Genomic DNA, 461373 nt, shown 5'->3' on the forward strand with positions numbered 1-461373 from the left:
GTCCTGATGTGTACGTATCGTATGAAGTTCAAGTTCAATCAAGCTATGCCAGCACGCCTTCTTACTTCTTAATGTACTTACTGGCTTTCTCGATCGCATCATCCTCGGAAGTGCCCTTCACGTATCGTCCGTTGATGAAGACGAACGCATAACGCGCGCAAGGACCGCAGTAAGACTTGCAGCTTACTACGCCGATCTCGTCGTTTGGCGCCAGCTTCTGCAGCTTGGCAACCGACGTCTTCATCTTCATATGCTTGCATTTATCGCATACTCGTATATCGTTAGCCATTTCAACATCTTCCTATCTTGCTCCGGCAGTCTGCGAAGCTTAGTGATCGCCGTGGTTGCCTTTAGTTGGATTCGTAATGGCAAAGCCTTCCTCCGGCACATAAAAGTAATCAATTCGAACACCGTCTAGAAACTCGTTGCCATCTTCTAAAATAACATCGATATCTTTATCTGTCGATACGACGACGTCTTTCTCGGTAGGCTCATCGATCCCCATGCCGTAATGCGCATGGTCGCCATGCGCGTGCGTTACGTAAACGCGAAGCTTTTTGCCTTCGTTTTCCGGCTTGTCCAGCTCTACCTTCAACATCTTCGCCGCGTTTTTGGAAATTTTGCAATTCATCGTCATCCAGCTCCTCTTATCTTTATGCCCATGGGCAGGTTTTACTATTTCATATTATACTTCGTCTGCATTCTGCGGGCAAACCATTCTGCAACAAACATCGTAACGGCAATGTCGTCGATCGGCATCATAGGAAGCACATCCGGCAAAATCCAATAAAGAAATACCGGCACGCCGAAAATGAGCTTGTCCTTAACTTCGACTTCCCGTGACCTCAACAGCTTGAAGATGAGGCCAAACGTTTGTTTCCAATGACGAAGCGACAACAATTTACGCATAGGACATCCCCGCCTTTAAGGCATTTACGTCCAGTATACCATAACGAAGCAGACATCACCTACGATGGGCGATGCCTGCCGATTCGCAGCGTTTCCACCAGAAGCGGCTGCAATTCCACGTAAATGTTATCGAAGTTTTGGAACGGCAGCGGATTCTCGCCATACCCGGCCTCCACTGTAAAGCCAGGCTTGCGGAAGTACTGAATAAACCAATCCTTATAACCGGCATCGCTGCCCGACAGCTTTACCGGCTTATAGCCGCTTGCTTGGCCTAACCGCCGTGCAAGCATCTCCGCTTCAACCGGCTCATAGTCGCGGTAGTTCCAATAAATTTCCCGCCCTTGCGTATGAAGCGCCATAACGGCATCGAAACCGATCGATTCGGTAAGCCGAGCCATAGCGAGGGCTTCGGGCTCGCTCAGCGGCTGCGGGCCGGGATAGTCGCGCGGACCTGGCCCGTCGATGCCGCGACGCTTGCGCTCTTCATCCCAATGCGCCGGGAACTGATCGTTCAAATCAACGCCTCTCGCATTCGCCTTCCAGTCGCTGAAGCTAGTTGAGCCGCCGTTCCACGCGATCAGTTGCTCGTACCAAGGATTCGTCCTGTTCACCCCGCATTGCGCAAGCTCGACGCCGTCCGGGTTGACCATCGGTACGGCCCACAGCGTCACCTCTCCGCACAACTCCGCCACCTCCTGCCCCCGCAGCGGCTCGCCGCTTGCGTACGATGCAGACAAGTCGCCAATGAAACGCATTAACAACGCGGATGTAATCCATTCATTGGCGTGGAATGAAGCGTTCATATGAATCTTTCTTGGGCCGCGTCCGCAGCGCAGCGCGACTAGCGGTCTACCGAGCACGCTGCGCCCGATTTCGTAGACGGTAACGAACGAATAATGGCTGGCAAGCTGTCTGCAGCCCTCAAGCATATCATGATAACGGTATGTGTCCTTCGCGTTCATCGCAATATCGCCTCCAGCGGGCCTCCGCCCTCATCATTCCTACCATGCTATGCCGCTGAAGCTTGCCCTATGTTAGGCTATACCCTGGCAAAGCGAAGAAGCCGAGCCCCGACCTGCAAGCAGATCGGATCTTCGGCTTCTTTGCGGCCTCACGTCACTAGGCAAAGATCAGACAATATTAGGTACCTGCCAGATGACAGGCGTCAGTTCGATCTGCTCGCCAAGCCATTGCTGCGCAATGGACTTGAACAAAATCGGATCTCCGCTGCAGAAGAACTGATGTACCGGAATTTCGTCTCTGCGTGTAAGGCTTCTTTTGTTCTGCAGAATAACGCTTACCTCCCGAGCCGTTTCGTCGGCGGAGTTGATAAGCGCCACGTTCTGACCCATGACTTCCGCAATCGTATCGGTCAGAAACGGATAATGCGTGCAGCCTAAGATGAGACAATCGATGGGATGCTTTCGCAAATGTCCGATTGACTTACGTACCGCCTCGTACGTTTCCGGCGAACGGAAATTGCCTTTCTCCACGAGCGGCACGAATAGCGGACACGTTTCGCTTATCACTTCCACATGAGGCGATAGTTCCCTTAACGCGCTGTCGTAAGCACGGCTCTTAATCGTTCCTTCCGTGCCAATAACGCCGATACATCCGGTTGTAGAGCGGCCAATTGCAGCTCGTGCGCCGGGATTGATAACGCCGACTACCGGCACTGCGACTCTTGAGCGAATAACGCCAAGCGCCGCTGCCGTTGCGGTGTTGCATGCTATGACAATCATTTTGGGACTGAATTGAATTAAGTAATCAACAATTTCTCTCGTAAACTGAATAATTTCCTCCGAGGAACGAGGACCGTAAGGCGTCCTTGCCGTATCTCCGAAATAAACGATTTTTTCTCGCGGCAGTTGGCGCATCACTTCTTTGGCAACGGTAAGACCGCCTACGCCTGAATCAAGTATCGCAATAGGTTGCTGTTGATGCACGAACACACCGCTTTCCTTGAACATGATCGTCATATAGAATGACACAATAGCATATGAAGACGGGTAAAAAAACGTACCTACATCTTATCCTATAATAAGACGACCTTCAACAAACAAACCGGCGCTTTATCCTATGTATAAATGAGAAGGCGCTGGTACATGGTTATTCGAAACCATGTACCAGCGCCTTTCTTGCAGCATTACAGCTCTTTCGTTACTGCAGCTTCCGATTCGCCGGCTTCTACCGTTTCGATTGCGGTTGCAACTTGATGTTCGCCGATCTCGGCATTCACCACGGCTGCCGCTTCTTCTGCTTCGATCAAGTTCTTGCCTTTGACCGTGCTTACGAAGTTGCCCGCCGCGAGCTTCGTACGGTCGGCAATTTGAACCGCTTGATCACCGATTTGTCTTGCGATGCGTCCCGTTGTATCGCCAACTTGACCGGCAACCTTCACCGTCGTTTGGCCTACCTTCTGCGCTCCCGTCGAAATATCTTGACGAAGCTCCTTGCCTGCTTTTGGCGCCAGTAACAGAGCTGTGACGGAACCGATAACACCTCCGGCTAAAGCACCCAGCAAAAATCCTTTATTCTGTTTACGAGTTGACATCATCATTCGCTCCTTTCGTTCTTAGCGTGCCCTTCGCCTCTGCCTGTCGATTCGGAGGAAGAAGCGGTAACATGTGCATCATGCCGAACGCCATCGTTCTCGCTCGAAACGGCCGAGCTCCGTCTCGATTGCCATAGCTGCCAAGCGGCTATGCCCAGCTCCGCCCATTCGAACACTTCGCCTGCTTGACGCTTCGTTTCTGTCCGTTCCGCGTGCCTTGCCGCTGATTCCGCCAAGACCGCCGTTACGCTCTCTACGGCCGAGGTCGTATGCTTGATCGCACCGCCGACCTCGCCAGCCGCCTCGAAAAACCGATTCACTGCGCTTAGCTGCCGCTGCGCCGTCCGAATCGCCTCCTCCGTCGGAGGCAAAAGACCGCTAAGCTCAGCGGTTAGACGGCTCACGTCGCGTTGCATCGCTTCAGCAGATTGCTGCACCTTTGCAAGCCTGCCAAGCAATATTCGCATGCCGACGAGCAAGCCCGCCACCAGAATAACGAATGCGCCAGCCGCTATCGCTGCACTCCATGCCATAATCATGCTCCTCTCTCCTCCTTCCGCGCAATCTAGACGAATGCCCACTTGCGTAATGACAGTATAAGCAGCATGGGCTTGTATTGACACTGGCGCATGCAAAAAAGGGACGCCCTCCGGAATCTACTCAAGATTCCGGAGGGCGTCCCCCGCATGATCAGCCGACCTATCAGCCTATCTTATAACTGCACTTGCCTCCGCCCTTCGCCAAACATTCCGTTCTCTCGACCGGAGCGTCAAGCAGCGCTTGAAACAACGCAAGCTCGCAGCTGCAAGCTTGCTGGTACTTGCCTGCCACCTTTGCAATGGGGCAGTTGTATTCGTACAGCATATAAGCTCCGTTATCAAGACTCCTCATCTCGGCCATATAGCCCCCGGCGCTCTGAATCGCCGTCAGCTCGCTTACTCTAAGCTCCAAGCTCTTCCCCGCCATTCTCGGCTCATACCGTTCAAGAAGCTTCTGCTTCCTGCCGTCGAACATCCGATCAATGAGCGCTGCGGTATCCGGGCTGTCGGCCAGCTCGTCGAGCAGATCGAGTGTAAGCAGGTGATAGTTCTTCGGGAAGAGCTCGTCGGCTTGCTTCGTCAGCTCGTAGACATGCAGCGGTCGGCCCATTGCTTGTCGGATCGAGACGATATTGACGCTGCCTTCCGTCTCCAACGCGTACATATGGCGGCGTATCGCCATTTCCGTCAGCCCAAGCTCCTCTGACAGCTCGCCCGCGCTCATTCGTCCCTTTGTCCGAAGCAGCAGCAATAGACGCTCGCGCGTCGAGCCGTCTCCGCTTTTCTCAGCTGTCCGCCTTGCTGCGCGACTCGTATCGTTGCGCTTCAAACCTTCACCACCCTCGCAGATCTATTAGCGTCATTGTAACGTAATTTGGCCGTTTTGCAAGTGTAAACAAATGCAAACGGCCAACGTTTTCACGCGCTATAGCTCACGTTCCAAATATTGCTCCACGGCTGCCTTGTATTCCGGCAGCAGATCCGCTATTCGGACCGACAACGGATGCAGCTCGCTGCGCGGCCATACGAAATATTCCTGAACGAGCGGCCGCCGAAGCTTAACCAACTCGATTAACGTCCCCAGCATGTTCGCCGGAAAAACGCCTTCCTCGCCCGTAATCTCGATGATATCCTCATAGCTGCTTGCATCGCGCATAATGAAGCCGTCAATCAGATAGCTTCCTACGTCGGTTACCGTTTCAATGGCCAGATGCAGCGCGCGTTCCTGGGCCAGTCCTTGCAGCAACGTCCCTTGCCAATTCGAAGCAACGTCATGCAGCGCTTCTGCAATCTCATTCACGGCTTGCAGCCTAACTGCAATTTGCTCGCGATTTACATAATACAATTGTCGTCGCCCGCCTTCAGCCTTGCTTTTTTTTCTTCGCTTTCCGTTTAAGCCATGCCACCATAATAACGCTGCTCAATACGATAACGAGCAAATAAGTCATGATTTCATATACATCGCGCATGCTGATCTGTTCTTCCATTAAGCGTTAACCCGCCTTTCAGCTCTCGAAATCAACGCTGACGGAAGCTTCGCGAACTTGCAGCATATGCTCGATTACTTTTTTGTGAACGGGATGCACCTGATATTGTTCAAGCGCTTCCATTGAGTCGAATTTCGTAATTAAAGCGATATGATACGATCGTTCCGAATGAAGCACGTCAATTCCGACCTCGATCGATTTAAGCACCTCGATCTTGCCTTCCATATCTCTCAGCACTTGTGCGGTGTTAGCTACGTTCTCTGCGCTTCCATCCTTCAATTTAAAGAAAACGATGTGTGTAAGCATCCGTTGTTCCTCCTTTGGTTTGACCCTATTCGCATGACATCGATTCAATTGTCGCATAATAACCCAAGACACATCATACCCTATGCATCCGTTCAAGGGCAATCTCTGCAACATTACGGCGAAGGAGCTTGATACGCAATGCGCTATCCCGTTACAATAGCGGCAACCCTGATCGGGCTTGCGATCTGCCTGTTCAATTACACGGGCTACGACCCGCATAACATGGTTTTCTTTATGTTCAGCCCACCGGCATGGATCGTCGATTTGTTCGTTGACATTCATGAAGTAAGCGTCTTGCTTATGTACGTCTTGACGGTGCTTACATGGGCGCTGCTCGGCTTTATTGCCGACAAAATCATCTTATCCAGCCGCGAGAGCAGCCGCCGTCGCAGCGCTCGTTAATAAAGTTTGAAAAAGGAGCCTTTCGGCTCCTTCTCCATCTTCCCTTATCGCCGCGCTTGCTTAAGCAGCCTCTACAATCAACTTCGCTTCCATCGTTGTATGGCCTTGTCCGCAAGGAATGGAGCAATAAATTCTATATTCGCCCGGCTCGGTAAATTCAAGGTCCGTTTCCGGATGATCATTGTCGAGCTCTACTTGCAGCTCATCGATATGAACGCCGTGAATGCCGCTCTTATTCTCAAGCTTCAGCTTCACTTTGTCGCCGACCTTCACCGTGTACGTATCTTGGTCGAAAGTAAAGTCGTTCGATGCAACGACCTTCATCAGAGAAACGCCCTCCGGCAATCCGGCAGCCTCGTCAACCGGCTTAGCGGGCAATCCGAATGTGAGCATATAAACGCCCAGCAACGACGCCGCTGTAAAAAGTACGAACATAATCCATTTGTGCATTGCTACGTGCTCCCCTTTGCGATCATAATGTCTACCTCTTATATTACATAACATCGTCCGAAGTTCTCAACCTTAAACTGAGCAAAGAGGAAAAGTTTTTTTGTTTTTTTGACAAAACCATGAACAATTCGCAAATTAACGTGACAAATACTGTTTAAGTACTCTTTCGGACTCGGCCTTAACGAAGCCCCACAGCATGAAGAAGCGGTGGTGATACCCTCGGCACATGTATTGCGCGCTTAAGCCGTCGGCCTCTTGCTTCTCTTCATACACTTTAATGCCGATTTCGCGGAATTGCCGCCTAATGGCCGACAGATCGAGAAGCACTCGATCCTGTACCCCGCGCAGCATCGATTCATATAACCTTGGAAGCTTGATCGAGGCCGTCCCGATCACCCGTATGTCATGGTCCAAGATACGCATTACGATGCCGAGCAGCTCGTATCGCTTCACCAGCTCAAGCTCCTCATCGGTTTGCACGGGAGGATGCGAAGCCGCATTCACCCCGGTGCGTCCCTCTTCCTTGCTTACGGCCATGGCCTTTCCTCCTTGCACATCCGACACCGCCCCCATAAGAACACCTGTTCTTATTATATCCAATGACAGCTTGTTCATGCAATAGAGAAAAAACTTCCTGCTCCATATACCTTCCACGCATACGCGCTCATTTTTTCCGTTTAAGCACCTCGATCATTTCGCGCAGCCGGTCCGGCATCGGCAGTCCGATCCGCCCATAGTTTTCCGTAATGGATATAAGCTCGTTTGCTATATAAAAGTAGATCGCCGCGCCCATCGTCACATTGTTCAGTTCCATTAAGATATCGATGCGGTGCGCAAGCAATATAACGAGCAGCATTAATCCTTTGCGGGCAAGCCCCCAAGCGCCGAAGGCGCTGTTCAGCCCTCTTCCTTCTTTAATCGATGCCGCTACGCCGGTAACATAATCAATCCCCATGGCAACTACTAATAAAGTAAGCGATTCAATCCATGAGCCAAAAGCAAAGGTAAGGATCGAACCCAGTATTCCGCAAATCGAGCATAGTAAGACTAACGGCATATTTTGTCACCCCTCATGCAAATAGATTTGCTATATAATATGCTTCGAGCTTGAAGGTTGTCCGTGACAATAGCAGGCCGATCCCTTAATATCTATGAAGCGGGTGCCGTTATTTGGCGTTTAATTGAGAAGGAAATAGGAAAGCGGGGCATAACATGCAGCTCATAATGAAACTCGCCTTCAAGCTCGTACGTTTAAACCATTATTTGATTGCCGCGCTTACGCTCGCGCTCGTGGCGATCAGCTCCGCACTCGCTTATTTGATCGAGCCGGAGACGTTCGGTACGTTGTTCAACGCGATATGGTGGGTAATGACGACGGTCGCGACCGTCGGATATGGCGATTATTTTCCGAAGACGGTACCGGGCAAAGTGCTTGCGATGTTTCTATACGTGTTCGGCATCGGACTGCTGAGCTTGCTAATCGGCAAAATCATCGATTCGATCGCCAGTTTTCACAAAAGAAGGGAGAGCGGCAAATTGAAGGTGCAGGAGAGCAATCATATTCTCGTTATTAATTGGAGTAAAAAAGCGCAGCTGGCCGTCGAAGAGCTGCTTAGCTCCGAGCCTGGCATACATATCGTAATTATCGACGACGGCGATAAGCATCCTTACGATCGGCCGAACGTGCAGTTCGTCAGCGGCGACCCGACCTCGATCGAAGTGCTGGCAATGGCCAATATCCATGCCGCACGGTCCGCTATTATTTTCGCGGATCCGCGCATCGATGACGCATCGCTGGTGGACGGCAAGTCCCTGCTGATCGTCTCCAGCATCGAGCAGGCCGCGCCGGCCGTTCATACGACGGTCGAAATCGTGATCGAGAAGCATATTCTCAACTTCCGTCACGTACAAGTAAATGATTTTATATTATCGCATGATGCCGTTTCGAGGCTGGCCGTCCGTTCCGCTCTGAAGGAAGGCAGCGTCGATCTGTTCACGCAATTGCTCAGCAAACAGTTCGGCGAGGATGTTTTCGACATTACGCCCGATCCTGCCTGGCTAACGTACGGCGACGCATTCGCTGCGCTTCTGCGCCAAGGGGCGACGTTAATTGCCGACAGAACGGATATGAGCATCAACCGCAAGCTGGATATGAAGATTCCTGCCGAAGCCCGCTTGTTCGTCATTTCCAATGAAGATACGATCCACAAGATCCGATCCGAAAGGCGGTACTAATTTATGTCCAGCCCTCTATCTTATGTGGAGTGGTCCGAGTACGAGCAGCGCGTCCTGCGTTCGATTGCCGAAGCAACCGTATCGCAAGGCGAGCTGTTCGTCCGCAAACTCGTCAACGCTACTGCCGTTCGCAACAGCCTGTACGAGCATACGGCTAACGAATCCGAGGACCGGCAACGTCATCTTATTTATATGAAGCCCTACAGCGAATTCGACGATTCCATGTACGGAACGGCGATACGCACCGCTCTCTATGAGAATTGCAGCGTATCTCCCTACTTAGAAGCCGAATTTCTGCTATGGAACGGATATCGGTTCAATCCATGCGTTCTCGGGATAAGGCCGCCGGCAGGTCCGCTCGATTTCGCCGAGCTGCTGCTCGATCATTATATCGTCTCCGAGCAGAGCACCTACGAGACCGTGTACACCATTTACGATATGGACCGCAGCAAAATCGTCGTATTTTTGAAAGGAGTCGCTATTTAAATGGAAGACGAGCTCGAAATGAAGTTGCATTCGCAGGGCAGTGACGCGACGCGTCCGGCGAAATGGCGGTCGAATAGCCAGAAAGCGCTTGCCTTTGCCTTAATGCTTACCGTTCCAATCGCGTTAAGCGGATGCAATACGGCAAGCAACAACGATTGCGAGGATTACGACAATAACAATTATTGCGACGACGACGGCTCCCACATTATAAGCAGCGGCAAAAAAGTGAAAAAATCGTCCAGCATCAAGTCCAGTTCCAGCTCCTCCAAAGGCTTCGGCAGCTCCGGCTTCGGCAGCGGAGGTTAGCTCTATGCATCGAGTCATTCCGCTAAGTCTCACCGCGGCAGAGCTGTTCCAAGGCGAGCTGGCTGATCGTATACCTTATCATATGATGTACGGGAAGCAATACTGCCTGCCCTCCGTTACCTTGTATGCGCGCGATGAATTCGACGAACTGCAAGCCGCATCTATGCTTGTCGACCGCATCTATTGGAAGGCGCTTCGGTTCGCCCAGCGCTGCTTGCCGGACGACTTCCTGACGAAGCAGCTCGGCATCCATCCTTCCTTGGTAGATACGGCCCGAATAGAGACTCCAGCACACGGCCTCTCCAGACAAGACTGGATCATAGGCGCTGAAGGCATGAAATGTATCGAGAATAACACGGATACGCCGACCGGCGTGCCCGAAGCCGCTTATCTGGGCAATATGGTTTCCGGACGCTATACCCCTTATCGCTCCGCAACCGCCGGTCTGCGCACGGCAATGCTGGCCGCTTTCGGCAAATTAATCGGCCATTACCGCGAAGCGGGCCTGGACGGCATGATCGCTTGCAGCAGTTACGATTGGCATGTCGAGGACAAATGCAATACCGAATATGTGCTCGAAGTCATACGCGAGCTCGGTTATGAAGCGGTTTATGTCCCGCTCGATCAGCTTGAGATCATTCCTGGCGACGGCCTGTACGGCAGCGGCAAACGCATCGATATCTTGTACCGGCTGTATCCGCTCGAATATTTGATCCATGATACCGATGCGGACAGCGGCTTGCCGATCGGCGAAGCGTTGATCGAACTCGTTGCGGAAGGCAAGCTCGGACTAATCAATCCGCCGCAGAGCGCAATTACGCAGAGCAAAGGGTTTATGGCGCTCATCTGGGCTTTGTATGAGAGAAACGAACTTTCGATCGATGTACTTGGACATCCGTTGTTCGAGAGCGAAGAGCTGGATGCTATTCGCGCCTACCTGCTTCCTACTTATTTCGAGAAAACGGTCTTCCTTCAGCAGCAAGTGCCATTCGTCGCTAAAGGCTACTGGGGACGCGAAGGCAAGGGGACGGCGCTTTACGGCGTAGACGGCATGCTGGAAGTGGATGAGTGGGGCAATCAGGAGGACGCAGAGGAAGCCGAGGAGACAAAGCAATATTATAGCCGTCAACCGAAGGTATACCAGCAGCGCGTTCCGATGGAGAAGACCGCCGTCCATACGGAAGCCGGATTATACGACGGCTACCTGCTCACCGGAGCCTACGTCATAGGCGGACGCTTCGCGGGTCTATTGCCGCGGATCGGCGGCATCATTACCGGCGACATGGCCTACTTCTGCGCCGCCGTCGTACAGCAGGACGAGTAGGGCGGTATTGGGATTGGATTTCGTTTTACATACCTATTAGGAGGTTTTAACTATGAATGATTTTTTAGAAAACGCGGCTAACGTCGGCATCGGTCTCGTTATTATTCTCGTTATACTAGTCGTAGGCGCTTTCGTATTCAGCAAGCTGACTCGCTACGACGACGCCAAGGAAATCGACAAAGGCAACGAAGCGGCCGGCATGTACATGGGCAGCAAGCTGCTCGGACTCTGCATTATCGTCGGCATGGTGTCGTTCAGCTCCGATTCTTGGGTATCGATGCTTATTTGGTCAGGGATCGGCATTGTCATCCTTTGCCTCGTCTATGTCCTATTCGACTTCCTGACGCCGCGCTTCAAAGTATGCGATCAGATCGCCCAAGGCAACATGGCTGTCGCACAGCTGCTGCGCTCGATCATTATCGGCGTATCGATCGTTATCGGCACGTTCCTCATGTAAATGGTTAGGCAATACTTGGGTTAGAGCAGCTGGAAATTCTCTTCCGGTGTTTTTCCAGCTTCTCGTTCTCTCCCGCTCCATCCATTCCACACGATTGCTTCAGCATAAGTCGGATAGCCCATCCTATTTCCCTCCGCCCCCCCTTTACCCGCAATTAGGTCGCATTTTTCATCTTACTCTACTCCACCTTACCGCTCAGGAACTCCATTCAACTGGATTCAAACAACATTAGTCGGTTTCACCATCCTATTTGCGCCATACGCCCCTATACCTCCCCATAAGCTGAACAATTCAACTTAGATGCCCAACCATCCTTTGCTTCCGTAGTTTAACTATTTGGCTTTTTCTCCTTGCTTCACTCTCCCCTTAGTTCAGGAACGGTTCAGGGACGATAGAGTACTTTAGATTCGCCGGCAACGGCGCTGGTAACGCTCCCCTGACTAGAGGGGATAGTGAAACAAAGCGAAAAAAACTCTATAAGGTTCGCACCGCAACGAATTTGAAAACGAAAGGCCGGAGGGCTTGCCTCCAACCTGCTCAACCGACGGTTCTATTCCCCCGGAGCGGCACTAAAGAATTGGCTGTTGTACGAGCGCGCCTGGAAAAACAAAAGGAATCATCGCTGTAATGGGCGTGATTCCTCTTATGTTTGCTTTGCAGTTTCGTTTGTTTCTCCTTCAGCGTCTCGCTTTGCCTCGTCAACGGATTGACGCCATGCCAGCTGCCTCTGAGCAGATCGGGCGTTAGGCGTCCTTGCTTCGCCAGCTTCTCTCTGGCCTTTCTCGCTTTGCTCATAGCCATTGTCTCTTTTGCCTCCTAAATATACGAACTTCCTACCATTATATGCTTCTGGCGCGTTTTGCGAAAGAGGAGCTTGCGGCCGAACGGTGACGTAATGAATCGAATCCGGATCGAATATATATAATTTCGAAAAAAAAAGTTCGCGCGGCCATCTATTGCTTGAAACATTTTGTATCAATCCTTCGTTTTAGAGTCTAATCAAGGAATTGGAGCCAATAGGTGGAAACGTTCGCTGCAGTTATCATAAAGGAGGAATGAGCTATCCGAAAACTATTGTTAGTTCTGTTGTCCGCCATTTTGATGTTTGCCGTATTGCCCGCCGCCGCAACAGCGGCATCGGATGATCTCACCACGGAGGAGAAATACCGCTTCCTCGTCAAGGAAGGCATATTCACCGGTTTCCAGGACGGCAGCTCGCAGCTCTATACAACCATGACGCGCGAGCAGTTCGCGATCGTGCTGTTCAAGTTGTGGGATCTGACCGAAGATTCTTCCAAAGCCGTTTATACCGACGTTCTCAAAACAAGATGGTCCTACGGAGAGGTTCAAGCCATTTCCCGAGCGGGCCTTATGCAAGGCGTAGGCAAAGGAAAATTCAATCCTGCTTCGAATGTTACGGTCGAACAGCTGGCATCCGTCCTCGTGCGCGGCTATGGCGCTTCGGGCGAAGCATCCAACACCGTATACGGCAGCGTTTCTGCGTGGGCGAAACGCGATGTAGGCGTGGCGCTGAACAAAGGCTGGATCACGCCGCAATCCGATTACCGTTCGAGCGCGCTTCGCTCGCAGCTCGTGCAGGCCGCATACTCCGTCTACATCGACATGAATCCGCAGAAAGATCCGGAGCGCGAGAAGCTGGAGGTCTACTCCGTCGTCTCGATATCGAACAACGTCCTGCTCGTCGATCTTCGCAAGTCCGTGAAGGAAGTTTCCACCGATCAATTCGAGCTGGAAGACGAATACGGCAGAGATGTCCGGATTCAGCGCGCGTCCCTTAGCAATAATGGCACGCTCGTTACCCTAACGACGGATAAGCAAACGAGCGGCAAGACGTACCGGCTTACCGTAGACGGCAATACATGGAGCTACAAAGTGTACGAGAGCGAGCCTGAACCTCCAAGAGACACGACAAAACCTCGCATTACGTCCAGCAAAATCACGAGCGAGGCCAAGATCGAGCTCGTGTTCAGCGAGAAGATTACGGAAAGCTCCGCCGAGAACTGGTCCAACTACCGTTTTAACAACGATCTCGACATCGCCGGCATTGACCTGGCCTCCGACGGCAAGAAAGTAACCATCACGACGGAACAGCAGGAATCCGGAAAGGTCTACACGCTAACGGTCAAAAATATTAAAGACTTGGCCGGAAATACGATGGATACGCGCAGCGATTTATACTTCGGCGCCGTCGTCGATAAGTCCGCCCCTACCGTTACCAAGTTCACGCAGCAGGACAATAAAATCGTCATCACGTTCAGCGAAGCGCTCGACAGCGGATCTGCCAATGACGAAGAGAACTACGAGATCGACGGCGGACTCGGCAACCCTACCCGGGCGACTTACAATGTAGACGACAAGACCGTAACGCTCACAACGGCCAATCAGACACGAGGCAAAAAATATACGCTCACGATCAACGGCGTCAAGGATAAAGCAGGCAATGCCATTGCCTCGAATACGAAGCTCGTATTCGCCGGCCAAGGCAGCTATGAATCGACTCCGGTCAGCCTGCAATCGATCTATGCCGTAAACGAAAACATGATCGACGTTGATTTCAGCCGTTCGCTCGCCGGCATTTCGTTATCCTCCCTCGACATCGACATCGTAACCGATAACGGCAATTCCGTCTCCATGTCCGGCTGGCGTGTCTACACGTCATTGAAAGCAGGCGACGACAGCATCGTCCGCGTTCAATTCGCGACAAGGGATAACGGCAATCCTTCCTTGTTCAAGCAAGGTCATGTATACGTGGCGAAAGTAACCGGTCTTCCGGGGCTTGATACGGCGAACGGCGCGAACAGCGCACGCTTCGCGGGCCTCGACGAGTCGAACAGAGCGCCATATGTGACAAAGGTCGTGCCGGTAAACGCAACGGCGGTTACCGTCTACTTCAGCGAACCGGTCAAGAACGTGAGCGCCGACAGCTTCCGCCTGGAGAACGATCGCGACGAAACCGTCAGAATTAACGGCGATCAGTTAAACGATAAGAATCGAATCGTTACGGAAGTAACGCTCAATTTGGGCGACAAGCTGGCAAACGGCAAAACGTATCGCATGAGCTTCGTATCCGGCGTAACCGATGCGGCCGGCTGGAACGGGCTCGTTACGAAGCAAGGAGACTCGCCTTATGTCGTCTCGTTCCAAGGCGTTGACCAGCAGAACGGAGCGCCGACGATTCAAGGCGTTAGCGTGAAGGACCGGTACACGTTCGAAATTCAGTTCAACGAGCCGGTAACGGGCGCGGACAACGACGTCTACTCGCTTTACAACGAATCGGATCGGACGGATGTTCGCATTACGGATGACGGCCATGCGGTCTACGTCCTATCCGGCGATCGGCAGAAAGTGACCGTATATCTGAATACGGCAAATGTCAGCCCGCTCCGCCAAGACAAAAGCTATAAGCTGTCGTACAAGGAGGACAAAGAGGCGATCGCCGACCTGCAAGGCAAGCTTATCGAGAATGACGCAGCCATCCATTTCATCGGTTCGGACCGCGATAACGCAAAGCCGTACATTACCGCTGTCGACGGCTGGACGACCGGACTGTATATTACGCTGAGCGAGACGGTCAAAGGCAATCCAGCCGGCGCCTTCGAGATCGTGACCTCAAGCGGCAAGAAGCTAAGCCCAAGCTCAGCGACGCTGCAAGGAAATGTCGTTACGCTTCAGTTGCCTACGACCTCCGTAGGAACGGTCGTGAACGTCAAGTTCTCCGCCCAAGGCGCGGAGTCGCTGCTCGATCTGAACGGCCAGAAGCCCATCGTAGAGACGATCTTCTACACCGTCCGCTAACCTAGCAAGCAAACAGGCAGCCCCGATGGTCGTCATAGACCTGTCGGTGCTGCCTGTTCCATTTTATCGCAAATGCTTCATCGCTTCCTTCTCGCTCAGCGGGGACAACCCGGCTGACGCGACATAACGCCGCACCGCTGCCGCGTCCGTCTTCGCATATTCGCGGAGCGCCCAGCCGATCGCCTTGCGGATGAAAAACTCGCTCTCGCCTTTGCATCGCTCGATATAGCCCTCGAGACGGTCAAAGTCGGTGCTATGCTTGTATTTCAGCTGGAACAATATCGCTGACCGTCGCAGCCACAAGCGATCGGAATTAATCCACCGATCCGGGTAGTCACGGACAAGCTCTGGATACTGAGACAATTGACGGCCGATGAGGTGCGACGCTATGAAATCGACCGTATCCCACCAAGAATGCTGCGTCACGAGCTTCTCCAGCACTTCGATATGCCCCTCGCCCGCTTGTTTGCCGTATTTCTCCAGCAAGCTCATCGCCGTGTAATGGAACTCCCGCTCCGGCAAGTTCCATAACTGAAGCGCCGTCTCGCGCAGCTCGTCCCCTTTCGGCAGCGGATGCGCCTTCCAGAGCTCGCGCGTTAGCGCCTGCCGCTCCGGATTGCGAATGCCCAGAAACGGAAACTGATTGCGCATATACGCTTCCATCGGCCCTGCCTGCTCCGGATCGGCATGCTTTCTAAGCCAAGCTTCAAACGCCGCAGCGCATTCGTTTACCATTCCCTCGACTCTCCTCGCCCCTTATCGTCAGCGCCGTACAGATCGTTCGTTTCATCATCCATTCCATCGCTCCGGTCATCGTCCATGAACGAATAACTCTCTTCATTCGCCGCATCCTGGATTTCTTCGGAGGTGAGCGTTATATAAGCATAGCCGTCAGCGTCATGCTTCTTCAGCGCCTTCTGCTTCATATAACGCGGGCTGCCTTCGGCCGCATCGTCGTCATAGACGAGCAAGATGCCGTCGGTCTTTCGAAATAGCAGATCGTCTCTCGCCGTCAGCTGCCATACGCCGTTATAAGGCTGGTTGCTGACGGAGGAGTAATAATCGACGCCCTTAAGCAACTGCTGGAAATACTCCTTTTTGTCGTCCTTCCAGTTCTCCTCGGGATTGCAGTATGCCGCAATGATGGACAGCTTCAGTTGCGGATACGACTGCTTGAGCGCAATAACCGCCTCGCATGCCCAAAGATCAACGCCGTATTGACCCGGCGTAATGACCCATTCCAAGCCATCCTCGATAATCGGGATAAGCTTGTTCGTCAGCGCCTTCTGAATATAACCGATACCCTTATGCTTCTGGTTGAAAATTTGCAGCTCATGCGCCCGGTAGCCCGTTACTAGCAAGTTCTTCATAGATTCACGCCTTCTCGTCATGTCGCCTATTTCCCTACTATATCATAACGAGATTATGGAATGCGAAGAGACTGTCTCAGGCGGCTCAAAATCGCCGTAAGACAGCCTCTTGCTTCCTATCATTTTCATTTGTCCGCGCCCTTCACGCTAAGCAGCGAGTTCAGCTGCTCCAGCAGATTGCCGCCGCCGGTAAGCGAGATCGTGCCGATTTTCTCGCATATTTTTTCCAGAAACTCCAGCTCCTTCAGCCGGTACAGCGTAACGTTCTCATCCATGAGCTTAGCCGTGTTCAGCAAGCTGCGGGTCGAGGCCGTCTCTTCGCGGCGGGTAATGATGTTGGCTTGCGCCTTCTTCTCCGCGAGCAGCACCGTATTGAGGATATCCTTGATATCGCCTGGCAGGATAATGTCCTTTAGACCGGCGGATAGGAATTCCACGCCATAGCTCTCGCTCTTCTCATTGAGACGCGACAAGACGAATAACGCAATCTCCTGCTTCATACGCAGCAGATCGTCAAGCTTCATCGTACCGACGTACTCCCGCAGAATAAGCTGAAGCAGGATGTATACTTGATCCTCGAACGACTTGATCGCGAACGCCTTAAGCGGGTCGACAATCTTGTATTGGCAGACGAAGTTAAGCCGCAGCGTCACCTTATCCTCCGTCATAATCTCCTGGCCGGTCATATCAAGCTGCTGCTGGCGCAGGTCGAACGTCTTGACCAATACCGACGTCGGACTCTTCCAGAAATAGTACTTGCCTGGACGCAGCTCTCTCTGGAGCACATTGTTATAGAACAGCAGCCCCGTCTCGTGGTTCGCGACCTCCGACATTTGGTAATAGCCTTGCAGCTTGGACAAGGCGATCAGACTAATATCGGAGCTAACCTCCGGATTCCGGATGTCGACGCGCACGAACGTATGCTTATGAAGCGTATTCCAGTACGCATACGTGCCGGCCGTAAGCATCGAGACGAACTTGCCGTCCCGGTAATGGAGCGCGTATTCGAAGTCCTGCACGTCAATGACGGTCAGTTCCTCCAGCAGCGCCGTGTCTTTCAAAAAAAGGCTCAAATCTTTGGTAGGCGCGTCGAATCGCTTCGTCACGTTAAGGACGGCGATCGAATCCTCGGAAAATTTCGTATGGCGGTAGACGCCTGGCTGCAGATGCTTCGCATAGCTGCCTTTCTTGAACAGCAAGCCGCGCTCATCGTCTTTGATCGTTATTTTATTGAACATATGAACACCTCATTCGTTTCCATTTTGGTTGGCGACCTGGCCAAGACGGCAATTTTCCTGTCGATCAGACGGAATCGGGCTTAAGAATAGGGGCGGCATGCCGCATACGCGCAGCAATTCATTGGCGATGACCAGCTAACTTGCCGCTTGCACCGCGGTATGTCATGCGTAGGCGATGGAGCAGGCGTACCGTAATCGATATCCGCACGATTGCTTAGTCCATCTTCAGTCGGAGCCATTGGAAGCGCCGCCGTGAAAATTGCCGAGGCAGGTCTTAAATCAGATTCATTGCTCTCGATTTTAAGTCGAGTGCTCTACCATGAGCACGCGTGAAAGGCGTGTGGGGAATCGAACCCCTCATAAAAAGCTGCATTTGGGCGATTAACGGGGCGATGGTCGATACAGCATACAGGCGCATAATATGCGCGAGCACTGCGGGACTCTGTGAAATCCCAGCCAAGGTACGCCATTCCTTCCGCTAACCTCATCTATTATTGAAGTTATCTTTAATAGCACTGGTAATGGATGACTATATGCCTTTGATCGCAGCCATCGGCTTGCATTTGGCGACCACGCCGGCCAAGGAAGCGCCGACGACGCTGTCGATAATCTGATCGACGTCCTTGTAGGCTTGCGGGCATTCGTCGAGAATCGTCTGCAACGATCGGTGGTTCACAAGCACCTCGTCTTCCGTGCCGACTTTCATCGATTGCTCGAATTGGTCGACCGTAACGAGCAGCTTCGTTGCTTTGCGCGATCTCGCGCGCCCCGCTCCATGACAGATCGAATAGAAGTTTTTAAGCCCTTCCTCGCGACCGACCATAATATAGGAGGATGTTCCCATCGAACCCGGAATTAACGCGGGATGCCCTGTTTCCTTGTATGCAGCCGTGTTCAAGAAATGGCCGGGCGGCAATGCTCGCGTCGCTCCTTTGCGATGAACGAGCAGAGGTTGGTTGCGGTGGAATTCCTTGAGCGCGTAATTGTGCATCAAATCGTACAGCACCGGCAGCTCCATCTCTCCGCCGAACACTTCCTTGAACGCTTCGCGTACGCCGTATGCAATCATATGGCGGTTGCTGACGGCAAAGTTGAGCGCGGAATACATCAAATTCAAGTACGTCTGCCCTTCGCGGCTCGCAATTGGCGCATAGATCAGCTGCGGATCGGGATTGCCGACGCCCCACTGATTCATCGCTTCCTTAATCACGTTGTTATGCTCGCGGCCTACCATTGCGCCCCAGGAGCGGGAGCCGGAATGGATCATGACGACGACTTGACCGTCGAACAAGCCCCATTTGGCCGCCAATTCTCCGTACTCCTCATTGATTTCCAAATATTGAATCTCAATGAAGTGGTTGCCGCTGCCAAGAGAGCCTAATTGGCCATGCGCATGCTTGCGGATTTTTGGTGGCAGCTGCTCTAGATAAGCGCGATCATAGGCGAAAGTGGATTGCTCCACATGGGTCAGCCATTGTTCGTTCGGAATGTATTTGTCCGGCAAGCCCTTAAGGCCATTTCTTACGACGCTCATAATGTCGATGTCATCGTAATTCGTATTCGTGCGCTCGTTCGTCGGCACATACTTTTCGATTGCCGCAATGAGGCTTCTGCGAATATCTTTATCCTGAATATCGCGCTTATGAAGCGGCGTCGTATGGACGCGCATGCCGCAGCCGATATCAGAGCCTACGATCGATGGCGATACGCAGCCGTCCTTCATGCTCCATACGGCCGTCGTACCGATGCAAGTGCCGACACCGACATGCGCGTCCGGCGTATAGCTCATATAGACGCTGCGCGGAATTTGCAGATTGTTGTTCGCCATTTCGAACACCTTCGGTTCAAAGGAAGCGAGCACTTCCTCGTTGGCGAACAGATGAAGCTTGCCGCTCGCAAGCTCAAGCTCGTAATGATTGCGTCCGTGGTTTTGGAATGGATATTTTAAATGGTGCTCCATCGTATTTCCTCCTATGTCTAAGCAAGATTGCTGTCTGATTCGTATGTAGGGCGTCTTACGAGTTCTATCATCGCTTATTTCGTCACCTTCGAACATGGCGAAAGTATTACAATGGGTGATGAAATACGAAAATCGATGATACAATGGACGAAAGAGGACGCCCCTTGAGAGGAGCATATATTAGCATGGCGAAAGAAAGCTTCGATAAGGAAATTCAGTTTTTGCGGATGCTTACGTTAACTAGCGGGGCGTACAGCCGTCAGCAGTTCGCGGATCGACTAGGCATTTCCGTACATACCTACGATAAGACGCTGAAACGGCTTAAGGAGGTTGTAAGCTCCGTCCACCAGCAGCTCCCCGCCGAGCAGAGCAAGGAGCTGGCAGAGACGATCCGGTTCAATTACTTCGACACGACCGATCCGCTGCTGCTCTTCCTATTCCGCGCCAAGTCGCTGAAGGAAACGGAGAGCGAACGCATCTCCCTGCTGCTTGCAGCCGTAAGCGATCAGGCCCGGACGGCGATGGAACTGCTCGACATCTGTTACGCCAGTCTCCCGGAGGAGCAGGCGCTGCCCGATGAGAAAACGGTTCGATCCGACCTGAAGTATTTGGAGCAGGTCGGCGTCATTCGTAAAGTGCCCGGTCCCCGCCCTTACCGCTATCGCCTTCATACCGACTGGCTTACGGAGCTGACAGAGGATGAATGGCTCGATCTATACGACTTCGTTGACGTTATGGCGAACACGCAAGTACCGTCTCTGCACGGCTATCTGCTGCGCGACAGCCTGAAGAAGCGACTGCTTCGCAACAAAGTCGACCAAGAAGCGCTAGGCGCTTTTCTATATAAATACCATTATTATTCCCGCCTGCTGGACGAGGCTCATCTGTTCACCCTGCTAGCCGCCATCGAGCGGCGCAAATACGTCACCTTCCTCTACTTCACGCCGAAGAAGAACAAGAGCTACGCTTCCCGGAACACCAACCCGCTGTTCGAGCGGGATTCCGAGGGCGTGTTGGAGCGCGCGCTGCCGCTTAAGGTCGTATACGATCATCAATATGGACGCTGGTACTTGCTCGCTTACCATGCCCGGCATAACATTCGCAAGTATAGACTGGAAGGCGTCACCCAAATCGCAGAGGACGGGGAACCGGCTCCGGCAGCGCTGTTCGAGCAGAAGCTTGACGAGTTGGAGGAGAAGATCGCTTATGCTTGGCTGATCGATACGGGCCGCCCTGTAACCGTTCGTCTCCGCTTCTTCAATCCGGGCGACGGGTCGCCTAATTTCGTGAAGGAACGCGTGCTTCATCAAGGACAATGGGGGGCTATCGTTCAGGAGGACGAATCATCGTTTCTATACGAGATTAAAGTGAACGGAACGCTGGAGATCAAACCTTGGATACGGAGCTTCGGATCAAGCTGCGAGGTGCTGGAGCCCATCTTGCTTCGGCAGGAAATGATCGAGGAGTGGAAGGAGCTGAAGTCGTATTATGAATCCGTTTGAGAAAATATTCAATTACCAGATCATCTCGAAGCTGGACGACTCCGGTACTTTCATGGTTACTTCACATGAGCGGAGCTGGCTCAAGACGATGCTGTCCGATGTTGCCGCCGAGCACGCATTTACGCCGGAGACGCTATCCAAGCTAAGATCGATGCTGGAGACCGATCCCTTGCTCCGGATGGAAGAACGCCTCGTCCAGAAGGCGCGCAGCAAAGTCGTCCATGTCTACCATCCGTTGCTGCGCCAACTGAGGCGTTCCATTATGAGTCATAACCAAATAACGCTCAGCTTCCTGGCCAAAGACGGAAATCTTAACGCGAGACAGAGCGGCATCCCTTATAAGCTCGAATATTCGATGGTCAAGCGGGAGTGGTATTTGCTCTGGTTTCACCTCAGCCGGCGCAAGCTTCTTACGACGAGGCTGAACAAGATCGTCGATGTGCAGGACATGGAGCTGCCGCCCACGCAGCATGAGCAATTGCAGGCCTCGATACGCCGGTTGATCGACAGGCGCGCTATGAAGGTTGCCATCGAGGTCGTGCGGCAATACAACGAGGAACTGTCGCGGATCTTGTACGCCTTCTCCTGCTTCGATAAGAAAGTCCAATACGATGCTGAAACCCATATCTATACCGTCCATCTGACCTTCCCTGGAGAAGAGCAGGAATATGTGCTCTCCAAGCTTCGTTTTCTCGGCAAGCGGGTACGCATCGCGGAAAGCGATTATTTGAAGAGCAGGATGCTCAACACGGCCAATATGGCGCTTGATCGTTACGGACAGTCCGATCCATAATAAAGTAATGAAAAAACCGTCAGGAAAGAAGTTCTCCTGACGGTTCTCTTCGCGCTAACTTCAGCATGCTTAAACTCGGACTATCAACTTTCAATCCTCGTTATGGGTTGTCTTGCCAAATAAAAGGAATTCCTCCCGTTATTTTCAACGTTTTTGTTCATCCGACCACAATAACTGGATTTTCTACCGCTAATATCTCGCTATCCAGAGAATCGGGGTCATCCAGCTCGAAATAACAGAACTTTTTCCAGTTAACCCCCTTCGAGTACTATCTTCTGAAAATAACGGTAGTTCTTCCAGTTAATTCCGAGATCAGGATAATGGAACAGAAATATACAATCCTGATGCTACACGACATAGCGGGCAATGAAATCATGAACTTTGCGTTCATAGGCAGCCTTGTTCGTGCTATAGGCAAGCCCATGCCCTGCTCCATCGGCAACGTACAGCTCCTTCTTCGTCTGACAAGCCTCATACAACCGGTAGACCATTTCGGTAGGCACGAACGTATCGCTGCCGCCGTGAATGAACAGCATCGGCAGCTTGTTCCGTTCCAATTGGCGCAAGGCCGACGCTTCATCGAAGCTGTACCCGGCTCTGAGCTTCGTCAATAAGCTCGTGGCGTGCAGGATCGGGAAAGCCGGCAGCTTGTACAGCCGCTTAAGCTGATAAGCTAATTGATCGCGAACGGACGTATACCCGCAATCCTCTACAATCGCCTTGACCTGCGGCGGCAGCGGTTCTCCGCTAACCATCATGACGGTCGCACCGCCCATCGATATGCCGTGCAATACGATTTTCGCTTTTTCTCCGACCATATCCACGGTCTTTCGGATCCATTGCAAATAATCAAATCGATCCGCCCAACCGAAGCCGATATAATTACCTTCGCTCGCTCCATGCCCCCGATCATCCGGCATCAGCACGTTATATCCGAATTGCTCGTAATAGAAACGGGCGATTAAGCCAAGGTCCTTGCCCTTCGACGAATAGCCATGCGCCAAAATAACCGTATTCGCAGTCGCCGATTTTGCCGGCAGGAAATAGCCTTGCAGCTTGAGCCCGTCCTGCGTCGTGATATGCCAAATATCAGGTACTTGACTATCTACCCATTGCACGCCGTCCAGTTCAAGCGCCGCCGGCGCTTCCTCGTCCTTTAACCCCAAGTCGATAGCTGATTCGGCCTCGCCGCTGCCGGCGTTCTGAACCAAATCGCCGCTGCTGCTCAGAAAATCCTTCGACCCGCGCTTGATCGCGAGATTATAAAAATAGAAGCTAATGATAGCCAGAACGGCTATCACGATGAGTACTAAACCGACGATCCCGATTACGACTACGGTTCCGTTCATATGCGTCCGCTCATTTCACTTGGGAATAACCATTATTACCCTTTAGTTTACCATCGTTCCCGCATTCCATGCATATTGCCCGCTGCATGACTCAATAATTATTTGCGCTTTATCACTTTATCCCAGATAAGATCGCCGTTTACGGCATCGATATACCGCAGCGTTCGGTTGTGACTGCCCTCGAAGGGCAGCTCGTCCTCGGCGGCGACGGTTTCGTAAATAAGCCGATAGGAAGGCGGGGACTGCTCTTGATTAAGATGCCATCTTAGCCTTAAGCGATAATAGGCCAAATACCGCTTCGCCGCCTCCTCGGACGCAAGGGACGGCCGGAACTCGCACCGTTCCAGCTTCCGAAGCAGATCGATAGAAACACCGCTATAGAGCATAACCTCCCCCGTTGCCGTGCTGACGCAGATCGTTACCCGTTCAAGATGAACAGGGCAACCGCCAATGTAGACGGGCAAGTAGAAAAACTCCCTCTCCGCAGGCTCGACGGCATTCTCCGAACGTTCTGCCTCTTGCAGGTGAAGATAGCGATCATATTCAGGAAAAACAAGCTCCATAAACCGCTTCGCTCGGCGCCAGCACTCCGAACGGCTTAACGGCATCGTCTCTCCTGTTTGTGCTTCACCAATACTACGTCTATAACTGCTGAAGTCTATCAATCGTCCGGTCGCTTTTTCGAACTGCAGCCTGTAAGTAGCGGTCATGTTACGCAATTGCTCGCCCCATCTGCGCTCCAGATAACCGTCAACGGTTAGAGCTTCCGCCTCCGTATCCGGCTGTTGCTCATCTTTCGCCCTATAAATAAGCGTAATGATCCCGCCATCGTCATGGCTGCGATCAAGCCTATTCCGCTCACTGTCCATGCCAAGCTTGCTTTCGATCGCGGCTCTGTCTTCTTCTGCGTAACGGAGAGGAGGCTGCATGCTCCCTTCTCTAGTCAGAATAGGAAAGCTGGGCGGCATGCTATCATGATCAGGCTCGTAGAGAAAATGGCCAGTAACAGCATCAAGTTGCTGCCCCTCCGTATGCGGTACGTAGACAAGACGGTACGTTTCATCGGCAGCATAGCCTTCATGCATACCGGGATGCATGGCAACGATCGCGAGCTCCATACGAAGCTCCCGTATCAATTGCGACTTGATCTCCCCGGCATCTGCGATCTTCTTCGGCCATTCCGGGCTTGAGCGCTCGCCCATCGAATAGCAATTTCGGTATCGTACCACGTTCAGCTCGGCGTCAAGCGTCAGCTCGCAGCCGGTATTCGGCAGCGCAACGCCGCCTACCTCTTCCTTGAACGTCATATACGTGTTGCTTTGTCCTTCTTCGACATGCACCCAAGTTAGACGAGACGGCTCAAGCATATGCTTCGCTAGAAAAGCATCGGTTACCGCCTTGACATCCTCGAGCGGACATCGGCGAGAGCTTCCTGAATGATTAGCGGATTCGATCCTCAAATCCAGCAGCGCAGCCGTGTCCAGATCCAACGCGATTTCGATTCGCTCATCGGGCCGTCCAGGATGCTCCCATATATAGCCGCGTTCCCGCGCGTCGTCCTTCGGAATGCTGTCCTCCATCACAAGGACGTATTCAGCCGGAATGTTCGTAACCGCCATCGCTGCCTCGCGCAGCTTGTCGTGATCCATAGACAACCTCTTTATCTCCTATTCGGCATCGTCTATCCGGATTCGACGCCAATCCGTTGATCGTCTGCGTTAACGATTGTCGATCTTCTCCGGATAGAGATCGTGATTCATTAAGCGGTACTCCGCCATTTGCTCGTATTTGGTGTCAGGACGACCCCAATTGCAATACGGATCGATAGAGATGCCGCCTCTCGGCGTAAATTTACCCCATACCTCAATGTAACGCGGATTCATGAGTGCAATCAAGTCGTTCATAATAATATTCATGCAGTCCTCGTGGAAATCGCCATGGTTGCGGAAGCTGAACATATACAGCTTGAGCGACTTGCTCTCGACCATTTTCACATCGGGAATATAAGAAATGTAGATCGTCGCGAAGTCCGGCTGCCCCGTCATCGGGCACAAGCTGGTAAATTCGGGACAGTTGAACTTGACGAAGTAGTCTCTGTTCGGATGTTTGTTATCGAACGTCTCCAAAATATGAGGCGCATATTCGAAAATATATTTGGTTCCTTGATTGCCAAGCAGCGTCACGCCGTTCAGTTCTTCCTTGCTTCTTCCTTCCATGCCGTTAGCCTCCATCTCTGTTCAATATCATTCAAAAGTGCTAAACGCCCTTTTTATTGCCCCATACCCATGTATGCAATTGCGGCAGCACATGCACGCTCCGCAGCTCCGTGCTATGCATCACTTTCTCGATGAGCCATTCATAGCGTTCTACCAAATAGGGCAGCATCCGCGCTGGCTCCGTCTCTTGCAGGTTCGCATTGCCCGCCTGAACATAGAACGGTACGGACGGGTAGCGGAGATGGACGAATGCCGCATATTCCAAATCCAGCTCGTCGAACACGACCGTCTTCATGCAGAAGCTGCTCGATTTGCTCTGCAGCTTGCCCACAATGACGTCAAGCACTTCCCAATCCGTTGCCATGCCGGAGCTCGGAGGCTTCGGCGATAGCGTCAGATCGTCGATGTCCCAGAACCAATCCTGCCAGCGGCTGCCTTGCGTCTCAAGCGCGGAACGAATTCCGCGTTCTTGCAGAGCTTCTATCAACTCCCCTAGCCCTGGAAGCAAGGCTGGATTGCCTCCTGAGATCGTCACATGATCGAAGGTTTCTCCGCCTAGCGCAAGCAGTTCCTGTATAATCTCCTCCGCAGTCAGCATCCGTATATCGTCCTTGCCGCTGCCGTCCCAGGTGAAGGCGGAATCGCACCAGCTGCACCGATAATCGCAGCCCGCCGTGCGAACGAACATCGTTTTGCGGCCGATGACCATGCCCTCGCCCTGTACGGTTGGTCCGAACAGCTCCATTACCGGGATGCGCTTCGCATTATCGCTCATCGTTTACCGCCGCCTTCCGCTTCGGCCGATATAGACAGTAGCTCGTCGGCGTCTCGCGGAGAAACACCTGAAGGACGTGCGGCCGATTGGCCGTACCGTCCAGATAGCTCTGCACAAGCTCGGCGATCGTGCGCGCTACGACCTCCGTCGTCGGAAATCGCTCCGGCAGCTCGTCACTGAAGCTCTCTGTATCGTCATTCAGCAACGAATGATCGAACCGATCGTGAATAAGCCGCTTAATAATGGCGAAGTTCACGAGAAAGCCGGACCGGTCGAGCTCGTCGCCCGCTACCGTGACATTCGCATAATACGTATGCCCGTGCATTTGACGGCACTTGCCCGCACCCTCGGACGGCACATAATGCGCGGCGGCGAACTGAAAGTCTTTGTTAAGCTCGTAACTATAATCATGCGCGACCGAAGGATAGATTTGTTGAAGCATCAGCCTATCGCCTCCTTGTCGCGCTTAACAGCCAAATAATCATCGAAACCTTTCCGGCGGAGCATACAAGCCGGACAATGCCCGCAACCGTCCGCTTGAATACCGTTATAGCAGGTCAGCGTCCGCTCTCTTACGAAATCGAACGCGCCAAGCTCATCGGCAAGCGCCCACGTCTCTGCCTTATTCAGCCACATCAGAGGCGTATCGATAACGAATGGATAATCCATCGATAAATTTAGCGTCACATTGAGCGACTTCACGAATACGTCCCTGCAGTCGGGATATCCGCTAAAGTCCGTCTCGCATACGCCGGTTACAATGTTCTTAGCGCCGATCTGCTTCGCCAGCACAGCCGCGAACGTCAGAAAAAGCATATTGCGGCCGTCAACTACCGTCGAAGGCAGCTCGCCATCTTTATGCTCAATCTCGATATCGCCTCGGGTCAGCGCATTAGGCGCTAATTGATTCAAGAGCGACATATCCAATATATGATGCTTAACGTTCAAGTCCTTCGTAATTTGAGAGGCGCATTCGATTTCCAGCTTATGGCGCTGTCCGTAATCGAACGTCACCGCCTCTACTTCTTCGAATCGCTCCATCGCCCAGAATAGGCATGTCGTGCTGTCTTGTCCGCCGCTGAACACGACGACTGCTTTGCCTTGCTTCATGCTCCATCTTCCTCTCGCCTGTAGATCGTAGATCGCAGAAGAAAGAGATCGCCCTAATTCCATCCATATGCATGCGTTTCTATAGCAAAGAAACGGCGCGAAGCGGGGACTGCCGCTTCGCGCCGAACGCAAAAAGACGAGGCTTTGGAAAGAGGCCTTCGTTTTGCATAGTTTTTTATAGAGGGAGTTCGCGAACCTCTCCCGGCCGCTTGCAGCGCCGGAATTTCTTCTTCAGTTGTATATCAGTACTATAGCACAGCCGATTCCGCTTGGGAACTGGCAGTTCGAGCTAATGGGCCAAAGATTTCAGTTGCCTTAACGTCTGCACCATATGGTCGGCAAGCTCGGGGATGTCCTCCATCTGCTCTTCGCCGATCGTTCTTCTGAATTTGAGTTCGATCTTATTCGTATAAAATACGGCTGCCGACGGATCATCCTGCTCATAGACGTAGCTGACTGTCTGCGTGAAGGGCATATCTTCGCCCCATATCGCTCTGATCATGCCTTCAATCTGAGGGCACTGGGCGGTGGGCTCGCTTAACGCGACCCGGAAGCGCAGCGACAGCGTGCAGCCGGCCACCGCCGAGTCGCCACCTAGCTCCAACAGCTCGGCTGCAAGCTGCCGGAGCGAGGACGACAGCCTAACCTCGGCCGATATTCCGGAAATTCCGGCTAGCGTGAAGCGCAGCCCGAACTCGCGCGACATAACCGCCATCTCCATTCGGTCAATCCGGCCAACGATGTCGATCGCCCGGTCCAGATTGTCCAGATCATAGAAATGGTTTTCCAGCGCGACTTTCACATTTTCGAACACGGTTGGATCAAACATCGGGTTACCTCGCAATCAGTATGGTTAATCCACTTATTCTAGACTATTTATACCAAAAAATCGATATCCGCTACCGCAAATACAAATTCAGCGGCGCAAGCCCCAGTTCGCGCAACCCCTCCACGACAAGTCCGGCGACGCGAATCGCCCCGAGCTCCTGGAAGTGGGTATCGTCCTGCGCTCCATCCGGGAAATGAATGAATTCGCCCGGATACGCCCACATGAACAGCGCTTTGGACGGCTCGTCGCCCAGCTCCTCGTAAAGCAACTTGCTCTTCGCGGCCAAATCGATCAGCGGCACGTCCAGCTCGCTCGCAAGCTCTTTCATGCCCAGCAGATAATCGCCATGCGTATCGATAATACGGCCTTGCGGATCGAACTTGCGGCGATGCATCGGCGTAATAAGCACGGGTATCGCGCCTCTTGCCCTGGCCTCTTCCACATAGATCGCAAGCTTCTCCTTGTACGAGCCAAAAGGATCGGTTGCCCGCGCCTCGTCCTGCTTTTCGTCGTTATGGCCGAACTGAATCCACAAATGATCGCCGGACTTCATACCGTCCAGTATGGGCTGCAATCGCCCTTCCGCTATGAAGCTCTTCGAGCTGCGGCCCGACTTCGCGTGGTTATCGATGGCAACCTCGGTCTTGAAGTAAAGCGGCAGCATTTGCCCCCAGCCCGCATAAGGAAACACGCTCTGATCGGTTACCGTGGAATCGCCGGCGAGGAAGATCGTCGTCGCCTGCTTGGCCTCCACGATATCAAGCGCATTGATGCGCGGCGCGATGCCGGTGAAGGCAAGCCGCAGCTTGCCGTCCGTTACTTTCACGGTAAAGCTGTGCACGGCGTATTGCCCCGCGGACGTGAACGCTTTGTTCAGCACCATGCGGCCGACGCCGTACTTCAGGCTTGTTACGGTCGGGGTTATCGCGTCGCCTATCGTGACTGTAACCGTATAGAGTCCGTTCGGCAGCTTCACGATGAACGCGGAATCAAGCGGAATGCAGAAAGCGCTGCGCAATCGGTCGCCCTCGCCCCGATTCCGCGAGGTTACCCGTTCGCATGACTCGAAGCCATAGCCGCGTTCATCGCGATAAGCCGTATCCGGCAAAATGTGAATATAATCAGAGCCCGTGGCCGGCGGTTCGCCGATTCCGAAATCAAATCGATATGTTGTTGTCATCCGTGCACCTTCCTATCATCAAATTCAAAAAAAAGCCATTACTGCTAGAATAGCAGAACGGCCTCATGAAAAGGTAGACATTTAACGGTCATTTTGTTCAAAATTCCGATGCGTTGATTAGCCGGTCAAAGCGTAACATGCTTCACTTTCATCAACTCGCCAACCTTGGCGAACAACGAAGCGTTGTGTCCGATCGACAATGCGCAATGATGCGTCGGCGCTTCGGCGAACCAGCTCGTCATATAGTCGTCCGGCGCCTGGCGGAATTTAATGGGCGTCTGCGTATTGCCGATACGCATAATCGGGCCGTTCGTCGACTCCCCTTCGCTCGAGATAAGCTTTAGCTTGCCGTCGCCCGTCTGCGTCACGTTCAGCGTCGTCACGGCTCCCGTACGCACCTTGGCCTCCACGGAGACGCCCGTGCCTTGCTTGCCGTGATACAGACCCATCCCCCGAAGGACCGGCCTGCCTTCGGAGATTGCGATATGGAACGGTCCGTCATGTCCGAGCAGAATCGTATCGTCTACATAATCAACGACAACGATTTCGGAGAAGCTGCCTCCCGTTCCGAGCAGATCGCATATCTTCATCGCGACGGCCGTCTTCAGATCGCCTTCGCCCGAACATGGAATACCGCGCGCCGTGAGCAAGGAATGGCCGACGATAAAACCTGATTGCAGCTTCTCGTATTCGCCGCCCGGAGCGCCGTGGTAGTAGTACGAGAGTGCGTCCAGATCGTATTCGCGCACGAGACGCTCCTGGGCCGCCGCTACCTTGCACGACCATTCGAGCTGCTCCTCCGTCGGCTTCCTCGCAATCGGATCGGACGGCGAGTCGCCGCTGATCCGGAACATCCGATGCACCTCGTCCAGCTTCGACTTCAATTCCTGCGGCGTTACTTGTCTCAGTTGGCGATCGAGATCGCACATCTCCAGCACTTCGACATGCAGCCCCGTCTGCGCCTGAATCATCGTGAAGTCGCTGTACATATCGAGCATGCCGCTATACGTATTGCCGAGAAAGCCGAATCGGCTATGCTGCAGATTGCGCGGAACGGCGGCAGCGCGCACCCATTCTTCAATCACGGCCCAGGCACGTACCGCTTCCTTGCGTTCATGCGTGATTTCGTTCGTCAATGAAATAGCAGGCGTATAGTCGAGGCCAAGCAATCCGCTGACGACGCGGAACGGAATAGCTGCGCGATTGAACGCGTTGGCGAACTCCGGAACCGGGCATGCGCCGCAATGCGCCAGCCATTCGCCCGTCGTCGTCCGGTCGTAGCTAATGCGCTCCGTCGGCTGCAAATTAAGAAATACGACCGGCGCCTTATTGATCTGATGCACGGGCAGCACGGTCGAGCTCGTCGAGTAAGTAGCGGCATGGCAGAACACCAGATCCACCTGCTGCTCGTTCAGCCACTCCCCTGCCTTGCGACCTTCTCCTTCCGTATCGACAAGTCCGTAGTTGAACACGTCTCCCCATGCGGACATCCGCTTCTCGATGTATTGCCCGTATTCGGTCAATCGTTCCCGAAGGCCGGGAAACTGCTCCCAATACGCTCTAAGGCCGACAGAATAGAGACCGATTCGCGCCTTCTTGCTTGGTTTAATGGCAGATATTGACGTCACCTTTACCACCACGTTGTTTTATGAAATAATAGCTTTATATCTACATTGTAACGGCTTCCAATTCTAATAACATCAGATCATCTTGGTCAAAAATAACACAATGTTGCGAGGTGAACTTCGTATTATGCGCGCATATAGCGAAAGAAGTTATCCGGCCTGGTCGGACAGCTCCGTCAGGCTGTTCGCAACGCCGTCGGCTTTCGCCAAAGCTTCGCTGTTCTACGTGCAGGAGATCGGGTATTTCGAGACGCTCGAGCGTTATTTCACGGAGAGGGAGCAGCTCGATTCGTATCTCGTTGTCTACACTATAGCCGGCAGCGGCAGATTGACCTACCGCGGTACGACTTATCCTTTAACGGCTCGGCAGCTGTTCTTCATCGATTGCATGGATTATCAGCATTATAGGGCCGAACAGGGCCAGTCATGGGACATGCTATGGGTGCACTTCAATGGCAGCGCAGCCCGCGCCTACTATGAACAATTCGCGTCAAGCGCCGAACCTGTGCTGACGCTCCAGACGGATACGCCGGTACCGGCGCTGCTTCGTCGGCTGCTTGAGCTGCATTCCCGCAAGAGCTTCCGCACCGAGCTGGTCGGCTCGCAACTGCTGACGCAGCTATTGACCGAGCTCGTGTTGACTGCTCAGCAGCTCGAGCTCCCAAATGCCGATACGCCAAGCTACATCGGCGAAATTTCGCTATGGATGGACGAGCATTACGCGGATAAGCTGTCACTCGCGGAGCTGGCAGCGAAGCATGCGGTCAACAAGTATCATTTCGCCAAGCAATTCAAACGTTATACCGGCTTTTCACCGAACGAATATCTCATTAATACGCGCATCACGCGAGCGAAGGAGCTGCTCAAATATTCGGATCTGCCGATAGCCGAGATCGCCGTGCTGGTCGGCATCGACAATGTCAGCCACTTCATCTCGCTGTTCAAAGATCGCGTGGAGCAAACGCCGCTCGTCTACCGGAAGAAATGGCGGCAAGCAAGCAATTGAGTTTTATTTTTCGCCCTTGACCGACATGACTCTAGTTCCTCTCGTAAAGTTTGCGTTAGGCGCGGAATTCCGTATACTTATAGATAGGATGCATACATGAGCAACTTTACTAATTGGGGTGACGATGTGGACGATTTGAAACAAGCATATGAGCGCTTGGGGTTGCCGGAATTAGCTCCCAGAGAAGACGTGGAGAAGCGCTACACGACATTAATGCGCAGAGAACGCTCGCGGGCACAGCAGCAGCAGGACAGCGGTAAAGAGAGCAGCGGCAATGATGAATTCGCTCTCATTACTGGGGCGTATCGGTTCATCCTGGAATATGAAGACCGCAAGACGACCGAAGCGTTCAACGAACAGGAGTACGGCAAGTACAAGGGCATGGCCGGCAAAGCCCAGAAGATGGACCATTTCTGGCGGTATTACAAGTTTCATACGCTCGGCGCCGTCGTAGCCGTCGCACTCATTATTTACGGTATTATCAGCTTCGTTAACTATCGCGAGGAGCAAGCCTATTTGGCAAGCCTGCCCCCTGTCGATCTGGAAGTATCGTTTATGGGCAACTATTATTTAAATGAATCCGCCGAGAAGGAAGAACCGCTTGAGAAAGCGCTCCTCGCTGCTTTTCCGGAATGGAAGCGTTTCAAGACGATGATGACGCCGGTACCTGAGGATGAAGCGAACCAATATGCGTATATGCAGAAGGCGGTTCTGATGCTGGCAACGGAAAATCCGGACATCTATGTAATGGACAAAAATATTTTCCAATGGGTAGGCGTTCAAGGGGTGTTGAAGCCGCTTGACGATGCAGCCGAAGGAGAGCTGAAGCCGTTGCTCAAGGACGGTCTGGCCCTTAAGCTGAAGACGGAGGAAGATACGACCGAGCGCATTTACGGTATCGATCTGAGCGAAAGCGCGCTTGTAACCGACCTGCCGCTGTATAAGCAGGATATGGTCGTGGGCATTCGGGCCAATGCGAAAAATCCGGACAAAGCGCTTCAATTTATTAAGAAGTATTTGGAGACGGTTAAGTAGCCGGGTGAAAATGAAGTAGAGGCAGTTCCCGCATCGTGATGATGCAGGAACTGCCTCTTTTCGTTTCATTCCGATTCGAAGTTGCTAGACTCCGATATTCCGATATGCTTCAGCACGATGCTCTCAATATGCTGCAGATGGCGCTCCATCCGCTCCGCCGCGAGCTCGGCTTGCTGCTCTTTGACTGCTTCATAGATGGCCGAATGTTCCTCGTACAGCCTCCCGGCGACTTGTTCGTTGGCATACAGCTCGACGCGGCGAATATCATGGATCGCCGTCTCGACCTTGCCCATGATCGACTCGAACAGCCGGACCATAATCGAATTATGGGTCGCCTTGGCTAGCGTCAGATGGAAGAGCAGATCAAGCCGCTCGCCTTCCGCATCGTTGCCTACGGTCTGCACCATCTGTTGAATGATGCCGGCAAGCGTCAGTAGATCCGCATCCGTCCGCTTTTTAGCCGCTATGGACGCGTTCGATACCTCAAGCGACTCGCGCGCTTCGAGCAGCTCAAGTACCGTGTCGCGGTTCATCCGCAGAGACTGCAGCTCAGGGAGCTCTACCTCTGCAGGAGCGCTGCGTATGACGCGGCAGCCGCCTCCTTGGCGGATCTCGATCATGCCCATCGCTTTAAGCGCGCTTAGCGCTTCCCGCGTCGTCGACCGGCCGACGCCGAATTGCTCCGACATTGTTTTCGTTGAGGGCAGCTTGTCGCCAACCTTCAGCTTGCCGTCCATAATGAGACGTTTGATTTGCTCCGTTATTTCCTCGTAATGATTGCGTTTGGACAACTTCACGACATCCAGCGGCGACATGCGCCCACCTCCTACCTTCTATTACCGTAATTGCTCCGTTAACCGACTAGCAGCGCATAGACGATACCCGGTCCATGGACGCCGATCGTCAGATCGTTCTCGATATCCGACGAACGGCTAGGCCCGGTTATGAAGTGAATGCCCGCAGGCAGCTTTTCTCGCCCTGCTTCGTCGAAAGACGTCAGCACCTCGCCTAGCTTCGTTTTCAAGCGCTCTACCGGGATAATGATAATAAGCACCGTCGGCAGCAGGCTGACGGAACGGCCTTTATTCGGCCCTGACAATACGGTCACGGAACCGGTATAGGCAACGGCATGGTCGGCGATAACGACGCCGAAGTCGGCTTCGGCAGCGCGCGCCCGCCAATACTGCTCGGGATCGGTATTCCATACCGACACCTTCGCATCCGGGAGTGCATTTTCCAAGCCGAGCGCATCGAGCTCCGGCTGGTTCTGGCGAATGACAAACTTCGCGCTCATCTCTTGCGCCTTGTCGGCGATGAACTGCTTGGCATCGTCCATTGTATCAAGTCTTGCCACATGCCCGCCAACAGACACGAAGTTGTCGGTGAACGCTCTGATCCGCTCATCCTCGCTCCACTCGAACGCCTTCCAGAAGTCCGGCGCGCCGCGGAACGGATGCTGGGGCTTCTCGGTCATGCGCGGATGACCGAGCCGCTGCGATATGCCGTTCATGAATTGCTCCTGCCTGGTCTTCGACTCCGTCTCAAGCTTTGCCAGCCACTGCTCATGCGCTGTCGGTTCAGCCATGTCCATGCCCTCCCTTGCCGCTGTCCCCGTTGTTTTTGCGCTGCTGCACCAATTGCTCCATGCGGCTTTGCATTGCGGGATCCATCTGCTTCAGTCCTTGCTTCAACTCCTGATCGAGCGTATCGAAGCGGTCACGGAACGATTCCTTCGGCAAGCTAGGCGTAACGCGGTACGTATTCCAGCCTTTCAGCGGCCCGAGCTTCGTCCGGATGACCCCGCTGCGAACGACGAGCTTCTGCCCCAGCTTCCCTAGGCGCAGCACGCCTCCAAGACGGGACGAGTTGCCCATGACGGTAGCGAACCCTTGCATGCCGATCGACTCCAGCTTGCTGCCGTTGCCGCTCTCGACTTTGCGGCGGCGGAGGTAGACGAGCATGTCATGCAGCGGAATTTTCACAGGGCAGGCTTCATAGCAAGCGCCGCACAAGCTGGAAGCGTTCGCGACATCATCCCATTCGGCGATATTTTTGTTAAGCGACGGCGTAAGGACGGCGCCGATCGGTCCGCTGTACGTACTGCCGTATGCGTGTCCGCCGATATGGCGGTATACCGGGCAAGCGTTAAGGCAAGCGCCGCAGCGGATGCAGTTGAGCAGCTCTTGGAACTCAGGGTCGCCAAGCTGCAGCGAGCGTCCGTTATCGACGATGATGATATGCATCTCGTCCGGACCGTCGGCATCTTCAGCGCGGCGCGGGCCCGTAATGCCGGACATATACATCGTCAGCTTTTGTCCCGTTGCCGAACGAGGGAGCAGCGTTGCCATGACTTCGAGGTCTTCCCAGGATGGGATAATCCGCTCCATGCCCATCAGCGTAATTTGCGTCTTCGGAACCGTGCTTACCATGCGGGCGTTGCCCTCGTTCTCGAACAATACCATCGAGCCCGTCTCGGCGATCGCGAAGTTGCAGCCGGTCATGCCGATATCGGCTTCGAGAAACTTCTCGCGCAGCTTCTTGCGCACGAAGCCCGCCAGCGCCGTCGTATCGGGCGGCAGCGTATAACCCGCCTCCTTGGAAAGCAGCTCAGCGATTTGGTATCTATTCTTATGAATCGCCGGTATAACGATATGCGAAGGCATTTCGCCTGCCAGCTGTATGATATATTCGCCAAGATCGGTCTCGATCGCTTCGACGCCGATCGATTCCAGCGCATGGTTCAGATGAAGCTCTTCGGTAACCATCGACTTGGACTTCACGACCGACTTCGCATTTGCGTGCTCGGCAATGTCCAGCGTCAGCTTCACCGCTTCCTCCGCCGTATTCGCAAAGTGAACATGAACGCCGTTCGCTCGGGCGTTGTCGACGAACAGGTTCAAGTAATAGTCGAGATGCGCGATCGTATGCAGCCGAATTTGCTTGCCTCGCTCCCGCCACTCATCCCAGTTGCCATGCTCCTCCGACGCTTTTTTCTTCCCGTTGCGCAGCCGCTCGGTCGTGAACTTCACCGCTTTGCGCAGAAACTCGTCATTCAGCGCCAGCTCCGCCCTTGCCTTTACCGTTGCTCCAGCTTGATGTGAACCGCTCATGCTTCCTTCACCCCTTCATACAGCAGCTCGGCGAGATGCATCACCCGCACCGGCTCGTTCCGGTATCTCAGATTGCCCGCGATATTCATAAGGCACGCCATATCGAGTCCGACAAGCACCTCGGCTTCCGTCTCCAGCACGTGATCGGCCTTCTCCGTCACCATGGCTCCGGAAATGTCAGCCATCTTGACCGCGAACGTACCGCCAAATCCGCAGCAATCCTCGGCAAACGGAAGCGGTACAAGCTCCAGCCCCTTCACCTGCTTCATAAGAGCGAGCGGCTCATCCTTCACGCCGAGTATACGGCTTCCGTGACAGGACGGATGGTACGTAACCTTATGCGGAAAAGCTGCCCCAACGTCCGTAACGCCGAGCACTTGCACGAGAAACTGCGTAAATTCATACGACTTGCTCTCCAAGGCTTTCGCACGCTTCAGCATCACCGGCTCGTTCTCGAACAGCTTCGGATAATGATGAATCATTCCCGTACACGAGCCCGATGGCGAGATAACGAAGTCGCTATCCTCAAAAGCATCCAAAATCGTCTTAGCCGATTCTCTCGCTTCCTTCCAATAGCCGCTGTTGAACGCCGGCTGACCGCAGCAGGTCTGCACGGTAGGAAACTGCATCGAAATGCCATACTTCGCCAGCAGCCGCACCATCGCTTCCCCAACGCGCGGATAGATCGCATCGCTCAAGCAAGTAATAAACAAGGAAACCTTCATTCCGGTACCCCTCTCTCCACGTATGATATTGAAATTATATCAGGTTGTCAGACAGGTTTAATATAAAAATGAGCCGTCCGCGGACGGCAAAGTGTATTTGATTGGTGACTCTGCTTCGTCGCTTGGGCTCTGCAAGCACGTATGCGCTCTTACAGCCAACACAGTTGGTTACTCCTGCGCTGTAAGGCCATATGTGATCTTACGCGCTCACTTGCACTCCCGTCTTGCCCCGTTAGACTACGGTCACGACGATTTGCCGTTCTTCGAGTTGACTGAACAGCTCGCCAGACAATCGCTTATCCGTAACGATCGTGTCGATATCGCCGAGATCGGCGACGTTCGTGAAAGCGATGACGCCGAACTTGCTCGAGTCGGCGAGCAAAATAACGTGATCGGCCATGCCGACCATCTTCTGCTTGATCCGCGCCTGCAGTTCATTGGATTCGCTGACGCCGCGCTCCAAATGAACGCCCTTGCACGAAATAAACGCCTTATCCACATGGTATGCGTCAAGCGAGCGTTCCGCCAGCGGCCCGACATAAGAGAGCGAGCGGGAGGCAAGAATGCCGCCGGTCGAGATGACCTCGATCTTCTCCTTGCCGCTCAGCTCCATCGCCACCTTGATCGAGTTCGTGAGCACCGTCAGCGGTATATCCGGCATGCTGGCTGCCATATACCAAGCGGTCGAGCTTGCATCGAGCAGAATCCGATCCTTGGGCTGAATGAGCTTCACCGCAGCTTCGGCTATAAGCCGCTTCTCGTCGGCATGCGTAATTTCGCGTTCGAAAAAAGGTATTTCCGGCTGCTGATCCTTCACGCTAACCGCACCGCCATGCGAACGGCGGAGCCTTCCGGCTTGCTCCAAGCGATCAAGGTCGCGGCGGATCGTCTCCTCTGTCACCTGACAGAGCTCGCTTAGCTCCGTCACCCGAATGCTTCCTCTTTCATTCACTAGCTGTACAATTTTATCGTAGCGTTCCGCGACCAGCATACCGTACCTCTTTCTAACCTATATTTGATTGCCGCTCTCTGTTAAGCTGCACCCGTTTTGCGCAAAAATATTTCATACGCCCGTTCCCAAGCTTCCTTTTCCTCCGGCTCGTATTCGTCCACTGGGAACGAATCGCGAATCGCCTTGCGCGCTTCCCATATATCGATCAACTTGCCGCCTGCGATCCACTGCACGATCATATTGCCGATGGCGCTGCCTTCGACCGGGCCGGCCCATACCGGCTTGCCGATCGCGTTAGCGGTCCATTGGCATAACAACTGATTCTGAATGCCGCCGCCAACCATATGCAAGCCGCCGAATCGGTTGCCCGAAAGCTTCTCGGTGAGCTCCAGCACAAAACGATATTTCAGCGCCAAGCTCTCCAGCACGCAGCGCGTAATCGCGCCAACGCTATCCGGCACATGCTGTCCTGTGCGCTTGCAGTATTCAGCTACGCGAGCCGGCATATCGCCAGGAGGCATAAATAACGCATCATCGGGATCAACGAACGCCGCGAACGGCTCCGCTTCCCCGGCCAGCTTAACTAATTCGGGGAAAGAATACGATTTTCCTGCACGTTCCCATGCTCTTTTGCATTCCTGCAAAATCCATAAGCCCATAATGTTCTTCAGCAAACGGTAGGTGCCGTAAGCACCGCCTTCGTTAGTGAAGTTCAACTGCTCCGATAGCTCGTTAATGACCGGCTCTCCGACTTCCGTTCCCATTAGCGACCAAGTGCCGCAGCTTAGGTAAGCGAATGGGCGATCAAGCGCCGGTACCGCGGCAACCGCTGCACCGGTATCATGCTCGGCAACGGCAATGACCGGAACCGGGTCAATGCCAAGCTCCGCGCACAAGGAAGAACGCAACGTTCCAACTCGCGTGCCAGGCTGCACCACTTCACCGAATAGCTCAGGAGACAGTCCAATGGCATGAATAAGCGACTCATCCCAGCTTCCCGTAAGCGGGTTGTACAGCTGCGTCGTCGTTGCATTGGAAAACTCATTGTACATTTCGCCGGTCAGGAAGTAGCGGAGCAAGTCCGGAATCATCAAGAAATGTTTCGCTTCCCGCAACAACGGCGAATGAGCTTGCTTAAGCGCGGCAAGCTGATAAATCGTATTAAAAGGCAGAAATTGAATGCCGGTGCGTCCGAATATTTCCGAGTCGGACAGCTCCTCGCGAAGCTTCTCCATCACACCGTTCGTATGCGGATCGCGGTAATGATACGGATTGCCAAGCAGCTCCCCGTTCTCGCCGATCAATCCGAAGTCGACCGCCCAGGAGTCGATCGCAATGCTATCAAGCTTAATTCCGCGATGCTTCACGAGCAGCAAGCTTTGCTTAAGCTCATGCAGCAAGCGCAATATATCCCATTGCAGTCGGTCGCCAACCTGCACCGGATCGTTGCCGAACCGGTGCAGCTCTTCCACCTCAATCTTGCCATCCTGCAAGCGGCCGAGCAGCGCCCTACCGCTGCTAGCGCCAAGATCGAAAGCGAGAATGGTCACCAGCTTGCACCGCCCTTGCCTCTCGCAAGAATGTCTTTGCCGTAGCTGCTGGAAAGATAAGCTTTCATCGGATCGAGCGGCAGCCCTTGCTCCTCGCGAATCGCGTGCAGCAGCGGCGTAACGTCGAATTCGAACGCTTTGCGAACGGCATCTTCTGCGCCAAGCACATCGTTGTTGTTAGCGGCGGCAGCCACTTCTTCATGGTTAATGAGAAGAGCCTTGGCGAAATTCGTCTGTACGTTCAGTACGGAACGCAGCATAGCCGGAATCTTCTGCTCGATGTTATGCGATTGGTCGATCATGTACGCGATGTTCTCCACATTGCCGCGAATAGCCGCATCCTCATCGCCCGCCGCGTTAAGGATTTGATAGAAGATCAGGAACAGCTCGTAAGGATTCACCGAACCGACGATCAGATCGTCATCCGCGTATTTGCGGCTATTGAAGTGGAAGCCGCCAAGGCGCTTCTCGTCGAGCAAGTAAGCAACGATATGTTCAATATTCGCTCCCGGCAGATGGTGGCCCGTATCGACAAGCACTTCCGCTTGAGGTCCAAGCTTAAGCGCCATATTGTAAGCCATGCCCCAATCCGCAAGATCGGTATGGTAAAACGCAGGCTCGAAGCATTTGTATTCGATAAGCATACGCATCTCAGGCGTCATGGCGCCGTACATTTCGGCAAGCGCTTCGAACATCCAGCCTTTGCGCTTGCGAATGTCGCCTTGGCCCGGGTAGTTCGTGCCGTCCGCGAACCATAGGCTTAGATCGCGCGAGCCCGTTTCCTTTGCGATATCCACGCATTCCAGCAAGTGGTTTGTCGCTTTGCGGCGGATGGCCGAATCGGCATTCGTTACGCTGCCAAGCATGTAGTCGTCTTCTTGGAACAGGTTCGGGTTCACCGCGCCGATCTTAAGGCCAAGGCTCTCCGCATGGCTTCTAAGCTTGCTGTAGTCATCAACCTTATCCCACGGAATATGGATCGCGACCGAAGGCGCAAGGCCCGTCAGCTTATGAACTTGTGCGGCGTCGTCGAACTTCTCGAACGGATTGCGCGGCACGCCGACTTTTTGGAAGTTTTTGAACCGCGTGCCCGAATCTCCGTAGCCCCAGGAAGGCGTCTCGATTTTGAGCGCTTTCAATTTGGACTTTACATCTTCCAGATTAATTCCTCTTGCTTGCTGCTGTTCTTCAAATAGTGCATAAGCACGATCCGTCATAGTGGACACCCTTTCAACGTGAAGTTTAGGTTATTTATGATTTCAAAGGATAAGCAATCGTCGACATAAGCGTGTTCTCCGCTTGCGTCGAATCGAGCCTGCTGTATTGGACAATGATTGGAATGTCGCTTAACACCTCGATCGCGTATGGCACGCCGATCGGTATCGCCTGATCGCCTTTGACTAACGAGCTTGTGCGGATATGCTTCGTCCGCCTGCCCTGTACGACTACCAGTATATCTTCGATCGGCTCGCGATCTTCGAAAAAAATCGTAAACCGGATCAGCGCCTCCTCCGAGGAGCAATTAAGGACGCATACGGATTCGTGGCTCGTAAGCGCACCCGTGCTGTCCGGCGGAATAAATCCGTCAGGTATGAACCAATGCTTCTCTCCACGCGCTTGATACATGGCCGAAATCCCCTCCCAGAGCTGCAGGCAAGAGAGCGCCGCCGCTTTGGGCGACGCTCATGCTGCTTTCAATAATTAAAAGATATCTTTATCGATTAACGAGTGAATGCCGCCGGTACGCCGCCGTCGATCGTCAGCATGCAGCCAGTCGTTTTGTCCGACTTGGAAGAAGCGAAGAAGGCGATTCCTTCCGCGATGTCGCGCGGATAGATGTTCACAAGCAATGTCGTACGTTTACGGTAATGCTCTTCCAGTTGATCCGGCTCGATGCCGTAAGCCGCAGCGCGCTCATTGCGCCAGCTTCCGTTCCAAATCGCCGAGCCTTGCAGAATAGCGTCAGGCAGGATCGTGTTGACACGAATGCCGAACTCGCCGCCTTCCGCCGCGATACAGCGTGCCAAATGCGCTTCCAATGCTTTAACCGAGCTGTACGCCGTAACGTTTTTGCCTGCGTATACCGAGTTTTTCGACCCGATGAATACCATGTTGCCGCCGATTGCCTGCTGCTTCATCAGCTTGAACGCTTCGCGGGCAACGAGGAAGTAACCCGTGCCAAGCACGTTCAAGTTCAAGTTCCATTCCTTGAGCGACGTTTCGTCGAACGGGCTGGACGTTGCAAGGCCCGCATTATTGACGATGATGTCAACGCCCCCGTAAGTGATTGCCGTTTCCGCATAGGCCGCAACGATTTGCTCCTCGCTCGTTACATCCATTTTAACCGCGATCGCGCGGTTCTCACCATACTTCGCGTTAATCTCGTCAGCCACTTTCTGAGCGCCTTCGAGGTTTAGGTCAGCCAAAACGACATGCGCTCCTTCGGACACCAAGCGACGTGCCGTTTCACTGCCGATACCGCCTGCTCCGCCTGTGATGAAGGCAATCTTGCGGGAGAACTCGGCTTCTGCAGGGGCAAGCGAGAGCTTGTAAAGCTCAAGCGGCCAGTACTCGACGTTGTACGATTCGTTCTCGCTCAGCGATACGAAGTCGCCAAGCGCGGTCGCGCCGCGCATAACGGCAATCGCACGATGGTAGAGAGCCCCGCTGACTTTGGACATTGCCCAGCTCTTGCCCGTATTGATCATGCCGATACCCGGAATCAGAATAACGCGAGGCGCTGCTTCGAACATGACGTCGCCTTCGTTTTTGTTGCGCTCGAAGTAGGCTTGGTATTGCTCCTTATAGGAAGCGATGCCTTCGATCAGCTTCGCTTTCAGTCCTTCAATATCGTCCGCGTTAGGCGTCCAGTCGATGAACAGCGGAACAACCTTCGTATGAACGAGATGGTCCGGGCAAGCCGCGCCGACTTGGGACAGCTTCGGCGAAGCTTCGCCGCTTACGAATGCAAGCACGTCCGCTTCGTCGTCGTAGGACAAAATCATTTTCTTAGCGTCGCTTACCGCGCCGCGAATCGTTGGCATAACACTAGCCGCGACGCTGCGGCGAACTTCGGTTGCAAGCACATCATGCTTCGCGCCGCCGAACAGCTTCACTTCGTTCACGCGTGCTTCGATGAACGCTTCCGCTTCGGAGACGATCTTGATCGTCTGCGCGTAGCACTCCTCGGACGTTTCGCCCCAAGTAACAAGTCCATGCTTCTCCATAAGCACGAGCTCGGCGTTCGGGTTGGCGAGCACGCCTTCCGCGATCATTTTCGACAGATTGAAGCCAGGACGCACGTAAGGCACCCATACGAAGCGGTCGCCGAAAATTTCCTTGGCAAGCTCCCTGCCGTTATCCGCGCAGCACAAGCTGATAATAGAATCCGGATGCGTATGATCGACATGTTTGAAAGGAAGGAATGCGTGCAGCAGCGTCTCGATCGACGCGCGCGGATGCTTGGAATCGATCATGCAATTAACGAGATAAGCGACCATTTCCTCATCCGGCATCTCGGAGCGCTCGAACAACGGACGAATATCATCCATGCGAAGTCCTGTAAAATTACCTGCTTTCATCGTTGCAAGGTCAGAGCCGCTGCCCTTGACGTACATCACTTCCACATCGCGTCCGCGGAAGTCCTTAACGACCGTTTTCGTCGACGTATTGCCGCCGCCATAATTGCATACGCGGCGATCCGCGCCGATAATGTTGGAGCGATAAACGAGCTGATCAAGTCCGCCTTCCAGCTTCGAAGCTGCTTTCGATTCCCATAAACTTTGTACCATGGATATACCTCCGAATGATGTTTTGTTTTTGTTTGTTTTGATAATATCATATTTGTTTGTTTTTGAATATACTATTTTCAAACAAAAACAGAAATGAATTTCTGTTCGTTTAGGCCATAGTCACAGGCGAGAGCAAAGGCGAAGTTATTGCCAAAATCCAATATAGCCCCACAGAGCAACAAGGCTCTATGGCGAGTAAAATAAACATGAAAAAAGCCCCCGTCTATACAAGACGGAGACTCTGCATACTTATTATTATCGCCGGTCTTCTTCCAGCACTTTTACCTGAATCGGTTGCAGGTTTTGCTCGATCTGAGCGCGATGCTCTTCGAACCACTCAGGCAGCATGATTTTCTCGCCGAGTGCCTCAGGGGCTTCGTCGCGTGCGAAGCCTGGAGGATCCGTTGCAATCTCGAACAGGATACCCCCTTCTTCCCGGAAGTAGATCGCGTTGAAGTATTGACGGTCGACAATCGGCGTTGGGCGATAGCCGTTTGCTTCCACATGATTTCTCCAGAGCGCGTGCTCGGCATCGTCTTTCGCGCGCCAAGCGATATGGTGGACCGTACCGGCACCGCCGGCGCCATAATCCATCGGAGTCACATTGACATCGATTATGTTACCGATATCGCCATACGATTTGAACCGTGCATACGCGCCCTCTTGCCCGATTTTTTCTAGCCCCATGACCTGTTCCAACAGCTGCGCGGTTTTATCCGGAGCTGTGCTGAAGAGCACGGCGCCGCCGAAGCCTTTGATCGCGTTGTCGACCGATACGCCTCCGAACGACCAAGTGCTTTTCACGCCTTCCGCGCGCTCTACGATTTCGATTTTCAGACCGTCGCGGTCTTCGAATCTAAGGTACGTCTCGCCGAAACGCTCCGTCCTCTCAAACGAAACGCCGAACCCGGTTAGACGGTCCGACCAGAAGGACAAGCTGCCGACGGGCACCGCATAGGTCGTAAAGCCGACTTGACCGCCTCCGACACGTCCTTTGCGCGAATGCTCAGACGGGAAAAACGTAATGATCGTGCCAGGCCCGCCGGATTCATTGCCAAAGTACAGATGGTACACTTCCGGCGCATCGAAGTTGATCGTTTTTTTGACCAGACGAAGCCCGAGTATGCCCGAATAAAAATCTACCGTTTGTTGCGCGTTCCGTACGAAAGCCGTTACATGGTGGATACCTGCTGTTTGTTGATTGGTCATTGTCATCCATCTCCTCGGTTTATATTATTATTAGCTTATTATTGATGCTTTTTGCATTGTCTTAAAATTAAGATATTACTTAGAAAGAAAAGCAGCCATCTTTGCGAGTAAAAGAAATGACTACTTGAATCCATCCTGCGCGTACTTCCCTAGTTTCTTCAGTAATTGGCTCGCGAGCTTCTTCTCTTCAGCTGTCAGCCCCGCGGATGCTTGCTCGATGACCTTCGTATGCTGAGGAAAAACTTCATCAATAAACTGTCGGCCCGCTTCCGTTATTTCAGCGAGTATGAGCCTGCGGTCTCTCGCCGAAGTATTTCGCTTAACGAACTGCTTCTTCTCCAGCTTGTCGACCACGTACGTGATATTGCCGCTGCTCATCAACACCTTGGTGCCGATCTGCTGAATGGGCTGAGCACCTTTGTGATAAAGCAGTTCCAGAACGCCGAACTCCGTCCGGTTCAAACCGTTCTTGCGAATATCTCGATCGGCGTGGGCGTTCATCCACTCGCTCGCTCTGGAAAGCGCAATGTAGAGGTCAAGAGAATCGTTTCTTGGCTCGCTCATCGTACTCACCTCTCTGTATTGAAATCTCAATTTCATTTATCTTGATTTAAAGATACTCCAATTTGATGTAATTGTCAACAGGGTCTTTCGATTATTTTTTCCTAATTCTATACGAATGAAACAAAACGCCCCCATCAACAGCGGAGCGTCACTTCAATATCCTGATTGTAATTGCCGAAGCCTTTGCCGAACAGCGTTACGCCGCCGCAGTTTTTGGCCGTTTCGCTGCAGGATATCCGGAACAATATTTCTTTGTCATAAGCGAGAGCAAGCTGATCGATGGTCACGTTCGACACCTGCACCCCGTCAATGTATGAACCCTGTTTATTGATGCGAATCGTCTTCATGAGGCCATGCTGAATATTTTTGCGCCACCACTCTGGTGTATACAACCCTCTCGAATTGCCGAAGTCGCCCGGATACGTCCACGTTCCGATTCCATTGCCATTGATCGTAAAATAAATATCCGACGGCAGATGGTTCACCGTACACGGCGTCTCCGAGCAAATCTCCATCGCGATCTCCAGTGATTCGGGCGTCTCGTTATTGACCATATAATTAGGAATGCGATATTCGACGTAACCCGATCCGAACCATATCACTTTAGCCTGAACATGCTCAGGGTCGGCAAAATAACGCGGGTCGTCGCACATGCCGATCATTTGCGTATCGGAGGCAAGCCCGCATGTCGGCTTTATTTGATAAGAGGAATAATGGCCGACCGGAAGCGAAACGAAGTAACGGTTCGACAGGATGGGCTGGGGCTGGGCTGGCGCTCCTTGGAACAGCAGCATCGCGTGCGTAAGCTGCAAATAACAGATCTTCTGCATCCCCCGCTTGCCCGCTGTCGTCTCGCAGCGAACAATGCCTGCCTCCTCGAGCATATGAATATGTCTCGTTACGATAGGAGACTTTATGTCTAGCGCTTCCGACAAGCTCTTAATATTCATGGGCTGCACGCCAAGCAACTCGATCATTTTAACTCGCGTATGTGAAGAAAAGCATTCAAGAAACTTCATATTTCGGCTGCTTACCTCTATTTCCATAGCCGTTGAACCCCTTTATCGTTATCTATAATAGGCAGTATTCGGCTCTCATTATATAACTTTAAAGTTACCGTATCAATAGCGACTTTCGGCTCGCTTGACAGTAATCAGCCCGCTATACTAGAATAAACGGCGTATACATAACTTATTTGATAATAAGTTACCTTGTAAGTTATCTAATAGCCTAATGGAGGTAAACCATGAACGCATTTCAATTTTATAATCCGACAAGCATCGTTTTCGGAGAAGGAACGGCAGATCGAGTTGGCGAATTAACGGCCCGTTACGGCAAAAACGTCCTGTTCGTCTACGGATCAGGCAGTATTAAGAAGACCGGCCTGCATGCCCGGACGTTAAGCCGTTTGGCGGAAGCTGGCATTACGGTACACGAACTGCCGAATATCGAACCAAACCCGCGCCTTACGACGGTGAACAAAGGCATCGCCCTCTGCCGCGAGCACGGCATCGACTTCATTCTTGCCGTTGGCGGCGGCAGCGTAATAGACGCTTCCAAAGCGATCGCTGCAGGCACCCTGTACGAAGGCGACGTTTGGGACTTCTATTCGCGCAAAGCAGTCGTGCAGCAAGCGCTTCCGATTGGCACTATTCTTACTCTGGCCGCTACGGGCTCGGAGATGAACGGCGGCACGGTCGTAACCAATTGGGAGGAAAACCAGAAGCAATCGTTCGTCAGCCCTCATACATATCCGGTGTTCTCCATACTCGATCCTACGCTGACGTATACCGTACCGCGGAACCATACGGTGTACGGATCGGTCGATATTATGTCGCATGTTTTCGAGCAATATTTCAGCTTGACTCCTAATACACCGCTCCAAGAGCGCTTCTGCGAATCGATTCTTCAGACGGTCATCGAAAACGTAGAAATCGCGATTGCGAAACCCGATGACGCGGCTGCCCGCGCGAACTTGATGTGGTGCGGCACGATGGCGCTTAACGGCGGCCAGATCAGCGTCGGCATGGAGAATGATTGGGCTTCGCACGGCATCGAGCATGAAGTGAGCGCGATCTACGACATTCCGCATGGCGCGGGCCTTGCGGTTCTTTTCCCTAACTGGATGAAGTACGTATATAAGCAGCGCGTCGATCGCTTCGTTCAATTCGCTCAGCGCGTCTGGGGCATATCGGGCGAAGGCATGTCTGACGATGAGATTGCGCTTACGGGCATTCAGGCTACACGCGACTTCTTCACGCGGATCGGAGCGGAGTCGAGACTTGCGGACTTCGGGATCGGCGAAGAGAATCTCGACCGCATGGCAGAGGAAGCCGTCAAATACGGCAACATCGGTTCGTTCAAACCGCTTGGCAAAGACGACGTACATGCTATTTTGACATTGTCGCTTTAATCCAACTCATTCTATTTTTTGAGCAAACCCATATTCTAAATTCGGGAGGACATACAAATGTCGCAACCATTTACGGAATCAACCGTTCTTAGCAACGGCGTGAAGATGCCATGGCTTGGCCTTGGCGTATGGAAAGTAAAGGACGACGGCGAGGTAGAGAGAACGGTCGCTTCGGCGCTGGAGCTCGGTTATAGAAGCATCGACACCGCAGCCGCCTATAACAATGAAGAAGGCGTTGGCGCAGCGATCCGCAACAGCGGTTTAGCACGCGACGAGATTTTCGTAACGACGAAAATTTGGAACGCTAACCAAGGTTATGACAAGACGTTGGCCGCTTTCGAAGAAAGCCGTCGCAAGCTAGGACTTGATGTAATCGATTTGCTGCTTATTCACTGGCCGGTCAAAGGCAAATATACGGAAACATGGCGCGCGCTTGAGAATCTGTACAAGGATGGCGCGGTACGCGCAATCGGCGTCAGCAACTTCCAAATTCATCATTTGAAGGACATCGAAGCTTCCGGCGAAATCAAGCCAATGGTCAACCAAGTCGAATACCACCCGCTGCTTAGCCAAACTGAGCTTCGCGCGTATTGCGAAAGCAACGGCATCCAGCTTGAGGCTTGGAGCCCGCTGATGCAAGGCAATCTGGATCAGAGCGCGCTTGCCGACATCGGCGCGAAGTACGGCAAATCGGCGGCACAAATCGTGCTTCGCTGGGATCTTCAGAACAAAGTCGTTACGATTCCGAAATCGACGAACCCGGCGCGCATGCAAGAGAACGCCGCTATCTTCGACTTCGAGCTAACCGCTGACGATATGGCCCAAATCGACGGCTTGAACCGCAACCAGCGCTTCGGACCGGATCCGGATAACTTTAAATTCTAAGTTTTTATTTACAGGATGAACGCCAAGGCGTTAAGCAGCTTAGGCGTCTTCGTCATTAGGCTATTCAAAGCCGGGCAAAATGCTATAGAAGAAAATAGAAGAAGAACGGTCACCAGGGGTGCGCAACCGTTCTTCTTCTATTAATTTCGATTATCGCTTATGCTTGATAAGAATCAAGTTATTGCCGAACGGATCCATCAGGTCAAGGAAGTAAGCGAAGCCTTCATCCCGCACCGGACCAGCCTTACCGCCAGCCGCCTCCAGCCGATGTCTCAATTTCTCCAAATCCAACTTGGTCCTATAAAATACCGGCGATACGCGCCATCCGTGATCTGCATCGTCATCGCCGCCGGACATAACAAGGTCAGGCCCTTTGTATAAGCTTAATATATAGAAGTTCTCATCGGGACCGCCTGCATGCTTCTTGAATCCAAAGTTGTCGATATACCAAGCCGCTGCCTCATGTATAACTTTGCGGGCGACGATCATCTGGACATCTTCCAAGTACTCCAGAACACGGTCCCCATCTCTCTCGTCCTCCGGCAGATCCGGCGTCTCTGCAGGTTCCCAGCCGTTTTCTAGAAATAGTCCGCTCACTTCGTCAGGTGTTAAAGGCCTATCGTAGATGCGAATGTCGTCGATCTTGCCTTGGAAAAAGAAATAAGGCTCGTCGGTCGATTTTCTTCCGATATACAGAGGCTCTTCCCCATCCGGCTTCAGCCTTCCCCTCTCTTCGCTGACGAGCAGACCGTTTCGGTACATTCTGTATTGATTGCCGTCATACGTAACCGCAAGATGATACCAATAGTTGCGATGAATCGGACCTTCCGCATACGGCTCGGGATAGGACATAAATCGGTGAAAAGTAATGCTCGCTTCGAGCGTACTTAGCTGGAATACGCGTCGCGCATGGTGGCCATCCTGCGAAACGATCGCGCTATGCCAACCTTCGAACCTTGTGCCTGATCCGAAGTTGCACCATACCGAAAGCGAGAAGCCTTCTTCGTTCAAGAGAGGCGCCTTCTCGACGACGATATAATCGTCCTGGCCGTCGAACGAATAGGCGTTATTCGGTCTTCCGAACCGATCCTCGCATAACGCCGCTCCGATCACGGTGCCATGCCGCTCCTGTCCGCTGCTGTCTTTGGCGTCGCCTTGGAACAAATACTCCGCAATCAAACCCTTACGCAAATCCGCGTTCCGCAGACTCCGTCCAAACAAATCGTCCAGCGATACGCGGAACACGTCGGATAGCCGGGGCAGCAGCGATATATCAGGACAAGATTGTCCGTTTTCCCATTTGCTGACCGCCTGATACGTAACGCCTAGCCGCAAGGCCAGCTGTTCTTGAGTCAAACCGCTTTGTTTGCGCAGCTTGCCGATACGTTCGCTTATGTTTTTGGAATAATCCATGTGCATCCCTCTCCATCGGTTATCGAATGATTAACTGACTTCATTGTAAAGGATACTTCCATAATGAGGTATCGATTATTAGTAGAGCCCCGCAGCGCTATTTCTCAACCATAGGTTGAATGTGCGCCCGTTGGCTCCTCTTCTTATCCGTTCATGCTCCTAACCGTACTCCTTCACCCGATAACCGATTGCGCCATCATGTACGAAAGGCTTCATTTCTGCATGCCAATCGTTCATATATGCACGAACGGCATCGATCTCTCGATCAAGAAAGGCAATCATCAAGAAGTGCTTTAAAAAGAAACGCCGAATTAACTCAAAAAAAGCAGCCAGCTCTTCTCCGGTTATCCTTGCGCTATGTTCAATTTGAAACCCGTACAGTTCCACAACCCCAAATGGCGGAATGATATCCCAGTTGTCAAATGCATCGTCCTCCGTGTCCGTGGCAACGCTTTGCCGCATCGATTCAAGCATCAACGGTTGTTCTTGGTTCAAATCGCATAAGCCGAACCGGAGCGTCAATTGTGCATCCGTTCGCTGAACCTCGATATTGGCGTAGTTTGGATTGCGTCCCTGACTGACGATTATTCGATAGTTATCGGCATGGCGCAACATAATGAGGTCGTCACTACTCCAAGCTTCAAATGCGTAATGCCTTTGTTCCAGAAACAAGCTGACTCTTGTTGCCACTATGCCACCTCTTAGCGCGTATTTGATGTAAATATCAATACTGTACATACGGCAAAAAAAAGCAAAAATTGTTGCACTGCCCATTATACATGAATAAAGCCGCGGACATTATTAGCGTCCGCGGCTTTATGCTTTATTTTTATCGAAAGGTAACCCTATAGGTTGGGGAAACGCCGTCGACTACCCCGCGCTTACTCCCATTCGCGTACCCGCCTTTTTTATACGGAAGGACGATTCATGAATTCGGCAATATTGACTCTAGCTCCCGTCTTCGCACTCTCCAGAGACGCAAGTACCATAGCCATACTGTAAATATTGTCGCTGCAATCCGTCTCCGCTTTGCGGTTCTCCTCAAGGGAAGCGAACATATCGTCGAGACAGCCTTGATGGAACGTATGATTCATCTCCGGCAAAGGAACCGTCACCCGCTCGAAGTCGCGGATGAACTTGCCCGTCTGGTCGCCTGCTGCTACGACTTCCGCATACGGTTCTCCGCGTCCGTCCCAGATCGCCGTTCCGCGCTCGCCGGTTACGCGCCATGAAGCTTCCCACGACGTTTGCGCACCTTCGGCGCACCATGAGCCCCGGTAGTTGAATACCGAGCCGTCGGACATTTCGAAGATGCAGATGGCGCCCGCGTTGCCTTCATACCACGACCCCGCCGGATTAAACTCATGGCAGTAGACGGATACGGGATCTGCCCCGATAATATAACGCGCTTGGTCGAACGTATGAATCGCCATGTCGAGCAGCAGCGGACTGTCCATCGCGTCGCGGAAGCCGCCGAAATGAGCGCCGATGAAGAAATCCGCGCCGACGAAGCCCGGTTTGCCGATCGCTCCGCCCGTTACCAGCTCGTGATAAGCCCGAATGCGCGGATCGAAGCGGCGATTTTGCATAATGGCATGAGTATGTCCTGTCGCTTCGCTAAGTCGGACGATATCGTTGCAGTCGGAGATCGTCTCCGCCAGCGGCTTCTCCCCGAACACATGGCAGCCGTGCTGCAGCGCCGTTGTCGCTATCGAATAATGGCTTGCGGGAATCGTTACGTCGAACACCATATTGGCATTCGTAGCGGCCAACGCCTCTTGAAGATCGGCGAAGGTCGGACAACGAAGTCCATGCCGATCCGCCATCGCTTGCGCGAACTCTTGTTTAATATCGACGAGACCCACGATCTCGGCATCCTCGCGCTCTTTGGCATAGGAGACCCAAGTATTCGCCATGCCGCCGCAGCCCGCGACAACGATTCGGTGTTTAATTCCATTCAATACGGTCATGATGCGTTACCTCTCTTCCTCTAATTGGTTCGCTCACGGGGAGCTCTATCTATACCGGGTTCGGGACAAAATCTCCGCCGCGGCAGCGCTTTAAGTAATTCAACGCATGTACTTGACCAGTCATCTCGAGTTCACCTTTGTACACAGGGTCATGCCAGCCTTCGATATTGATTTGTCCTTGGTAGTTCGCTTGGCGAAGGATCGTAATAATATCCGCCCAGTTCGTATCGCCGAAGCCCGGCGTACGATGCCAGACGAACGGCTTCGGTCCGTGGATGCCATGCTCCTTCACGACATCCCATGCGATCGTCGCATCTTTGCCATGTACATGGAACACTTTGTCTACCCATTTGCGCAGTTGAGGAATCGGATCGATCAAGCTGACCATTTGGTGGCATGGCTCCCATTCCAGTCCGATGTTATCCGCAGGAACAGCGTTGAACATCATTTCCCAAGCCGTCGGATTGTGCGCGATATTCCAATCCCCGCTCGCCCAAGTACCGCCCATATCGCAGTTCTCGAAAGCGATTCGAACGCCGCGATCAGCCGCTCTGCGCGACAGCTCGCCGAACACCTGCTGGAATTTCGGAATCGACGCATCAATCGACTCGCCTACTAGACGTCCTGTGAAGCCCGAAACAATGTCAGCTCCGAATAGATGCGCATGATCGATCAGTCTCTCCCAGCTTTTCAACGTATCTTCATTGCCGTTCGTCTCCGTCAGGGGATTGCCGAATATGCCGACCGTCGATATAACAAAATCATGTTCTTCCGCAAGCTCCCTTACCCGTTTCGCCGTCTCAACGAGATCCGTGCTGCCGGTTGATTGCCAAAACGTCAAACTAAACGATTCAAATCCGTGACCTACGATTTGCGGAATGACTCTAACCGCATCCCCGCCTCCTACTAAAGTTCCGATGCGCAATTTATTTACCATCTTGATTACCACTCCAATATTGGCTTATAGTTGTATGAACACCTTTATTATAGCGCTGTCATTTTTAGATGACTCTATATAATCTTGTGCATTACTAGTCGGATCTTGTGATGGAGGGTTATCGATGACGTATCCGAGGGAACTTTGGGAAAATACGCATATTGAGCATAAAACATACCCGATTCAGCTTTTCCGCAACCGTTCCGGCGAAGTGAAACCCAATGATTGTATTCTGTATCTTCATTGGCATGAACACTTCGAAATCATCGTCATGCGCCAAGGAAGCGCCCTATTCCATATTGATAGCCGTCCCTATGTGGCGAATGCCGGAGATGTGCTGATCATTCCCGGAGGAGGATTGCATGTCGGGTATGCGCTTCGTTACGAGGAGGTCGTGTTCGACTGCCTTGTGTTCAATGCGTCCTTATTCAATGATTGGGTGCATGATCCGGTTCATACGCAGTACGTAGCTCCTTATTTGGAAGGTAGAATACAGTTTCCGGTCAAGCCTGCCGATCATGACGAGCAGTTTCCGGCTTATTACCCAATGCTACAGCAGGTCATCGAAGAGGTCACCGCGAAGCGTCCCGCTTACCAACTTATCGCCAAGTCGCAGTTGCACGCCTTGTTCACGCTGCTCTCGCGAACGTTCCTTCCGCAGCAAGCTAACGGGAAGATGAGCGAGCCGTACTCGGCGAACCGCGACCGGTTCAAGCAGTTGATTCGCATCGTCGAGACTTCGTTCGATACGAAGCTGACGGTCGAGCAAGCAGCGGCGAAGGTCAACCTGAACCCGTACCACTTCTGCAAGCTGTTCAAGAAACTAACGGGCCGTACCTTCATCGAGTACGTCAACGTCAGCCGTATGAACGAAGCCGAGCGCCTGCTGCGCGACACCGGCCTGACCGTAACCGAGATCGCGGGCAAAGTCGGCTGCGACAACCCGAACTATTTTACGAAGCTGTATAAGCAGTACAAAGGGACAACCCCTTCGCAGACGCGGAGGAAATAGCTTTTCTAGGATATCCTGTACTGTCATTCGTTCTAAGTGGTGTTGGTAGTAGTGATGGTGATAGATCCTTTACGGTCCGTAAGTACGAATATGCTGTTGATGATTTAAGCAGTACGCAATATACTTTCAGAATAGTCGTGAAGAACACGCCGCTATGATGCGAACATTCCCTCGGGAGTGCATGCATCATAGCGGCGTTTTTCATTATCCAAATGAGAGGAGCATGATAGAAAATGATCAGATTTCAGCAAAAGTATGATCAATGGCTACAAACGAACATTGAAAAAGAGAGCAATCCCAGGAGGAAAGAATTGTTGGATAAAGGGCTCGGGTATGGAACGGTCGAATTTCTACGATCCGTTTGGTTTCCAGCGGTCGGCAACTACGATCGTTTGCTACCTGAATGGGAAAGTCGCGACTTTGGCAACGGCTATCGCTATCTCGATCTCGCTTATATGCCAGGGGCGCAAAAGGAGGAATTGAAATACAAGGCTACGGTTCTCATGCGAGAGACGTCGCTTCGGATCTAACCTGGCTGGAAGCCGAAACATTGCGTTATATAAGACGACAGCTTCGACCAATCACACCTGCCGAGCTAGCCGCGCACCTCCGAATTACCCTGCGGCATGCGAGACGACTTCTAGGTTCTTTGGTGGAGCTACAACTCATTATTATCGCCAACGGCCAGCGGCGTTCTAGAACTTTTATGTTGAAAATGTAGTAAACACATAACCGACGCGGCGAGCCGTTCTCGAACGATGAAGTCCAAACCTGTTGCTAGCGACCGAATATTTACGCGTAAGTAGCTCAGCAATACAAGCCGTAATAACCGCTCGTTACGGACATAGATGCGCTTGTTCTTCGATATAGGGATCATTTCGAGGCGTAACGGACTAGGGTGTCTCTTTTTACTCCAAAACAAACAAAACGGAGGCCCAAATCCTCCGTTAGAACCTCCTGTGTCCGTAATTTGTGCAAATTACCTACATTTCACCGTTTAGTGCCCCTATGGTCCGCAACCAGCGTAACTTAAAAGTTTGAAACCACTTAAGCCCGAAGCCTAAATTCCCTCTGCCTCCTCACGTTACGGACTCAGATACACTTATGGATTGTTATCGGGGTAAAATTGTAAAATTACGGACTGGAAAGACTCTATTTACTGCTAAACACGCAAAACGGAGGCTCAAAGCCTCCGTTAGTGTCTCCTATGTCCGCAAATAGTGTAAATTACATACATTATGCCGATTAGCACCCATATAGTCCGCAACAGCATAACGTAGCATATAAGCGTGGTAAGTCAATTTAGACAAGTCTAGCATAACTTTTTTTCATGTTTACCTATGCCGAAAGGAACAAGGTTACTTGAGGTAAGACTTTCGTCTCTTCCCGATTAACGGAAATTCGCCGATGCGGAGCTTGGCGCCTCCGTATGGGACAAGCGTGAGCGCGACCTCCGGTTGGTCGTCGACGCTCGGGTGGAGCGGCGGCGTACCGGCGCTATGGCCTTCGAGGCGCCAATCCGGAATAAGCTTGCCCCTAGTCTTCAAGCGTACCGGTGACGTCTCAGCGTCGAACGGTTGATAAGGCAAGTCGCCCGCGCTAACTGCTACCTCGAAGTCTGATTCGACCAGCAGGCCGTACTTCCAAGGCGATGCAGGATACAGCTCCCAGTCGTGGAATCTCCCGCGTTGCTTCTGCATTTGCCAGTTCTCAGCAACCGGAAGGGCATAGACGAGCGGCCCGCGCTCGATGCTAATCGCATACAAATTGCGCGATACGGCCTGCACCTCCATCGGCAAGACCAGCACGAGGGTATCGCCGTCCTGCCACTGACGTTCTACTCGCGCATAGCCGTTCACAGCCGTAAGCGTTACAAGCTCGCCGTTCACCTTCAAGTTCGGCGACTTGCACCATTCCGGCAAACGGAATGAGATTCCGAACGAAGCCGATTGATCAAGCGTGAGCGCCATACTAACCGTATCGCGGAATGGGTATTCCCCGCCAACGCCTAAACTAGCCTTCACGCCGTCCGCAACAACGGCATTGACCGAACAGGGCGCATAGGATACGGCAACCAGGCCGCCTTGCCCATCGTTCATCCATAGATGCGAAGCGAACTTCGGCCACCCTTGATGCATATTCGATGTGCAGCAGCCAAAGTTAGGTGCAAGGCCGAACGTATTCGCATCCGGTCCATTGCTCCAATTCCGCTGTGCCACATTGCACACGACTTGGTTCACCTGCTGGTCGTATTGATGCGAAGTCCAATCCTTGGAGATCGTAGCAGGCAATGCGTTAAACGCCACCTTCTCCAAAATATCGCCGAAACGCCCTTCTCCGAAAACGCGCGTCAATTGTTCGAGAGTGAACATATATTCGACGACGGCGCATAGTTCTACGCCCTGGCTCGGATGAGTGCCCGATAGCCATTCGTCTCCGGAGAACATCCCGTGAGCCTGGCCGTGATGCGTCATCAAGCTGTCGATGCCCCGATGTACGGCTTCCCGCTGTACCTCGTCTCCGCCAAGCTCATACAGGATGCCCGGGAACTTCAGTCCCATAGCGACGTTGACAACATGCGTCTTCCAGTCCCATTGTTCGACTTTTCGCCAGAACGGGAAGTCGTAGAACACGTCTGTCCAATCGATCGTTTGCTCGGCCACGATCTTAGCCAACTCAAGCAGCATCCCCTCGTTTGTCCGTTGATGCAGCCACAGTATGCACAAGATCATCTCCGCGCCTCGCGCCTCTGCCCAGCCATCAAGCGGCTGCGTTTCAATCGTGCCGCGAACATATCCGAAAAACCTCGTCAAGAACGGAATTACGCGCTCATCTTGCGTCGCTTCCTCGTACTGGATCATGACCTTCAGCATTATCATGAAATGCCACCAGTCCTGCTGCTTGTTGACGTCGTTATTCACCGTCTCGATACGGGCAGGGCCGAAGAAGCCGTCTTTACGTTGGCTCTCAAGCGACCACTCTACCCAGCGCTTGGCCTTTGCTATTAATCTCTCGTCCCCGAGAATATAAGCAAGCGGCAGCAAGCCGTCCAAATAATAGGGGCCGCGCTCCCAGCTCTCGCCGTTTCCGCCGATCCAGCCATTGTTCGGTCCTACATCCTCCCAATGCTCCTCCAGATGTCCTGTCAGCCCGTCCGCTTGAATACGAAGCTGATTGTAGAGCCACCCCTGCGCTTTAATGCTTCCAAGAGGCAACGCAGAAAATGCAGCATGTAAATTTCCATCCTTCTTCTGTTCAACAATTGTCACAAAATCTCACCAATCCCTTCACGCATTCACTGCCTTGTAACGAATATAGCATGAAGGATGCCCATAATTAGATAGCTAATCTCAACTAAAAATTATCCTATCACAACATGAATGAAGCGTTTATCGCTTTGCCAATTTTGCAAAATACGATATGATAATTAACAAAATCGCTTGAAGGAGCGCATCGTTAATGTACCAATTCATATGTCCGCCGATGCCTCATTTCATTATGGGCGGCGAGGATACGTATGCTGTCGGAGGCAGTCATCCCGACCGGTCGAACATCGGCGTATTCGATTTGCTCATCGTCATGAGCGGCTGCCTGCATCTTGAAGAGAATGGAGAACCTATTGATATCCGCTCAGGCTCTTACGCCATCCTTAGACCGGATAGGAGTCACCGTACGGCGATGCCTTGCGATGAGACTACCTATTTCTATTGGATCCATTTCCACACCGTGGGTGAATGGAGCGTCGCAAGCGAAAGACTGCCCCTTCCGCTATCGCAGAAAGAGCAGATTTATGCCCAAGTCGAATATTTTCCGTTTTATTTGCCTAGTAGCGGTCCGATTACGGAACCGCAGGCAATAGAAAACCAACTGATATCGCTGCTGAGACAGCATGATGCCGCTGCAGCTCGATCACAATGGAAACGTCAGCAAATGTTCCATACGATTCTGGACCGACTCCAGCAATCTGCCGACTTAACCGAAGTCAGCCCTCAACTCCAAATCGCCGAACGTGCCGCCATCTACTTGCGACAGCACTTCAACGTACCGCTGAGCTATAAGCAATTAGCGGAAGAGCTTCATTTTCACGCTAACTATATTTCGATTTGCATGAAAAAAGCGTTCGGCTGCACGCCTCTCGAATATGTAACAAGGTACCGGATCGAGAAAGCCAAGCGCCAGTTGATCCATACGAATGATCCGGTAGGCAAGATCGCCGACGACAACGGCTTCGGTTCATTTCCTTATTTCATCCGATGCTTCGCCAAGCATACAGGCGGCATGAAGCCGAAAGCGTTCCGCATGCAATTCCGAACGGCGAAAGAGTCTGCCCGCAGGTGAAAGCAAGTGCATTTAACGGCATTTCGGCGAACTATTTTGGGCATGCCTACCGAAGTAACTCGTTTAGCGGCATTTCGTCAAGCTAATTATGCCTTTTTCAGCCGAGAAGAGAAAACCGCCTCATTAACGTCCCGAAATCGAACGAAATGAGGCGGTTTCTAGTTAACCCGTATATTAGTTTCCCACAATGCCGCTATTGCGTCCTCCCAATGTTGTGCTGAGAGGGACAGCGGGGGATCCCATAATGTGCCGCGCGAGCGTCGTCGGGCAACAGCCGAACAACAATTATCCTACTTAAGCCTTCTTCTTCTGCCTCGTGTAAATGTCGACGTAGACGGCAAGGACGAGAATGCCGCCCTTTACGATATACTGCCAGAACGACTCCAGATTCATGAGGCTCATGCCGTTATCGAGGCTTGCCATAACGAGAGCGCCGATAACGGCACCGACGATGGTACCCGTACCGCCCATCAAGCTCGTGCCGCCGATCACGCAAGCTGCGATCGCATCGAGCTCGTAGTTCTGGCCCGAGCTCATCGTCGCTGCGTTAAGTCGCGCCGTCAGGACGAGCGCCGCTACAGCCGCTAACGTATTGCACAATACGAATACGAGCAAAATCCGGCGTTTGATGTTGATGCCCGACAATCGGGCCGCTTCGGGATTGCCGCCGATAGCATACACTTGGCGTCCGAATACGGTGTTGCGCGAAATGAACGTGAAGACGAGCGCCAGCACGATAACCATCACGAACGGAACGGGAATGCCCTTATAGCTGTTCATCAAGTAGACGAAGCCGATTACAAGAACGCCGATGACGGCCATCCGCACGAGGCTGACGGCGAGAGGCTCGACTTCGAAGCCGACCTTCGCTCTGGCAGCCCGCTTCCGCAAAATAAAGTAACCTGCAGCAGCCAAAGCGAGTATGCCGAATATCCAGCCGATAATGTCGCCCGTATACGATTGGCCGATCGACTTCATCGAAGGCGAAAGCGGCGCTATCGTAACGCTGCCCGTCGTGCCGAACAGGATGCCTCTGAACATGAGCATGCCGCCTAACGTCACAATGAAGGCCGGTACGGCCCGGTATGCGATAATCCAGCCTTGAATGAAACCGATTGCCGCGCCGATCAACAGCGTTGCAATAATAACCGGAATCGTGTTCCACTCATACCACACATTCAAGATGGCGGCGATGCCTCCGGTCAACCCGACCAACGAGCCGATCGACAGGTCGATCTGGCCCGCCACAATAACAAGCACCATGCCAATAGCCAATATAGACGTAACCGACATTTGCAGAAATAAGTTGGACAAGTTCGTTGGCGTTAAAAACCGCTCATGCAGCAGCGAAAATAGTACCCAAATCGCCAGCAATGCCCCAATCATCGTATATGCCCGAACGTCGAACTTGAACCAGTTCGGCTTCTTCGATACTTTCCTGCCCGCGAGCAACGTTTCCTGATTCATGCTCATACCGCTTTCCCTCCTGTTGCCGCCGTCATAATCATTTCCTGCGTCGCTCCTTCAGCCGTGAAATGTCCCGCCTGCTTGCCTTCCGATATAACGATGATGCGATGGCTCATCCCGAGCAGCTCCGGCAGCTCCGACGATACCATAATGATCGAGACGCCTTGGCGAAGCAGATCGTTCATAATGTTATAAATTTCGAACTTCGCGCCTACATCGATTCCCCGCGTCGGTTCGTCGAGAATAAGCACTTTCGGATTCGTCATCAGCCACTTGCCGAGCACCACTTTCTGCTGATTGCCGCCGCTGAGCGTTCCAACGATCGTCTCGACGGAATTCGCCTTCACCCGCAGCGTGCGCATATATTCATTGCCTGCAAGAATCTCCTCGTTATGACGCAGTACGCCGCCGGACGAGATCGACCGCAGGCTTGCGATGCTAATATTGCTCTTCACATCCATGCCAAGCATAAGCCCGTACTTCTTGCGGTCCTCCGATACGAGCGCCAGCCCCGCCTTAATCGCTTGCTGCGTATTTCGGATCGTTACCCGCTTGCCCTCGATTTCGACATTCCCGCTCGCCTCGCCCGGATAAGCGCCGAACAGGCTCATGACCAGCTCCGTACGTCCCGCTCCCATCAGTCCGGCGATTCCGAGAATTTCACCTTTGCGAAGCTCGAAGTTCATATTATCGATGATCTTCTTGCCTGGTCGGTCGGGGTTCATGACCGTGTAGTCGCTAACCTTAAGCACGACATCGCCCGGATTCGCTTCGATGCGCGGGAAGCGTTCCTTCAGCTCGCGCCCCACCATTAACGATATAACCTTGTCCTCGTTCAGTTCGCTTACAGGATACGTGCCGACTGTCTGTCCGTCCCGCAGCACGGTAACCGTATCCGCAATCGCGAACACTTCGTTCAGCTTGTGGGAAATATAGATGCACGTTACGCCGCGCTTCTTGAACTCCCGCAGGATGTCCAGCAAAATATCGACCTCCTGCTCCGTTAACGCTGCAGTCGGTTCGTCCAAAATAAGAATATTCGCGTTCTTTGACAGCGCTTTTGCAATTTCCACCTGCTGCTGCTTGCCAATACCAAGCCCGCCCGTTAACTGCTCGGGATTGACGTCCGACAATCCGACCTCCTTGAGCCACCGCTCGCTTTCCTTGAATACATGCTCCCAGTTAATGATGCCGAAGCGGGCAGGCTCTTTGCCGAGAAACAGATTCTCGCCAATGGACAAATCCTTCACCAGCGCCAGCTCCTGATAAATAATCGCGATACCGGCTTCCTCGGCGTCCTTGATCTTGCCGAACTGCTTCGTCACGCCGCCCACGACGATCTCGCCTTCATACGTGCCATGCGGATACAAGCCGCTAAGCACCTTCATGAGCGTCGACTTCCCTGCCCCGTTCTCGCCGCACAAGGCGTGCACCTCGCCCTTGCGCACCGAGAACGAAACCTCGTCTAACGCTTTGACACCGGGAAATTGCTTCGTAATCCCGCGCATTTCTAATGCCGCCGTCATCGATTCCACCCACCTCGCTAAGTCGCTATATACGGCAAAGAGGGGAAGAGCGTCATGGCCTTAAGCCGTCTCTTCCCCTCTCTCATGCCGCGTATGTTATTTCACGTTTTTGTATACGTCTTCTTTGGAATGGAAACCGTCGGCAACAACCGTTGCGTCCATATTCGATTTGTCTACGGCAACCGGTTCAAGCAGAATGGAAGGGACGTCGATCTTGCCGTTGTTGACGGTTTTGTCCGCGCCTACGTCTTCGCCCTTCGCCATCTTCACAGCCAGATCGGCTGCTTTCTCGGCAAGGTTCTTGATCGGTTTGTACACCGTCATCGTCTGCGTGCCTTCTACGATACGCTGCGCTGCAGCAAGCTCCGCATCCTGGCCGGATACCGGAATTTTGCCCGCGAGCCCTTGAGCCGCAAGCGCCTGGATAACGCCGCCCGCCGTACCGTCATTCGCTGCGACTACCGCATCGATCTTATTGTCGTTCGCCGTCAACGCGTTCTCCATGTTCGCGAGTGCGTTAGCCGGATTCCAGTCTTTCGTCCATTGGTCGAATACGACTTCGATGTCGCCGCTGTCGATAAGCGGTTGCAATACGTTGAATGCGCCTTTCTTGAACAGATGCGCGTTGTTGTCCGTCTCCGAGCCGCCGATGTAGACGAACTTGCCTTTCGGAGCGAGCTTGACGATCGCTTGCGCCTGCATCTCGCCGACTTTCTCGTTATCGAACGAAACGTACAAGTCGAGATCCGAGTTTTTGATGAGACGGTCGTAAGCGAGAACTTTAATGCCCGCTTCATGTGCCTTCTCCACGATCGCAGCCGTTGCTTCCGCGTTATGCGGCACGACTACGAGTACGTCGACGCCTTGACTGATCAAGTTCTCGGCTTGCGAGATTTGCTTCGCGTCATCGCTGTTGGCCGCCTGTACTTCAACCTTCGCGCCAAGCGCCTCAGCCGCTGCGATGAACAAATCGCGGTCGCGCTGCCAACGCTCCTCTTGCAACGTATCGAGCGAGAAACCGATTACAATTTGATCGTCGGCCTTTGCGCCGGTCTCGACATTGTTTGTTTTCTCTGTGTTGTTACCGTTGCCACCGTTGCCGCCGTTGCCGCCGTTGCCGCCTCCGCATGCCGATACCACTAGCGCAAGCGCCAACACTACTGCTGCAGTCCCGCCCTTTGCCCATCTTCTTTTCATTCCTTCTCGCTCCCTTATTGTACGGAATGTAAATGCTTACATTTGAAATATAGCATGCAATTTCAATTCGGAAGCGATAGAGCTTCTGCATTCTTTTGCGATCGTCTGCATTTTTTTGAGGAAGACAACCGTTACCCCTTTATGCCAAGCGCAGTACGTCTATATTCAGTCGGCGATACGCCGCATAGCTTCTTGAACACCTTGCTGAAGTAATTCGGATCGTTATACCCGATATCGAACGTGATTTCCTTAAAGCTCAGCTCCGGATCGAGCAGCAACGCCTTCGCCTTGTCGATACGGCATTCAGTCAAATAATCGATATAGTTAACGCCCACCTGCTCCTTGAACATTTTGCTCAAATAGAAGGGGCTTAGTCCGAATCGCTTCGCTATTCCCTCCAGCGTCAGATCATGCTGCGAGTTCTCGTAGATATATTGCTTCATCCGGCCGATAGTATCAGGCTGCAGCCTATTCTGATGCTTAATTATCGCATCGATCATCTTGTCCATCACGGATTCCGTCTCCGCTCTAAGCTGGCGGTAATGCTGGACTTGGAAGGAGAACAACGGCTTCTCGACCTCGACGCCCATCTCCAGCGCGACGCGCGATATGATCCATAGCCGCTCCAGCACCCATTGACCGGATTGCGACAAGCTTGCGCCGTTCTGGTCGTGCATATCGATCAGCTCCGTCACCGTCTGCCTGACGGCGTCCCATTGCCCAAGGCGGATGCTCTCGACGAACCGCTTCTCCGTCTGCGGATCCTGATAACCCCCGGCGAGCTCGCCGCGCGATTCCAGATCAATATAGAACCGATGCTTGGACGGCAAGCCGCTTCCGGCCGTTGCCAGCAGCGCCTCTTGATACGACAGCCTGATCTCCTCCAAGCTTCCGTAGCAATTGCCGATCCCGATGAACAGATCGCCGCCGTTGTCCCTTTGCTGCGCCGAAAGCAGAAGCTGTACGAGCGATGAAGCCTGGGCGCGGTACGACTTGCCTAACTCGCGGAATACAACGATCGGAATTTGCCGACCAGACTTAGCACCCACCCAGCCTCCGCCCGAGTGTTTCACTCTTGCTTTAAGCGTGCTGTAATAGGGCTCTGGCGCCATGCCAAGCTGGAGCGTGACGAGCATGACGAACGCTTCCCTCGACACTTCTCCGCCTAGCAGTGCAAGCATATCGTGCAGGTGCACGTCATGGACATGGTCGAACAATAGCTGCGTCACAACATCCGATTCGACGAGCGGCATCACTTTGCGCAGCGTGTCCTCCTCGTACTCGCGCAGCTCGCGTTCGCGCTTCTCTCTCTCTATCTCAAGGATCACTTTACCAACCGTCGCCGTAATCTCAGACGCTTTGCTTGGCTTCAGCAAATAATCTTTGACCCCGAGCTTGATCGCTTGTCGCGCGTAATCGAACGTATCGTAAGCCGTAACCATAATGAACTTCGCAACTGGATGAAAAGCTGCGATTCGCTCAATGGCCTCCAGTCCTCCAATGCCCGGCATACGAATATCCATCAGCACCAGATCGGGCAGCCACTGGCCCGCCAGTTCAATCGCCTGCGCCCCGTTGCGCGCTTGCTTGAATTCGCAGGACGGAAAGCCCTTCTGCAAGATCGCCTGCAGACCCTCTCTCTCAATCTGTTCATCATCGACTAGCAGCAGCTTGTGCATGATCGTCTTGCACCTCCGTGAACGGTATCTTGATCGTTACTAATGTTCCTTGACCGATTGCGCTATGAATGGAAATGACATCCTCTTTGCCGAAGAACAGCCTTAGCCTCTTCACGACATTGCTGAAGCCAATGCCCGTCGAATGACCTTGCGACTCGCTCTGCGGGCCATCCTCCATAATTCGTTTAACCGTTTCGGCATCGATGCCATCGCCGGTATCTTCGATCTGAATGATCGCTTCGTTGCCATCGCGCCTGATGCGGAACGTAATGAGACCCCCGTCTTCAAGCGGTTCAACCGCGTGAATGATCGCGTTCTCTATGATCGGCTGCAGCGTTAGGCAAGGCAGCTTAAGCTCCAAGCAGCTATCATCGATCTCCTGCACATAATGAAGACGATCGGTAAATCTCGCTTTCTGAATTTCGATATACTTCAGCATGACGGACAGCTCATCCTGCAGCGTTACCGCCCTGTCGAGCCGGCGCAAATTGTATCTCAGCAGCCCCGCGACGCTCGCAATGAGGTCGCTCGTCTCCTCAGAACCGTCCAAATAAGCTTTTTTCGACAACGTATCCAGCGTATTGAATAAGAAATGGGGGTTGATCTGACTCTGAAGGCTGCGAAGCTGGCTTTCCTTAAGCAGCAGCTTGCTCTGCTGCAGCTCGCTCTCCAGTTGCGCCTTTTGTTGAATCTCGGAGATCAGATTGTTGATGTTGATCCGCATCCGATCGAACGTCTTCGCCAGAAACGAGATCTCATCGTTGGAATGGATCTCGATCTGCTTATCGAACCGTCCTCTTGACAGCTCCTTGGCCGCAAGCGTCAATCTGTGAATCGGCTTCGTGATGCTTAGGGAGAACCAGTACGTGAACAGCAGCAAAATAATCGTAATAAGCGACAGCAGCCACATTCCCAGCTGCTTCAGCTTCTCGCTCTGCCCGATAATGCCGCGGTAAAAATGATCGTACGTGCGTACCTCCTTATCAATGAGCGTCAGCGTCGTCTCCGTAATATATTTATCGATGCGCGTCGTCTCCTCGAAGCGGACGGCGGACTGCTCCGGATTGCGCTGCTCCTCGAACATGACCGATAAATTCGAGGTTTCTACCAGGCTGTCGATCATGTTGATATAGCTTGTCAGGGTGAAGGCATTATCCACATTTCGGAGCAGAGCAATGCCTTCCTTTGCCTTCAGCAGCTTCGCCTGCGTCAGCTTCAGCGTCTCCAGCTTGACCGAAGACGGCTTCAGCAGGTAGTCGTTAAGCGCGCTGATCGTTTGATGGCTTCTGTCCGTCGCTTCATTCATGCGCAAATACCGCTGCAAAATATCGTTATACTGCTCCTGCGTCTTCTGATTGTAATAAGTAAGCACGACCCAGATTGCCACCATAATGAACAGGACGGTCGCCGACATCGTTAATATTTTGCGCTGGATGCCGTTCATGAGGCTTCCTCCGCTCTCATGACCCGCATTTCGGTGAAATAGCCGTCGGGATTAAGCGGCACGAGCTCGCCCCGCAGCCACTTGACCATAAGCGACACGCTCTCCTCGCCCATCCGCTCCGGTGCTTGCATGATCAGGGCGTCCAGTTTACCTTCCTGAAGCAGCGTAAGCGTCTCTGGACTGTCGTCGAACGAGTAGATGAACAGATTGCCGACCTGCCTACGCTTGCCGATCTCTTGGACGATCGAACGGGCGTGATTCGCCGCCACCGCTATGAAAGCCTGCGCACCCGGTGCATCGTTCAGCACCTGATTGGTCGCTTCGGCAACGTTTTCCCGGGAATCGCCGGACGCAACGATCTTGGTCTCGATATTCCGGTATTGGCCAAGCACGTTCAATATGCCGGTCAACCGGGACCGTTGAAAAAATTCCTGCCTATCCGATACCATAAGCACCACTTCGCCGCTAAAGCCCATGTCCGACACAAGCTGTCTCGCAATCATCTCGCCCGCCTTTAAATGGTCCGAGCCGACGTAAGTGCGTCGCAAGCTCTCGTTCATCGGAACATCGTTCGCAACCGTAATAATCGGAATGCCGTTGCTGGCAGCCCGTATCTTCGTTAAGTTCTTGAACTCATCCGTATCAAGCCCCTGCACGATAATGCCATCCACTTTGGAGGCGATGGCGATCTCAATGTTCTTAAGAAAATCGTCGCGATTGGCGCCGTACGTCCCCCAAACTTCGAGACTCGCTCCGTTCTGTTTCGCGGCGGATGCCGCTCCCAGCTCGACCTTTTCCCAGAAGGGGGTATCCTGCTCAAGCGTAATCAGCACGAGACGATAGCCTTTTTGCTGCTCTTCGGCCACGGCTGGCGTACTCAGATCGAAAGCGAACACTTGAACGAGCGTCGATACGGTAAAATACAAAATAACTATGCAGCTCGCCGACAAAACGGCCACGATGAATTTGCGCAAGCTTCTGCCCCCTATAATCTATTAATGAAAATGATACCGTTTTCACATTCGATCATAATGAATGTCAATCCCGCTGTCCACGATAACTTTAATCTTCGTTCTAAACTCCGGAGGACGTGTATACACGCTTCATCTAACTCCTCCCTATGGCTATGTTGGATATTTGCAGGATAGCCATAGGTTTTTTGTGATTTAACAGTCTATATTGGATATCCGCAGTAACTTTAAAGCCTCAGTATTCAAAAAGACTAACCGCCAATACCGTCCATCCGCTCGTGCAACCCTCGTTGCTGTCGAAAGAAAGTGACCGTGCAACGGTTAATGGTCATTTTGGCAAGTGCCAATCACTCCATACCGGGCATTCGCATACAATACACCAGCTTTATCAATAGACGTTCGCCCTGATCATCAATAAACATCGAATGCGCCCACTAATAAGGAGTGAATTTACATGTCATTTTTACCGCCATTCGGACCGCCGGGATCGCAAGGCGGCGGATTGCCGCCGTTCGGACCGCCGGGATCGCAAGGCGGCGGATTGCCGCCGTTCGGACCGCCGGGATCGCAGGGCGGCGGGTTGCCGCCGTTCGGACCGCCTCCGCCGCCATTCGGGCCGCCGGGACCTCCGGGTCCTCCAGGACCGTCCGGTCAGCAATCGCCGACTGCTCCGCCGCCGCAATTCGTTCCGCCTCGGCCGCAGGCCACTTTATTCGCCGTCGATCCGGGAGGCATACGCCGGTGCTTGTTCCGCAATACGTACATTTGGCTTAGCAATGGGAATCAGTTCTGGTTTTTCCCGGTGTTCGTAGGCAGAAATTCCGTCGCAGGCTTTCGTTGGAACGGATTTTTCTGGATGTACGCGGGGTACGACCTGAATCTCGTAGATTCGTTTACTTGCTTCTAAGCGCATGAAAAAAGGGCAATGCATGGGTGGCTCGCACCGCCTTGCATTGCCCCTTTGTCATTTAGCTTCTACCGGCCAAGTGCGTAGGCAGCCCGTCTATGCTCTTCATGTTCTTCTCCTGCCAATAGGCCTCAAGCCCTTCGGGCTCCTTCTGCTCGGCCCATCGCTTCAGCGTATCCCGGTCTCCCGTGTAGTCCATGAACGGAACGGCAAAGCCGCAGGAAGTCTGCACCTTGTGAATATCGATCGCAACGATCTGCCTTGCGCCCGGAAGCGGCGAGAACAGCGGATAGAGGGCCTCCCATTGCTCAGTGCCCGGCATAATAACGGTGCCTTTGCCATATAAGCGCATAATAAGCGGTTGTCCCTCGAAGGCGCAGAACATAATCGTGACTCTGCCGTTCTCCATAACGTGAGCGCTCGTCTCGTTGCCGCTTCCCGTCATATCCAAATAAGCAACCCGGTTAGGCGATAAGATCCGCAGGCAGTCATGGCCCTTCGGAGATAGATTGACATTCCCTTCTTCGGACAACGGAGCCGAACCTACGAAAAAAATATGCTGCCTCGCTATAAACTGTTCATGCTGCGGCAGCATCGAATCAAATTGTTTCCCCATTCCGGTAAGCCCCTTCCATTTTCGTCGCTCATTCCTTGGAAATCAAGGATAACTAAATGCTACTATAAAAAGCGACGGCGTGAAATACCTTTATTTCAGAAACAAATCCACTGCGTACAAGATCAATCCTGTAACGATCAAGAGCCATCCGAGTGCGCGGGAAACCTTCCTTTCCTTGTTCATATTGTTTTTCTTGAAGCCCCTTACGTCAACCTGCAAAATCAACACGCCGCAGGCCAGAGCCAAAAATATCGCGTAAATGAGATAACTTGTCGTATATCCGCTGCCTATCATCCTCGCAACACGCCTCCAAACCGCCCGCTCCGCGGCATCCTATTTCGCTTTCATGCCGATCCGTCGGATTTTAGTAACGACATGGACATCGAAGGTGGCATCCGGGTACCGCTTCTCCCATTGTTCCTTCGTCCCGATATGCCTCTTCCAATATCCCGGTTCTTTTGCCCTGACATATTCTCCGAAGCCGAAAATATCCGATTTCTTCCGCTGCGTTTTTTTGATGATGTCTTCATAAAATTTGACCGATGCTTCATTTTGTTTCTTTTCGATCTCTGTCAGAATGTTTGGATTGTCGATGGCAAGACTTTCGCCTCCGATCACTTCCTCCACATTCACCTCCAGCATGACGTCGATCGTAAAATGTGGAATGCCTTTATTGATCCGAACCTTGATCTTTGAACTACGATGTGCGACGTTCGTTATTACTGTGCCGGGTGGATTGTCTATAGTGATAACCGCGCGATAACCTGCAGGATTAATGCCCCTGAGTCCCAAGTAGCCGGCTATTTCGAGCGGTTTGGTTGCGCCGACCATTTTCTCCCCTTTAAAGTAGGCTAATCCCTTTATTTCGACGTTATCGCTTTTTTTGAGCTCGATGTACGGAAGGAAGCCCTCTTGCCCCTTCTTGGACATATTGCTCCAGAATATCCCGATATAATCCTTAGGGAACTTCCCCATCTTGATCCCTTCATCAAGGGTGGACATGAGATACAGTGTCGGGATTCTTTCTAGTTTCGGCGCGGCTTTCATGAGATCTAGGGCATTTCCCTTAGATACCATCAGCCATGCCATTCGGCGAACCTCCGAATTCCGCCGAAAAAAATCGTTTATATTTGCGAGGCCTCGTCTTGCGACTTCCTCGGATATAACAATCACGCGCAGATGGCCGAAAAACAGCTTACTCGATATTTGTTGCTGCAAATTCATGAACGCGTCGTCGATGGAGTGACCGAAAACGTCTACGACCCAGAGCGTTTGACCCGGATTTCCGCTTGCTCCGCCGCTCTCGCCCGGTCCGAGCGGAATTCTCCCCGGCAATGCGATCTGGACGGCCACATGCACCATATCTTTGACGGGTGCAGGCAGCGAGCCTTCGACATGAGTGACTTCGCTCTCATGCTCTTCCTCGTCTTTGGCCGCCTTATCGATGGAAACGCCGAGCACGACGGCTCGCTCATCGATCTCGACGCGGTCCCAACAGCCCGTAAGCAATGATGAAGCCATTAGGAGCATCATAACGGAATATATTATTTTCAAATAACTACTGGTCGGCAACGGGCTTCCCTCTCTTCTTGCGCATGAGCGAAATCATAATGAGCAAGGCCGGATAACCGATTGTAATACATAGGCCGATCTGACCCACCTGTTCGACGATGTCGTACATTTGGACAATGTTCTGCGGCATCATGGCCATCGCGAATACGAAAGGAAGCATAAAGAAGGACAGCATCTTATGATCGGCCAGCCTGAATATTTGCCGCGTCGCATAGATCGTCAGATAGTAGCTTGTCAGCAAAGTCGTAAATACGGCCGTAACCCATACGGCCAGAAACGCGGCATCAAGCCGTTCTAATACGTTCGCCGGCAACGATGTCGCTTTGGCCAGCTCGAGCGTCGGCCACAGCAGATTTTTGATCTCCTCCGCTCCGAATACGGCGACGGCTGCCGCAACGATAACGACGTACAGCCCGCCGCCGATTGTCATTCCCCAAAATCCGGCTTTAATCGACTTGCGGGGTGCGATCATTGAAGGAATAACCATCGTCATAATAAAATTGCCTTGGAATAAAGCGGCGATCGTCAGCACTCCCCTTATTACGCCATGCGAATGTTGCATCCAGATCGGCTGAAGATTGATCGCTTCCGCGTTTTTCAAAGAAAGCGCAACGATCAGCAATCCCGGTACGAGCAGTAGGGGGAAATAAAAATAATGCATATAAGCGAACGTCGTAATCGCATTCCTTGTCGCAATCGCCGCAAGCAGCAGCATGACGATGACCGTCACTTCGACCGGCGTCGATTTAAGAACCGAGGTTACGACCACTTCACCGAATTCACGCGCCGCGAGCGACGTCAATACGGCGAAAAAACCGATGATCAACAAACTCCCTATCCATGATGGCCAGCGGCCGATCAGATCCTCGCTGTATTCGATGATCGACTTCCGGGGAAAGCGGATACCCAGCCATATAATGATCGATAGCCCGATCGAACCGACAAGCAAGCCGATCAGCGTAACCAAGGGCGCCGCGGAACCGCCTGCGCGGACGGCAAATAAGGGCAGCGGCAGCACGCCAACCCCAATGATCGTACTGCCCATTATCGCACCTGCCTGCATCGCTGTTATTTGGCGGGACTGATCCATGCTCTCACTCTCCATTGTCATCGTTTTTTAACGGCTTTAGCAGTTCCGGCTCTCGCCCGGAAGGCGAGGGCTGCGGCTGCTGTTCGTCGAATCTAGTCCTGTCGGTCGTCTGCAGGAAATGCGGCCGCTTCTTTAACCACGGCAACGGCCCTCTGATGATTAGATCCTTCATCCCTTCGAAGTTGCCTGGAACAAGCGGACTTAAGTAAGGCACGCCGAACGATCTCAGCGACAAGAGATGATTGGCAATCAGAATCAACCCGATCATGATCCCATACAATCCGAATAATCCGGCCATTATGATCAACGGAAATCGGAGCAGCCTCAAAGCAAGCGCCGCATTGTACGCCGGCGTGGCGAAGGAACCGATTGTCGTTAACGCGATGGTGACTACCGTAATCGGACTGGCAAACCCGGCCGCGACGGCCGCTTGTCCAATCACGAGTACGCCTACGATGGAGAGCGCCCCGCCGACCTGCTGCGGCAGCCTGATCGTCGCTTCGCGCAATACTTCCATCGAGGTCTCGATAATGAGCACTTCGATTATCGCCGGATACGGCACGCCGGCACGCCCTCCCGCTACCGCAACCGCGAACTCCGTCGGAATAAGCTCCGGGTTGAAGGAAATAATCGCTACGTACAAGGAAGGGAATATGAGCGAAAACATAAGCGCGACGAGCCTTGCCAATCGAATGGCGCTCATTAGCAAATACCGTTCCGTGTAGTCCTCGACCGTCTGGTAGAACTGGTTGAACACCGTCGGCACGACGAGCGCGAGCGGCGATCCGTCAACGAGAATGGCAACCCTGCCTTCCAGCAGATTGGCGACGATTTTATCCGGCCGCTCCGTATATTGAACTTGGGGAAACGGCGAGAAATGATTGTCTTCGATGAATTGCTCCAAATAGCCCGAATCCAAAATACCGTCGATATGAATCTTCGATAGCCGGCTATTCACATCCTTGACAAGTGCGGGATTCGTGATCCCGTCCATGTAGCAAATGGCCACCTTGGATTTGGTCCTTTGCCCGATCTCCATAGCATCAATGCGCAAATCCGCCGATGGCAGCCTATAACGGATGAGCGATATATTCGTACCGAGCAGCTCGACGAAGCCTTCGCGCGGCCCCCGAATGACTTGCTCGGTCGCAGGCTGATCGATGCTCCGGGATTCAATCGTACGGGTACCGATGACGAAGGCCTCGTCGATGCCTTCCACCGCGACGACCGTGCCTCCGCGCATGATCCCGTCCACAAGGAGGGCCGCATTGCTCTCCAGCTTCGTCTCGCTTTGGTAAAGGGTGTCATTAAGAAGAATGTCCTTCAGTTGATGCTTCTCGATCGTTTTTTTCGATAGATGGTCGGGCTTATACATGAGCGCCTTCAAGATGTCCACATTAATATTGGTATGGTTGACCAGATTCGTATAATAAAACAGAACCGCCTCGTACTCTCCGAATACGCGGAACCGCCTTGTCGTCAGATCGGTGTTCGAGCCGATCAGCTTCATGATGAAGGCGATCGTATCTTCAATGCTCTCGTTTATTCGGTCATCCTTATGGCTCGCAAGGAACTCGCTAGGGGGCGCATCCGTCGACTTATATTGATGTTTCTTTGTATTCGTTCCGTGAAAAATAGGCAAGTGCGCTCATCTCCTGACCCGCTTGGCCAATAATGAAGTTCGGGCATATTTAGTAGCATTTACGCGCACAAGCAAAATTATCCACAGCTCTGAATGGCGGCGTTTACGGACGGCACGAAACTCAAAAAAAAGCCGCCTGCGGGATCGTTCCACGCAGACGGCTTTCATCAATAATCTCATTTAGAATCGGCGCCGGCTATGACGCCTTTCTTCAAAATCAGGTTCGCATACAATGCGTTCTCGCCCGTCGCGATGATCGCATACGCTTTCTTCGCGCGTTCGTAGAATTCGAATCGCTCCACTTCCTCAAGCGGCGCGTCCAGCCCGGTTCTCTTCGCGATAATCGATCGATACTGTTCCCATATCGGCGTTTCGGCCGTGTCGCCGGGAACGACTTGCATCAGAGCTGCCGGCTTCTGAACGTATTGATCCAGCGGGAACAGTCTAAGAATGGCATCCAGCAGCTCGGGTACGTTATGCCCATCGGCGCGTATGAGCCGCCGGGCATGGCTTGCCGCGGGAAAATTGCCGTCCGCAAGCACGATCTCGTCGCTATGCCCCATCTCCATAAGCACCTTAAGCAGTTCAGGCGATATTTTACTAGAAATACCGATCAGCATGTGCAGACTCCTCTCTTATAGGTGAAACTGATTGAACCGTTCATAGGCCGTCTCCATGCGGGCGATCTCGTCCGGCTCGCCCGCAGGCAGATACACTCCTCCCGGAAACGAGGAGGCAACCAAAGCGCGCGCGTCCTTCAAGTCGGCGCAACGGCCGAGAGACACAAGCTGCAGGAGCATATTGCCGATTGCGCTCGCTTCTACCGGACCTGTCCATACCGGCCTGCCGATTGCATCTGCCGTGAATTGACAGAGCAGCTCGTTCTGAATGCCCCCGCCAACCATATGCAGCCCGCTGAACGAATGGCCGACTAAAGACTCCATTTGTCCCAGCACTTGCCGATAGCGAAGCGATAGACTTTCGATTACGCAGCGAATGATCTGGCCCTCCGTTCGAGGAACGGGCTGACCGGTCTTGCTGCAATAGTCTTGAATTCTTGTTATCATGCCGCCAGGCGCATAGAACAAGCGGTCGTCTGGCTGTATAAGGCTGCGGAAGGGCAGCTCCTGCCTTGCCAACTTTACAAGCTCGGCAAAGCCAAGATTCGAGCCTTGCTCCTCCCATTCGCGCTTGCATTCTTGCACAATCCATAGACCCATAATATTTTTGATGAGTTGATACGTATCGCAAGCTCCGCCTTCATTGGAGAAGTCCAGTGCCATCGCCTCCGGCGTAACGATCGGATCGTGAAGCTCGCTGCCGAGCAGCGACCATGTGCCGGACACGATATAGGCGAACGGTTCATCTCCTATTGCCGGAATGGCGGCAACCGCGGATTCCGTGTCATGCGTTCCGACTGCGACAGCCTCGATAGCCGGCACATCAAGCTCGGTGCATACAGCTGCAGTTAGCGGCGCAATACGCGTACCAGGCTTAATCGGATCCAGGAACAGCTTGCTCGGAATACCAAGCCGTTCCATTAGTTCAACGTTCCAGGCTTGCGTGATCGGCGATAGCAGCTGGGTGGTCGTCGCCATCGTGAACTCGCATACCTTCGCACCCGTCAGGAAATAAGTCAACAAATCCGGCGTAAGCAGCAGCGTCTGCGCCGCTTCAAGCTTCGGCGATCCCGACTTCTTCATCGCGTAGAGCTGATTAATCGTATTGAACGGCATAAACTGCAGTCCGCCCTGCTCATAAAGACTTTCTTTGCCGATTGCCGCCGCAAGCTCCTCTATAACGCCTTCAGTCTGCGGATCGCGGTAATGATACGGATTACCCAGCAGCTCCCCGTTCGAGTCCAACAAACCGAAGTCGACGCCCCAAGTGTCGATGCCGAACGTCTGCGGTTCATAACCTTCCTGGAATGCCCGGCGTATGGCAATCTTCAGCTCTTGCAGCAGTCGCAATATATCCCAGTGCAGATGGCTGCCGACCGCGATCGCATCATTCGGAAACCGATGAATTTCGGTAACTTTAAGCTTTGGCAGCTCATCTCCGTTACCGCTGACGAGCTCGCCGATTAACGCTCTGCCGCTGCTCGCGCCAAGGTCGAATGCGAGTACGGATGCCAGCTTATTCATCCTTTCGACCTCCCGACCGTCATTTCATCTTTTGAAGCAATTGGATGCGGTACGCTTCGCTCTCCAGCGAAGCGATCTCTTCGAATTCTTCCTTCGTCAGCGCCTTTGGTTCGCGGATCGCCTTGGCGATCAAATAAATCTTTGCGCTTTCCTCTACGACCTCCGTCCGATAATAAGCCTCGCGCAGATTGCGGCCGGACGTCACGAGACCATGATTGCCAAGCAATACCGAGCTTGCCTGACCGGCCACTTCCACGTAGGCGTCTGCCAGCTTGTCGGTCGTCGGCAGCACATAAGGGACATACAAGGTTTTGCCGACTAACGCCGCTTGGTCCGGGAACATAATCGGCAGCTCCCGCTCGACGAGCGTGAAAGCGATGCAATAGGGCGGATGCGTATGCACGATCGCGCCGATGTTCGGATTCACCCGATACGCGTACAGATGCATAAGGACTTCGGATGACGGACGCAAGCCGATGTCCGTTATTTCGCCAGATTCGATATCGACCTCAACCCATTGCTCCGGCTCGACCTCGTCGAGCGCGAAGCCGCTTGGGGACAAATACATTTTACCTTCATGCCTTGCGCTGATATTGCCTCCCGGTCCGACAACGAGCTTATTCGTAACCGTCTTGCGCGCATACTTGCATAATTCCTCGCGAATGGCCGTGCTGCTCAAGTGATTCCCTCCGTTCATACATCGTTAAGTTTTATTTATAAAGCGGTCCGAAGTTGTGGCAAGCGCGATAATCGGCGCCCTCCGGATCGGCCGTGCCGAACAGACCCCAGGCACGCGGACGGAATTGACGATCCTCCGGAACATTGTGCATATTGACCGGGATACGCAGCATCGACGCCAGCGTAATCAGGTCTCCCCCGATATGGCCGTAGCTGATCGAGCCGTGGTTGGCGCCCCAATTGTTCATAACCTCGTAGACCGACTTGAATGCGCCTTCGCCCGTCACGATAGGCGCGAACCACGTCGTCGGCCAAGTCGAATCCGTACGTTTATCCAGCGTATCGTGGACCTGATCCGGCAGTTCAACCGAATAGCCTTCGGCGATTTGAAGCACCGGCCCGATTCCTTTCACGAGGTTGATGCGCGACATCGTCATCGGCATGCCGCCTTTTGTCAGGAAGTCGGAAGAATAGCCGCCGCCGCGGAAATATTCGACCGAAGCAGGGCGCCATGAAGTCGCATCCAGACAACGATGCGCTTCCTCGTCGCTAATCTCCCAGAACGGTTTAAGCGCCGGTTTCCCGTCCTTCGTCTGCTGGCCCGTTCCGTCAAGCGCCGCAGGTCCGGAGTTGATCAGATGAAGCAGCCCGCCTGCGGCTTCTCCGGTCAGCTTGTGGCCCGTTACGCGCTCGACCGACTCGGGACTCCAGTATGTGCGAACGTCCGCGAAGATCTGAGCCGTATTCGTGAGCAAGTAGCCGAACAGCATGACAACCCCGTTCAGGCTGTCGTTCTCCGTCGCCACGATGTAAGGAGCACGAATGCCGTTCCAGTCGAACGACGAGTTCAGCATAGCCTCCATGAAATCGCCGTTTGGAAAATGGTCCGTCCATTGCCGCTGCCCTTGGAAGCCGGAGACGATCGCGTTATGGCCCATCGCCTCTTCGCCGAAGCCGAGCTCTGCCAGACGCGGATTGCCGACCATGAGATCACGCGCGATTTGCGTCATTTTCACGACCGTTTCCCAGTCTCTATCTTTGCGCTCGCGGGAGGTCTGCAAGCGGTCCGGATTGTTGTCCGGTCCTTCGATGCAATTTTCCTTCACCCACGTAAGCGCTTTCTCGAATTCCGCGCCATCGTAAATATTTTCTTCCATACGTCTTACGAACTCGCTCATGTCGATGTATTCCGTGCGCATGCCGAGATATTCCTGGAAGAAAGCGTCATTCACGATCGAGCCCGCGATACCCATCGATACCGAGCCCATCGACAAATAGGATTTGCCGCGCATGTAAGCAACGACGAGACCCGCTCTAGCGAAACCGATCAGCTTATCCTTCACGTCGTAAGGAATCGACGTATCGCCCGCGTCCTGCACATGCTCGCCGTAGATGCCGAACGCCGGGAGACCTTTTTGCGCATAACCGGATAATACGGCGGCCAAGTAAACAGCGCCCGGACGCTCCGTTCCGTTGAAGCCCCATACCGCCTTCGGTATGGACGGATCCATATCCATCGTTTCCGTTCCGTAGCACCAGCAAGGCGTTACGGTTATCGATACCCCAACTCCCGCTTTGGCGAATTTATCCGCGCAAGCAGCCGCCTCGGCGACTCCGCCGATGCACGTATCCGCTATGACGCACTCCACCGGCTCGCCGTTCGGATAACGCAGATTAGCCGACAGAAGCTCGGCCGTCGCGATCGCCATGTTCATCGTCTGCTGCTCCAGCGACTCCCTTACCCCTTTGCGTCTGCCGTCAATCGTCGGGCGAATGCCAATCTTCGGAAAACCGCTCTGAAACCGATTATTTGCTTCCGTCATGTTAGAACTACCTCCATATGATCGTAATAATGTTACCGATAACCTTAAAATAACAAGCAAAGCGGTTGCTGTCAACGACTAGTTTTCGTTATGATGGATATAGAGAATAATCAAAGAGTATGCGTACGCTAACGTTAAGGGGTTAATGGAATGGTTACGATATATGATATAGCGGCCAAAGCGAATGTATCCGCAATGACCGTATCCAGAGTTATCAATAACACGGGGAAAATAAGCGAGAAGACGCGAGTAAAGGTGAAACGCGTCATGGAGGAAATGAACTATGTGCCGAACCAGACGGCACGCAGCCTCGTGCTTCAACAGACCAAATTGCTATTCTTGCTCATCACGGACATTATGAATCCGTTCTATACGACGCTATCGCGCGGTGCCGAGGATGCAGCCAAGAAGAACGGCTACCGGCTTCTGTTCGGCAACAGCGACGAGAGCATCGAGAAGGAAGCGGACTATATTACGACGATTTTGACCGCCCGCGTAGACGGCGTTCTCGTCGCCCCCGCCGGGGATCCGTCGCTGCCGCATCTCGAGACGCTGCGCAAGCACAACGTTCCATTCGTGCTGCTCGACCGCGAAGTGCCCGGCATCGAATGCGACATCGTGCTTGGCGACAGCAAGGAAGGCGCAAGGCAGCTCGTCTCGCATCTTGTCGCCGCCGGCCACCGCCATATCGCGATGGTGAACGGTTCTCCCTCCGTATCCAGCGCAAGGCTGAGGCTGCAAGGCTACCAGGAGGGTCTTAAGCTTAGCGATCTTCATTATAGCGCGGACTATCTGTTCGAAACGAGCTTCGGCCCCGTAAACGACCTGACCGACATGGAGCAATGGTTCCTGCAGTTGAATCCGAGACCGACCGCCATCGTTGCGGGCAACAACGTTCTCGCCGTCGAGACGCTTAGAATGCTGCGCGGACGCGGCATTCGCGTTCCCGACGATCTATCGCTCGTATGCTTCGACGATCTCGGTCCGTATTCCGAAGCGGAGCCGTTCCTGACCGTCGCCGCCCAGCAAGCGTATCAGTTCGGCTACATGGGCATGCAGATGCTCGTTGAACGCATCCAAGAGAAGGAAGCCGCGAGGTTGCCATGGAAAAAAATCGTTCTCCCTGCGGAACTCATCATCCGGCGGTCCGTACAGCAGTTGAACGAATAAGGGTCACCTTTTTTCAACGTTTTTTTCTAATTGCTGCAACCCCAAGAAGCATTAATGGGAAGAGGAGTCCGAATGTCAGGGCATAAAACGGCCACACCTTTGTGTCGAACGATATAAGGTAGCTTAGATTCGGAGCAATAATAATGGATACTGCATACAGAATCATTCCCATAGGCAGCGTAAGGGGGCGATAATCCGAAAGGTTTAACGTCTGCGAAAGGGTTAAAACCGTTATGTAGAAACAAAGGATCAGCTTAAAAAAGATCGTTACAAACCAGATCCCGGCTAAGATGGCCTCGACCCTTTGAATAAATTCGCCTATTTCTATTTTTTTGGCCAATTCAAAGCTGGAATAAATTTCGCTGGCCGTATTCTCCGCCCCCATCACTAAAATGCAGAGCAGCGTGATCACGAACAAGACCGTTCCTCCGATCAACGTTCCCGATAAAAATGCTTTTCCCGCTTGTTTAGGCTGCTTTACTTTCGGAAAAATCATAAGCAACAAAACAAGCTCCAAGAAAGGAAAGCCGATAAAGGGAAACGATGCGCTCAGTACAGGAGTTATTCCTTTCCCGAGCACGGGTTGAACATTTTTGAAATCTAAATCCTGCACAAGCAAAAGGATGAATACGCCAAACAACGCAATAACGAGCGGAAAAAAAATGTCCGCGGTACGCGCTATATTGGAAACGCCATAGTAGACCCCTATCACCACAATACTCAAATATATGAGATGTATCGCCTGTATTGGCGTTTCTACTAACATGGAGGAGGTGAGAAAATCACCGAGATTCCGCAAAACAAGCGACGTCAGAATAAAGGCATAGGTAAACCATAGAAAAGAAACGAACGTACCCAGCCATCGTCCGCAAATTTCTTTACTAAATTCCACTAAAGTTCTGCCAGGGAAGCGGCTGCCTAAAGCGACGTATAGCCCTACGAGCAAAAGACCGGCAAGCAACCCTACAAGCGAAGAAATCCAAGCATCTTGTTTGGCCTCTGCAGCAAGTAATCCCGGAACCAATATGATAGAGGTGCCAATGATGAAAAGGGCTGCCAATTTTTTAAATTGATACGCCTGAATAGGGTCATTTTCCGCCACCGGGGCCACGTTCCTTTCACTTGCCTAATAACGATTTACTAATCGGTTCATAAATGAGTTTTATCCCTTCGAGCGGGCTTGGTACTCTAACCCCCATACTCACCGCTATGCAAAGTACGCTCCCGGCAAATAGCAAGACGGAAAATGCCCAAAGCTCCTTCCGCTTGTTTTCTTTTTTTAAGGATGGAGCTTCGACAACGATTATCAGGATCCCGACCGCCAAAACGGCTGCAGCACTCCACATTAAGATCTATTTCCCCATTCTTTCGGAAAATGACTTTGTCGTTTTAAACATAGTATTAATTTTGGATTCCACTTGAACGATGACCTGTATATTTGAAAACACCTGATCCCAATCGCTCTTTACCGACTCCCAGTACCGAGGGTACTTCCTTTCGACTGCCTCGCCGAATCCGAATATATCCGATTTATATACGTTTTGCGTTTTTTTGACAGCGGACATAATGGAAGCTTTGATATTGCTTTGAGTTAGGTGCTCCAATTCTGATATAGTCGCCGGTTTTGCAAAGTCCCTCGCGCATTGTGCATCAGTGGCTACACCTTCTGTTTTGAGCTTGATAAGGATGGTCGGCTTGTTTTCCTTCATCGTTACTTTCGTTTCACTCTTTGTGCGAAGCAGCTCCACCGCAAGTTTTTTGTTTTTTTCTTCAGGACAAGCAAGGAGAATGGTCGTACTCTTTATCTTTCCTTGCGTATAGTTGTATCCTTTGCTCTCCTTCTCGTTTAACCAGCCCACCAGTTTATCTTTTTTGAAAACAGCCAAACCGGAATATTTCAAACTGGAAGGCACTAAAATTTTCTCTACATTTTTTTTATCGTTGCCGATCCCAGTATCTCCGGCAACTACGATCCCCGTCAACACCGCTTCTTTCCCTTTGCTGATGATGGCTGAAATCAACTCGTCAATTTTAATCGCTGCCGTTGATCCCCATACTTTTGATGAGGTTTCGAGCGATGTGCTCATTTTTGAAGCCGGCGTTTTTTCCAGAGGCGTAAACACTTTAAGAACGTCCTGCGCTTCGGACCCCCGGGCGATTACGACATAAAAATCTTTGCGGTATTCATGGTCTCTTGAAAGGTAATCCAGTACTTTGCCCACACCTTTTCTCGCGAATTCCTCTCCCAAAATAATCATCTGTACTTGTCCGACGTATATTTTTCTTGTGCTCACTATCGTCATTTTCCTTGAGGCCTCCTGTAACCCGCCTCCGCTCGTCTGAAACAAAGTGACTGGAGCAAGGGGAGAAGCGCCTCCTTCCTTGCCCGCTATTGCTCCTGGATTAAGCATCTGATTGGATAGCAATAGTTTATTCCCTTTCTGATCCACGCCAAGAGCCACGGCAACGGCCAGGTCGTTCAATTCACGGCGATTCCAGCAGCCGGAGACCAGAGCCATACATAAGAAGAAAGCAAATATCCTTAATCCTTTCCTGTTCGTATTAATCCCCCCTCTAAGGTTCTGGGTCTTGAGTCGGACTGTTCTCTCGAATCGGATTTTGCCTACTTACACTTCGGGGACGTGATAGCATATCCCGCCATGAAACGCGTATTCCCGCATCTTTTTTATCTTCTGGGATAACGGGAGCGTACGGGGACATATAGTAAACGCCAAAAGAACGCAAATGACAAAGATGCTGGACAATCAAAATGATCCCTGCGACAATACCGAACAATCCAAAGGATGCTGCCAGCGCCATCATTCCAAACCTTAATATTCGAATGGGAATGCCCATATTATAGGCGGGTATGACGAAACTGGAGATCGCCGTGATCGAAACGACGATAACCATTACTGCCGATACGATTCCTGCTTGTACGGCCGCTTGACCGATAACGAGCGCTCCCACGATCGAGATCGACTGTCCGACCGCTCTCGGCAAGCGAATGCCCGCCTCGCGCAAAAGCTCGAAGGTCACCTCCATCAAGAACGCTTCAATGAAAGCGGGAAACGGTATGCCTTCCCGCTGAGCGATTAAACTGATCAATATTCCCGGAGGCAGCATGTCCTGATGATAAGTCGTAATGGCAATGTATAAAGGCGGTGCCAATAAGGCCACCATTAGCGCTGCATACCGAAGCAAACGTGTGAGGGTTGATATGTCCGAACGCTGGTAATAATCCTCGGCCGATTGGAAAAACTGCGTGAATAGCGCCGGCACCAGAAGCGTAAACGGCGTCCCGTCGATGAGAATGGCAATTCGTCCCTCCAATAGTCCAGCAGCGATCACGTCGGGTCTTTCGGTATTATAAATCGTAGGAAATATCGTGAACCCTTTATCCTGAATGAACTCCTCGATGTACCCGCTTTCCAATATCCCGTCTATTTGAATGCGTTCGATTCTATCGCGAACCTCTTTCACCGCTTTTTCCAGGGCAATACCTTTCATATACATGATCGAGACATTTGTTTTCGTTACCAGACCGACGTGGAAATGCTCGAGCCACAGATTAGGATCCTTGATTTTACGCCGTACCAATGCAATATTAGTTACAATATTTTCGGAGAAGCCTTCCTTCGGACCTCGTATTACCGTCTGGGAGGTTGGCTCCTGCACGCCGCGCTCCTCCCAGCCTTTCGAAGCAACCAATAAGCCGTAATCGTTCCCCTGACATAGGATAGCGGTATCTCCGGACAAAATGCCTGCCAGAATTGTATCAAAGCTCGCTTTATCTATAATCTCACCGACAGGGAGCAGCTTTCTTTTGATAAAATCCAAAGGATCTGCAAGAGGCGGGAGTTCCGAAATAGAATGCTCGTCCTGATTATTAGACAGAAGGGGGGCCATAATAAACTGATTAACGATTGCGGCGTCCGACAAGCCTGTGGCGTATATTACGACTGCCTCGAATTTGTTTTCGCCATCGGAACGGCATTCTCTTATTACGATATCCGGGCTGTTTCCGAGAATTGTCTGAATCAGTTGAATATTATCATGCAGATTGGTTGTCAAGGCATGCCGTTCATTAACCTTGGATGGTTGACTTTGACCGGTTTGATTACTGGATTTCATAAATGGCATGCCTGAACCTGCACCTCCCCTTCATTCCTTTTATTCAAGATTCCCTCCATGCAAATTTTTCATTCAAAGGACGACAACTCCATTAGGTTCAACCTTGCGATTGACTCATCAGCCCTCTCCTGTAATCGGTTGGCGTACGTCCGCTCCATTTGCGGAATTGCTTCGTGAAGAAGAGAGGGTCATTATAGCCTACCGATGATGCAATCTGGGCGATCGTTAAGTCGCCTTCCAGCAGCTCCTCCGCCTTCTTCATCCGTACTTTGAACAAATATTGCATCGGCGATAGTCCTGTCGCCTCCTTGAACAACTTGTTCAGATGCGCCCGATGGTAGCCTAATTGATGAGCAAGACTCTCGATTGACAACGGCTGCCCGTATTGAAGCGTCAGCAGGCGAATCGCCTGATCGACTTGACGATACGACCGCGATTGCACGGTCGCCGTCTCCGTGCGCGCACCTCCCTCGCCCTTGCTTGCCAATTCATGCAAAATAAGCCGAAGCCAGCCCGACGCCTCCATATTGCCAAGAGCGGCGAGGCTTTCCCGTTCCAAGCTGCCTCGAACGTTGCGAAACAGCTTCTTCAGCGCTTGAAGTGAGCAATCTCGAATGACTGCGCGATCAGGCGTGATCCCTATAGACGACAAAGAAGCATCCACAATATCCCCTGAGAAAGCTACCCACATATACTGCCAAGGGTTCAACTTATTCGCTTCGTACTTGACCAAAATGTCCGGAAAAATAACGAATGCGTCTCCCGCCTTGCACGCATAAGATTCACCGAGCGTTTCATATATGCCCTCTCCGGCCAATACAATATGGATTAAGTAATAATCGTGCACGCCCGGTCCAATGTAATGTCCTCCGACGGGCTTGCCGCGTCCGCTGAACAATACGGACATCTCGCCTTTCATCGGAGCCGAATTGATTGATACCGTAATTTGATGATGTGTTTCCATCCGTAGACCCCCTGCTAATCGTCTACTGTCATCATACTAAATGAAGCAACATTTCTCCATATATACAATCGTTCCTTCCATATTCATTTCAGTGCCGGCTCGTTATACTGAAATTGTCAGGAACACAATGAAACCAGCTGTTTCGAGAGGTTCATCATCCACTATCACCAAAATCGGGAGGTATTTATCTACAATGCCGAAAATTACTTTTATCGGGGCTGGCAGCACTGTTTTCGCCAAAAATATTCTTGGAGACGTTATGCAGACCCCCGCGCTGCAGGGCTTTGAAATCGCGTTATTCGATATCGACGCCGTCCGTCTTGGCGACTCCGAGAAAATGCTGCTTAACCTTAAGCAAACAAGCGGAAGCAGCTGCATCGTGAAAGCGTATACGGACCGTAAGGAAGCGCTTCGAGGCGCGAAGTACATCGTTAATGCGATTCAAGTCGGCGGCTATGATCCATGTACGATTACCGATTTCGAAATTCCGAAGAAATACGGCTTGCGCCAGACGATTGCCGATACGGTCGGCATTGGCGGCATTTTCCGCAATTTGCGCACGATTCCGGTCATGCTCGACTTCGCCCGCGACATCAATGAAGTATGTCCTGACGCGCTGTTCCTCAACTATACGAATCCGATGGCCGTTCTTACAAATGTCATGAATACGTACGGCGACGTGCGTACAGTCGGCCTCTGCCACAGCGTGCAAGTATGCGTACCTGATCTGTTCAAACATCTTGATATGGACCCGACCGGCGTCAAATGGAATATTGCCGGTATCAATCATATGGCTTGGCTGCTCGAAGCGAGCAAGGACGGCGTCGATTTGTATCCGGAGATCAAGCGACGCGCCGCAGAGAAGCAGAAGGAGAAGCATCATGATATGGTTCGCTTCGAGCTGATGCTCAAGTTCGGCTACTATATTACCGAATCGTCCGAGCATAATGCCGAATACCATCCATATTTCATTAAGAAAAGCTATCCCGAGCTCGTGGAGCGGTTCAACATTCCGCTTGACGAATATCCGCGCCGCTGCGTCAATCAGATCGAAGGCTGGAAGACGATGCGCGAGTCGCTTGTCAATGACAGCAAGCTGGAGCACTGCCGCAGCCATGAATATGCTTCGTATATTTTCGAAGCCATTGAGACCGATAAGCCGTTCAAGATCGGCGCAAACGTCATGAATACCGGTCTTATTACGAACTTGCCGAAGGAAGCTTGCGTGGAAGTGCCTTGCCTTGTCGATGCGAATGGCGTAACGCCGACGTACGTCGGAGACTTGCCGCCGCAGCTCGCGGCGCTCAACCGGACCAACATCAACACGCAATTACTGACGATCGAGGCTGCCATCACCGGCAAGCGCGAGCATATCTACCATGCGGCTCTGCTCGACCCGCATACTTCCGCCGAACTGTCGATGGACGACATCGTCTCGCTATGCGACGATCTCATTGAAGCGCACGGCACATGGCTGCCTAGTTACAAATAAACATTTCGAGGCTGTGCCGTATTCCGCGGCACAGCCTTTTCTTCACAGTGGAATACACGTTTTTTCTAGTTTTATTTTTTCACAGGCTGCTTCATTAACGAATTGATTGCAGTCGAAGGGATTGGATGGAAACCCCCACTTAAGGTAAGTAACCTTGGCTTATGCGGCACGATTAGGTTGAAAAATCCGACCTATTTCGGCTAGTGAACCTTGAAAGACTTTCGGCAGTCGTTACTGCTGAATAAGAGGATGAATAATACAACTTAACAAAAGCAATTTGGGCTAATCAGGAGATTTTAGATGGAAAATGCAACCTGTCACGTTTTACTGCTATACGTAATAAAAGGCCTCCCACAACTTGCGTGGGAAGCCTAATACCTCAGATCATTAAGAAACATGCTTCGCCCAGCGGCTGTCGCCGGCTTTCGGGCAGGCGCGGTCTTTGTACTTAGCCGCTATGCGCACGAAGCAGCCGCATACCGCACAGGTCGTGCCGTATTGAAACTTAGGACAATTGCCGCATTCCGCAAGCCGCCGTTCATACACCTCGTCAGGGACGCAGATGTCGGATTGGAACATCGGGGCGGACAATATGCGGTCGATCTGCTCGTCCGTTACGCGATAATCGTCGCGGCAGCCTTTGCATTCCCCGCCTCTGCTGTTCATCGCCGTTCCTACTCGGAGATGACTTCAAGTACCGTAACCGACATCGGGGACAGCTTCGCGCGAATAGCCGAACCTTCTACAGTGAACGCTTTGTAAGCTGCCGGAGCAACCGCTTCAGGCTGTTCGAACGTATTGTGCGCATCTTTCACGGAAGCTGTGAGCTCTGAACCTGTTACCTTCAAAGCAGCAGCTGCAAGACCGCGCAGATCGATGTCCACGTCTGCCGCGTTCTCGTTGTCCAGGTTGCAGAGGCTGACGTGAATGCGCCCCTCAGCGTCCTTGGAAGCGGACACGGATACTTGCGGAATCGCTTGACCGCCGCGCTTGTACTCATTTCCGTCAATCGAAGTCGTCAGTGCTGTCGCATCTTGATGGACCTTGTACATATCGAATACGTGGTACGTAGGCGTTAGAACCATCTTCTCGCCTTCCGTGAGAATGACGGATTGAAGCACGTTGATCACTTGAGCGATATTCGCCATTACGACGCGGTCGCAATGATCGTGGAAAATGTTAAGCGTAAGTCCAGCAACGAGCGCATCGCGAATCGTGTTCTGCTGGTAGAGGAAGCCCGGATTCGTGCCCGGCTCAACGTCGAACCATGTTCCCCACTCGTCCACGATCATGCCTACGCGCTTGTTCGGATCGTACCGATCCATAATCGTCGAGTGGCGAGTAATGAGCTCTTCCATCCAAAGCGCTTTCTTCATCGTCGCATACCATTCGTCTTCGGAGAAGCCCGTTGCAGGACCTTTGTTAGACCATTCGTTAGGAACCGTGTAATAGTGAAGCGAAATCGCATCCATATGGTTGTGGGCCTCGCGCATGACGACTTCCATCCAGCGATAGTCGTCCACGTTCGGTCCGCAAGCGATCTTATAGATTTTATTGTCGCCGTAATTACGAACGAACGTCTGGTATCTTCGATAGAGATCGGCGTAATATTCCGGGCGCATATTGCCGCCGCAGCCCCAGTTCTCGTTGCCTACGCCGAAGTACTTCACGTTCCAAGGCTTCTCGCGTCCGTTCTCCTTGCGCCAGTCGGCCATCGGGGACACGCCGTCGAACGTCATATACTCGACCCATTCGGACATTTCCTGAACGGTTCCGCTGCCTACGTTGCCCGAGATGTAAGGCTCGCACTCCAGCATTTCGCATAACATCAGAAACTCATGCGTGCCGAAATGGTTATTCTCCAATACGCCGCCCCAATGCGTGTTGATCATCCGTTTGCGGCCCTCGCGGGGACCTATGCCATCCTTCCAGTGGTACTCGTCAGCAAAGCAGCCGCCCGGCCAACGAAGCACCGGAATTTTAATGTTCTTAAGCGCTTCCACGACGTCGTTGCGAATGCCGTTCGTATTCGGAATCGGCGAATCTTCTCCAACCCAGATCCCTTCGTAAATACAGCGTCCAAGATGCTCGGAGAAATGTCCGTAAATATTGCGGTTGATCGTGCCTGCTGCCACATCGGCATTGATTGTGATGCGATTGCTCATCAAATATCCCTCGCTTTAGTAGTAGATGTCGGTTATTCCTTAAGTTGGATTAATGTTTGCATAAATTCTTTAACTAATTTATTAATCCTAAAACAAATGATATAGCGGTTATTCCTTTTTTGCAACCCTTTTTTCAGTCTGAAAATAACAACAAAAAACAGCGGACTCTCAAGTCCACTGCTTTCAATTTATTTCTATCGGTTTACGTTTCGTTCCGTTCCCCCCGCCTTATCGGCAGCAGCTTCAAAAAACGTTGAATGTGCTCGTCCCAGTAGCTCCAATCATGTCCGCCCGGACCTTCCTCGTATACGAGCTCATAGCCGGCGTCCAAGCAGGCATCGCGAAACGATAAGTTATCCTCATATAGGAAATCTTCCGTCCCGCAGCATTGATAGAGAAGCGGCCTCGATGCGGATGAATCGGTTTGCTGCTTCATAATATGTATGAGATCGTTATCCGTGCCGCGAATCGAATTTTCGCCGAATATTTGTTCGAATAGCTGCTTGATTCCATGGATTGGGCTGGTGTCGCTCTCGATATGATTCACGAGGTCGACGGCTCCGGAGAGACTGCCCGCGGCAGCGAAACGGTCCGGATGACGAAGCGCCCACTTGAACGCGCCATATCCCCCCATGGACAAGCCCGCTACGAAGTTGTTCTCCCTCTCCTCCGACAATGGGAAGAACGAGCGCGCGACGGCCGGCAGCTCCTCCGTCAAGAAGGTCCAATATTGATTGCCGTGCTTCATATCCGTATAGAAGCTTCGATGCACATTAGGCATGACGACCGCAAGGCCAAGCTCCGCGACATAACGTTCGATCGACGTTCTCCGCAGCCAAATCGTATCGTCGTCCGACAAGCCGTGCAGCAAATAAAGCGTTGGATGTTTCTTCTTCGAACCGACATTCCGGAGCCCGATCTGTCCGGTCGTTTCCTGGGGCAATATAACGGTCATCGATGTGCTAAGTCCGAGCGTTTCGGAGAAAAAATGACAAGTAATCAAAGCCAACGCCAATCCCTCCCAAATAGGTAACATGCTTCAATGCTAGTCTAAGTTCACTAGTAATGTATCAGCAAAACGAACCGCTAGCAACTGACAATGTCACGCTTGCTCTCCCGCCGCTGCGATTGAAGTTTAGTTAGTGAACTTTTTTTCAGTGCTTATGCGCTTGAGAGAGGAGAGGTATAATAGAATCCGTCAACCATTCGATCCATATGGAGGTATCGTGCAATGAGAAAAATGCCGCTTGAAAAACGCGGAATATCGGACAGCCGGCTTGTGCTTGGCTGCATGGGCTTCGGAGGAGGCTGGAATCGCGACCCGTATACAACTGAACATATTAAGCAAGCGCAGGCAGCCGTAGAGGCGGCGCTGTCAATTGGCATAACGATGTACGACCACGCAGACATCTATACGATGGGCAAGGCGGAGGCTGTCTTCGGACAAGTACTGAAGCAGCAGCCGGACCTTCGCGACAAGATCGTCATTCAGTCCAAATGCGGCATTGTATTGGCCGAAGACGGCAAACTGACCCGCTTCGATTTCTCGAAATCGCATATCCTAGAGTCGGTCGACGGTACGCTTGATCGCCTCGGCATCGAATATTTGGACGTGCTCCTCTTGCATCGCCCCGATCCGTTGATGGAGCCGGAGGAAATCGCCGAGGCATTCGGCATTCTGAAGCAAGCAGGCAAGGTTCGTCATTTCGGCGTCTCCAATATGAGCCCTGGACAAATTCGGTTCATTCAACGCGAGCTGCCTGACGAGCTGGTCGTCAACCAACTGGAGATGAACCTCGCTCGTCTCGATTGGCTCAACCAAGGCATCCACGTCAACCAGCAGGCTGGACTCGCATCAAACTTCGCCGAAGGATTAATGGAATATATGCAAACCGAGAACATGCAAATTCAAGCTTGGGGTCCGCTCGCGCGCGGCAGATTTACAGGCAAACCATCGGACAATCCGTCCGCTGCGGAGCTTGCGACTACCGAGCTTGTCGCCAAGCTGGCGAAGCAGAATGAGACGACGCCGGAAGCGATCTCGCTGGGCTGGCTTATGCGCCATCCATCGCGCATACAGCCCGTTATTGGAAGCGCGAATCCGGAACGTATCATCGCTTGCAAGGACGCTATAGAACAAGCCGAGCTCATAACGCGGGAACAATGGAACGAGCTTTATGTCACGGCCCGCGGAGCTGTAATGCCTTAACGGACATTACACGCCGCAAACATTAATTATTTTTCATCTTTTTCTCATAATTGCTCATAATCCCCGAATTAACCGCTTTCTCGCTCTCATACGGGCAAAAAGCCGTTTTTTGAGTGTGTTATAGTAAACTCATAAAACGAAACGCGAGGGGATATCCTGACATCATGAGAAAAACAAACGTATTCAAAACGGTTGCAAAAGCGGGCATTTGCGCCGCCATCGTCCTGTCGGCATTTACTTTTGGTTCGAACTCGCAACACGCTCACGCAGCAACAACCGAATCGATCAAGCTCATTTCCGAAAGTAAAAATTTCATCGGCACGCCTTATAAGTACGGCGCACCGGCTGGCGTTACATACGCATTCGATTGCTCGTCATTCACGCAGTTCATCTTCAAAGGATTCGACGTCAGCTTGCCGCGCACTTCAACGGCGCAAGCAACCGAAGGCGAGAAAGTGGCAAAGGGTTCTCTTAGCATGGGCGATCTCGTCTTCTTCAAAACGAACGGCAAGAGTATTAGCCATGTTGCGATCTATGCCGGCAACAATAAGATCGTTCATAGCTCCAGCAGCAAGGGCGTTACGCTCTCCAGTCTGAACAGCGGCTACTGGTCGAAGTACTATGTTACTGCACGGCGCGTCCTATAAACATACCAATGCAGCAACGCACACAGGGCTATCCCGCAATCACCTTAGAGTGACGCGAGATAGCCCTGATTCATTACGCATAGCCCGAGCCGGCAGTCGCTATAACCCCATATGGCGCTGACGATACTTAAGCGGCGTCGTTCCGACGACCCTTTTGAACGTATTGATGAAATAAGAAGCATTCGGATATCCGACATCCATCCCGATCCGCTCAACCGAATAAACCGTCGTCTGCAGCAGACGGCATGCCTGCTTAATGCGCCTGACGGTCAAATAATCGGTAATGTGGCTTCCCGTCTCCTCGCGAAAAACGCGCGACACATAATATTTGGACAGATGAAGCAGCTCGGCCAATTGCTCCAGCGTCACTTCTTCCGCGTAATGCGCTTCAATCCACTGCATAATTTGCTCCGAGTAACGAGACTTCCTCTCTATGCCCCGATCAGTTGCAGTTGCTTTCGCCTCTTCTCCGTCTCGCACGGCCGCTATGCAACCCATCAACTGCAGCAGCAGCATCGTAATCTCTTCCGTGTCATATTCTCTTCTTCGGGCATCAAGGCTGCCATAGCTCCCGAAAATCGCTTCAAGCAGTCCCGTCTCCTCCTGCATATCGAATACTGTGCGGATATCTTGACCTTGCCACAGCTTATGAAAGAGCGCATGACGCTTCGGAAACGGCCGCAGCGCCTCCTCCGCCTGCGAAGGATCGACATATAGAATCGTTCGCTCGAACGGCTCATCCGGCGCTACGTCGGCGTATATTTTATGCAACTGAAAAGGCTGGAACACGAACAGCATCCCCCGCCGCAGCTCATAAGTGCGCTGATCGACGATAATACTGCCTACTCCTTGATGGACAAATAAGATTTCCGTACATTGATGCCAATGATAATAACCCGGATAGTCCTTTTCTGAACGGGTTCGCCCACTCCAGCTCAGATGCTTGTCCTCGAATCGAACAGGTTCGAATAAAAAATTCATGACGCCTCCTGCTAATGCATAAATGCTTCCTTATCCTCAATGTCTAGTATGGCGATATATATTGGTTTTGAAAAGACATCAAAATGAACGCATAACTGATTATTCCACATTGGAGCTCCCATTGCCGAAGTTGAAACAAAAAGGCTGTTGCAGAGAGTGCAATGAAGAAGATTCGAATAATGCCAAGCAGCATGGAGAAGACTAAGGCGGCTAAGCGTAAACGGATATGCCCGGTCTTATTTGACCGATTTTGCCTTCCGCGAACGTTTTGCCGTTTCGGTCTCCTGACGCTTCTGACATATGTAAATCGTTGTAGTACGGATTTTTCACTTTAAGCCAGCTTCCGCTGTCTCCGGCCACGTATAAGCTATCCTTCCGCTTGCATGCGATCCCTTCCAAACCCGATTGCTTCACGAAATCGAACAGCGCTTTGCCTGCGCCATCGACATAAGGCAGCTGTTCGTAATAAGCGTTATTCTCAACAATTTGTTGTAGAAGCTGTTTTCGTTCCGATAGCGGCTTGTCCCGCATATCGATTCCATTATAATAGAGCACATCGAACACATAGAAATGAACGGGCATTAAACGCTTCGCATCTCGGATTGCCGGCTCTTTTCTCAGCTTAAAACGTTCGATCAGCATATCGAATTCGGTTTCCCCGGTTGTTGGGTTAATGCAAGCGACCTCTCCGTCCAACACAAAATCAGCCGGCTGGACAGCCGGTACATTAAGCAGCTCGGGATATTGCCGCGACACGTCGTTATGATGTTTCGTGTAAAGCGTTGCTTTATTTCCGATAAAAGAAAGCTGCAGGCGGTGTCCGTCGATCAACGGCTCGAACAAGTAACGTTTTTCGTCAAACGGCAGCTTGCTCTCCGTCATCTGCATCGGTTTCAAAAACATAGCCGTCCCCTCCCGTATACTTATTTTAGCATGGGAGCGCTCCAAATTAAGTCGGTAAATAAAGGTGCCGGACCGTAAATTTTGATGGCTAAATGAAGTAATCAATCTCAATCGATCGTATGAATCAACCATTCTCCTTGATCTTTTTTCCCATGGCCTACGCTATCCGCAATTAATGGTAAAAATAGCGAATAATCCTTTGAAAGCCTTCGCATAATACTGACTAGAAGGAGGCTGATAAAAAATGGCAAACAACAATAACAACAGCAGCAACCAAAGGCTTGTCGTACCCGGAGCTCGCGCAGCGCTTGAGCAAATGAAGTACGAGATCGCGCAAGAGCTGGGCATTCAACTTCCAGCCGACGGTTACTACGGCAACATGACCACGCGCGATATGGGCACGATCGGCGGAAACATAACGCGCCGTCTAATTCAAATCGCTGAGCAGCAGCTCGCCGGTCGCTTCTAGTGCGACCCGCGCAATGCCGAGAGCGCCATTGCGCTCTCTTTTTGCGTACAAAAGCCGAACTTCCCTTTATCCATAATTATCGGTAAAATAGAATAGAGTTGTCCTGTTACATACGTTATGCCATTCATTTGGAGAAAGGAATACCCTACTATGATTATTCAGCCTAAATCCCGCGGCTTTATTTGCACCACTGCACATCCGGAAGGCTGCGCCCGTCAAGTGCAGCGTCAAGTCGAATACGTAAAGTCGAAACCAGCAATCGAAGGACCTCGCAACGTCCTTGTCGTAGGCGCTTCCACAGGCTACGGCTTAGCCTCGCGCATCGTGTCCTCCTTCGGAGCAGGCGCGAACACGATCGGCATTTATTTCGACAAAGCCGCAGAAGGCGCTCGAACCGCTTCCGCCGGCTGGTATAATTCCGCCGCATTCGAGCAAGCCGCTTCCGATGCCGGCGTGAAGTCGTACAGCATCGTTGGCGACGCTTTCTCCGACGAGATTAAAGCGAAAGCCATCGATCTGATCCGCGCGGAGCTTGGCCAAATTGATCTTGTTGTGTACAGCGTAGCATCGCCGCGCCGCACGCATCCGGTAACGGGCGAGACGTTCTCCTCCGTTATCAAGCCGCTGGGCGGCACGTACACGAACAAGACCGTTAACTTCCACAACGGCGAAGTGACGCAAGCAACGATTGAGCCCGCTACCGCGGACGAGCTTCGTCAGACGATTGCTGTTATGGGCGGCGAAGATTGGCAAATGTGGATCGATCAGCTTCAAGCTGCGGGCGTCCTTGCCGAAGGCGCGACAACCGTCGCTTACTCTTATATCGGCCCAGCCATTACGCATGCCGTATATCGCGACGGAACGATCGGCGCAGCGAAGAACGATCTTGAAGCGACAGCGAAACGTCTTCATGAGCAGCTTCGTACGAGCGGCGGCCGCGCATACGTTTCGGTCAACAAAGCGCTGGTTACGCAATCGAGCTCCGCGATCCCTGTCGTGCCTCTGTACATCTCTGCGCTGTACAAGATCATGAAGGAAAACGGCACGCATGAAGGCTGCATCGAGCAAATGTACCGTCTATTCTCCGAGCGTCTCTACGGACCGGGGGAGACGGCCGTTGATGGGAAAGGGCTTATCCGAATCGACGATCTCGAGATGACGCCTGAGATTCAAGCAGCCGTTGCAACGGTATGGGAGCAACTGACGACGGAGAACGTGTACGATCTATCGGATCTGGCCGGCTACCGCCGCGAGTTCTTCCAGCTGTTCGGCTTCGAAACGGACGGCATCGATTACGAAGCGGATACGAATCCGGAAGTGGATATACCGAACCTTCGTTAAGGTTCGATCTAATAAAGAAGCGCTGGAGCTCCTAGAGTTCCAGCGCTTCTTGTATGACCAGGTTTATCGAATAATGCCTACCTTGGCAAGACGGAAGTTCGTTCCCGAGCAGTCCGGCCGGTTGCCATGGATAATCTCCGCCTCGAACCGGTGTATGCCCGGCTTCCAATCGTCGCCGTAATAGCTAAGCCGATACCAACCGTCGGCGCTCACCCAGTCAGGCCGCTCCCGCTTCTCCGTCTGCCATTCTCCGCCGTCGATCCGGTAACGGAATTCCGCGGACGCCTTGCCGAAGTCGAACCCGAGCGCCAGCCCTCTCCCATCGAATTCGAAGGAAAGACGGGCGCCGATAGCTGCCGTTTCCAATACGCGATCAATCCATTCGTAATACGGCCATCTGCGAATCGTCCAAGCTCCACTCGTACGAATGCTCTCCAGCGGAAGCTCGAATACATCATCCCAGCATTTCGGATCTAGAGGCGGCGGAAGTTCGCTGCTTGGCGCAAGGTTCGAGGCTTCATGCGCATAGCCATCCGACGCCTCCATTAAAGCTCCCTCAAGCTCCTGCCGCAAATAATGGATGACGCTTGTTCCGTAGCTAAGACTTCCTCTGCTCGTTGGATGCAAGCCATCGGGCAGCCATTCCTCGTAGCGCATCAGTCCCCGCTTCACTTCCTCGAACGCATGCAAGCCCATCCAAACGGAGCCGATGCCGTAATGGTCGGCAAGCCGTTCGAACTCGGCAACCGTCTCCGGTACTGAGCCGCTTGCCATCGCTTCATACATGCCGGAGGAATACGTATACACAAGGACGACATCTCGCCTCCCGCTTGCAAGCAGCTGGCGTATAAGCCCTTCGCGCGACCGTCCGCGTTGCTCGGACGGCGTGCCCTCATCGTTAACGGCATATTCGACGAATACGAGATCGCAGCCCCGATCGATCAAGTCCCGCTTCGCGCGAAATGCCGCCAGGTCGCTGCCCGTCGCACCGATTGCCGCATTCTCGACCGAGATGCGGGTGTCCGGGAATTGCTCCGCCAGCCATCCGATCACCGGCTCCGGCCAGTTATGCCTCGGCCTTGCATCGGTGATCGAACCGCCGATGAACCCGACCGTCAACCTGCCCTCGCGTATTTTGGCTCTCGTATGATTCAAGCTGCCCCTATGCTTCCATACCCGTAACGTCATGCTAGACTTCTCCTCCGCTCATTCGCTTATTTTAACCTTCTCCGATTGCGGTCCCGCAGGATAATGCCCGCTGTCACTCCCGCAGCCATCAACACGGCGAGTCCGATTGCGCCAGCCGCCAACATGCCGTTTCCAGATGGATCATCGCCGCCGACCTCCGCTGCCGCAGACGCTGAAGATTGCTCGCCTGCCGGCGCAGCGGACGTACCTTCCGTTGACGGATCATTTTCGCCCGCGTCTCCCGCAGCTTGTTCCTGGGTCGCCTCCGGATCGTTCGACGAAACGCCGACGATGGCGCTACCCGTCTTCGTAATGGCATAATCGACTATTTCGCCGCTCCAGAAATGCATCCGCAGCTTTACTTCCCCATCCTTCAGCTGCTCCAGAAACTCCTTCGTTAGCGTAATCTCGTTCATGTCATACGCCGGCTTATAGGAATGAGCCATTTCCTTATATGGCGTCCACTCATTCGGGGCAGTGTTGCCGCCGCTCGCGTAAGCGGCCTCCATCGTCGCAAGGCGATCGCCCTTGAAAGCCGTCGGAATGGACAGACCGCCGCTTGTTCCTTCCGCGTTCCTTAGAATCGGCGTATGGTAGCGAATGAGATCGAAATGCCAATCTGCGCCAGCCGAGAAGGAAGCGGCAAGAGTACCCTGTACGCCATATGCCTCCGTCAGCAGCGACTCGATTAGGCCTGCTTTAATCGTAAGAGAATCGCCGTTCAGCTCGTAATCGACTCCCTTCGCAAGCAGACGGTCTCCATGCCGAAGCTCGGTGAAGGCGTTGCCGTTCAGTTGAAGCTTGACCGCTTGATCCGTTACGGCCGCATCCCTCTTTACGAATAGCTGATCGGTAGACGCAGTCGAGGATCGGCCGCTAAGAGCGGCTTCCATTACGGCATAAAGTTCGGGATCCTTCCATTCGAAGGCCCGCCTGTCATAATGCTGCCCGTTGTCCCAAAGCATCGTTGTCAGTTGCTTCTGCTTCGCATAATAACCCAAGTACTCGAAATATTTGAGTTTCTCGCCCTGCTCGATCGTGTCGACGGACTTGTCGAAGCCTAGCAGCCCGAATTCCCCGACAATGACCGGGATGCCTTTGGCCACGAATGTCGCATGGACACGATCGAACGTTTGAATCAGATCATTCCGGGCTTCCTCGTTAAACGTTGTCACCCCGCCCAGATTGACGCTGAACGGATAGAAGCCGTAATAGTGAACCGTCGCAATGATCCGGTTATCGTCCAGCTTGGCGATCGTCTTGCTCAGCTCATCCAACCGCTTCTGCGAAGCGGATGCCGTCAACGTCGACAGCACGAGCGGCCTCTCCTTATTGGATCCGCCGGAACTCCGGACAACATGATGAAACGACGTATTCAGGACGTCCAGCATTTCGAAGTACGACCCCGTATCTTTGCCCCAATCATCCGAAAATCGCGGCTCGTTGATGCCTTCGAACATCAGCTCCATCGGGTAATCCTTGAAGCGGTCCGCGATTTGCACCCACGCCGCTTTGTATCTGGCTAGCACGTCGTCATAGTTCGATTCCATATCGAATATCCAATGCGAATCGTGATGAAGATTAATCATGACGTACAAACCCGCATCCAGCGACCAATCGACGACCTCCTGAATGCGATCCATGAACGCGCCGTCTATACTGTAATCGGGCGCATCTCCCATCCTGTGCTTCCAGGTAATCGGAATCCGGATGCTCTTGTAGCCTTGGCCGGCTAACCTCTCGATCAATTCCTTGGTCGTTGACGGATTGCCCCATGACGTCTCGGAGCCGGTTGCGTCGAACGTATTGCCCATATTCCAACCCGGCTGCATCGCATTGACATAAGCTTGCATATTCATCTCGTTTCCCTCCTTTATTTGTTCCGCATAGAGCGGCTGTACCGGCAAACATACCCCTGCCAGCATGATGGCAGCGCATACAATCACAATTGCAGACAAGCCGAGCTTTCTCATCCCACCTGTCCCCTTCCTTGAATAATTGCAGCTTATATCCTAATGCGCAATAATAAATGCCATATCCGCTCTTTCGCTGGCCGGAGCAGTCAGTTTAAGGACACCATCAACCGGCTTCACAACCGCCGTTCCGGCCTCCTCGCCCGTCCATGGATCGAACCAGGTTACGGCAGCCTCGCTTTCCCCGAACCCCGCCATATCCGCCGTTTTCCCTCCTATTGCGCCATTCTCGCTTACGAGCCAACCGTACGACGTTTTCTCTCCGACCATGGCCCAGCCTTCGCTGTCGTTCATTTCGACGGTTGGCGGCTCAACTGCGCTAAGACGAGGATTACTAAGCTTAATAACGGCTGCTTCCGCAGCCTTATCGGTGCTGTTCGCGTACACTTTTACGCCCCAGCCGGCGATCTTGTCCAGCTGCTCGGCCGTAATCTGCTTCCCTTCCCGCCAATAGCCTGCCGGAGCATCCTTCAGCGGCACGCGCAGAGTCGTCCATTCACCGTTCCGCAGCACGGCGTCACTAGCCGTATCGCCTTCCGTCCAATTACCGTCCGGCATAAGGACCGGTCTTGCCTTTAGCCGTTCTGGACCTTTATATTCGGCATACACGTCTACGAGCAGCTCGTCATAGCCTTGCCAATCCGACCTGCCGCCCACTTGCTGAAGGAAGCCTTGGGAGAAGCTTCCCGCGTCGAACAGCATCGACGTATGGATAGAACCGTCAACACCTTCCGGCTTGAACAAAGCTCCCGTGCTGTCCTTGTTCGCCTCAGGCCAGTCGGGCATCGCCCAATCCGCGGCATCGGCTCCATCTTCCAGCAGCGCTTCATGCTCCAATTGCTTGACGACCTTCGGCGTCTGCATCGTGATCGGCTGCCGCAGCTCGGCGAAATCGATCTTCCGAACGAATGAAGCGAAAACGTTCATTTGCTTATACATCTCATCGTTATAGCTCTCAAGCGCCCACCAAATCGGACCGGATGCCGCTCCGTTCGCAAGCGAAGACCACATCGAGTTATGATGGATCTCGGCATCCGTCACGTTGCCGGTCTCCCCGGTCATGACCGGTTTCTCATACTGCTTCCATCTGGTCTGAATATCTTCAGCGTAAGCTCCAAAATTCAAATCATAATAGTTCTCGCGATCCGCTATGTCGAGCGTCTTGTAGCCATGATCCCAGAAGTCCTCTCCTCCGCCTGCCATCGAGCCCATCGTTGGATGCCCGTAAGGATCGTTCGCCTTGAAATAATCGTGCACCTTCTTAACCCAAGCGTTCGCCTCGTCTTCGCGGCCGAACGCCCAGCCGTCCGTACCGTTAATCTCGGTTATCAAGTTCCAAATACCGATAGACGAGCTGTAGCCCCACCGTGCGATAATGTAGCGGTACAGCTTCTCCTGATACTTCCACATCTCCGCGTTGCTGTAGAAATCCTCTGCCGCTCCTAGCGCTGAATACGCACCGCGCCTCCATGTCGCCGGCCAGTTCTCGATTTTGTCCGCCAAGGAATCATGGGGCCATATCACGAAATTCATATGCAGATTGCGTGCTTCGAACCAATCGACCAGCTCATCCATCCGGAATCCCTTCAGCATATCGTAGCTGCCTATTCCCGAGGGGAACGACTCAAGCTGCTCCTTGCCGCCGCCCATTCCCGCATTGTCGTAGTTGCCGTTCCAATACGTAACAAGGTTGCCGCCATTATCCGCGATCTTCGTCAAGTTATCTTCCGTGATTCCCCACGGATACGCAACGCCAACCCCGTAGAGGGACGAGCCGTCGTCGTACTCGAAGAAACGTTTGTTGTTATCGGACACGCGAATCCAACCTTTGTTGTCGCCCTGCTCCGCAAAGAACAACGCTTCTTCGCTAACGGTTGTTCCGGTCTTATCCGTAACGGTTGCCTTGTAACGCCATTTCCCGCTTTCATTCGGCGCGAACCGCAGCCTCCAGGCCACTCCGTTATAGAAACCGTTAACGCGCCACTGCTTGCCGCTTGGCGCAAGGAATACCGCTCGCACGTCAATTTGCTCCGGATCGTACGGATTCTCATAAACGGCTTTGAAGTCCAGTGCCAGTTCAAGCTTGTCATAGGTCGGAATCGTGATAGATTGCGCCGTTGCTTGATCTGGCTCCGCTTCGTCGTGCCCCGCCTTTGCGTGAACGGAAAGGAGCTCGGGCCCTGCGTCGCCGTCCGGATCGGGCAGATCAATGAGCGGCGACTGAACGGGATTGCTTCTTTCCGCGAACTGCCATGCCACGATAACCGCTAGTATCATAATAAGGATCGAAGCTCCAATAATGAGCGCACGTTTTGATTTAAACATATCGGCCCCCTTCATGCGCAAATACAATATCTGTCTAATGGAATAAAAAAGCTGGAGAACCTTATTGCCCGTCTCCAGCCTTTTGTTCAAATCTGTCTATACGACTTCGACCTGGCTTTCGGCCAAGTAATCAATCATCGAGCTAACGGCAATTGCGCCTGGCGCAGCCGGCTTGCTTAAGGCTTCGCCAACCTCGCGATTCACGAATTGAACGACCTTCGGAACGCCCGGCATAAGATCGAAGAAGTTGTCGGTGAAGCGGCCGGCTTGCTCGGCCTTCAGCCATACTTGCTTCGCCAGATTATCCGTCGTAAGCTCGTATGCCGCTCCCGCGCTTCCCGCCACTTCCTTCACCGTAATCGACGGCGACTCGAGCTGCAGCTCCTTCGCGCTTGCGAAGTAAAATTGCTTACTAATTGCAGACTCTCCGCCAACGCCCGGAACAAACTCCACGTGCAGCACGACCGAGCTCGCCTTGCGTCCGCCAAGCCATTCGCTTTCGTTCAAGGAATAGACGACCGCAGCGCTGTTGCCCTGCAGGGCAATCGAAGCAGAGTCTTCCCTTAGACGAACCCCGCTGAAGTCGTACAACGCAACGTTCAACGTACCGCTTAACGCATCCAGCCTATCGGTTACGAGATGGACATCGAGTCTTCCGTCTTCCGGGCGGTCGAACGAAAGAATCGTATCTTCGAAGCTATGTTTGGCGTAATATTGCATCGCCTTCCACTTGCCGTAGTAATCGATGCCCGCCCATGAGGCAACCGGCCAGCAATCGTTCATTTGCCAATAGAGCGTGCCCATGCAATAAGGCATCTTGCGGCGATGAGCTTCGATGGCCATCTTCATCGCTTCCGCTTGGAGCACTTGGCTCATGTACAGGAAGGAAGGAAAATCCTTTGGCTCGTTCATATAGATGTCCATATATTGCTTAATGAGGCGGTTGCCGTCGCCGTTCTTCTGATGGGCGCGCATAACCTTCGAATCGAGCGCCAAGTCCTGCTCGGTAGCGAACGTCATTACCGTATCGTACTCAGGGAACGACTGGAAGCCGTATTCGCTCATGAAGCGTCCGATCTTCAAGTTATAGTTCTCGAACGGCTCAACCGCATGCCATACGCCCCAATAATGGACGTCGCCCTCCGTCGTCAGCGGATGCGCATGCTGGTTAATGTCGCGGGATACGGAGACGATCGGCGAGGACGGCCAATAATCGATGCCGGGAGCATAGCTCTCTACGGCCTCTGGCAGGATGCGATGGAAGATCGCTTCGTAATCCGCCCATATCTTCTCGCGCTGCTCGGCGGTGTAGTCCTTCTTCCAGCCCCAGCCGCCGGTCTCGTCGTATTGCGCCCATGCGGAGTCGATCTCGTTGTTGCCGCACCACAATACGATCGACGGATGATTGCGAAGCCGCTTCACGTTTTGCTCCGCTTCCGCTTTCACGTTGGCAAGAAAAGCTTCGTCGCCCGGGTACATGCTGCAGGCGAACATGAAGTCCTGCCAGACAAGGATGCCGTACTCATCGCATAGCTCGTAGAAAATCGACTGCTCGTAGATGCCGCCGCCCCATATGCGCAGCATATTCATGTTCGACTCTGCGGCCGAAGCAATCTCATGCCTGTATCGGTCCTCCGTGATATCCGTAATGAAGCTGTCATTCGGAATATGGTTCGCGCCCTTCGCGAAGACAGGCACGCCGTTCAACTCGAAGTAGAAGCTTGCGCCAACGGCATCCTTCTCTCTGACGAGCTTGATCGAACGCAGGCCCGTACGGACCGTCTTGCCTGCAACAGCCCGCTCGCCCGCGAACAGCTCCGCCTTGAAGCTGTACAAATAGGCTTCGCCAAGCCCTCTGCTCCACCATAACTTCGGATTCGGGATGACGACCGGAACGCTTACGTTGTTTTTGCCGACCTTGACGGCTACTTGGCTATCCCACGTCAAGCCGTCTGCATTCAGACTCAGCGTACCGTTCCAATCCCGCTCGGACTCGATCTCGACATGCAGCGTCAGCCGCGCTTCGGCAGCCGTCACCTCGTTCTGTTCGACGAACAGATCCGTAATGACGCTCTCGGACCAAGCCTCAAGTCTTGCCTCCCGCCAAATGCCGCTCGTCACGAAGCGCGGGCCCCAATCCCAACCGTAATGGTAAGGCGCTTTGCGTGCAAAAATGCTAATTTTATTGTCGCCCAGTCCGCCAAGCTCCGATTGATCGTTCGATGCCGGGAGATTGTATCCGAGTGTGTCGATCTTCGGCAGATCTTCTCGCACCGGCGAACGGAACACGATATGGAGGCTATTGCCTTGCTCTTTCACATAGGCCTTGACATCCGCACGCCACGTCCGGAACATATTGTCCGCCGACAGCACATGAACTCCGTTTACAGAAACGTCCGCATAAGTATCGAGTCCGTCGAATACGAGCTCTATCGATGATGCGGCAAGCAGTGTGCGCGGCACGTCGAAAGTAGATTCATACTCCCAATCTATTTTATCGATCCATTGTAAATCATGCTCATTCGTCGCGTAGAACGGGTCCTTGATCACGCCGTTCTTCAGCAAATCCGTATGGACGCAGCCCGGCACGACGGCCGGAAGCCAATCTTTATCCTCCACGGCCTTAAACTTCCAATTGTTTGCTAGCATTAATGTTTCTCTCATCTTATCCTCCTGTTGTGCGTTTCAACTGTGACATCTGTCTTCCTACCACACATTCGATTATTTATCTCTCTGTTATCCTAACTTACCTAACATGTTAGCGCAACGGATAGCTCCTCAAATCTGGCACCTCATCCCTCGTCACCGAGAACGGATGGTTGTAGAACTTGAGCAGCTGCGCAAGCTCCGTAAATTCGCCTGAATATTGCTTGCGCCCGTCCTTCTCCGTATAGACGAAGTTGCCGTACCACGTGCAATTCCAAGCCCATGGCGCTTGATCGCGCACCATCAGATCCGGGTCCGGAATCGGGCCATTCTCCGACAAAGCGATGATCTTATTCATCTTCGTATACGACTGAGCCGTTCGGAATCGTTCGGACTGCGACTCATAATTCTGCGCCGGCGGATATATATCTTCTCCGATAATATCGACGAATTCATCGCCCGGATACCAATCGGCGTGCTGCCCGTTCCATACCCATATTAAATGGTTCAGCTTATGCAGATTCGTCATTCTGTCATACATCAGCTTCCATAGCTTGACGCAAGGCTCGGCACCCTTCGCCCCCCACCAGAACCAACCGCCCGACGCTTCATGCAGCGGACGCCATAATACCGGTACGCCTTCCTCTTGCAAGCGCAGCAGCTGGATCGAGATTGCGTCAATGTCCCTAATGAGCAGCAAATAGTCTTCAGACGATTCGTCTGCCATTGCCTTCCCTATGTCGAAAGTCGTTGCGTTCGTATAGAAGCCTTTGTCCCAATTGCGATCCGGCAGCTCATCGACCAAGTCCTTAGGCGCGTTCCAATGCCAGCAAAACGTGACAATGCCCCCGTTATTCCACCAATCGATCGCAATGTCGGTATCGCTGCACGTAGAGCCGCGTTCCGTTCGCGACGGCGAGTAGTTCATGAAGTCGAAGCCGTACACAGCCGGATACTTGCCCGTCGTTTCGTAGATGATGTCTACCTCCGGGGAGGTAACGACGCCAATCTGTTGGCCGGTCAACATCCGCTTCCCATAGATGTCGCATAAGTAGGACATCAGCCGTTTCGCGTTGTCTTCCGCATTCGGATTAATAAGGTTAGGCTCTACACGACAAAGAGCCTGATCGTTCGTATTTATCATTAGCGGCTTCTCCCATTCATCGCTTATCGTTCATTTGTTCATGCCTATATCGGGTTTCGCTTCCTTAACCGATAATACCGGAACGCTCAACGCTCTCAACGAAGTAACGCTGTACGATCAAGTACAAAATAATGAGCGGAATAATAGCGAGCAAAATGCCCGTGTCGATAATAAGCGCCACGTGGTTCGGATCGGCCTTCACGTTCGTTCCCGTTCCGACGCCGGTCAACACTGGAATGAGCGCGTTCGCTTGCGCAGGCAGCGATGCGATGTTAATCGGCATGAGCGCTGTCTCGCTCATGAACAGCGATGTATAAATCGTATCGTTATATTGCCATACGAAGCAGAACAGAATCACGGTAATCATCGGCGGAATCGCGTTAGGCAGCATAATGCGCAAAAACGTCTTAATGCCGCCCGCGCCGTCGATTAGCGCAGCTTCTTCGATTTCCTTCGGCATCCCTTTGAAAAACTGGCGGAAAATGTAGATAAACAATCCCGCCTTCAGTCCCATCGCCGTGGCCGACGTAATAATCGACGGCCAATACGTATTCAGCAGGTTAACGCCTTCCTTGCCGGTGAACAACGACACCAGCCCGAGCACATCGAAGCTTCTGAAGTGCAAGTACATCGGGACGAGCAGCGTGCCCGTTGGCACGAGTATCGTCAATATAACGAGCGCGAACAGAACGTTGCTGCCCGGGAAGTTGAACCGGGCGAATCCGTAGCCGGCCAGCGCGCATGATGCGGCTGTTAGCAGCGTCGTGACGACGACGAACAGCATCGTATTGCCAAGCAGCGGGAAGTAGTCCAAAATTTCCATCGCCAGCTTCAAGTTGTCAAGCGTGAAGTGGACGGGAACCATATAAATCGTCGGATTGTAAATATCGATCTTATCCTTGAATGCCGTCGAGAACTTCATAAGCAGCGGATATATAATAATAAACGAGATGCCGATGACAAGCATGTAACGGAAGACGGAGTACAGAATATCGACCGATTTGTTTCTCGCCTTTTGCAGCCTGTATTTGTTCGCCTCGCCCGGGACCGCTTGAGGAGTCCTAGCTTCCATCTGATTTCCTCCTTCGCTATCGCTTGAACTTAGTTGTAATGGATTCTCTTCGCCAGGATCCAACCGATCACGACGAGAATAATACCGACGATAACGGTATAAATCCATGACATAGCCGAGCTAAGCCCGAAATTTTGCGTTTCGAATGCGGTCGTGAAGATAACGTCGGTAACCGGGCTTCCCGCGAACGAATCGATAATCGTATAAATGATGTTCGTCAGTATGAGCGGGCTAACCATCGGGAACGTGATTTTCCAGAACGATTCATATGACGTTGCGCCTTCCATCTTGGCTACTTCGTACATCGAACCGGGCACGGATTGCAGCGCCGCCAGGAAAATGAGGATTTGGACCCCGGAGCTCGTAATAATCTCGTATATTCGCATAATCGCCCCGACGATATAATCGACGAACGAGATCGGAAGACCGATATCGCTCAAAATCATGACCATCGACATAATATTGTACTCCGACGTCGATCCGCCCATTTCGTTCACGACGCTCGCGTCGCCAACGAGGTTGATAAGGCCCGCCGATTCCGCCGATGCAATGGCGTTGGATGCCAGAATGACCGGCAGGAAGAAGATCGCTCTCGCGAGCGTTCTTCCGCGGAACTTCTGGTTGAGCAGCGTTGCCGAGAACAAGCTGAAGAACAGGATCATCGGCACGTTAAGCAGCATCTCCGATACCGACTGGGTCAATATCCGGTTGAACGTCGCATCCACGAACATCGCGTTATTGAAGTTGTCCCAGCCGACGCCTTCCAGCTCGAAACCGTTAAGGCCGACAGTCAGCTTGCTGAAGCTGAATTGCACCGATTGGAAGAGCGGCGCCGCGAACAGCAGAACGAAGCCGATCAGCCAAGGCAATATGAAGGCGATTCCGAGCAATGAGCGTTTGCGGGCTAAAGTAAGCTTCGTTCCATTCATGGCTGTTCACCGCCTATCGAATAATGTTGAGGGGCTACCGTTACGCCGCCAACGGTCGCCGCTTGATCCGTATAATTGACAATGATCGAGCTGCCGTTGCTGTACTTCACTTCGACGACGCCTTCTTGATGGCGGATATGCTCCATCATCGTCTCGCTTCTAAGCGGTGCCAGTACCGCGTTCGCTTCCTTATACATTGCAACCGCCTGGTCGTACCAATCCTTGTAGGAAGTCGAGAAGCTTGTGTCGAAATGCGTGAACTTCAGCTTCGACGACGGTTCGTACGTCCAGGAGAAGTATGGCGCTGCGCCAAGCTCGATTGCCTTCAGCAATTGCAGCTTCGTATCCTGCTCGTCGCTAAGGTTTATCGCTTTGCCTGCATAATCTACGGAACCGTGCACGACCATCTCGTAAAACGGCACTTCTTCGTCCGTAATTAGGAAGCCGCTGGAATCGGTCGGCACATCGATCAAATGATCGGCGTACGGGAATGCGTAAGAGTTGCCGCCTGCAACCATCGTCTCGCGGATGCGCTCGTCGAGCTTGCCGAGCTGCTCCTTGACGATTTCCTTCGCCGTTTCGCGCTGCACCACCCGGCTTACGCGATAATCGGAAACCAGCATGCCGCCAAGATCGCGCAACGACAGGCCGTTCATGCCAAGCTTGTCGTATTGATTCATGAACTTGTCAACGTAGTACGGCAGCTTCGCCGGCGATAGCAGATAATAAGTGCCAAGAAACATATCCATCCGGTTCAAAGCCCGGTTGTAGGGATACAGCTCCGCCTCTTCGCGGGTAACGAACCTGGCTGCATCGGACGATGGAGCGAAGCCGCCGTCGTCATGATACATTTGCTGGAAAGCGACGTCCGGGAAGAGCATGCCGCCCGCATCCTCGAGCTGCTTCGCGAGCGCTGCAAGGTCTTGTTTGCTGCCAAGCACGTCATCCGTCTTCAGCTTGACCGGCGTCTTATGGTTGACGCCTTTGCCGAACCAGCCGGAGTAGCGCATCATAAGCCGGTCAACGCCGTCCTGCTTCAGCTGCATTGCTATTTGCGACGCTTCCTTGAAGCTTGTCATCGATACGACAGAGTCGTAAGGTACGCCTAGCATCGACTTTCTTTTGTCAACGGAACCCGTAATCGTAAGGTAAAACGGCAATGCCTTCTCGCCGCTAAGCGGCTGAAGCGATTGTTCCTTGACGAGCTTCTCTCTGTAATGCTCCGCCATGCCGGAATAGCTTGCCTGCTCGCTTGGCAGAAAGCTGTACCGAACCTGAATATCGCCGGTATAGATTTGCTCGTTGAGCAGCTCAATTTCTTGAATCGTAGCCCCCGTATACAGCTCAAGCTCATCTTCGCCGCGAAGGGCGAACGACGTATAGGCGTAGTTGTAGCCGTTTTTGCGTCCGCTCACATCGGCCGCAATGCTTGCAATGGCGTCGCCCTTCTCGATAACCGCGAACCAAGCCGCGTCGCCCGCTTTCATGCCGAATACCGGCATTCTCGCGCTCTCGGTCACTTGACCGCGCCGCCAGCTGTTGTCGTTCGGGTCGAAGCCGTATACCTTCTGCACGTATTGCTCTTCCTTCACCTTGCCGTTGTTCAGGTTAATCAGGCTGCCCGAGCCGTCGGGGACGAAAATATAGCCTTCCGTATTCGAATCGGCCGCGCCGAAGAAGTTAAGCAGCTCGATGCTGCCGATCTTGAAGGCGCCGCTTTCCTTGATGTGGCTGACTGGGACGGATACGAGGAGCTCTCCGCCGTCGAGTCGATATTCGATCGGAATCGTGAAGGTCGGCTTGTCGCTTCCACCGCTGCCCGTTACGCCGTTCTCCGCGTTGTCGAAAGCAAGATCCTCCTCGGTATAGCCGGCCGCTTGGAATGCGGCAATCATCTTGTTAAGCACGAGCTGCTTCGATACTTGCTCGTCAAGACGCTCCAATATATCCGGGCTGCCTTCCTTCGGATAATACCTGGTCGAGACATATCTAGCTTGCGAAGCATCCAGCTTCGACACCAGCTTTTCTTCCATTCTTGCTTTGCTTATATATTTCGGCAGCGCGTCTATCCCTAGCGACATATCGCCAAGCGTATACGTAATACGCACGCCGCTTGCAATGCTCTCTACCGTGAACTGCTTCGAGCTGATGCTCTTCCCGAAGTTGGTGAACGTATTCAGCGTTCCTACGGAATCGCGGAACAGGACCGATACTTGCGAGGACATCACTTCTTTCTCGTATGGAGAAGCGATCGTATCCTCATTCCGTTTCTCGGGATTGGTGTACCACACCCGGTTCTGACGCTTATCCTTGACTGCGACCTCCGTCGTCTCGGGATTGAAGTAGAGCGACAGCTCCGCGTTATCCGCCACAAGCTTCATTCCCGGCACGCCTTGCGACGAATCCGGCAGCGCCTTCAGCTCGCTTCCGGCTTCCAGCTCGGCAGTAGTTTCCAAGTAAGAGGTTGTGTCGACTGCCTTCACGCCGCGATCGATCACAAGCAAGAGCACGACGGCAATGATGATTATAGCTGCAGCACAGGCCGACGCCGCAACGAGAATCTTTCTGTTTTTCACTTGATGCGGCCTCCTTTACGTACGGAAAGTAAGTTCTCGGTAAATGTTGACGATAAATTCAATGATTTGCTGCATCATGCTCATGACGAGCGTGCCAAGGAACACGATTATACCCATGACGATAACGGTCAGCACCATCGTGACGATCGTCTTGAACGCCGAATATTGGTGGACGGTCATCGTGCCTACGAACAGCAAGCCGATGAACCATATCGTCGAGATCGAATTGAACAAGTAGTAAAATGCCGTCTCTTCCTGCACCATGAAGCGGCTCGCGATCGTCAACGGCACGTAGATCAGCACGAGCGGCAGAAGCGCGTAGCCGGTTGCCATGACGATTTCCTTGAATTTGCCTTCTCCGTCCATAAGCGTCGTGATAGCCCAGTTCGAGACGCACCACAGGAAAAACGGAAATACGATCGTGACGAGCTGCGTCAAGCTGTTCAAATACCTCGGATCATTGTAGTTGACGAGAAAACCCGCGAACTGGTTTTGCAAAATGACCGACACGACGACGAGAGCCAGGATGAACAAAGCGACGCGCACTTTGCCTTTGCCGTCGTATTTCATATCCCAGAAGCCGTCGAACGGATGCACGATCAGATGCAGCGGAAACTTGATAAAATCTTGCTTCATAGCGCTTTGCCCTCCCCTGAGTTCGGCCCGCCGCCTGCTGCCGGCTTATTAAGCTTAAGCTTGCGCTTGCGGCTAACCATGCGATAGAGCTTGAATGCGAACCATGCTGCTGCAAGCGCGACAAGCACCGACAAGAAATTGCCGAAGTGCTCCTTCATGAATTCCCTCCGATAGCGCTTGTAGGCGACCGAATAGCCATCGCGGTCCATGCCGAGCTTGAAATACTCAAGCGCTTCCTTATTCCGCTTCTCCATCAGCAACGATTTGCCGATGCCGATGTAGGCAATATCGTAGTTGGAATTCAGCCGAAGCACTTCTTCCCATACCGGTACGGCTTGCTTGTCTTCGCCGTTGTGGTGCAGCGTAACCGCTTCGTTAACCTTTAGACCGAACTTCGTCGGCTTGAAGAGGACGATGTTGCTCTTGCCCCTGTCGAGCACGAGCCTGCTGTCGCCGGCGCTCTCGATGGCGACCGGCGTCTTGAACGTTCCGGCTTGATTGCTCTTGCCGCCGTAAACGTAGAGCAAATCGCCCTCGTCGTTATACGTGAAGATTCTGCCTTGATTGGAATCGAGTACGCTGTACATGCCATTCTCTTGCACCTTCACATCGACCAGCTTCGAAGGGCCCACAGAAAGACGGTACAAAATATCGCCCTTCACATGGAAGTAGCCGTAACGCTTCAGCACATCCTCGCCGGAAGGGTTAAGCCGCTTGACCGGCTCCTGCGAGCCGGGATCGATATTCGTCGCGTAGACGAACCCTTTGGCGTCGATGTCGATATTGGAAAACTCGGTCGGGATGAATAAGATCATCTGCGCCTTCTGCGCTTTCGTCGAGAACAGCCTCCAGAAAAACTCCGTATAATCGCGCTGCACTTTATTCGTTCCGACGAAGCCGATGAACTCCCCGTCCGGATCGAATTGCATAATGCCCTCGAACATCCCTTGAGCGATGACGAATACGCGCTTCGCCTTGTCGACCGTTACCTTAAGCGGCGCGAACTTGAAGTCGCTCGCCAATATGTCGGACTTCGGCTGCTCGATGAATCGAATCAGGCTGCCGTCCTTATCCAGGATGACGACCCGTCCGTTATCCGTATCGGCGATGTACATCATGCCGTCTCCGTCCACGTACATGCCGGTCGGGTTCTTAAAGCCGTCCTCCTTACCGTCATTGCTGAAGCCGGAAATGACATCCTGCACCTGCCATTTCTCGTCGATGCGCACGATACGGTTGTTGCCGCTATCGACCACATAGACGAGACCTTTGTCGTCCACGACCATATCGGCCGGTTCGACGAAGTCGCCAACGCCGAGGTCCTTGCCGGATATGACGCGACCCGGCACATAGGCCGCGGGCGCGGGAACGGCTTCCTCCCAGTAGTTGTAATTGTAGCTCTCATAAGGCGTAGACGAAGCGTACGCCGGCGCGGGCGCTGCGTTAATGAACAGTAGGGAAGCCGCCGCGACTACGAGAAACCATTTTTTCGCTGTCAAGTGCCGTCCCTCCTTAATCCTTCATTCCTGAAGTGGCCATAGTCTCGATAATGCGGCTCTGCGAGAATACGAACAGCGTAATCGGCACGCTCATGAGAATGAGCGCCACGGCAGCCGCCGCTCCGGCCCGGGCGATACCGCCCTGTACGATCTGATTCGCCGCGAAGTGCAGCGACTTGAGCTGCTCGCTGTAGATGAAGCCATTGCCGTCGCTGCCCCAAAGAATCTGGAACAGCAAGATGATGAGCGTTAGCCACGCGGGCTTCACGTTCGGCATGACGATGGTCCAGAAGATGCGATACTCGCTCGCTCCGTCGATCTTGGCCGCCTCGAGCAGCACATCGGGAATTTGCTCCATAAATTGCTTCATTAGATATAAGCCCAGCGAATAAGCGAATGCCGGAATAATGACCGCCCAATACGTGTCGATTAGTCCGATCCATGACATGATCATGTACGTCGGAATGGCCGTTACGGCCGGCGTGAACATTAACGATAGGACAACGATCGTGAACATAAAGCCTTTGCCCGGAAATTTATGCTTGGCAAGCGGGTAAGCGGCGGCTGACGCCAGCAGCACATGCCCGATAATGCCCATGCCCGTAATAAACACGGTATTGAAAATATATCTGGAGAACGGCACCCACGAATTGCCGAGCAAATTGATCAAGTCGACAAAGTTGTTCATCGTCGGGTTGCGAACGAACAACGTCGGCGGGAACATAAAGATTTCATCCAGCGGCTTGAATGCGTTGTTGATGGCATAGACAAGCGGCAGGATCATGAATGCGCCGAATAAGGTCAACAGTGCAAATAGCGAGAAGCTGCCCCAGAACGAGCGGTTGACCCGCTTCTTGCGAAGTCGAAACGAGAACGTCATCAGCTCATTCACCCACCTTACGAAGAAGTTTTTGTACAAGGATGTTCGTTCCGACCATAATCATGAACAGCACCGTCGCAATGGAAGAAGCGAAGCCCATCTCGAACCTTGTGGTGCCGTAGTCGATCAGATGCGTAACGATCGTCTCCGCCGCGTAATTGACGCTCGGGAAACCCGCAAGCGCAATCGATACGTCGGCGACGGCGAACGCCGAGGTCAGTTGAATAACCGCGCCGAACATGAGCTGCGGACGCATGGAAGGCAGCGTAATATACCACAACTCCTGCCAGCGGTTCTTGATGCCGTCGACCGCTCCAGCCTCGTACAGCGTGCTGTCAACCGTCTGCAAGCCCGCGATGAAAGCGAGGAAGCCTGTACCGAGACTCAGCCACAGCTGCACAAGAATGATGATCGGCAGCACGTATGCTTCCGTCTTCAGCCATTGCAGCGGCTCGAGAATAATGCCGAGCTTAATGAGCAAGCCGTTCGCGATACCGTAACGATCGCCAGAGAAGATCATCAGCCAGATGAAGAACACGTTGCCGGAGATCGACGGCGCGTAGAACACAAGCGTCATGATTGCTCTCAGCTTCGGCGACAGCTCATTGATAATCCAGGCGAATACGAAGCAGGCAATGTAGCTTATCGGGCCCGTGATGACGGCGAACAGAATCGTGTTCTTCACCGCGATCAGGAAGACGTCGTCTTCAAGAAACAGCCGCGTATAGTTCTGCCAGCCGATAAACCTCGGAAATTCCAACATATTAAAGTACGTAAAGCTCAGAACAATCGAAATCAAGACCGGCAATACCGTAAATACCGTGAACAGCAGCATGTACGGCGCCAGCAAAATATACGAATGCTTATTGGCTTTCGCTTCCCGCAATTTCAGGCTCAACCAATTTTGCACGCTTAACCCTCCCCCTTATTGCGGTAGTCCGAACTCTTTCCGTTTCGTGCGAATTTCGTCATGCATGTATTGGACATAGTCCATAATCGACTCTCGCGCTTCTACGGCGCCGACGACCGACTTATAGAAAGCATTGAACAGATGGCGGCCTGTGAAGTAGCCGCCCGGCACTTCCGGCACGCCCTTCACGGATTCGAACTGCTCTTTCAAGTTCTCGTAATCGGCAACCGGCCATGGCAGACTGTCGAGCGCTTTAATATTAGCGGTCGGATAACGGGCCGCCGCGCCCATGAGCCCTTCCATCTCGCGGCCGAACGTCGTCTGCGTCGTTTCGCTCGTCCACCATTTCATGAACTCCCACGCCGCATCCTTATCTTCGGCCGCGTTCATCATGACGACGCCGCTGCCGCCGCTTGGTACGGTACGGTCGATCGCTCCGTCCTTCTGAACCGTACCCGGTACGGGCGCGAAGCCCCACATGCCGCGGATTTCCGGCGCAAAAACGGAGAGCTGGTTATACGTCGTATAGTCCGCGATGCCGATCGGCATCTGTCCGGTACGGAAGCGATTGGCGAAGTCGTATTCGCGCTCCAGCTTATAGTCGGTATAGAACTCCGTCCATTGCTTGAACGTCTCGATGCCGATCCGTGAATCCAAGTCGGACTCCTTGCCGTCGTTGCGATAGAACTGTCCGCCATTCTGGTAAAGCAGTGTTGCATACATGGAGTTTGGCGGTATGTTTTGGCCTTGGACGGCTGCTTGGGCAACGACCGGCAAGCCGAATTGCATATGGTTTTTGCTTAGTACGGCTAGAAGATTGGATACGTCGTCCCATGTCTTCGGAACGTCGAGCTCCAACTCTTCCAGCACGTCCTTGCGGTAGAAGAGCATATTGAACGTCTGCGTCTCCGGCAGCGCATAGACGCCGCTTTGATAGCTGTACGGAACGAGCGCGCTTGATCGGAAACGATCCTTCACTTCATTAAAGTCGGCGAATTGAGTCAAGTCGACGGACGCGTTCCTCATCGCGTAGTTGACGGGAATATCGTTCTCGATCTGCATCGCCACGTCGGGGCCTTGACCGGCCAGTGTCGCCGGAAGGAGCGTGCCCATATTGACCAGCTTCAGATTGACATTTATGCCGGTAGCCGATGTGAACGTCTCGTCGATCATCGCTTTGATCGTGTTCGCTTGGTCGCGGCCGCTTCCGATCCATACCGTTACGGAACGTTGATCCGCCTTATCCGTTATGTTGCCGATCTGGTTGTAATCGGTGAAGAAGGAATGCATGAAGGTCGAAGCTTCATGCTTCAACTTCGATAAGAAGCTCATGCCCTTCTTCGGAAACTTCTTGTCTGGCGAGGCGATATAGATGCTATCGAATTCCAGCGGCTGTTGTCTGGCCTGCTGCACCCAAGTACCGAGACCGCCCGTATTCGTCTTGTAAGCGCCGAGTCGCTTCGATACGCTCTCGGGCTTGTCGATCATCTCGTCGAGCTGCAGCGCCATCGTCTTAAGCAGCGCTTCCTGATCGCTCGATTGGCCGGAGAGCGCAACCAGCTGCTTCGAAATACGCTTCAGTCGTTCGCTCTCTGCCCCGAATACCTCAAGCAGATTGTCGATTTTCTTATCAAGCTGGTAGTCTCGGAATTCATCCGGCTTCGTACCCGTAATCATCAATATTTTGCGATACATGTCGTTGAGGTTATAAAGGCTCTCTTCCACCTCGCGGATGAGCGGAGCGAATTCGCCTAGGCTAACCTCCATCCGAATCGTATGCTTGCCTTTCTCAAGGCTATAGAGATACGGCTCGTCGCCGCCCATAACATCCATGCGATAACCGCCCTTATAACGGAAAGCGACCTTCTCCATCTCCTTGAACGGCACTTCGCCGTCAATCGTCAATCTGCGGGTTGAATAGATGCCTCTGACGTAGTTTTGCTGCGACTTGAACGCAATCTTATAAAGTCCGGTCTCCGGAACGTCGACTTCCCATTCAATCCATTGGCCCGGAAGACGCCAGTTGTAGCCGCCGATCGTGTTGATTTTTATTTTTGAAGCACTGTATGGATAGACCGCAGCACTTGAACGTTCGCTCAAAGGATACAAGGTAGGCGAGGATTTGGCGGTCGACGCTTCCCCTTCAATTGTAATCAGCTTTCCCGTAGTCGGCTTTACGCCGTCAGCGTCATACTGCTTAACCCTATCTTCATAAGACATTGGCGTTGTCTGCTGGAAAATTTTCAATTGCTTTATTACCATAGGCTCCCGGGTCGATTCCAGGGCAATCGTATGCGTTCCTTGCGATAAGTAAAATAGGAACGGCTCGTTCTCATAGCCGTCGGAGTCTCGGAACAGCTTCTCGCTCCATCTTGGTTTCTCGATCTGCTTCGGACGCAGCTCGTTACCTTGATTATCTCTCACGAGCTCTTCCTTCTGATTGCTCCAAATACGGTCGAACTGCAGGAAAGCCGCTTCTCGGAACGGTCGCTCTCCGTCGATCGTAAGCGAACGTTCGATCGCCGAGCTCTTCCCTTCTACCGGATAATAAAGCAATGACAGGTTGTACAGCCCCTCTTCGGCAATCTGAACGCTCCACTCCACCGTGCCGGATTCCCCGGTCATCAGCGAAGTTCCATCCATTCCCTCGAACTGCTCCAGCTTCTCGAAGCCGTCTCCTTCGGTGCGGCTGAAATCCGCCCCTTCCAGCACGATCTCTTGCTTCGGCCTGGCTTCCCCTTCGAATTCGGACAAATATTGCACGTACCTTCGTTCGTTATAAGCCGATTGCTTGGCGACGCTGCCTTGGGCCTGTTCATCTGATGATGCGGCGTCTGGGCTTGCATTCGTTCGCAAGGTTGTTCCGATCGGCAGCATAATGATTAACGCCATAACAGCGAGCACTATCTTTCCAGCTAAATGAGTAAGCCGCATATTGCTTATCACCAGAGGTCCTCCTTAGGCTATATTCATGACAGTGGGGGAGGTCGCACCCGACATCCCCCAACCGTTACGCCTTATGTGATGCTTCGATTATTGGCCGAGCTTTCCGATGGAAGCTTCAGCAAGAGGTTTAACCTTCTCCGCCGTTGCCGTTACCGATTGGTTATTAACGATAATGTCCTCTACGAACAAGCCCGTAGGGAATTCAGGGAATGAATCGTCAAGCAGCACTTTGCCTGTACCGCTAATATGATCGCGCGTAATCAAGATGTCATCCTCATGCGTATAGATGCCTTCCAGCCATTCTTGGCTTGGGAATTCCTCTGTTTGCGGGATGTCGTACGTTTCTTCCCAAACTTGGTATACCAATTGTGCGTCTGCTACGCCTTTCGGTATAAATTTCGCGTTAAGCGCATTGTCGGCAAATGTAATAGAAGGATCGCCCTGCGGTCCTGTCGGCATCGGAACGACGCCAAGATCAAACGTCAGGCCGCCAAGGTTCCAAGCTGCCGTAATGAACATCGCAACGTCGCCGTCTTTGAACGTGTTGTATTCATCCCAAGCCGTTTTGTTGCTGCCTTTGATACGAACGACTTTATCTACGTTATACATGCGGTTAACGAACTCTGCCGCTTCGATCGTTTTCGGATCGGTGAAGCCTTGCGTCTTCGCCGTTTCGTCAACGACGAACCCGCCGTTCGCATAAGTGAAGTTGCGGAACACGTCCAGCGCCCAACCGGAAAATCCGTAAGTGTCGATCTTGCCGTCGTTGTCGTTGTCTTTCGTTGCAAGCTTCGCGACTTCCAGGAATTTATCCCAGTTCCATTGGCCGCTTTCGTACAGCTCTTTCGGATCGGGAAGGCCAAGCTTCTGGAACAAGTCGCGGTTGTAATGCAAGCCTATGCCGTAAGTACCCGGGCTTTCGAAGCCGTAATCTTCTCCGGCGACCGGAGGTGTTTTCGCCAACAGGTTTGCTTCGCCGTTAATGTTGTTAGCTGCTGTTGTGAACTCGCTGACTTTAAGCAGTTGGCCTTTCAGAATGGCTGGCAGTGCGGATTTGTACTCCATTTGGAGGATGTCGGCGAATGGCTCGCCGCCGAGCACAGATGCTGTAAATTTAGGCATATATTCTTCAAAAGGAACGTTTACAAATTCGAATTTCATATTGTATTTTTTCTCAACTTCTGCGATTTTTTCGAGGCGCGCTTTCTCGGAAGCTGTGTTACCAGCTGGCTTCAAGTCCCACCAAGAGGCTACCTTAATAACGCGTCCGCCCATATCGACCGGCTCAGCGGCAGGTGCATCTGTTGCTTCTGCTACTGGTGCGTTCGTCGCATCGCTTGCCGGAGGGGTTGTCGCCTCGTTATTGCCGCCGTTATTTCCGCCGCCGCAAGCCGTTAATAGAAGCATTAGACCCAATACTAAAATTGTAAACCCTTTCATCTTTCTCATCGCAGAACCTCCCAATTTTATTGTTCATCAGTTGGTACTCATCAGCGTTCACACACGCGAAATGCTTTAGAAATAAAGCGCTTGCAAAGCTGACCTAAAAAAATAAAAAAACGGATTCGAACTTGTTTGTTAGGACATCAACCTTTCTTATGTTATTAAAAATGTTTTATATCACATAACAAACTCTAACATCGTTTTCCAAAACGGTCAATTGTTTTTTATGTTATTTTAATAGTTCTATATAAAAAAGTACGCAGTATACTTATTCTTGTAGCCTTTACCCCCTTGTGTATTAAGCCGTTTGATGCTATCTTTAATAACATAACAAAAATAACAAAACAAACAATAACAAGTTTTGGTGCGCTCGAAACAAAAAATAGGTTTTGTTTTCCGTCCGAATGAGCTAAACGTTATGGCATTACCTCACTTTTCTCTAAAAAGAAGGTTTTACTCGCTCGTCCAATCAGTTAGAATGATTAAAGTTGTATACCGAAACCAACCAACTATACTAACCAAAGTAGGATGATGTCGTGAAAGGTAAAGTGACCATTCAAGCTATCGCTGACTATACCGGGTTATCCAAATTCGCCGTTTCCCGCGGACTATCCGGCAAATCCGGCGTCAGCCCCCAGACACGCGAAAGCATATTGAAAGCAGCTGCGCAGCTAGGTTATTTCAAGGAATCTCCGAATGCGCCGGTATCGAATGAACTAGCCGATTTGAATACGCGCGACTGGTCGGGTACCGTCCTCGTGCTGTTCCCGAATATTCGCTATCAGAATACGGAATCTCTTTATTGGGGGCCGATCATTAACGGAATTTCCACTCGTCTCGATCAGAAAGGGATCAACATCCTTACGTTGACCGAGCCGAAGGACGATTCCGTGTTCTCCCTGCTTAATCCGGAAGCCATCATGGGCATCATTACGGTCGGCTCTATTTCGACGCCGATCCTGCTTGAGATCAAGAGGCTTGGCATTCCTGTCATGATGGTCGACCATTACGACCCCGCGTTCAAGAGCGACTCGATCTTCGCGGACAATATGTCCAGCATGCGGGAGATCACGACGGCGGCGATACGCAAAGGCTATCGGGATTTCCAATTCGTCGGCAACATTAAGGATGCTCCGAGCTTCTATGAACGATATCTGAGCTTTCGCGCTACGCTTGAGGACCATGACATAGAACTCAAGCAAATTCCGTCGCTTATCAGTCCAGATATTGACTTGTTCCATGAAACGTTCCCGATCGCAATCAGGCAGCACGGGCTTCCGGAAGCATTCATTTGCACAAACGACATTTCCGTATCGAATATCCTCTTCCAGTTCGGTCAGATGAATATTACTGTTCCCGACAACCTGATCTGTACCGGTTTCGACAACACGCATCCCGATCTTCCGATCTGGGCTACAGCCAATATCGACAAGGAGCTGCTAGGCAAGCGAGCGGTCGATCAATTGCTATGGCGCATCCTGAATCCGAACACAAGCTATGAGAAAATATTGATTCAAGCCGACGTCATTATCAGAGATTGAGTCAATGCGAGGTGATGCGCTATCATTGAATATCTTTCTCGAAACGTGAAGCATGCCGATCTTCAATTGAATCAGTACGGCGCCCGGCAATGCTTGCCCGGACACTTTCACGGACCGGATGTGCGCGATTATTATCTCCTTTATTATGTGTTAGACGGAGAGGGAGTCTTCGAATCGGGAGGGCATTCTTACCGGCTGCGAAGAGGACAAGGTTTCCTGATCTGTCCAGGCGAGATAACCTATTACAAAGCGGATTCGGCCAAGCCATGGCATTACTGCTGGCTCGGCTTCCATGGGGCTCAGGCGGAGTCGTTTCTCAATCAGGCCAAACTGACGCCTGCTTCACCGATCTTCACCTACGACAGAGATGATCTGCTATATCGCTATATGGAGCAGATCATCCATTCCAAGGATTTAAGCCGCTCGCGCGATCTGAGGCTGACCGGCCTGCTGTATATGCTGCTTTCGCTGCTCGTTGAGACGGGGTCGGCACGGCTGGCGGCCGATAAGAAGGAGAATCGGAAGGAACAATACGTCAAGCAAGTGATCGACTTCATCGAATTGAATTATGCCAGCAAAATCAGCGTATCCCGCATCGCCTATGTAATTGGGCTGGATCGAAGCTATCTATGCTCGATATTCAAGGCGAGCATCCGCTTCAGCATACAGGATTACTTAATCCTGTATCGCATCAACAAGGCTTGCGAGCTGATCGAGCATAGCGAACTGTCGATCGGCGACATATCCAGATCGGTCGGTTATAACGATCCGTTATTGTTCTCGAAAATTTTCAAAAAAACGAAAGGATTGTCACCGCGGCAATTCCGGGGCAGCCTAGTTAAAAATTAACGCTTAAAACGGGGAAAATAAGGGGTTGTCCTTCACGAAGAAGGACCGTTCGCGGAAATCGGCTAATCAATTGTTCATAAACGACTCGATGTCTTGATCGGCCTTCGATTGATTGCATGAATTGCAAGCGCATACACAGTTGACTGGCGTCGTATGGCCGCCTTTGGCCCGTGGAAGCTTATGGTCGATCGTATCGCCGAACTCCCCGCAGAAATAGCAAATATGACGGTCTCTTGCAAGAATATATTGGCGGAACGCTTTGTTGCTGAAGAGTCGGCGAATCGTATGGCGGTTGACGATAACGGCCATCTGTTCCTTTACAAGCAAATTCGCCAGCTCCAGCTCGATCTCCTGATGCCATCTCCGGCCTCTATCCGTCAAACCCCGCATCCATATAAACCCTTTGCGCGTCGGTTTAAGCATGATTTCGTCGCTCACAGGCATTGACGGTAATAGCGGCGTTGGCGGTAATACTGGTGATGGCAGCGACCTATGTTTTACTTTCGGCGCAGAGCTAACCGCACTCGCGGGACTTTGTTCGGACGCTCGCAGCTTTCGGCAATCTCTGCATGCCCCGCGTCTGGATCCGGGACCCGAACGCTTGCCCGTTCTTCGCAAAAACTCGGTTAGCGGCTTGCTCTGGCCGCAATGCGAGCAATTCTTATGCGTGCCTGGACGAAGCGTCTCCTGCACCTGTTCAAGCTCATCCATATTTACAGCTCCAGACGGCGGCCTGCTATCGCCCGCTTTATAGTTTGTCTTCCTCATGGTCATCCCATTTTTTGGAGTATGCTTTGTTCGTTACCCAGAACGTCATCCAGCACAATAGCGCTACGATAATGGCTGCGGCAATCCAAACGCCAGTTGGTACACCCATTCTGACTCCTCCTTCACAAGTGGTCCAAGCTCCTATAGATTATACTATAACACGCCTCTATATTAAGGTGGTAAAGCTGAGTTTTTTGTGACGTTATTTTGTGCCGCTAATGCAACGAAAGAAAGCGGAGCAGGACATTCCCGCTCCGCTTTCTAAACTCGATGCCGGTGTTAAGCGCCGAATTTCAAGATGTAGCTGCTTCCGGCCACCGTTTCCCACCCGGCAACGCCGTCATCCGATACGCGAAGCGCAACGGACTTGCCCGCTTCCTCTACCCCCACGAGCCCGGCCACTCTTACGATGCAGCTTCCTTCTGCTTGCGCATGAATCGTCGCTTCGGTCAATCGTCCGTCAACCCAACGAAGATCGACCGCATAACCGCCTCTTGCGCGCACGCCCGCAATCTCGCCCGACGCCCATGCTTTCGGCAACGCAGGCAACAGATGAATGGCTCCATCATGACTCTGTACCAACATCTCCGCAATGCCGGCGGCACCGCCGAAGTTGCCGTCGATCTGGAACGGCGGATGATTGTCGAATAAGTTCGGCAGCGTCGAATGGCTGAGAAGCGCATGTACGTTTTCGTACGCCTTCTCTCCTTCCTCCAGCCTTGCCCAGAAGTTAATGATCCATGCCCTGCTCCAGCCGGTATGACCGCCGCCGCTGGCAAGGCGGCGCTCAAGCGTAACCTTGGCCGCTTCCGCCCACTCCGGCGTTCCGCGTACGGTGAATCGCTTCCCCGGATGAAGGGCGAACAAATGCGAGATATGCCGATGTCCCGGCTCGGCCTCTTCGTAATCTTCCAGCCATTCTTGAATTTGTCCATGCTTGCCGATCTTCGGCTGCGGCAGACGTTCCACGATCGATCGCCATTGCTTGCGCTCGCCCGCATCCGCATCAAGGATTTGCGAAGCTTCGATGCATGCGGTGAACAGCTCATGAAGGATTTGGCTATCCATCGACGAACCGACGCATAATGTGCCCGATTGTCCGCTTGGCAGAACATACGTATTCTCGGGGGATACCGAAGGCGACACGGCGAGTTGTCCGTCCTCCGTCTCGATCAAGAAATCGACGAAAAACGCTGCGGCCTCCTTGATAATCGGATAAGCCCGCTCCAGGAAGGTTCTGTCCAGCCCGAATTCATAATGCTCCCATAGATGGAGGCACAACCATGCCGCTCCCATCTGCCAATAGGAAGCCGGCAAGTACAAATCTTGCGGCGCCGTATCCCCCCATATATCGGTATTATGATGGGCGACGAAGCCGCCGCAGCCGTACATCGTCCTAGCTGTATGGCGTCCCGGTTCGCGCATTCTCTCGATCAATTCGAATAACGGCTCATGGCATTCAGCCAGATTGCCCGCCTCCGCCGGCCAATAGTTCATTTGCGCATTAATGTTAATCGTATACTTGCTATCCCATGGCGGCAGCATCTTCTCATTCCATATGCCCTGCAGATTCGCCGGCAAAGATCCGGGACGGCTGCTTGCGCACAGCAAGTAGCGTCCAAAATGATAGTAGAGCGCCATGAGACCTGTGTCTTCTTCGCCGTCCTGCACCCGCTTAAGCCGCTCATCCGTTGTTAACTCGGCGAGGTGTCCTCCGCCAAGCTTCAGCTTCACCCGTTCGGTAAGTCCGCTTATATCTTGTACATGTCTAGCTTTAAGCTCCTCATACGAGCGTGCCCCGGCTGCCTCTGCGGAATGCAACACATACGATTCCGGATTGTCATGCCGGAATTCGGTTGCAGCCGTAAGCAGCAGCGTTACGCTATCGGCATTGTCGACGATTAGATGCTCGCCAATGATGGTTACGCTGCCGCCTTCGCAGACGGCCTTCAGCGCCATTCGGAACGCCATGCCTCCGGCGCCGCCGCAATTGCCGCGCATGAGCAGCGTGTCTTCTGCTGCGCCGGCTTTCACAAGCTCATCGTAGTAACGGTTGCCGGGACCGCGAAGAAGTCTGGCGGTGAAGCTGATGCTTGCCGGCTTGTCTGCCGTAAATCGCATAACGATCGTCTCGTCAGGGAAACTCGCGAAGCTCTCTCTTTGGAATTTCGTGCTTCCCAATCGGTACGATACGGCCGCAATGCCGCTAAATACGTCAAGCTCCCGAACATATCCCGATAGCTCGTCGGTCTCGTAACGAAAATCCAGGTTTAAATCGCCGAGAGGCAAGTAATGCCTCTGCGAATCCGGAATGCCGGAAAGGGCCATTACGCTTAGCTGCTCCGCCTCGCGAAGCCTGCCTTCGCTTAGCAGGCTTCGTATCTTCGGTAGGTTAGGCAAGGCATCCGGATTGTTCCGATCGCGCGGGCCTCCGTACCATACGCTGTCCTCGTTGAGCGCAACGCGCTCGCGCAGCGGTTCGCCGAACACCATCCCGCCTAGCTTGCCGTTGCCGATCGGCAGCGCTTCCTCCCATGCAGCCGCCGGCTGCTTGTACCAAATTCTTTTTTCAAGCTGATTCGTCATTTTGTTACCTCCAGTTGGAATCGTTCTATGAATTGCTGCAGCTTTGCTTTACTATAGAATTTGTACGGCCATTCATACTAACTGCAGGTGAGCCTATGTTATTTCAAAATGAACAACAGACTTTATCCGATCTGCTGCAATCGGTGCAGCTGCAAATTCATGCTGCCGATTATACGCAAGTATCGGACGAGTGGGGCGAGGAGGGCTCTCTCCCGCCCTATAATAAGCTGTATTACATATGCGGGGGCGAAGGCTGGATACGGATCGGCGATACCGAATACGCACCGAAGGCCGGACAACTGTTCGTAGCGCCCGCACATTCTCCAATATCGTTCGGCACCGTTGGCGGACGCCGTCCGTTCCTGAAATATTGGTGCCACTTCTCGATAACGGCCGGACCGTTCGACTTGTTCCAATGGATCGGGATGCCGCTTTGCATCAACGCCCGTGATTCGGACCGGATCACGGCTCTCTTCCAAGCTATGGTCGAATGCAAGTCGCAGCAGACGATAGCCTCTCGCCTGCGCGAGAAGGCTGTGCTGCTGGAGCTCGTGGCGCTTTACCTCGAAGACGTGCCGGTTCGAGTGCTTCAGCACCGATCCGAAGAAATAAGCCGGCTTCATATCATACAGCAATATGTAGCGTCGCATTTGGGCGCAAGCATCACCGTCGAACACATGGCGGAGGCTGTCCATCTGCATCCCAACTACTTTATCGCTTACTTCAAGAAGCATCTTGGCGTTCCGCCGATGAAGTACGTGAATCTCAAGCGCGCCGAGCGCGCCAAGCTGCTACTGACTACAACCTCGCTTAGCATCAAGGAGATAGCCGACCAGACGGGCTTTCAGGATACGAGCCATTTCACGAAGTTTTTCCGCAAGGAAACGAGCCTCTCGCCGACCGAATACCGTGCAGCGCATCACCGTATGCATTAACGAAATGCTTTCGCTCACAACTATTATAAAAGCGATTCCAATTCCAAACATCGGATGAAACTAAGGTATATGTGCAAAAAACTAGCATCCCTTGCAGTGTCATTATCCTGGTGCTATAAGGGCATATGTGTCCTTACGGTGTTCATTCGCACATCCGCCCACGCCGCACAGCACCGCCGAGCAACGTAAAGAGACAGCGCCCAAGGCGAATAACCCGCCTCCAAGCACTGTCTCTCTTGTCACTATGACGTTTACCCTTTAATGGCTCCCGATGCGATTCCCTTTACAAAATACTTTTGCAAGGACAGGAACACAATGAGAATCGGGATGATCGACATCGTCGTTCCGGCGAAGATCATATCCCAGCGGGACGAAAACTCGCCGACGTAGTAGAAAATCTCGACGATCATCGTTTTCGTTTGACCGGAAGGAAGGACGAGCATCGGCATCAGGAAGTCGTTCCAGATGCCAAGGCCGTTCAATACGACGAGCGTAGCCGTGCACGGTCCGAGCAGCGGGAATACGATGCGCCAGAAAATGCCGTATTTCGAGCAGCCGTCGATTTCCGCGGATTCCTCGATCTCCCTCGGTATGCCCTTAAGGAAGCTGGTGTAGAGCAAACTGCCAAAACCGACCGAACCGGAGATATAGATCATCACGGGCCCTGCCAGATTCCCGTACAAGCCGAGCATTTTCAACTCCTTGAAGAGCGGAATCATGTAGGCTTGGAACGGGATCATCATGCCTGCAAGGAAGAAGATGAACACTGCGCGCGTCCATCTCTTGTTATGACGCTCGATCGCGTAACCTGCCATCGGGATGAGCAGAATCATGAACAAGATCGAGATAGCCGTTAAGATCAAGCTGTTCAGAATGGCTCGCGGATACTCCGTCTCCATCAGCAAATACTTGAAGCTGTCCAAATACAATCCTTTCGGGAAGGCAATAGCATCTTTCATAATCTCCGCGTTGCTCTTGAATGCCGACATAATATTGAATAAAATCGGGAAGAAAAACACGATAGCGAGCAGCAGCGTCCCTGCAAACAACAGGATGTCATTAAGCTTTCTTCTCTTCTGCATGTTAGAGCTGCACCTCCCGCTTCCGCAAAAATTTAACCTGAATGACCGTAACGATCATAATAAGCACGAAGAGCACTTGCGCAAGCGCCGTACCGAAGCCTTGGCGCAGCTCGCCGAAGCCTACTTTGTAGATGATATACGTCAATGTCTCGGTCTCGAATCCAGGGCCGCCGTCGGTCATGACCGCGATTTGGTCGAAAATTTTGAGCGCGCTGATCATGGAGAGCACGATGCATACGGTCATTGCGCCGGCAAGCAGCGGAAACGTGATATGGCGGAATTGCTGCCAGCGGTTAGCTCCGTCAATGCTTGCCGCTTCCGACAGATCCTGCGGAATGCTCTGTAGTCCGGCCAAATAAATGATCATGTAGTAGCCTGCAGATTTCCAAACCGTCGACAGAATGATCGATAGGAGGGCAAAATCAGGATTGCCGAGCCAATCGGCCTTAAGCTCGCCTAGTCCGACGACGTCAAGCAATTGATTCAATACGCCAAAATTGTAATTCAGGATGATTGTCCATACGAAACCCATTACGATGCCACTAAGCAGCACGGGGAAGTAGAAAACGCTGCGGAACAAATTACGGAACCATCTGACTTGATCGACGAAGATCGCGAGCGCCATAGCGACGATATTTTCCAATAAAACCAATACAACCGCCATGAGCAGCGTATTTTTGAGCGCGTTATGCACGCGTTCGCTGTTCCAAATTTCCACGAAGTTGCTAAGCCCGATAAACCGGATATCGCTGCTTACGCCATCCCAAGACGTTAAGCTTAAGTACATGCTGCTGACGGTCGGTACGATGACGAACAAGGTATACAATAAGAAAGACGGCAAGATGAACAAAACCGCATAGGTCTGCCATTTTTTCTTTTTCTTTTTGTTTGCAAGCGGCATTGCCATGGTGCTCTCCTCCTCCAATTAAGCGCCGGATTGGAGAAGGCCTTTGCTAAGAGCAAAGGCCCCTCATCCAACTTTCATCATTTAACTTACTGCTGATTGGCTTTGACTTGCGTATCGTACTCCGCGTCTGCTTTCGCCATGTATTCCTTCACATCGGCATCCTTAAGCACAAGATCCTGCATCAGCTTGTAGAACCAGTTGCGGAATTGCGGAGGGATCTGGTTCTCGCCCCACCAGTTGTTGATCGCTAGCGATTTTTTCACGTCCGGATTAACCATCAGTTTCAATACTTCTTGCATTTGCGGCGTCGATTCGTACGAAATTTCTTCTTTCGTCGAAGGGATGCCGTTAGCCGCTTTCAGGAATTGCGAGTATTGCTCTTTGCTGAAGAAGAACTTGATGAAGGACTTAATAGCTTCCGCTTTGTCCGCGTCTTTGGCCGCTTCGGAAGACAATGTCCAGCCGGCAGGCGACGGCAGGCCGATTACGTTAATGCCGCCCTCTCTGTCAGGCAGCGGATAGAAGCCGAAGTCGAAGTTCGGATCCGCTTCCGCGATTTGCGTGAACATCCAAGGCCCGGAGAACAGCTGTGCCGCTTTGCCCGATACGAGAATCGACGCCGTTTGGTTGTCGGCCGTGCTGAGCCAGCCTTTGTCGACGTATTTCGAGAACAGTTCTTTGTAATCCGTCATCGCTTGTACAGGACCTTCGTCCGTGAAGCTGACCGTCTTCGCCGTACGCTTGGAGTTCCAATCCGGATCCTTCGAATAGACATCGTCGATCAGGAATTTGTTAAGCCAGAAGCCCATGTGGAAAATATCTTTGCCGCCGACGACGATCGGCGTAATGCCCGTTGCTTTCAGCTTTTCTTGAGCCGCAAGAAACTCGTCATAGGTTTTCGGAAGTTCGGCGATGCCTGCATCGGCATAAGCTTTTTTACTGTAAATGATGCCTTGAGGCGCATTCAACGTCAGCGGCGCATTGTAGACTTTGCCGTCAACCTTCGGTACATCGCCAAACAGATCAAGCAGGTCTGTCGGCAGCTCGACGATCTTGCCGGCGTTCGCGAACAGCTCCGTATCGCGCATTTCTACGAGATCGGGGAATTCGCCGACCGCATCCTTCGTTTTCAGCCAATCCAAGTAAGAGGAAGTCGTTCCTTCGCTGATGTCGACGATTTTGACGTTCGGATTCGCATCCGTGAACGCTTTGATCGCATCGCCGATCGCTTTTTTGGTCGCGGGATCGCCTGTCGCGTAGCCGATCGTAAAGCTGACTTCTTTCGCTTCTTCCGTTCCCGGCGCGTTCGTTGCCGCTCCTTCGTTCGTGCCGCCTGTGTTCGTTGCCTTATCGCCGTTATTGTTCGCGCCGCAAGCGGTAAGAACGAGTGAACCGGCGATTGCGAGTGTTGCAAGTTGAGTTAGCGATTTTTTGTTCATATTTTTGTAAGCCTCCCCTTTAATATGCATGCTCCGGGATTTATCGTCGATGTGCGCAGCATCGAGTCTTTACGCTTTCCCTGTTCTTAGAGTAACATCGTTCGCTAAGCGTTAGAATGAACTTTTTTAAGCCGCGTATGCGGTTAATTTAAGATCGTGACCGCTATTAAAAATCTCAAAACGCGCGTAAAAACGAAAATGACCGGGAGCCCGGTCATTCGTTTTTTTTCCGTTCTTGACGGTAATCGTTCGGCAACCGGCCGAATTGCTTCTTGAACATGTCGCTGAAATGACGGGCGTTGTTGTAACCGACCTGATCCGCGATTTCATAAACCATCATATCGGTATGCAGCAGGAGCCTCACCGCCTGCTTCATTCTAACCTCGGTCACGTATTGCTTGAAGTTCTGCTTCGTATGTTTCTTGAAGAAGCTGCTGAAGTAATACGGATTCATGAATGCGATGCCGGCTACCGATTCGAGCGTGATTTCCTCCGCATACTTCTCCTCGATATATTGCTTGATCTTGGATAACAATATTTTGTCTTTATTGCCCGAATCGACGTCTACCATGGAGTATATTTGTTCAATGGCGCGAACCATTTCCTCTTGCATCAGCTTGAACGTCTCGCAGGAGCCAAGCCTGCTCTGCAGCTCGTGCATATCAATAGCGCCACCCGGCAACTGAACGCCCGATTTGGTCATCTCCTGCACAATAAAGAGGACGGACGAGAGGCATGTGGATACGGCCAGCGTACGGTTGCCGTAAGCGCCCGTTCTAATGATCGCCAGCAGCTTATTCAGCGCGGCGAGCGCTTCCTGCCACGCATTCGACGTCAGTCCGCGCACGACCTCCATTTGCATCCCGTACAGCTCCTTGTCGAAGGGCTGCTTGGATTCCTGAGCCTCATAGCCTATCACTTTTCCGCGCCCGAGAAAATAGTTCAACTGCAGCGCCTGCTCCGCTTCGCGGTAAGCGTGCTCCAGCTTATCCGTTCCGTCGGCGGGTCCGCTCACGCCAGCGGAGACGCTTAGCTTCAGATACAGCTTTATTTTGTCCAAAATATCCTGCGTCATCGCGACTGCCTCGCGAAGGTCCGCGTGGCTGATAACGGCTATGAACTTGTGATTCCTCAGGAAGGCGAGACCATGATTGGCGGCAACGACGATTTCCTGGACGATGTTGCCGATCGCGAACTCGATCAGCCGTCCTTCCTTCTCCGACCATCGGTCCGGAACGTCTGCTAGCTGATCGATCTCGAGGATCGCAACGGAATTTAGCGGGCCTCGGAGCTCTGCAGCCAACAGCTTGTACCCTTCCGATTGGGGCGTTAAAGACCCGTCCGTCAATTGAAGAAGCCAATCCTGGAGCTCTTCGTGCTTGCTCTTCTTCTCCAATTGCTGCAGCTTGCTCTTCCGTTTCATTTCCTCCTGCTGCTTCGTGATGGACGACAGAACTCCCTGCAATACGTCCTCAAGCTGCTGCTTGACGATGGGCTTGACCAAATAGTCGACGGCTCCGTAGGTTACGGCATCTCTTGCGTAAGAAAACTCCTGATACGCGCTGATGAATATTACCTTGGCAGGATGGTTCCTTTGCTTCAATTCCTTAATGATCTCGATACCGGTACGGTGCGGCATGCTAATATCGCTAATGACGATGTCGGGTTCGCTGGATTCGATTAATTCGAGCAGCTCGTTGCCGTCGTAGGCTTGTCCAACGATGGCAAGTCCCATGGCCTCCCAATTGATCAGCTTGCGCAATCCTTTAATAATGAGCGGCTCGTCGTCTGCAAGTATGACCTTAATGATGTCCATCGCCCTCCTTGATCGGCATTGCCATATGAACCGAAGTGCCGACATGCCGGCGGCTGCTGATGCTCAGTCCGTATTCTTTGCCGCATACCGTCTTGATTCGCTCATGCACGTTTTTGATGCCGACATGCCTAGACGGAGCTCTCGGATCGGATAACGTTTCGTTCAAGCGCTGAAGCTGCTCTTTCTCCATGCCGACGCCGTCGTCATACACCGTAATCGCGAGCTGACCCTCCGACGCCTCGACCGATATACCGACCGTCCCTTTCCCTTTGGGACGAACCCCGTGCTGGATCGCATTCTCGACGATCGGCTGAAGCGATAGCTTCAGCACAGCCCAGTTTAAGTCGACGTGCTCGGAAATATGGACGCGCAGCTCGAACCGGTTCTCGTAGCGAACCTCGATAATATAGAAATAGTCCCGAAGATGATCAAGTTCCTGCTGGAGCGTCACCCAATCCTCGCCGTAATCGATGACGTATTTCAACTGATTGGACAACGATAGAATCATATCGCCCACCTCGTCGGCGTCATTATGGACGGCGTTCATGCGAATGACTTCCAGCGTGTTGTACAAGTAATGAGGACGGATTTGACTTTTGAGCGCATTAAGCTCCGCTTGCTTTTGCTTGATTTCCGCTACGTAAGCATCGTTGATGAAAATTCGAAGCCGTTCGACCATCCGGTTGAAGCCATGGCCCAGCCTGCCCATCTCGTCGTTTCCTTTGATCTCGACTTGGGCGTCCAAATTCCCCGATTCGACCTTCATCATCTGCTTGATGAGGCTGCTGATCGGAGCCGCCAGCTTGCGCGAGAACCACGCCCCCATGACGATAAGAACGACCGCGCAAATGAATATCGCGATATAAACGGCAAGCCGGGTTGTCACCAGCTGCTCGTAAAGGTTTTGCTTCATGAATAAGGCAGTGACTTGCCCTTTCAAATACGGGATCGACTCCGTTAACACAAGCGTACCGTCGTTAGAATTCCTCAGTAAATCCTCTTTCTTGCCCATGACGTCCATGTTGCTGAAGAACACGTTATTGTCGCTGTCCAGCACGTAAAGCTCGTCGTTCTCCCCGATGCTGAGCTCCTTGAAAAACTGGTCGAACACGGCGATATCGACATCGAAATACAAAGTCCCGAGCACCTTCGGCTCGCTTGTAAGCTTGCCCGAAATATCGATCAGATTGCGTCCGACGGTTATCACTTTCACATCCGAATTTTTGTAGTAGCTTTCTGCATGCATCGGAAAAATCGCGATTTTATTTTTCTTTTCATTTAAGCTTCGGCCCCAGTCCTCGGCCGGAAGCAGCTCGGGCTGAAACACCTGGTTTTCTTTGTACTGGTAAAAGAGCTTGTTGTCCGCGGCTCTGACGAAATAGGCTGTCCGGATAAAGGAATCGCTAAAGATGATCGTCTTCAAAAAACCGTCGATCGGCATCGAATTGATCTGCCCGAGCTCGTTGACATTATAGCTCTGATTGTCGTTCGAGCCTTCGTAGAAGCCGTCGTATCTCCCGGTATACATGAGCTGAGACACATCATCGTAATCCTTGAACACCGAATTGAGGTTATAGCTCATATATAACATCATTTGATTCAAATTGTTAGACGTATACCTCTCGACATGGCCCGTAAACGTCTGGACGGAATAATAACTGAGCGCAAGCAATGGAATCAGGCCGACGAGTATGAATGCTGCGGAAAATTTAACGAACATGCTCCGCCACTTTTGCTGCCAGAAGCTGAACATCGGCATCCCTCCCTCCATCACTTTACCATGCCCGCTCTAGCGCGGCTATTACTCTTCTAAGAAGGGGCGATAAATGAAATAATCAAAGTCCGCATGCTTCATGCCTCCATTCAAATCTTGGGCGCATAACCCGATCATTGTTCCGGTGAAGCCAAGCTTGCCGCCGTACTCGTCCGAAAGCGTGCCGATGTCGAGTGTATCGCTGACGGTATGCCAAGTGTCGCCGTCCGGCGATGCGAAGAAGCGAAGCTCCCTGTCCCGTACGATCGCTCTCAAATAAAAGCTTTCCCATGTATCGACGTTTATTTCCAGTTGCCTGGACTCCTCATATTTGCCAGCCTTACTCCGGACAACGCCTAACACACGGCCTCTCTCGTCGTCCTGCGTCACTCGCAAATAATAATAATCGGCTTCGTCATAATAGAAGACGAGACCTGCCATTTGCATAAAATGCTCGGGATCGTATTCCATCCGGGTCTCTGCCGTGCACCTAAAATGCCGAAGCCGGCGCGCGACCATACTCTGACGGTGCCACGATAACAACGACTCCCTGCCGTGCAAGCGCAAGTAGCCGGGGCGTTCCGTCAAGCTGAGCCATGACGGATCCGCCGGCACCCGAAGCGTCTGGTAGACGTGATCGAGCTCCTCCGTATTGAAATCGTCCTTCTCCGTTCTAGCGGGAAAGGCTTGCGTCTCTTGGGCGAACTGCGGCGCAGGCACGGTCAAAGCCGGCAGCCGGCCCTCGTGATCCAGCCTCAGCCAACCGTCCTCCGTCCAGCGGCAGCGCTGGATCGACGTCTCCCTGCCAAGCGGATTCAACTTCGTCCCTTCGAATGGACGGCTGCAAATATGAGCCATATACCACTCGCCCGTATGCGTCTCGACGAGCGAGCCGTGTCCCGCATTTTGGAGAGGGTAGTCCGGATCGCTTCTCGTCGTCATAATCGGATAATCCGGATCCGTCTCGTAAGGACCTTCAATATGGCGCGAGCGGGCAAGAGTAGCCGCGTGATTAGCGCCTGTCCCGCCTTCCGCTACGAGCAAGTAGTAATAGCCGCCCTTCTGGAATAGCTGCGGCCCTTCCGTAACGCCGATATCCGTTCCCTTATAGATGGTGTTAACTGGACCGACAAGCTTCTGCTGCCGCGGATCATATTGCTGCATGACGATGCCGCCGAACCGCTTATGGTTATCGCGAAAATCCCACTGCATGTTAAGCACCCACTTCGTTCCGTCACTGTCATGGAATAAATAAGGATCAAAACCGCTGCCGTTCAGGAAGATCGGATCGGACCATGGGCCATTAATATTTTCTGCCGTTACCAAATAATTGCGCAAGTCCTTATAGACGCTCTTGCGCGCCCCAACATTCGTGTACAGCAAATAGAACAAGCCATCGAAATAGGAGAGCGCCGGCGCCCACACGCCTCCGGAACTCGGAATGCCGCGCAGATCCAATTGCTCCGTGCGGGTAAGCGGCTGAGGCAGCAGCTCCCAGTGAACCAGATCTCTCGAATGGTGAATCTGTACGCCGGGAAACCATTCAAACGTCGAAGTGGCAATATAATAGTCTTCTCCGACACGGACAAAGGACGGATCGGGCTGAAAGCCGGGAAGGATCGGATTGTGAATCGTTTGATTAGTCGGTTGCATACATGTACCTCCAGTTAAAGTTAGCCTATGTTAATCAGACTAACACAGCAGCCTTGCTGCACGTATGCAAGTTTTTTTAGCTTCGCATGCATTTTTTTAACATCTTTTGATTCCTGAAACGACAAAAAAGGCGGCTTAGCGCACGATTGTGCGCCATGCCGCCTTCCTATTCCATTAATGCTGATTCGCCTTATCCACCTTAACGCGCTTGATGAAGAATGCGACCACTAGGCCAATAATAGCGACAACCATCGCGAAGATGAAGGCATTCTGAATGCCTGCCGTTAGCGCCAGCGGAGCGTTCGCTGGATCAAGCGGATTTTCCGCGTCCTCCATAAACGTCTTGCTGCCCGCCGTCATGATGCTGACCGCAAGAGCCGTGCCGATCGCGCCGGCCACTTGCTGCAGCGTGTTCATGATCGCCGTGCCGTCCGGATACAGCTCGCGCGGCAATTGGTTCAAGCCGTTTGTCTGCGCGGGCATCCATACCATCGAAATGCCGACCATCAGGAAGGAATGCAGCACGATAACGAGAGCCAACGTCGAAGCCGTCGTAATGCCGGAGAAGAACCATAGAACGGCGGCAACGATGACGAGGCCGGGAATAACGAGCCATTTCGGGCCGAATTTATCGAACAAGCCACCCATGATCGGGGACATAATACCGTTGATCAAACCGCCCGGCAGCATCACCAATCCCGCTGTCAGCGCGCTAAGTCCGAGCCCCGAGATGAGGAACATCGGCAATACGAGCATCGATGACAGAATGACCATCATGCAAATGAATACCATTAGCGTTCCGACGACGAACATCGGCTTCTTGAATGCCCGAAGATTCATCATCGGTTGTTGCATCCGGAGCTGCCGTACCGCGAAAATAAGAAGAGCAACGATGCCGATGAGCATCGACACGATGACTTTCGTACTGCCCCAGCCATGCTCGCCTTCGCCGGCGCTGCTGAATCCGAACACGACGCCGCCGAAGCCAAGCGTCGAGAACAGAATGGAGATCAGGTCGATACGAGGCTTCGTAATTTCCGAAACGTTCTGCATAAAGAAAATGCCGAAGATAAGAGCGATAACAAGGAACGGCAGCGAAAGCCAGAAAATCCAGTGCCAGCTCAGCTTATCGATAAGCAGACCCGCGATCGTAGGGCCGACTGCCGGAGCAACCATGATGACTAGGCCGATAACGCCCATCGCCGCTCCCCTTTTTTCCGCCGGGAATATGATTAGGATCGTGTTAAACATGAGCGGCAGAAGAAGCGCCGTGCCGATCGCTTGAACGACACGCGCGGTCATGAGCATTTCGAAGCTTGGCGCCATCGCCGCGATGAATGTTCCAAGCACCGAGAAGCTAACCGCTGCGATAAACAGCTGCCTAGTCGTAAACCATTGAAGCAATAAGCCGGATATCGGCACTAAGATGCCCAAAGTAAGTAAGTAACCCGTCGTCAACCACTGTACGGTAGCCGGCGTAATTTGAAACACTTGAATTAGATCGCTAAGCGCGACGTTAAGGGCCGTTTCGCTGAACATGCCGATAAAACCGCTCAGCAATAACGAAATCATGATCGGAAGAACTTTATATTTGACTCCCGTATCCTGCATTCCTGCAGACATTGTAGCTTGCAAAATTCTCATCCTCCTATATCGGGTCCTGGTGCATTCATGACTTTCTCACCTTATAAAGAAGGGCATTTCGTGATCAGATAGGGCACGCACTTCGAGGCGCTTAGCAGCGGTGTCGTATCGCGGTTCGTTATCGCAAGCAGCAACGCTCCCTCCAGCAACGAAACGATGACGGTGCCGAGCTCGGTAGACTTAGCTTGTCCGATTCCCGTCATCTGCAATCGGCTGGAAATGACATTTTGCCACGCGGCGAAAACGGATTGGCACGCTTCACGCAGCTTATCGCTGACCGAAGACGTCTCGGCCGCCATCCAGAAGCAGAACGGCACATAGCCTTCATAATCGTTCTGCGCGACATCGTCCGCCATTTCCTTGATGCACATCGCTATGGCCTCGGCCGGATTGTCGTATTTGTCGAAGCAATCGTTCCATTTCGCAAGCACGACCTGCTTCGTACACTCGATGGACGCTATCGCAAGCTCCTCTTTTCCTTTCGGAAAATAATAATAAACGGAGCCTTTCGGACATTCGCTTTCCTTAATGATCTGACTTAGCCCCGTTGCGTGATAGCCTTGCGTGACGAACAGCTTGGAGGCTGTTTCCACAATCGATTGTTTCGCATTTTGCCTCTCTGACACCGGATCACCCTCTTCATTTATAACGATCGGTCTATATAATAAAACCAGAATACTTGTTCGCTGTCAACCATTAACTTTCATAAATCATTGGTTTGCAATCATCATTGGATTGCCTAATATCGGCATCAGATGGTATATTACCACAATATACAATCCATTGAATCAAATAGAAGATTGCGGATAGGAGATTATAACGGCATGAGCTACAAAATCGCTTTTTTTGACATTGACGGTACGTTAGTGAATGAGCGGAAGCAAATTCCGCAGGATACGATCGACGCGATTCGCGCGCTTCAGAGCCGCGGCGTGGAAGCGGTCATCGCAACGGGCAGAGCCCCTTATTTCTTCCGGCCAATCGCCGAGCAGCTCGGCATCGACAGCTTCGTCAGCCTGAACGGGGCTTACGTCGTCTACAAAGGACGGCCGATCTTCGAGAAATCGATCCCGCGCGAGCATCTGGAAGCGCTGGTCGGACATGCGGCGAAGCATAACCATTCGCTCGTCTTCGAAGGGCACAGCGAGTTCTATTCGAACGAGGAAGGCCATCCGCATATGATTGATGCGGTAACTTCGCTTCGCGTCGACTTGCCGGGCTATGACCCCGACTTCTGGAAGAACGAGAGCATCTATCAGGTATTCCTTCATTGCGAGGAGCATGAGGAGCATCTTTATAATGAAGCCGTGCCGGCGCTGCGCTACATTCGCTGGCATAAAACCGCGCTCGACGTCCTTCCGGCGGAAGGGTCGAAGGCGCAAGGCATCGAGGCGCTGCTGAAGCACCTTAATCTGTCCGTTTCGGAAGCGGTCGCCTTCGGCGACGGACTGAACGACGTAGAGATGTTGTCCGTTGTCGGACTCGGTATCGCGATGGGCAACTCCCATGAGGAAGTGAAGCCCTATGCCGACTACGTGACGGCGCATGTGGACGAGGGCGGCATACGCAAAGGGCTGCAGTATGCGGGCTTGATCGACTAGAAACAGCAACAAGATGGTCGATACTTCACAACGAAAAAACCGGCTTAGGAGCGCGAGCTCCCTAGCCGGTTTTCTTTCGTTGCGATACGCTTACTGTCGTTCGGAAACGAGCGTGAAGCGCTTGTTAAGATGTTTCGGATTCTCGATCTCGTCTACAACCGCGATCGCATAATCCGCATAACTGACGTAACTGTCGCCTTTCGCATTAACGATCAGGTTGTCCGCGCCCAGCTGATAAGCGCCCGTCCGTTTGCCTTCCGCATCGAAGAAAGCCGCAGGACTAATGAATGTCCACTGAACGCCCGTCGATTGCTCCAAATCGTTCAAGTTCTTTCCTTGGTTAAGCGCAGTTGGCTTATACAAGTCGGGGAATTCAGGCGTCTCAACGAGTCGGACCGTCTTCGCTTCATCAACGAACAGGCTCCCCGCTCCGCCGACGACGAGCAGACGCGTATTCGGAGCATCCTTCAGCGCGTTAATGAGCACTTGTCCGCTCTCCACATGCAAATGCTCCTCGCCATGCGGCGCCGCATAAGCGTTCACAACGGCATCGAATGCATTCAGATCCGCCGACGTCAGGGTGAATATATCTTTCTCTATAACGGTTGCCCCCGCTTCGCTAACTTTCGCCGCGGTGCGAACGATGGCCGTTACCTCGTGGCCTCTTGCTGCCGCTTCCTTCAAGATTAATCTCCCTGCTTTGCCGCTTGCTCCAATGACTGCTATTTTCATTTTAGTCCCTCCTGTTATCTTGTAACTATTATCATTACACTTCCTGTAACTACAATAGTTACAATTAAGCGCATTGTCAACTGTTTTGCTTTTCAGGTTATTTGCATTTCGATATATCAAAAGCTGCCCATGAAGGGTCAACGACCTTCACAAGCAGCTTTTCACTTTGTTTATATCGGCAATAAGACATTAGCCTCTCTTTGTATTCAGCTCTCTGCGCACGACCGGCATGACGTCCGCCGCGAGCAGCTCGATCGCTTCGGCGACCTTCGCGTACGGCTGGCCTCCGATATCGAACTGCACCATATACCGGTTATGGCCGAACAGCTCATGCTGCGCTAAGATCTTCTCGACGATCTGCTGCGGACTGCCTACGGCAAGTGCCGTCTCCGGGCTCGCCATCAGCTCGAACTGCTGCTTCGTCAGCTTCTCTCCGCGTTCGCGGCCGCCCATGAATTCGTACACGTAATTAGCGTAATACGGATAATAGTCGGCTATAGCCCGCTCGGTCGTCTTGGCGATGAAACCATGACTCGTTATGGCTACCTTGGAGTCGATCGCCGGATGCATCGCAGCCTGCACCGCCTCCCGGTATGCTGTAACGAGATGCTGGAAGCGGTGAGGATCGCCGCCTAAGATTGCAAGTGCCATGCCTACGCCCAGCTTGCCGGCCATCTGCGCACTGGACGGCGTTCCGCCTACGCCTACCCAGATCGGCATCCTCGTCTGGAACGGCCTAGGAGCAATTTCGGCATCCTCCAGCGATGATCGAAGCTCGCCGTTCCACGTAATCCGCTCATGCTCGCCGAGCTCCAGCAGCAGTCCCATTTTCTCCGCGAACAATTCCTTGTAATCTTCGAGCTCGTAACCGAACAACGGGAATGATTCCACGTATGCCCCGCGACCCGCAATGATTTCGGCGCGCCCGTCGGACAGCAGATCCAGCGTCGCGAAGTCCTCGAACACTCTTACGGGATCCGCTGTCCCAAGTACGGTCGTTGCGCTTGTCAGACGAATGCGTTTCGTAGCCTGCGCGATTGCCGCCAGCAATACGGGCGGGGAAGTAATCGCGAAGTCCAGACGATGATGCTCGCCAACGCCGAATACGTCAAGCCCCGCGTCATCCGCAAGCTTCGCCGCCGCAATAACCTCCTTGATGCGCGCTGCTGCGCATAACGCCCTGCCCGTATGCGGATCCGCAGCCAAGTCTCCTAATGTATATATACCAAATTCGAATTCTGCTTCATGGCTTCCCTTCTCGTGACTGAGCATCTGCCGTTCCCCCTATTAAATCGTAAGCATTCTATATTTCCCTATTTATGCAACTTCCATCAAGCCCGTTAATACAGTTACTTTATGTAAGTAATTATACATAAGTTATTTAGTAACGTCAAATTCATCATACCCTTACAACAGAAAAAACGCTCTATTCGACCTCATCCGAAGTCAAATAGAACGTTCCGTGTAATGCGCCGACGAATTGATTTTATACCCTTAAACCGTTTGTTTCGTAAGATCCAGCCAGTCCATCTCGTCTTTCGTCAGCTTGATTAGGGAGCCTTCGTCGCAGGATTGCAGCTCTTCCTTCGATTGCGCGCCGATCAATGCGCAAGTCGGGAACGATTGATTAAGAACGTATGCGAGGGCGATCTGAATCGCGCTGACGCCTTTGTCCGCCGCAAGCTGCTTCGCGCGCTCAAGACGCTGCCAGTTGTCCTCGCTATAGAATACCCTCACAATATCGGCATTGTCGCGCACTTCAGGCGAGAATCTGCCCGTGAAGAAACCTCTCGCCTGCGACGACCAGGATAACAGCGGCAATTGGTTGGCCTCGTGCCAAGCGCAAGTTTCCGCATCGGCCGATACGCAGCCCGCCCAGAACGGCTCGTTCGCTTTCGCAAGGCTTAGATTCGGACTGCTGAACGTGAAGCCGACAAGTCCGCGTTCCGCTGCGTAACGGTTAGCTTCTTCAATACGCTGCCATGTCCAGTTCGAGACGCCGATTGCTTGTACTTCGCCTGCCGCTACATGCTCGTTCAGCGCTTCGATAATCTCGCCCGCAGGAACGGACGGGTCATCGCGATGCAAGGCATACAGGTCGATATAATTCGTTTGCAGCCGCTTCAAGCTTTCTTTCAAGTCGGCGCGAATCGCTTCCCTGTTCACGCGCGGTCCATGCTGGTCATGATGCGCGCCCTTCGTCAGCACAACGATTTGCTCCCGGTTGCCACGCTCGCTCATATAGCGGCCAATGACTTCCTCGCTTTGTCCGCCGCAATAAATATGGGCGGTATCGATCGAGTTGCCGCCGATTGCGAGGTAGGCGTCCAAGTTCGCAGCCGCCTTCTCATAAGAATGGTGAAAGAAATAGTCCGAGCCTTTCATAAGCACTGACACCGGCTTCTTAGCGCCTTGAATCGTAATGTAGTCCATCTTCTTTGTTTCCTCCCTCTATCGTCACTAAATTGTAATTCTGGAGCGCGTACGCGCCGATTCCAGACAAGCGTCAATCACTCTCATATTCGCTATGGCATCCGCCGTATCGAAACGCATTGCGTCGTTGCCCGCAATTGCGTGTGCCAAGTGGTCGGCTTGTTCCGTGTACGCGTTCACATGCGCGACCTCGATTTCTTTGCGTTCGCCTTTGGCGGTAACGAAGAAGTTGCCGCTTCCGGGCGTTGGGGTAACGAATGCGCTTGGCACTTCGATAATGCCATCCGAGCCAAGCACCTCCAGCGGATTGCGGAACGCCGCCCACATGCCGCAATCGAAGCTGAGGGATACGGAGTCGTCGAATTCGATCAGTCCCGACGCCATCATATCGACATCATCATGCTCCTGCGAGAACAAGGCTTGTACCGTAACCGCTTTCGGCTCTTGCCCCAGCAGCAGTCTTGCCGCATTGATCGGATAGCAGCCTACGTCATAGATCGAGCCGCCGCCCCAGTCCTTCCGGTATCTGACGTTCTTCTTGTCGCCGGCATTGTTGAACGTGAAGGCGCTGCGTATCGCTCTTACTTCGCCGATCTGACCGGATGCGATTATGTCCTTGATCATCTCATAGCGCGGATGGTAGCGGTACATGAACGCTTCCGACAACAGCACGCCTGCCTTTGCGCAAGCTTCCGCCATCTCGGCCGCTTCCTTCCTGTTAAGGGCGAGCGGCTTCTCGCACAAGATGTGTTTGCCCGCTTCTGCCGCGCGGATCGTCCATTCGCGGTGCAGATGGTTCGGCAGCGGAATGTAGATCACATCGATCGAATCGTCTGCCAGCAGCTCTTCGTAGCTGCCATAAGCCGTAGCAATGTTCAACTCCTCGGCAGTCCGCTTCGCATTGTCCAGATCGCGGCTCGCGATTGCCGCAGCAATGTTCAGACCGGATAATTGCAATCCTGGAATGACCGCGCGCTTCGCGATTCCCGCACAGCCCATGATGCCCCATTTTAACTTATTGCTGGTCATGCTATAATCACCTCATCTATTGTTCTACGACTATATTGTGATTATATGATGATCAAATCAAAATTAAAATGATATTATTTTGTACGTATCTAAAACAATATTGTCATCATCGAGGTGATAACCATGCAACGCCAGAGCCATCTATTGACGCTTTCGCAAACGCCTTACTTCTGTCTTCCCGAATCGGTCGGCGCATACAGTGATTTTCCCGAGCATCACACGGTGCGGGCCGCGGATGCGCACAATAACTTCAATATTCATTATGTCGCCTCCGGCAAAGGGTATGTCGAATGGGACGGCAAGACACATCCGCTTACGCAAGGGGATGCCGTCCTCTACTTCCCGATGCAATACCAGCATTATTACAGCAGCAAGGACGAGCCTTGGGACGTGCGCTGGGTCCACTTCTATGGAAGCGGCGTCCGCGATTACTTCCTTGAACGCGGCCTTCACAAAAGCCAGCTATGGACGCTAAGGCAGACGAAAGGCTGGGAGCAGGCGCATATGGAGCTGCTCGTCGAGGCGGAGACGCATCGGATGCTCCATCCGATCCGGTTGTCGACGCTGACGTATACGCTGCTCGCGCTGTTCGCCGAGCAAGCCGTGCCGTTGACGGGCAGCAGCAAGGCAAGCACGGCCGGCAACCGCATAATGGAGCTGCTGCCGCTCATGCAGGAGGAAGCGATGCATCCGTTCATCCTCGAGCAATGGGCCGAACGTGCAGGCGTTACGCCGCATTATTTCTGCAAGCTGTTCAAGAGCACGATGAAGATGACGCCGATGGATTTCATTACCCGCTGCCGCCTGCAGATGGCCAAGCAATGGCTGCTCGATCGCAAAGACGCGAACATCGGCCGGATCGCCCAAGATGCCGGCTACCCTAGCGTAAGCTACTTTAACAAGCGGTTCATCGAGCACGAAGGCATGACGCCGACGGCCTATCGCCAGCTGTTCGGCATGTAGGTGCCGAAGTCTTTGATATAATTATGATCGGCAATACGAAATGGAATAAAGGGCGGGGATACCTATGAAATTGGAACGATTGATCTCTATGATCTACAAGCTGTTGAACCATGAAGTTTTATCTGCCTCCATGCTGGCCGAAGAGTTTCAAGTTTCCCCAAGAACCATCTATAGGGATATCGATGTGATCTGCGCCGCCGGCTTTCCGGTCATATCGTATCAGGGAAATAAAGGCGGATTTGGCATAATGGACGGATATAAAATGGATAAAAGCTTGCTCGGTTCGTATGATGTCGCTTCCCTGATCACCGTGCTCGGCAGCCTCTCCTCCGTGTTTGAAGACGAGCGTGCGCAAGGAACCATCGAACGGCTGCAAACGATTGGAACGGAGCATCAAACTCCGAGTCTAACGGTGGACTTCGAAACCCGCCGTACGGATCCCGACGCGCTTCCTCATTTGCGCACGGCCATTACGGAGCGAATTATCGTCCGTTTTGATTACATCAATGCACAGAATGAACGCACAACCCGCGAAATGGAACCGGTGAGGCTTCATTTTAAATATGGTAATTGGTATATCTATGGTTATTGCCGAACGCGGATGGATTATCGAGAGTTCCGACTATCCCGGATGATGAATTTGTTCCTGACGCGGGATACCTTTCAGCTGCATGACGAGGTAACGAAAGAGGCTGGTTCTTCAAACACGGCATGGCAAGATCAGGTGGAGGAAGTCGTAATCCGGGTGGGACCCGAGGCTTTGGCGGAAGCGATGGACCAGTTTCACCAGATGGATAAGCAATTTCATGACGATGGAAGCATGACCATGCGAATCCCCGTTTATAGGCCACTGAAAGCCCGTTGGCTTTGGTCGATATTGCTCAGTTTTGGCAGCGGCGCCGAAGTGCTCGAACCTATAGAGCTAAGAAGCATCTTAAAAGAACAGCTTCAAAATACGCTCAGACTTTATGAAGTAGTATGACACACAGTTGTCATATTACTTTTTTTATAATTACGACAGATTCATAAAACGAATCCATAACAAGTCAAAAGGAGTCGAAACGAAATGACGAATCATTCAGTCGAAATGTTTAATTACCACACCTGGGCGGGCCAAACGATCCTGGGAAGAATAGGAGAAACCGATGTTTAATGTCATACAGGAAATAAATTGGATTGCCGTCTTGCTGGCTGCATTGGCGTCCTCGTTATTGGGAGGCGTTTGGTTTACTTTGATTTTTGGAAAGGCTTATGCTATTGCGCTAGGAAAAGAAAGTACGCCAAATGAAAAGCCGGCTCCAATTTTTATTGTCGGACCATTTGCTTGCGGCTTGGTAACTACAGTCGCAATGGCAATTTTGATCTATGCCTTCGGTATCGAATCCATTGTTAACGCTATAATCTTTGGTTGCATTGTCGGTATTGGATTGTTGGCCTCAACGACCGTCAATACGGCAATAAACCCAAACATACCTCGTCCGCTTTTATACGGACTTATTAGCGGGAGTTATTTTTTGCTTTCAGGTTTGATTATTAGCGTCATTCTTGTCGTTATGAAATAAGCGTATGCAAAAGATAAAGCTGCCCAGTCATCTTAAGAATACTCGGCTTGCGTCCTAGAAAGGAGAATGTTTTTTTGTATGGAAAATGAAAATTTAATTACAGTAAAAGCGAGAGAAGATTTGAGGGTTTGGCTGCAGGAGAACGGCAAGACTGAAAAATCCTGTTGGGTCGCAGTTCGCATGACGCCGAACCCGGATACATTGCTATATTTGGACGCGGTCGAAGAATCATTGTGCTTTGGATGGATCGATGGAGTCAAAAAGAAAATATCCGAAACGGGGTTGGCTCAGAGATTGTCTCCTAGGAGCAAAAGAAGTTCGTGGACCGAATTGAATAAAGAACGTGTCCGCCGTCTCGAAAAGTTGGGGTTAATGAGCGACGAAGGAAGAAGGGTACTTCCCGATATGGACCACGATTCTTTTAAAATAGATACGGTTATTCAGCAAAGGCTAACGGAGGACAAGAAAGTATATGAGAATTTTTCGGCATTTCCGGCTCTTTACCAAAGAATTCGGATCGACACGATACAAAGCATTAAAGATCGGCCGGAACTATTTAAAAGCAGATTAGACAAATTTATAACAAACACGAAAGAAAATAAAATGTACGGTCAATGGCATGATAATGGCCGCCTTCTGGATTATTAAGATGCGCTAGGTTCGAATCGCCGGACCAACCTGCAGCCTGGATACGACAAAAAAAAGGCTTTCCCGCAAATCCATCCTTACTCGGACTTGCAGGAAAGCCTTCTATAATCTTACTTCGCCAATTGCGAATCGAATACCGCTGCTTGAACCATCCAGCCGAACGGATCCTCGAGTTCGCCCTTCTGAATACCTGTTAGCGTGTCGTATAGCTTCTGCGAAAGCTCCCCGGTCTTGCCGTTATTGATCACAAGCACCTCGTCTTGCCAGTTGAGCTCGCCGATTGGCGAAATAACGGCTGCCGTACCCGTACCGAACGCTTCCTCAAGCTTACCTTGCTTGCTCGCCTCGTACAGCTCGCCAATTTCGATCGCACGCTCCTCAACCTCGTATCCCCAATGTCTTAGCAAGTGGATGATCGAGTTGCGAGTAATGCCGTCCAAGATGCTGCCGCTAAGCGCAGGCGTATGGATAACGCCGCCGATCTTGAAGAAGACGTTCATGCTGCCAACTTCTTCAATATACTTGCGGTGAACGCCGTCCAGCCACAATACTTGCGTATAGCCTTTGTCTTTGGCAAGCTCTTGCGCTTTAAGACCGGCCGCATAGTTGCCAGCCGTTTTCGCTTCGCCAACGCCGCCCTTTACCGAACGAACATAGTCGGATTCGACGTAGATTTTAACCGGATTAACGCCTTCCGGATAATAGGCGCCTACCGGCGACATGATGATGATGAACATATATTCCGTCGACGGGGCTACGCCAAGCTGCGCTTGCGTCGCAATGACGTACGGACGAATATATAACGAGTTTCCTTCCTCGGAAGGAATCCAGTCTTGATCGACTTGAATAAGCTGCTTAAGCGCTTCAACCGCCTTATTCGGGTCCAACTCCGGAACGCTAAGACGCTCATTCGAACGGTTCATCCGCAGGAAGTTCTTCTCTGGTCTAAACAACAGTACGCGTCCGTCCTTCGTGCGATACGCTTTCAATCCTTCGAAGATCGTCTGGCCATAGTGGAACACCTTCGCGGCCGGATCGAGCACAATCGGCTGGTAAGGAATAACGCGCGGGTTGAACCACCCTTTGCCTTCCTCGTAATTCATAATAAACATATGATCCGTATAATAATTGCCGAAACCTAGCTTGGACTCCTCGGGCTTAACCTTCTTTGTTGTTGCGCGTTCGATTTGCAAGCCTTCAAGCATATACATCTCTCCTTTTTTTTAGGGCTGTTAATTGAATGCTAACACTTCATGCGATATATTTAAAATATCTATTTTATACAAACCCCATACCTTAAAGGTATACACAAGCGAGGGAACTCAAATGGATTTGCGCCAGCTCAAATATTTCGTTGCCATCGCCGAGGAAGGGCAAATCACGCGCGCCGCCAAAAGGCTCAATATGGAGCAGCCGCCTCTTAGCCGTCAGCTCAAGCTTATCGAAGAGGAGCTTGGCGTGACGCTGTTCGACCGCGGCGGCAAGGGGCTCAAGCTCACCGACGCCGGTCGGCTGCTGATGGAGAAAGCCGAGTCGCTTCTATTCCAGTTCGACGACGCCATCCGCGAAGTTCAGGAGACCGAGGAAGGCGCGCGCGGCGTATTGTCCATTGGCTCTGTCGTGTCATGCATCTCGCTGCTGCCGAAGCAGATCGAGCGCTATCGCGAGCTCTACCCGCATGTGACCTACAAAATACTCGAAGGCGATCATTTCTACCTTGGCGAGCAGCTTGAGAAAGGCGCGATCGACTTGATCGTTGCGCGTCTTCCGTTCGAGGCGCAATCGATCGTTAGCGATTATACCGTGCTGCCGCTGCCTTCCGATCCGTTCGTAGCCGTCATTCCCAGCTCCTGGACTGAGCTGTCGAGCCGCCAATCGATCAACATGGTCGAGCTTGCCCAATTCCCGTTCCTGACGCTAAAGACGGACAAGACGCTCCGTATGCACGAGCAGGTCGTCAACGAATGCAGACGCCATGGCTTCGAGCCTAATATTATATGCGAATGCTCCAGCGTCGCGATCATCATGTCGCTGATCGCCGCCGGCATCGGAACGACCGTATTTCCGAAATCCGTCCTTTCCTCATTCCCGTCCGATGTCGTCAAGATGCTTCGAATCGAGGACGCGGACTTCCAATCGGGGGTCGGCATCCTATGGCTGAACGACCGCTACTTGCCGAAGCGCGCGCAATATTTTATCGACAGCTTCCGTCCCGGCTACAGCTAGCTTATCTAAAGTCAGAAGCCTTACTTCGAAAACTGGTCGTCGAGAAATTCCGCTAGCACGTTAGGCAAGCCGATCTGGCCGAGCTGCTTGTTGTTGTTCATGAGCAGTTGAAGCAGCTCGTCGCTGAAATCGTTGTCCTGCTCCTCCTTGATCGCCTCGATCTCGTCATGCAGCCGCTCCATCTTATGATCGAGGGCCGAGGCGGAGACCGCCGCTTCGCGCAGCTCGTTCAATAAGCGCTCCGGAATTTCCTGATTGTACTTGTAGAAAATTTTGTGCTCCAAACTAGCCCAGAAATCCATCGCGATTGTCCGTATTTGCACCTCGACGAACACGTTTTCGCGGCGATCCGAGATGTACACGGGCACTTCAATAATCAGATGCAAGCTTTGGTAACCGTTCGGCTTCGGATCCTTGATATAATCCTTAACCTCCACGATGTTCAGGTCCGATTGGTTGCGAAGCATATCGCTAATCCGATAAATATCGGAGATGAACGAGCACGTTATGCGCATGCCTGCAATATCCCTTATACTGTTGCGGATGCTTGTCAGGCTAAGACCCGTTTGCTTACGGTAAAGCTTCTCGAAAATACTCTTCGGCGACTTCAGCCGCGACTTCGTATTTTCGATCGGATTGTATTCATGGAGCAAATGGAATTCTTCCTGCAAAATCTCGATTCTCGTTTCCAGCTCGCTTAACGCGAATTTGTACATCATCATGAATCTAGTCATTTGAGTCTTCAAGTCTTTAATCATTAACATTTGATCCATCGCAGTGATAATCTCCTTCCAGGCTTTCGTTCAACAGCGTAACGATACGCCTCAGTTCGCGAAGATCCTCTTCCGGTATTCTATCCGTTATGATTTTGATTAACTGCTCATCATTGGCTCGGAAGGAGGAAATGTATTGCTTGCCCAGCTCGGTGATGGCCAAGTAGACGACTCGGCGGTCCCGCTCGCCTCTGTATCGGTCGATAAGGCCTCTATCGTACAGCTTGTCTCCCATTAGCGTAACGGCTCCGGCGGTTAGGAGCAGCAACTCGGCCAAATCCGTCGATTTCAAAGGACTATGCCTGCTCAAATGCTGCATCATCCGTATCTGGCTAATGGAGAACGTATCGTCAACGCCCTTATACCATTCGGCTTTAAGCTTCTTGTACGTGCTTTTGAACAATGGCGATAATGTGATCCACTCTTCATAATTGCTCATCATTGCACCTCACTTATTCATTTTACCACTCAAACGCTGTAACGAGGATTAAGTTTTGTTGACTATTTTGGCACAAAATATCTATAATGACCTTGGTAACGTTCTTGTTAGCTAATCTACCAAACTATTTCCATGAACCGAGGTGATTCGAATGAGTATCGATAAATATGAAAATGTTGAAAAATTAATCGATATATTTCAACGCTTCGGCAAGGCCGACTGGCGCAAGAAGACGATATTAGGGCTCAAAGCCAGTGAAATGAGAGTGTTGCTGTGCGTAAAGCAAGGCTCGGTTAATTCTACAAAAGGGACAACCGTTAAATATATTAGCAAACGGCTTCATGTCACATCGCCGACCGTTACCCAAATGGTTAACAACCTCATTGAAGGCGGATATGTCTACCGCAAGTCGGACACGGCCGATCGGCGGATTACTGAAATAATGCTTACCGAGAAAGGCGAGCAGCTGGCGGATGCCGCCAAGAAGCGCTATCACGATATGTTCATCGGAATGATCGATCATTTAGGCAAGGAGCAGAGCGATCAATTAATCGAACTGCTGAATCAAGTCTTCGAATATTTGGATCCGGATATCAAAAAGGATTCCGAATAGGCACGATGGCCGACCCAAAATCCCTCCTCATGAGTCGCTTATTCAAGTTATTGAATAGCCGGCTCTTTTTTCGTCAAATCCTTTGTTTTACGATCGGCTGGCGAAGCTTCGGCTTTCATGTCGTTGGACGTACGAAGCGGAATCTCCTTCAAGAAGAACACTGCGACGAGCGCAACGATAAGGAGCGACATGCCGAATAAAAATACGACCGTTAGCGAATCGCTAAGTACATCGCGAATAAATGCAATCGTCTGATTGAACAGGTCGTGAATCTCGGTTGGGAGCGTTTCTTGCAGCTCCTTCAGCTTCGGCTGGTCAAGCAGCAATTGCGGATTCATGAAGCTTCCCATCTCTTGTGCCACTTCAGGATCGACTTTGGACAAATCCGGGCCCTCTCCTGCTGCCAGGGCATCCCTCAGCTTATGCGTAAGCGTCGTGTTCATAACCGTACCCATAACGGCGATACCGATCGTGCCGCCAAGGTTACGGAACAGCGTAGCCGTACCCGTAGCGACGCCTAGCTGACTCGGAGCGACGGCGTTTTGAACCGTAAGCGTGAAGACCGGCATCGAAATGCCAAGACCGATACCGAAAACGATCATGCTCGCGATAGCGATCCATACATTCGTCATGAAGGCCATCATCAGCATACCGATCACCATGAACGGCATACCGGCAATCGCGAACCGTTTGTATTTGCCGGATTTCGAAATCCAACGACCGGACAACGTACTCAATACGATCATCGCGATCGACATCGGCATATTGACGAAACCGGATACCGTAGGAGAGATCCCCAGAACGCCTTGCGTGAAGAACGGCAAATACATCATTGCGCCCATCATGCCGGCGTTCATAAGGAAACCGATGACGTTCGATACCGTTACGATGCTGTTCTTGAACATCGAGAGCGGCAATACCGGACTTTTCGCTTTGCGTTCAACAAGCAATAGAATAACTAAGAATACAGCGGATGCGGCGAGCAGACCGATAATTTCGAACGAGCCCCACTCGTATTTCGTTCCCGCCCAGGAGAACCCGAGAAGCAAGGCAATGATCGTAAGGGAAAGGAACAACGAGCCCCAGTAATCGATTGGTTCAGTCGTCGTCCGCCCAGTCTTAGGAAACATCCTCCAAATCATGACGAAGGCAACAAGGCCAAGCGGTAAGAAAATCCAGAATATCCATTCCCAGTCCATATGGTCGACCATAAAGCCGCCAAGCGTCGGTCCGATGACACTGGAGAAGCCGAAGATCGCCATCATGACGCCGGTCCACTTCGCGCGCTCGCGCGGAGCGAATAAGTCACCGACAGCCGTAACGGTCGCCGACATGAGAATACCGCCGCCAAGACCTTGAATACCGCGGTAAGTAATCATTTGGAATATCGTCGTTGACGTACCTGATAAGAAAGCGCCGATTATAAATATGACGATACCGAATAATAGGAACGGCTTCCGTCCGTAAATGTCGGATAATTTACCAACGAGCACCGTTGCAATCGTCGAGGTAAGCATGTAGATGGTAATGACCCAAGTGTAGTACTCGATTCCCCCGAGCATGGCAATAATCCGTGGCATTGCCGTACTTACGATCGTTTGGTTGATTGCGGCGAAGAACATCGCAGCCATTAACGCGATCATGATCGTCACTTTTTTCTTTTGTGATAACTGCTCCATGAAGTTTACTCTCCTTGCTTTTATGAATTAATATTTCCCTTTAGCAGTAAAAATACTACCGCTAAATAGTTAGGTAGCCTACCTTTTCATGTATCATACAACAATTTTAGTACTAAGACAACTGGCATATTCCGAAAGCATTTTGAACAAATGTTGGGCGGGGTTGTCTGGGTATGGGCAAAAAAAATACCGCTAAGAGCGTACTGGCGTACGGCTCTAGCGGCGTATAACACTACACACTGGATACTGGCTTTTGTTTTAACTTGGCTAGCAAACCTCCCAAATACGCAGGTGCTGATATTATTAGAACATATAATAAGTTCAGAGCTAATGGATCGCTCCCTGGCACTCCGATCAAGGTTAAGGCTTGATAAACACCAACCAATAACGGTATAAGAGCTAGCAGCAACGACTGGTTCCATGTCGCTTCTTTTCTCGTACTTCTCTGCGTACTGAAGCCGCCGAATAGATCGATATCGCTACAAGTATGACGTAATACAAACCCTCATGCTCTTGTTGCCATTTTTCCAAGCCCGTTGCTATTACCACCGCGTGTAAAATAATTGAGAATGCAAAACTAGTAAGAACAACTACAACAATACCCCAGAGCAATGCTTTAAAATCAATCCTCGACATATTTGCCTCCCTGAATAAATCTTCTATTCTAGAACAATCATTTCATCTACCAAATCTGAAATGACTGATTCGTTATCAGATGGAATAATCATCAAGCGATGATTCCTTCTCACAATCCCAGCACAGATTTCTAAACGGACTCTTATCCTCTCTTTCCAATAACTGTCCAAATAAGGAAAGCAAAAAATACTTTTCCCATGCGCAAGACCGATAGCTACCGTTGCATTCCATCTTTCATTGCTTATGTAATGCAGCGGACGGTTCATTCTGGAAGGTGATAGCTCCAACTCTTCAACGGCACTCCGAACCGCTTCCTCAGACAGTTTTGGATCCTCTTCAAGCAATTGCTGTACAGTCGGATAGTACTTCATGCCAAACTTATTTCTTTTATAAAGGCTTTGTTAAACCTTAATGTTGATATTTGATAGCTACGAACGAATGTTCTATAATAAAGGTAACAATTCGGTTCGGAGATGATTTGTCTATGGATTTAAAGGAGCTAAAAAAGCTTGCTGATACATTAGACGATAGTGGTAAGCAAGAACTTATCTTCTTTTTGCAATCCCGAACCAAGGGTGTGGCGGCTCCCGTTCGAGCAATTGACGAAATCCAAGAGCAGAAGCACAATGATGGGCTTGTTTGTCCGCATTGCAAAACCCATTCTGTCGTTCGTTTTGGGAAGTACGCCATAAAAACACGTGCTGGAGAGGTTAAACGTCAGCGTTACCGTTGTAAATACTGTCGCCAAACCTTTAATGACCTTACAAACACCCCGACCTCATGTGTGGGTTCGTTTTATTGAATGCATGATTGAGGGTTATTCGCTGAGGAAATGTGCCGAGCAATTAAACGACGAAGTCACACATGTCACATTGTTTTACTGGCGACATAAGATTCTTGCTGCCCTGAGACAGATTCCAACAGAATCATTCCAAGGTATCGTTGAAATGGACGAGACCTACTTTTTGTACTCGGAAAAGGGCAAGCGGAACATCACCGAACGCAAGCCACGTAAACGAGGCGGAAAAGCCAAATATCGTGGCATAAGCAAGGACCAAGTGTGTGTCCTCGTTGCCCGCGACCGTCAGAAAATGACTTACTCTGGCGTTCTTGGGCGTGGTCGCATTCGGACAACGAAATTAGATGAGGCGATTGGCGGTCATCTATCGGACTCAAACGTGCTTTGCACGGATTCCTGGCGGGCATTCAGCTCCTATGCGAATGCAAAGGGCTTGGCTCATTACCGATTCAAGTCCGACGGAAAACAACGTATCAAAGGCGTATACCATATCCAAAACGTAAACAGCTATCACAGCCGCTTGAAGAAGTGGATGGACCGCTTCAATGGTGTTGCAACCAAATATTTGCAACATTATTTGGCTTGGTTTCGTTATTTAGACAGCAAGGATTATGAGAATACAGCATCGAATAAGAAAAACATGTTGGTCATTTCTTGCCTATTTTCTGTGAGTCAGACCAATCGTAAACTTCGTCAATCTACTTTTCTTGATAAATTAACAGGCTATCAATTTAACGTGTAAAAGAGGTAATGCTTTTGAAGACGACGATAAATCAATTTAACAAAGTTGCAGAAGAATACGATTTTGTGAACACCTTATTAAATGATTATTCTTTTTTTATGTTTAACCTTCCTTTGCATAGAGGACGAGCATTAGATGTTGGCTGTGGTTCAGGTATATTAGTTAATGAATTGTCTTCTCATTTCGATGAGGTAGTGGGAATTGATATTTCAGGTGAAATGCTTGAGATAGCTAAAGCGAAGCGGCAACATCCAAATACTACCTACTTGAATATGGACGCAGAAAATCTTATCTTTGATAGAAAATTTGATTTAATTGTGAGCAGAACCACTTTCCATCATCTAAACAATATACCGAGTGTTATAAACAATATGAAAAAGCTATTAAATGATGGTGGGAAAATTGTTATTCTTGATAATGTATCTGAGAAAGAAACCCCTGCAACCTACGTTTACATTCTTGGAGCGATATTTGAGTTCATTCCTCATCTTCGCAAATATGGGTTAAAGAACGCCATTAGAATTTTCAAGCACAACATTTCTAAGCCGTGGCTTGAACATTTAGCATCCGATAAATATATATCCGAAAAACAATATTATGAACTGTATGGAAAGTTATTGCCTAATTGTAAATTTCAAAGAATGGGCTGGGCAATGGGTATTGTATTTTGTATGGGAAAAATATAAATGAAACTTACCAAACCGCTTTCCCAGGAAGGTGGTTTGTTTTTTTACCTGAAATCAACATTACTTTTTAACAAAGCCTTTATAAATGATGTCTCCGACATAACAACTACTCTGTTTTAGCTGAGTCTGGCTCAACAAGCTGTCATCACCTGCAACAATATAACCTGAATCATGTTTCACTTGTCCCGTTAGCAAATAAGAAAGAGCCCATGGCCCAATGCCCGATTTGCTTACAACACCATATACCTTAGATGAGCAGAAACGGTAATTAAAATCGATTAAGCTGTCCCTTTTCGCATCTATGCCACGAATCCGCGGCTTACATCGGACGTAAATATTTTTCATTTCGATATTGCTTATTGCTCTCATTGGCCTGCTCTACCTCCACTATTAATCATCCTCATGAATGCCATTTTTCCTCGTCCCATCCCATTCATTTTATTTCCTTTTTATACCTTTGTATATTGGTTTTTCAAGCTAATGGGACAAGCTATGTTGGATATTTGCATTAACTTCGATCGATAGTAGCAGGGTTGGAGGGTTATGTTGGAGTTTCTGCACTAACTTTGACCTAAGACAGCTGTTTCCGAGGCATTTAGGAAAAAGTTAATGCATTTGCGGCTAGGCCCCTAACTGCAGAAAGTTACTGCCAAAATCCAACATGGCTTCTTGCTGCAGAATCAAGTTACTGCACAAAAAAACCGCTCCCTCAAGGAGCGGCTTTCGCCTAGCTGTTTATACGGAAAATGACGATATGATGCCGCGTTTCGGGCCTTTAGCGTGTTTGATGATCGTCTCGTACTGCGACTTGGCTATCCTTCGGTCGGACATTGGAAGTTGAGGGTTTTTCACAATTTCGGCCAGCATCTTGAGCTGCTTCATCTCGTCTGGCGTAACTTTAGCTGTCGCTTTCGCCACGTGCTCCCTCCTCCTTTCCTTTATTGTCTACTTCCAATTGCTCGATGACCGTATCCGCAATCTCCTTGCTTTGCTTCGCCTTCAAATAAGACAATCCCGCATAGCCGGCCAGCAGCGAGCTGCTGACAACGGCATAAATATTGTCGGTGTTGGCCATGGCAAGCGTACATTTCGCGACGATGCCCGTGCCGATAGCGATGAGCAGATCGCCGAAGAAACCGAGATCGAAAAATATATTTTTTTTTGCGCCGCCGCCATTGCGGTATCCAATCATGAAGAAAAGAAAGCGTATCGGCCGTTGCACCCACCGAATCAGCTTGCTGCCGGAGAAGTTTGCCCCTTCCTCGTCATATTCTATGACGAACTTCGGCAGTTCGACTATCCCATTTTTCACAAAATGTCCGATTAACCCCCCGATCAGGCTCATCGCAATAGGAAGCCCGAACACGGCAAGGAAATCGTTCAGATTCCGAATGTCCTCCAGAACAACTCCTCCTCTCCCTTCGCCCATGCGCTAACGATATTTTCACATTTTCAGACAACGTCCCCACGCTTGCCTTCGAACGCCGGTTTAATCCATGTTATTTAGTTATAGCGGTTTACGCTCCGATTAGAACTATTTTTTCGTTGACCAGCGTACAAAAAAGAATCGTTATGAACCATTTTTTCCTTTGGAACAGGGGAAGCATTATCGTAAAATAAAGCGGAGAAACGCAAGGGGGCATAGGCTGTGGCAACAATAGAGGATTTTACGAAGCTGGATATTCGAATCGGTACGGTGCTGGGAGCAGAACCGTTTCCCGAAGCGCGCAAGCCGGCTATTAAGCTGGAGATTGATTTCGGGGAGCTTGGCATCAAGCGGACTTCGGCGCAGATTACGCGCAGGTACGAGCCGGAGATGCTGATCGGGCGGCAAGTAGCGACCGTCGTCAACTTTCCGCCAAGACGAATTGCCGGATTCAAATCCGAAGTGCTCGTAATAGGCGGAACGCCAGAGAATGGCGATGTGGTGCTTCTAAGGCCGGATCGGCCGGTTAAGAATGGCACTCCCGTTGCTTAATGCAATAAAACAACAGCGGCTGCCGAAGCCGATGCGCATGCATCGCCTTGGCAACCGCTGTTACTGGCCATAATCGATTAATCACCTATCGGGAACCAATTCGTCGGCCGTACGATTACCTCCCATAACGGAGTTGGCACGACCAAGTCCTCTTGCCCGTTTCTCGACAGCTTCGTTCGAATTTGCTCCTCGCGTCCGCTTTGCACCTTCTCCACCCACTCAGGCTCCATAATGAGCTCACGCCCAATGGCGACAAACGGCACGACGTCAAGCGTACGAAGCGCTTCCTCCGGCGTGCGGATCGAACCTACTCCGATGATGGGAACGAGATGCCCTACCCGATCTTGAATCCACGCCAGCCGGGATTTTGTAGGTTCAGCGCCGCGCCTTGGAAGCGAATCCGCCTCCATTAACGATATATGCAGGTAGTCCAGCTCCTTCGCCGCCAATTCATCCACCAATCGGAACGTATGCTCCATCGTAATGCCAGGGGTTGTCGCTTCTTCAGGCAAGAACCGGTAGCCGACTAGGAACGGCTCCTTCGCATGTTCCCCAACAACGCGCTTCACTTCATCGACGATAGCTAACGGAAAGGCAAGCCGTCTATCGATATCGCCGCCGAAACGGTCATTCCTCTTATTTGATTGCTCGGAGAAAAACTGCTGCAGGAGATATCCGTTCGCGCCGTGAATTTCCACGCCGTCGAATCCCGCTTCAATAGCCCGTCTCGTCGCAGCTCCGAAATCGCCCACGATCGCTTCGATTTCAGTCTCCGCGAGCTCTCTTGGCACTACGCCTCCATTTTGCTCGGAAGCAACCGCGCTTGCGCTAACGACATCGCCGCCGGGTACTAAGGCAACCGGGCACTCTCTGCCTCCATGATAGATTTGAAGCACCGCCTTAGCGCCCTTCTCCTTAATGGAAGCGGCCAGTCGTTTCATGCTTGGAATCATCTCGTCGCGGTCGCCGGCGAATTGGCCGGGGAAGCCCTTGCCGTTCGGCGATACGTAGATGCAAGCTGTAATAACCATTCCTACGCCGTTTGATCTACGTTCATAATATCGAACCTCATCATCGGATACCGATCCGTCCTCGCGAGAAGAGAAATTCGTCATCGGGGCCATGACGATTTTATTTTTCACATGAACGCCGCTCTTGAAGGTAAAGCTCTCGAACAAAGGCTTGTATTGTTCTTTCATTTGAACACTCCTCTTTATATATAAATACATGCATAGCTTCAGTCCCGAACTGTAACTAATTTGTATACTGTACTATATTATGATACAGTTGAACTGTCAAGACATAAAGCGTAAGCGAAATTGTTACACTTTCCTGTACTCCGAAAATTGTGCATTTCACACTTGACAGCCGCAACTGTATATTATATTATTACAGTAACAACTTCGATTACAGTTGCAACATAAACGAATAAGGGCGGTGGAGAAGATGAGATTGGAAACGAGCGATTGGGTGCAAGGAAGAACGAGCAACGGAGAATTAATTCAAGGATTTATCGAGCACATCGATACTCTTGAAGGCATCGTCACCGTACAAGTCATTAAATCGGACAATGAAGAGGCAGTAGGCAAAGCAACCACCGTCCGCGAGCATTGGATCAAAAAAATTCCCGAGGATGCGCAAATGAACGCTGAGCAGTTGCTTAGCATGATCGACATTGCTTTGGCGACGAGAGACGAAGCTTGGTTCATGGAGTTGACCGATCAGTTGCAGGCCGTGAAGCTTCACGACAACTACGACAGCCGCAACAAGGACAACGCTAAGCATTCCCGACTAACGTCGTTTATATAAGAAGAAGAGGCAAGCTGGCGATTATGCCCGCTTGCCTCTTTGTTTGTACGCCCATTAGCTTAGTATTCCCTCCTTGTCTCGTTCAACCAATCCGGGATCTTTTACAAAAGCCAGTTTCGGCTTGAAGCGTATTGAATTTGTATCGACTGGCTGCATTGATTACAATAATAAATGCAGACCAGGATCACGGCACGGTTACTCTAAGAGACCTTATTTTGACGTATTGCAACAATGGAGGGATTTATTATGGCTAGAAAGACGATCACTCTTCTTGTACTGCTTGCTGTTTGTTTCATCATCGCGGGCTGCGGCACGGGCTCGAACAACAACACTGACAAACCTAATGATTCATCGCCAAGCGAGACGACCCGACCAACCGCAACAGCCTCCACCCATACAGAACCGCCTCCGACCGAAACGGCAAAGCCAGCCGTCGACCCCATTCAGGAACAGATCGATGGGATGACTCTTGAGGAGAAGATCGGCCAGATGGTCATTATCGGACTAGAAGGCACGAGAGCCGATAAAGACGCAATAAACATGATTAATAAGAACAAGATTGGCGGTTTTATTTTGTACAAGGACAATATGAACAACGCTGACCAGATTGTTTCGCTGCTGAATGCGCTGAAGTCAAAGAACGAAACGAATAAAGTCCCGTTGTGGCTAAGCGTCGACCAGGAAGGCGGCAAGGTAAACCGTTTGCCGAAAGCGTTCGTCGCCATGCCTACAGCAAAGTCCATGGGAGCTGCGGATAACGAGAATTATACGCAGGCGGTCGGCCAAGCTACGGGTCTGGCCCTGAAGTCGCTCGGCTTCAATATGGACTTCGCCCCTGTTCTCGATATTAACAGCAATCCGGACAATCCGGTCATTGGCAACCGTTCATTTGGCTCGGATGCAGACACGGTCATTCGTCATGGGATCGAGACCATGGAGGGACTTCGGTCAAGTGATATCGCTGCCGTCGTCAAGCATTTTCCCGGTCATGGCGATACGTCAGTCGATTCTCATCTGGAGCTGCCTGTCATCGGCAAGAGCCTTTCCGAGCTGAAGAAGTTCGAGCTGCTGCCATTCAAGGAAGCGATCGCCCAGGATGCCGATGCCGTCATGGTCGCTCACCTTCTTATTCCATCTCTCGACGACGCGAACCCGGCTTCCTTATCCAAACGAATCATCACGGATTTGCTTCGGGACGAGCTCGGTTACGACGGCGTTGTCATGACTGATGATATGACGATGGGCGGCATCGTTAATCATAACGATATCGGCGAGGCTGCCGTTCGCTCCGTTCTGGCCGGCACGGATATCGTATTGGTTGGGCATGACAACGTTAAGCAGATAAAGGTACTTAATGCGCTTAAAGCAAGTGCCGCCGAAGGAGATTTAACGGAAGAAATGATCAATGCGCATGTTCATCGGATATTGGCTCTGAAAGCCAAGTATGCGCTGAGTGAGAGCGATGGGCCTATCAACGATATCGATATTGAAGGGATAAATAACGCGTTCAAGGAAGCTTTGAACTTAAACAAATAAACGATTGATCAGCTGCGATTGTGAATTTTCTTGTTGATTAACCTGCTGAACCTCATCGGTGTAGCTTGACTACTGTAGTATTAACTGGAATTTTTCCCTTTAATCCCACGTTATTTTGACAACCAAGCTAATAGCAGGAATATCTTGCTTTCAAGGTGAAATTGATGTATTGGGTTAAATTAACAGGAAATTGTACCGTTATTGTGTAGCAAAGAGGAACGTTCGTCATTGAAAGTTCCTCTTTGTTGCGGTCTTTAGGGGAAATTCATGGTGTTATCTCTTGCTCCTTCACCCAAGGTTTTGCATAATATTCCTTCAACACTCGCTCTGCCTGTTTTCCATAAATATCGAATCCCCGGTTCGACGCCGCTTCTTCCGCCGCGTAAAGCCTCGCGTTCCAATCCCACCAGAAGAACCCGCCGAACCACGGCTCATTCCAGAATACGTGAAGCGTGGATCGGTAGAAATTAGCTTGCTCCGACTCGCTTGCAGGCAGCTCCTTATGGGTGAAGTCCCAAGGCATCGTTGCACAGCCTAGCGCGCTCCGGCAACCGATCTCCATGAATACGACCGGCTTATTGAACTTCGCCGACAACGCGGCAAGGCGGGGCTTATGCAGTTCCCAGCTCGCGATCATCGACTCCACGCTGTCTCCGGGCTTCTTGCCAACCGGATAGTATGCGCTTGTGCCGATATAATCGACGGCGTCGAACCAGTCGATGCCTTCCTCCTTCCCATGATTCGCGTTATAAATAATCGGTCCGCCGTAAATGCCGCGGAGCTTGGCAATAAGTTCGCGCCACTGCTCGGTGCGCGATTCCGTCTTCACCATCTCGCAGCCGATGCACAACATCTCGCAGCCAAGCTCTTCGGCAAGCTCTGCGTAATGACATATGAAATTCGAATACGAAGCAAACCACTTCTCCCAATAAGGGGCAGCCTCGCTGTCGCTCGGAAACCCGATATGCGCCCGCCAAATCCCATCCCGCGAATTGACGACCGGTTTCAGACATACCTTGAGCCCTAAGCTCTTCGCTTGCTTCACTGCAAATTCAATATCTCTATCGGTTACCGTATAACCGTAATCGAAGCTAATGTCCGTCGAATGAATCGTGTCCTGGAATGTCCAGAACGATAACGCGATCCACTCGCTGCCCGTGTCGCTCAGCTTGCGCAGCGAATCTACGGCGTATGGCTTGCGATACTCTCCGCGCTTCGAGCCCCAGCCATAAGTCATCCCTTTGAAAAAAGGGGGGGTTGTCATGGAAAAAAACCTCCTAATGTTACATCTGCAGTCCCTCTCATACTAATCCGCGGTGAAACGTCCGTAAATGGAACAATGCGGACTAAATATGGAATAATACTTGATCGATCATCGAAACAAACAAAAAGAGAACAGACCGCTCCAAAGCAGTCTGCTCTCTTGTCTTACACCTTTATTTCGACGCGACTCTCGCTGTTAAATTACTTTCAACCGGCTTCCCTTTGTCCACCGGCGCTCCCCGTTTGATCTTCCCGACGAACAAGCTAAGCGGCAATGCAGCTATGGCAATAAACGTCGCTACCACATAGACATCATTAACGCTCATCGTGAAGGACATCATTTCGATATGCAGCGGATCCGTATCGCCTGCCTTCACGAATTCCCCGGCATGCCCAATCGATCTTGAAGTAAGCATCGTCGTAAAGATCGCAATTGCGAACGAACCGAATACGTTCCTCGTCCAGTTCGTAATCGCCGAGGCGTGGCCGGACAGCTCCGCCGGAATTTGCTCCATGGCTGCGTTGCTGGACGGCATCACGACGAAGGCAATACCGAGATTTCGAACGACCATCCACCAGATGACGTATGAATGGGACACATCAATGCTAAGCCAGCTGAGCGCAAGCGTACCGACCGACAGCAGCAAAATGCCGATCGACATGAGCCAGCGCGGGCCGATAATGCCGTACAACTTGCCGACGACCGGCATCAGCAATGCCATTGCGAGCGAAGCCGGCAGCAGGATCATCCCTGTATCCATCGCCGATACATGCTGAATGCGCTGCAGGAACACCGGCGTCAGCAGCGTTCCCGAATAGAGGCTGATCGTAATAATGTTCGCGATGACTGCATTCAGCGTAAAGCGTCCATTCGCGAACACTCGCAGGTTCAACAACGGGGTCTCCGCCGTTAATTCGCGCCAGATGAACAATACAAGCGAAACGCCGCCGAGAACGAACAAGCCGACGACTTTGACCGAGCTCCATCCCCAGCTATGGCCTTGCCCAAGCGCCAACAGCAGAGACGAGCTGCTAATGATAACGGTAATAAAACCGAAACCGTCGAACGATTTTGGCACATTCATGCGATAGTAAGGAATATAGGCGTAAACGAAACCGATCGCGATAAGTCCAATCGGAATGTTCATGAGGAAGAGCCATTGCCAATTCAAGTTTTCCAGTACCCAACCGCTGATCGTCGGTCCGAATGCTGGAGCGAGCATCGCAGACAAGCCCCAGAAAGCCACGGCCATCGCTTGTCTTTCCTTCGGTATAATTTGATAAATAATAGACATCGTAGCCGGAATAATCAGGCCGCTGAACGCGCCTTGCAAAACGCGGAACGCGATAAGCGAACCTTCGCTCCATGCTGCCGCGCACAGCACCGATGCAAGCGTAAAGCCGATTAAGGAGTACAAATACAAGCGTCTATAGCTTAGCTTCTCTCCCAAGTATCCGGCGATAGGCGCCGTCGTGCCCATAGCGAGCATGAACCCGGTTAACGTCCATTGCACCGAACCTAAGGTCGTTTGAAAATGATCCTTGAGCGGCTCCAATGCAAGGTTAATGCTAGCTGAAGCAAGCACGCACAGGAATGATCCGATAAAGATCGCAAGCATGACCGGCCAGAAGCGCACATGGTTAAGATCGGTTTGTTTCATATCGTTCTCTTCACACCTTTTTCTCTATAGTTCTGTCTTCAATCTTGACGATATGATGTATGCTACTCCAAAATACTTTAGTTGTAAAGTAATTTATTTTAGCTTTAAAGTATTTTTGGGAAGATTCTTTTAATGGACGAAAAAGACCTAATCTTACTCTATTAGAGTGAGATTAGGTCTAATCGCTTTTATGTCTACGAATGCGCCTTGCATGGTTACGTAATATTGTTCACTAGTTTCATAACGGTGTCTCTCGTCAGCTTATTGCCTCCCGCAGCAATAAGATTAACGGTCGCATGGGCTAAAGTGAGCGGTATTTTGCAGAATTCAAGTGCCGGTCCACCCTTCAAATCAACGATATATGCATCGGCAAGCTTCAAGTTGCGGCGTGTATATTTGATCATTTCCTCGGAGCCCCAGCCGTTCGGGAAGAAGTCTACCCCTCGTTCCAAGTCTTCCTTGCGATTGCGCAAAATATTAACGGCCTGCAGTCCTCTGCCGAACGCAACCGCTTTCGCAAAATCGCTTTTCGTTCCGTCGAACCAGAGCCAAATTTCGGAGAGCATCTCGCCAACCATGCCGGCTACGCTGTACGTATAACGATCCAGATCGTCTTCCGTATCGATGTTCCAGCTCGTATGTACCCAATCGGCCATTTGCTTGGACATCTTCGAAATATAACGATACACGACCGGCGCAACCGTAGGCGGGCACAACAAAGCCCAGTCATGAAGCTGCATCGTTACTTCCGGCAGCACCTCGCTATGCGGAGCAAGCACTTGTTGCGTCTTGCCAATAACATCCTCGGACTGGAACGCCTCATGGATCGCAAGCAGCAATTCAACTTTCAGATCATCGGGTAGCGTCTCGTGATCCTCAATTTCATCGATCGCCCTCATACATAAATAAGCAGAGCTTACAGCTTCCTTCAAGCCTGCTTTCAAACGGTTAATGGGAATAAAAAAAGTACGGCTCGTCTTTTTCAACATCTTCATTGCGGCGTTCAGGGTTACTACTCCTTCCACAAAGCAGCTTTGCTTTTTGCTTGATTAATCACTTTCATTTATGATAACATATTTCATTCTAGTTTCAACGTCATTCTGAAATAATATACAGCATCGCTTAGCAAAGATAAATGAATTGGCATCGTTTGACTCCGAAATACGGGATAGCCGCAGCTCGAACTGGCAACCATAATGCCGATCCCGTACAACATTATACTTTGCCGAGGAGCTGATCGAATTTCATGAAGAAATACGTTGCGCTAGCTGCTTTATTGCTCGTTACAGCTTGTTCCTCCACGCCAGATACGGTTCAGAAGCAATCGACAGGCGAGCAAATGAGGATTAACAACTATTCGAATACGGATGCCGTTCCGCGTACGGATACGAATATGAAGATCAATTCGCAAAAAGGAACCTTTTCTTCATCCCTAACTTATCCGTACGGACAGCCCGACAATACGATGAGAACGAGACAAGCACCGATCAACCTGCCAGACTGGCTGATGGGTAGGATACAGATTGGCTATCCGGAAGGAAATACGAATGACGGTAACTATGGAAATGGAATTGGAAATGGAAATAACGTGCAAAACCCAACTTATACGCCAGCTCCAACTGTCACGGACGCTCCGAATACGAAGCCAAATACTGGAACGAACCAAGGCACGGGCGACTTCGAGCAGGAAGTGCTGAAGCTCGTTAATGCGCAACGTCAGAGCGCAGGTCTAGGTGCGCTGAGCATGGATGCGAAGCTTGCCAATATGGCCATGGTTAAAGCGAAGGACATGTACGACAACAACTACTTTGATCATAACTCGCCGACGTATGGGTCGCCATTCGATATGATGCGCCAATTCGGCATCACTTATCAATATGCCGGCGAAAATATTGCCAAAGGCCAGCCGACCCCGCAGCAAGTAATGACCGACTGGATGAACAGCCCTGGGCATCGGGCGAATATTCTCAAGTCGAGCTTCACGAAGATCGGCGTCGCTTACTACAAGGGCGAATGGGTACAGGAGTTTATCGGCTAGGTAGAAGCAGAAAGCCTGTCTGACAACGGTCAGGCAGGCTTTCTTTTTTTAATCTTTAAAAAACTTTCGTCGTCCAGGATTCGCAATTCCATGTTTCCGTTACGACATCCCGATAAAATTCAGGCTCGTGGGAAATAAGCAGGATGCTGCCTTTATAAGCTTTAAGCGCACGCTTCAGCTCATCCTTCGCATCGACATCCAAATGGTTCGTAGGCTCGTCGAGCACGAGCAGGTTCGTCTCGCGGTTAATAAGCTTGCATAGACGAACTTTCGCTTTCTCGCCGCCGCTCAGCACCGCGATCTTGCTCTCGATATGCTTCGTCGTCAGACCGCATTTGGCAAGCGCCGCACGCACTTCGAATTGGGTAAAGGAAGGGAACTCCTTCCATACCTCTTCGATACACGTGTTGTAATTCGCTTCCTTCATCTCTTGCTCGAAGTAGCCGATGTATTGGTGCTCGCCGCGCTCGACCGTTCCTTCCAGTGCGGGAATTTCGCCAAGGATGCTGCGCATGAGCGTCGTTTTGCCGATGCCGTTCGCCCCGACAAGCGCAATCTTCTGTCCGCGTTCCATACGCAAATCAAGCGGTCTGGAGAGCGGGCTGTCATAACCGATTACAAGATCTTTCGACTCGAAGATAAGCTTGCCGGATGCCCTCGCGTCCTTGAAGTTGAATTGCGGCTTCGGCTTCTCGGCCGCAAGCTCGATCACTTCCATCTTGTCCAGCTTCTTCTGTCTGGACATCGCCATGTTGCGGGTCGCTACGCTCGCTTTGTTCCGCGCAACGAAATCCTTCAAGTCCGCGATCTCCTGCTGCTGACGTTTGTAGGCCGATTCAAGCTGCTGCTTTTTCATTTCGTGCACCTGCTGGAAGTGGCTATAGTCGCCTACGTAACGGTTCAGCTCTTGATTTTCCATATGGTAGATCAAGTTAATGACGCTGTCCAGGAACGGAATATCATGCGAGATCAGAATGAATGCATTTTCGTATTCTTGCAAATACCGTTTCAGCCACTCGATATGCTGTTCGTCCAAGTAGTTGGTCGGCTCGTCGAGCAGAAGCACGTCCGGCTTCTCGAGCAAGAGCTTGGCGAGAAGCACCTTCGTACGCTGGCCGCCGCTCAGGTCATTGACGTCCTTATCCAAGCCGATGTCCGTTAGTCCGAGACCGCGAGCCGTCTCATCGATCTTCGCATCGATCATATAGAAATCCTGATTCGTCAGCGTATCTTGAATCGTGCCGACATCCTCAAGCAATTGCTCGAGCTCCTCCGGCGTTACGTCGCCCATCCGTGCGTAGCTGTCGTTCATCTCTTGCTCCAGATCGAACAAGTATTGGAACGCTCCCTTCAGCACGTCGCGCATCGTCATGCCTTTACTTAATACCGCATGCTGGTCAAGGTAACCGACGCGCATCCTTCTGGACCACTCGACCTTGCCGTCATCCGGCTGAAGCTTGCCTGTAATAATGTTCATGAAGGTGGACTTGCCTTCGCCGTTGGCGCCGATCAGCCCGATATGCTCGCCCTTAAGCAAGCGGAACGACACGTTGTTGAAGATCGCACGATCCCCGAAGCCGTGGCTTAATCTCTCTACGTTCAATATGCTCATCGATTAACACCTTTTCTTCTATAATAATAGTCTCGTTATATTATAAGCGGAGGAGGGGGACAACTCAATGGTAGAACAAACAAATTGACACAATCTGAATTAGCCTCGCACGAAAATAAGTTCAAATCCGATTAATCTCCGCGCTATCGATAATCTCTTTCGAATAGCCGTGCTTGGCGACTTTAATCATCGCCCGCGCAAGACTATCCGAGGTCGTGACCGTTTTCATTCGCTCCATTAATGGATAGAAAGGTTTCAATACGACATAGAAAAAATGATACAGCTTCGTTTTGGACTTTACGCCATGCTTCGGCAAGATCGCGCCGGGGCGGAACATGTACGCACCCTTGAACGGCAGCTTCAGCAGATCGTTCTCCGTCTTGCCCTTCACTCTGGCCCACATGCTGCTTCCGTGCTCGGTACTGTCCGTTCCCATGCCCGTTATGTACAGGAACGTCAGTTGCGGATTCAGCTTGGCGAGTGTTCCAGCGACATGCATCGTAATACCGTAAGTGATCGACCGGTATTTCTCCTCGGACATGCCCGCGGACGATACGCCAAGGCAGAAGATGCAGGCGTCATAGTCCGTCAACCGATGCTCGATAGCCGCAAGATCCAGTAAATTCGCATGTGTGATTTCCTTTAGCTTCGCATGCTGCCTGCCAATTGGGCTTCGACCAACCGATAGCACGCTTTGCACTTCGGGATCAAGCAAACATTCGCGCAGCACCGCCTGGCCGACCATGCCTGTCGCGCCGAATAGCAACACGTTCATTTTATATCGTACCTCCCTATTCAACTCATTAAAGTATTGCGAATCCCTCTAAATAAGTCAATTCAAGTCTGCGCCCAATAATAAAAACCCCACCGGCAATCGGCGGGGTCTTCAGATCCTATTTAGCAAATCTCCCATCCTGCTTGGCCGGATTTCGTATTTGATTAGCCCTTGACCTTGACCGACCCAGCGGTTTGGTCCATCGTCTGTCTAGTATTCATAAATCTTACTTCATTGCTTCAATACAGCACAAGAACGCGCAGCGGCCAAATCTACATTACCAAAAAAAATCGGACATCAATCCAAAAAAAGGACACTGTACATGATTGCCCGGTGTCCCTCAAGCCGATTATACGCCCTAGTTGCGGCCGTCATTGCCGCTATCCAGCAATACGGCGTTGATGCCGTTCAAGAAAGCTAATGCGCTCGCTTTGATAATATCCGTATCCATCGCACGTCCAGAGTAAGTCTTGCCCGCGAAATCAATGCGGATGTTGACTCTTCCGACAGCCTCCATTCCTCTGGAGAGACTGTTGATCTTGTAATCTTTGAGCTGCACGTCGAGGCCAACCAACGATTTAATGACGCTATAGAGAGCGTCGATCGGACCGTCTCCTCCCGAACTGCCTTGAACCGACTCTGTTCCTTTTCTCAACTTGACGGTTGCTGCCGGATTTACGTCGCCGCTGACGACCTGGAACGACTCCAGCTCGAACAGCTGCTTGCTGCTCGCATCGATCGTGCGATGATTCGTCACCAGGTAGAACACGTCATGGTCGTATACTTCTTTCTTCGCATCCGCGAGCGTAAGGAACTTGGCGAACAGCTGCTCGAAGTCCTCGGTATCGCTCGTATCGAAGCCCATCTTCTCGACCGCGTTTTTGAACGCATGCCTTCCCGATCTTGCCGTCAGGATGAGCTCCATGCTATCGACTCCGATATCCTCCGGCGACATGATTTCGTATACCTGCTTATCCTTCAACAAGCCATCCTGATGAATGCCGGAGGAGTGGGCGAAGGCGTTGTCCCCCGTAATCGCCTTGTTCACCTGAACATCGAGACCGGTCAACAGCGTGACGAGCCTTGACGATTTGAGCAGCTCTTTCGTATTGATGTCCGTATAACAGCCGAAATGGTTTTCCCTCACTTTAAGTCCCATCACAACCTCTTCCAAGGAAGCGTTGCCTGCTCGCTCTCCGAGACCATTGATCGTAACCTCGACTTTCTGAGCTCCGTTCTTGATCGCGCTAAGCGTATTGGCCGTTGCTAGGCCAAGATCATTATGACAATGAACGCTTAGTATGACTTGATCGTTAAGATTTTTGAGCCGATCGTTGATACGGCGGATCAGTTCGCCGAACTCCTCGGGCACGGCGTAGCCTACCGTGTCCGGCACGTTAATCATCGTTGCGCCCGCTTTAACGACGGCTTCGATTGTTTTCCACAAATATTCGAAATCCGAACGCGACGCATCCTCCGTCGAATATTGCACTTGCGGGAGCAGCGTCTTCGCGTATTTGACGGCATCGACGCCCATTTGCAGTACCGCATCCTTAGAGCGGCTGAACTTCTTCTCGACATGTATGTTGGATGTGCCGAGGACGATATGGATCAGCGGATTTTGCGCCAGCTTCACGCTCTCGTAGACGGCATCGATGTCGCTTTTAACCGCTCTGGCAAGGGCCGTAATCGATACGCTGTCTCCTACGCTGCGCGCAATTTGCTGTACCGCTTTGAAGTCGCCGAGCGACGACGCAGGGAAGCCCGCTTCTATGATGTCGACGTTCAGCCTCTTAAGCTGCTGGGCAATCTCGATCTTCTGCTGTATGTTAAGCTTTGCTCCCGGCACTTGTTCTCCGTCGCGCAATGTGGTGTCGAATACGATAATTTTACGGTTCATGGTGTTTCCTCCTTGGACTCGCGCCTATGGTCTGTTGCATGTTATATGTGAAGCGAGGCGGGTTGAACCCGGAATTCAACCACGCAAAAAAGCCCCGTCTCTACGTATAGAGACGAGGCGTTAGCTCGCGGTACCACTCTAATTCATTTCTTGCGAAATGATCTTCTTCGATGGCCATCACCATCTATCCCTGTAACGGTGGAACTCCGGCATACCCTACATATCAGGCAGCTGTTCATAGACGAGTTCGAAATGAACGACGTTACCGCTTCGCACCAGCCAGCGGCTCTCTGAAAGGTCATTGCACTTCTACTATTTCTAATCGTGACATTTGCGGATGAAATTATTTGAATTATATGCCACTCGGCCTTCGTTTGTCAATCAACTTGAAACATGCCAACCGCGGCAGTAGACGCCGCAGGAGAACCCGCATCATAATGACTGATCAACGGACTATCGTATATCCGACCGTAATCATAGCCGCTTGTCGAAGTTGATCCGGCCAAACAAGCTTGATCTTCGTCGAGCTTGAGACGATCAAGGTGGCGATCATAGGTCCCAGCAGCCAAGGAATCGGAATATGAAATATTTGGAATAAAACACCTCCAACTAGAGACGCGCCAAGCACGATCAGAAACCGGCCGAAATTGTATACAATTGCTTTATCATAAGTAAGCCCTCTCTCTGATTCACATAAGCCGCAACATTCCATATTACACCATATCCACAGATTCTGATCAACTTTTACTTACCAGACCGAATAACCTCGTTCCAACTAATCTTTTGTTATTTTCTTGTAACAACTGTCCAGCTGTCTCTTTATATATCTTCTTGTCCTTTAGATAAGACTCCCATCTGCTCAGGTCAGTTCCACCTCGAAATAATTTCTCTTTGGGTAAGACTCCCACCTGCTCAGATCAGTTCCACCCTCGCAATAATTTATCTGTTAGGTAAGACTCCCATCTGCTCAGGTCAATTTCACCTCGTAATAATTTATCTTATAGATATGACTCCCATCTGCCCAGTACAGTTTCCCTTAACAGCAAATCAACCTATTAAAAGTAAATATTACAATTAAACTCCCACCAAACTCTCGTCATCCAATAAGACCAACTATTGTAAATTGGGTTCGCATATGGTAAAATAAAATAAGAACAAATGTTCGTAAATGTTATTGCGAGGGAGAGCTTTCATGAGTAACGAACTGTTGCTTTTTCAGCAGAAATACGCCGATGAATCGTCTTGTATTACGCTCGTCTTTCGGCTCAAGTGGCCTTCTGGCTATCGGTGTCCAAGATGCGATCATTCCGCTGCTTATACGATAACTACTCGTCGTTTGCCGCTATATGAATGTCGCAATTGTAAGCATCAGACCTCGCTAACAGCAGGTACGGTCATGGATAAGAGCAAGACGCCTCTTCACAAATGGCTCTGCACCATGTTTCTTGTCGCGTCCAGCAAGAGCAGAACGAATGCCGTTACGCTTGCCGAACTCATTTCCGTCTCATATAAGACAGCTTGGTCCATGCTGGGCAAGATTCGTCGTGCTATTACCGACATGGATCGAGATATCCTGCTGTCTGGCCACGTCGAAGTCAAACCAGCTATTTACATGCTGCAGTTATACCAGTCACCCGAGAAGGAGCAATGCGAGAGAGCGGTCATTGCAGCGCGTTCGGTTACGAGCTTCTCCGATTTCCCCTATTACAAGATCAAATTCGCCGCCTCCATACAAGAACCTAGAGAAATACTATCTCGAGAAGCAGAAAATGCCTTCTTGGCGGTTCACGTCAGCGACAAAGTCACCAAGCTCGACATCAATCGCAGACCTACCATCGGCTGGAAAGATCATTCACCATTAAAGGTCATCGCGACAGCTGCTTTCGAATGGATCAATGTTACCTTTTACGGACTTCGTCCGGCTTCTGCGCAAGCTTATTTGGATGAATTCTGTTTCCGCCAAAACACGAAGCATTTAACTCCAAACGACGCAATGGAAACACTACTCCGAATTTCGCTAGGGCATTCCCAACAGACTCCAAAGAATAAGCGAATTCATCTTAAACCTGCCGTATAGACAATTGCTAACTATAATTACAGATATCACGATCAGCGGTCGGTTATTTCTGCTTCAAGTAAAGTAGCATTATCATTTTGGCATCGTTTTTTCAGATGCAGTTTTTCAAAAAACTTCCACTGTCAATAGGAGCTAATTGCTTAATGAAACCTGCATAACTGCTATGTTTATCCTTTACCTGAGCAGCGGGGAGTGATCACTAAAGGGATTTTTAGCAAGGTTAAATGAATACAAGCACCAAACGGATACAAATCTCCCTTTTGTCCTAATCGGCTTTAACTATTGACCTTTTGCTTTGCATAGCGATTCTCAGGTATTGGCAAGCCTAGGTTGCCGCGCAGCGTATCCGACTCGTATTCCGTACGGTAGATGCCGCGCTCCTGGAGAATCGGAACGACAAGCTCTACGAAGTCTTTCAACCCGCTCGGAATGGAGGAATGAATAATGAAGCCGTCTGCGGCTTCCTCCTCATGCCATTGCTGAATGAGATCGGCAATCTTCTCCGGCGTGCCGATGAATTGCCCGCGAGGGGTAGCCGATTGCAACGCAACTTGGCGGAGCGTCAGATTATTCGCCTTGGCTGTCTGTTTAATCTTGTCAGTGCCGCTGCGGAAGCTGTTGCTGCCGAGATCGCCAAGCTCCGGGAACGGCCCGTCTAGCGGATATTGCGAGAAATCGTGGTGATCAAAAAATCGGCCCAAGTAGTTCAACGCATTCTCGATCGATACAAGCCCGGCGAGCTCCTGATACTTGCGTTCCGCTTCTTCCACCGTACGACCAATAATCGGTCCAATACCCGGGAAAATAACGATGTCGTCCGCTGATCGCCCCTCCGCCACCGTACGTTCCTTCACTTCCTTGTAGAACGCCTTCGCTTCCTCAATATTCTCATGCCCGGTGAATACGGCGTCCGCCGCTTTACCCGCCAGCCGCTTGCCGCTCTCCGATGAGCCTGCTTGGAAGATGACTGGATGGCCTTGCTTCGAACGCGCAATGTTAAGCGGTCCTTGCACCGAGAAATACTCGCCTTTATGATCAAGGCGGTGCATCTTCGACGGATCGAAGAATACGCCGGCTTCCTTATCTCTTACGAAAGCGTCGTCCTCCCATGAATCCCATAACCCGCGCGTTACTTCGAGAAATTCCTCTGCAATTTTATAACGTTCGTCATGTGTCGGATGCTCCTTCTTGCCGTAATTGTTCGCCGATCCCTCAAGCGGCGAGGTAACGACATTCCAGCCTGCGCGTCCCCCGCTGATATGGTCAAGCGAGCCGAATTGTCTTGCCACCGTAAACGGCTCGGCATAAGAACTCGATAACGTGCCGACAAGTCCGATCTTGGACGTGATGGCAGCTAGTGCCGACAAGATCGTTATGGGTTCGAAGCGGTTCAAGAAGTGAGGAATCGATTTTTCGTTAATATAAAGACCATCCGCAATGAATACGAGATCGAACTTGCCTGCTTCGGCCGTCTGTGCCTGTTGCTTGTAGAAGCCTAAGTTTACACTCGCATCGGCAGGTACTTCCGGATGTCTCCAAGCAGATATATTGCCTCCCACACCATGAATGATTGCACCAAATTTAATCGATTTGCGCTTCGCCATCTTTTATAACCTCCTATATCGTATTTGTTTATTACTTTTCATTCGATCTTAAGCTTGTAACAGAGCCGTCTCCTTCAGCTTCAGACGGTAGCTTTTCACTAACGTCTCTCCATTCATTAAATCTTTGTCGAACGCCCTTTCGAATCCTAGACGCTCATACAAACGAACGGCCGAATCCATCATATCGGACGTATGGAGATGAAGCGTCTCCGATCCCCATTCAAGCGCAAGTCTGGCACTGCTGCGAATAAGCTCCGTAGCCACGCCATGGCCGCGAGCTTTACGCGATACGGCTAGCAGCCGGATGATCGGAGATTGAATATCAAGCTCAGGATTGCCGTATGCAAGCTCCGACGAATCAAACAGGAACACGCTGCCGACAACCGATCCATCCAGCTCTGCTACCAATCTCGCTTTTGTCGTATCGCTGTTGACGGCTGCTAATATATTCGACTTGTATTGCTCCCAATACGCTGCGGGCAGCACCGACTCATACTGGCCGTAAGCGTCCAACAGCACCTCTTCGATCGATGATAGATCGCCTTGTTCCGAATGGCGTATGTTAATAGAGAGCTGACCCATTCCCTGTCACCTGCCTTCTTGTATAATGTTCCTCGCAGCAGATTCTGCCGCCTTAATTCTACGAATTTGTCCCAAATGCCCATTAACATGGGCAACGAATGCCGTAATAATGGCCGAAAGCGATACGCTTTCGCCTTTGAAATTAATCGCGGTCCGCACCCATTCCGACTCTGGAAGCCGCTTGAACAATAAGCTGTTGTAATAAACGAAGGCGCGAGCTGCCGCAAGAATATCCTGCGCGTCTCCTTCATTTCCTAGTTGGCCACTCACCCAAGCGTCTTGATTGAAGGCAGGCAATCTTGTTTCCGAGCCTGAGAGCAGCTCGCGAATACGGAAAGAGACTACGATGCTATGATCCGCAAGATGCGTAAGTACCTCCGTCACGCTCCAAGATCCCGGGGCCGCTTTCCACCGAAGCTGTTCCTCTGTCAGTTCTTTCATTTCTTGCTCGATTTCGTCATATGCGTTCAAATAAGCTTTTACTTTTTCGGTTATCTGGCTCATGCAAGCTCCCCCTCATCTTTATGAAACGATCCTATTTGGCTTAACGCTTTAAGAAACGGCCGATCTCGAGCATGCTTAGGTCGTATCCGTTCTCTTTGCCTTCGATTTGACCGGCTAATACTTCGCCCATCTAGATAAACGATCATCCTCCTTGACAAGCCTCCGCCGACAGCTTGCGCAGCGCTTGATCCGCAAGCTCCGCGAAGAAGGCAGCCGCTACCGGCAACGCGTCTTCATCCAAATCGAACGCCGGATGATGCCATTCTTGCGGACCGGATGTTCCGAGGAAGACGAATAGTCCATCTGTCTCCTTCAAGTAGAAGGCGAAGTCTTCGCCCGCCGGGGAAGGCGTCGGGGCTACGACCCGATATCCAAGCTTCTCGGCTGCATGTAGCGCCGTGTCCGCCCATGACTGATCATTGCGTACGGCAGGCGGGCCTTCGATCCATTTCACCGACGCTTTCGTGGCAAAGGCTGCCGCAACGCCTTGCACGACCTGCTCAAACCGCTCACGCACTACGCTGCGCACTTCATCGCTGAACGTCCTCAGCGTGCCGTCGAACACCGCTTTGTCCGGGATGATGTTCCACGCCGTTCCGGCGTTCAGCCTCGTCACGCTGACGACCGCGCTATCCAGCGCGCTCACGTTGCGGCTGACGATCGATTGCAGCGCTGTAATCATATGCGCTGCCGTTACGATAGGGTCAAGCCCCGCTTCCGGTACGGCGGCATGACTGCCGCGACCTTCAACCTCTACAACAAAGCCGTCCGCCGCCGCCATGAGCGGACCGCCCTTGATGCCGATCGTGCCGACCGGCAAATCCGGCTTATTGTGCAAGCCGAAGACTGCATCGACACCGGCCAGTGCACCGTTTCTGATCAATTGCCGCGCGCCCTTCGCTTTCTCCTCCGCCGGCTGAAACAAGAATCGAACCGTTCCCTCAAGCTCCGCTTCCCGCTCCTTTAATAAGAAAGCCGTTCCGAGAATGGCCGCCGCATGAAAGTCATGCCCGCAAGCATGCATTTTGCCGGGTGCTTTGGACGCGAACGGCAGCCCCGTCTCCTCCTGTATCGGCAGGGCGTCAATGTCGGCTCTGACGGCAACGATCGGCCCGCCGCGCAGGCCACCAACTTCGGCAATAACGCCCGTCATCAGGCCGTAATCGACGATACGTATGCCCGCTTCGTTCAGCCAGCTCTTGATTGCGCCCGTCGTTTCAAACTCTTCATGCGACAGCTCGGGATTCTCGTGAATTTGTCTGCGGATTGCGATTAGCCGGTCCTGCAGCGCTTCGGCGGCTTGACGGCTCATACAAGTTCCCCTTGGAACGCTTCTTTAAGAAGCTCGAAGGAACGAACCCGCTTTGCGAAGTCAGGAATAATCGTCGTAAAAATAAATTCGTCTACCCCGTATTGCTCCTTGATCTCAAGCAGACGCTTGCGGATCGTCTCCTTCGTCCCTCTCGTAATGTCGGCTTCCCGTTCTTCAACCGTAAAGCTCTCGCCCGCTTGCCTAGCGAATTCTTCGGCTTGCGCCAGCGAACCGACATTCACGGTTTTGCCGCTGGCAAGCGTCACTCTCACGCTCTTCATCTGACCTGCGATCTCATTCGCTTCTTCATCGGTATCCGACGCAATAACGGAAAGCGCCAGGATGGCCTTCGGCTTCCTGCCATGCTTCGCGTTGAAGGTGCTGCGGTAAAGATCCAGCGCCTTGATCGCCGTTTCCGGATCGTTGTTGATGAACAACGCGAATGCGTAAGGATATCCTCGTTCCGCAGCCAGCTTCGCGCTCGATATGCTCGTTCCGAGCAAGTAGACTTCGGCAGGCTGCAAAGGCATCGGACTTGCTTCGAGACCGGCGAGCGGGTGATCCTCGCCTGTCTTGCCGTGAAGGAACTGCTCCAGCTCGGTCAGCTTTTCCTCCAGAGTCGCAGTCTCGGCAATCCCTTTCTGCAGCGCCTTCGTCGAGCGGGGGAGACCGCCCGGAGCGCGGCCGATGCCCAGCTCCACCCTGCCCGGGGCCAGCGAGGCAAGTACGTTGAAGTTTTCCGCCACCTTATAAGGGCTGTAGTGCTGCAGCATGACGCCGCCAGAGCCGATCCGAATCGAGCTCGTATTCGCGAGCAAGTATGCAATCAGCACTTCAGGGGAAGAGCCTGCCGTTACCGGAGAATCATGATGTTCCGCCACCCAGAATCTCTCGTAGCCGAGCGCTTCGGCCTGCTGCGCCAGCTTCACGGTATTGCCGAGCGCCTCCGCTGCAGTCTGCCCCGGAAAAACGATGCTTTGATCTAAAATGCCAAATGTTAATGTCATCCTGGTTTCTCTCCTCTGTTCGTTAGATGGAATAGGCCGCCTCCGGCGTAATTCGCTTCAAGAACTGCTTCGTCCGCTCCTCCTTCGGGGACGTGAACAGCTCATTCGGCTTGCCCTGCTCGACGATGACGCCCTCGTCCATGAAGACGACATGGCTCGCAACGTCTTGAGCGAAGCCCATCTCATGCGTCACGATAATCATCGTGATGCCTTCCTTCGCTATCTTGCGAATGACGGCCAATACTTCGCCGACAAGCTCCGGATCGAGCGCCGATGTCGGCTCATCGAACAGAATGACTTCGGGATTGAGAGCCAGCGCTCTTGCAATGCCGACGCGCTGCTGCTGCCCGCCGGACAGCTCGCTCGGATACGAATCCAGCTTGTTCCCAAGCCCGACCTTCTCCAGCAGCTCGATGCTGCGTATCCGAGCTTCGTCCTTCGATATTTTTTTGACCACGAACAGCCCTTCCATAACGTTCTCAAGGGCCGTCTTATGCTTGAATAAGTTGTATTGTTGAAACACCATCGCCGTCTTCTGGCGCAGCGTATGGATCGCTTTCTTATCCGGACGCCTGCATTGCACCGAGAAGTCATCGATCACGATCCGGCCTTCATTCGGCTTCTCCAAATAATTAATGCAGCGCAAAAGCGTCGTCTTGCCCGAGCCGCTAGGGCCCAGTATGGCGACAACCTCGCCTTTCTCGACCGTCAGGTCAATGCCCTTCAGCACTTCGTTCCGTCCAAAGCTCTTGCGAATTTGCGTTAGCTTAATCATGAGACACCGCCTCGGTTGTATAAATTGAATCGTCTCTCTGCCAATGCGGTCAGCCGCTCAATCAGGAACGTTAATCCCCAGAATAGGAGCGCCGCCGCGAGGTATGCTTCGAAAAACTTCCAGTTCGTCGTTGCGACGATTTGCGCTTTGGCGTTAATCTCGACGACCGACACCGTGAAAGCCAGCGTAGAGCCGTGAAGCATACCGATCACCATATTGGATAGGTTAGGCAAGCTCGCCGCGAAGGCTTGCGGCAAGATGATCCGGCGCATCGCCTGGAATGTCGTCATGCCTATCGAATAGGCGGCTTCGATCTGGCCCCGGTTAACGGCTAGAAGACCCGAACGAACAACTTCGGACATATAAGCCCCCGCCGTAATGGAAAAGGAAATGTACGCGAAGCCGATCATCGGAATCGACACCGAACGGAAAGACAGGCCCAGTGAATCGGTTGCCCCGTCAATAAGCATGGGAAGACCGAAATAAATAATGAAGAGATGCGTCAGCATCGGCGTGCCGCGAATAACGGTTACATAGGCCGAGGCAATCGGATAAAGCACGGGAACTTTGTATAGCCGAATAACGGCGACGGCCGTCCCGATGATTAAGCCGCAAAATACGGAAACCGCCGTAATCGCAAGCGCAGTCGGCACCGCAGGGAGCAAGGCAATAAACGCCGTCCATATGAATCCGAAATCAAGCTTCATTTTCTTGGCCTCCTCTGCCGAAGCCTGGCGAAAGGGCGAAGCGGCGCTGTTTCCATTTCCTGTAGCGGGATGGCTTTTCGTCCGAAACGATCTGCCGCTCATGACGCAGCAGCTTCCGTTCCACGAGATGGAACAGCTTCTCAAGCCCATAGCTAATAACGAAATAAATGATAGCGAGCGAAATGTAGGTCTCGACAAAATGTCTGGACATGACCGCCAGCGTCTGCGACTTGCCGGTAAGCTCCATAATGCCAAGCGAAAATGCGAGCGACGTATCCTTCAGATTGGCGATAACGAGATTCGAGAACACGGGCAATGAAATCGCGGTCGCCTGAGGCAATACGATTCTAGTGAACGCCTGGAAGCCCGTCATGCCGACGGCATATGCCGCCTCCACCTGTCCGCGATCGACGGCGCCGACCGCCGCTCTTATCATCTCCGACAAGTACGCACCGCTATGAAGCGCATAGGTTAAAATAACGAAGTAGAGGGCAGGCACTTTGGACACATCGACATAAACCAGCTTCAATATTTCCGGCAGGCCGTAATAGAATAGGAACAGCTGGATAAGAATCGGCGTTCCGCGGAAAAACGATAGATAAACCTGGGACAGCCGTCTTAATACCGGTATTTTGTATAGCTGTGGAAGGGCTACAACGAGCCCGATTCCTAAGCCGATGACGATGGAGCACGCGACGATGAGCAGAGTCATCTGCAAAGTCGGCACCAGCTTCACCAAGTAATCAAGCAAGTAATGAAAGTCGAACGGCTCTCCCACGGTGTCCCCCTCCTTCCTTCGCCTTTACTGGACTATTCCTCGGATGTAAAGTCATTGCCCAGCCACTCCGAGCTTAAGCTGGCAATCGTTCCGTCAGCCTTCAACTCCCTAATCGCTTCGTCGACGCGATCGGCAAGCTTCTGCTGGTCGGGATCGTTCTTGCGGAACATGAACAAAATATCCGCTTCGCTAAGCGCTGGCCCCGTCAGCTTCAACTCCTTCTTCGTATCGACGAGCGACAAGGTGAAGTCGGCTGCCAAAAAAGCGTCCACTCTTCCGGAAGTGACTTGCTGCACGGAATCGTTCGCGCCGCCGTTCTGGTACACGATTTCAATCGCGTTGTCGTTCTCTTTATTGTAATTTTCGAGTATCGTCGATTGCGCGCTCGTTGCCGTCGTCAATACTTTTTTGCCTTTCAGGTCGTCAAGCGACTGCACGGAATTGTTGTCTTTCGCTACGACGATTTTGTTTCTCCAGTGCGCGTACGGCTCTTTGTTGAACAGGTACTTCTCTTCGCGCTCCGGATTTTTCTCCATTTCATGGGCAACGAGGTCGATCTTCTTCGTTTCCAGGCTTAACAACAAGTTAGTAAATTCCAGCGTTTGAATATCGAACTCATAATCGTCCAGTCGTTTATCAATCTCGCGGATCAGCTCCACGTCGAAGCCCGTCAGCTTGCCGTTCTCGTCGATAAAGCATACTTGAGGGAACTGCGTGCCTGTTCCGACAACGATCTTCGTCACTTTGCCTGCTTGTGCGCTAGCCGGCTCCGCGTTGTTATTCTTGCTTCCGCCGCAGCCTGCAAGCATAAGTACGAGAATGGCTGATGCAGCAAAAAGTAATGGTTTCTTCATGTTCTACTCCCCCAATTAACGGTTTGATTATTATTCACATAATTCCTACTGGATAAGTAAGGATTAGTGTTGCATTCACTTTATCACCTGCGCTTACGGGACGTCAATGCTATCGCTAATAGAGAAATTCTATATGTCGATTCAACAATTCAATCTTTGCGGGCTGAAATGCAAAACGTCCGCAAACCCAGTCGGATCAACGGACGTTTCGTATTTAGACGGTAAGCGGGAGGCGAGGATTTGCCTCGAATAAGCTTTTTCCCATAGTCATGATTTCTCGTATAAATTCAGCGTGCTCGCCATGCTGCGCGATCAGATTCGTCTGAAGGAAAATGCCGTCGGTCTCCGGCACGCAGATCGAATGAAGCTTCCCCTCGCGAATTTCCTGCTGCGCGCACAGTCCTGGCAGAAAGGCGATTCCTGCCTTTTTGATGACCAGCTTTTTAGCCATCTCGGAGTTATCGGTATGAATCTGTATATTGGGTGACTGCTCCAAATGCTCGAAAATACGATGGATACGCAGCCAATCGAGGGACCCGCATTCGAAAAACACAAGCGGCTGCTCGGCAATTTCTTCAACCGTCGGATGTTGATTATGGAGGAATGGATGCCCTTCGTATGCGTATAGCCGGATTGGATCTTCGTAAAACTTCGTCGACTGCAGGTTCGGATGAGAGACGTTGCGAACGAAGCCGATATCCACCTCCCTGCTTATCACCTTACTTACGATTTCGTCGGTTGCGGCAGTAACGAACTTATAGTGAGTTTCGGGAAACCTTTCCTTTAGCTTGGGCAGCAGCTCTGGAATGATGTAGTTCGATACCGACACCGTACAACCGATCCGCAGCTCGCTGAGGAGCGACTTCCTCTGATTAATATGAAGCTTGCCCTTCTGGTAGATCGTGAGAAGCTGTTGCGCATAGGGCAGGAAACGTTTGCCGTCCTCCGTTACTTGGACCTGTTTCCCTTGGCGGTCGAACAGGCGGCAATCGAGCTCCTGCTCCAGCGACTTGATCCGAGCCGTAACGGACGGTTGCGATAAATATAGCGCTTCGGCCGCTTTGTTGAAGCTCCCGCTGTGAATGACGTATACAAACGCTTCAATATTCTCGATATTCACGTTCGAGCCTCCCATGCCGTCACCGTTTTTGTCCCCGCTCAATACCAACTAATTAACTGTGTTTTGTATGATTTAATGTAACAAACATCCTTATATCTGTCAATTGTTCCGGTCGCGGGAACGGTTTTGTCATATGTGCATACAGTATACGGTAGGTCAAACGCCTATCTATAACGTGCATGCTCGCATTCGAAAGGCAGGGAATCAAGTGGCAGTATCCTATATGGATTTCACTTCTCCGAACGTACAATTTACTTACGATCTGCGCAATAACAACACTTTTACGAAAGACAATCGCAATTTCATCAACGCGTTATCGGTCAATCAGCTTAATACGCTGGGCAACGTATCGCTGCTCGATATCTATCTGAGCACGGGCAACGTCGTTGAGCCGCATATCCATCAGAACGCTTCCGAGCTCGTATACTGCATCTCCGGCGCTGCCGTCGTATCCATCATTAATTCCTTTACCAAACAGCTGCTCAACTTCTCCATCCAACCGGGCCAAGTCGCCAATGTGCCTCAAGGCTGGTGGCATTACGAGGTGGCGACCGTCGACAATACTCACCTGCTCGCCATCTTCGATGCTCCGATACCGGAGTTCATCGGAGCTTCCGATATGCTGCGCCTTACGCCCGCCAGCGTTCTCGCCCACACCTATTGCTTGAATGAGCAGCTCGTCGAAGCGGCGCTTGCGCCGATTACCGACACCGTCGTCATAGGCCCTCCAGCCAGTTGCGCCGCCAACAATCAGGTTCAAGGCGCATCCACGTCCAACACGGCTCATCCGAATCAAGCCATACAAGGCCAGTACGTACAGGGCCAGGGCAAGAAAGTTTACCTGCACCGAGACGAACAGCAGCCTTATCCGCAGTTTCACCCGGTTATCGGCAACGGCTGGGATTACCTGTAATAAAAGCAAAAAACGAAAAACGGTTATCCATAGGCAGTCCGATTGGACGCTTGATGGATAACCGTTTTGGTATATGCGATCTTGGATATCTCTCAGTCTTTCGGTATTTTGCTCTCATCCATATACAGCACATTCCAGCGATGCCCGTCCAGATCGATGAAGCCTCCGCCGTACATCCAGCCTAGATCGCTGGATTTGCCGATTTGCTCGCCGCCCGCCGCGACTGCTCTAGCGATGAGCTCGTCCACTTCCTGTTTGCTCTGCGCATCGATCGAAATCAGCACTTCCGTGCCAAGCTTCGTATCGGCGATCTCGTTGCTTATGAATGATTTGAATACGGCTTCCGGAAACAGCATGACCATAACTTGCTTGTCCCCGATAATGAGACCAGCCATCTCATCGCTATTCTCGTGGCGGGTATGAAACTTGAATCCAAGCTCGCTGAAAAACTTTCTAGACCTCGCCACATCTTTCACCGGAAGATTAAGCCATAGTTCTTTTGCCAATATTGCCGCTCCTCTACGATTAAGTCGAATATTGAATTTCGTATAGATTTTAACATATCTTAGCAGCCTAAGCTAAAAAAAAGCCCCGTCTCCGTTTTGGTCAAGCCCTAATATTGTAGACAATGAAAAAAGCCCTATAAACTGAACTATTTATGACAAAGCGGCAGACCAGAATTTGGTCTGCCGCTTCAATGATTGAACTATCGTTCCCGTTAGCTGAACGTATATTGATTGAATTCGTTATGACACAATCGATAATTCCATAAATATTTCAGCAATATCATTATCATTGTATTTTGGTATCTCATAAAAGCCAAAACTTCGAAACACTGACATCGCTTTATAAGATTGTTTCTCAGTGTCCAACCTCAGCTTTATTAATCCAGCTTGTCTTGCAAATTCTATTATTTGGCTCATCATGCTTTTGCCGTAACCCTTATCTTGATATTCAGGTAAGACGAAGAACCTCTTTATTTCACCAATTCTGTTTTCAGAATCAATACCCTTTAAACCAATAGTCCCAATAACGCTCTGTTCTTCCTTCAATAACCAGAACCCGCCTCCCGTCTCAAAATATAGCAGTTCAATACTTCTAATATCTGAATGCGACCCTTCAGGATCAAAGACATATCCTCTGGAAACATACATAGTTTTCACAAAATCCTCCAATTGATCCTGGTCTGATCTAATGTATCTCTGCAGCAATAAGCATTCCCCGCTCTCGTGGATAGAACTTCTTTACTCTCGTACCCGTTAGCTTAAGTAACCGTGACATTTAAAGTTATAGTTGGGATTTTTCATAACCTCTTCTTTCTGAAGTTCATACATGGCTATTTTATAGTTTATTTCTTCCAAGTGTTTAAAACTTTCGTCAATTTTCTTCTGAACTTCCAATTTATGCTGCATCAACATTTCTTCTCTTTGCAAGAAGGTAGGACTTCCTAATTCATAAAGTTCCTTGTAATCCTTTATTTTTGAAAGAGGCATTCCTGTCTCTTTGAGACAACGAATAAAAGAAATCCAGTCTATTTGTTGTTCGTTATAAACTCTACGGCCTTTTTCGTCACGAGATATATTGGGTAATATCCCTTGCTCTTCATAAAATCTAAGTGTCTTTGCAGATACATTTAAATTCTCCACTACATATGTCATCGAATACAACATCTACTTGGCCCACCTTTAGTTACAGTTACTGTAACTAAATATATATCATATGGAGAATGATAAGACAACTATTTTACTTGTAATCATATAAAAAATAAATCCTTTACTTACCGTAACGGTAACCAATTACACTGAAATAGAAAAGAAAATATGATAGCGAGGTTAAAGAAATGAATCAAAAATACAGTAGGTTATTTGAATCCTTCACATTCAGAAGTGGAATAACAATAAAGAATAGTATCGTAATGGCACCTATGACTACCTGGTCAAGTAATGACGATCTTACCATTTCGGATGACGAAGTAAAGTATTACAAACAAAGAGTGAACGGGGTAGGACTCGTCATTACAGGGTGTACTCATGTTACACCTAATGGGCAGGGTTTTACGAATGAATTCGCTGGGTACAATGATGAATTTACTCCAAGTTTACGGAAATTAGCTGAGGCAGCGAAAAGTGGAGGCTCACCCGCGATCCTACAGATTTTCCATGCTGGCAATAAAGCCTTGCCTGGATTGGATGCAGTTAGTGCGAGTGCATTGCAACCCGAACTTACTAATTTAGGTCCAACTTCAGAAACAAGAGAACTATCACATGGGGAGATCTTGTCGATTGTACGTGCTTTTGGAGACACAACAAGACGAGCGATTGAAGCTGGATTTGATGGCGTTGAAATTCATGGAGCTCATGGATTTTTAATTCAGAATTTTTGGTCGCCAGCAACGAATCAACGGACGGACCAATGGGGAGGATCACTTGAAAATCGCTTACGCTTTCCATTGGCGATTATTGAAGAAATCAAAAATGTCATTGAAAAACATGCTACAAAACCATTCATGTTAGGATTCCGATTTTCACCTGAAGAATCCTCCAAAGCGGACGGACTACGTATGAAAGACACATATGAATTAATTGATTTCCTTGTTGAACAGGATTTAGATTATATACATGCTTCATTAGATAATGTGTCTTCAAAGCCAGTAGATAGTCAAGATGAAAAAACACGACTTGAATTAATTCTTGAAAGAGCAAACGGTAAGGTACCTGTGCTGGCGGCGGGTTCCATACTAACACCAGATGATGCTCTTACAGCTATGGAATTAGGTTTGCCGCTTGTGGCCATTGGGCATGCGTTAATTATGGATCCTAATTGGGTTGAAAAGGTCGCAAATGGACGTGAAGCAGAGGTGGATTCTGAGTTGAACGTTTCGAAACTCGACCAGCTTAATATTCCGGAAAAACTTTGGAATGTATTTCAAGCAATGCCAGGTTGGTTTATTATTAGTAAATAAAGAGTAGTCCTAAAGGCTACTCAGATTGACGAGAACCCGAAGTCTTTTATGAGACTTCGGGTTTCTTTTGCTAACTCTAAGGTGCTCCGTCCATCGTATCATTGTACTGACGTTCTAACTCGCCTTGGATTCTCCTATAGCCGTACGTTCGCTCACGCTGTAGATAAATCGCCTTGATCCGCTGCTTGATTACGCCATCAGGGTCTACTTGCTTACGCTTAAGATATCGATAGTATGCGCTCCTCCATACGTCAAGTAATTCACACAGCAGAGTCACTGGGTAAAGATCAGATAACTCATCGATAATTGCATACTTGCCTTTCACGCCTCCCGTTTCCAGATTTCTAAGTTTTTTAGTACCGTATTCTCCCGTTGAAGTTGTTGGTTGTAACGATCCTTATCTATATACTCTTCGCGGCGGCCTCTGTTATCCAATAATCCGTACTCGCCTTGTTTCCTAAATTTATACACCCATTTACGAACTCTATCTTTATCTTGTATTCCATACTTCTCTGTAATTTGCCTGTACGTCCATTTATCCTCCTCGTGTAAACGTACGGCTTCTTTCCTTACTTCACTTGAATACAATTTATTCGGTTTCTCTCTTTTTCTCATAAAAATACACCCCTAAAGTATCATCGGTTTCCCATATGGGTTTTTCCAATGTCTACTATAAGAGGTGCACTTCATTTGGGAGATGGGGCTCTTATATCCTATTGCGATACAGACTTGAACCACTCGTTGACTTCCTTCGTCACTTGCTCGCCGCCGTTCGCTTTCCAGTTGGCGACGAACTCGTCGAACGCGTCGACGGGCAGTTTGCCATAAATGATTTTGTTGAACGTCTCCAGCTCGGACTGGCGGAGCAGGTTCCATTTCTCGATCATGGTCGGCGTTGCCGCGCCTGTGAAGTAGTTTTGCTTGCGGATGTCGATTTGGGACATGACGACCTTCGCGGCATACCAGTTCTCCGGCTTGCGGAATGTAGCCTGCTGCTTCTCGTAAGGCGTCTCCGGCGTTCCGCCGTCGGCCAGCTTCACGAGCGATTTCATGTACAGATCCGGAATACGCGCAGGCCCCGTGATATAAGGGAATGCGTCGAAGAAGTCTTTAATCTTTTCTTTGTCGTTCGTCGGTTGACCGTCTACGATATCCCAGTCATAGCCTTGGGCGAAGCCGTATTCGTACTTGCTGCCTGCCGCCGGGTTAGCCAGGTTGTCGAGCAAGTAGTTGTAGTACAAAATAATAGCTTCCGGATGCTTCGCGTCTTTGTTGATCATGAAGCTGCTGTTGACGCCGGAATTTTGCCATTTCGTACCGATCAAGCCGTCCGGTCCCGCAGGAATCGGATACGCTTTATATTTCGAACCCGCTACGTTTTTCAGCAGGTCCGGAGCCGGCCAGTCCGGCACCCAGTTCGCGCCCGGCAATACGCCCGCGTTTCCTTTTGTCCAAATTTCAGCCGATTTGCCTTCGTCCCATAGGGCGGAATCGGGGTGGATGTAACCTTTATCCATCCATTCCTGCAGCTTGGCGAGCGCTTGCTTCGCGCCCGGATTAACGGAACCGTATTCAAGGTTGCCGTTCGCGTCTTTATTCCATTGCTCCTGCACGCTGCCGTAAGCGCCGAACAGCCAGTCCAGGCCGCCCATCCACGTGTTGGTGTTGTTTTTGAGCGAGATGGCAAGCGGATAAACGTCCTTCGCAGCCAATCCGTCCGGATTCTCGTTTTTGAACTTTTCCATGATGTTCTCGAGTTCTGCGATCGTTTTTGGCGCTTCAAGCTTCAGCTTCTCCATCCAATCTTCGCGAAGCCATAGAAGCGTATCGTCATTGTCGGTATACTCCATGATCGGCAGATTCCACTTTTCGCCATCCTTAGTGAACGGATACCATAGCTCCGGATGCTCGGCCGCATGTTTTTTCCACGCTTCGTTGGCGTATTTCTCGAACAGCTCGTCGATCGCGATGAATTGGCCGGAATCGATAAGCTGATTCGTCAATACCGCGTCCGTAGGCACCATGACGAAGTCGGGCAGCTTCTCTCCAGACGTCAATGCCAATTGTAGCTGCTGCTTGTATTGGTCGCCGCCCGCCGGATACCACGTATCCTTATGCTTAATGCCAAGCGTCTCCAGCATCCAGCGGTCATGCACGTTGTTTTCTTTGCTTTCGCCCTTGGTATATTCCTTCGGCATAATGATCGTGCTGATTTCGATCGGCGGATCGTATTTGCCTTTTTCGAACGCGAGATCCGCTTCGGACTTCGCCCCCGAATCCGTCCCAGCCGGACTTTCCGAGCTCGCTCCGCCCATATTGGCGTTATTGCCGCTGCAAGCCGTCACGACCATCACAATAGCAATGAGAGGCAGCCATAGCTTTTTGAAATTACCCATTTGATTCTCCCCCTATGGTGTAAGTTGGTTACAAGTGTTACTTTACAGGCGTGACTGGGAGGTCATCTATAGGATTTTGTTAGTTTCCATAGGACTCTGTCATGTTGTTAATTTCCTTCGCGGAATTCCTGCGGTGTCGAGCCAAATTGTCGTTTGAACACCTTGATGAAGTAGGCGGGATCCAAATAACCGATCTCCGAGCTTATTTCGTAGACCTTTTTGTCGGTCGTCTTCAGCAGATGGCAAGCCGTCTCCATGCGCAGCCGGGAAACGTAATCGCTGATGCCTTCGCCCGTCTCGATCTTGTACAGCTTCGACAGATGCGTCGGATGCAGGTTGACATGATCGGCCAGCGCGCGCAGCGATACGTCCAGGTGCAGATGGCCTTCCACGAACGCTTGAATCTTCTTGACGTAGACGGATCGGATATCCTTCACTTCCTCGGAAGTTCCTTTGTCCAGCATGGCCAGCGCGGCCAGTGCCCAGCTGCGCAGCTTGCCGATCGAGGAGAACGCCTCCCCGCTCTGCAGCTGCTCCATATGATCGCCGAGCAGTCCGGCCAGCGTGTGGCCGTTGCGATGGGCATAATGCGTATAGGAGGAGGCGATAATATAGCCCGCTTCCAGACAATGCTCCCACGAATCGGACCATTTCTCGTCCAGCTCCGCGAACACTTCATTCAGCTTTCCCTCCGCAGACTCCCAGCGGCCCGCCTCCAGCAAGTTCCTCAAAACCGGCGGAGCGTGAATCGCATCCAGCGCGCCGTGCGACACTTGATCCTCAAGATCATCCGCGCGCATGACGAACTCCCGCTCGTCGCCGACGATTTGCCGGAAATACGCGACGGAGTGCTTATATCGATCCGATAGCTTCTCGGGGAACTGGAACGGCTCCGTCGTCACGATGGACAACGATCCCCGCAAAAATTGCTTCACCTTCGACTGGAGCTGCATCGCCGACTTCTCGAGCAAATGTTCCTTGAGGGCGCCGTCGTATTGCTCTTTGAACTGGAGCAGGAAGACAAGATAACCGTGATCGTCCTTAACGCCCCAAACCTTCGCGAATTCGCCCAGTATTTCCTCCGCCATATTGATGATCGCATACTCCATCAGCCCTTGGCCGTTGTTGCGGTATTGCCCGAATTCCTCTTCCATCCGGACGAGAAGGAGCGCGCATTCCCCGAAGACGAACGGCAGATCGTAGCTGCCCAGCTTCCGGGTCCAATCGGCTTCGGACTGGCGTTCCCCGCGCAAAGCGCCGAGCAGCAATTGCCCCCGCAGCATCGGCAAATTTTCGCGCAGCGTGAATTCGGTCCGCTCATAGGAGCTGATGCTTTCCCACTCCTCCTTCAATTGACCGATGGCAGCCGACACCGCCTCCATCAGCTCAACGTCCGTCGGCGGTTTCAGCAAATAGTTGACGGCCTGATGCCGAAGCGCTTCCTGCGCGTATTCGAAATCGGAATGCCCCGAGAGAATAATGCATTTGATCTTCGGATCCCGCTCGCGGATTTTGGCTATGAGCTCGATCCCCGTCATCTCCGGCATTAGTACGTCCGAGATGACGAGATCGATAGGATGAGTTTCCAATAATTGCAGCGCCTCATGCGCGGAATAAGCTTTATGAACCTGTTCGATGCCCAGCGTATGCCACGGCTTAGTCGCGGACAAGCTGTCTACCCAGTGGGCCTCGTCGTCAACGATGATCATTTGCATGCGGCGATTCTCCTTTAAGATCGTTACTTTGTTTGCTTTCCAATGCGCCATGAACGGGTTCCCAGACCATCGCTGCCCGCAGTCCCCCCAGCTCCGAATGCGTGAAGCTAAGCGATGATTTGTCGCCGAATAGGTGGATAATTCGCTGATTCGTATTCCAGAAGCCGTAACCCATGTCCTCTTCGAGCGGGCCTTTCATTTTGCGGTTAAGCGTCTCCAGCTGCGCGGCATCCATGCCCGGCCCATCGTCGTCGACGTACAGCTTGCACAGTCCGTTCTCCATTTCGCCTGCGATACGGATTTCGCCCGAGGCGTACGACTTGCCTACCCCGTGAATGACGGCATTTTCGACGATCGGCTGCAGCAGCAGCCGCGGAACCTGCTGCTTCAGCATCTCCTCGGGGATCGCGATCCCATAATGAATTCTGCCGTTGCGGAGCTTCTGAATATCCAAATAATTGACGATCAGTCCGATTTCTTCGCCCAGCAATGCCGTCGGCTTCTCGAGCCGAGTCATGTACCTGTAATAGGCGCTAAGGTTATGCCCCATCGATACGACGGCTTCGTCATCCTTCATTTGCGCCATATTGATCATATAGCCGATGCAGTTGTACAGAAAATGCGGGTTGATCTGCGCCTGCAGCTGCTTCAAGGTCGCTTCCCTCGACCTTAGCTTCTCCTTCAAGACGTTCTCGATCAAGTCTTGTATTTGGCTGGACATATCGTTGAACCGGTAAAACAGGAACGAAAACTCGTTATTGACGTTCGAATCGAGCTGAATCGAAAAGTCGCCCCGCTGTACGCTTTGCAACCCGCGCACCAACTTGCGAATCGGACGCTGCACGTTGCGGTAAAGCAAGACGGATGAGGAAATGCCGACGACAAACAGCATCGCCATCGCCAAATAAAACAAGTTGCGGCTGGTCGAGATCGGTCCCGTAATTTGTTCCAGCGGCACAAGATCGACCAAATACCAGTCGAGGTTAAGGGATTTAACGGCGCTGACCAAGTAACGCTCATCGTCCAGCAGGGCGACCTCCTGCCACGTATCTTTAAGGCTGCCCTTATCGAGATAACGGACAAGCTCGTTCGTCAGCCCCTCGTCTGCGCTGCGGTTAAGGATCGGCGCGTCTCCCTTGCGGTAGAATAACGGATCGCCTTGGCCGCCGGCTTTGTACGTATCGAGCATATTTTGTATATTTTCATGCTCGAAGGAGGCTTGTACGACCAGATTGCTTCCTTTCAGCGCCCCCTGCCGCCCGAGTGAATCGGTATAAAACCAATGGAACGCCTTCGTCCCTCCTTCCGGGACGGCATTGCCGTCGCCGTAGTTCCATATGCCGGTTACGTTTCGTTTCAAATATCGCTCGTCGTACTCGACCATCGTGGCCGCATTGGATATCGCCTCTTTGTGCAGCTGCGAGTAGACGGTGAACTTGACCGGCCAAATGTTCATGACGCCGGATTGCAGCATCATCTTCTCCTGAATGACATACTTCGTCTGCATCCGGTCGTACTCGTCATCCCAAATATTAAGTCCGTTGAACTTGCGGACGTTCGGATCTCGCGAGAACGTCAGCACGAAATCCATCGTCTGGCTGATGCGCGAATCGATCTGACTGGCCAGAAACGACAGCTGCTTAATGTTCGACGCCTGCAGCTCCCTGTCGATGACGCCCGACGCAACGCCGTTGGAGTAAGTAAACAGAACGGTGATCGGAATAAACAGAACAATGATCAAACCGTTCATTTTCGCGAACAAGCTGAACCTGCTGCCCAACTTTTTTTTCAGAAAACCGATGACTGCATCCCGCTTCATATTTCTCTCCCCCTTGCAAATCACCCTAACAAAACCCTATCGATCCTAACAATGTCTTATAGTTCGGCGGTCGCACGCGTTGATATTATATATAGCAGGGCTACACCTCATATACAAATTAAATTTTTATAGAACGGGAGAGGGCTATGGAACAACTGACTTTGAAAGACGCTAACCTGGGGGCCGCCCGTAAAGCGGGTAAAAAGAAAGGCTACCGGGTGCCATGGGTGCTGCATCTGATGGTGCTGCCCGCCGTGCTGCTCGTTTTCGTCTTTTCCTACCTGCCGATGTCCGGCGTTATTATGGCATTCCAGGATTATAAGGCATCGCTGGGCTTTGCCGATTCTCCGTTCGTCGGCTTGAAGCATTTTAAGTACATGTTCGAAAACGACTACTTCATGAAAATTACCGGCAACACGCTCATCTTCGCCTGCTCCAAAATCGTCATGAACCTGGTCATTCCCTTCGGCTTCGCCTTGCTGGTGAACGAGGTTCGCAACATGGGCTTCAAACGCTCGTTACAGACGCTCGTTTATTTGCCCCATTTCCTTTCCTGGGTTACGCTTGGCGGCATTCTGATCGACCTGCTCGCGCAGACCGGCATCGTGAACCAATTGCTGACGAACGTCTTCGGTCTGAGCAAGCCGATTTTCTTCCTTGGCGACGGTACTTGGTTCCGAATAACGATTATTTTCAGCGACGTCTGGAAGGAGTTCGGCTTCAACACGATTATTTTCCTGGCTGCGCTCGCCGGCATCAACCCGGCACTGTACGAAGCGGCCGAAGTCGACGGAGCTACCCGCTTGAAGCAAACGCTGCATATTACGATCCCTTCGCTCGTGCCGATTCTGATCGTCGTCGCCACGCTTGCTCTCGGCAACGTTCTGAACGCGAACTTCGACCAAGTGTTCAACCTGTACAGCCCGATGATCTACCAGCAGGGCGACATTATCGATACGTTCGTCTACCGGGAAGGCTTGCTAAGCGGACAATTCAGCTTCGCGACCGCCGTCAGCCTGTTCAAATCGATGATCAGTCTCGTGTTGATCGTTATCTCGTACCGTCTCGCGTACAAATACGCGGGCTACCGCATCTTCTAAACCGATTTTTGATTCTGCATGATTTGAAAGGATGAACGCCCATGTACCACAAGACGCTGCCTTACCGCATTTTCAGCGTGTTCAACTATATTTCGCTCGCCGTCATCTCGGTCTGCTGCCTGCTGCCGCTGTACCATTTGCTGATGGTATCGCTCAGCGACACCGCTCCCGCCAATGCCGGACTCGTCACGTTTTGGCCGATCGGTTTTACGGTCGAGGCTTACGCCAAAACGTTCGATAATGCCAACTTCCTGGCATCGCTGTGGATTTCGGTCAAGCGTACCGTGTTCGGTACGGCGCTCGCCCTGCTCGTCAATTCCGTCGCAGCCTATGCCCTGTCCAAGGACAACCTCGTATTCCGCGGGCGCAATGCCTATCTGTGGTATTTCGTCATTACGATGCTGTTCAGCGGCGGCCTCATTCCGGGTTATATTCTGATCCTGCGTCTCGGGTTGATCAACAACCTGCTCGCGCTCATTCTTCCGGGCCTCGTTGCCGTATACAACATCATTTTGTTGTTGAACTTCTTCCGTACCGTGCCTAAGGAACTGGAGGAAGCGACCTTCATGGACGGCGCCGGGCATTTCCGAAGCTTCATCTCGATCTATCTGCCAATCTCGCTGCCGGCTATCGCGACGATTGCCTTGTTTACGATGGTTGGCCACTGGAACGCCTACTTCGACGGACTTATATATATGAAAGGTTCGGAAAATCTGCCGCTTGCGAGCTTTATGCAGACGATCATCGTGCAAGGCAATACGACGAGCTTCGATCCCGCCGTTATCGCCAATCTGTCGCAGCGGACGCTCCGCGCTTCGCAAATCTTCATCGGCGCCTTGCCGATCCTTCTCGTCTATCCGTTCCTGCAGCGCTTCTTCGTGAAAGGCATCGTGATCGGCGCGGTAAAAGAATAGAAGGATGAACAACTACTGCCCCTTGGCAGTAATAACTGGATTTTCTACCGTTAAAATCGTCACTCTCGAGCACGTAGCGCTCATTAGCTGGAATTTCTCCTGTTAATCTCTATCGTTTCCTTAATAATTTGTGTGGAGGCGATTTTATCGGGAGCTTTTCCAGTTAATCTCGATACATAGCTACTTTCAGAATGAATAACAGGAGTTTTTCCAGTAATTCATGTTTCGCTCCAAAACAAAGAGGCTGCGCGATTTCGGTTTCGGCGGCAGCCCCTTGCATTCGTAACTGCGGTGCGTTAGCTATTTAATTAGCTTATACGGCAGCGCGGCGTTGGTCTTGCTGTTAGCTCCAACGAATGCGACGAAATCGCCAGCATCGCTGTCATGCGTAAGATCTCCAACTACGCTGCCTTTGTTCGTGCAAGGAGCTTTTTTTCGATATAGAAGTTATAGCCCATCTGGCATGCTCCATTACAAATGCCCTCTCATTTTCCTTCGGAAGCCGAGCGGGGTTGTCCCTTCCCTGCCCGAGAAGCTCGTCGTGAAATGCGAACCGTATTGGAAGCCTACCTCCTCCGCAATGCGGGTAATCGACCATTCCGTCTGGACGAGCAACTTCTTCGCCTGCTCAATCCGGTAGTAAAGCAAGTAGTCCATCGGCGTCTTCCCGTATACCTTCAGCATGCATCTCGCCAAGTAATTCGGATGGTAATTGAGCTCGCTCTGCAAGATCGGATTCGTAATCTTCCTCGTGTAATTTTGCCGGATGTACAGCTCCACCTTCTCCGCCAGATTGATCGCCGTTCCGTCCGACGTCGAAGCAAGCTCGCGATCCAAATGCTGAATGAATAATTGGAACGCCGTCTGCCGCTTCCAATTGCGGAGCGATCTCGGCTCATCCTCCAATTGGAAAAACTGCTCCAGTATGCCGTGGGCCTTCGGCGTAAGTCTCGTATGCTTCGGAATAAATACCGAGCACACCTCGCTATGATTCAAGTAGGCGGTCTGCTTATGCCTGCCGATTAACTCCGATTGATTATCCAAGCATTTCAACATGCTTCCGGACTCCTCCCATGCTCCGAACGAATGAAAATGAATCCATGTGATTTCCGTGTCCGTTGTACATGCCCCGGTTCCGTAATGCTCGGCATCCGGTCTCAGAACTAGCGCCTCGCCCGCTTCAATTCTCCAATCCTCGCCATCCTCGCCTAAACGAAGCGATCCCTTTGTTACGACTACCAGATCGAATACGCCAATGTTGCTTCGACTGACATGCATGTCGCCCGCCCGGTAATAGGCGCGTCCGCAATCGATGAAGTACGGGATCGGCGGAGAGATGAAATGAAGGATCGGTGAACTCATTTCTTATACCCCCAGTTGGTTGTAATTTTGAAAAATGTAGTTGGAAAATATTATATAAATATCATATTACTACATGTATCATTCTAAATATAGCGCTTACATCAAAGTTGAGAATGATAAAGCAAAGGAGACTTCGAGATGCGAGATATATCCCTCACCTCCCCCATTCCGCTTCACCACATTTCGATCCGAGACAGCTTCTGGTCTCCCTATCTGGCATTGATTCGCGACGTTGTCGTTCCTTATCAATGGGAAGCGCTGAATGACCGAATTGCCGGTACCGAACCGAGCCATGCGATGAAAAACTATAAAATCGCAGCCGGACTCGAACAAGGCGATTTCTATGGAATGGTGTTCCAAGACAGCGACGTCGCTAAATGGCTGGAGGCGGCAAGCTATTTGCTTGCTCATGCACCCGACGCCGAATTGGAGACGATCGCCGACGATGTCATTGCGATAATAGCAAAGGCCCAGCAGGCGGACGGTTATTTGAATACCTACTTCACCTTGAAGGAGCCTGCGGGACGCTGGACGAATCTCGCAGAATGTCACGAGCTGTATTGCGCCGGCCATCTCATTGAAGCGGCAGTCGCCTATCACGATGCGACAGGCAAAAGCCGCATATTGGACGTTGCCTGTCGTCTCGCGGATTGCATCGACGAAACATTCGGCTCCGAGGATGGGAAGATCAAAGGTTACGACGGTCATCAAGAGATTGAACTGGCATTAGTGAAGCTGTACCGGGCGACCGGCAACGATCGTTATCTGAGGCTCGCCAAGTTTTTTCTGGACGAACGCGGACGGCAGCCGCATTTCTATGACATCGAATACGCGCTTCGCGATGGCCGGACGCACTTCCCGATGCTCCGTATGGCGAAGGATAAATCCTACAGCCAAGCTCATGTGCCCATTAGGGAACAGCAATCCGCTGAAGGTCATGCCGTTCGAGCCGTCTACATGTGTACCGGAATGGCCGCTGTCGCAGCCGAGACCGGCGACGCAGAGTTGCTGGCTGCATGCCGCAAGCTATGGGAAAGCATGGTGACCAGGCGCATGTACATAACCGGAGCCCTCGGTTCTATGGCTTACGGTGAAGCTTTCTCTCTCGATTATGACTTGCCGGGAGATACGGCCTACGCGGAAACATGCGCTTCGATCGGACTGATCTTCTTCGCCGGACGAATGCTTCAAATTGAAGCGCGCGGCGAGTATGCGGACGTACTGGAGCGCGCCTTATACAACACGGTAATCGGCGGAATGTCCCGCGACGGCAAACATTTCTTTTATGTGAATCCGCTCGAGGTATGGCCGGAGGCGATCGGCAAAAACGCCAACTATGATCACGTCAAGATTCAGCGCCAGCCCTGGTTCGGCTGTGCCTGCTGTCCTCCTAATATCACAAGGCTTCTCGCCTCGCTGGGCTCCTATATTTATACGCATAACGATGACTGCCTGTACGCTCACCTCTATATCGGAGGCGAAGCAAGCGTCAAGCTGTCCGGTCATGACATTCGCGTCATTCAGCGATCGGAGTTCCCTTGGGAAGGAAGCACGCGGATCGAATTCCAAATGGAGCAGCCGACGACATTCACATTGGCGCTGCGAATACCCGGCTGGGCCGAGAGCGCGGACGTCTTCATCAATGGTAACCCATATTTGCTGGATGATACAGAAACGGTATTCGGTTACGTGCCTATACGGCGCGAATGGAACACAGGCGACACCGTCCAACTCGTATTGCCGATGAGCGTCAAGCAGATGAAAGGCAATCCCCTTATTCGCGATACGGCGGGCAAGGTGGCGCTGCAGCGAGGACCGATCGTCTACTGCTTGGAAGAAGCCGATAATGGCGGTCAGCTTCACCAGCTATACATCCCGGAGAACAGCAGCGGCTTCTCCTCCCATCATCCAGAGCTTCTGGACGGTATTTCAATGATTGAGATGCCTGCTCTGCGCCTAAACGGAGATCAATGGGGCAATCAACTGTATAGCGCTCGTGTCAAGGAGCAGCTGGAGCGGACGACTGCCCGCTTCATTCCTTATTATGCTTGGGCCAATAGAGGCATAGGCGAAATGCGTGTATGGGTCAATCAGCAGCGGATCTACCCCGAAGAGGCCATGCGATAACGAATTCCGACTCTGATGAGGGAGGGAAAAGCGGCATGAATGGGCATGAATGGGTTCAAAACGCAATGAACGCAACCATTATGAACACATGGAGGGGTTAACGTGAGAGTGAGATTATTAAAGAAAAGCATGGTAACCGGATTGGCTATGTCAACGATCCTCGCATTAATCGTAGGCTGCAGCGGGAATAACGGCAATGACAAAGAGTCCGATCAACCAAAGGACGGCAAGGTGACGCTGAAATATTTGGACTGGGCGCCGGATGAGGAAAGAAAGTCGCAGCAGAAAAGCTTCGATGCGTTCATGAAGGCGCATCCGAACATCAAGATCGACTATCAAAGCGTTCCCGAGGATGAATTCACGTCCAAACTAACCGCTATGGCCGCTTCGAAAACGCTGCCCGATATTAGCGCAATAAGAGAAGCTGAAGCTCTCCGTTGGGATGAATCCGGCATATTGCTCGATATGTCGAAATATTACGAGGACGGTACGATCTCGCCGAAGATGGACAGCAATAAATTCGTTTCGCCCGACGGCAAGCTGCTTGGCTACAGCGTCGCCAACGAAATCATTATTCTTCATTACAATAAGCAAATTTTCGACGACGCGGGTCTTCCCTATCCGCCAGCCGAAACGGACAAAGCGTGGACTTGGGATCAAATGCTCGAAGTTGCGCGCAAGCTGACGGTCGACAAAAACGGCAAGAATCCGAATGAAGATGGCTTCGACAAAGACAATATCGTGCAATACGGCATCGACGTGAACCATGCCGCGGACTTCTTCTGGACGCCTTTTGCCATTAGCAACGGCGGCGGCGAAGTGAGCCAGGACGGCAAGGAGCTCCTCATCAACAAACCGGAAACGATCGAAGCGATACAGAAGGTTGCCGATCTGGCCTTGAAGGAATACGTCTCCCCAACTCCTGCGCAAGCTCAAGGCTTGCCGGGCGATGTCGGCCAGAAGCTTGCTTCGGGAAAAGTCGCCATGGCCACATCCGGCCAATGGGAGCTCGTCAATATCGGCCCGCAAGTGGAGAAAGGGCTTAAGAACGGCGTCGGCGTATTGCCGATCTTCAAGAAGCCGGCAACGACCAATACGGGATTGCCGCTGGTCATCTACAATACGACGAAACATCCGGATGAAGCGATCGAGCTGTACAAGTGGCTCATGGATCCTAATCAGAACCAAGCGAACTTCGACAGCGGCGTATGGATGCCTACCGAGCTAAGCTGGTATACCGATCCGGAATTGATCAAGAAATGGACGGCTACGCCTGTTCATCCGCCGGAATACAAGACAGCCGTTATCGATTACGCCTTGAAAGCGACCTATCCGACTCCTTGGTTCTTCCTCCCGACGTACAGCAGGCTCGGCGAAGTGCTCAATCCGGGACTCGATCCGGTATGGCTCGGGGAGATGACGGCCCAAGAGGCGATTGACGCGATCTACCCGCAGATGAAGGAAATATTCGACAGCGGCAAGGCAAATCCGTAAACGACCCAAGCACGGAGGCTGCAGGTTATGCAGCCTCCATACTATCTTGTATGAAGGAGGCGTGAATCATGCCGGCACATGAACAACCAGCCAGCTATCGAAGCCATAAGCGGCGTCGGATATGGGCGGGATATCTGTTTATCCTCCCTTCTATACTAGGCATTATTATTTTCACATTAGCGCCGTTAATCTACAGTTTCTATTTAAGCTTCACGAATTGGACCGTACTGGCGCCCAAGAAATGGATCGGATTTGCGAACTACGAGAAAATATTCACGAATGACTACTTCTTCTACAAATCTTTGAAAGTAACGGCTTATTACTCGCTTGGCAGCGTAGTCGCCATCGTCGTAATCTGCTTTATCATCGCCATGCTGCTCAACTCCGCCAAACGGGCGAAAGCGTTCTTCCGCGCCGCGTTCTATTTGCCAACCGTAATCCCGGTTCTAGCCGGCTCAATCTGTTGGATTTGGATGTTCAACGTCGACTTCGGCATTATCAATTACGCGCTTAGTTTCGTTGGCATAGATAAGCAATACTGGGTCGGCGCACCCGATTCGGTCATTCCTTCGTTAATTCTGATTGCCGTATGGGGGGCGGGCAACGTTATCGTCATCTTCATGGCCGGCATGCAGGACGTGCCGAGACATCTGCTTGAAGCAGTGGAGATCGATGGCGGAGGCTGGTGGCGGAAGCTGCGATCGGTGACCATTCCGCTCGTGTCTCCCGTTATTTTCTATAACGTTATATTGGCGTTCATCAATTCGCTGACCGCCTTCACGCAGACGTATGTCCTCGGACGCAACGGCGGAGGACCGAACGATTCGGCCTTATTTTATTCGTTTCTCATCTACCGCGAAGCGTTCAAGTATCAGAATATGGGTTACGCCTGCGCGCTTGCGATGGTTCTCTTCGTCATCGTCGGCTTCTTCACTTATTTGCTGTTCAAGCTCTCGTCGAGATGGGTTCATTACGAGGGAGGCGGCAAATGATGAATTACCGCGTGCGGGGTCAACTCGTCAATCTGTTTTTTCTAAGTCTGCTTGCTTTCTTCTTTATATTTCCGATCTATTGGATCTTGCGTTCCTCGTTGCTCGATTTCGGTGAAATTATGGATTATCCGCCGATTCTCTTTCCTGAAGCCTTCCGCTGGGAAAACTATGCGGAGGTGCTGAACCGCGTCGACTTTCTTCTCTATATCGGCAATACGTTTATTATCATCGTGCCTGTCCTGATCGGAGTAGGCCTGACGAGCAGCCTCGCGGCCTTCGGCTTTGCGCGTATTGAGTTCCCGCTCAAAAACATGTGGTTCTCGCTCGTCATCATGACCATTTTGCTGCCGAGCATCGTCACGCTTGTTCCGACCTATATCGGGTGGGCCAAGCTTGGACTTACCGACACTTTCCTGCCGCTTATCCTGCCTGCCTTCTTCGGCGGCGGCGCGTTCAACATTTTTTTGCTGCGGCAGTTTCTTCTGACGATTCCGCGCGACTTGGACGAGTCGGCCGTCATGGATGGAGCGGGCTTCTTCACGATCTACTCCCGCATCATCCTGCCTCTGATAAGACCGGCGCTGGTCGCCGTCTTGCTGTTCACCTTCGTTGGCGTATGGAACGACTTTCTGAATCAGCTCGTCTACTTGAACGATCAAGATATGTACACGGTGGCGCTCGGACTGTCGACGCTGCGCAGCAGCCTTACTTCGCCGATGCATCTCATAATGGCCGGTACGATGATCATGGTCATTCCGGCAACGATCATCTTCTTATTCGGTCAGCGTTACTTCACCGAAGGCATCGCGACGACTGGGATTAAAGGATGATCCACTGACTGGAGGAAGCCCGCCGACGCTTATGATCAAGCTCCAATTTTGTAGACAATGAAAAAATCCCTATAAACTGAACTATTTAATGACAAAGCGGCAGACCAGAATTCTGGTCTGCCGCTTCAATGCTTGAACTATCCTCTCTTCTATTCTCCTTCATGCCGGTATTCCCAGTCGGAATGCATGCCATCCTCAAAGAGTTCCGGCAGCAATTGAATGCCATCCATGCTAATCTCAAGACTACCGGCAATAATCTTATTCGATAAATATAAGAGAACATCGTGAATTCCGCTGTCCCTTGCGTTTTGAGCAATGAGAGCAATCGTTTGTTTCTGCTCAAGCGTGAATCCATTGAGAACCTCATTTATGTTTTCAAACTCAGAAGACTCCGGCCAGCATTGCTCTAAGATCCATCGATGATGGGAAGCGTACCTCAGAGTAACAAGATCGTCGATCATAGATTTATACTTTTCATTTGCTGTTTTATCCATGGCTCTTAATGATCCGTTTACGAATAAAAATAAAGCCAAAGATAGCTAGACTTAATGCTAATAGACCATAAACCACATTAGAGTAAATGTCCATGTAACCCACGATAGTTTCCCAAGATGCTCCAACGGCAGCGCCAATATAGACAAGCCCGATATTCCAAATTAAGGATCCTATAGTCGTGAGAAAAAGGAACGGGAGAAAACTCATATGCGTACTTCCAGCTGGGATAGAAATCAGACTGCGGATCAACGGCACCAAGCGTCCGAAGAATACGGCCCTAGCGCCATACTTATCAAACCAAGCATGTGCTTTCCGGATATCTTCGGGCTTCAGTCGTAGAATTTTACCGTAGTTTGTAATAATCGTTTCCAACCGAGCGATCGAAAACATTCTTCCGACGCCATAGAGACAGATGGCTCCGGCTACCGAGCCAGCGGTTGCAGCCAAAATGACACCGACTATTGTCATTTCTGATGTAGTGGTCATAAACCCGCCAAATGTCAGGATGACCTCAGAAGGTATCGGGGGAAATAAGTTTTCCAATGCTATGAGTAAAAAGATGCCCAAATACCCGTAAGCGTCCATGATCTCCGTAATCCAATGTTCCATTCGAAATCACACTCCTTAAATTTTCAAAAGAAATAGTCCCTTAGTTTCCGGTAAATAAACCTGTCTAAGATTTTATACAGGATCAACAAAGCGATGAAGCATGTGCCGTAAACTGCCAATACGGTTTTCATAATTAACATAATCAGCGATAACGATACCAAAACATGATCGATCAGTACAAAGAAGAGAGCTGCAGCGATAGCCAAGAAACCGTAGCCTAGCAAATAATGGTGGCCATGAGATTCAAACGGACTCGTATATTTGGACATGGAAAGGAATTCTTTGGCTCTAAACTGGTTAATAGCTTCCTTTGCAGCCTCTTCTTTTGTCTTCCCATGCAGTTCGAGATCCGAGGAAAAATCCTCCAAATAATTCTGCAACTCCAACTTGTCCTCCCCGCTTAACGCGAGCTGGTCGACATAGGCCCGAATATCGTTTTGCTTCCGATATATGTTGTTCATTCGAATATGTCCGACGTAGTTCATACCAGCCCAAAAAGCTGCCAACGCAAATGATGTAAAATAGGCTATTGATAACCAAAATTGATCGCCGGGATCAAATTGTTCATCAACATAGAACGTAGCGATGCATAGCAAGCTGGAGATGAGCAATAACCAAGCATATCTCAGTTCCCCCATACTGAATATTTTTCGTGTCAAATTCGTCATCTTATCACCTCCGTCTTTTAAATGAACCGATTTACGATCTCGGTTGTCTTCTCCCAGTCCGCAATGAATTTTTTCAGCATTCTCTGACCCTCATCGGTTACCGAATAATATTTGCGCCGTCCTCCATGGCTTTGGTCACCCCAGTACGCTGAAATCGCTCCCTGCTTCTCCAGCCGCTTCAAGGATAAATAAAGCGTAGCTTCCTGAATTTCGAACTCTCCTTCTGTCCGTTCTTTGATTGCTTTAGAGATTTCGTAACCATAATTGTTTTGCCGGACAAGCACTGACAGAATGAGGAGATCGATAGTTCCTTTAAGCATTTCCGCATTCAAAGGCATTACCTCCAGATCGATTACTCAATTAAGTTGAGTACTTAATAATAATATGCTATTTTACTTAACGATGCAAGGTACTTTGGATAAATTTTATTATTCGTTAAAAATCCAATTTTATAAATTGCTCCTCCTGAGACAGCTCTTTGTAATGAACACATTGCTTAAACCGCTATCCAGAGCATTTACTCTTATCCGAGTTATAGCACTTTCACCCACCTGGTTTAGTTCATCGAAACAGGAAATACAAGACGAGGACAATGCAATCAATGAAGTGGTAAATCGGCAGCCTGGAAAGACGCTACATGGGTAAATCCTGCTTTCGTATGAAATAGGGCACTTATTCAATAGACTCATCAAATATGAAAAGGCGATTTGCTGACGGTGCTTTAACCGTTTACAAATCGCCTTTCTCCATGCTTATATAGTTAATTGCATATTATATAAATTCGCATAAGCGCCATCTGCTTCGGTTGGAATCTGTTTTAGAGCAGAGAGAATCTTATGCCGCCAGTAAAACAAGGTGACATGCGTGACTTCATCGTTTAACTGCTCTGCACATTTTCTCAGAGAAAAGCCCTCAATCATGCATTCAACAAAACGAAACCGCATATGAGGTCGCCTCGTTCGTTGCAGAGGGGTGTTCGTAAGGTATTAAACGTTTGGCGACAGGACTTACAACGGTAACGTTGACGTTTAACCTCTCCAGTGCGTATTTTTACTTCGTACTTTCCAAAGCGCACGACAGAATGGTTTTTGCAATGCGGGCAAACAAGCCCGTCTTTATGCTTCTGCTCTTGAATTTCATCAATCGCTCGAACAGGAACCGCAACTCCCTTGGTTCGTGACTGCAAAAAGCATATAAGCTCTCGCTTACCATTATCGTCTAACGTATCAGCAAGCTTAGTTGAGTAAGATTCTTAATATCTCAGTTACACAGCTTTCACATAACTAAGTGACTGTGTAGTAAACGATCCCATAGCCATAAAAGTATTGCGCTTTATTAGGCACGGTGGGCTTCTTCACGATCTTTTTTGCTCGTTGTCCTGCGATTGACTAAATAAATGCTTAGAAGGATAAGCACCAAGCCGGCCAGCAAGGACATCGTGAACGGCTCGTCCAGGAACAGCGTGCCAATCAGGATCGCGATCAGCGGGATGAGAAAAGTAAACGACGCCACCTTGCTCGCTTCGCCGGAGTCCATCAGCTTATAGAAGATGATCCAGCCGATCGCGATGACGAAGATCGATATGAACGACAGCGCGATGACAAAGCCCCGGCTCCATTCCACTTCGGACCAGTTCTCAAAGCCTGAGCCGACGACCGTCATGAAAGTTCCGCCGATCAGCAACTGATTCGTCACAAGCCAGATCGGATCGACGCGCTGACTTGTTTTCTTCACGTATATCGTGCCTAAAGCCCAGCTAAGCGCCGAACCGATCGCAAGCAATATCCCCTCCACGGAAATATGGCCCGACAACCCGCCCGCTCCGCTGCATATAACGCCGACGCCTGCAAAGCCGAGAAGGAGTCCGCCGATTTTCAATCCGTTCATCGATTCGCCTAGCCATAACCATGAAAAGATACCAACGAGCACCGGCTGCAGGAACACGATGGCCGAGAACAATCCCGAAGGCAAATAATGGAGTCCGATCGTTTGCAAGCCGTAATACAAGATGACGTTAACGATCGACGATATAACGTAAATCGGCCAAGTTTCCCTGAGACGAAGCCGCTTGATTCTCGGAATCGCGACCATCAGCAGCAAAACGCCTCCGATCACCGTTCTAATGCCCGAAAACAATACCGGTGGCATAAATTCCAAAGCATATTTGGATACGGGCCAATTGATTCCCCATACAATGATTAGAAAGGCGAGCAGCAAGCCCGCCTGCAGCTTTGATAGTGAAGGCATACATGTATCTCCCTGACGTCTGACTTGCCCTTGCGATAATGCAACTTCTGGTTTAGAAATCTGCCTACAACACAGATCTGTTTCAAAAAGAAAACCCGAAGGAAAAATCCCCGGGTCTGCTGCGCGGATTAAATCTTCAAATGCCCAAGGCTTGCTCCTTTGACGAATAACCGTTCGATGCTTTGCTCGACCTTCGGATCGGGAATAAGCGGAGGCGCTTGATGCGGCTTGACTCTAGCATCAATAATCACATTATCGCAGGACCAATGTTTATGCTCATAGAAGCTGTTCACGCCGTAAATATCATGCGACGGATTGCTGCGTGTGAACGTCGCCCACAGGAAATTACTCATCGTCTCGCTCATAAACGTGCTGTCGTCGGCGATGATGATGATCGGGCATGAATCAAGCGGCCCTCTCTCCGCGATCGCTTCGCCGAGGCTGGCCATCTCCTGCTTCGCGCCGTCATAATCGGTGAACGCCGCCGCTTGAAGAACGGCGATGCCCGGCATAATCATGCGCGGATTGTCATACCCGCGCAGCAGCTTGAGCGACTCCGGCGTCTCCGCGCTAAGCTCGCGTTTCTTGTCGCCATAAGCGGCGAAGACGACTTTGCTGCCGCTGTTAATGCCCGTTCCCGAATAGTCGAGCGTATCGATCGTCGTATTCGTATAGAAATGAAGGTCCCGCTTCAGATCAAGACGTTCCAATATATAAGCCAGGAAGTCGGCTTCGCGATGCGTATCGAGCGGCAGCTTCTCTTCGGCCGTTATGAACAAATATTTGGCAAGGCTTAGCTGCCCCGTTCCAAGTATCCGGTTGGCAATCGTAAGCAGCTCGGCTGGCTGCTTCACCTGTTGATAAGGCGTGTAACGCTCGCTGCCGATAGCGAACAGCAGCGGGTGAACGCCCGCGGCATCGACGGCGTGAACTTCCTTCACGCCCGGAATTTCCTGCTTGATCGCATCCCCGGTTAAATCATGAATAAGGTTGCCGAATGCCGTATCCTCTTGCGGCGGACGCCCTACGACCGTGAACGGCCAGATCGCGCCGGGCTTGGCATACGCTTTATGCACTTTCATGACAGGGAACGGATGGGTCAGACTGTAGTAGCCAAGGTGATCGCCGAAAGGCCCTTCGGGTTTCGTCTCGCCGGGATGGATCTCGCCCGTTATGACAAAGTCGGCGTCGTTGCTAATGCAGTAACCGTCGACGTAGCTGTGGCGGAATCGCCGTCCGGCCAGCAGCCCGGCGAACGTCATTTCGCTTAGCCCTTCAGGCAGCGGCATAACAGCCGATAGCGTGTGCGCCGGCGGACCGCCGATGAAGATGCTGACTTTGAGCGGCTGCCCTTTCCTCGTCGCCTTCTCCTGATGGATGCCGATGCCCCGGTGGATCTGATAATGAAGACCGACTTCCTTATTCATTTCGTAATCGTTGCCGCTCAGTTGAATCCGGTACATGCCGAGATTGGAATTCATGATGCCCGGTTTGTCCGGGTCCTCCGAATACACTTGCGGCAGCGTCACGAACGCGCCGCCATCCATGGGCCAGCTCTGAATGAGCGGCAAATCGGAGATGTTGATCTCGTGCAGCGCTAACGGGCTGCGCGACTTTTTGACGGGGAGCGCATTCCATGCCGCTAAGCCGGTGCCGATATTGCTGAACGGCCTCTTCAGCGCACTCATCGGATCGCTGCGCACGGCCATCACCTTCTGCACCGCATCCCATGTTTGGCGGAAGATGAACATGCTCCGCTCGGTCGTGCCGAACAGATTCGATACGGCGCGGAACTTCGTCCCCTTCACCTTCTCGAACAATAAGGCCGGACCGCCCGCCTCGAACACTTTCATATGGACGGCAGCCATCTCCAGATACGGATCCACCTCTTCCTTAATCCGCACCAGATGGCCATTTTTCTCAAGATCGATGATGCATTGCTCCAAGCTACTATACATAGGAAAAACTCCATTCTTCGCTTCTTGTCCTGCTACTTGTCCCAGTATACCAACCAATCGGCGCAAAATGAAGGTTTATCCAGACAAGCATACAATGTTCACAATTGAATACACCTATTAGGTATGGTAGACTGGAGTCGGTTTCAAGAACAGGAAGGTAGCGGGTGCGATGGAATTTGTCATTTTAGGCTTTCTCATGCTGAAACAACTAACGCAATATGATCTCAAGAGCGCCTTGGAGCGCAAAGCGTCTCCGTTCTTCAGCGCAAGCCTCGGAAGCATTCAGGCAGCGCTTAAGAAGCTTGAAAGCAATGGCCATATCGCCGTCAACGAAGTGACCGAAGGAAAGCGGCATAAGAAGCTGTATCGCATAACGGAGGCTGGCCGAGCGCATTTCCTTGAATGGATGATGTCGCCTATCGCGCCGAGCCGGCTGGAAAACGATGCACCGACGAAGCTGTTTTTTCTAGGCGTGATGAAGCCCCCCGAGAGGCATGTCATTATCGGGGCCATTACGGAGCAGCTCAGAACTGTCGTCTCGGAGTATGAGCAATACGAAAGCGCCATTCAACGATCGGCAAAGCCTCCGGGTTATGAACAAATCGCTTTATTTCAAATGAAGACGCTTGAGCTAGGCACTTACTACTATAGAAACATGCTGATTTGGTTCGAAAATCTGCTTGCCCAAATGGGGGAGAACGATCATGTTCCGCAGCCGAATACTGAATTATAATCAAGCCCGCATTGCCTATTACATGTCCGATGAGCACAATACTGACAAAGACACGCTCCTGTTACTGCATGCCGCCTTCGCTGACCATGAGCTGTTCGAGCCACAATGGCAAGCGTTCGCTGCAGACTACCACCTCATCGCGATCGATATGCCCGGGCATGGCATCAGCAGCACGCAAGGCTCGGACGTGACGCTGAAGGATATGCCGGAGATTATCAACCTCCTGCTCACGCAGCTTCGCATAGATAAGCCGATTCATATTCTAGGCGTATCGCTCGGCTCGCTTGTCGCGCAAGCTTATGCCGATCGGCATCCGGAGCGGGTGCGCTCCGTTATCGCTGTCGGAGGCTATTCCATTCACAAGGCTAACGAGCAAGTGCTCAAGGCGCAGCGGAAGGAAGGCTTGAGGTGGGTCTTATACGTTCTGTTATCCATGAACCGTTTCAGAGCTTACGTGACGAAGGTGTCTTGTTTCTCGGAGCAAGGCCGCGAATTGTTTAGGAGAGGGATGGACAAATTCGATCGAAGATCCTTCGCAGCCATGGCGGGAATGAATGCGCTATTCGTCAAAAGAGACAACCCCATGCCCTACCCTCTGCTCCTCCTGTCAGGAACGCATGATAGGCAGCTTGCCAAGGAAGCTGCCGCTCGATGGCATTCATGCGAGCCGAAGTCCAATCTCATCCTGCTCCCTAACGCCGGACATTGCGCGAACGTCGACGCACCCGACGAATTCAACGTACTGCTTGCCCAATTTCTATCGGCGCAGAGGACAAATCGATAACGAAGAGGCTGAAACGCTTTCTTCCAAGCGTTCGGCCTCTTCAGCTTCCTGCCCCTATCCGGAGCGAGTATTCAAATTCAAATTGCGCTTGAATTATGGACTCCGATTATCTATAATAGACATTGTAAGTCCACAACTAACGAAATTAGAAGCAGAAAGCAGGCGTGAATCATGCAATTTGCCAAAAGCACCGGTTATGCGCTGCATGCTCTCCTTCACTTGGCCCGCTCGGAGCGCGGCCGCAATGTCGGAATTAAAGAGCTCGCTTCCATGCTGGACGTATCGGAGAGCTACCTGTCCAAGATTATGTCCAAGCTGCGTCAGGACGGCCTGCTGCGTGCCGTGACCGGAGCAAGCGGCGGCTACGAGCTTGCGAGGCCGGCCGACCAAATTACTTTTCTGGACGTCGTTCATGTTATCGAGGGGCGCCGGCATATGTTCGAATGCTTGAACGAGAATGCCCACACGCACGAGCCTGGACATGAAGCATCCTCTCATCCGTTCGGACAGGACTGTCTGATCATGCGGGTAATGAATGGCGCGGAGCGGGAGATGCACCGGTACTTGCAGCGCCATACGATTCAATCGGTGTTGGATGCTGCCGGAATGGCTCAGCGCTAAAGCAAATAATAGCTTCAAACAAGAAGTGATACGCTTCTTGCGCTTATATTATGGATATTAAAGATCCGAAAGGGAGATAAAAATGGAGCAATTATTGGATGTAGGCATTATTGGCGGAGGTCCAGCGGGATTGAGTGCAGCGCTTGTGCTTGGCAGAGCAAGAAGAAGCGTCGTCGTAATCGACGAGGGGAAGCCGCGCAATCGGGTTACGCATGAAATACATGGTTTTCTTACCCGTGACCGCACTAAACCTGCCGATTTCAGACGAATAGCACGTGAGGAAATTAGCGCCTACCCTACTGTTCGCTTCGTCGACGACAAGGCTGCAGCCGTGACAGGCAATGATGGCCGCTTCGTGATTACGACAACGCAAGGTACGGTATACAATGTGAGAAAATTGCTTTTCGCTGTTGGCAAAAGAGATCTCCCCGTCGAGATCAACGGCTTGACTGAGGTATACGGCAAGAGCGCGTTCGTATGTCCGTATTGCGACGGCTGGGAACTTCAAGATCGACCGCTTGCCATTATCGCGAAAGGCGGCGGCGCTCATCATGTTGCGAAAGTGCTGTCCGGCTGGTCGAACCAGACCGTCATCTGCTCGAATGGACCTGATGAGTTGACCGCTGAACAGCGCGAAGAGCTTATGAGACATAACGTTGCCATATACGATTCACCGATTCAGCTTATCGAGTCGACTGATGGCTACGTAAGCCGGATTAAGCTTGAGGATGGCAGCGCCGTCGACTGCACCGGTATTTTCTTCGCGCCGAGGCTTGCTGCCGGATCTGACCTACCCGATTCGCTTGGCTGTAAAATGACCGAAACCGGCACTGTCGTCGCCGACGGCTTCGGCAAAACAAGTGTCGCTGGCGTATATAGCGCAGGAGACGCCGCAACGGAGCTGTATCAAGCCATTACCGCAGCATCGCTAGGATCGCTAGCGGCGGTTAGCATTAACGGCGAGCTTATTACTGAAGCTTGGGAGAAACTCGGTTAATGGCCGTCGTTAGATCAAAAATCTAAATATTTTGGGCTAATAACAAAACATTGTTGGGGTTTACTGGGCAGCGTTATTTGATAAAATAAGGAGGAAAACGTTTTCTTGAACTAAGGAACTCACTAGGAGGATACGATGACTGAACCGAACAAGCCTTTAGTAACCCATATCTATACCGCTGACCCCTCTGCCCATGTTTTCGAAGGCAAGCTCTATATTTATCCTTCCCATGATCTCGATCACGAAATGACTTCCAATGACAACGGCGACCAATACGATATGGAAGATTACCATGTCCTCTCGCTGGATGACGTCGACTCCGAGTGCGTCGATCATGGCGAGGCGCTTCACGTCAAGGACGTGCCTTGGGCCAAAAAGCAAATGTGGGCGCCTGATGCGGCTTATCGCAACAATACGTATTATTTGTTTTTCCCGGCGAGAGACCATGACGATATATTCAGACTGGGCGTAGCGACGAGCGCTTCCCCTGCCGGACCGTTCACCCCGCAGCCGGACTATATTCCTGGCAGCTTCAGCATTGATCCGGCCGTCTTCATCGACGAAGACGACAAGGCATACATATATTTTGGCGGACTATGGGGCGGACAGCTAGAGAAATGGCAGACGGGTTCGTTTGTACCGGATGCGGAAGGCCCCGCGGCTTCCGAACCGGCGCTTGGTCCGATCGTTGCCGAGCTTAATGAGGATATGCTGACGTTCAAGAGCGAGCCGAAGCAAATTTCGATCGTTGACGAAGATGGCAATCCGATCGTGGCGGGCGACGAGGATCGCAGATATTTTGAAGGGCCATGGGTCCATAAGTATAACGGTTACTACTACTTATCCTACTCTACGGGAACGACGCATAAGATCGTATACGCGATCAGCAAAGATCCTCAAGGACCTTATGTATACCAAGGAACGATCCTGACTCCTGTCTTGGGCTGGACGACGCATCACTCGATCGTGCAATTCAACGAGAAGTGGTACCTATTCTATCATGACTGCTCGTTGTCGGGCGGTGCGGATAACAAGCGCAGCGTCAAGTTCACCGAGCTGCACTATAACGAGGACGGCACGATTCAGACGATTCAATACGAGTGAAAACAAGAAACGCAAGCGTACGGCTTTCGCAGCCATACACTTGCGTTTATTCGTAAAATCATACGGAGAAAGACAACGTCGTTACCATTATGAATCGAAGTTCCCGAGCAGCATTTGATCGAGCGTCGTGCCGCCAAGCACCATCGGATATACATTCTCGTCCGAAGGAACAACGAACTCCAGCAGGACAGGACCAGGCGTAGCCAGCGCTTCCTGCCATATGCGCTCGGCTTCTTCCTTCGTGCTCGCTCTAAGCCCCTTAACGCCGTAAGCATCGGCAAGCATAACGAAATCCGGACTGCCTGCAAGGTCGATCTGGCTGAAGCGTTTGTCGTACATAAGCTCCTGCTGCTGCTTAACCATGCCGAGCACTTGATTGTTAATCACGACAATCTTGACCGGAATTTGATGAATCGCGCATATAGCGAGCTCCTGCGCGCACATTTGCATCCCGCCATCGCCATTGATCGAAACGACAAGCCGGCGAGGGTTGCCGATCTGGGCGCCGATAGCCGACGGGAATCCGAAGCCCATCGTACCGAAGCCTCCCGATGTGATGAGCGAACGCGGGTATTTGAACTTATAGAACTGCGCCGTCCACATCTGATGCTGGCCGACATCGGTCGTAATAATCGCTTCACCGCCCGTGGTATCGTTAATCATCTCTATGACGTATTGCGGCTTCAACACCCGTTCGGAATCCGCATAACGCAGCGGATGCGCGCTCATGCTAAGCTTCAGTTCTTCAATCCAACGGTCCGATTTGGCTCTGCGAGCGCTCGGATTGGCGTAGTTCAACACCTCTTTCACATCGCCGATACAGGCAATGTCGGTTTTGACGATTTTGCCGATCTCCGCCGGGTCGATATCGATATGCGCAATTCGTTTCGCTTGCGGCGCGAAGCCGTCCACCTTCATCGTTACCCGATCGTCGAATCTGGAGCCAATGGACAAAATAAGATCAGCTTGTTGAATTGCCATGTTGGCCGTAAATGTGCCGTGATGACCGGGCATGCCAAGCCATAGCTCATGCGCGCTTGGAAATGCGCCCAGCCCAAGCAGCGTCGTCGCAACGGGCATGCGGGTTCGCTCGGCGAATGCCAGCAGTTCATCCGCTGCGCTTGCATATACGACTCCGCCCCCGGCTATAATTACCGGCCGCTCCGACTCGCTAATCGCTTGCAGCAATTCATCCACACCCATCGGATCAATGTCTGTTACGGCCTCATATCCCCGAATATCGATGCCGGAGGAGTACGGCTCGTATTGCAGCTTCTGATTGGATACGTCCTTCGGTATATCGATCAGCACCGGCCCTCTCCTGCCGCTGCTCGCAAGATGAAACGCCTCATGAACGATGCGAGGCAGCTCTTGCGCGTCGCTAACATAGTAGCTATGCTTCGTGATCGGCATCGTGATCGATAGAATATCCGCCTCTTGGAACGCATCCGAGCCTTTGAGCGACTGGAACACGTTTGCCGTTATAATAACGAGCGGAACGGAATCCATATGAGCGGTCGCAATGCCCGTAACGAGGTTCGTCGCCCCGGGACCGGAGGTCGCGAGACAGACGCCTGTTTTTCCCGTCGAGCGGGCGTAGCCATCCGCCGCATGGACAGCGCCTTGCTCATGCCGAGTCAGAATATGTTTGAAGTCCGGATTGCCTACCATTGCGTCGTAGATGTAAAGCGCGCTTCCTCCGGGATAACCGAATACGCAATCTACGCCCTCTGCCTGCAGGCAGCGCAGCAGCGCCTCCGAGCCTGTAATGAAATCCGTTGCCGTTACCTTCGCCTTATCTTTCGACATTATTCTGCGTTCGTTCATTCCAATCCCTCCGCTTGTTTATTTTGTTGAAAATAAATAACCCCTCTCCTCCCCTGGCGCCAGCATGCGCTGACTAGCCAAAGGGACGAAAGGGGTTAGCTTTTCGTGGTACCACCCTGATTTGCCGAAATGTTGCCATCCCAGCCTCATGAGACAAGACATTCGTCTTGTCTGCCGCACGTTAACGTGTGCCATTCCGATTGAGTCTACTCACCGTAAAATACGCCGTGCGTATTCCGGCTTTCCTTCAACAGCTCCGAGACGACCGTCTACGTGCCTGATGGCAAAGGTTGCACCGTTCCCTCTGCTCTCTGTAACATAAGGCACTCGTATCCGCTTCTCTTCATCGCTTATTGCTATCGATTTCACCTATATAAATAATAAAAAAACCCTTTCATCCATTGGCGTCAGCATATAGCTGCCAAGCCAAAGGGACGAAAGGGATTATCTTCTCGCGGTACCACCCTGCTTTGCCGAAATGTTGCCACTTCAGCCTCATGAGACAAGACGACCGCCTTGTCTGCCGCACGCTAACGTGTGCCAATCCGGTTGAGTCTACTCGCTCGCCTCGCTGCGACTTGACAGCAGAGTATCGCTTTCCTTCAACAGCTCCGAGACGACAACGTACAGGGCTTTATGGCAAAGGTTGCAGCATTCCCCTTGCTCTCTGGGCATAAGCCTTTGTACTTCTTCTCTTCAACGCTTCATTATATCGTTCTTATTTCCTTAAAATGCAACAAACCCCTTCCATCCGATGGCGACAGCATGCGCTGCCAAAGCCAAAGGGACGAAAGGGGTTAACTTTTCGCGGTACCACCCGGATTCACCGAAATCTTGCGATTCCGGCCTCATGAGGCAAGTCGAACCTTGCCTGCCGCACGTTAACGTGTGCCAATCCGCTTGAGTCTACTCGCCGTCAAATGCGCCTGCGCACGCCGCACGGTTTTCCTTCAATAGCTCCGAGACGACGACCCACCAGGCTTAAGGCAAAGGTTCCAGCAATCCCCTTGCTCTCTGGACATAAAGCACTTCGTAGTCCTTCTCATCAACGCTTTTATCGAAAATTTTCATCATCATATCACAACGAACCGCGCATTTCAATGCTCAATCTCAGAGTTTGGGCTATGCCGAATATTCCATTTTGTTCTTTACCCCCGGCTGCTTAGGCCTCGCGGCGGAGTATTGAAGAATTAAGCATGCAACGGCAAATACAGCCATCAAAATAAAGCCCAAATTGTATCCTCCCGTCGCATCCTTGACCATTCCGAGCACAATCGGCGGAAAAAATCCGCCTATGCCTCCCGCAGCCCCGACAAATCCCGTAACTGCGCCCGTGTTGCCGGAAGACACTTCCGGCACCATCTTGAACACGGCTCCGTTCCCCAATCCAAGCAGCATTGAAAGCAATAAGCATATAATGCTGAAGTTAACGAAATGCTCAAGAGCGATAGATAATAGAAGCGCGGAGGCTCCTATCCCGATAAAAACAACCATCAATACTTTCTTGCTGCCGAACCGGTCCGCCAAATAGCCGCCAGCAGGACGAATCAGCGTCGCGGCAAGGACAAAGCCAGCCGTTCGAAGTCCTGCGTCGATCGCGTTAAGCTGGAACAGTTCGATAAGAAGCGTAGGCAAATAAACGCTGAAGGCGACAAATCCGCCGAAAGTCAAAAAATAAAATATCGATAAATGCCAAGTCGATTTTTGCTTCGTTACGGACAACGATTGCCTGAGCGTCTTTCGTTCCGTCTTGTTTGGTGAATCTTTCGTAAACGCATAGAATACGAACGCCATAACCGTTATGCAGACCGCCAAGCCGAAAAACACCCAGCTTATTCCGAATTTCTCAGAAACCGTCGGAATCAAAAAGTTCGCTCCCGCACTTCCCAAATTCCCGAGTCCGGCAATGCCCAATATAAAGCCCTGCTTGTGCGGAGGATACCATTTGGATACGAAAGTCAACGAAATAGCAAAGGTTGATCCCGCCATTCCGATAAATAAAGCGCATAAGAGCATCCATGCATATGAGCCGACAAAACCGGCCGCAACCATGGGTAAAATTAAGAACAGCATCGTAATCGTAAATACTTTCCTGCCGCCAAGCCGATCCGTTACGATGCCCATGGGTATGCGCATTATCGATCCGAGCAGAACGGGCGTCGATACGAGCACGCTCTTTTCCAACGTACTGAGGTCGTACAGCTGTTGAAGCTGTCCGGCGATGGGCGAAAACACCGACCAGATCATAAAGGATACCGTCATTGCCAAGGTTGATAATACTAGCGCTTTTGTTTGATTCATAACCATGTCCTTCTCTCTTCGATTGTTTCACATAAGATGAATTTATAACTTTCATCATACGTTATGTATACTGACGCAAAAAGGTATAATATTAAATTACCTCATTTTTACGAATATCTCAATATGTTTATGTAAGGAAATTTAACATTTAAAACAAATCAGAAGAGAAAACGGGGATTTCAGGAAAGTTTGTTCGATATTTCACGTGATTCCCTTCGACAAGCACGAACAATGCCAGCTTCGCGCGTACCAAGATATAACAAAAAGGCGCTTCCCCAGTAAGGAAGCGCCTTTTCTCATAAGATTTTCGCGTCACCTATTGTTACATATAGGTGAATGTATTAATCGTCGAAAGCAGCTTGAAGAAGAGCTTTCGCTTTCTTCAAACTCCGGGCGTCCAATTGCTGCAGCATCGCCACAATCTCGCTTATCGCCGCCGTCTCGGGGGTCGCCCCGTTAACCTCCGCCTCCGCATTGGAATCCCCCTCCGAACGGTTGCCGCGTCCGCTCTCTTCTTCGCCAGACGGCTCCGGCGTATCCGTTGCATCCCGCACCCAAGAAGCTTTTACCGTATCCTGCAAGCACGTAATTAAAAAAAGCATCTGCTCGGCATCGTACCGTCCGAGAAATTTCCGTATGTTCAGTTCCATATGCGTATGCAATTGCTTATGCAAATCGTAGATTTGCTTGCCGATCGGGGTCAAGTGAAAAAGCACTTCCTTCTTATTGCCTTCAAGCGATTCGGCTTGCACAATATGCTGCTCAGCCAGCCTGCGCGTAATTTTCGAAACGCTGCCTCTCGGAATGCCGAACCGCTTGGATATGGTAATGCCGTTTACCGGCTCCAACTCCCCGATCGCATCAATGACATGCAGCATAATGACTGTCGAATCCTTCAGAAACGCGGCAACCTTTGCATCGCTTGTCCTGGCCATCATCCAGCGCCGTTCCTCGTCCTCGCCCTCCGATTGGAATTTCTGTTGTACATTAGCGATTTGACGCATCATTTCTTGAAGCAGCAATTGCTTCTCTATATGGGCAGACTGTTCGACTGACGATTGTGATCGTGACGAAAGGGACATCGCTTGCTCTCCTCCTACTACCGCGTACAAGATAAATCCAGTATAACAACTTTCGGCGCGAAAATAAATATTCCAAGAAACATTATTGACACACTGGAAACAATATTATAGTATTGTTTCATTGAAACTATATTGATTCCGCAAAACAATGGGGAGGCATATCCGCAATGAAATTTGCAATTATTTTCGACCATCCCTACGGCGCTTCCGCTTCGGACAACGTCCCGCATCGCAGAAGCTACTCCGCCGCCTTGCTCGCAGCTGTCACTCGCGGGCTCAACGCGAACGGCCACAGCATCGATCTGATCGATTTGCACGCAGACGGCTTCAATCCGGTCATAACGGCTGCCGATCTAACCGCCTGGAGGCAGAAACAAACGAATGATCCGCTTGCCGCAGACTACCAGAGAAGGCTTATCGCGGCGGATCATATCATCTTTATTTTTCCGATATGGTGGGAGTCGATGCCTGCGCTGACGAAAGGTTTTATCGATAAAGTATTCGTGAAAGGAGTGCTCTTCGAGGAGCCGAAGAAAGGGCGTCCGTTCGTAAGCCTGCTGCCGCGGCTGAGGGGCGTCTCGCTGTTAACCGTCATGAGTACGCCGAACTTCGTCTATAAATGGATCTTCGGCAATCCGATTACGAAAATATTGTTTCGCGGAACGTTCCGGAAAATCGGCATTCGCAACTTGAAGTGGCATAACTTCACCGGCATGGAGGACCGCAGCCTGGAACAGCGGCAACGCTTTCTTGTAAAGACGGAGCGTCTGTTCGCAAGTTTGTAGCTAAGTGGCGGTTGACAGCACACAAGAAAAAAACGAAAAAACCTTCCGATCGCCTGCGGTTTTGCTAGTCGCCGCCGTAGATCGGAAGGTTTCGTTCAGTCTCGATCGATTATCATTTCATTCCCAAGGAATCGTTATGCCGCCCTTAAGTCTCGCGAGCCCTTCAACAAAAAAGTAATCGCCGTAGATAAGCGGCACGTCGAGATTTTTGCGTTCCGGATAGTGGCTTGTGCCGCGTAGGATCAGCCCTTCTTCCGCATCGTCTCCGTAAGAGCCGTAATTGCGGTAGAGCGATTCCAATATGCGCGTACCCGCTTTGCGGTAGCTGACCGATTCGAAATCGGGCACGAGGTCCGCGATTAGAAGCAGCCCGCAAGCGGCGCAAGCGCCTGCCGATGAGTCGCGCAGCGACTTCGTCTCCTCGGGAGCGCGGAAATCCCATACCGGAACGGCATCTTCCGGCAGCTGCGAGAGGAAGAAGTGCGCCGCCCGCTTCGCAGCGTCCAAGTAATCCTGACGACCCGTATGACGGCTTGCAAGCGCGAGCCCATAGATCGCCCACGCGTTGCCGCGCGACCATGCGGATTCGGGGGCATAGCCTTGACCGCCGATATATTCGGCAACCTCGCCGGACATCGGATCGAAGCGGACGATATGGCGCACCGAGCCGTCGGTACGAATGAAATGCGACATCACAGTGCCCATATGCGCCTCCGCAATATGCATATACCTCGGATCACCGGTTTCTCTCGAGGCCCAGTACAACAGCGGGACGTTCATCGCGCAATCGATGATCGCGAGTCCCGCATTGTCCTCGCCCTCGCTCCACGGATTCCATGCGCGTATGTAGTTCCCTTTCAGATTGAACCGACCGGCCAAATAGTTCGCGGCCTTCAGCGCCCGTCTGCGCGATTCATCTCCGCCATTAAGCTTGTAATTGGCAACGCTCGTGAGCGTCCACATGAACCCGATATCGTGATCCAAGCGATCGTAACCGTCAAGCACCGCGTCCAGCCGCTGCTCGCATTTCTCGGCAATGTTCCGGAACGACTCTTCCTCGCTGCCTTCATGCAGCAGCCACAGCAGTCCCGGCCAGAACCCGGCCGTCCACCAATGAGGCTGCTCCAGCACATAAACGCCCCCTTGACTCGCATGAGGGAAGTTCGCTCCGATTCGGCCGCTTGTTCTCTTCACCTTCGAGACCGTTTGCTCCCAAGCTTCGTTGACCCATATCGCGGGCTGAACTGCATCTACGGAATTTACTGTCATCTGTCCCATCCGCCTCTCCTGAATCTATCCCATTGCGCTTCTATCAAAATTGGAATTGCAACTTGTAGACCGGCTCGTTCGAAGTCTCGCCCTTTACTGTCAGATGAATGCGGTAATAGCTCTCTTCCTTGCCATAATGATTGCGATAGCCAATCTCCTCGATCGATACGTCGTACCGGCCAGGCTCGAACCCGAGCGTTACGTTATGACGATCCCCTTCAAGTCGTATATGACCGTCTTCGATCAACGCCGGCCTGCTTCGAGTAACGATAGTCTCCGTGACCGGCAGCGAACCGTCCTTGAATCGGAAAACATCCGTCAATTCGAGAATCGGCCGAGCGAGCTTGCGCCATACGAACCGACGCTTGAACGATTCGAGTCCGGCTGCTTCCGAATAACAGGCTTCCAGTTCAAGCTCCAGCCTATCTTCCTCCCGGCTCGTATACGCTTCAAGCACCTTGGCTGCGCTGTCAATTCCCGTCTGCTGCAAACGTCCTCCAATAATCGGAATCGAATGGCCTTGCGCACCCGTGCAATCATAGCCGTATCTGCCTTCGCCAAAATATTGCGCCGTATATTCCCCGCTGCCCAGATCGGCAGCAAATGCCGGATCATGGTCGGCCAGCAAAATAAAATGGCCGACATCGTTATGATTATGCGGCTCGTTATTGTTGCCGCCCTTAGCCGCAAATCCGAAGCTGCCTTCGCTGGAACGGGTACGCGAGATGAGCCACTCGGCATCGGGCAAGTACCAGCTTCCCGGCTTCCAGTCCGCTTCCCTCGCCGCCTCCGGCTGAAACCAGATGAAATTCCGCAAGGCAGGCGCATACCGCATGCAATGGTCTTCCGTGAAAGCCGCACGTATCGCCAGCGGCGGATGCTCTACCTCTTCGTAGTAAGCGGCCAAATAATCGGATAGTCCGATGTGAACGCTTACGTTCGGCATGGCGTCGGAGAAGTTGGCCGGCCTGTTGCCGCTTAAATAGCTGCGCTGCTGGAATAGAGCAATCTCTCTTACCTTGTCATGCTCCAGCAAGTTAGCCTTTCCTCCGGTCGCGTTAAGCAGCAAATCGGCGAAATAAACATAATAGCCGAAGCCGTAATTCCAATAGCCCGGCCCTTCGAGGCAAGCGCCGTCCGCGCCGAAGCCCGACAAATAATGCTCCATGGTGCCGAGAGCTTTCACAATCATCTCTGCAAGCCTTGCGTTATTTCGCTCGACAAGCAGCGCGGCCGAACCGATCGAGCCGGCGCATACGGCCGCCCAGTTATGATCCGCCGTCTCCCAGTGATACGGGCCATAGGTTAAGTAAGGAATGAACAATCGCCGGTTTACTTGCTCCAGCATGTCATCCCGCAGCGCCTGCGGAAGACGATCTCCTGCCATCGACAAAATTTCGCACAACGCGAAGCCGGTCTCCGCAGCAAACAAATCGATATGCCGACCTATGGTCTGCCCCTTCATATGCGCCGGCAGACACCAGGTCGGCTCCGTCATGATCGCTTGCAAGATACGCTCCAGCGCGCTCTTATACTCGGAATTGCCCGGATGCAGCAGATGCAGCAGCGAGAACGTCGTCAACCGCCGTCTGCGAGTGAAGTACGGTACCTCGTACGTCAGGCGATTGCCCGTCGTCTCGAACAATGCATACAACTCTTGTGTCAGCTCTGGAATCGGCTCGGACAGCAGCCGATCTCCTTCTTCCTCAACCTCCTTGACCATATCGGCATGCAAAGGCGAGTTCGCGATCCGTTGCCAATCGATCGCTCTCCGATCCATGAAATAAATCGAAGATCCCGCAAGCCGCCGCGCCTCGAACCAGCTTTGCAAGCTTTCCCGCGTCCCAATCGAGCTTATCAAACTTGTCGCCTTCCTTCCATAACGTCTTAGATGGTGCTTCCATATAGCGGCTAGCCGCGATATTCGGTCGGCGTAACGCCAGCTTGCGCTTTGAACGTCTTAATGAAGTAGCTTTGATTGTCGTAGCCGAGCATCTCGCATATTTCATGCACCGAATGATTGGTCTGATCGAGCAGCTCCTTCGCTCGTTCGATCTTCTTGCCTGTTACATATTCGATAAACGTCTGCCCCGTTTCCTTCTTGAAGAAGCGGCTAAAATAACTGGGGTTCATATGCAGATGCGAAGCCAACTCCTCAAGCGTAATTCGTCTGCTTAGATTTAGCGATATGAACTTGTACGCCTCCGATACTTCGCGGCGCTTGCTCGCAGTCGCGCCTTCTTCCCTCGCTGCTGCATACGAGCGCAGATGGCTCTTTAACCATTGGAACAGTCCCCATTGCGAATCGAAATGGACAATTTCCTTATGAAGCGTCTCCGCGGAGGTCGAAGAAGTCGTATAGAGCAGTCCATGCAGCTTCAGCCGCAGATCGATCAGCAGCTTCAGCACCCAATCCTTCACTTCCTCCGAAGGATACCTAGCCTTGCGGACGGCTTCCTCCCAATTTCCTGCTATCGTTACGATTTTCGCTTCGTCCCTGGCGATTAGCGCCTCTCTAATCTCCGCACCCGCTTGATCGTAGTAAGCAAACAACCCTTTTTCAATCAACCTCTCCGGCTGCCACTTGGCGATTTCTCCTTCAGCGAGATAGAAACGCTGCTCATTCGCGGCGATCAGATTGCCCAGCGCCGGCTTAAGCGTCTCCAAGCTGTCGCAGCCGCGGCCAATGAGGAAAGCCATGCGGATCTTGAGCACTTGAGCCAGCGTACGCTGGACGGTGCGCAAGCCGGACTGAATTTGGTCATGCACGTTCGTCTTGAGGCTTGGCTTATAGCCGAACAACAGCAGCGATTGGCGGATGCTGTAACCGATATGCACCGTATGCAGATCAAGCGTGCCGCTTACCTCCTCCATGACGTTGCTGATGGCGAAGTGCAGCGTTTGTTCGGAGTCGAAGCGGTTTTTGATCGTATCGTAATCGTCGATATAGCCAATGACAGGCAAGCAATGTTCACCCGCTCCAAGCAAGCCGTAAGCCGCGAAATCCCGCTGCCATTGCGCAGCCGAGATGAGAGGCTGCTGGATGAAGTTGCGGAAATGCTTCTCCTTGCGCAGCTCGCGCGTCTCGTCGAACAGATGCTTCATCTGCAGCTGTTCCTGGCGCAGGAGCAACTCGCCTTCAAGGCCTTCCTTGAACTTGCCGAGCAGCTTAACCAGATCGCCCGGATCAAGCTGATCCTTGAGCAGGTAATCTTGCACATTCATCCGCATCGCTTGCTGGGCGTATTGGAACTCGCTGTGGCAGGACAAGATCGCGATTCTAACCGATGGATTCAATTGCTTGATTCGCGCAGCCAGCTCCAGCCCGTCCATCTTGGGCATTCCGATATCGGTGACCACAATGTCCGGAGAATCCAGCTGGGCATGTTCCCAGGCAGCCAAGCCGTTCTCATGCTTGCCGTATAGGGTTAAGCCAAGCGCCTCCCAGTCCACTGCCTCGGACAGCAGCTCCAATACGGGATAGTCATCGTCTACGAGCATGACTTTATACATGAGGCCGCTCCTCCTCTCGAATCGCAATATGCATCCTTACTTTCGTTCCTTCGCCCGGCTCGCTGCTAACCGTCATTCGGAAACGATCGCCGAACATAATGCGCATGCGCTCGGCGACGTTCGTTACGCCAATGCCGGATAAGCCGGCGTTTCGCTCTTGACCCGATGCCGTATCGTATAAGCTATCCGATAGGCGGGACATCAGCTTGCCGGCCGCCTCCGCATCCATCCCGCTTCCGTTATCCTCTACCGCCAATACAAGGAAGCGGGGATCGCTCTTCCGGTCGGTAGCGACGCGAATCCAGCCGGCGTTTTGGCTTAATCCGTGAATGAGAGCGTTTTCCACTAACGGCTGCAAAATAAACCTCGGCACCTTGATTTGGAAAGCGGAGGCGTCCACATCGACAAGGAGTTTAACCTCCTCCTTCTGCCTGAGGTTCATCAGCTCTACATAATGCGTAAGCAGCTCAATCTCCTCATGCAGCGTAATCGCATCCTCCTCGCGGCTGATCGTCATCCGCAGCAGCTTCGATAAGGAAGCGATCATCTTGGCGCTATCCTGGTCGCCGCTTCGCATTACTTTCATGCGGATCGAATTCAGCACGTTGAACAGGAAATGCGGATTGATCTGCGCTTGCAGCATGGCCAGTTCCGCCTTGCGCTTACGAGCTTGCGTTCGCGATACCTCGGCGAGCATCTCCTTGATTCGATCCAGCATCTGGTCGAACAGGAAGCCGAGCCGTCCGATCTCATCGCCGCCTCGCACGCCCGAGCGTACCTCCAGATTGCCTCGCTGCACGCTCGAAGCGACTTTGCCTAGATGGATAAGCGGCTTGGTGAACGTTCGCATCAGCATGAGCAGCAGCAACAGAAACACGCAGAAGGAAACGACCTGGAACAAGAACACGCGGTTGAAAATAGAGCTGATATTAACGATCGCCTCCTGATACGGCTGCGTCGTGACGAGATGCCAGTCATTGAAGGCCAGGCTTGACGTCGTCAGCAATATTTTGCGGTCGCCGTCCTTGACGATTTCCGAGGACGTCCGCGGTACGTTCTCCAGCACCTGCCGGCTGTAGCTGAACGGCTCGTTGATTCGCTCCCGATGGGGTGACGAAATGATGCGCCCCTCCCCATCGACGATCATGACGTCTTGGCCGCCTTTCAGACCGTCGAAAATACGGCTTACTTTGTTCTCCATCATCGTAACGATCGCGTAGCCGTATATTTTCGAGCTGTCGAGCCGCAGCGTACGGGCTACCGATATTTGATAGGGACTCTCGTATCTTTCATAGAAAACGGTCGGCGACGACTCCACCCAATACGACTCCAGACCCGCCAAATCCTTCAAATGGTTGAACCAAGGCTCATCCAGAAACGCCTTCGGGTCGAATTCGTCCTTCGGATAGTTGGTGAACGTCGCTCCGTTCGTCAATATGATGCTAATATAGCTTTTCTCTCCGATATAAGTCAGCGCCTCAAGCTGCTGAATGATTCGGTTCATCGCCATGAATTGATCGTATTGATCGGCCTGCCTGCCGCTTACGACCTGCTTGAAGAACGCTTGCATATCGCTGTTCACCTGTATATAGTTCAACAGGTTAAGCATCCCTTGCAGCAAGTTCTCGACCGAGCCGTTCACTTGCTTCATCGCGTCGGTCGCATTCGTTGTCGCTTGCTGCTCGACCGCTTCCTTCGTCAATGAGTTGTAGATCAGCATCGTTAATACCGCCGGCACGAGTATGCATACGATCGAAGCGATAGAAAGCTTAGCGCGCACGGATCTGAAGCAAGGCAAGCGACGTAAACGACGAACCATTAATTTGCCTCCCAAGCTTGAAAAGGGGGACGTCCTCGCCGTCCCCTATGGGTTACTATTATACCTTATTCTTTTTGGTCCCGCGGCAACTATTTGCGCTTATCCCTTAACCCCGCCAAGCGCGATGCCTTCGATGACGCTTTTCTGGCCGATGATGAAGACGATCAGCAGCGGCAGAATCGCCGATACGGCAGCCGCCATAATGAGCGAATAGAACTCGCCGCTAAGGGAAGTAAACTTCTGCATAGCCAGCGGGATGGTGAACAAATGGTCGCTCCGCAGGAAAATAAGCGGGCCTTGGTAATCGTTCCATGTCCATATGAACCTTAGAATCGCATACGTCGCGATAGCCGGCTTCACGAGCGGAAGACCGATGCTCCAGAAAATGCGGAAGTGGTTCGCCCCGTCTATTTTCGCCGATTCGATGAATTCCTGGTGAATGCCCATGAAGAACTGGCGCAGCATGAACGTGCCGAGAACGCTGAAGCTGCCGAGCAGAATAAGGCCGAACAAGCTATCGAACAAGCCAATCTGACGGTACAAAATAAACTGCGGAATGAGAATCGCCTGACTCGGTACCATATACGTGGCGAGCACGATAAGGAACAAGTAATTGCTGCCCTTGAATTGGATTTTCGAGAAGCCGTAGGCGGCAAGCGCCGAGACGAGCGATGAGATAATCGTCGTCGTCATGCCGACCTTGATTGAATTCAAATAATATTTCCAGAACGGGTAGTCGCCCACCCATACGTCCGAATAGTTTCGGATGGCGTTCCATTGCCTGGGAATCCATTCGATCGGATAGACGAATACGTCGGACTCTACCTTAAAGGAAGTGACCAGCATCCAGATGAAAGGAAGCAGGAATAGAATGCTTATTGCGAACATGATGGCTGTAAGTATCGTTTTGCGCCAATTGAAGCCTTCTTTGGATATCGGCATAATGTGCTGCTCCTCCCGTTATTAATAGTTGACCCAACGCTTCTGCGCCGCCCATTGACCGAACGTAATGAGCAGGACGAACACGAACAGCACGACGGCAATGGATGAGGCGTAGCCGACCTTAAGGTTAACGAATGCCGTATCGTACAAATACCAAACCATAAGCGATGTCGATCCGATCGGACCTCCCTGAGTCATGACCGCGATAATGTCGAACACCTTGAACGTCGATATAACGCCCGTGACGAGCAGGAAAAACGATGTCGGTGATAGCAGAGGGAACGTAATGCGCTTGAACTTGACCCAGCCGTTCGCGCCGTCAATATCCGCCGCCTCGTACAGATCCTTAGGAATGGACTGCAGCCCCGCGATATAAATAATCATGTTAAAGCCGATCGACGTCCAGATCACAATCATCATGATCGATATAAGCGCGTAATTCGGATCGGCGATCCACATGGGCGGATTGTCGATGCCTACCGCTCTAAGCACTTGGTTAATCGGTCCGTAGGAGGGCTGGAACAGCACCTGCCATACGACCGCCACCGCGACGATGCTCGATATATAGGGCATGAAATAAGCGACCTTGAAGTAACCTTTCATATAAACGTGACGGTCGAGTATGACGGCCAGCGCCATGGATACGATCATGTAAATCGGGACGGCCAGCAGAAACAGAAAGTTGTTGCGGACCGATCGCAGAAACGGCGTATCATGCAGCAGCTTCTCGAAGTTGCCGAACCCGACCCAGTCAATGCCGTTCCAGCCTTGCACGAAATTCCAATCCGCGAAGCTGAGCACGAGCGTCGCTATGATCGGGATTAATACGAGAACCGTTACTCCGAGCAGCATCGGACTGACGAACAGCCAGCCGGCGAGCGTCTCGCCGCTATGCAGCGAACGCAGCTTCCTCGACTTACCGGGGACGCTATTTCCAATCGCTCCTGTTGATGTTTCCATGATAAGCACCTCGAATTCCTTAAATGAAATAATTACTGTAGTTGTCCTTCATTATAGAGAAATCAGGGCCCTAGACTATGCCGTTATTTTTACTTTTTCACGATATAAATTGACCACTTTCGGCTTGTCGAACCTAGGTAAAAAGCAAAAAAAAGGCTGTACAAGGAATGTCCCCGCACAGCCCCCTCACCGCTATATAATAACAATCGGCGAACCGTTGACGGTCCGAACGATTCGTTGCGACTCGTTGCCAAGAGTCATGGCCAACCGATCTCCATCCAGATTCGTGTACTCCACGCGAAGAGGCTCATCTTCGCTTGCTGCCCACAGCGGCTTGTTCTCGGCCATAGCCGCGGCAAAGTCCGCCAAGCTGCGAAGCTGCTTGCGCAAGGCTGCTTTGGCGCTGATCGCCTCTACGACCACACCGCCTGAAGCAAGGCCCGCGCTGGTCAGCTTGATCCGGTCATGCTCTTCTTCGAGCGAGAATCCATGAAGCATATGCAGAGCAATAAATACGCCTTCCACATAGCCATAGACCGCATTGTCGCCGGGTATCCACTCCCCTCTGGGAAGCACGCCGACAAGCATGTCGCCCGCCCCTTCAGCGAACGGATAGAGAGCGATTATCGCATTGCGGTGGAACAGTACATGTCCCGTTTCCCCGGCATGACGCGGATCGCCGCCTACGTACCCGTCTCCCGGCGGAAGGACGTACAGCCGGTTCACCCCTTCGTCTTGGCGCAACGGGAAGTCGATCCCCCAGCGATGCTGTTCGTTGTCGAATTCCTTGACGCGCTCCCATATTCCGCCCATTGCAAAGCCTTCATCCACGAACAAGCTGCTGTGGATCGGCTGCTCCTCTCCGTCTCCGGCAGGCATGACGATACGCTGGATGACTTGCGGCAGCGCCCGATCCAGTGCCGTCTGCCTGGCACTCTCCGGTGCTTGATAGAACAGAAGACCGGCATATTCGACGCGCGGCAAGGCAGACGGCAAGGAGAAGTCTCCGAATTGAACATAATCGAAGGCGACATTGCCGTCCCTCGGCAAGTCATGTCCTAGGCTTCGCATTCTACCGCCTGTCCATGCTCCCTTCAAGTAGTAAGTCGCCCGGTAACGCCACAGCTCGTCGAGCAGCGCAGCCAGCTCTAAGCGCATCCCATCGTCGCCCACGCATTCATACGCGCAAGTAAAGGCTTGAATCCAGTGCCAGAACCAAGGAAGAGCGCCGTATTCCGGCATGCCCAGCGTTCTAACCCGATCCAGCGTCTGCTGCAGATGCAGCCTGCCGGAAGCGAGCAGTTCCCTATCCTTGAATCGATGTCCGAAGATCAGCTTCGTCGCCGTATATTTCGCCTCGTGATGCCCGAAAGTCGTAAGCGGCGCCCGGTAATAGGAGCTTCGGAACAAAGCTTCGACCGACTCGTCCAGCAGTTGATTGATAGACGCTGGAAGCTGCGAGCCGAAGCGCTGCTGAAAATAAGCGATCAGCACGCCCATCAGCTCGGCAGGAAGCGGATTCGGCCTAGCCTCCTCGGGTCTCTCGCCAAGACCAAGCGGCCAATGACCGAACGTAGCGCTTGCTGGATCCTTATCCTGAAGATTAACGATTCGGGCAAGCACGCCAACCGCCTTGGCCGTCGCCGCCTCCGGGTCGAGAGCAAGCTCTTCGCACAATGCCGAATCGGATGCGGCTGCCACTAAGTAGGAAGCATAATACAAATTGTTGCGAATATCATCGTGCCGCCAAAGCCCGCTGCTTTGCAGCGGTTCATTCCATGCGAGACTGGCGAATTGCCGTATGACATCCCTTTGCCTGCTTTGCCAGTTGGCCATCGTTCCTATTCCCCCTTTTTGCATTCCATTAAGGTATTCATCTTAATCCGATAACATAGCAAAGCGGAGACGGTCATCCCGTCTCCACCTTGGTTTTTTCTATTATACTCTATTATTTTTTGTTGGCGGCAATAATTTCGTCGACGCGTTTCTTCGCGTTCTCCACCGTCGCATCGACATCCTGGTTGCCGAGAATAAGCTTCTCGTATTCCTCGTTGATCGCTTTGTATACTTCGGCTTGATAAGAAGCCGGCGCGATAATTTGCGAAGCTTTCGAGCTCACAAGCGTATCTACAAGCGAAGCTTTGTCTACAAGCTCCGGATTTTTTGTTCCGCTAAGAATAATGTCGATAATGCTGGCGACCTGTTCGCTTTTTACGCCGTTCCATGCCGGAATGTTTTTGCCTTGTACGACTTGACCCTCCGTTGTGTACCAGCGTACGAATTTATACGCTTCTTCCTTATGCTTAGAGCTGTTGGATACTGCCACGTAGTCGGTCGTAACAGGCGTCAGGCCCCGCTCGTCTCCAGGGTTGTTTTTCGGAAAAGGCGCTACCGCTACATGGAACGCAAGAGGCACTTTATCCGTTCCGCCGATCTCCGTATTCATCCAAGAACCGATCGTCAGCATGCTTGCCGACTGGTTGAAGAACTGATTGCGGTATGCCAGCTTCTGCGAAATAATATCCGAGTACGGCACGGAAGACTTGTCTTCCTTCTCCATCTTAACGCGCAGCTCAAGCGTCGCGCGGAAGTTCGGATCATCGAGATTGGACGTGCCGTCCGCCTTCAGAAACTCCGAGTTTTGCGGCTGATTTTCCAGCTTCAGCTTCAGGAACTCCATCCAGCCGCCGTTCTGAGGGCCATGGAAGTACGTGCCGTAACGCTTCGTCGCTCCCTCGCCCTTCGTCAGCTTCTTCGCATAATCGGCATACTCGTCCCAAGTCCAGTCGGACGGCACGGAAAGTCCCGCCTCATCGAGATGATCCTTGTTAAGCAGGACATACCAAGGGTTGAACTTACCCGGCAGCGCATATACTTTGCCGTCCAGATGCGTGTCGACTTTATAGTCCTCTTCGACTTTATATCCGTCCTTCGCGATGTACTCGTCGAGCGGAGCCGCCATGCCCAGCACTACCCGCTGCGCGTAAGCGGCAGCATCGCTGAACATGAGCACATCAATCTGCTCGGCGGAAGCAGCGGCAAGATCAAGCTTCTTAGTCGCTTCCTGCGTATCGCCCTTCTCGCTCAGTTGCACGAGCTCGACCGTCACGTTCGGATTGACCTGATTGTACGCATCCAGCGTCTTCTTCCAGTTATACGCTTCCTCCGTACCATACGTGTAGAGGCGCAAATTCAGCTTCTCCGTCTTGCTGCCTTCGTTGCCGCTATTCGTCGTTTGTTCGCCATTCGAAGCATTGCCCTCGTTCGTGCTGCCCGTCGTGTTCGAGTTGTTCGAATTGCCGCAGCCCGCGAGCGCGCCCGCGATCAACACCGTTGCCGCCATTCCCGAAATCCATTTCTTTTTCATCTCTGTTGCCCCTCCTTGAATTTTGAATGGTTATCTACTCGTGTTTCGGACTTGATAGTTTTCATTATAGAGACCATCCAAACCGTTAGGATGAAACTATCTTTACTTTTTTGCAACGAATTCGACTTTTTCGCAGCGCTTCCACGACTTTTGGTTGAATAAGGCGCATAAAATATTTTATTGCGCCTTTACTGCATACGATTTATACTGTTTATGTAATACGCAATTAAGTACTTTAGCAAAGGGAGTGCGTTTATGACTGAATTAGCCGTACAAGTAATGGCATTGCGCAAAGCCTACGGCAAGCAGGTTGTTCTTGACGGAATCGAACTTGCCGTACCAGCCGGATCGATCTTTGCCTTGCTTGGCCCTAACGGGGCAGGCAAAACGACGCTTATCCACATCTTAACGACGCTTGTTGCAGCAGACGAAGGTGTCGCGCGCGTATTCGGATGCGATGTTGCAAGCGAGAAAAATGCCGTCAAGAGCGCGATTAGCCTTACAGGACAATTCGCGGCTGTCGACGAAATGCTCACCGGCGAGGAAAATTTGCGCATGATCGGCAGGCTCTCGGGGCTTTCTCCTTCGCAATCCCGCGCCAGGGCGGCCGAGCTTCTTACCGGCTTCGATCTGACCGCGGCAGCGGGCAAGCGCGTCAAAACCTATTCCGGCGGCATGCGGCGCCGGCTTGATCTGGCCATCAGTCTCGTCGTCGACCGCCCCATACTGTTCCTGGATGAGCCGACTACAGGTCTGGATACGGCCAGCCGCCGCGCCTTATGGGACATTATCCTATCGCTTAAGCAACGCGGAGTTACGATCTTTCTCACTACGCAATACTTGGAAGAAGCAGACCAGTTGGCGGATACAGCGGCCGTCATATCCGGAGGTCGCATCGTTGCGACCGGCACGCCCGGGGAATTGAAATCGCGAATCGGCACCGAAGTGCTGGAACTGCGCGACGAGAACGACGGATTGATCCGTCTTATTGCCACGGACGGCACTCTCCAGGATTTAAGGCAGATTATGAACGACTTGTCTCTATCGTTTCCCGGCAATACAAAGCTAAGCTTGCGCAAGCCGAGCATGGACGACGTGTTCCTTGCGCTCACAGCTCCCGAGTTGGAGGTGGCGGCGCCATGACAACGCCTTACAAAGCCGTTCAATCCGTATCGTTCCTCACTACGAACGCCGTCTTCATCGGCCGAAGCATCCGGCTTAGCCTGCGCAACGTCGAAGCGCTGCTTATGGCCGTCATCCTGCCAGTCATGCTCATGCTGTTATTCACCTACGTATTCGGCGGCGCGATCGATACGACGGGCAATTATGTCAACTATGTCGTTCCCGGCATCATTCTGTTATGCGCCGGCTTCGGATCATCCTCTACGGCAGTCAATGTAGCGGAAGACATGACAAACGGAATTATTGACCGATTCCGGACAATGCCGATTACGAGTATCAGCGTTATAACCGGCCATGTCGTGGCAAGCGTTGCCCGCAACCTTCTGGCAACCGGCATCGTCATTGGCGTCGCCTATCTCGTAGGCTTTCGTCCGACAGGCAGCGTAATGGATTGGCTCGGAGCATTAGGCGTTATCACCTTGTTCATCCTCGCCTTCACTTGGCTCTTCGCAGCGATCGGGCTGGCCAGCGGCAATCCTTCCGCCGCGAGCGGATATGGCTTTGCCCTGCTTTTCCTCCCCTATATTTCCAGCGCTTTCGTTCCAACGGACACGATGCCGACGTGGCTGCGGGGCGTTGCCGACAACCAGCCGATCACGCCCGTCATCGAGACGATTCGCGGGCTTCTCACCGGCACGCCGATCGATAACAGCGCTTGGCTTGCTGCCGGCTGGTGCGTGCTCCTTCTATTGATTGCTATCGGCTGGAGCATCTGGACTTTCCGCAGGAAAGCCGCGCGCAGATAGATTCATAACTCAAGAAGGGGATGTCCCAAAAGCCGCTGGCTTAAGGACATCCCCTATGTGCGTAAGCAGCTAACCTCTGACTGCTATGCTGGATATTTGCAGTAACTTGGGGCGGAATGAATGGTGGGGGAGCTATGTTGGATTTTCGCAGTAACTTTGAGCGTTTGACGGCATTTTGCGTGCAAAACAGAGGTCAATGTTGCGAATATCCAATATAGCTCTCGATATGGAGCGAAACAACTTAAAGTTACTGCAATGATCCAGTATAGCTGTGAGCTTAACACTTTTAAGACAGCCTCTTCTTGCTTCAATTTTTACAATTCTGCCGATCAAGATAAGCCGCAATACCGTCAAGAATGCGCTCGAGGCCAAAGTCGAAGTCGTCGTCGATCGTGCCGCAGTCTTCTACGCTCTCCCCTGTATATACGCCTGAAGCAACGACCCCCGACAAGTACGGGAACCGTTCAGGCGTTACAAGTTGCTTGAGCGCAGATGTGTAGGCCAACCCGCTGAAGGCTTCATGACTCGCGCCCGTCCCAACGATCCGGTCCATATCCCGCTGTAGAATGCCCGACGATCTGGCATAGCCGCTAAGCAGCAATATAACCGACATCTTCTCGGGGTCGCTCAGCGGAAAATCCCGCATCGATCGCAGCATCCAATCTACGAATCGTAGTTGGTTTGGCGTCATTGGCACTCCCATGATCGGAATATCAGTGAACCACGGATGCTCCCTATACACGCGCATGATTGCACGAACGAATTGACGCATGCTTTCTCGCCAGTTCTCCCCTTCCTCCTCTGCGGGTATCGCCATATTGCTCGCTGCTTCCTGCATCAGAATCAGCAAATCCTCTTTGGCGGTAATATACCGGTACAGCGACATCGTGGAGAAACCCAAAGCTTCGGCAACTCGGCTCATAGATAGGGCCGACAATCCATCCTTATCCGCGATTTCAATAGCCGTATCGACGATCTGCTTAATGTTAAGCTCGCCCTTGGGCCCTCTCTTCTGCCGCTTGACATAACCCCAGCTTAGCTTCACGCCATGAGGCAATGTATGTATGGCCTCATTCTCGTTATCCCATTGATCGTCCTTACTCATGCGTCTCATATTCCCCCAGCGTCGTTCGCGTTATGTCAACTATCCGTGCTGCAAACTGAAGCGCACGTATAAATGGCGTATATCATATACAGTATAGCACAACCTTCAGGTTCTAAAAACCGCATGCATTCGATTCTCAATAACATGTAATATTATCTGACATCAATCTAGCAAGCTCTACTTTTTTCTGCTAAAATCATGTTAGATTGTCGCTCCGCATACTTTATAATGCAGCAATCGAGCAAAATGATAACTTTTGGGAGAGTGGACCATGGGGAAAAGAACGGTAGCTTTACTCGCTGTATGCTTCGTCTCGATTATGGCAGGTTGCAGCCCCGGCAGCGCCGGAAAAACCTACAAAATCGCAACGGATGCCGCTTATGCGCCAATGGAGTACATGGACAAGGATAAAATAACCGGCTTTGACATCGATTTCCTCGAGGCAGTCATGAAGGAAGCGGATCTGACGTATAAGGTCGAGCATATCGGCTGGGATCCCATGCTTACCGAAGTACAGAGCGGCGACAACTTCGCCGCAGGCATATCAAGCATCTCGATAACAGACGAGCGAAAGCAATCGTATGACTACTCCATCCCTTACTTCGAATCTACGAACATGATAATGGTCAAGGAAGACAGCCCCGTTCAAGGCGCTGTGGATCTGAAAGACAAGAAAGTAGCCGTGCAATCGTCGACGACCGCGGAGACGTTAATGGTAGGCATCATGGGCGGCGACAATCCGGATCTGAAGCGGTTCGACAGCAATGCGGTTGCCTTGTTGGAGCTGGATACCGGCGGCGTTGACGCGGTTGTAGCCGATATCGCCATCGTTCGCGAGTATTTGAAAAATAATCCGGACAAAAAGTTCAAGGGCATTCTGGATCCCGAGCAGTTCGCGCCGGAGTTCTACGGTATTCTTCTTCCGAAGGGAAGCGAGCTGAAAGCAAAGCTCGATCCGGCTATCAAGGCGATACTGGAGAATGGGACGTATACCGAGATTTATCAAAAGTGGTTCGGCGAAGAGCCGAATATCGAAAATGTGCTGAATGCAAAATGATAGCGGGCATGCGTAAACGGAATGTTGCGCATGCCTCTTTTGCAATACCTGGCATTCATACATGATGAGGAGGGCGTCACTTGGATTTCCGCTTCGATATTATCATCGATTACCTTCCGCTGCTCTTGAAAGGCGCTCTGCTCACGATCGGCATCTCGATCTTATCTATCTTGTTCGGCTCTATTCTTGGGCTTGCCGTCGTGCTTGGCAAAATGTCGACTAGTTGGTATTTGAGCTGGCCGATGAGCGGCTACATCCATTTCTTCCGCGGAACGCCGCTTTATGTGCAAATCCTAATGGTACACTTCGGACTTGTTCCTCTCTTGATCGGACAGACGAACTCAATCGTAGCGGCGGTAGCTGCCCTTGCCCTTAATTCCGCTGCCTATACGGCCGAGATCTACCGGGCGGGCATTCAATCCGTCGACAAAGGACAGACGGAAGCCGCATATTCTCTCGGCATGACGAAGCGGCAGACGATGCGCTTCGTCATCCTGCCGCAAGCGATCAAACGAACGATTCCAGCCTTCGGCAATGAATTCATCATGCTCGTCAAAGATTCCTCGCTTGTCGCGCTCATTGCCGCGCCTGAGATTATGTACTGGAGCAACGCGATGCGCGGCCAATATATACGAGTATGGGAACCGTATTTGTCGGCTGCCGTCATCTATCTTATCCTGACTTATTCGCTTAGCAAGCTGCTTGCTTCTATTGAAAGGAGATTGGAAGGATGAATCCGATAATTGAAGTGATAGATCTGACGATGGCTTACGGAGATCATCCGGTCCTGCATCAAGTTAGCGTCAATGTGGCCAAGAGCGAAGTGATCGTTATGATCGGCCCTTCCGGCTCCGGCAAGTCCACGCTGCTCCGCTGCTTGAACGGTCTGGAGAAGCCGCAAGGCGGCGACATTCGAATCGAGGGGCAATCGCTCATGAGCCCCGCCGTTAATATGTCCGTAATCCGAGCGAATATCGGCATGGTATTCCAGCAGTTCAATCTGTTCCCGCATATGAATGTCATCGACAATATCATGCTAGCGCAAGTCCAAGTCCGGAAACAATCGAAAGAAGCAGCGCGGGCGAAGGCGCTTGAACTGCTGAAGAAGGTTGGCTTGACCGACAAAGCGGAGCATCGCCCTTCCTCCTTGTCAGGCGGTCAAGCTCAACGCGTCGCTATCGCAAGAGCGCTCGCGATGGAGCCTTCGATTATGCTGTTCGATGAGCCGACCTCGGCTCTTGACCCGGAGATGGTGGGCGAGGTTCTGACCGTCATGAAGCAGCTTGCCCGAGATGGGATGACGATGGTTGTCGTCACGCACGAGATGGGCTTCGCCCGCGAGATCGGCGATCGGGTCCTGTTCATGGAGCAAGGCGTCATTATCGAGGAGGGCAAGCCTCGGCAGCTATTCGATATGCCTCGGCATGAGCGGACGAAAGCTTTCCTGTCCAAAGTGTTGTAGCGTATCCCAAACCAAACTCAACCTAAATGCTTCTTATCCCGCTTGCCTAGAGGCGTATGCGCCAATTGTTCGACGAAGACGATCTCTTTCGGCATCTGGTATCTTGCAGCTCTGCCGCGCAGCCATTCCGTCAGCGCTTCCGCAGTCAATTCCACGCCGGGCATCAGCTGTACAACCGCCTTCAGCCGCTGGCCGAACTGCTCGTCCCTAATGCCGACGACGGCAGCGTCCACGATAAGCGGATGCTGGAACAAAATTTGCTCAAGCTCGCTCGGATACACATTTTCACCCGCCGACACGATCATATCGTCCACTCTTCCTTTCAGGAAATAGTATCCCCGCTCATCCCGATAGCCCATGTCGCCGGTCTTGATCCACACCGACCGATTACGCCGCACGCAAAATTGCCCGATCTCGCCTGCGCCAACCTCTCTCATGTTGCTGTCCAGCACTTTCAATCGCACGCCCTTAATGAGCTGTCCGATCGTGTTCGATGAATACTTTAAATCTTGCGGCGTCGCGATGATATTTAATCCCGATTCCGACGTACCGTACAGATTGAACAACACATCTCCGAGCTTCGAAGACACCTCGCTCGCCAGTCTCGGACTCAGCTCTGCGCCTCCCGACGCGATGCAGGCAAGCGACTTCAAGTCGCCGGCGCGCTCTCGGAGCATTTTATCGACCATGAGCGGTACGACGGTAACAACTTCAACTTGATGTTCCGTTATAAGACGGCAAGCCTTCTCCGCATGAAAAACGGCGGTGATTACCGACTTTTTCCCAAGCGCGACGAACAGCAGCAAAACCGCGACGCCGTAACCATGATAGATCGGCGTGGCGATATAGACCGTACTGTAATGAAGGAGCCGCAACTTTGTCAGCATCGAGGAGAATGGCGGCAAGTAACGGAACAGCGAAGGCTTGTGGGCGACCTTCTTCGCTCTTCCCGTTGTACCGCCTGTCAGCAGCATGAGCTTACCGGTAGAGGTCCGTGGCCATTTACGCTTAGGCTTAGACTGCCCGTCCGTTGAGGCATAGATCAGATTGCTGATTGCGGGCAATCGATCATGATAGCTCCTTACGCTTGCTCCCGTATACGAAGATTGCTCGACGAAAGTCGTTAATTCCTCCTCAATGATCAAGAGATCGAACGAGTGGTCGTCCATCAGTCGGTTGAACTGGTCCGTGCTCATATCAGCGTTCATTAGATAAATATCGGCGCCCGTCATGGATGCGGCGAAAATCGATTTCACAAGCGAGGCATGATTGCGGCACAGCATGCCAACTTTCGAGCGGCTGCCAAGTCCGTAATGCTCGCGAAGCTGGACGGTTAAGCGCTCCGATTGATCCAACAGCTGCTTATAAGATAACGTCTCGCGGTCATCGGTTAAAGCGATGCGATCGCCATGCGAGCTTGCGGCAAGCTTAAGCAGAGCCATCAGATTGATCCCGTACCGGCAAATGACGAACAGCAATCGGTACAAGCCGGCAGGGGTTAGCAGCTTCATCCGTAATAACACCGACAGCAAAGCCAGCATTGGCATACTCATCTCCCTCTTCCGCGAAGCTTTCTTGCGGCAGCCCGTTCCAACGCTCCTCTGAACAGGACCGAAACAAGCTGACCGGATGGAAGCCACCATGGCATCCAGGTTCTTCGCCTCGCATACATCGATTTTGCGATAATGTCTGCGGCATGCTCCGGACTCATTGCAGGCATCTGACTGTATGCAGCCGTTGGTTCAATCATTGGCGTGCGTACGAGCGGGAAATAAATGGACGTCGTTGCGATGCCTGCCCCATGCAGCTCCGGCGAAGCGGAGCGCAGCCACGTATCGAAGGCCGTCTTGGAAGCTTGATACGCCGCCCATCCAGGCAGCGGAGCGAGTGAAGTATTGATGGTTGAAATATTAATGATATGGCTCTGAGTACGCTTAAGCAGCGGAATGAGCGACAGCAGAAGCTCGACGGGGGCAAAGTAGTTTATGGCCATCGTTCTCGTAAAATCATGGTTTCGATCCAAAGAATCCATAATAGAGCGATTGATTGATAAGCCCGCGTTGCTTACTACGATGTCAATCCCGTCAGGCAGTCGATGGATCATTGACAACAGCCCTTCCCGTTCGCCGGCGTTGCGCAGATCGGCGCGATAAACGCTTACTCGTGCAGACGAGCGCTCGATGTCCCGCTTCATGGCGAGCAGCTTATCCTCTCGCCTCGCTACAAGGATGAGATGAACGGGAAGATAGCCGAGCTTAAAGGCGAGCTTCTCCCCGATCCCGGAGCTAGCGCCCGTTATGAGCACCGTTTTATGGCGACACGCGGCTTCCAGCCGCTTCTCGTTCAGGCGCGGGAAAGGGAGGAACAATAGCTTCTCCAGCAAACGGTAGTTGTACATGGCCACAATCCTTTCATGCGCGAGCGGGGCACCAGCCTCCCTCAGCCTGCCCTTCGTCCTTCAATACCCGGCGAGTACGGTAATTATTGTGCCATCGCATCTGCTAATTCAATGAGCTTGTTGATCGTATTCCAGTTGCGAGTAGTCGGCAACACGCCAAGCTTCTCCACTTGAGCGGACAGCTTCGAGTTGCGGACGCTCCGCTTGAACAAGAGGTAAACGTCCTTGCCAACGATATGGAATCGTTCATCCTCCGTCTCGAATGCTCGAAGCTTATCTATCCGCTCCCGCTCAGGCTCGCTTAGAAGCATCGCCACATATAAGCTCGCGCCTTCTCCTGCTTCCTCCGCCCCGGCGATTTGCCCCTCGGAGAAAGGAAGGTTCGCGACGATGTTTTTCAAATCTTCAACCGTTCTGAGAATCGTCTTAATCGGGAGTCCGAACACCTTCTCGATCTGCTGTTCGATCTTCTCGCGCAGTACCCCCTCGTCCTCTTCCGATTCGAACAAAACGTTACCGCTCTGAATATACGTTTGTACGTTATTCAAGCCCAAATCCCCTAGCGCGACTCTTAGATCGGCCATCTTGATTTTGTTGTTGCCCCCGACATTAATGCCGCGCAGCAAAGCAATATAGATCGTCATGTTTTCTCGCGCTCCCTGCTCTATTTTCCATCAAGTCGTCACTTTGGCGTACACGGCGAAGAACAACATAACCTCGCCTACCAACAAGTAGCTTGGAAGCGCCACGATGAAGCTTAATGCAATAAATACGATCAGCGCTCCAAGCAGCAGTCCAAGATGCGACGCCCCCAATCTTTGCCCATCATGTCTGTACTTATGGAACACGAGGGTCGTCGATAAGAAGTACAGCGACACGGAACCGAACAGGAAAGTTACCATATACGCATAGTCAAGCTGATCAAGAAACAATAGCCTAATGGAAGCGGCCAGCATGCATAACGATATGAAGATGAGCAAATGACCGTAAATAATAATTTGCCCGGCCGACTCTATGTTTTTGTTCACCTTCCGCTCGACATTTTCAAAGTATTGCCACCATATCGCGATGGCAAGCAGGAAGGTCAATACGGCAAACAATATGGATTCCCAGGTCCAATCGCTGGACTGCAATACGGCGAGTATGCTGAGAAGAATCTCCCCCAGCAGAATCAGCGTGAATAAGGAGAAGCGCTCCAGCAGATGATGGGTGTTGATCGGGGTCTTCACCAGATGCCGTCTGCCGATTAACGGCAGCGCAATATCGATCGCTATGCCTGCATACAGCACTGCATACCGTACCCAAGAGTCGAAGAAGATGGACAGCGACGAGATGGCTAGTCCGATCCAGAATCGGCTGCCCAGGTAACGAGCCGTAACCTTGCGATGATTCTGCTCCCGTCTGCTTACAGCCAGATACTGGATCGCCGTCATGGCCCTTAATCCGACATAACCTATTAAAAAAGGTACATAGTACTCGTCGAACTCCACAGACAGACTGGCAGTCATAATGAGTGAGAAGAACAGCTGCAAAATCAGAAAGATGCGATGCGAAACGCTATCTTCCCCGAAACGATTGACAAAAAGGGATTGCCCGACCCAAGCCCACCAGATAGGAACAATAATAAGGACGAACTTTAGTAAATAATGTGTTGGAATCGTATCATGCTCGACATGCAGCAGCACATGCCCGGCCTTGGATACTGCGGCCACAAAGAGCAGATCGTAGAACAATTCCAGCCAAGTAACCTTTTTCGCTATATGACTTAGCGACATTTGCGACTTCCTTTCCGTAAATCGTTGATTTTTATTTTTTCCCAAATATCTTAACCTCTTATTAATAGAATTATATATTCAAAGGGAGGCTGCTGCATAGAAAATCATAGGAAACTAAACGGCGCAAAAAAGCCCAACCTCGACCTAAGCAGGGGGAAAATCCTATTCGAAGGTCTATTTTATGCCAATACTACTTCCAGTATAGTACACATGTACGATAATTCTAGGAGGTAATTCGCATGACGGAAGCCGTGTTGCAGCTTCGCAACGTGACCAAATCGATTGGCGGACGCAAGATCGTCGACAATCTTAGTTTCGATATACCCGCAGGAGAAGTATTCGGATTTCTAGGACCTAACGGTGCCGGCAAAACAACGACGATACGTATGATTGTTGGCTTGATCTCGATGTCGAAGGGCGAGGCCCTCATTAAAGGAGTGTCCGTCCGCGAGCACTTCGAGCTTGCCATGACGCATGTAGGGGCAATCGTCGAAAATCCGGAAATGTATAAATTTTTGACCGGTTATCAGAATCTGGCGCATTTTGCACGGCGCCACAAAGGCGTTACGAAAGAGCGAATCAACGAAGTCGTTAAGCTGCTTGGACTTCAAAACCGCATCCACGAGAAGGTCAAGCGTTACTCGCTGGGCATGAGGCAGCGGCTTGGCGTTGCCCAAGCGATTCTGCATCGCCCTTCGCTGCTTATCCTGGACGAACCGACCAACGGACTCGACCCGGCAGGCATACGGGAGCTCCGCGATTATTTGCGCAAGCTAACAAGAGAAGAAGGCATCTCCGTCATCGTCTCTTCCCATCTGCTGTCCGAGATGGAGCTTATGTGCGACCGGGTCGCCATCATACAAGCAGGCAAGCTTATCGACATCCGCTCCCTGCAGGAGGCACGCGATTCGATACAGTCGAAGATCGTTATCGAAGTCGGCGATTTGCTTGCCGCACAGCAGCTGCTTGCTTCCATTTTCGATGTTTCGCGTGTCGAGGTGAACGGCAATCTGCTTGAGCTTGCGGCAGACAAAGCAGCTATACCCGATATAGCTAGGCTTCTCGTAAGCTCGGATATTGACGTGCTCGGCATTCATGCGGTGCAGAAGTCGCTCGAAGAACAGTTCCTGGAAATTACCGGAGGTGAGATGGTTGTCTAGTCTGTCTAATCTAATACGAAATGAAAATATGAAAATATATCGCCGTCCGCGCACTTGGCTGATGATTGCCTTCCTCATTCTCGCGATCGGGCTGATGAGCGGCATCATGAAGTGGGACGCAAGCCAAAATGCCAATCAAGATTGGCAGAACAATTTAACCGAGCGGAACACCCACATGCAGCAAGAGCTTCAAAATAACAAAGAGCTCTCGGAGGGTGACGAAACCTACTTAACGAATGAAATAAAGCTCAATGAGTATTACCTGGAACAGAATATAAATCCTAACCAATTGTCGTTATGGAGCTATGTAAACACCTCAACTTCCTTAATTATGCTGGCGACGATACTGACGGTCATTATCGCAGCCGATATGATTGCCGCCGAATTCACATGGGGCACGATTAAGCTTCTGCTTGTCGGTCCGGCATCGCGAACGAAAATTTTGTTAAGCAAATATATCGCTACGCTTGGCTTCGCGCTTCTGCTGCTCATCGTAACCTTCGCAACCGCCTATGCGGCCGGCGGCATACTTGAAGGCTTTGACGGAACAAGCCAATCGAGAATAACGATTACCGAAGCCGGCGTTATCCAAGAGAGCTCCTATTTCGTTAACTCGTTGGAAAAATACGGTTTCTCCGTCGTCTCGATGCTGATGTACGTAACGATGGCTTTCATGATCTCGTCCGCATTCCGCAGCTCGTCGATGGCGATTGCCTTCTCCCTGCTGTTCATGTTGGTCGGCAATGTGCTCTCGGCGTTTCTCAGCGGCTACAGCTGGGTCAAGTACTTGCTTTTCTCCAACATCGATCTGACGCAATATTTAAGCGGCTCCACGCCGTTACGACCGGAAATGACGCTGACGTTCTCGATTATGATGCTCTTCGCCTATTACGTCGTCTTCCAATTCGTAGCTTGGCTATTGTTCACGAAACGAGACGTAGCCGCTTAACTTAACTTTTCGCAAAAGAAACCTCACGCCGCCCTCTAAGGCTGCGTTGAGGTTTCTTTGGTTATTTGAAGAACAGCGGCAGCTACAGCAGTCCTAGCTCCCGCGCTCGCGCCACAGCCTCGGTGCGCCGCTTTACTTGCAGCTTATCGAACACATTCCGAATATAGCCTTTCACCGTGCTTAAAGCAAGGTATAGACGACTGCCTATCTCTTGATTCGACAAACCGTCGGCAATTAGCCGAAGGATTAACAGTTCCCTTTCGCTAAGCGGTTCGATAAGCGACCGGACAGGGCGGGGCTTTCGTGCACGGGGCTCGGCCGCTCCGATGCCAGCTTCCGCTTCGAAAGCAGCAAGCAGCCTGCTCGTATAAATCGGCGTTACGCTCTTCTTAGCAAGTTCGGACAATAGCTCCTTCATTGCATCGCCCTCTTCCACGAAGAGCCGTATGAAGCCGCCCTGCTCTGCCAGCGCCAGCGCTTCGCGCAGCACCTCCATTGCCTTGCCCATATCTCCGGCCCGATGCAAAGCGATGGCTTGCACAACCATGACGGCGAGACGCTCGCTCTCCCAGCTCTTCGTTTCCAGCTCGCTACGGAACGTCTCCAGGATCGCTATCGCTGCAGCAGCGTCACCCTCTGCTAGATTTACCTTCGCCATGCTGATTGGCAGCTCGTGCTGGCGTACCAGCTGCGCTGCTGCCGAAACATTGCCTTGTCGCAGCAGGATGGCCGCATGTGCGGCAGCTACCTCGGGCATCCGAAGCATATAGTTATGCTGAATGGCGTATTGCCCGGCTTATGCTATCGCGGCAGCCGCTTCCGAGACTTCTCCCCTTGCCAATAGCAAGCGGGCTTGCAGCAGTTCGCAGACAACGTAGCGATCCGTGTTCTCGATTTGGGAGGCAAGCAGAAAACTTTGCCGGAGATGCGGCTCGGCTGCAGCGATGTCATTCCACTCGCAGTTGATGCGGGCGAGGCCTAGATGCGCTTCGCAGGAAGCCGGCATCGGCGTATCGCCTACTAATTCCAATACGCTGCGGTAAGTGTCTGCCGCCAGCTCAAGCTGATTGTCTTGCTCCTGCAAGCCGCCGAGGCCGATTGTCGCCATCACTTGAATGATGAAATGGCCGATGCGTTTGCTTATCGCAATGGCTTCTATATAAGCTTTCCGCGCAGCGGCGCGGTCACCTTGCAGCTGATAGGCATAACCAAGCGACCATGTCGTAGCGGTGCGTACGGGCAGATTGTCCGGATGCAAATATTCGAGCGCAAAACGCGACTCGGCAATAATAGAATCCATCTGATGCCGGCTTACCGCAATCGTAGCCCGAATGGAAGCTATATGTCCGATTACGTCACGAGTTTTATCGTCCAACGTCGTTTCCCGCAACGCCGCTTCAGCCGCTTGCAGCTTCTGTTCGGCGCCATTCAACTGTCCAACCATTAACAAGGCCGACGCATGCAGCACCAATAACGAAGGCATCTCCTGCAATAGAGGCTTCGACAGCGATTCCAGCCAGCGGAGCGCGGGAGTAACCGCCCCTCGGAAGATAAGGGGCATTCCTCCCCCTTCCAGCAGCCTTGCTGCCCGCATGTGTTCCTCGGCTGCCGCTGCATAGCGGAATGCCTCGATCTCCAGCCCATTCTCCTCATACCAAATGCTTGCGCGCAAGTTCAATTCGTTTGCGGAGCTAACGGCTCCGCCTGCATGGGAGACGACGTTCTCGTGTTGTCCCAATGTCTGGCGCAGCAAATCGGCGAAGAGATGGTGGTAACGATACCAGAGCCGCTCATTGTCGAGAGGAACGAGAAACAGATTGGCACGCTCCAAGTATTCCAAGGTTCGCTGGCCCGTACCTGTACCCGAAACGCGATCTCCGACAACAGCGTCGCATAAAGGACCGAATAGCCGGTCCAGAATCGAAGTTTGGATGAGAAACCGCTGAACGTCATCCGATTGTCCAAGAAGCACTTCCTCAATCAAATAATCCAGCACGAAACGGTTGCTGCCGGAGAATGACTGGATGAATCCGGATGTGTCATGATGACCTTGCATGGAAATGGCCGCCAATTGCAAGCCTGCAATCCAGCCTTCCGTACGCGTCTCCAAGAGAGCGACGTCATCTGGCGAGAGATCGAAATTCATAACCTGGTAGAGAAAATCCGCGACCTCCGTGTAAGTGAAGCGCAACTCCGCTGCGCGCAGCTCGTTCAATTGATCTCTGGACCGCAATCTGCCCAGAGAAATAGGAGGATCATGCCGGGTCGCAATCACAAGATGGACATGCGGCGGCATTCGCTCGATAAGAAGAGCAATCGCTTCGTGAATCGGACTGGCTTCGATGACGTGGTAGTCATCTAGTACAAGAATCGCATTGATGTTGGCAGCGGCAACATCGCTTAGAACAACGGCTAGAACCGAATCGATCGGCGGCTGCGGCGATTGGAGCAGCGTAAGCGCGCCCTCCCCAATACCGTTCCCGATCGACTGCCAGGCAGCGATGAGGTAGGTCAGGAAACGCGAAGGATCGTTGTCCCCTTCATCCAGCGACAGCCACGCCGCAGGACGGTCGCAGCCCGCCAACCATTCGCTAAGCAGCGTCGTCTTGCCGAATCCCGTGGAAGCGGATACAAGCGTTAGCTTGCGATGCAGCCCCCCGTTCAATCCTTCGATCAGGCGTGATCGGCGAACAGTAACAGGTCTAGGCCGGGGTATATATAATTTAGTGGAAATAATCGGCATTCTCATACCTCAATTATAGTAATGGCCGCTTCTAGCCGTCAATCACCTTATAGTTATTAGCTCTAGCTACCGCAGTAGTGAATCATAAAAAAGACACTCCCTCTTGCGAGGGAGTGCCTTCAGGTCACTTCATTCCTATTTCATCGTGTTGCGAACTAACATGGTTATTGCAGCCCATGCTCCTCGCGGATCTTATACAAGCCTTGTAGCAGCAGTTCCGCAGGATCGCGGTTCAGCATCAAGTGCGTGAACAAGAGCTGGAGCGGAACGGCGCATACGTTGTTGCCGTCGCGAATCGACGGAAATCCGGCTTCCAAGACCGGGCCGTGCTGCTCGTTCATATCAAGTCCTACATGCACTTTCTCCGGTTCGAATTCTTCGCGAACGGCCTCCATGCATGCCGGCACCAACTGGTTGTCGATGATGGACTTGGCCGCTTCTTCGGTAGCGGGGGGATTGGGGAACGGTCGGCCTCCCGCTTCATTCATCATTTCGAAATAGAAAGAGGACATCCACTGCGCCGGATCTCCGCCCGATTGAAACCTCGATACCAGCTCTTGCAGGAAGAAGCCGCAAGCATAGCCGTTCTTAGACTCGTCTTTTACTTGATAGAGGAATACCGGGCCATATTTTTCCTGATTGACGACTTGTCCCTCAACATCTTCGAAATACATTTTCAGTGCCGTAAGGCCGTTATGATGGACCGCCTTGATCAGTTCCATCAATCTTTCATTGGAATCGGTTGCTTGATCCCCATTGTTGCCGTTGACGTCTGCGTTTTTCGTCTCATTGTTCATCGTCTGCTTCACCCGTTACCATCATAGCATTTCGCCGTTCGGACAGTCTAGTCCACCCAAGCTTGCCGCGAATATCACTTTGACTTCGGCAATCGCTCTTCTACCGATCCATCCGTAAAGCCCAAGACGATCCTTTCCGCCATCTTCACGAACAGACCGTTCTCCACGACTCCCGGCAATTGATTCAATGCTGCGCTCAACTGCTCCGCATCCTGGATAACGCCGAAATGGCAATCTAAAATGTAATTCCCGTTATCGGTGACATAGGCTGCTTCATCGGTCAATCGGAGGACTGGATCGCAATCCAGCTTGCCTAATTGCCTCCTTGTCAGTTCCCAGCCGAATGGAACGACTTCAACCGGCAGCGGAAATTTCCCTAATGCCGGGACCCATTTGGACCCGTCAGCAACGATAATGAGGCGACGGGATGCAGAAGCGACCAGCTTCTCCCGCAGCAGCGCTCCTCCGCCGCCCTTGATCAAGTTCAAATCCGCGTCCGCTTCGTCGGCGCCGTCAATCGTCAAGTCGATCTCGTCTACCTCAGCTAAATCAAGCAGCGGAATGCCGAGCTCCGTTGCAAGCTCTTCCGTTCTCCTTGAAGTCGGCACGCCTTGGATTTGCAGCCCGCCCCGCACCAGCTCGCCCAGCTTCATGATGGTCCAATACACCGTCGATCCCGTACCAAGACCTACGACCATCCCGTTCTTTACGTACTCCGCCGCTTTTTCTCCGGCCAATTTTTTTCCATCCATATTCGTATTCTCCCTTGGGTTACAGCTTAAGCAGGAACTGCATCGTCTTATCGTTGAAGCCCGGCAAATGCTCGTGGCCGAAGTCCGGGAACAGCTCTACCTGCTTCGGAGCCTTAATTTTGTTATAGGCTGCGAATTGCGTGGACGGCGGACAGACCGTATCGCTAAGCCCCACGCCCATCAGCACTTCGCCTTGGATTCTATCGGCCAAATACTGGATATCTATATAACCCAGCTTCGTAAAAATTTCGTTCTCCCGTTCATGCTGCGGATCAAAATAACGAAAGAACGTCCTTAGCTCGGAATAAGCATCCTTAGCGAGGTCCATCTCCCATACGCGCCGATAATCGCTAAGAAACGGAAAGACGGGAGCCAACCGCTTAATTCTCGGTTCCAGCGCGGCGCAAGCAATCGTGAGCGCCCCCCCTTGCGAGCCGCCCATCGCGCCGACGCGCTCCGGATCGACCTCCGGCATGCTCATTGCGATTCCGGCTAGCTGCGCCGTATCGAGGAAGATATGCCGGAATAATAAATCATCGGGATTGCCGTCCAATCCTCTAATGATATGACCGTTCAGAGTCGTCCCCTTCACGCCGCCCGAATCCTCCGAATGCCCGCCCTGCCCGCGGCAATCCATCGAGAAGACGGAATAGCCGAGCGCTACGTATTGAAGCTTGTCCTGCCAGTCCCCCGCGTTTCCCGAATAGCCGTGGAATTGCACAACCGCCGGATGAGGCTCGGCTGCCTGCAGCGGCTTCAAATATTTCGCATGAATCCGCGCGCCTCTGACGCCGGTGAAATAAAGGTCGAAGCATTCCGCGTACGGTACTTGGAACTGGCTGCGGATCAGCTCAATCTGAGGATCGACCGACTTCATCTCTGCAATCGCCCTGTCCCAATATTCGGCGTGGTCGGCCGGCTTCGGATTACGTCCCTCGTACACATATAATTCTTCCAACGGCTTGTCTACCAGCGGCATAAATAAATCCATCCTCTCTCTCTCTTTATAAAGCGTTTTCCTTAGTTTAGCATATCGCGAGCCCTGTAGAAATAATAGAATCAGGTATCCCAAATCGTTCTCCAAACCCCTTCGCAAAAAAAGAAACATACCCCCTCGGTATGTTTCTCCGGCGCCCAGCTATGGGCGAAGATGCTGCTTGCGAATTTCGATCGTTCCTTCTGTCATGATGAAAAACCCCTTATTTGCGAAGGAAACAATTCGACTCACGCTAATGCCGGTTTGATTGGACAGATCAAGAACCATCGTATCCGGGTTGGCCTCAACGATGCTGCGAAGCTTGCGGTACATCTTCTCGCAGCTCGGGCACATGTTTTTGCTTGTCCTCTCCGATAATTCTCCGCAAAAATCGCAAATCTGATAGTTTGCCATGATGTCTCCTTCTTATCGCCGGAAGCTGTAAGCGATTCTAATGATATGAAAGAATTTGCCGAATTACAGGTATTTTATCATAACCAATAGACATATAGCTCTATAAATTTATGCAAGGAAGGAGCTTGTTCGAACTATAAATAAGTCCTCTTAACTCACCGTAATCACCACATTGCCCTTCTTATGGCCTTGTTCTACATAACGGTGAGCCTCTCGAATGTTCTCGAGGGGATAACGTCTATCGATAACCGATTTAAGCTGGCCGGTCTCTAGCAGCTTCTTGATCAACAGCATGTCTTCGACTTTCTCCTTTGCTACGCCTTGGCCCTCGACGGTCACGAATTTGCCGCCGGGCGTTAAAGCTTTGAGACAGTCGGCTTTCGAGCTTTTGCCTACCGCGTCGAAAATCAGATCGTATGTCTCCCCGAGCTCAGCGAAATTCCGTTTCGTATAATCGATGACTTTGTCGGCACCCAAAGACTTCACCAGTTCGATATTATCGGCGCTGCAAATGCCCGTTACCTCGGCTCCGAAATGCTTGGCAAGCTGCACCGCCGAAGTCCCTACAGATCCCGAAGCGCCATAGACCGCTACCTTTTGCCCGCTTCTGATTTGGCCTTTGCGCAGAAAATGCAGCGACGTTGTGCCTCCGAACGATACGGCCGATGCTTCCGCGTAAGTCGTATTATCCGGAATATGAGCCATTACCGCGTCTTCGGATAAACAGATGTACTCCGCATAAGCCCCGAAGTGCATACCCGTCATCGCGAAGATTCGGTCTCCCTTCTTAAACCGCGTTACGCGGCTGCCCACTGTAACGACTTCCCCCGCCAGCTCCACGCCTAGAATCGGATTTCTCGGTTTCGTAAAGCCAAGGACGATTCGCATCGGAATCCAGAACAGCAGCGGGCTGCGAAAGCCTCGAACCCTGCAATCCCCCGACGTGACCGTCGTCGCATGCACGTTAATCAGAACTTCGTGATCTTTCGGAATCGGCTTTACAACTTCTCTTAGCTCCAGAACGTCCGGCGAGCCGTACTTCGTGCAAATAATCGCTTTCATCGGTTTCCTTCAACTCCAAACCTCATTTTGCAATTATTATAGCTCGATGCGGCGGCAGCTTATAGATACTTAAGTATGGACATCAACGGTCGCTGCCGGCTAAATCGACGATCTCCCGCATATTGATACCGGTATTGCGGTATTGCCCGGGAGACACTCCCGTCCATTTCTTGAAAGCGTTCTGGAACGCGCTTGGCTCGGAGAAGTGGAGCAAATAAGCGATCTCGCCGATCGAATGCGCCTTTATTTGCAAATAGCTGATCGCGAGCTCCTTCCGCACGCGGGCCGATAACAGATTATATGAGGTTTGTTCCTCGTTCAGCTTATTTTGCAGCGTTCTTGTACTCATATTGAAATAATCGGACGTCTGCTGCAGCGTCGGAAAATGCGCGGGCATGCATTTCATCATCCATTGAAACACTTGATCGGAGAACGCATTTCCCTGTATAAGCCTCTCCTTCGTTTCTTCCGCCAGTTTCTCGAAAATGCCGAGCAGCTTCGGATCCGCATACAGAACGGGATAATTCAGTACCTCCTTGTTCACTCGCAGGAAATTGTCCTCTCCTCCGAAGCGCGGCGTTCTGCCGAACACGGATTGGTAAGGCTGGACGTTGGTTTGCTCTTCATGAGTGAACTGCACTTCACGGAGCGTGATGCGCCGATTACTCAGCCTTCCGATCAGGCGATACACAGAGCTAGCCATATCCTCCATGCAATGGCGTGACATTCTCTCGGCACGATTGCTCGCGTATAAGCGGATGATGACATCGTCACCCCGATCTTCCCATTCCAAGTTGAATCCGCTCACTAATATGACATTGTAACGCTGATAGGCTGCGAGCGCGTCTGACAGCTTTCCCGAGTGCATCATGACATAACCGAGAATGCCCATGTCGGCGATCTCGGCCAGCTCCCCTTGACGCAAACCGAAGAAATCGTCGCCGGTATACTCGGCTGCGCATAGAATCAATCGCTCCAGCTCCCTGCCGGAGATCCGCGCTTCCGGATCCTGCAGCAATGCTTCGTCGAAGGAAGCGTATCGGAAGAAACTTTCCATCTCGTATCCCTTATGAACAATTGTCTTCATGATCGGATAAACCATTGAAATCGCTATTCGTTGATCGTTCAAGCCAGATCCCGCCTTTGCGCTTTTGTTCACTTTTATTGCGCCGCTCGTCATTCATCTCTTACCGCAATTTCATTATGCTGTATATATCTTACAACAATATCGCGGAGGAGATCGATCATGAAATCAAATATTCTCGTCATTACCGGCCATCCCGACACCGAAAGCTTCTGCTCGGCGTTGTCCCAAGCTTATATCGAAGGCGCTAAACAACAGCCGGTGCAAGTCCGTGCCATTCATATGGGCGAAATCGCGTTCGAACCGAACTTGAAGTATGGCTACCGCCAAAGGACGGAGCTGGAGGAAGATTTGTTGAAAGCGCAGGAGCTTATCCGCTGGGCGGATCATCTCGTATTCGTCTATCCCGTCTGGTGGGGTGCGATGCCGGCCATTCTGAAAGGCTTCTTCGACCGTGTTTTCTTGCCGGGCTTTGCCTTCCAATACAAGGAGAATTCCATATTCATGGATAAACTGCTCACCGGCAAGACCGCACGGCTCATCGTGACGAGCGACACGCCCTCCTGGTACAATCGGTTGATTTATGGGCAAGCCGGGCATCGTGTCATGAAGCAAAACATCTTGCATTTCTGCGGAATCAAGCCCGTTCGGGTAACCGAAATCACACCGGTCACCCAATCAACGGAAGAGAAACGCAAAAAATGGCTAGACCAAGTGAAGAGAATGGGCGAGCGGCTAGCTTAGAGGATGTATGGGGGTGAATGGAGGAAACAACACAAGCCCGCGAATCCCTATGATTCACGGGCTTGCCATATGAAACGATCGTGTCCGTCTATCTTGCAACTTTCAATATTTCCTCGACGACGACATCCGGCTTGTATTGATGGAGATAATGTGAGGAATCCGGCACGATGATTTGCTTCCCCGATGAAGACCACTCCGGAAATGCGGCTTGACTGTCTATCCAGAGCTTATCATTGGCAAACTTGCCAAAATAATCGGCGGATAAGACGGTTAGCGGGAAATCGAACGCCTTCTTGTCCTTTAGAATCGTATCGGCATTGCGGCGGCTCTGGCGAATTTCATCCGTCATGTCCCTGTTGGCGAGCTGCAGCAGCGTTGACCTGCGTTCCAATTCCTGCAACTCCTGCGGCAGCAGCTTCAAGGCGTTGCGTTGGTCGTTCATATTGTCGGCGAAACCGTCGAATCGGTACAGCGTACGAATGATACCGGTCTTAAGAGCGAGACGCTGGACTATCGGAATGATGGTCAAAGCCGGGCTTTCCTTGTAATATTCCGGACTGCCGCCGTCCACCATCACGATCCCCTTCACTTCGTCCGGGAATCGCTGCGCATAACGGATAACTTCCAGCGAGCCAAGCGAATGGCCGACCAGCACATATGGCGGCTGTTGGCCGGACTGTCTCAGCACCTCGCGCAATTCGTCCGTTATGCTGTCGATGTCCCGCTTCCTGCCCGTCGTGTCGCTATACCCGTAGCCAAACCTGTCGTATACGGCTATTTTGACATGGCCGCGTAGACCTTCATATAGCGGATAGAAGTCCGAGTACGGATTCACCGTCCCCCAGCCCGAGGCAAATACGACGGTCGTATTCCCTTCTCCTTCCGCATATAGGTGCATCCGATGATTGAACACGTCGTATAAGTTGCCGACAGGCTGGTACTTGGATCGATCCTGCCTCTCGCCGTTCCATTGATACACCGCGCCCGCAAGCGCTAATAGGAGGATTAAACCTATTCCATACAAAGCTGTTTTCCTTATCCGTTTCCACATCTTCGTAAATTCCCCCTGATACCTTTGCGGCTTTTTCTGGATTTTTTATCCTTTCCTTATTTTACTTGGAAATGCCGCTCTGCGTTTCAGTTTTACAATTTCTTTACTAATCGCCTTAACTTGATGAGAAAAACCCTAATCGGAGTACTTCGAAGATGTGCGACCTACAAGTTTGCGTAGCAAACTCGCTTCGGAAGCAGATGCGGTCAACAAAAAAGGGCTCTCGCGGGTGATCTACGATCAGACCTCCCGGAAAAGCCCCTCTTTCATTTTGTCCGTTGACACAGGAGGTTTCTGATTCGATTTCTTAAGATAATGAAGCGTATCGCTTCACCCTTGCAAACACGCTCAGACAGTACTCCAGCCCTTCGAGTCAAATCTCTAAAACCCTCTGAAAAAACCAAAACAGGCCTATCGCGATTACAGCGCCGGAGCCGACTGAGACAGCGCGGGGATAAGTCCGGTAACGCCGCAGAAGTGCAAGCAGCGGGAAAACCAAAGAAATGATGATGATTTGTCCGATCTCCACCCCGGCATTGAAAAATAGCAGGGAAGATAACAAGCTTTCGCGCGAAAGGTCCATCTCTTGCAATATGCCCGCAAACCCGAATCCGTGCACGAGACCGAAAAGCAGCGTCACGATCGTACGGTGCTTTGGATCTTTATTGAATAAATTTTGTGCTGCCACGAAGACGATGCTTGCGGCAATGGCCGACTCTACCCATCGTCCGGGCAATTGAACCAATCCAAAGGTAGCCAGTCCCAGCGTTACGCTATGCCCAACCGTGAATGCTGTAACCACTTCCACGACGCTGCCCAACCTTTTGGCGGCAGGCAGCAGGCACAGTACGAACAGAATGTGATCGTACCCGGTAAAGATGTGCTCTGCGCCAAGGACAATAAATTGCCACGCTTGACGCAGCCAATTGCGTTCGCCGACTACCAGTTCCCGGTTCGTAATGTTGAAGATGAACTCCTGATCCCCTTGGGGCCCGCTAATTTGAGCGATATTTGAATGGGACTTGTTAACGTCTTTAATAAATACATCATAATGGATACGGGTGGAATCACCATCTCCGGAATAAACCAATTGAAATCTGGCCAACCCCGCCTCGCCAACCCTCTCGATGCTTGTGCCGATAAGTTCAGGCTCGACGGGCACCTCGTCACGGTATATCTTAACCCCGGATGCTACATAATCAAACACCGCCTCTGTCCTGGAGTCAAGCGCTTGTTGAAGTTCCTCAACTGAAGGTGCTGACAACATATCAATGGGCATCGGAACCACACTTGCTAGATCGTGGAAGTCCAGGAGCACTTCTACATATACCTCATTCGACTCAATTTGCACATCCATGTACCCGTTTTCCATGGCATGCGCGCTTGCGGGCCCGGGGAACAGCACGAACATCGGGACCGTCAGCGCAAGAACCGTAAACAAAGCGGCAATTAACATTATGATCCGTTTCATAGTCGATCCTTTCTTGTATATATACTCGATGCTTTACAAAAAATAATAGAGATGGAGACGTGTCTCCATCTCTATTATTTTGCTATTAAGAAGAATAAAAATTACTTCATCGTTTCGGTCATTTGCTTCTTTCCGTTAGGAAGCTTCTTGATCTCGAACGCGTCGAACGGTTTGCCGGTTGCCGTCCGCGCATCGTACCGGAGAACGTCTCCATCGACATGAATAAGCTGGTACAGCTGGGTATTTGCGATTGCTTTGTCCACCTGCGCACCATTCTTCTCCCAGACTGCCGCGGAGGATTCATACATTTTCGGACCAGAAACCGAGTTCACGAATACCGTTGTACTGTCGTTATCTACAACTTTCTGGCCGGAGTTCTGATTCACAACTTGGCCTCGCGCATACGTGTGATCATGTCCTTGGAGCACCAAATCCACGTTATATTTCTGAATGATTGGAAGCAGCTTGTTCCGCACTTCCGCGTTGTCGCGCCCCTCTGCGCTGGAGAAGATCGGATGATGGAACGTGAGAACCGTCCATTTATTCGAATTGTTCGCCAACGTTTGATCGAGCCACGTTACTTGCTTGTCGAGGTTTTCGCCCCGAAGGTTCGTATCGAGCGATACAATGCGCATGCCTTGGTAGTCAACGTAATATACATTTTCTTTGAATAAGGCTTCATCCGGACCGTTCTGCGGGAGGGCAAACGTCGGGCGCCAGTAAGGCGTGAGGCCGGCAGGTGTATCTTTCGAGATTCTAGCATACTCGTGGTTTCCGGGAGTCGCAATGCTCGGCACCATACCGTTCAGCCATCCGCCTGCTTTAAACCACTCGCCCCATTGATCGTCGGCGTCGCCATGATTGATCAGGTCTCCGGCATGGACGATGAAGCTCGCTTCCGGCAGGTCGGAGTATGCGTTGCGGATGACGCGGGACCAGTGCTCCAAAATATCGTTTTGAGCGTCGCCGGCGTAAATGAACGAGAACGGTTCGGCTTCGCTGGAAGCTGTGGTAAACTCAAACCACTCGCTCCAGTTGACCCCGTCGCCTACGCGATACAGGTATTTTGTTTCCGGCGATAGGTTTTGGAAGTTGACCGAATGATATTTCTCCGAGTAGTTCAGGTATGTTGCCAATTCGGAAGTAGTGTCGGCTGGAACAGTCATCGCGCTATCCTCAAAATCGGAGTTGTCAGTTGCCAATGCGATTTGGGCTTGTGGCGTGGTGACGTTAACATCCGTGCGCCAGGTTACGGCTTGAGTAGTCGCCGTATCGCCCTCCCACGTCAGGATAACCCTGTCGGGCTGCAGGGACGGTTTATAAATTTCTGCGGTCGGCATCTTCGTTGCTAACTGCTCTGCCACAACATTGACAGCAGGAACAGCCAGTATTGCGGCGGACAGCAGCAGGGTTGTACGAACCCACCTCTTGTCGGTCCATTTTTTAATCATCATTATCTTCCTCTCTACCCTTTAATTTGGATTACGAGGTTCATCATACTTTAATAGTGTAAAGCGAAGGTCAACCTCATATTTTATAATTATTAAGATCAACTATTCGCAGAGCCAAAATCGGATTAGAGATATTTGTGCTGCGGTACCGACAACCTCCTTAAAATACGAAGAAAGTCCCGATGGCATCATTGCATCATCGAGACTTTCTTCTATTTCACATCATCTTTGATCGTTCTAGTAACCTGTAACCTTCCAGGATGAAATGCCCGTAGACGTCGTCGCCTTCGCCGTTACGTTCAAACGGATTTTATTCGTTGATACCGGCGTAAACGTCGTTGTGTTGTATTGATCGGCGAGGATGCCGAGCCCCGAGGGGCTTGCTGCGTTCACCCATGCCGAGCCGTCCCAATATTGGATCGTATACGATGCCGGCAAGTCGATGCCGCCCCCGTCGTCGAACCAATAAACATCGACCCTTGATATCGTATAGTTTTGCGAAAAATCGTATTGCACCCATTGCGTCGTATTCGGATTGTTCCAATTGCCGTAAACGGGATGGCCGCGATCGGACGAGCTTGCAGGCGTATAGCCGTCGTTTAATCCAGCCAGGCTTTCCCACGTCGATACGAAGGAGGTCGAAGCGACGCCAAGCGGAGCAATGTCCGCGGCCGTAGGCGACCCGTTGAATAACGTGCCGATCTCGGTTCCGTTCAGCGCTCTGCTGTATATTTTGAAATCGTCGATCATGCCGTCCAAGTAAGGATCCGGCCATTGCGACTTGCCGATATAGTTCAAATCCGTGCTGCCGAGGCTCGAAGGCTTCAAGGTCATGGCCGTATTGGTGGTTGCCAGTACGCCGTCGACATACAGTCGTCCTGTCGTCCCCGAAAGCGTGACCGCGACATGCTTCCATACGCCTGTCGGCAGAGCGGGCGCATTCAACTGCTGTTCCGCACCGTTCCCGCTTGTCGAAATGCCGAATCGAAGTCCCGCCCCGCCTGCTCTCGGCGCAAGGAACATATAATTATTCGTGCCCGTGCCAAAATCGAATATGCGAGCCCAATCGCTCAACGTATCCACTTTCACCCAAGTCGCGATCGTAAAATCGTTGAGGCCTTCGACTATGCCTGCAGGCAGGCTGGCATAAGCGTTCGAGCCGTTCAATTCAAGGCCGTTGCCCGACTTGCCGGCGGACCATGACGTCCCGCCGCTAAGCGATGCATGCTTGCCGTTGCCCGAAGCGTCGCTGGCTGCGCTCCCGCTTGTTTCGTTAAAGGCATAGCTTGCGATGACCTCGGGGATTGGAACGGCAGGATTAACCGTATGGGTAACCGTGTCGTTCGCAGACAAGCTTCCATCGCTTGCCGTCAACTGGAAGACGTAAGTCCCAGCCATCGTAACGGTTGCCGTCGTATTCGCAGCCGCGCTATTCGCGATGGTTGCCGTTCCAGGTCCGCTCACCATCGTCCAAGCCGTTGTGACCGTTCCGCTCGGCAGGCCGTCATCCGTTACCGTTCCCGCCAGAGTCAGGGGCGCGGGAAGCGTGAAGCTGCCATTCGATCCGGCGTCTACGATAGGGGCAGTATTCGGAAGCGGCGTACCTTGCTGCAGACTGATATTGTAGGTTGCAGCGGTACCGATGTTCAGGTTAATCGTCGTATTGACGTTGTTGACCGCATTGACCGAACCAACGGCAACATTATTGACAAGGATGTTGTAGCTTCCAGCAGCGAGCCCTCTTAACGCAACTTTCGTCGTATGGGCCGTACCCGGCGTCGTGCTCTTCAGCGTGAAGCTGAGGGCGTTCTTCGCCTTGGCTACCGTAGCGGTCGTATATTTGTCGCGCTCCAGCTCCATGCCGAACTTCTCCGTAATAAGGTTCAGCTTTTGGAATACGCCATCCTTCGGCACGACCGTATAGCTCGCGCTGCTGTTCGCAACATCGCATCCATAGCAGAATACGCCGAAGATCGGGTCGACCGCAACGTCGGAGCTAAGAATCTTGATCGCCCCGAACAAACCGAGATCGGCTTCGCCGGACATGCCCCTCCAGCCGTTCTGCAGCGGTCCGCCGCCGTGGCCAAGCGCCGGATAATTGCCTTTTTCCGCCTGATAGGTCCATGCTACGGCGCCTATGTCCGCAGGATCGGAACTGATTTGGCCCGAGTTGATCGCGCCGACATTCGCTATCTTTGCCGCGTAGGACAATCGCTGCTCGACTTCCGGATTCGTGGAATGGTAGCGAATCCAATCGTCCATGGCGTAACCCGCAAGCGAAACGGTATATTGGAAGTTCCACCAGTTCTCGCCGGTGATCGTTACTGGCGACGTATAGTAATACCAGACCGGCATATGGCCGCGAGCCGCGCGCGTCTTCGTATTGATCTTGCTCTTCATCGTATTGTTGTTGTTCATCTTCGCGAGCGTATATACCGCTTCCTCGCCGGTATTGTCGTAGTTGTATTCGGAGCCGTAAGGGTAGGTCGTATTGGCGAAGTTGTTGTACTTGGTAGCCATCTTGGCGATCAAATTGTTCGCCTGCGTCGTATAGCCCTCGTCCTGCAGCGCCTTGATGATTTCCGGCGTCGTCAGCTCGCCCATAAGGCCGGTATTCCAGTTGTAGGCGACTCCGGATCCATACAGGGCGTTAAAGATATTGTAGGCGCGCAGCAGATACGTATTTCGCGGATTGTCGTAGGTGATCAGATCCGGGTATAGCTTCGCGATCTTGTACATGCTGAAGTAGGTGTTATAAATGTGAGGGTAAGCATAACCGCGATACGTAGGCGTATCGTTCGGATCAGGCATGAGGAAATCGTGAATCAGGTAGTCGGTCTGGTGCTCGCCCATCAAGTTCCCCCAGATGGCAACGGTCAAGTAGTCGTCGACCGCCTGTACCTCCGAGGCGATAGGGGTCTGGACGTTTTTCTCCGCGAGGAACTGACCGTGCGTCAGGCCCCAATCATCTCCCCAGCCCCAATAGCCGTTGAAGACGTTCCGCTTGGAGTTCGTATTCATCATCCAATCGTCGAACACTTTGTCCCTAATATCGCCCGGAACATTCCACTGCGTGCTGTTGACCATGAATGTAGAATGCCGCTGAAGGGCATCGCCGATCGGCTCGATCGCATAGAACTGCAGCACCGTCTTCTCCCCGTTGCCATAGTTCACGGTTACGTTGTTCGGACCGAGCCTGTTCATTTGGATGGAATATATTTTGTGATTCGTGCCAGTCGTGCCTAAGGAAGTAATCGTCGTCTCGGAAGGATATTGCGCTACTACGGAGTTGATCGTCTTCGTCGTATGAAGATCGAACTTCGCCGTTTGGTCCGTCGGTACCATCATGCCCGGCACGACAGTCACGTCGATATGTCCCTCGTTGTAGAGACGGTCCTTCACCTGATTCTCACCTTGCACTTTAAAAAACTTGAACGCATACTTCTTGCTTGCTCCCGGAGCCAATGTCAGGCTCGTATTGGGCAAATAACCGCGATTCGTGCTCTTGATGACATTGGAATGGATATAGAACACGTTCAGGCCCTCAATCCAGCCGCCTTGTTCCATGGCCCACATGCTGCCCGGATGCTCTTCGGTTCTCCAGCGATCCTGGTATTCGAAGCCCGCTCCCGTGCTCGCGTCCGGTACCATGAGCAGCGAAGGACCGATTCCGCTCGGACGCCCCACCGTAATGTAAGAGCTGTTATTGCCCACGAAGGAGTGCGTCAGAACTCTGGATTCATAGATTTGCTCGTTCTTTCCGCCCGTCCAAAATTCGTTGAAAGGAAGCGGAAGACCGACGTCGCCGAATTCGATCGTTTGCGTCCCCGTGTTCGTCATTTCGAATTCCCATAGGAAGTAATCGTTCACGAGGGAGTACTTACTGACAAGCTTGAAGTTTCGAATGCCGTTCGCGTTCGTTGAATTTTGGTAGGTTATCGTAACTGTATTGCCACTCTGGGTTTGCGTCCTGACATCGGCCGAGCTTTGGGTCATCGCCGTTTGCCATGCTCCCGTCCCGAAGCGGTACTTGAACATGAGCTCCCCCAGCCACTGGTGATCCGCTGTATTCTGATTCGGCGTTACGGTCGGATTCATGACGTATTGGGTGTTAAAGGCGTCTCCGACCAGCCTTAAGGAGTTGATTTCGCCATGCGTTCCCGTTGTAATGTTGAAGTTATTGTCGGAAAGCGTGTAGGCGGAAGCGATTTGCGGGTATAAAACGAAAAATGAAGCGGTTACAAAAAAAGACGCTGCAAGCAGGATCCATCTCCGGTTTAGAGATAATGCTTGATTCCACATAAATAGTGCCTCCTGTATATCGGATTTTTAGCAGCACTTGTGTCCGCAGCATGATGCCAAGCTTTGGTTTCAATCGGGCAATGCCTTGCTCATTGCCGAACCCGTCACCTCCTTTTTGTCTTATGGTTGAAACCCATCACCCCCTCTCAATGTTATTTTTTGCTTGCAAAAACCCCTATCTCTCAGCGCTGCGCATGTCGGATTGCCTGCTGCTGGTAATAGGGGTCGCAATAAAGAAATCGATCGCTTTCAAAGGAAATCTAAACGTTTAGATTTTTCATTAAAAAAAGGCAATCGCCTTTAAGGTGAAGCTACGGAATCTCTTTCGATCAGCTTGCAGACCGGCTTCGGATCGATGGCTGTTTCTTCTCCTTGCAGAATGCGGGACAACGCCTCCATGGCCTGATAGCCGATCTCGTGGAGCGGCAGGCCCATTGTCGTGAGCCGGGGCGTCAAATACTCGCTGAATTCCCTGTTGTCGAAGCCGATGACCGAGAGCTCTTCAGGAATCGCAACTCCCATTTCATGCGCCGCGCGCAGGATGCCGACTGCCATGACGTCGTTCATAGACATTATTGCCGTCGGCGGAACCGCCAGCGACAGAAGCTCCTTCGTCGTTCGGTAGCCGGATTCCGCCTCCCAATCCCCCATCTTGATCAGCAGCGGATCGAACGGCAGCTCAAACTCGGTAACCGCCTTGTAATATCCGTTAAACCTCAATCGCGACGGAATGGAATCCATGGCTCCGCTTATGATCGCAATGCGCGAGTGGCCTTTGTTCACCAAATATTCCATGGCCTCGTAGGACGCTTGCTCATCGTCGTACTGGATTGAAGGATCATTTTGCGTATAGCAGTAGGTATACACGATCGGCTTGCCAAAGGTGTCGCACATTCCCGTCAAATCGCGGGGATGCACGCCGATATAAATAATGCCTTCCACCTGTTTGCTAAGGAGCTCGGACACCGCGTTCTCCGCAAAATGCCGGTATGCGTCCAAATCGTCGAAGCTTCGTCCGATTCTTTTGTCCAACCGCAAGTTGGTCAGCAATATATGCATGTCGAGACGATCCGCGCAATCATTGATCCCGTCGATGATTTCCGGCACATTGAATACCGTCACGTCCTCGGCGATGACCCCGATCGTATTGGTTCGCCTTCGCTTCAGGCTTTGAGCGGCGTTATTCGGCTTATAGTTCATTTCCTCGATGACCTGCAGCACACGCTCGCGCGTTTGTTGCTTTACGTTGCGCGTACCGTTCAATACATAGGATACTGTCGCTGTGGATACCTGAGCCTTGGCGGCGATGTCTTTAATACTTATGCTGGACAAGCGGGCACCTCCGTATTTAAACGTTTAGATTTTGTGAGGAGAATATATCATGGCATTTACATTTTTTGCAAGCGCTTTTTTCGAAAATGTCAAGAGCCCTGTCCCGTAGGACAAGGCTCTTGAGGAGGAATCGTAAATAACTTAATCTGAAGTTCCTATTACGCCAATGAATCCTCCATCCGGCCGAAACCCGAGCAGGAAGCCCATGCCGAGCGCGACAAGCGAAGCGACTATGTATCTGAGACCGTCCGTCAGCAGCGGGCCAAGCACGGAGGCGGGCTGCCAGAATGACATCGTCCGAAACCGGTTATTTATCCCTTTCGCGATATCGGCACATAGTGTCGTTCCGCTATATACAGTCATCGGAACGACGGTCAATACGAGTATACCCGGCAGTCTTTATGTTCTACCGCCCATTCCGCGAACGTTCGAGCCGGTCTTCCCGTCACTTGTTCTACGGTCGGCAGTACCGTATAACCGACTTCAGGCGGATTTTTTCCCATCAGCGCAAAAAAAATCGATCGATTCCTCGTCATATCCCTCGCCTCTTCATTTCGCTCTGGCTTGATCCTCCGTCAGCTCCTCGAATCGGATCCGTTTGCCTATCGCTTCGCTTATGAATTTGACAGCCTCTCTACGCGACAACACTTCCGGGCCAGTGAGCCAATAGACTTGACCATGATGGCCGTCCTCCAGCATGGTGGCAACGGCGACGCCAGCAATATCCGCTTCATGCACCCTGGCGCTAAGGACGCTAGCGAACGGTTCCCTGACTACGCCTTCCGAACGAATCGAGAGCTGCCAATCCGCAAGCGCATTGGCCATAAACTCCACAGGCTTCAACATCGTCCAATCCATCGCGCTTTTTCGAAGCGCTTCTTCTAAGGGACCTTCGTCATAGCCTCCTACCAATACGGCGACGCGCTTGACTCCGGCTTTTTCCGCCAATTCGACGATTCGGGCATCCGTCTGCATCGATGCATAGGCGTCTTCGCTGGATGTTATCAAATAGACAGCGGTAACGCCATGGAATGCGTTCACTAGCGTATCCGGCGCCGTAAGATCACCAGCGACAACCTCCACTCCTTCGGGTAAAAACGGCTGTTTCCGGATTGCGCGACACTGCCCTCACCGATTGTCCTTTGTTCAAAAGCTGATTTACCACATGTCTTCCTACCGTGCCTCATGCCCCCGGTACCAATACTGTCATTTCGTTTATCCTCCTTGTTGGCTATAACGCTGTTTAATGAGATCGATTTGTTCCAATAATTCGGCTGTCAGAGACGAAGGCGATACAATCTCGGCCTTTGCTCCGAAGCTTAAGATGACCGAGATCGCATAATCGGTTGAATAAAAAACCGTATCGACATCGATATACGTTCCATGAAGCGAGCAAACGCCCGGGAACTGCTCGAACACCCGAGGCAGTGCCGTTAAGTCGAACCGCAGTTGAACGCGAGTGCCTTGAACCTCCTCTTGCCCCTCTTCTTCGTAATGTTCCCTTGGCTGGAAGACTGAATCCGTCACGTTCAGCCCCGCAATACGCGAAGTCCGGAAATATCGCTTCGCTTTGCGCCATAAGCAATAGGCTTCCAAATACCAAGCCCCTCGCTCCCAGAACAGCTGAATCGGCTCCGCTTGCCGATCGGCAATGCTGCCGGACGCCGTCGTATACGAGAAGGCGACGACTCTTTGATCCTTAACCGATTGAAGTAACGAGCCTATGATCGCTCTCTCGCTTTCCGTTGTGCCAAGATCGAAAATAACCGGATGCTGGTTTCCGCTGTTCAAAACGGCAGGCTGCAGGCTGCCAAGCTTATTCATGATTGCGGTGAATCGTCCGCCTACTGCGCCCTCCACGCCTCGCAGAAGATTGTAGATCACGGAAAAGTCTTCTACCGAGAGGTGCTGCTTGGATAAAAAGCAGCCGTTCATAAGCTCGAACCCGCCGTCCGTGCCTGTGAAAGATACGACCGGGATACCCGCTTGGTTAATAAGCTCGACGTCGCGATAGACCGTTCGGGTAGATACCTCGAATCTGTCGGCCAGCTCCGTTGCCGTCACCCTCTTCTTGGCCATTAATTCCATCGTGATGCCGAGCAATCGATCCCATTTCATCTGCTTCACTCCTCGCTTTTGTACTTATTCCCGACCCACTGCTTGCATCTTAACGCATGAATCCTGACATCTAGGTTGTCATAATTCAAAAATAAAATTAAAAAAAATCCCCTGCTGGTAATCAGAGGGGATGGATGTCTATATCTTCTATGCTTCGGCGGATTGCACTTGTTGCCGATTGCCGCTCTTCGCCGGAAATAATAGAAATAGCATCGCGGCCGTAATGCCGATTGCTCCCATCATGCCGAATAGAAACTGCGGGCCTTGATGGTCTACGACCCAGCCGGCAACCATATTGGCTGCGATCCCGGCGATGCCGCCGGCAGCGGCAAACATCGTTTGCGCGGTCGCCTTGCCGTTCGCGGGCGCCATTTGGTTAACGATTTCCACCGCCGTGCTGAAGTAGAATACGAGTGCCACGCCATCAACCGCCTGCAGCAAAATAATGACATACGTCGGCGGCGCGAAGCTCATCGCTACATATTTGAAGGCATACATAAAGACGCTGCCGATTAGCAGCGGAAACAATCCGAACCTGCGTATGACCTTATACGATAACCAAAACAAAGGAATTTCGACCAAAGCCGCGACTGTAAAGCTCCAGCCTACAAGCTCTACGGGATAGTCCAGCCTTTGGAGAAATATCGATAAGTAGTTGAAATTCATCGTGGTATTCCCCGACACGAGCAAGCCGATGACAATAAACAAGACGAATCGCCAGTTCGTTACGAGTTGAAGGAAAATGCCTTTCTCTACCTGAAGCTTAGCCGCTTTTATCTTCGGAATAGCCGGCAGCTTGAACATCACGAGAAATACGAGGATGGCGAACAACGCATATGCGGCAAAAATATATTTATAGCCGATATCGTGAAAGAGGTATCCGGCAATAAGCGTTATGACCGAAAAGCCGATAGCGCCCCATACCCTGACTTCCCCGAATGAAAACCGAAAGCGCGAACCGTACTGAACGGCGATAGCGTCGATAAGCGGCGAAGTAGGCGAACTAATAAACGAAAAGAGAACGAAGCAAACAATAAGCGCGAATAAACCTTGATCCAACATGAGCGACAATACGACGATAGCTGCCAACAGCGAGATCCACCTAAGCATCGTTCGGTAATCCTTGGAACGGTCGTTCAATAGACCGAACAACGGCTGCGCAATAATGCCGGCCAATGAGCCTAACGCTAGAATAAGGCCTGTCTGGGAACCGCTCACCCCTTGATCGTGAAGGTATAAGCTGAGGTAAGGAGCATAAGCGCCAAGTCCCATGTAGTAGAGTAAATAGAGGAGAGATAAATGAAATTGCAACACTAATCATCCATTCTGCGACAAATTGCGAGTATATGTGCACCATTATACGCGCATCGCCGGAATCATTAAACCGTTAATTTAAACGGAGTTTAAACAATGTCCATTTGTTCATGTGTTACTCGTCTACCCACATGTTAGAATAGAGGCAACCATTCCAAATCGATAATAGGAGACAATCAAGTGCGGGCACATCCCATTCATTTATTGCGCATAACCGGAATTTTAGATGGCATATCCTTAATCGTCTTGCTAGGCATCGCCATGCCTTTGAAGTATATGGCGGAAATCGAGGAAGCGGTAACGATTGTGGGAAGCATCCACGGAGGGATATTCTGTCTGTACGCTGCGTCTATTCTCTATGCAGCCATTCGCGTGAAATGGAATCTTCTGTGGCCTGCTGCTGCTGTGATCGCCGCCTTCATTCCATTCGGCAACTTCGTGCTGGATCGGCAGTTGAAGAAAGCCCAAGCCAAGTACGGCGTACGGCCAATTAACATTACCGTGCTCGTCTATAGCATCGTGTTCTTCTCTTTCTTCGATTTATTCGCGCAGCTGCCGGTCATGAGCACCTTCGCGACTTCGGTAGGCGCCAGCGCGTTTATTGTCGGCTTCGTTATTGGGCTGTACTCGTTAGCGAACACGCTTGGCAATATATTGTCGGGCATTATGACGGATAAGATCGGGCCTTTCAAATTATTAATGGCCGGACTGCTGCTATCGAGCGGCGCTCTGCTTCTCTATCATTTCGTCGATCAACCCGTTCTGTTGATTATCGTCCGAATCGTGCACGGCTTTGTCGCCGGACTTATCGTTCCTGCCGCCTTCACCTTCTCGGCGAATACGACGGTTCATAACGAGCAAGGGAAGAAGGTAGCCTTTACGGGTACATTCGTAGGACTAGCCGCCATTATTGGTCCTGCCTTTAGCGGCATTATGGCCAGCAGAACGTCCGTGCCGTTCGTCTTTACTTGCGTAGCGGCACTCGGCCTGCTGCTTTCCGTCCTATCCGCTATTTTTCTTAGAAAATACAAGATTTCGAAGAAAGAAAAGGACGATGCTCCCGCTCCATCTGCAGGCTCTCTCTTCAATGCGGGCGTCATCAAAGCTTACGGCGGAGCTTTCTTCTTAATGTTCTCGCAAGGCGTGATCGCCTACTTGCTGCCTCTTCACGTACAGTCCCTCGGTTACGATTCCAGATTAAGCGGAACGCTAATGAGTACGTTCGGGATCATTGCCGTTCTCCTGTTCGTGCTCCCGACGAATCGGATATTCGACCGCGTTGCACCGTCAAGGACGATGGCCGTCGGCATGGGTTTAATGGGGGCAAGTCAGCTATTGATTAGCCAATCGGGCACGACGCTGACCCTTTACCTTGTGCTCGGTCTTTACGGAGTAGGCTTCGCCTTGCTGTTTCCTTCCATTAATACGATGCTGATCCAAGCTACGCCGGCGGGGCTGCGCGGCAAAGCCTACGGATATTTCTACGCCTTTTTTTCGCTCGGCGTCGTTGCCGGCTCCTCCGTGCTTGGCTGGCTGCCTTTCGATACGATCGAAGGTTTTATGTTCACGGGCATCATTCTGTTGCTGTTCGCAGTGGTCGTCGCTTTCGACAAGCAACGAAAACAAGTGCTTAGTCACTAGCCATTGAAAAAATTATGCATCGGCTGAGCGAGGCGCAACTAGCGCATTTCAACCGCCAATCCCAAGGACTACAAAAAGGGACTGTCCCAAAGCCAATGGCTTAGGAGCCACTTCGAACATTCCACGCCATGAACGAACCCTTCGCCCAACACGAACCCTTCACCCAACACTTTTGAGGGCGGGGGTTCCCGTCAAAATAATATCGCCTTTACTCAATGTGGCCATGCGGGAAATATGCGAAACGAGCCAATGGGCGGAAAACAATAAATTTCTCGTATTGTCTTGTTGTACCCCTCGTCGATCTATTTCATTGCTTGCCGATTATAAGCCATCTACTAATTGCCTAGCTTGACTGTAACAACGACGTTCCCCTTCTTATGCCCCCGCTCGACATACGTGTGAGCCTCGACGATTTGTTCGAGCGTATAACGTCTATCGATGACGGATTTCACTTTTCCTTCTTCGATAAGCGACTTCAGCGTGTTAAGGTCTTCCATCTTAAGGTTTATCGAAGATCTAACGGTGAGAAAACTGCCGCCTTTCTTAAGCACCCTTTTGCAGCGTGAAGCAGATATCTTTCCTACCGCGTCCAAAATAATATCATAGCTCTCGCCGCTGCCGGCATAATCGTCCTTCGTGTAATCGATGACCCGATCGGCGCCCAGCGATTTCACCAAATCCACGTTCGCGGTACTGCATACGGCGGTTACCTCAGCCCCATAGGCTTTGGCAATCTGTACCGCGAAGGTGCCTACGCTGCCGGAAGCTCCGTTTACGAGCACTTTGTTCCCTCGGCCGATACCGCCTCTTCGGAGAAACCATATGGCCGTAAGCGCCCCGACGGGAACGGCGGCTGCTTCCTCATAGGTCATATTGGCGGGCTTCAAGGCCACAAATCCTTTGTTAGCCTTGGTCTCTTGTTCGGACAGGCAAACGTATTCCGCATAAGCGCCAAATCCAAGACCGGTATAGGCAAAGACAGCATCGCCAACCTGAAAACGCGTCACGGCCTTTCCAACCGCTTCCACCACTCCAGCTAGCTCGAAACCTAATATGTTTACTTTCTTAGGCCTAAATAGTCCATTAAAAAGTCTAGCAGCCATAGGGTCGGCCTTGCGTATACGCCAATCCGCCGCCGATACGGTCGTCGCGTGCACGCGAATCAATACTTCATCTTCCTTGGGGGTCGGCTTCTTAACCTCTTTCGGCTCAAGCACGTGCGGCGGTCCGTACTTTGCATAAACAATCGCTCTCATGCCAATCCTCCTTATTTGTTTGTGGAATCCGCTCCCTCGTAAGTAAAAACATCTTCCAGAGGAAGCTTGAAGACGCGGGCTATGCGGAAAGCGAGCTCCAACGAAGGAGAATACTTGCCCTTCTCGATTGCTACGATCGTTTGCCGTGTCACCCCTACTTGGTCGGCGAGCTGCTGTTGGGTCATTTCATGATGGTTGAAACGGAGGTTGCGAACGTTATTGCTAATGTGACTTTGGCCCATCTCAGACTCCTTTCCGATAGAGATAAAGCTGCGATACGATCCCTGCTACTTCCGACACGAATCCTGACAAAAACAAAATGATGAACATTGTAGCTGGCGGCATCTGCAGCACTAACGCTCCCATCGCAAGCAAGAATCCGAGAATGAATACAAAATACGACGTTCTCATCGCTTTCAAACCGATTAGCTTGTCGAGCTCGTCGGCGAAGGAAGGCTCTACTTCTCTCGTCGCGATCCGGTTAATGATGATGAATATAATCTCGATGATAATCTTAGCAACGATCGTTATTGGGATGAGGATTAATATAACGGCCCCCCAGAAGCGAAAGAGCGCTTCCCCCTCCAAGATCGTATCTTTAAACCTTTCATACACATACAAACAATAGAAGCCGAAAATCAATACCGTGCTGATCAGCGAAACTATATTTTTCTTCTCTTGATAGGACATGCAATTCCCCTCCGCTTATCCGTTTATCGAACTATAAGTAAAGTTTTTCATACACAATGTAACATTTAGTATACATAGTGTCAATAATAATATACATCATCTTGTCTTTATAGACGAAAGAAAACCACGTCCTAAGGACGTGGTTGAGTAGGTAGGGACGATTATGCCTTAAAGAGCTTCAGTTTGTCCGGATTCCTGACCATGTAAATGTTACGAACGAGTTGTTCTTCGACGTGAAACAAAATAACAGTCTCAATATCCTGACCAGAGTATATAAGGACGCCAACTTGCCCGTTTATTTCACTGATCTTAACCAGCGAATGTCCGCCGTCTCGAACATTTTTGCGAACCAGCCCCAATAGGAAGCGGGAAACGAAATCTGGATTTACGACAGGGTTGACCGCGGCACTCACTTTTCCTCCTCCGTCGGAAATCAGCATGACATCTTTGGCTAACATAGCCTGGACTTGATCTACATGATCCTGTTGGAGCATGAACAAAAATTGCCGAACCCATGCAACATTGCCTTCGTTGAGCTCCACGGGCATCTCGCTGGCGAACTCTCCCACTTTCCCTTTTGCTCGACTGAACAGCTTGCGGCTGTTTGCTTCGCTTTTATCAATAATAGCGGCAATGTCGGCATATTCGAAGCCAAGCGCCTCACGGAGCACAAACGCCGCCCTCTCTGCCGGAGAGAGCTTCTCCAATAGGACGAGCATAGCATAGGATAACAATTCTTCGCGGGCAATCGCTTCAAACGGTTCATCGCTTGAGGTAGGTACGGGCTCAGGCAGCCACTGGCCGACATATTGCTCCCTGCGTTTACGTGCCGACTTATGCAGATCCCGGCAGCGATTCGTTACCATCTTGCACAAATATGCTTGCGGCGCTTCTGCCAAGCCTTGCGGATCCGCGTCATACACCTTCAGAAAGACGTCCTGCACGATGTCCTCCGCATCGGAGAACGAGCCGGTTAGCTGATAAGCAAGTGAAAGCAGAAGTCCTTTATAACGCGCATATAATCGATCCAATCCATTTCCTCCACCTTATTTGATTGTGCTGGCCAAATCCCAAGTAAATCGTTTGATCCGATATCCAAGCTTGCCCGTAAGCATAAGATCAATGCCCCACTTGCGGACCCAAGTTAATCCTTTCTCCGGTCCCAGCCCAATGCTGAAAGTATCCATGTAGCCCGTATGCACGGGAGCCGGTTGTCCGTTAAGATCAGCCGTTATTACTTTTGCGAGTCTTGATGCTTGCGGTATTGCTTCCTTACAGGTCATCCCGTCTGAACGGCCCGTACGCGGGTCGACAACTTTAGCGCAATCGCCAATGCTGTATAAGCCGGTAGCGCCCTTGACCCGGTAGCTTGTATCAATCTGCACAAATCCGTCCGCAGTAACAGGCAAGCCCCATTGTTCGAGGATAGGATTCGGCATCAAGCCTAATGTCCAAACGCACAGACCAACGGGCAGTTCGCCACCGTCCGGCAAACGCAAGCACCCGTCCGTTTCTTGCAGCACCCGGCTTCCGTTCACGACCTTTACTCCGCTATCCGTTAAGAACTGCTCCAATTTCACGGAAACTTTTTCCGGTCCATTGATAAAGAGTCTGTCATGAGCATTGTATAAGCGGATGTCTATGGCATTCGGTTCCAGCCCCAACTGCCGGGCTTCTTCCTTAACATAATAAGCCAATTCAGCAGCAGTCTCAATACCGCTTATACCTGCTCCCGCTACTGCGATGGTCATCAAGCGCTTGCGTTCCAGTGAATTCGCTTCTGTTGCAGCCAATTGCAAATTTGCACGCCATACTTCCCGTATCTTTTGCGCATCGTCCAATGTGGCTAGCGGCAGTCCCCCGGAGCTTGCTTCAGGTCGACGAACGACGCTGCCCGCCGATACAACGAGAATATCATAACTTATCGTTTGCTCGTTGCCGGTAGCGTCAAGCATTTGAAGTTTTTTCTCTGTTGTTGCAATCGATGTGACTGTCGCCTGAAGAAGCTCAACACCCTCCGGAAACAATTGAGCCAGCGGTATGCGAACCTCTTCATCCGTTACCGCCGGTTTAAACAACAACACTTTACGGAAATGGTACGTATTTTTTTCGATCAAAATAAATCGAACAGGCTGGCTGCCCTCTCCGTTTTTCAAACTTTTACGAATTTCCTTCATTGCATGGATACCTGCGTATCCGGCACCAATAACGATGCAGGTTAATGTTTTCATGACCATCGCTCCTATATGCTCTATTTCCTGTAAAACGATATAGGAGCGATTTTTGTGACAAACAAAAAAGCATGCCCCTTATGAATGAGAGGCATGCTTATTCAATGATCCAAACTCTTTACATCCACTTTTTCTGATAAGCCGCGATTTCCTGATACTCATCCGACAGAAGCCTGGACATTCGTACGAATATCCGGCTCAGTTCCTTGTATTTCACGACATGATCGGGATTCGGCAAATGCTTGTGCGACGAACCCATCATCGTCGAGACGACATGCAAGGAGTCGACTTCGCCAATGCTGTACATGCCTAGAATAGCGGCACCCAGACAAGAGCTCTCGAAGCTCTCGGGCACTTGCACCTCTTGGCCGAAAATATCGGCCATCATCTGACGCCATAGCTCGGACCGTGCAAATCCGCCTGTCGCCTGTATCTTCTTCGGTTGGCCGATCAGTTCTTCGAGCGCCATGAATACGGTGAACAGGTTGAAAATAACGCCCTCCAAAACAGCGCGAATCATATGCTGTTTCTTATGGTGAAGACCCAGCCCGAAGAACGAGCCTCTGGCATTCGCATCCCATAGCGGTGCTCTCTCTCCTGCCAGATAGGGATGGAACAACAATCCGTCTGCGCCCGGAGGCACGAGGGAAGCAATCTCGGTCAGCACCTCGTAAGGATCCTTGCCGAGCCGGAGCGCCGTCTCCACCTCCGCTGAACAAAGCTGGTCGCGAAGCCAACGGAAGATCATTCCTCCGTTGTTGACTGGTCCGCCGATGACCCACATATCCTCCGTCAGCGCATAACAAAATATTCTTCCTTTCGGATCGGTGACCGGACGATCCGTTACGGTACGGATTGCTCCGCTTGTCCCGATCGTCACGGCAACCGTTCCCGGATCGATCGCGTTCACGCCAAGGTTAGACAAGACGCCGTCGCTTGCGCCTACGACAAAAGGCGTCGAAGCCGGCAAATTCAATTCAGCCGCCCATTCGGCAGCAAGTCCGGTCAAGCTGTGCGTGGTTGGTACGGGCTTGGACAATCGCTCTGCCGTCACTCCTGCAACGTCTAGCGCCTCCGAGTCCCAGGCCAGCTTTGCCAGATTGAACATCCCCGTTGCGGAAGCTATCGAATAGTCGATCACGTATTGCTTGAACAATTTGTAGAAGACGTATTCTTTAATCGAAATAAACTTGTGCGTACGCGCGAACAGATCCGGCTCCGCATGTCTTAGCCAAGTAAGCTTGGAGAGCGGGGCCATCGGATGCAGTGGCGTGCCCGTGCGCAAGTAAATTTGATGGCCGTTCATCTCGTTCTTGATTCGTTCCGTCCAGAAGGCGCTTCGATTATCCGCCCAGGTTATGCACCTGGTAAGCGGTTGGCCGTCCCCGTCGACCGCAATAACGCTATGCATTGCAGAACTGAACGATACGCACATTATGCTGGATGAATTCACGCCGCTGCCTTGCACGACCTGCTTGATCGTGCCGATAACCGCGCGGAATATTTCGTCCGGGTCCTGTTCCGCAACGTCGGGCTTAGGCGAATATAGAGGGTATTCTATCGTATGGCTTGCTTGCAGCACGCCTTTCGTATCGAATAATACGGACTTTGTACTCGTAGTTCCAATATCGACGCCAATCACATAAGAGGAAGTCATCCTGCAATCTCTCCTTTCTTCCATTTCATCCTCGAATTCCGATTTAGACAACCGTATTCAAGGCTAAGATCAAGCCGAGCGCTACGACGGAAATGATCGTCTCGAGAGCCGTCCACGTAAGAAGCGTTTCTTTCACGCTCATGCCGAAATACTCTTTGATCAGCCAGAAACCGGAGTCGTTCACATGCGAGAGGATGAGCGAGCCTGCACCGGTCGCAAGCACGAGCAGCTCAACGTTCGTTCCCGGCATCGCTAAGGCGATAGGAGCAACAATGCCCGCCGCCGTCATCATCGATACCGTTGCGGAGCCGGTCGCAACGCGAATCATCGCCGCAATACCCCAGCCAAGCAAAATCGGCGATACATTCGACTGGGTAGCAAGCTCCGCGATATAATCGCCGATGCCCGAGTCCAGCAATACGCGGTTGAATGCGCCGCCTGCGCCGATAACGAGCAGGATTGTAGCCGTAGGCGCCAAGCAATCATTCGAAAATTTCAGCACCATTTCCCGGCTTAAGCCTCTGAAGAAACCTAGGCTGAAGAAAGAATATACCGTTGCAATAAGCAGGGCAACGACAGGATCGCCGACGAATTTGGCCGCTTGGAATAGAAGATCCCCCTTGTCAAGCGTTCCATTTTCAAGGAATAAGTCGGCCAGCGTTGCAATCAGCATCAGAAGTACAGGTACCAAAATCGTAAACAGCGTATTAAAGAAGCCTGGTAGCTGCATCGCTTCTTTATTCTCCGTAAGTTGATCGCCCATTTCCTTCGGAACTTCCTTGTGGATTCGTTTGCCGATCCAGTTCCCGTATAACGGACCTGCGACGATAGCCGTCGGCAAGCCGACAATGATGGAATACAGAATCGTCGTTCCGATATCTGCATTAAAGATGCCTACGGCAGCCATCGCGGCCGGATGCGGCGGCACCAAACCGTGAACGACGGATAAGCCGGCAACTAACGGAACGCCGATTTTCACAAGTGAAAGACCCGTTTGTCTGGCAATCGTGAATACGAGCGGTATAAGAAGAACGAAACCGACTTGGAAAAACACCGGAATACCGACGATAAACGCCACAAACATCATCGCCCAATGGACGTTGCGTTCGCCGAACAATTTGATCAGGGTACGGGCGATGCGTTCCGCTCCGCCGGACTCCGCCATCATTTTGCCAAGCATTGTGCCAAGCGCTAAGACGATAGCAAGAAATCCAAGCGTATTCCCCATGCCCGTCTTAATGGAATCGATGATTCCCGGCTGGTCTTCCGTTGTCAGAATAGGCATTCCCGCAGCCAATCCCGCACCGATTGCGGTGATGATCAGAGCGACGAAAGGATTGAGCTTCACGACGGTAATCAACAATAGCAGCACGACGATCGCCGCGAGTACGATAAATAGCAACATGGTGTAACCTCCGTTTTTGTATGTGACTGGATATGATTTTACTGCATTCGAAGCGGTTGCCTTCGTTATGTCAGGTAACGATCTCTATATTCCTGCGGAGTGATTCCGAACATCTTCTTGAAGGCGTAAATGAAGGAATGCGGTCTCTGATAGCCAAGCTGGGTTGCTATTTCATAGATCTTTTCATTGGTCAGCTTCAGCATGTGCTCCGCTTTCTTCATTTTTACGCGCTGCACGTAATCGCTTATATTTTCCCCTGTTTCCAGCTTATATACTTTCGATACATACACGGGATGGAGGACGACCTTCTCCGCAATCGTTTGAAGCGAAATATCGCGCGTAACGTTCTCTTCGACAAAAGTTTGAATGTCCCGAATCAACGCGGATCTGGAATCTTGAGTTTCCCGGTCCATGTCCTCCCTCATATGCTGAAGCGTACGAAACGACCATTCCCGAAGATGATTCAAGGACCGGCAAGGAAAGCCTTCCGACATCCGGTCATAGTAGCTGCCAATCAGGTCTGCCAAACGCCGTCCGTTTTTATGGGCAATGTACGTATAGGCAGAGGCAATCGTGAAATATACCTCGAGCAAATGCTCCTGCGATACGGCATCGCCGTTCTCCATCGTTTCATAAATGCGATGAAGCTTCTCTTCGATGACATCCCACCGGGCAGCCTCAAGCAGATGGATCAACGTTGGCGGCTCATAAAGGCTCTGCAGGGAATGAATGGGCGCAGCCGACTTATCCTCATCCTCAAGCCGCATGAAAAGCTCGCGCTCATTGCCGATCCGCTTGCGGAAAGAAGCAATCGAGCGGTTGTAGTAAGAGGCCACATCCTCGGGGAATATCCCTCTTTTGCTGACCAAAATAGAAATTTTCGCTTTCAGATACGCGCATACGGCTGATTGAAGCGCGGCCGCCGTGCGTTCGAACCAAATCGGATCGTCTTCGGCGCCGTCTTCCTGCTTCGCCGTCAGGAGAAAGACCAAATAATCATGGGCGTCCTTCGCGTACCAGATCGCGTACCGTGCGCCGAACAATTCTTCGACCATATTGCTTACGGCATATTCTTTCCACGATTGATCCTCTAGTTCGTATTGGAGAAAGGGTTCGTCCATCCGGATGACCATTAAGGCGAAGCTTTCCCAAACGGGGCTGCCCATCTCCAGCCTATTCATCTTCTCCTGAAGCCCTTCGGCGCTCCACTTCTTGCCCTGCAGCAGCTCATGAAGGAGATTCGCCCGCAGGAGAGGCAAATTTTCTTTGAGTGTATAGGTCATTCGCTGGCTGGAAACGACTTCTTCCCATTCCTGCTCGAGCTTGAGCAGCACCCGCTTCACCGTTGACAACAGGTCGTCCTCTTTCACAGGCTTAAGCAAGTAATCTTCCGTCTGATACAGAATCGCCTGCTTGGCGAAGTCGAAGTCGGAATAACCGGACAACAAAATACATTTGGTTTTTGGCCATAGTCTGCGGATTTCGGCAATGAGCTGAAGCCCCGACATGCCCGGCATCTTAATATCCGTAATCACGATGTCGATGGAGTACTGCTCAAGCAGCTCTAAAGCCTCGGCGGCGGAATAAGCCCGATAGACCCCTTCGATGCTTACCGATTTCCAATCGATGGTTGTCGCAAAACGATCCACCACATGGGCTTCGTCGTCAACAAGCATGAGCTGCGCCATTTGCTATCCCATCCTCCCTTCCCCAATTACGAAAGACTTGCCTCCGTTATTGCGGGTCCATGTTACCGTTACGATTAATCCGCCGTCAGGCGCGTTCCGGAACTTTAAGCCTGAATCACCGCCGAACTGGTAACGAAGACGCTGGTGTACATTTCGCGTTCCGCTCCCCAGCTCTTCCGTGACGGAATCATGCTGTTCCAGCTTCTGATGCAGCTGCTCAAGCTCCGCTTCCGATAGACCGACTCCATTATCCGATACAATAATCCGGTTGTATTGGTCGTCCTGCTCATCCGTTATGACGATCTTGCCTCCGCCCACGCGCGGTTCAATCCCATGAATGATGGCATTTTCTACAAGCGGCTGAAGAATAAGGCGAGGTACCGGTTCACACCGCATCTTGTCCGATACGCGGATGGAATACTCCAGCCGTCCCATGCGCAGATGATGAATGTTAAGGTAATGCCTGACTAAATCCAGTTCATCCGCAACCGTTACTTGTTGATTCTCGACCTTCGTCGTATACCGGTAGTACGCCGACAAATTTTCCGTCATGGCGATAACGGCATCACGATCGTCCATCATGGCCGAATTAATAATGAAGAAAAGCGAATTATACAGGAAATGCGGATTAATTTGCGATTGCAGCTGCTTTACGGTAGCATCCCGTGAGCGTAGCTTCTCGGTATACACGTCCTCGATTAACCGCTGAATCTGCTCGGCCATCTCGTTATAATGCCGGATCAGATCATCGAATTCGCTTTTCGACTTGTAATGGATCCGCCAGGAGAGATCGCCGTCCTTCATCCGCTGCACGCCGCGGATCATCTTGCGGAGCGGAATCTGAACGTTTCTGTACAACAGGAACGAAGCGATAACGCTCATCATAAGCAGCAAAGCGATCGAACTGTAAAACCAGTTGCGCGCTGACATGATTGGCGAGACAATGCGTTCTACAGGGACATAGTCGGCGAGATACCAACCGAGCTGCCGGGATTTCACATAGCTGACCAAATACCTCTGCTGTTCGATACGGATCGTTTGTTGTCCTGAAGTTCCGGAAGCATGGTCCAGAATATTCCGGATGATGGAATCCGCCGCCGATGTTCCAAGCGTACTGTTCGGGATCGTCTTATAATCGGGATGGTACAAGAAAGGATCGCTTCTGTTTTCTTTTTTGTATGCGTCCAGCATGTCGCTCATATTTTGCACGGGAAAACGCACTTGAAATACGGCATCCGACTCGGCGTAAGTAATCGCATTAGCAGGCTCGCTTATTTCCCGAATGAAGGTTCCAGCCGGAAATCCGCGGGATCTGTCCTCGTCATACTGCCAGACCTGACTTATCGGGCGATCTACCGGCCAATTCTTGGTGCCATTGATGTAAATATTAGACGAGAGCACCTTCTTCTCGCCAGGTAGGACGAAGGTCAGATCATTCGACCATGCGCTGGATACGCTTTGGAGGCTTAGCTTCTCGGTCACTCGTGCCTGAGCCTTCAGCGATTCGCCCGTGACGCTTATAAATTCACGGATGTAGGGATCATAGCTGATGATCACCGGGAACATGGACAAGTTCTCGATGATCGAATCCATTTGATTCATCAGAAACGTAAGCTGACTCAGGTGGGATAAACGGACTTGCTTCTCTACCACGTTGCTCGCAATGCGATTGGAATAGCTGTATAGAAGCAGGATCGGAATGAGCAATAGAACAGTCGTAATTACAATTTTGCTGAAAATAGATAATCTGCCCCGCAACCGCTGCACCTTCTTACTCCGCTTCTTTGTCGAGAATCGCCTGCAAGGCGGCGTTCGCTCTATCCGCCGTCTCCTGAATATCCTTCTCCCCCGTTATTACCTTCTGTACGATCTCGCCAACCGTTTCACGGGCTTCCGCCACATTGATCGTCGTTGGCCGGTCATGGTCGACTCCTCCATTGACCGTTTTCTTGAACACGTTAACGAGCTCCGCCGGAAATCCGGCCGTTCCTTCTTCCCGATCCCATACCGAGGATCTCGGTCCGGGAATCCCTTTCTGTTGAATCAGCAAGGTGATTTCTTTACTGGTAGCCCATTCCACGAACGCCCATGCCGCTTCCTTATGTGCCGATTTCGGGTTAATGGCAAGTCCCCACGAAGTGATGTTATAAGGTCTTGACCCCTTGGCCCCGGCAGGAAAAGTCGCAAAGCCTACGTTCTCCGCCACCCCGGGATAGTCCGGATCCATCGTCATCTTGTAAATGGAGTTCGCATCCGTATACAGCGCCGCTTTGCCCTCCGCAAAAAAAGCGCTCGCTTGCGGCCAGGACATATTGATGGCGTCGGTTGGACCGTAATTCCGCAGAAGAGTGCCGTACCTAGTGAAGGCCTTGATCGCTTCGGGCGTGTTGATCGCGGCTTTATTGCCCCGGGTGAAATCGCCTCCCTCCGAATAGAGGTAGGAAGACACCTGAGTGACCAGCGGGCTGCGTTGACCGCGGGCGACAAAGCCATACACCCCGTTACTCGGGTCATGCAGCCTGCCGGCGGCTTCCGCCAATTCCTCGATCGTCCGAGGAACCGATAAGCCGGCTTCTTGAAGCAAGTCTTTGCGATAATATAAAATGGCTTGTTCGATAATAATCGGAATCCCGGTCAGCTTGCCATCCACGATCGAAGACCGAATAGACTGAGGCGTGAAATCCTCATAGTCGTATTCCGCTTCCCGCTTTGCATACTCGTCCAAAGGCTCCAACCAGCCATTCCGGTAAAAGAGCTTGCCCTCTTGCAGAGGCCGGTACATGAATACATCCGGCGTTTCGGATCGCGACGTGAATTGTACCGTCAGCTTCTGGGTCAGCTGATCCTCGAAAAAGCCTTGTACGTTGACGCTCATTCCCGTCTCGGCTTCGAATTGCGGCAGAAGCGGCCTGATCGCGTCAACCCATGGGTGAGAGCCGGTTACCAAGGTGATCGTCTGTCCGGCAAAAGGCTTGTCTGCCGTATCTGCATCCGATCGATTGTCCGTGCCGTTCCCGCACCCGGTTGCTGCTAAAGCTGCGAGTACAAGCGCCGCTCCGGATCGTTTCATGCCATAACCTCCCGGATATTTATTAAGTTGTTATAGCAACATTAACGATACTTGATCCTGCACGCATACGAAATAACGAATACCCAACATCGATAACGAATACTAAACATCAGCTTTCCTATTATTAACAAAAAAATCAGCGGATATTTATCATATCCGCTGATCCCTATTTGTTATGAGTCATTCCCTTCAATTTGTAAAGGTATCCCATTTTACGCCAGAATTAAAACCTTGTTATTTGAATATATCGATTCCAATTATTCACGCGTTTATCCAACGAAACCACTAGTTTTTCGAAATGAGTCTCCGATGTCAAAATATGAAGTTTAGGCTGATTCATTTCATCCATAATCATTTCGGCATTCATTTTCTCTGCGACGCAATGATCAACGTTTTTCCAATTGTCTATATGGCCTTGACCTGACAAAAATCGATCCCAGATTTGCAATTCATCGCAAAGTACGGCCAGATAAAGCAATGGATCTTGTTCAAGCGAATATTTTACATTCGGGAAATTATGATAAGCTGCTGCCTTGCATGCGGGCAGAACATGTTTAATAAAGATATTCGGATAATAATGAAAGTTTGCATTCAACTCGGAGTTCAATTGCGGATAGCGTGTTTCCGAGTGTTGACTTAGCCAATACCAAATCGAAGTATATTTTAATAGCATTAACCCGCTTGCAATCCCATGATCGACAACCGGCGTACTACCGTCATATCCGCTTTTCGCCATATCATAAGCGAATCGATGCAAACCAGGCCCTATAACCTCGCCTGATTCCATAGCGCCGAGCCCTGTCTGATGCCCAGGCAAGAGGTCGTTAAGCCATGGAATGTTATCCAATGACTCTATTAATTCCGAAGCGCTCCGGTTAGAGGCATGCTCCTTCAAATCATAGGTTGATATAAGATTGTTCCATGCTTGTTTCAGTTCCGACTTGCCGCCATCGGATAATTCATCTGCATGGTTGCTTATAAATTCAAAAGAAAGCATTTCATCGAACATCTTCCAGGAGCCGGCATTCGTTCCGCTATCAAAGTCATAAAACAAATACCCTACGTCATGAAGCAGAGATGCAAACGTCCATTGAAAGAGAAATAATTTGATAGGCTTCGAACTATCTATTGTTTTATCTATGGCCGTCCTGATATCCGACACATTATCGTATACCCAGACCCCTAGTAAAAACAAATACAACGTATGTGCGGTATGGTCCGTCTGTTTTTTATAGGCGATCAAACGCTTTATCTCAAGCGTAGCCACCTCGGAACGCAGAGGAATCATATCGGCAAAGTCGGTCAACGACAATATGCGCTCGCTTAAATATTCCGCTTTTTGAATTCGTTCGATATCCGACCGACTGGCAAAGAAGTCCGACAAAAGTGCCGAAAATCCCGGAATCCTCCCTCTTAAGTATCCGGATGCACAACTGCCGCTCTCAAAATGTCGCTGCAAAAGATCATGAATGGTGGTTAAACTAGCCATAAGGTTTGAATTCTCCTCTATCTTTGATTAACCTGTTTAATAACAGGGGGTTCTATATATGGCGAATAGTGAATGGGTTCAATTCGGACAGGTTCGCCTGATGAACGCATAAATTCGAAGTGCGTAAACTGCTCGCGATAAAAACTGAATTTCCTTCTGAAAAGATTTGCTACATCCGGGTTTGCGGTTGTAAAAAATATTTGTCTGCCGGATAATGACAAATCACGGAGCAGATCCAGCAGATTCATAAGGTGAAGATCATCCATATTGGCTACCGGCTCGTCCATCATGAGAACTCTTGGTGCTCCAGGCGCTGCCAAATGAATCGCAAACATAACCGAAAGTGCCAACGAAGCACGTTGTCCCGATGACATTTGGTGGCCTTTCACATGTTTTCCGTCCCATTTTCGACGAAGCAACAAACCATCTTTGGCCAATTCCATCCGATCAAATTCTCTAGGGGTATGAAGCATATTAAAAAATCGTTCGATTTGGGAGATATTGCTCATGATAAATCCTTCTGTGTAATCCCGTAATGGTTTGAGTTTACCCAGCGCCGCACTAGCTTCCTTACATCTTTTCAGTTGACTTTCAATTGTTAAAAGCATTTTCGCTTTTTCATCAACATCAGCTTGCAAAATGGCTTCCTCTTTCAATCGCTCTTGATTTTTAATTAACAATTCCGTATAAATCTGCACCTTCTGGAGATGAGCAGACCATGAGAGCAAGTTGACTTCACTGCCAAGATCAAAATCATCCAAAAGCAAGTTTAAACTCTCAAGAAGATTCGTAATATGCTTTAGTTTTTGTTCGATGTCTGTAATTGAAGAAACTACGGCTTCAAGGGACTGCCGATGTATGGATTCGGACAAACTATCCCGCTGTTGCTTTTCAAGCGATACGTTTGTCTCCCTTAATCGGGAAAGCTCGGTTAATAATAATGCTTCCTTCTTGAACAGAAAATCCTCAAAAGAATCGCTTTTATCATTTGATTCGTATTCTTTGTACAGAGCGTTTTCTTGGCGAAATTGTTCAGCCTGAACAATCATTTGACGAGTTATTCCGGAATCATCGAATGCTCGGATTTGGCCCCGTACTTGGGATAATTCGTTTATAAGCTCACTTCTTGATGCAATGACCGTACGCCATTCATTCAACTTTTCATTTATCGGAAAATCAAGGTGGATATTCTTGAAAAAATTGCTTGATAACAATTCACTAAAGGCTTTATCAATTAATTCTATGTTAAGCGCATTTTTTTCATGAAGTAAAATATGTTCCTCGATTTCTTCGATTTCATTTTCAAGCGAACGTATTTGCTCATGCAGGCCTACCAACTGTTCGCTATTAAAACTAGTCATTGATCGGGCTTGCGCGAGTGCATCAATAAGCGCCTGATGAGTACCGTAGTCTTGAGCGCAAAGCGGGCATACTGTAGAACTCTCATGACTTTTCAGGAATTCTTCACCCGTTGTTTGCAAACGAGTGACGGTAGCCTCGACTATTCCGGCAAGTTTTTCCGTTTTGTTTAGCTGTTCCTTGAGAACGGAACGAGCAGCATCTTTCTCTCTGTTCATTATCAATAGCGCTGAATGCTCTTCAATCGACAATAGCAATAAATCCTTTTCAGTAATCGTATTTATAATAGGATACTTAGCATTTAAATGATCGATCGTTTCTACTTTTTGGCTAAGCTCTTCTTCCCTTTGTTCTATGTTCTGCCTTAATAGGATACGATCGGGTTGTTCAACTATTTTTTTTATTTCCTGCCACTTTTCTTGAATACCTTTAATTTGATCGTAAGACAAGGTGGAGCTGGCAAGAAGCGATTCGCTTTCATCCAGCTTTTTATTTAGTTCTGCTCTTTCTGTTTCCCGCTTGGCAATGAACTCTTCGATATTTCGTTTCTCATGCAAAAATTCATTCATTTTTTCTCGAAGGTGTATTTGTTGCTTATTCATGTATTCGAATGAAAGCATATCGCCGTCTAATCGGGCTTCAACAATTTGTTGCCGCTGGCCTTCAATAGAATGAAAGAGAAGATATAATCGCGAGAGATATGCGCTCATCGATTCATTTTTATCGCGCTGTTTCCTGGCCGGTCTTAGATTTACTGCATTTAAGTGACGATCTAATTCATCAAATCGAACATCGCCGTTCTCGTTGCTTTTGGATAGTTCTTGTTTCGATGCCTCAATCATTAACATATAATTGTTATGCTGTTTGGTTAAGTCTTCCGTCCTTTCATCAAATTCTTGAAGATACCTCAACCATTTTTTTTGCGTTTCGATGACCTCATCGCCAAACACCAATCGACTCAGATTATCGGAATAATCAAATTTATTTTTATCGCTTTGACCGCTTTCATTTAAAGCGAACCTGTAAGCGGCTTCGGAATCGAAAAAATTATAACGATGGTAAAAACTGTTTAATTCGGATGATTGTCTGCCGGCCGGAATGCCATACCATTTCTGAGCCAGCTTTTTATAAAAAGCATTTGGTTTTCCTGGCTGAAAGTGAATGGTATTGCTTGATTCGGTGATACAACTCACATGAATCGACTTAAGTGAATCAGCTATGTCGTCACCGAATTCTGAACACCTATTAATTTCGTTTGTAAAAGCGAATTCGATTGCTTCCATAATCGAGGTTTTGCCTGATCCGTTTGGTCCGTGCAACAAATTCACTCGTGTCGGATGAAGAGGTTCCAAGTTATCGAAACAATGGGCTCGAAAGCCATTGAGCGTCACTGTTTCGATTTGCTGGATTACTTCGTCAAAATTTTCGGTTTGTCGTGTTCTATGGGGGGCTGCAACATGATCGGAAGAAAGAAAAGCTTGTCCATCTAAAAAATTCAATACATGTCCTTGAAGAAAGGTTTCCGTTAAGCAACCCGTTAATCCAACGTCGATTAATTCATTATGCCACTCTTGTATAGGATCAAGATTAACATTTTCTTCATCCGATAAGCTCTTTAACCATGCCTTATCCAACCATTGAAGCGCATCCTCTGCAGTCATTACAAACTTCCGTGCATAATCGGCATCATTTTCAATTAATTGCAGAATCCCTGTATCATTCAAGCGATCGTAGGAACCAACGATGAGAATCAAATAAAGATTCCAACGAAGGTCGCTTTTATGGCCGAAAAAAATCTCGGACAATAGTTTTGCTTGAAAATCGCGAAAATACTTAATTTCAGTATCGGATGTCATTATCTTTATTGCATGATCGGAAACCTCAACAAAAATGTACTCGGAGAAAACATCACCGTTCGTTATATCTTCTTTGCGTTTCAATTTATATACTTTAAATAAATCGGATTGAAACGCAAAAAGCTCACCCTTAGTGTCAGCTCCAAAGCCTAACTGTCTTACTAGATCGCCTAAACGCATAACAACCCCCCATGTTAATCATTATTCCTTTATTGAACTCATAGTCTTAGTAAGGGTCGCCTTATCGATCCTTGTTTGACTTAAATCGAAATAAGTATACTCGTCCCATTCATCAGGCTGATAATAGACTACAAGCTTATGATGAAAATTAGAATGCAACTGCTGAATAATACCATTGACCTGCTTTTCAACGTCAAAAGAGTTGGTATAATCCGAAATGATGCAAAGTATCGAATGAAACGGGTTCAGTTCATGGAGCGGTCTATCTTTTGGGTATACATTACCATACTTACTAGTTGACTCGGCGGTCTCCGAATCTATATAAAATCGATGATTGTTCGCGAGCTCCATAAATTCTTGCGGAAATCGCTGCCGTTGAAGCACCCGGATTAAGCGCTTATATTGGCCTGCTTTGCGTCTCCTTTTCGTGTCTGCCTCCGAGTCCGATCCAAACATCATGCGAGTGACCACTTCATCGTCGTCCGCCCTCAGCTCGCCTTCCAAAAAGTGGCCAAAACACAACCCAAAGAAGGCATCGCAATCATGAGCATCGGCGTATAACGGGAAATCATAATCTTCGCCAATGCTTTCTACCAAATCATGAATCGAATAAGATGGATTGCAAAGCCCGGAAATCCACTTCCGCGAGGATTCATCAAAATTGTAACTGGAATGAGTGATAGGTTCATGATGTGCCGTCAGCGTATGGGAGACTCCAACTTCAAATCCCTTATTGATATCAAATATCTTACAATGATCTTCTCTATGGCTGTACCAAATTTCCGTATGTCTATGTAAAGCGTAAAAAGTACCTTTATCGAGATTCTTTACTCTCAAATCTTTTTTCACTACTGCACCGTCAGTCGATTTTTTATAAAAAGCCGACCAGGGTTTATTAAATGGCATCCCTTCGATTTTGGTTCCTGCAGCCCAATTAAGCGTTATTAGCCTGATATCCCTCCCCGCATATTGATCAAAAAGTCCACTTCTAAATGAGCGGAAGCCCGGATGTCTTGGGTTAGGATTCAATTGAGCGTGAAAGATGGTCAGATGTTTACCCTGGGTCTTATCTAAAAATTGTTGCGGACTAATACTCAATGCATCTGAACATATCAAGGAAAGAAATCGGTTTTGATCGGCTTTGCATCCTGAAAGGTCAAATATATAGATAACCTCGCCTTTACATAATCCAGGTACTTCATAGTCGTTCCACGGTTCCGACATAGGAACCGTTTTAAACTGAGGAAGAATACACAGGGTGTCATCATCAATCAAAAATAGATATACAAGCACATCGACAAAACTTTGTTGCGTGAGACGAATGAATGCATTCCTTTTAACTAAAGTTCGTCCCGTACTTTCCCATTCATCCATTCTTTTACTGAACTCAAGTAATGAATACCCTTCCATTCCTAAGCACCAAAGTGCTCCTTTTGCTGGCCAGAGGGTGGGCTCGTGAACAATCTTATTTAATATTTCGTCTGGAAATGAGTATTCGGGGGTAATCACAAGGTGAGCACGAGTTTCTTTCGCTAAGTAAATAAAAGACTCGGCCTTTTGTAAATGAGCGGGAGATTCTGAATAGACGCCGCGTTGCTTATCCGCAAACGGTTCACCCTTGCATTGCCATTGAAGCACTTGTACTGGGGTAGTATCGGAAAGACAAACATGAAGTCCGGGGTGATCTGGGATTAGTGCGGAAACATTAACAAATTCGGTCATGATTCACCTCCAGCTTGCGATTAGAATCTTAACAACATTTTACATGACCGAATGTTTTCTGTAAATTCCAATAATTTTAACATGAAGGCTTTTGTCTATAAAGAGATAGCAATTCGTCATCAAGATTATCCAGCAATTCCATTCTCTCTAGGTGCATATAGATTTCTTCGAGATATACGAAGATTACATGATGTTGGAGTCGAACATAACGAAGAAAGCCCGTTTCTGTTTCTCCTTTATAAAAAAGCCTCCATTTTATTTTGGTTTCCATAATTATTCCATTAATTAATGCTGTGCCTAATTGCCATAAATCATCGCGTTCCATTTCAATAACGATAGATTTGTTCTTAATATTTAACAAAGCCAATACCTCCTTAAGAGCTCTTGGAATTCTCTTATCATGTATACTTTAGAAAAAGCTTCATTTAGAATCATCTGAGAAAATTTGAATAATAATGAACTAAATTATGGGAAGGAGCGATTCCAAATGGAGCCGGTGGAATGGATAGCGCTCAGCGCTTTAATTCTGTCACTGCTTCTGCTGCTGAAAGTGATCAGCTTGCAGAGACAGCTTAATGATATCAAATCCGATTTTCAATGGTCTAATAGGATGCAGGAGGGGTCACGATTAACCAAGACAACCCCAAATGTGCCCGATTCATCACCGGAATTGACCCGCGTTAGCCCCGCAGCAAATCTTGACGAGAGATTGCGCGTACTGGTTGCTTCAGGAAAAAGAATTCAGGCCATCAAAGAGTTCAGGGAATCGAGCGGCGTTGGCCTTAAAGAAGCCAAGGATTATGTGGATAACTTGGATCGGAGCAACTAAAGCGCAAAAAGAACAAGTCCACGACTTTCGTCGTGGACTTGTTCTTTTTGTTCCATTTCGGTAGTTAGGTTTCATTGATATGCTTGATTTCGTTCGATGTCCATTGCACTTCCGATTCCGTAGCGCTTCTTCGATGGCCAAACATTCTTAACACTTCCGCTCTCTTCGTTTCCGGTATTTCCGGCTTCGATGCTACTTGCGATTCCAATTCCAAAATATATTTCAAGTTAAACTGCAAATATTCTAAATACTGCTCCATCGTTGCCAAGCGGATCTCCTTGGATACGTAACCGAAGAACGTCATTTTAAAATGCAATTGAAGTTCAATATCCGTACTGTATTCAAGCGGTGCAGCCATCAATTCATCGAAACGTTGCCGTCCAGCCTCGGTCAATTCATACATTTTGCGCTGCCTGCCGCCTTCTTGCGGCTCGTCTCGTTGATTGATGTAGCCATTCTCGACAAGCTTGGAAATAAGAGGATAGAGCGTGCCATTGCTGATTTGTTGAATGGGTCCGACCGTATTTTTCAACATATACTGGATGTCATAGCCGTGTTTAGCGTTTATCGATAATTCTCCAAGAACAAACAACTCGTACATGATATCGCCTCCAAAATGAAAACCGCAACTCCACTTACTATATCAGAATATATCCGTTATTTCAGGTCAAGTACTTGCCCGAAGCCGTTCGGCCTTCAGCATCGGTTTATAGGCATCCCGATAACCATAGAGTAGAAAGAGATGGAGAAGTCCGACGAACAGGGCAGGCGCGATACCCTTAAAGTCCAGAAAGGCATGAAATAAGATCATATTGACCGTAACAGGTACGAATGCCACAAGTGCCAAAGGAATAAAACGACGAGTCAACAGAGATAGACCGGCTAAAACTTTTAGCAAGCTAACGGTGAACATAAGGTATTTCGTTTCCAACAAAGCGTTCATGAATGAATGGGCCGGCTCGGGATATTGCATAGGCGGCATAACTCCAATTAAATTGAACGACCCTATTCCAAGAAGCATGACGCCGAATATAATGCGCACGATGACCATCGCTTTTTTCATTTGCTTTGTTCTCCTTTCATTCGTTCGGATTGTTTTATTTGCTCCCTCTGGGGTCTTCCTAGAAAGAGGGAAAGTCCGACGCATAACGATGCGATGCAGGCAGCAAGCAAAAAGGTGTCGGCAAACCCCATCGCTTCTGATTTCAATGAATGGCCTGATGCGGATTGATGCCAGGCGATTCGCGATGTCAAATAACCCGCCAAGCTAGCTGCGCCGAAGGAGATAACGATTTGCTGCGTCGATGTCGTGAGCGGGGTCACCCGGCTTACAAGATGAGGGGGAGCAGAGCTAAGGATGTGTGTATTTAGCGGCATCATGGTAAAGCCTGTGCCGAGTCCCAACAGGATTAAACTAACAATAACAATGAATAAATCTGTTGCCGTGGTAATGGACGTAAGGATAAACAATGCTGCTGCTATCAGGCTTAAACCAATAAAGGCCAATGGCCGTATGCCGATTCGATCAAACATTCGCCCGCCAAACGGATTTGCGATACCGGCCGCCAGAGCGTGCGCAAGCGTCATTAATCCAGATTCGAACGGCGTTATCCCTCTTATATTTTGCAGATACATAGGAATTAATAGCATGGTGCCAAACAATGTAATCTGTACGATCCATAACATGACAATGCTCCGGTTGAATGGAGAGGATCTGAACACGCGTAGTTCCAGTAACGGATAGGGGTGTCTTAGTTCCGCGATGACGAAGAGCAGCAATAAAACACCTCCCGCTGCAAGGGCGGCAATAGCCGTAGAGGATGACCAGCTGTTCCCGCTTTCGCTTAACCCGTAAGTCAGCAAGGCGAATGCTATAGGTGCGAGTACCACACCAACATAATCAAGCGGATGCGAGTTCCGGCCTTTATCATTAACCAAAAACTTATGGCCGAGCAGAAGTGCCAGTGTGCCCACGGGTACGTTAATAAGGAATATCCAATGCCAGCTCGCCTCTTGCATCAGCCAGCCCGATAATATCGGCCCTAGAGCGGGAGCAACTAACATAGGAATACCCAGCATGCCGAGCACGGTTCCTCTTCGCTCGGGAGGTGCCAGCTTGAATACAAGCGCAATCCCGATCGGAGTTACCATACCGCCGCCCAAACCTTGCAAAATTCGAAATGCGATAAGCTGTTCGATCGACTGCGCCATCGAACAAAGTGCCGAGCCTAAAGTAAATAGGATGATGGTTAGCAGAAAAATCCGTTTAGACCCAAACCTGTCTGTCAGCCAGCCAGCAACAGGAATGACGGCAGCCATCGCTAATGTGTACCCCGTAATGACCCATTGGAATGTAATGAGGTTTGTGCTGAAAAGTTCAACCAGCGTAGGAATCGCCACATTAACTATAGTCCCATCCATAATGACCATAATCATCCCGCAAATAATAGCTAACATCGGTGCCAGAATTGCTCGAAGAGAAAAAACTTCAGATTTCTTCGGACTAACGACAGTCTCTGGTGCAGTCATATCGTCACCTCCTATTTCGTTCAATATGTCGTGACGACTTATAGGTCGCCACAACACCTATTATATGTCGTTACGACCTATTTGACAATAGGAATACTCCGTCAGACAAGAAAAAGCCCACGACATTTGTCGCGGACTTGTTATTATTGTTTCTCCGTTCGATTCTGTTTATTTCAGATCTCTACTTACTCCGCAAGATCCCAAGCCGGATTCCAGACAATTTCCCACAAATGGCCGTCGGGATCCAGGAAGTGGCCGGAATAACCTCCCCAGAAGGCGTCATGCGCAGGATCCGTGATGACGGCGCCTGCTCGTTCGGCTTGCAGCATCACAGCATCCACTTCTTCTTTGCTGCCGACATTGTGACCAATTGTCATCTCCGTAGAGCTTGAAGACGACAGAGGAACCTTAGCTTCGTGAGACAAATCTTCACGCTTCCAAATTGCAAGTTTCATACCTGCCTGCAAGTCAAAAAAAGCAACTGCTCCATGCTCGAATTCGGTTCCTATGATTCCTTCCGTCGGAAACCCCAATCCATCCCGGTAGAACGCAAGCGATCTTTCTAAATCATCTACTCCGAGCGTGAGTACGGAAATTCTCGGTTTCATTTTTTGTCCTCCATTCCAATTTTTTTTGTGATCTAATTCAATCGATGGACGATTTCGTATTTGTTTCCGCAAGGATCTTCGAAGTAGACGGCATAATATGTAGGGCTGATCGGGAACAGCCTAGGGCCGTCGTTAATGATGCCGCCGCTTTCCTTGACCACCTTCGCGATAAGGTCGACTTCAGCTTGGTCATCCGCCCAAAATCCTATTAAATTGGCATTCGGCTTATGCTCCTGATCTTCCGTAATCGCAAAATAAGCGGCACTAGGCAGTTCACCCTCAGCGGCAAACACCTTCCAATTCTCGCTATGGAACGTTCGAGTAAATCCCAATTCAGGCAGCAGCTTTTCGTAAAACGGCAATACGCTCTCCAGTTGATTCACCCGCAGGTCGATGTGGCTGAACTTATTCATAGGAATCCCTCTCCTCTTCGTCATTTATGAAGCTTGTTTGCTGACTCATTTCATTAATTACGTCTTCCCAATAATGTTTCATTTGTTCCCGCGTATTCGGATGATCCAAATGCTCTTGATGGAAGCTGATCGTTGTCTGGCCAGGCTTGCCTGGGATCAGCCGGATTTGCAGGGTGGAAGGCTTCACCCAGCCCTTCTTCCCCCACTTTAACCGAAGCTGCAGCAATGGCTTGACTACCCTGAATTGACCCGTGATGCCCTCAGTGGACGCGAACGTCTCACCTTCGTGAAATGCTAGGCCCGAGACGTTTCCAAGCCATAATTTCAACCCTTCCGTTGAGGTTAAAAACGACCAGGCTTGTTCCGGCGATATAGGCAGCGTTCTCCGAACGCCGACCTGGTAGCCCGCCGAAGCCGTCTGGCCAACTTGCTTGTAAGAACCGGGATTTTGGTTATTCATCGTATCACCTCGTCATAAAGTTGGTTAGCACTGTCAAGCCGATCTTCGACAACCACTATGGCGTTAATGCCCTTACGAACAAGTCGATGCTTGACTTCATGTAATCCTGCGTAGTCCTTTCCATAAACGGAGACGCACCGTACAGCTGCGACATAAACGCTCCGTAATTCATCCACATGAACGTAATCGCCTGCGCCTGCGCATCGGTTGAAACTGATTTGTTCTTTCTTTGCATGTCCGTCAAATAATTCGTCAACAGCTCCAGCAGCGTACGAGGATGCTTCTGCGCCTTTTCCCGAATAGCGGACAGCTCGTTATCGCCTAAGACAATAAGAAACAGCTTGCGGTTACGGTTCATGATTTCATGATACATATCGCTTATCATGAACAAATCCGCTCTCAGATCCCAAACGATTTTTTCGTTAAATACTTGTGTCATTTCCACAGAATAATGATAATGATCGACGGCTCTGTCCAACAGATTCTGCTTGCTGCCGAAATTACGGAACAAGGTCATTTCGCTGACCTCCGCCGCTGCAGCGATCTCCTTCGTAGAAACGCCTTTGTAGCCTTTCTCAGCCATAAGATCTATAGCTGCAATCATCAGTTTGGTTTTGCTGTCCAGGGTCATCTTGTTCTCCTCACATTCTACTTTCACCATTACCTTTTCAACTCATGATAGTTAGTGATAACTAACATTTTGATTTGAGTATAGCGTAAGATGCAATAAAAGTAAATAGGATCATGAATGCGACAAGCTGCGCTCAACTCAAAAAAAGCATCCCCATTGTTAGCTATCGAAGGGAATGCCTCTCTATATGATACATCGTATTGTACTTACTAGACTAAAGACCTCGCCAGGCGAAAGCCGAGATCGTCGATGCGGAACGTCGGATGACTGCGGCGCCGGCATGTCGCTCCGCAGCCTCTAGCTTCTTCCGCCCAGCTTCCCCCGCGGAAAACTCTATAGGAGCCGTATACGTTCACATCGTATAGATCCCAGCACCACTCCCATACGTTCCCTAACATATCGTAAAGCCCCCACGCATTCGGCTGCTTTTGGCCTACTTCATGCGCTGTGCTTTCAGAGTTTTCATCGAACCAAGCTATTTCATCAAGCTCGCCGTACCGATACCCGGTCGTCCCTGCTTTGCACGCATATTGCCATTCCGCTTCCGTAGGAAGACGATAACCGTTCGTTCCCAAGTCCCAGACAACGCTCTCGCCATCGTCGCTTACCGAGTAACAGGTCTCTAGCCCTGATCGTTGCGACAACAAATTGCAAAAGGTTATCGCATCAAGCCATGAGACATTAACGACCGGCTCCTGAGGATGGTCGTTAGTTGCAATTGATTGCTGTGCCAATATCGAGTCATATAGCGCTTTCGTAACAGGAACAGGAGCAAGCATAAAGGTATTTACTTCCGCCGTCCATCTCTTCTTTATTCGATCGTCTCTTAATTCCACTTCCCCTGCCGCAATCTTCACCATAGGGTACTCGGCATGAGCGCTTTGCGATTCGGGCAATTCGTTTCCTCCCCCGTTCCGGCTTTTACTTCAAGCCGCTTAATTTCTCAATCGCTTGTTGCTCTGTCGGCAAGAAACAGAAATCCGTTCCTTTATTGCATTCATAAATAAAATTTTGAAGGTTTTGGCTTGGATACGCAGAGAAATCCCCGTAAATCCCAACCTTCACATGATAGTTGATGAACTTCTGAAGAATTTCGCCTGCTAACCGTGTTTTCAGTTCGAAAAAGTTTTCGGTTAACAGATTTTTGTTTATTACAAAACGATCGCAGTCCGTTTCATATCGAACGGTGGCCATGAGGTCCAAGGCGGACTGAACATCCATTATGACGATTTCGCTGCTGCTAACGACAGCGATATTTTCCCCGTTTGTTTCTACCTTCGTTATCTTCATAGTTATCCCCCCGACTGAATTAATCCCCTCATGCCTCAGCAAGCCTTCTCACATAATCCTCGGGATATTGGCTACCCGAAAGAAGAACTTTACCTAATGACTTCCATTTTGTCAATCCCGGACGATGTTCGCCATCTTAACAAGAAGCCGCCGCTTGGATGATTAGGAGGTCGTAAGTGGCGGCAACTCCACCCGGCAAACTGAATTTTTCCTCGTATTCCTTATACATGCTGGTGAATAAGCGCCGCAAACTGAGCCCCGTTAGAGGAACGGCTTCTGAAGCGTTGGCTCCCATCGCTTTAACCGAATGAAGAAATTCGCGGGCGGAGGCATACTTCTCAACTTGAATAGTACGTTCATAATCGAAGCTTACATATCCGGATTCCTCGAGGGCGAGCTTCCACTCAAGCGGCGTAAGAAACGATAGTCCGTGACGTTGAGGTTCCATTCCCCAAGCCCGGTACGCTTCATGAAAGGAGCAATGCATCTCGCGAAAGGTATCCGGACCGAATGTGGCAAAGATCAGCATCCCCCCGGAACGGAGCAGTCGACGGAGATGTCCAAGCGTTTCCCGGGGGGCGCTTAACCATTGAAAACAAGCGTTGGAGACGATAAGATCGTACGAGGACGATGGAGCATCAGCAGCCCATTGTTCAATATCCGCATGAATGAAGCTTATCCGATCGGATATCCGATTAACGCTTCCCGCAGAATGATTTACCGATAAGAAACGTTGCTCGGCCGCTTTGATCATCTCGGATGCGATATCAAGCGAAGTAACAGTCGCGCTTGGCCATTCATTCACGACCATTTGGGTTAAAGCCCCGGTACCGCAGCCGATCTCAAGAATGTTAGGCTCGTTCGTAGCCCCCTTGTTTGTATACGCTAGGAGAGATTTCATAAGCTGATCCGCCATCGTACGCTGTACCCCGGCATGCGAGTCATACGTCATGGAGCTGCGATTAAATTGTCGTTGGATCGCCTTCTTGCCGGCCATGCCGCCACCTCCTCCATTCTTCGGCTATGAGGGCTTCTCTTCCCAAGAAAGGCACATGCCCGCTAGCGGGGATTGTAACTAGTTTCGCTTGCGGCAACTGATCTTTAAGCTCCAATACAGCTTGGTAAGAACAAATTTGATCCGCCGTCCCGTGAAAAAGAAGAACCGGACAAGCAATACCCGACAATCGAGAAAAACATTCCTCGCTTCGCAAAATCTGAAGGCCTGAAATTAAGGCCGGGGTTGTCCAGCTGCCGATAGGAGGAAGAAATGCAGCAAAACCCGCTTCCCGTTCTGCAGCCGTGAACAGGAGCTGTCTGAAATTCAGTTCCACAGTTGCCCGATCCCTTGAGATTCCTCTGATCATCTGCCGTACGTGGACATCTGCAAAGCCAAGAGCACTTTCTGTTTGGGGACGCGTGAACTTTGCCGTTGCTCCGAATAACACCAAGCCGTCCGCGTAACCATGAACCGCTAATCTTAGCGCCAGTAAACTTCCGAGCGACCAACCGGAGATCAGTACCGGGCCCCGAGGCCGTCTAATGCTGCAATCCGCCTCATCCGCAAACAGAATCCTCTTCACCACGGACTCTACGAAGGCCAGCATGCTCTCCGGAGTATCCGATGCATTGTAATCGATAGAAAGATGAGTATATTCCGGCAGCAGCTTGCGGAGCCTGTCAAAAACCTTATCCGGCAGACTCCATCCCGTTAGCCATAGGACAATGCCTTTCGTCGACGCGTTCATCGGCGAATCAACCCTAACTGATGACCGGTCGCGCAGATGATCTCGGCCGCATTGTTCACTTCCTTATCCGAATGAGCAGCCGTTAAAGAGAAGCGAATTCGGGCCGTGCCTTCGGGAACGGTAGGCGGCCGGATGGCCACCGCTTCAATCCCTTTCCGTTCAAGCGCTTTGCTGAAACGAAGGACCGCTTCATTATCGCCGACAATGACCGGTACAATCGGCGAGTTTCCTGTACCAACTTTAAAACCGGCATGAAGAAGCCTCGATCGGAACGATGCGCTTAACGAAAATAACCGTTCGCGGCGCCACTGTTCCGCTTCGACTAAGGAGAGCGCCGCTGCAATGCCCGTTACGATGGAGGGTGGCAATGCCGTTGAATAGATGAGCGGTCTGGCCTTGTTAACGAGCCAGCGAATTAATGTTCGGCTGCCGCATACATACGCGCCATATACGCCAAACGATTTACTGAATGTTCCCATATGTATATCTACCTCATGCTGGATTCCGAGCTCATTGCACAATCCCCGGCCGCGTTCCCCGTAAATCCCCCCGCTGTGCGCTTCGTCGACCATTAGCATCGTTCCGTACTTGCGTTTGAGCTCGGCCAGTTTAACTAAAGAAGCTGCATCGCCGTCCATGGAGAAGACGGCATCCGTCACAATCAGTTTGCGCCTTTTATCCTGATGCTTGTTAAGCAACGCCTCCAAATGCTCCATATCGTTATGTCGGTAACGAGCATGCTCCGCACGGCTTAATCCAATGCCGTCCACGATGCTGGCATGGTTGAACCGGTCGCTGAATACGACATCGTTGCGACCCACAAGCGCGCTAATAACACCCGAATTGGCCATATACCCATTGGCAAATACAAGCGCCGCTTCGCTTCCCTGCCAGCGGGACAGCCGTTCTTCAAGAACGCTGTAAGGCCAAAGATTGCCTGTCACAAGGCGCGACGCTCCCGAGCCGCTTCCTTCGGCAAGAAGCGTTTCGCGCATTTGATCGATTATAGCCGGATGTTGAGCGAGTCCCAAATAATCGTTAGAGGCAAGATTGAGCAATAATCGTTCTCCTCTCATCGTATAACCGGGAAGTTGAGGAGTGGCGGCACTGCCTCGTAACAGTCTCTCTAGCGAAGCGTCGTTTAATCGCTCGAGCTCTTTTTCCATCCAGTCCATGTTCCGTCCACCTTAAAGGGCATTTAACTCAATTTCGAAATCCATATCTTCTATCATTCGATAATCAGCCGATATTTCTTGACCTGCCGTCGTTAAATAATCACCCACAAAAAGCGAGTTGGCGGCGTATAGGGACATGGGCTGCAACGATCGCAGGTTCACTTCGCGGCCGCCCGCAACGCGGATCTCTTTCGACGGACAAACAAACCGAAACAAGGCTAGTACCTTTAGCGCTTTCATAGCGGGCGTACGCCCTGCTTGTTCCAATGGTGTTCCAGGAATGGCATTCAAGAAATTAATCGGAATCGAGTCCGCATCGAGCTCGCGGAGTGCAAATGCCATCTCGACGATTTCCCGATTGCTTTCGCCCATGCCGATAATGACGCCGGAGCAAGGGGACATCCCTTGCGCTTTCACCTTCTCAACGGTATTCACGCGCTGTTCATAGGTATGCGTCGTCGTAATCGACGAGTAATTCTGTTTGCTTGTGTTCAAGTTGTGATTGTAACGGTGAACGCCTGCCTCGGCTAAACGTTCGGCTTGGCCGTCCTTCAGGATCCCGAGACATGCGCATATTTTGAGAGGCATCGTTGAACGAATTTCTTTAACCGCGTCTACGACTTGGTCCAGCTCCCTATCCGTTGGGCCTTTCCCCGACGCTACAATGCAATAAGTCCCTGCTTTGCGTGCCAATGCCTCATGTGCTCCCGCAAGAAGCGTATCTTTGTCGAGCAGGGTATATTTCTGAACGGGCGCCGTCGATACGATGGACTGCGAGCAATAACCGCAATCTTCGGGACAATGTCCGCTCTTCGCGTTAATGATCATATTCAATTTCACTTTTTTGCCATAATAATGCCGTCTGACCAGAAAGGCAGCCTGCATCAACGCGAGAATCTCATCATGATCGGATTGAAGGACGGCCAACCCTTCTTCAAGCGTCAAACATTCGCCCTCCAGCGCTTTCTTCGCGAGTGAAGACCACTCTACCTGGGTTTGATTTTGATTTATCGTCATATGACTTTCCCCTCAATTCTTTGAAATGATAGCGCCTGTTGGATCGTTTCCAATCGGATGGATTCCCGTACCGCATCGATCAGCGCTGCGGTATTGATCTCGTTCTGCAAGTAGGGGAAACGGCCGAGAAAAGGGATGCCGCTATAACGTTCAATCCACATGGCATTGGTTGCCGCACTTGGATCGGCATTTAGATCGACCGGTTCTCCCTGATTGAGAATAAATCCTAAAATCGAAACACCGTGCTGCTGCAAATAAGAAATCGTGAGAAGCGTATGATTAATGGTTCCGAGCCCTGATCGTGCTACGATCAGAGCCGGGACTCGAAGCTCGGCCATGAAGTCCGCCATAAGCGACTCATCCGTTAACGGAACAGCTGCGCCCCCGGCCCCTTCGATCAGCAACGATTCGTAACGATGCAATAGATGTTCGCCGGCAAGTCGGAGCTCCTGCAAGGTAAAGGTTACTCCCGCTTGCTTGGATGCTTGCAGCGGCGCAAGCGGGGCTTCGAATGTGAATGTCGCTACCGTCTCCGGCTGCTCCTTGAGGCCGGTGTATTGCAGCAGACGTTCTGCGTCGGTCGCTCCGCTTCCAAGCAAATTGCCGGACTGCACGGGCTTCCAAATGCCGACATTTCTATTTTCGGAGCGAAGAGCTGCGGTAAGCGCCGCAGTTACAATCGTTTTGCCGACGCCCGTATCGGTACCGACCACAAATAATCCGCGCATAGGCTTCATTGGACCGGTTCTCCTTCTGTTACGCCGACAATGGCCTCCGCCAAAATATCCGTCATCGCATCAAGCTCGTCCTCCGTACTCGCAAGCGGAGGGATGAAGACGATAACATTGCCAAGCGGTCTCGTGAGCATGCCAAGCTCTCTCGCCATCCGGGTTACGCGAACGCCTGCTTGCTCATCCCAGTGATAAGGCTCGCGCGTAACCTTATTCCGCACGAGTTCGATTCCGATCATCAATCCCTTCTGCCTAATGTCGCCGACATGCGGAGCATCGCGTAATACGTCGAGCTTGCGCGCAACGAATGATGCCTTCGATCTTACGCCTTCAATGAGGTTGCGCTCTTCAATCAGCTTCAAGCTGGCCAAAGCAACGGCACAACCAAGCGGGTTGCCCGTGAAGGAATGACCATGGAAAAATGTTTTCTGCTCTTCGTAATCCGCATAAAACGCGTTGTACACCTCGTCCGTCGCAAGCGTCGCCGCCACGGGCAAGTAGCCGCCTGTAAGCCCTTTGCCGACGACCATCAAATCGGGGGATACCTCCTCAAGATCGCAAGCAAACATGGCGCCTGTACGCCCAAAACCCGTCGCCACCTCATCGGCAATGAACAAAACGCCATATGCACGGCATAGTGCTGCCATCTCGCGCAAACAGCCTTCCGGCATAACAATGATGCCGCTAGCCCCTTGTACAATCGGCTCCACAACGAGAGCTGCAATGTCTTCCGCGCTAGATTCGAGCAAACGGCGCAATGCCATAAGCGTTTCTTCTTTCGCTCCCTGTTCACCGCCATCGTTGCGGTACGCATTCGGGTAGGGAATGACGTACGAAGGAAACAGCATCGGTCGAAACACGTCATGGTATAGCGGAATGGCTCCTACGCTAACCGCTCCGATCGTATCTCCATGATAGGCATGGTTCATCGTAATAAATTTCGTTTTGCCCTCCTGCCCTTTGTTTTTCCAATATTGAAACGCCATTTTGACCGCAATCTCTACACCCGTTGCACCGGAATCGGAGTAAAACACTTTATGTAATCCTTTAGGGGCGATCCCGATCAATTTCTCTGCAAGCTCAACGGCCGGTACGTTTGCCATACCGAGAAGGGTAGAATGCGCTACGCGTCCTAATTGATCGATGATGGCTTGATCAAGCTCGGGCACATGATGCCCGTGAACGTTCAGCCATACCGAAGAGAAGCCATCAAAATACGCACGCCCGTTAACGTCATATAATTTGATACCTTCGCCTCGTTCGATAATGAGAGGGTCGACGCTGTTGTAGTCTTTCATTTGAGTAAAAGGATGCCATACATATTGCTTGTTTAGGGAAGAAAGCCGGTCATACCTCATGGTCACAACCTATACCACCTTAAGTTGTTATGTTTAAATGTTAACCTAAAATGAAATATTTTTGGTTAACAATTGAATGTAGCTATTCTATCAAACATCGATTTCGCTGTAAAGAGAATCGTTTCAGGCGGACTTCGAGCGCTGGCAGGTCTTCTTCCAAGCGCGCCGGGGCATCTACTCAGAGGGACCTTTGGGAGAAATGGAGTTCGGGGATCTTAGCCAGAAGGTTCCAGCCAAACAAAAACGCAACCATCGCCGGTTGCGTTTTTGATAGGATATTCAATTCGTCCGGATTGCTTCGAAGACTTGAGTAACCAACTGCCTTACATAGTTATCGTCAATCGGATCACCCGTAACTAACAAGCGGTAGAAGATCGGTCCGTAGATAAGATCGGTGCATAATGCGATATCGAGACTGTTCTTTAACTGTCCTCGCGATAGCCCCCGTTCCATGATGCCGCGAACCTCCTGCCGCCTGGGCTGGATATATCGGGTTCGAAATGCTTCAGCCAATCCAGGATCAACCTGCCCCTCGCCTATGATCTCCAGAAAAATCGAACCCTCGCGGGTGGTCATGAACCGGGCCATATTCGTGGCATGCTCCAAAATATCCTGAAATCCCGAACCCGTGTCCGGCACAGGCAGTCTGGCAGCCGCAGCGGTAAGATAACCGTCCATCACCACCGCAGCCTTGTTAGGCCACCATTTATAAATCGTAGCTTTGCTGACCTTCGCACGATCGGCGATTTTCTCTACCGTAACCGCTCCAAAGCCTATTTCCAACAACAGCTCATAGGAGGTGGAAAGGATCAAATTTTGCGTTTCCACATTGCGCGGACGCCCTCTTTTCGCTTGCACATGGACCCTCCTTTGCTCATATCCGTCTCATGAACTAAATAAACGATACGTTTAGTATACAAAAGATGAGAACCAAAAAACAGCCTATTTACAAAACGATACGTTCAGTATATTATTTAATTATTATTATAAAACGATACGTTCAGTATTTAATTCAAGGAGGTTCATTATGGAAAATGCACATCGTATTCAAAGTAAACGTATCTCCAATGGGATGATGATCTTGTTGGCAGCCGCGTGCGGGCTTATCGCGGCCAATCTTTATTACGCTCAAACTTTGGTAGGACCTATTCGCGACGCGATCGGGCTGTCGTCTACGGCAGCGGGACTCATTGTTACCGTAACGCAAATCGGGTATGTTATCGGGCTGCTGTTCATCGTACCGTTAAGCGACGTTATCGAAAACCGGCGTCTTGCGATTATTGGGCTTATGGCTGCGGCTGCCGCTCTGCTGACTGCCGCATTCGCTCCTAATGCGCCGTTGTTTTTGACCGCTTCGCTTTTTATAGGAATCGGTTCGGTAGTCGCACAAATATTGGTCCCCTTCGCCGCTTATTTAGCGTCTGAGGACCAGCGCGGGCGGGTAGTCGGCAACGTGATGAGCGGCCTCTTGCTCGGCATTATGTTAGCCCGGCCGTTGGCCAGCTTTGTAACCAGTCATTGGGGCTGGAGAGCCGTATTTATTTTGTCCGCTGTTGTTATCTCGCTTTTGACGGCTCTGCTGTCGTATGTGCTTCCTGAACGCAAACCGTCTCCGGCTGTACGCTACGGAAAATTGATTCTCTCTTTAGGTGCTATCCTGCAACAAACGCCCGTATTGCATCGTCGCGCCTTGTATCAAGCTTGTTTATTCGGCGCCTTCAGCTTATTTTGGACGATTGTCCCTTTGCATTTGGCTGACCGTTTCGGAATGTCGCAGGTAGGCATTGCATGGTTCGCGCTAGTAGGCGTGGGTGGAGCTGCAGCTGCCCCGATTGCCGGAAGATTGGCGGATAAAGGCTGGAGCAAACGGTTAACGGGGCTAGCCATGATTGTAGCCGCCTTGTCGTTTGTGCTCATTTATCTGTTCCAAAGCCATTCAACCATTGCTCTTGTTCTTCTCTTCGTATCCGCTATCACCCTCGACATGGCCGTATCGGGCAATCTTGTCATTAGTCAACGCGCGATTTATTCGTTGGGAAGTGAAGCGAGAGGGCGCCTTAACGGGCTGTTCATGTCTATTTTCTTTATTGGCGGAGCCATCGGCTCATCCCTGGGCGGTTGGTCTTATACCCGGGGAGGCTGGGAGCTGACATCTCTCGTCGGAACCATTTTGCCGCTATTGGCTTTGGTTTACTTTCTCACTGAGAACAGAACAATGAAGACAGATTGACAGAACAAGGTCCACCTAATAAACAGAAAACCACGTCCGAGGACGTGGTTGATTAAACTTTCATTCACTTCGTCGTAGAAAATCCTTTGACGATTAACCATAACGGAAATATCAGCTCAAACATCCCGCCTGGCATATACAGAATATAACCGGAGTCGATCCCGATCATACCCAAACAACCGCTTGCCAATAACGCAATATAACCGACAATTCCAAGCAAGGAGATCAATCGAGGCACCAGCCTTGTGCGATACAGTAAATAGCAGAACATTATACTGCCTAAGCTAAGAACAAGCATTGCCAGTTCAAATGTCATATACTGCCCTCTCATCGCCAATGTACCTAACGTCAGGAAATAACCTTCCCCTCCATTGCCAAATCCTGCGACATATTTTTCGCTTAAGGTTAGAAGAATTAGCGTACAGGTGATACTCCCGATAAGCAACGCGGACTCAATGATCCTCGAACAGAGGTATCCGAGCGAAATGGATTCATTTTGCTTCTTCAAGACCGGGAACAAATATATGGCTATTCCTAGTACAGCCGCAGCGTTGATCAATTCGAGAAACAAGCCGATGTGCACTTTCATTCGATCCGGATAAAGTCGGGCAAGATATTCCGGATGGCTGAGAACAGCGTTTATTTGCCCGTTGCCAATCATGTATGCAGCCGTCGATATGAGAAATAATGCACCGATTATCCTTGCGGTTCCGCGATTTGCGATCATATCCATCTTCCTTTCGATTGTCAGCTATACTTGAAGTATAGTTACAGCGAAGATGGACGTGTAGACACTTAAGTGTGGATTTGGCTAGCGACGAATTATGGAATCCATCCTAACTTTCGGGCGATCGCAATCGCTTCTGTTCGCCGCGCGACATGCAGTTTTTCGAAAATTCTTCGATTATGTCCTTTGACGGTATCCAATGCAAGGAAAAGATGTTCGCCGATCTCGCGATTCGAGTATCCTTGGGCGATTAGCTGCAATATTTCCAGTTCGCGCGGCGTCAGTGACTCTCCTTTTGTAACAGGCTTGAGCCCTCTTCTCTTCTTCTCCGCTTCCCATGCAGCCAGTAGCTTATCTATATAGCCAAGCATCTCCCCTCTAGCGGAAACTTCCGATAGTAACGGCACAATCGCAAGCCCTTCATCGATAATAATGCGTATGAAGCCGCCCTGCTCAGCCATCACAAGTGCTTCTGCCAACGACTGAACTGCCTTCTCGTTCTCCCCGTGAGCATGTAGCGCCATGGCATGCAGAATCTTCGTTCTTAGCTGATCGTCCCTCCACCCTCTATCATCTACAAAAGAGAGAAATGGTTCAAGCACGGTCAACGCAAGAGCGGTATCTTTGTTCGCCAGGTGAGCGCGACTAAGGCCCAAGTAGAGCTTATGTCTCCGCGCGAGCATCACCGCTCCGATCGAATCTCCCCGTCCGATCCTACCAAGCACCTGAACGGCAGCAATCTCGGGCAATCGGTTCAACAAGCCTTGCTTGCGGACATACATTGTAGCATCGTCAAGAATAGCGTCAGCACCAACCCAATCATGATCGACAACCTTCAATCGGGCGAGAAAGACTTGGCAAGTCACTAGCGCGTCAGTGTTATTAGCCAGCCTTGCCAATTGCATCCCATTATGTGCATATTCCAACGCCTTATCCAGATCGTTCCATTCATAATAGATGCGAGCCAAGCCAATGTAAGCTTCGCTAACAACAGGCACCGGAAGGCCTCCGGTCAACATTATGGCGTTTCGATATCGATCCTCGGCTTCGAATAACCGATTATCCGCTTCTAGCAGGCTGCCTTGGCCTACTTTTGCCATGATGCCAATAATGTTGTTTTTCATCTTCCGGCTTATCGTCAAGGCTTCGTCATAAGCCGCTGCCGCTTCTTCACGATCTCCTCGAACCTGGTTAGCCATGCCCTTCAGCCAAGTTGCAGTAAGTCGTACGGGAAGGACATCGCGATTCAAGTACTCAAGCGCACGGCGGGATTGGTCAATGACACGATCGATCAGATGCGTATCCGCAGCTAACGCGGCATACGGCGAAGGAATTTGTCCCACCAGATCATTGGTTTTATCATCCCCGTCTGTTAATTGCATCGCATCTTCGGCGGCTTGAAGCTTCAGTTCGGCAGTTGAATGTTGTCCCGTAATCGCTATGGCCGCTAAAGCTGCGCGGGTAGTAGCTATCAATCCTACGATGTCGTTAGGTTTGGAACTCGTTTCCAAACCTTGCGCGTGCATGGCAGCTTCCGCTGCTTTCAATTTCGTTTCGATCTCGGTAGGTTTGCCAGCCATCAATAAGGCCGATCCATACATCACCCATAACGAAGGTCTCTCGTCCAGCTCCTTACTGGAGAGGGACGCCAACCAATTTAGCACGGGAGCAAGCTCGCCGCGAAGATGGAGAGGCATACCCTCGCCTTCAACGAGCCGTGTAGCAAGTTCATTGTTGCCGGCAGCAACGGCATGGCGGAATGCCTCCGATTCGAAACCATGGTCTAAATACCAATGGCTGGCACGATTATGTAATTCGGAAACGCTTTCTGCAGAGGAAATAAAGTGCTGCAATCTTCGCCGCAACAACCCGGTAAACAGGTGGTGATAGCGGTACCACCGCCCTTCATGATCAAGGGGGATGATAAATAGATTAGCGCGTTCGAGTGACCGAAGGACTTCATCTCCAGGAACGGAGACACCATCAAGCAGAACCGCATCGCATAGCGAACCGCAAAATCGGTCAAGTACCGACGTATAGAGTAAAAATTTCTGTACGGATTCTGACTGCCGCTGCAAAACTTCTTCCGTGAGATAGTCCTGCAATAACCTGTGATTGCCTTCAAACATCATGATCGATTGTATGGACTTCGGATGCTGCTGTATGGACAAGGCAGAGATGTGCAGTCCGGAAATCCATCCCTCCGTGCGATGTTCTAGCGCGGATATGGATTCCTCGGACTGCTCTAAGTTCATTACATGATTAATAAACGTCACGGTCTCGGAATGATTAAATTGCAAATCCGTTACACCCAGCTCGGTCACTTGGTTCCTAACCCGCAGCCGAGCTAAGGGTAGATCCGGTTTTTCCCGCGTGATGATGACAAGGTGTACGGTTGGCGGCAAATGATCCAGCAAAAAGGCGATTGCCTCATGAATGGTTCCTGTATGGATCACATGGTAATCGTCAAGAACAAGGATGATTGGTTTAGAGAAATTCGCCATATCATTGATCATCACAGCTACAATCGTTTGAATAGGCGGCGGCTGCGGGGATTGAAGCAAATTCAGCACATGTTCAGCCAAACCCGCTTTAATCGAATCCAATGCCACGGCGAGATAACTTAAAAAGCGGGGAAGGCTATTATCCTCTTTGTCTAGCGACAACCATACTGCCGGACGGTCGCAGACGGAGAGCCATTCGCTGACAAGCGTGGTTTTTCCATAACCGGCGGATGCCGAGACCAGTGACAGTTTGCGGTGCAGCCCTTCGCTTAGCCTCTCCGTCAATCGCTTGCGAAGAACGGCATTTGACCTAGCCTGAGGGATATGAAGTTTCGTAGCTAATAGGGGTGAAAACATGATCTCGCACCTTTCTTGCGTGAAACTTGAAAAGACTCGAATGACTGACTTGAGTCGATCATACCATATTGGGTTTCAATGCATGGCTTTAATTCGAAGCCTCCCTTCCGTTCCCTGTAACCCTACGGAGCCTAGCTGGAATATTATCTTGTGTTTTCTCGCTTGGGTTGGAGCCCCGGGGTTCGCCCCCTGGGCATTCCACCAAATAAAAAACGCAACCTTTACAGGTTGCGTTCCTCTCATATCCGTCCGTGCGGACTGAACCCCTGACCTCATCGCCTCCAGCGATGAGGTCTTCAACGAAAACTTAGATACTGTTCTCGTTGCTTTTACCATTAACGATACCATTGTGGTTACCGTTATTATTAGATGGAACCGTTACGGCAATCGTTACCGTGGCTGTTGTTCCATCCGACAAACGGGTGACCTCCAAAACTAAATGAACAACGGTATCCAGCTTAGGAGGATCTATTACCCCATCTGTAGTTACAACTTCGCTGTCGGAGCTTTTGATTGCGATTGCGAACCCTTCGGGGACTGCAGGTAAAATCAATTGCTTCGCTTTCCTTTCGGGTTCTTCAATGGTTGTGATGGTCTCGGCCACATCTGCCGCCGTTACCGTTCTTGCCGGTACAACCACTTGAATTTCGCCTGTATCCGCCATAGAACCATCGGATGTTCTCGTCACGGTAAATACCAATGTTACGGTTGTATCGGCTTTAGGCGGAGCAATAGTACCGTCAGCAGCGATAACTTCGCTGTCGGAGTTCTTTATTGCGATTTCAAAACCATCTTCAACGGTCGGCAAAGTCAGAACCGTTTCGTCTTGGGCAGGAGCGTCAACGTTTATTACTGTGTCTGCTACCTGTCCCGCCGTCTTCTCGGCATTCGAAACCATAATCCAGCTGATTTGCGGTTCCGGCGCTCCAGGCACGCGGCGAACGGTAACCGTCAATTTACCTTCCGTAACGTTGATGTTCGTATAACCAAGCGTGTCTCTTGCAGACGTAAATACATAATTGTCGGTTTTCGTATCGCCGTTGATTACGATATCGGCTTTGCGGCTGCCATTCGTATACTGGTACCAAGGATCATAAAGTCCGGTATACACATTGTAAACGCCGTTCTCCAGATCGAACCGGTAAGTTAAATCATCGCCGCTGTTGCTTTTCAGGTAACGAAGCGCCGAGTACATATCATCCCCTGCCGAACCGGAGGAATTTGTACCCGTACCGACATACCCCCATGTTTGCCCGCCCGCCGGGTCGTATGCTTGATCGATAGTACCGGGATTCAACAACACGTCCTGCATGTAGGAAGTCATCGTCAGATAATCACTGGTTGCCGCTCCGCCGGCATGTACAAAGTAAGAGTAGGTATCCGGCACGACATTGACGGTAACGCTGATTACTTTATCCGCTAATTCAGAAAGCGTGCCCGTTACTTTAACTACTCCCGGCTTGGCAAAAGTTGCTGTTGTTATATTCCAAACGACTGGGGAATTAACGACCTCTCCACTCGACTTCGTAACGCTCACAGTAGAAGGGAATTGGGGCTCTTCACCCAAAATAGTCCTACTAGGCAATTCAGTGTTTACCGTGATTTTACCCATGCGGTCTAATTCGGATAATTCCCACTCCTCATACCAGTTCAGTACGATTTCATCGTCGTTTCCAAACTCAATCGGCAGCCAAACATAGCGGGAATCCGCCAAGTCGGATGACTTCCATCTGTCGCCCATGTAGATGAATTTCCCTTCTTCCGCGTCGACGGGGATGACCGCTGTTCCTTGCGATTCGAATGTCGTTGAACTGCCGGGCGCAAAGAAACGCAATGCTTTCCATTCACCGAAAATATCGTCGGCTACCGTATACTTCGCCGCATTCGGTGCCCAGCCTGTCGCTCCCGACGATATCATGTAATATTTCCCTTGATACTTGAATACTTGAGGCGCTTCACGCTGAGCACCCGGGAATACGCGAACGTAATCCTCCCCATACACGGCTTTATACTCCGTGTCGCGCTCGACATTTCCGTCTTTATGCCAACCGACGACGTCCGTGTACGTATCGTTTAGCTTGGAAATGTACATGGTCAGGTTCTCTTCGCTGGAATAGATGAGGTAGGCCGTACCGTCATCATCCTTGAATAACGTCATGTCCCGTGCCATCCCCGGTTGATCCGGCTGACCGTTATAGGTTGCGTCTTTTGGCGCCCGATCCATCCGGAAGCTCTCCCCATAAACAAACGGCCCCGTTGGAGAGTCGCTCAGCGCATAACCGGCTTCTGCTTTCGCGTAATTAGCCGTCGATGTTGCGGTAGGTCCGTCGGTGTGCATCCACATCACGTATTTGCCGGTTGTTTCGTTGTAAATAACTTTCGGACGTTCAATAATCCGGTTTGTGCCGATATCATTCAAAATGTCAGCCTTGTCGTCCCGACCGGCATAAATCTCGGAAAACAACGGGTCTGTTTCGAAGGATTCCATTGAATCAATGGCTCTAAGCGCTAAACCCTCGTCTGTCCAATTATAAAGATCGGTAGAAGAATACACATGCACCCCGCGAGCAGGAAGGTATCCGTCCGTCTTATCCTCGCCATACCAGTAGTACTTCGAAGTTTGGTCGTCATACATGATCCCGCCGCCATGAGCTTGGATAGGTGCGCCGTTCGTGTCCGTCCATACATCGCCTGGGTTAAAGGAAGTATTTACTGCGTATACAATCAGAGCTGCTATTGCCTCGTTTAAACTCGCAATGCTGCTGCGAATTTGCCTTTGATTACTGTCGGAGGAAATGTCAGTCCCGCTTTGAGAAAGCGTTTTCACGACTGTTTGCGCATCGTCGATAGATTTGTTTAACAGATCGACGCTGTACTTCGTGTAGGATGAATCTGCCGAATATATAAGTGCTTCCGCAATTTTATCTTCCAGGTCGGACAAAGGAATCGTTACATTCTGGCGGATAATCAAGTAATTGATCAAAGGATCATTGTGGTTGGTCAAGGCCGCGGTTGCCGGTCCTTGAATAGCTATGTTCAATTGTCCATCGGATACATGGATTTTATTGTAGGTCGCTTCAGTCTCTGCATTGTACGATCCAATTGCAAAATCGCCGGAAAGATTAACACCTTCCGCTAGCATGTTTACGCTTCTGCCGCTCCAAGGATTCTTGTAGCCGAAGGTTACGTCATAGTCGCCTTCGGGAAGCTCGAAGCTGTACTTTAATGCTTTATCTCTGACTTGAGTACCGCTGTAGTAACGTAAAGTGCCGGACTTGCTGCCGGAATCGCTAACGGAAGTCTTGCTTACGGCCGGGTTATTTAAGCCCCAAGACTTGCCGGTCACTGGATCGGTACCATACACCTGCTCTGTTACAGACGACAGCAGACCAAACTTATCCGTTCCTTCTACCGTTGCCGGTGTCGAGTCGCCGGCGTTGACGAAGTAAAGAATGTAGTCATTGTTTTTGAGCTCTTCATTCGTAAATGGCAGATTTGGGTTAATCGAATTTCCCCCTGCTGCTTCGGCAGCGTGAGCCGCAGGGATAGATAACGATGATGATACTAGCAAACAACCAAGTGCCGCGGATACCCATTTCTTCGAAAGTGGAAATAACAATAGAACTCCTCCTCTAGCTTGATCAATAAAATTGCGAACAGTCTAACTCTGCCACCCCTCCCCTTCCTTATATTCTCTAATGGTAACGGAGTTGGTAAGCGCTTTCAACTGAACAATGCATACTAGTGTGAACTATCGTCATTACGCAATGTTACAGCTGAATCGGAGTTGGAATTGTTCATTCAAGTTTGATTTGTTCACTTCATTTTCGACATTTTAGTCAGCAGCGATTGCTTCATGAAAACTTGTTTCGTTATTTGTATTTGATGGGTCTGAGGCTGTATAAAGAACTGCTCATCCTGCAATAATTCAAGCAACGCTTGAGTTGCAGCTTGAGCGGCCAGTTGTTCATTTTCTAATAAGTAATAGGCGATTTGATAACCGTATACTTCATACTGCTTCAGTACGTCTGCTTTTCTTTGGAGCTCCTGTTTCTTTGTCGTTGTCATCTCCATCTTACATTCTCACCTCGGGCGGTCCGCGTTCTTCAACTGGATGAGTTTAACTATACATGAGGTCGTTAAATCCACATAGTACCAAGTTTCCATAGTACCTGGCAGACGCTATCCGTCACTGCGGCTCTTACCCGCGCCGTATTAGTTTCTGCTCCGCCGTTTGCGGTACTGGAGCGGCGTGATGCCCATATGGGTTTTGAAGAAGGCGCAAAAATAAGAGCTGTTCGTAATGCCGACCTCCTCGGCGATGAGGGTGATCGGTTTATTCGTTGCGGTCAGAAGGATTGCGGCTTGATGTATTCTTCGGGCGGACAAATAATCGGAAATGCTGACGCCGATCGAAGCCTTAAACAAATGCGACAAATGATAGGGAGACAAATGAAGGTCTTTCGACATGGACTCCAGACGCAGAGGCTCTGCGTAGTGGGCTTCGATCCATCTCAGTATTTTTTCGGCTTGATGGGTCACTCGAGGCTCCTGCGGTTTGGATTCCCCCTCGTGCTGCTTCCAAATGTCTTGCAGCGCATCGTACAGACCGACGAGAAACAGCGATATTTGTTCCATCTGATCTTGTTTCGTCAACGACTTGAAGCGCTGCTCCATTCTCTGGAACGCATGCATCAACTCGGTAGGGTTGTCCAATCCGTAGATACAAGGGGAAGGCAGCTTGCTCAGATAAAGATAATGATAGAAAGCCTTCAAGCCGGGCCACTGCTCGAAATACGATTCGAATACGGCTGGCTCGAATATCGCAATGGAGCGCTCAAAACAAACTTCGCTCGAATAATCGAACTTCAAATGATGAAGCTGATAGGGCTGGAAGATGCATAACATGCCCGGCACGATGTCGTACCTGCGGTTATTAACGACCATCGTTCCTTTCCCTTGATGAATGAATAAGATTTCAATGCCTTGGTGGGAGTGAAAGGTTTCCGAATTATTCACGCTGCTGTTTCTTCTATATGCAAAATAAAGCGGCACGTCGCTGATTTCCGTGTTCTGAACGTTGGACATGCATACATTACCCCTCTCTTCTAAGGTACAGCTGACCATGACCGCAAAGTACCGTTATTTTTCCCGCAACGTACAGTGACATTTCCATATTTATTACTAGTATAGTTAGTACATCGAATGCGGTAAACGATAAATATTGGAGGATGATTCATTATGATCAAAGTAGCGATTATTGGTACAGGCGGTATTTCCAAGGCACATATAGACGGTTATCTAAGATTCGGACAACGGTGCGAGATCGTAGCGGTAGCGGATATTTACGTGCACAAGGCGCAGGAGCTGGCTCAGGAGTTCAAGTTGAACGCCAAGGTCGTGAAGGATTATGAGGATCTGCTGACGGAGGATATCGACCTCGTGTCTATCTGTACGCCTCCGTATACGCATGCCCCGATCGCGATTGATTTTCTGGATGCGGGCAAGCACGTTATCGTCGAGAAGCCGATGGCCTCCTCGCTGGAGGAATGCGATCGCATGAACGAAGCCGCTCGGCGCAGCGGCAAGCTATTGTCCGTCATTGCCCAAAATCGTTTCAAAACGCCGATGATGAATTTGAAAGCGGTGCTGGACAACAATCTAATCGGTCCAATCGTACATGCGCAGGTAGATTCCTTCTGGTGGCGCGGCCACTGCTACTACGACTTGTGGTGGCGGGGAACGTGGGAGAAGGAAGGCGGAGGCTGCACGCTCAATCATGCCGTTCATCATATCGATGCGCTGCTGTGGATGATGGGTAAGCCTGCCGAATTGCAAGCCTTTATGACGAACGTCTCGCATGACAACGCCGAAGTAGAGGATTTGTCGATCGCCATGCTGCGCTACGGCAACGGGGCGCTCGCCCAAATTACAAGCTCGGTCGTCCATCACGGCGAGGAGCAGCAGCTTATATTCCAAGGTGCCAAAGCACGCGTATCGGCGCCGTGGCGGGTGACTGCCTCCCTATCGAAGTCAAACGGATTTCCAGAGCCGAATGCAGCACTCGCACATGAGCTTCAAGACTTGTACGACAGCTTGCCGCAGCTGGAACATGAAGCTCATGCCGGACAAATCGACAATGTGCTTTCGGCGATCGAAACCGGCGCTCCTCTGCTCATCGACGGCCATAGCGGACGAGACACGCTGGAGTTAATCGTCGGCATATACAAATCAGCAAGCCTCGGGGTCAAAGTCGAATTCCCGCTATCGCCGGACGATCCCTTCTATACGAGAGAAGGAATTCAGCGGCAGGCCACCCATTTCTATGAGAAAAACAAAACAGTCGAGAACTTCGGCTCGAATACGATAACGCTCGGCAGCGATTACAGATCATAAGGAGGTGAAAGAACATGGAGAAACGAAGCGGAATGAATTACGCCCCGATCGGGGTTAAGAAAGCGGTATGCGGCCCAGGCGAATTTCATTATGCCGCCATCGGGCTCGATCACGGACATATTTACGGCATGTGCAACGGTCTGAGCGAAGCCGGCGGTGAATTGAAATGGGTATATGATCCCGATCCCGTTAAGGTCGATAGATTTAAGAAAGCATTTCCTCATGTGCGAATCGCCCGCTCCGAGGATGAGATCTACCAGGATGCGAGCGTTAAGCTTGTCGCGGGAGCGGCCGTCACCTCGCTTCGGTGCGAGCTCGGCATGAGAGCGATGTCGCATGGGAAGCATTATTTCACGGACAAAGCGCCTTTAACAACGCTTGAACAATTGGCGGAAGCGAGGCATAAGGTCGCCGAGACCGGCTTGAAGTATGCGGTTTATTACAGCGAGCGGCTGCATGCGGAAAGTGCCGTTTATGCCGGACAGCTGATTAAGCAAGGCGCGATCGGACGCGTCCTGCAGGTTAGCGGCTACGGGCCACACCGGCTCAATGCTCCGGCTAGGCCGGCGTGGTTTTTCGAGCGCGAGCAGTTCGGAGGTATTCTGTGCGACATAGGCAGCCATCAGTGCGAGCAGTTCCTGTATTATACCGGCTCCCGCGACGCACAGGTCGTTCAAAGCCAAATAGCCAACTATAACAACAAGCAGCATGCGACGTTTGAAGACTTTGGAGACTGCAATCTGCGAGGGGACAACGGATCAACCGGATATTTTCGGGTCGATTGGTTCACGCCTGACGGGCTAAGCACATGGGGCGACGGACGGACGCTCCTATTAGGAACAGAAGGCTATATCGAACTCCGCAAATATGCGGACATTGCAAGAGACCGCGGCGGGAATCACGTCTTTCTCGTCAATCACGAAGGGGAGCATTATTTCAACGTATCGGGCAAGGTCGGATTCCCATACTTTGGCGAGCTGATTCTCGACATATTGCAAGGTACGGAAATCGCGATGACGCAGGAGCACGCATTCAAAGCTGCCGAGCTATGCCTCATTGCGCAGAGAAACGCGGTCAGAGTGGAAGGCTAGTTATTGGATGTTTATAGAGGCTGTCTCCGAGGGCGAAAGGTTCGTTCATGGCGTCCGTCCAAAGTTACTGCAAAAATCCAACTTAGCAGCCTGAGGTTAGCTGCATACACATTAAGGGGATGTCTCTGAGCCAGTGGCTTTTCGGGACATCCCCTTTTGTTGAGCTCACATTCGCTCGTCTTGATGCATTCTCTAGCATTCGTCAGTTTCACAACCAAAAAATGAGTTACCGGTCTTTGCTAAACCCTTCATCATAATCGCTGGCGAGCATCTCACCGGTTTCAATTAACGTCTTCATACCCGAAAGCACGATCGGCAACCCGTTTTCAAGGATCTTTGCCGTACTGACTGCCTGTTCGAATTCGTCGTGCACGACGGTAACAAGGGTCACCCCTTGAAGCTCGGCGTGCGAAGTAATCTCCCACGTAATGCGCGACGGGCTATCACTCTCCGTGCCGGGAAACGAAATAAAGCGAAAGCTCATCACGAGCTTATTCGGAGGATCGATGTCGAGGATGACCCCTTCCGCTTTCTTCTCTTCCCCATTCCATAGTTGGAATGGCGTTTTGATTTCCCATGTGGATCGGATGGCGCAATTAAACCAAAACTTCGAAGTCTTTGCCGGATCCGTGAGCGCTTGCCACACTTGATCAGGCTTTGCTTTAATCGCTATTCGATTGACTTGACGTGGTTTGTTTTCCATTTCCATTTCACGCTCCAGTTCGTTTTGAAGGGATGTTAATCCGACTACCCATGGTTCGGCGTATTTACTCACCCATCGCTCATAAATTTGACGTATGGGCACCGCGTTCAAATAATGGAGCTTTTCACGGCCAACTTTTCTCGTGGTAATGAGCTCGGCTTCCTCTAATATATTCAGATGCTTCATGACGCCGAATCGGGACATATCGAGCGGGATGCAGAGATCATTCAGCGTCCGCCCGTTCGAGGCGTGAAGCAAATCGAGCAGCGTACGGCGGCTGGGGTCAGCGAGCGCTTTGAATATGTCATTTTCCAATCGAAACACCTCCTCCTTGACGGAACTGAAATTAAAAAATCCGACCCCCTTGACATGTTACCTTTTAGTAACATATCATAAGGTTATCAAAAGTGACCTTATAGTCACATATTAGCACAATCGGATCTGCTTGTCAGCCGGCGCCATGCGAATCCCTCTTATCGCAAGTTACCATTTGAAAATTGAAAGGTGATGTTTAAGATGAAAATAACCTTGATCGCTGGAAGTAACCGCGCAAACGCAACGAGCACTAACCTTCTCCGATATATCGAAAGCCTTTTGAAAGCCCGGCATATTTCGGTCGCATTCGTCGATTTATCGGAGCTGCAGCTGCCGCTTTTTTCACCCGACAACTGGAATTTCGAACCCAACGTCCAACGTGTATTGGAAGCAATAGCAGATGGGGACGGATTGATTCTTGCTACTCCGGAATACCACGGTTCCATATCGGGAGCTCTTAAAAACGCCTTGGACTATATAACCGCAGGCCAGGTTACAGGCAAGACGGTGCTTTCCGTAAGCTCCGCAGGCGGACCGCTCGGGGTCAGCTCGCTCTCGCACCTGCAGACGATCGTACGTAATTTGCACGGGATTAACTGTCCGGAGTGGATTTCGATCGGTTACGGATCCAACTCGTTCGATCCGGATGGTGCACCGTTAGACGAGGGGATGAGAACCAGGGTTCGGGATACGCTCAACAGTTTCTTGGAACTTACCCGGAAGCTTACTGCAACGGCTGCGGCGGCAAACTAAAACAACCCCTACAAAAGGAGATGCGTTCTGTATGAAAACCATGGAACAACAGCATGTAGAAACGGTGACCGCATTTATCGAGGACACTGCAAATCAGAGCATTTTGGAAAAAACCGATCAATTCTTTGCCCCGCAAATCGTGGAGGCATTTACAAATCGTCGTTATACCGTGGATGAAATCCTGGTTCAAGGAGAGAAAGTCATCGCAAGAATATTCATGACAGCTGTGTTCTCAGGCCATTTTGCAGGAAATGCACCTACGGGTAATACCGTGAAGGCAACTCAATTTCGCGAATTCCACGTAATCGAAGGAAAAATCGCCGAACACCGCGGCTGGTTCGATACGGCCACCCTTTTACCTCAAATCCAAGCTCAATAACTTAAATGACTAACTCATAAGGAGTTGTTCGAGATGAAAACGATGGAACAATGCAACGTTGAAACGGTAAATGAATTTATCGAAGCCTTTTGGAATCAAAGCGAATTGGATTGCGTTGATCGATTTTTATCAGCCGATTATCAAGAGCTCTCTTACCAATCCAAGGACGGCTTGAAACAATTCGCCGCGAAGATTTTGGAGGCATTTCCCGATAAACGCTACACCGTTGAAGAGATCATCGGTCAAGAGGATAAGGTTCTCGCGAGAATGACTGTAAAAGGCACGCATCTAGGCATGTTCTTTGGAACGGCGCCTACGGGAAATACGATCGATGTCACGCTGTATCGTCAATATCGAGTAACGGACGGCAAGATTTCCGAACATCGAGGCTGGATCGATATGGTAACCATGTGGCATCAAATACGGGGCAACTGAGCTCGGCCTGAGCCCTTCCGTCCGTGCGGACGATAAAAAGCAAACAACCGACCTATTGTAGGAGCGGTTGTTTGCTTTAAATGGTAAGTAGATGCTTTGTGCTCACTCACCGCTTGGTAGCCGCAGCGCTGTCGCAGTATCGACCGGGGCACCGAAATGCGGCGTCCCGTCTTCGTTCCATGAGAACGGCTGCATGCGTACATTCCGATTCCATCCGGCACCTTTCGAAACCGCTGCGTGATAGACGATCCAATCCTCGCTGCCGTCCGGCGACTTGGCGAATGAGTTGTGTCCAGGTCCGAAGACGGTGTCCGTCCTTGCGAATACGGGCCGGTCATGCTTCTTCCACGATTCCGGTCGGAGCGGGTCGTCGTCCAATTTGGCGCTCAGCATGCCAAGACAGTAATCGTCGGTCCAACTGCCGCTCGCTGAATAGATCAGGAAAATCCGATTATTGCGAATAAGCGTCACCGGGCCTTCATTCACATTCGGCTCTCCGATTCGCTCCCACGCCCGATCCGGTCTGGATATCTCGATCCGCTTGCCGCTTATCGTCCATGGATTGCTCATTGGCGCAATATAAAGATTCTGCCGAATATTCTCATCGTCTTCCCATCCGGACCAAATGAAATACAACGCCCTCCCGATCTGCAGAACGGTGCCGTCAATCGCCCATTTGTTCGTGGAATCGGTGATTTGCCCTCGATTCACATACGGTCCGAACGCGTCATCGCCGACCGATTCCAGAACATACATGCGATGATTTTCATTTTTGCCGTCATCCGCCGCGAAGTAAATATAGTATCTTCCATCGATAAAATGAATTTCCGGCGCCCATATACTGCGGCTTTGAGGGCCCGATCCGGGAGGCGTCCATACGACCTTCCCCTCGCCGGATCCAATGCCGGAGAGCGTATCCGATTTCCACAACTTAATATGATCCCCGGTCGTATGGGTGTAAATATACGTACCTTCCTTGCGAATGACCCAAGGATCCGCTCCCGATCCCAGGATCGGGTTGCGAAGCTTCAAATTTGTATCCATCGTACCCCTCCGATTCGTGCTTCTTATGATTTACTTTACGGCACCAGCGAGAATAAGTTGTACCTGTACTCGTTCCATCCCGAAGAATTTCCCGTATATACCACTCTGATACGGATGCTTGTCTTTCCTTCCGTATAAACAGCAGGGATGAAGAAATCCTCGTCCCTCCAACTGTGCGAACCGTTGCTTCCCGCTTTGTGCCATGTCCAGACAAGCATTTCGTCCACATAGATATCAGCTGCCTGATTTTCCACCGATTGATCGAATTTTCTCCGCAGCAGAGCTCCTTCATTGTCCGATTCCAGCGCCATCGTAAATTCGCTCGAGCCGGTATGCGCCCGTCCGTCGTCTTGGATGAACTCGCCCAAGAGCTTACCCTCGTATTGGTAGTTGCTCGAATCGTTCCACGTCTGATTCCGAATCGCATAATCATGCTCGCTCTCGCTCTTCGCGTTGCCCACATCCAGCGTATCCGACAAGACCGCCCGCTCCCGCGGATGATGATAATAATAAGCAAGCAACCACACTTGTTCGGTCACGTCATTTAATGCGCCGTGCTCGATCGAGAAGCGAATATGATTGCGGAACGGTATCGCGTCATGGGTGAAGAAACGATACATCGAAGTGGAGTCGCATTCATTCTCGATATGGAAAGCCGTGTATCCGGCAAGCGGCTGGGTGAACAAGCCCTGGTTGAAATACCAGCCCCCGTTGTAAAAGTCTTCCGTCCCCGTGCCGTGTATGACCGGGCTTTGGCTTCCGTCGACGAACACCTTCTCGTCGCCTTCCAGATGCCAACGGTCTACTTGCCCCTGATTTAGCTTGGCGTGCAGCGACTGCACGACGCCAACGAATTTGCCCGAACCCGATTCGTCCAGGACGAGTAAATCGTTACCGTCGAGGGCGTCCGCTTGCAGCTCGGAGAATCGGGTTTTGAAATACCCGACGTTACGGAACGAGCCGCGGAACTTCTCGTGTCGGATTTCATAAGCGATATCGTCTATCGTCTCCTCGCCATCGTTCACCAGTTCGACCCGCGCCTCGCGCTCGAATGGCATCGGGAAGTAGGCGTACATGGTATTATCGGGTTCCATCCCGACTGGAAGAGACTGCGTTGCATAAGCGCCAAACTGTCCCATCGCGAAGAAGGAACCAACCGGCGCATCGACCGCAGGCTTCGAATCGCCATCCCAATAGATGCGCAGCCTTGTCTTGTTCAGTATTTGTCCGGCATCCGCGCCAGGCTCGACACCCGGGATTTTCAGCTTGATCGAGAAGATTGAACGCGGCCCGTCGACTTGAAGCAAGGTTTGCGAAGCTCCCGCTTCCAGCCGGATCGAATCCGCCGTCGCTAAGGTATCTTCACCAACGACGGGCGTTCTTCCCGGATTGCTCCACAGCTTGATTGCCTCGGCGGCGTCCTCTGCGCCCTGCCAAGACGATACGCGAGTGTCCGAACTGTACGTATGGTAGCCGAGGTTATAGAAGAAACTCGCTCCTCTGCCATTTGTCGTAATCTTCACGGATTTAGCGAACGGAAGAGGCAAGTAACTGACGAAGCCTCCGCTTGATTTCGTATCGTCGACGACAAACGGCTCAGCGAACGGCTGCTTCGAACCGCCGAATAATTCACTGAGGAGCATATGAACGCGAGGCGTCTCTTCCCCGTCGAAGTATACTTTGACATTAGCTTCGATCGGATCATAGCCCGTGAACCACATTCGGTAAATCGTCCCTGGGCCTTCTAGATCCAGCATCACTTTATCGCCGTGCTCATCCTCATATAGAAAGTTGCTGTAGCCGAAGCCGTCCGAGTTGCCCTCGCTGCGATCATAGCTTGAAGCCATTCCTGCGAAGGTCGAGGTATTCAAGTAAGGCAAGCGCTCAAGCGAAGTCATCGCCTCGAGACCGTATGCTTCCGGTGCTGCCTGATCTTCATCCAGTCCGAGGAGACGCATGCCGAGCGCCGCCGCTGCCGCTAGAAGAAAAGCAGCGATAAGGATTGCCGGGATGTACTTTCGCGAATTATTCACAGATGTCATGCGTCACTCCTTGCCGGTCTGAAAGACAGGTCCGGCCTTCGTCTCTATGCTCGGTAACGCCCCGTCCGCTTCCGGCCATCCGTCCTTCCAAACAAGCTCGTCGATCATAAGCGGCCGACGAGACGCTCCGTGACCGAACTTCGGATAATTGACGTCGATGGCATGATAGACGATCCAGTCCGTGCCGTTATCGTCCGTTATGATCGAATTATGCCCCGGCCCGACGAATTTCTCGGCCTCGGTCCCGGGAAAGTAACCCGATAGAATCGTATCGCCCTCGTGATACATAATGTCGGCTCCGGCCTTGTTCAAATAAGGGCCCCTAAGCGATTCCGCCCGAGCGACCCCAACCCGGTAAGTGCTGTCCGCGCCTTCGCAGCATGTACCCGCGGATCCGAAGAAATAATAGTACTGTCCGCGCTTGACGATATACGGCGCTTCATAGCCTGTTCCCGATATTTGGAACATCTCTCCGGCAAGGCTTTGCCCATCCTTCGACAGCTGGATGCCGAATATGCCCGAGGTAATGCCGCCGAAGAACAGATAAGGCTTGCCGTCATCCACAATAAACATGGGATCGATGGCATACACGCCCATCTGTTCGCTGGTCAGCAGCATGCCCCGATCCTCGAACGGCCCTTCGGGCGAGTCCGCGATCGCCAGCCCGATACCGGGATTTTGGTCACCCCATAGCGACATCGTGTAATACATATAGTACTTGCCCTCATGCTTCACGACATCCGGCGCCCAGATGCCGCCTTCCTTCCACGCCGGCTTCTCCGCGAACGCTTCGCCGACGTATTCCCACCGCGTCATGTCTTTCGATCGGACGACTGGCACAACACGGGAGCCTTCTCCGTCCCCCCAATCATCCTCCGTACCGTAAGCGTAAATATATCCGTCATCTCCGCGCAGCACGACAGGATCGGCCAGCACCGGCTCAAAAACCGGGTTTTGGTAAGTAACGGGTTCGATCGGTTTCTCATTCCTATTGAATATAACGAACAGAGCAACAGCCGCGAGCGCAATTGCGCCGACGACCGAGCCCAACAGCCGCTTGCGCGATGCCAAAGGTCATCCCTCCCTTTCGTTATCAGCCTTTCATTCCGGTCAACGTTATGCCTTCAATAAAGTACCGCTGGGCAAAAAAGAATAAGATAACCGTCGGGATGAGCGCCAGAACGGAGCCTGCCATAATTAGCGTCCACTCCGCGTTGTATGCATCCTGGAAGGTAGCCAGCACCAGCTGAAGCGTATACTTCTCCGGCGAGTTCAAATAGATGAGCGGCCCCATATAATCGTTGTAACCGCCGAGAAATCCGAAGATGGCTTGAGTGGCCAGCGCCGGCTTGGATAACGGAACGACAATGCGCATGAAGATACCGAAAGGAGACAATCCGTCCATCTTCGCCGCATCCTCCAGCTCGCTCGGAATCGTCTTGAAAAATTGGCGGAGAAAAAATACCGTCCCCGCTGCCCCGAACATCCCCGGGATCATGAGCGGCTTCCAGCTGTCGATCCAGCCCAGATACTTATACAGGATGAAAGAAGGTACCATTAAGACGACGCCCGGAATCATCATGGTCGCGAGCAGCGCCATAAAAAATATATTTTTCCCTGGGAAATCCATCCTTCCGAACGCATACGCGGCTATTGCGCTTGCGAATAATCCGACGATTGTCGGAGGCAGCGTGACCGCCATCGTATTCATGAAACCTCCAAGCAAATCCGATTCGGTCAGAACGACTTTGTAATTGTCCCAGATGATGTTCTCCGGTATCCATCTCGGCGGCATTTCAAACACGAGCCCTGGCTCTTTCAATGATGTGGACAGCATCCACAGGAAAGGGACCGTCATGATGAGCGCACCGATGATCAGGAACACATATGCGACGGCTCTATTCATGATCTCGCTTTTATTTCGTTTACGGTTCATTGAGCTATTCGTAACGACCGCCATGCTGTCCCTCCTCATTCGTAATGCACCCAACGTTTCGACATTAAGAAATTAATCAGCGTGATAATCATAATCACGATACCCAGCACCCAAGCCATCGCCGAGGCGAAGCCCATGTTCATATAACGGAAAGCGTTTTCAAACAAATAATAGACACTTGTCATCGTCGAGAAGTTCGGCCCGCCGCCCGTCATGATCCGGAACCTTACGAAATCCTGCAGCGCTCCGATAATCGCCGTCACTAGAATGAAGAATGTCGTCGGCGAGATACCCGCAACGGTAATATAACGGAATCTCTGCCATTTGCTCGCCCCGTCCATTTCGGCCGCTTCATACAAAGTCGCCGGCACGCCCTGCAAGGCGGCAAGATACAGTACCATATTAAAGCCAAGCCCGCCCCATACGCCCTGGATGATCATGGCCGGCATCGCCCAGTTTTCTTCATTCAGCCAAGCCGGACCCTGAATCCCGGCATATCCAAGCAGCTGATTCAATATCCCGAAATCGGAATTGAACACCCATTTCCATAGCAGGGTCAGCGCGACGACGGAGCTGATGGTCGGCAGAAAGAATGCGGTGCGAAAAAAATTGATTCCGGCAATTTTCTGATTTAAAGCGATAGCGATCCCTAATGAAATCACCATGCCTATCGGAATACCGAGCGCGGCGTAAAAGGTATTCACGGTTGTCTTCCAGATCAAAGGATCTTGAAACAACAGCCGGTAATTTTCCAATCCGTTCAGGTCCGGCGCATTGAATCCGTCGAACTTGGTGAAGCTGATGTACACCGAATAAGAGAGCGGTATGAAACCGAAGATCATAAAGCCGACGATCGGCGCAGAAATAAACAGGTACGCCCAGACATAATCTTTGTTGAACCGTCGTTTGGCGCCGATCGGGTTATCTTGCTTCAGGCTGAGACTGCGCGTCATGTTCGATTCCCTCTTTCTCGGAAATAAGTAGGAGGAAGAGGACACGCTCTCCCTCCCTTACCATCCTTCACTTATTTAAATAGCTCCGGGTTCCCTTCTTTCAACGCTTTTTCCACTTCCGGTTTGATCTTGTCGAGCAATTCCTTGGCCGTCATTTTGCCTTCCCACATTTGTCCCAGGTTTTGATTGATGATATCCCACCATTTGTTATTCGCGACATACGTCCACGGTCCCGATTGCTCGGTCTCCACTGCTTTCAGGAACACTTCGGCATGCTCCGGTTTTTGACCCGGCTGGAGGAAGATGTCCGAGTTCGCCATGGTCTTGTATACAGGCATGGTCAATCCTTGCTCGCCGCGTATTTGGTTCGCTTCCGGTCCTGCCAGAAAAGCAGCGAATCTGAAGGCTTGCTCCGGATATTTCGTCTTGCTCCAGACCGAATATCCCGTCGAGGCGCTCCAGCCGCTCCATACGCCGTTAGCCGGAATAGGCGCCACGTCCCAATCAAACTTCAAATTGCGGTATACCGGAGTGGCCCATCTGCCTGCTGTGATCATGGCCAGCTTGCCGGTTTCGAACATTTGTCCGTCATTCATCGACTGAAGCGCGCGCGAATCCGGAACAACCTTATGGACATTGCTAAGGTCTGCCGCATATTGAAGCGCTTCCGCCGCTTTCTCTTCATTCAGCACGAACGCCGTGCGTTCATCGTTTAAGATTTTACCGCCGTTCCCCCAAACGAAGCCTTCCCACCAGATCGGCCCCATGCCGTATTGATCCGGTTTGCCGTCACCGTTCGTGTCTTTCGTCAGCTTCTTTGCGGTGTCGAGCAGCTGATCGAAGGTCATTGGCGTTTCGGAACTTGGGTAAGGCACATCCGCTTCGTCGAACAGCTGTTTATTGTAGTAAAGCACGGTACCCGCCACGTCCATAGGGAGCGCATACAGATCGCCTTTGCCCATGATCATGCCGTCATATCTATACCGGTCGACAGCGGATTGGAACATGTCGCTGAGGTCAAAACCGGAAGCGTCGACCTGCTCTTGAATATTCATGATAGCACCGAGCTTGATCCAGCGGGCGATATCGCCATCGCCTGCATAGAACACGTCCGGGGCGCTTCCGCCAGCCAGGACGGTGTTCATTTTGCCAGCATAGTCGGCGGGAATGTGAATGTATTGCACCTTAATATCAGGGTTTTGGCTTTCGAACGTTTTGATCAACTCTTCGTAAAGCTTCTTCTCGTTAGGCTCGCCCCAGCCGGAGAATTTGATGGTGACTTGTTCGCCGGAGCCCGTATTATTCGAAGGGGTGTTGCTTTCGCTTGCAGCATTGTTCGTTTCGTTCGGGTTGCTGTTACCGGAGTTGCTCGAACATGCGGCAATCAAACTCATTGCAATTACGAGACAAAGGATGACGCTCATCATTCTTTTGATTGAACTTAACATTTCGTTGCCCTCCCTGATATCGTTCCATATTCAAAAACGCAAACGTGCTAAATCACTTCCAGCTCGTCTTTCCCCGGCAGCTTCGGATAGGCCGCATGCGGCTCCGATTGGTACCAGAAGGCGACGGATGCGATATCGTCCTGCAGCGGAAGATATCTGCCTCCCGAACGCCATCCGAGCGCCTGAACCGTTACGCGCAAATCTTCTTCGAAGCGAATCGGGTCCATGACATGCCATCTGTACATGCCGAATCTTTGTTGACTGCGATATAAACCATCCGGCTTAAGCACTTGATGAAGTCCGAGATACGCGGTGGAAAATTCGCAATACTCCCCTTTCGGCTGCTCGAAATTCCATGCGCCGCCGAAGTAATCCTCGGTTCCCGTCCCGCAGATCGTCGGAAAATCCCGATCCCCATCCATGTAAAATTTAACTTCCCCTTCGCCCCACCAGCCTGAATTATTGACCTGCCAGGCCAAGTAAGTTCCGACGTAATGGCCTTTGCCCTTGACCCCGTCCAGAATCGTATGAACATCCTTGTATCGCACGGGATTGCTCCTGTTCCATTGGGCGTGGAAGTATGCCGCATCATCCGGCACATCCGTCAACGCGTAATCCGCCTGGTAGTACAGGACAACCTCTTCATTCGCGCGGTTTTCTACCGTAATTCTGGCGCTCTTGCGGAAAGGCATCACCCAGTAGCTGTTCATGCCCCCTGCAGGGTTAACGGCGACCGGATGCGAAATAACGTTGCTGCGTTCGCACCAGCCATTGCAGAAGAAGTCGCCGAACGGGACTTCAACCGAAGGAGCCTCCTCATCGTCCCAATAGAAACGAAGGATTAAATTCCGCCAATGACCGGGAAAGGTCGTCATCCAAATATGCTGGATTGCGCCAGGTCCAGCGATTTCAGCCAATATGAACGTGCTTTCCGCTGGAATAACGACCGACGGGGATATTTTCCATCCCAATCCTAAATCGCGGCCGGGCTGCGCTCCCGTTCCTTCCGTCGCCATTGCCGCCTTTCCCTTTTCACCCGTAATGTTTTCCGCGCTGATCGACCTCGTCTTCGCGTCCGAAAGACGAGGCAGGCTGCCAAGCCCCATGTCCAAACCGTTAAATGTTTTCAAAGCAATCCCCTTTCAATGTAAGCGTTGTCTTGCTTCTTCGCGGCTTCTCATGAGAAACAAAATGTCTTGCTAGTTGTTGATTTTATAGGAGAAACGGCCGGATAGAAATATCATATCTGACCGACTTTTTAACCAAAATTGCTCTTATTTTTGTTTCCGTTTTGCAGCTTGTGTACTATAATGACGGAAGGAGGGATCATATGGATTTGAACGCTTTATCGCCTTATGTGCGCGTTGCCTGGGACAGCATGATCGATCCGCCTTTCGAAATTTCCGAACGAGTGATCTACGATTACGAGCTGCTGTACGTCAAAGACGGGGATATTCGAGTCACGATCGAGAATCAGGTTTATCACGGCGTTCCAGGCGATCTTTTCCTGTTCAAGCCGATGCAGCCGCATTCCATCCTGCTGTTGAACAACAAGAAGCTCCATCAGCCGCATATCCATTTCGACCTGTTCTACCAGCCGGACAGCCCGCAAGTGAAAGTTTCCTACAAGCCGCTTAAGTCGATGACGGAGCAGGAGAAAGCGTTTTTTCGCGAGGATATTACTCCTTACTTGGACTACCCGCTGCCTAATCATATTCGCCTAAATCAACCTGTCGTCATCGAGCAATTCATATTCGACATTATTCATGAGCTGGAACGGAAGCTTCCCTACCACGAGATCGCTGTAAAAGGACTGTTCATCCAACTGTGGATTCAACTTCTCAGGGAAATTCACTGGCATAATAACATGCACCTCATGTCCAAATGGGAGCAGCTCGACCGCGTCAAGAACTATATCGGTCATCGCACGGATCAGGAAATTACGTTAGACGAGTTAACGGATATCGCGAATTTAAGCAAATATTACTTGTGCAGGCTGTTTAAGAAAGCATACGGGACGACCCCGATCCAGTACCATACCGCCATCCGTCTGGAGAAAGCCAAGCAGCTCATCCAATTGACGAACCTCCCTTTAACCGAAATTGCGGACAAGCTAGGTTTTCAGAGCATCTATGCCTTCAGCCGAGCGTTCCGCAAGCTGGAAAACGTATCCCCTTCATTCTATAGAAAAAAAGGATGACCTTCAGCGCTCGTGCGCTGCGAAGTCATCCTCTTTGTTTTGGCTGCCTGAAGGTCTCTGTCCTACCGGTTTTGCAAATTCGAACCGCAGCGCTCGCAATGGCCTCTTCTGCGATAATAGTAGAAGATCGCGGCGATCCCCAGCGAAATCCCCCAGACCGGAAAAAGCAGCAGCGGGGTCGTGGCTCCCCAATCCCGGAGATCTCCAATGGACTAGATATCGAAGACCACCTGCATGCCGGTAACGGTGATCAGGATGGAGACGATCCCGGCAGGAACGAGGGCCAGAGCGGGAGGGACGCGTTTACCGGCAAGCATCGGAAACCAGCGAGGAAACGTCTCGCCCCAAGGTTTGATCAGACCGTGCGTGAGAACGGTGCCGCCGATCGATACGAGCGCGAGCCCCGCTCCTGCGACTGCCGCCCCCGATTCCTGAAGGTCTCTAAGCATTTCGTTCGATATCCCGAGAGGAATTCCAAATAGCCAGGCGATGCGGGTAATCTCATAGTACGCAGGGGCGATGATCGCGACATGGGCAGCCCGCCTGCCCCAGCGTGACGCGGAAGTCGATGATGCCGGCCCATGTGCCGTGCCGCGAACGCGTCCGCAATGTTCGCAAGCCTCTCTCGAACGCCGACCGAAGGTTAAAGCCGCCGTTGCCCAGAGCATTCCGCCCGCAAGGCATACAAACTGGTTCGCAACGGGCAAAGTAATGGATTCGAAGAAGGGGAACGACCCTCCTAATAGAGAACCGATCAAGGCCACCGGAGCGTATGCCACGACAATCAGCGCACGGGCATCCATGACGAAGAAGCATAAAACGAACGAGATACTCCAGGCAAACGAGAGCAAGATCGTTCGGACCGCGCCGCTTGCTTTGAACTTGAACCAATAGAGCACGATTACGCCGAGAACGCATAGCGCAACGATGACAGGACCCGCGGTTTCGGCGGCCGCATGCCTGAAGGCGGAAGCTGCCGCACCCGGGTCGTTCGACAAGCCTAATGGAAAACCCGGACCTCCAAGTGACCAATATACGCCCAAAGCGCCGTACGTCGCCGTCCAAGCGATCGCGGCGATGCGGGTCCATTCCGGCCATCGCCTCCACCAGCGCGTCGAATGAGGAAGCGCCGGCCCCCTCGTTCTAATGCCGAAGGACCGTGCGGCCATGCTGACCGTGACTCCCCAAACGAAGAAGCCCCCGTAGACGATTGTCGGTACCCAAGGGTCGAAATGCGGGTTGTCGGCCATGTTTATGTTACCCGTCATTAGCTTGCAGAAGGTTACGAGGCTTATGGAAACGAAAAACAAACCGCCCAAGGATGCAGGAGCAAGGAGGATCCGGCGCGGAAGCTTGTTTCCCCATTGCTGTACCAAAGCAAGCGCTAGAAGGGATGCTATGAGCGCCAATAGGGCGGTCGCGTCGATTCCGTTCATATACAGCCATTTGCTGATGGGGTCGGCGTTCGCCTGCATGGAAGCATGCATTTCCTCGATACCTTGCCGGGTGGCAAGCACAGCGAACCCGTTCGCCCACAGTAACTTAAGGATCGCATAGGGAACGAGCGCCACCGACGCTGCATACCCCCATTTTTTCGATGATAACGAAGCTCTTTGTTTTATCATGTAACTTCACCTTCCTGTTACGGCGTTACTCGATATTATAGAGAACGCCGGTAAACAGGAGGTAAACGGAACACAAACGTTATCCTAAATATGCTCAGCCTGCAGCCGAATCGACAGCGAAGTGCCTTCGTTCGGTTTGCTGTGCACGTTCATTTTGCCTCCATGGGCTTCAACGAGCTGCTTGGCAATGGACAGGCCAAGACCCGGTCGATCGACAGAATCATTGAATCCGATTCCGTTATCCTCGATCCGGATTTCCGCCGTCCGATCCGGACGTTGCATGATTCGAACCGTAATCATCGTGCCTTCCGGATTATGTACAACGGCATTGACGAGCAAATTGCGAATCGCTCGCATGATCAGCCTTGGATCGCAGTCCGCCATGATCAGATCGGACTCCGAATCCAATCTGAGGAGATAACCGCTCGCCCACGGCGCGCTGCCTACGTCTGCCGCCGTCCTGCGCACGATCTCGACGAGATCGACTCTCTCGGTTCGCAGAGGGATTTGACCATGAACCGTTTCATTCAGATCCTGAACCAACTCTTGCAAATGGTCCGCTTTCTGCTGGATAATGGTCAGGAATTCCAGACGCTCCGCTTCGCTCCACCCATATTCCTTGTTGATTAGCATATTGGAATAACCGGAAATGTAGGTTAACGGCGTTTTCAAATCGTGGGAAATGCCGCGTATCCATTCCCGCTTCGTCTGTTCCGACTGCCGCAACGCCTCCTCGTTCGCTTTCAGCGTGCTCGCAAGCTTCCGCAAATGCTCGAACAATTCCTTGTAGACGGCATACGGAAATTTCAACGAATGATTCCTCCGGGTGTGGATTTCGTCCCATCTAGCGGGATCATTGTATTGGCCGTTCGCCAGGCGTCTGATCCAAATCATCATATAATAGATCGGCTTGCCCAAATACCAGCCGATCAGAAGCAAAGTCAGAAGAAAAAGCACGGCGCACAGGACCATAAAGAAAAGCTCTTGGCTGCTCGCGGCCGTTCCGGAGCGCAGCAATTCCGGCCAGAACAACCAAGCCGCAGCGATCACGATTACTTGGATGCAAAGAAGGAAGAGGAAGAAAGCCGCCAACAGCTGCACCGCTATTCGAAGGATCAAATTCATCTCATCGGCCTCCGGATGGGGGAACGAACTTATATCCGATTCCCCTTAACGTCACGATCAGCTTAGGGTCGGATGGATCCGCCTCCAGCTTCTTTCTCAGTCTCGAGACGTGGATTACAACCGTTTTCTCATCCCCCTGCAGCATGTCTCCCCACAACTGCTCATACAATTGCCGTACGGTGAACACCCGGTTCGGATGTTTGCACAGATAGAAAAGCAGCTCCAGCTCCTTCGCCGGACATGGCGTAACCTCGTCGCCCACGATCAACTCTCCTGTTGTCCGGTTCACGGTAAAGGCCGAATACCGATAGATCTCCTCTGCGGTTGATGCCTCGGAAGCATAAAACGCGCTCCGTCTCAACTGGGCTTGGATCCTCGCAACGACTTCCATCGGGTTGAATGGCTTCGTTACGTAATCGTCGCCTCCCAAAATAAGACCCTGCTGCTTATCCATATCGCCGGAACGGGCGGAAAGGAACAGGATCGGAGTCGTAATCGTCTTGCGCAGCTCCGTGCACAAAGAAAATCCGTCCAGATCCGGAAGCATTACATCTAACACGATCATATCGAAGCGAGCGGTTCGAACGGCCATCAGCGCTTCGGCAGCCGAATAAGCTTTCGTTATATGCGTGTATCCGTTTTTTCGCAGCAGGTTTTCCAGCATAATCAGGATGCCTTCCTCGTCATCCACTAACAATATCGCTTCATTCCGCATAATACCGACCTCCATTTAACTACTGTTAGTTTGTCTCGTATCCGTATTGCACAATGCGGCCGCGGATTTCCGTTTGGATTTTTTGGTATGAACCGGTTCATCGCGCACCACGCGATATTCAACGATATTCCCATATGGATCCGATACAATCTCGCAACAGCTGGTCATCATCTCCCTGATCAACTCCCGTCCTCGCTGTACCCTTGACTTCACACCTGAATAAGAAATCCCTAGAAGCTCGCTTAGCTGCTTCTGCGACATGCCTTTCAGATCGGTCAGCTCAATCGCTTCCCTGTACTTCTCCGGCAAAAAAGGCAGGATTGTCACCAAATCTGCAGCTGCTTCGGTAGAATAATCGGAATTGGACTCTTCCTCCGCCTCTTGTTGCTCCGGCAGCTCCTCCGTCTTCTTCATTTTGCGATAGTAATCCACGATGCAGTTGCGTGCTATTTGAAATAGCCAAGCCCGAGCTTTATCATCGTCCTTTAGGTAAACCAATCCTTCATGGGCCTTTATAAAAATATTTTGCACGATATCTTCTGTATCGGCGCGGTTACTGATTTTTTGCCGGACATAGTTCCGGACATGAGCGTAATATCCTTCCCAAAGCGTCTCCAGCTTCATTGATCGTTTCCCACCTGACTATTTTTTTGTTTTTTTGCGTCCGTTTGATTTTTCTTCCGTCACTAAAATTGTAATCCATATTCAGGAAGGGGAAAAGCAATGAAATACAATTTATTGGGCAAAACGGGAGTGCTTGTTTCGGAGATCGGACTCGGTACGATGACATTTGGGGGCGGCGCCAAGTGGGGCATCTTCGGCGGTCTTGGCGAGAAAGATGCTGGATTGCTTGTCGATCGGGCGATGGAAGCGGGAGTGAATTTCTTCGATACCGCCAATGTCTACGCCGATGGGCAGTCTGAAGCCATACTCGGAAAAACGTTAAAAGGCAAAAGACACCAGGCCATTATCGCGACGAAGGTAAGAGGACGCATGGGGCCCGGTCCAAATGAGCTCGGCTTATCGCGCCTGCATATCATCCGGCAGGTCGAAGAAAGTCTCAAACGTCTAGGAACGGATTATATTGATCTGTATCAGGTTCATAACCCGGATCAGCTGACGGACTGGGAAGAAACGCTGCGCGCCCTCGACGACCTGGTAAGCAGCGGCAAAGTCCGCTACATCGGTTCTTCCAATATGAACGGTTGGAGCATTATGAAAACGAGGGGAATCTCGCAGTTCCATGGGCTGCATGCATTCAAAAGCAGCCAATCCTATTACTCTCTGGCCGCCCGCGAAATCGAACGGGAAATTATCCCCGTCCTCCAGGATCAAAACATGGGTCTTGTCGTTTGGAGTCCTCTGTCCGGCGGATTCCTGTCGGGTAAGTACACGCGAGACAAACAAGGCCTGCAAGAAGACTGTCATGCTAAGCTTTCGTTTCCTCCAGTCGATCAAGATAAGGCGTTCGCGATTATCGATGTGCTGCGCGAAATTGCGGAAGCGCGCGATTCTACGGTGGCTCGGATTGCTTTGGCTTGGGTGCTAAACCAGAAAGCGGTCACCAGCGTGATTGTGGGAGCGAAGCGCCTGGATCAACTGGAAGACAATCTTGCGGCGAGCGGCATTATTTTGACTCCCGAACAATTATCGAGGTTGGATCAGGTCAGCAGCTTGCCCATCGAGTACCCGGCATGGCCATTCCTGGAAGGCGATGATTCCATCGTCAGAAAACATCCGATCATGTGACCGAAACCGTCATGGGATGTCCGATTCCTATTACATTTATGGTATAATCGTAAACAAACTAAACGGTATGAAGCACATGCCGCTTTGATACGCCGCTTTCGAGCATTGGCGTATCAAAGCGGCTTTTTTGCGATTAAAATAATAAGGTTGGGGGGCAGATGCGCGTGTTTAAAGATGCCTATGAGGAATGGATGGCAAGACAGATCGCGGAAGAGAAAAGCCATCGGAGAAAGGAATTTCTTCGGAAAGGACTTGGACACGGGACTATGGAGTATCTACGCTTGATTTGGAATCCTGCTATCGGCAATTTTGACCATTTATATGCTGAATATGAAGTGAGAGATTTCAATAACGGATATCGTTATTTGGATCCAGCCTATATGCCCGAGGACGTCATGCCAGAGATATAGGAGCAAGCCGTTTCAATGATCTATGCATGAAGCAAGCCTTGCTTGCCTTGGATGACTGGCTATTCCTTCCTATCGCTTATTTATCCATTAAAGAAGATCCCGGCGTTTGTAAACAATTGACACTTTCCTTTGTAGGGAAATTCCTGTCGACTGCGGTGCCATACAATCTAAGCTGGGCCGAAGCGGAAACCTTGCGATACGCCCGCAGATTAATGCGTTCTTTTGCCCCTCGGGAGCTTTCCTCGCATCTGCAGCTATCGGCTCGCTACACAAGAGCAGTACTTCAAAATCTTCTGGATAAAGAGCTGATGACTGTTGCTAGCAGAAACTTGAGATACCTCACTTATCGACTCCCTTGATCGAGGTTGCTGGGAGCATGCTTTTCTAACGGCTGCCACAGATGCTATTTGCATGCAATTGTGATTTTTTTAATTCTAACGGAACTGTGAGACCTTGTAGGTATGAAATGGGCTCATATCCCTACAAGAAGTGAAAGTAAGGTCTGTCACAGCCGTTAAATTGTAAAACATACCTTTTTACGCTAAATAAGGTCTGTGGCAGCCGTTAGAGCTGAGTTCTCTGTCTGCGGAGCAGCTGATGCAAACAGTGTGTAGAAGACGTGGTTTGTGTTGCATGCATGGTGGAGCTTACACTACGAAGCCTTTTCATTTCATTCCGTCCGCGCGGACGAACCCCTGACCTCATCGCTGCCATCGATGCACTCTACCGAGCGGTAAGTTTAACTAATCCGGACGGAATAGTCTCAGTACGACTTACGATCATTCAGCAGCACACGGTTAAACTTGCAGCAAATGAGCAGTACCGCAATGAAACGGGAGGAGCCTTGCAGCAAAAAGACGCACCACTTCTTGGATATCCAAAAGTAAACAGGCAAATCAACGCCGGTATAGGACGGGTGCCACCAAATCAGCTTATAAATCCCCAGTGCTAAAAAACCGTACTCTATGCCAACAAACATAGCGGAAATGAGTAATATCCAACCAAAGCGGAGTTGAAACGCAGCAATGAAAAAGGCTGCCGATGATACATAGTAGACCTGGGAAAGATATGCGCCTAACGACAAATCATGATAGGGGTTCTTCAATATACCGGGGTAGTATTCGTAGCTATGAAGAACGTGCAAAATCACATTTTCGAAATAAGGCGCTATTGCGCTCAGCCCCAAATACAAGGGCAATAACTTCAGGTTTTTTTTGTCTAAAGAAAGTATAGGCGATCAGAAACAGACTCAAAACAGCTAAAATCAAAAACCAGATTGCATTCTCCATTTGTATGGGTACTCTAAACTGAAGAGTCTGCGGTAACAGCATTATTCCTCCGTAGTGAAAAATGTTTATATTTATTAGGATTGTTTCTCCGTTTTGGTATACAAATACAACAAGGCTGCCTGTCTGACAGCCCATTCAAAGTTACTTATTTTTGTACGATATCGTAGTAAATCACAGCAAATTAACCGCCTTAGCCACTGGTGTTAATCCCCATCGGCTGGACCATGCGCCGCTGGACTATGATGCCATGAGCCACGGAAACGCCGCTAACCGCGGCCACTATCAAAGCGATATCTTGCAAAACCATATTCGTTACACCTCGCTATCGTATTTTCCGAATTTACTCTTCCTTAATATTGATTTTGCGTGCATGCGGGGTATTTGACTTCTCCTCCAAAGAGTCAATGCAGCTGTCGATGACCGCTCGAGACGCGAGCAACCATTCCTTGATCGCAGTTCGTGCATGCCCCTCAGCTTGATGCTGCTCCAGATACTTCAATATCCGTTCTATTCTAGGCAAAGCGTTTCTCATCGCTCATCATTCCTTTCCTGCCGTATTCCGTTCGCCGAAACGGATGATAAGCCGGTCCTCCGCAAACTTCGCGCCCGCAACTTGCCGGCCTATTAGCGGTCTTGGCAAAATAACTTTCCGTTTGTAGGCGCCTGTATCTACCGTCAGTTCGTCGCCAGTCTGTGTCAAATCCAAATCCGCCTTCTCCACAAAAGGGATCATAAGTTCCAGCAGCATTTCCCCATTCACCTCTCGGATCATTTCCGTTCTGCCCCGATAACATATCGCGGAAGGGTCCTGATCTTTAAAAACGATATCCGCCAATTCCTCGAGAATAGGTAATCCGATTACCTCTTTTTGCATCATAGGTGCTTTCAAAATCGGCAGCGGCTGGAAGTTCATGACGATCTCTTCTTCATATTTCTTTTGAAGATTCCGCCAATAGGCGAAATAGCCTTCCCCTGCCTCATCCGGCAGCACGCGATTCACGATGATCGCATCCGTATTGAACCCGAATAAATTCAGATAGGTGAATGAACGTTTTGCTTCGGCAAGCACCATCTTCTCGGGGTTTAGAACAATTCTCACCGATGTCATCTCCGGGTCTAGAACGATCCGTTGCATTTCCTCCAAATTACGCGCCAAACGTTCAATGCCGTCAAGCACATCGTCCGAAGGCAGCTCCATGTTATTTACGAATTTGGCGACCGGTCGGACGAGCTTAATCAGCTTGCGTTCGGTCGGGAAAATTTTTTCAAGCCACCAATTCAATACATTGGGATAGCTTAGAAGTCGCAGCGTCTCTCCGGTCGGGGCACAATCGACGACGACCGCATCGTAATGCCCGCTTTGAGCCTGTTCTTTGATTTGCAACAAACTGAACAGCTCTTCCATGCCGGGAAATACGATCATTTCTTCCGTCGTAATGTCGGTAAGCTTTGCTTTATCAAGCATTGCTGTTAGCCAATCTTGGACCATTCCCCAATTCTTTTCCGTTTCCCGTAGGCTGTTCACTTCCTGCCCCCATAGGTTTTCGCTGATCGGAACAGGTTCCGGCCCGATCCGCATGTCCAGTGAATCCCCCAAACTATGTGCTGCGTCGGTGCTGATAATGAGCGTTCGTTTCCCCTGCTTTGCCATTTTCACCGCTGTCGCCGCGGCCATACTCGTCTTGCCGACGCCGCCTTTACCCGTGTAAATGATGATTCTCATGTCCATCTCTCCTCTTTAGTACGAAATCGTAGTAATTAATCAAAATAGAAACCGGTTGGATCAGTCACTCCTCGATCTTGATCTTTACCGGATGATTCTTTGTCTCCTGCGGCTTATCGGGTTTTTCGTCTTGGAATACTTTGATTGCCTTGAATGAAAGCAACGTAAATTGCTCCATTTCTTCCGAAGTAAACGCCGACTCCAACTTGCTCAGCATCGCCAACATGATGCGCTCCCATTCTTTCGCGAGCTGAAGACCTTCCTGCGTTAGCATGACGATCTTAACCCGCTGGTCTTTTGCGGAAGTGGCCCGGGCGATATAACCTTTACGTTCAAGCCGCTTCGCGATGCTTGTCATGGAACTCAGCGGTGCCCCCATCTCGTCTGCCAGTTCGGTCATCGTCAGATCTCCCCGGATAAGCAAAATAAGCAGCGTTGACAGATCGGAACGGGTCACTTTCTGTTCAAGTTGCAGCATGTCAGTCGAAAAAGCAAAAGGGCGCAAACCGATCTTGAGGAAAAGATCATACAACTGATGCATATTACCGCGGCAGCTCCTTTTTATTACCAAATCGTAATCATGTACTAAACTCAATTTAATACGTTTTCGTAGCAATGTCAACTATTATATAAATGGGTCTCTCCAACATCAATAATGAAAGCAACCCGACTGCTTAACTGCAGCCGGGTTGCTTGCTTGACCGGAAATTGCTCTAAATAAAAACGACAGTAACATTTACATCTGCACTCAGCGTTAAGCGGATATGTTTGCCCATTTCATCAATCAGCACTTCTGATTCACCGCCATTAACAATAGCTTTCGTCCAAGGGATACCCGCACTTAATTTGATCGTATTCTCGTCAATGCTCGAGCTCAGCGTAACTTGTGCTATTCCGGATAATAGATCCCATGATAACTGTTTCACCTCTACTTGCGTTCTTGCCATAAGTCCATCAATGGATCCCGATTGCCAATCGGAGGGCACCGCAGGAAGAACTTCGATTTCACCGGTATTCGAGAATAGCAACGCTTCATTAATAGCACCAACGACGCCAAATGATGTATCTGTGCAGTAGCAATGGTTTCTTCTATTCGTATCATGGTCTGTCATTAACGAAGTATAATATCCGCCATCCGTCATCATAGGCAGCAGCGAAGAGATTACACCTTCACCTTCCTTGAGCCGCGCGCTGACCAGAGCCTTGTGCATCCAGCCATGCCCCGCTGTTGCATCCTTCGTGTTGTACTTGTCTCTGTTCTCAAGTGCGATCTTCGCTGCCGTAGCGAGCGCTTTATTGTTTTGGGTTTCATACGCAGGCCATGCTACGTATAAATGGCTCAAATGTCGGTGGTTATTATTTTCCGTATACTCATTCATCGCCCATTCGCGCAAAGCGCCATCCACATCATATTTATAATCGGGTAACAGCTCCAATAGAGCTTCCCATTTAACGATTGCGGCTTCATAACCCTCGCGCTTTACGGCTTTCTCCATCGATATAACCATTAATAGACCATCCCGCGCAGCCGAAATGTCCATAGTGGCATTAGCCGTAATCGTGCTGTTATAGCCAATAGGATTGTTCTCCGGCGAGTACGCAGGAATAATCATATACTTCTCGCCTGGATTTAACGATACCTTGCCGCTTTGATGACACGCATTGCCATTTGTGTCCGTGTAGTATTCCGGCGTGCATATTTGTTCCCAAAAATTAGCTTGCTTCGTCAGAAGCGGAAGCAGAATATCCTTCTCCAGATCCAGATATCCCTTCCTTAGGAGGTGCGAGAATTCCTCATCCGTTAGACCTCCATCATTCACGCTGAGAAGCGACTGCAGTTCATGGATTCTCATGGATTCAACAATCGGAATCTTTCTGTTGCCGTAGCACTGCCAGTATTCATAAATGGGAAGCAGACACCAGCTTGCTCCGGCATTCCAGTATTCAAACGGATAATCGTTGTCATATTCCACATGCATGCCGCGGTCGCCATCCGAGTTGACAGATACCTGAAGCGCATCATGCATCCCATATGCCATGCGGGCATTATATTCAAAGTCTGGCGAATTCCTTAGGAAAAATGCGATATACCCGAGCTGTGCCTGCGTCATATGCCCCGTATTCATGGCCGCAACCTGCAAATTCACATTTGCGTCAAGGGTATAAATTCCGCGCCAGCCCGGATTCCATTCGCCGGTCCACATGCCGTACAAGCGAGGCGCGCTTGATCCGCTGCAGCATATCATCGCATATCGGCCCTGGTTGTAGACCTGCTCCACAAAGGCATGGTTGATTTTCGATACCGTTGCTTGTTGGGCGTGAATCAGAGCTAGATTATCCGCGTTCTTATCTGCGTCTTCGCCAGCTAGCGAGAAACGGACGGCGTTAAATTCAGCAGCATGCTGCTCGGCATGGGGTGCAAGTGCGGCGTAATAATCAAAACGACCGTCCGGATCTTTATACTTCTGCGCGACAGCGTTCGTATGCTGGAATAACTGCTCTACGAGAGAGTAATGTGCCATACCGGCAAAATCTTCGATCCTGCCCATTTCATTGGTTCGATTGGATTGCGTAATGAGGTAAACGGCATCGGCATCTATAATTTGAATCGCTGGATTCGGATCGCTGCCAACGTTCATCGTTTCATTCGTATCATCTAGCTGCACTCTTTTCTTGGTACCGTTTACGACGAGCACTTGCGTTAGACCCGCATAACCTCCATTACTGAGCTCGCTGCCCTCGTAAGACGGGTAATGCACAATCTGTGCAATGTATTCCGCCTGCGGATCTACCAGCTTCTTGTATTGAAGAGCTGTTACCTCGGAAGTACCGTTTCGGGCACGGCTCATATTCGAAATATCATCGATCGAGATGGTCATATTCAATTTGGAACCGGCAGCGGATTGTTCAAGCTTCGTAATGGAAACATTGTCTGCTCTGGAAGTGAACGAGGTCCGGATCCAACGACCGTATTCATCGGCGTAGCGTACGCCGGTCTCGGCCGTTTCATAATTCGTCCATCGCTCATACCCGGATACGCTTCCCCTGTTCGACATGTTCAATCGGAGTTGATGCCCGGGATGATAGCTGTAGTAGAAAGTTCTGATTCGGGTTGAACCGTTCTCGTCCTTAATTTTCCATTGGTCATTTTGGTTAAAAACGTTCCATCTCGCATCTTCAAGCTGCTCCGTTAATTCACCTGGAATAAATCTTGGTTCTCTGGACGGATAGTTGAACCACATATGCTGAAAGATAAAGCTGTCCGAATATGGCGAGCCAGACGTAATATAACCATTCTCGCCGTTGCCGCTAACCATGCCGTCCCGCCAAGCGTATCCTGGGTTGGACGCCGGCACTTCCGTATAGGTATAAACGTAATTTCCTTTTTCAAACATGCGCCCAGCTGTAGTTGCCATAACCATCATTCCCCCGCTTCCCAATACTCTTTGCTTTTCGCTATAATTATATCGATACAAGCATGTAGACGTTATCGGTAGAGACGACCAAAGACACCCTCGAGGTGTCGCATTTTGGCAGAGGAGAACAATGAAATGAACCTGCCCCCTATTAACATCGGCAATATAGATATTAAGCTCTCGTTTGGCGGCTTTGTCCTGAATGTCTTGTATGTGAAGTTCGGATATTTTCATACCTCGATGCGTGAACACAGCCACAGCTACGGCAGCTATGAGCTGCATTACATCCCTAGCGGTCAAGGCATTCTGGTGGCGGAGGGAAAGCGTTATCCCCTCACGCCTGGAACGTTGTTTATGACCGGACCGAATGTCGCACATGAGCAGATTCCGGATCACAGCGATCCTATGGCTGAATACTGCGTCTTCTTAGAGGTACTCCCTGGGGATTCCCAGCCTGCCGCAAGCAAATACAGCACCAATAAGGAGAACCTTCTGTCGGAATTGCTGGTGAACACTCCGTTCTGGATCGGGCTGGACAACGAAAATATGATGGCCTTGTTCGAAATGCTTGCAGACGAGCTGTCAGCGAAACGCATCGGTTTTCACCATATGGCAACGAATATACTGGAGATGATCATTACCCGAATGGTTAGACAGTATACGAAGCACAGCTCTTCCCTGCTGGACGTTCCGGTTAAAACGTTGGATGACAGCAGAATGCTTACGATCGAGAACTGCTTCCTAAACGAATACCACTCCATTACGCTGGGGCAGCTTGCGGACAGGCTGGGTTTGAGTACTAGGCAAACGGAGAGGACCGTGCAGAAGCAATACGGCGTTTCCTTTAAGGATAAAAAACAGCAATCCCGAATGGGCGCCGCAGCCCAGCTTCTAACGACAACGGACATGACCATAAGCGCCATTGCTGCGGAAATCGGATTTGCGACATTGGAGCAATTCAGTCATTCGTTCAAGCAATATCATGGCATGACAGCCACCCAATACAGGTCTCGCAGAAAATAACGTTAAGCTAACGCAAGGCCGCTTTCGGCATTGCCTTCATCAATGAAAAGCGGACTTCCTATACTCTCCGGGAGTGACGCCTACCGTTTTCCGAAAAACCTTATAGAACGTACGGCTGTTGTCGTAGCCGACGCATTTGGCGATTTTGTCCAGCGGGATATCTTTGGTGCCCTCGAGCAGTTGCTTCGCTTTTTCGATACGTACCTGATTCAAGTATTTGACAAAAGTATCGCCCGTTTCTCTTTTGAACATTTGTCCGACATAGCTTGGATGAAGGTTTAGGTTCGCCGCAACATCAGGCAAGGAAATATCCTTCATGTAATTCGTTTCAATGAAAGCCTTCATGAGCGAAATATTCTCGTTCTGAGGGATGGAAGAAGCAGTTTCCAATGACACTTGCTCAGGCACCTGATGTTTTTCCTCCAGCAGCACCAGTGCTATTCGCTTTAACAGTTCAGCAAGCTCCTGCTGGTTGACTGGCTTGAGCATATAATCCACGACCTGCAGTTGAACCGCTTTGCGGGCATACTCGAATACATCGTGTCCGGTCAGAATGATGAACCGTTTCACCTTCTTCTGCTGCGCCTGCTTAATGAACGCGAGTCCATCAATCCCCGGCATATGGATATCCGTAATGATAAGGTCGGGCTGAAAATAGTCGATTTTCTCCAATGCGTCGATCCCGTCGTTAGCCAATATGATTTTGCCGAACGGCGTATTTTCTTCCTCGATCATATCGCGAATGCCCTCTAGTATAATGGGTTCGTCATCCACGATCATCAGCCTCAGCATGCTTGATCTCCCCCGTTTGCAGAATAAGAGTAAACGTCGTTCCCTGTCCATCCCCGCTTGTAACAAGCATTTTCGATTCCTTGCCGAAATATGCCTTCACGCGCTCGGTTACATTGCCGAGGCCAATGCCCGTTCCTGTCGATAAAGCAGGATCGGCTATACTGCCGCGAAGTCTTAATCGCAGATTCGACAGCTTGGGTTCGGGAATACCCGCTCCGTTATCCGCAACATGGATTTCAATAGCGTCTTGAGTTCTCCTGAAATGAATGGCTATCGTCTTCGTCCCACGTATGTTCGACAATCCGTGAATCATGCTATTCTCTACGATCGGTTGCAAAATAAATCTCGGACAACGAACCTTGAGCAGCTCTTCATCCGATTCAAGCTCGAACAGAAGATCCCTCATCCGAATTTGATGAATGGCGATATAGGCCTTGACATGCTCCAGCTCCTCTTGCAGCGTCGTATCATCCGATTGCGATAAGCTGTAGCGAAGGAGATTGCCTAAGGAATATGCCATCTCAGCTACCGTGTAATCCTTGTTTGACCTGGCAAGCATTCGCATCGTCTCCAGCGTGTTGTACAAAAAATGAGGCTGGATTTGCGCTTGCAGCATTTTGAAATCCGCATCCTTCTTCAGCAGCTCCACCTTCTGCACGCGATTGACAAGTTCATCGATGCGCCCGATCATGGCGTTGTAATTGGATAGGAGAAAACCGATCTCATCCTTGCCCAGCTTTCCCGTATAAGGGGTTCCAATATCGTCCAAACCGACTTTGCGCATATGTCGGGACAAGAGCAAAATCCGCTTTGTAAGCGATGACAATAAAACGTAATAAAAGACCGACAGCAAACCAAGAAGCACGATTCCAGCACCTGCGAGCCAAAGCTTCGTCCACAAAAATTGGAACAAGGCGTCTTGTTTATTGATTTCAACAACGGTTAAGCCAAGGCGCGGCACTTGCACGGAATTGACCATCAGCCTCTCTCCGTCAACAAGGAATGTACTGTCCTCCCTGGTCAAAACGGATGATTGGATCCCCGCAAGCAGCCTTGCTGGGATGAGCGTTTCCCTCTCGGATCTGAAGACAGTCCCCTCCGAATCCATCAGCAAAACCGTATTTTGCGGATGAATGGCACTAAGCGCTTTCATAAACTCCTCTATAAGTGCTGATTTTACCTTGATTTCAACAATGCCAAGCTCGCTGGTATACGTTTCGCTGTATAGCTTGTGGTAGTACGCCAATAAGGGCTTCGACCCGGCGTCGATTGATTTCTTCCACAGCCCTTTTGCCGGAAGCAACTTCCTCTTCTCCTCGCTGCTCAGCTTGCTGCCTATCTCCGAATAGTCCGCGAATTCAGGGAAAGACAACAGTCTGTTCTGCGTTTTCGGGTACACGACAAGCTGCTCGACCATCGGCTCCCCAAGTGATGCGAATGCAAAGGCGGGACTGATCTCCTTTAAATACGAGTAAATAAGATCCCTGTCATACACGTAATCCCCCCGCAAAAAGTCGAGCAGAGCGGTATTATTTTGGTAGATGGAATACAAAGATTCGATCTTAGACAGGCTGGCATCCAAAATAGCCCCTTGCTGTTCGATATTTTGCTGATTGGTCAATTGATACTGCGAAATCAATCGTCCGTAGAGCTGATTATATACAAACGCCGAAAAAATAAGGAACGGGAGAACGATAAGAAAAATATAGCCAACGACCATTTTCGTGCTAATGCGCATAGTATCAAATCTCCCCGATGAAATACGTGCTGGAAGCAAGCGAGCTCATACGGAAAGCCGCCCTCGCGGGCTAACCTTCCATATGAGCTTATAAGCGGCCTCTTATTTCGTCAAGCTATCATACTTTTCCTTTAAAGGCCCGTATTGCTCGGTTGCCCAAGCCTCCAGCTTCGACATTCCGATCTTCTCGGCTTTTTTCAGTATCTCTTCGTATGCTTGTACGGCTTCGGCTTCCGTTGGCGCCAAATATACCTTCGTCACCTCGGTTTTCACCATGTTGTCAATGTTGGTGCGAATGATCTGTTCTTGCGAATCGGTATCCGGATTAATCATGCCGATTGCCGGGTTGAAGGTTGTGATCTTCGAGTATGCTTCGCCTTGACGAGTCGTTTCCGATCCGCTTTTATAGGAGCTCAGTGCCATCCCGACGCCGGTCTCCGTTGGGACTCCCCACCAATATACGCCTTTCTCCTTAAGTGTCTCCAGATCTTGAACGTTATAATTGAACTCGGGATAACCAGCCTCATTCCATGTCCAATCCTTTCCTTCAATCCCCCATTCCGCAGTACGCCAGCCCTCTTCCGAATACAAGTATTCCAGGAATTTCACGGTCGCTTCCACATTTTTGTTGTCCTTCGTCACGTACATGCCAAGTCCGCCGGTTCCGGTACTGACGACAGAAGCTTCGGCGCCCAGAGGCTCAGCAAGCTGAATGAATTCATAGCCCGAGTCTTTACTGGAAGCATTAAGACGATCCGCGCCGGAATAGGTCCACGTGTAAGCAAAGCCTTTGCCGGAAACCATCATTTGCTCCGTCTCCGATTCATTCTTATAGGCAAAGTTTTCCGATGTAACATAACCGTTGCGGTATAAGCTGTTCACGTACAGCATCGATTTTCGAGTGGCATCTTGTCTTAGGTAATACTCGATCTTCCCGTCTTTATCTGCAAATCCGCCTGCTGCGCCATATTGCGTATCAAAGTAAGGACGTTGCCAGTTGGGATTAAGAATAAGCGGCGTCATGTCCGGATATTTCTCCTTAACTGCAGCAAATGCTTTATCCAGATCTTCAAGCGTCTTAATAGCCGGATTGCCGATTCCCTCCAAAATATCTTTTCGAAGCGTAAGCCCCGGTACCATCATATGGGCATATGGACTAGCTTTCCACTCCGCTTCGGTCGAGAAATCGTTCCGAATGGCGTAATAGTTGCCGTCGCTGACCGTATTGACGAGCTCCTTGACCGGATCAAACTTCACGCTAGGGGCATATTTCGGGAAAATTTCGTTATAAGGAAGGCTGATGTTGCCGTCCGACATGAGCTTGAAGTTAAAGGAAACGACGATATCGGGCAAATCTCCCGATGCGACCATCAAGGCAAGCTGCTTGTCATCCGTAGCTACCGTGATTTTCGGCTTAACGCCGGTCGCTTTCGTGATCGCTTCCGGAATTTCCCCCTTCCAGTCCTGGAACGGATACCATGTTGCATCGACGAACATCGTCAGCTCGACCGGAGCCTCAGTCCCGTTATTGCCGGCAGCTTCTCCTTCCGCTTTTCCAATGTTCGTGCTCGCCGTTCCGTTATTGACGCTGTTGTTGCTGCATGCCGATAGTGCTCCTCCTACCAATAATAATGCTGCGATCATGACAATAAGCAGTCTATAGCTCTTATGCATTCCCATACCCCCGTCTGTAATAGTCTTATTTTAAGGCCGCCAGTCCGATTATAGAAGAGACGGCCGAAAAACCTCATCAACCTTTGACTGAACCTAACATCATACCGGAAACAAAATACTTCTGCAAAAACGGATAAACACCAAGAATCGGAACGATCGATACGACCATGGCTGTAGCCTGGACCGAGAACGGCGTAACGCTGGAACGCGACATCGCTGCCGCTTGCGCATCTCCCGACGGCACCATGGACTGGTTTATAACCTGCATCATCCGGTAGGTCAACGTACGAAGACCTTCATCCTGTACGAAGTAAGCCGAATCCAGCCACGCATTCCATTGACCGGAGCCGATGAACAAGCTCATCGTAGCAAGAAGGGGCATCGAAACCGGAAGAATGATTTTGGCAAAAATACGTACCTCCGAAGCCCCGTCGATTCTTGCCGACTCCCCTAGCTCTTCGGGAATATCGGTAAAGAAGGAAATCGCGATCAATAAGAAAAACAAATTTAGCATACCCGGAATAACATAAACGCCGAAAGTATTGATGAGCCCCAGGCTTTTCAGAACGATATAGAAAGCGATAATACCACCGGAGAAATTCATCGCTACTACAACAATCGTAAAGTAGCTCTTGCGGAAGATGAGATCCCGTTTGGCAAGACCATATGCGACAAGCCCGGTAAACAAGACGCCTAGAACCGTACCGACAATGGTCCTGAGCAGCGAAATGCCGAATGCGCTGATCCACTTCGGATCCTCGAGAAAATAGAGATAATTGCCGAACGTGAATTGCCTAGGCCACAGGTACATGCCCCCGGCCGCGGTGTCGGTGCCTGCATTAAAGGTAATCAACAAAATATAGTAGAACGGATATAGGGTTACGAAGACAACAACGATGAGGATGATCGAAATGATCGTGTCCAGTACCCGATCCTCTATCGTCTTTCTTCTGCGCATGATGAATCACCACTCTCTTGTTTCTAGTTGGTTTAGAACAATCCATTGCCCGACAAGCGTTTAGCTATTGCGTTGCTGGAGAAAATCAGGATAACAGATATAACCGATTGCATAAGATCAATTGCAGTTGCGAAGGAGAATCTACCCTGAGCAAGACCAATCGTGAAGGCATAGGTCTGAATGATCTGAGATTTCTCGCTGTTAATCGTATTGCCAAGCAGCATCGATTGCTCGAAGTTCGATCCAACCAGCCCGCCGCCCAGCATGCTTCCAATCGTTAGTATTAACACAACGATGCTCGCACCCTTCAAGCCTGGCAGCGTGATGTGGATTATTCGTTTGAGACGGCTAGCACCATCCATTTCAGCCGCTTCGTAAAGGGAGGGATCGATTCCGGCAAGCGCTGCGAGAAATATAATCGTCCACCAGCCGGCTTCCTTCCATATGGCCGTTGATACGGCAAGTCCCCAGAAGGCATCTGGATCCGTTAATATGGAGAGCGGCTCCTTAATCAGATGCAATGAAAGCAGAAAGTCGTTGACGATGCCGAAGCTTGACGAGAAGAAAGCAAAAGATATGCCAGTAACGACAACCCATGAAATGAAATGCGGCAAATAGCTGACCGTTTGAACAAAACGTTTCACGAATACATGCCTAACTTCGCTAAGAAGTATGGCGAACAAAATCGGTATTGGATAAGAAAAAATGATTTTCAACAGGCTGAGCACTAACGTATTGCGTACCAGCATCGGAAAGTTATAGTCGTTGATGAGCTCCTTAAAGTGCGACAATCCTGCCCAGGGGCTGCTGAAAATGCCATCGATGCCGGTTGATATTTTATAATTTTTGAAGGCGATGACGATTCCGAACATTGGAATATAACTGAACACGAGCAGAAACAACAATCCAATCCATACGAATGCCTGAAAGGGCAACTGTCTTTTAAACTGCTTTAAAAATGCGGTTTTCTGAATGGGGTTCGCCTCTCCTTTCGGTCTATTTCATGCGAGCCGGCTGCGCTGCGACCTCTTGATTCTCATTATAAAAGCGCATACATTTAATGAAAACGGTTCATTTTGCATAAAATGATGTCCTTTTTCAAGGTGCCGCATCGTTCTCTCGCAGCAGAATAAATACAAAAAAACACGCCAAACAGGCGTGTTTGCTTACTCGACGACCATTATTCCATACTTTTTAATGATTCAATCATATTGATTTTGGTTACTTTTCTTCGAAGCAGTAAGTTAGATAAGATGGTTAGCAAGTATGCAAGAATAACGGAAGCCAATATGACAGACATCGTTAATTGATCCGGGATTTGCTGATGGGAACTCGAAAGTGCCTTTACGACCATCCCATACATATAGCCGCTTACGGGTATGGCTGCAATTACCGCAAATGTGGTTAATAGGATGTTTTCAAAAAATATAAGTCTGTTTATTTTATTTTTTTGATAGCCTAGTACCTTGAGTGTTGCAAGTTCGCGATTCCTTTCATACATGTTGATGGAAGATATCGTATAGATGGCGCCAAAGGAGAGGATGACGGCACAAATGATAAACATGATAAACACAAAACTGTTTTGTTTCAAAATATATTGAGCCGATTCCTTCAGATCATTCTTATCTGCAATCGTATCTACGCGTTGATCTTGTTCAAACAAGTCACGGACACTTATAAGATTTGTGGCGTTATTCGTTTCAACTAAAAGAGAGGTTGGACTGTAGTCGATGCCAAAGCTTTCCAAATAGGCTGGTGTGCAATAAAACGAGGGATTCGAATACTGTGCAGATATTTTCAAAACCTTCATATCGACAGATTTATTCTGAAGCTCTGGTGCCATGAATTGGATGTTAATGTTATCCCCTTCTGCTATGCGATATTTGTCGGCGTAAGATTGGGGTACCAATACACCACCATTTTCTAACGATATCTTATTGTCGTTTTCGTCAAAGAAATGAATGAGTTCGTTATCTTTTTCAGTTACAACTAAAGTGGCATTTTCTTGTTCGTCATCTCTTATGAATGCAACGGGAAAGGTGGATAAAAAATAACTAGTCTTTATACCGGAGGGCGGGTTTAACGTATCCGTAGCTGTTCCCGTCTTATAATCCACTCTTAAATCATAGGAATAAACTTCTTCAACTTGGTTAGCTACTTTAAGCAAAGCTGTTTGAGTGCCAAAAGCCGTTATCAATAAAACCGTGCTTACAATAACCCCTATGGAACTCGCTAAAGCTTTTGGTTTATTTAAAAATATATTTCTTATAATGAGTTTGTAACTGTAGGAAAGATGACTCCAGATCCCCGGTACTCTTTCGATAAGCAGCTTCTTCATCTTCTTCGGCGGTTTAGGACGCATAGCCAGGGCCGCACGTTCTTTTAATATGGTTCTACCGCTTAAGTAACAGGACAGGATTCCAAAAGCACTGGAGAAAAGGATGGGAGGAATGACAGAAAATAACGAAAGCGAGAATTGAATATCAGGCAAAGAATAGGCCCTTGCACTCGACGCAGTTACTAATGGAACAAATGCAAAAGCGGCAATCGCACAACCTATGATTGAGCCTGTTATCCCTACAAGCACGGGGTATCCCATGTAATGAAGCATGATGTTTCCGTTTTTGATACCCAAGGCTTTCATGATGCCTACTTGATTTCTTTGAGAATCAATCATCCTCGACATGGTAAGAAATAGGATAACAGCTTCAATCAAGAAGAGGACGAAAGGTATAACTTTACTCATCAAATTATTATTTTGTATCGTTTCGTTTATTTTAGAATAACTGAAAGTCCGTTCTTTGCTTTCTTGCTTTAAATAGGGGAGCCGTTTGGATTGCAGTTCAATGGTTTGACCTAATATCTCAATATCGTATCCTTCTTGCGCTTCAATCATGATTTCATTATAGGAAAAGCCGTTTAAGATTTCAGATACGGTCTCTTCGGCAATATAGGCGAATCCATAGGTTTTATGGTTTTGGATTTCGTTCTTTTTTGCATATTCAACATTCTCGCCTAGGCCGCTAACGATAAACGTAAAATTTCTTTCATTCACGCTTATACGGATCTGATCGCCAACTTTGTAAAGATGTTCTTTTGCATAATGGGAATCTAATAAGATCTCATCCTTTTTTGACGGAATCCTGCCCTCGATCATCGTAGGCGTATTTATTTCGTTTTTTACAGGAATCGAATGAATTTTTAACGATGCTTTATCTTTTTCAAAGGCTTGCACGGCATCAAAGGTGTAACGTCCTTCGATTTTATGGATCCCTTGAATTTCGCTTAGAACAGCTACATCATCTTTGGAAATTTGACTGTAATAGACATGTAAGTCGCTTAAATTATGATCTTTAAAGTAACCCGTCGTATATGCGCTAAGATTATTGCTATAAGTGGTCAGCCCCGCGTAAAAAAAAGCTCCTACTGCGACAACCAAAACCAATGCTATAAATTGTCCGATCGATTGTTTTATATCCCTTACTAATTTTAAAAATAATTTCATGCTCACCACTCAATCCCTTCCACGCTTTGTTTCTCGACATTCATCGTAATGCTCTCTATCCTGCCGCTTTTAACCCTAATGATTTTGTCGGCCATTGGGGCAATCGCGGAATTGTGCGTGACCAATACGACGCACTTTTTCGTTTCCTTGTTCAAATCCTGAAGAAGCTTTAAAACAGCCTTGCCTGTCACATAATCCAAAGCTCCGGTTGGTTCGTCGCAGAGCAAAAGCAATGGATTTTTGGCAACGGCTCTCGCGATGGCAACTCTTTGTTGTTCTCCTCCCGAGAGCTGGGAAGGGAAGTTTTTGATACGATTCTTTAATCCGACTTTGTGCAAAATATCTTTGGCATCCAGATGGTTTTTACATACTTCAGCGGCAAATTCAACATTTTCCAGCGCGTTTAGATTCGGAATTAAATTGTAGAATTGAAAGACAAAGCCAACTTTTTCACCGCGGTATTCTGTTAATTTTTTTTCGCCCAACCTTGTTATTTCTTGACCGCCAACGATCACTTGACCCGAGGTAGCCGTATCCATTCCGCCAAGGATATTCAGAATCGTGCTTTTACCGGCACCGCTTGCGCCCAATACAACGACGAATTCTCCCTCGGATATGGTAAAATCAACACCATTCAGGGCCTTGATTAGCACTTCTCCTATTTTGTATTCTTTCGCTACATTTCTAAATTCGATTAACTTTTTCACTTCGCCCATCTCCTCCATGACATCCGCAATTATTTAACCTGAATTTACCAACCTTGGATTCGATTATGTTATGTTATCAAGTTGATTATACAAATGCAAAGGAATGGAAACATCAACCTGCAGACTAAACTTGAGCTAGACTAAAGTCGACACAATCACAACATCACTCCGTTTGTGATAAGTATCACTTCAACTGCAAACGCATTTCAGATATGCTTTTGAAAAAAGAAAGAAGGGATTAGAATGAGGAAAACATGGATGGTCGGATTGCAGGTAGGAATTATTTCCGGGATTGCGGGGATCGCCTTATTTTATTTATTAATCGCGATTACAGGATTTCATTTCAAGCAATTAAATCCGGTCTCAATTATGGCAGCATCTATTATAGTCAATTGTGTCGGAGCGTTAATTTACGCCAAACTTCGTCGGAAAACGGCCAGGCCAAGGCTTTTCTATGCCTTGATCGCGATAATCGTTGCTTTACTGTTGTCGTTGATGGACTGGGCATATCCGCCAGAGCCGCAAATCGGGGATGTCTCCAATCCGATTCATGCGATCGTCGTGACGATATCCATTGTGTTGATTCCAAGATGGCTAAGGGAAGGTCGTTCCATTAAATGAGAAGATGGCTGATGCTAGCCCCCTTGATAATTCCTTTTATATACTTGTTTTGTATGCCGATTCGATTGGCTTGGCTTGAGATTGCGCTATTTCTCCTTTTCGCCGCAGCGTACCGTCAAACCTATGTTCATGCGAATCGGCGCGAACTGTTCATTCTGATTCAGCTTCTGTCTGTTTCAATGATGGGGGTTATCGAATCGCCATGGCTGTTGATTTTTGGTGTATATCCGGCTATATGCATGAGGATGCTGCCCAGTTACCGCCGCATTTCGTATATGGTCGGAGTAATGACGGTTTTGTTCTGCGGTTCGATCTATATCTTTTACGAACGATTATCTGATCCTTGGCGTTATGAATGGCTTCCTGTCATTCTCGCGTTGGCTTTAATTCCATACACTTTAAAAATGTACCAAACGACGGTCGAAGTAAAATCGCAGCTTCAAAACGCAAACAACGAAATCGCCCGACTCATCAAAAACGAGGAGCGACAGCGGATAGCCCGGGATCTGCACGACACGCTGGGCCATAAGTTATCGTTAATATCTTTGAAAAGCGAGTTGGTGGAAAGGCTCATCCCCGATCACCCGGATCAAGCTCTCGCGGAAGCGCGCGACGTTCAACTAATTTCGAGGGCGACGCTTGTCCAGGTTCGGGAATTGATTAGCGATATGCAGTCTATCAACATGGAAGAAGAATTTCAGCAAGCAGAACACGCTCTACAAACAGCTGGTATTTCCTTCGAATTTAACAATAACGTTTCATTGAAAATGGCGCCTATCATCCAAAATATACTGGGTATGAGCTTGCGCGAATGTGTGACGAATGTGATCAAACATAGCCATGCCGACAAATGCGAAGCTGCCTTATGCGAAGATCGCGGAACATTCTGTTTAATCGTCCAAGATAACGGAACTGGTTTAACCAAAGATAACAGGAACCTCGGACAATTCGGAAATGGCTTGCTCGGGATGAAGGAGAGATTGATCCTCATTGACGGCAAACTCGAATGGGTGTCCGATCCATCCAAGGGAACGAAAGTGACGGTTACCGTTCCGAATATAAAGAAGCCGGAAACCGAGGTGGGTGCAAGGTGAAAATCATTATAGCGGAAGATCAAGGAATGCTTCGGGGGGCGATAAGCCGGCTGTTAGCTCTGGAGTCCGATATCGAGATCGTCGGTGAAGCGGGCAATGGCGAACAAGCTTTGGAACTCATTCGTAAACAAGAGGCCGACATCGTCATACTAGATATTGAAATGCCTATATTGAGCGGACTGGAAGTGGCTGAAAAAATGAAAGATGACGGGATTGAGTGTCGGGTCGTCATCGTCACCACTTTTGCAAGAGCGGGGTACTACCAACGCGCGGTTCGTGCGGGAGTACGGGGATATTTATTGAAGGATGCGCCCGTAGCGGATCTGGCTGAAGCTTTACGTCGAATATATGCCGGGGGCCGAGCATTCAGCCCTCATCTTACATTCTCCATGTTGGGAGAAATAAATCCGCTCACGGAACGGGAATCAGAGGTATTGACTCATCTTAAGCAAGGATATTCCGTTGCGGAAATAAGCAAGCTGCTCTTTCTATCTCCGGCAACCATTCGCAATTACATCTCCGAAATATTACAGAAGCTAGAAGCGCGAAACCGAATTGATGCGGTCGCAATAGCAGAAAGCAAGGGTTGGCTGATATAACGCAAGCTAGGTGCTAAAGAGGCTGCCGCAGCAATCCGATTCATTCCGCTAAAGCCTTGTCCTGTCCGGGTTTTCACAGATCGTCTTCGGATCTGTCCAGGTACTCGCAGGCGGCGGGGGGACGATGTTCGTCCCCCTTAAAATATTTTTTCGTCCACGTACTTTTCTCTGATAACCAGAAACTCATCGATGTGCTCCATGAACAAATCGGTGAGAACAGGGTCGAAATGCTCTCCCCTCTGCTCCTGCAAAAAACCGATAATGTCGGTAAGCGCCCATGCTTTCTTGTAAACTCGGTCGCTGGCAAGGGCGTCAAATACGTCTGCGAGGGCGGTCAGACGCCCGTAAATATGTATTTGATCCCCTTTAAGCCCTTGCGGATACCCGCTGCCGTTATACTTCTCGTGATGCTGCAGGGCAATGATGGACGCTGTTTTCATAATCGGTCTGCCGGAATGCTTCAACATATCATAGCCGGATTGCGCGTGCGTCTTCATGATCTCGTATTCCTCGGCGGTCAGCTTACCCGGCTTATTCAGAATCGCATCGCTGATGCCGACCTTGCCGATGTCATGCATCGGGCTTGCAAGGCTGATCAGCTCGGCCTCCTCGTCCGGCAGCCCGTATTTCAGCGCCAGCAGCTTCGTATATTCGGCAACGCGCTTAACGTGGAAGCCCGTCTCCTTCGATCTGGTCTCCGCTATCTCGCCAAGCGTATAAATGATCTCCTTCTGGGTGCTCTCGATCTCCCCGTTTAAGGCCACATTCTCGAAAGCAGCCAATATATTGGCGCAGTAGACCTCGATCAAATAGCGGTCCCATTCCGATAAAGCCTTCCCGCGCTCAAAATAGATCGTTTTCTCCGTACCCGTACTGTTCCGGTAATAGCAGGCGAAGCCATCGCCTTGCATGAACCGTACGTTCGACACGGCCGCGCTATCGGCTTCAGCCAATACTTCGGGCGGCAGCATCTGCGGATAGGCCGCAGACGAAAATTTCCCGCTGCCTGCCAGCTTGCTCCAACCGTCATTTTGCTTCTGCAGAACTAAACCCGCTGAGCTCTTCTCCGCATCAAGAATGGTATTTAATTGGTCAAGCACTTCGCGCGCAAGCTCCTTGGGCGAATAAACGTTCAATATAGAAGAAGAGGAGCGCACCACATCCTCCAGCCCCTTCTTATTGCTTTGAATCATTCGAAGATCCCGATAAGAACGCAGTGACGATATGATTGTTGTAAAAAGCTTCTGCGCCGTCAGCTCCGTTTTCTCCTTATAATCGTTAATATCGTATTTCACAATGACTTCCTGTTCCGGCGCCTGCCCCGGTTGACCCGTCCGTAGAATGATGCGGATCGCGCTGTTCCGCAGCTCGCGGCGGATGTATTCGATGACCTCAAGTCCGGCCTCATCTTTCTCCATGACGACGTCGAGCAGCACGACCGCAATATCCGGCTCTGCACGCAGCATGGCTCTTGCTTCATCTCCTGAATAGGCATGAAGCAACCGCAGCCCCTTCCCTTCGAATTCGAAGCCGCCAAGAACTAACGAAGTCACCTTGTGAACTTCCTCGTGATCGTCAACGATTAGTATGGACCAGGAATCATAAGAGGCATCCTGCTCCGAGTCCTCCCCCTCATCCAGAAAGACGAGTTCATCCTCATCCTCCGATAATGGCAGCTCTTCATCTGTCCGAGATATCATGTTCGTTACTCCTCTAGAGGTATATTAATAATAAAGGCAGTGCCTTGGCCCGGCTCGCTCTCGCATTCGATCTTACCGCCGAGCGACTGCGTGACCAGGTTGTAAATAATATGCATGCCGAGACCGGTGCCTCCGCCGCCCCGGTTAGTCGTAAAGAACGGATCGAATATTTTGTCCTTTACTTCCGGCGCCATTCCTTTGCCGTTATCCCGGTACTTCAGCCACAATCCTGTGGTTTCCTTCCGCACCGTCAGCCGGATCGTCCCGCTCTCGCCCGGATCATAGGCATGAATCATCGAATTCATCAGAAAATTGGTTAGTATCTGCGAGAATGCTCCCGGATAGCTGGTAATATCTATATCGTCGGGGCACTCGAGCTGGACATCGAGCTTCGTTTGATTCAGCTTCGGTCCCAGGCTGATCAGCACCTCCTGCAGGTACTGCTTCACGTTGAACTGCCGTTTGTTCTCGTTTGATTGATCGACCGCGACGAGCTTGAAGCCGTTGATCAACTCCGATGCCCGCTTCAAATTATAAGAGATAATATGCGAGGACTCGTCGGCCAGCTTGATATAGTTATCCAGATCGGACTTCTTCAGTTTATTGCTCTGCAGGATAGCGGAGAAGTCGCCTGTCTTCTGCATCAAGTGCGAAGCCGCCGTCACGCTGACGCCAACGGGCGTATTGATTTCATGGGCTATCCCCGCTACGAGAGCTCCCAGCGCCGCCATTTTCTCCGATTCGACCAGTTGCCTTTGAGCATCCTTCAGGTCGCCGAGCGTCTTCTGAAGCGCCTTAGTGCGCTCATCGACCGTCATCTCCAGCTCCTGCGACCATCTGGCCTGCTTGTTCGACAGATCCTCTACCGCGTAGAACGCCTTCGAAAATTTTCTGGACAGCATGAACGCTTGCGCGAAAATAAACACGAACACCCCGAACTTCGCCATATCAATGGTCGGGATGATGTTGTTGTAGTACAGCAGATCGTTAAAAATAGTGAGCGCCATAATTATAAACAGGATGCAGCAAAACAAGGCGCCTTCCCTCTTCCTGATCGCAGCGCGGATAAAGACGCCAACGACATAAGGCGCGAGAATAAGCAGCAGCACGTGAGTCAGCACCAGCGTAGGCGTGAAAATCGTGGTCGGGGCCGCCAAAACGACGACGCCAAGCACCCCGTATACGGCCGTTCCGAACCGGACCATCCCTTTATGCGTTTCCTTAGGAAACAGCTGCTTCACATATAACAGGAATAACGCCGGCCCGAAATATTGTCCCATATACTCAAATTTCTTATAGATTTCAAAGCTCATGTCCGGAAAAATATGATTGATGATTACCTCGCCCAGAAACAGCGACCGCAGGCCGAACAAGAGACAGAAGCCGCCGAAGTAAAGCGGCGTTAAATCCTTCCGCCTGATAAAATAAAGCCCCAAATGGTACAAGCCCATAATAACGATCCCGCCTGCCACGAACAGCTCCTGCGCGAGTCGCATCGTCGCAAATTCCGTCACTTCCCCGGCTTTGCCCAGCCGCAGCTCGTCCCAAATGCCGCCTGTCCGCTGGACATAGTTGGACACCTGAATAACGATCTCCACCTTATCCTCCGCCGGAAAAACAACGGTTTGGGGGAGATACTTCGCTTCCATCTCCGCCTTCGACGCTCCAACCTTGCCGGCCGACGCCTTTTCTTCACCGTTAATCCAAAGCTTATAAGCCGACTCGATCCCGAACGGCAAATAAAGGGCTAACAGCTGATTCGGCTCCTCCGACGCATCCAGCTCCACGATCAGTCTATAGGTGGCATGGCCGTAGCCGGCCTTCAGGTAACCATGGTTCTTCCAGAAGCCCGGCACCATGGTGTAATCGCCGCCTTGCCCCTCCTGCAGCTTATCCGGACTTAGCAGCTGCCCCGGGTACAGCGACCATTCCCCGTTCAGCTTCACGCTGCCGTTCTGGGCAAAATGCCAGCGGCTCAAGTCGATCCTGCCCTCCTCCGCTTCCGGCATGGAAGCGATGGCGGAGCAGCCGGATAACAGAAGCAGAAAGAGGAGTAGCACTATCAAACTACTAAATCTCTTTTTCATTGCTAAATCGTCCCTATCGGAAGTTTGTCATCTCTATCATTTATACCATATTTCGACAAGAACGGGATATAAGAATATCATGAAAAGCGCAAACGGTAGACTGTTACATACTAAAAAAATACGACGGACCAACCAAATAATTTACAACTCAGCTATGTTTGAATAAAGGGAATTCCCCCATTTATTTTTTGATAAATGACCCAAAAGTGGAGAATAACAGGAAATCCTCATGTTAATGAAAGCAATCTCACCCATCTGATCGTAAAACGGAGAAATTAACAGGAAAAATTCCATCTATTTGATAAGTAGACGTGGAGCAGCTCATTAACGGGAGAAATTCCAGTTATTATGTTCTACACCGTTATGCATGTCGATTGGTCAGTCGCAGAAAAAAACAATGGCAGTCATGGACCGGAAAATAAAGTCCAAGACTTCCACTGTTTAATTGAGCTAGCGTCTCCCGCAACGACGCGCGCTCATTTCTTGTCGAGCCGAATAAGGAGTTCCATTGCTTGTTTCTCTTGTTGAGCGATCTGATGCAATAATCCGGATGCTTGCACGAACAAATTTCCGCTCTCATTTTCACTTGCTTTATCCAATAAGTCGGAAACTTCTTTCCATAATAAAGCAACTCTCTCATAGATGAGGTATGCCTTCTCAATTCTTGAGTCTTTGTACAGATCCACACATTCCTTCAGGAAATCCCGGTACAGATTCCGAAATAACGAACCACCTGTCCCTGCTCTTTCCATCAATGAAGCCGTCAAACTTAATTCATGGGAGATGTCTGGTTTTCGACTCGGCCATTTGAGTATTTCGCTGCTCATCTTTTCGATGCCTTTTATCCCTAAGTTTCGGATCGGCGGATTCAGGAATTCATAAGCATTCCTTGATATGGCCTCTCGAATGATGACTGCGAGTTGTGGAGCATCCCCGCTTTTTTGAATCGTGTAAGAAAGGTTTTTTGAGCTCATCGACCCCTTTTCGCTTCTGGCAAGGGCTAACGTTTCCAAGCGGGTCTTCACTTTCTCCCCCTGCTGGCATGTATCAATCAAATAGGCATACTGATCATCGTATCCATACATGGCAACATAATGCGCTGCAAAGTGGATTTTTGTCGTGAAATAATCCAGGTGATAACAATCAAGCTTTAATCCTATGGGAATACCTTTATCCAGGTTGTCCTTGATGTTGTTCCACGCTTTCGCCTTAGAAGAGGTTTCCTGAATGTTCAGGGTCAGGTTCAAGCGAGAAGCAATTCGTTTTGTTATTAGATCAGGCTTGGCCCTGCCTCCGATAAATGGAAAATCCATGCCTTTTGATTCCCAATAAATAAACCCCAGTCCTTCTCCAATCCCGAACAGGATGGGCTCGGATAAGCGAATCCCGATATTGGAAAGAAGATTTCCCATCGCAGTAGTCTCGCAGTGCTGGCCCTTAAATGGAACAAAACGGTTTATGATCACTGCCCTCGCTCCTTTATTTGATCGATCAACTCCTGGTTAAATTGCTTCTCGCCTGCTACTTACCGAAAAAGATTGGACAGTTCGTCTGCATATAATAAAACTACTGCAATAGATATCAAGAGATTCAGTAAGGCCGGTATCATTTTTCCGATCGGATGTTTGACTCTGAGATGCGAGAGGCACGCCACCAGCATCATAGTGCCTATCAGTATTCCGGTCCAAGCGGCAATCCCTGGATACCAGTAGCCGATAATGAGTCCTATACATGCAACAATTTGAACGTAGCCCGTAATGACGCGGAACCATTGAGGAAGTTTAATCGAATCGAACAGTTCGATCTGATGCTTGGCTCCTGCAATCTTGCTTCCGCCAAAAAAAGCCATTGAGAAAAGCAGCCAACTGTGTAGAACGATGGTTAGTATGTGCATATGAACCCTCTTTCTTTTCGTTTTATTCTAATTCGACACCATTCAGTGTCCTATTCCCATTTCATAATATATCACCATTGGGTGTCCTGTAAAGCAATTATTTTAATGTACGTGGAGGAACAATGATTGACATCTGAACTCCCTCAATGATATATTGTGCATACACGATATACACAATAATAAGCGGAGGGTACGATATGCTGGCATTGGATATAAAGAATTTAAACAAAAAATATGAACATTTTCAGCTAAAAGACGTTTCTTTTCAACTGGAAAAAGGTTACATTATGGGATTTATCGGAGCCAATGGCGCTGGAAAAACAACTACCATAAAATCAATTCTGAATTTGGTTCGCATGGATAGCGGCGAGATCTGTATTTTGGGAAAGAACATGGCCGAGCACGAAGTCGAATTGAAACAAGAAATTGGCTCTGCATTCGGAGACATCAACTTTTATACTCGCAGCAAGATCAAAACGTTAACGAATGTAATCAAAACGTTCTATCGTAATTGGGACGATGAAACCTATCACAAGTATCTGAAAAAATTCAACTTGATTGAAGACAAAAAAATAGCCGAATTATCAACCGGAATGAGAGTAAAATACAGCCTGGCCCTTGCTTTGTCGCACGGCGCAAAGGTTCTTATCCTGGATGAACCGACAAGTGGACTTGATCCGGCTGCCAGAGACAATCTGCTGGATATTTTCCAGGAGCTGGTGGAAGAAGGCGAAATCAGCATTCTTTTTTCAACTCATATCACATCCGACTTAGAAAAATGCGCCGATTATATTACCTACATCCATCACGGACAAATTATCAACAGCGCCGAGAAAGAAGAGTTTATCGATACGTATCGTTTGTTGAATGGAAAAAAAGAACAGCTGGATATGATCAAAGACAAGTTGGTTTCCTACAAAACGAACTCTTTCGGCTTTACGGGCTTGATTCATACAAAAGACTTTGATCCGTCTACCGATATTAAATCCGCCGTGCCAAATCTTGAAGAGATTATGATCTACTTCTCGAAAAAGGAGGGTATGTATGTATAATTTATTGATGAAAGAATTAAGATTAGGCGTTAGTCCGTTCTTTTATGTATTCCCTTTTTTAACAGGTGCCTTAATGCTAATTCCGGGATGGCTATATTTCCTTGTTATCCTATACTTTTGTTTTATCACGATACCGAATATGTTCGGAGGTTATAAAAGCCAGAACGATTTAATGTTTACAAGCATAATGCCAGTAACAAAAAGAGACATGGTTAAAGCAAAAGTATCGTTCATTGTCGTCTTGGAGTTATTGCATGTTGTGGTTGCCATTATATATGGCTTGGCGACCGTTCGCTTGTATCCGAATCTGACCTACTGGTTCTTTGCACCATCCTTTGGTTTTTGGGGACTCTGCTTCGTCATGCTGGCGATCTTCAATATCATTTTTATCCCCATGTTTTACAAAACGGCGTATAAATACGGTGCAGCATCGATCGCGTCCATCACGGCTGCTATCCTGTTTGCCGGCGGCGCAGAATGGCTTGGCACACAGAACTCGTACGTGTCTGATCTTTTCAAGGGGGCGGGTACTGAAAAATTGTCTATTCATCTATCCATCCTGATCGCAGGCATCGTGATATTTGCGATATTTACGGTTATCGCTTATCATATTGCAAACAAACGGTTTGAGAAAGTGGAAATGTAATGAACATTGCGATTTCGAACACATCCGAGAAACCCATCTATCAGCAGCTTTTTGAACAAATCAGCGCTCAAATTCTCAAGGGCGAGCTAGAAAGCGCCTATTGTTTGCCGCCCATACGACAAGCCGCAACGGAGCTTCGTGTCAGTATCATCACCGTAAAAAAAGCATGGGAAGAGCTCGAACGACATGGTTTGATATATACGGTTACCGGCAAAGGTTGTTTTGTTACCGAACTTTCGTCCGATGATATGCTTCAAAAACGCAATGACATGATCCGAATGCAGATGATAATTGACACTTCGTATTACAAATCCTTCGGCCTCACGATAGAGGAAGTTTTTGAGCTTTTGAAGGAAGTTTATTGACGGGGTGTTTTATGAACCGCGTCTCGCTCCGCTTATCGCATTAAACAAATAAGCCATACGAGAAACGCAGCCGAATTGGCTGCGTTACTTTTTGTTAAAGGAGTCTAATTGGATACGGCTTGTCCTCTTGCTGTAACATCATGTGAAGTCCAATCCTTATTCGAAGTTAACTCGACGAGGACTCTTAGCGGTTGATACAGACGCCCATCCTCTTCGGATTACACGGGGAATTGGATTTATCCACTTATCCTTAGTGTATGGGATAGTGTGCTAAAGGACTTTAACACCTTTAATGAAGCCTAGGGGTCTAGGGGGATATGCCTTGCATAGACTCGCAATTCCATCTTGGGATGTCCGAATCTTGATCGAATGGCTGACGAAGCTTACACGAAGAGGACTTTTAGCGGTAGATTCAGACGCCGTGCTCCTCCATTGGAAGCGTTTGGCTCATCGCTGTTTGCGCATCTCACCAAGGCAAGGCTTCTTGTTTATGAAACATGCCCCCTGTAGGACCATCTCCAGACAGCGTGGCCAAGTAGACCGCCGTCTCCGCCCCTTCTTGAATTTCCATGACGGCGTCGCTTCCGCCCATTTCGGTTTTGACCCATCCCGGATGGCAGGCGTTTACTTTGATCGGGGTATCCCGAAGTTGAATGGACAGCTGAGCAGTCCAAGCGTTTAGCGCTGCTTTTGAGGTTGTATAAGCAGGTGCGGAAGCCCTCCCATACATCTCGTTCGTGAGGATGGTTCCTATCGAACCGAGAATGCTGGATTGATTCACAATTCGTCCTGCAGGGCTCAATTTAAGCAAATGCAGCAGCGAGGTGGTCAGCGCGTAAGCGCCGAAAAAGTTCGTTTCGAAGCCTCGCCGTATCACATCCACGTCCGTCCCCTCATGGTCCACGTAGATACCTGCATTGTTCACGAGAACATCCAGTTTACCATACTCCTTTTCAATTCGGTTCGCCGCGGAACGAATATGCTCCGGATCCGTGACGTCCAGTTTTATCGGGTAAGCCTGGATTAGTTCGGCTTGCAGCTCCTCAACCGCCTGTTCAGCCTTTTGCAAACTTCGAGCCCCTACCAGTACGATCATTCCTTGCTTCCCCAACTGACGCGCGACCTCTAGGCCGATTCCTTTGTTTGCGCCTGTAATCAATGCGATTTTCTCGTTCATCCTGTAACGCCTCCTCATTCCTATTTTCATTTTGTACCATTCGGTACATAACGGTTAAAAAAAACTTACTCCAAAAGAGTAAGAATTTCCGCTGCGACATGTTCAACCCGCGATGGGTCGGGTTTCATCTTCATCGTCACCGATAATCCAATCGCGGTTAACGTCAACACGCGCGCGATCGAAGAAGGATTCAATTGATTCGATAATTCGCCGGATCGAATTCCGTCCTCTATCGATCTCTGGAACAATTCGGTTAATCGAGCCTGGAACTCTCCTGTTATGTGGGCGAAAATGGGGTCATGAGGTGCCAATTCAACCATCGTATTCACACACAGACAACCGAAAACCGGATTACTGCCGCCTGCTCCCTCAATGATTCCTTGAAAGTACGCAAGTAATGACATTTTCACCGAAGGCGCACTCCGAAGCTTGTTCTCAACGTAGGTGAGGCTCGACTGAACATAAGCTTTCAATGCGGCTTCAAAAAGCTCTTTCTTCCCACCGAATGTTGCATACAGACTTGGCCGTTGGATCTTCATACGTTCCGTAAGGTCGCCGATGGACGTTGCTTCATACCCTTTTTCCCAAAAAACTTGCATCGCTGCAGCTAGTGCGATCCGTTCATCGAATTCCTTTGGTCGAACCATTGTGCATCCACTCTTTCTATACTGATCAGTACATAATGATTGTATATTATTCCCTTCTGATTCGTCAAGATAAATATGTTACGGCGACACCTCTTCACCGTTTTCTCGTAATTGGATGTGGTTGAATTGTTTATTTGGTGGAGCCTTGAGGGATTCATCCCGTTTGACTCATTCGCTCCGTCCGCGCAGACTGAAGCTGAAAAGTTATGTATTATTACCTGTGTTGTTGGGATAGTGAGCTAAAAGAATTCAAATGGAGCCTAGGGTAAAACAGCTCGTATTTACTTGCTGTCCTTTATGGGAAGTCCGAATCTTGATCGAATGGCTGACGAAGGTTACTCGAAGGGCACTTTTAGCGGTTGATCCAAACGCCGTGCTCCTCCAGTAGAAGTATTTCTTCGAAACCTCTTCACTTCATTACGTCCGCGCGGGGCGAACCTGTAGGGGTTCATCTCCCCTAGGCTATCCACCTAATAAACAGAAAACCACGTCCTATGGACGTGGTTGATTTGTTTATTATGGTGGAGCCTAGGGGGATCGAACCCCTGACCTCTTGCATGCCATGCAAGCGCTCTCCCAGCTGAGCTAAGGCCCCAAATGACGACAAAGTTGATAATATCATAATGTCGCCAGAATTGTCAATCAATATCTCTGAGGCTGTTCAAAGGGTGCTTGGACAACAGATTGTTGAGCTCCTTCATGAACATGTCGATGTCCTTGAATTGACGATAAACCGACGCGAAGCGGACGTACGCTACTTCGTCAACGGGGTAGAGCTGGCTCATGACTATCTCGCCGATGTCGCGGCTCTCCACCTCTGCAAGTGCCGTCGTACGGAGCTCTTTCTCGACCTCGGAGACTATAACTTCGAGACGTTCCACCGGTACGGGGCGCTTCTCGCAAGCGCGGATAAGTCCGCGCAATATTTTGTCGCGGCTGAACTCTTCGCGGCTGCCGCCTTTTTTGATGACGATTAGAGGCGTTTCTTCAATCATCTCGAACGTCGTGAAGCGACGGTTGCATTTCTCGCACTCGCGACGTCGGCGGATGGATTTGTTTTCGTTAGCTGGACGCGAATCTAATACCTTGGTGCCGGCATAGTCGCAGTATGGGCACTTCATTGGAATGCATCCCTCCGTTCTTCATTAATTTGCTGATATATATCGCACAAAAAATAAACTTATTTTTCCCATACCTTACCTGAATGAACTCTGGAAATACGCACATAATACAGTTACCAACCGCAAGGAGGTGAACATACATGCCAAGCAATAACAACAACAGCAACCAACTGCTTGTACCTCAAGCTAATGCTGCATTGGACCAATTGAAATTCGAAGTTGCTCAAGAATTGGGTATTGCCATTCCGCAAGACGGATACTATGGAAACATGGCTACTCGTGACACAGGCTCGATCGGTGGTAACATCACTCGTCGCCTGGTGCAAATCGCCGAGCAATCGCTTGCCGGCCAATTCAAATAATGATTCATTAAGCTTGTATGAATAGCAGAAGCCTTGGGAAGCTCGTCCATGAAACGGCGAGCCTCTCAAGGCTCATCTTATGTTCTAAGTTAAAAGTCAGAGTACAATTCCTTGTACTTATTATAATAATAAATGACGCGTTGTACATAGTGGCGGGTTTCGCCGTACGGAATTTGCTTCACCGTCTCCAGCTTCCCGTCCCACTTGCCTGTATTCAGCCATTCGCTGACCCTCGTCGGCCCTGCGTTATACGCGGCTACTGCGGCAATTTTGTTTTGATCGAATCTCTGTTGCAACGAACTTAAATACCACGATCCAAGCTCGATACTGACATCCGCGCGCTGTCTTAGCATGTCCTCCGTCACCTCGGCGAATCCAGCCCTCTGAACGACATCCTTTGCCGTCATCGGCATAAGCTGCATTAATCCAACTGCCCCTTTGTCCGATTGCCTTCCCGTCTTGAAGTTCGATTCCGTTCGGATAACGGCGGCTACCAAATGCGGCTCCAACCCGTAATTCGAGGCGCTAGCGCGAATATCGTCCTTATAATACACCGGATACATGTACTCGCCTAGCCAGTCCGACTTCAGAAAGAGGATGGCGATTAGTCCAAGCACCAATACGAGAAACACTCTTTTCTTCAACAATACCCTCATAATAAACCCTGATTTTTCCAAAAAACGTCGATCTGGCGTTCCGTCTCGACCAACGAGCGGCTATTGTCGACCACCCAATCCGCGCGTCTTCGCTTCTCTTCAATGTCCATCTGCAGCGAAATACGCCGCTTCGCTTCCGCCTCGTCCATTGTATTACGTTCCATCAGCCGCGTAATCTGCACCGCTTCAGGAACGTAGACGACCATAATGCCTTCATACAAAGCTTGCTGATTCGTTTCATATAGCAATGGAACATCCGCCACGACAAGCGCATTAGGATTCTCGTCTGCGTACGTATGTATTCTATGCTGCATTCGCTGCCTGATTGCAGGATGCGTAATCGATTCCAACTTTGCTAGTGAAGCTTTGTCATGGAAGACGATAGCGCCCAGGGCAGAACGATTCAATGTACCGTCCTCTTGGAGTATAGCTTGTCCGAACGAAGAGGCGATCGCCTCAAGCGCAGGTTCTCCCGGCTGGACGACCTCTCTAGCTACTTGATCGGCATCGACCAGCAGCGCGCCGCGGTCAGCGAGCAGCTTAGCAATGGTGCTTTTGCCGCTGGCTATACCGCCGGTTAATCCGATTATCATCCATTTCACCTCAAATTATAACAGCTTCATAATACCCATAATAATTAATAATAGGCCTGGGAGGAAGGACAACACCTGCATTCCTCTCCAAGTCGAGCATCGAAACCCGAACCGAATGCCTCCAAGGAGGAAAATCGCGCTGAATGCGGCGATAATAAGCGCCGTCATAAGCGCAGGAAGACCGATCATCGCGGCGCCAAGACCGGCGCCTAATGCATCGAGCGACAAGGCGACGCCAAGCATCACCGCTTCCGAAGCCGAGATCGTACCCGATTTGTCGACGTCGGCGGCTTGCGGGGTTCGCAGAATTTGAATGACGAGACCGAGCCGCTTAAGCTCTACCATGACGACAAGAACCGTACTGGAAGCGATGTTGCGTTCCGCAGCTCCTGAAGGGGAAATAGCCCCGACAGCCTTTGTCCCCTCCAACCTGTCATCCGAATCCGCTCCCATGCTCTGCTCCTCGCGGCTGCGACGCAGTTGGAACAAGGCGAAGCCGCCGATCACGATGAGCACGCATGCGCCGATCAACCTGGCGGCGAATTCGGATAAATAGCCAGACAGCCATCCGCCGACCTGCATCGATAGCCAAATAATCAGTCCTGAGCAGCAGGCAATAATAAAAACCGATACGAACGGTATTTTGATTCTCCGCAGCCCATAAGTAACTCCAACGCCGAATCCATCCAAGCTAACCGCAAAAGCAATCACTAACAGTGGAGCCAAATGCGCGAACAACGAAGTCCCTCCCCGCATTGCGACTGCCCCGGTCAACGGCTTAATTTCCAGTACCTTAACCGTTGATTCGGGCGTTCGCCCATGTTCTCTTAACAAGAACATCATATGCGAAGAGCGGATGACGGTGCATAACGCCTCGTTACAAGCCTAACCGGATGATTATATTTTATGCTTGACCGATGAATTGGATATCATACCTTGAAGGCATTATTCCTTCGGCGCCGGCTGGCAATTCTCGCATATATGCGTACCTCTGCCGCCAACGACGAATTTCTTAATCGCCCGCGAGCATACTTTGCAGGGCTCGTCCTTCCTGCCATAGACAGAAAACGAATGCTGGAACATGCCCATTTCGCCTTGTCCATTCACGTAAGAACGGATCGACGAGCCTCCCGCCTCCACGGCACGAGCAAGCGTCGAGCGAATGGATTCATGCAGTCGCATCCACTCCGCAGGCTTCAGCGTATTCGCCGGACGTTCGGGGTGGATTCGCGCTTGGAACAGCGCTTCATCCACATAAATATTGCCAAGTCCGACGATATGCTCTTGGTTAAGGAGGAGCGGCTTGATGCTCATCTTGCGCTTGTCGAGCCTCTCGCGCAGCGCGCTTAGCGTAAATGCCGGCTCCAACGGCTCAATTCCAAGCTTGTTAAGCGGCGGCAGCTGAAAATGATCTCCCGTCTTGAATAGATGCATCGTTCCGAACTGGCGAACATCCTTATATCGCAATTCCGTACCATCGTCAAAGTGAAAAATAACATGCGTATGCAGCGCGGTCGGCTCATCCGCCTTATTGACGCTGTAGCGCCCTTCCATCCGGAGATGCGACACGAGCACGATGCCGTCCAGCATGATCAACAGAAACTTCCCGCGCCGCTCAACGGTTTGAATCGTATGCCCGGCCAGCGCGTCCGCGAACTGCTCCGGCTCAATGGGACGTTGTATAATACGCGGAAGCTTAACGGTTACGGACTGTATTCGTTTGCCCGCGACAAGATCAATCAATGTGCGCCTTACGGTTTCTACCTCTGGCAATTCAGGCATTTCTCATCACCTCGACATCTATTATAACGTATATAGACGGCCAGCGGGTTACTTTGCCTCATACCAATTGACACCGAAACTGACATCTGCTTTCAGCGGAACATGAAGCTTAAGCGCTCCGGACATCACTTCCGGCACTAGCGACTTCATCAGCTCCAGCTCTTCCTCCGGCACTTCGAATACAAGTTCGTCATGTACTTGAAGCAGCATGCGGCTCTTTAGCTTGCGCTCGCGCAGCGCCTCGTCCATCTGCACCATAGCCAGCTTAATTATATCGGCTGCCGTTCCTTGAATAGGCGAGTTCATGGCCGTTCTCTCCGCGAACGATCGCAAATTGAAATTCGACGCCTTAATCTCCGGCAGGAAGCGCCTGCGTTCAAGCAGCGTCGTTACATAACCGTCGCGCCGCGCCTGAACGACGATATCCTCCATGAATTGGCGTACGCCTTTGAACACTTCCTTGTACTGCTCAATAAATCGACCCGCATCGTTCCTCGAAATGCCAAGGTTCTGCGACAATCCGTAATCGCTTATGCCGTATACGATGCCGAAGTTAACCGCCTTCGCTTGACGGCGCATATTGGAATCGACTTGATCGGCCGTTACGCCGAATACGTCCATCGCCGTCTTCGTATGAATGTCCATATCGTGAATGAACGCTTCCTTCAAGTTCTCGTCGTCGGCAATATGAGCCAAGACGCGAAGCTCGATCTGCGAATAGTCGGCTGCGACAATGTACCATCCGGGTTCGGAAGGAACGAAAGCCTTGCGAATCTGGCGGCCTTCCTCCAGCCGGATCGGGATATTTTGCAAATTCGGAAATTGGCTGCTGAGGCGTCCGGTCGCGGCAATCGTCTGGCGATAGTACGTATGGATCTTGCCAGTCTCCCCGCGCACCTCCTTCAGAAGTCCCTCGACATACGTCGATTGCAGCTTCGCAAGCTGGCGGTAATGCAGAATGAGCGGAATAATCGGATGATAAGGCGCCAGATCCTCCAGCACCTCGGCATCGGTCGAATATCCGGTCTTCGTCTTCTTGCGCGCAGGCAACTCAAGCTTCTCGAACAAGATTTCGCCAAGCTGCTTCGGAGAGCCGATATTGAACTCCACGCCAGCATGCTTATATATATCGCTCATAATCGTCACTAATTGCGACTCCAGGTTCCGTCCCAGTTCCTCTAGCTCCTGCTTCTTTACCGTTATGCCTTGAAGCTCCATGCCCGCAAGAACGCGGGACAATGGTTGCTCCAGTTGAAAATACAGCTTGCTCATCCCGCTCTTCTCAAGATCGGCCGTCAAGATCGGAACAAGCTTGCGAACCGCGTCTCCGCGCAGCGCCAGATGACGGTACAATGTATCCGCATCCGGCACTTTGAACTTCGCTCCCTTGCCATAGACCGCTTCGTCGGAAGCAATGCCGGACAGCCCCTGCTTGCCGGTAATCGCGCTAAGCGACAGCGCGGTATCTGTCGGGTCGAGCAAATAGGCCGCAAGCTGCACGTCGAATGCAGTGCCCGCATATCGAATCCCGCTCCATGCGAGCGCAAGCTCCACTTTATGTAAGTCAAAGCCGTACTTCGGCTTGTCTGCTTGCGAGAACCACTCGACCAAACCGGCTGCGAACGGCTTCTTAAGCGCGCTGTAAGGAAGAACGTACACCGCATCTTCCGTAGCGACGGACAGGCCGATGATTTCCGCTTGATGCGGATTCTCGCCGATCGCTTCGATGTATAAGCCATGCTCCTTGTCCTGCTGCAGAGCCGATAACAATTCCGACAACGATTCGCCATCCTCTTCGGATGCAATGATCGCGATATTAAGTTCCGCAGCGGATTGCTTCGCCTCTTCTGCAGAATCGCCGACTGACACGCCAAGGTCGAGCCTCTCCAGCAGAGACTTGAACTCCAGCTTGCGGAACGCCTCCGCGAGCGTTGCCCCGTCGTAGCCGCTATAGCGCAGCTCGTCGGTTCCGCTCTCAAGCGGAACCTCGCGGAAGATCGTCGCGAGCTTCTTGCTCATGAGCGCGCTATCCTTATGCGTCTCGATATTTTCCTTCAGCTTGCCTTTCAGCTCGCCGGCATTCTCCAGCACTTGCTCGACCGTGCCATGTTCGTGAAGCAGCTTAAGCGCCGTCTTCTCGCCTACGCCGGGCACGCCCGGAATATTGTCGGACGTATCGCCCATGAGACCCTTGAGATCGATAATTTGCTGCGGCACTAATCCATATTTCTCTTGGATGGCTTCCGGAGAGTACATATCAACCTCGCTAACGCCCTTGCGCGTCACCGCAATCGTCACTTTATCCGATGCGAGCTGCAGCATATCCTTGTCGCCGGATACGACAACCGTCTCGACGCCTTGCTCATCCGCCCGCTTCGTCAGCGTGCCGATAATATCGTCCGCCTCGTAACCGGACAATTCGAACTGCGCGATGCCGAAGGATCGAATCAGTTCCTTCAGCACGGGGAATTGCTCGGACAGCTCCGGCGGCGTCTTCTGGCGTCCGCCCTTGTATTCGCTATAGCCTTCGTGCCGGAAAGTAACTTTGCCCGCATCGAATGCGACGAGTACATGCGTAGGCTTAAGCTCGTCCAATAATTTAAGAAGCATCGTTGTGAATCCGTATAAGGCGTTCGTATGCTGTCCCGCTGAATTCGTCAGCGGCGGCAGCGCGAAGAACGCGCGATACGCTATGCTGTTGCCGTCGATTAACATCCATTTTTCCATTTGCATCAACACCTCGCCTAATGACCTGATTACCCTCTATCATACCATAAAACGATGCCGCAAAATGGGCTTTCCCAAAGCATCGTCCGCTTCGTGAAAGCCCATACCTGTATCCTGTAATCAAATCCCCCTATCCTCGGACATCGCGGCGGGACGGCCTAACAAATACCCTTGCGCATACGATGCGCCGAGCTCTCGCACCTTGGCCAGCTCTTCCTCCTGCTCAATGCCCTCGGCAATGATCGAGATGTCCATCTTGGCAGCCAATTGCGCCAGCGTATGCAGAATATGAGCCTTCATCTCGTCTTGATGAATGTCTTGAATGATCGACCTGTCCACCTTCAAGTAATCGGGGCGCAGCTCGACAATCGATTGCAAGGAAGAATAGCCTGCGCCTACATCATCGATGGCGATCTGGTAGCCTTGGCTTCGGTAATGCTCCAGCGCTTTCTTGACGGCGCCAAAATCCTCGATCGAGTTGCGCTCCGTTATTTCGAACACGACGTTATGCGGCGACAAGCCGCGGCGTTCCAACAAGCTCAAGGTTAAGCCGGGAGAAAATTCCGGATCTTCTATGATTTGCGCCATAACGTTAATGAACAGCTTCTGTTCGCGCCTAAGGCCGCCGCACCCTTCAATCGCTTTTTCCCGTGCCAATCGGTCCAGCACATAGCACGCGCCTTCTTGCTCGGCGAATGAGAATAGTTCAAGCGGTCCTTCGAACCATGTGCGTTCCCGCGTTCTTGTGAGCGCCTCGAAGCCAAACACCTTATCCTCGCGCAAAGACAATATGGGCTGGTATACGGGATCAATCGAGCGCTGCTCCATAAGCCGGTCGAACGCTCTGCGCTTGATGCTCCGCTCCATGCCGCCTGCGGACTGTCCGTGCAGCATCGCCTGCTTGACCGCTTCATACCAAGCCGACCCTTCCTCCGAACTGCTACTGATTTCCGCAACGGCTACGCCAATATATAGCTTGCCGCTCCAATGATGCTCGGATAACTGCTGCATATGGGCTGCGAATCGCCGCTCCCACTCCTTCGTGTGCTTGAACGTCGTCTCCAGCAGCCAGCCTTCAAGCGTTCCCCGGCGGCCGCTGGGGAGCCGCATATAGATGAATAGATCGTCATGGATCCAGTCCATCCCCTCGAACAGCACCGAGCTCTTGAACACCGCTTCGGTCTCGCGTTCAGCAAACTGCTTCCACTCCTTACGGAAATACATGCCGCTTCCGCTTTGCTCCGATTCGCCGGATTGCTGCCATGACATATAGAGAACTCCGATAAGTCCGGGTTGTCCAGCCTGAGTGCCTGACATCGTCCATATTCCGTTGCCGAGCTGACTCATGCGCTGACTTTCACGTAAACGTTTCACGTATATTTTCGATCCTCTCCATGATGCATTCCTGTAATATGCTCTAACACGTAAACGCTGCCCTTGAGCGACTTCGCACGTTTCTTCAGCTTAGCGGCAAGCCTCGGTATATCTTCCGGCGTCAGTGGCACGATGCCGTCCCATACCATTAACGACAAGGATAACGCCACACCCTCCTGCTCGACCACATTGCCGTGGCGATCCTCTACCGAAGTCACCTCCACGCCTCCGTAAAAGGCTTTTACACCGGCTTCGAACCTCGTAATTAACGATTGACAGATCATCTCCGCATTTGCCGCTTCCGCTACGATAATGAAGTCGTCTCCTCCAATATGTCCGACAAAATCACCCGGGGTTCCATGCTGCTCCAGCTCCTTGCCTAACGTATCGGCTAAGTAACGAATCATCCCATCGCCAAGTCCGAAGCCGAAGCAATCGTTAAACCATTTGAAATAATCCAAATCCGCATAAATAACGGCAAAAGGTCTGCATGCCTGAATTCGGCGATGAAGCTCGGTCTGGATGCCCTCATTGCCGGGAAGACCCGTTAACGGATTCGCCTCCCTTGCCGCCTCCGTCCGCATCGCCGTCATGCATTCCAGAATGGAGCGAATCGATGCGGCGCCTGCCAATTGCCCGTTCCGGGTAATAATGACAACATCGTACAAATGGGCATAATGCCTGTTCATGGCAAGCTGCGACACTTGCTCCACCGGCATATTCTCGTCTACGATGAGCGGTTGATCGTTCATAATTCGCTCGACCCCTCGATTCCAATAGAGCGGAAGACCGAATTGGCCTGCCAGCAGCTGATGCAGCTTTTCCTTCATCAGCAGTCCGACTGGGCGATTGTCCGCCACGATAATGACGCCGGGCGCCTTCGGATTCGTATCGAACATATAAGCGACCTCCGACACGAGCGTTCGCGATTGGAACACGGGAAACGGCGCCGCCAGCTGCCCGATCGCGATAGGCTTGCCAGAGCGATATAGTTCAAGCGGCTGCTTGTTTCTCTTCTCGCCAGACTGACCTGTAAGCTCCGCGGAATCAAGTGTCACCGCCGTTGTATCGACTTCGGCAAGTCCGCCATGAAAGGCGTAAGGCACTGGCGCGGCGTATGCATTAAGCAGCAACGCATCTCTTAGCAGACGGTACACAACCGTCTCCGTCGAGCGTCCGGCCGAGGAAGGAAAAGCGACGGCATAGCCGATATGAGCCTTGACCGAGTCCCTTCTTGAACCAGCCGGATCCGCATTCATACGCTTATTCAGTAACTCCGCCGCGAGCTGCGCGACCTGCTCGATCGGCGGATCGCCCGATTGCCTTGCAAGCAAATAGTAATATTCGTTCTCGAGCCGCAGTCGCCAAAACAATCTTTTTTGGTCGCTTTCCCACAGCAGCAGCGACGATTCCGCAGCCGATTGGCCGCTGTCGATGCGAACATATATAGCGCTTATGCCTCCGTTATTCCAACGCTCCTTAATCCCCCGAATCATATCCCTGTTGAACAGACCATAACCAATCTCTTCCATTAGGATCCCCTCGATGCTTGCATGTCTTTTTTTATGTACTTTAGTCCTAACACTAACAAACTTTTGTGAAGTAAGATGCATCTTAACGTTAAATTTCGGTAAACTTCTGACAAATTGCGACATCGCTTATGTGCAGGTTGATTTTAAGCAATGGACAGATGACGGTGCGCAAAGATAGGTGGGGGAATCGAAGATTCGAGCAGTGGATAGCCAGTAGGGTTGGCGTTTGGCTGCTGCCTGGTGGGACACATAGCATACTCGTTTCATACGAAGTTACTGCTGAAATCCAACATAGCTTTCGGGAAAAAGCTCGGTAACGGCCAATACAAATTCCTTACGCAAACAAATAAACCGCATACGCGCCCTGCGCGGGCAACATGTGCGGTTCATCTCGTTTATTGATTAAGATCGGGACGGTTGCCCGTGACCAAGTAAACGACGCTCTCTCCGATATTCGTCGCATGGTCGCCGAACCGCTCCATATAGCGGCCAACGAAGCTAAGCAGCGATGCCTGAGCGATATTGCGGGGATTCTCCATCATTAGCGAGAACAGCTCGCGAGTAATCTGACCGTACAACGCGTCGACCTGATCGTCGTCCTTCGCCATCTTGTAAGCAAGGTCTACATTTTCTTGCACGAACGATTGAATCGACTCATATGTCATCATCTGCACGATCTCTGCCATGCGCGGCAAGTCGATCAGCGGCTTAATAAGCTCTTGACCTTCCAGGCGCAATACGACCTTCGCCACGTCAACCGCAAGATCGCCCATCCGCTCAAGGTCGCTGGCAATCTTGAAAGCCGACAGAATGCGGCGCAAGTCCTTGGCAACCGGCTGCTGCGTAGCAATGAGACGCGAGCCGATCTCCGTAATTTTTTCTTCCATCTGGTTCAACAGCGGATCCTTCTTAATGACTATCTTTGCGCGATCAATATCGATTACCTTAAGAGCTTCCATTGCTTCAACGAGCGCTTCCTCTACGAAGCCGCCCATCTCTACAAGCAAATTATGAAGCTGCTCAAGTCCTTGGTCGAATTCCTTGCGTTTCGTCATCACAGCGTATTTCCCCCTATTAGGTAATCGTTAGTTCGCCGACCCCTCGTCCCGGCTTAACCGAATCGTCCGCTAATGTAATCTTCCGTGCGTTGATCGGTTGGATTGGAGAACAACTTCTCCGTATCCGAATATTCAATGACCTCGCCATTCAAGAAAAATACCGTTTGGTTGGAAACCCTTGCTGCTTGATGCATATTATGCGTAACCATAACGATCGTATATTTATCCTTCAGCTCTTGCGCCAGCTCCTCGATCTTGAGCGTGGAGATCGGATCAAGCGCCGAAGTCGCCTCGTCCATGAGCAAAATGTCAGGGTTAACAGCAAGCGCGCGCGCAATGCAAAGACGCTGCTGCTGACCGCCGGATATGCCGAAGGCTGAACGTTTCAAATGATCCTTCACTTCATCCCAGAGAGCTGCCGACTTCAGGCTCGTCTCTACGATTTCGTCAAGCGCCTTTTTGCTTGTTACGCCGTGCAGGCGAGGGCCGTAAGCGACGTTGTCGTAAATCGATTTGGGAAAAGGGTTCGGCTGCTGGAACACCATGCCTACTTTCTTGCGGAGCGTCTCGACATCTACTTCGTTCGAATAAATTTCCGTTCCGCCGATAGCGATGCCGCCCTCGATGCGCGTGCCGGGAATCATGTCGTTCATACGGTTGAGCGTGCGGAGCAGCGTCGATTTGCCGCAGCCGGACGGCCCGATGAATGCGGTAATGGCTTTCTCAGGAATCGTCAACGATACATTTTTGAGTGCATGGAAAGTGCCATAGAACAAATTCAGCTTGTTAATATTTATAAGTGCTTCCATTTTGCTCGTCTCCTCCAACCGTTATTAAACGTTTTTCTGATATTTGTTTCGAAGCAGTATCGCCGAGAAGTTCATAAGCAGCAGCAAGGCAAGCAATACGATAATACCGCTAGCCGCAAGCTCCTGGAACTCCACCTGAGGCTTGGACAGCCAGTTGTATACTTGAATCGGAACAACGGTGAATGAATCCTTTAGGCCCTCCGGCAAGTAAGCGACATATGTCAGAGCTCCGATCATAACGAGCGGGGCAGTCTCGCCGATCGCCCGCGACATCGCAAGAATGACGCCTGTCAAAATACCGGGAATAGCCGATGGCATAACGGAGCGTGATACGGTCTGCCACTTCGTTGCGCCAAGCGCGAACGAAGCGTCGCGGCGCGACTTCGGCACGGAGCGAATCGCTTCCTGCGCCGACACGATGATAATCGGCAGCACGAGCAGCGTCATTGTGAGCGCACCGGCGATCAAGCTTTTGTCGAGCGCCAGCAGCCTAACGAACAACGCAAGGCCTAGGATTCCATAAACGATCGATGGTACGCCCGCAAGCGTACTAATATTAAGCTGGATAATGCGGGTGAAGCGGTTTTTGCCCGCGTATTCCTCTAGGTAAATCGCTGCGCCTACGCCGAAGATGAAAGAGACCGGCGCCATAATAAGCAGCATATAGATTGTACCGACAAGCGCCGACTTCATGCCCGAGCCGTCAGCCTTGCGGGACGGGAAGTTCGTAAACAAGTCAGGCTGCAGCCGCGTTACGCCGTCAAGCAAAATATCGATGAGCAGAGCGCAAAGCGCGATTACGCCGATCGAGGTTGCCGTAACGAACAAAATATGAAGCAGCCAGTCGGTTCTGCGCCGTCCTGCGATCTGCTTGCGGTTCGCATCGTGAAAGATGTTCATATCAATACTCCTCCCTGAATCTTCTTGCAACGTATTGGGCAAGAATATTAAGCAAGAACGTAATAACGAACAATGTCATGCCTACTGCGAATATCGAGCCGTATTCAACGGTTCCGTGCGGCGTATCGCCTAAGCTGACTTGAACGATGTATGCGGTCATTGTCTGAATGCTGTCAAGCGGATTGGCCGTCATGTTAGGCGTCGAGCCGGCTGCCAGCGTCACAATCATCGTTTCGCCAATGGCACGAGAGAATGCCAATACCGCGGAAGCTACAATACCCGACAGCGCTGCAGGCACGACGATCTTAAGAGCAACCTCGAACCGCGTCGCGCCAAGCGCATAGGCGCCGTCTCGCAAGCTGCGCGGCACGGATGACATCGCGTCCTCGCTTAGCGAGCTTACCATCGGAATAATCATGATTCCGACTACGATGCCGGCGCTAAGCGCGTTGAATATGCCTGCGCTCGGGAAGATGCTTTGAATAATCGGCGTAATAAAGCTTAGCGCGAAATATCCGTACACGATCGTCGGTATGCCCGCGAGCACCTCCAAAATCGGTTTAATGACTTTCCGAACCTTCTTCGGCGCGTATTCCGATAAATAAATGGCACTAGCAAGGCCGATCGGCACGGCAACGAGACATGCGATAACCGTAATCATCAGCGTTCCGGAAAGCAGCGGCAGCACCCCGAAGCTCTTAGGCGGGATTAGCGGCGACCATTTCGTTCCGAACAAAAAGTCCAGTATCGGTATCGTCTTGAAAAACTGATAAGTTTCCGTTAGCAGCGTTACAACGATTCCGATCGTTGTCATGATGGATACGGACGCGCATAGAAACAGCAAAATCGGCATTACTTTATTCATGATGCTGACGCGCTCGTTTTTGAATTTGTATGCGTCGACTTTTACAGGTGCGTTTTTCGCATTGTCATTGCTTTGCAGAGCTTCGCTTTGCATGCCGGCGGCCTCCTTCTTGCCATTTACAATTCATTTACATTATCGGCGAGAAAAATGTGATGTCCCGCGAGACATCACATTTTCGCACCAAGCCAAAGCTTATTATTGGATTTTGGCTGCTTCTGTTGCGTATTGCTCATCTGGAAGCGCTACGTAGCCAACTTCTCCAGCCAATGCTCCAATGTTATCGATATAGAATTTCGCGAACTCTTTCACTTCAGGACGCTCAAGCTCTTTGTTGTTCACGTAGATGAAGAGCGGGCGGGACAACGGTGCGTATGAGCCGTCTTTGATCGTGTCGTACGTAGGCTCGATTGGACCGGATCCACCGTCGATTGGAACGACTTTCAGCTTATCCGCGTTTTCTTCGAAGTATGCGAACCCGAAGTAGCCGATGCCGTATTTGCTGCCTGAAACGCCTTGAACGAGTGCGTTGTCGTCTTCGCTGAAGCTGATTGCTTCATCGTTACGAATGCCTGCTTTATCAAGGATTGCTTCGTTGAAGTAGTCGTAAGTGCCGGAATCGGCGCCTGGCGAGAACATAACGATCGGCTCAGCCGGGAAAGTATCGCGAACGTCTTTCCAAGTTTTTACCGTGCTGCCAGTCATGAAGATTTTGTTCAATTCTTCAACCGTCAGGTGGTCGATGAAATCATTGTCTTTGCTAACGACGACCGACAAACCGTCGAACGCTACCGAAAGCTCTGTATACTCAATGCCTGCGTCTTTGCAAGCAGTTGCTTCTTCGTCTTTGATCGGACGCGATGCGTCTGCGATCGCGATCTCTGCTGCGCAGAATTGCTTGAAGCCGCCGCCTGTGCCGGATACGCCGACTGGTACGCGAACATCTGCATGCTCTTTGTTGAATTCTTCAGCCGCAGCTTCCGTCAGCGGGAACACCGTGCTGGATCCGTCTATTTTAATTTCGCCCGAAAGCTTGGCCGCTTCTTCAGTTGGAGCGTTCGTTGCCACATTGTTCGTTGCTGCTCCACCATTATTTTCCGTATTTCCACTATTGGCGTTATTGCCGCATGCTGCAGCGAATACGACCAACATGGACATCATCAACATTAGAACGACTTTACCCTTTTTCCCCTTAAACAACTCTACCACTCCTCTTAATTTGTCTAGTATGGGTTTCCCCTTGCAAGATCAATATTACTAGCCGTTTGTAAATCGGGTACTCTCTTTTTGTAAACTTCATGTTAAAAATACGATTGCCGCAACTTCTCCATTTCGTCGGCGACATGAATCGATTGCTTATGCGCCTGTTCCGACAGCTCGCCGACTTTCTTCGCGCTGCCGCGATTGTCCGCTGCCGCCTGGAATAAGCGGTTGAACGCTTCAACCGCAGCGAGAACGTACGCCTCGCTCGCCGTCGTCTCCGAGCGTCCGGAGCTCGCAAGCGCCGCCGTTTCGCCGATAGCGTCAACGATTGACTTGGTCAGCATCGTAATCTCGCCGGCTAGCTGCTTCGTCTGTCCCGCCAGCTTCATAACTTCGCCTGCCACAACAGCGAAGCCGCGACCATGCTCGCCTGCCCTTGCCGCTTCAATAGAAGCATTGATTGCGAGCAGATTGCTTTGATCCGCCAACTCCCTGATTACCTTGGATACGCGGCTGATCGAGCCCGCTTCCGCCTGAAGCTCGTTCATTCGCTGCTCTTGATGCTGCGATGACGCAGCGATAGACAGAAATGCGCTGCTCACCTTGTCCAGCTCGTTCTTGCCGCTTAGCGTTAAGTCGACCATCTCAACGGACAACGACTCGCCCTGCCCGGTCGAGGCACGAACGGCGCTTGCCGCCTGTTCGATCTGCCTGACGCGCTGCTCGGCCGATTGGATAATGCGGCGCTGCGCCCTCTCCGCCTCCTGCTGGAGCGCTCTGGACATCTTGAGCATGTCCGATACGGTGAGCACTCCCGCAAGCGATCCGTCCTGTTGCGTCACGACGACGCAGTCGTAGAGGATGCTCTCATCGCGGCTGAGCGCGCTGTCGATAATTTGTTGCGGCGCATCGGCAATATGTACGGTTAGCGGACGAGCATCCATCAGCCTCGTAACCGGCTTCTCATAATACAGATCGGCACTAAAACGATGGCCGAGCTTAAGAAAAAACCGGTTGCGCATCATGAGTCCAACCGGTATTCGCTCATTGCCGCGTACGACGACGACGCACTCGCAGTCGGGATTTTGCTTGAAGACGCCAATCGTCTCCCGGCAAGAGCGCTCTTCTTCAACAGTAGCTGCTCCCCGCATATAATCGGCAATGCGAACGGGTTGCAGGTCGGTCACATCAGTTTCTGCTTCCCCATGTGCACCAGATTGTAGCCTATCAATTGCTTCAGGCTCAGCTTCAGCCTCAGTTTCTGTTTCAGGTCGTATAGCAACTGCTGCAACTACCTTTCCCTCTTCTTGCACTTTCAATTCTAGCTTATCCAGAACGGATACCGTCATTCACGATCACCCTTCCTTCCATATCCTCTCAGGTACTACTATAGGTCTCAAGCATCAACTGCGGTGGCATGGAATGTTAACGCAATGTTAAATTCGACAGTAATTGATAAATTAAAGCGGCCTAGCTACTTGGTCAGATCATGTAGTCTAAAGGTGCATATGCGATCTTACGGCGGTGGAGTAACTTGGAGTAGCGGCTTGTAAGAGCGTATATGCTCTTACACAGTTCATTAAGGAGAGGCTGCTTGGACGAAAGTTGGCTGTAAGAGCTTATGCGCTCTTTCGGGGAGTCGAGTAACCTAAGGCGTCGGCGTGTAAGAGCGTATGTGTGCTTACATGGGGCGGTGTACTCTGCAAACAACAAAAAAACTGCGCGGCACGTACGACTTTCGTACGTGCTGCGCAGTTCGTTAGATCTATAGGAATGTTACTTCGAAGCGCGCTTCAGAAGCTTTATGCTGTGGCCTTCAAGCTCAATCGATGAACCAACAGCCGCTCCGGTTAGCAATTCGGTGTATGCGCGAGCGTCCAGCTCTACCGATTTGTCGGCATCCGTGAAGTTCGACACGAATACGTAATCATGCTCCCCGTCGGTACGAAGCTGAGCGGTTACGCCTTCCGGCAGCTCGGACTCGATGACGCGCTTCACGCCTGCTTGCCGGGTAATGCTAGCCGTCAATTGCTTAATGAAGTCATTGTCGTTGCGCGACGCAATATAATACGCCTTGCCCTTGCCCAGCTTGTTCACCGTTACGGCCGGACGTCCTGCGTAGAAGTCTTCTCCGTATACCGCAAGCGCCTCCGCGCCTTCGAGGTGAATGAGGTCACATAGCTCGCGAGCGACGAACTCGCCGCCGAAGCCAAGCTCGTTGCCATCGTTCATGACGACGCGGTTCGAATCGTGGTCATGCAGGGAGTCGATTTCCTCCGACCAGATGCCAAGCGTTTTGCGAAGCGGTCCAGGGAAGCCCCCTAGGAAGCATAGGTCGTTCTCGTCGACAATGCCGCTCCAATACGTTGCGATGAACGTACCGCCGTTCTCGACAAAACGTTCAATGCGTTCGCCAACGCCCGGACGCACCATATAAAGCATCGGAGCGATGAGCAGCTTATAAGAATCGAAGCTGCATTCCGAATCGATAACGTCAACGGATACGCCTAGATCCCATAGCGGACGATAATGGTTATGCAGAGTCTTCTCGTAATGCAAGCCGCCGTTACGCGGTCCTTGCGAATCCTTCACCGCCCAGCGGTTCTCCCAATCGTTAATGAGCGCGACTTCAGGCTTCACCGAAGTGCCGACAACCTCCGTCAGCTTCTCCAGCGTCTGTCCAAGCTCGGATACTTCGCGGAAGACGCGGGTATGCTCGTTGCCGACATGGTCGACAACCGCGCCGTGCAGCTTCTCGCTTGAGCCTCTGCTCTTGCGCCATTGGAAATATTGAACGGTATCCGAACCATGCGCCACCGCCTGCAAAGAGGACAACAGATGAACGCCCGGACGCTTCAGCTTGCTGACCGGCTGCCAGTTCGTCATGCTCGGCGTGCTTTCCATCAGCATGAACGGCTTGCCGCCCTTGAGGGAGCGGAACACATCGTGGTTAAACGCAATCCAAGACGCCAGCGAGCTGTCGTCGCCGAAGTTGTCATGCCAGGTCGGGTAAGCGTCCCACGAAATCATATCGAGCAGATCGCTGAACTTCCAGTAGTTGAGCGGCTCGAAATCAAGCATAAAGTTAGTCGTAATCGGCAGCTCCGGGTTCGCGGCGCGAAGCGGCGCGATCTCATGACGGCAGAAGTCCACTGTCTGATCCGTTACGAAACGTCTCCAGTCCACATTCTGACCGTGAACGGCGTTCTCGCCGCGAGCGGTCGGGGACTCCACTTGACTCCAGTTTGTATAGGTGTGACTCCAGAACGTCGTCCACCATGCGTCGTTGAGCGCTTCCAGCGAGCCGTATTTATTTTGCAGCCAGCCTCTGAATGCTTCCTCGCAATAATTACAATGGCACTCGCCGCCGTATTCATTGGAGATATGCCAGCCGATTACGGCCGGATGCTGCGAATAACGCTCGGCGAGCTTACTATTCATAATCTCTACTTTCTCGCGGTAAACCGGCGAGGAGAAGCAGTGGTTGTGCCTTGCGCCATGCAGATTGCGAATGCCGTTTGGAGCAACGCGCAATACTTCCGGATATTTCTCCGACATCCAAGCCGGACGCGCGCCGCTTGGCGTAGCCAACAACGCAAATATACCGTTCGCCGCAAACTTGTCCAGCAGCGTATCCAGCCAATCAAACGTGAAGCGGCCTTCCTCGGGCTCAAGTGCCGACCATGCGAAGATGCCGACCGACATCACATTGCAGCGAGCCAGCTTCATTAAACGAATATCTTCCTCCAGCACCTCGGGATACTTCTGCCATTGGTCCGGGTTATAATCTGCTCCATGCAGCATTTGTGGAATCTTGCCGCTGATCGGTGGGAACTTTGTCGTCATGAATAGAGCCTCCAGTATCGTCTTTTAATCATCATAAATGGATATGCTATAATGATATTCATATTATAGAATGAACGCATCGCCATTAAAATAATAGTATTTTCGCATCGATAGCAAAATATGAAACAGGAGGACTGCAATAAGATGGACACCATGGTCTTCCCGACCCTGACGGATGCCGACACGACCCTCCCTCTATACCTAACGAGCATCGGTCATTGGAATAACCAGGAAGCGATCGACCGCCCAGGCGGCTACCCCCATTTTCAGTGGCTGCAGGTGATGAATGGCTCGGGCATCCTTCACTTCGGCGAGCATAAGATGAACGTTCAATCAGGCCAAGGCTTCTGCCTCCTGCCAGGCGACCCTCACTCTTACTATGCGACGGAAGAGCCTTGGGAAATATTCTGGCTTAGCTTTCGCGGGGATCTATCGGAGACGATGCTTCGGCAAGCGGGCATTACGCAATCGGGCGTCTATTCGACAGCGGATCATGATATGATTGTGACGCATATGAAGAACATTTATGCGATGACGCAGTCGGGCCGTTCGTTCATTGGACTCGAATGCTCCAAGCTCGTCTACATGTTTTTGCTTGATTTGATGAAAGTTATTCTCGTAAGCTCGCAATCGGCGGAGCATCATATATTGAAGCTGAAGCCGGTGTTGAAGTATATTGAAGACAACTACGATAAGCTCATTACGATCAAAGACTTAGCCTCGTGCATAGACATTACGCCGCAATATTTATGTCTGTTGTTCAAAAAAGCGATGAAAATGCGGCCGCTTGAGTACGTAAATCGCGAGCGCATCAATCGCAGCAAGGAGCTTATGTTCCACGAAAGCGATATTAAGATGAACGAAATCGCGAGGCGGGTCGGCTTCGACTCCCCCAGCTATTTCAGCTCGGTATTCAAGCGTCTCGAGGGTCTAAGTCCCGAACAGTTCAAAAAAATTCACGGCATGCGGTAGCTCGCCGCCTTACCCTAACATGCTTACAATAATTAAGAGGAGGAGGCTCATCCCAACTATGACGAATAAACAGACCGTATTCAGCACCATCGACGAGCATGCCGAAACGTTCCGCGCCATCTCCCGCTCGATCGGGAACAGGCCGGAGCTCGGGCACGAGGAGTTTTACGCAGCGGGGTTATTGACAGCCGAGCTTGAGCGCTTCGGCTTCGAGGTTACGCGCGGCATTCTGAACATGGAGACGTCGTTCATCGCCGTTTACGATTCCGGCAAGCCCGGACCTACTGCCGGCTTTCTATGCGAATATGACGCATTGCCGGAGATCGGCCACGCGTGCGGCCATCATCTCATCTGCTCGATGAGCATCGCTGCGGCCGTCGGCCTCAAGGCGGCGATCGGTCAATTAGGCGGCCGAATCCGTATCTACGGAACGCCTGCCGAAGAAACGAAAGGCGCGAAAGTGCCGATGGCGGCAGCCGGTCTATTCGACGACTGCGACTTCGCCCTGATGGCACACCCGTATCACACCTTCGAGCGCTCCGGCGAATCGCTTGCGCTTGACGCGATTCAATTCGAATATACGGGCGTTGCCGCTCACGCCGCGGCAAGCCCGTACGAGGGCGTGAACGCGCTCGACGCGGTGCTTATGCTGTTCAATAGCATTAACGCGATGCGCCAGCAATGCCGCAAAGACGCGCGAATTCACGGCATTATCGATAACGGCGGCAAAGCGCCGAACATCATTCCCGATTACGCGTCGGCCAAGTTCTACGTGCGCTCCGCTTCCCGGGCCTACACGAACGAGCTGACCCAGAAGGTACTTCGCTGCGCCGAAGGAGCGGCGCTGCAAACCGGCTGCACGCTAACGACTAACAATTACGAGTTCTCCTATGACGAGCTGCTTACGAATGAGGTTTTGTCGAATCAATTCAATAAAAATCTCATTGAAGCCGGCATCCGTTCCGATGAGATTGAGTTCGGCAAAGATAACGGCTCGCTCGATCTCGGCAACGTATCGGTACGCTGCCCAGCCATTCACCCTTACGTCAAGGTGGTCGAGGATCGATTGCTGCTGCATACCGAAGCGTTCCGCGACGCGACTATGACCGAGCCCGCGTTCGACCGCATGCTGTTCGGGGCGAAGATGCTCGCGGCGACCGCCTATGACGTCTGCACCGATCCCGCCCTGCTCGCCGGCATACGCGAAGAGTTCGAACGGCAGACGAAGCAGCTATGACGGCGATCGGCCATCACGATAATATCGGCCGCTGCGATATTTCGCAGCTTTGTCTGCTCGCTGGCAAGATCATCCTCCAGAACGGCGGCGAAACGTATCGCGTGGAGGATACGATGGTACGGATCGCTGCAGCCTGCGGAATCTCGCAATCGCAAAGCTTCGTCACGCCCACGGGGATTATATTCGCCATCGAAGGAACTGCCCATACAACGCGGCTTATGCGTATCTCGCAGCGGTCGACCAATCTGCTCAAAGTGACGCTAGTCAATGACATTTCCCGGCAGATGAGCCGCGGAGAGGTTACGCCCGAGGAAGCCTACAGCCTGCTTCAACGGATCGATTCGGGCGCCAGCGGGTACAGTTACCCGAACTGGCTGAAGGTCGTCACTGCCGCCATTGCCAGCGGCTGCTTCCTTATTATGTTCCAAGGCGCATGGTCCGACTTCTGGCCTGTCGTCGCAAGCGGCGGCATCGGCTATTTGTTTTTCGTTACGCTCCATCGGGTCGTTCCGATTACGTTTTTCGCCGAATTACTGACCGCTGTATTGATCGGGCTGCTGTCCGTTCTATCCGTACATATCGGCTTCGGTACCGATCTCGACAAAATCATTATCAGCTCCGTCATGCCGCTCGTCCCCGGTCTTCACCTGACGAATGCGGTTCGCGATCTGATGGCCGGACATCTCGTATCCGGTCTCTCGAAGGGGGCCGAAGCTTTTCTGACCGCTTTCGCGATCGGCGCAGGGATAGCGGCGGTATTATCCTTTTATTAAGGGATGGTATACGAAAAGAAAGAGGAGTTGGAAAAATCGATGGACATGCCTGCACAGCTCGTGACGAGCTTCATCGCTTCGGCTGCATTCGGCCTCATATTCAACGTACCGAGAACCGCGCTTCCGCAATGCGGAGCGGTCGGCATGCTGGGCTGGCTCGTCTACATGATGGCTACCGAGCTTGGCATGGATGAAATACCGGCAACGCTTATCGCCGCCTTCCTCGTCTCCGTCGTCAGCCAGCTGTTCTCCAAGCTGTATAAGATGCCGATGATCGTGTTCAGCGTGTCCGGCATCATACCTTTAGTGCCCGGCGGCATAGCCTACGACGCGATGCGGAATGTCGTGGAGAATCAATATGATGCCGCCGTTCAGCTAAGCGCCAAAGCGTTCATGATCTCAGGCGCGATCGCGATCGGTCTCGTATTCTCGGAGGTTATCGGTCAAATGATAAAAAAATCGGAACGTCGTCGGCAGTAATCTGCGTATGAGGGGAGGCCAACTGGAGTTGGATACGTCATGGATCGACTCTCGCGGAAACGTGATGGAGTCGCGAATCATAAGAAGAGAGCCGTTATACAAGGGGATGAACGGCAAAACGGTTGAACGCGTCTATGTAACGCAGACGGAAAGCTACATCCTCAAGCCGCTCACGAATGACAGCCAGTCCGGCGCGGAGGCTTGGGTGTACGAGCATCTGTTGCCTCGTTTGTCGCCCGTCTATCCTAAGCTTCTGGCGAAGTCGCCCGCAGGCGGCGACCTCGAGCAGAGCTGGACGCTCTTCGAGGATCTCGGTCCGCTCCAGCACTCGTTCGATCTTCATACGGCGATGGCACTAATGCCGCATATCGTTCACTGGCAGGCGTTATCGATCGATATCCCCGCGTTCGCTCGCTTGAATGGCCCTAAACCGAATGCAGATCGCGTTGCAGCAGAGCTTTTAGAGAATCGCACCCAACTAATCAACCTGGCGAGAGACCTTAATCTCCCGCAACACAGCATCAGCCCCGTACTCGATACGCTTGAGCGGGAGGGACGTTTGCTGCTGCTCGATCAACCACTCGTGTTGTCCCACGGCGACCTTCATCTTGGGAACTATGCACTCGTTAACGGAGTCATTAAAGTTCTGGACTGGGAGCATGCGCATCTGAACATCCCTTATTGGGACTTGTATCATGTCATCGACATGTCTCACCCGACGTTTCCGAAAGCGATGACACCCGCAAACAGAGAGAAGCTTCTGGACGGATATGTTGCCGCGGCAGCGCAACGCAACGGGCAACAACAACTTCGACATACGACTGACCCCGCCCTATTCAAGCGAAGCTATTATTTATTCGCGGCCGTCTACTCCCTCTGGATGCTCCGTCTAATCGCGCAAGATATCGAAGCCGACGCCGGCATATGGCCGCTGCAGCAATTGCAGCGGCAGTTGAATGAGACAAGCGCCAGCCTGATGCAATGCGTCCGGCGATTATGAGCTGCTACTGCTGGCATACCTGGCTCGCAGCGCCGCAACGGCCCGTACCAGCTCTTCGGCTGTAGGCATCGCGAGCCGCTCGGCAGCATAGGCGAGTCCCGCCTCCGTCTGCCCCTCGTTTACGATTCTTCGCAGCTCCTGCGCGAACGCTTGGCCGGCCTGCGGCCCTAGTCCCGCAAGCTCCTCCAGGCTGGCCGTGCTCCCGGGCTCGACTAGCGGGTATTCGCTGGCATCGGCAACACCCGCAGCCCGCTCGTAGAAGGAGCGCACGAGCTTTGCCCGCTCCGCCCCCGACCCTTCCGCAACGACGAACGCCTGCACGATGAACGCATGCGTCTGCCTGCGCTGCGCAATGCCGCAGAACTTCAGGCCGCCGATGCTCAGATCGTAATCGCCCGGACAATACGCGCCCTGAATTTCGCCTCTATCCACCTGTCTGCCCGTCATCCGCAGAGCCTCCTGCACGAAGCGATACATGAGTTCAAAATCATCATGGTAGCGCATATGGCTAACGCTCGGTTTCGGCATGATTAGCGATACGTTGACGACGCCCGGGTCGAGCGGCACGGCCGCTCCTCCCGAATGGCGGACGGCCGTGCGCCAGCCGGCAGCTTCGAGCCAACGCCTTGCCACGTCCGCTTGCGGAAGCCTGCTGTCGCGCATCCCCAGTATGAAGGCTGCCGGATGTCGCCAAATGTGGCATATAGCCGGACCGCCTTGTCCCGTTCTTCGGCATAACCAATCGTCAAGCGCGAAGGCATGCAGCGGATCAAGCTCCCTTATATCGTTCATCCGGTCGAGCAAGAGCACCCCGCTCATCCTCTCCCGCAGCTCCTGATGCCATTCCATGCCGCGTTTGACCTCCCTTTCCCGTATTGCCATTGATAGAATTCAGCACTAAAATAAAAGTATTGCAGGCCCAGCGCCAAGGAGGATACATCGATTGGAAGCCTTTAACGAGAAAGTCGCCTATGAGAACCCGTTGCTGTCGCTTAGAATTTTCCGCGCCATGCGCAATAAGGAGGATTTGACGAATTGGCATTATCATAAGCAGCTGGAGCTTCTTCTCATTCTCGACGGAGAGCTAGACGTCTATGTCGAGGAGGAGCATTTTCATCTCGCTTCCGGCGACGTCGTTCTCATCGGCGCGTCGGAGCTTCATCGCGACAGAAGCATCGGCAATTTGGACTATATCGTGCTTCAGTTCGATTTGGAGCAATTTTACGACCAGAGCACGATCCCATATATGCGTTATTTTTCAGAGACGCAGATGCCGCTAAGCAAAGCGAATTATATTTTCCACCAGAACGACGACATTAAGCAGCAAGCCGCCTCCTGCACGAGACAGATTCTAGAGGAGGCTACCCGCAAGGATACAGGCTATGAGCTTGCCGTAAGCATTCTCATTAAGCAGATTCTGCTGCTCCTGTTGCGCGGCGACAGCCGCAAGGTGCTTACGCTCCAAGAGGATTTCGACCGGACGAGGCTGCGCCCGGTGCTTGATTATATCGAGGCGCACCTGACCGACCGGATCCAGGTCGAAGAGGTATGCAAGATCGCCAATATGAGCTACTACTACTTCGTCAAATATTTTAAAAAAACGATTGGACTTTCGTTCACCGAATACGTGAATTATCGCAAAGTCAAATGGGCGGAGCGTATTCTGCTCACGAAGGATCTCAGTATATCCGAGGTCGGCGAGCGAATCGGCATGCCGAATATGGCTCACTTCTATAAGATGTTCAAGAAGTACAACGACTGTTCCCCGAAGCAATTCCAACGCAAAATGCTCGTATGGAATCGGCAATAGCCGGGTAGCGCCATCTTAATGGTCAACAAAAAAGCTCGTCCGCCCTATGCTTTGGGGGAGGCGAGCTTTTTGGGCATTACGAGCTTGTAGCCGACGCCGCGAATCGATTCGATCTGAACCGATTGCTGTCCGAGCTCCAGCTTCTTGCGCAGCGAGCTGACATGAACGTCAACCGTACGCTGACCGCCAATGTAATCGAAGCCCCATACGACATTCATAAGATCGTCGCGCGTAATGACCATGCCGGGACGCTGCACAAGGTACAGCAGCACTTCGAATTCCTTCGGCCGAAGCGGGATCGATTCCCCGTTCAGCACCACTTCGTACTTATCCGGATAAATGGACAGATCTCCCGCCGTAATCACTTTCTCCGACGTCTGCAGCGGCTTCACGTCGCCCTCCTGCGTACGGCGCAGGACGGCGGATACGCGGGCCAGTAACTCGGCTACGCCAAAAGGCTTCGTAATGTAGTCATCCGCGCCATGCTTCAGCCCTTGCACGACTTCTTCCTCCGCATTGCGCGCCGTCAATATAATGACCGGCGTTCTGACGCCGTTCTGGCGCAGCCTGTTCAGTATTTCGAAGCCGTTCAAGCCCGGCAGCATAATGTCTAGAATAACAAGATCGAAGCTTCTTTGCAGAGCCGTCTGCAATCCTTCTCCGCCATGATCGATGACCGTTGTCTCATAACCTTCTTGCGTAAGATTGTACGACAACAATCGCGCCAGTGTCGGTTCGTCTTCAATTACGAGCACTTTATGCGGCATGCTTACCTCCAACTTGGCGAACGGCGAGACCGTCCGCATAGTATCGATTTCTCCTATAGTTTATCATGGTTTCATAAAGAATAGGTAAATGTTTTTTGTCGCCCGCTCATCAGCGAGCCTACAGGATTAATGCAAAACAGGCAATTCTATGTCGAATGTCGTTCCGACGCCAACCGAGCTCTCCACGCTAATCGACCCTTTATGCAGCTCGACGAGATGCTTCACGATAGACAGGCCAAGCCCCGTGCCGCCTGAGCTTCGCGACCGTGCTTTGTCTACGCGGTAGAATCGCTCGAAGATGCGGGGCAGATCCTTCTTCGGTATGCCGATGCCCGAATCGCTTATCTGGAAGCGAATATATTCTTCGCCGCGAGCATGCACTTTAATCGATACGCGGCCGCCCTCGGGCGTATAATTAATGCCGTTCGCGAGCAGATTCATCATGATTTGCCGCAGCCGATCCTCGTCCGCTTCCATATACAAGCCTGGCTCGATCTGCATATGAAGCTTAATATTTTTGCGGGCCGCTTCCGATTCCAGCAGCGTTACGGTTTTCGAGACGAAGGAATCCAGCTCGATAGGCGAGAAAATAAGCGGCACGCGGCGCGACTCGATTTTGGACAATTCGAGAATGTCGCCGATCAACCGGTTCAACCGGTCGCTCTCGTCGAAAATAATTTGCAGGAACGATCTAGCCGTCTCCTCGTCCTTCACGACACCGCCGAGCAGCGTCTCCGCGAACCCCTTCACCGCCGCGATCGGCGTCTTCAGCTCATGCGATACGTTCGCCACGAACTCGCTTCTCATCCGCTCCAGCCTGCGAATCGCCGATACGTCCTGCAGCACGAGCAGCACGCCCGTGAACACGTCGACTTCCCGGTGAATGGGGACGACGTTCAGCTCAAGCAGCCGCTCCTCGGGGAAATAAAACGTGATCTCCTCGCGAAGATGCTCCCTCGTATCAAGTCCCTCTTGAATCATTTGCGCCAGCTCGTATTGCTGCTTCGCCTCCGCGAAGTGTCGGCCGACGATCTCGCGCGCGGAGAAGCCAAGCACCTCTTCCGCCCGGCGGTTCATGAGGAGAATACGCCCTGTTTGGTCGATCATGACTATCCCGTTAATCATGTTGTTCAGTACGCTTTCCAGCTGTCCCTCGTTCTCGCGGATGCGCGTCATTTGCTCGTTCAGACTGTCCGCCATCGCGTTAATGGCATGACCGAGCTCGCCAATCTCGTCCTGCTTCGTTACTTTTACTCGAGCGCCGTAGTCCATATTTTTGATCCGCTTCGCTACCTTCGTAATTTGCTCCAACGGCTTCGTCAAGCTAAGCGCTATTCGATAGCTGATCAGCGCTACGATAAGGAACAGCACGAGCAAACCCATGATAAGCACTGTAATCAGCCTGTTAATGCTGTTTTCCACCTCTTGCAAACTCATGGCCAGCCGTAAAATATACGGCTTCTCGTCCGGAATAATCGACGCGGGGATCGCGACGTAAATCATATTTTGACCGATCGTCTCGCTCTCCCGGATCGACCTCCCCGTACCCGACTCCAACGCCTCTTTTACCTCGGCCCGGTCCAAATGGTTGTCCATCTGCTCAGGCTCGGTATCCGAATCGCCAAGAACGATGCCGTCGCTCCGAATGAACGTAACCCTTGCGCTCGTGTAGCCCTTCATTTCCTTCGCTTCCCTGTTGTAGAAAGCATACAGCTCCTCCGGATTGCCGGACTTCCAATCCATCTTAGCCGAAATAATCCGCATCTCGCGAATCATATTGTCCTCTAGCGCTTCAATATGGTTGTCTTTGAACGTCTTCGCCATAAAAACGCCTGCCGCGCTGACGGATATGGCGACCATAACGATCATAATTAGCGTAAGCCGATTGCGAAAGCTGTTCATCCGTTTCTCTCCTTCATCTTCCCGCTTGCACCTATCGTACCTGCGATGGCTTGGGTTTGCCAGCCGTCTTATTGTTAAGTTTTTGTAAAATATAATGGTGAACAGTCGCCAGAGGCTGCTGAATCAAAATCGACAGCACGACCGGTACGGCCGTTAATGGACTGAAATAGCCTAGCGCGAGGACGATGCCAAGCGAAATGTTGCGCATCCCTGTCGCATACGATACCGTTATTTGCTGTTCGCGGTTATGAGGCTTCGCCGTTCCGATGAAGCCTAGCGCATAACAAGCGCCGACCAGCAGCACGACAAGCGGGACGAGCGTCGCCATATCCTCCCCCAGCTTATCCAGATGGGGCGCTATTGCCGAAGCATTGAGCGCAACGACGCCGACGAAGCAAAGCTTGGACAGCGGCGCGGCGTACGGCTGAACGATGCCTTGAATACGGCCTTTGCTTATTTGGTTGAGCGCGACGCCGATGACGGTCGGCAGCACGATCAAGATGCACAGATCGGCAATAAGCGGCCCGGCTTCGATTTCCACCGCCGTATCGAAGAAGAGATGAATGCCTGCCGGAACGACAAGCGGACTAAGCGCCGAATCGAGCACGACCATCGCCAGCATAAGCGGCACGCTGCCCCCCGATAGACCTACCCACAGCACCGTTGAGACGCCCAGCGGTATAATCGTAAACAATACGAGTCCGATTACATAAGGCGAATCCGCCCCGTACAGGAGCACCCCCGCCCCGTACGCCAACAAAGGCGATACGACGTGGGCGATAACGAACGTAAGCGCCATAATACCGGGCCGCTTCGCGACTTCGCGTAGCTGGGACAGCCCGCAGCCAATGGCCATTGTCAACGTCACGTAAGCGAACATATAAGGCACGGCCTTGATGTACGGCTGCAGGCCGGATGAGAAAATAAAGCCGAGAACGAGCGATCCCGGAATGATGACGAACATCCATTTTTCGAAAATCCGATTGAAAGCAAGTCCAAAATCTCGCGTAAGACATCCCTCTCTAACATGAAACTATTCGATTCCGTTCATAAGCATTATAATAGCATAATCGGGCAATCGCCATGACCAATCGAAGCGCCGAAGAAGCGCGGCAAAGGAAGGGAAACGATGAAAAACGGCAAATTCACCAGCACGATCATCCGTATGCAATATGTGCCCCGCTGGAGCGAATACGCTCCCAGGTTCGAGGACAATGCGGCGAGCCATAGCTTCCGTTGCGCTGCGCTATCCATCTTTATAGCCGCTATCGAGGAGCATGTAGACGGCAACCCTATCGATAAGCTGAAGCTTCTCGGACGCTGTCTATGGGGCGATTTGAAAAACACGGGCACAGGCTCCATCAAATACGTAACGAAAAAAGAAACGCTCGTCATGAACCATATTCGCCGCTTCGAACAGGAGCTTAGCAGGGAGATCGTCTCCTACCTGTCGAAATCGCTTCAGCCTGCCGCGGCCGACTTTATCGTCGACGCGCAGGACGATACGCATGTCGGCCGGCTGGTCGAGGCCATCGATACGTTCGATGCGATGCTCTTCTGCCACCGCGAAGCCAAATACGGTTCGAACCCTTTTTTCCTCGGAAAGTACGAGGAACTGCGTCAGCTATTGTCGGGCTCCAACCTGCAATCGATTGAATGGCTGCTCCGTGAATACGATAAGGGCGAGGGGGTTGCGGCATTCCTCGGCTATATCGTCGATCTCGATACGGTAAAGCGTTGGAACGGCAGCTATAATCTCGTGCCGGACAACGATGCGACGCATTCCTTCCGGGTCGCATCACTCGCTTTGTTCAACGGCCTGCTCGAGCGCGAACGCTTCGGCCATGCCGACTTCGACCTGTACGAGCTGGTCGCGAAGGCCGTGCTGCATGATCTGCCCGAGGTGCTGTCCGGCGATGTCGTCACGAACTTCAAGCATAACAACGAAGAGATCAAACTCGCCTTCGCGCAATACGAGAAGGAGACGGCTGCGACCATCGTTAACTTGCTGCCCGCCGTCTTTCATCGCAAGATGACGCGATACATCGTAGACAGCAAATCGGACGATTATGCAGGCGAAATGGTCGATATCGCCGACAAGCTCGACGCATTGATCAAGGCTGGGCTGGAGATGCGCAACAACCCGCACTATGCGGAGACGTACTATCAGCAGCTTGTCAAAATTCAACATCGCTACGAGAATCCGTGCGTGATCTTTTTCCTTGCTTACATCTTGCATGACTTGACGTATTCGAATTTAATCGGGCAGCAATGAGCAAGGGGCTGAATCGCAGAGCGCGTTCAGCCCCTTGCTATGAATGTTGATCTAATAGCACCTTACCCGTAAGCGACAGATCGTAGCCTTGAATCGACCGCAGCTCCTCCTGGAAGGACGGCGAAGCGACAATCGATTGGACGAGCTCGATCCACGCCATGTTCTCTGCCGACTTCAGCATCACAAGATCGCAGCGCTCCTTCGTAAGCGGTATAAAGTCTGCCCCGACGATGAATGCCGCCTTCTCGATCCCGACACCCGCATCGGCCTCACCCGTCATCACTTTCCCCGCCACGCCCAGATGATTCGACTCCTCATCCAGATAACCTCTTACGTTTCCCGGCGAGATTCCATGAAGCCGGAGCTGTTCGTCAAGCAGCACTCTTGCTCCCGAGCCCTTCTCCCGATTCACGATCCGAACATCGCTTCGCGACAAGTCTGCCCAGCTTGCGATATGCTTCGGGTTCCCTTTTTTCACATAAAGGCCGGCTGTACGCGTAAGCAAGTTAATCACAATATAAGGAAAGCCCACGAGCAACTTCCGTATGTAGGGCAAATTGTACTCCCCCGTATCCCCGTCCAGCAAGTGGGCGCTCACGATATCGGCCCGCCCCTGATACATGGCGATCAAGCTGTCCATGCTGCCAACATGCGAACGGAGCGGCCGAAAATCCTTCGTCCTTTTCTCGATGTGCTTCGATAATATATCCAAGCTCACATCCTGTCCCGTAATGACCAGGCTGCTCGCATCCGTGGCGGATGCTAGCGATTGACCGCCGCTTGGCGCAACGTTCGTTAATCGGTTATTGCTCCCCTTCGCCCGAAGCTTATATCGCTCAAGGTCGTCGGCATCGACGCGCATCTGCCTGCCGACCCGGTAAGCGGGAAGCTCGCCCTTCTTAATCAGGTCATACACCGTGAGCTTCGATACGCGAAGCAGTTTGGCGATTTCTTCCGTTGTATAGGACGTGACGTCCGGCATACCTTCACCTGCTCCCGCAAGCGTAAACGACATCCGCTCCATTAAGGCGGCTTTGATCCGTTTCGCGATGATTACTATTGCAAATTATATCTTAATCAATGGCTTCTGGCATCATTTAACGCTTTTCCCTATCTATTTATAACTAGTTATATCTATTTAGATTTAAACATATTCAACCATGTGTTAATATATCTAACAAAGAGACAGAGATGCATTATGGAGAGGAAGACCTGCGATGAGAAAATGGCCCGTGCTTTCAATGCTCGCAATCGTTATCGCAATCGTTGCCGGATGCTCGAACGATGCGCCTCCCAAGGCCGATAAAGTCGAGCTGCTCATCTCGGCAGCAACCAGCTTGACGGACAGCTTGAATGAGCTTAAGACCGTTTATGAGCGAAAACATAGCAACGTTACGCTTACGTTTAATTACGGGGCATCTGGCACCTTGCAGCAGCAGATCGAGCAAGGTGCTCCGGCCGACTTATTCCTGTCCGCGGGAACGAAGCAAATGACCGCTTTAGTCGATAAAAAACTGGTCGACGTCGACCAACAGAACAATATGCTCGCCAATGAGCTTGTGGCCGTTGTTCCGGCGGACCTGGACAACACGATCCATAAGATCGAGGACTTGTCGCAGGTCTCGGTTGGCAAAATAGCGGTAGGCCAGACGGCAACCGTGCCGGTTGGCGGCTACACGAAAGAAACGCTCGACTATTACAAGCTTTGGGACGACGTTCAGCCCAAGCTCGTCTTCGCCAAGGACGTTCGGCAAGTACTGACCTATGTCGAAACGGGCAATACCGACATCGGCTTCGTCTATGCAACGGACGCTCTGACGTCCGACAAAGTGAAGGTAGCCTTCAAAGTAGACCCAGCAAGCCATAAACCTATCGTATACCCGGTTGGAATCGTCAAGGCGACGAAACATCAGAAAGAAGCCTCATCGCTATATGACTATTTGCAGAGTGATGAGGCAATGAAAGTATTCTCCAAGTATGGCTTCAGCCTACCTTCACTGTAGCAACAGAATATCACAGTAAAACAACTACTAGCAGAAGATGATGATTCACCGTCCCTTTCCAACCTCTTGATCCAGCTTTTACCTTTACGTTAGCGAGTAAATGTAACATCGAACAAACCAAGTAACTGGAAAACCTCCTGTATTTGTCCTGTAACTAAGCATCCTCGCGCAATAACTGGAATTTTCCCCGCTAATCTCCCTCGGTTTGGCGTTCCAGCCTGTTTTCCCAGAAAATAACTGGAGCAATTCCCGTTATTCGTGCAAATTGTCTTTTGTCCATTAGATTAACGGGACATAATCCCGTTATTTTTCAAAGCTAGCCTGTATGCTCGAAGTAACGTCTTTCTTAAACGAACAAACGGCTGTCCGATGAAGCTCTATGCTTCGCGGGACAGCCGTTTAATATTTATTGCGCCGACGGGCTCGCGCTCCAGCCGAACGGGTAGGCGCCGGGTATATCTAGCGGCAGTTTGCCTTGCGGCGCAAGCTCGCCGAAGAGCGCTTTCGCCGCGGCTGCGAGAGCAAGCGGACGGCATTCGTAGACGGCGATATAAGTGGACACATCCGGATAGAGCAGCAGGTCGAGCGGGTTGCGAACCGATACCGCAACCGTGCGGTCGCCTGCGAGTCTCACGACCTCGCGCGCGATATCGCGCTCAGTTGGATGCTTTGAGGCGTCATAGGTGACGACGACGATTTGCTTGAACGAATCGAGCCCCGCCAGCGCATCGGCGTCGCTCAGCTTTCGTTCCACGATATTGGAATGATACTTGACAAGGAAGTCGCCAAGCGTACCTTGGCCCGACAGCATCTCGTCGGCTACAGATACCGGCACGATATCCGGCCACAGCACGAGCGTTTCCGCTGTACGGCTTAGCGGCAGCAAGCCGCCCTCGTCCTTGACAAGCGTGACCGATGCTTCGCTCCAGCGAATGGCAACCGCTTGATTGTCCTCGGTGGCAATCAGCCTTGCCGTCTCCTCCCAAGGCAGAAGCGGTTCATCCAGCGCCAGCTTCTCCTTCAGCGCCATGATGCGGCGGACCGCTTCGTCAACGCGTTCCATAGCAAGCTCGCCGCTCTCTACCGCGCTTACGACAGCTTCCAGCGCAGCCAATTGCTTCTCGTACGTATGGCTGACGAGCACCATATCCGCTCCGGCCTGCAGCGCCCGGACAGCGCCCGGTCCCGGACCGTAAAATTCGTCGATTGCGCTCATCTCGAGGCAATCGGTCACGACAATGCCGTCGTAGCCGAGCTCCTCGCGCAGCAGCCCGGTAAGCACCGGCTGCGACAGCGTCGACGGCACGCCGCTACCATCAAGCGCCGGCAAGCATACATGCGCCGTCATGATGCAATCCGTTCCGGCTTCGATCGCCGCGCGGAACGGCTTAAGTTCGATCGCATCGAGCCGCGCGCGGTCATGCGGCAATACGGGCAGCGCATGATGCGAGTCTACCGACGTATCGCCATGCCCTGGAAAATGCTTCACCGTCGCCGCAATGCGCGCGGTCTGGTAACCTTGAACCGCCGCGGCGCCAAGCCCGGCGACAACCTCCGGGCGGTCGCTGTACGAACGGACATTTATAACCGGATTATCCGGGTTATTGTTCACGTCGATGCACGGCGCATAGTTCATCGTCACGCCGAGCTTCCGCAGCTCCTCGCCGCAGACGCGCGCCGTTTCCCGCGCTCCTTCAGCCTCGCTTGCGGCACCTAGCGCCATGTTGCCCGGCATAAGCGTTACACCTTCAACGAGCCTCGCGACCATGCCGCCCTCCTGGTCGATGGCGACGAATACCGGGGGCTTGCCTGCATCGCTCGCAGTACGCTGCAGCTCGCCGCTTAGCCGATGCACCTGCTGCGCATTCACCACGTTGCGGGAGAAATAGATCGTTCCTCCCATCCCATACTCGCGAATCAACGCCTGAATCTGCTCCGACGGCTCCGTCCCGTGAAAGCCGAATACGAACAGCTGCCCGATCTTCTCCTTGAGGCTCCAATGCTTCCAATCGCTCTTGCTAGACACCGCTTCCCCATCCTCTCTTATTGCTTCAAATCCGAGCCATGCTCTTGCTCCCCATCTTGATGCTTGCTTCTATAGTCCGTCGGATTGTCGCCCGTATATTTCATGAACACTTTCGTAAAATATCGCCGTTCCGCATAGCCAACCTCCTTGGCAATCTGCGCCACGCTCTTCTGCGTATCGGCGAGCATCGCCTTCGCCCGCTCCATCCGCTGCCGCGTCACGTACTCAATGAACGTCTCGCCGAACGTCTGCTTGAACAGCAGGCTGAAGTAGGAGGTGCTTAAGCCCACATGCGTCGCCGTTTCCTCTACGCAAAGATCACGATAAAGATTGCGGTCCAAGAACGATCTCGCTTCGGCCATTGAACGCTCCGACTGTTTTTTCTTATCCATCGATTTCTCGGACACCGCAAGCGTCACTTCGCGGATGACCGACAGCAGATCCTTAATGCCGAAGCGGCGATCCAGTCTTCGCCACAGCATATCCTCCTGCTCGCGACTGAACACGCCCATCTCCTTCATCTCCCTCATCAGATGCAGGACGAAGAAATGAAGCAGCGGCTTCACCCGGCCGAGACTCGGTTCGTTCATCTGCTGCAGCAACAGGGTCACGCTCTGAAGCTCGAAGTTCACTGTGATCGTATCGCCGCGCTTGACCGCGCCGATAATTTTCTCGGCCGTATCCCAGAACGCCTGATCCGCCTTGGACGTTATCGTCCGACCGGATGGGTATACCGCGATGACATCATGAACAGGCGTGAGCTGCATCCCTTGCTGCACGAGCTTATAAGCGCTGGACAGATCGGCAACAGAGGCAAACTCGCGGTAAATCCCGGCGAACAAGTTCAGCTTCACATGGCTGCTGACGGTCGTAAGCAGCGTATTCGTCCATTCCTTGACCTGGACCGGATCGTAAGGAATGTTCTTATCGACTTCGATGAGCACGCACCATTCGCCATCGCGAATTTGAATAACCGCATGTTGAAGAGATTGCAGATGCAGCTTCTCCCTAAGCACGTTGCAGACGGCAAAATTCCATAGCTTGCGCTCCTTGTCGGACCAGTCGCGCCAATCCTTCGTTTTCTCCGAGCTTACATCGAGATCGAGCACGATAAGGACGAACTGCTGCTCCTTCAATTGCTGCTCATCGCCCGTAAGCAGCCAGTTATCAGCCGTCACATCGGTATAATCCATGATGATGTCGTACAATATTTTCTCGCTTGCCAGATCGATCATCCGGCCCAGCTTCTGCTTCTCTTCGAGCTTCTGCTTCTGCTTGTTCCGCTGGCTTGCCATAATGCGGGCGATGACGCCTGTCAGCTCATCGTAAGGAATCGGCTTCAGGATATAATCGTTGACGCCGTATTGAATGGCCGCGCGCGTATACGTAAAGTCTTGGTATCCCGACAGCATAATGATATCGCAAGGGATTTGCCTCTCGCGAACATGGCGGACCAGCTCAAGGCCGTCCATAACCGGCATGCGAATATCGCATAGCAGAAGATCGATCGGACCTTGCTCCATCAGCTCCAGCGCCTCGACGCCGTTCTTGGCGACGCCAGCTACGGTCAAACCAAGCATATCCCAGGGAATAACCTTCTCCAAGTTTCTCGTAATATGCGCTTCGTCGTCGACTAAGAGAACTTTACCGCTCATAACTGTTCACCTCTGCTCTTTGGAATGACGCAGCGGATAACGGTGCCATGCCCCTCGCCGCTGCAAATCCTCATACCGAAGTTCGGCCCGTAATGGATACGAAGCCGATCCGCTACGTTTCTAAGCCCAAGTCCTCTTCTCTCCCCAAGCTCCGCAGCATTTTTCTGCTTACTGGACGGGCTTGATCCTTGCGCCAGCATCCGCAATACGGTTTCGCTCATCCCAACGCCGTTGTCGCGAACGAATAAAACGATTTGATGAAGTTCTGCATGAACGTCGATCCTAATAACGCCTTCTCCGTCCCCATACCCTTCGAACCCGTGCTGGATGCTGTTCTCTACAAGCGGCTGGAGCGTAAGCTTCAACATCGAATAATCAAGCGCTTCTTCAGGGACGTTCAACTCATAAGCGAACAGCTCCTCGAAACGGTACTTTTGAATTTCCAAATAGCTTCGAACATGCTCGATTTCTTGCGAGATCGTAATCTCCTCGGAATGATGCATGCTCGTGCGCAGCAGGTTGCTCAGCCGCTGTACCATAAGCATAATCTTCTTGCCGTCGTTCTGCGCGGCAAGCGCATTGATCGATTCCAGCGTATTGAACAGGAAGTGCGGTTTAATCTGCGCCTGCATAAGCATCATCTCCGCATGCTGCTTCCGTTGCTGCTCCCGTCGCACCTCGCTGAGCAAGCTGCCGATCCGCTCCACCATGCTATTGAAACTCTTTGCCAGAAGAACCGTCTCGTCCTTGCCCTGCGCGGTAATGCGAATGTCGAGCAACCCCTGTTCCACAAGACGCATCTTGCGGACAACTTTAATGATCGATCTGGCTACGCGGTTCACGAAGAAAACGTTGAACAGGATCGCCGATATAACGCCAAGCACCGTGATCATGCCAATCCATTGCATGAAACGTACATTTTCGTTCGTAAGCGAATTCCAAGACTTGACCGATACGAGAATCCATCCGCCACGATCAAGCTGATAGGACGAGACAAGCGCGTCAATGCTATCGAAGCTCTCTCGAGAGCTCTCGTAATTAACCGTATTTTGCGGCGTAAGTTCCGTATACTCATTAATATTGTTGCCCTGTGCCTCGCTCTTGCTGTCCAGCATAATCAGTCCGCTCTTATTAATGATCATATAGCGCGTCTCCGCAACGTCGCTGTCGGGATTCTGGAACGTTTTGAGCATGCTCATCACTTCTTCGGTCTTGTACTGGGTGATCATGACGCCAAGATCGTTGAAGGTCTCGATATCCTTCACTACGCGTAGCTGCGTGAACAGCGGCGGGTCGACGCCCGTCAGCTCCCGCTGCTCATATGGCCCGATCCATAGCGGACGTCCGCCTTGCGCGATTACTTCGTCGTAGATCGAATGCTGCTTCAGCATGTCGAAGGTAATCGGCTTGAACGTCGTCGGATCGTTGCGGTAGGAACGGAACATCGTCCCGTCCTTCGCGTACAGCACGACGAAGCTGACCGCCGGATGCTGGAATAGAATCCGGTTCATCCTCTTCTCCGCTTGGTTGATCGCGATGAGCGTACTCGGATCGTTCGATGTATACGTACTGTATTTGAGCGTATCCTGTACCTCGGAGCTGGTTAGATTGCCGTCTGACAGTTGATCCAGCTCACGGAAAAAATATCGGATATTGCCCCCTACCGCCTTGAGCGAAATTTCCGTTTGCTCGCTGTATTTCTCCTCCAGCAACGATTCCGAATTCAGAAACGAGAAGATGCCGAGGCCGATCATCGGAATGACGATCAGTCCTATGAATGCGAGCATTAGCTTCGGTCTCAAGTTCATCTAGGCGGCCTCCTGAGCATTTGTAGCGTAAATAGCAGATGCTGTCGAAGGACGGCAAGCCTGCACTATTCAATATTCATTATTAACCTTTGACGCTGCCCGCCGTCATTCCTTCAATAATCTGGCGTTGCAGGAACACGTAGACGAGCAGCACGGGAATGATGCTTATAATGACTGCCGCCGAAAGAGAAGCAAAGTTCGTTCGATAACCATCATTGAAGGTCGCCATGCCCGTCGGCAGCGTTCGAAGCGATTCGGAAGTAATGAACAATTGGGATAAAATATATTCGTTCCAGTTGCCGATAAAGTTCAAAATAAATACGGTCACGAGCGCCGGAACAGAGATCGGAACGATGATTCGGAAAAACAGCCCCGAGGCTCCGAGTCCGTCCATAATGCCCGCCTCTTCCAGCTCGCTCGGAATCGAAAGCATAAAGGCGTATATGATGAATACGGTAATCGGCAACGCATATGTGGAGTATACCAAAATCAGCGATAAATGCGTATCGTAAAGCTTATGTCCGAACAGCTCGATGCCTTGAATCAAGCGGTAAAGCGGAATGAATAGAGCGCCGGCCGGAACGAGCAAACCGAGCAAAATGAATTGATAGACGGCTTTATTCATCTTCTCGTACTTCATGCGGGAGATGGCGAACGACGTCATCGCGGCGAACAACAGAGTCAGCAGACACGCCGTAACGGTTACGAACACGCTGTTCAGCGCATACTTGCCGATATTGGCCGTACTCCAAGCGGCAACATAGTTGTCGAAGTTAAACGAAGTCGGAAACGACCATGTGTTCTCCGTAATTTGACGATTCGTTTTGAACGAAGACATGAACAGCCACAATAACGGGAAGAGCAATGCGACGACATAGACGAAGAGGAAGCTGTGCATCCACCATTGTGAGTTTTTCATACGCGCTGTCATTAGTACTGCACCTCCTCGCTCTTCGTTAACCGTTGCAGAATGCCGGTCAGAACCAAAATAATGATGAACATCGCGACGCCGATCGCGCTGCCGTAACCAAGCTCCATCGAACGGAAGCCGACTTTAAGCATGTACGTCGCCATAACCTCGGTCGATTGGAACGGTCCGCCGTTCGTCATGATTTGGACGATGTCGAGCACCTTCATCGTTCCGGATACGGAGAGCAGAAGCATAACGAACAATACCGGCTTCACGAGCGGAAGCGTAATGCTCCACGTTTCCTGCCAGCCATTAACGCCGTCGATTTTCGAGGCTTCAACGATTTCCTTCGGAATGTTCAAAATGGCTGCAAGGCATAAGACGATGAAGAAGCCGACGTTCTGCCAGGCGTTGGCAATCAGGATTGAGAGAAGGGCAAGCTTCGGATCGGACAACCATTCGCGAGCCCAGCTTTCAGGAGCGACTAGACGAATAAACTGATTGATCAGACCGGAATCGTAATTGTAGAGAACGCCGAACAGAATCGCTACTGTAGCCGTCGATATAACAACCGGCACGAATACGGCCGATTTGTAGAAGTCACGCATCCGTCTCACTTTGCTGATAATAATGGAAATAAGGAAGACGAGCGGAATATTCACGATTAAGGAAAATACCATGAAGTAGAAGTTGTTCAGCAATGCTTTACGGAAAACCTCATCGTCCCAGAGTCTTACGAAATTGTCGAATCCAATAAATACTTTCTCGGTAATGCCGTCCCAGCGGAAGAAACCGTAGATGAATGAAACGATAACCGGATAACAGAAAAATAAAGCGTACAAGAGCAGCGTTGGAATAATGAACGCGATATAGGTGATCGGGTTTTTGAGCGCTTTGTTCATAGCTTCCCTCTCCTTAACAGTTTTGCGAATACGTTTCACTTGTAAGCGATACCTCGCCCGAGAGTTAGAGAAGGTGTCCTCCTGCAAGGAAGGACACCCTCTCGCCCATCAGGATCGATTGTCATGTGCCGCTATTGTCGGGTTACTGAGCTGCATTCGCTTTCTCTTGGGAAGCTTGAATTTTCTCAGCTACTTTTTCCGGCGTGCTTACTTTGCCGATCAGCTCTTGGATGCCAACGTTGATGTCGGCGCCGACTGCCGGCTGCACGATCGCGTCGTATGCTTTCCACGAGCTCGAAGCGTTAGCCATTACCGTCAAGATTTCAGTCGTAAGCGGGTCTACGCCGGACAGGTCGCTAAGCTTCATGGAAGGAAGCAATTTGTCTTCGACAAGCGTACGTTTTTGTACTTCTTCGGTGTAGAAGTTAGCGATGAATTTCTTAACGGCCGCTATTTGGTCTTCGTTCAAGTTAGCCGAGAAGCCGAAGCCGTTCGAGTACGATGCGTTGATCGACGTTTGGTCGCCTGCGCCGCCTTCGATGGACGGGAATGCGAAGTATCCGATCTGGCCTTTCAGGTCGCCGGCCTCGTCGCCGGAGAAACGGTTAGCGTCCCACGTTCCCGTGAATACCATGGCTGCTTTGCCGGAAAGCAATTGCGCGCCTTGATCTGCGTAAGCAAGCCCTAGTGCGCCTTTCGTGAACAGGTCTTTGTTAACAAGCTCAGCGTACGCCGTAAGACCTTTTACGAAGTTTTCGTCCGTCCATTTCGCTTCGCCGGATACGACTTTGCTGAATGCGTCGATGCCGACATGGCGTTCCATTACGGTGTTCCACATCATGCCGTTAACCCAGCCGTCCTTCGCCGCAAGGCCGAAAGGCGTATAGCCGGCAGCTTTGATTTTGTCGGAAATTTCTAGCAATTGCGTCCAAGTTGTAGGAATTTCCAGGCCAAGCTCGGAGAAAATTTTCTTATTATAGAAAATCGCCTCGCTGTATCCGCCGAATGGAAGTCCGTATACTTTGCCGTCGATCGTGAACTCATCCAAGCTAGCGAATTTGTCTTTGATTCCAAGCTCATCGATGATTGGCGTCAGGTCGAGCATGCGGCCGGCCTTTACGTACAGGTTAAGGTCGGCGCCGCCGAATACTTCGAAGATGTCCGGCGGGTTGCCTGCCGCCATCTCCGCTTTCAGTTTCTGATCGCGGTTAACGATTTCGTCGATGCCTTCAAGCTTGAATGTCAGGCCTTTGTTTTCTTCTTGCGTTTTGGCTACTACGTCTTCTAGGATTTTCAAGCGTGTTTTGCTTGTTTCTTTAATTTGCGTGTGACGAAGGGACAACGTTACGTCTTTCGCTTCCGGTGCTTTTGTCTCTGCCGGTGCGTTCGTTGCGTCCGTGCCTTCATTAGCCGGCTTGTTGTTGCCTCCGTTGTTGTTGCCTCCGCAAGCGGATGCGACCAGCATGATGGATACTAAGAGAACAGCCATACTAGTAATGCTTTTTTTCATTGGATAGACCTCCTCGTTTATGGTGTTGCTTGTTTGCCTCGCACCTTCATTATAGGATGCCTTCGCCTATCGCCAGGAGGTCCAAAAAACGATAAGTTAGGGATACAATTCTACTTTTTTGGCGAGGAGGGATAAATTCACATAGCCCGCCGGGTTACTTTTCCCGACAGGCTATGTGAATTTATCTTACGTATTAGTGACGCATATCTTCGGTTATTTGCCTGATAGCTTCATAAAACCGTTTCCATTCCCGGTTTTCGCTCTGCAAACCACCCTTGTATTCGGATTTACCGGGACCTTCTTGTGAGCTATCTTTCAGCAGAGGTGCATTTTCGTCTTGTTGCATGTCTAGTCGTTGCTTAAACCGGGCGTTATCATCCGACATTTATATCCCTCACCCTTTCAGCCAACTCTTGCGCAGGGCAAAAATCTCCTTCAAGTCCTCCGTGGACATTTCCGTAATCCATTGCTCCGACTGACCGACGACTTGCTCGCTAAGCGATTGCTTGCTCTCGATCATCTCGTCGATCTTCTCTTCCAGCGTACCGAGCGTCACGAACTTATGCACCTGCACCTGCTTCGTCTGGCCGATGCGGAAAGCACGGTCCGTAGCCTGATTCTCGACAGCCGGATTCCACCACCGGTCGAAGTGGAATACGTGGTTGGCCGCCGTCAGGTTAAGCCCCGTTCCTCCTGCCTTCAGCGACAATACGAAGGCGCAGCACGGCTCATTCTGGTTCTGGAAGCGTTCAATCATCTCATCGCGCTTCGCCTTCGGTACGCCGCCGTGCAAATAAGGCACCGGCATGCCGAGACGCTCTTCAAGCAGCTTACGAAGCTGCTCGCCCATATCGACATATTGGGTAAAGATTAAACAGCGCTCGCCTTCGGCAGCGATCTCTTCGCACATTTCCAGCAGCCGGACCACTTTGTTGGAACGTTCGGGCTCCCATTGCAGCTTGCGGTCATCGGCTGACAACAGCGAAGGATGATCGCAGAGCTGCTTCAGCTTCGTCAGCGCGGCCAATATAAGTCCGCGGCGCTGCATCGGCCCAAGCTTATCGAGCTTATCCAGCAAGTCGGCGACCAAGTTCTCGTAGATGACGCCTTGCTCTGCCGTCAGCGTCATATACGTCTTCGCCTCGTTCTTCTCCGGCAGCGACAGCTGAATCGACGGGTCTTTCTTAATTCTGCGCAGCATGAAAGGCTTCACCCACCGCTGAAGCCCCGCGATCATCCCCTCGTCGCGAGTCTTCTCGATCGGGGTGACGACGGCGCTGCGGAATTCGTTCAAGCTGCCCAAGTAACCGGGATTAATAAAGTCGTAGATCGACCAGAGCTCCGTGAGCCTGTTCTCCATCGGCGTGCCCGTTAACGCAATCCGATGTCCGGCGCTCAATTTGCGGATAGCGCTTGATTGCTTCGTATATACGTTTTTTATATTTTGCGCTTCATCCAGGCATAATGCATCCCACTCGACGGCGCTTAGCACTTCTTCATCCAATTGCGCGAGCGAATAAGAAGTAATGACGAGCTCCGCTTCTTCAGCCGCCGCTTTGAACGCTTCGCCCTTATCGCGCTTATTCCCGTAATGAAGCATAACCCGCAAAGAAGGAGCGAACTTCTCAAGCTCCTTCTCCCAGTTCCCGATCACCGAGGTTGGACAAATAAGCAGCGATGGCCCTCGAAATCCCCCCAGCTTCTCCTTCACAACCATGAGATAGGCCATGAACTGAATCGTCTTGCCGAGTCCCATATCATCGGCCAATACGCCGCCAAGTCCGAATCTGCGCAAGAACAGCAGCCACGATACGCCTTCGAGCTGATAAGGTCGAAGCTCGCCGAGAAATTGCGGAGGCAGCTCGGCAAGCGGAATTTGCGAAGCATGCTGCAGCTGGGCAAGCCACGACGTCAAATGCTCGTTCAGTTCAACCTCCGCGCGCAGTTCCGATTCATAGACGCCGTCTTCCTCCAGCGGCGTTCCGCCGCGCAGATGCATCTCAAGCACGTCGCGGAACGATAATCCGGTACGCTTGCCCATCTTCTTCAGCCATTGCTTGATCTGCGCGACATCCTGCGGATCGAGATGCACCCATTCCCCCCCGATTTGGAAGAGCCTTCGATTCTGCTCGGCGAGATGAAGAAATTCCGCCTCCGATAAATCGACGTCCCCCAGCGCCAGCTTCCAATCGAATTGCACGATCTGGTTGAGTCCGAACATCGGCTGGGCAGCCGATCCGACCGAAGACTTCATCTTTGCCTTCAGCCTCACCTTGCGCGATCGCACCGCTTCCCACCAGCTCGGCAGCAGCACGGGACAGCCCGCTTCCAGCAATTGCACGCTTGCTTCCTCTAGAAACCTCCACGCTTCGTTGTCCGTCAGCTCCGAGCGGATAACGCCATCCGTCGCCGTGTCTTCCCACTCCGGCAGCGCGGCAACCCACTTCGCTTGCTCCTTCGCAAGCTTCGCCTCGACAAGCGGCAGCCACGCTTCTGCTATCGCGCGGCCGTCAGTCGTGTCTGCCTCCCAGCCGGTATAGCCGTCACTGCGAATCGGCAGCCACGGACCGCCTTCCCGGCTTTGAAGCGCCGGGCGAAGCCGCCAGCCATCCGTCTCCTGCGGCTCGACAAGCTGCAGCGCAACCCGGAACGGCAGCGTATCCTTGCGCAGCCCGATCGCAATAAGCCAATCTTCCTCGTCCGCCGACTTATGCCTTAGCACGCCCTCGCCCGACGACATGCCGATCTCTCGCCAAGCCTGGGCGGCAAGCCCGTTCTGCTCGATCATCTGCTCGACGGCATAGCCGAGCCATCTGTCGACGCCCTTATCGCCGTTAGCTGCCGCCTCTCGCATCGACTGCTCCCACAAATGCCGCTTCCGTTCCTCTGTAACTGGCATCGCCATTCTCCATCTGCGGTGCTGCTCCGACCATGTCTCCCAATCGGGAATGAACCATCCGTTCAACAACGCTTCGCGAATCTGCTCCGCGATCCGCATAAGCAAGGCCAATCTCGGCGTCCATTCAAGCTGCAGCAGCCTAACCGCCTGCGGAGCAGATAAATAATCGACTGCTATATGCGGCTTCAACTGCAGCAGTGTCCGGCCGCCCGCGTTAATCTCCTCAACCTCCGTCCCGTACCAGGAAGCCTTATGCCATGCGAACAAGAGAGAACGCAGCCGATTGTCCGCCGCATCCTTACGCCCCTCTGCAGCCAGCATAATCGCGGACTCCTCCGCGTTCTCGTTCCAAAATCCGTCAACCACTAGTTTGCGAACGCTGCTTTGTACTCTCATGTTACGATTTTCCCTTTCCACAATTCCTCTTGAAATGCCCGCAGACGCTGATATTTCGAAGTTAATCCCTTGATGTAGCTGTCCCAGAGCGCATCGTGCTGTTCGGATTTATACAGTCGCTCCAGCTTCTTGAGCTGCTTGACGGCCATCTTGTACCCTTGCCGGTTGCGCGTCTGAATGCTGGCGTCAATCGATTGATGATAGAGCGGCAGCAGCACTTGCGGAGCGGACTTTGCCACTTCGCGCAGCGCTTGTACGCCGACATCCTCCAGCCGTGCTCCGATCAACAGCATCAAATCGGCCCACTCCTCGTAACGCTGCTGATTCAGCCAATGCTCCGATAACTCCTGATACGAATACGGCAATAGCTCCGTCATATAAGCGGACCACTGCGGGATATCGGGGCGATCTTGATCCGCGCGCCGGCACAGCGTTACAAAGACGCCAACCGTTCTGCCGCTGCGGTTCGGATAGACGCGTTCGTAGAGGAAGCTCATCCAGCGCTGAACGAGTTCCCACTTTCCCTCCTCCATGCGCTGTGCCGCACAAGGGTAAATAACCCTTTGAGCCTTCTCGAAGCTCGCCTTGGCGAAGTGCTCCATCGACTTGTCATCCTGCTTATCGAAGAAGTACATCATGGCAATCGCAATCTGAACGAACGGGTTGTCTTCCTCCCGCTCCGCCGCCAGCATCGACGCAAGCTCGCGCTCGAACCATTCCCGATTGCCCGACAGCTTCTCGCTGAGAGCCAAGTAAATATATTCCCACTCGAACAACTGGCGTTCCACGCTTGAAGCCCGCTCTTTAACGATCGACACGAGCAGGTCCGCCCACTGCGCCTCCGCGTCATCCATTTCCGTAGGCTCAAACTCTGCGATTAACGTATATAAATGTTCAACCCATGGCTCAGCCATCCGAATGAACGACATCTCATGATAATAACGGCTGAATGAATCGACCGTCGTAATGGCCTTCTCCGCTTGCCCGAGCACGAACAGAACAGCCATCGCCCAATGAAGACGCTGCCGCGGCTTCTCCCAATCTTTGGACAGCCCTTTAAGCGATTGAAGAACGGGCTGAAGAGCGTGAAGCGAATGCCGGCATTTGCGCCACGTATCGCCCTGCGACTCTTCCATCCATGCCAGCCACTGTTCGCCGCTTGAACGCTCGGTCGGATGCGAGAATGCAACACTGGATGCAGCCAAAGCCAATACCTGTTCCTGGCCGCCGCTTCTCGTCGCTTCGCTGGCCGGCGTCAATCCGAGCATACGGAAGTATGTCTTCTCCGCTACCTTAGGTCCATCCGGCAATTCACTGCACGCCTGGAACAAGACGGCAGCCATATGCTTGCAGTAATGCTCCTCCGGACACGTGCATGAACTATAGGCAAAGTGACTTGCATCCATGACGACCGAATATAAATCACTGCCCTGCACAATCCCATACAAGGTATCGTACTCGCTCGCGCGAGTGTTTTGAACGCGGCCGTCGACATAATATTGCCAGCCGCGCTTTAAGACCGAAGGATCTATATGATCGCGAAGTTCTTGCTCCAGCGCAGCGTGCAGCTTTTCGCTAAGATGCATCAATGACATTTCACCCGCTTCCTTTCCGTTCCATTGCATTCTTACTATTATAACACAAGCAGACTAGTCAATTGCCGTCCAAAGCGCCCAAACCATCTTTATCGGAATAAAAAAAAGCCAATCCGACGACTAACAATCGTCCGGATGGCTTATGAATGGCTTTAAATAGGTATAATGACGATAAACGAAATGCATGACTCAGGTTCGGCAATGACGCTTACCGTACCCTTATATTTATCGGCAATCGACTTTACGATGGACAGTCCAAGACCTTGATGCTCATCCTGCTTCGTGGAATAACCAGCCTGCATGAGCGGCTTCGTGATAACTTCGGCCGCTTCGGCACAAATATTGCTGATCGTCAATTCCAGTTCTTGCGCGGTTTGGTTGCCGGTTAGATTGACGATGCGCTGCTCCTCGGGATACTTCACGGCTTCATCGAAAGCATTGTCGATCAGATTTCCGAGTATCCGGTTCACGTCAAGCGTCTTAGCCCCCATCTCCTGCATATTCAAGCCGCTGAAGGAGCAGGCGAACTGGATTTTATGACTTTCGGCCTGCGAGATTTTCGAGCGGATCAGCGCTGCAATGGCCGGATTGCCGATATTAATGATATCGTTCATTAAGCGAATATCGCCGGTCAATTCCTTCGTATACGCGACAAGCTCCTTCGTCTTGCTCAGCTCGGCAAGGGAATGAATCGTCTGCACATGATTGAGGAAATCATGCCTTTGGGCCCGGATCGAATGGAACATTTGGTTAATCTCGTCCACATAGGTTTCCTGCGTAACGCGAACCGCCTTGTCGCGGGACTGTCTATAGTAGCGCATGCCTACGTAGGCGATAAGCAGACTAAGACCGGTAACGATAATAATAATAAGGCCGAGATTAAGAAACTGCTTATCGAGCTGTTCCTGAACGACATGGTAATCGGATACGAGACTTAACACATAGCCGTTCATCGGAATGCCGTTCTCGTCCGTAATGCTCATGCCTTTATCCGTCACGTCGACGGGGATGAACATCTTGAACACATGCTTGCCGTCTATTACTTCCTTCAACGTAACCATCTGCTTCGACAAGTACGCTGTCCTCACGAGCTCCGTGTCCTTCTTTGACTTAAGCGTATACGTTCCGTAGAAGATCGGGCGCTGCACTTGATGCTCCTGCACGTCACCGTTCGGATGGATCGTTTGCTTGCCGTCAGGGAACGTTTCCGGGTTAATGAACGAAATTTCGAGCAGCGAATCGTTATGCTTTACCGAATTCTCGATCATCCGATTGACGCCGGTCAGCTTCTCATACTCGTCCTGAAGCTCGTAGCTTATATAAGGGTCGACAATATAGTTGGACGCGCCGTCGTAATAATAGCCCCACTTATAGATTTTGCTAACGTCCGTGGACGAAACCTCGAAGGGGCCGCTCCAGAAGTTCTTGAGATTTTGTCCCAGCCAGTCGACCGTCACTTCCTTATCGTCGAAGAGCTGATTGAACGCGGTGTACCAAGGATCCCACGATCTCGTGCTCTTGCCAAGCTGCGTCGGATCGGAAGATCTGTATAAAACAATGTCGTCCGGCTCGCGCTTAAGCAACGTAATATGATTAAGCCCAAGCTTGTCTCTAAGCTCCGCCAGTTGCTCGTTCGTTACTTTCTCGACATCGGGATCAAGCGCATATTGCGTAGCGATCGAGGCGGCCCGCAGCTCCCGTCCGATCTGATCCTGGAAGCGCTCCGCACCGAGCCTGGACTGCTCGAGCGATATTTCCAGCTGCTTCGCAAGCGTCAGCATTTCATGATTCAACGCTTCTTCCAGCGTTCTCTTCGTTAGAAAATAGTAGGCCGTATTATTAATTAAAATTAGTATGACGATAATACTGACCGCCATCAGCCAAATGTTGCGCTGCATAACCTGCATCTAGCCCCTCTATATGTTATAGCTCTCATTATGTCGCATGGTTATTCAACCCGACAATCCAACTCTTTTTGACAATTGACGTTTATTGAATAATTCAACGATTCGAGAGCAGACTTCCGTAACTGCTAGCAAAACCACAAAAATCACATATTTTATGCAATTTTTAGCCCAAAATAAAGTAATACCGCCGATATTGATCCTATCATACCATAAAGTCACCTTTATTTGAGCAAAATGATCTATATTTCTCCATACGATATGGATGAATAATTGAATATCAACTGATTCATACTACCCAAATGTACAAGATCATGCCAATCAGGAGGGTAGCTCGTTATGAGTACAAAAGAAACGAATGAGAATGATAGTGTTCTCGCGCCAGGGGAAACGGAGCAGACGTTAACGAATCGCCAGGGTCATCCGATTACGGACAATCAAAATATTAGAACGATCGGCAATCGCGGTCCGTCGACGCTCGAAAACTACCATTTCATCGAGAAAATTTCGCATTTCGACCGCGAGCGCGTACCTGAACGCGTCGTACATGCCAGAGGCGCCGGGGCGCATGGCTACTTCGAGGCGTACGGCAAGCTTGGCGATGAGCCGATTGCCAAATATACGCGCGCGAAGCTATTCCAGACGGCTGGCAAGCAAACGCCCGTATTCGTCAGATTCTCCAGCGTTATTCACGGCGGGCACTCCCCGGAAACGCTGCGAGATCCGCGCGGTTTCGCAACGAAGTTCTATACCGAGGACGGCAACTGGGATCTTGTCGGCAACAACTTGAAGATCTTCTTTATTCGCGATGCGATGAAGTTCCCGGATATGGTTCACGCCTTCAAGCCCGACCCGGTAACGAATGTACAAAGCATGGGACGGTTCTTCGACTTCGTCTCGCAGACGCCGGAAGCGACGCATATGATTACGTTCCTGTTCTCCCCGTGGGGCATTCCGGCCAACTACCGCCAGATGCAGGGCTCGGGTGTCAATACATATAAGTGGGTCAATGCGGAGGGCAAAGCCGTCCTCGTCAAGTATCACTGGGAACCGCTTCAAGGCATTCGCAACCTGACGCAAGACGAGGCCGAGAAGCTGCAAGCGAAAAACTTCAATCACGCCACGCAAGATTTGTACGAAGCAATTGAACGAGGCGATTATCCGGCTTGGGAGCTGCAGGTGCAGTGGATGAGCGATGACGCCCATGAGGAGCTGGACTTCGACCCGCTCGACGATACGAAGCTGTGGCCGCCGGAACAATTCCCGATGCTGCCCGTCGGCAAAATGGTGCTGAACAAAAACCCGGAAAACTACTTTGCCGAAGTCGAGCAGGTAGCCTTCGGAACAGGCGTCCTCGTCGACGGTCTCGACTTCTCCGACGACAAAATGCTGCAGGGACGCACCTTCTCTTACTCCGATACGCAGCGCTACCGGGTAGGCAGCAACTACTTGCAATTGCCGATCAACGCACCTAAGAAACGCGTCGCAACGAACCAGCGCGACGGCCAGATGGCGTTCTACGTCGATATCGCGCCGGGCCAAAATCCGCATGTCAACTATGAGCCTTCATCGCTCGGCGGACTGCAAGAGACGGATCGTCCAGGCGCTCCTTATGAGCCGTTCTATTCGGACAAGCTTACGCGGGCGACAATCGACCGCCAGAACAACTTCAAGCAGGCCGGCGAAACGTATCGCCAGTTCAGCCAAGCCGAACGCGATGAACTGATCGCCAATCTGGCGAACGCTTTGAGCGGCTGTACAACCTTCATTCAAGAGAAGATGGTCAGCTACTTTACGGAGGCGGATGCCGATTACGGCGCACGCGTTGCCGAGGGGCTGCGCCAAGCTAAAGCGAACGGGCATGGAACGGCCGGTCATGTCGGCACGCATTCCGCTAACGAAGGAATGGAAATAGCGGAAGAGCTAGGCCAACAAACGGACGGCTATTGATCGGATGAACACATAGGCAGCGTAAGAGAGAGCCATGCAGAGCCAGCTGCCGCTTCCCCGGCGGCATTCGGCTTCTCATGGCTCCTTTATTGGCGGAATCATACGTGTCAATTTTGAAGGAGGATATGTACAAGCATGCTGACTAAGCTGTTTGGCAGGACAAAACAAACAACGGTCGATATCGCTTCGCCGTTATCAGGAGAGATCATGTCTTGGTCCGACCTCCCGGGAGATGCTTCTTCCCGTTTGCGAAGAGAGGAGGCTATCGCAATCATGCCAATTAACGGCCAGATCGTAGCCCCCTTCTATGGCTCGGTTTCGCATATTGCCGAGGCGGGCCACTCCATCACCGTTCAGCATGCTTCCGGCTTGCGGCTGCAAATCGGTATCGGCATTCATACCGACGAGCTAGAAGGAAACGGTTTCCAACCTCATGTGCACGCGGGCGATACGTTCCGGGCAGGAGACACTCTTATCGATTTTGATATCGACGCGATTGTTTCCTCCGGCTACTCCCCCATTATCTCCGTCGTTGTCGAGAATGCCGAGCTTGCGAAACGTATTGAGCAACTAACCATGCAAGGCAACGTCTCTTCGGGACACGAAATTATTTTACGCGCCGAGTTGAATGGCTAATCTTTTTGATTGAGGATTCATTTATTTTGCGAGTAGTTCTGCAGCGCCTTCTTTTGAGCTGGTGGCAACGATGCCATTTTCTTATTCATTTGCTCTAGCGCGAATTTATACAGCAATATATCGACTTTGCTTTTTTCGCATATGGCTTTGATTGTTTGTTGAGAAATTTCACTTTGGCGCTTACGGTAAGGCGTTTCATTAAGTTTAGGATAATGTTCAAGCTTCCATCCCATCTCCTCCACAAGCAAAAATTGTGACTCTGCAAACAATTCTGTAATCCCATAAAAAGCAATATGGTTAACCAAATTGGATTTCGCCACTTTCAAATCAGGAACAAAAGTCATCAATTGACCGCTGATGTAGCGGCTCTGCAAATTCATGAAATAATAGTCAAATTTACCGGATAAAATGAATTCTTCAATACTCAACTTATCATCGTACGTCTTTAAAACCGGGTTTCTATTTTTGTACATGTAATAAAACATTGAAATAGTAAGCTCGACCGGATCACGAAGCATAGTAACATATTTATATGGACGGGTAGTATACTGATGAAAGCCGTAAGGGAAATGGCCTGTAAAACAATCGGCGATTGCCAGGCTTGTTTTTACAGCGTCCATACTATAATAATAAATCAATTTCGGACAGTTACTCTGAAGATTTTGTGTAAAGGACGTTCCTCCTGTTTTCGGAATATGAATAAATAAAATTAACATATTGGGGTTCATTGCACTTCATTCCTCACCTTCCAGCTCTAGCGGGTCGGACTTTTTAGTATGCGTCGAATTGTTGTGAGCACATTCCATTTACATCTTTTCTAATTTTTCATTTAGCAGGCTTTTGGCAAAGTGATAAAGTTCGATATCCAATTTATTTTTTTCGATGATTTTATTTATGATGCTATCCGGAACATTCTTTCTTAAGGGACGTTTAGCATTTACCATCGCTCTTGAATATGAAATATCCTTCCAGCCTAATTCCCGCTGCATCACTTTTAAAGAATCATTGTATTGCTCATTAATCCCTACAACAAGGAACTTCTTTTCTAAATTTTTTTTGGCTAGTCCAATATCGAGCGTATGTCCGCCGCAGAAATATCTAGTTTGCATATTGGAAGTCTCTATATCATACTCGCTGTCTTCCAAAAATTCATCAAAGCTCATTGTTTTGACCTTGTCGTGCCAATAACGCAGCTTTTCGGCTAATATATAATAATATAAGGAAATGATGCATTCTATCGGATCACGCATCATGGAAATATAGACGCAAGGTTTCGGGATATACTGGTGAGTACCATACGGATAATGCCCCATGAACGCCCCGACACCATTCAGATTTTCTTTTTCAAGCAACTTTATTTTATGGTGTACATGAATATAAAGTATCGTTTTACTATAGTTTTTGTCTATTATATTGCTTAAAGTTGTTCCTCCCGTCTTGGGTATATGCATATAAATTAAAAACTTTTCATTGGCATTCATCGTTTGTCCACCTTTCTTTTGAACTTATTTTATATAGAATAAACATTAACCCTTGTACCCCCTTTCATTCCTTTCTACTAACTATTAATATGCTTTTGATAGTTTCTAGCATGGACTCCGTGACGACAAATTCAAAATTTGTGCTTCTGTCTACCACCACAACCGGCACTTTGGCTTCTGCCCTTCCCTGTTCTGGCGATCGCATCCTGGACAACAAAAAGATTACCCTCTTATTTGGATATGGGAAGGTAATCTTTTTCCTGACTTTTTGCAACAACACAAAACAAGACAGCATATCGCTATGCTGCCCGAGGCTCTTAATATGTTAAATTTGTAACTCCCCAAGCTTAATCAGCTCGACAACCGCCTGCGAACGACCTTTTACGTTCAATTTTTGCATGACATTCGAAATATGGTTGCGAACGGTCTTCTCGCTGATGAATAATTGCTGTGCAATATCCCTCGTTGTCTTATCCTGTACCAACAGCTCGAATACCTCGCGTTCACGATGCGTCAATAAAAACTTGCTCTTATGGTCGCTACCCTTCAATGTTTGTCACCCCTCCTTGCTCGGGTTTTTATGGTTTAACAAGGTTAAGGGATACAGTCAACTTATCTTATGAAATGTGGGTCTTAATGGTGCTGCAATCGCATAAAATGGGCGGTTCAGAGAACAGCCTGTCATAAGTATCCCAGGCGCTTCATATTCACTCTGCACATCCGCTTAATAAGGGCTGCTTGCTTGGCCGTAATCGATTTTTTCTGCGAGGAGCCCCGTATCTTCTGAGCCAGCACGTCTTCCAGTTCCTTCTCCGTAAGCTGCGCGAGCGCACATAGCGTCTCCACCGTCTTAGGTTCCTTCCTGATCAGCTTTTCATACTGTATCAGGTACGCGTTCGGGTTACTCTTCGCAAGTGCTGTATAGTCCGTTACGTTATCGTTCCATTGCTTCGCAAATGAATTGACATGCCGGTATTCCCCCCATTTCTTCGGATAACTTTCCCACGCTTTCAATGGATTTCTGACGAGCAGAATGAACCTAGCGTCGGGATAGCACTTCTGAAGAATAGAAAGTTCCTTAGCGCCGTAACGTACTTCCTTGAAGCCGATCGTATCGTGATTTTCCGAGAACTGGCTATATAGCGTGTCTAAAAACGCTTTGGTCGATTGAATGCCAGCTTGCTCCACAAATTCCGCGGAAGGCGTCATGAGTGCCAGCCACTGATTCGGATCTTCACCGCTTGTAAAATATTTCTTTCTGCTAAGTTCTCCTTTTTTGGAGAAGGCTTGTATTTTTCGCTGGATATGATGAAAATCCTTTATAATGCCCAGGTGCTCGCCCCACATCAGAGTTTCCTTCCGGGCATTCAATATACGCTGCACTAATGTGGATCCCGACCGATGCGTAGCAGCCGATAAGATCAAATCCACCGTTAAACTCCTCCTGTCCTATAGTTACTGTCATCCCTATGTTATGCCAATGGATCACCTTTTGTAACAAACGGGACAGATGTCCGAAATAAACAAAGCCGTTCTGGGATTATGCCGTGTCTATTCAAAAATGGGGGAATAACATAGCATTACAAATGGGTAAAAGGATGTGATCTCATTGTGGTCGATGTAGGAATTGTCATGCCCGTATATACACAAGACAGCGCCATATTCCGGAAGGCGATTCAATCCGTACTGAGACAGCGTTATCGCCAATTTCAATTAGTCATCGTCATTGACGGCGTTACGCCTAACGTTAGCCGGATAGCGAGATACTTCGCGAGGAAAGATTCTAGAGTCCGGGTATTGCCGCAGCTCAAAAATAGAGGCACCGCGCATGCCCTGAATATTGGGTTCCAATTTCTAACGAGACAACCAAGAATCAAATATTTGACCTGGGTCTCCAGCGATAATATCTATTATCCCCGATTCGTCGGGGCACTTCGAAACCGGTTAGTAAACTCAACGCCGGACATCGGACTCGCGTATAGCGCCTTTCGACTTATTAACCGAAAAGGTAAAGTCATTCATATGCCATGGATGAACAATCTGCATGAATTCCAAAATCAACCGAAAGAGCACTTGGTCGATTACTATTTTATACATTACGCCTTCATGTACAAAAAGGAATATGCGCAAAAAATAGACGGTTATCAAAACACGCCTGTCGAGGACTATGATTACTTCCTTAGACTGACCGATCACTGCAACATAACCTATGTGCCGATGACATTAATGGGATTTCGATTACGGTCTCCGCATAGCAACTCGTTGCAAATCGCGCAATCGAACAAAAAACGCCGCAATCGAAGGTATTTGATGTACTCGGTTATGCAACAAGCCCGTCTGCGAAGAAATATTTTGCCGGATCTAACCTTTATCCTTCTTGTAACCGACGCATCGCAAGATACCGTTCAATCGCTGGAAAAACTGCTTTCCCAGTCCTATTCGAACTATAAGCTGCTTATCTACGACCTATCCGCCACCCAGTCCTTCCTGCCTGTCCTATATGAAAATCCCGATACCCGCGTCATTTATCAATCCATTCCTTACGGAACGATTCATAATGTCGCCGCACAAGGCCTAGCATTGACGGATACGCCTCTTGTCATCTTCTATCAGCCTGATCCCGGGCTCTTGCATAAAGATTCCGTTCTTGATCCAAACTATCTTGCCGAATCGGTATCTCGATATGGCGTACGGGCGTTCAGACAAGATCTCGGTTATACGCAGATTGATGAAACGCCTCCACCACCAGATCAGCCCGTTAACTGGGCGGAAGGGCCAAAATTAGGGCAAATCTATCGAACCGACGCAATCAAGCTTTCCTTAAACGGCATCCCTGCGCAAATGTAAATGGTCATCACACCCCGTATAAGTTAGAGAGCCGGCATTTCCCCCGTAAGGGGACCATGCCGGCTCTCTTTAATCGAAGCCTTTCCGTTAAGCGGCAGGGTTGCCGATGAATTCCTCCAAAATCCGTGCTTTTTCCGATTCGTTCGTAATAAATTCCCCCAACATAACCTTCTTGCCTGCCGTATTCTCCCATACATTCGGTACACTGTTGCGTTGCATTTCATACGAGAAGAAAAATGCGGAATTGTTGCTATGGCTATGATTGACATAGACCGGATATCTAATAATCTCGTGCGGAAGCAATACCGCGCCTTCCCATTTGATTTCTTTATGCCTAGGAGGCGTTTGGAACAAATTATGGCGTACGCCATTCATATAATCCTGAACGCGGTAGATAAGGCAATTGAAGGAGCTGGAATGATTAAAGTACTTTGCAAGCTCATTGGTTACCGAATTATAAATATACCCGTTTTGACAAACTAATACTTTCGTCTCCGGCTTAGGCTTATAATTGTATAGCATATCGATATAATACTTACTGTACATATCGTCGCTGTAGAGATGCAGCTCATACCAATAGCTGTATCCGTTCAAAAGACTCATTACCGCACTCTCATATTCGCTGTTTGCGATAAACCTGATATTATAAGGCAACGACGAATAATTTGAGAGAGCCTGGTCGATATACGCGCGGGAGCTGTCATCGTACACGATAAATGCGGCATAATTCGGATTCGTCTGATTCAACAAGCTTTTTAGCGTGAATCTCATGAAAATATCGATTCTTTTATTTATCCAATCCGGAGTTAAATGTGTATTCTCTTCCGGTAGATTAGCCTCGTATATCGATCGGGGCAACATGCTTCTTACATTCAGATTGTTGAACGGAATATAAACGATCACGCGCGTATTGCCGATTGTCGGACCTCCATCCGCCTGCGGAACGATTGCCCTTTTTCTCCTCTTAATCCTTGCAAGCCTTCTTCTCGCTTTTAACGGTTTGACCTTCGCTCTTGCTCTTCTTCTAATCTTGCGCCGTTTCTTCACGGTGTCAAGCATCTTGCCCGTTTTGCGCCGCTTTCCTTTTCTCCTCATATGCCCTTCACCCCTATGCTCCGTTTCCATTAAATCGATTGTCTAGGCGCCTAAAAACTCGTTAATAATGTTTTGCTTTATTACGGGGTCGGTAATTAACTCCCCGAACAAAGCCAACTGCCCGGCATTGTCCTCCCATACATTTCGGTTCGATCTTCTCTTAACCTCTTCCTCGAAGAAAAACGCCGAGTTCGCGCTATGACTATGATTGATATAGGCAGGATACTTGATAATTTCATGCGGAAGCAATATAGCACCTTCCCAGTTTCTTCCCCCCGGCACTAGCCACTCCTGGAACAAATTATGTCTTACGCCATTCAAATAATCTTTCACGCGGTATATCAGGCAATTAAACGAGCTCGAATAATTAAAGTATTTAGCGATTTCATACGTGGCTGAATTGTAAATATAACCGTTTTGGCAAATCAGAACTTTTGTCTCCGGCTTCGGTTTGTAATTATAGAGCATATCCACAAAATATTTGCTGTACATATCGTCGCTATACAGGTGAAGCTCATACCAAAACTTATAACCGGATAAATTCATCATGACCGCATATTCATATTCGCTGCTTGCAATAAATCTAATGTTATGCGGCAATGGAGGATAATTAAGGAGCGCATTTTCGATAAACGGTCTAGAGCTGTCATGGTAAACGATATAGGCCAGATAATTCGGATTGGTTTGGTTTAGAAGGCTCTTCAACGTAAAATTCATGAAAATATCCATTCGCTTATAAATCCATGGCTCCGTCAGATGGGTATTCGCTTCGGGCAAATTCGCGTCGTAAATATCTTTAGGCAACGTTACCCTTACATTAAGATTGTTGAACGGGATATACACGATAACGCGGGTATTGCCAACATTAGGCTGTTCGGCATATTTTTTCATTCTTTGCTGCCTTCTCCGCTTTAACGCCCTTTGCTTTCTCCCCCCCCCCTTGAGTGGGGGGCCGGGCTTCTTTTTCACTTTTCTCGCCAGCTTGTATTTTCTGATAACTTTCGTTTGTTTCGCCTTCTTCGATCGCTTCGCTTTTTTTACCGTTTTTTGTTCTTGAGCTGTGTCATGTTTGTTGACGACTACTAACCTCTTCAAGCTATGTTCCATACCCGGGATTCCACTCCTTAATTGTTTTCGTTATGCTGCAATAAATAAACGAACGAAATCGTTACCGATTTCTAAATCCAGCATTTAATAAATAGTAGATTCCAATTTGAAAAGATCAGACGGCCAATTCCATACAAAAAAGGAATTTACCAGGTGAGAGATGTGTGTGATGCTGCAATATCATACTTTTATTTTATAAAAAAGTATTCTTCATAGCTTGATTAGTTGGAATTAGCCGGTTGCACCCCGTTCATGAACGTATCCGGCACTTCCGTCCTGAAAATTTCATTTGCCCAAAACAATACGATTAACTCCTCCTCCGAGCTGTTCTCGATCGAGTGGGTATAGCCCGGGGGAATATCGAGAATGACCCGCTTCTCCTCCGACAACTGGTAACTGAATACGATGTCTTCGAATATATGCCTGAACTTTACGGTTGCTTTTCCTTTAATTACGCAAAACTTTTCAACTTTCGTATTGTGATAGTGGTTGCCTCGCTCCACTCCTTTGACGGAAGTAGATACGAATATTTGGCCTGCGGCGTCAGATTTAATGATTTCGAAGAGGCTGCCTCTATGATCGTTGAATGTTTTTATTTCATATGCAAAATCGTCTCTTTCCAAAAACGATAGATAGGTGGAATACAAGTATTTCGTGAGCGGGTCTCCAAGATTAGGAAGGATCGAAGTTTTACGCAGTTCGTTGAACGTCTTGAGTGTACTCGCCAAGTTTCCTAGCGTAATGCGGTAGGTCGGAGTTATGGAATAGTAGACATCATGGCACGCCTTCTCTCCCAGCAATTCGATGAACCGGTTAACGACATGGTCCACGTAAGCAAGCTCGAGCTCCGTATCGGGGTCGTTTACCGTAATCTCTATCCCCCTCGCAATATTATGGCAGAAAGTCGCCACGACGGAATTATAATTCGGCTTGCTCCATTTTCCGAATAGATTGGACAATCGAAATATACATATGTCCGCGGACGTTTCTTCACCGAATCGAATCAATGCTTGCTCGGCAGCTTTTTTGCTTAAACCGTACGGATTGGGGACTGAGGCTTGAATGGTAGAGGCATATACGATTTTCGGTTTTTTGTTGTGTTTCCTGAGCAATCCCAGAATCAAATCCATGAGCTCTTCATTAGCCTTATAACCTTGTTCTTGCGTCGGCCGATTGATACCTGCCAGGTGATAGACGACATCGGCCTGAATCAGAAACTGCTCCAGCTCCTCCACGCTATTGCTTCTGCTATAAGCGTTAACATGAAGTTGATTCATCCTACTAAAACCTTCTAACAGATTTTTGCCAAGAAATCCGTTAGCCCCTGTTACCAACACATTCATCAGGGCATTCTCCTTCCCGTTATATCTGTATCCTATAGTACTCAGTCTAGTATATGTAAACGATTATGGAATGCGATTCTATACGGAAAATAAGGCTACTACCACCCTAGTTAGAACACTATATTCAGAGAAATAGATGATAGCCGATGGCAAGCGGCGAACAACACGAATAACTTGAAGAATATCCAATAACTCGCATGAAAGGAGGCTATTGCATGGCGGATGTAGGCATTGTTATGCCTGTGTATAAGCAAAAAACGAGATTTCTGCAGGCTGCCCTGCGTTCCATCTTAAAACAAAATTACCGCAGCTATAAACTTATTATTGTGATAGACGGTACAACTGCCAATGTAGTACAAACGGTGCGTAGAATGACCCGGCGGGATACGCGAGTGAAGGTCATTTCGTATCGGGTAAATAAGGGTACGTGCCATGCTTTGAATACCGGCTTTGCTCAGCTTACGAACGATCCGGATATACAATATTTGACTTGGGTATCCAGCGATAACATTTATCTACCTAATTATATAAGCACGCTGCGCATGAGTTTAGTCAACGCGCCTTCTCACGTTGGTTTTGTCTACAGCAATTCCTATATGATAAATAACAGCGGTAAATCGATCCATTCACCGTCCCGATTGAAGCTTGTAAGGCAGTGGCGAGGACAGCCAATCGATCAATTAATCGATACTTGTTTTATCGGCGCTTCGTTCATGTATCGAAAATCGGTAGCCATTGAGGTCGGCGAATACCGTTATACGCCAATAGAAGATTACGATTATTGGCTTCGTATTACCGAGCGCTGTGGAACGATCTATTTGCCAATGGAACTTATGAAATACAGGGTACGTTCTACCTTTAGCATGTCCAGAAAACTAGCGACCTCTACCAAATTCAATCAGCATAGAAAATATATTTCGCAGCTTATTCGCATGGAAGCTCGCAAGAGGCGTCAACAACTCGGAACCGAAACAACGATTATATTCACAAACTCGGCAACTCCCAATCAACCCGACAGACTTAACAGCATATTGACTCAATCCCATTACAATCTAAAATGCATCGTTATCGATCAGACACCTGCCTTGGAACTGCATAGTGCCGTTACAAGCCTGCCGGATCTGCGTGTTCAGTACGTAAGCATGCCTTACGCTTCCGATCAGGAGGTCTTCGTGCAAGCCAGGAATTTAACCCAATCGCCCTATGTCATGTTCTATTCCTCTCAAGATCCGCTCCCGAGCGACTATTTGTTAATGGAATTAAATTCAGCAGCCCTGCAGCTCCACGCTGAATCGGAACAGCCTTTATTTAATCATCTGTATTCGAGCGAGCGATTGTTCGAGACGATGGTTAACAGATTATACCCGGAGGCGGTCTGAAGTGAACAAATTGAAAGTCATGACGGTGCTCGGCACGAGGCCGGAAATTATACGCTTGTCGGCAGTAATCAAAGCCTGCGACGTCTATTTCGACCATGTATTCGTGCACACCGGACAAAACTGGGATCCGAATCTGAATGATATTTTTTTCGACGACCTTCAGCTTCGCAAGCCCGATCATTATTTGAACGTCGTTGGCCAACATCTCGGCGAGACGATCGGCAACGTCATTGCCCGCACTTATGAACTGATGGAACGAGAGCGGCCGGACGCCGTGCTTCTGCTCGGCGATACGAACAGCGCCCTTAGCGCCATTGCCGCCAAGAGGCTCAAAATACCCATTTTCCATATGGAAGCTGGCAATCGCTGCTTCGATCAGAATGTACCGGAGGAAACGAACCGGCGGATTGTCGACCATATCAGCGACGTCAACCTGCCTTATACCGAGCATAGCAGACGTTATCTGCTTGCCGAGGGCATACGTAAGGAGCATATATTCGTAACAGGCTCGCCGATGACCGAAGTGATTCAAGATTTTCAGACAGCGATCGATGAAAGGAATGTGTTGGCGAGACTAGGACTCGAGCGGAACAAATATTTCGTTCTTAGCGCGCATCGGGAAGAAAACCTCGATATCGACGCCCAGCTTTTCTCACTGATGACTGCCGTTAACCAAGTTGCCGAACAATTCGGCTTCCCTATTTTGTACACCGCCCATCCCAGATCCCTCAAGAAGCTGCAAGCCAAACAAATCGCTCTTCACCCTCTCGTTCAAATTCATCAGCCGTTTGGCTTCTTGGACTACAACCACTTGCAGCAGCATGCTTACTGCGTGCTATCGGACAGCGGTACGTTAAGCGAAGAATCGGCGATTCTAAACTTTCCCGGCGTACTAATCCGTACAAGTACGGAAAGGCCGGAGGTGCTGGACAAAGGCACGATCGTTATCGGCGGCGTTACCGGCGAGCATCTGGTGAAGTCGATTCGCCTAGCCGTCGGCATTCATTCTCAGAATGCCGCCCGCTTCCCGTCTCCGCCAGACTATTTGGACACGAATGTATCGATAAAGGTCGTTAAACTTATTCAGAGCTACACCCCGATCATCAACAAAGTCATTTGGAATAAATAGCTTCGCACTTTCGATAATGAGCAACGAGTTTGCTTGAAGCAGGCATACAAGGAGGATTACTATGTTTAAAAATAAAACGATACTCGTTACCGGGGGTACGGGCTCTTGGGGCCAAGAGCTGACGCGCAAGCTTCTGATCGAGGAACCGAAAGAAATCCGCATTTTCTCCCGCAACGAATTTACGCAGGTCGAAATGAAACGAAAATTCAATAGCTCTATCTTGAACTTTCTGATCGGCGACATACGCGATTACGAGGCGGTATGCGACGCTTGTCAGAACGTCGATTACGTATTCCACCTCGCCGCGCTCAAGCATGTTCCGATCTGCGAATATCAGCCGCTTGAAGCGCTTAAGACGAACGTGAGCGGCACGCAGAACATTATTCGTGCCAGCATCGAGCATGGCGTAGACAAAGTCATCGACGTGTCGACCGACAAGGCAGTCGATCCAATCAATTTCTACGGCTTGACGAAGGCGATTGGCGAGAAGCTCATCATTAAAGCGAATGATCTTAGTGAGCACACCCGCTTCGTTTGCATACGCGGCGGCAACGTACTCGGCACGAACGGCAGCGTAGTCCCTTTATTCAAGCAGCAAATTATTGAAGGAAAGGCGCTTACGCTTACCGATAAGGAGATGACCCGATTCTTCCTTACGATACCTGAGGCGATCGAGCTGCTTATTAAAGCCGCTTCGGCCGCTATCGGCGGAGAAACGTTCGTTATGAAGATGCCTGCTTGTAAAATCATCGACCTGATCGAGGTGCTCAAGTCCGTATTCGAAAAAAACAGTTTGCCTGTTGTAGAAATTGGGATGCGTGAGGGCGAGAAGCTTCACGAAGTACTCATATCCCGCACCGAATCGCAGACAACGTATCAATACGACAAGCAATATTACGTTATTTTGCCATCCCATCCTACTGAAGAGCTCCTGAACCATTACAATCATCTGAACAAAATCAACTTCCCCTATTTCCAATCCGACCAAGAGCTGATGTCTCACGAAGAAATCAAGCTGCTGCTTCAGAAAGGTAAGTTCATATAACTTAATTTCATTGCGAAGGGACGGCTTGATGTATGAAACGAAAAAATTTCCCCAGGCCGATCAATGGCGTAACCGTTATTACAAGCACTAATAAACCTCAATTTTTAAACAATATATTCGATAATTACAGCAGGCAGCTTTATAACAATAAGCAGTTGATCATTATCCTGAATAGCAATTTGATAGATGCGAATGTGTGGGTTGAGAAGGCGAAGGCGTATGCAAACGTATGGGTGCACCGCCTTCCCGATTCGGTTTCGCTTGGAGAATGCTTGAATTTCGCGGTCGACCGCAGCAGTTATAACGTCATTTCCAAATTTGACGACGACGACTATTACTCTCCCTATTATTTGACCTCCGCCGTAAAAGCGCTGCGAAGAACGAATGCCGACATCGTTGGCAAACGTTCGGTCCTCACTTATTTAGAAGATGACGGAAAGCTGATCCTTCGATTTCCCGGAAACGAAAACAAATACCAGCACTATGTCGCAGGCGGCACGATTACGTTTCGAAAAAGCGTATTTCAGCGCGTAAGGTTCAGCGCCCTTTCAATTGGTGAGGATGTCGATTTTATGACGAAATGCAGGCAGAACGGATACAAATTGTTTGCTACAAGCCGCTATAACTATGTTTATATTCGCAGGCCGGACCCGAACATGCATACGTGGAGACCGAACAAATCTTATTTATTAAAAACCGGAAGGCATATCTCATACACCCGTAAATTTTGGAATTACGCAACGAAAAAATTGTAGCCTCGCAACCAGTACCGCCGCGGTACTGGTTTTTTGAAAAACAAGGAGGCGTTTTCGAATAAGGGGTGATTCAAAGTGATACGCAAAGCGATCATTCCGGCGGCAGGCTACGGAATTCGCAATCTGCCGGCAACGAAGATCATTCCGAAGGAACTGTTCCCGATCGGCAACAAGCCTGCGATCGATTATGTCGTTGCCGAAGCGGTACAAGCGGGAATAACCGATATTCTCATTGTGTTGTCCCGGAACAAGACGGAAGTGATGAACTACTTCGACCGTTCCCCCGAGTTGGAAGCCTACTTGACGGAACGACAGAAGGAAAATTTGCTACCGCTTATTGCTCCGACCAAGCTCAATATCCAATACGTCAGTCAGCATGAACCGCTCGGACTCGGCCACGCTATCCTGCTTGGCCAGTCGTTCGCGGCGGGCGAGCCTTTCGCCATTATGCTCCCCGACCAGATTAGTTTAAGTCGCACATCGATACTCACGCCGCTTATCAAGTGCTTTGGGCAATACCGCGCCAACGTTATCGGACTGCAGACGGTGAAGCAGGAGCTGCTGTCCAACTACGGCGTCGTGTCGGCCTCGCGTCTTAAGGCGCGAACCTACGACATCGATTCGATTGTCGAGAAGCCGCTCCATCCGCCATCCCAGCTAGCCGTTATTGGCCGATATATCGTCAAGCCTAATATTTTCGATAAGCTGCAACAGACCAGACCGGGTGTTAACGGGGAGATCCAATTAACCGATGCGCTGAACGAGGCTTGCCGGTCGAGCCGCATGATCGGTTATGCCTACAATGAAAGATGGTACGATACGAGCATCGAAGAACAATATATTAAGCTGCAGCAGCGTGCGCTTCAACTAAAGTCCACGAAAAGAACAACAGAGGCAGAATAACTTCCCTTGCTTAGGGGGAGCTGTTCTGCCTCTGTATTTATCTATCCGGTTAAAGCATAAATCCGCCCGACGGACGCAACGGTCCTAGACCATTGCGTGCCTTAAGCGGATTGCTTCTTAATCCTCGCTACAGCCTCTAGTTAGCGCGTATATACGAGCGACTTTGATGTCCTTCTCTTGAAGGAGGAAGCGGTTTTTCGACTGCCTGCCTTGAGCCGGTTTTTCTTTCTAGCCGGCTTGCGCGGTGAAGGCGGATCATCCGGAATGGATGACGGCCTGTGGTGGGGTGATTCTTCGATATGGAAGAAGGCGTTGCTAAGCCGGAAAGGATTCTCGATGGCCGGATTATCGTAGTAGTTGTCGCGGAACGCTTGCTTGGCCGCTTTCGCGATAAGCTCTCCGCTTGCAAAGCTGCCGTAGCTCCAAGGCTTCGCGGTCGCGGCGCTCTTAGCAGCATTCGTTACTTCTAACGAGTAACGTTGATAGATTTGACTGTAAAGCTGGGATTTGTTCTCAGCCAGCCAGTTAGCGGCCGAAGCAAGCTCGGGAGTAAAATGGATACAGCGAAGCGGATTGCCGTTAACCGTATAGGAACCGGCTCTTGGCTGGGCAATGTTCCATCTCTCTACCAAATTGCGATGCTCAATGCCGTAACCGGGATGCCGCAGCGTATAAACGTCGTCAAAGTAGATCGGGGTTAGATCCATATACGAGAATTCGTTGCCTGAATGGCGCTCGGATATTTTCGCCCACCAGGTTAGAAAGCGTCTCGCTTCCGAATGTCTCGATAAAGCCAGCATGCCCGTGCTATAGACGTTTGCTTTGCCCGCTTCCATTCGCCAATCCCATTCCATAAAATCGGAATTCGTCTGGCAGCCGGCTATTATAATCGGATGGCGCTGAGAGATTGCGGCAAGCTCGGTAAGCGGAGAGAACACCTTCGTATTTGACTCCAAATAAACGAACGACTGCTCATCAACATACTTATCGTAAATATAGCTCATAAGCGGGGCTTTGCATGCGTTTTTCGCTTCCTGCTCGTCATACTGAAACCAAAATTTCGATAGATTCGGGAAACGCAAAACGTTATTCAGCTGAATAACCTCATCGAAATAAGAGCACTTCCATAGGTCGTCAGGCAAAGTATCTTCCATAACGCCAACAACGATTCTAGTACCCGGCATATGTTCCTTGACCGACCTTGCCATGACGATGGTACATGGCAAATCACGGGCTGTTGAGACCGTCCCAATAATCATTCAATACCCACTATACGATAGGAAGACAGTCGATACTCGTTCATTTTTGCTAATCTCTCCTCTCTTCCTATAATATATGTTTGTCTTGGATCATATGAATCCCTGCTAAAAGTCTATCTTTGCGAATCTAGCTTATAGCTTCGCATGAACGATCAAGCGATGGGTAGGCTTCACGATCGGATCGCAAGTGATCAGCGTCAGCATCTTGTCCTTGTCGTTGTAGTTCAAGACGGATACGTCGGTAGGCTCTACAATCGACACATCATAAACCGTGTAAGTGAACGTCTCGTCCTTCGTCTCGATCGTGATTTTGTCTCCGACCTTTACTTCCCCTAGCCGGTTAAACAGCTTGCCCTTGGCCCGCATACGATGCGCGGCGATCGCGGCATTGCCGACTTGCCCTACTTGAGCCGTTTCCTTCAGATGAGCGGCCGCATATTTCATATTTTTCTGCGTTGCGCCTTCTACGACCGGAAGCTTCAGCTTTATGCTCGGAATCTTGATCGTGGCGATCGTCTGCAGCTTCGGCGCTTCCGGCTTCGGCGTCTCGGACGGTACTATCGATGCCGGCGGCGCCTCGGTCGTCAGATCAGCCGTATCGACCGCCGCCTCTACTGAATTGCCCGGCTCCTCGCCGAACAAGTTTGTCAGATCCTCATACTGCGCCTGCGCTTCATCCTCTGCCGTCTGGTCGAAGCTCGCATCCTCCCATTCCGCCATCAGCTGCTCCTGCTGCCTCGCTTCATACCATTCGCTGGCCTTCGGGTAGAGCAGCACCAATAAGCCGATGACGACTAACGTATAAGACAATGCTTTCCTCATTAAATCACCTCTTTTTTCAAAAAACTTCCCACATCAGTTGGCACGAGCGCCTGCGAACACCCAGCGTTTGCTGCCGTAGAAATTAATGACTACCGTGACCGCCGTTGCAATCAGCTTCGCGTATAGCTCATTCATCCCCGCAAGCGTCGTCATCAGCGTCAGGAATAGAATGGAGACCGCTAGTATAACACCGTTCCAAACGACGAAGCGTGCCCCCATCCGTAAGCTTCCAGACTTGTCGGATGTAGAGGAAGTTCCCGTTCCTCCGAACGTAAATTTGCTGTTCAATACGTAGCTGTTCGCCATCCCTGCGCCGTAGGACAACACTTGGGCGATCGCAAAGTGAACGCCCAGCCAAACGAGCAGCGTATATAGAATCATATCGATTGCCGTATTCAGCAGTCCCACGGCATTAAATTTCATGAATTGAATGGCTAGCGCCTTCCGGCTGCGGCCGTTGCTAGACATACTGTTTGTTCCTGTCCCGATCTCTTGAGTCTGCTGCTTCGTCTTCCGCTTCGTTTTTATCCGGGTAGCCCTGCACTTCGCGAACAATATATAAAGGACGTCCTTTGGATTCGTCATAGATTCGGCCGATATATTCGCCAATTACACCTAGAATCATAAGAATTATACCGTTAAACAGCAAGTTGACGGCGACGATCGACGCCCAACCCTGTACAGGGAATCCCGAGAACAGCTTCTGGAATACGACGACGAGCAGGTACAGGAAGCTGCCGATCGATAACGTAAAGCCGACATAAGTCGCAATCTTAAGCGGTTTGTAGGAGAAGGACGTAATGCCGTCCAGTGCGAAGCCGATCATCTTCTTAAGCGGATATTTGGTCTCGCCGGCGAATCGTTCCTCGCGAACGTATTCGACCATCGTTTGCCGGAAACCGATCCAGCTGACAAGACCGCGCACGAAGCGGTTCTTTTCCTTCAATCCTCGCAGGACATCACATACTTTGCGGTCAATCAACCGGAAGTCGCCCGTATCGATCGGAATATCGAAGCTCGTCATGCTGCGCAATATCCGGTAAAACACTTTAGCCGTTACTTTCTTGAATACGGTCTCCCCTTTGCGCTTCAACCGTTTGCCGTAAACGACCTCATAACCTTCCTTCCACTTGGCGATCATATCGAGAATGACCTCCGGCGGATCTTGAAGGTCGGCGTCGATGACGACAATCGCGTCTCCCTGCGCATAATCCATTCCCGCCGAGATCGCAATCTGATGACCGAAGTTCCGAGAGAAATCGATAAGGCGAACGTTGGAATCGAACTCGCTTATCATGCTAATGAGCTCGACCGTTCGATCGCGGCTGCCGTCATTAACGAAGATGAGCTCATAGGTTTCGTTCGTACCGTCCATCACCTGCTTCAGCCGATCGTACGTGTGCTCGATCACTTCCTCTTCATTGTACATCGGCACAATAATGCTGTATTTGACCTTTGCGGCTTTCATTCACTCGCCTCCCCACTGTTCGATATAAGGTTCTTGCAATGCTCTAGAATGCCCAGCTGCCGAACCAGCGCAGCCAGTGCCGAACGTATTCGCTGCTTACGGTCATGCCGGATAATGCCGGATAGAACAGGATGAATAACGCAACGGACACGGCAGCGAATAGAACTCTGATCCGGCTGAAACTTGGTTTTTTCTCCTCTATAGCTTTAAAGACATAAACGATGCTTAAGATAATGAACGGTACCATTGCAAAATAATGATACAAGAATGTCAGCCTCGTAACGAGCATCCAAGGTACATACTGCGCCAGGAAGGCGATCCAAATCATGAATGCGGATCGGTCGCCGCGCTTAATGCTTAACCAGAACGCCCCGGCCATCGCGAAGATGCCGGTCCACCATATAAGCGGGTTACCAAGCGCAACGATGGTAGACGCCATCCCCTCAGGCACGTCGTCGCCCGAGTAATACCAGACCGGCCGCTTCATGAACGGCCATTCCCACCAGGATGAGGAGAATGGATGCGTGGATACTAAGTTGCTATGGTAGCTGAACATGTTTTTCTGATAATCGATAAAGCTCTGGATCGTATACCCTTTGTCCATAACGCTAAGCACCGGAATGTAGCTTAAGCCGTAAATAAGGAGCGGAACGGCTGCGTAGAACACGATGCAGCTTGCGAGCGTCATGATCGTATATTTCGGGAACACCTTCACGATTGCCGTCAGCTGCTCCTTATCCAGATCTTCCGTCCGATTCGCTGCAAGCAGCCGCTTGGCAGAAGCATATTGTCTATACCGGTCGTACAGCGACAGCGCAAGCATGACCGCAAGACCGATGCCTCCGTACAAAACGATCCATTTGGAAGCGACGCCGATGCCGAAGAACAACCCTGCCAGGAATAACGGCAGCAGTGTCGTTTGCAGCTTTTCCTTATAGAAGCTGAGCGAGCTGTATCGATGCATGAAATAGAACATCAGCATAATGAAGAAAACGCCATATACGTCGATCGTCGCTATTCGCGTCTGAGCGAAGTGCATGAAATCGGCTGCCAGCAATATCGAAGCCGTCACCGCATAGCTCGTTCTGCCGAGTAGGCTCCTTGCCATCATATAGATGAGCGGCACCATCCCGATGCCTACGACTGTGCCGGCTATACGCCAGCCGAACGTATTCAAGCCGAACAGCTTAATGCCGATCGCGATAATGAGCTTGCCAAGCGGCGGATGCGTATTCTCGTAGGCAACGATATTCTCCAGATGCTCATAGGCGGTTCTCGCATGATAAATCTCGTCGAAGTAAGAGCTGTTCATGAAGTTTTCCTTCACCTTCACTTTGCCCTGCTCGTCGAACAGCTGTTGTACGCTGCCGCGCTTCGCCTTCTCTGCTTCGTCCGCATGGATAGCCGCTATAGGAAGCGGCTGATCGCTGCCTTGCTCGAAGAAGGCGAGCTCATGCATGGAGAATCCGGTGCTTACGGCCGTAAGACGAACGTACCGTGCTTTCGCATCGACCTGCTGGCTGTTCCATTTGAACACGGCCACATGGCTGCTCTCGACCTCTACAGCGCCGCTCCACTCATCTGCCGTATCGCTGAATTCGTATTTGTATTTCCCAGTCCCTGCGCCTCCGAAACTGTTGATCATCGTAAGCTGCTTGCTCTCTCCGAGGTCGACATAGAAGCTCTGCCCCGAAGAATTCGGCTGCCATGCCGATACGGGACCGTTAAGCGAACCCAGATGGAACAACGCCACAACAGCGTAGATTAGCGTAATGGCTCCCATCCAGATCCAATCCAGCCTCGCAAGCGGAGCAGTCTTCTTGCGCCCCCTGCCTTCACCTGCGGAAAATGGCTTGAATTCGGCTACTGCAGCATAATCGGAAGCCTGCGCCTCCGCTTCGGTGAACGGGGCAATAACGACCGTTCTTCCCCTCTTGTACATATCATATCCGATATAAAGCATATATAGCAGCAATCCTACATTGGCCATGGAAGTAAGCATAAGGATTCCGTTCATCGGTACAAAAGAGCCCGCTTTGCTGTAATCGAGCACATATGCGACATTGATAAAGCTGGTCAGACTGAAGCCGAAGAATAGATAAAGCATTCTGCGATCTAGCGTCTGCATGAACGAAACGACGCTAAGGAGCAGTACCGGAAACAAATAGCGTTCATGCATCTTCGTCACAAGCATAAATACGACCGTTATAAGTAGCCCGGCGAGATAGAAGGAGTTATCGGACGTCTCCCGGCCATCCTTCTTCTTTCTGAATGAGAAATATACGGCCAGGGCAACGGCTGCGACAATGAACAGATTGCCCCATGCCTTGAACGTAAGCAGCAGCCATTGCTGGTCAAGCCCTTTCCAGTTCGCCCCGATAAGCGTATAAAAGTTGAATGCATTAAGCGATGCGTAGGGATAGGACGATAACGTGCCTGAATACAAGTTCAAAAGCGCGCTTAAACCCCCGTTGCCCCAAAAGTAAGGGAGCGCAAGCAAGCCGAATGTAGCGAAGCCGAAGAAAGCGCTGACCGGTATTTGCCTCCACGCTTTGCGATGGAGGAAGTAAAGCAGCAGCACGGGCATGAAGATGAATGCCTGCGGCTTAATAAGCGCCGCTATCGCGAACCAAACGGACGCACGCTCGATTTTGCTATCGGCTAGATTATAGAAGGAGAGCACGAGTACAAGCGTGAAGATCGAATCGACTTGTCCCCAAGCGGCAGAATCGACGATAACGGCCGGATTGAACGCGTACAGAATAGCGAGACCTAGCGCGAAAGCCGGGCTGAGCTTCTTCCCGGCGATATGAAAGATAAAGTAAGCAGCGCCTAAATCGGCGACAATCGCAGGCATCTTGAACAATAGAAGCGCCGCATCTGTCCCGGCTTGAATGCCGAGGGCTGACTTAAGCGAACCCAGCACATACAATACATAAATATATCCTGGCGGATAATCGACGAATACGCCCGAGTTGTAGAATCCGGATAAGCCTTGGGATACGGCATGGTCCGCCCAAGCGACGAACAGCGCAATATCGGTCGCATAACCGCCTGTCGATACGGCTATAGCCGCACGGAGCGCGAAAGCTGCGATCAGCAGTAGCCACAGCAGTATGTAAGGTGAATTCCCCGTAAGCTTCAGCTTGTCAGAACGGAATACGGTTTTGTAAATGAAAATAAACAGCAGGGTGAACAATAACGAATAGATCAAGATCGGAATAATGGATACATGATGCTCCGCCCCCGCGCCATCGTCCGGCTCAGCCGGCGTTGTGGCCAGCAGATTGAACACTTGCGCTCCTTCTGGGACTTCGTTAACCATCTCGATGCTTGCATCGTCAAAATAAGCTTTGCCGGCATTCAGACTGCCATAACCTCCGAGGCTTGCGCCGAACGTAATTTCTTTCTGGCCTTTGCCGGTCTTGCCGTAGAACTCCAAATATGCCCATTGGCCGCCCGTTTCGGTTTTATTGGGGTAGTCCGCGGCTACGCCATCTACGAAGAAATGCGCCCCCGTTCGGTCTTGCATTAACCCCTCCGTCTTCACGTAACCCGAGAACTTATACGTTTTTTCTGCCTCTACGGCTACTCGCTGCGTCCAGCGGGCATGATTCTCCTCTTTGTTCTCGATGACGACGGAAACGGATCCTGAACTTGTTCCGGTCTCGGATATGCCGTAGTTAGTTACGCCGCTTTCGGCTACATATTGCGCTTGTTCCCACGCATCCGGTTTGGACGATGTCAATTGTTCGAAGCCGCCATTCATGAGCAGGTTGCCGGCAGCATGACCTGTTGCCATAGGCAGGAGAATCAGCAGCATAAAGAGAGAGAGAATGGCACGCAGCGACTGGTTTCTAATCATTATATATTCCACCTCATAAGGATAAATAAGCGCTATTTTTTACATGAAAATACAATTACACTCTATCGGATAATAACGGCACGGTCAAATAAAAAAACTTCCGTCTAATGTAGAAAAAAAACCGGCGAAGGCATATTCCCTTCATCCGGTTTTTGGCTGCCTGTGCATATTGCTCCAACTAATCGTAAATCATAGACGGAGATCTCGTTCCTTGGCTGTTCAATGCGTTGCTGTCGTCGGATTCCGCCGGGAAAATACGTTCGACCATCGCATTAAACTCGGCTACGAATCCTTGAATCGGATGTCCGAGCCTAACATCGTTCATGTAGCCGTTCATCCTGCCGACAAAGTCCGGATTCGCGGACACGTAAACATGCTCCACCGCCTTGTTTGCCCGCTTGACTTCTTTTGCGATCTTATCCTTTATCTCGTCTGTAAGCTTGTCCTCTCCGGTAGACAAGCTGCTGAGCCGCTTGCTCATCCTAATGCCGTCTTGCCCGGTTAAACCGTAATTGGTACGGCCCATAAGCTTGGAATTCCCTTTAGGCTCACCCTCGTCAAGCGAAACGGCAACGTAAGCATTAGCGTCCGTCAACATAACGTAAGACGATTTGACGGGGTTAATCGCCGTAATTCGCTCTGCGATCCCTTCGCTCATTTCCATACGATACACATGATGCGATCCAATAACATTATTGCTGTTCAATCTGCGGCCGTTCAACCGGTTAGATTCGTTCATTTGATCGTTTGCGAACCGCTTGTCCATCATCATATTGCCGTTGGCATCATATCGGACGCTGTTGGGACGTATATTTTTGTTGCCTACATCTCCTTGATACTCGCTGCAACCGGCCATCATCGTGCCGAGCAGTACGCCAGCTGCCAAAGCTGCCATTTTTTTGCGCATGCTTCGCCCTCCATTCGTATGATGTCGGGCTTTTGGCCCGTTTTTTAGGATAGGCAGTTCATCCCTCTGCTATTCTTGCCGTTGACAAATAGTCATTGGCAATATAAATTAGTATCAAGTATTAGTACCTGATACCAATAAATCGGCAAGGGGTGTTTAGCTATGAATTTTCCGAATCCTGATTCGATCCATTCGAACGCCGCAATAACGGCCATCGGCTCCTATGTTCCTGAACGCATTATGACTAACGCCGATCTGGAGAAGCTTGTTGATACGAACGATGAGTGGATCGTTCCGCGAACGGGTATCCGCGAGCGGCGAATCGCCGCCGAGCATGAATACACGAGCGATCTATGTATAGCTGCCGTTCAAGATATGATCGAACGTTATGGCGTCAACGTGGAAGATGTCGATTACATTATTGTCGCGACGACGACACCCGATGCCGTCGTGCCTGGCGTCGCTTCGCTTGTCCAAGCGAGGTTCGGCATCGCAAGATGCGGCGCAGTCGACGTACAGGCTGCCTGTGCAGGCTTTGCCTCGTCCATTCAACTGGCTAACGGGCTGATTCTATCCGGCATGTGCCGCAAAGTATTAGTGATCGGGGGGGAAACCCTGTCGAAGGTGACGGACTACACGGACAGAACGACCTGCATTCTGTTCGGCGACGGGGCTGGCGCTTTTTTGATGGAGAAAGTTGCAGAAGGAGGACAAGGCATTACAGCCATGCATTCCTCAACGGACGGCTCGCTTGGCCACCATGTTTACTTGAGCGGATTATCTCCTTTGATTGGCGGTCAGCCTATCCAGCAGCACGCCCGCTTAGTGCAAAATGGACGCGAGGTGTACAAGTGGGCCGTCACTCAAGTGTCCGAAGGCATTACCGAAATGCTGACACGTTACGGCCTTCAGCCGGACGACATCGACTGGTTCGTGCCGCATAGCGCAAATATGCGCATTGTGAAAGCGATCTGCGAGAGGACCGGTATTGCAAGCGAGCGAACGCTTACGAGCATGGGCGATTACGGCAACACCTCCGCAGCTTCGATCCCTCTTGCGCTTGATAGCGCCGTACGCGAAGGTCTCGTGAAGCCTGGACACCTAGTGCTGCTGTATGGATTCGGAGGCGGCTTGACGCAAGCGGGCGTCATGATCCGCTGGTCGCTATAGATTCTGCTCGTAAGCTTTCTGATGCCCGTCCTCGAACCCTTTGGCGAAGCCCGTATTGTATCCATCATTATATAAGAACTTCTGGTTTGCAAGCTCCTTGTCATCGCTGGACAGACGCTTCCTTTGCACGGCATTTCGGCGCAGAAGCGTCTTTTTTCTTTGGCTGCCTTTCATACCGGCACCGGTCCGCTTGGCTGAGGAGCCCAGGCTCGACGTTTTTCTAGCTGTGGACTTACGTCTATTTCTTAGCATGTCGTCTGCCTGCCTTCCTTGAAGAACTGCCAGACTTTGCTCCGCTGCGGCTTGAGCGGTCAGGCGACCAGAGCTTGCCCGACTTTCCTAGCTTACCAGAATTATTCGTTCCAGTTCCCGCCGACGTACCAGATTTGGCCGGCTGGTTTTTTTTATTATTATGGCCTTTGCCCCGATTGTTCAGATCTGTCCTTAACACCGCTTCTGCCATGGATCGCTGCATATTGGTCAGCATATGAACATTATCCCGAAGCAGCCTGGCTGTTTCGGGCGATTGATCAGCAACATTCGCTATGCTATCCAATATTCGTGCAAGGGCATGTTGGCTCTTCGCAAGCGAACTGATAAGCGATGCTTTTGCCGCCTGCACCGTTAACGGTAAACTCATTGTTTTCTGTCCCCGAACGATAGATTGTTCCCTAAGCCGCCCTCCATGCCTGCGAAGCCTTCGCTTGCCTCTTCTTTGTCCAGTATGGCCTTCAGTATGGAAACCATGCTTTGGTTTACCTTCGTAATTCCTTCGATCGTCTCCAGCACCATATCATGGAATTGGAGAGACTGATTGAGTTGCGACTGCTGGCTGTCAAAGATGTTGCTATCGACATGATTCAATATCCAAGCTTGCAACTTCTCCGCTTCCATCGCCTTAGCCTCGAGAATGACAGCAATGTTCAACTGCATGCTGGCTGCCGAGGTGAACATTTTCAAATAAGCTTCCTCGCGATTCATATAGATGCCCCGCCCCCGCTAATCATTCTTCTTCTGCTTCTTTAAGCTCTCGAATGAGTATCGATAATTGTGCTGCCATCGTTTCTTGCAGATCCGCAATACTATTCAAATAGGCAACGAGATTTTGGCCCATCGCTTGCGTGTTATCAACAATTGCCGTCACTCCACCGTCAAAGCTAGGCATTTTATCGGGAATAACTTGAACGATATCCGACATCCGAACGGCGACATAGCGTTCCGCCTCAAGAACGCGAGCCAGCTCACCGCTCGAATGCGCCATATGCTCAACCATTTCGCTAATTAGATTTTGCATGACACCTCTCCTTTGGCCACTCACTTTGCTTACATCATATGCGCTCCGAGGAGCTGTGCCACTAAACGCCCGATTGCTTTTCGGATGAATGGACATTCGTTGGCTATAGTGCTTGCCGGAGCGTATAAGGGGCGATAATCGGCAATGCCGACGGCAGATCCTTTAATTGCTGTTCCGTCAGGCTGGCAGCCGGATACATTTGCAATAACCAGGCCTCTTCAGCAGCCTGACTTGCTACCTCGCGTTTTTTGCCGTATTCCAAATAATAGAGTATGCCTTCGCTGCTGCGCATGATCATTCCGTGCAACGCTTCCGCCTGTGCAGCAGCAAGCCGATCAGCCGCTTCCTTCGCGGAAATGGCTTCTCCGCCGGTCCATCGTCTCAAATCGAGCTGCGATAGTCTCACAGCTTCCCGCTCCCAACGTCCTTCAAGCGGCCGTCTTATTTGATCTTCGATCCAGTAGATCGTTTTGCCGATACCTTTGACAACCGCTTGCCGCGGATAGTATGCAGCTTCACCGAGGCTCGCAAGCAGCGCCAGCTCTTCTTGAGGGAGGGAGAAATTATCGCCGTATTGAATACTGATCCGATTCGGATTTGACCATTTGTCCATAAAATAAAGCATCGACGGCGTGCTTTCCTCAGGAAGCCCATTCTGCCCGTCTGCCCCTTCCGTCGAACTTAAATCGGCGGGAGCGAAGTGCACATAGGCCTCTGCGGTACACAGAAGCGAATAACCTTGCAGCCTGACCCGCAGACTGTAATCCTCCTCGCAGAAGGCGCCATGCGTAAGTGCTTCATCCAGGAAACCTGTTTTCTCCAGCAGCTCGCGACTGAACAGCAGGCAATCCTTAGACAGCCGCTCCGTCTTCTTCCTATTGCGCGCATCTACTACATTATTTATTCTTGCTTCCTCCTGCATATCTTCCAAACTCTCGAATCGCAGCTCCTTGAGCTGGTTGCCCTGCCAGCCATTCGATACAGGTCCGACCATGCCGATAGAGTCGTCGCTATTCAAGCAATTCAACATATTTTCCAGCCAATATTCGGTCGCAATGATTCGATTGCTAAGCAGCAGCAGCGTCGTTCCCTTCGCCATCATAAGTCCCCGGTTAGCCGACATAATGAAGCCTGCATCGCTGCCTAGGAGAATGTATCTTACTTGCCCATCCAACCCTTTCAAATATGAACGCGTATGGTCGGTAGAACCGTTATCGACAACAATGATTTCATAGGGTAATTCCGTATGTTCCATGATGCTGTCGATGCACCGCTTCAAGTTTTCCACTTCATTGCAGCAGGGAATAATAATGCTCGTTCCGTCAAAATAGTTTCCGTAGCTGTCGAAGCCGGCCTTCGCCCCATCTTTATAGCCGTTTGCCATGCCTAGCCTGTACTTTTCTTTCGTGGAAGCGATTGCTCCTTTCGCGTAAGGGCGGCGCTTAGGACGACGGGACTGCTCTTTCTTGCGCCTCATCGGCACTCTCTCCAATTCTTCGATTATATGATAGGGGTAACACGTTATTGTATGTAAGGGATAGCGGTCTGCAACGGCATTTGTACAACTACCCGTTCGCCCTTTCCTTTCTCGCAATAACAGAAAGAGACGATACAGGTTTCCCTGCACCGCCTCTTCTCATTGATCGACGTTTACTTACCTATCGCTATCCAGTTGATATTGCCTTTGAGGACCCGGCTGAATCGCGTTCGAACGATGGTGATCATCGCTTGTTCTTCGGTCTTCGCTTGGATGATCGCGTAACATGCCGCATTATCCGTCGTCGCAACGAGCACATAGTTGTCATCAACGAAAGGCTCGTTGAACGTGATCGAAACTTCGATCTGCTCTTCTTGGATCGAGAAGCTGTATGGTTCAAGACCGAACTGTTGCTTAGAAACGCCCGCGCTGCTTGGCGCTACAATCGGCGTGAAGCTGAGTGCCGGAAGCCCGACCGATTGCGGTTGCAGGTGATGACTGCCTATAGAATGATCGGCTATCTCCGTGTTCTGGAGGGATGCTTCCTTGCGTCCGCCATCCCATAACAGCCCTGGAGCAAGCTTGTCGGCCGTAATACTGCCTGGCGCAATCTGCTCGGTTCCGACGCTTTCGGCTGCCAACTTCTCGAAGGTAACGCTGCCGTCCGCCAACTGCTCGGTTTCCACGCTGCCTCGCGCAATCTTATCCGTCGTCACGCTGCCGTACAACAGCTGCGCTGTTCCGACGCTGCCTAGTGCCAGCTTCTTAATCGTTACGCTGCCGTTAGCAAGCTGCTCGGCACCTACGCTTCCCGGCGACAGCTTCTCCGACGTTACACTGGCTATATACAATTGCTGCGTCCCAACGCTGCCGTTTGCCAGTTTGCTCATCGTCACACTGCCGTTCGCAAGCTTTTCGGTCGTCACGCTGTGTGTCGTTAATTGATCTGTTCCGACGCTGCCTAACGCCAACTTCTCTATCGTTACACTGCTTTCGCTTAATTGTTCCGTTCCGACACTGCCGCTCGCGAGCTGCTCCGATCCAATGCTGCCGGCCGCAAGCTTCTCCGTCGTCACACTGCAGTTTGCTAATTGCTCCGTTCCGACGCTCCTAAACGCCAGCTTTTCATTCGTTACACTGCTTTCGCTTAGTTGCACCGCTCCGACACTGTCTCTTGCGAGCTGCTCCGATCCAATGCTGCCGGCCGCGATATGCTCCGTTCCGATGATGCTGTCTGGGGCGATATGCTCGGTTCCTACACTTCCGTATGCCAGCTTGCTCGCCGTCACACTACCGCTTGCCAGTTGATCCTCGCCAATACTGCCGGCGACGATATGCTCCGTTCCAATGACGCTGTCCGGTACGATATGCTCCGATCCGACGATGCTGTATGCCAGTTTGCTCGTCGTCACACTGAATCTTGCGAGCTGATCTGCGTCAATGCTGCCAGCGACGATATGCTTCGTTCCTATAATACTATCCGGTACAATATGCTCTGCTCCGATACTTCCATATGCCAACTTGCTCGTCGTCACACTGCTGTCGGCGAGCTGATCCTCGCCAATGCTGCCGGCGATGATATGCTCTGCACCGATGATGCTATCCTGTACGATATGCTCCGTTCCGACGCTCCCGTGCGCCAGCTTGCTCGTCGTCACGCTACCGTTCGCAAGCTGCTCCGCACCAATACTGCCGACCGCGATATGCTTAGCGCCGATAATGCTGTCTGGTACGATATGCTCCGTTCCGACACTGCCGTAGGCAAGCTTGCTGGATACAATACTACCCTCTAACAGTTGTTCTGGACCGACGCTGCCTGCTGCCAGTTTCTCGGTCGTCACGCTGCGATTCGCTAATTGCTCCGTACCTACGCTTCCTAGCGCCAGCTTCTCATTCGTTACACTGCTTTCGCTTAATTGTTCCGGTCCGACGCTGCCGTATGCAAGTTTGTTCGTTGTCACGCTGCCGTTTGCTAGCTTATCGGTTCTGATACTGCCATTCACGATGTGCTGGACTCCTACACTTTCGTAGGCGAGTATACTCGAATTAACGCTGCCAGCTAGCAATTGCTCCGTTCCGACGCTGCCTGCGGCAAGCTTATTCAACGTAACTCCGCCATCGGCCAACTGCTCGGTGCCTACACTGCCCGCTGCCAGCTTCTCAGCCGTGACGCTTCCTTCGGACAATTGTTCCGTTCCGATACTGCCGCTTGCAACTTTGCTAGTCGTCACGCTGCCGTTTGCGAGATGCTCCGTTGCTACGCTGCCTTGCGCTATTTTCTTCGATGTGGCGCTTCCGTCTAACAACTGCTCCGTTCCGACACTGCCTAAAGCCAGCTTCACCCGCGACACGCCGCCGTTCGCAAGCTGCTCCTCGCCGACACTGCCGACTGCCAGTTTCTCCGCCGTCACGCTGCCGGCGAGCAATTCATCCGTCCCTACGCTGCCAAACGCCAGCTTTTCCTGCGTTACGCCGTCATTCGCGAGCTGTTTCTCGCCGACGCTGCCTGCTGCCAGCTTCTCCGCCGTCACGCTGCCTTCGCTTAACTGCTCCGTTCCGACGCTGCTACTTGCGAGCTTGCTCGTTGTCACGCTTTCGCTTGCAAGATGCTCCGTTCTGATGCTGCCTGCGGTGATATGGTCAGCCTCGACACTTCCATAGGCCAGCTTACTCGAGACAATGCTGCCAGCCAGCAATTGATCCGTTCCGACGCTGCTTGGCGACAGTATCTGAGCAGTCACGCTTCCCGCTGCCAGTTGCTCCGTTCCGACACTTCCAGGGGCGATCTTCTCTCTCGTAACACCGCTATCCGCCAACTGCTCCGAACCGACGGCTTGCGGCTTAATATGGCCGCCATGAACCGCTTCTAATGCTAGCTTCGTGCTTATAACAGAACCTGCAGTGAGCTGAACGCTGCCAATGCTGTCCGCCCCAAGCTGCTTCGAACCTATCGATCCTAGCTTAATCTTGCTGCCCGGTATCAAATCGTCAGCCATCTTGTCGAAGGCAAGCACATCTCCGGCCAGATGAGCCTGCGTAATCGTTCCCTTGCGTATATGGTAACCTTGCAGCGTATCGGCCTTCAGATGCTTGCCGGCCAGCGTCTCGAGCTGCACATGCTCACCCGCAACCGCGCCTTGCGCCAGCTTCTGGCTTACGATCGACCCATCCTGGAGGGCCTCAGTTCCTACGCTGCCGATCGCCAAATGCTCAGCTTCAACCGCTTGCGAACGAAGCTGCTCTGAGCCGACCGACAGGTCTGCGAGATTATCGTAGGTGACTGCGCTAAGTCCGAGGTGCTCGGTGGTAATCGACCCGGCTTGCACCGCTTCCGCCCCGACCGAACGCGCCTTCAAATGCAATTCCCCGACGCTGCCTGCCGCCAGTTTCGATTCCGTTACCGAGCCATCCGTTATATGAAAGCCATGAACGCTGTTTTCGCTTAAGTGAATGCCTAAGATCGATTGGCCCGACAAATGCCGGCTAACTACGGCTTCCTCCGCTATATGCCCGCTGTTTATGGCTCCAGGTGCCAGCTTCGTCTTCGTAACGGCACCGTCCTGCAGCGCCTCTGTCGAGATAGACTTGGATGACAGATGCTCCGCTGCAATCGAGTGACCCTGCAAGTGATTGGCGCCAATCGTTCCCCCCTGGATATGCTTCCCTTCCACGGAGCCGTCAGTGAAATGCTCAGGCAGCAAAGTCCCTGGCGCGATCTTGGAATGCGTGACGCTGCCGTCCGCAAGCTTCACTTCCGTAACGTTAAGATCAGCTATCTTATCTGATGTTACCGCTTCTGGCGATAACTTTAGCGAGTTTACGATATGGTCCGCTAAGTGATGCGAGAATACGGCGCCAGGACCGATATAACGCTCCGTTACCGCTCCGAATGCAAGCTTGCCGCTTGTAATCGAGCCGTCCTGCAGCTTATCCGTCGCAATGGCATGGTCTGCCAGATGAGTTTGCTCTACGACCCCTTGCTTCAAGTGGCTTCCATTCACAGAATCAGGCGCAATTGCTTCCTCGGTTACTGCCTGCTTCGATAGATGGAAGGCTCGAAGGGAGCCAGGCGCGATCTTCTGGAACGTTACCGAATCATCGTTCAGATGCCTCGTCTCCACGGCATCGCTGGCAAGCTTGGCGGAGGTCACCGCGTTGTCCATCAGCTTGTTCGTCATAACCGAGCCGTCGAGGAGTTGACCCGTTCCTACTGCAGCCGTATCGATATGGCCGAAGCGAACCGCTTTGGCTGCAAGCTTTTCTTCGTTAATAATGCCGTTTTGCAAATGATTTCTCGCAATCGCCTGCGAGGTAATCTGCTTGGATGAGACGGAATCTGCAGCGAGATGGGATTGAAGCACTTGCGATTCGCCGATTTTGTCCGACGTGACACTGAAGCGTCCAAGATGGCGATTGAGTACCGCTTCATTAGACAGCTTCTGAGCATTGACGCTTTGATCGGACAGCTTCGACAAAGTGATCGATTGATCGACAATCTTCATCGTCGTTACCGATTGATCGGACAGTTTAGTAGTCGTTACCGATTGATCGGACAGATGCTCGCTCTTGATCTGGCCGACCCCAATATGCCCACTGGTTACGACTCCAGCTTGCAAATGGGTCGGACTGACCGCCGACTCGGCGATTTGCTCCGAGTTGACAGCTCCAGGCTGAAGCTCTCTAGAGCCGATCGCTCCCTCGGCAATATGCTGGGATTGGATAGCAGACTCGTGGAGATGACGGCCTTCAATTATACCCTCGGACAGATGCTCGGATTGGATGCTGCCTTGCTTCAGGTGTGCGGAACTGACAGCCTGCTCGGCGATTTTGTCCTCTGTAACCGATCCATCGCGAAGCTTCGAACTTGTAACCGCGCCTTCGCCAAGCTTCGAATTATTAATCGCTTCATTGGCAATGTTATCTGCTTTAATGGAACCACTAACGATTTTGTCCGCAGTGACGGATTGATCCCCAAGCAGCTCAGTTGTAATAATAAGCTCCTTCAGATGCTTCGCTTCGATAGAATGATCCGCGATCTTATACGCGCTAATCGTTCGATCGGCAAGCTTCTCGGAGCTAATGCTGCCGTCCTGCAGCTTGCTGCCGTCAATGGAATGATCGAGCAGCTTGGCGCCGGATATCGAATTATTGACCAGATGCGTCCCTGTTACCGATTCCGGGGCCAGCTTCGTAGACGTAACCGAACCATCGGCAAGATGAATGTTTTTAATGGCGAAGTCTGTAAGCAGCTCGGAACCGATGCTGCCCACTTGAATTTTGGAGCTGTTAATCGAGCCTGGTGCCAGCTTGCCCTCGGTAACGGACAGATCGACCAAATCATCGGTGTAGATGAACGGCAACGGTCCTTTTGGCCCCTCCGGTTCTTTCTTCTCTTCGATTAATTCCAGCTTCTCTTCGTAGCTGATTTCGTTTATTTGTTCAATCGGCTCTTCCAATTGCTCGCCTGCTTCATCGTTGGCGTCCGCTTCGGGATCCGTTGTTATAGACGCATCGATAAGAGCTGCGTCTTCCTCTACAGCCGGCTCCCGCTCCGGCGCCTCGACAGCAGTTATTTTTAAGGATTCCTGCTCCTCGTCCGAGCTCGAGCCATTACCTGGAACAACCTGCTTGAACGGCGAATTTTTCTCTGCTTCCTTGCGTGTACCCGCCTCATCCAGCCACTTTAATTCGGAAGTATTCGGATTATCAACATAAAAAAGCGGCTTTCGCCCCTTCGGGCTCTTCCCTGATCTGCTTTTTGCCATTGCCCTCTCCTTCTTCCACCTGAATTGTCTTAGGTAATATATGCAACTACCTATAGGCTGGCTACTCGGGTAACGACAAAAAACCGCAGAGACGGATCGTCTCTGCGGTTTCGCGATGAATCAAATGAAATTATTTAGATCTGGACAACAGGTATAGGAAGTACGGCGCGCCGATAACCGCCACGACGATACCGGTCGGTATATCGGTAGGCTGAAACGCCCATCTCGCAAGCGTATCCGCTACAATAAGCAGCAATGCGCCGATGAGCGCAGATGCCGGCAGCAAATACTGATGCTGAGGCCCTACAAGTCTGCGGGCCAGATGCGGCGCGATCAATCCTACGAAGCCGATACCGCCGCCAACCGCCACACATGAGCCGGCAAGGCCGACAGCTGCCGCAATGAGCCATAGCCGCTCCTTGTTCACGCGGGCGCCAAGACCGACTGCAAGCTGGTCGCCGAGGTTAAGCGCGTTAAGGACCTTCGCCTTCGCGAAGGAGTAAGGCAGCAAAATAAGAATCCAAGGGAACAGTGCAAGCACGAACTTCCAGTTCGTTCCCCAGATGCTGCCCGCCAGCCATATCGATACGAACTGATAGTCGTTCGGATCAAGCCTGATCGTCAAGACGAGCATCGCAGCGCTGATGCCTGCGGCAACGGCGATACCGACCAAGATCATGCGGGTCGGCATGAGGCCGTAATGCTTTCTATAAGAGAGCGAATAGATAAGAAGCGCAGTCGCCCCAGCCCCGATAAGAGCAAGGAACGGCATGAAGAACAAGGGAGCCGCCTCGTTGACCGGGTAGAAGCTAATGTAAAGCACGACGGCTAGTCCGGCACCGGCATTAATGCCAAGCAGTCCAGGATCAGAGAGCGGATTTCGCGATATGCCTTGAATAATCGCACCCGATACGGCGAAGCCCGCGCCGATCAATACCGAAATAACGATCCGCGGCAGCCGGAAGTCGAACAAAATAAGCTCTTGTTTATCCGTGCCCGCTCCGAACACCGTCTTTAGCACATCCAGCGGCGATAATCGGATGAAACCCGTGTTCATGCTGATAATAAAGGAAGCAATGATAAGAATACCCAGCACGGACATGACAAGAATGGCCCGGCTTCTTCTGTTCTTCTCCGCTCCGGTCATGTACAATTCGTTCATTCGCTATTCCCTCCTCATCTTCGTTACAAGATATAGGAAGTAGGGAACGCCGATTAAAGCGATGATCGCACCGACTGGTAATTCTTCGGGCGGATTAATCATTCGAGCGCCAATATCGGCTACGACCATAAGTAGACCGCCTAATATCGCCGAGCATGGAATAATGAATCGGTAATCGACGCCAACGAGGATGCGCGCAACATGCGGAATGACGAGGCCGACGAAGCCGACCGCGCCAACGGCCGATACGGCCGCTCCGGCAAGCAGCAGCACAATAATAATCGATAACGCTTTGACCCATCCCGTGCGCTGGCCTAATCCTTGAGCAACCTCATCTCCCATGCTGAGCACCGTAATCTGTCTGGAAATCGCAATAGCACCCAGCAAACCGCCGATAATCCATGGAGCGATAATTTTGATCTGCACCCACTTCGTACCTGCAACGCCTCCGGCGTACCAGAAAGCCATATCCTGTCCGATTCGGTAATAAATCGCGATTCCTTCGGTGATGGCAAGCAGCAAAGCGCCTACAGCAGCGCCGGCAAGCGTCAGCCTGACCGGCGTCAAGCCGCCTTTGGCCAGCGAGCCGATACCGTATACGATGCCAAGCGCGACGGCCGCACCGGCGAAGCACATGAACATGAGCTCCAAATAAGAGAGACCCGGGAGGAACGCAAAGCAAATCGCGAGCATCAAGCCGGCGCCGGCGTTAAGGCCGACCAAGCTCGAATCGGCGAGCGGGTTGCGCGTCATCCCTTGCATGACCGCTCCGGCAACGGCAAACGCCGCTCCGACCAAAGCGCCGGCAAGCGCACGCGGTATGCGGAGCTCATTAATAATAAGATGCTGCACATTCTCGCCATCAAAGCGGAAGACCGATTCCCAGACGGTCGACAGCTTAATATTGGCTGCCCCTACGGAAATGGATAGGGCAAGCAAGAACAGCAATACGGCTATTCCTCCGAAAAAAATAACGGTGGCCGCCAACGGTCTTGCGCGCAGCTGAACGGCTTGCTGCTCGTTGGATTGCGACTTGGAAGACATTGAATACTACCTTTCTATATGTAAACTTTTGTAGAGCTGACAACATGATGATCAATTGAATGAATAATCACTCTCCGAGTCATATTAACGTATTTTTCGCAAAAAAAAACAATAACCCCGATATAATGATAACGATTCTCGTTTTCAATATATCAGAAATTATCGTTTTTTTCAATGGAAGAATTGGTCGTTTATTGGTCGATTCGATTACGGCCTAGCGCCTGCCCCTCTTCGCCGATTCTGGCAAAACGAACTTGGCGGGAATATCGCCATATCTTTAGTTGCGCTTATACCTGGATCACCGTCTGCACCTGCTGTCTTGCCATTCCCATCGGCGATACGTGCATGGCTAGGCATAAATGCTGCTGCCAGCCGCTTTGAACGCGTCAGACTTCTCCTTCATGCCCGCTTCGATCGCTTCCGTCGTCTCCATGCCGTTTTGCGCCGCATATTCGCGAATGTCCTGCGTAATGCGCATGCTGCAGAACTTCGGTCCGCACATGGAGCAGAAGTGCGCCGACTTGGCCGCATCCGCCGGCAGCGTCTCGTCGTGATAAGCCATCGCTCGTTCAGGATCGAGCGAGAGATGGAACTGGTCGCGCCAGCGGAATTCGAAGCGCGCCTTCGACAATGCATCGTCGCGCAGCTTTGCCCGCGGATGGCCCTTCGCCAAATCCGCTGCATGCGCCGCGATTTTGTACGTAATGACCCCTTCTTTCACATCCTCCTTATTCGGAAGCCCCAGATGCTCCTTCGGCGTTACGTAGCAAAGCATCGCGGTGCCGAACCAGCCGATCATCGCAGCTCCGATCGCCGATGTAATATGGTCATAGCCCGGTGCAATATCGGTCGTCAGCGGCCCGAGCGTATAGAACGGCGCTTCGTCGCATACCGCCAATTGGCGATCCATATTTTCTTTGATCAGATGCATCGGCACATGTCCCGGCCCTTCGATCATCACTTGGACATCGTGCTTCCAAGCAATCTTCGTCAATTCCCCAAGCGTATCCAGCTCCGCGAACTGCGCCTCGTCATTGGCATCGGCTATGGAGCCCGGACGCAGTCCGTCCCCGAGCGAGAACGATACGTCGTACGCCTTCATAATTTCGCATATTTCCTCAAAGTGGGTATATAGAAAGTTCTCCTTATGATGCGCAAGGCACCATGCAGCCATGATCGAGCCGCCGCGCGAGACGATGCCGGTTACGCGCTTCGCCGTAAGCGGGATGTACCGCAGCAGTACGCCCGCGTGGATCGTGAAGTAGTCGACGCCTTGCTCCGCTTGCTCGATGAGCGTGTCGCGGAATACTTCCCAGCTCAAGTCCTCGGCTTTGCCGTTTACTTTCTCCAGCGCCTGATAAATCGGCACGGTACCTACTGGAACCGGCGAGTTGCGGACGATCCATTCGCGAGTCGTGTGAATGTTTTTGCCCGTGGACAGATCCATAATGGTGTCCGCTCCCCACCGGGTTGCCCATGTCATCTTCTCGACTTCCTCCTCGATCGAGGACGCCACGGCAGAGTTGCCGATATTGGCATTAATCTTAACGTGGAACTGCCTGCCGATAATCATCGGCTCGCATTCCGGGTGATTAATGTTCGCAGGTATGATGGCACGTCCCGCGGCAACCTCGCTGCGAACGAACTCAGCGCTCATGCCCTCGCGAATCGCGATATATTCCATTTCCGAGGTGATGATGCCTGCCCTCGCATAGTGGAGCTGCGTTACATTCCGTCCATCCTTTGCCCGCAAAGGTTGCCCTGTCAAATTCGGGAAAGTCTCTGCGCCTTTCTGCTCAGCCTTCTCTTCCGATACGAACCCGTTGTCCTCCGGCTTAATCTCGCGACCCGCATAACGCTCAACATCGTTTCGCTCCTCTATCCACCGCTCCCGAACGGGCGACAACCCTTTTCTAATGTCCGCTATGTAATCCGGGTCGGTATAAGGCCCGCTTGCGTCGTAGACCTGCAACGGCTCGTTCGGCACCTTTTCTCCGCTTCGCCCCGTGCTGTCCCCAAGCGCAATCTCTCTCATAGGCACTCTTATGTGCTCGTTTCCTTCCACATACACTTTCCGGCTTCCTGGCAACGGCGTCGTCAAAATAGTCATATAATTTCAAAACCTCCTGAAGGAATAGTTGAAATTCCACCAGGAGGCTTAGGTTGCGCACAGCAAATAATAAGGTAAATGGCACCGCTAGACCGCGCCCATATAGACGCTGCTTCCTTCGCAGGGACGGATAAATAAAAATAAACCGCCCCGGCGAAGGAGCGGTTGAAATGTGTCGTCACGCGCATAAGATCGATAACGGCATGAAGAAGCCAACTAGCAGCAACCTTCGCCGATGCGATCAACACGCCTGCAATAAACGCACAATCCCACTTTCCTACGCTGGCATAACCCAGATCAGGTTCAAAGGGACCAAAGCCTAACGCTTTATCTCAGCCATGACGGCGCCCCTAGTGGATTTCCTTGTTTGACTATAACGTGGGCGCGAGCGAAGTGTCAACCCCCTCGCAACAACTCGTTAGTCGTCAGCGCCTGCATCCCTCCGTCTCCAGAAGATGCAGCCACCTATCCGCCGTATGCTGCCAGGTAAACATCTGCTCGACCCGCTCCCGGCTTCGCATGCCGTAATCGCAGCGAAGTTCATCGTTGCTTAGCAGCAATTGCAGCTTCTCGAGCAGCTCCGCCTCAACCCGTGCAGGATTGACCAAAAAGCCGGTGCTTCCATCCTCGATAATTTCCTTAATTCCACCTACATTCGTTGCAACAACCGGAACGCCGCAGGACATTGCTTCGACATTCACGAGTCCAAACGCTTCGCGCTTGCCGGACGGGACGACTGCGACATCGGCAAGCAAATTCCAATCCGACACCTCCGAATAGGGAACGTAAGGGACGAATCGAACATGCCCGGCGCTTAGGCGGCCAAGCCTTTCCAGCTCAAGCGCGTACCTGGTTTTGCGGTGAGAGCCGTAGAACGGACTTCCGACGATAACGACCATCAGCTCAGGGTTGCTGAGTGCAAGCTGCGGAACGATTCTAAGCAGATGATGGACGCCCTTAAGCGGAATAAGCCTGCCCATGAAAAGAACAACGCTTCTCCCCGCAAGCCCTTCTCTTTGGCGCAGCGCTTCCCTTCGGGCCATCCCCTCGGGCGAATATTGGGATGGAAAACGCACCGTATCTACGCCGGGGTAGATGACGCGCAGCTTGGCTGATATTTCCGGCACTTTCGACGCTACGACAAACCGCAAATACTCGCTGTTGACGATGATCCGATCTGCCGCCCGCAGGCAGCGGCGCAGACCTAGCGGTGTAATATGCCTCGGACTGATGAACGTCGAGGAATGCAAATAAAGCCAGACAAGCTTGCCTGGGTTCGAACGTTTTATTGGAATCACATATTTGGGACGGTTCTCCACATCGATAACCTGCGGAGCGAATCTCTTAATCGACCTGCCTACCGATTGTAAATAATGCTTTGTGCTTGACTTGGAGTAACGCTCGTACACAACGCCTTGAAGCTCCCCCTTGCGAGGGAGCCTCTTCGACAGCTTGCCGTATATGCGAGGTTCTGCATGCGGAAGCAGCAGCGGCGCGAACTTCTCTATGACTCGCTCGACGGAACTGCTCATAGGCGAAGGAATAGCGTATGAACCGGGTGTAACAATCGCTACTTTCATCGATGCCATGGATTCGTCTGCCTCCTGCTAAATTGCGGTATGCAGTAGTATACGCCTCGGTTCGAATCGATGACATTGGCAGGTGACCTAACACATGCCGATTATAGGCTTATCCCGGTCATAGCTTAAGCTTCGTTTGGAACAATCCAGCCTTGCGTGCCGCCATATAGATAATGACGACGAGCGGGCCTATGAACACGCCGATCACGCCAACGAGCTTAAAGCCAACGTACAAGCTGATAAGCGCCGGCAATGAACCGATGCCTACCGCATCGCCAAGAATTTTCGGCTCTACGATGCGGCGGAAAACAGTAATGACCAGGAATAGAACGATTAGTCCGATACCCGTATAGATATCGCCGGTAACGGCCAAGTATGTACCCCAAGGGACGAGAACCGAGCCCGTGCCAAGAATCGGCAAAATATCGACAATAATAATCAATAGCGCGATTGCTAGAGGATATTTAATGCCGAGTACAAGCAAACCAACTAACGATAACACATACGTCATCGCGCTCAAAATAATTTGCGACCTTAGAAAGCCGAATATCGATTTGCGCAAATTGCCTAATACGTCATCGACTTGTTGTCTCGACTTCTCTTCGAACAACGACAAGACGGAAGCCTTCATCGTATTGAGGCTGAAGCTGAACATGTACACCGCCACCAAAAATACGATGAAGAAGATGAACATGCCCGGAATGCTGGACGCGAACGAAATGACGGTGTTGGACAAGGAGCCGACCATGCTCGTCACGTTTTCCGTCAGCCCTTTCACCCAGCTCTCGACCTGCGATACGGCGTCGGGCGACAAATGCTGATAGATCGAATCTGCTTGATCCATCAGGTCCTGTACAATTTCGTTCGCATTTTCGAAGTAATTGGGCACTTTTTTGAAAAAAGCGATAATCTCGGCGACGATCTTGACGCCCAGGAGCGCAATCAGACCGATAAGCCCTACCGAAAATATCGTACTGGATATAGTCGCCGCCACAAGCCGATTCATGCGGAATTTGGTCATGAATAATTGATTAAGCGGCTCCAAGAAAATCGCGACGATAAGCGCGAGCAGAAAAGGAGCGCCAACTGTAAATAACAGATACAGCAGCAGCAGCCCTACCGCAATGAAAACAAGCGTTTTAATGGACATATATTACCTCCTCTCCTGATGTCTGAACCTCTATACGGACAGTATACGAGCGGGTTTCAACTTTTAGCTCTCGAATACGGGGATAGCTATCCGAAGCCGTTGTCTGCTAATCGAATAATGCAGTCTTCGTATGGAAGTCCGTATCCTTATAGTACATATCCTTAACGAGCAAGTTCGGTCCGCAGCAACTGGCTGCCGGGCAATGGCAATCGACGCTGCGCGCAAGCGAATGGTCGAGCCAGCGGTCGAACATCTCGTCGAGCTTCGATGAAGCTATATTGCCAAAGGCCGGTACATCGGAGAAGTCCGTCACGAACACATCGCCCGTGAACAGGTTCACGTTCAACCGGTTGCGCCCGTCCGGATCGTTCCGAACGGTAACGTTCGGCTCGGAAGCCAATCTCGTAAGCAGCTTTCGCTCTTCCTTGTTGTCGCTGCAATGATAGAAGGGCAGCGTGCCGAACAGCATCCATATCGACGGATCGCGCTTGCTAAGCAGCAGTTCGATCGATTGGCGCATCTGTTCCCTTGTAATCACAGGCAAATCCTTCGCGAAAGCGCTTGGATACATCGGATGGACCTCGTGACGCTTGCAGCCCATCTCCGCGATAAGTCTATGAATTTCATCGATCTTATCGAAGGTGCGATAATTAATCATCGATTCCGCGGATACGAGCACGCCTGTCTCGCTCAGACGCCGCGCGTTATCGATCATCCGATCGTACAGCTTCGCCGCGGCTTCACGGGATACGGAATGGCCGGCCTTGGCAAAGCCGATCTGGTGAAAGTCGTCGGCATTCGTATAGTTAAAGGAAATATGCATAACGTCCAGGTACGGAGCAAGCTGCTCATATCTGCTATATGGCAATGTAACGTTGGAATTGATCTGGGAACGGACGCCGCGGCTGCGCGCGTATTGAAGGAGCGGAACCATGTACTCGCGAACCGTTCGATCGGAGAAAGAGGGCTCGCCGCCTGTAATGCTGATCGTCTCGAGATGCTCGACCTCGTCAAGCCTCTCCAGCATTTGCTTAAGAGGCAGCTTCTGCGGCTCGGCCATAACCAGCGTATCGCCGACGGCGCAATGCTCGCAGCGCATATTGCATAAATTCGATACCGTCATCTCGACGCTCGTCAAGCGATGGCGACCGTGCCTGCGCAAAGATCGGATCGGATCCCACGGATCATTGGTAGGGGACAAGGGAGGCAAAGTCGACAACGTGGCGTTCATCGAGCTCATGCTTGCCGTTGTTTGTTGCAATTGAACAGAATTCATCTATATCAGCACCTGACTTAATTGACTGGATTTATATTTAAATTTTATCATGATACAAGCTTCGAAATGCTTATTATTTCATTGTAATATTCGATTCCTCAGGAAGCAAGCGTAAACGGCTATATCCCCAGCTTATATTTATGGCTTTCTAGTGATTGCGAAGCTATCAACATAACAGGCCAGCCAGAATATTCTGGCTGGCCTGTTATGACACGACAAGCGCATGCTAGATGCTAGGAACAAGCTTATCCTTCGGATCATCGTTCACATGCGTAATCATAACCGTCAGTTGCTTCGATAAATCGATCTCGTAGGGAATAGCAAGCTGCTCCCCGGCCTCGTTGCTCAGTATGCGCACGATCGGTCGGTGCGGGTAAGTCGAATTGAGGTCAACGACTACGCCCGACTCGCCCGTCTGCAGCTTGACCGTAATGCCAATCGGGTAGATCGCCACTTTATCGCGGAACAATTGCAGCATCTTTTGCTCATAGAGCGTTCCTGAGCCTGCGTACAGACGCTCGATCGCATGATGCGGTAGCATCGGAGCCCGGTAGATCCGGTTTGTCGTCATCGCATCGTACGAATCGACTAATCCGATCCACTTCGCATAATCATGAATTTCATCGCCCTTAATGCCTCTCGGATAACCACTTCCGTCCAACCGTTCATGATGCTGGAACGCGCAATGCGCCACGAGAAGCGGCATGTTAGGCTCGTCCTTCAGCAGCTCAAAACCGATCCTTGCGTGCTGCTTCATTGCTTGGAATTCATCTTGCGTTAGCGTTCCCGGCTTCTTCAGCACGTTAATCGATACTTGCGTCTTCCCGATGTCATGCAGAAGGGCGCCCATGCCAAGCGTCGTCAGCTCTTCGCGCGAATAACCGTGAGACATGCCGAGCAGCGTTGTATAGACGCACACGTTAAGCGAATGCTGGTATAAATAATGGTCGACCGAGCCCATATCCAAGAGCATAATCATCGCATCCTGATGGCCGGACAAGTCGTCTATAATCATATTCATCATTTGCTTGAACGGTTGAGCGATAAAGGGGTAGGTGACCCCCTTCTTCTTAGGGCGGTCCATCATCTCGCGAAAATTCGACCTAATGTCCTTCAATGCGACACGAAGCGTATCTTCGCTAATTAATGACGGCAGCACAATGTCATCCGTCCTTGCGTCGGAAATATATATATATTGGATCCCGCACTCCGAAAGTCGGGTTATTAGTTTTTGTGTAAGCTCCATATTCTCGCCAAGAAGCACCATGCCTTCTTGTGAAAATATTTTTTTGGCCAGCTTCATTCCCGGCTCGCATTTTGTAATCGGCACCAAACGCATTTTCTCGATCCTTCCCCTAAATGGTTTCCTCGTTACTTACATCGGAAAAAGCCGTTCGTAATGTTAATGTACGGGAAAATCGGGGAATTTACAACCATTTTATTCTATGTATTTCGACAACTATCGATTATAAACGCGCAGGCATCGCATCAACCGAAAGATTGTGCCAGCGGCGTCTGCGACAATCGGCAATATAAGCGCTGTCTTGCAGTTGACCGGCGATTATATCGCGTATGAATTCGGGCAAATAAAAATCAGTGGATCGCCCGTTCGCAAGCGATTCGTAACCTGCCTTGAACGTGAACATGTCAATCATTCCGACAAGATACAGCCGATGATCGTCGAGCGGCTTTCCGTTCACCAGCACGGTGCGCAGCTTCTCGTAATCCGGACGTTTGCTGTCATATTCTATCCACATGCCGTCAACGGCGATATTCCCAAGCACGTATCCGCGGAAGCCGTAACCTTTAATCGGCTTATCGATGTATTCCTGCAGCAGCGACTGCTCCAGCGCCTCCCGCAAATATTTGCCTTCGATGCTGACCTTGCAAGGATTGATCGGGGATGGGCATAATGCATGCAGTTGTCCTGCGGTCACTTCGCCTTGCGCGAGACCTCCCAGCAGCTGCCCCGTATTAACGAGGCCGATCTCGGCATCCGTCCAGCGGCGCAGACCGGCGGCGAGCAAATTGCATAACGGCGATTCACGATCCGTCGATGAAGGCAAGGGCTCGTCAAGTACGGCTACAACTTCGTTCAGCCGATGACGCCCCGTTTCAAGAAATTCGCTTATAATCCGCGCAGCTTCCGGCTGCTCCTCAAAAGCGGCAGTAGGCACGACGCTTGCACGAAAAACAGGCCGTCGAGTTAACTCGTCCATGCCGATCTCCACTCTGCCGATATATTCGCCGAACTTGCCAGCGGCACATATCGTTGTTCCGCCGATAACGATTGGCTCTTCCAGCAGATGATGCGTGTGGGCCCCGATGATGAGATCGATCCCGTCGATGCTCTCCGCCATCTCCATGTCGTGCTTAATGCCAAGATGGGACAGGACAACGACGACTTGAACCTGTTCGCGCAGTAAAGCCGCTTGCTCGCGAACAGCCTCCATCGGATCCGTGGCTTCCCAGCCAAGCAAGGAATAGAAATCCGTGTAAGCCGTCGTGACGCCAATAAGCCCGATCGAGAGCCCGTTCTTCTCGATCACGGCATGAGGCATAAGCCATCCCGGGAGCTCGCCTGTCGCTGCCTCCTTCATATTGGCGCAAATAACAGGAAAAGCCGCATGATTGCGGTACAAGTTCTCCAGCACCTGTATGGAGTACGTAAGTCCTTCATTATTGCCAAGCGTGACGGCCTCATAACCTGCTTGGTTCAATAAGGCCACATTCACGAGTCCGTCACTACCCTCCGTCTCTACCCGCATCCGATCGATATGATCGCCGCAATCGATAACAAGCACGGAATCGCTGCCATGCGTACGGCGCTCCTCCGAAATATAGCCCGCTATTTTCGATGCGTTCTCCAACCGGCTATGTACATCGTTGCTATGGAGAAGCACAACTTGAGTTCGTATGCTGTCATTCAATGTCGATGCACGCCTCCTCATTCTGCTTCAGCGCCATGAAGGTATTGCTTATTTTTTGAACAGCTCATCCTTCGAGAACGTCTGCTTGAAGCCGTAAGTCGCTTCATCCTCCACGGAAGATAGGGCTTCAGCTCCTATGCGAATCGTAACGATGCTCTTCACGTTCAAGCATTTGCTGCTTCCGTCAGGAACATAGAGACGAATCGGCCCATTCCGACCGAGCGGCTTGCCGTCCTTCTCGAAAAGAACGGCAGCCAGCGCGAGTTGATTCCAAGGAATCGTCGCCTCGAACGTATCTGCGGCCTCCGCCTTCAGCATAGACGGCTGCTCTGACAGCGTTTCTCCTTCTTCGGCTTCGATGAGCGCGAGCCAGTTCGCATACCAAGTAAGCAGGTCAAATGCCTCTCCGCTTACCTCAGGCACTCGCTGTCCAATGTCAAAGCGCTCGCCGGCAACTTCGGCCATTCGGGCAACGTTCGTTACCGAATGGCCATAATGAAAATGATATATATTTATTTCACTCATGGCCGAAATTTATCCTCCTATTTGAGACATTCGCCGTTCTGTAGGCATATGCGACTGCGCTTCGTCTGCGAGCTTAGCCGCCATTTCGTGATTTTCCGGTTTCACGTCCATCGCGCGCAGGAGCAGCTCCCGCATCGCTTCGGGATTGCCGAGCGCCGTCTTCACGTTCAGCTCGTCCACCCAGTACAAGCATGGCTTGACGGAGCCGTCCGCCGTCAGTCGCAGCCGGTTGCAGCTCTTGCAGAAGTGATCGCTGATCGGATGGATGAGGCCGAACGAACCCCTTCCTCCTTCGATTTGCCAATCGTCTGAAGGACCGTTACCTTTCACGTTCTCCTTGCGCTTAATGTCATAGCCTTCCCGCGAAGCAATCTCCAAGACGCGAGTCAACGGCAAGTACATTTTCTTCCAATTTTCGTCAGCATGACCGATCGGCATATATTCTATGAATCTGACATGCAGCGGCTGTTCAAAGGCAAGCTTAAGGAACGCCGCAATCTCGTCTTCATTAATATCCTTTAGCAACACGCAATTCAGCTTAATGGGATCAAAGCCTACCGCTCCTGCCGCCTCAATGCCTTCCATAACCCGCTTCAAATCACCGCTTCTGGCGATGAATTTGAACCTCGCATGATCAAGCGTATCGAGACTGATGTTGACGCGGTTCAGTCCCGCTTTCTTGAGCGCCTCGGCCTGCTTAGCCAAAAATATGCCGTTTGTCGTCAAAGCAATATCGCGAATGCCGGGGATCTCCGCAAGCCGCTTAATAAGGCCGTCAAGGCCCGGTCTCACTAACGGTTCTCCGCCTGTAATTCTTAATTTGGATATGCCAAGCAAGGCGCCGGCGCGGGCAACCTCAACTATATCGTCATAGGATAACAAGTTCGAGGATTCCGTAAACTCCACGCCTTCCTCGGGCATGCAATATAAGCAGCGCAAATTACAGCGATCTGTAACGGATATGCGCAAATAATCGTGTACTCGTCCAAAACGGTCTATTAATCCGGGCATGGCATATCTCACACTCCTTAAGTGTTTGGGTAGCAAACGTACTTCGTAAGCTTTGGCTTAAATGTTTGCGCAGCAAACAAGAATCGCAAGCTTAAGCTTATCTGTCTACGTATCAGCATAACATTTTTTCGTGAATTATGATATTCTATAAACACCTTCAACCTATTATATGAGAGGTTTTGTGACATGACATATACGTGGACCATTCAATTATTCGCAGGCTTGCCGGAAAGATTCGGCATAGCCGCCATTACCCTTGAGCATAACTCGGATACGATTACGGCTGCCGCACTGAAGCAACTGCTTGCCGCCGCATATCCTCAGCACGCTGCCCTTATCGGTATCGCATTCGTTGCCTGCAATCATTCGTATGCGGCGGATCAAACGACATTGCGCTCGTCGGACGAGCTTGCCCTGCTTCCTCCCGTATCGGGCGGAGAAGAACCCGCAAGCGGTATTGCTGCCTCGATGGAGATGTACGTCATCACAGCCGATCCGATACGCGAGAGCGACGTTGTAGCGAAGGTGATCGTGTCTGCGCACGGCGCATCGCTCGCTTTTGTCGGTACGACACGCGAATGGACGCATGGCCAGCGGACGGTCAAGCTTGAGTACGAGGCTTATGCGCCTATGGCGATAGCGACGATGAAGAAGATCGGCGACGAAATCGCAGAGCGCTGGCCGGGAGCGCTCTGCGCGATCAGCCACCGTATCGGCATCGTCGGCCTAGCCGAGACAAGCGTCGTCATAGCCGTGTCGGCCCCGCATCGCGGCGACTGCTATGAAGCGAGCCGTTATGCGATTGAGCGGCTTAAACAAATCGTGCCCATTTGGAAAAAAGAAATATGGGAGGACGGCTCCGAGTGGAAAGGCCATCAGCTTGGCCCGTGGAACCCGACCGTGCCTTTAACTGATTATTAGAAGGGGAACGTCTGCATGTACGATACGAACCATGACGCCAATCACGATCTGGCAACCTCTGCACAGCAATCAGATAACCGATATGCGAGACAAATACGGTACGCTCCGATCGGCGCATCCGGGCAGCGTTCGATAAACGAGGGCAGCGCTGCGGTCGTTGGAATGGGAGCGCTCGGCTCCGTCATTGCTATCCATCTTGTTCGCTCCGGCGTTGGACGAGTACGCATTATCGATCGCGACATCGTCGAATGGAGCAATCTTCAGCGTCAGATACTTTACACCGAGAAGGACGTCCAGGAGCTTCTGCCGAAGGCTGAGGCCGCAGCGGCCCATCTGCGCGAAATGAACAGCTCTGTACTCATAGAGCCTGTTGTGGCCGACGTTACGCCGCTCAATGCGGAGCAGCTGTTGTCCGATGTGCAGCTCATTATTGACGGCACCGATAACTTTAGTATCCGCTATTTGCTGAATGACATTAGCGTCAAACATAAAATTCCTTGGATTTATGGAGGTGCCGTTGGCGCTTCCGGCATGACCATGACAATAGAACCCGGTAACACGGCCTGCTATCGCTGCTTATTCCCGGAACCTCCTGCGCCGGGCACGACCGACACTTGCGAGACAACAGGCGTCATCTCACCCATTATCGATATCATTGCCTCCGTCCAAGCAAGCGAAGCGATCAAGCTGCTGTCCGGCAACAAGCAGGCGCTCCATCGCACTTTGTTTCAAGTCGATCTATGGAATCATGCTTGGATGCCCGTAGGCCTATCGAACGCCAGAAGAAGCGAGTGCCCGACCTGCGGTCAGCATTGCTTCCCTTTCCTCGATGAGAGCGGCGCAGAGACGGCCGCCGCATCGCTATGTGGTCGCCATACCGTGCAGATTACGCCCGGCAAGCCTGTAAGCTTGGACCTTGAGCAGCTTAAAGAGAGGCTCGCGCCTGCAGGACGGACGACCTACAACCGGTATCTTTTGCGGCTGGAGCTGGAGGAAGGACTTACTTTTGTGCTGTTCAACGACGGAAGAGCGCTAGTTCAAGGCACGGATGAATTGTCGAAAGCGAAGTCGATCTATGCTGAATTACTAGGAGTTTAGTCTTATTTACAAGTTCCTCATATTGCCATATTCCCGAATCATTGCTACTATAATAGGTATATTCGTACTAATATACTAATCAGAGGTGTCTTAATGAGGGTTCAGGTCATAGATTTGAATGAGGGAGATGTACTAAGCCGGGATACTTTCAACAATTTCGGACTCCATGTTCTATCAAAAGGAACAACGCTTCAACATTACGAGATTGCCCGGCTTATCCAACATCAAATTGATTATGTAGACATTAACGATAGACCAACTCAGACCTCGGCCTCAAGAACAATTGAATCAACGATGAATCCGAAGTGGCTTCCCACTGTCGAGCCCATATACAAAAACGCGGTAAAATCGTTCGAAAACCTATTTTCGAAAGCGCTTAATGATGGTGAAGTGAATGACGATGAAGTCAACGCTACATTAGAGCCGCTGCTTAACAATCTTCAACTGGAGCGCGACGTCGTTTCCATGCTGCTGCTTCTTAATACCAGTGACGACTATACATATCAGCACTCCGTGCAAGTCGGCATGTTGTCCTACTATCTTGCCAACTGGGTCGGATATAACAATACAGAAGCCATGCAGATCGGCAAAGCCGGATTTCTTCACGACATCGGCAATTGTCGTATCGAGCTAGGGATATTGAACAAGCCAACCAAGTTAACGAAGGAAGAGTTCGACGAAGTGAAGAAGCATACGCTGTACGGTCATGAGATCATTAGCAAGTCGTTCGATGAGCCTTATCTCGCCGTCAGCGCTCTTCAGCACCACGAACGGGTCGATGGCAGTGGTTATCCGCATGGCTTAACCGGTCCAGAGATTCATCCGGTAGCGAAGATCATCGCCGTCGTCGACATTTACAGCGCAATGATATCGGAACGGATGTATCGGCACAAGCGTGATTTGTTCGACGTTTTGAAGGAGCTGTACCAGATGAGCTTCACCGAGCTGGACGCCTTCATGACACAAACCTTCATCAAACATATGATTCCGAACTTTATCGGCAAGAAGGTCGAGCTTGTAACCGGCGAGATTGGCATCATCGTCATGACGCATCCGACCGAGTTCTTCCAGCCGCTTATCCGAATCGGCGAGCGCTTCATCGATCTAACCGTTGAACGCAACTACGAGATTAAGCAAGTGTACTTATAGGATGTATTTTATACATTTCATACAAAAATATCAGGAAAATTTCCATCTAATTGGACTTATTGGAAATACGTTCGGAAGGTTTACGTTGGAAATTTCAGTTATTTCATTCAGCAATTATAAAACGCACCTAAATCAGATATGAGCAGCCGTGATAAGTTTCGGTTGCTCTTTTGTTAAAACAAATAAAACGTCCCCTCAACGAGAGGGGACGTTTTATTTTAAGGATCTATTAACCGATCGAACCTTCCATCTCGAACTTGATGAGACGGTTCATCTCTACCGCGTATTCCATCGGCAATTCTTTCGTGAACGGCTCGATGAAGCCCATTACGATCATTTGCGTCGCTTCCGCTTCGCTGAGACCACGGCTCATCAAGTAGAACAACTGATCTTCTGACACCTTCGACACCGTCGCTTCATGCTCAAGCGTGATGTTGTCGTTGAAGATCTCATTGTACGGAATCGTATCCGAAGTCGACTCGTTATCAAGAATAAGTGTATCGCATTTGATGTTGGCTTTCGCTCCGTCGGAGTTTCTTCCGAACGATGCAAGACCACGGTACGTTACTTTGCCGCCATGCTTACTGATCGACTTAGAAATGATCGTCGAGCTTGTGTCAGGTGCCAGGTGAGTCATCTTCGCGCCTGCATCTTGGTGTTGGCCTTTGCCTGCAACGGCGATCGACAATACCATGCCTTTCGCTCCGCGGCCGCGCAATACGACTGCCGGGTACTTCATCGTCAGCTTAGAGCCGATATTTCCGTCTACCCATTCCATCGTTGCGTTTTCGTCGGCCACCGCACGTTTCGTTACAAGGTTATAAATGTTCGGCGCCCAGTTCTGGATCGTCGTGTAACGCACGCGAGCGTTTTTCTTGCATAGAATCTCAACGACCGCGCTATGCAGCGAGTTCGTACTGTATACAGGAGCTGTGCAGCCTTCTACATAGTGAACGGAGCTGTCTTCGTCGGCAATGATAAGCGTACGTTCGAATTGACCCATATTTTCGGAGTTGATCCGGAAATAGGCTTGAAGAGGAATTTCGCACTTTACGCCTTTCGGAACGTAGATGAAGCTTCCGCCCGACCAAACCGCACTGTTAAGCGCTGCGAACTTGTTGTCGTTCGGAGGAATGATCGTGCCGAAATATTCTCTCAACAGCTCTGAATGCTCGCGAAGCGCCGTATCCGTATCCGTAAAGATTACGCCTTGCTTCTCAAGATCCTCTTGCATGCTGTGGTATACAACCTCGGATTCGTACTGAGCCGATACGCCTGCAAGGAACTTCTGCTCCGCCTCAGGAATACCAAGCTTGTCGAACGTTTCTTTAATTTCCGAAGGTACTTCTTCCCATGTTTTACCTTGTTTTTCGGACGGTTTAACATAGTATTGAATATCCTCGAAGTCAAGATCGTCCATGTTGCCGCCCCATTTAGGCATCGGCATTTTGTTGAACGTCTCAAGCGACTTCAAGCGGAATTCAAGCATCCATTCCGGCTCGTTCTTCATCTCCGAAATCGTACGTACGATTTCCGGCGTCAAGCCTTTGCCCGATTGGAAAACCGATTTATGCTCATCGCGGAAGCCATACTTGTACTCTTCCATTTCCGGCATTGATTTAGCCATCGTATTCATCTCCTCTTTCGAATCGGAATTTATGGTTATTGTTTCTCGTTATCGATTCCTTTGCGCAGCGCATTCCAAGCAAGCGTTGCGCATTTGATCCGTGCCGGGAATTTGTTGACGCCCGACAACGCCTCAATATCCTCAAGCTCATTGAACTCGACGTCTTCGCCCTTCATAAGACCGGAGAAACGCTCCGCCATGTTAAGCGCCTCGTCGAACGTCTTGCCTTTGACGGCCTCCGTCATCATCGATGCCGAGCTCATGCTGATCGAACAGCCCTCGCCCGTGTACTTCGCATCGACGACTTTGCCGCCCTCGACCTGCAACTGCAGCGAGATGCGGTCGCCGCAGGTCGGATTATTCAAGTTGATCGTAACCGCCTCATCGTTCATCGTTCCGCGGTTGCGTGGATTTTTATAATGATCCATTATGACTCTGCGATATAAATCATCCAATTGCATGACCGAAGAACTCCTTTGTTTGAATTAATGCGTCGGCTAAACGGTCAACTTCCTCTTCGGTATTATAGATATAGAAGCTTGCTCTGGCCGTTGCCGAAACATTCAGCCAGCGCATAAGCGGCTGGCAGCAATGATGGCCTGCGCGTACCGCAATTCCTTTGGAATCAAGCACCGTAGCGACATCATGCGGGTGAACATCTTCAAGGTTGAAGGTAACAAGACCGACACGGTTCGTCTTAGGCCCATACAGTTCAATGCCTTCCATCGCTGACAGCTTCTCGTATGCATACGCGGCTAGATGCTTCTCATGCTTATCGATATTGTCCATGCCGATTTCATTCAGGAAGTCGATCGCCGCACCGAGGCCGACAGCTCCGGCAATAATCGGCGTACCGCCTTCGAAGCGGTAAGGAATGTCCTTCCATGTCGATTCGTACAAATCCACGAAATCGATCATTTCGCCGCCGTACTCGATCGGCTCCATCCCTTCAAGCAGCTTCTTCTTGCCGTATAACGCGCCGATCCCCGTTGGACCGCACATCTTGTGGCCCGAGAACGCATAGAAATCAACGTCGAGATCTTGTACGTCCACTTTCATATGCGGTGTACTCTGAGCGCCGTCTACGACCATAACAGCGCCGTTGCGATGCGCAATTTGAGCAAGCTCTTTGATCGGATTAACGACACCGAGCACATTGGAGACGTAAGTGACGGCGACGACCTTCGTTTGAGGCGTAATCGTCTTCTCAGCATCTTCAATGGAGATCGTGCCGTCAGGCTGCAACGGAATATACTTCAGCGTCGCGCCTGTAGCCTTAGCCGCTTGCTGCCACGGAATCAGGTTGCTATGATGCTCCATTGGCGTAATGACGATTTCGTCGCCATCGCCGCAAACAGTACGTGCATAGCTCGAAGCGACAAGGTTCAGCGCCGTCGTCGTACCCCGTGTGAAAATAATTTGTTCCGCAGCGCCGGCATTCAGCAATGCCGCCACCTTCTCGCGCGCTCCTTCATAAGCGTCGGTTGCTCTCGAACCGAGCGTATGCACGCCGCGATGAACGTTCGCGTTATCCAGCTCGTAATATCGTTTAACCGCATCAATGACGGAACGCGGCTTCTGGGAAGACGCCGCGCTATCCAGGTAAACGAGCGGATGCCCGTTTACCTCTTGATGCAATATCGGAAATTGCTCCCGAATCGCATTTATATTCATCCCTCTAGCTTCCTTTCGAGCAAACGCTGAAGCTGCTCGCGTACCGCCTCGACCGGAATTTCCGATACGACCGGAGCCAAAAAGCCGTAAATAATCAATCGTTCAGCGTCCTGCTTAGATATACCGCGAGACATAAGATAATAGACCATCTCCGGGTTAACTTGCCCTACGCTTGCCGCGTGACCGGCTGTAACATCGTCTTCGTCAATAAGAAGAATCGGATTCGCGTCGCCGCGAGCTTTCGGGCTAAGCATGAGAACTTTCTCCGTTTGAACGCCGTTCGCTTTCGTTGCGCCGTGCTCGATCTTCGTAATGCCGTTGATGATCGCCGATGCAGAATCTTTCATAACCGCCCGCGTAACCATGTCGCTGTCCGAGCTCTTTCCGAAGTGAACGGCTTGCGTCGTCAAGCTCATTTGCTGAGCGCCAGTACCTACGCTGATTACTTTCGCGTCGGATGTCGAGCCTTTGCCATTAAGCACCGACTTCGTATCCGATACGGTATTGCCATCGTTCAAGTCGCCGATAATCCATTCCATCCGGCCGTCGTTATCGATAACGGCGCGGCGGATCGTCATATCTACGCCCGTCTCGCCCATATGATGAATGGAGCCGAAACGAACATGCGCGCCTGCTTTGACGAATACTTCGACAATGGAAGGATGCATGAAAGGCGCGGAAGCCGCTCCTGGTTCGGATACAACGGAATCGACGTACGTCACGCGGCTATGCGTGTCTGCGACGATCAGAATATGCGGTGCGAATGTAGCTCCTGCATTGTCGTTGAACAAAATCGCTTGCAGCGGAATTTCCACCTCTACGTTCTTAGGCACGTACACGAATACGCCGCCGTTCCATAGTGCCGCATGCAAGGCCGTTAATTTATCTTCGTTCTTCGCAACCGCTTGGAACAAGTATTGTTGAACGAGCTCGCCATGCTCTTTGCATGCCGTCTCGAGATCCGTGAAAATTACGCCTTTGCTGGCAAGGTCTTGCGAAAATTGCTTCCATACGACGCCGGAATTGCGCTGTACGAGCAAGTTCTCCGTGCCTTCTGCGATTAACTCGCGTGCGACTGCCGGCAGTTCGCCGATCGAAGCCGCAGCGGTCGATTGCTCATAATTGCCTACCGCCGTCAGATTCCAGCGCTCAATACGCACCTTCTCAGGTTTTGGCCAGCCGAGTGTTCCAGCCAGTTCAGCCGCTTCGCCGCGCAGTTCCACGAGCCAATTCGGCTCGCCTTTGCTGCGTGCCAGCGCTTCAGCGGACTGACGAGTGGCCCCAGTTGATAGTTCTGTACTCATCCGTTTTGCCCCCTTCTCCGCTTAAGCCTGGCCTACAGTTTCGTCAACGATGCCAAGTTCTTCTTTAACCCAATCGTAACCTTCGTTTTCCAGACGCTCGGCAAGCTCGGGTCCGCCCGACTTCACGATGCGTCCTTGCATCATAACATGAACGAAGTCCGGTTTGATGTAGTTAAGCAGACGCTGATAGTGAGTAATAATCAAGAAGCCGCGATCTTCGGAACGCATTGCGTTTACGCCGTTCGATACGATGCGAAGAGCGTCGATATCCAGACCGGAATCGATCTCGTCAAGTACGACGATCTTCGGGTCAAGCAGCATCATTTGCAAAATTTCGTTGCGTTTCTTCTCGCCGCCGGAGAAGCCTTCGTTCAAGTAACGGTGAGCGAACTCAGGATTCATTTCGAGTTCTTTCATTTTTCCTTCCATTTTACGAATGAACTTTATGAGCGAGATTTCGTTTCCTTCCCCAAGACGTGCGTTAAGCGCGCTGCGCAAGAAGTCGGAATTCGTAACGCCTGGAATTTCGCTTGGATATTGCATAGCAAGGAACAAGCCGGCAAGCGCGCGCTCGTCTACGCCCATCTCAAGCAGATCTTCACCGTCAAGCGTGGCGGAACCGCCGGTTACTTCGTATTTAGGATGTCCCATTAAAGCGGACGCCAATGTACTTTTACCTGTTCCGTTCGGACCCATGATCGCGTGGATTTCTCCGCCTTTGATTTCCAGGTTGATGCCTTTCAAAATCTCTTTTCCTTCGATCTCGGCTTTCAAGCCGTCGATGACAAAATGCGTTGCCATAATATCTCTATCCCTCCAAGGTTGGTTTATTCTTCAGTAGTCACTTCCGTAAAAGACAAGCCTGTCTATTATAGAGTGATTCTCATTGATTCTCAATAATCATTTTAATATAATTTTAGTTATAAATCAACGTAAGTTGGCCTTCGAACGTTACTTTGTCTATTTTTTTGTCGAACCTACGCAAGCGCGGCCTTAATTTGATCAAGTTCGGACTGGAATTTAATGTCGTCCAAGACCGGTTTCTTTTTCGCTGGACGCCATTCGGCATTCCCCTCTAGTTTTACCCAAGATTTGCAGCCAATATAAGCGGGCATCATCGGAAGCCGCAGCGGCTCATCCAGCTTGTACACGCGCATAATAAGAAGATGCAGCGGCTTTGTCCGCTTCCACTTCAGACGCTCTTCGGCGAACCCGTCGGTCCATATGTGAAAATCGCGCAATTTGTTCAACGTTTCCTGATCCGTTATTTCAATATCCTCCGCTACCTCGGCGTATGCTTCAAGGGTAATCGTCTCCATATCAGGAGACCACGACTTTAGCGTCTCCTCCAACTGCTCGTCATAGCCCTCCTTCAGCAAATGCTTCTTCTGGTGCTCGTATGCGGGCATTAAATAGAAGCTTGGGCTAATTAACTGGAAATCTCGCGTTTCTTCCACGATTCCGCCCTTGCGCATCACAATAATTTGCCCGCCCTCAGCTAATGCCTTTACAGATACGGCCCATTCCTTCAAGGCGACCGGCTGCAGCTCACTGCTCTCTGTCATTATCCATCATCCACCTGTCTGCTCTAGATTTGACACTATTATATCAAAGGTAGGTATTCCATGGCGAAATAATATCCTATATACTATGTGGAGATGATTACTTGGCATTTATGCCTGACCTTAACCTAATACATTCGGAGGTGGACAGCCATGTCTGCATATCACCCTTTAAATGAAGAAGAAGCGATCCGGATTGCCCGTTCGATCGAAGGCTTCTTCCCGCAGGAAGCTGAGCTCCGCAGCCGCGAGATTGGCGACGGCAACTTGAATCTTGTCTTTCATATTGCCGATAGCGTCGGCGGCAAGAGTCTCATTATGAAGCAAGCGCTGCCGTATGCCAAGGTCGTTGGCGAATCCTGGCCGCTCACGCTCGACAGAGCGCGTATCGAAAGCGAGAAGCTGATTCTCGAAGCGAAGCTTGCTCCCGGTCTTGTGCCGACCGTATACAAATACGACGCCGAGCTTGCGCTTACGGTGATGGAGGACCTAAGCGATCATGTTATCATGCGCCAAGGACTTATTAACGGAACGCGTTATCCGAAGTTCGCGGACGATATTTCGACGTTCATGGCCCGTACATTATTCTACACTTCGGACCTCGGTATGAACCAGCAGGACAAGAAAAATCAGGTGAAGTCGTTTATTAATCCGGATTTGTGCAAAATAACGGAAGACCTTATCTTCGACGATCCTTATACGGTTTCGTCCAACAATAGCTTCGATCCTGCGATAGCCGATGCTGCCGACGCGCTAACGAAGGATAGCGCGCTGCATCTGGAAGTCGCGATCTTGCGCGAGAAATTTCTAACTAACGCACAGGCGCTGCTGCATGGCGACCTGCATACGGGTAGCATCTTCGTAACGCCTGAATCGACGAAAGTCATCGACCCGGAATTCGCATATTACGGACCGATCGGATTCGACATTGGCGCCGTAATCGCCAACCTGCTCCTCGACTATGCCGGTCAAGAGCACTGGATGTCCGATGAAGCCATGCGTGAGGACTTCCGTCAGTATCTGATCACATCGATCATCGAAATATGGAATCAATTCGAGTCGAAGTTTCGTACCTTATGGAATGAACAGGGAGTCGACAGACTTGCTAATTCAGCGGCAGGCTATCAAGATTATTATATGAAGCGGCTCTTGCAGGACGCCGTAGGCTTCGCAGGCTGCAAGATGGTGCGCCGTGTCGTCGGCCTTGCTCATGTAGCCGATATTGATCGCATTCCGGATGATGCAACGCGCGAGAAAGCGCAACGATTGGCGCTGGCCATCGGCACATCGCTAATTCGCGGCAATCGTCAGACGCAAACGATTGAGCAAGCAATCGATACTGCCCTGACCGCCGCAGGCAAATGAGAGAAGCAGAGAGGAATTAACAGCATGACAACAAATACGAATGCCAATACCGCGAATACAGCTTTGCAATCGGTCATATGGACAGAGGATCGGCTCGATCTGCTCGATCAGCGCCTGCTGCCGGAAGAAATCGTGTATCTCCCTCTTACGACGTCCGAGGACGTCTGGGAAGCAATCCGCCATTTGAAAGTGCGCGGCGCGCCGGCAATCGGCATTAGCGCTGCTTATGGCGTCGTACTGGGCAGCCGCGATGCCGACTCCATAGCGTCATGGATTGCTGCCGTTAACAAGGAAGCCGAATACCTTGCAACATCCCGCCCTACCGCAGTCAACCTGTTTTGGGCGCTTGATCGGATGAAAGCTGCTGCGGCTGGCTTCGCGGACCAAGGTCTGTCGCTTGAAGCGTGCAAGGAAGCGCTTCTGACCGAGGCGATCGCCATCCAAAGCGAAGACGAGGAGACGAACCGCCTAATCGGCGAGCATGCGCTGTCGTTGTTCAAGAACGACATGGGCGTTCTGACGCATTGCAACGCAGGCGGACTTGCGACTGCCAAATACGGCACGGCGCTTGCTCCATTCTATCTTGCGCTTGAGAAGGGTATTACGCTGCGCGTATTTGCCGATGAGACTCGCCCGGTGCTGCAGGGTGCGCGCCTTACCGCATTCGAGCTTCAGCAAGCCGGCGTAGACGTTACGCTTATCTGCGACAACATGGCCGGCATGGTTATGGCCAAGGGTTGGGTGGACGCCGTTATCGTCGGAACGGACCGCGTAGCCGCCAACGGCGATGTCGCCAACAAGATCGGCACTTACAGCGTCGCTGTACTCGCGAAGGCGCATGGCATCCCTTTCTATGTCGCATGCCCGCTGTCGACGATCGATCTGAACACGCCTACCGGCGCGGAGATCCCCATCGAAGAGCGCAATCCTGAGGAAATTACGGAAGGCTTCGGAAAGCGGACAGCGCCGAAAGGCGTTAAAGTCTACAATCCCGCCTTCGACGTAACTCCTAATGAATATGTAACTGCGATCATTACCGAGAAGGGCATCGTACAAGCTCCATACTCTGACAATCTTCGCAAACTGTTCGAGTAAGCTATTACGTTTTTTTACCGGCAATGAAAGCTGAACCCCGGGCGCTCGCCATCATTACGATGACGTCAGCGATCCGGGGTTTTGTTCATGCGAGGCAGCCTAACGGTTCTGATATACACAAGCATCTCCCTGTCCTGATCGAATGCCGTTTTTAGATTACAACATAAGACGGAGTGCATCCGATCCTTTCATACCGGCAACGATCCCGAGCTTCTCGGCCATGAACGTTACGGATTCGAGCGGCGCTTCCATCAGCTCTTCCAATGTTCGAACGCCGACTGCGCGACCTGCAATGATTTCTCGATGTTTCAATCGTTCGTTCAATAGAGCGACATCAAGCGCGCCGCACATAATGTACCCTTTATCCGTCGTAATTGCGAGCAGGTTCGTTTTGGGCAAATTCACTTCAACGCCAAGCACGGTTTCGCCATTCTCAAGCGTAAATGGAATCATTCGCATCATACTGGATCCACCCCCTTCGTCCACATCATTAGAGGCATAAGTCTGCATTCACATTATATGCACGAGGAAGATGCCAGCAACCCGATAAATGCTCATTTTCGACTTACACGGACGTTCTATTTAATGGTATAATAAATCTATCATTTTCATATGGAGGGTATATGAAAAAACCACAGACATCCGCAGATATTTCATCCTATATTTTTCAAATCGAGGTGCTTGTGGAGGGAGCTACGAACGGCGAAGCGCTTGAACAGTTGCTGCGCCATCTCAACAACGGAGGTTTCCCCGATTATCGTATCCAATCTGGTGTTCAGCTCGGACAAGTTCTCGACGAACGAAAGGCCGCTGCACAGACACAGCAGCCCGTACCGATCCAGCTTCCGCGGCATGAGAAGCCGAAGTCAAAGCCCGCTCCAGTGGAGCCTGTAACAACTTCAGCTGCTTCTGTAAGCGTTGGCAACGGATTCGAACGGATTAAACAAATCATTAAGAAAAACTCGCTGATTCGACTCGTCGTCAATAAAGGACTGGGTATCACCCTTAACATTCCTTGCCGAATTCTAAACATGAACGAGAACGAGAATCTAATTACCGTCTATCACGTCGATGAGAAACAGGTATATACGTTCAGATTGAATGAAATCGAGGATTATATGGAGCAAGCATAAGTCGATATCTCTCTTAATAGAGAAAATCTTGTACTTTCCTTCATGTTGAAAAATCCCCTTACAACGGTTGCTGCTAAAGCAGCCCTTGTAGGGGGATTTTTCACTTAGAGCGTTCAGCTGGCGGCCAGCATTTGCTCAATATTTTCACTGGTGACCGGCGGGCTCCAGAAATAACCTTGCATCTCATCGCAATTATGCTTGCGAAGGAATTCCATCTGCTCTTCCGTCTCGACGCCTTCGGCGATGACCTGAATGTTCAAGTTATGCGCCATCGCTATGATGGCGGCTACGATCTCTGCGTCGCTCGGGTCCTGCTGAATATCTCTTACGAAAGAGCGATCGATCTTAAGCCTATCGATCGGGAAATTCTTCAGATAATGGAAGGAGCTATAACCCGTCCCGAAATCGTCTACGCTAATGCCGACGCCCATCTCGGTTAGATCGAGCAGACAACGCGACACATGACTGACGTCCATCGTCATGGATTCGGTAATTTCCAAATCCAAATATTTAGGCTCCAGCCCCGTCTTATGAAGGACGGAAGCTACTTTGCTTGCCAGATCGTTCTGAACGAATTGTCTGATCGATAGATTGACGGATACCGGAATATGCGGCAAGCCTGCATCCTGCCAAGCCTTATTTTGCCGGCAAGCCTCCTCAAGAACCCAATCGCCGATCTGGACGATCATGCCGCTTTCCTCCGCTAACGGAATGAAGCTTCCCGGCGGAATCATACCTTTGACCGGATGCTTCCAACGGACAAGCGCTTCGACGCCGACCATCGATCCGGTAACGAGATCGTACTGCGGCTGATAATGCAAAATAAATTCATTGCGCTGAATCGCGCGGTACATCTCATGCTGCAGCGTAAGTCGCTCGAATGAAGAGTTGCTCCAGCTATCCGAATAGAGCAGGCAATCGTTTTTCCCGCTTTCCTTGACTCTCACGAGGGCCATATCTGCCTTCTTAATAAGCGTATACGCGTCATCTTCTGCATTCCGGTTCGTTACCGAACCGATGCTTGCCGTAATATGTAAGGGAAATCCTCTAAGTTCGTACGGTTCTTCAATACACTTAAGCAAATCTCGCGACAACTCAAGAAGATGCTGCTCGGAGGTAACGTTATAGAATAGAAGCGCGAACTCGTCGCCTTCCATCCGGGCTGCGAAGTCGGATTCTGACATGCCTCTGTTAAGCCTCTCGGCAACCTGCATCAGCAATATATCTCCGAATTCCCGGCCGAACGATGCATTCACCAGCTTGAACCGGTCCAAATCCAAATAACAAATACCGACTGTACGATCTTCCTCGACGGCACGGCTAATGCTCTCCGTAAGCTTCATCTGGAACAGCGTACGATTCGGCAAACCCGTCATATCATCGTAATAAGCCATATACCGTATCCGTTCGACATTTCGCTTCCGATCGCTTAGATCGTGGATAATCATGACTGTTCCGATAACTTCCTCGTCCCTTACCATAGGCGTGCATACGATCTGCAGCTCAAGCGGAAATCCGGAACGATGCGTGATATTAATATTCGTCTGCTGCGCTTCACCCAGGAGCGCTTGCTGGAACGTATCCTGCAGCACTTGGCGACTCGCAGGCTCGACAAGACGCTCCAGCGGCTCGCCGAGCAGCTCGGTACGCGCATAGCCGAGCGTACTGCTCGACGCTTCGTTCATTTCCATAACGTTTCCGCTGCGATCGAGCACGGCTAGGGGAACCGCTTCGGAGCGAAGAAGCGTTTCCACAATGGCTGTATGATAATAATTGTTGAAGCTGAATGACTGCCTTCGACGTATGTAGATAATAATTGCGGTAACTAATAATGATGCAGCAATGGCTGAAGCCGTCCATCGGTACATCGGATTAGTCAATATAAATGAAATGACGATCCATACCGCAGCAAGTAAAGTTAAAACGATACTGATCGTCCACGGGCCGCTGATCGGCTCGCCTAACGATCGGCGGGGTCGTCTGTTCGTTCGATTATCCATCCGTCTCGTCACGCACCAACTTCCTTCCTCTTGTTCGAGTCAAGTGAGTGTTGGCTTTATTATAAACGATGAAGCGGCCGCGGTATAGAAATATTTACTAAAGGGACTCGAATTAATGTTGGATAACGAAGATTTTTGTCGAATGGCTCTATTTTATTCCATTATTTTCGCCCATGCTTCATTGCAGAAATAATAACGCATACCCAGCCGATAAGCATCGCTACTCCCCCGAGCGGCGTAATCATGCCGAGCTTGCCGATATCCGTAAGCGCCATGATATATAAGCTTCCGCTAAACAAAAGGACGCCGGCAAATACGAATCTTGCCCCGTTCAGCAGCAGCCTGCCGCCATCGATGAATTTCGCCAGCAGCGAAATTAGCATTAAGCCAAGCGCGCCATACATATGGTAACGGGCGCCGGTTTCAAAAACCTCGATTAAATGATCGCTCACTTTTCCTTCAAGACCATGAGCTCCGAACGCACCCAATGCGATGGAAAGCGCTGCGTTTATTGCTCCGATGATAAAATACTTTGGAAACATTTTGTTTTCATCCCTTTCGTATTTGTGTATAATTTTACAGTAATTATGATTTTTGATCGGTTTGATCGATTATTACGGATACCTTTCATTTTAACCCTAATTAAGGAGCTGAGCCGCATTGGATAACGAACATAACCAACCGCCCGACTTATCGAAGGATACTAACGCGCCGTCGTCCTCCGATCAACCGAGAGATAACGGATATTCTCCTTACTCTTCAGACGCCCGTTTTTCCGACGACCGCTCGAACGAGGTCGGGCCATTGAAGCAATCGAAGCTTGGCATCGCTTCCTTCATTATCGCTCTCGTTGCAGTCGTGCTTCTTGTTGTCGCCTTCGCCCTTGCAACGGCAAACTCGGCCGAATTCGTTGACTTCGTAGCAGAGGTAGAAGCGACCGGCGGTACAATTGCTACGCCGGAACAATTAGAAGCAATCGGCGGAGAAATTATCGGAACGCTCGTTTTGATTATCGTCTGCATGTTCGGCTCGATGGGCATTGCGCTTGTTGGCGCTATCCTTGCCTTCATCGGCATATTCGCCAAAAACCGTCGCAAAACGTTCGCCATCATCGGCCTCGTGCTTAACGGTCTGCTTATCCTTGGCGCTATCGGCCTCGTTATCGCCGGGCTGGCAATGGGAGCTGCTTCGGGCGGCATTTCCTAAACTCATCGATTATTAAGAGTCTGCCGCTGCCCAACCGGGCGCTTTGCGGCAGACTTTTTTCTACCTACTTCACAACAATCCTTGTCCGGCTATAACCTTCCTTCGTCTTATGAACCTCAAGGCAAGCCGGAAAAGCATCCTTCAGCTCTTGTACATGGGAAATCACGCCAATCATCCGTCCCGCCTTCTGCAGATCCACTAACGTGTTGATTGCCTTGCCTAACGACTCCTCGTCCAAGGAGCCAAAGCCCTCGTCGATGAACATCATCTCGATAGTGACGCCGCCTTGATGCGACTGGATGACGTCCGTCATGCCAAGCGCCAAACATAACGAGGCATTGAACTTCTCCCCGCCGGACAACGTTTTAACATCGCGATTTTGGCCCGTATAAGCGTCATATACGTCAAGCCCAAGTCCGCTTTGCTTGCCGCTCTTCTCCAGCCTGTCGCTGCGCTCCAGCGTGAATTGCCCATTCGACAGCTCTGCGAGTCTAGCGTTCGCCGCATGCAAGATTTGTTCCAGATACTCGATCAGAATATAGCGTTCGAACGATATTTTGGACGCATTGTCGCCCTTCAGCATCTGATAGACGTCGAGTACCTCCTCCAGCTTCGCTTCATGCGATTTGACTCGTTCGGCAGCCCGCTTAATCGAAGCCGCAAGCCGTCTAGCCTCTTGCGCATTATGTAGCAGCGTCTGAGATGCCGCAATCATGTGCTCCAGCTCGGCCCTCATGCCGGCAAGCTCGGTTTGCAGACCTGCCGTATCTGCTCGGGGCTTTCCTTGAAGCTCTTGCTCAAGCTGCGCGATCTGCTGAGCGAGTACCTCGGCAGCCGATCGATAAGCATCGATCTGCGACTTCAGCGCCTCGCGATCCATTGCACTCATCGCTGCTAAGCGGTATTCGGCTACATCCTGGAAGCCCGCTAGCGCCAGCTCCTCCTTTAACCTCGCCTCGAACTCCTGCTGACGCAGCATCGATTCTCCATGCTGCACCGCCGCTTGCTCCGCATGCGCTTTGGCCTCCGCGAGCATGGAAGACTGCTGCTGACGCTGCTCCTGCACGCTTCTCCAAGCTAATTCCAGCGCTGCTGCCAGCTTCTGCTGCTCTGCAAGCTTGGCTGCCATCCGCTCTTCCGTACGAAGCGCCGCCGGGATCCGCTCAAGCTCCTGCTCAAGTACCGATTGCTGCTTCGTCCGTTCTACAACGAGCTGCTGCATATGCTGCTGCAGACGTTCCTTGTCAGTCTGGCGCTTGTCCAGCTCCTGTTCAAGCTCATGAAGCTGCTGTCCCAGCTTTTGCTGTTCCTGCGCCTGCTTCTGCAGGTCGTCCGTCTCATCCTTAAGCTCGCGCCATAGCTTGCGCAGCTGTGCTTGCTGCACCTCCAGCTCGGCGGTCTCGATACCCGAATCCGCAAGTTCCGCAGCGTTGCTGTCGCGCGAGAATTTCGCCGCCGCCGCCTGCGCTCTTGAGGCGTGCAGCTCGCTCTCGATGACGGACAGCTGCTCCTTCGCTTGCTGCAATTGCTCGCGCGACGGCACATCGTCAGCAACTGCCTGCTTCGCCGGATGCGACTCGCTGCCGCATACCGGGCAAGGCTTGCCATCATGCAGATGGACCGCCAGCATGCCCGCCTGTCCTTCAATCCATAGCTGTTCCAGCTGGTTATATTCCGACTTCGCTTGATTCATCGCGTTCGTATAATGGCTCTCGAGCTGCGAGATTCGAGCGAGCTCCTTGTCCAGCTCGATCATCTGCGTCAATTGCTTGCCCTGCTGCTGCACTCTCGACAGCTCGCTTAGCTTGTCCGCGAGCAAGCCCGCATTCGCGTTAAGCTTCTGCAGCTCGAGCTGCAAGCCCTGCTTGCGCGCACGCTGCTCGGCAAGCGCTGCTTCCGCCGCTGCATGCTTAGCGGCCGCACTTTGCTCCTCCTGCTGCAGCCGCTCCAGCGTCTGATGCTGCTTCGCAAGCGAGCGGACGAGCGGCGCAAGCTCCGTCAGCTTATGAAGCTCGCGTTCCGTCTCGCGGCGCTGCTCTTCCTTCGCCGCCTCCGCCGCATAGCGCTCCTCCGCCGCTGCCGCCAAGCGTTCCGCCTCCGCAAGCCTTTCGCGGCGGCTGCCCAACTGC

General features: G+C 51.0%; 411 protein-coding genes, 1 tRNA gene, 5 pseudogenes, 2 riboswitches and 1 other annotated feature (1 of these 420 only partly in view). Of the genes and pseudogenes, 106 read left to right on the forward strand and 311 right to left on the reverse strand.

The features are described 5' to 3' along the window. Window positions 1-61: 61 nt before the first annotated feature. The 11 genes from J2T14_RS03040 to J2T14_RS03090 form a co-directional block, all read right to left on the reverse strand. Window positions 62-289: a DUF1450 domain-containing protein gene (locus J2T14_RS03040; protein WP_307202052.1), complete on the reverse strand. Its 228-nt coding sequence runs from the start codon at window positions 287-289 to the stop codon at window positions 62-64. Between the two features lie 39 nt (window positions 290-328). Further along, window positions 329-631: an iron-sulfur cluster assembly accessory protein gene (locus J2T14_RS03045; RefSeq protein WP_307202054.1), complete on the reverse strand. Its 303-nt coding sequence runs from the start codon at window positions 629-631 to the stop codon at window positions 329-331. A 44-nt stretch (window positions 632-675) separates the two neighbouring features. After that, window positions 676-909, reverse strand: coding sequence for a hypothetical protein (locus J2T14_RS03050; RefSeq protein ID WP_307202055.1), 234 nt, complete (start codon window positions 907-909; stop codon window positions 676-678). 59 nt (window positions 910-968) lie between these two features. Then, window positions 969-1871, reverse strand: coding sequence for a M14 family metallopeptidase (locus J2T14_RS03055; protein WP_307467562.1), 903 nt, complete (start codon window positions 1869-1871; stop codon window positions 969-971). Between the two features lie 168 nt (window positions 1872-2039). After that, window positions 2040-2879, reverse strand: a complete 840-nt coding sequence (gene racE / locus J2T14_RS03060) for a glutamate racemase (protein ID WP_373458106.1) — start codon at window positions 2877-2879, stop codon at window positions 2040-2042. Window positions 2880-3055: 176 nt separating this feature from the next. Continuing rightward, entirely contained in the window at window positions 3056-3463 is a 408-nt protein-coding gene (locus J2T14_RS03065; protein ID WP_307202059.1) for a YtxH domain-containing protein, read from the reverse strand. Between the two features lie 2 nt (window positions 3464-3465). Continuing rightward, window positions 3466-4002, reverse strand: coding sequence for a DUF948 domain-containing protein (locus J2T14_RS03070; RefSeq protein WP_307202061.1), 537 nt, complete (start codon window positions 4000-4002; stop codon window positions 3466-3468). A gap of 163 nt (window positions 4003-4165) precedes the next feature. Beyond that, window positions 4166-4831 carry a helix-turn-helix transcriptional regulator gene (locus tag J2T14_RS03075; protein ID WP_307467564.1) on the reverse strand — a complete coding sequence of 222 codons (666 nt, stop codon included), beginning with the start codon at window positions 4829-4831 and terminating at the stop codon, window positions 4166-4168. Between the two features lie 96 nt (window positions 4832-4927). Further along, window positions 4928-5347, reverse strand: coding sequence for a DUF86 domain-containing protein (locus tag J2T14_RS03080; protein ID WP_307467567.1), 420 nt, complete (start codon window positions 5345-5347; stop codon window positions 4928-4930). A gap of 16 nt (window positions 5348-5363) precedes the next feature. Further along, window positions 5364-5489: a hypothetical protein gene (locus tag J2T14_RS03085; protein WP_307202067.1), complete on the reverse strand. Its 126-nt coding sequence runs from the start codon at window positions 5487-5489 to the stop codon at window positions 5364-5366. Between the two features lie 18 nt (window positions 5490-5507). Next, window positions 5508-5795 (reverse strand): Dabb family protein, encoded by a 288-nt coding sequence (locus J2T14_RS03090; protein ID WP_307202068.1) that lies wholly within the window; start codon window positions 5793-5795, stop codon window positions 5508-5510. 138 nt (window positions 5796-5933) lie between these two features. Here J2T14_RS03090 and J2T14_RS03095 point away from each other — a divergent pair, with 138 nt between their 5' ends. After that, window positions 5934-6197, forward strand: a complete 264-nt coding sequence (locus J2T14_RS03095; RefSeq protein ID WP_307202070.1) for a hypothetical protein — start codon at window positions 5934-5936, stop codon at window positions 6195-6197. A gap of 60 nt (window positions 6198-6257) precedes the next feature. Here J2T14_RS03095 and J2T14_RS03100 read toward each other — a convergent pair whose 3' ends face one another. From J2T14_RS03100 to J2T14_RS03110, 3 genes are all read right to left on the reverse strand, one after another. Beyond that, window positions 6258-6647: a cytochrome C oxidase subunit II gene (locus J2T14_RS03100; protein ID WP_307202072.1), complete on the reverse strand. Its 390-nt coding sequence runs from the start codon at window positions 6645-6647 to the stop codon at window positions 6258-6260. A gap of 135 nt (window positions 6648-6782) precedes the next feature. Continuing rightward, entirely contained in the window at window positions 6783-7184 is a 402-nt protein-coding gene (locus J2T14_RS03105) for a hypothetical protein (protein WP_307202074.1), read from the reverse strand. 127 nt (window positions 7185-7311) lie between these two features. Beyond that, window positions 7312-7704: a phage holin family protein gene (locus J2T14_RS03110; protein ID WP_307467570.1), complete on the reverse strand. Its 393-nt coding sequence runs from the start codon at window positions 7702-7704 to the stop codon at window positions 7312-7314. A gap of 155 nt (window positions 7705-7859) precedes the next feature. Between J2T14_RS03110 and J2T14_RS03115 the strand changes: the two genes are divergently transcribed. The 5 genes from J2T14_RS03115 to J2T14_RS03135 are packed head-to-tail and all read left to right on the forward strand — an operon-like array spanning window position 7860 to window position 11455. Continuing rightward, window positions 7860-8882 (forward strand): potassium channel family protein, encoded by a 1023-nt coding sequence (locus tag J2T14_RS03115; protein ID WP_307202077.1) that lies wholly within the window; start codon window positions 7860-7862, stop codon window positions 8880-8882. A gap of 3 nt (window positions 8883-8885) precedes the next feature. Continuing rightward, window positions 8886-9368: a hypothetical protein gene (locus tag J2T14_RS03120; protein WP_307467574.1), complete on the forward strand. Its 483-nt coding sequence runs from the start codon at window positions 8886-8888 to the stop codon at window positions 9366-9368. Beyond that, window positions 9369-9674, forward strand: coding sequence for a hypothetical protein (locus tag J2T14_RS03125; protein ID WP_307467578.1), 306 nt, complete (start codon window positions 9369-9371; stop codon window positions 9672-9674). It begins immediately after the preceding gene. 4 nt (window positions 9675-9678) lie between these two features. Further along, window positions 9679-10998, forward strand: a complete 1320-nt coding sequence (locus J2T14_RS03130) for a glutathionylspermidine synthase family protein (protein WP_307467580.1) — start codon at window positions 9679-9681, stop codon at window positions 10996-10998. Between the two features lie 52 nt (window positions 10999-11050). Further along, window positions 11051-11455 (forward strand): DUF350 domain-containing protein, encoded by a 405-nt coding sequence (locus J2T14_RS03135; protein WP_307202086.1) that lies wholly within the window; start codon window positions 11051-11053, stop codon window positions 11453-11455. A 537-nt stretch (window positions 11456-11992) separates the two neighbouring features. Here J2T14_RS03135 and J2T14_RS03140 read toward each other — a convergent pair. Continuing rightward, complete coding sequence (locus J2T14_RS03140) at window positions 11993-12256, reverse strand: hypothetical protein (protein WP_307467583.1); 264 nt, start codon at window positions 12254-12256, stop codon at window positions 11993-11995. Between the two features lie 273 nt (window positions 12257-12529). Between J2T14_RS03140 and J2T14_RS03145 the strand changes: the two genes are divergently transcribed. Continuing rightward, complete coding sequence (locus J2T14_RS03145; protein WP_307467586.1) at window positions 12530-15271, forward strand: Ig-like domain-containing protein; 2742 nt, start codon at window positions 12530-12532, stop codon at window positions 15269-15271. A 63-nt stretch (window positions 15272-15334) separates the two neighbouring features. Here the strand turns inward: J2T14_RS03145 and J2T14_RS03150 are convergent, their stop codons facing one another. The 5 genes from J2T14_RS03150 to J2T14_RS03170 form a co-directional block, all read right to left on the reverse strand. Beyond that, entirely contained in the window at window positions 15335-16006 is a 672-nt protein-coding gene (locus tag J2T14_RS03150; RefSeq protein ID WP_307467588.1) for a DNA alkylation repair protein, read from the reverse strand. Further along, window positions 16000-16641 (reverse strand): DUF1273 domain-containing protein, encoded by a 642-nt coding sequence (locus J2T14_RS03155; protein WP_307467591.1) that lies wholly within the window; start codon window positions 16639-16641, stop codon window positions 16000-16002. The genes J2T14_RS03150 and J2T14_RS03155 overlap by 7 nt, the downstream gene beginning before the upstream one ends. Window positions 16642-16766: 125 nt before the next feature. Further along, a complete protein-coding gene (locus J2T14_RS03160; RefSeq protein WP_307467594.1) occupies window positions 16767-17879 on the reverse strand; it encodes a slipin family protein in 1113 nt (370 codons plus the stop codon). An 80-nt stretch (window positions 17880-17959) separates the two neighbouring features. Then, window positions 17960-18118, reverse strand: coding sequence for a hypothetical protein (locus J2T14_RS03165; RefSeq protein ID WP_307467596.1), 159 nt, complete (start codon window positions 18116-18118; stop codon window positions 17960-17962). Window positions 18119-18408: 290 nt separating this feature from the next. Then, entirely contained in the window at window positions 18409-19839 is a 1431-nt protein-coding gene (locus J2T14_RS03170) for an RtcB family protein (protein ID WP_307467598.1), read from the reverse strand. A 185-nt stretch (window positions 19840-20024) separates the two neighbouring features. On the opposite strand from J2T14_RS03170, the gene J2T14_RS03175 reads away from it, so the two are divergent. Further along, entirely contained in the window at window positions 20025-21341 is a 1317-nt protein-coding gene (locus tag J2T14_RS03175) for a helix-turn-helix transcriptional regulator (RefSeq protein ID WP_307467601.1), read from the forward strand. Further along, entirely contained in the window at window positions 21328-22134 is an 807-nt protein-coding gene (locus J2T14_RS03180) for a WYL domain-containing protein (RefSeq protein ID WP_307467604.1), read from the forward strand. Before J2T14_RS03175 ends, J2T14_RS03180 begins: the two co-directional genes overlap by 14 nt. 347 nt (window positions 22135-22481) lie before the next feature. Here J2T14_RS03180 and J2T14_RS03185 read toward each other — a convergent pair whose 3' ends face one another. The 9 genes from J2T14_RS03185 to J2T14_RS03225 form a co-directional block, all read right to left on the reverse strand. After that, the gene (locus J2T14_RS03185) at window positions 22482-23483 is read right to left on the reverse strand and encodes an alpha/beta hydrolase (protein ID WP_307467608.1); all 1002 of its coding nucleotides are present in this window, start codon (window positions 23481-23483) and stop codon (window positions 22482-22484) included. A 98-nt stretch (window positions 23484-23581) separates the two neighbouring features. After that, the gene (locus tag J2T14_RS03190; RefSeq protein WP_307468579.1) at window positions 23582-25132 is read right to left on the reverse strand and encodes a YcdB/YcdC domain-containing protein; all 1551 of its coding nucleotides are present in this window, start codon (window positions 25130-25132) and stop codon (window positions 23582-23584) included. Window positions 25133-25201: 69 nt separating this feature from the next. Further along, window positions 25202-25699: a preQ(1) synthase gene (gene queF / locus J2T14_RS03195; RefSeq protein ID WP_307467612.1), complete on the reverse strand. Its 498-nt coding sequence runs from the start codon at window positions 25697-25699 to the stop codon at window positions 25202-25204. Window positions 25700-25739: 40 nt separating this feature from the next. Further along, the gene (gene queE, locus J2T14_RS03200; protein WP_307467615.1) at window positions 25740-26474 is read right to left on the reverse strand and encodes a 7-carboxy-7-deazaguanine synthase QueE; all 735 of its coding nucleotides are present in this window, start codon (window positions 26472-26474) and stop codon (window positions 25740-25742) included. After that, window positions 26464-26916, reverse strand: a complete 453-nt coding sequence (locus J2T14_RS03205) for a 6-pyruvoyl trahydropterin synthase family protein (RefSeq protein WP_307467617.1) — start codon at window positions 26914-26916, stop codon at window positions 26464-26466. The genes queE and J2T14_RS03205 overlap by 11 nt, the downstream gene beginning before the upstream one ends. Beyond that, window positions 26916-27584, reverse strand: a complete 669-nt coding sequence (queC, locus tag J2T14_RS03210) for a 7-cyano-7-deazaguanine synthase QueC (RefSeq protein WP_307467620.1) — start codon at window positions 27582-27584, stop codon at window positions 26916-26918. Before queC ends, J2T14_RS03205 begins: the two co-directional genes overlap by 1 nt. Window positions 27585-27745: 161 nt before the next feature. Further along, window positions 27746-27789: riboswitch (PreQ1 riboswitch) on the reverse strand. An 84-nt stretch (window positions 27790-27873) separates the two neighbouring features. After that, window positions 27874-28413, reverse strand: a complete 540-nt coding sequence (locus tag J2T14_RS03215; protein WP_307467623.1) for a hypothetical protein — start codon at window positions 28411-28413, stop codon at window positions 27874-27876. 70 nt (window positions 28414-28483) lie between these two features. Beyond that, window positions 28484-29593, reverse strand: coding sequence for a rhamnogalacturonan acetylesterase (locus tag J2T14_RS03220; protein ID WP_307467625.1), 1110 nt, complete (start codon window positions 29591-29593; stop codon window positions 28484-28486). A 125-nt stretch (window positions 29594-29718) separates the two neighbouring features. Beyond that, complete coding sequence (locus tag J2T14_RS03225) at window positions 29719-31221, reverse strand: L-fucose/L-arabinose isomerase family protein (RefSeq protein ID WP_307467629.1); 1503 nt, start codon at window positions 31219-31221, stop codon at window positions 29719-29721. Between the two features lie 124 nt (window positions 31222-31345). On the opposite strand from J2T14_RS03225, the gene J2T14_RS03230 reads away from it, so the two are divergent. Both J2T14_RS03230 and J2T14_RS03235 read left to right on the forward strand, forming a co-directional pair. Then, entirely contained in the window at window positions 31346-32224 is an 879-nt protein-coding gene (locus tag J2T14_RS03230; protein ID WP_307467634.1) for an AraC family transcriptional regulator, read from the forward strand. 96 nt (window positions 32225-32320) lie between these two features. After that, window positions 32321-33259, forward strand: a complete 939-nt coding sequence (locus J2T14_RS03235; protein ID WP_307467638.1) for a J domain-containing protein — start codon at window positions 32321-32323, stop codon at window positions 33257-33259. A 65-nt stretch (window positions 33260-33324) separates the two neighbouring features. Here J2T14_RS03235 and J2T14_RS03240 read toward each other — a convergent pair whose 3' ends face one another. From J2T14_RS03240 to J2T14_RS03295, 12 genes are all read right to left on the reverse strand, one after another. Next, window positions 33325-34074, reverse strand: coding sequence for a FadR/GntR family transcriptional regulator (locus tag J2T14_RS03240; RefSeq protein WP_307467641.1), 750 nt, complete (start codon window positions 34072-34074; stop codon window positions 33325-33327). Between the two features lie 38 nt (window positions 34075-34112). Then, complete coding sequence (locus tag J2T14_RS03245) at window positions 34113-34844, reverse strand: LutC/YkgG family protein (protein WP_307467645.1); 732 nt, start codon at window positions 34842-34844, stop codon at window positions 34113-34115. Continuing rightward, window positions 34837-36369, reverse strand: coding sequence for a LutB/LldF family L-lactate oxidation iron-sulfur protein (locus J2T14_RS03250; RefSeq protein ID WP_307202126.1), 1533 nt, complete (start codon window positions 36367-36369; stop codon window positions 34837-34839). The genes J2T14_RS03245 and J2T14_RS03250 overlap by 8 nt, the downstream gene beginning before the upstream one ends. Beyond that, a complete protein-coding gene (locus J2T14_RS03255) occupies window positions 36366-37094 on the reverse strand; it encodes a (Fe-S)-binding protein (protein ID WP_307202128.1) in 729 nt (242 codons plus the stop codon). The genes J2T14_RS03250 and J2T14_RS03255 overlap by 4 nt, the downstream gene beginning before the upstream one ends. Before the next feature lie 232 nt (window positions 37095-37326). Further along, the gene (locus tag J2T14_RS03260; protein WP_307202130.1) at window positions 37327-38085 is read right to left on the reverse strand and encodes a DeoR/GlpR family DNA-binding transcription regulator; all 759 of its coding nucleotides are present in this window, start codon (window positions 38083-38085) and stop codon (window positions 37327-37329) included. Window positions 38086-38126: 41 nt separating this feature from the next. Next, window positions 38127-39596, reverse strand: coding sequence for a rhamnulokinase (locus J2T14_RS03265; RefSeq protein ID WP_307467648.1), 1470 nt, complete (start codon window positions 39594-39596; stop codon window positions 38127-38129). Further along, window positions 39593-40813 (reverse strand): L-rhamnose isomerase, encoded by a 1221-nt coding sequence (gene rhaI, locus J2T14_RS03270; RefSeq protein ID WP_307467651.1) that lies wholly within the window; start codon window positions 40811-40813, stop codon window positions 39593-39595. The genes J2T14_RS03265 and rhaI overlap by 4 nt, the downstream gene beginning before the upstream one ends. Window positions 40814-40847: 34 nt before the next feature. After that, window positions 40848-41222, reverse strand: coding sequence for a sensory rhodopsin transducer (locus J2T14_RS03275; RefSeq protein WP_307202136.1), 375 nt, complete (start codon window positions 41220-41222; stop codon window positions 40848-40850). Between the two features lie 95 nt (window positions 41223-41317). Continuing rightward, window positions 41318-43387: a bifunctional aldolase/short-chain dehydrogenase gene (locus tag J2T14_RS03280; RefSeq protein ID WP_307467654.1), complete on the reverse strand. Its 2070-nt coding sequence runs from the start codon at window positions 43385-43387 to the stop codon at window positions 41318-41320. A gap of 255 nt (window positions 43388-43642) precedes the next feature. Continuing rightward, entirely contained in the window at window positions 43643-44596 is a 954-nt protein-coding gene (locus tag J2T14_RS03285) for a ring-cleaving dioxygenase (protein WP_373458094.1), read from the reverse strand. A gap of 120 nt (window positions 44597-44716) precedes the next feature. Continuing rightward, window positions 44717-45160, reverse strand: coding sequence for a MarR family winged helix-turn-helix transcriptional regulator (locus J2T14_RS03290; protein WP_307467660.1), 444 nt, complete (start codon window positions 45158-45160; stop codon window positions 44717-44719). A gap of 134 nt (window positions 45161-45294) precedes the next feature. After that, a complete protein-coding gene (locus tag J2T14_RS03295) occupies window positions 45295-46206 on the reverse strand; it encodes an ArsR/SmtB family transcription factor (protein ID WP_307202144.1) in 912 nt (303 codons plus the stop codon). Window positions 46207-46406: 200 nt separating this feature from the next. Between J2T14_RS03295 and J2T14_RS03300 the strand changes: the two genes are divergently transcribed. After that, window positions 46407-47573 carry an iron-containing alcohol dehydrogenase gene (locus tag J2T14_RS03300; RefSeq protein ID WP_307467664.1) on the forward strand — a complete coding sequence of 389 codons (1167 nt, stop codon included), beginning with the start codon at window positions 46407-46409 and terminating at the stop codon, window positions 47571-47573. A gap of 57 nt (window positions 47574-47630) precedes the next feature. Beyond that, window positions 47631-48458 (forward strand): aldo/keto reductase, encoded by an 828-nt coding sequence (locus J2T14_RS03305; RefSeq protein ID WP_307467666.1) that lies wholly within the window; start codon window positions 47631-47633, stop codon window positions 48456-48458. Between the two features lie 150 nt (window positions 48459-48608). Here J2T14_RS03305 and J2T14_RS03310 read toward each other — a convergent pair whose 3' ends face one another. The 4 genes from J2T14_RS03310 to J2T14_RS03325 form a co-directional block, all read right to left on the reverse strand. Beyond that, entirely contained in the window at window positions 48609-49871 is a 1263-nt protein-coding gene (locus J2T14_RS03310) for a LamG-like jellyroll fold domain-containing protein (RefSeq protein ID WP_307467669.1), read from the reverse strand. Between the two features lie 159 nt (window positions 49872-50030). Continuing rightward, on the reverse strand, window positions 50031-50561 hold the full coding sequence (locus J2T14_RS03315) for a hypothetical protein (protein ID WP_307467672.1): 531 nt from the start codon (window positions 50559-50561) through the stop codon (window positions 50031-50033). Between the two features lie 218 nt (window positions 50562-50779). Further along, window positions 50780-51841 (reverse strand): Gfo/Idh/MocA family protein, encoded by a 1062-nt coding sequence (locus J2T14_RS03320; RefSeq protein WP_307467675.1) that lies wholly within the window; start codon window positions 51839-51841, stop codon window positions 50780-50782. A gap of 49 nt (window positions 51842-51890) precedes the next feature. After that, window positions 51891-52778 carry a sugar phosphate isomerase/epimerase family protein gene (locus tag J2T14_RS03325; protein WP_307467683.1) on the reverse strand — a complete coding sequence of 296 codons (888 nt, stop codon included), beginning with the start codon at window positions 52776-52778 and terminating at the stop codon, window positions 51891-51893. Between the two features lie 124 nt (window positions 52779-52902). Between J2T14_RS03325 and J2T14_RS03330 the strand changes: the two genes are divergently transcribed. Continuing rightward, entirely contained in the window at window positions 52903-53790 is an 888-nt protein-coding gene (locus tag J2T14_RS03330) for a helix-turn-helix transcriptional regulator (RefSeq protein WP_307467686.1), read from the forward strand. A 233-nt stretch (window positions 53791-54023) separates the two neighbouring features. Further along, a pseudogene (locus J2T14_RS03335) lies at window positions 54024-54511 on the forward strand (transcriptional regulator). A 637-nt stretch (window positions 54512-55148) separates the two neighbouring features. Here the strand turns inward: J2T14_RS03335 and J2T14_RS03340 are convergent. Further along, on the reverse strand, window positions 55149-57059 hold the full coding sequence (locus tag J2T14_RS03340) for a beta-L-arabinofuranosidase domain-containing protein (protein ID WP_307467689.1): 1911 nt from the start codon (window positions 57057-57059) through the stop codon (window positions 55149-55151). A 190-nt stretch (window positions 57060-57249) separates the two neighbouring features. Between J2T14_RS03340 and J2T14_RS03345 the strand changes: the two genes are divergently transcribed. Beyond that, on the forward strand, window positions 57250-58128 hold the full coding sequence (locus J2T14_RS03345) for a helix-turn-helix domain-containing protein (RefSeq protein ID WP_307467691.1): 879 nt from the start codon (window positions 57250-57252) through the stop codon (window positions 58126-58128). Between the two features lie 294 nt (window positions 58129-58422). Here the strand turns inward: J2T14_RS03345 and J2T14_RS03350 are convergent, their stop codons facing one another. From J2T14_RS03350 to J2T14_RS03375, 6 genes are all read right to left on the reverse strand, one after another. Continuing rightward, window positions 58423-59601 carry a sugar ABC transporter permease gene (locus J2T14_RS03350; RefSeq protein WP_307467693.1) on the reverse strand — a complete coding sequence of 393 codons (1179 nt, stop codon included), beginning with the start codon at window positions 59599-59601 and terminating at the stop codon, window positions 58423-58425. Continuing rightward, complete coding sequence (locus J2T14_RS03355; RefSeq protein ID WP_307467696.1) at window positions 59598-61121, reverse strand: xylose ABC transporter ATP-binding protein; 1524 nt, start codon at window positions 61119-61121, stop codon at window positions 59598-59600. Before J2T14_RS03355 ends, J2T14_RS03350 begins: the two co-directional genes overlap by 4 nt. 96 nt (window positions 61122-61217) lie before the next feature. Further along, window positions 61218-62318: a D-xylose ABC transporter substrate-binding protein gene (xylF, locus tag J2T14_RS03360; RefSeq protein ID WP_307467698.1), complete on the reverse strand. Its 1101-nt coding sequence runs from the start codon at window positions 62316-62318 to the stop codon at window positions 61218-61220. 131 nt (window positions 62319-62449) lie between these two features. Continuing rightward, window positions 62450-63997: a response regulator gene (locus J2T14_RS03365; protein WP_307202166.1), complete on the reverse strand. Its 1548-nt coding sequence runs from the start codon at window positions 63995-63997 to the stop codon at window positions 62450-62452. Next, window positions 63972-65441, reverse strand: coding sequence for a sensor histidine kinase (locus tag J2T14_RS03370; RefSeq protein WP_307467700.1), 1470 nt, complete (start codon window positions 65439-65441; stop codon window positions 63972-63974). Before J2T14_RS03370 ends, J2T14_RS03365 begins: the two co-directional genes overlap by 26 nt. Next, window positions 65438-66415 (reverse strand): substrate-binding domain-containing protein, encoded by a 978-nt coding sequence (locus J2T14_RS03375; RefSeq protein WP_307467702.1) that lies wholly within the window; start codon window positions 66413-66415, stop codon window positions 65438-65440. The genes J2T14_RS03370 and J2T14_RS03375 overlap by 4 nt, the downstream gene beginning before the upstream one ends. A gap of 451 nt (window positions 66416-66866) precedes the next feature. Here J2T14_RS03375 and J2T14_RS03380 point away from each other — a divergent pair, with 451 nt between their 5' ends. Next, window positions 66867-67319, forward strand: coding sequence for a hypothetical protein (locus J2T14_RS03380; RefSeq protein ID WP_307467704.1), 453 nt, complete (start codon window positions 66867-66869; stop codon window positions 67317-67319). Between the two features lie 61 nt (window positions 67320-67380). On the opposite strand, the gene J2T14_RS03385 is transcribed toward J2T14_RS03380, so the two are convergent. The 9 genes from J2T14_RS03385 to J2T14_RS03425 form a co-directional block, all read right to left on the reverse strand. Continuing rightward, window positions 67381-67935 carry a pyridoxamine 5'-phosphate oxidase family protein gene (locus tag J2T14_RS03385; protein WP_307467706.1) on the reverse strand — a complete coding sequence of 185 codons (555 nt, stop codon included), beginning with the start codon at window positions 67933-67935 and terminating at the stop codon, window positions 67381-67383. Between the two features lie 90 nt (window positions 67936-68025). Further along, entirely contained in the window at window positions 68026-68229 is a 204-nt protein-coding gene (locus tag J2T14_RS03390) for a CLC_0170 family protein (RefSeq protein ID WP_307202177.1), read from the reverse strand. Window positions 68230-68268: 39 nt separating this feature from the next. Beyond that, window positions 68269-69456, reverse strand: coding sequence for a Ger(x)C family spore germination protein (locus J2T14_RS03395; RefSeq protein ID WP_307467710.1), 1188 nt, complete (start codon window positions 69454-69456; stop codon window positions 68269-68271). Between the two features lie 37 nt (window positions 69457-69493). Continuing rightward, entirely contained in the window at window positions 69494-70597 is a 1104-nt protein-coding gene (locus J2T14_RS03400; protein ID WP_307467713.1) for a GerAB/ArcD/ProY family transporter, read from the reverse strand. Between the two features lie 4 nt (window positions 70598-70601). Next, entirely contained in the window at window positions 70602-72239 is a 1638-nt protein-coding gene (locus tag J2T14_RS03405) for a spore germination protein (protein ID WP_373458095.1), read from the reverse strand. A gap of 176 nt (window positions 72240-72415) precedes the next feature. Then, a complete protein-coding gene (gene fucU, locus J2T14_RS03410; protein ID WP_307467716.1) occupies window positions 72416-72859 on the reverse strand; it encodes an L-fucose mutarotase in 444 nt (147 codons plus the stop codon). A gap of 15 nt (window positions 72860-72874) precedes the next feature. Continuing rightward, complete coding sequence (locus J2T14_RS03415) at window positions 72875-74383, reverse strand: rhamnulokinase (protein ID WP_307467718.1); 1509 nt, start codon at window positions 74381-74383, stop codon at window positions 72875-72877. A gap of 19 nt (window positions 74384-74402) precedes the next feature. After that, window positions 74403-75080: a class II aldolase/adducin family protein gene (locus tag J2T14_RS03420; RefSeq protein WP_307467720.1), complete on the reverse strand. Its 678-nt coding sequence runs from the start codon at window positions 75078-75080 to the stop codon at window positions 74403-74405. Window positions 75081-75093: 13 nt separating this feature from the next. After that, on the reverse strand, window positions 75094-76884 hold the full coding sequence (locus tag J2T14_RS03425) for an L-fucose isomerase (RefSeq protein WP_307467725.1): 1791 nt from the start codon (window positions 76882-76884) through the stop codon (window positions 75094-75096). Window positions 76885-77034: 150 nt separating this feature from the next. Here J2T14_RS03425 and J2T14_RS03430 point away from each other — a divergent pair, with 150 nt between their 5' ends. Then, window positions 77035-78054 carry a LacI family DNA-binding transcriptional regulator gene (locus J2T14_RS03430; protein WP_307467729.1) on the forward strand — a complete coding sequence of 340 codons (1020 nt, stop codon included), beginning with the start codon at window positions 77035-77037 and terminating at the stop codon, window positions 78052-78054. A gap of 13 nt (window positions 78055-78067) precedes the next feature. Here J2T14_RS03430 and J2T14_RS03435 read toward each other — a convergent pair whose 3' ends face one another. From J2T14_RS03435 to J2T14_RS03450, 4 genes are all read right to left on the reverse strand, one after another. Beyond that, complete coding sequence (locus J2T14_RS03435; protein WP_307467732.1) at window positions 78068-79156, reverse strand: GerAB/ArcD/ProY family transporter; 1089 nt, start codon at window positions 79154-79156, stop codon at window positions 78068-78070. A gap of 250 nt (window positions 79157-79406) precedes the next feature. Further along, window positions 79407-80672: a Ger(x)C family spore germination protein gene (locus J2T14_RS03440; protein ID WP_307468583.1), complete on the reverse strand. Its 1266-nt coding sequence runs from the start codon at window positions 80670-80672 to the stop codon at window positions 79407-79409. Further along, the gene (locus tag J2T14_RS03445; RefSeq protein WP_307467734.1) at window positions 80629-82197 is read right to left on the reverse strand and encodes a spore germination protein; all 1569 of its coding nucleotides are present in this window, start codon (window positions 82195-82197) and stop codon (window positions 80629-80631) included. Before J2T14_RS03445 ends, J2T14_RS03440 begins: the two co-directional genes overlap by 44 nt. 88 nt (window positions 82198-82285) lie before the next feature. After that, the gene (locus tag J2T14_RS03450; RefSeq protein ID WP_307467738.1) at window positions 82286-83152 is read right to left on the reverse strand and encodes an AraC family transcriptional regulator; all 867 of its coding nucleotides are present in this window, start codon (window positions 83150-83152) and stop codon (window positions 82286-82288) included. 193 nt (window positions 83153-83345) lie between these two features. On the opposite strand from J2T14_RS03450, the gene J2T14_RS03455 reads away from it, so the two are divergent. Further along, a complete protein-coding gene (locus J2T14_RS03455; RefSeq protein ID WP_307467741.1) occupies window positions 83346-84644 on the forward strand; it encodes an alpha-glucosidase/alpha-galactosidase in 1299 nt (432 codons plus the stop codon). Between the two features lie 387 nt (window positions 84645-85031). Here the strand turns inward: J2T14_RS03455 and J2T14_RS03460 are convergent, their stop codons facing one another. The 3 genes from J2T14_RS03460 to J2T14_RS03470 form a co-directional block, all read right to left on the reverse strand. Then, window positions 85032-85310 (reverse strand): DUF6171 family protein, encoded by a 279-nt coding sequence (locus J2T14_RS03460; RefSeq protein ID WP_307467743.1) that lies wholly within the window; start codon window positions 85308-85310, stop codon window positions 85032-85034. A gap of 8 nt (window positions 85311-85318) precedes the next feature. Next, window positions 85319-86809 (reverse strand): alpha-N-arabinofuranosidase, encoded by a 1491-nt coding sequence (locus J2T14_RS03465; RefSeq protein WP_307467745.1) that lies wholly within the window; start codon window positions 86807-86809, stop codon window positions 85319-85321. 202 nt (window positions 86810-87011) lie between these two features. Beyond that, on the reverse strand, window positions 87012-87818 hold the full coding sequence (locus tag J2T14_RS03470) for an alpha/beta hydrolase (protein WP_307467747.1): 807 nt from the start codon (window positions 87816-87818) through the stop codon (window positions 87012-87014). A 222-nt stretch (window positions 87819-88040) separates the two neighbouring features. Here J2T14_RS03470 and J2T14_RS03475 point away from each other — a divergent pair, with 222 nt between their 5' ends. Together J2T14_RS03475 and J2T14_RS03480 are read left to right on the forward strand one after the other, a co-directional pair. After that, a complete protein-coding gene (locus tag J2T14_RS03475) occupies window positions 88041-89018 on the forward strand; it encodes an aldo/keto reductase (RefSeq protein ID WP_307467750.1) in 978 nt (325 codons plus the stop codon). Between the two features lie 164 nt (window positions 89019-89182). Beyond that, complete coding sequence (locus J2T14_RS03480) at window positions 89183-89665, forward strand: C40 family peptidase (protein ID WP_307467753.1); 483 nt, start codon at window positions 89183-89185, stop codon at window positions 89663-89665. 99 nt (window positions 89666-89764) lie between these two features. Here the strand turns inward: J2T14_RS03480 and J2T14_RS03485 are convergent, their stop codons facing one another. Both J2T14_RS03485 and J2T14_RS03490 read right to left on the reverse strand, forming a co-directional pair. Beyond that, window positions 89765-90646, reverse strand: coding sequence for an AraC family transcriptional regulator (locus J2T14_RS03485; protein WP_307467755.1), 882 nt, complete (start codon window positions 90644-90646; stop codon window positions 89765-89767). 210 nt (window positions 90647-90856) lie between these two features. Then, entirely contained in the window at window positions 90857-91549 is a 693-nt protein-coding gene (locus tag J2T14_RS03490) for an ATP-dependent DNA ligase (RefSeq protein WP_307202212.1), read from the reverse strand. 244 nt (window positions 91550-91793) lie between these two features. On the opposite strand from J2T14_RS03490, the gene J2T14_RS03495 reads away from it, so the two are divergent. Both J2T14_RS03495 and fabV read left to right on the forward strand, forming a co-directional pair. Further along, entirely contained in the window at window positions 91794-92018 is a 225-nt protein-coding gene (locus J2T14_RS03495; protein ID WP_307202214.1) for an alpha/beta-type small acid-soluble spore protein, read from the forward strand. Between the two features lie 150 nt (window positions 92019-92168). Beyond that, window positions 92169-93359: an enoyl-ACP reductase FabV gene (fabV, locus tag J2T14_RS03500; RefSeq protein WP_307467757.1), complete on the forward strand. Its 1191-nt coding sequence runs from the start codon at window positions 92169-92171 to the stop codon at window positions 93357-93359. A 63-nt stretch (window positions 93360-93422) separates the two neighbouring features. Here fabV and J2T14_RS03505 read toward each other — a convergent pair whose 3' ends face one another. From J2T14_RS03505 to J2T14_RS03570, 14 genes are all read right to left on the reverse strand, one after another. Further along, a complete protein-coding gene (locus J2T14_RS03505; RefSeq protein ID WP_307467760.1) occupies window positions 93423-94547 on the reverse strand; it encodes an SGNH/GDSL hydrolase family protein in 1125 nt (374 codons plus the stop codon). A gap of 26 nt (window positions 94548-94573) precedes the next feature. Continuing rightward, window positions 94574-96520, reverse strand: a complete 1947-nt coding sequence (locus tag J2T14_RS03510) for a cellulase family glycosylhydrolase (RefSeq protein WP_307467764.1) — start codon at window positions 96518-96520, stop codon at window positions 94574-94576. A 39-nt stretch (window positions 96521-96559) separates the two neighbouring features. Beyond that, the gene (locus tag J2T14_RS03515; protein ID WP_307467767.1) at window positions 96560-98845 is read right to left on the reverse strand and encodes a DUF5060 domain-containing protein; all 2286 of its coding nucleotides are present in this window, start codon (window positions 98843-98845) and stop codon (window positions 96560-96562) included. 96 nt (window positions 98846-98941) lie between these two features. Then, window positions 98942-101509, reverse strand: coding sequence for a beta-mannosidase (locus J2T14_RS03520; protein WP_307467769.1), 2568 nt, complete (start codon window positions 101507-101509; stop codon window positions 98942-98944). A gap of 94 nt (window positions 101510-101603) precedes the next feature. Further along, entirely contained in the window at window positions 101604-102635 is a 1032-nt protein-coding gene (locus tag J2T14_RS03525; protein WP_307467771.1) for a glycosyl hydrolase, read from the reverse strand. 64 nt (window positions 102636-102699) lie between these two features. Beyond that, window positions 102700-103707: a carbohydrate ABC transporter permease gene (locus tag J2T14_RS03530; RefSeq protein WP_307467774.1), complete on the reverse strand. Its 1008-nt coding sequence runs from the start codon at window positions 103705-103707 to the stop codon at window positions 102700-102702. 29 nt (window positions 103708-103736) lie between these two features. Beyond that, on the reverse strand, window positions 103737-104636 hold the full coding sequence (locus tag J2T14_RS03535) for a carbohydrate ABC transporter permease (RefSeq protein WP_307467778.1): 900 nt from the start codon (window positions 104634-104636) through the stop codon (window positions 103737-103739). Then, a complete protein-coding gene (locus J2T14_RS03540; protein ID WP_307467781.1) occupies window positions 104633-107212 on the reverse strand; it encodes a DUF5696 domain-containing protein in 2580 nt (859 codons plus the stop codon). The genes J2T14_RS03535 and J2T14_RS03540 overlap by 4 nt, the downstream gene beginning before the upstream one ends. A gap of 15 nt (window positions 107213-107227) precedes the next feature. Continuing rightward, complete coding sequence (locus tag J2T14_RS03545; RefSeq protein WP_307467786.1) at window positions 107228-107848, reverse strand: Yip1 family protein; 621 nt, start codon at window positions 107846-107848, stop codon at window positions 107228-107230. Beyond that, window positions 107845-109347, reverse strand: coding sequence for an NHL repeat-containing protein (locus tag J2T14_RS03550; protein ID WP_307467789.1), 1503 nt, complete (start codon window positions 109345-109347; stop codon window positions 107845-107847). Before J2T14_RS03550 ends, J2T14_RS03545 begins: the two co-directional genes overlap by 4 nt. 13 nt (window positions 109348-109360) lie before the next feature. After that, window positions 109361-110227, reverse strand: a complete 867-nt coding sequence (locus J2T14_RS03555) for a carbohydrate ABC transporter permease (RefSeq protein WP_307202365.1) — start codon at window positions 110225-110227, stop codon at window positions 109361-109363. 4 nt (window positions 110228-110231) lie between these two features. Next, on the reverse strand, window positions 110232-111137 hold the full coding sequence (locus J2T14_RS03560) for a carbohydrate ABC transporter permease (RefSeq protein ID WP_307202237.1): 906 nt from the start codon (window positions 111135-111137) through the stop codon (window positions 110232-110234). A 15-nt stretch (window positions 111138-111152) separates the two neighbouring features. Beyond that, window positions 111153-114071, reverse strand: a complete 2919-nt coding sequence (locus J2T14_RS03565) for an extracellular solute-binding protein (RefSeq protein WP_373458107.1) — start codon at window positions 114069-114071, stop codon at window positions 111153-111155. A gap of 99 nt (window positions 114072-114170) precedes the next feature. Continuing rightward, complete coding sequence (locus tag J2T14_RS03570) at window positions 114171-115532, reverse strand: ABC transporter substrate-binding protein (RefSeq protein WP_307467795.1); 1362 nt, start codon at window positions 115530-115532, stop codon at window positions 114171-114173. A 530-nt stretch (window positions 115533-116062) separates the two neighbouring features. Here J2T14_RS03570 and J2T14_RS03575 point away from each other — a divergent pair. Together J2T14_RS03575 and J2T14_RS03580 are read left to right on the forward strand one after the other, a co-directional pair. Then, window positions 116063-117067, forward strand: a complete 1005-nt coding sequence (locus J2T14_RS03575) for a substrate-binding domain-containing protein (protein ID WP_307467798.1) — start codon at window positions 116063-116065, stop codon at window positions 117065-117067. Window positions 117068-117133: 66 nt separating this feature from the next. Further along, a complete protein-coding gene (locus J2T14_RS03580) occupies window positions 117134-117916 on the forward strand; it encodes an AraC family transcriptional regulator (RefSeq protein WP_307467801.1) in 783 nt (260 codons plus the stop codon). A gap of 66 nt (window positions 117917-117982) precedes the next feature. On the opposite strand, the gene J2T14_RS03585 is transcribed toward J2T14_RS03580, so the two are convergent. The 3 genes from J2T14_RS03585 to J2T14_RS03595 all read right to left on the reverse strand — a co-directional run bounded on the left by J2T14_RS03585 (window position 117983) and on the right by J2T14_RS03595 (window position 121270). Continuing rightward, a complete protein-coding gene (locus J2T14_RS03585; protein ID WP_307467804.1) occupies window positions 117983-118627 on the reverse strand; it encodes an HNH endonuclease in 645 nt (214 codons plus the stop codon). 37 nt (window positions 118628-118664) lie between these two features. Further along, on the reverse strand, window positions 118665-118793 hold the full coding sequence (locus tag J2T14_RS03590) for a hypothetical protein (RefSeq protein ID WP_307202249.1): 129 nt from the start codon (window positions 118791-118793) through the stop codon (window positions 118665-118667). A 170-nt stretch (window positions 118794-118963) separates the two neighbouring features. After that, a complete protein-coding gene (locus tag J2T14_RS03595; RefSeq protein WP_307467807.1) occupies window positions 118964-121270 on the reverse strand; it encodes a glycoside hydrolase family 95 protein in 2307 nt (768 codons plus the stop codon). A 95-nt stretch (window positions 121271-121365) separates the two neighbouring features. Between J2T14_RS03595 and J2T14_RS03600 the strand changes: the two genes are divergently transcribed. After that, on the forward strand, window positions 121366-122205 hold the full coding sequence (locus tag J2T14_RS03600) for an AraC family transcriptional regulator (RefSeq protein WP_307467809.1): 840 nt from the start codon (window positions 121366-121368) through the stop codon (window positions 122203-122205). 251 nt (window positions 122206-122456) lie between these two features. On the opposite strand, the gene J2T14_RS03605 is transcribed toward J2T14_RS03600, so the two are convergent. The 8 genes from J2T14_RS03605 to J2T14_RS03640 form a co-directional block, all read right to left on the reverse strand. After that, window positions 122457-123287 (reverse strand): carbohydrate ABC transporter permease, encoded by an 831-nt coding sequence (locus J2T14_RS03605; protein WP_307202255.1) that lies wholly within the window; start codon window positions 123285-123287, stop codon window positions 122457-122459. A gap of 1 nt (window position 123288) precedes the next feature. Continuing rightward, entirely contained in the window at window positions 123289-124194 is a 906-nt protein-coding gene (locus tag J2T14_RS03610) for a carbohydrate ABC transporter permease (protein ID WP_307467813.1), read from the reverse strand. An 86-nt stretch (window positions 124195-124280) separates the two neighbouring features. Next, entirely contained in the window at window positions 124281-125633 is a 1353-nt protein-coding gene (locus J2T14_RS03615) for an ABC transporter substrate-binding protein (RefSeq protein ID WP_307467815.1), read from the reverse strand. A gap of 214 nt (window positions 125634-125847) precedes the next feature. Next, on the reverse strand, window positions 125848-127449 hold the full coding sequence (locus J2T14_RS03620) for a response regulator (protein ID WP_307467819.1): 1602 nt from the start codon (window positions 127447-127449) through the stop codon (window positions 125848-125850). After that, entirely contained in the window at window positions 127436-129202 is a 1767-nt protein-coding gene (locus tag J2T14_RS03625) for a cache domain-containing sensor histidine kinase (protein ID WP_307467821.1), read from the reverse strand. The genes J2T14_RS03620 and J2T14_RS03625 overlap by 14 nt, the downstream gene beginning before the upstream one ends. Window positions 129203-129250: 48 nt before the next feature. After that, the gene (locus J2T14_RS03630; RefSeq protein WP_307467823.1) at window positions 129251-130855 is read right to left on the reverse strand and encodes a glycoside hydrolase family 43 protein; all 1605 of its coding nucleotides are present in this window, start codon (window positions 130853-130855) and stop codon (window positions 129251-129253) included. Between the two features lie 174 nt (window positions 130856-131029). Then, a complete protein-coding gene (locus J2T14_RS03635) occupies window positions 131030-132499 on the reverse strand; it encodes a DHA2 family efflux MFS transporter permease subunit (protein WP_373458096.1) in 1470 nt (489 codons plus the stop codon). Window positions 132500-132540: 41 nt separating this feature from the next. After that, window positions 132541-133125 (reverse strand): TetR/AcrR family transcriptional regulator, encoded by a 585-nt coding sequence (locus tag J2T14_RS03640; RefSeq protein ID WP_307467826.1) that lies wholly within the window; start codon window positions 133123-133125, stop codon window positions 132541-132543. Window positions 133126-133323: 198 nt separating this feature from the next. Here J2T14_RS03640 and J2T14_RS03645 point away from each other — a divergent pair, with 198 nt between their 5' ends. Then, the gene (locus J2T14_RS03645) at window positions 133324-134100 is read left to right on the forward strand and encodes a Cof-type HAD-IIB family hydrolase (protein ID WP_307202270.1); all 777 of its coding nucleotides are present in this window, start codon (window positions 133324-133326) and stop codon (window positions 134098-134100) included. Window positions 134101-134190: 90 nt separating this feature from the next. Here J2T14_RS03645 and J2T14_RS03650 read toward each other — a convergent pair whose 3' ends face one another. The 4 genes from J2T14_RS03650 to J2T14_RS03665 all read right to left on the reverse strand — a co-directional run bounded on the left by J2T14_RS03650 (window position 134191) and on the right by J2T14_RS03665 (window position 138294). Continuing rightward, window positions 134191-134832, reverse strand: a complete 642-nt coding sequence (locus J2T14_RS03650) for an NAD(P)-dependent oxidoreductase (protein WP_307467829.1) — start codon at window positions 134830-134832, stop codon at window positions 134191-134193. A 189-nt stretch (window positions 134833-135021) separates the two neighbouring features. Beyond that, window positions 135022-136104 (reverse strand): LLM class flavin-dependent oxidoreductase, encoded by a 1083-nt coding sequence (locus tag J2T14_RS03655; RefSeq protein ID WP_307467832.1) that lies wholly within the window; start codon window positions 136102-136104, stop codon window positions 135022-135024. 222 nt (window positions 136105-136326) lie between these two features. Then, window positions 136327-137265: an aldo/keto reductase gene (locus J2T14_RS03660; protein ID WP_307467834.1), complete on the reverse strand. Its 939-nt coding sequence runs from the start codon at window positions 137263-137265 to the stop codon at window positions 136327-136329. Window positions 137266-137292: 27 nt separating this feature from the next. Next, entirely contained in the window at window positions 137293-138294 is a 1002-nt protein-coding gene (locus J2T14_RS03665) for a Gfo/Idh/MocA family protein (protein WP_307467836.1), read from the reverse strand. A gap of 123 nt (window positions 138295-138417) precedes the next feature. On the opposite strand from J2T14_RS03665, the gene J2T14_RS03670 reads away from it, so the two are divergent. The 4 genes from J2T14_RS03670 to J2T14_RS03685 all read left to right on the forward strand — a co-directional run bounded on the left by J2T14_RS03670 (window position 138418) and on the right by J2T14_RS03685 (window position 141467). Next, window positions 138418-139257: an AraC family transcriptional regulator gene (locus J2T14_RS03670; protein WP_307202280.1), complete on the forward strand. Its 840-nt coding sequence runs from the start codon at window positions 138418-138420 to the stop codon at window positions 139255-139257. A 64-nt stretch (window positions 139258-139321) separates the two neighbouring features. Next, window positions 139322-140239, forward strand: a complete 918-nt coding sequence (locus tag J2T14_RS03675) for a helix-turn-helix transcriptional regulator (RefSeq protein ID WP_307467837.1) — start codon at window positions 139322-139324, stop codon at window positions 140237-140239. A 163-nt stretch (window positions 140240-140402) separates the two neighbouring features. After that, a complete protein-coding gene (locus tag J2T14_RS03680; protein ID WP_307467838.1) occupies window positions 140403-140819 on the forward strand; it encodes a DUF1761 domain-containing protein in 417 nt (138 codons plus the stop codon). Between the two features lie 78 nt (window positions 140820-140897). Beyond that, a complete protein-coding gene (locus J2T14_RS03685; protein ID WP_307467840.1) occupies window positions 140898-141467 on the forward strand; it encodes a YdeI/OmpD-associated family protein in 570 nt (189 codons plus the stop codon). Window positions 141468-141577: 110 nt separating this feature from the next. Here the strand turns inward: J2T14_RS03685 and J2T14_RS03690 are convergent, their stop codons facing one another. Then, the gene (locus J2T14_RS03690) at window positions 141578-142672 is read right to left on the reverse strand and encodes a branched-chain amino acid aminotransferase (protein WP_307202288.1); all 1095 of its coding nucleotides are present in this window, start codon (window positions 142670-142672) and stop codon (window positions 141578-141580) included. Window positions 142673-142793: 121 nt separating this feature from the next. On the opposite strand from J2T14_RS03690, the gene J2T14_RS03695 reads away from it, so the two are divergent. Then, window positions 142794-143693: a LysR family transcriptional regulator gene (locus J2T14_RS03695; protein ID WP_307467843.1), complete on the forward strand. Its 900-nt coding sequence runs from the start codon at window positions 142794-142796 to the stop codon at window positions 143691-143693. A 20-nt stretch (window positions 143694-143713) separates the two neighbouring features. Here the strand turns inward: J2T14_RS03695 and J2T14_RS03700 are convergent, their stop codons facing one another. Both J2T14_RS03700 and J2T14_RS03705 read right to left on the reverse strand, forming a co-directional pair. Next, a complete protein-coding gene (locus tag J2T14_RS03700) occupies window positions 143714-144466 on the reverse strand; it encodes a GTP pyrophosphokinase (RefSeq protein WP_307202292.1) in 753 nt (250 codons plus the stop codon). After that, entirely contained in the window at window positions 144444-144908 is a 465-nt protein-coding gene (locus J2T14_RS03705; protein ID WP_307467846.1) for a MarR family winged helix-turn-helix transcriptional regulator, read from the reverse strand. Before J2T14_RS03705 ends, J2T14_RS03700 begins: the two co-directional genes overlap by 23 nt. 148 nt (window positions 144909-145056) lie before the next feature. Here J2T14_RS03705 and J2T14_RS03710 point away from each other — a divergent pair, with 148 nt between their 5' ends. Next, a complete protein-coding gene (locus J2T14_RS03710; protein ID WP_307202296.1) occupies window positions 145057-145518 on the forward strand; it encodes a MarR family winged helix-turn-helix transcriptional regulator in 462 nt (153 codons plus the stop codon). A 47-nt stretch (window positions 145519-145565) separates the two neighbouring features. Here the strand turns inward: J2T14_RS03710 and J2T14_RS03715 are convergent, their stop codons facing one another. Together J2T14_RS03715 and J2T14_RS03720 are read right to left on the reverse strand one after the other, a co-directional pair. Continuing rightward, window positions 145566-147197: an MDR family MFS transporter gene (locus tag J2T14_RS03715; RefSeq protein WP_307202298.1), complete on the reverse strand. Its 1632-nt coding sequence runs from the start codon at window positions 147195-147197 to the stop codon at window positions 145566-145568. Between the two features lie 659 nt (window positions 147198-147856). Continuing rightward, window positions 147857-148204, reverse strand: coding sequence for a hypothetical protein (locus tag J2T14_RS03720; RefSeq protein WP_307467849.1), 348 nt, complete (start codon window positions 148202-148204; stop codon window positions 147857-147859). A 113-nt stretch (window positions 148205-148317) separates the two neighbouring features. On the opposite strand from J2T14_RS03720, the pseudogene J2T14_RS03725 reads away from it, so the two are divergent. Together J2T14_RS03725 and J2T14_RS03730 are read left to right on the forward strand one after the other, a co-directional pair. Further along, window positions 148318-149374 (forward strand): annotated as a pseudogene (locus tag J2T14_RS03725) (IS1595 family transposase). Window positions 149375-149382: 8 nt separating this feature from the next. Next, window positions 149383-150060, forward strand: a complete 678-nt coding sequence (locus J2T14_RS03730; protein ID WP_373458097.1) for a class I SAM-dependent methyltransferase — start codon at window positions 149383-149385, stop codon at window positions 150058-150060. 60 nt (window positions 150061-150120) lie between these two features. Here J2T14_RS03730 and J2T14_RS03735 read toward each other — a convergent pair whose 3' ends face one another. The 3 genes from J2T14_RS03735 to J2T14_RS03745 all read right to left on the reverse strand — a co-directional run bounded on the left by J2T14_RS03735 (window position 150121) and on the right by J2T14_RS03745 (window position 151489). After that, the gene (locus J2T14_RS03735) at window positions 150121-150429 is read right to left on the reverse strand and encodes a hypothetical protein (protein WP_307467854.1); all 309 of its coding nucleotides are present in this window, start codon (window positions 150427-150429) and stop codon (window positions 150121-150123) included. Between the two features lie 366 nt (window positions 150430-150795). Beyond that, on the reverse strand, window positions 150796-150978 hold the full coding sequence (locus J2T14_RS03740) for a hypothetical protein (protein WP_307205383.1): 183 nt from the start codon (window positions 150976-150978) through the stop codon (window positions 150796-150798). Then, on the reverse strand, window positions 150959-151489 hold the full coding sequence (locus tag J2T14_RS03745; RefSeq protein WP_307205384.1) for a hypothetical protein: 531 nt from the start codon (window positions 151487-151489) through the stop codon (window positions 150959-150961). Before J2T14_RS03745 ends, J2T14_RS03740 begins: the two co-directional genes overlap by 20 nt. A 219-nt stretch (window positions 151490-151708) precedes the next feature. Here J2T14_RS03745 and csaA point away from each other — a divergent pair, with 219 nt between their 5' ends. After that, entirely contained in the window at window positions 151709-152038 is a 330-nt protein-coding gene (csaA, locus tag J2T14_RS03750) for a chaperone CsaA (protein WP_307467858.1), read from the forward strand. Window positions 152039-152115: 77 nt separating this feature from the next. Here the strand turns inward: csaA and J2T14_RS03755 are convergent, their stop codons facing one another. Next, on the reverse strand, window positions 152116-153237 hold the full coding sequence (locus tag J2T14_RS03755; RefSeq protein WP_307467861.1) for an NADH-dependent flavin oxidoreductase: 1122 nt from the start codon (window positions 153235-153237) through the stop codon (window positions 152116-152118). Between the two features lie 247 nt (window positions 153238-153484). Between J2T14_RS03755 and J2T14_RS03760 the strand changes: the two genes are divergently transcribed. Further along, window positions 153485-153847, forward strand: coding sequence for an IDEAL domain-containing protein (locus tag J2T14_RS03760; RefSeq protein ID WP_307467864.1), 363 nt, complete (start codon window positions 153485-153487; stop codon window positions 153845-153847). Window positions 153848-154093: 246 nt separating this feature from the next. Then, on the forward strand, window positions 154094-155383 hold the full coding sequence (nagZ, locus tag J2T14_RS03765) for a beta-N-acetylhexosaminidase (RefSeq protein ID WP_307467868.1): 1290 nt from the start codon (window positions 154094-154096) through the stop codon (window positions 155381-155383). A gap of 265 nt (window positions 155384-155648) precedes the next feature. Here nagZ and J2T14_RS03770 read toward each other — a convergent pair whose 3' ends face one another. From J2T14_RS03770 to J2T14_RS03780, 3 genes are all read right to left on the reverse strand, one after another. Further along, window positions 155649-156647 (reverse strand): glycoside hydrolase family 113, encoded by a 999-nt coding sequence (locus tag J2T14_RS03770; protein WP_307467869.1) that lies wholly within the window; start codon window positions 156645-156647, stop codon window positions 155649-155651. A 172-nt stretch (window positions 156648-156819) separates the two neighbouring features. Then, complete coding sequence (locus J2T14_RS03775) at window positions 156820-158307, reverse strand: DHA2 family efflux MFS transporter permease subunit (RefSeq protein ID WP_307467871.1); 1488 nt, start codon at window positions 158305-158307, stop codon at window positions 156820-156822. A 215-nt stretch (window positions 158308-158522) separates the two neighbouring features. Beyond that, the gene (locus J2T14_RS03780) at window positions 158523-159302 is read right to left on the reverse strand and encodes a phytoene/squalene synthase family protein (protein ID WP_307205392.1); all 780 of its coding nucleotides are present in this window, start codon (window positions 159300-159302) and stop codon (window positions 158523-158525) included. A gap of 251 nt (window positions 159303-159553) precedes the next feature. On the opposite strand from J2T14_RS03780, the gene J2T14_RS03785 reads away from it, so the two are divergent. Beyond that, window positions 159554-160345, forward strand: coding sequence for a CAP domain-containing protein (locus J2T14_RS03785; RefSeq protein ID WP_307467874.1), 792 nt, complete (start codon window positions 159554-159556; stop codon window positions 160343-160345). 55 nt (window positions 160346-160400) lie between these two features. Here J2T14_RS03785 and J2T14_RS03790 read toward each other — a convergent pair whose 3' ends face one another. From J2T14_RS03790 to J2T14_RS03805, 4 genes are all read right to left on the reverse strand, one after another. Next, complete coding sequence (locus J2T14_RS03790) at window positions 160401-161957, reverse strand: ABC-F family ATP-binding cassette domain-containing protein (RefSeq protein ID WP_307205394.1); 1557 nt, start codon at window positions 161955-161957, stop codon at window positions 160401-160403. 121 nt (window positions 161958-162078) lie between these two features. Beyond that, window positions 162079-162732 (reverse strand): NAD-dependent epimerase/dehydratase family protein, encoded by a 654-nt coding sequence (locus J2T14_RS03795; protein WP_307467877.1) that lies wholly within the window; start codon window positions 162730-162732, stop codon window positions 162079-162081. Between the two features lie 358 nt (window positions 162733-163090). Continuing rightward, the gene (locus J2T14_RS03800; RefSeq protein WP_307467880.1) at window positions 163091-164632 is read right to left on the reverse strand and encodes a 2-isopropylmalate synthase; all 1542 of its coding nucleotides are present in this window, start codon (window positions 164630-164632) and stop codon (window positions 163091-163093) included. Window positions 164633-164737: 105 nt separating this feature from the next. After that, window positions 164738-164967 (reverse strand) — a binding site (T-box leader). 110 nt (window positions 164968-165077) lie between these two features. Next, window positions 165078-165344 (reverse strand): AbrB family transcriptional regulator, encoded by a 267-nt coding sequence (locus J2T14_RS03805; protein WP_307467882.1) that lies wholly within the window; start codon window positions 165342-165344, stop codon window positions 165078-165080. A gap of 480 nt (window positions 165345-165824) precedes the next feature. On the opposite strand from J2T14_RS03805, the pseudogene J2T14_RS30775 reads away from it, so the two are divergent. Continuing rightward, window positions 165825-165992: pseudogene (locus J2T14_RS30775) on the forward strand (transposase); the annotation flags it as partial. A gap of 36 nt (window positions 165993-166028) precedes the next feature. Next, window positions 166029-166709 carry a hypothetical protein gene (locus J2T14_RS03810; protein WP_307467885.1) on the forward strand — a complete coding sequence of 227 codons (681 nt, stop codon included), beginning with the start codon at window positions 166029-166031 and terminating at the stop codon, window positions 166707-166709. 275 nt (window positions 166710-166984) lie between these two features. Here the strand turns inward: J2T14_RS03810 and J2T14_RS03815 are convergent, their stop codons facing one another. The 10 genes from J2T14_RS03815 to J2T14_RS03860 all read right to left on the reverse strand — a co-directional run bounded on the left by J2T14_RS03815 (window position 166985) and on the right by J2T14_RS03860 (window position 175952). Next, a complete protein-coding gene (locus J2T14_RS03815; RefSeq protein ID WP_307205399.1) occupies window positions 166985-168313 on the reverse strand; it encodes an LLM class flavin-dependent oxidoreductase in 1329 nt (442 codons plus the stop codon). A 48-nt stretch (window positions 168314-168361) separates the two neighbouring features. Then, window positions 168362-168895 (reverse strand): GNAT family N-acetyltransferase, encoded by a 534-nt coding sequence (locus J2T14_RS03820; protein WP_307467888.1) that lies wholly within the window; start codon window positions 168893-168895, stop codon window positions 168362-168364. 6 nt (window positions 168896-168901) lie between these two features. Then, on the reverse strand, window positions 168902-169399 hold the full coding sequence (locus J2T14_RS03825) for a DinB family protein (protein ID WP_307467891.1): 498 nt from the start codon (window positions 169397-169399) through the stop codon (window positions 168902-168904). A 142-nt stretch (window positions 169400-169541) separates the two neighbouring features. Next, window positions 169542-170711, reverse strand: a complete 1170-nt coding sequence (locus J2T14_RS03830; RefSeq protein ID WP_307467894.1) for an amidohydrolase — start codon at window positions 170709-170711, stop codon at window positions 169542-169544. Then, window positions 170708-171718, reverse strand: a complete 1011-nt coding sequence (locus J2T14_RS03835) for an LLM class flavin-dependent oxidoreductase (protein WP_307467896.1) — start codon at window positions 171716-171718, stop codon at window positions 170708-170710. Before J2T14_RS03835 ends, J2T14_RS03830 begins: the two co-directional genes overlap by 4 nt. Window positions 171719-171740: 22 nt before the next feature. Next, a complete protein-coding gene (locus J2T14_RS03840) occupies window positions 171741-172493 on the reverse strand; it encodes an amino acid ABC transporter ATP-binding protein (RefSeq protein WP_307467898.1) in 753 nt (250 codons plus the stop codon). Further along, window positions 172490-173200: an amino acid ABC transporter permease gene (locus J2T14_RS03845; protein ID WP_307467901.1), complete on the reverse strand. Its 711-nt coding sequence runs from the start codon at window positions 173198-173200 to the stop codon at window positions 172490-172492. The genes J2T14_RS03840 and J2T14_RS03845 overlap by 4 nt, the downstream gene beginning before the upstream one ends. After that, window positions 173190-173978 (reverse strand): amino acid ABC transporter permease, encoded by a 789-nt coding sequence (locus J2T14_RS03850; RefSeq protein WP_307467905.1) that lies wholly within the window; start codon window positions 173976-173978, stop codon window positions 173190-173192. Before J2T14_RS03850 ends, J2T14_RS03845 begins: the two co-directional genes overlap by 11 nt. A 32-nt stretch (window positions 173979-174010) precedes the next feature. Then, window positions 174011-174832 (reverse strand): transporter substrate-binding domain-containing protein, encoded by an 822-nt coding sequence (locus J2T14_RS03855; RefSeq protein ID WP_307467906.1) that lies wholly within the window; start codon window positions 174830-174832, stop codon window positions 174011-174013. A gap of 214 nt (window positions 174833-175046) precedes the next feature. After that, complete coding sequence (locus J2T14_RS03860) at window positions 175047-175952, reverse strand: LysR family transcriptional regulator (RefSeq protein WP_307467908.1); 906 nt, start codon at window positions 175950-175952, stop codon at window positions 175047-175049. A 208-nt stretch (window positions 175953-176160) separates the two neighbouring features. Here J2T14_RS03860 and J2T14_RS03865 point away from each other — a divergent pair, with 208 nt between their 5' ends. Continuing rightward, window positions 176161-176865 (forward strand): cupin domain-containing protein, encoded by a 705-nt coding sequence (locus tag J2T14_RS03865; RefSeq protein WP_307467910.1) that lies wholly within the window; start codon window positions 176161-176163, stop codon window positions 176863-176865. 92 nt (window positions 176866-176957) lie between these two features. Here the strand turns inward: J2T14_RS03865 and J2T14_RS03870 are convergent, their stop codons facing one another. From J2T14_RS03870 to J2T14_RS03880, 3 genes are all read right to left on the reverse strand, one after another. Further along, window positions 176958-177371, reverse strand: a complete 414-nt coding sequence (locus J2T14_RS03870) for a VOC family protein (RefSeq protein WP_307467913.1) — start codon at window positions 177369-177371, stop codon at window positions 176958-176960. A 240-nt stretch (window positions 177372-177611) separates the two neighbouring features. Continuing rightward, window positions 177612-178076 carry a GNAT family N-acetyltransferase gene (locus J2T14_RS03875; RefSeq protein WP_307467915.1) on the reverse strand — a complete coding sequence of 155 codons (465 nt, stop codon included), beginning with the start codon at window positions 178074-178076 and terminating at the stop codon, window positions 177612-177614. Window positions 178077-178124: 48 nt separating this feature from the next. Further along, complete coding sequence (locus J2T14_RS03880) at window positions 178125-178535, reverse strand: MerR family transcriptional regulator (RefSeq protein ID WP_307205412.1); 411 nt, start codon at window positions 178533-178535, stop codon at window positions 178125-178127. 170 nt (window positions 178536-178705) lie between these two features. Here J2T14_RS03880 and J2T14_RS03885 point away from each other — a divergent pair, with 170 nt between their 5' ends. Further along, on the forward strand, window positions 178706-179827 hold the full coding sequence (locus J2T14_RS03885) for an NADH-dependent flavin oxidoreductase (protein WP_307467917.1): 1122 nt from the start codon (window positions 178706-178708) through the stop codon (window positions 179825-179827). A 76-nt stretch (window positions 179828-179903) separates the two neighbouring features. Here the strand turns inward: J2T14_RS03885 and J2T14_RS30780 are convergent, their stop codons facing one another. From J2T14_RS30780 to J2T14_RS03905, 5 genes are all read right to left on the reverse strand, one after another. After that, window positions 179904-180152 carry an IS3 family transposase gene (locus tag J2T14_RS30780; protein WP_373458098.1) on the reverse strand — a complete coding sequence of 83 codons (249 nt, stop codon included), beginning with the start codon at window positions 180150-180152 and terminating at the stop codon, window positions 179904-179906. Next, the gene (locus J2T14_RS03890; RefSeq protein WP_307467918.1) at window positions 180149-180442 is read right to left on the reverse strand and encodes a helix-turn-helix domain-containing protein; all 294 of its coding nucleotides are present in this window, start codon (window positions 180440-180442) and stop codon (window positions 180149-180151) included. The genes J2T14_RS30780 and J2T14_RS03890 overlap by 4 nt, the downstream gene beginning before the upstream one ends. 98 nt (window positions 180443-180540) lie before the next feature. Then, window positions 180541-182223, reverse strand: a complete 1683-nt coding sequence (locus tag J2T14_RS03895) for an ABC transporter substrate-binding protein (RefSeq protein ID WP_307467923.1) — start codon at window positions 182221-182223, stop codon at window positions 180541-180543. Between the two features lie 107 nt (window positions 182224-182330). Then, entirely contained in the window at window positions 182331-183938 is a 1608-nt protein-coding gene (locus tag J2T14_RS03900) for a response regulator transcription factor (RefSeq protein ID WP_307467924.1), read from the reverse strand. Further along, on the reverse strand, window positions 183919-185757 hold the full coding sequence (locus J2T14_RS03905) for a sensor histidine kinase (protein ID WP_307467926.1): 1839 nt from the start codon (window positions 185755-185757) through the stop codon (window positions 183919-183921). Before J2T14_RS03905 ends, J2T14_RS03900 begins: the two co-directional genes overlap by 20 nt. 146 nt (window positions 185758-185903) lie before the next feature. Between J2T14_RS03905 and J2T14_RS03910 the strand changes: the two genes are divergently transcribed. Continuing rightward, a complete protein-coding gene (locus tag J2T14_RS03910; protein ID WP_307467928.1) occupies window positions 185904-186857 on the forward strand; it encodes an ABC transporter permease in 954 nt (317 codons plus the stop codon). Window positions 186858-186898: 41 nt separating this feature from the next. Then, window positions 186899-187771: a carbohydrate ABC transporter permease gene (locus J2T14_RS03915; protein WP_307467930.1), complete on the forward strand. Its 873-nt coding sequence runs from the start codon at window positions 186899-186901 to the stop codon at window positions 187769-187771. Window positions 187772-188242: 471 nt separating this feature from the next. On the opposite strand, the gene J2T14_RS03920 is transcribed toward J2T14_RS03915, so the two are convergent. Next, a complete protein-coding gene (locus tag J2T14_RS03920) occupies window positions 188243-189133 on the reverse strand; it encodes a helix-turn-helix domain-containing protein (protein ID WP_307467932.1) in 891 nt (296 codons plus the stop codon). A gap of 138 nt (window positions 189134-189271) precedes the next feature. Between J2T14_RS03920 and J2T14_RS03925 the strand changes: the two genes are divergently transcribed. The 4 genes from J2T14_RS03925 (at window position 189272) to J2T14_RS03940 (ending at window position 194576) form a co-directional block, all read left to right on the forward strand. Then, the gene (locus J2T14_RS03925; RefSeq protein WP_307467935.1) at window positions 189272-191260 is read left to right on the forward strand and encodes a glycoside hydrolase family 127 protein; all 1989 of its coding nucleotides are present in this window, start codon (window positions 189272-189274) and stop codon (window positions 191258-191260) included. 102 nt (window positions 191261-191362) lie between these two features. Beyond that, window positions 191363-192754, forward strand: a complete 1392-nt coding sequence (locus J2T14_RS03930) for an ABC transporter substrate-binding protein (protein ID WP_307467938.1) — start codon at window positions 191363-191365, stop codon at window positions 192752-192754. Between the two features lie 68 nt (window positions 192755-192822). After that, complete coding sequence (locus J2T14_RS03935) at window positions 192823-193746, forward strand: carbohydrate ABC transporter permease (protein ID WP_307467940.1); 924 nt, start codon at window positions 192823-192825, stop codon at window positions 193744-193746. Then, the gene (locus tag J2T14_RS03940) at window positions 193743-194576 is read left to right on the forward strand and encodes a carbohydrate ABC transporter permease (RefSeq protein ID WP_307467943.1); all 834 of its coding nucleotides are present in this window, start codon (window positions 193743-193745) and stop codon (window positions 194574-194576) included. The genes J2T14_RS03935 and J2T14_RS03940 overlap by 4 nt, the downstream gene beginning before the upstream one ends. 149 nt (window positions 194577-194725) lie before the next feature. On the opposite strand, the gene J2T14_RS03945 is transcribed toward J2T14_RS03940, so the two are convergent. The 7 genes and pseudogenes from J2T14_RS03945 to J2T14_RS03975 all read right to left on the reverse strand — a co-directional run bounded on the left by J2T14_RS03945 (window position 194726) and on the right by J2T14_RS03975 (window position 200553). Next, window positions 194726-195070, reverse strand: a complete 345-nt coding sequence (locus J2T14_RS03945) for a DUF6547 family protein (protein ID WP_307467948.1) — start codon at window positions 195068-195070, stop codon at window positions 194726-194728. Continuing rightward, complete coding sequence (locus J2T14_RS03950; protein WP_307467949.1) at window positions 195063-195680, reverse strand: DedA family protein; 618 nt, start codon at window positions 195678-195680, stop codon at window positions 195063-195065. The genes J2T14_RS03945 and J2T14_RS03950 overlap by 8 nt, the downstream gene beginning before the upstream one ends. Window positions 195681-195703: 23 nt before the next feature. Next, a complete protein-coding gene (locus tag J2T14_RS03955; RefSeq protein ID WP_307467950.1) occupies window positions 195704-196348 on the reverse strand; it encodes a hypothetical protein in 645 nt (214 codons plus the stop codon). Window positions 196349-196365: 17 nt separating this feature from the next. Further along, on the reverse strand, window positions 196366-196686 hold the full coding sequence (locus J2T14_RS03960) for a PadR family transcriptional regulator (RefSeq protein ID WP_307205452.1): 321 nt from the start codon (window positions 196684-196686) through the stop codon (window positions 196366-196368). Window positions 196687-197157: 471 nt separating this feature from the next. Beyond that, window positions 197158-197492 (reverse strand): annotated as a pseudogene (locus J2T14_RS03965) (transposase); the annotation flags it as partial. A gap of 191 nt (window positions 197493-197683) precedes the next feature. Continuing rightward, window positions 197684-198595 (reverse strand): DMT family transporter, encoded by a 912-nt coding sequence (locus tag J2T14_RS03970; RefSeq protein WP_307467953.1) that lies wholly within the window; start codon window positions 198593-198595, stop codon window positions 197684-197686. Window positions 198596-198723: 128 nt separating this feature from the next. After that, window positions 198724-200553, reverse strand: a complete 1830-nt coding sequence (locus J2T14_RS03975) for a UbiD family decarboxylase (protein WP_307467956.1) — start codon at window positions 200551-200553, stop codon at window positions 198724-198726. Window positions 200554-200722: 169 nt separating this feature from the next. Here J2T14_RS03975 and J2T14_RS03980 point away from each other — a divergent pair, with 169 nt between their 5' ends. From J2T14_RS03980 to J2T14_RS04000, 5 genes are all read left to right on the forward strand, one after another. Then, entirely contained in the window at window positions 200723-201286 is a 564-nt protein-coding gene (locus J2T14_RS03980; RefSeq protein WP_307467959.1) for a PadR family transcriptional regulator, read from the forward strand. Next, on the forward strand, window positions 201258-202070 hold the full coding sequence (locus J2T14_RS03985) for an alpha/beta fold hydrolase (RefSeq protein WP_307467962.1): 813 nt from the start codon (window positions 201258-201260) through the stop codon (window positions 202068-202070). The genes J2T14_RS03980 and J2T14_RS03985 overlap by 29 nt, the downstream gene beginning before the upstream one ends. A gap of 171 nt (window positions 202071-202241) precedes the next feature. Then, entirely contained in the window at window positions 202242-202691 is a 450-nt protein-coding gene (locus J2T14_RS03990) for an Rrf2 family transcriptional regulator (protein ID WP_307467965.1), read from the forward strand. 82 nt (window positions 202692-202773) lie between these two features. After that, window positions 202774-203688, forward strand: a complete 915-nt coding sequence (locus tag J2T14_RS03995; protein ID WP_307467968.1) for an NAD(P)/FAD-dependent oxidoreductase — start codon at window positions 202774-202776, stop codon at window positions 203686-203688. A gap of 135 nt (window positions 203689-203823) precedes the next feature. Continuing rightward, entirely contained in the window at window positions 203824-204792 is a 969-nt protein-coding gene (locus J2T14_RS04000) for a glycoside hydrolase family 43 protein (RefSeq protein WP_307205460.1), read from the forward strand. An 87-nt stretch (window positions 204793-204879) separates the two neighbouring features. Here the strand turns inward: J2T14_RS04000 and ilvB are convergent, their stop codons facing one another. The 3 genes from ilvB to J2T14_RS04015 form a co-directional block, all read right to left on the reverse strand. Beyond that, the gene (gene ilvB / locus J2T14_RS04005) at window positions 204880-206619 is read right to left on the reverse strand and encodes a biosynthetic-type acetolactate synthase large subunit (protein WP_307467970.1); all 1740 of its coding nucleotides are present in this window, start codon (window positions 206617-206619) and stop codon (window positions 204880-204882) included. A gap of 1122 nt (window positions 206620-207741) precedes the next feature. Continuing rightward, window positions 207742-208920 (reverse strand): MFS transporter, encoded by a 1179-nt coding sequence (locus J2T14_RS04010; RefSeq protein WP_307467973.1) that lies wholly within the window; start codon window positions 208918-208920, stop codon window positions 207742-207744. A gap of 341 nt (window positions 208921-209261) precedes the next feature. Then, the gene (locus tag J2T14_RS04015; RefSeq protein WP_307467976.1) at window positions 209262-210002 is read right to left on the reverse strand and encodes a winged helix DNA-binding protein; all 741 of its coding nucleotides are present in this window, start codon (window positions 210000-210002) and stop codon (window positions 209262-209264) included. Window positions 210003-210169: 167 nt separating this feature from the next. Here J2T14_RS04015 and J2T14_RS04020 point away from each other — a divergent pair, with 167 nt between their 5' ends. After that, a complete protein-coding gene (locus J2T14_RS04020) occupies window positions 210170-210787 on the forward strand; it encodes an NAD(P)H-dependent oxidoreductase (protein ID WP_307467978.1) in 618 nt (205 codons plus the stop codon). A 117-nt stretch (window positions 210788-210904) separates the two neighbouring features. Here the strand turns inward: J2T14_RS04020 and J2T14_RS04025 are convergent, their stop codons facing one another. The 8 genes from J2T14_RS04025 to J2T14_RS04060 all read right to left on the reverse strand — a co-directional run bounded on the left by J2T14_RS04025 (window position 210905) and on the right by J2T14_RS04060 (window position 222657). Continuing rightward, complete coding sequence (locus J2T14_RS04025; protein WP_307467981.1) at window positions 210905-212056, reverse strand: glycoside hydrolase family 88 protein; 1152 nt, start codon at window positions 212054-212056, stop codon at window positions 210905-210907. A gap of 43 nt (window positions 212057-212099) precedes the next feature. Next, window positions 212100-213917 (reverse strand): hypothetical protein, encoded by a 1818-nt coding sequence (locus J2T14_RS04030; protein ID WP_307467984.1) that lies wholly within the window; start codon window positions 213915-213917, stop codon window positions 212100-212102. A gap of 50 nt (window positions 213918-213967) precedes the next feature. Next, window positions 213968-215569: a response regulator transcription factor gene (locus tag J2T14_RS04035; RefSeq protein WP_307467986.1), complete on the reverse strand. Its 1602-nt coding sequence runs from the start codon at window positions 215567-215569 to the stop codon at window positions 213968-213970. Continuing rightward, window positions 215562-217388, reverse strand: coding sequence for a cache domain-containing sensor histidine kinase (locus tag J2T14_RS04040; protein ID WP_307467987.1), 1827 nt, complete (start codon window positions 217386-217388; stop codon window positions 215562-215564). The genes J2T14_RS04035 and J2T14_RS04040 overlap by 8 nt, the downstream gene beginning before the upstream one ends. A gap of 99 nt (window positions 217389-217487) precedes the next feature. Continuing rightward, window positions 217488-218330 carry a carbohydrate ABC transporter permease gene (locus tag J2T14_RS04045; protein ID WP_307467989.1) on the reverse strand — a complete coding sequence of 281 codons (843 nt, stop codon included), beginning with the start codon at window positions 218328-218330 and terminating at the stop codon, window positions 217488-217490. A gap of 21 nt (window positions 218331-218351) precedes the next feature. Next, on the reverse strand, window positions 218352-219290 hold the full coding sequence (locus J2T14_RS04050) for a carbohydrate ABC transporter permease (protein ID WP_307467991.1): 939 nt from the start codon (window positions 219288-219290) through the stop codon (window positions 218352-218354). A gap of 192 nt (window positions 219291-219482) precedes the next feature. Next, window positions 219483-221126, reverse strand: coding sequence for a hypothetical protein (locus tag J2T14_RS04055; protein ID WP_307467994.1), 1644 nt, complete (start codon window positions 221124-221126; stop codon window positions 219483-219485). A gap of 112 nt (window positions 221127-221238) precedes the next feature. Continuing rightward, window positions 221239-222657 carry an ABC transporter substrate-binding protein gene (locus J2T14_RS04060; RefSeq protein ID WP_307467997.1) on the reverse strand — a complete coding sequence of 473 codons (1419 nt, stop codon included), beginning with the start codon at window positions 222655-222657 and terminating at the stop codon, window positions 221239-221241. Window positions 222658-222912: 255 nt separating this feature from the next. On the opposite strand from J2T14_RS04060, the gene J2T14_RS04065 reads away from it, so the two are divergent. Then, window positions 222913-223800: an ATP-binding cassette domain-containing protein gene (locus J2T14_RS04065; RefSeq protein ID WP_307467999.1), complete on the forward strand. Its 888-nt coding sequence runs from the start codon at window positions 222913-222915 to the stop codon at window positions 223798-223800. Further along, on the forward strand, window positions 223797-224585 hold the full coding sequence (locus J2T14_RS04070) for an ABC transporter permease (RefSeq protein ID WP_307468001.1): 789 nt from the start codon (window positions 223797-223799) through the stop codon (window positions 224583-224585). The genes J2T14_RS04065 and J2T14_RS04070 overlap by 4 nt, the downstream gene beginning before the upstream one ends. A 307-nt stretch (window positions 224586-224892) precedes the next feature. Here the strand turns inward: J2T14_RS04070 and J2T14_RS04075 are convergent, their stop codons facing one another. Beyond that, entirely contained in the window at window positions 224893-225690 is a 798-nt protein-coding gene (locus J2T14_RS04075) for a TetR/AcrR family transcriptional regulator (RefSeq protein ID WP_307468005.1), read from the reverse strand. Window positions 225691-225961: 271 nt separating this feature from the next. Between J2T14_RS04075 and J2T14_RS04080 the strand changes: the two genes are divergently transcribed. From J2T14_RS04080 to J2T14_RS04090, 3 genes are all read left to right on the forward strand, one after another. Continuing rightward, entirely contained in the window at window positions 225962-226747 is a 786-nt protein-coding gene (locus tag J2T14_RS04080) for a basic amino acid ABC transporter substrate-binding protein (RefSeq protein ID WP_307468008.1), read from the forward strand. 80 nt (window positions 226748-226827) lie between these two features. Further along, window positions 226828-227481, forward strand: coding sequence for an amino acid ABC transporter permease (locus J2T14_RS04085; protein WP_307468009.1), 654 nt, complete (start codon window positions 226828-226830; stop codon window positions 227479-227481). A gap of 5 nt (window positions 227482-227486) precedes the next feature. Beyond that, a complete protein-coding gene (locus J2T14_RS04090; RefSeq protein WP_307468588.1) occupies window positions 227487-228209 on the forward strand; it encodes an amino acid ABC transporter ATP-binding protein in 723 nt (240 codons plus the stop codon). A 17-nt stretch (window positions 228210-228226) separates the two neighbouring features. On the opposite strand, the gene J2T14_RS04095 is transcribed toward J2T14_RS04090, so the two are convergent. The 4 genes from J2T14_RS04095 to J2T14_RS04110 form a co-directional block, all read right to left on the reverse strand. Beyond that, window positions 228227-229756, reverse strand: coding sequence for an AMP-binding protein (locus J2T14_RS04095; protein WP_307468012.1), 1530 nt, complete (start codon window positions 229754-229756; stop codon window positions 228227-228229). 2 nt (window positions 229757-229758) lie between these two features. Continuing rightward, a complete protein-coding gene (locus J2T14_RS04100) occupies window positions 229759-230607 on the reverse strand; it encodes an SDR family NAD(P)-dependent oxidoreductase (protein ID WP_307468015.1) in 849 nt (282 codons plus the stop codon). 83 nt (window positions 230608-230690) lie between these two features. Then, on the reverse strand, window positions 230691-231251 hold the full coding sequence (locus J2T14_RS04105; RefSeq protein ID WP_307468017.1) for a DUF1697 domain-containing protein: 561 nt from the start codon (window positions 231249-231251) through the stop codon (window positions 230691-230693). Window positions 231252-231281: 30 nt separating this feature from the next. After that, entirely contained in the window at window positions 231282-232382 is a 1101-nt protein-coding gene (locus tag J2T14_RS04110) for a low temperature requirement protein A (RefSeq protein WP_307468589.1), read from the reverse strand. Between the two features lie 239 nt (window positions 232383-232621). Here J2T14_RS04110 and J2T14_RS04115 point away from each other — a divergent pair, with 239 nt between their 5' ends. Together J2T14_RS04115 and J2T14_RS04120 are read left to right on the forward strand one after the other, a co-directional pair. Continuing rightward, on the forward strand, window positions 232622-233542 hold the full coding sequence (locus tag J2T14_RS04115; protein WP_307468021.1) for an ABC transporter ATP-binding protein: 921 nt from the start codon (window positions 232622-232624) through the stop codon (window positions 233540-233542). Further along, on the forward strand, window positions 233478-234491 hold the full coding sequence (locus J2T14_RS04120; protein WP_307468023.1) for an ABC transporter permease: 1014 nt from the start codon (window positions 233478-233480) through the stop codon (window positions 234489-234491). Before J2T14_RS04115 ends, J2T14_RS04120 begins: the two co-directional genes overlap by 65 nt. An 82-nt stretch (window positions 234492-234573) precedes the next feature. Here J2T14_RS04120 and J2T14_RS04125 read toward each other — a convergent pair whose 3' ends face one another. From J2T14_RS04125 to J2T14_RS04160, 8 genes and pseudogenes are all read right to left on the reverse strand, one after another. Beyond that, on the reverse strand, window positions 234574-234909 hold the full coding sequence (locus tag J2T14_RS04125; RefSeq protein ID WP_307468591.1) for a helix-turn-helix domain-containing protein: 336 nt from the start codon (window positions 234907-234909) through the stop codon (window positions 234574-234576). Continuing rightward, a pseudogene (locus J2T14_RS04130) lies at window positions 234892-237240 on the reverse strand (LuxR C-terminal-related transcriptional regulator); the annotation flags it as partial. The gene J2T14_RS04125 and the pseudogene J2T14_RS04130, both read right to left, overlap by 18 nt. 158 nt (window positions 237241-237398) lie before the next feature. Continuing rightward, window positions 237399-238031 (reverse strand): hypothetical protein, encoded by a 633-nt coding sequence (locus J2T14_RS04135; protein ID WP_307205487.1) that lies wholly within the window; start codon window positions 238029-238031, stop codon window positions 237399-237401. Window positions 238032-238105: 74 nt separating this feature from the next. Next, window positions 238106-238783, reverse strand: coding sequence for a ribose-5-phosphate isomerase RpiA (gene rpiA / locus J2T14_RS04140; RefSeq protein ID WP_307468024.1), 678 nt, complete (start codon window positions 238781-238783; stop codon window positions 238106-238108). 19 nt (window positions 238784-238802) lie between these two features. Next, window positions 238803-239762, reverse strand: coding sequence for an acetylxylan esterase (locus J2T14_RS04145; protein WP_307468593.1), 960 nt, complete (start codon window positions 239760-239762; stop codon window positions 238803-238805). 159 nt (window positions 239763-239921) lie between these two features. Then, window positions 239922-240173, reverse strand: coding sequence for a hypothetical protein (locus tag J2T14_RS04150; RefSeq protein ID WP_307205489.1), 252 nt, complete (start codon window positions 240171-240173; stop codon window positions 239922-239924). 150 nt (window positions 240174-240323) lie between these two features. Next, entirely contained in the window at window positions 240324-241235 is a 912-nt protein-coding gene (locus J2T14_RS04155) for an NAD(P)-dependent alcohol dehydrogenase (RefSeq protein WP_307205490.1), read from the reverse strand. Between the two features lie 82 nt (window positions 241236-241317). After that, window positions 241318-242364, reverse strand: coding sequence for an AraC family transcriptional regulator (locus tag J2T14_RS04160; protein ID WP_307468026.1), 1047 nt, complete (start codon window positions 242362-242364; stop codon window positions 241318-241320). A gap of 117 nt (window positions 242365-242481) precedes the next feature. Here J2T14_RS04160 and J2T14_RS04165 point away from each other — a divergent pair, with 117 nt between their 5' ends. After that, a complete protein-coding gene (locus tag J2T14_RS04165; protein ID WP_307205493.1) occupies window positions 242482-243063 on the forward strand; it encodes an NAD(P)H-dependent oxidoreductase in 582 nt (193 codons plus the stop codon). 88 nt (window positions 243064-243151) lie between these two features. Here the strand turns inward: J2T14_RS04165 and J2T14_RS04170 are convergent, their stop codons facing one another. The 10 genes from J2T14_RS04170 to J2T14_RS04215 form a co-directional block, all read right to left on the reverse strand. After that, window positions 243152-244114 carry an alpha/beta fold hydrolase gene (locus tag J2T14_RS04170; RefSeq protein WP_307468027.1) on the reverse strand — a complete coding sequence of 321 codons (963 nt, stop codon included), beginning with the start codon at window positions 244112-244114 and terminating at the stop codon, window positions 243152-243154. Window positions 244115-244487: 373 nt separating this feature from the next. After that, window positions 244488-245585 carry a HupE/UreJ family protein gene (locus J2T14_RS04175; RefSeq protein WP_307468029.1) on the reverse strand — a complete coding sequence of 366 codons (1098 nt, stop codon included), beginning with the start codon at window positions 245583-245585 and terminating at the stop codon, window positions 244488-244490. Between the two features lie 101 nt (window positions 245586-245686). Beyond that, window positions 245687-247039 (reverse strand): purple acid phosphatase family protein, encoded by a 1353-nt coding sequence (locus J2T14_RS04180; RefSeq protein ID WP_307468032.1) that lies wholly within the window; start codon window positions 247037-247039, stop codon window positions 245687-245689. 234 nt (window positions 247040-247273) lie between these two features. Continuing rightward, window positions 247274-251338 (reverse strand): DUF5695 domain-containing protein, encoded by a 4065-nt coding sequence (locus tag J2T14_RS04185; protein WP_307468033.1) that lies wholly within the window; start codon window positions 251336-251338, stop codon window positions 247274-247276. A gap of 300 nt (window positions 251339-251638) precedes the next feature. Further along, the gene (locus J2T14_RS04190) at window positions 251639-252670 is read right to left on the reverse strand and encodes a LacI family DNA-binding transcriptional regulator (RefSeq protein ID WP_307468035.1); all 1032 of its coding nucleotides are present in this window, start codon (window positions 252668-252670) and stop codon (window positions 251639-251641) included. A gap of 141 nt (window positions 252671-252811) precedes the next feature. Further along, a complete protein-coding gene (locus J2T14_RS04195; protein ID WP_307468037.1) occupies window positions 252812-253048 on the reverse strand; it encodes a hypothetical protein in 237 nt (78 codons plus the stop codon). After that, the gene (locus J2T14_RS04200; protein WP_307468040.1) at window positions 253045-253206 is read right to left on the reverse strand and encodes a hypothetical protein; all 162 of its coding nucleotides are present in this window, start codon (window positions 253204-253206) and stop codon (window positions 253045-253047) included. Before J2T14_RS04200 ends, J2T14_RS04195 begins: the two co-directional genes overlap by 4 nt. A 13-nt stretch (window positions 253207-253219) precedes the next feature. Next, complete coding sequence (locus J2T14_RS04205; RefSeq protein ID WP_307468043.1) at window positions 253220-253753, reverse strand: NAD(P)H-binding protein; 534 nt, start codon at window positions 253751-253753, stop codon at window positions 253220-253222. Window positions 253754-253885: 132 nt separating this feature from the next. Then, complete coding sequence (locus J2T14_RS04210) at window positions 253886-254788, reverse strand: helix-turn-helix transcriptional regulator (RefSeq protein ID WP_307468044.1); 903 nt, start codon at window positions 254786-254788, stop codon at window positions 253886-253888. Between the two features lie 147 nt (window positions 254789-254935). Next, window positions 254936-256099, reverse strand: coding sequence for an MFS transporter (locus tag J2T14_RS04215; RefSeq protein WP_307468045.1), 1164 nt, complete (start codon window positions 256097-256099; stop codon window positions 254936-254938). Window positions 256100-256282: 183 nt separating this feature from the next. Between J2T14_RS04215 and J2T14_RS04220 the strand changes: the two genes are divergently transcribed. After that, window positions 256283-257743 (forward strand): MFS transporter, encoded by a 1461-nt coding sequence (locus tag J2T14_RS04220; protein ID WP_307468048.1) that lies wholly within the window; start codon window positions 256283-256285, stop codon window positions 257741-257743. A 159-nt stretch (window positions 257744-257902) separates the two neighbouring features. Here J2T14_RS04220 and J2T14_RS30785 read toward each other — a convergent pair whose 3' ends face one another. The 15 genes from J2T14_RS30785 to J2T14_RS04290 all read right to left on the reverse strand — a co-directional run bounded on the left by J2T14_RS30785 (window position 257903) and on the right by J2T14_RS04290 (window position 276707). Beyond that, window positions 257903-258049, reverse strand: a complete 147-nt coding sequence (locus tag J2T14_RS30785; RefSeq protein ID WP_373458108.1) for a fumarylacetoacetate hydrolase family protein — start codon at window positions 258047-258049, stop codon at window positions 257903-257905. 29 nt (window positions 258050-258078) lie between these two features. Beyond that, entirely contained in the window at window positions 258079-258999 is a 921-nt protein-coding gene (locus tag J2T14_RS04225) for an NAD(P)-dependent alcohol dehydrogenase (RefSeq protein WP_307468051.1), read from the reverse strand. 11 nt (window positions 259000-259010) lie between these two features. Then, on the reverse strand, window positions 259011-259241 hold the full coding sequence (locus tag J2T14_RS04230; RefSeq protein ID WP_307205505.1) for a helix-turn-helix transcriptional regulator: 231 nt from the start codon (window positions 259239-259241) through the stop codon (window positions 259011-259013). A gap of 1 nt (window position 259242) precedes the next feature. After that, window positions 259243-259689 (reverse strand): hypothetical protein, encoded by a 447-nt coding sequence (locus tag J2T14_RS04235; RefSeq protein WP_307468054.1) that lies wholly within the window; start codon window positions 259687-259689, stop codon window positions 259243-259245. Window positions 259690-259850: 161 nt separating this feature from the next. Beyond that, the gene (sigJ, locus tag J2T14_RS04240) at window positions 259851-260720 is read right to left on the reverse strand and encodes an RNA polymerase sigma factor SigJ (RefSeq protein WP_307468057.1); all 870 of its coding nucleotides are present in this window, start codon (window positions 260718-260720) and stop codon (window positions 259851-259853) included. A gap of 15 nt (window positions 260721-260735) precedes the next feature. Further along, window positions 260736-261920 (reverse strand): NAD(P)/FAD-dependent oxidoreductase, encoded by a 1185-nt coding sequence (locus J2T14_RS04245; protein ID WP_307468061.1) that lies wholly within the window; start codon window positions 261918-261920, stop codon window positions 260736-260738. Window positions 261921-262038: 118 nt separating this feature from the next. Further along, on the reverse strand, window positions 262039-263577 hold the full coding sequence (gene gntK / locus J2T14_RS04250) for a gluconokinase (RefSeq protein WP_307468063.1): 1539 nt from the start codon (window positions 263575-263577) through the stop codon (window positions 262039-262041). A gap of 43 nt (window positions 263578-263620) precedes the next feature. Beyond that, on the reverse strand, window positions 263621-264982 hold the full coding sequence (locus J2T14_RS04255) for a GntP family permease (protein ID WP_307468068.1): 1362 nt from the start codon (window positions 264980-264982) through the stop codon (window positions 263621-263623). A 65-nt stretch (window positions 264983-265047) separates the two neighbouring features. Continuing rightward, the gene (locus tag J2T14_RS04260) at window positions 265048-266670 is read right to left on the reverse strand and encodes a response regulator transcription factor (protein WP_307468070.1); all 1623 of its coding nucleotides are present in this window, start codon (window positions 266668-266670) and stop codon (window positions 265048-265050) included. 3 nt (window positions 266671-266673) lie between these two features. After that, window positions 266674-268437, reverse strand: coding sequence for a sensor histidine kinase (locus tag J2T14_RS04265; RefSeq protein WP_307468072.1), 1764 nt, complete (start codon window positions 268435-268437; stop codon window positions 266674-266676). Window positions 268438-268441: 4 nt separating this feature from the next. Continuing rightward, window positions 268442-269740: an ABC transporter substrate-binding protein gene (locus tag J2T14_RS04270; RefSeq protein ID WP_307468075.1), complete on the reverse strand. Its 1299-nt coding sequence runs from the start codon at window positions 269738-269740 to the stop codon at window positions 268442-268444. 223 nt (window positions 269741-269963) lie between these two features. Continuing rightward, a complete protein-coding gene (locus J2T14_RS04275) occupies window positions 269964-271229 on the reverse strand; it encodes a hypothetical protein (RefSeq protein WP_307468078.1) in 1266 nt (421 codons plus the stop codon). 17 nt (window positions 271230-271246) lie between these two features. Next, entirely contained in the window at window positions 271247-274624 is a 3378-nt protein-coding gene (locus J2T14_RS04280) for a hypothetical protein (protein ID WP_307468081.1), read from the reverse strand. A gap of 21 nt (window positions 274625-274645) precedes the next feature. Beyond that, window positions 274646-276346, reverse strand: a complete 1701-nt coding sequence (locus tag J2T14_RS04285) for a hypothetical protein (protein WP_307468083.1) — start codon at window positions 276344-276346, stop codon at window positions 274646-274648. A gap of 76 nt (window positions 276347-276422) precedes the next feature. Then, window positions 276423-276707, reverse strand: a complete 285-nt coding sequence (locus J2T14_RS04290; RefSeq protein ID WP_307468085.1) for a hypothetical protein — start codon at window positions 276705-276707, stop codon at window positions 276423-276425. A gap of 126 nt (window positions 276708-276833) precedes the next feature. Between J2T14_RS04290 and J2T14_RS04295 the strand changes: the two genes are divergently transcribed. After that, entirely contained in the window at window positions 276834-277175 is a 342-nt protein-coding gene (locus J2T14_RS04295) for a ribosomal protein L7/L12 (protein ID WP_307468087.1), read from the forward strand. 64 nt (window positions 277176-277239) lie between these two features. Here J2T14_RS04295 and J2T14_RS04300 read toward each other — a convergent pair whose 3' ends face one another. From J2T14_RS04300 to J2T14_RS04375, 16 genes are all read right to left on the reverse strand, one after another. Next, window positions 277240-277776, reverse strand: a complete 537-nt coding sequence (locus J2T14_RS04300; RefSeq protein ID WP_307468091.1) for a PadR family transcriptional regulator — start codon at window positions 277774-277776, stop codon at window positions 277240-277242. 66 nt (window positions 277777-277842) lie between these two features. Continuing rightward, a complete protein-coding gene (locus J2T14_RS04305) occupies window positions 277843-278238 on the reverse strand; it encodes a hypothetical protein (protein ID WP_307468095.1) in 396 nt (131 codons plus the stop codon). Continuing rightward, window positions 278235-279704 (reverse strand): MDR family MFS transporter, encoded by a 1470-nt coding sequence (locus J2T14_RS04310; RefSeq protein WP_307468099.1) that lies wholly within the window; start codon window positions 279702-279704, stop codon window positions 278235-278237. Before J2T14_RS04310 ends, J2T14_RS04305 begins: the two co-directional genes overlap by 4 nt. A 185-nt stretch (window positions 279705-279889) precedes the next feature. After that, window positions 279890-280312, reverse strand: a complete 423-nt coding sequence (locus tag J2T14_RS04315) for a VOC family protein (protein ID WP_307468101.1) — start codon at window positions 280310-280312, stop codon at window positions 279890-279892. Window positions 280313-280344: 32 nt separating this feature from the next. Further along, window positions 280345-280725 (reverse strand): VOC family protein, encoded by a 381-nt coding sequence (locus tag J2T14_RS04320; RefSeq protein ID WP_307468103.1) that lies wholly within the window; start codon window positions 280723-280725, stop codon window positions 280345-280347. Further along, a complete protein-coding gene (locus J2T14_RS04325) occupies window positions 280718-281185 on the reverse strand; it encodes an SRPBCC family protein (RefSeq protein ID WP_307468105.1) in 468 nt (155 codons plus the stop codon). The genes J2T14_RS04320 and J2T14_RS04325 overlap by 8 nt, the downstream gene beginning before the upstream one ends. Window positions 281186-281240: 55 nt before the next feature. Beyond that, on the reverse strand, window positions 281241-281816 hold the full coding sequence (locus tag J2T14_RS04330; RefSeq protein ID WP_307468108.1) for a TetR/AcrR family transcriptional regulator: 576 nt from the start codon (window positions 281814-281816) through the stop codon (window positions 281241-281243). Between the two features lie 209 nt (window positions 281817-282025). Next, window positions 282026-282676: a formylglycine-generating enzyme family protein gene (locus tag J2T14_RS04335; protein WP_307468594.1), complete on the reverse strand. Its 651-nt coding sequence runs from the start codon at window positions 282674-282676 to the stop codon at window positions 282026-282028. Between the two features lie 61 nt (window positions 282677-282737). Next, entirely contained in the window at window positions 282738-283106 is a 369-nt protein-coding gene (locus J2T14_RS04340; RefSeq protein ID WP_307468111.1) for a DUF4180 domain-containing protein, read from the reverse strand. Between the two features lie 136 nt (window positions 283107-283242). Beyond that, window positions 283243-284103, reverse strand: a complete 861-nt coding sequence (gene bioC / locus J2T14_RS04345) for a malonyl-ACP O-methyltransferase BioC (RefSeq protein ID WP_307468114.1) — start codon at window positions 284101-284103, stop codon at window positions 283243-283245. Then, window positions 284069-284851 carry an alpha/beta fold hydrolase gene (locus J2T14_RS04350; RefSeq protein WP_307468115.1) on the reverse strand — a complete coding sequence of 261 codons (783 nt, stop codon included), beginning with the start codon at window positions 284849-284851 and terminating at the stop codon, window positions 284069-284071. Before J2T14_RS04350 ends, bioC begins: the two co-directional genes overlap by 35 nt. Then, on the reverse strand, window positions 284848-286026 hold the full coding sequence (bioF, locus tag J2T14_RS04355; protein WP_307468117.1) for an 8-amino-7-oxononanoate synthase: 1179 nt from the start codon (window positions 286024-286026) through the stop codon (window positions 284848-284850). The genes J2T14_RS04350 and bioF overlap by 4 nt, the downstream gene beginning before the upstream one ends. 12 nt (window positions 286027-286038) lie before the next feature. After that, window positions 286039-287043 (reverse strand): biotin synthase BioB, encoded by a 1005-nt coding sequence (bioB, locus tag J2T14_RS04360; RefSeq protein WP_307468120.1) that lies wholly within the window; start codon window positions 287041-287043, stop codon window positions 286039-286041. Beyond that, window positions 287040-287780: a dethiobiotin synthase gene (bioD, locus tag J2T14_RS04365; protein ID WP_307468122.1), complete on the reverse strand. Its 741-nt coding sequence runs from the start codon at window positions 287778-287780 to the stop codon at window positions 287040-287042. Before bioD ends, bioB begins: the two co-directional genes overlap by 4 nt. After that, complete coding sequence (bioA, locus tag J2T14_RS04370) at window positions 287777-289132, reverse strand: adenosylmethionine--8-amino-7-oxononanoate transaminase (RefSeq protein ID WP_307468595.1); 1356 nt, start codon at window positions 289130-289132, stop codon at window positions 287777-287779. Before bioA ends, bioD begins: the two co-directional genes overlap by 4 nt. Window positions 289133-289411: 279 nt before the next feature. Beyond that, window positions 289412-289990 (reverse strand): TetR/AcrR family transcriptional regulator, encoded by a 579-nt coding sequence (locus J2T14_RS04375; protein ID WP_307468124.1) that lies wholly within the window; start codon window positions 289988-289990, stop codon window positions 289412-289414. A gap of 169 nt (window positions 289991-290159) precedes the next feature. Between J2T14_RS04375 and J2T14_RS04380 the strand changes: the two genes are divergently transcribed. Further along, a complete protein-coding gene (locus J2T14_RS04380; protein ID WP_307468127.1) occupies window positions 290160-291362 on the forward strand; it encodes an MFS transporter in 1203 nt (400 codons plus the stop codon). 64 nt (window positions 291363-291426) lie between these two features. On the opposite strand, the gene J2T14_RS04385 is transcribed toward J2T14_RS04380, so the two are convergent. From J2T14_RS04385 to J2T14_RS04405, 5 genes are all read right to left on the reverse strand, one after another. Beyond that, window positions 291427-292089 (reverse strand): DUF4386 domain-containing protein, encoded by a 663-nt coding sequence (locus J2T14_RS04385; RefSeq protein ID WP_307468130.1) that lies wholly within the window; start codon window positions 292087-292089, stop codon window positions 291427-291429. 95 nt (window positions 292090-292184) lie between these two features. Next, window positions 292185-294950 (reverse strand): LuxR C-terminal-related transcriptional regulator, encoded by a 2766-nt coding sequence (locus tag J2T14_RS04390; RefSeq protein WP_307468132.1) that lies wholly within the window; start codon window positions 294948-294950, stop codon window positions 292185-292187. A 307-nt stretch (window positions 294951-295257) separates the two neighbouring features. Further along, window positions 295258-298569 carry a family 43 glycosylhydrolase gene (locus tag J2T14_RS04395; RefSeq protein WP_307468134.1) on the reverse strand — a complete coding sequence of 1104 codons (3312 nt, stop codon included), beginning with the start codon at window positions 298567-298569 and terminating at the stop codon, window positions 295258-295260. Window positions 298570-298766: 197 nt separating this feature from the next. Next, on the reverse strand, window positions 298767-299024 hold the full coding sequence (locus J2T14_RS04400) for a hypothetical protein (RefSeq protein WP_307205538.1): 258 nt from the start codon (window positions 299022-299024) through the stop codon (window positions 298767-298769). 141 nt (window positions 299025-299165) lie between these two features. Continuing rightward, window positions 299166-300038 (reverse strand): AraC family transcriptional regulator, encoded by an 873-nt coding sequence (locus tag J2T14_RS04405; RefSeq protein ID WP_307468137.1) that lies wholly within the window; start codon window positions 300036-300038, stop codon window positions 299166-299168. Between the two features lie 153 nt (window positions 300039-300191). Here J2T14_RS04405 and J2T14_RS04410 point away from each other — a divergent pair, with 153 nt between their 5' ends. Both J2T14_RS04410 and J2T14_RS04415 read left to right on the forward strand, forming a co-directional pair. Continuing rightward, on the forward strand, window positions 300192-301346 hold the full coding sequence (locus J2T14_RS04410) for a Gfo/Idh/MocA family protein (protein WP_307468142.1): 1155 nt from the start codon (window positions 300192-300194) through the stop codon (window positions 301344-301346). 14 nt (window positions 301347-301360) lie between these two features. Further along, entirely contained in the window at window positions 301361-302437 is a 1077-nt protein-coding gene (locus J2T14_RS04415) for a Gfo/Idh/MocA family protein (RefSeq protein WP_307468145.1), read from the forward strand. 226 nt (window positions 302438-302663) lie between these two features. On the opposite strand, the gene J2T14_RS04420 is transcribed toward J2T14_RS04415, so the two are convergent. Next, window positions 302664-303455, reverse strand: a complete 792-nt coding sequence (locus tag J2T14_RS04420; protein ID WP_307468146.1) for an ArsR/SmtB family transcription factor — start codon at window positions 303453-303455, stop codon at window positions 302664-302666. 201 nt (window positions 303456-303656) lie between these two features. Here J2T14_RS04420 and J2T14_RS04425 point away from each other — a divergent pair, with 201 nt between their 5' ends. From J2T14_RS04425 to J2T14_RS04435, 3 genes are read left to right on the forward strand one after another with little or no spacing between them, the layout of a single operon-like run. Further along, window positions 303657-304208: an NADPH-dependent FMN reductase gene (locus J2T14_RS04425; protein WP_307468147.1), complete on the forward strand. Its 552-nt coding sequence runs from the start codon at window positions 303657-303659 to the stop codon at window positions 304206-304208. A gap of 31 nt (window positions 304209-304239) precedes the next feature. After that, the gene (locus J2T14_RS04430) at window positions 304240-304587 is read left to right on the forward strand and encodes an ester cyclase (RefSeq protein ID WP_307468150.1); all 348 of its coding nucleotides are present in this window, start codon (window positions 304240-304242) and stop codon (window positions 304585-304587) included. A gap of 33 nt (window positions 304588-304620) precedes the next feature. Further along, window positions 304621-305022, forward strand: a complete 402-nt coding sequence (locus J2T14_RS04435) for an ester cyclase (RefSeq protein ID WP_307468153.1) — start codon at window positions 304621-304623, stop codon at window positions 305020-305022. A 102-nt stretch (window positions 305023-305124) separates the two neighbouring features. On the opposite strand, the gene J2T14_RS04440 is transcribed toward J2T14_RS04435, so the two are convergent. The 7 genes from J2T14_RS04440 to J2T14_RS04470 all read right to left on the reverse strand — a co-directional run bounded on the left by J2T14_RS04440 (window position 305125) and on the right by J2T14_RS04470 (window position 313575). After that, a complete protein-coding gene (locus tag J2T14_RS04440) occupies window positions 305125-306066 on the reverse strand; it encodes a glycoside hydrolase family 43 protein (RefSeq protein ID WP_307468156.1) in 942 nt (313 codons plus the stop codon). A gap of 35 nt (window positions 306067-306101) precedes the next feature. Beyond that, window positions 306102-308108 carry a glycoside hydrolase family 172 protein gene (locus J2T14_RS04445; RefSeq protein ID WP_307468159.1) on the reverse strand — a complete coding sequence of 669 codons (2007 nt, stop codon included), beginning with the start codon at window positions 308106-308108 and terminating at the stop codon, window positions 306102-306104. Between the two features lie 3 nt (window positions 308109-308111). Further along, window positions 308112-309179, reverse strand: a complete 1068-nt coding sequence (locus J2T14_RS04450; RefSeq protein ID WP_307468162.1) for a family 43 glycosylhydrolase — start codon at window positions 309177-309179, stop codon at window positions 308112-308114. Window positions 309180-309201: 22 nt separating this feature from the next. After that, window positions 309202-310068 (reverse strand): carbohydrate ABC transporter permease, encoded by an 867-nt coding sequence (locus J2T14_RS04455; protein WP_307468163.1) that lies wholly within the window; start codon window positions 310066-310068, stop codon window positions 309202-309204. 11 nt (window positions 310069-310079) lie between these two features. Then, window positions 310080-310997: a carbohydrate ABC transporter permease gene (locus J2T14_RS04460; RefSeq protein WP_307468168.1), complete on the reverse strand. Its 918-nt coding sequence runs from the start codon at window positions 310995-310997 to the stop codon at window positions 310080-310082. 71 nt (window positions 310998-311068) lie between these two features. After that, a complete protein-coding gene (locus tag J2T14_RS04465) occupies window positions 311069-312445 on the reverse strand; it encodes an ABC transporter substrate-binding protein (RefSeq protein WP_307468172.1) in 1377 nt (458 codons plus the stop codon). A gap of 47 nt (window positions 312446-312492) precedes the next feature. Continuing rightward, window positions 312493-313575, reverse strand: coding sequence for a glycoside hydrolase family 172 protein (locus J2T14_RS04470; RefSeq protein WP_307468175.1), 1083 nt, complete (start codon window positions 313573-313575; stop codon window positions 312493-312495). A gap of 200 nt (window positions 313576-313775) precedes the next feature. On the opposite strand from J2T14_RS04470, the gene J2T14_RS04475 reads away from it, so the two are divergent. Further along, a complete protein-coding gene (locus J2T14_RS04475; protein WP_307468178.1) occupies window positions 313776-314645 on the forward strand; it encodes an AraC family transcriptional regulator in 870 nt (289 codons plus the stop codon). Window positions 314646-314857: 212 nt separating this feature from the next. Here J2T14_RS04475 and J2T14_RS04480 read toward each other — a convergent pair whose 3' ends face one another. The 4 genes from J2T14_RS04480 to sigZ form a co-directional block, all read right to left on the reverse strand. Next, window positions 314858-316270, reverse strand: coding sequence for a hypothetical protein (locus J2T14_RS04480; RefSeq protein ID WP_307468182.1), 1413 nt, complete (start codon window positions 316268-316270; stop codon window positions 314858-314860). 84 nt (window positions 316271-316354) lie between these two features. After that, complete coding sequence (locus J2T14_RS04485) at window positions 316355-317395, reverse strand: sensor histidine kinase (protein ID WP_307468185.1); 1041 nt, start codon at window positions 317393-317395, stop codon at window positions 316355-316357. A 1-nt stretch (window position 317396) separates the two neighbouring features. Next, entirely contained in the window at window positions 317397-318110 is a 714-nt protein-coding gene (locus J2T14_RS04490) for a response regulator transcription factor (protein ID WP_307468188.1), read from the reverse strand. Window positions 318111-318125: 15 nt separating this feature from the next. Next, window positions 318126-318734 (reverse strand): RNA polymerase sigma factor SigZ, encoded by a 609-nt coding sequence (sigZ, locus tag J2T14_RS04495; RefSeq protein ID WP_307468191.1) that lies wholly within the window; start codon window positions 318732-318734, stop codon window positions 318126-318128. Window positions 318735-318833: 99 nt separating this feature from the next. On the opposite strand from sigZ, the gene J2T14_RS04500 reads away from it, so the two are divergent. Together J2T14_RS04500 and J2T14_RS04505 are read left to right on the forward strand one after the other, a co-directional pair. Continuing rightward, on the forward strand, window positions 318834-319859 hold the full coding sequence (locus J2T14_RS04500; RefSeq protein ID WP_307468193.1) for an aldo/keto reductase: 1026 nt from the start codon (window positions 318834-318836) through the stop codon (window positions 319857-319859). 164 nt (window positions 319860-320023) lie between these two features. Next, entirely contained in the window at window positions 320024-320269 is a 246-nt protein-coding gene (locus J2T14_RS04505; protein ID WP_307468196.1) for a hypothetical protein, read from the forward strand. A 763-nt stretch (window positions 320270-321032) separates the two neighbouring features. On the opposite strand, the gene J2T14_RS04510 is transcribed toward J2T14_RS04505, so the two are convergent. The 5 genes from J2T14_RS04510 to J2T14_RS04530 all read right to left on the reverse strand — a co-directional run bounded on the left by J2T14_RS04510 (window position 321033) and on the right by J2T14_RS04530 (window position 326697). Continuing rightward, window positions 321033-321461 carry a hypothetical protein gene (locus J2T14_RS04510; RefSeq protein WP_307468201.1) on the reverse strand — a complete coding sequence of 143 codons (429 nt, stop codon included), beginning with the start codon at window positions 321459-321461 and terminating at the stop codon, window positions 321033-321035. Between the two features lie 437 nt (window positions 321462-321898). Further along, on the reverse strand, window positions 321899-322090 hold the full coding sequence (locus J2T14_RS04515) for a hypothetical protein (RefSeq protein WP_307468203.1): 192 nt from the start codon (window positions 322088-322090) through the stop codon (window positions 321899-321901). 6 nt (window positions 322091-322096) lie between these two features. Further along, window positions 322097-323281 carry an ArsA family ATPase gene (locus tag J2T14_RS04520; RefSeq protein ID WP_307468206.1) on the reverse strand — a complete coding sequence of 395 codons (1185 nt, stop codon included), beginning with the start codon at window positions 323279-323281 and terminating at the stop codon, window positions 322097-322099. Window positions 323282-323345: 64 nt separating this feature from the next. Next, window positions 323346-323822, reverse strand: a complete 477-nt coding sequence (locus J2T14_RS04525; protein WP_307468209.1) for a MarR family winged helix-turn-helix transcriptional regulator — start codon at window positions 323820-323822, stop codon at window positions 323346-323348. A gap of 172 nt (window positions 323823-323994) precedes the next feature. Next, the gene (locus tag J2T14_RS04530) at window positions 323995-326697 is read right to left on the reverse strand and encodes a glycosyl hydrolase family 95 catalytic domain-containing protein (protein WP_307468210.1); all 2703 of its coding nucleotides are present in this window, start codon (window positions 326695-326697) and stop codon (window positions 323995-323997) included. Window positions 326698-326832: 135 nt separating this feature from the next. Here J2T14_RS04530 and J2T14_RS04535 point away from each other — a divergent pair, with 135 nt between their 5' ends. Next, on the forward strand, window positions 326833-327720 hold the full coding sequence (locus J2T14_RS04535; protein WP_307468212.1) for an AraC family transcriptional regulator: 888 nt from the start codon (window positions 326833-326835) through the stop codon (window positions 327718-327720). A 39-nt stretch (window positions 327721-327759) separates the two neighbouring features. On the opposite strand, the gene J2T14_RS04540 is transcribed toward J2T14_RS04535, so the two are convergent. From J2T14_RS04540 to J2T14_RS04570, 7 genes are all read right to left on the reverse strand, one after another. Beyond that, window positions 327760-328512 carry a response regulator transcription factor gene (locus J2T14_RS04540; protein ID WP_307468217.1) on the reverse strand — a complete coding sequence of 251 codons (753 nt, stop codon included), beginning with the start codon at window positions 328510-328512 and terminating at the stop codon, window positions 327760-327762. Beyond that, entirely contained in the window at window positions 328487-330250 is a 1764-nt protein-coding gene (locus J2T14_RS04545) for a sensor histidine kinase (RefSeq protein WP_307468220.1), read from the reverse strand. Before J2T14_RS04545 ends, J2T14_RS04540 begins: the two co-directional genes overlap by 26 nt. A gap of 102 nt (window positions 330251-330352) precedes the next feature. Then, window positions 330353-331924 (reverse strand): extracellular solute-binding protein, encoded by a 1572-nt coding sequence (locus J2T14_RS04550; protein ID WP_307468222.1) that lies wholly within the window; start codon window positions 331922-331924, stop codon window positions 330353-330355. Between the two features lie 76 nt (window positions 331925-332000). Then, on the reverse strand, window positions 332001-332882 hold the full coding sequence (locus J2T14_RS04555; RefSeq protein ID WP_307205566.1) for a carbohydrate ABC transporter permease: 882 nt from the start codon (window positions 332880-332882) through the stop codon (window positions 332001-332003). Window positions 332883-332914: 32 nt separating this feature from the next. Then, window positions 332915-333817 carry an ABC transporter permease gene (locus J2T14_RS04560; RefSeq protein WP_307468225.1) on the reverse strand — a complete coding sequence of 301 codons (903 nt, stop codon included), beginning with the start codon at window positions 333815-333817 and terminating at the stop codon, window positions 332915-332917. A 245-nt stretch (window positions 333818-334062) separates the two neighbouring features. Then, window positions 334063-336387, reverse strand: coding sequence for an ABC transporter permease (locus J2T14_RS04565; RefSeq protein ID WP_307468596.1), 2325 nt, complete (start codon window positions 336385-336387; stop codon window positions 334063-334065). Window positions 336388-336389: 2 nt separating this feature from the next. Further along, window positions 336390-337094 carry an ABC transporter ATP-binding protein gene (locus tag J2T14_RS04570; RefSeq protein ID WP_307468229.1) on the reverse strand — a complete coding sequence of 235 codons (705 nt, stop codon included), beginning with the start codon at window positions 337092-337094 and terminating at the stop codon, window positions 336390-336392. Window positions 337095-337337: 243 nt separating this feature from the next. Between J2T14_RS04570 and J2T14_RS04575 the strand changes: the two genes are divergently transcribed. Genes J2T14_RS04575 through J2T14_RS04585 form a run of 3 tightly spaced genes read left to right on the forward strand, consistent with a single transcriptional unit; the run spans window position 337338 to window position 339408 of the window. Further along, window positions 337338-337715: a hypothetical protein gene (locus tag J2T14_RS04575; protein ID WP_307468231.1), complete on the forward strand. Its 378-nt coding sequence runs from the start codon at window positions 337338-337340 to the stop codon at window positions 337713-337715. Continuing rightward, complete coding sequence (locus tag J2T14_RS04580; RefSeq protein WP_307468233.1) at window positions 337712-338809, forward strand: sensor histidine kinase; 1098 nt, start codon at window positions 337712-337714, stop codon at window positions 338807-338809. The genes J2T14_RS04575 and J2T14_RS04580 overlap by 4 nt, the downstream gene beginning before the upstream one ends. Then, a complete protein-coding gene (locus tag J2T14_RS04585; RefSeq protein WP_307468236.1) occupies window positions 338806-339408 on the forward strand; it encodes a response regulator transcription factor in 603 nt (200 codons plus the stop codon). The genes J2T14_RS04580 and J2T14_RS04585 overlap by 4 nt, the downstream gene beginning before the upstream one ends. Window positions 339409-339545: 137 nt before the next feature. Here J2T14_RS04585 and J2T14_RS04590 read toward each other — a convergent pair whose 3' ends face one another. The 4 genes from J2T14_RS04590 to J2T14_RS04605 all read right to left on the reverse strand — a co-directional run bounded on the left by J2T14_RS04590 (window position 339546) and on the right by J2T14_RS04605 (window position 345089). Continuing rightward, entirely contained in the window at window positions 339546-341108 is a 1563-nt protein-coding gene (locus J2T14_RS04590; protein WP_307468239.1) for a DUF3369 domain-containing protein, read from the reverse strand. Window positions 341109-341113: 5 nt separating this feature from the next. Continuing rightward, window positions 341114-343168, reverse strand: a complete 2055-nt coding sequence (locus J2T14_RS04595) for a 7TM diverse intracellular signaling domain-containing protein (protein ID WP_307468597.1) — start codon at window positions 343166-343168, stop codon at window positions 341114-341116. Window positions 343169-343671: 503 nt separating this feature from the next. Beyond that, window positions 343672-344661: a BtrH N-terminal domain-containing protein gene (locus J2T14_RS04600; protein WP_307468242.1), complete on the reverse strand. Its 990-nt coding sequence runs from the start codon at window positions 344659-344661 to the stop codon at window positions 343672-343674. Between the two features lie 59 nt (window positions 344662-344720). Then, window positions 344721-345089: a DoxX family protein gene (locus tag J2T14_RS04605; RefSeq protein WP_307468244.1), complete on the reverse strand. Its 369-nt coding sequence runs from the start codon at window positions 345087-345089 to the stop codon at window positions 344721-344723. A gap of 197 nt (window positions 345090-345286) precedes the next feature. Here J2T14_RS04605 and J2T14_RS04610 point away from each other — a divergent pair, with 197 nt between their 5' ends. From J2T14_RS04610 to J2T14_RS04620, 3 genes are read left to right on the forward strand one after another with little or no spacing between them, the layout of a single operon-like run. Then, window positions 345287-346141 carry an ABC transporter ATP-binding protein gene (locus J2T14_RS04610; RefSeq protein WP_307468246.1) on the forward strand — a complete coding sequence of 285 codons (855 nt, stop codon included), beginning with the start codon at window positions 345287-345289 and terminating at the stop codon, window positions 346139-346141. Beyond that, entirely contained in the window at window positions 346134-346787 is a 654-nt protein-coding gene (locus tag J2T14_RS04615; protein WP_307468249.1) for an ABC-2 transporter permease, read from the forward strand. Before J2T14_RS04610 ends, J2T14_RS04615 begins: the two co-directional genes overlap by 8 nt. Next, window positions 346787-347152 carry a GntR family transcriptional regulator gene (locus J2T14_RS04620; RefSeq protein ID WP_307468252.1) on the forward strand — a complete coding sequence of 122 codons (366 nt, stop codon included), beginning with the start codon at window positions 346787-346789 and terminating at the stop codon, window positions 347150-347152. The genes J2T14_RS04615 and J2T14_RS04620 overlap by 1 nt, the downstream gene beginning before the upstream one ends. A 466-nt stretch (window positions 347153-347618) precedes the next feature. On the opposite strand, the gene J2T14_RS04625 is transcribed toward J2T14_RS04620, so the two are convergent. From J2T14_RS04625 to nrdR, 4 genes are all read right to left on the reverse strand, one after another. Continuing rightward, on the reverse strand, window positions 347619-348329 hold the full coding sequence (locus J2T14_RS04625; protein WP_307468256.1) for an SDR family oxidoreductase: 711 nt from the start codon (window positions 348327-348329) through the stop codon (window positions 347619-347621). 65 nt (window positions 348330-348394) lie between these two features. Further along, window positions 348395-348976: a TetR/AcrR family transcriptional regulator gene (locus J2T14_RS04630; RefSeq protein ID WP_307468259.1), complete on the reverse strand. Its 582-nt coding sequence runs from the start codon at window positions 348974-348976 to the stop codon at window positions 348395-348397. 519 nt (window positions 348977-349495) lie between these two features. Beyond that, window positions 349496-349571, reverse strand: a tRNA-Ala gene (locus tag J2T14_RS04635). Window positions 349572-349614: 43 nt separating this feature from the next. Next, entirely contained in the window at window positions 349615-350097 is a 483-nt protein-coding gene (nrdR, locus tag J2T14_RS04640; RefSeq protein ID WP_307205579.1) for a transcriptional regulator NrdR, read from the reverse strand. A 140-nt stretch (window positions 350098-350237) separates the two neighbouring features. Here nrdR and J2T14_RS04645 point away from each other — a divergent pair, with 140 nt between their 5' ends. Then, window positions 350238-350459: an alpha/beta-type small acid-soluble spore protein gene (locus J2T14_RS04645; RefSeq protein ID WP_307205580.1), complete on the forward strand. Its 222-nt coding sequence runs from the start codon at window positions 350238-350240 to the stop codon at window positions 350457-350459. Window positions 350460-350548: 89 nt separating this feature from the next. Here the strand turns inward: J2T14_RS04645 and J2T14_RS04650 are convergent, their stop codons facing one another. From J2T14_RS04650 to J2T14_RS04715, 14 genes are all read right to left on the reverse strand, one after another. Beyond that, entirely contained in the window at window positions 350549-351115 is a 567-nt protein-coding gene (locus J2T14_RS04650; protein ID WP_307468261.1) for a lytic transglycosylase domain-containing protein, read from the reverse strand. Beyond that, window positions 351112-351708 (reverse strand): dephospho-CoA kinase, encoded by a 597-nt coding sequence (gene coaE / locus J2T14_RS04655; protein ID WP_307468264.1) that lies wholly within the window; start codon window positions 351706-351708, stop codon window positions 351112-351114. The genes J2T14_RS04650 and coaE overlap by 4 nt, the downstream gene beginning before the upstream one ends. 15 nt (window positions 351709-351723) lie before the next feature. Further along, window positions 351724-352446: an MntP/YtaF family protein gene (locus J2T14_RS04660; protein ID WP_307468266.1), complete on the reverse strand. Its 723-nt coding sequence runs from the start codon at window positions 352444-352446 to the stop codon at window positions 351724-351726. A 207-nt stretch (window positions 352447-352653) separates the two neighbouring features. Then, the gene (mutM, locus tag J2T14_RS04665) at window positions 352654-353490 is read right to left on the reverse strand and encodes a DNA-formamidopyrimidine glycosylase (protein ID WP_307468268.1); all 837 of its coding nucleotides are present in this window, start codon (window positions 353488-353490) and stop codon (window positions 352654-352656) included. Window positions 353491-353538: 48 nt separating this feature from the next. Further along, complete coding sequence (polA, locus tag J2T14_RS04670; RefSeq protein WP_307468272.1) at window positions 353539-356217, reverse strand: DNA polymerase I; 2679 nt, start codon at window positions 356215-356217, stop codon at window positions 353539-353541. 120 nt (window positions 356218-356337) lie between these two features. After that, window positions 356338-357591, reverse strand: coding sequence for an EAL domain-containing protein (locus J2T14_RS04675; protein ID WP_307468273.1), 1254 nt, complete (start codon window positions 357589-357591; stop codon window positions 356338-356340). After that, window positions 357588-359123: a GGDEF domain-containing protein gene (locus tag J2T14_RS04680; RefSeq protein WP_307468275.1), complete on the reverse strand. Its 1536-nt coding sequence runs from the start codon at window positions 359121-359123 to the stop codon at window positions 357588-357590. Before J2T14_RS04680 ends, J2T14_RS04675 begins: the two co-directional genes overlap by 4 nt. Window positions 359124-359518: 395 nt before the next feature. After that, a complete protein-coding gene (gene phoU, locus J2T14_RS04685) occupies window positions 359519-360178 on the reverse strand; it encodes a phosphate signaling complex protein PhoU (protein ID WP_307205588.1) in 660 nt (219 codons plus the stop codon). Between the two features lie 56 nt (window positions 360179-360234). Further along, a complete protein-coding gene (pstB, locus tag J2T14_RS04690; protein WP_307205589.1) occupies window positions 360235-360990 on the reverse strand; it encodes a phosphate ABC transporter ATP-binding protein PstB in 756 nt (251 codons plus the stop codon). Window positions 360991-361014: 24 nt separating this feature from the next. Beyond that, a complete protein-coding gene (pstA, locus tag J2T14_RS04695) occupies window positions 361015-361890 on the reverse strand; it encodes a phosphate ABC transporter permease PstA (RefSeq protein WP_307205590.1) in 876 nt (291 codons plus the stop codon). Window position 361891: 1 nt separating this feature from the next. Next, window positions 361892-362755: a phosphate ABC transporter permease subunit PstC gene (gene pstC / locus J2T14_RS04700; RefSeq protein ID WP_307205837.1), complete on the reverse strand. Its 864-nt coding sequence runs from the start codon at window positions 362753-362755 to the stop codon at window positions 361892-361894. 195 nt (window positions 362756-362950) lie between these two features. Then, window positions 362951-363952 carry a PstS family phosphate ABC transporter substrate-binding protein gene (locus J2T14_RS04705; protein WP_307205592.1) on the reverse strand — a complete coding sequence of 334 codons (1002 nt, stop codon included), beginning with the start codon at window positions 363950-363952 and terminating at the stop codon, window positions 362951-362953. A 101-nt stretch (window positions 363953-364053) separates the two neighbouring features. Continuing rightward, window positions 364054-365142: a methyl-accepting chemotaxis protein gene (locus J2T14_RS04710; RefSeq protein WP_307468278.1), complete on the reverse strand. Its 1089-nt coding sequence runs from the start codon at window positions 365140-365142 to the stop codon at window positions 364054-364056. A 589-nt stretch (window positions 365143-365731) separates the two neighbouring features. After that, entirely contained in the window at window positions 365732-367801 is a 2070-nt protein-coding gene (locus J2T14_RS04715) for a beta-galactosidase (RefSeq protein WP_307468281.1), read from the reverse strand. 144 nt (window positions 367802-367945) lie between these two features. Between J2T14_RS04715 and J2T14_RS04720 the strand changes: the two genes are divergently transcribed. Genes J2T14_RS04720 through J2T14_RS04740 form a run of 5 tightly spaced genes read left to right on the forward strand, consistent with a single transcriptional unit; the run spans window position 367946 to window position 372263 of the window. Then, window positions 367946-368773 (forward strand): AraC family transcriptional regulator, encoded by an 828-nt coding sequence (locus J2T14_RS04720; protein WP_307468283.1) that lies wholly within the window; start codon window positions 367946-367948, stop codon window positions 368771-368773. Between the two features lie 58 nt (window positions 368774-368831). Beyond that, a complete protein-coding gene (locus J2T14_RS04725; protein ID WP_307468286.1) occupies window positions 368832-370010 on the forward strand; it encodes a M20 family metallopeptidase in 1179 nt (392 codons plus the stop codon). Next, complete coding sequence (locus tag J2T14_RS04730; RefSeq protein ID WP_307468288.1) at window positions 370007-370783, forward strand: threonine/serine exporter family protein; 777 nt, start codon at window positions 370007-370009, stop codon at window positions 370781-370783. The genes J2T14_RS04725 and J2T14_RS04730 overlap by 4 nt, the downstream gene beginning before the upstream one ends. A gap of 39 nt (window positions 370784-370822) precedes the next feature. Beyond that, window positions 370823-371263, forward strand: a complete 441-nt coding sequence (locus J2T14_RS04735; protein WP_307468289.1) for a threonine/serine exporter family protein — start codon at window positions 370823-370825, stop codon at window positions 371261-371263. A 28-nt stretch (window positions 371264-371291) separates the two neighbouring features. Continuing rightward, window positions 371292-372263 (forward strand): phosphotransferase, encoded by a 972-nt coding sequence (locus J2T14_RS04740; RefSeq protein ID WP_307468292.1) that lies wholly within the window; start codon window positions 371292-371294, stop codon window positions 372261-372263. On the opposite strand, the gene J2T14_RS04745 is transcribed toward J2T14_RS04740, so the two are convergent. After that, entirely contained in the window at window positions 372258-373112 is an 855-nt protein-coding gene (locus J2T14_RS04745) for a lipoate--protein ligase family protein (RefSeq protein ID WP_307468295.1), read from the reverse strand. The two genes, J2T14_RS04740 and J2T14_RS04745, sit on opposite strands and share 6 nt — an antisense overlap. Before the next feature lie 94 nt (window positions 373113-373206). Between J2T14_RS04745 and J2T14_RS04750 the strand changes: the two genes are divergently transcribed. Next, window positions 373207-374073 carry a helix-turn-helix domain-containing protein gene (locus tag J2T14_RS04750; protein ID WP_307205602.1) on the forward strand — a complete coding sequence of 289 codons (867 nt, stop codon included), beginning with the start codon at window positions 373207-373209 and terminating at the stop codon, window positions 374071-374073. A 44-nt stretch (window positions 374074-374117) separates the two neighbouring features. Here J2T14_RS04750 and J2T14_RS04755 read toward each other — a convergent pair whose 3' ends face one another. From J2T14_RS04755 to J2T14_RS04765, 3 genes are all read right to left on the reverse strand, one after another. Continuing rightward, a complete protein-coding gene (locus tag J2T14_RS04755; protein ID WP_307205838.1) occupies window positions 374118-374840 on the reverse strand; it encodes a response regulator transcription factor in 723 nt (240 codons plus the stop codon). Between the two features lie 126 nt (window positions 374841-374966). After that, window positions 374967-376742 (reverse strand): two-component system histidine kinase PnpS, encoded by a 1776-nt coding sequence (pnpS, locus tag J2T14_RS04760; RefSeq protein ID WP_307468298.1) that lies wholly within the window; start codon window positions 376740-376742, stop codon window positions 374967-374969. A gap of 31 nt (window positions 376743-376773) precedes the next feature. Beyond that, entirely contained in the window at window positions 376774-377706 is a 933-nt protein-coding gene (locus tag J2T14_RS04765; RefSeq protein ID WP_307205604.1) for a bile acid:sodium symporter family protein, read from the reverse strand. Between the two features lie 165 nt (window positions 377707-377871). On the opposite strand from J2T14_RS04765, the gene J2T14_RS04770 reads away from it, so the two are divergent. Then, window positions 377872-379017 carry a YfbR-like 5'-deoxynucleotidase gene (locus tag J2T14_RS04770; protein WP_307468301.1) on the forward strand — a complete coding sequence of 382 codons (1146 nt, stop codon included), beginning with the start codon at window positions 377872-377874 and terminating at the stop codon, window positions 379015-379017. A 37-nt stretch (window positions 379018-379054) separates the two neighbouring features. Here the strand turns inward: J2T14_RS04770 and J2T14_RS04775 are convergent, their stop codons facing one another. Continuing rightward, a complete protein-coding gene (locus J2T14_RS04775; RefSeq protein ID WP_307468304.1) occupies window positions 379055-379999 on the reverse strand; it encodes a helix-turn-helix transcriptional regulator in 945 nt (314 codons plus the stop codon). Between the two features lie 235 nt (window positions 380000-380234). On the opposite strand from J2T14_RS04775, the gene modA reads away from it, so the two are divergent. Continuing rightward, window positions 380235-381020, forward strand: a complete 786-nt coding sequence (gene modA / locus J2T14_RS04780; RefSeq protein ID WP_307468306.1) for a molybdate ABC transporter substrate-binding protein — start codon at window positions 380235-380237, stop codon at window positions 381018-381020. A gap of 406 nt (window positions 381021-381426) precedes the next feature. On the opposite strand, the gene J2T14_RS04785 is transcribed toward modA, so the two are convergent. The 10 genes from J2T14_RS04785 to J2T14_RS04830 form a co-directional block, all read right to left on the reverse strand. Further along, window positions 381427-383046 (reverse strand): glycoside hydrolase family 3 protein, encoded by a 1620-nt coding sequence (locus J2T14_RS04785; RefSeq protein WP_307468309.1) that lies wholly within the window; start codon window positions 383044-383046, stop codon window positions 381427-381429. Between the two features lie 17 nt (window positions 383047-383063). After that, a complete protein-coding gene (locus J2T14_RS04790) occupies window positions 383064-384701 on the reverse strand; it encodes a response regulator transcription factor (RefSeq protein WP_307468312.1) in 1638 nt (545 codons plus the stop codon). Then, a complete protein-coding gene (locus tag J2T14_RS04795; protein WP_307468315.1) occupies window positions 384698-386509 on the reverse strand; it encodes a sensor histidine kinase in 1812 nt (603 codons plus the stop codon). Before J2T14_RS04795 ends, J2T14_RS04790 begins: the two co-directional genes overlap by 4 nt. Window positions 386510-386591: 82 nt before the next feature. Continuing rightward, on the reverse strand, window positions 386592-387440 hold the full coding sequence (locus J2T14_RS04800; RefSeq protein ID WP_307205611.1) for a carbohydrate ABC transporter permease: 849 nt from the start codon (window positions 387438-387440) through the stop codon (window positions 386592-386594). Then, window positions 387440-388321 carry a carbohydrate ABC transporter permease gene (locus tag J2T14_RS04805; protein ID WP_307468318.1) on the reverse strand — a complete coding sequence of 294 codons (882 nt, stop codon included), beginning with the start codon at window positions 388319-388321 and terminating at the stop codon, window positions 387440-387442. The genes J2T14_RS04800 and J2T14_RS04805 overlap by 1 nt, the downstream gene beginning before the upstream one ends. A gap of 142 nt (window positions 388322-388463) precedes the next feature. Beyond that, complete coding sequence (locus J2T14_RS04810) at window positions 388464-389831, reverse strand: extracellular solute-binding protein (RefSeq protein WP_307205614.1); 1368 nt, start codon at window positions 389829-389831, stop codon at window positions 388464-388466. A gap of 193 nt (window positions 389832-390024) precedes the next feature. Continuing rightward, on the reverse strand, window positions 390025-390216 hold the full coding sequence (locus J2T14_RS04815; RefSeq protein WP_307468320.1) for a hypothetical protein: 192 nt from the start codon (window positions 390214-390216) through the stop codon (window positions 390025-390027). A gap of 9 nt (window positions 390217-390225) precedes the next feature. Next, window positions 390226-393126 (reverse strand): DEAD/DEAH box helicase, encoded by a 2901-nt coding sequence (locus tag J2T14_RS04820; RefSeq protein WP_307468325.1) that lies wholly within the window; start codon window positions 393124-393126, stop codon window positions 390226-390228. Next, window positions 393123-394721 (reverse strand): hypothetical protein, encoded by a 1599-nt coding sequence (locus tag J2T14_RS04825; RefSeq protein WP_307468329.1) that lies wholly within the window; start codon window positions 394719-394721, stop codon window positions 393123-393125. The genes J2T14_RS04820 and J2T14_RS04825 overlap by 4 nt, the downstream gene beginning before the upstream one ends. 152 nt (window positions 394722-394873) lie before the next feature. Next, window positions 394874-396619 (reverse strand): sensor histidine kinase, encoded by a 1746-nt coding sequence (locus J2T14_RS04830; protein WP_307468333.1) that lies wholly within the window; start codon window positions 396617-396619, stop codon window positions 394874-394876. 345 nt (window positions 396620-396964) lie between these two features. Here J2T14_RS04830 and J2T14_RS04835 point away from each other — a divergent pair, with 345 nt between their 5' ends. Together J2T14_RS04835 and J2T14_RS04840 are read left to right on the forward strand one after the other, a co-directional pair. Continuing rightward, window positions 396965-398575: a catalase gene (locus tag J2T14_RS04835; RefSeq protein ID WP_307468335.1), complete on the forward strand. Its 1611-nt coding sequence runs from the start codon at window positions 396965-396967 to the stop codon at window positions 398573-398575. Window positions 398576-398710: 135 nt separating this feature from the next. Beyond that, window positions 398711-399211, forward strand: a complete 501-nt coding sequence (locus tag J2T14_RS04840; protein ID WP_307468338.1) for a PTS sugar transporter subunit IIA — start codon at window positions 398711-398713, stop codon at window positions 399209-399211. Between the two features lie 17 nt (window positions 399212-399228). On the opposite strand, the gene J2T14_RS04845 is transcribed toward J2T14_RS04840, so the two are convergent. From J2T14_RS04845 to J2T14_RS04860, 4 genes are all read right to left on the reverse strand, one after another. After that, window positions 399229-399939, reverse strand: a complete 711-nt coding sequence (locus tag J2T14_RS04845; RefSeq protein ID WP_307468340.1) for a sulfotransferase family 2 domain-containing protein — start codon at window positions 399937-399939, stop codon at window positions 399229-399231. 78 nt (window positions 399940-400017) lie between these two features. Then, window positions 400018-400692, reverse strand: a complete 675-nt coding sequence (locus J2T14_RS04850) for a sulfotransferase family 2 domain-containing protein (RefSeq protein WP_307468342.1) — start codon at window positions 400690-400692, stop codon at window positions 400018-400020. A gap of 325 nt (window positions 400693-401017) precedes the next feature. Beyond that, the gene (locus tag J2T14_RS04855) at window positions 401018-401242 is read right to left on the reverse strand and encodes a helix-turn-helix domain-containing protein (protein ID WP_006040330.1); all 225 of its coding nucleotides are present in this window, start codon (window positions 401240-401242) and stop codon (window positions 401018-401020) included. A gap of 131 nt (window positions 401243-401373) precedes the next feature. Beyond that, window positions 401374-402123: a sulfotransferase gene (locus J2T14_RS04860; RefSeq protein ID WP_307468369.1), complete on the reverse strand. Its 750-nt coding sequence runs from the start codon at window positions 402121-402123 to the stop codon at window positions 401374-401376. Window positions 402124-402303: 180 nt separating this feature from the next. Between J2T14_RS04860 and J2T14_RS04865 the strand changes: the two genes are divergently transcribed. Further along, window positions 402304-403539 carry a glycosyltransferase family 2 protein gene (locus J2T14_RS04865; RefSeq protein ID WP_307468372.1) on the forward strand — a complete coding sequence of 412 codons (1236 nt, stop codon included), beginning with the start codon at window positions 402304-402306 and terminating at the stop codon, window positions 403537-403539. 87 nt (window positions 403540-403626) lie between these two features. On the opposite strand, the gene J2T14_RS04870 is transcribed toward J2T14_RS04865, so the two are convergent. The 3 genes from J2T14_RS04870 to J2T14_RS04880 form a co-directional block, all read right to left on the reverse strand. Beyond that, window positions 403627-404634: a glycosyltransferase gene (locus tag J2T14_RS04870; protein WP_307468375.1), complete on the reverse strand. Its 1008-nt coding sequence runs from the start codon at window positions 404632-404634 to the stop codon at window positions 403627-403629. A 42-nt stretch (window positions 404635-404676) separates the two neighbouring features. Then, window positions 404677-405525, reverse strand: a complete 849-nt coding sequence (locus J2T14_RS04875) for a hypothetical protein (RefSeq protein WP_307468378.1) — start codon at window positions 405523-405525, stop codon at window positions 404677-404679. A 437-nt stretch (window positions 405526-405962) separates the two neighbouring features. Continuing rightward, window positions 405963-407084 (reverse strand): polysaccharide biosynthesis C-terminal domain-containing protein, encoded by a 1122-nt coding sequence (locus J2T14_RS04880; protein ID WP_307468380.1) that lies wholly within the window; start codon window positions 407082-407084, stop codon window positions 405963-405965. Window positions 407085-407299: 215 nt separating this feature from the next. Between J2T14_RS04880 and J2T14_RS04885 the strand changes: the two genes are divergently transcribed. The 5 genes from J2T14_RS04885 (at window position 407300) to J2T14_RS04905 (ending at window position 412295) form a co-directional block, all read left to right on the forward strand. After that, complete coding sequence (locus tag J2T14_RS04885; RefSeq protein ID WP_307468382.1) at window positions 407300-408463, forward strand: glycosyltransferase family 2 protein; 1164 nt, start codon at window positions 407300-407302, stop codon at window positions 408461-408463. Window position 408464: 1 nt separating this feature from the next. Then, the gene (wecB, locus tag J2T14_RS04890; protein WP_307468386.1) at window positions 408465-409592 is read left to right on the forward strand and encodes a non-hydrolyzing UDP-N-acetylglucosamine 2-epimerase; all 1128 of its coding nucleotides are present in this window, start codon (window positions 408465-408467) and stop codon (window positions 409590-409592) included. A gap of 61 nt (window positions 409593-409653) precedes the next feature. Then, entirely contained in the window at window positions 409654-410637 is a 984-nt protein-coding gene (locus J2T14_RS04895) for a polysaccharide biosynthesis protein (protein WP_307468389.1), read from the forward strand. 32 nt (window positions 410638-410669) lie between these two features. After that, window positions 410670-411392, forward strand: a complete 723-nt coding sequence (locus tag J2T14_RS04900) for a glycosyltransferase (protein WP_307468391.1) — start codon at window positions 410670-410672, stop codon at window positions 411390-411392. A 75-nt stretch (window positions 411393-411467) separates the two neighbouring features. Further along, window positions 411468-412295: a UTP--glucose-1-phosphate uridylyltransferase gene (locus tag J2T14_RS04905; protein WP_307468394.1), complete on the forward strand. Its 828-nt coding sequence runs from the start codon at window positions 411468-411470 to the stop codon at window positions 412293-412295. Window positions 412296-412435: 140 nt separating this feature from the next. On the opposite strand, the gene J2T14_RS04910 is transcribed toward J2T14_RS04905, so the two are convergent. The 6 genes from J2T14_RS04910 to J2T14_RS04935 form a co-directional block, all read right to left on the reverse strand. After that, complete coding sequence (locus J2T14_RS04910; protein ID WP_307468397.1) at window positions 412436-413554, reverse strand: hypothetical protein; 1119 nt, start codon at window positions 413552-413554, stop codon at window positions 412436-412438. 132 nt (window positions 413555-413686) lie between these two features. After that, window positions 413687-414376 carry a class D sortase gene (locus J2T14_RS04915; protein WP_307205730.1) on the reverse strand — a complete coding sequence of 230 codons (690 nt, stop codon included), beginning with the start codon at window positions 414374-414376 and terminating at the stop codon, window positions 413687-413689. Window positions 414377-414409: 33 nt separating this feature from the next. Beyond that, complete coding sequence (locus J2T14_RS04920; protein ID WP_307468399.1) at window positions 414410-414844, reverse strand: GtrA family protein; 435 nt, start codon at window positions 414842-414844, stop codon at window positions 414410-414412. After that, complete coding sequence (locus tag J2T14_RS04925; protein WP_307205732.1) at window positions 414837-415844, reverse strand: glycosyltransferase family 2 protein; 1008 nt, start codon at window positions 415842-415844, stop codon at window positions 414837-414839. The genes J2T14_RS04920 and J2T14_RS04925 overlap by 8 nt, the downstream gene beginning before the upstream one ends. Before the next feature lie 43 nt (window positions 415845-415887). After that, entirely contained in the window at window positions 415888-419709 is a 3822-nt protein-coding gene (locus J2T14_RS04930) for a glycosyltransferase family 39 protein (RefSeq protein ID WP_307468402.1), read from the reverse strand. Window positions 419710-419887: 178 nt separating this feature from the next. Then, complete coding sequence (locus J2T14_RS04935) at window positions 419888-420616, reverse strand: YhcN/YlaJ family sporulation lipoprotein (protein WP_307468405.1); 729 nt, start codon at window positions 420614-420616, stop codon at window positions 419888-419890. Between the two features lie 162 nt (window positions 420617-420778). Here J2T14_RS04935 and J2T14_RS04940 point away from each other — a divergent pair, with 162 nt between their 5' ends. Further along, window positions 420779-421786, forward strand: a complete 1008-nt coding sequence (locus tag J2T14_RS04940; RefSeq protein WP_307468409.1) for a ketoacyl-ACP synthase III — start codon at window positions 420779-420781, stop codon at window positions 421784-421786. On the opposite strand, the gene J2T14_RS04945 is transcribed toward J2T14_RS04940, so the two are convergent. From J2T14_RS04945 to moaA, 16 genes are all read right to left on the reverse strand, one after another. After that, window positions 421781-422038 carry a hypothetical protein gene (locus J2T14_RS04945; protein WP_307468412.1) on the reverse strand — a complete coding sequence of 86 codons (258 nt, stop codon included), beginning with the start codon at window positions 422036-422038 and terminating at the stop codon, window positions 421781-421783. The two genes, J2T14_RS04940 and J2T14_RS04945, sit on opposite strands and share 6 nt — an antisense overlap. Next, window positions 422025-422426 carry a hypothetical protein gene (locus J2T14_RS04950; protein ID WP_307468415.1) on the reverse strand — a complete coding sequence of 134 codons (402 nt, stop codon included), beginning with the start codon at window positions 422424-422426 and terminating at the stop codon, window positions 422025-422027. The genes J2T14_RS04945 and J2T14_RS04950 overlap by 14 nt, the downstream gene beginning before the upstream one ends. Continuing rightward, window positions 422423-422767: a restriction endonuclease subunit S gene (locus tag J2T14_RS04955; RefSeq protein ID WP_307468418.1), complete on the reverse strand. Its 345-nt coding sequence runs from the start codon at window positions 422765-422767 to the stop codon at window positions 422423-422425. Before J2T14_RS04955 ends, J2T14_RS04950 begins: the two co-directional genes overlap by 4 nt. Window positions 422768-422789: 22 nt before the next feature. Continuing rightward, window positions 422790-423080, reverse strand: a complete 291-nt coding sequence (locus J2T14_RS04960) for a nucleoside-diphosphate sugar epimerase (RefSeq protein WP_307205740.1) — start codon at window positions 423078-423080, stop codon at window positions 422790-422792. Window positions 423081-423183: 103 nt separating this feature from the next. After that, window positions 423184-424557, reverse strand: a complete 1374-nt coding sequence (locus J2T14_RS04965; RefSeq protein ID WP_307468420.1) for a glycosyltransferase family 2 protein — start codon at window positions 424555-424557, stop codon at window positions 423184-423186. A gap of 173 nt (window positions 424558-424730) precedes the next feature. Further along, on the reverse strand, window positions 424731-430322 hold the full coding sequence (locus tag J2T14_RS04970; RefSeq protein ID WP_307468422.1) for a WIAG-tail domain: 5592 nt from the start codon (window positions 430320-430322) through the stop codon (window positions 424731-424733). Between the two features lie 130 nt (window positions 430323-430452). Further along, window positions 430453-431484, reverse strand: coding sequence for a FecCD family ABC transporter permease (locus J2T14_RS04975; protein WP_307468425.1), 1032 nt, complete (start codon window positions 431482-431484; stop codon window positions 430453-430455). Window positions 431485-431487: 3 nt separating this feature from the next. Further along, on the reverse strand, window positions 431488-432528 hold the full coding sequence (locus tag J2T14_RS04980) for a FecCD family ABC transporter permease (RefSeq protein ID WP_307468428.1): 1041 nt from the start codon (window positions 432526-432528) through the stop codon (window positions 431488-431490). Between the two features lie 349 nt (window positions 432529-432877). Then, on the reverse strand, window positions 432878-434638 hold the full coding sequence (gene thiC / locus J2T14_RS04985) for a phosphomethylpyrimidine synthase ThiC (protein WP_307468431.1): 1761 nt from the start codon (window positions 434636-434638) through the stop codon (window positions 432878-432880). 257 nt (window positions 434639-434895) lie between these two features. Then, window positions 434896-435000, reverse strand: a riboswitch (TPP riboswitch). Between the two features lie 63 nt (window positions 435001-435063). Beyond that, entirely contained in the window at window positions 435064-436227 is a 1164-nt protein-coding gene (locus J2T14_RS04990; RefSeq protein ID WP_307468434.1) for a glycosyltransferase family 4 protein, read from the reverse strand. A gap of 109 nt (window positions 436228-436336) precedes the next feature. Then, entirely contained in the window at window positions 436337-437368 is a 1032-nt protein-coding gene (ytvI, locus tag J2T14_RS04995) for a sporulation integral membrane protein YtvI (protein WP_307205747.1), read from the reverse strand. A gap of 106 nt (window positions 437369-437474) precedes the next feature. Beyond that, window positions 437475-438608 carry a radical SAM/CxCxxxxC motif protein YfkAB gene (gene yfkAB, locus J2T14_RS05000; protein ID WP_307468599.1) on the reverse strand — a complete coding sequence of 378 codons (1134 nt, stop codon included), beginning with the start codon at window positions 438606-438608 and terminating at the stop codon, window positions 437475-437477. 262 nt (window positions 438609-438870) lie between these two features. Further along, window positions 438871-439983 (reverse strand): HD-GYP domain-containing protein, encoded by a 1113-nt coding sequence (locus tag J2T14_RS05005; protein WP_307468437.1) that lies wholly within the window; start codon window positions 439981-439983, stop codon window positions 438871-438873. A gap of 127 nt (window positions 439984-440110) precedes the next feature. Beyond that, window positions 440111-441574, reverse strand: a complete 1464-nt coding sequence (locus tag J2T14_RS05010) for a bifunctional metallophosphatase/5'-nucleotidase (protein WP_307468439.1) — start codon at window positions 441572-441574, stop codon at window positions 440111-440113. Window positions 441575-441622: 48 nt separating this feature from the next. Continuing rightward, the gene (locus J2T14_RS05015) at window positions 441623-442099 is read right to left on the reverse strand and encodes a hypothetical protein (RefSeq protein WP_307468441.1); all 477 of its coding nucleotides are present in this window, start codon (window positions 442097-442099) and stop codon (window positions 441623-441625) included. A gap of 9 nt (window positions 442100-442108) precedes the next feature. Then, window positions 442109-443110: a GTP 3',8-cyclase MoaA gene (gene moaA, locus J2T14_RS05020; RefSeq protein WP_307468443.1), complete on the reverse strand. Its 1002-nt coding sequence runs from the start codon at window positions 443108-443110 to the stop codon at window positions 442109-442111. A 186-nt stretch (window positions 443111-443296) separates the two neighbouring features. Here moaA and J2T14_RS05025 point away from each other — a divergent pair, with 186 nt between their 5' ends. From J2T14_RS05025 to J2T14_RS05035, 3 genes are all read left to right on the forward strand, one after another. Continuing rightward, the gene (locus J2T14_RS05025; protein ID WP_307468446.1) at window positions 443297-444031 is read left to right on the forward strand and encodes a molybdenum cofactor biosynthesis protein; all 735 of its coding nucleotides are present in this window, start codon (window positions 443297-443299) and stop codon (window positions 444029-444031) included. Window positions 444032-444046: 15 nt separating this feature from the next. Continuing rightward, window positions 444047-445129, forward strand: a complete 1083-nt coding sequence (locus tag J2T14_RS05030) for a ThiF family adenylyltransferase (protein WP_307468448.1) — start codon at window positions 444047-444049, stop codon at window positions 445127-445129. A gap of 294 nt (window positions 445130-445423) precedes the next feature. Continuing rightward, a complete protein-coding gene (locus J2T14_RS05035) occupies window positions 445424-446278 on the forward strand; it encodes an HD-GYP domain-containing protein (protein ID WP_307468451.1) in 855 nt (284 codons plus the stop codon). A 229-nt stretch (window positions 446279-446507) separates the two neighbouring features. On the opposite strand, the gene sufB is transcribed toward J2T14_RS05035, so the two are convergent. The 6 genes from sufB to J2T14_RS05065 all read right to left on the reverse strand — a co-directional run bounded on the left by sufB (window position 446508) and on the right by J2T14_RS05065 (window position 452448). Next, entirely contained in the window at window positions 446508-447905 is a 1398-nt protein-coding gene (sufB, locus tag J2T14_RS05040) for a Fe-S cluster assembly protein SufB (protein ID WP_307205755.1), read from the reverse strand. 35 nt (window positions 447906-447940) lie between these two features. After that, on the reverse strand, window positions 447941-448366 hold the full coding sequence (gene sufU, locus J2T14_RS05045) for a Fe-S cluster assembly sulfur transfer protein SufU (protein ID WP_307468453.1): 426 nt from the start codon (window positions 448364-448366) through the stop codon (window positions 447941-447943). Then, window positions 448353-449579 (reverse strand): cysteine desulfurase, encoded by a 1227-nt coding sequence (locus J2T14_RS05050; RefSeq protein ID WP_307468455.1) that lies wholly within the window; start codon window positions 449577-449579, stop codon window positions 448353-448355. The genes sufU and J2T14_RS05050 overlap by 14 nt, the downstream gene beginning before the upstream one ends. Next, window positions 449576-450883: a Fe-S cluster assembly protein SufD gene (gene sufD, locus J2T14_RS05055; protein WP_307468457.1), complete on the reverse strand. Its 1308-nt coding sequence runs from the start codon at window positions 450881-450883 to the stop codon at window positions 449576-449578. Before sufD ends, J2T14_RS05050 begins: the two co-directional genes overlap by 4 nt. 21 nt (window positions 450884-450904) lie before the next feature. After that, entirely contained in the window at window positions 450905-451684 is a 780-nt protein-coding gene (sufC, locus tag J2T14_RS05060) for a Fe-S cluster assembly ATPase SufC (protein WP_307205760.1), read from the reverse strand. Window positions 451685-451860: 176 nt separating this feature from the next. After that, complete coding sequence (locus tag J2T14_RS05065) at window positions 451861-452448, reverse strand: DUF1802 family protein (RefSeq protein WP_307468458.1); 588 nt, start codon at window positions 452446-452448, stop codon at window positions 451861-451863. A gap of 150 nt (window positions 452449-452598) precedes the next feature. Between J2T14_RS05065 and mtnK the strand changes: the two genes are divergently transcribed. Further along, window positions 452599-453810: an S-methyl-5-thioribose kinase gene (gene mtnK / locus J2T14_RS05070; protein WP_307205762.1), complete on the forward strand. Its 1212-nt coding sequence runs from the start codon at window positions 452599-452601 to the stop codon at window positions 453808-453810. Window positions 453811-453834: 24 nt separating this feature from the next. Continuing rightward, complete coding sequence (mtnA, locus tag J2T14_RS05075) at window positions 453835-454905, forward strand: S-methyl-5-thioribose-1-phosphate isomerase (protein ID WP_307468460.1); 1071 nt, start codon at window positions 453835-453837, stop codon at window positions 454903-454905. Between the two features lie 156 nt (window positions 454906-455061). Here mtnA and J2T14_RS05080 read toward each other — a convergent pair whose 3' ends face one another. Beyond that, entirely contained in the window at window positions 455062-455367 is a 306-nt protein-coding gene (locus J2T14_RS05080; protein ID WP_307468462.1) for a YunC family protein, read from the reverse strand. Window positions 455368-455528: 161 nt separating this feature from the next. Here J2T14_RS05080 and J2T14_RS05085 point away from each other — a divergent pair, with 161 nt between their 5' ends. Beyond that, window positions 455529-456038 carry a hypothetical protein gene (locus J2T14_RS05085; RefSeq protein ID WP_307468465.1) on the forward strand — a complete coding sequence of 170 codons (510 nt, stop codon included), beginning with the start codon at window positions 455529-455531 and terminating at the stop codon, window positions 456036-456038. 113 nt (window positions 456039-456151) lie between these two features. On the opposite strand, the gene J2T14_RS05090 is transcribed toward J2T14_RS05085, so the two are convergent. Next, complete coding sequence (locus tag J2T14_RS05090; RefSeq protein WP_307468468.1) at window positions 456152-458050, reverse strand: putative bifunctional diguanylate cyclase/phosphodiesterase; 1899 nt, start codon at window positions 458048-458050, stop codon at window positions 456152-456154. 149 nt (window positions 458051-458199) lie between these two features. Further along, a complete protein-coding gene (locus J2T14_RS05095) occupies window positions 458200-458580 on the reverse strand; it encodes a DUF423 domain-containing protein (RefSeq protein ID WP_307205768.1) in 381 nt (126 codons plus the stop codon). A 118-nt stretch (window positions 458581-458698) separates the two neighbouring features. Between J2T14_RS05095 and J2T14_RS05100 the strand changes: the two genes are divergently transcribed. Then, window positions 458699-459244: a hypothetical protein gene (locus J2T14_RS05100; RefSeq protein WP_307205769.1), complete on the forward strand. Its 546-nt coding sequence runs from the start codon at window positions 458699-458701 to the stop codon at window positions 459242-459244. Window positions 459245-459308: 64 nt separating this feature from the next. Here J2T14_RS05100 and J2T14_RS05105 read toward each other — a convergent pair whose 3' ends face one another. Further along, window positions 459309-461373, reverse strand: the 3' portion of a protein-coding gene (locus J2T14_RS05105) for an AAA family ATPase (protein WP_307468469.1). Its footprint extends 1031 nt past the window's final position; 2065 of the gene's 3096 nt are visible here — the last part of the coding sequence; its start codon lies beyond the right edge, outside the window — the gene reads right to left on this strand; the stop codon is at window positions 459309-459311.

Source organism: Paenibacillus harenae, assembly GCF_030812415.1.
In the GTDB taxonomy this organism is placed as follows: domain Bacteria; phylum Bacillota; class Bacilli; order Paenibacillales; family Paenibacillaceae; genus Pristimantibacillus; species Pristimantibacillus harenae_A.

Excerpts from the sequence above, each read along its gene's own strand:
- J2T14_RS03040 (WP_307202052.1), bottom strand. The coding sequence starts at position 289 with ATGGCTAACGATATACGAGTATGCGATAAATGCAAGCATATGAAGATG.
- J2T14_RS03045 (WP_307202054.1), bottom strand. The coding sequence starts at position 631 with ATGAATTGCAAAATTTCCAAAAACGCGGCGAAGATGTTGAAGGTAGAG.
- J2T14_RS03050 (WP_307202055.1), bottom strand. The coding sequence starts at position 909 with ATGCGTAAATTGTTGTCGCTTCGTCATTGGAAACAAACGTTTGGCCTC.
- J2T14_RS03055 (WP_307467562.1), bottom strand. The coding sequence starts at position 1,871 with ATGAACGCGAAGGACACATACCGTTATCATGATATGCTTGAGGGCTGC.
- racE (WP_373458106.1), bottom strand. The coding sequence starts at position 2,879 with ATGTTCAAGGAAAGCGGTGTGTTCGTGCATCAACAGCAACCTATTGCG.
- J2T14_RS03065 (WP_307202059.1), bottom strand. The coding sequence starts at position 3,463 with ATGTCAACTCGTAAACAGAATAAAGGATTTTTGCTGGGTGCTTTAGCC.
- J2T14_RS03070 (WP_307202061.1), bottom strand. The coding sequence starts at position 4,002 with ATGATTATGGCATGGAGTGCAGCGATAGCGGCTGGCGCATTCGTTATT.
- J2T14_RS03085 (WP_307202067.1), bottom strand. The coding sequence starts at position 5,489 with ATGGAAGAACAGATCAGCATGCGCGATGTATATGAAATCATGACTTAT.
- J2T14_RS03090 (WP_307202068.1), bottom strand. The coding sequence starts at position 5,795 with ATGCTTACACACATCGTTTTCTTTAAATTGAAGGATGGAAGCGCAGAG.
- J2T14_RS03095 (WP_307202070.1), top strand. The coding sequence starts at position 5,934 with ATGCGCTATCCCGTTACAATAGCGGCAACCCTGATCGGGCTTGCGATC.
- J2T14_RS03100 (WP_307202072.1), bottom strand. The coding sequence starts at position 6,647 with ATGCACAAATGGATTATGTTCGTACTTTTTACAGCGGCGTCGTTGCTG.
- J2T14_RS03105 (WP_307202074.1), bottom strand. The coding sequence starts at position 7,184 with ATGGCCGTAAGCAAGGAAGAGGGACGCACCGGGGTGAATGCGGCTTCG.
- J2T14_RS03110 (WP_307467570.1), bottom strand. The coding sequence starts at position 7,704 with ATGCCGTTAGTCTTACTATGCTCGATTTGCGGAATACTGGGTTCGATC.
- J2T14_RS03115 (WP_307202077.1), top strand. The coding sequence starts at position 7,860 with ATGCAGCTCATAATGAAACTCGCCTTCAAGCTCGTACGTTTAAACCAT.
- J2T14_RS03120 (WP_307467574.1), top strand. The coding sequence starts at position 8,886 with ATGTCCAGCCCTCTATCTTATGTGGAGTGGTCCGAGTACGAGCAGCGC.
- J2T14_RS03125 (WP_307467578.1), top strand. The coding sequence starts at position 9,369 with ATGGAAGACGAGCTCGAAATGAAGTTGCATTCGCAGGGCAGTGACGCG.
- J2T14_RS03130 (WP_307467580.1), top strand. The coding sequence starts at position 9,679 with ATGCATCGAGTCATTCCGCTAAGTCTCACCGCGGCAGAGCTGTTCCAA.
- J2T14_RS03135 (WP_307202086.1), top strand. The coding sequence starts at position 11,051 with ATGAATGATTTTTTAGAAAACGCGGCTAACGTCGGCATCGGTCTCGTT.
- J2T14_RS03140 (WP_307467583.1), bottom strand. The coding sequence starts at position 12,256 with ATGGCTATGAGCAAAGCGAGAAAGGCCAGAGAGAAGCTGGCGAAGCAA.
- J2T14_RS03150 (WP_307467588.1), bottom strand. The coding sequence starts at position 16,006 with ATGGTAAACGAATGCGCTGCGGCGTTTGAAGCTTGGCTTAGAAAGCAT.
- J2T14_RS03155 (WP_307467591.1), bottom strand. The coding sequence starts at position 16,641 with ATGAAGAACTTGCTAGTAACGGGCTACCGGGCGCATGAGCTGCAAATT.
- J2T14_RS03160 (WP_307467594.1), bottom strand. The coding sequence starts at position 17,879 with ATGTTCAATAAAATAACGATCAAAGACGATGAGCGCGGCTTGCTGTTC.
- J2T14_RS03165 (WP_307467596.1), bottom strand. The coding sequence starts at position 18,118 with ATGGCTCCGACTGAAGATGGACTAAGCAATCGTGCGGATATCGATTAC.
- J2T14_RS03170 (WP_307467598.1), bottom strand. The coding sequence starts at position 19,839 with ATGGAGCACCATTTAAAATATCCATTCCAAAACCACGGACGCAATCAT.
- J2T14_RS03175 (WP_307467601.1), top strand. The coding sequence starts at position 20,025 with ATGGCGAAAGAAAGCTTCGATAAGGAAATTCAGTTTTTGCGGATGCTT.
- J2T14_RS03180 (WP_307467604.1), top strand. The coding sequence starts at position 21,328 with ATGAATCCGTTTGAGAAAATATTCAATTACCAGATCATCTCGAAGCTG.
- J2T14_RS03185 (WP_307467608.1), bottom strand. The coding sequence starts at position 23,483 with ATGAACGGAACCGTAGTCGTAATCGGGATCGTCGGTTTAGTACTCATC.
- J2T14_RS03190 (WP_307468579.1), bottom strand. The coding sequence starts at position 25,132 with ATGGATCACGACAAGCTGCGCGAGGCAGCGATGGCGGTTACGAACATT.
- queF (WP_307467612.1), bottom strand. The coding sequence starts at position 25,699 with ATGGAAGGAAGAAGCAAGGAAGAACTGAACGGCGTGACGCTGCTTGGC.
- queE (WP_307467615.1), bottom strand. The coding sequence starts at position 26,474 with ATGAGCGATAATGCGAAGCGCATCCCGGTAATGGAGCTGTTCGGACCA.
- J2T14_RS03205 (WP_307467617.1), bottom strand. The coding sequence starts at position 26,916 with ATGCTTCAACAAATCTATCCTTCGGTCGCGCATGATTATAGTTACGAG.
- queC (WP_307467620.1), bottom strand. The coding sequence starts at position 27,584 with ATGAAGCAAGGCAAAGCAGTCGTCGTGTTCAGCGGCGGACAAGACAGC.
- J2T14_RS03215 (WP_307467623.1), bottom strand. The coding sequence starts at position 28,413 with ATGTTTGATCCAACCGTGTTCGAAAATGTGAAAGTCGCGCTGGAAAAC.
- J2T14_RS03220 (WP_307467625.1), bottom strand. The coding sequence starts at position 29,593 with ATGACAACAACATATCGATTTGATTTCGGAATCGGCGAACCGCCGGCC.
- J2T14_RS03230 (WP_307467634.1), top strand. The coding sequence starts at position 31,346 with ATGCGCGCATATAGCGAAAGAAGTTATCCGGCCTGGTCGGACAGCTCC.
- J2T14_RS03235 (WP_307467638.1), top strand. The coding sequence starts at position 32,321 with ATGAGCAACTTTACTAATTGGGGTGACGATGTGGACGATTTGAAACAA.
- J2T14_RS03240 (WP_307467641.1), bottom strand. The coding sequence starts at position 34,074 with ATGTCGCCGCTGGATGTCGTGAAGTTGTCCAAACGCAATCATTACGAG.
- J2T14_RS03245 (WP_307467645.1), bottom strand. The coding sequence starts at position 34,844 with ATGGCTGAACCGACAGCGCATGAGCAGTGGCTGGCAAAGCTTGAGACG.
- J2T14_RS03250 (WP_307202126.1), bottom strand. The coding sequence starts at position 36,369 with ATGAGCGGTTCACATCAAGCTGGAGCAACGGTAAAGGCAAGGGCGGAG.
- J2T14_RS03255 (WP_307202128.1), bottom strand. The coding sequence starts at position 37,094 with ATGAAGGTTTCCTTGTTTATTACTTGCTTGAGCGATGCGATCTATCCG.
- J2T14_RS03260 (WP_307202130.1), bottom strand. The coding sequence starts at position 38,085 with ATGCTGGTCGCGGAACGCTACGATAAAATTGTACAGCTAGTGAATGAA.
- rhaI (WP_307467651.1), bottom strand. The coding sequence starts at position 40,813 with ATGACGGATCGTGCTTATGCACTATTTGAAGAACAGCAGCAAGCAAGA.
- J2T14_RS03275 (WP_307202136.1), bottom strand. The coding sequence starts at position 41,222 with ATGTATCAAGCGCGTGGAGAGAAGCATTGGTTCATACCTGACGGATTT.
- J2T14_RS03280 (WP_307467654.1), bottom strand. The coding sequence starts at position 43,387 with ATGGTACAAAGTTTATGGGAATCGAAAGCAGCTTCGAAGCTGGAAGGC.
- J2T14_RS03285 (WP_373458094.1), bottom strand. The coding sequence starts at position 44,596 with ATGACCAATCAACAAACAGCAGGTATCCACCATGTAACGGCTTTCGTA.
- J2T14_RS03290 (WP_307467660.1), bottom strand. The coding sequence starts at position 45,160 with ATGAGCGAGCCAAGAAACGATTCTCTTGACCTCTACATTGCGCTTTCC.
- J2T14_RS03295 (WP_307202144.1), bottom strand. The coding sequence starts at position 46,206 with ATGGAAATAGAGGTAAGCAGCCGAAATATGAAGTTTCTTGAATGCTTT.
- J2T14_RS03300 (WP_307467664.1), top strand. The coding sequence starts at position 46,407 with ATGAACGCATTTCAATTTTATAATCCGACAAGCATCGTTTTCGGAGAA.
- J2T14_RS03305 (WP_307467666.1), top strand. The coding sequence starts at position 47,631 with ATGTCGCAACCATTTACGGAATCAACCGTTCTTAGCAACGGCGTGAAG.
- J2T14_RS03310 (WP_307467669.1), bottom strand. The coding sequence starts at position 49,871 with ATGGATTATTCCAAAAACATAAGCGAACGTATCGGCAAGCTGCGCAAA.
- J2T14_RS03320 (WP_307467675.1), bottom strand. The coding sequence starts at position 51,841 with ATGACCGTATTGAATGGAATTAAACACCGAATCGTTGTCGCGGGCTGC.
- J2T14_RS03325 (WP_307467683.1), bottom strand. The coding sequence starts at position 52,778 with ATGGTAAATAAATTGCGCATCGGAACTTTAGTAGGAGGCGGGGATGCG.
- J2T14_RS03330 (WP_307467686.1), top strand. The coding sequence starts at position 52,903 with ATGACGTATCCGAGGGAACTTTGGGAAAATACGCATATTGAGCATAAA.
- J2T14_RS03345 (WP_307467691.1), top strand. The coding sequence starts at position 57,250 with ATGTACCAATTCATATGTCCGCCGATGCCTCATTTCATTATGGGCGGC.
- J2T14_RS03350 (WP_307467693.1), bottom strand. The coding sequence starts at position 59,601 with ATGAGCATGAATCAGGAAACGTTGCTCGCGGGCAGGAAAGTATCGAAG.
- J2T14_RS03355 (WP_307467696.1), bottom strand. The coding sequence starts at position 61,121 with ATGACGGCGGCATTAGAAATGCGCGGGATTACGAAGCAATTTCCCGGT.
- xylF (WP_307467698.1), bottom strand. The coding sequence starts at position 62,318 with ATGAAAAGAAGATGGGCAAAGGGCGGGACTGCAGCAGTAGTGTTGGCG.
- J2T14_RS03365 (WP_307202166.1), bottom strand. The coding sequence starts at position 63,997 with ATGCACAAGCTGCTGCTAGTCGATGATGAACAGATTGAGAGAGAGGGT.
- J2T14_RS03370 (WP_307467700.1), bottom strand. The coding sequence starts at position 65,441 with ATGAACGGCATCCAGCGCAAAATATTAACGATGTCGGCGACCGTCCTG.
- J2T14_RS03380 (WP_307467704.1), top strand. The coding sequence starts at position 66,867 with ATGTCATTTTTACCGCCATTCGGACCGCCGGGATCGCAAGGCGGCGGA.
- J2T14_RS03385 (WP_307467706.1), bottom strand. The coding sequence starts at position 67,935 with ATGGGGAAACAATTTGATTCGATGCTGCCGCAGCATGAACAGTTTATA.
- J2T14_RS03390 (WP_307202177.1), bottom strand. The coding sequence starts at position 68,229 with ATGATAGGCAGCGGATATACGACAAGTTATCTCATTTACGCGATATTT.
- J2T14_RS03395 (WP_307467710.1), bottom strand. The coding sequence starts at position 69,456 with ATGGCTTCATCATTGCTTACGGGCTGTTGGGACCGCGTCGAGATCGAT.
- J2T14_RS03400 (WP_307467713.1), bottom strand. The coding sequence starts at position 70,597 with ATGGATCAGTCCCGCCAAATAACAGCGATGCAGGCAGGTGCGATAATG.
- fucU (WP_307467716.1), bottom strand. The coding sequence starts at position 72,859 with ATGCTGATCGGTATTTCTAGTAAAATATCGCCTGAACTGCTTAAGGTG.
- J2T14_RS03415 (WP_307467718.1), bottom strand. The coding sequence starts at position 74,383 with ATGAATAAGCTGGCATCCGTACTCGCATTCGACCTTGGCGCGAGCAGC.
- J2T14_RS03420 (WP_307467720.1), bottom strand. The coding sequence starts at position 75,080 with ATGAACGGAGGGAATCACTTGAGCAGCACGGCCATTCGCGAGGAATTA.
- J2T14_RS03425 (WP_307467725.1), bottom strand. The coding sequence starts at position 76,884 with ATGACGGAAGCAAATAATCGGTTTCAGAGCGGTTTTCCGAAGATTGGC.
- J2T14_RS03430 (WP_307467729.1), top strand. The coding sequence starts at position 77,035 with ATGGTTACGATATATGATATAGCGGCCAAAGCGAATGTATCCGCAATG.
- J2T14_RS03445 (WP_307467734.1), bottom strand. The coding sequence starts at position 82,197 with ATGCCATTTATGAAATCCAGTAATCAAACCGGTCAAAGTCAACCATCC.
- J2T14_RS03450 (WP_307467738.1), bottom strand. The coding sequence starts at position 83,152 with ATGGAAACACATCATCAAATTACGGTATCAATCAATTCGGCTCCGATG.
- J2T14_RS03455 (WP_307467741.1), top strand. The coding sequence starts at position 83,346 with ATGCCGAAAATTACTTTTATCGGGGCTGGCAGCACTGTTTTCGCCAAA.
- J2T14_RS03460 (WP_307467743.1), bottom strand. The coding sequence starts at position 85,310 with ATGAACAGCAGAGGCGGGGAATGCAAAGGCTGCCGCGACGATTATCGC.
- J2T14_RS03465 (WP_307467745.1), bottom strand. The coding sequence starts at position 86,809 with ATGAGCAATCGCATCACAATCAATGCCGATGTGGCAGCAGGCACGATC.
- J2T14_RS03475 (WP_307467750.1), top strand. The coding sequence starts at position 88,041 with ATGAGAAAAATGCCGCTTGAAAAACGCGGAATATCGGACAGCCGGCTT.
- J2T14_RS03480 (WP_307467753.1), top strand. The coding sequence starts at position 89,183 with ATGAGAAAAACAAACGTATTCAAAACGGTTGCAAAAGCGGGCATTTGC.
- J2T14_RS03485 (WP_307467755.1), bottom strand. The coding sequence starts at position 90,646 with ATGAATTTTTTATTCGAACCTGTTCGATTCGAGGACAAGCATCTGAGC.
- J2T14_RS03490 (WP_307202212.1), bottom strand. The coding sequence starts at position 91,549 with ATGTTTTTGAAACCGATGCAGATGACGGAGAGCAAGCTGCCGTTTGAC.
- J2T14_RS03495 (WP_307202214.1), top strand. The coding sequence starts at position 91,794 with ATGGCAAACAACAATAACAACAGCAGCAACCAAAGGCTTGTCGTACCC.
- fabV (WP_307467757.1), top strand. The coding sequence starts at position 92,169 with ATGATTATTCAGCCTAAATCCCGCGGCTTTATTTGCACCACTGCACAT.
- J2T14_RS03505 (WP_307467760.1), bottom strand. The coding sequence starts at position 94,547 with ATGACGTTACGGGTATGGAAGCATAGGGGCAGCTTGAATCATACGAGA.
- J2T14_RS03510 (WP_307467764.1), bottom strand. The coding sequence starts at position 96,520 with ATGAGAAAGCTCGGCTTGTCTGCAATTGTGATTGTATGCGCTGCCATC.
- J2T14_RS03515 (WP_307467767.1), bottom strand. The coding sequence starts at position 98,845 with ATGTTTAAATCAAAACGTGCGCTCATTATTGGAGCTTCGATCCTTATT.
- J2T14_RS03520 (WP_307467769.1), bottom strand. The coding sequence starts at position 101,509 with ATGAGAGAAACATTAATGCTAGCAAACAATTGGAAGTTTAAGGCCGTG.
- J2T14_RS03525 (WP_307467771.1), bottom strand. The coding sequence starts at position 102,635 with ATGATAAATACGAACGATCAGGCTCTTTGTCGTGTAGAGCCTAACCTT.
- J2T14_RS03530 (WP_307467774.1), bottom strand. The coding sequence starts at position 103,707 with ATGGAAGCTAGGACTCCTCAAGCGGTCCCGGGCGAGGCGAACAAATAC.
- J2T14_RS03535 (WP_307467778.1), bottom strand. The coding sequence starts at position 104,636 with ATGAATGGAACGAAGCTTACTTTAGCCCGCAAACGCTCATTGCTCGGA.
- J2T14_RS03545 (WP_307467786.1), bottom strand. The coding sequence starts at position 107,848 with ATGAAGCAAGATTTTATCAAGTTTCCGCTGCATCTGATCGTGCATCCG.
- J2T14_RS03555 (WP_307202365.1), bottom strand. The coding sequence starts at position 110,227 with ATGACGTTCTCGTTTCGACTTCGCAAGAAGCGGGTCAACCGCTCGTTC.
- J2T14_RS03565 (WP_373458107.1), bottom strand. The coding sequence starts at position 114,071 with ATGCGGCTTACTCATTTAGCTGGAAAGATAGTGCTCGCTGTTATGGCG.
- J2T14_RS03570 (WP_307467795.1), bottom strand. The coding sequence starts at position 115,532 with ATGAGAAAGATGAAAGGGTTTACAATTTTAGTATTGGGTCTAATGCTT.
- J2T14_RS03585 (WP_307467804.1), bottom strand. The coding sequence starts at position 118,627 with ATGGATGAGCTTGAACAGGTGCAGGAGACGCTTCGTCCAGGCACGCAT.
- J2T14_RS03590 (WP_307202249.1), bottom strand. The coding sequence starts at position 118,793 with ATGGGTGTACCAACTGGCGTTTGGATTGCCGCAGCCATTATCGTAGCG.
- J2T14_RS03595 (WP_307467807.1), bottom strand. The coding sequence starts at position 121,270 with ATGACGAATCAGCTTGAAAAAAGAATTTGGTACAAGCAGCCGGCGGCT.
- J2T14_RS03600 (WP_307467809.1), top strand. The coding sequence starts at position 121,366 with ATGTTATTTCAAAATGAACAACAGACTTTATCCGATCTGCTGCAATCG.
- J2T14_RS03605 (WP_307202255.1), bottom strand. The coding sequence starts at position 123,287 with ATGCAGAAGAGAAGAAAGCTTAATGACATCCTGTTGTTTGCAGGGACG.
- J2T14_RS03610 (WP_307467813.1), bottom strand. The coding sequence starts at position 124,194 with ATGGCAATGCCGCTTGCAAACAAAAAGAAAAAGAAAAAATGGCAGACC.
- J2T14_RS03615 (WP_307467815.1), bottom strand. The coding sequence starts at position 125,633 with ATGAACAAAAAATCGCTAACTCAACTTGCAACACTCGCAATCGCCGGT.
- J2T14_RS03620 (WP_307467819.1), bottom strand. The coding sequence starts at position 127,449 with ATGGACATCATTAAGGTCATACTTGCAGACGACGAGCCGCTCATTATT.
- J2T14_RS03625 (WP_307467821.1), bottom strand. The coding sequence starts at position 129,202 with ATGTTCAGCTTCTGGCAGCAAAAGTGGCGGAGCATGTTCGTTAAATTT.
- J2T14_RS03630 (WP_307467823.1), bottom strand. The coding sequence starts at position 130,855 with ATGCAACCGACTAATCAAACGATTCACAATCCGATCCTTCCCGGCTTT.
- J2T14_RS03635 (WP_373458096.1), bottom strand. The coding sequence starts at position 132,499 with ATGAGAATTTTGCAAGCTACAATGTCTGCAGGAATGCAGGATACGGGA.
- J2T14_RS03645 (WP_307202270.1), top strand. The coding sequence starts at position 133,324 with ATGAGCTACAAAATCGCTTTTTTTGACATTGACGGTACGTTAGTGAAT.
- J2T14_RS03650 (WP_307467829.1), bottom strand. The coding sequence starts at position 134,832 with ATGAAAATAGCAGTCATTGGAGCAAGCGGCAAAGCAGGGAGATTAATC.
- J2T14_RS03655 (WP_307467832.1), bottom strand. The coding sequence starts at position 136,104 with ATGCTCAGTCACGAGAAGGGAAGCCATGAAGCAGAATTCGAATTTGGT.
- J2T14_RS03660 (WP_307467834.1), bottom strand. The coding sequence starts at position 137,265 with ATGGACTACATTACGATTCAAGGCGCTAAGAAGCCGGTGTCAGTGCTT.
- J2T14_RS03665 (WP_307467836.1), bottom strand. The coding sequence starts at position 138,294 with ATGACCAGCAATAAGTTAAAATGGGGCATCATGGGCTGTGCGGGAATC.
- J2T14_RS03670 (WP_307202280.1), top strand. The coding sequence starts at position 138,418 with ATGCAACGCCAGAGCCATCTATTGACGCTTTCGCAAACGCCTTACTTC.
- J2T14_RS03675 (WP_307467837.1), top strand. The coding sequence starts at position 139,322 with ATGAAATTGGAACGATTGATCTCTATGATCTACAAGCTGTTGAACCAT.
- J2T14_RS03680 (WP_307467838.1), top strand. The coding sequence starts at position 140,403 with ATGTTTAATGTCATACAGGAAATAAATTGGATTGCCGTCTTGCTGGCT.
- J2T14_RS03685 (WP_307467840.1), top strand. The coding sequence starts at position 140,898 with ATGGAAAATGAAAATTTAATTACAGTAAAAGCGAGAGAAGATTTGAGG.
- J2T14_RS03690 (WP_307202288.1), bottom strand. The coding sequence starts at position 142,672 with ATGCTTGAAGGCTTGCAAATCGAACGCGCAACAACAAAGAAGGTTAAG.
- J2T14_RS03695 (WP_307467843.1), top strand. The coding sequence starts at position 142,794 with ATGGATTTGCGCCAGCTCAAATATTTCGTTGCCATCGCCGAGGAAGGG.
- J2T14_RS03700 (WP_307202292.1), bottom strand. The coding sequence starts at position 144,466 with ATGGATCAAATGTTAATGATTAAAGACTTGAAGACTCAAATGACTAGA.
- J2T14_RS03705 (WP_307467846.1), bottom strand. The coding sequence starts at position 144,908 with ATGATGAGCAATTATGAAGAGTGGATCACATTATCGCCATTGTTCAAA.
- J2T14_RS03710 (WP_307202296.1), top strand. The coding sequence starts at position 145,057 with ATGAGTATCGATAAATATGAAAATGTTGAAAAATTAATCGATATATTT.
- J2T14_RS03715 (WP_307202298.1), bottom strand. The coding sequence starts at position 147,197 with ATGGAGCAGTTATCACAAAAGAAAAAAGTGACGATCATGATCGCGTTA.
- J2T14_RS03720 (WP_307467849.1), bottom strand. The coding sequence starts at position 148,204 with ATGAAGTACTATCCGACTGTACAGCAATTGCTTGAAGAGGATCCAAAA.
- J2T14_RS03730 (WP_373458097.1), top strand. The coding sequence starts at position 149,383 with ATGCTTTTGAAGACGACGATAAATCAATTTAACAAAGTTGCAGAAGAA.
- J2T14_RS03735 (WP_307467854.1), bottom strand. The coding sequence starts at position 150,429 with ATGAGAGCAATAAGCAATATCGAAATGAAAAATATTTACGTCCGATGT.
- J2T14_RS03745 (WP_307205384.1), bottom strand. The coding sequence starts at position 151,489 with ATGGGCGAAGGGAGAGGAGGAGTTGTTCTGGAGGACATTCGGAATCTG.
- J2T14_RS03755 (WP_307467861.1), bottom strand. The coding sequence starts at position 153,237 with ATGAAAGAACAATACAAGCCTTTGTTCGAGAGCTTTACCTTCAAGAGC.
- J2T14_RS03760 (WP_307467864.1), top strand. The coding sequence starts at position 153,485 with ATGAGATTGGAAACGAGCGATTGGGTGCAAGGAAGAACGAGCAACGGA.
- nagZ (WP_307467868.1), top strand. The coding sequence starts at position 154,094 with ATGGCTAGAAAGACGATCACTCTTCTTGTACTGCTTGCTGTTTGTTTC.
- J2T14_RS03770 (WP_307467869.1), bottom strand. The coding sequence starts at position 156,647 with ATGACAACCCCCCCTTTTTTCAAAGGGATGACTTATGGCTGGGGCTCG.
- J2T14_RS03775 (WP_307467871.1), bottom strand. The coding sequence starts at position 158,307 with ATGAAACAAACCGATCTTAACCATGTGCGCTTCTGGCCGGTCATGCTT.
- J2T14_RS03780 (WP_307205392.1), bottom strand. The coding sequence starts at position 159,302 with ATGAAGATGTTGAAAAAGACGAGCCGTACTTTTTTTATTCCCATTAAC.
- J2T14_RS03785 (WP_307467874.1), top strand. The coding sequence starts at position 159,554 with ATGAAGAAATACGTTGCGCTAGCTGCTTTATTGCTCGTTACAGCTTGT.
- J2T14_RS03790 (WP_307205394.1), bottom strand. The coding sequence starts at position 161,957 with ATGAGCATATTGAACGTAGAGAGATTAAGCCACGGCTTCGGGGATCGT.
- J2T14_RS03795 (WP_307467877.1), bottom strand. The coding sequence starts at position 162,732 with ATGAACGTGTTGCTATTCGGCGCGACAGGCATGGTCGGCCAGGCGGTG.
- J2T14_RS03800 (WP_307467880.1), bottom strand. The coding sequence starts at position 164,632 with ATGAACCGTAAAATTATCGTATTCGACACCACATTGCGCGACGGAGAA.
- J2T14_RS03805 (WP_307467882.1), bottom strand. The coding sequence starts at position 165,344 with ATGGAATGTTGCGGCTTATGTGAATCAGAGAGAGGGCTTACTTATGAT.
- J2T14_RS03810 (WP_307467885.1), top strand. The coding sequence starts at position 166,029 with ATGGATAAGAGCAAGACGCCTCTTCACAAATGGCTCTGCACCATGTTT.
- J2T14_RS03815 (WP_307205399.1), bottom strand. The coding sequence starts at position 168,313 with ATGGCGAAGCGCAAATCGATTAAATTTGGTGCAATCATTCATGGTGTG.
- J2T14_RS03820 (WP_307467888.1), bottom strand. The coding sequence starts at position 168,895 with ATGGGTCAGCTCTCTATTAACATACGCCATTCGGAACAAGGCGATCTA.
- J2T14_RS03825 (WP_307467891.1), bottom strand. The coding sequence starts at position 169,399 with ATGAGCCAGATAACCGAAAAAGTAAAAGCTTATTTGAACGCATATGAC.
- J2T14_RS03830 (WP_307467894.1), bottom strand. The coding sequence starts at position 170,711 with ATGAGCCGTCAAGCCGCCGAAGCGCTGCAGGACCGGCTAATCGCAATC.
- J2T14_RS03835 (WP_307467896.1), bottom strand. The coding sequence starts at position 171,718 with ATGACATTAACATTTGGCATTTTAGATCAAAGCATCGTTTTTCCGGGG.
- J2T14_RS03840 (WP_307467898.1), bottom strand. The coding sequence starts at position 172,493 with ATGATTAAGCTAACGCAAATTCGCAAGAGCTTTGGACGGAACGAAGTG.
- J2T14_RS03845 (WP_307467901.1), bottom strand. The coding sequence starts at position 173,200 with ATGAAGCTTGATTTCGGATTCATATGGACGGCGTTTATTGCCTTGCTC.
- J2T14_RS03855 (WP_307467906.1), bottom strand. The coding sequence starts at position 174,832 with ATGAAGAAACCATTACTTTTTGCTGCATCAGCCATTCTCGTACTTATG.
- J2T14_RS03880 (WP_307205412.1), bottom strand. The coding sequence starts at position 178,535 with ATGTTGTATTCGATGACATATGTAGTGGAGAATTTAAATGTATCTGCA.
- J2T14_RS03885 (WP_307467917.1), top strand. The coding sequence starts at position 178,706 with ATGAATCAAAAATACAGTAGGTTATTTGAATCCTTCACATTCAGAAGT.
- J2T14_RS03890 (WP_307467918.1), bottom strand. The coding sequence starts at position 180,442 with ATGAGAAAAAGAGAGAAACCGAATAAATTGTATTCAAGTGAAGTAAGG.
- J2T14_RS03895 (WP_307467923.1), bottom strand. The coding sequence starts at position 182,223 with ATGGGTAATTTCAAAAAGCTATGGCTGCCTCTCATTGCTATTGTGATG.
- J2T14_RS03900 (WP_307467924.1), bottom strand. The coding sequence starts at position 183,938 with ATGCAAATGATCATCGTTGACGACGAGGCCCACTGGGTAGACAGCTTG.
- J2T14_RS03905 (WP_307467926.1), bottom strand. The coding sequence starts at position 185,757 with ATGAAGCGGGATGCAGTCATCGGTTTTCTGAAAAAAAAGTTGGGCAGC.
- J2T14_RS03910 (WP_307467928.1), top strand. The coding sequence starts at position 185,904 with ATGGAACAACTGACTTTGAAAGACGCTAACCTGGGGGCCGCCCGTAAA.
- J2T14_RS03915 (WP_307467930.1), top strand. The coding sequence starts at position 186,899 with ATGTACCACAAGACGCTGCCTTACCGCATTTTCAGCGTGTTCAACTAT.
- J2T14_RS03920 (WP_307467932.1), bottom strand. The coding sequence starts at position 189,133 with ATGAGTTCACCGATCCTTCATTTCATCTCTCCGCCGATCCCGTACTTC.
- J2T14_RS03925 (WP_307467935.1), top strand. The coding sequence starts at position 189,272 with ATGCGAGATATATCCCTCACCTCCCCCATTCCGCTTCACCACATTTCG.
- J2T14_RS03935 (WP_307467940.1), top strand. The coding sequence starts at position 192,823 with ATGCCGGCACATGAACAACCAGCCAGCTATCGAAGCCATAAGCGGCGT.
- J2T14_RS03940 (WP_307467943.1), top strand. The coding sequence starts at position 193,743 with ATGATGAATTACCGCGTGCGGGGTCAACTCGTCAATCTGTTTTTTCTA.
- J2T14_RS03945 (WP_307467948.1), bottom strand. The coding sequence starts at position 195,070 with ATGGATAAAACAGCAAATGAAAAGTATAAATCTATGATCGACGATCTT.
- J2T14_RS03950 (WP_307467949.1), bottom strand. The coding sequence starts at position 195,680 with ATGGAACATTGGATTACGGAGATCATGGACGCTTACGGGTATTTGGGC.
- J2T14_RS03955 (WP_307467950.1), bottom strand. The coding sequence starts at position 196,348 with ATGACGAATTTGACACGAAAAATATTCAGTATGGGGGAACTGAGATAT.
- J2T14_RS03960 (WP_307205452.1), bottom strand. The coding sequence starts at position 196,686 with ATGCCTTTGAATGCGGAAATGCTTAAAGGAACTATCGATCTCCTCATT.
- J2T14_RS03970 (WP_307467953.1), bottom strand. The coding sequence starts at position 198,595 with ATGCCTTCACTATCAAAGCTGCAGGCGGGCTTGCTGCTCGCCTTTCTA.
- J2T14_RS03975 (WP_307467956.1), bottom strand. The coding sequence starts at position 200,553 with ATGTATAGTAGCTTGGAGCAATGCATCATCGATCTTGAGAAAAATGGC.
- J2T14_RS03980 (WP_307467959.1), top strand. The coding sequence starts at position 200,723 with ATGGAATTTGTCATTTTAGGCTTTCTCATGCTGAAACAACTAACGCAA.
- J2T14_RS03985 (WP_307467962.1), top strand. The coding sequence starts at position 201,258 with ATGTTCCGCAGCCGAATACTGAATTATAATCAAGCCCGCATTGCCTAT.
- J2T14_RS03990 (WP_307467965.1), top strand. The coding sequence starts at position 202,242 with ATGCAATTTGCCAAAAGCACCGGTTATGCGCTGCATGCTCTCCTTCAC.
- J2T14_RS03995 (WP_307467968.1), top strand. The coding sequence starts at position 202,774 with ATGGAGCAATTATTGGATGTAGGCATTATTGGCGGAGGTCCAGCGGGA.
- J2T14_RS04000 (WP_307205460.1), top strand. The coding sequence starts at position 203,824 with ATGACTGAACCGAACAAGCCTTTAGTAACCCATATCTATACCGCTGAC.
- ilvB (WP_307467970.1), bottom strand. The coding sequence starts at position 206,619 with ATGAACGAACGCAGAATAATGTCGAAAGATAAGGCGAAGGTAACGGCA.
- J2T14_RS04010 (WP_307467973.1), bottom strand. The coding sequence starts at position 208,920 with ATGAATCAAACAAAAGCGCTAGTATTATCAACCTTGGCAATGACGGTA.
- J2T14_RS04015 (WP_307467976.1), bottom strand. The coding sequence starts at position 210,002 with ATGTCCCTTTCGTCACGATCACAATCGTCAGTCGAACAGTCTGCCCAT.
- J2T14_RS04020 (WP_307467978.1), top strand. The coding sequence starts at position 210,170 with ATGAAATTTGCAATTATTTTCGACCATCCCTACGGCGCTTCCGCTTCG.
- J2T14_RS04025 (WP_307467981.1), bottom strand. The coding sequence starts at position 212,056 with ATGACAGTAAATTCCGTAGATGCAGTTCAGCCCGCGATATGGGTCAAC.
- J2T14_RS04035 (WP_307467986.1), bottom strand. The coding sequence starts at position 215,569 with ATGTATAAAGTCATGCTCGTAGACGATGACTATCCCGTATTGGAGCTG.
- J2T14_RS04040 (WP_307467987.1), bottom strand. The coding sequence starts at position 217,388 with ATGGTTCGTCGTTTACGTCGCTTGCCTTGCTTCAGATCCGTGCGCGCT.
- J2T14_RS04045 (WP_307467989.1), bottom strand. The coding sequence starts at position 218,330 with ATGCCGATATCCAAAGAAGGCTTCAATTGGCGCAAAACGATACTTACA.
- J2T14_RS04050 (WP_307467991.1), bottom strand. The coding sequence starts at position 219,290 with ATGGAAACATCAACAGGAGCGATTGGAAATAGCGTCCCCGGTAAGTCG.
- J2T14_RS04055 (WP_307467994.1), bottom strand. The coding sequence starts at position 221,126 with ATGGCCAACTGGCAAAGCAGGCAAAGGGATGTCATACGGCAATTCGCC.
- J2T14_RS04060 (WP_307467997.1), bottom strand. The coding sequence starts at position 222,657 with ATGAAAAAGAAATGGATTTCGGGAATGGCGGCAACGGTGTTGATCGCG.
- J2T14_RS04065 (WP_307467999.1), top strand. The coding sequence starts at position 222,913 with ATGACTGAATTAGCCGTACAAGTAATGGCATTGCGCAAAGCCTACGGC.
- J2T14_RS04070 (WP_307468001.1), top strand. The coding sequence starts at position 223,797 with ATGACAACGCCTTACAAAGCCGTTCAATCCGTATCGTTCCTCACTACG.
- J2T14_RS04075 (WP_307468005.1), bottom strand. The coding sequence starts at position 225,690 with ATGAGTAAGGACGATCAATGGGATAACGAGAATGAGGCCATACATACA.
- J2T14_RS04080 (WP_307468008.1), top strand. The coding sequence starts at position 225,962 with ATGGGGAAAAGAACGGTAGCTTTACTCGCTGTATGCTTCGTCTCGATT.
- J2T14_RS04095 (WP_307468012.1), bottom strand. The coding sequence starts at position 229,756 with ATGCCAATGCTGGCTTTGCTGTCGGTGTTATTACGGATGAAGCTGCTA.
- J2T14_RS04100 (WP_307468015.1), bottom strand. The coding sequence starts at position 230,607 with ATGTACAACTACCGTTTGCTGGAGAAGCTATTGTTCCTCCCTTTCCCG.
- J2T14_RS04105 (WP_307468017.1), bottom strand. The coding sequence starts at position 231,251 with ATGACGATCTATATTGCTTTGCTGCGCGGCATTAATGTCGGGGGCAAC.
- J2T14_RS04110 (WP_307468589.1), bottom strand. The coding sequence starts at position 232,382 with ATGTCGCTAAGTCATATAGCGAAAAAGGTTACTTGGCTGGAATTGTTC.
- J2T14_RS04115 (WP_307468021.1), top strand. The coding sequence starts at position 232,622 with ATGACGGAAGCCGTGTTGCAGCTTCGCAACGTGACCAAATCGATTGGC.
- J2T14_RS04120 (WP_307468023.1), top strand. The coding sequence starts at position 233,478 with ATGCGGTGCAGAAGTCGCTCGAAGAACAGTTCCTGGAAATTACCGGAG.
- J2T14_RS04125 (WP_307468591.1), bottom strand. The coding sequence starts at position 234,909 with ATGAAGGAGCTATTGTCCGAACTTGCTAAGAAGAGCGTAACGCCGATT.
- J2T14_RS04135 (WP_307205487.1), bottom strand. The coding sequence starts at position 238,031 with ATGAACAATGAGACGAAAAACGCAGACGTCAACGGCAACAATGGGGAT.
- rpiA (WP_307468024.1), bottom strand. The coding sequence starts at position 238,783 with ATGGATGGAAAAAAATTGGCCGGAGAAAAAGCGGCGGAGTACGTAAAG.
- J2T14_RS04145 (WP_307468593.1), bottom strand. The coding sequence starts at position 239,762 with ATGCCGCTGGTAGACAAGCCGTTGGAAGAATTATATGTGTACGAGGGA.
- J2T14_RS04150 (WP_307205489.1), bottom strand. The coding sequence starts at position 240,173 with ATGGCAAACTATCAGATTTGCGATTTTTGCGGAGAATTATCGGAGAGG.
- J2T14_RS04155 (WP_307205490.1), bottom strand. The coding sequence starts at position 241,235 with ATGAAAGCGATTATTTGCACGAAGTACGGCTCGCCGGACGTTCTGGAG.
- J2T14_RS04165 (WP_307205493.1), top strand. The coding sequence starts at position 242,482 with ATGAAATCAAATATTCTCGTCATTACCGGCCATCCCGACACCGAAAGC.
- J2T14_RS04170 (WP_307468027.1), bottom strand. The coding sequence starts at position 244,114 with ATGTGGAAACGGATAAGGAAAACAGCTTTGTATGGAATAGGTTTAATC.
- J2T14_RS04175 (WP_307468029.1), bottom strand. The coding sequence starts at position 245,585 with ATGAAACGGATCATAATGTTAATTGCCGCTTTGTTTACGGTTCTTGCG.
- J2T14_RS04180 (WP_307468032.1), bottom strand. The coding sequence starts at position 247,039 with ATGATGATTAAAAAATGGACCGACAAGAGGTGGGTTCGTACAACCCTG.
- J2T14_RS04185 (WP_307468033.1), bottom strand. The coding sequence starts at position 251,338 with ATGTGGAATCAAGCATTATCTCTAAACCGGAGATGGATCCTGCTTGCA.
- J2T14_RS04200 (WP_307468040.1), bottom strand. The coding sequence starts at position 253,206 with ATGACGAGGAATCGATCGATTTTTTTTGCGCTGATGGGAAAAAATCCG.
- J2T14_RS04210 (WP_307468044.1), bottom strand. The coding sequence starts at position 254,788 with ATGAAATGGGATCGATTGCTCGGCATCACGATGGAATTAATGGCCAAG.
- J2T14_RS04225 (WP_307468051.1), bottom strand. The coding sequence starts at position 258,999 with ATGAGAGCGATTGTTTATGCAAAGTACGGACCGCCGCACGTGCTTGAG.
- J2T14_RS04230 (WP_307205505.1), bottom strand. The coding sequence starts at position 259,241 with ATGGGCCAAAGTCACATTAGCAATAACGTTCGCAACCTCCGTTTCAAC.
- J2T14_RS04235 (WP_307468054.1), bottom strand. The coding sequence starts at position 259,689 with ATGTCCTATCAAGAGAAGAAAAATATAGTTTCGCTGATCAGCACGGTA.
- J2T14_RS04245 (WP_307468061.1), bottom strand. The coding sequence starts at position 261,920 with ATGAAAACATTAACCTGCATCGTTATTGGTGCCGGATACGCAGGTATC.
- gntK (WP_307468063.1), bottom strand. The coding sequence starts at position 263,577 with ATGACTTCCTCTTATGTGATTGGCGTCGATATTGGAACTACGAGTACA.
- J2T14_RS04255 (WP_307468068.1), bottom strand. The coding sequence starts at position 264,982 with ATGTTGCTATTTATCGTACTCGCGGCGATCGTCGTGCTGCTATTGTTG.
- J2T14_RS04260 (WP_307468070.1), bottom strand. The coding sequence starts at position 266,670 with ATGGCGCAGCTCATGCTTGTTGACGACGAAGCCCATGTGGTGGATCGT.
- J2T14_RS04270 (WP_307468075.1), bottom strand. The coding sequence starts at position 269,740 with ATGAAACGATCCGGAGCGGCGCTTGTACTCGCAGCTTTAGCAGCAACC.
- J2T14_RS04275 (WP_307468078.1), bottom strand. The coding sequence starts at position 271,229 with ATGGCTAGTTTAACCACCATTCATGATCTTTTGCAGCGACATTTTGAG.
- J2T14_RS04280 (WP_307468081.1), bottom strand. The coding sequence starts at position 274,624 with ATGCGTTTAGGCGATCTAGTAAGACAGTTAGGCTTTGGAGCTGACACT.
- J2T14_RS04285 (WP_307468083.1), bottom strand. The coding sequence starts at position 276,346 with ATGACCGAATTTGTTAATGTTTCCGCACTAATCCCAGATCACCCCGGA.
- J2T14_RS04295 (WP_307468087.1), top strand. The coding sequence starts at position 276,834 with ATGGAGCCGGTGGAATGGATAGCGCTCAGCGCTTTAATTCTGTCACTG.
- J2T14_RS04300 (WP_307468091.1), bottom strand. The coding sequence starts at position 277,776 with ATGTACGAGTTGTTTGTTCTTGGAGAATTATCGATAAACGCTAAACAC.
- J2T14_RS04305 (WP_307468095.1), bottom strand. The coding sequence starts at position 278,238 with ATGAAAAAAGCGATGGTCATCGTGCGCATTATATTCGGCGTCATGCTT.
- J2T14_RS04310 (WP_307468099.1), bottom strand. The coding sequence starts at position 279,704 with ATGACTGCACCAGAGACTGTCGTTAGTCCGAAGAAATCTGAAGTTTTT.
- J2T14_RS04315 (WP_307468101.1), bottom strand. The coding sequence starts at position 280,312 with ATGAAACCGAGAATTTCCGTACTCACGCTCGGAGTAGATGATTTAGAA.
- J2T14_RS04320 (WP_307468103.1), bottom strand. The coding sequence starts at position 280,725 with ATGAATAAGTTCAGCCACATCGACCTGCGGGTGAATCAACTGGAGAGC.
- J2T14_RS04325 (WP_307468105.1), bottom strand. The coding sequence starts at position 281,185 with ATGAATAACCAAAATCCCGGTTCTTACAAGCAAGTTGGCCAGACGGCT.
- J2T14_RS04330 (WP_307468108.1), bottom strand. The coding sequence starts at position 281,816 with ATGACCCTGGACAGCAAAACCAAACTGATGATTGCAGCTATAGATCTT.
- J2T14_RS04335 (WP_307468594.1), bottom strand. The coding sequence starts at position 282,676 with ATGGTGAAGATTGCGGCAGGGGAAGTGGAATTAAGAGACGATCGAATA.
- J2T14_RS04340 (WP_307468111.1), bottom strand. The coding sequence starts at position 283,106 with ATGAAGATAACGAAGGTAGAAACAAACGGGGAAAATATCGCTGTCGTT.
- bioC (WP_307468114.1), bottom strand. The coding sequence starts at position 284,103 with ATGGCCGGCAAGAAGGCGATCCAACGACAATTTAATCGCAGCTCCATG.
- J2T14_RS04350 (WP_307468115.1), bottom strand. The coding sequence starts at position 284,851 with ATGAACGCGTCGACGAAAGGCATTGTCCTATGGCTAACGGGATGGAGT.
- bioF (WP_307468117.1), bottom strand. The coding sequence starts at position 286,026 with ATGGACTGGATGGAAAAAGAGCTCGAGCGATTAAACGACGCTTCGCTA.
- bioB (WP_307468120.1), bottom strand. The coding sequence starts at position 287,043 with ATGACGATAAATCAAAATCAAACCCAGGTAGAGTGGTCTTCACTCGCG.
- bioD (WP_307468122.1), bottom strand. The coding sequence starts at position 287,780 with ATGAAGCCTATGCGCGGATTATTTGTGGTCGGTACCGATACGGGCGTC.
- bioA (WP_307468595.1), bottom strand. The coding sequence starts at position 289,132 with ATGAGGTATGACCGGCTTTCTTCCCTAAACAAGCAATATGTATGGCAT.
- J2T14_RS04380 (WP_307468127.1), top strand. The coding sequence starts at position 290,160 with ATGGAAAATGCACATCGTATTCAAAGTAAACGTATCTCCAATGGGATG.
- J2T14_RS04385 (WP_307468130.1), bottom strand. The coding sequence starts at position 292,089 with ATGATCGCAAATCGCGGAACCGCAAGGATAATCGGTGCATTATTTCTC.
- J2T14_RS04390 (WP_307468132.1), bottom strand. The coding sequence starts at position 294,950 with ATGTTTTCACCCCTATTAGCTACGAAACTTCATATCCCTCAGGCTAGG.
- J2T14_RS04400 (WP_307205538.1), bottom strand. The coding sequence starts at position 299,024 with ATGGAGATGACAACGACAAAGAAACAGGAGCTCCAAAGAAAAGCAGAC.
- J2T14_RS04405 (WP_307468137.1), bottom strand. The coding sequence starts at position 300,038 with ATGTCCAACGTTCAGAACACGGAAATCAGCGACGTGCCGCTTTATTTT.
- J2T14_RS04410 (WP_307468142.1), top strand. The coding sequence starts at position 300,192 with ATGATCAAAGTAGCGATTATTGGTACAGGCGGTATTTCCAAGGCACAT.
- J2T14_RS04415 (WP_307468145.1), top strand. The coding sequence starts at position 301,361 with ATGGAGAAACGAAGCGGAATGAATTACGCCCCGATCGGGGTTAAGAAA.
- J2T14_RS04425 (WP_307468147.1), top strand. The coding sequence starts at position 303,657 with ATGAAAATAACCTTGATCGCTGGAAGTAACCGCGCAAACGCAACGAGC.
- J2T14_RS04430 (WP_307468150.1), top strand. The coding sequence starts at position 304,240 with ATGAAAACCATGGAACAACAGCATGTAGAAACGGTGACCGCATTTATC.
- J2T14_RS04435 (WP_307468153.1), top strand. The coding sequence starts at position 304,621 with ATGAAAACGATGGAACAATGCAACGTTGAAACGGTAAATGAATTTATC.
- J2T14_RS04440 (WP_307468156.1), bottom strand. The coding sequence starts at position 306,066 with ATGGATACAAATTTGAAGCTTCGCAACCCGATCCTGGGATCGGGAGCG.
- J2T14_RS04445 (WP_307468159.1), bottom strand. The coding sequence starts at position 308,108 with ATGACATCTGTGAATAATTCGCGAAAGTACATCCCGGCAATCCTTATC.
- J2T14_RS04455 (WP_307468163.1), bottom strand. The coding sequence starts at position 310,068 with ATGGCGGTCGTTACGAATAGCTCAATGAACCGTAAACGAAATAAAAGC.
- J2T14_RS04460 (WP_307468168.1), bottom strand. The coding sequence starts at position 310,997 with ATGACGCGCAGTCTCAGCCTGAAGCAAGATAACCCGATCGGCGCCAAA.
- J2T14_RS04465 (WP_307468172.1), bottom strand. The coding sequence starts at position 312,445 with ATGTTAAGTTCAATCAAAAGAATGATGAGCGTCATCCTTTGTCTCGTA.
- J2T14_RS04475 (WP_307468178.1), top strand. The coding sequence starts at position 313,776 with ATGGATTTGAACGCTTTATCGCCTTATGTGCGCGTTGCCTGGGACAGC.
- J2T14_RS04480 (WP_307468182.1), bottom strand. The coding sequence starts at position 316,270 with ATGATAAAACAAAGAGCTTCGTTATCATCGAAAAAATGGGGGTATGCA.
- J2T14_RS04485 (WP_307468185.1), bottom strand. The coding sequence starts at position 317,395 with ATGAATTTGATCCTTCGAATAGCGGTGCAGCTGTTGGCGGCTTTCTTC.
- J2T14_RS04490 (WP_307468188.1), bottom strand. The coding sequence starts at position 318,110 with ATGCGGAATGAAGCGATATTGTTAGTGGATGACGAGGAAGGCATCCTG.
- sigZ (WP_307468191.1), bottom strand. The coding sequence starts at position 318,734 with ATGAAGCTGGAGACGCTTTGGGAAGGATATTACGCTCATGTCCGGAAC.
- J2T14_RS04500 (WP_307468193.1), top strand. The coding sequence starts at position 318,834 with ATGAAATACAATTTATTGGGCAAAACGGGAGTGCTTGTTTCGGAGATC.
- J2T14_RS04515 (WP_307468203.1), bottom strand. The coding sequence starts at position 322,090 with ATGAGAAACGCTTTGCCTAGAATAGAACGGATATTGAAGTATCTGGAG.
- J2T14_RS04520 (WP_307468206.1), bottom strand. The coding sequence starts at position 323,281 with ATGAGAATCATCATTTACACGGGTAAAGGCGGCGTCGGCAAGACGAGT.
- J2T14_RS04525 (WP_307468209.1), bottom strand. The coding sequence starts at position 323,822 with ATGCATCAGTTGTATGATCTTTTCCTCAAGATCGGTTTGCGCCCTTTT.
- J2T14_RS04530 (WP_307468210.1), bottom strand. The coding sequence starts at position 326,697 with ATGGCAACTACAGCTGGGCGCATGTTTGAAAAAGGAAATTACGTTTAT.
- J2T14_RS04535 (WP_307468212.1), top strand. The coding sequence starts at position 326,833 with ATGAACCTGCCCCCTATTAACATCGGCAATATAGATATTAAGCTCTCG.
- J2T14_RS04540 (WP_307468217.1), bottom strand. The coding sequence starts at position 328,512 with ATGCTGAGGCTGATGATCGTGGATGACGAACCCATTATACTAGAGGGC.
- J2T14_RS04545 (WP_307468220.1), bottom strand. The coding sequence starts at position 330,250 with ATGCGCATTAGCACGAAAATGGTCGTTGGCTATATTTTTCTTATCGTT.
- J2T14_RS04550 (WP_307468222.1), bottom strand. The coding sequence starts at position 331,924 with ATGCATAAGAGCTATAGACTGCTTATTGTCATGATCGCAGCATTATTA.
- J2T14_RS04555 (WP_307205566.1), bottom strand. The coding sequence starts at position 332,882 with ATGCGCAGAAGAAAGACGATAGAGGATCGGGTACTGGACACGATCATT.
- J2T14_RS04565 (WP_307468596.1), bottom strand. The coding sequence starts at position 336,387 with ATGAAATTATTTTTAAAATTAGTAAGGGATATAAAACAATCGATCGGA.
- J2T14_RS04575 (WP_307468231.1), top strand. The coding sequence starts at position 337,338 with ATGAGGAAAACATGGATGGTCGGATTGCAGGTAGGAATTATTTCCGGG.
- J2T14_RS04580 (WP_307468233.1), top strand. The coding sequence starts at position 337,712 with ATGAGAAGATGGCTGATGCTAGCCCCCTTGATAATTCCTTTTATATAC.
- J2T14_RS04590 (WP_307468239.1), bottom strand. The coding sequence starts at position 341,108 with ATGATATCTCGGACAGATGAAGAGCTGCCATTATCGGAGGATGAGGAT.
- J2T14_RS04605 (WP_307468244.1), bottom strand. The coding sequence starts at position 345,089 with ATGCACATACTAACCATCGTTCTACACAGTTGGCTGCTTTTCTCAATG.
- J2T14_RS04610 (WP_307468246.1), top strand. The coding sequence starts at position 345,287 with ATGCTGGCATTGGATATAAAGAATTTAAACAAAAAATATGAACATTTT.
- J2T14_RS04615 (WP_307468249.1), top strand. The coding sequence starts at position 346,134 with ATGTATAATTTATTGATGAAAGAATTAAGATTAGGCGTTAGTCCGTTC.
- J2T14_RS04620 (WP_307468252.1), top strand. The coding sequence starts at position 346,787 with ATGAACATTGCGATTTCGAACACATCCGAGAAACCCATCTATCAGCAG.
- J2T14_RS04625 (WP_307468256.1), bottom strand. The coding sequence starts at position 348,329 with ATGAACGAGAAAATCGCATTGATTACAGGCGCAAACAAAGGAATCGGC.
- J2T14_RS04630 (WP_307468259.1), bottom strand. The coding sequence starts at position 348,976 with ATGGTTCGACCAAAGGAATTCGATGAACGGATCGCACTAGCTGCAGCG.
- nrdR (WP_307205579.1), bottom strand. The coding sequence starts at position 350,097 with ATGAAGTGCCCATACTGCGACTATGCCGGCACCAAGGTATTAGATTCG.
- J2T14_RS04645 (WP_307205580.1), top strand. The coding sequence starts at position 350,238 with ATGCCAAGCAATAACAACAACAGCAACCAACTGCTTGTACCTCAAGCT.
- J2T14_RS04650 (WP_307468261.1), bottom strand. The coding sequence starts at position 351,115 with ATGAGGGTATTGTTGAAGAAAAGAGTGTTTCTCGTATTGGTGCTTGGA.
- coaE (WP_307468264.1), bottom strand. The coding sequence starts at position 351,708 with ATGATAATCGGATTAACCGGCGGTATAGCCAGCGGCAAAAGCACCATT.
- mutM (WP_307468268.1), bottom strand. The coding sequence starts at position 353,490 with ATGCCTGAATTGCCAGAGGTAGAAACCGTAAGGCGCACATTGATTGAT.
- polA (WP_307468272.1), bottom strand. The coding sequence starts at position 356,217 with ATGGAAAAATGGATGTTAATCGACGGCAACAGCATAGCGTATCGCGCG.
- J2T14_RS04680 (WP_307468275.1), bottom strand. The coding sequence starts at position 359,123 with ATGGAAGAGATTGGTTATGGTCTGTTCAACAGGGATATGATTCGGGGG.
- phoU (WP_307205588.1), bottom strand. The coding sequence starts at position 360,178 with ATGACGAAACGCAAGGAATTCGACCAAGGACTTGAGCAGCTTCATAAT.
- pstB (WP_307205589.1), bottom strand. The coding sequence starts at position 360,990 with ATGGAAGCACTTATAAATATTAACAAGCTGAATTTGTTCTATGGCACT.
- pstA (WP_307205590.1), bottom strand. The coding sequence starts at position 361,890 with ATGAACATCTTTCACGATGCGAACCGCAAGCAGATCGCAGGACGGCGC.
- pstC (WP_307205837.1), bottom strand. The coding sequence starts at position 362,755 with ATGAATAAAGTAATGCCGATTTTGCTGTTTCTATGCGCGTCCGTATCC.
- J2T14_RS04715 (WP_307468281.1), bottom strand. The coding sequence starts at position 367,801 with ATGACGACAAAGTTCCCACCGATCAGCGGCAAGATTCCACAAATGCTG.
- J2T14_RS04720 (WP_307468283.1), top strand. The coding sequence starts at position 367,946 with ATGGACACCATGGTCTTCCCGACCCTGACGGATGCCGACACGACCCTC.
- J2T14_RS04725 (WP_307468286.1), top strand. The coding sequence starts at position 368,832 with ATGACGAATAAACAGACCGTATTCAGCACCATCGACGAGCATGCCGAA.
- J2T14_RS04730 (WP_307468288.1), top strand. The coding sequence starts at position 370,007 with ATGACGGCGATCGGCCATCACGATAATATCGGCCGCTGCGATATTTCG.
- J2T14_RS04735 (WP_307468289.1), top strand. The coding sequence starts at position 370,823 with ATGGACATGCCTGCACAGCTCGTGACGAGCTTCATCGCTTCGGCTGCA.
- J2T14_RS04745 (WP_307468295.1), bottom strand. The coding sequence starts at position 373,112 with ATGGAATGGCATCAGGAGCTGCGGGAGAGGATGAGCGGGGTGCTCTTG.
- J2T14_RS04755 (WP_307205838.1), bottom strand. The coding sequence starts at position 374,840 with ATGCCGCATAAAGTGCTCGTAATTGAAGACGAACCGACACTGGCGCGA.
- pnpS (WP_307468298.1), bottom strand. The coding sequence starts at position 376,742 with ATGAACAGCTTTCGCAATCGGCTTACGCTAATTATGATCGTTATGGTC.
- J2T14_RS04765 (WP_307205604.1), bottom strand. The coding sequence starts at position 377,706 with ATGTTCGTCATCATTCCGGGATCGCTCGTTCTCGGCTTTATTTTCTCA.
- J2T14_RS04770 (WP_307468301.1), top strand. The coding sequence starts at position 377,872 with ATGAAAAACGGCAAATTCACCAGCACGATCATCCGTATGCAATATGTG.
- J2T14_RS04775 (WP_307468304.1), bottom strand. The coding sequence starts at position 379,999 with ATGCCGGACGTCACGTCCTATACAACGGAAGAAATCGCCAAACTGCTT.
- modA (WP_307468306.1), top strand. The coding sequence starts at position 380,235 with ATGAGAAAATGGCCCGTGCTTTCAATGCTCGCAATCGTTATCGCAATC.
- J2T14_RS04790 (WP_307468312.1), bottom strand. The coding sequence starts at position 384,701 with ATGAGCGGTAAAGTTCTCTTAGTCGACGACGAAGCGCATATTACGAGA.
- J2T14_RS04795 (WP_307468315.1), bottom strand. The coding sequence starts at position 386,509 with ATGAACTTGAGACCGAAGCTAATGCTCGCATTCATAGGACTGATCGTC.
- J2T14_RS04800 (WP_307205611.1), bottom strand. The coding sequence starts at position 387,440 with ATGACAGCGCGTATGAAAAACTCACAATGGTGGATGCACAGCTTCCTC.
- J2T14_RS04805 (WP_307468318.1), bottom strand. The coding sequence starts at position 388,321 with ATGAACAAAGCGCTCAAAAACCCGATCACCTATATCGCGTTCATTATT.
- J2T14_RS04810 (WP_307205614.1), bottom strand. The coding sequence starts at position 389,831 with ATGAAAAAAAGCATTACTAGTATGGCTGTTCTCTTAGTATCCATCATG.
- J2T14_RS04815 (WP_307468320.1), bottom strand. The coding sequence starts at position 390,216 with ATGTCGGATGATAACGCCCGGTTTAAGCAACGACTAGACATGCAACAA.
- J2T14_RS04820 (WP_307468325.1), bottom strand. The coding sequence starts at position 393,126 with ATGAGAGTACAAAGCAGCGTTCGCAAACTAGTGGTTGACGGATTTTGG.
- J2T14_RS04825 (WP_307468329.1), bottom strand. The coding sequence starts at position 394,721 with ATGTCATTGATGCATCTTAGCGAAAAGCTGCACGCTGCGCTGGAGCAA.
- J2T14_RS04830 (WP_307468333.1), bottom strand. The coding sequence starts at position 396,619 with ATGCAGCGCAACATTTGGCTGATGGCGGTCAGTATTATCGTCATACTA.
- J2T14_RS04835 (WP_307468335.1), top strand. The coding sequence starts at position 396,965 with ATGAGTACAAAAGAAACGAATGAGAATGATAGTGTTCTCGCGCCAGGG.
- J2T14_RS04840 (WP_307468338.1), top strand. The coding sequence starts at position 398,711 with ATGCTGACTAAGCTGTTTGGCAGGACAAAACAAACAACGGTCGATATC.
- J2T14_RS04845 (WP_307468340.1), bottom strand. The coding sequence starts at position 399,939 with ATGAACCCCAATATGTTAATTTTATTTATTCATATTCCGAAAACAGGA.
- J2T14_RS04850 (WP_307468342.1), bottom strand. The coding sequence starts at position 400,692 with ATGAATGCCAATGAAAAGTTTTTAATTTATATGCATATACCCAAGACG.
- J2T14_RS04870 (WP_307468375.1), bottom strand. The coding sequence starts at position 404,634 with ATGAGGAGAAAAGGAAAGCGGCGCAAAACGGGCAAGATGCTTGACACC.
- J2T14_RS04875 (WP_307468378.1), bottom strand. The coding sequence starts at position 405,525 with ATGAAAAAATATGCCGAACAGCCTAATGTTGGCAATACCCGCGTTATC.
- J2T14_RS04880 (WP_307468380.1), bottom strand. The coding sequence starts at position 407,084 with ATGAATGTGTTGGTAACAGGGGCTAACGGATTTCTTGGCAAAAATCTG.
- J2T14_RS04885 (WP_307468382.1), top strand. The coding sequence starts at position 407,300 with ATGGCGGATGTAGGCATTGTTATGCCTGTGTATAAGCAAAAAACGAGA.
- J2T14_RS04895 (WP_307468389.1), top strand. The coding sequence starts at position 409,654 with ATGTTTAAAAATAAAACGATACTCGTTACCGGGGGTACGGGCTCTTGG.
- J2T14_RS04900 (WP_307468391.1), top strand. The coding sequence starts at position 410,670 with ATGAAACGAAAAAATTTCCCCAGGCCGATCAATGGCGTAACCGTTATT.
- J2T14_RS04910 (WP_307468397.1), bottom strand. The coding sequence starts at position 413,554 with ATGATTATTGGGACGGTCTCAACAGCCCGTGATTTGCCATGTACCATC.
- J2T14_RS04915 (WP_307205730.1), bottom strand. The coding sequence starts at position 414,376 with ATGAGGAAAGCATTGTCTTATACGTTAGTCGTCATCGGCTTATTGGTG.
- J2T14_RS04920 (WP_307468399.1), bottom strand. The coding sequence starts at position 414,844 with ATGTCTAGCAACGGCCGCAGCCGGAAGGCGCTAGCCATTCAATTCATG.
- J2T14_RS04925 (WP_307205732.1), bottom strand. The coding sequence starts at position 415,844 with ATGAAAGCCGCAAAGGTCAAATACAGCATTATTGTGCCGATGTACAAT.
- J2T14_RS04930 (WP_307468402.1), bottom strand. The coding sequence starts at position 419,709 with ATGATTAGAAACCAGTCGCTGCGTGCCATTCTCTCTCTCTTTATGCTG.
- J2T14_RS04935 (WP_307468405.1), bottom strand. The coding sequence starts at position 420,616 with ATGCGCAAAAAAATGGCAGCTTTGGCAGCTGGCGTACTGCTCGGCACG.
- J2T14_RS04940 (WP_307468409.1), top strand. The coding sequence starts at position 420,779 with ATGAATTTTCCGAATCCTGATTCGATCCATTCGAACGCCGCAATAACG.
- J2T14_RS04945 (WP_307468412.1), bottom strand. The coding sequence starts at position 422,038 with ATGCTAAGAAATAGACGTAAGTCCACAGCTAGAAAAACGTCGAGCCTG.
- J2T14_RS04950 (WP_307468415.1), bottom strand. The coding sequence starts at position 422,426 with ATGAGTTTACCGTTAACGGTGCAGGCGGCAAAAGCATCGCTTATCAGT.
- J2T14_RS04955 (WP_307468418.1), bottom strand. The coding sequence starts at position 422,767 with ATGAATCGCGAGGAAGCTTATTTGAAAATGTTCACCTCGGCAGCCAGC.
- J2T14_RS04960 (WP_307205740.1), bottom strand. The coding sequence starts at position 423,080 with ATGCAAAATCTAATTAGCGAAATGGTTGAGCATATGGCGCATTCGAGC.
- J2T14_RS04965 (WP_307468420.1), bottom strand. The coding sequence starts at position 424,557 with ATGAGGCGCAAGAAAGAGCAGTCCCGTCGTCCTAAGCGCCGCCCTTAC.
- J2T14_RS04970 (WP_307468422.1), bottom strand. The coding sequence starts at position 430,322 with ATGGCAAAAAGCAGATCAGGGAAGAGCCCGAAGGGGCGAAAGCCGCTT.
- J2T14_RS04975 (WP_307468425.1), bottom strand. The coding sequence starts at position 431,484 with ATGAACGAATTGTACATGACCGGAGCGGAGAAGAACAGAAGAAGCCGG.
- J2T14_RS04980 (WP_307468428.1), bottom strand. The coding sequence starts at position 432,528 with ATGTCTTCCAAGTCGCAATCCAACGAGCAGCAAGCCGTTCAGCTGCGC.
- thiC (WP_307468431.1), bottom strand. The coding sequence starts at position 434,638 with ATGACTATTTTGACGACGCCGTTGCCAGGAAGCCGGAAAGTGTATGTG.
- J2T14_RS04990 (WP_307468434.1), bottom strand. The coding sequence starts at position 436,227 with ATGGCATCGATGAAAGTAGCGATTGTTACACCCGGTTCATACGCTATT.
- ytvI (WP_307205747.1), bottom strand. The coding sequence starts at position 437,368 with ATGTCCATTAAAACGCTTGTTTTCATTGCGGTAGGGCTGCTGCTGCTG.
- yfkAB (WP_307468599.1), bottom strand. The coding sequence starts at position 438,608 with ATGAGCTCGATGAACGCCACGTTGTCGACTTTGCCTCCCTTGTCCCCT.
- J2T14_RS05005 (WP_307468437.1), bottom strand. The coding sequence starts at position 439,983 with ATGCGTTTGGTGCCGATTACAAAATGCGAGCCGGGAATGAAGCTGGCC.
- J2T14_RS05015 (WP_307468441.1), bottom strand. The coding sequence starts at position 442,099 with ATGAGTGAAATAAATATATATCATTTTCATTATGGCCATTCGGTAACG.
- moaA (WP_307468443.1), bottom strand. The coding sequence starts at position 443,110 with ATGCCCGGATTAATAGACCGTTTTGGACGAGTACACGATTATTTGCGC.
- J2T14_RS05025 (WP_307468446.1), top strand. The coding sequence starts at position 443,297 with ATGACATATACGTGGACCATTCAATTATTCGCAGGCTTGCCGGAAAGA.
- J2T14_RS05030 (WP_307468448.1), top strand. The coding sequence starts at position 444,047 with ATGTACGATACGAACCATGACGCCAATCACGATCTGGCAACCTCTGCA.
- J2T14_RS05035 (WP_307468451.1), top strand. The coding sequence starts at position 445,424 with ATGAATCCGAAGTGGCTTCCCACTGTCGAGCCCATATACAAAAACGCG.
- sufB (WP_307205755.1), bottom strand. The coding sequence starts at position 447,905 with ATGGCTAAATCAATGCCGGAAATGGAAGAGTACAAGTATGGCTTCCGC.
- sufU (WP_307468453.1), bottom strand. The coding sequence starts at position 448,366 with ATGCAATTGGATGATTTATATCGCAGAGTCATAATGGATCATTATAAA.
- J2T14_RS05050 (WP_307468455.1), bottom strand. The coding sequence starts at position 449,579 with ATGAATATAAATGCGATTCGGGAGCAATTTCCGATATTGCATCAAGAG.
- sufD (WP_307468457.1), bottom strand. The coding sequence starts at position 450,883 with ATGAGTACAGAACTATCAACTGGGGCCACTCGTCAGTCCGCTGAAGCG.
- sufC (WP_307205760.1), bottom strand. The coding sequence starts at position 451,684 with ATGGCAACGCATTTTGTCATCGACGGCTTGAAAGCCGAGATCGAAGGA.
- J2T14_RS05065 (WP_307468458.1), bottom strand. The coding sequence starts at position 452,448 with ATGACAGAGAGCAGTGAGCTGCAGCCGGTCGCCTTGAAGGAATGGGCC.
- mtnK (WP_307205762.1), top strand. The coding sequence starts at position 452,599 with ATGTCTGCATATCACCCTTTAAATGAAGAAGAAGCGATCCGGATTGCC.
- mtnA (WP_307468460.1), top strand. The coding sequence starts at position 453,835 with ATGACAACAAATACGAATGCCAATACCGCGAATACAGCTTTGCAATCG.
- J2T14_RS05080 (WP_307468462.1), bottom strand. The coding sequence starts at position 455,367 with ATGATGCGAATGATTCCATTTACGCTTGAGAATGGCGAAACCGTGCTT.
- J2T14_RS05085 (WP_307468465.1), top strand. The coding sequence starts at position 455,529 with ATGAAAAAACCACAGACATCCGCAGATATTTCATCCTATATTTTTCAA.
- J2T14_RS05095 (WP_307205768.1), bottom strand. The coding sequence starts at position 458,580 with ATGTTTCCAAAGTATTTTATCATCGGAGCAATAAACGCAGCGCTTTCC.